Raw genomic sequence first — 456103 nt, forward strand, 5'->3', positions numbered from 1 at the left:
TCAGAAATACGCCGATCTCCGCCTGCAGGTCGCCATTGTCGTAACGGGTGCCAAGTTCCCAGGTACGTGCTTTCTCCGGTTTTACCTCGCCACTGCTGACCCGGTTGGGCATCTGGCTGTACTGCACGCTGCCGAACGAACCTTCGGTGTTGGCGTACAGGTTCCAGGTGTCGGTGAGGTGGTACATCACGTTGAGTGCCGGCAGGGCGGTGTTATAGCTGCCCTGGTAGCGCTGGCCGCTGAGTTTGTTGCTCTGCTCGGAGTCGATCATCTCGTAGCGCACGCCTGGGGTGATGGTCCAGCGGCCGATGTCGATGCGGTCGTCCAGGTAGATCGCATGGGCCTCGGTGCTGCCACGGGTGTCGCGGTCGTTGCGGCTGTCGGTGGTGGGCAGCAGGTTGCTGCGGGTCGGCTCGCGGTAGCGCAGTTCGTGGCCGGCTTCGTTGATGTAGCGGTAGCCGATGCCCAGTTCGTGCCAGCTGTCACCCAGCGCCACGCCCTGGGAGAAGCGCGTCTCGATGCCGCGCACCCAGTATTCGCGTGGCGACAGCGAAACGAAGTTGCCCTGGTCCAGGTAGCCGCTGCGCAGGGTCTTGGTGAAGAAGCCGTTGACGCTGAACTGGCGGTCGTCCTGCTTGTAGTCGTAGCCGAAGTTGAACAGCGTGCGGCGGCCCCAGAACTTGTCCTTCAGGCGGGTCGACTGGTAGGGATCATCGTCGAACGCCGCGGCACTCAGCCCGCCCGGCATCTCGGCCTCGCCCTCGTAGTACTGGGCCATGGCATGCAGGCTGTTGGCTTCGTCGAGCTGCAGCTTGCCCTTGAGCATCAGGTCGTCGATCTGCGTGTCGCTGTGTTCGCGCCAGTCGCTGCCCCGGGTACCGGAGTACAGCAGGGCACCCCCCAGGCCGTTGGCGTTGGTGCCGCCGATCAGCAGGTTGGCGTTGTTCTTCAAGCCATCCTGGCTGGACGACGGGCTGATCTGGTTCTGCATCGCCGCCTTGAACGTCGCCTCTTCGGGGATGGCACGGGTGACGAAGTTGACGATGCCACCGACGTTCTGCGGCCCGTAGCGCACCGCGCCGCCGCCGCGCACCACGTCCACCGCGTCCATGTTGCCCAGGCTGATCGGCGCCAGCGACAGCTGTGGCTGGCCGTAAGGGGCGAACGGCACCGGGATGCCGTCCATCAGCACGGTGGAGCGCGACGCCAGGCGTGGATTGAGGCCACGGATGCCGAAGTTCAGCGCCAGGTCGTGGCTGCCGGTGCCGTTGTTCTCCGGCGCGTTCACCCCGGGGATGCGGTTGAGCACTTCGCGGGCGCTGCTGGCGCCGCTGCGCTCGAACTCCTCGCGGCGTACCACGTCACGGGCGCCGGGGTGTTCGAAAACGTTGTCCTGGCGCGCGTCGGCCAGCCAGTCGCCGACCACGGTCGAGGCCCCCAGCTCCACGGCCGCGCCGCTGTTGCCCGCCTGTAGCGGTTGCAGGCTGTAGGCGTTGTCGGCTTCCTGACGGGCCTGCAGGCCGCTGCCGCGCAGCAAGGCATCCAGGCCCTGGCCGACCTCGTACTGGCCGTCCAGGCCGGGGCTGCTCAAGCCTTGGGTCAGCGCCGAGCCGAACGAAATCAACGCGCCGCTTTCGCGACCGAACTGGTTGAGCGCGTCTTCCAGGCTGCCGGAGGCGATGTGGTAGCTGCGGGTTTCGGCGGCCAGGGTGGCGGGCACGGCGCCGCCCAGGCTGATGGCGAGCAGCAGGGCGTGGGCGAGGGGGCTGGGGCGCAGAAGCATGGGGCGGTGGTCCTGTGAGAAGGGGGTTCTGCCTTCTCTGTCACGCGAGGTCGGGGAAATGGCTCAGGTTGATTCAAATTTTTTTGAGGCTTCACCGGCGTCATCGCTGGCAAGCCAGCTCCCACCTGCCCCTGTGGGAGCCGGCTTGCCGGCGATAGGGCCGCCACAGGCTCAACCCGTAGCCGCCTCTACCGACACCCAGTACCGGGTAAACCGTCGCACCTTCACCGGCAACGCCACCTCCAGCATGGCCAGGATCCGCTCGCTGTCGTCCAGCGGATACGACCCGGAAATCCGCAAGTCGGCCACCCGCTCGCTGCAACCCAATTGCCCAAGCCGGTAGCGCGAAAGCTCGGCAACAAAGTCGCCGAGACGCATCTGCGACACCACCAGCATGCCGTCCACCCAGGCTGCGCGGTTCGGGTCCAGAGGCGCGATCGCCTGCCACCCATCCCGGGCGAAACGCGCCTGGTGCCCGGCCAGCAGGCTTTGCCCGGCCACGCTGGCGCTGCCGCTGAACACCGTGACCAGGCTGAACCCCTCGAACTGGCGCACATTGAAACGCCCGCGGTCCAGCAGCAGCTCGCCTTCGCCGGTGCGTAGCCGCATTGGCCGCGCATCGTTGGCCGTCTCCAGCAACAGTTCACCCTCCTGCAGGCGCACCAGCCGCTGCTGGCCATCGAAGCGCACATCGGCGGCGCTGCGGGTGTTCAGGTGCAACTGGCTGCCATCGTCGAGGGTCAGCCGCCGGCGCTGGCCCACCGGGCTGCGATAGTCGGCCATCAGCCCCGGCAACGGGTTGTGCTGCTGCAGACCAAGCCCGGTGGCACTGGCCACACCCACCAGCAACAGTGCCTTGAGCGCCCGGCGCCGGGCCGGGGAGGGCGGCGCCTGCAGGGTCGCGTGCACCACCGGCGAGGCCACGCCGCGCAGGCGCTGGTTGACCTGCTGGATGTGCGCCCAGGCGCGCTGGTGCTCATGGTCGGCTGCCAGCCAGCGCTCCAGCGCCAGGTGCTGGTCGAAGCCCTCTGCCTGGGATTCGATCAGCCAATGCACGGCCTGCTCGGCGACGCGGGGGGCGAACGTGGTGTTCATTGGGCGAAGTAGCAGCGCAGGGCTGCCTTGTGCAGGTAGCGCTTGACCGTCGCCAGCGAGATGCCCAGCTCCCGGGCGATCTCGCCCTGGCCCAGGCCGTCGACCTGGGCCAGCAGGAACGCGCGCTTGACCAGCGGCGGCAGGCCATCGAGCAGGCGGTCGAGCTCCAGCAGGGTGTCGAAGATGATCGCCTTTTCTTCTTCGCTCGGCGCCACCTGCTCGGGCACCAGGGCCAGCGCCTCGAGGTAGGCGCGCTCCAGTTCCTGGCGGCGGAAGTGGTTGCACAGCACGCGCTTGGCCACGGTGGCGAGGAAGGCGCGGGGCTCTACCAGTTGCGGCGTTTCACGGGCCTGCAGCAGGCGCACGTAGGTGTCCTGGGCCAGGTCCGCGGCGCTTTGCGGGCAACCCAGGCGTCGCCGCAACCAGCCGGTAAGCCAGCTGTGGTGGTTGAGGTACAGACCTTCGACGGTGGAGGAGAGGGCGCTGGGCACCGATGCGACTCCGGCGCTCTGTGGCGCAACTGGAAGTAAGAATTGTTCGCATTGTATTCAGGCCTCGATCTTTCGGCAATCGGTGACTGGAGCCGCAGTTCATCCCCGACTCTTTGCTTATGAGAATTGAAATCATTACTATTGCACCCCCATATCCCCGGACCACCGCGATGAAGAGCAAAGCCGCCGGCCTCCCCTTGAGCTATCGCCTGGCCGTGGCCTCACGCAGCCTGGCGGCACTGCTGGGCGGCTACCTGCTGGCGTCGCTGGCCAGCGTGTGCATCACCCTGCTCACGCCCATGGCCCAAGTCGATGCCGCGCTCACCGGCATGATGCTGTCGTTCGTGGTCTACCTGCTGGCCTTCATCTGGTGCTTCGCCTGCCGCAGCGCCTGGCGCGCCTGGTTGGGCGTGCTGCTGCCCAGCCTAGTGCTGGGGCTGATCGCCGGGCTTGCCTACTGGATGAAAAACGGATGAAAGAGGGCTTTCGCCAGGCCATGGCCTGGTTGCACACCTGGACCGGGCTGATCTTCGGCTGGCTGCTGTTCGCCATTTTCCTCACCGGGACGCTGTCGTACTTCAAGGACGAGATCAACCACTGGAGCACCCCCGAAGTCCAGAGCCACCCGCTGGATCCTGTGGCTAGCCTGGCACTGGCGCAGCGCTATCTGCAAAGCAACGCCAGCCACGCCAACAGCTGGTTCATCCGCCTGCCCAGCGAGCGCGAGTCGGCGCTCAGCGTCAGTTGGCGCGACCCGGATGCAGGTGGGCGACGCGGCATGGTCAGGAAGGACCTGGACGCCGTCAGCGGCCAGGAAGTGGTGGGCCGCGACAGCCGTGGCGGCGAGTTTTTCTACCGTTTCCACTTCGAGCTGCAGATGCCCTATCCGTGGGGGCGCTGGTTGGCGACCTTCTGCGCCTTCATCATGCTGCTGGGCCTGGTGACCGGGATCATCACCCACAAGAAGATCTTCAAGGAGTTCTTCACCTTCCGCCCCGGCAAGGGCCAGCGCTCCTGGCTCGACGGCCATAACGCCATCGGCGTGCTGGTGCTGCCGTTCCACCTGATGATCAGCTACAGCAGCCTGGTGATCTTCATGTACATGGTGATGCCGGCCAGCATCTTGGCCAGCTATGGCGACAGCGGCGACTATTTCAACGATCTGTTCGGCCGTGACCAAACCCCGGCGCTGGCAGGCGTGGCGGCACCCTTGGCGCCATTGCCGGAGTTGTACGCCAAGGTGCAGGAGCTGGCGCCGGGCGCGCGCATGGGCTTCATCCAGGTGCAGAACCCTGGCGACGCCAATGCCCGGGTCACCTTCAGCCGCGCCTCGGCCGACAGCGTGGCCTACAAGCGCAGCGCCAACTGGACCTTCGATGGTGTCAGCGGCGCCCTGCTTACCCACGGCGCGCCGGAGAGCGCGGCGATGATGACCTCGTTTACCTTCGTCGGCCTGCACATGGGCAATTTCGCCGGGCCGTGGCTGCGCTGGCTGTATTTCGCCTTCGGCGTGGCCGGCACGGCGGTGATCGGCACGGGCCTGGTGATGTGGCTGGGCAAACGCCAGCTCAAGCATGCCAAGAGCGGGCATATGCCGGTCGAGCTGCGCCTGGTCGAGGTGCTCAACATCGCCAGCATGAGCGGCCTGCTGCTCGGCGTGGCGGCGTTCTTCTGGGCCAACCGCCTGTTGCCGGTGGCGTTGCAGGGGCGTGCCGACTGGGAGATCAATGCCTTCTTCCTGGCCTGGGCCCTGGCGCTGGCCCATGCCGTGCTGCGCCCCGGGCGTCGGGCCTGGGGCGAGCAACTGGCGCTGGGCGCGCTGGCCTTCGCCCTGTTGCCGCTGCTCAACGCCCTGACCACCGGCCAGGGGTTGAACCACTCCATTGCCGTCGGTGACTGGGCCATGGCCGGGTTCGACCTGACTGCACTGGGCACCGGGCTGTTCCTCGCCTGGGCTGCCGGCAAGATGCTGCGCGCGCCCAAGGTTGTGGCCAAGCGCGCGCCCAAGGTCGCCAAAGCCGTGGAGGTGAGCTGATGCTGAGCGTCGCGCTACTCGGTTTCGCCGGTTTCGCCGGCCTGTGCCTGGCCATGGAAAAACACTTCAACGACCTGCTCGGGCGCAAGCCCACGGCCAGTCAGCTCAAGGCCCTGCGCATCGGTGGCTGGTCGCTGTTGCTGCTGTCGCTGGTGCTGGCCGTGCACGTGCAGGGCTTGGCCTTCGGCCTGGTGGAGTGGATCGCCGTGCTCATGGCCGGGGTGACGCTGTGGGTGTTCGGTCTGCCGTACCAGCCTCGCTTGCTGCTGGGCCTGGCAGCGGCCAGCCTGGTGCTTGGGCCGTTGCTGGCCGTGCTGGCGGTGTAAGGCGTTGCGCGAGCCGGGGGAGGTGATCGACGCCGACGCCGAGACCAGCCGTGGCCGGGCGCGCTTCGTCCAGGTGTTCCTCGCCCAGCGTGCGCGCATGGAGGCGCTGGTCAACCGGCGCATCGGCTGCCGCGCCACCGCCGCCGACCTGGTGCAGGAACTGTTCCTGCGCTTCTGGCGCCGCCCCGAGGTCAAGGTCGAGGCCCTCGATACTTACCTGCTGCGCAGCGCCAGCAACCTGGCCATCGACTACCTGCGCAGCGAAGGCAGCCGCGACCGCGTGGCCGAAGGCTTGCAGCACACCGACGACGAAGCCTTCGCCCAGGCGCCCGAACAGGCCCTGGAGGTCGACCATGACCTGCAGCGCATCGAGGCGGCGCTGCGCGCCTTGCCCGAGCGCACCCGGCAGATCTTCCTGCTCAATCGCATCCACGGCTGCACCTATGGCGAGATCGCCAAAGCCATGCAGCTGTCCCAGAGCGCCGTGGAAAAGCATATGATGCGCGCCCTCGAAGCGTGCAAGGCGAGTGTCGCCGAAGCCGCCCCCCCACCGCGCCGGCCAGGGAGCGCCCGTCGATGAGCCTCGAACCGCCGATTACTGCCGAACAGTCCCAGGCCGCCCTGGGCTGGCTGATGCGCATCCAGCAGCAGCCGGAGCAGGCCGAAAGCGCCGCATTCAAGCGCTGGTTGCTGCAGGCCCCGGCCCATCGCCAAGCCTACGCCCAGGCCCAGGCATTGTGGCGCCAGACCGAGGCCCCGGCCGCGCGTCTGGCCGCTGAAGACCAGGCAGGCCTGCAGCAGTACCTCGAAGCCATGCGCCGGCCTGCCCGCAAACCCCATTGGCAGCGCTTCGCCGTGGCCGCTTGCCTGGTGCTGGTGCTGGGTGGCGTGGCCGGCTGGCAGCCGCAGCATTGGTTGCAGGACCTGCGCGCTGACTACACCAGCGCCGAGCAGGTGCGCCAGGTGACCTTGGCCGATGGTTCGCAACTGACACTGGACGCCGGCACCGCAATCGGCGTGGACTTCGACCAGGGTGAGCGCCGTGTGCGCCTGCTGCGCGGTGCCGCATTCTTCCAAGTGACCCACACCGGCGCGCCGTTCCTGGTCGACGCCAACGGCGGGCAGGTGCGCGTGCTCGGCACCCAGTTCGAAGTGCGCGAGCAGGCCGAGGGTGCCCAGGTCACGGTGCGCAGCGGCCGGGTGGCGGTGACGCCTGCCCAGGGCCAGCCGGCGCGCGAGCTGACCGCCAATCAACAGCTGGCCTATGCCACCGGCAGCGCGGGCGCGGTCGAGGCGGTGGACAGCGACAGCCGCCTGGCCTGGCGCCAGGGCTGGCTGAATTATTACCAGGTGCCGCTGGGGCAGGTGGTCGAGGACCTGGGGCGTTACTACCCTGGGCGGATCGTGCTGCTCGACGGCGAGCTGGCGCAGCGCAAGGTCAGCGGCAGCTTCCCGGTGGCCGAGCCGCTGCTGGCGCTGGACTCGCTGGGCAAGGTGCTGGGGTTCTCGCGGCAGACGCTGTTGGGGCGGATCACTGTCCTGCGCTAGGTGTTAGTTACAACTGGCCCAATTGCCGGCAAGCCGGCTCCCACAGAGGACCGCGCCGCCCCTGTGGGAGCCGGCTTGCCGGCGATTGGGCCGGTGCAGGCGAGCTCAACTTTTTTCACCAGGACGGTGAGGTATCCGTTCACGGCATCCGTGTAGTGAGTGGAAGTGCGATTCATTCGCAAAAGATCATCCCTCTCACAGGTCAGCGTCCATGAAGTTCACCCCGCGTTGCGTCCCGCTCTGGTTCGGCCTCAGCACCTTGTCGGTGCTGGCCATGGTCCCTCAGGCGATGGCCGAGCAGCAGAGCCAGGCCTATGCCTTCGCCCAGCCGAGCCAGCCGCTGGCCCAGGCGCTCAACGCCTTCAGCCGCACCACCGGGCAGAGCGTGGTCTACACCCTGGCGCTGCCCGAGCTGCAGGCGCCGGCCTTGCACGGCACGTTCAGCGCCGAGCAGGCCCTGCAGCAGCTGCTGGGCAGCTCCGGCCTGGCCTGGCGCCGCGTCGATGGCCGCACCCTGACCCTCGATCCGGCCGACACCACAGGGGCCGTGAACCTGCAAGCCACCACCGTCACATCCCAGGCCGACGACTACAGCTACCAGCCCCCGGCCAGCGCCTCGATCATGCGCGGCCAGGGCCCGACCCAGGACATCCCCCAGGCGATCAACGTGGTGCCCGCGCAGGTGATCCGCGACCAGGCGCCGCGCAACCTCGACGATGCGTTGTACAACGTCAGCGGCATCACCCAGGGCAACAACTTCGGCGGCACCGCCGACACCGTGATGAAGCGCGGCTTCGGCGACAACCGCGACGGCTCGATCATGCGCGACGGCATGCCCATCGTGCAGGGCCGCGCCCTCAACGCCAGCACCGAGCGGGTCGAGGTGCTCAAAGGCCCCGCCTCGCTGCTGTACGGCATCCAGGACCCGGGCGGGGTGATCAACGTGGTCAGCAAGCGCCCGCAGCTTGAGCAGTACAACGCCGTCACCCTGCGCGGCTCCAGCTACGGCAGTGGCAAGAACGGCAGCGGCGGCGGCCTGGACAGCACCGGCGCGCTGGGCGACAGCAACTTCGCCTATCGGCTGATCGTCGACCATGAAGACGAAGACTACTGGCGCAATTTCGGCGTGCACCGCGAGTCGCTGGTGGCGCCGTCGTTCGCCTGGCTGGGCGAAGCCACCCAGGTGGTGCTGGCCTACGAGCACCGTGAGTTCAGCTACCCGTTCGACCGCGGCACCGCCTTCGGCAGTGACGGGCACCCGCTGAACATTCCCGCCAGCCGCCGTCTCGACGAGCCGTTCAACGACATGGAAGGCCGCTCCGACCTGTACCGCCTGGAGGTCGATCACCAGCTGAGCGACGACTGGAAAGCCCACTTCGGCTACAGCTTCAACCGCGAAACCTACGATGCCAGCCAGGTCCGGGTGACCGGCGTCAACGAGCAGAAAGGCACCCTGACACGCAGCATCGACGGCACCCAGGGCGCCATGAGCCGCGACCAGTTCGCCACCTTCAGCCTCAACGGCAACGTCGAGCTGGCCGGCCAGCGCCACGACCTGCTGGTCGGTGTCGATCACGAAGACCGCAAGATCTACCGCGCCGACCTGATCCGCCAGAACAGCCGTTCGACCTTCAGCTACCTCAACCCGGTCTATGGCCGCGAAGTGGAAGGCACCAGCGTGCGCGCCAGCGACAGCGACCAGACCGACGAACTGCGCAGCGATTCGCTGTTCCTGCAGGATGCCTGGCACCTGGACGATCACTGGATCCTGGTGGCCGGCGGGCGCTTCCAGCAGTTCGACCAGTACGCCGGCCGTGGCCGCCCGTTCAAGGTCAACACCGACAACAGCGGCCAGACCTGGGTGCCCCATGCGGGCCTGGTGTACAAGCTCGACGAACAACTGTCGTTCTATGGCAGCTACAGCGAGTCGTTCAAACCCAACTCGACCATCGCGCCGCTGAGCATCGGCGGTGGCCAGACCCTCACCCTCGACTCCGGCATCGAGCCGGAGCAAGGCAAGTCGTGGGAACTGGGCGCCAAGCTGGATATCCCCGGCCGGTTGACCGGCACCCTGGCGCTGTTCGATATCAACAAGCGCAATGTGCTGGTGGCCGACGGCGACACTCAGCCCGGTACGATCATCTACAGCAATGCCGGTGAAGTGCGTTCCCGCGGCGTCGAACTCGACCTGACCGGCCAGCTCAGCGAGCGCTGGAGCCTGATCGGCGCCTACGCCTTCACCGATGCCGAAGTGACCAAGGACCCGGACCTCAAGGGCAATCGCCTGCAGAACGTCGCGCGCCACAGTGGTTCGCTGTCGGCGGTGTATGACTACGGCAGCCTGTTCGGCGGCGACCGCCTGCGTGTAGGGGCGGGCGCCCGCTATGTGGGGGAGCGCGCCGGCAATGCGACCAATGACTTCGACCTGCCGGCGTATACCGTGGCCGATGCCTTTGCCAGCTACGAGACCAAGCTCGACGAGCACAAGGTTCTACTGCAACTGAACGTGAAGAACCTGTTCGACAAGGTGTATTACACCTCGGCGGTGAACCGTTACTTCGTCGCGGTGGGGGATGCGCGGCAGGTGAGCCTGTCGAGTACGTTCGAGTTCTAGGTTGGTAGTACGGGCCTCATCGCGGGGCAAGCCCGCTCCCACACGCGGGACTCGTGGGAGCGGGCTTGCCCCGCGATGAGGCCTGCTCAGGCAACCACGAAGGCCGCCCGATACTCCCCCGGCGTCGCCCCCAACGCCTGCCTGAACCGGTTGCTGAAATGGCTGGCACTGGCAAACCCGCACAGCAACGCCACCTGCCCCAGCGGTAGTTGCCCCAGGCGCAACAGCTCGCACGCCCGGTGCAGGCGCCGGGCCAGCAGGTACTGATGCGGCGGCAAACCGAAGCTCGCCCGGAACATCCTCGCAAAGTGGTATTCGGACAGGTTGCAGCGCAGCGCCAGCTCACCCAGCGTCAGCGGCTGGTCGAGGTTGGCCTCGATGTACTCGACCAACTGCCGGCGTTGGTGCGGCGCCAGCCCGCCCTTGAGTTTCAGCCCCTGGCGCAGCCCCGCCTGATGCAGCACGGCATGCTCGATGATGGCGTGCCCCAGGCTGCTGGCCAGCAGCCGTTCGCCGGGCTCGGCCCAGTCCAGCTGGATCAGCTGGCGAAAGCGCGCGGCCTGCACAGGGTCTTCAAGGAAGGTCGCCTCGCGCAGTTGCATCTCCCGTGGCTCACGGTCGAGCAGGCGGGTGCAGCCCAGGGCGAATTGCGCCTCGCTGATGTACAGGTGGGCCAGGCGGATCGAGCCGTTGACCACCCAGTTCGACTCGTGGCCGGCGGGCATGATGCACAGCTTGCCAGGCGACCCCTTGTCCGACGGGCGCTGGCGGCGGAAGGTGCCGGTACCGTCGGCGATGTAGCAGGACAGGGTGTGGTGGCTGGGGGCCTGATAGTCGCGGGCATCGTCACGGTTGCTCCACAACGCCGCCGCCAGCCCGTCGCCCAGGTGCGCGCTCAGCTCCAGGCGGGCGTGGGGGGAGGCGTGCATGGCGTTGAAGACTTGCAGGTGATCGAGTGCGGGCATGGGCGGGTCCTCTGGTGGCCATCGTACTGCGATGGCGAGGGGCTGGCAGCTACCTGGCGAGGAAAAGCGCAAGTTTGTGCAAGCGCGGGAGCGACAGGCATTGAAGACTGTGAGGCCTGGCGAGGGCTGCGCCCTCGATTCGCGGGTAAACCCGCTCCCACAGGATCAGCGCCAGCCTTGCCAGCGACGCCATTCCTGTGGGAGCGGGTTCACCCGCGAAGAGCCAGGCACCGATTCTGAGAGGCCCGAGGAACCGTCGCCATGAACCTGTCGCTCTACCTGCTCACCGTCCTGATCTGGGGCACCACCTGGATCGCCCTGAAACTGCAACTGGGCGTAGTCGCCATCCCGGTGTCGATCGTCTACCGCTTCGCCCTGGCCGGGTTGATCCTGTTCGCCATCCTGCTACTTACCCGGCGCCTGCAACCGATGGACAGGCGCGGCCATCTGGTGTGCCTGGCCCAGGGTTTCTGCCTGTTCTGCGTCAACTTCATGTGCTTCCTCACCGCCAGCCAGTGGATCGCCAGTGGCCTGATCGCCGTGGTGTTTTCCACCGCCACCCTGTGGAATGCCCTCAATGCGCGGATCTTCTTCGGCCAGAAGGTTGCCGCCAACGTGCTCGGCGGCGGGGCCATGGGCCTGCTCGGTCTGGGGCTGCTGTTCTGGCCGGAGCTTTCGCACCACGCCGCCAGCCGCGAAACCCTCTACGGCCTGGGCCTGGCGCTGCTCGGCACCTTGTGTTTCTCGGCCGGCAACATGCTCTCCAGCGTGCAGCAGCGGGCCGGGCTCAAGCCCATGACCACCAATGCCTGGGGCATGCTCTATGGCGCGTCGATGCTGGCGGTGTATTGCCTGGTCAGCGGCATCCCGTTCGAGATGGAGTGGAACACGCGCTATATCGGTTCGCTGCTGTACCTGGTGATCCCGGGCTCGGTGATCGGTTTCACCGCCTACCTCACCCTGGTCGGGCGCATGGGGCCGGAGCGCGCGGCCTACTGCACGGTACTGTTCCCGCTGGTGGCGCTGAATGTGTCGGCGTTCGCCGAAGGCTACCAGTGGACGCCGCCGGCGCTGCTGGGGCTGGTGGTGGTGATGGCGGGGAATGTGCTGGTGTTTCGCAAGCCGAAAGTGAAGCCGGTCGAAGGCGTACTGGCAGTGAAATGAGGGTTGGCCCTATCGCTGGCAAGCCAGCTCCCACAGCGATCACTGAGACCTTGTGGGAGCCGGCTTGCCGGCGATAGCGCCAGCCCAGTCAGTAAGCGGCTATCAGCCTTTCCACACCTGCGGATTCACCAGATCCCGTGGCCGCTCACCCAGCAGCGCCGCGCGCAGGTTGTCGATCGCCCGGTTGGCCATGGCCTCGCGGGTTTCGGCGGTGGCCGAGCCGACGTGGGGCAGGGTCAGGGCGTTGGGCAGTTTGAACAGCGGCGAGTCGGCCAGTGGCTCTTTCTCGTACACATCCAGTCCGGCGCCACGGATGGTGCCGTTTTGCAGCGCCTCGATCAGCGCCGCCTCATCCACTACCGGCCCGCGCGCGATGTTGATCAGGAACGCGCTGGGCTTCATCAGCTTCAATTCCCGTGCGCCGATCAACTTGCGGGTGGCCTCGGACAGCGGCACCACGATACAGACGAAGTCGGCCTCGGCCAGCAGTTCATCCAGGCTCCGGAATTGTGCGCCGAGCTCCTGCTCCAGCGCCGCCTTGCGGCTGTTGCCGGCGTACAGCACCTGCATGTTGAAGCCGAAGCGGCCACGGCGGGCGATGGCCGCGCCGATGTTGCCCATGCCGACGATCCCCAGGGTCTTGCCATGCACGTCGCTGCCGAAGTGCGCCGGGCCCACGGTGGCCTGCCACTGGCCGGCCTTGGTCCAGGCATCGAGCTCGGCGGTACGGCGGGCGCAGCCCATGACCAGAGCGAAGCCCAGGTCGGCAGTGCTTTCGGTGAGCACATCGGGGGTATTGGTCAGGCTGATGCCGCGCTCGTTGAGGTAGGCCAGGTCGTAGTTGTCGTAGCCGACCGAGACGCTCGATACCACCTCAAGCTTGCCCGCGCCTTCGAGCTGCGCGCGGCCGAGCTTGCGGCCCACGCCGATCAGGCCATGGGCCTCGGGCAGGGCTTCGTTGAACTGCGCGGCGATGTCGCCCAGTTTCGGGTTGGGCAGGATCACGTTGAAGTCTTGCTGCAGGCGTTCGGCCATGGCTGGGGTAATGCGGCTGAAGGCCAGGACGGTCTTTTTCATCGGGCTTCTCCTGGGAAAAGCTACAAGCTACAAGCTGCAAGTCATAAGCAAAAGCGGGATATGTGTAGTTACGCTTCTTCTTGCAGCTTGCAGCTTGCAGCTTGCAGCTTGCAGCTGCCCATTCAGTTGGCGATCAGCACCTGGTGGGTCTTCAGGTCCGCCTCATGGGCCGCCAGGATCTCCGGCAATGAGTTGCGCAGGTACTCGACCCAGGTCTTGATCTTGGCATCCAGGTACTGGCGCGACGGGTAGATCGCGTACAGGTTGAGCTCCTGCAGGCGGTAGTCGGGCATGATCCGCACGATGCTGCCGTCACGCAGGGCATCGATGGCCGAATAGATCGGCAGCACGCCAACCCCCATGCTGCTGCGGATCGCGGTCTTCATCGCATCGGCCGAGTTCACCTGGAACGGCGAGGTGGTGATGTTGACCAGCTCCTGGCCTTCGGGGCCGTCGAACAGCCACTTCTCCAGCGGGATCACCGGGCTGACCATGCGCAGGCACGAATGCTTGAGCAGGTCGGCCGGCTTGTGCGCGGTGCCGTGGCGTGCCACGTATTCGGGCGAGGCGCAGACGATGCTGTAGGTAATGCCCAGGCGTTGCGAGACGAAGCCCGAGTCCGGCAGCTCGGTGGCGAGCACGATGGACACGTCGTAGCCCTCGTCGAGCAAGTCGGGCACACGGTTGGCCATGGTCAGGTCGAAGGTCACGTCCGGGTGCGACTCGCGGTAACGGGCGATGGCATCGACCACGAAATGCTGGCCCACGCCGGTCATCGAATGCACCTTCAGCTGCCCGGCAGGGCGGGCGTGGGCATCGCTGGCTTCGGCTTCGGCCTCCTCGACGTAACTGAGGATCTGTTCGCAGCGCATCAGGTAGCGCTTGCCTGCTTCGGTCAGCGCGATGCGCCGGGTGGTGCGGTTGAGCAGGCGGGTTTGCAGATGGGCTTCCAGGTTGGAGACCGCGCGCGAGACGTTCGCGGTGGTCGTATCAAGCTGCACGGCGGCGGCAGTGAAACTGCCGAGCTGGGCCACACAACTGAAAGCACGCATGTTTTGCAGGGTGTCCATGGGTCACTCTCGGGTTAGAGGACAAAATTGTGACATGAAGTAACGTGAATGCACGTTCGACCAAAGCCGGATTATCGCTGTTTTGGTAACAAAGATTCGCAGGAATATGCGCTTATCGCCAATGAAAGCCACCCCTAGAATGGCCCAGCCCCTCCACCTCTTCCTCGGGAAATCGCAGCTGTGCCGCGTCGCCACATCGGAGCGCTCCGAGCGCTCAGTGCCTGTGCCCTTAGCTTGTCCTTGAGCGGCTGTATCGGAACCTGGGGCATTGCCCCGCAAAGCAAGACAATCCAAGCCAACCAACTGACCACCGACGCCGCCATTGGCGAGGCGGCGCGTGATGCCCATTGGCCGGCCCAGCAGTGGTGGCGCGCCTATGGCGACCCCCAATTGAACGCCTGGGTAGCGCTGGCCCTGCAGGGCAGCCCGAGCATGGCCATGGCCGCCGCACGGGTGCGTGAAGCCAAGGCCATGGCCGGTGTGGTCGAGTCGGCCGAGCAGTTCCAGGCCAACGGCCAGGCCTCGCTCAAGCGCCACAATTGGCCCGAGGATCAGTTCTACGGCCCCGGCGCGTTGTCCGGCGCCAACACCTGGGACAACAACGCCGCCATCGGTTTCAGCTACGCGCTGGACCTGTGGGGCCGTGAACGCAATGCCAGCGAGCAGGCCGTGGACCAGGCCCACATGAGCGTCGCCGAGGCGCGCCAGGCCCAGCTGGAGCTGGAAAACAACGTGGTGCGCAGCTACATCCAGCTCAGCCTGCAGTTTGCCCGGCGCGATATCGTCCAGGCCGAGCTGGCCCAGCAGGAGCAGATCGTCGCCCTGGCCAAGCGTCGCCTCGACGGTGGCATCGGCACCCATTTCGAGGTCAGCCAGGCCGAAGCGCCGCTGCCCGAGACCCACCGCCAGATCGACAGCCTCAACGAAGCAATCGCCCTGACCCGCAATCAGCTGGCGGCCCTGGCCGGCAAGGGCCCGGGGGAGGGCGGCAAACTGCAGCGGCCAAGCCTGGCCCTCGGCGCGCCGCTCAAGCTGCCGTCGAACCTGCCCGCCGAACTGGTCGGCCAGCGCCCCGACGTGGTCGCCAGCCGCTGGCAGGTCGCCGCCCAGGCGCGCGGCATCGATGTGGCTCATGCCGGCTTCTTCCCCAATGTCGACCTGGTGGGCAGCCTCGGCTTCATGGCCACCGGCGGCGGCCCGCTGGAATTCCTCACCGGGCGCAAGTTCAACTACAACGTCGGGCCGGCGATTACCTTGCCGATCTTCGACGGTGGCCGCTTGCGTTCGCAACTGGGCGTGGCCTCGGCCGGCTACGACGTAGCCGTGGCGCGTTACAACCAGACGGTGATCGGCGCGCTGAAGAATATCTCCGACCAGCTGATCCGCCGCGAATCGATGCAGGAGCAGGCGCACTTCGCCGCCGAATCCGTGGCCGCCGCGCAGAAGACCTACGACATCGCCACCGTGGCCTTCCAGCGCGGCCTCACCGACTACCTCAACGTGCTCAACGCCCAGACCCTGCTGTTCCGCCAGCAACAGGTGCAACAGCAAGTGCAGGCCGCGCGCCTGATCGCCCATGCCGAACTGGTCACCGCCCTGGGTGGTGGCCTGGAAGCCGGCAAGGACGTGCCGGATGAACAGCGCCAGGCCGCACCGAAGACCCCCGCCGCCTTGACGCTGGTCGACAAACTCCTCGACCACGCGGACCACGCCCAATGAGCGCACTGAGCTTGCCCCTGCGCTGGCTGCAGAGCCTGGAATGGCGCCGGGGCTTCTTCGCCTGGGCGCGCACCGACGGCGTTACCTGGGTGTACATCTTCAAGGTCCTGGCCGCTGCCTTCATCACCCTGTGGCTGGCCATGCGCCTGGAGCTGCCGCAGCCGCGCACGGCGATGATCACCGTGTTCATCGTCATGCAGCCGCAAAGCGGCCATGTGTTCGCCAAGAGCTTCTACCGGGTGCTCGGCACCCTGGCCGGCTCGGCGATGATGGTTGCGCTGATCGCGATCTTCCCGCAGAACACCGAGTTGTTCCTGCCCAGCCTGGCCCTGTGGGTGGGCCTGTGCTCGGCCGGTGCCATGCGCTACCGCACCTTCCGCGCCTACGGTTTCGTGCTGGCCGGCTACACCGCGGCGATGATCGGCCTGCCGGTACTGGAACACCCCGACCAGGCGTTCATGGCCGCGGTGTGGCGGGTGCTGGAAATCGCCTTGGGCATCCTGGTGTCGACCTTCGTCAGCGCCGCGATCCTGCCGCAGTCGGCCAGCGCCGCCATGCGTAACGCCCTGTACCAGCGCTTCGGCACCTTCGCCGGGGTGGTGGTCGAAGCGCTGCGCGGCGACAGCCAGCGCGACCGCTACGAGACCAGCAACGTGCGCTTCGTCGCCGAAGCGGTGGGGCTTGAGAGCCTGCGCAACGTCACCGCCTTCGAAGACCCGCACATGCGCCGCCGCTCTGGCCGGCTGGTCCGCATGAACAGTGAGTTCATGGCCATCACCACCCGCTTCAACGCCCTGCACCGGCTGCTGGAGCGCCTGCGTGCCCGTGGCCCGCTGCAGATCGTCGGCGCCATCGAGCCGGGCCTTGAGACACTGGCCGAGCTGTTGCAGCCCTATGTGGGGCGTGCGCTGACCGACGCCGATGCGCTGCGCTTGGCGCTCGAGCTTGGTACCTATAAAGAAGGCCTGCAAGCCCAAGTCCGCGGGCTGCGGGCGGACTACCTGGAGACCGACCCCAGCGAGTCCGACCTGCTCGATTTCCACACGGCCTTCGAGCTGCTCTACCGCTTCGTCGACGAGATGTACAGCTACGCCGAGACCCACGCCTCGCTGGCCGTCCATACCCACGAGCGCGAGCAATGGGACGAGCCCTACGTGGCCCAGACCAGCTGGCTGGTGTCGGCGGCCGCTGGCGTGCGCGCCTCGGCGGTGCTGTTGCTGCTGGGCAGCTACTGGCTGCTCAGCGACTGGCCCAGCGGCGCCATGATGACCCTGATCGCCACCGTCACCGTGGGCCTGTCGGCGGCTTCGCCGAACCCCAAGCGCATGTCGTTCCAGATGGCCTGCGGCACGGCGATCGGCGCCTTCATCGGCTTCTTCGAAACCTTCTTCGTGTTCCCCTGGATCGACGGCTTCCCCTTGCTGTGCATGGTGCTGGCGCCGGTCTTCGTGCTCGGTGCGTTCCTCGCCTCACGCCCGGCCTACGCCGGCTATGGCCTGGGCTTGCTGGTGTTCTTCGCCATCGGCTCGGTGCCCAACAACCTCACCGTCTACAACCCCTACACCTTCATCAACGACTACATCGGCATGGTCATCGGCATGTTCGTCTGCGCCGCGGCCGGGGCGATCATCCTGCCGCCCAACAGCCGCTGGCTGTGGAGCCGCCTGGAGCAGGAGCTGCGCGAGCAGGTGCTGTTCGCCATCAGCGGGCGCCTGCGCGGCCTGGGCTCGGCCTTCGAAAGCCGCACCCGCGACCTGCTGCACCAGGCCTATGGCCTGGCCGCCGGCAAGCCGCAGGTGCAAAGCCAACTGATGGGCTGGATGTTCACGGTGCTGGAGATCGGCCACGCCGTCATCGAACTGCGCAAGGAGCAGGCCCGCGCGCCGGTGCACCCGGCCTATGCCGAGTCGCAGCCCTGGCGCCAGGCCATCCGCGTCATGGGCCGGGCGTTGGCGCGGCTGTTCCTGCAACCCAGCGCCAGCAACCACGAACGCGCCCTGGTGGCAGTGGACCATGCCATCAGCCGGGTGCAGGCCACCGACGAGCCCTTCGCCCGGCACTTCGACACCTCGGTGCTGCGCCGGGCGCAGAGCTACCTGCACTTCATCCGAACCTCCCTGCTCGACCCACAGTCGCCGTTGGCTCCGGCGAAAGGATTGCACGATGCCCCGTGAGATCGCCTTCCATGGCGTGTACATGCCCACCATGACCTTGATGTTCCTGTTCGCCCTGGGCCTGGCCTGGGGGCTCGACCGGTTCATTGCAAGCGTTGATGGCTACCGCTTCTTCTGGCACCCGGCGCTGCTGCGCCTTTCCCTGTTCGTCTGCCTGTTCGGCGCCCTGGCGCTGTCGCTCTACTGGTGAGAAACCTTCGATGAAAAAGTTCTTCAGCCTGATCGCCACCCTGCTGGTGCTGACTGCTGCCGTGGTGATCGGCCGCCAGTTGTGGCTGCACTACATGACCACGCCCTGGACCCGCGACGGCCGGGTGCGCGCCGACATCATCAATGTCGCCGCCGACGCGCCGGGCTATGTGGTGGATGTACCGGTCAAGGACAACCAGCGGGTGAAGAAGGGCGATGTGCTGATCCGCATCGACCCTGAGCACTACCAGCTGGCGGTGGACCAGGCCAAGGCGCTGGTCGCTTCGCGCAAGGCCACCTGGGAAATGCGCAAGGTCAACGCCAAGCGCCGTGCCGACATGGACAACCTGGTGATCTCCAAGGAGAACCGCGACGACGCCAGCAACATCGCCAACTCGGCGCTGGCCGACTACCAGCAGGCCCAGGCCCAGCTGGCGGCGGCCGAGTTGAACCTCAAGCGTACGCAGATCGTCGCCACCGTCGACGGCTACGTGACCAACCTGAACATCCACAAGGGCGACTACGCCCGCACCGGCGAGGCGGTGATGGCGGTGGTGGATGAAAACTCGTTCTGGGTGTACGGCTTCTTCGAAGAGACCAAGTTGCCCCATGTGAAGGTGGGCGACGTGGCCGAGTTGCAGATGATGAGCGGCGAGCGCCTGCGCGGGCATGTGGAGAGCATCGCCCGGGGTATCTACGACCGCGACAACCCGCAGAGCCGCGAGTTGATCGCCGATGTGAACCCCACGTTCAACTGGGTAAGGCTGGCGCAGCGGGTGCCGGTGCGGATTCATATCGATGAGGTGCCGGACGGCTACCTGCTGGCGGCGGGGACGACCTGTACGGTGGTGGTGAAGCCGAGCGAGGATTGACCCAGTTCTTGCGCTGACGCCATCGATGCATTGGCAGGCAGGTGTCAGCGCTTGAGGGTGGCGTTGAATCGAGTTGTTGCTGCGGTAGCTTCCTGCAACAACTGGTCCCAGTCATCAGGAGGGTGTCCGCTACCCAGCATGCGGCGAAACACTCTGTAGGCATCGTCACTGCTTTCGTAAGCGCGTTTGCTGTCGTCATCGTTTACCCAAACCAGCACGATGATCCGGCTCGATGCGTGATAACGGAAAAACAGTCGATATTGCTGGAAGAACTTTGCGCGAAACCAGTGCCTGTGAGCCTCTCCCAGCGAATTGCCCTGGCGGTACTCGGATTTGGTTGGATCGATTGCAATACCATCGAAAGCCAGGCGAATGATTGCAGTCAGTCGTTTCCAGGCATTTTTCTTGGTGTAGCTATCGGGGGCTTTGCGCTTGATGACCTCCAGTTCGTTCTTCAGCTGGTCCAGCTTGTCGAGGAACATGGGGTGCGCGAACACCGTCCAGCCAGTTGAAGAAACGGGGGGGAGGTCAGCATCGGTCATTCATCATCCGCCGAAAGAGGTTGATCCAGATCGAGTTCTTCATCGCCAACCAGTGCTTTCAGGCGAGCGACAAACTCTGCATCGACAACCTTCAAACGTTGCGGATTCGTGGCGATATCCCGGGCCAGGAAATCCAGGAACTGCCCCACGGCGGGGTCTTCCTCGGCGGTCTCTGCGCGGGTGAGTATCACCGCTCCGTCGGGGCGGATCGAGTAGTGAATCTTGTCTCGCTTTTTCAGGCCCAAGGCGCGGCGAACGGTTTCGGGGACAGTGGTCTGGTAGCGCTCGGTCAGGGTCGACTCGGCTTCGAAGGTAGTGGCCATGATCATAGGTCCGCGAGGGGGAATATCGAGCAAGGTAATGCGAGTGCATTACCTGGTCAATGCAATGGCATTACCTCGTGTGTACTGCCTGATCAACGGTTTTCGGGATCAGGCAGCCCCGACCAGCACGGGCACCTGCACCCGGTCGATGACTTTGGCACTGATTGACGGATCCAGCAGCCTTCCGAGCCGCGACAGGTGGCGGTGGCCGATGATGATCAGCTCGCATTCCAGCTCGCTGGCCTTGGCGACAATCGCCTCCACCGGCGGCGCGGCGACCATGCAGCCCTGGCTGTCGAACCCGGCTTCGCGCAGGGTCTTCACGGCGTTGCTCACGGCATGTTCAGCCAACTGCTGCTCATCGCAGGCGGCGGGGTATTCCTCCAGCTCTTGCTCGGTGTAGGCCGTGCGCTGCTCGTGCACGGCGAAGGTCGCGTCGATGGCCAGCAGCACGTGCAAGGTGTGTTCGCCCGGGCGGCAGTAGCGGTGGGCGAGGTCGAGCAGGGCATGGCTGGCGGGGGACGCGTCGATGGCGATCAGGACCGGGGAGGGCATGCGCAATCCTTTGGAAGATGGGTGGCAGTGCTGGCCTCTTCGCGGGCAAGCCCGCTCCCACAGGGATGCGCGTCAACCTGTGGGAGCGGGCTTGCCCGCGAAGAACCAGAAGGCATTCTCGAGGTTTTCACCCCACCGAATAAATGGCCCACCACGCACGACGTCGTTGCGCCAGACGCAATCCACCAACCTGATACCATCGCGTTTCCCACAGCTGTCACGGAAAACGGCCATGCAACTCCCGGACATGAACCTGCTCGTCGCCCTCGACGCCCTGCTCGACGAAGGCAGTGTGGTCGGTGCCGCCCAGCGCATGAACCTGAGCCCGGCGGCCATGAGCCGCACCCTGGGGCGTATCCGCGAGGCCATGGGCGATCCGATCCTGGTGCGCGCCGGCCGTGGCCTGGTGCCGACGCCCCGGGCGCTGGCCCTGCGCGACCAGGTTCGGGCGCTGGTGGAGCAGGCCGGGTTGGTGTTTCGCAGTGGCGACGAGGTCGACCTGGCGAACCTCGACCGGGCCTTCAACATCCGCACCAACGACCTGTTCATTGCCCTGTACGGCGCGCGCCTGCTGCACATGATGCTCGAACAGGCACCCAACACCGTGCTGCGCTTCGTCCCTGAGCACCAGGGCGACGACGACCTGGTGCTGCGCCACGGGCAGATCGACCTGGTGGTCAGTTCGAGCATCGACATGGGGCCGGAGATCAAGGTGCAGAGCCTGTTCGACACCTGGTTCGTCGGGCTGGCGCGGGGTGACCACCCGATCTTCGACGCCGAGATCACCCCGGAGCGCTTTGCCCGCTACCCGCAGATCAGCGTATCGCGACGCGGGCGGGCCAACGGCCCGATCGATGTGGAGCTGGGCGCCCATGGCGTGCAGCGCAGGGTAGCGCTGATCACGCCGAGCTTTCATTCGGCGATGTTCTCGTTGCCGGAGTCGGACCTGATCCTGCCGATGCCGGCGAACATCCTCGGCAGCGTGGCCAAGTTCGGCCTGCCGTTGCGTTCGTTCGATATCCCGGTGCCGCTGGAGAAGGTGCGGGTGATGCAGGCCTGGCATCCACGATTCGACAACGACCCGGCGCATCGCTGGTTGCGCCGGACCATGCGGGCCTGCTGCGCGGGCGAGCCCATGCCAGCCTCAAGCCTTGCGCATCCCCTGTAGGAGCGGCCTTTTGTCGCGAAAGGGGCGCGCAGCGGCCCCCGGATTTCGGCGATCACGCTAAGATCGCCGGGCTGCTTTGCAGCCCATCGCGACACAAGGCCGCTCCTACAGGGGATGCGCGATTTCCATGGATTGCGTCTGACGCAACATAAACCTGCCAACAAGTCAGTTTTCGTCAGCATTCGACCTTCTTAGACTTCCCCCAGCCCTGAATTTGTTGCTGGAGATGTCATTCCATGAGTTCCCTGACCGCGCCCTCTGCCGCGCTGGCCGCCGCCCCCGCGCCGGCCGCCCCTGTGCAGGCGGCGTTCGGCCTGCGGGTGGTGGTGGGGCTGTTCGGCGTGTTGTTGGCGGTGCTGTGCGCCGGGCTCAACGAGTCGGTGACCAAGATTTCCCTGAGCGACATCCGTGGCGCCATGGGCATCGGTGCCGACGAAGGTGCCTGGCTGCTGGCGGTGTACAGCGCCGCCTCGGTGTCGGCCATGGCCTTCGCCCCGTGGCTGGCCACCACCTTCTCGCTGCGCCGCTTCACCATGTCCGCCGTCGGCCTGTTCGCCGTGCTTGGCCTGATCCAACCCTTCGCGCCCAACCTGCACAGCCTGATGCTGCTACGCGTGCTGCAGGGCTTCGCCTCCGGTGCCCTGCCACCGATGCTGATGAGCGTGGCGCTGCGCTTCCTGCCACCGGGCATCAAGGTCTACGGCCTGGCCTGCTACGCCCTGACCGCCACCTTCGGGCCCAACCTGGGCACACCCCTGGCGGGCCTGTGGACCGAATACGTCGGCTGGCAGTGGGCGTTCTGGCAGATCATCCTGCCCTCCTTGCTGGCCATCGCCTGCGTGGGCTGGGGCCTGCCCCAGGACCCGCTGCGCCTGGAGCGCTTCAAGCAGTTCGACTGGCGCGGCGTGCTGCTCGGCCTGCCGGCGATCAGCAGCATCGTCCTTGGCCTGTCGCTGGGCGATCGCTGGGGCTGGTTCGATTCGCCGCTGATCTGCTGGCTGCTCGGCGGCGGCCTGCTGTTGCTGGTGCTGTTCATGTACAACGAATGGTCCGAGCCGCTGCCGTTCTTCCAGCTGCGCATGCTGTCGCGGCGCAACCTGAGCTTTGCTCTGGTGACACTGGCCGGGGTGCTGATCGTGCTCTCTGGCGTGGGCAGCATTCCGTCTGCGTACCTGGCGCAAATCCAGGGCTATCGCCCGGCGCAGACCAGCCCGCTGATGATGCTGGTGGCCATGCCGCAACTCATTGCCCTGCCGTTGACGGCGGCGCTGTGCAACATCCGCGCGGTGGACTGCCGCTGGGTGCTGGCGCTCGGGCTGGCCATGCTGGCGGCGTCGTGCGTGGGCAGCAGCCTGCTGACCTCGCAGTGGATCCGCGGCGACTTCTACCCCTTCTACCTGCTGCAGGTGTTCGGCCAGCCGATGGCGGTGCTGCCGTTGCTGATGCTTTCGACCAACGGCATGACCCCGCAGGAAGGCCCGTTCGCCTCCAGCTGGTTCAACACGGTCAAGGGCCTGTCGGCGGTGATCGCCGGTGGCCTGCTCGATGCCCTGGGCACCGTGCGCCGGCATTTCCATTCCAACCACCTGGTCGACCGCCTGGGCAATGCGCCACTGATCGACGACAACACCGCCGGCCTGGCCAAGCGCATTCATGACCAGGCTCTGGTGCTGACCTCGGCCGACCTTTACCTGGTGATGGCGGGCTTCGCCGTCGCCCTGATCTGCCTGATCCCCTTCGTGCCTACCCGCATCTATCCACCGCGTGCGGTGGCCTGAGCCTGTGGATGAATTCGAGACATTGAAATGACCAACAACCGCAAAACCCTGTTCATTGGCTCGGTGCTGGCCGTGGCCGTGCTGGCTGGCATCGTCGGCCCCTGGATGTTTGGCAGCGACCACCGCCAGAGCACCAACGATGCCTACATCACCGCCGACTACACCGTGGTCGCGCCCAAGGTGGCGGGCTTCATCAAGGAGGTGCTGGTAGAGGACAACCAGCAAGTCACCGCCGGCCAGTTATTGGCGACCATCGACCCGCGTGACTACCAGGCCGCCCTCGATGCTGCCCAGGCCCAATTGCTGGTGGCCAAGGCCCAGAGCCTGGATGCCCGCGCCACCCTGGAACGTCAGGCTGCCGTGATTGCCCAGGCCGAGGCGGCGGTGAAAGCGGCCCAGGCCGAAGCCGCCTTCGCCGACCACGAAGTCACCCGCTACGGCCGCCTGGCCGAGCAGGGCGCTGGCACCGTGCAGAATGCTCAGCAGGCGCGCAGCCGGGTCGACCAGGCCCGGGCACGGCTGGCCAACGTACAAGCGGCGCTGGTGGCCACGCGCAAGCAGGTGGACATCCTCAGCGCCCAGGTGGCCAGCGCCGATGGCCAGCTTAAACGTGCCGAAGCGGGGCTGGAGAAAGCCCAGCTGGACCTGTCCTACACCCGCATTACCGCGCCGGTGGACGGCATGGTCGGCGAGCGCGCCCTGCGCGTGGGTGCCTACGTGAATCCGGGGGCGCGGTTGCTCTCGGTGGTGCCGCTGGAGCGCGCCTATATCGTCGGCAATTTCCAGGAAACCCAGCTGACCCACGTGCAGCCGGGCCAGCCGGTGAGCATCAGCGTCGATACCTTCTCCGGTGAAAAGCTGCACGGTCATGTCGAAAGCATCGCCCCGGCCACTGGGGTGACCTTCGCGGCGGTCAAGCCGGACAACGCCACCGGCAACTTCACCAAGGTGGTGCAGCGCATCCCGGTGAAGATCGTCTTCGATGACGGCCAGCCGCTGCTTGCACGCCTGCGGGTGGGCATGTCGGTGGAGGCGACCATCGATACCCAGGGGGACCGGCTCGACGGCAAAGAGGTGACTGCGCGATGAGTGGGCAGGTTGAATTTTTCGCGGCCGATGGGGCTGCTGCGCAGCCCTTTCGCGGCGCAAGGCCGCTCCTACAAGGGATCGCGGTCGCCTGTAGGAGCGGCCTTGTGCCGCGAAAGGGGCGCGCAGCGGCCCCCGTGCTGCTAGCCATGCTGCTGGCCGGCTGCACCCTGGGCCCGGATTTCCAGCGCCCGAGCAGCGAAGCGCCAAAGGAGTGGGCCGCCCTGCAAGGCGAGGCTGCGGCCAGCCAACCAGTGGCTGAGCCGTTGGAGCTGCGTTGGTGGGACAGTTTCCATGATGCGCAGTTGAGTGCGCTGATCCAGAAGGTCGCCGAGCGCAACCTCGACCTGCAGATGGCCAGCGCGCGCCTGCTGCAAAGCCGCGCCCTGCGCAGCACCGTGGCCGCCGACGAAATGCCTTCGGTGGACGTGAATGCCGGCTACAGCCGTGCGCGCAACAGCGCCGAAGGTTTGAGCGATCCGTCGGGCAAGGCGGGCAAATCGGCCTTCAACCTCTGGCAGGGCGACCTGGTCGCCGGCTGGGAGCTGGACCTGTGGGGCCGTGTGCGGCGCCAGGTCGAGGCGGCCGATGCCAGTGTCGAAGTGGCTGAGAACGACCGCCGTGGGGTGCTGCTGGCCTTGCTGTCGGAAACCGCCGGCAACTACATCCAACTGCGCGCCGTGCAGCACACCCTTGAGGTGACCCAGGACAACCTCAAGGTTGCCCGTCACAGCCTGAAACTGTCCGAAGACCGCCAGGCCGAGGGTGTTGCCACGCGCCTTGATGTGGCCCAGGCCAGCGCTCAGGTGGCGTCGATCGAGTCGCGCCTGCCCAGCCTGGAAGCCCGCCGCGACGACCTGATCAACGCCCTCAGCCTGCTCGCCGCCGAACCGCCGCGCAGCTTGCAGGCCGAGTTGCTGCAGGGCGGCGAACTGCCCACGCCGCAGCAGAAGTTTGCCATCGGCTTGCCGTCCGAACTGGCCGAGCGCCGCCCGGACATCCGCCAGGCCGAAGCTCGCCTGCATGCGGCCACCGCCAGCATCGGCGTGGCCAAGGCCGACTTCTACCCGAGCATTCGCCTGTCGGGCAGTGTCGGTTTCCAGGCCATGCAGTTGTCCGATTTCGGCGCCTGGGATTCACGCCGTTTTGCCTTTGGGCCGCAGCTGTCGCTGCCGATTTTCGAGGGTGGGCGGCTCAAGGGCACGCTGGAGCTGCGCGAAGCCCAGCAACAGGAAGCGGCGCTGAACTACCGCAAGGTGGTGCTGGGCGCCTGGCATGAGATCGACGACGTGCTGCGCCTGTACAACGCCAGCCAACTGCGCCGCGACCACTTGGCCGAGGCGGTGCGGCAGAACCGCATCGCTTTGGAGACTGCGCAGCGCCAGTACGTGGAAGGGGCGGTGGACTTTCTCAATGTGCTGACCGTGCAGGGTGCGCTGCTGGCCAGCGAAGAGCAGTGGATCGACAGCTCGGCGGCGGTGTCGCAGGCGCTGGTGGGGTTGTACAAGGCCCTGGGTGGCGGCTGGCAGGCGTTCGACCAGGAACTGTGTTCGCCAGCGCGCCACATACCCTGTGGGAGCGGCTTTAGCCGCGAAGCAGGCAACGCGGTGGATGGCACCGGCTCTGCCGGTGTTCGCGGCTAAAGCCGCTCCCACAGTTCGATGAGGGGCGACTTGTCCCGCGATGGCTTCAGAGCGGTCGCAACAATCCGAACCGCTTGCGCAGCACCCAATCCAGCAGCCTCTGCGGCAGCACCCGCGCCATCAACGGCAACGCCGTGCTGCCATTGCCGATACGCACCAGCGCCGGCACTGGCGACTTGCGCGTAGCGGCCAGCAAGCGCTGGGCAAACACCGCCGCCGAAGTCGGTCGATCCTGCGAAGCCCGCGCCCGGGCCTGCACCTGCTCACGCAACGGCCACCACGGTGAATCGCTCGCCAGCACCTGTTCTGCCTGTTGCTGGGCATTGCTGGCGAACTGCGAGGCAATCGCCCCCGGCTGCACTTCCATCACCCGGATACCGAACGGCGCCAGCTCCAGGCGCAGCGCGTCGGTCAGCCCATGCACCGCCGCCTTCGAGGCGCAGTAGGCACCGGCGAATGGCGTGACCAGCACGCCCGAGACACTGCCGATGTTCACCACCAGCCCACGCGAACGGCGCAGCAGCGGGAACAGCGCACGGGTCACGCCCACCAGGGCGAAGACGTTGGTTTCGAACTGTTGGCGCATGGCCTCGACACCGCCGTCGAGCAGTGGGCCCATGGCGCCGTAGCCGGCGTTGTTGATGAGGATGTCGAGGCCGCCGTGGCGGTCTTCCAGCTCGTCGGCCAGGCGGGTCAGTGCCTCGCTGTCATTCACATCCAGTTGCCGTGCGGCGAAGCCGGCGGCGAGCAGGGTGTCGACATCGTCGAGCTTGCGGGCGGTGGCCCAGACTTCGTGGCCGGCATCGCGGAAGGCGTCGGCCAGGGCGCGGCCGATGCCGCTGGAACAGCCGGTGATGAGGACGGTGGTCATCTTTGAGGCCTTTCATGAAGGGAGGTTTGTGTTGGCTGTTCTGGCCTCTTCGCGGGTAAACCCGCTCCCACAGGTATCGCACAGGCCTTGAATACTGTGGGGTACCTGTGGGAGCGGGTTCATCGAAGCGTCGAACCGCCGCGAAGAGGCCGGTACAGGCAAAGCATCAATTGGCGAATGTACCCTGCAGATGCTCGGCACGAAACTCCAGGGTCTGCGGCCGATACCCCGAACGCAGCGGCGGCAACGGCAGACAGTCGCTCCACTCGCTGCCCGGCTGCAATTCGCCCGGGCCGCGATAGCGCGGTGCTGCATAGGTGTTCTCGGCAAGGTTCACGGTATCGCCCGGGGCATAGGCGCCCACGCGCCAGCGCAGCTCTGACAGGGGGACGTTGTTGCCGTTCTTCATGCGCACCTGCAGGGCGCGGTCGGCGGGGCATTGATCGGGGGCGTAACTCAGACGCAGATCGAGGCGCGCCAGTTGCGACGCTTCGCGGTTGTCTTGCCAGGCGACGCCCAGTGCCACCAGCCCCAGGCCGCACACGGCCGCCAGGGAAATCGGCAGGGCCTTGGCCGGGTAGCGCAGCAGCAGGACCAGCCAGGTGAGGACGAGCAGGGCGCCGATGATCATGGTGGAGCAGGCCTTGGTGGCGGGGGTTTGACCATCTTGAAGCGGCAAGCTGCAAGCTACAAGCGGCAAGAAAGAGCGGAGCGGCGGTGAATCGGAAATCGTCGACTCAACGCAGCCCTGCTTTTTCTTGCCGCTTGCCGCTTGCCGCTCTTACTGCGCGATGGTCTTCACCGATACCCCACGCTCCACCGGCGTGGAAGTACGCCCATACACATCCTCGAAGCGCTCGATATCATCCTCGCCCAGGTAGCTCCCGGACTGCACTTCGATGATCTCCAGCGGGATCTTGCCTGGGTTGCGCAGGCGGTGCACCGAGGCGATCGGAATGTACGTGGACTGGTTCTCGGTCAGCAGGAACACGTTCTCGTCACAGGTCACCTCGGCGGTGCCGGACACCACGATCCAGTGCTCGGCGCGGTGGTGGTGCATCTGCAGCGACAGCGCGGCGCCCGGCTTGACGGTGATGTGCTTGACCTGGAAGCGCCCGCCCATGTCCACCGAGTCGTACGAGCCCCACGGGCGGTACACCTCAAGGTGGTTCTGGGTCTCGCTGCGGCCCTGGGCATCGAGGGTGTTGACCAGTTGCTTGACCCCCTGAACCTTGTCCTTGTGGGCGATCATCATGGCGTCCTTGGTCTCAACCACCACGATGTTCTCAAGGCCGATCACCGACACCAGCTTGCCGTTGCCGTGGATCATGCAGTTGTGGCTGTCCTGCACCACCACGTCGCCCTTCGTGACGTTGCCGTTGTCGTCTTTTTCGTGCACGTCCCACAGCGACGACCAGCAGCCCACGTCGCTCCAGCCGGCCGACAGCGGCACCACGCAGGCGCGCTGGGTCTTTTCCATCACGGCGTAGTCGATGGAGTTGTCCGGGCAGCAGGCAAAGGTGGCTTCGTCGATGCTCAGCACATCGTCCGCTTCGTCACTGCGTTCCAGGGCCAGCAGGCAGGTGTCGTAGATGTCCGGGTCGTGTTTCTTCAGCTCTTCGAGGAAACGGCTGGCGCGGAACAGGAACATGCCGCTGTTCCAGAAGTAGCCGCCGGCACGGACGAACTCGGCGGCGCGCTTTTCGTCGGGCTTTTCGACGAACTGCGCCACCCGGGCCACGCCTTCGGGCAGCAACGCATCCTGGCTTGAGCGGATGTAGCCGTAGCCGGTCTCGGGCTTGGTCGCCGGCACGCCGAACAGCACCATCTCGCCGCGCTCGGCGGCCACGGTGGCCAGGGCCAGGGCGCGTTGCAGGGCCTTCTGGTCCTCGATCACGTGGTCGGCCGGGAGCACCAGCATCAGTTCGTCACGGCCTTCGTTGACCAGCTTCATGGCGGTCATCGCCACCGCCGGTGCGGTGTTGCGGCCGAAGGGCTCCATGAGGATGGCCTGGGTTTGCAGCTTCAGCGCGCCCAACTGCTCCTGGACGATGAACTTATGGTCCTTGTTGCAGACCACGATGGGCGTGTCCATGCCGTCGAACACCAGGCGCTGGATGGTCTGCTGGAACAGCGTGTGCTCGCCGGTCAGGGCCAGGAACTGCTTGGGGAACTGCTTGCGCGACAAAGGCCACAGACGCGAACCGCTACCACCAGAAAGAATTACCGGGATCATGTTGTTTCTCCAATAAGGTCGTTAAGAGGCAGGGATCAGTTAGTGGACACTGGGCGGGTGACCCAGACCGGCGACAGGCTGCTGCCGGAGCCGGTGACATACAGCACGGCCGCTTCGCCGCGCTCCAGGGCGACGGGTTTGACGTCGCCGACTTTCTTGTCGCCTGCATACAGCGCGAGGTTGACCTTCACCGGGTTGATCTCGCGCTCGCCACGGCCCTTGGCCGCCACCGGCTTGACCACTTCGGTCTTGCCGTCGGCGGTTTTCAGGGTCAGTTGCTGGTCGCTGAGGTTCTGCACGCGGACCAGGGCTTTCTGCTTGTTCTTGAACGGCGGCTCTTCGATCAGCTGCGGGTTGCCGCTGGCGTTGTTGACCAGGGTGTAGTACTTGTCGGCGGCCAGCTTGACCGGGACGTTCTTGCCGCCGACCTGGGCGGTGTAGTCACCGCCGGGCAGGAAGCTGAAGTCGCTGCTGGCCTGGGCGCCGACATGCTTGATCTGGGTATTGCCCACGCTTGCCGCAGTAGGGCTGCTTGCGGCGTTGTACAGGCGCACGAAGGTCGAGCCTTTCGGCGCACTCGGGCCGTACAGGGCGGCGTCGGCACCGGCGAAGGCCTGCATCGAGGCCAGGGTCAGGCCGGCAGCGAGGGTGAGGGCTTTGGCAATGGAAGTCTTGGTGGTCATGTGCGTGTTCCTCTCTATCTTCAGTGGTCCGTCCGGTTGGACGACAGGGCCAGGTTTTCTTCGGATTTGCGGGAGTTCTTCAGCTGCGCGATCCACTGCGGATCGAAGGCGCTGAGGTCGTTCTTCATTGGCAGATATCGTTCGGGGAATTCCCACACCACAACCTGTGGCGGGGCGTTCTTGAAGGCGTCGCTTTGCAGGTACTTGAGCATCGGCAGCAGCGGGCCGTGGCCGTCTTCGGCGTAGTTGGCGACGTCGCTGCGCAGGGCCTGCTGCAGGGCGCCGAGGAAGTTCCAGTGCGGGTTGGCGCTGTAGCTGGTGCCCACCAACGCCACCGGGATCTGGCTGTCGTCGAACAGCGCGTCGTCGCCGCTTTCGCCTTCGGCCTGCACCGGTTGGGTCTTGCGCTGCTGCAGGGTGTCCGGGGTGGGCAGCAGGTTGCTGAACAGCGGGTCCAGCGGCAGGAAATTGGTCAAATCACCTTTGTACGGCGCGCTGGCGCCGGCCTCGGTGATGTACGCCTGGGGTTCGCCGCTGAGCAGGCCCTGGCGGTTGACGGCTTCGGCCAGGGATTGCGCGACCACCTCGGCGCCCAGCGGCGTCCAGTGGGTGTCGGTGCGCAGGAACACCTGGCCACGGGCCTTGGCTTGCTCCAGCGGGGCCAGCAGGTCGGGGGCGAACACATTGGCCTGGCGCACCTGGGCGTGGAACTGGTTGAACAGGTCATCGTGCAGGCTGGCCGGGGTCTCCTTGCCGAGGTACTCGGCATACAGGCGGGCCTTGGCCGGGACGATCGCCAGCACCAGTTGCACACCCTGGCGCTGCAAGGTGTCGCGGATGCCGCGCACCAGCGCCAGGTTGTCCTGCATCTGCTGTTGCGCGTCGACGGCGGGCTTGAACTCTTCGTCGCTGAACAGCCATTGGTCGCGGCCCAGCACCACGCCGGGGCGGCCTTCATTGAACAGCTTGAAGTCCAGCGCGGCCCACAGGTTGGTGCCGATGCGCTTGATCGGGAATTGCTCGTCGTAGTGGGTTTCGGCAGCTTTGGCCAGCTTGCCGTCGAGCAGGGTCATCTGCCCGGTGCGGGTGAAGCTGTCCAGGCCACCGACCGACCAGGCGCCCAGCCCGACCAACAGGCCCATGAACGACAGCGAGTAGGTGATGCGAAGTGTCCGGTTCATGTGTCGGGCCTCAGAACTGGAAGTACAGGAAGGGTGAGTAGCTCTGCGCCGAGAGCTTGAGCACCGAGGCGATGAACAGCAGCAGCACCAGGGCGCGGGTCATGATCCGCGTCCAGTCCAGGCCGACCGAGCCATCGGCGTTGATCTGCACCGGGGTGGCCCTGGGGGCAGGCGCGGCATTGCGGTAGAAGTCGCGCAGGCCGAAGAACGCCAGGCTCAGGTAGGCCACGACCAGGGTCGCGACTTGCAGGCCAGTGAGGTTGGCGCGGTTGAGTTCCGACAACTGCCAGTCGCCGAAGCTGAACATGGCGCCGTACATGCGGCCGGCCACGTGCAGGTTCTCGGCGCGGAAGATCACCCAGCCGACCACCACCAGCAGGAAGGTGAAGGCCCATTTCACCGGGTTGAAGCGCTGCGGGTTGGTGTCCAGGCCCAGTGCGCGTTCGATGGCCAGCCACAGGCCGTGCCAGGCGCCCCAGATGATGTAGGTGAAGTTGGCGCCGTGCCACAGCCCGCCCAGCAGCATGGTCAGGAACAGGTTGCGGTAGGTGTTGAAGGTGCCTTTGCGGTTGCCGCCCAGGGTGATGTACAGGTAGTCGCGCAGCCAGGTGGACAGGCTGATGTGCCAGCGCCGCCAGAACTCGGTGATCGACTGGCTGATGTATGGCTGCTTGAAGTTCTCCATGAAGCGGAAGCCCATCATCAGGCCCAGGCCGATGGCCATGTCGCTGTAGCCACTGAAGTCGAAGTACAGCTGCGCGGTGTAGGCCAGCGCACCGAGCCAGGCATCGCCGGTGGTGGGGTTCTGCAGGGCGAAGCAGTGGTCGGCGACCACCGCCAGGGTGTCGGCGATGAACACTTTCTTGATGAAGCCCTGCATGAAGCGGGTGCAGCCTTCGGAGAACTTGTCCAGGGTGTGGGTGCGGTTGTTGAACTGGTCGACCAGGTCCTTGAAGCGCAGCACGGGGCCGGCGATCAGGTGCGGGAAGATCGCCACGAACGCCGCGAAGTCGATCAGGTTGCGGGTGGCCGGGGTGTCGCCGCGGTACACGTCGATGATGTAGCTGATCGACTCGAAGATGTAGAACGAGATGCCGATCGGCAGCAGCACATGGGTGAGGATGAACGGCTCCAGGCCCATCGAGGTCATGATCGCGTTGAGGCTGTCGACCCCGAAGTTGGCGTACTTGAAGTAGCCGAGGATGCACAGGTCGACGCCCACGCCCAGCAGCAGCCAGCGCTGGGCGGGCTTGGTGCGTACGCCAGCGGCGCCCACCTTGAGGCCGATCCAGTAGTTCCACAGGGTCACGCCGGCGAACAGGGCGAGGAAGTCCACCCGCCACCAGGCATAGAAGATGTAGCTGGCAACCAGCAGCAGCAGGTTGCGATAGCGGTTCCCGCTCACGTAGTACAAGCCGAGGAAGACCGGCAGGAACAGGAACAGGAACACGTTGGACGAGAAGACCATCCCGGTTCTCCTAGTTATGCACAGCACCTGGGGCACAGCGCCCCCCAAACCCCCCAGCCGTGGACCGGGGAGCAACTTATTACTCTGTGGGAGCGGGTTTACCCGCGAAGCAGCCACCGAGGTGCCTGGCAAGGGCTTCGCCCTTGTTCGCGGGTAAACCCGCTCCCACAGGGATCTCCTATTTCTTTTGCTCTGCGCTCGGGTCGTAGACCCGGGTCAAATCACCGCCCAGCCTGAAGCTGTTGAACGGCTGCATGCCGTGCTTGCGCTTGAGGGTCTGGGCGTCGCAGCGGTACAGCTGGCACCAGGGTTCGAGCCAGGCGTACTTGCTGTCGATCTTCAGGTCGCCCATGTCCTGCTTCTCGCCGTTGCGGGTCTTGAACGCGCTGGGGTCTTTCGAGCCGTTCAGCACCTTCTCGCCCAGGCGGCGCAGGGCGTTGTTGTTCTCGCCGCGCACATCCACGCCATTGGCCTGGGCGAAGCTGGCGATCATCGCCAGCGGCGGCAGGGCGTAGTTGTGGTAGGCCAGGGCGCGCTGCTTGCGCTTGAGCTCGTTGGGCAGGAAGCCCTGGGCATCGACCTGGTTGGCGCCGACCCGGTATTCCTTCACGGCCCAGTCGAACAGGTCGCGCCGGTCGGTGGCCACGGCGGTGGCCATCACCGACCAGGCCGCCCAGTAGCTGTGGTTGTTGATCTTCTCCAGCGGCAGGTCGCTCCAGTCGCGCACGGTTTGCGAGGCCAGGCGGCCCAGCCATTTTTCGATGGCTTCGGCTTCGGCCTGGTGCGCGGCCAGCGGCTGCGAGTTGGAGAATTTCAGGCGCAACCACGAACCGCTCATGCTGCCCAGCGCCCATTTGCGCATGGACTTGCCGGTGTGGTTGTAGTCGGTGGACATCAGCGCGTCGGCGCGGGCCCAGCTGCCGAGCCAGTCCAGGGCGCAGTCGAGCTGGGCCGGGCGGCCGTCGCGCATGTACTGGCCGATCATCTTGCTCACGCCCTTCTCAAGGGTGGTGATGTCCTTGGTCGAGTCACGGAAGGCTTTTTCCGAGACGACATTGAGTGTCGCCCGGGCCTTGTCGGAACCCTCGTACTTGCTGCGAAACTGCAGCGAGCCGGTGTAGGGCCTGGGCGCCGCTTCGCAGCGGAAGTTGCCGTCGCCGGTCTTGAGCTTTTCGATGCCCTCGTAGTACCCCTGGGGCGGTACCAGCGCGGCCTGCGCCGCACCGCCGAACAGGGCGAGAGCGAGCAGGGCGGGAGCGGTCTTGTGGCTGATGGATGTCATGGTCGCCTCACTGGCCAGCTTGCGCGGTGTGTTGCGCGTTGCTTTCGAAGTTGTTGCGTTTGCACAGTTTCGCTTCGACTTTCTGGGTGCCGCTTTCCGGCCCCTGGACTTCCAGGGCCAGCAGGTTCTGGCCGGCCCAGTCTTCGTCCTCGCGCATCTGGAAGACGAAGCGGCCGTCGGTGTCGGAGGTCGAGGGCTTCTCGATCTTGATGTCCTCGTGGCGGCCATTGAGGTACCACAGGGTGGCCTGCAGCACTTTCACCGAGCTGTCCTCGAACTTGATGTCGAGCTGGTGGTTGCGGTTGACCAGGTCCTTGATCACGCCATTCCTGCCGTTGACCATCAGCTCGTTCTTGCCGGGCTTGAGGGTGGCGTTGGCGCTCATCTGCGCAGGGCGGCCGTCGCAGCCGTCGTCGAGCAGGCCGAGGATCTGCCGCCAGATGGTTTCCTGGTCCAGGCGGTACAGCGGGGAGAACTCCCAGATCAGGATCTTCGGTGGGTGGTTCTGGAACTCTTCGCTGCCCAGGTACTGGATCATCGAGCCCTCCAGGCCACCGCCGGGGAAGGCGACGTTGAGCACGTCGGCACCGATGTACTGCTCCAGAAAGCCCGAGAAGTTGTAGTTCTTGCCGCTGTGGCTGGTGCCCACCAGGGTGATCTGCGCGTTGCCCGAGTCGCCGAACAGGTCGTCGCCGCCGCTGGCGCCCTTGGGCTCGGTGGCGAACTGGTCCATGTACTGCACCGCGTAGCTGGTGCCGCAGAGCTGGCCGGCGACGTTGTGCAGGGTGCCGGTCTTGCCCATGCGCCCGGATTTTTTGGTCTCGAACTCCTTGCGCGGGATGCCTTCGAAGGCCGGCATGTGGTGCACGGTATCGGCCACGATCTTTGCCGCGCGCTCGGCACCGTAGGGCGTCCAGTGCTGGTCGCCACGGAAGTAGAAGTCCTTGCCCTGGTCGGCGGCGGCCAGTTGTTCGTTGGTCAGCGGCGACAGGTCGGGCACGTTGTAGCCCATCTTGGCGAAGCGGGCGAGCATGGCCTGGTAGTTGTGCAGGGCCTTCTGATAATTGAACGCGGCCTTCTCTTCGGGCTTGAGCATGTTGCGGTTCACCAGGCCACGGGTGGGCTGGTACACCACCACCAGCTCGACGCCGCGCTTCTTGAACGCGTCGTGCACCTGCTGCAGGCGTTTGTAGCCGCCGGGGGTGGTGTCGAACTCGGTGCGCAGGTCTTCACGGGTGCGGAACAGCCAGTCGCCCTGGGCTTGCACCAGGGTGGTGAAGTTCTGTTGGTAGCGCGTGGTATAGCGGCTGGCGTCATGGGCCTCGGGGCACAGTTGGCAGCAGGGCTCGGCGCTGAAGGTCGGCGCCTTGACGTCCTCGGCGCGCACGCCCTGGCTGATGGCCAGGAGGGCGGCGGACAGGCCGAGCAGTTTGATCAGGTGTGGGGTCATGGTCTGGGCTTCCTTAATCGATCATTTCGGTCTGGCGTTCGACCGGGTCGATCAGCACGGCCTTCTGCTGGCGCACCAGCAGGTCGAGGATTTCGTCCTGGCGCTCGCCCAGCACACCGTTGAAGCTGATGCCGTTGGCCTTGCGCGGCATCAGCATCGACACCTTGTACAGCTCCACCGACAGCGGCGAGTCGATCGACAAGGGGCCGGAGCCGTTGGCCGCCAGTTCACCGCCGACCACGATCAGCGACACCTTGGTGTCGAAGGGGTCGAGGGCGATGTCGCGGTCGGTGTCGGAGAGGTCCTTGATGTGCCCGTACACGCCCACCAGGCCATTGGCCATGGCGACGTTCTCGTACAGGCGGATGTTCACGCTGTTGCGCACGCGGATGCCGTGGCGGCGGTTGTTGATCAGCTTGTTGCCCCAGATCAGGTTGTCGCCGCTTTCGTACAAGGTGATGCCGTCGGTGTGGTTGCGGTAGATCTCGTTGTAGGCGATCAGGTTGTTGACGCTGTTACGGTCGATCACCACGCCCGAGAGCTTGTTGTCATAACTCTTGTTGTTGATGATCCAGCTGTCGTTGACCTCGCGGGAGACGATGATCCCGTGTTTCTTCTTGGTGCCGTACACGGTGTTGCCGGCGATGATCAGGCGGTGCGAGCGGTCGTGGGGGTCGATGCCGTAGACGATGTTGTCGCGGTAGGTGCTGTCCTTGACCACGAAGTCGCTGGTCTCGTAGCAGTAGAAGCCGTACCACATGTCGCTGAACTCGGAGCCTAAGATCCAGCCGGTGGGTTCCGGGCGGCCCATCTGCTTGGCCATGTTCGGCGTGTACTGCGAGATGCTCACACCGTAGGACTTGGACTTGGCGTAGCCGAAGCTGGCCATCTTGCTGTTGACGATGTAGGTCTCGGTGCCGCCCCAGCTGAGCAGGAACGGGCGGAACTCATCGGGCTTGCGGAAGGTTGCCGGGCCATTGGCCTGTTCACGCCAGCCGGTCACCTGGGTGTCGCTGACGAACAGCTTGCCGTCGTTGACGATGAACGCGCCGCCCTCTTCGGACAGGCGCAGCTCCTTGACCTTGCCGTCGATCTCCAGCACGCCCTTGCGCCCGACCACGATCGGCAGGCGCGCCAGGTATACACCCGGCGCGGTTTCGCGCAGGTACTGGTTGGGGACCTTCTTGCTCAGTTCCACAAGGTCGACATGCCCGTCGTCGATGAAGATCGCCTGGGGGATGCCGTGCTGGCGGCGCACCCATTCGGCGCCCTTGTTATCGCCGCCGATGAACTCCTTGAGGGTGTCCTCCTGGAGCATGCGGCGCACGCTGACCTTGCCCTTGTGCGCGCGGTCGATCTTCTGCTGCACGGCGGCGGCGGTGTAGCCGGACAGGTCGGGCAGCTTGGGCGGGTCCATCAGCAGCGGCTCGATCGGCGCGCTGGCAACGGTGTAGGTCTTGGCTTGTTGCAGCCCCTTGGCCATTTCCGGCTCGGCGGCCTGGGCCAGGCCTGCGGCCAGCAGCAGGGCGCTGGCCAGCAGGCTATGGCGAAGGTTCGGGTGCAGGTTCATGTCAAATCCTCTCCCGGCCTCAGAAGCGCCAGATCACGTCGACGAAGGCGCGGTGCATGTACGAGTCGGCTTCCTTGCCATAGGCGTCGCCTGGCTTGAACACACCGGCGCGCAGGCGCACCAGCGCCGAAGGCTCGTCGATCGACTGGCTGAGCGAGGCCGGCAGCAGGCCTTGCTTGAAGTACTTGGTCACGACCACGTCCATTTCCTGGCCGAGGTCTTTCTCGCCGTTGACCAGCGGGCGGTTCACGCCGCCGTCGTCGACCACCGCGTTGATGCCGCTGGAGCCGATGTTCTGCTTGCCGTCGACGCGCCAGAACTTGTGGTAGATGAGGCTGGCGTCGTAGTCGTCGCGCAGCTGCCAGGAGGTGAACAGGGTGGCTGCCTGCAGGTTGCCCAGCTCGCCGCGGAAGGCCTCGCCGAAGCGGTGCACGCGCGAGCGGGTGCCGGTGAAGTTGGAGCGGTTGCTCTCAAGGCCGGTCTGCTCGAAGTTGTTCGAGCCGTCGCTGCCCCCGCCGCCGCTGCCTCGGGCGTAGGCCGCGCCGACCTGCCAGTTGGGGTCCAGGCGCAGGCGGATGCCAAGGTCGGTGGCCCAGGCATTGACGTCGCCGCTCTGCTTGCCGGTGGCGACCTGGTCGTTGCCCACTGCCTGGCTGCTGAGGGTGTCGCGGTCGCCGGTCAGCCAGGTGAGGCTGCCCCAGTAGTTGACGGTGTGGTCGTTGCGCCAGTTGTAGGCGTCGCTGTTGGCTTCCAGGCCCAGCCAGGTGAGATCGCCCGTGCGGGTCTTGTCGAGGGCGTCGACGGTTTCGCCGGGGCTCTTCAGGCTGCCGCTGTCGTGGGTGTGGTGGGCGCGCACGCCGACCCAATGGCCGGGCGTCCACTGGGTGGCGACGTTGCCGAAAATGTGCGTGCGGTCCTTGTCTTCCGGGGCCAGCTCGGTGAGGTCGGTGCGGTATTCGCTGAAGCGCTGGGCCACGCCCAGGTCGGCCTTGAGCAGGGTGGTGTCGAAGGTCCAGTTCAGTGCTTCGATGTTGGTGTCGCGCCACATGCCATCGTCGCTGCGCAGGCGCTGGCGGCCCAGGCGCAGTTGCTCGCCGGGGTAGGCGGTGAGGCCGCTGTAGCCGACCCAGAACTCGCGCATGGCCAGGTAGCTTTTGTCCGGCTTGCGGCTGTCGTCGCCATTGTCGGTGGTGCTGCCGTCGTCGTTCTGGCGCAGGGTGTCGGTTTCGATGATGTCGGTGGCGGTGACCGCCTGGCCCATGGCGAAGGCGCTCCAGTTGCCACGCTCGCCGTACACCCAGGGGCGCAGGTCGAGGCCAAGGCCGTTGACGTCGCCGCCTGCGCGGGTGCCCAGGTCGCGGTCGTCCTCGGACTGGCCGGTGATCTTCACATCCAGGCCGAAGTTCTTCTGTGCGGTTTCGGCTGCCAGGGTCGGCATCGACCACAAGAGGGCGAAACTCAGGCCGATGCCGGCTTTCACGAAGGGGTTGAGCGTCATAGCGAATCCTCGGCGTCTACGGCTGTTTCGTCGTCTTGCAGGGCCTCGATGGCCAGGGTGCTGTTGGCGCCCTGGAACAGGCTGCTGCGCGCCTGTTTCTCCTGTGCCAGCAGTTGCTGGGCCTGGCTGCGCTGCTCGGGCGTGAGTTGCTGGTCGAGCTGCTGCAACAGCTCGCTCGACTGCGGTGTGGGGTTGGCCTGCGACAGCTGGGCGAACACCCAGGCATTGGTGGGCGCGGGGCGGATGCCATGGCCTTCGCTGAACAGCTGGGCGAGGGCGTAGTCGGCGCTGTTCTGCCCGCCACGGGCGGCGCTGAGCAGGTGGTCGACGGCTTTCTGCGGCTCTACGCTGCCCAGGTAGCCACGGCGGTAGAGCTGGCCGAGGTAGTAGTCGGCGCTGACTTCACCGGCGTCGGCGGCGGCTTGCAGGTGCTGTTCGGCCTTGGCGGCATCGGCCGGCACGGTCTTGCCTTCGTAGTAGAGGCGGCCCAGCAGCAGCTCGGCGCGCGGCTGTTCGGCTTCGCGGCCCTTGTCGATGTAGGCCAGCAACTGGTCGGTGTCGCCCAGTTCGGGGAAGTCGTAGAGCAGCTGCGCCAGGCTCACCCAGGACGCCGGGTTGGCCGGGGCGACTTGCTCCAGCAGGGCCTTGGCGGTCTTCTCGTCGGTCTGGCCGAGGCTGCGGTCGGCCAGCACGCGGGCGACGCTGTCGACCCGGGTGGCCGGCACCGTGCCACGGGCGTAGGCGGCCTTGAGCTGGTCGAGCAGGGCGGCCTGTTGCTCGGGCTGGGCGCGTTTCTGGTAGACGGTGGCCAGTTCGACGTAGCAGATGTCGGTGGTGGCCAGTGCGGCCTTGCAGATTTTTTCCACCTCGCCCAGGTGCTGGTCGTAGCTGCCCTGGGTGCGGTACAGCAGTACCTGGGCCAGGCCCGCCTCGGGGTTGCCGGCGGCGCGCCACTGGTCGATCTGCTGTTGGGCGTTGACCTTGGGGAAGCTCTGCGGGTACTGCAGGTAGAGCATCGCCAGCGGGATCAGGGTGTTGCCTTCGCCTTGCAGCGCGGCCTGTTTGAGCAGGCGCTCGGCCTCCTCGCGCTCGGCCTGGGTGCTGTCGGGCTTGGCCACCAGCAGGCGGCCAAGGCGGGCCTGGGCGCGGGGCGAGGTGGCGGCTGCCGCGCGGTAAGTGGCCTCGGCCTGCTTGAGCTTGGCCGGTTCGCGGGTGGCCACCTGGATATCGGCCAGGCCCACTTGCGCGTCGCTGTAGCCCAGGTCGGCCAGGGCCTTGTAGTTGCGCTCGGCGGTGGCGGTGTCGCCGCGTTTGAGCGCTTCGTTGGCCAGGCGCTGGTCAGGCAGGCCGGCGCAGCCGGCCAGGGTGATGGCCAGGGCCAGGGTGCATAGCCCGAGGCTGATGCAATCACTGTGGGAGCCGGCTTGCCGGCGATTGGCCAGTGCAGGCGCTACATCCGTTGGGCGAGTGCTGCGCACTCGATCGCCGGCAAGCCGGCTCCCACAGGTATCGGGGTGTCTGCTGGTCATCGGCATGATCCTCTTACAGCCCGCGGGCCACGGCCTTGTCGATCAGCCAGTTCAGCGACGGGCCACGGTCGCTGTTGACTGCGGCCGGGCGGCCGGCAAGTTCGGCCGGTAGGCCGTCGTCGGGCTTGATCTGCACGCGGATATCCGAGGCCAGGTTGTCGGTGTCCAGGCTGGTGCTGCCGACGATGCGGCCGCTACGCACCTCGTCTTCGCCGGCGATCTGGAAGTTGACTCGGGTGCCCGGCTTCACTTCGTCGAACTGGCGGTAGCTGAAGCGCGCTTCGACCATCGGGTTGCTGGTCCGCGGGATCAGCGCGAACACCGGCTGGCCTTTGCTGGCGTACTGGCCGTCATCCACCAGCTGGCGCGACACCACGCAGTCGCACGGGCTGGTGAGGGTGCCGGAAAGCTGCTTGCCGAACAGTTCCTCGACCTTGGCCGGCTCCAGCTGCGCGTCGTCCAGGTGGCCCTTGAGCAGGTCGAGCATGCTGGTGTTGAAGGTCGCCAGCGGTGCGCCCTTGGCCACCGGGGTGCCGTTCTCGACCAGGCTCTGCACGCTGCCGTCACGGGGCATGGTGACGGTGGTGGTGGGGACCGCGACCACGCCGGCTTCGGCATGGCTGACGAAGTACAGGCCGTACAGCGACTTGGCGACGAAACCAAAGGCCACCAGGCCGACCACGAATACGCCGGCGGTGACGGTGACCGCCCGCAGGCGGCCGAAGGCCGAGAGGCCGGAGCCTGTGTTGTTCTGCTTGCGCGCCTTGGTGAAGTTGTCGCGTTGCAGGGTGCTGAGCACGTCGCCGACGCTGATCAGTTCACCGGACAGGTGGCTGGTGATGATGTGGCGCAGGGTGGCGATGTCGCGCGGCTCCAGGTTCTGGAACTCGGTGCCGGTGCGGCCGCTGTCGCGGCTGCTGGTGCGCACCAGCAGCTCGACGTCCATCGACAGCCCCAGGTTGTCGACCACGAACTGCAGGCGCCCGCGCAGCACTTCGCCTTCGGCGAGGGGTTTCTTGGCGTGGAAGGACAGGCCCCCGGCGGAAAGATCGTCCACCTTCACATCGTGCGGCTCGCGGTTGCCGTCCAGGTAGCGCAGCTTGGCGGGGATGCGGACCCGGGCGTGCTGGCGCTGCGCTTCGGACTCATGCACGACATTGACGTTCACGGCGGTATTCATGGCGATTTCGTTCCTGTTATCCGATCCGGGTTGGGCTCACACGACCATGAACAGCACGGCGACGAAGATGCTCGCGGCCGAGAAGGTCATGGTCCGCGAGGACCAGGTGTTGAACCATTGTTGAAAGCTGGCGAGGTCGCGCTTGAGGGCAGTGGGCTGGCGGGTCCAGGACTGCCTGTCGAGGCGGAAGAACACGTAGATCTTCATCAGCGCGCCGACGATCTGGTTGTAATAGAGAATCAGCGGGTAGGCGGGGCCGACGCTGTGGCCCGAGCACAGCAGCATGATCGTCAGGATCAGGCGGGTGATGCCGATCCACAGCAGGTACACCAGCAGGAACTGCAGGCCGAACTTGAAGCTGGCGATCACTGCCACGGTCAGGCCCAGCAGGCTGGTCCACATCGACACGCGCTGGTCGAACAGCACGATGCTGGTGAACAGCCCCAGGCGCTTGAGGCCGAGGCCGAGGGCGCGGGAGTTCTGCCGCAGGTTGTTGCCGTACCAGCGGTACATCAGCTTGCGGCTGGCCTTGACGAAGCTCTTCTCCGGCGGGTGCTCGACCGTGTTGATCGCCGCGTCCGGCACGTAGAAGGTGTCGTAGCCCAGGCGCATCAGGCTGAACCAGCTCGACTTGTCGTCGCCGGTGAGGAACTTGAAGCGGCCCAGGCGCCAGTGCATCAGCGAGTCGCTTTCCACATCGGCGATGAACTCGGGGTCGGTCACTACGCTTGCGCGGAACATCGACATGCGCCCGGTCATGGTCAGCACGCGCTTGGAGAGGGCCATCGAGCACATGTTGATGTGGCGCTGGGCGAAGCGCAGCTTGTGCCACTCGCTCATGATGTAGCCGCCGCGCACTTCGCAGAATTCGTTGGTGGTCAGGCCGCCGACGTTGGGGTAGAGCTTGAACCAGGGCACGGTCTTGCGGACCACGCCCTCGCCGAGCACGGTGTCACCGTCGATCACCGCCACCACGGCGTGGTCGTCGGGCAGCATCCGCGAGATGGCGCGAAAACCGTAGGCCAGGCCGTCGCGCTTGCCGGTGCCGGCGATGCGCACGATGTCCAGGGCGACGTGGGCGGGCGGGTTGTACTTGGCCCACAGGCTCTTCACCAGCAGTTCGTCGGACTTTTCCACCAGCGAGCAGACCACGGTGGTGGGGAAGCCGCAGTCGATCGCCTCGCGGATCACCGAGCTGTACACCTGGGCGGTGGTCAGGGCGTCGATGCGAAAGCTGGTGACCATCAGGTACACGTGCGACGGGTCGGCCGCGGAGCCCAGCTTCTGCACCTTGCGGCGCAGGTAGGGGTAGACGATGTACAGGAAGATCATGCCGCGGATGAAATGGGTGGCGCCCATGGAGTAGCGCCAGATGCCGACAGCACCGACCAGGAAGATGAAGTGCTTCGACTGCGAATCGAAGATATCGCTGGGCAGGGCCAGGGCGATCAGCATGAGCAGGCTCATGTAGAGCAGCCAGCCGGCGCACTGCAACAGCACTGTCTGGAACCTTTGCATGTTCGGCATCCGTCGAGAATTCGGGGGTGGACGGGCGGCGCGCTGGGGAGGGATGCGCCGCCCGGCCGGGGTTACCAGCAGATACCTTCGGTACGGCTGGTGGTGCAGGTTGGCTTGCTCATGAACCCGACCAGGTCGATCACTTGCTTGCCTTCCGGCGCTTGCTGGGCGAGGGCGCGGAACTGCTCGTCACGGTTGCCCAGGACGATGATCTCGGCGTCGTTGACCACCTGCTCGAAGTTGGCGTTGAGCAGCGAGGAAACGTGGGGGATCTTCGACTCGATGTAGTCCTTGTTGGCGCCGTGCACTCGGGCGTACTCGACGTTCTGGTCGTAGATGTCGAGCTGGTAGCCCTTGCCGATCAGGCGCTCGGCCAGTTCGACCAGCGGGCTTTCGCGCAGGTCGTCGGTACCGGCCTTGAAGCTCAGGCCGAGCAGGGCGACCTTGCGCTTGTCGTGGCTTTCGATGATGTCGAAGGCGTTCTGTACCTGGGATTCGTTGCTGCGCATCAGCGAGTCGAGCAGCGGTGCCTTCACATCCAGGCTTGCGGCGCGGTAGGTGAGGGCGCGCACGTCCTTGGGCAGGCACGAGCCGCCGAAGGCGAAGCCCGGGCGCATGTAGTACTGGGACAGGTTGAGCACCTTGTCCTGGCAGACCACGTCCATCACGTCGCGGCCGTCGACGCCCACGGCCTTGGCGATGTTGCCGATCTCGTTGGCGAAGGTGACCTTGGTGGCGTGCCACACGTTGCAGGTGTACTTGATCATCTCGGCCACTTCGATCGGCTTGCGGATCACCGGGGCGTCGAGCTCTTCGTACAGTGCTTGCAGCACGTCGCCGCTGGCGCTGTCCAGTTCGCCGATGACGGTCATCGGTGGCTGGTCGTAGTCCTTGATCGCGGTACTTTCACGCAGGAACTCGGGGTTGACCGCGACGCCGAAGTCGACGCCGGCCTTCTTGCCCGAGCAGTCTTCGAGGATCGGGATCACCACGTTCTTGACGGTGCCCGGCAGCACGGTGCTGCGCACCACGATGGTGTGGCGGCGGCTGGTGTCGCGCAGTACGTAGCCGATTTCGCGGCACACCGACTCGATGTACTCCAGGCCCAGGTCGCCGTTTTTCTTGCTCGGGGTACCGACGCAGATCATCGACACGTCGCTGGCACGGATGGCTTCGGCGAAATCGGTGGTGCCACGCAGGCGGCCATTGGCCACGCCCTGTTGCAGCAGTGCTTCCAGGCCCGGCTCGACGATGGGCGACTTGCCCCGGTTGATCAGGTCGATCTTGGTGCTGGACACGTCCACACCAATTACTTCATGGCCGCGTGCCGACAGGCAACCGGCACAGACTGCACCCACATAACCCAAACCAAAGATGCTGATACGCATCGTATTCACCTCGTGTGTTTATCACGCCAGCCCTTCTTCGAAAGAGCCAGCCGGGTTGATTGACCAGCAGTTTTCGGGCGCACGGCTCCCTGGCGAATTGACACTTCACCGTGCGCAGGCATGAATAAATCCGGAGCGCAGAAAGTTATGCACTCAACGTTGGCAAGCTAAGGCCAGTATTAAAATGGCGTGCCCTGAAATGCAGCCGTCTTTATTGCAGTTCGCCGTATGCGTACTGCTGTGCTTGTTCTTTCAAGTGGATAAATCCTTTGAAATCAACCACTAGGACGTATGTTATGGGCGCTTCTCTCCTGCATGGATAATGGCTTTTGGCACTTCCTGTACCGCCTTTGAAGTTTGTTGGTTGTGCGCGATAGCGGCACTTTGTCATCTGTAAGTCATCTCTCACGCTGCGGCGCTTGAAACTTGTTACGGGTGCTATGAGCCATGCGGCGCGGTAGAAGTTCCTGGCCGGGTTCGGCGCGGATGAAAGATTTCTAAATATTTTTTCAGTGGCAAATACTTTCACTTTGATGGCACGCGCTAGTTTCACCCCCGTCTATAAAGGGCGAAAACCAAGCGGGATGGTTATATGCCAGCATTCGAAAATATTTTTCAAAATTCGTCAAAAAAGTACGAACGGTCTTATGGCGTTTTGCGATAAAGGTATTGGTGGTGGTTTTTTGGCGTCTGTTGTTTGGCGTTTCAGATGGGGAATGTGCCCCGTTGCAGGGCAGCACAGGGGCTGCTTTGCAGCCCTTTCGCGGCACAAGGCCGCTCCTACAGAAACGGCGCGGTCCCTGTAGGAGCGGCCTTGTGCCGCGAAAGGGCCGCGAAGCGGCCCCAAGGCCATCAGCCTTCGGCGTGATCGCGCAGGAACACCAGGTGATCGGGCTTGGACTGCTCGGTGCTGTAGTAGTAGCCCTGCACATCGAAGCGCTTGAGCTGCTCGGGATCGTTGATGCGCTGCTCGATCACGAAGCGGCTCATCATCCCGCGGGCCTTCTTGGCGTAGAAGCTGATGATCTTGTACTGGCCGTTCTTCAGGTCCTTGAAGTCGACATTGATCACCCGCGCCTTCAAGGCGCTCTTCTTCACCGCGCTGAAGTATTCGTTGCTGGCCAGGTTGAGCAACACGTCGTCACCCTGTTCGGCCAGGGCCTGGTTCAGCCACTCGCTGATGCGCGTGCCCCAGAAGGCATACAGGTCCTTGCCGCGGGCATTGGCCAGCTTGGTGCCCATTTCCAGGCGGTAGGGTTGCATCAGGTCCAGCGGGCGCAGCAGGCCGTAGAGGCCGGAGAGCATACGCAGGTGGTCCTGGGCATAGCTGAAGTCGTCTTCGCCGAGGCTTTCGGCGTCCAGGCCGGTGTACACGTCACCCTTGAACGCCAGCAGCGCCTGCTTGGCGTTGGCCGGGGTGAAATCCGGAGTCCAACTGCCGAAGCGCGCGGCATTGAGGCCGGCGAGCTTGTCGGAGAGGTGCATCAGTTCGCTGATCTGGGCCGGCGACAGCTCGCGCAACTGCAGGATCAACGCCTGGGAGTCGTCCAGGTACTGGGGCAGGGTGTAGCGCTGGGTTACCGGCGGGGTGTCGTAGTCGAGGGTCTTGGCGGGGGAAATCACCGTCAGCATCGGGTCGGCTCCTGGAATCAATCGGCGGATTCTACGGGGCTGGCGGGGCAACGCCAAACTATGGCGACGATAGCCTGGGCACATGGCCACGGAGTTTCGCCGGGTGTCGCGCTATAGTGCGCGGCATGCCTTCATGGAGACCGTTCATCGTGCGTATCGCTATTGCCCTGCTGGCCGGGCTGCTGAGCCTGGGCGCGCAGGCCGCCCCTGCAGATTTCGTCAGCTTCGAGCGCAGCCTGTGGCCCGAGAAACTCGACAGCCCGGCGTTGTTCGACGTGGCGTCGCGCGCCGAGATCCTTTCGTTTGCCCGGGTGCTGCATGAAAGCGAGATGCTCGATGAACAGGCATTGGCGGAGCGCCTGGGCTTGCGCCAGGTCAACCTGCCGGTGATCCGTGCGCTGCGGGCGCGCATGTGGCAGCGGCTGTGGACCAATTATCAGCAGGCGCAGCAGAGTTGCGAGCAGGATGCGTCGTTTTGCTATCCGCTGGAGTCAATGGCTGATTTACGCACTAAGTCGGCTACATTCGCCACAGAAGTCGGCAAGTTCTACGCAACTTGGATCGAGCCCAGTCACCAGTTCCACACCCGCTACCTGGACGAGCTGCTGCGCAAGGCGGCGGTGTTCCCGCAGACTTCCAGCGAGGTGGAAAAGCTGTCCGCGCGCGAGCGAAACGGCGATGAGCTCAACGACCGCATGTTCCTCCTCAGCTTCGTCGGCGGCCCCGGCCCAGTGGGCGGCAACACCGATGGCCTGGCCGACTATCTGCGCCGGCAGAAGCTCGACGGCATCTTCTTCGTGCTGGGCAATCGGCTGCAGCAGCGTCGTGACAGTGGGGCGCTGGCCGGGCTGTATGCAGGGCAGTGCGTGGGCATCCAGGGCTGGGAGTACCGCTCCCATGCCCAGTGGCAGGGCTGGCAGGACTCGCTGCGGCGCAGTCAGGCGCGGGTTCAGGCGGACCTGCCAGCGCAATATGTGCCGTTGTTCCGCCCGCCCTATGGGCAGCGGCGTGGGGATGGCGAAGCGTTCATGGCCAGCCAGCGGTTGCGGGTGTCGTTGTGGGATATCGATGCCCAGGATGACGGGCCGTTGACCGCCGAGGCTTCGGCGCAGCGGGTGATGACCTTGATGCTGCTGTGGCGCAAGGGGGTGATCCAGTTCCGTGACCACCTGCCCAAGGCGCAGCCGGCGCTGGAGTGGCTGTTGCAGCATACGGCGCAGAGTGGGATTGGTTGGGAGGGGTGTCGGGAGTATGGGGTGGGGGAGTAGGTTTGGCTGTTGATGGCGTGATGGCGTGATGGCGGCTAGGTGTAGGGCGATGGATTTGCAGCGCCTATGAGATCGAGCGCCGCCCGCGCGGCGCTTCGCGGGTAAACCCGCTCCCACAGTTTGTTTCGGGCCAATTATGCCTGTGAGGGTACCGCTGCCCGCCTTGGCGCATGCCTTGAGTCATGTGGGGCGGCAACAACGCCCACGCTGAAATTGTGTCGAGCCAACAAGGCGGACAAGGTAATGGCACAGAAGAGACTGGCCCAAAACAGACTGTGGGAGCGGGTTTACCCGCGAAGCGCCGCGCGGGCGGCGCTCGATCTCATAGGCGCTGCAATGTCCGAACGGATCACCAAAAAATCCAGCCCAAACACCGCATTTGATCTCTGAGCGTAGTCCTACCCAACCCTCACGCCAAGCCCTGTTCGTCAATCGGAAAAATAAACTTCATCTGTGCGTAAAAAGACTTTTTACCGTCATGGTTTTTGCGGTATCAAGGAACCAGACAGCCGAAACCTGCAGCACAGGTGGCGTCATCCACGCCAGCCTTGCCAGGTGAAATCCCCGCCCGTAACAACGCGGATACGGGGGAAACGGCAGTCACTTTGCGGCGCAGCCGTATGCGCCGTGTGGCTTTCACATAAGGTGACCGAGTATGGATGACCAAGGACGCAACCCTTCCTCCAACCAGCCAATCCTGTATGTGCTCGATACCAACGTCCTGATTCACGACCCTAACGCCCTGCTCAACTTCGAGGAGCACCACGTCGCCTTGCCGATGACGGTGCTGGAGGAACTCGACAAGCTCAAGACCGGTAAACACACCATCGCCGCCGAATGTCGCCAGGCCATCCGCCTGATCGACCAGACCCTGGGCGACGCCTCGCCCAGCGATGTCGAGAAGGGTGTCCCGATCCAGCGCGGCAAGAGCGGGCCCAAGGGCTTCCTGTCCATCCTCATGAGCACGCGCAACGAGCCGAACCGCCTGCTCCCCGAAAACCTTGCCGACAACATCATCATCAACCAGTTGCTGGACCTGCGCGCCAAGCGCCCGGACCTGGACGTGGTGCTGGTCACCAAAGACATCAACATGCGCCTGAAGGCGCGCGCCTGCGGGATTGCCGCCGAGGACTACAGCACCGACCAGCTGGTCGACGACGTGTCCTTGCTGTCCAAGGGCTACCACTCGGTCACCGGCTCCTTCTGGGACCGGGTCAGCAAGGTCGACACCCGTCAGGAGCGGGGCCGCACCTGGCACCGGGTACAGATGATCGACAACCTGCCGGCTGTGCACATCAACGAGTTCATCATCGATGAGCAGGGCTTCGTCGGTTGGGTCAAGGGCATCCGCGACAGCGAACTGCTGCTGCTCGACCTGCACCAGGAGCCGCTGCTGCACCAGGAGGCCTGGGGCCTGAAACCGCGCGACATCCATCAGAGCCTGGCACTGTTCGCCTTGCTCGACCCGGATATCCACCTGGTCAACCTGACCGGCGCCGCCGGTTCCGGCAAGACCATCCTGGCACTGGCCGCGGCCATCGAGCAGACCATGGTCAGCAAGCGCTACCGGCGCATCATCGCCACCCGCAGCGTGCAGGGGCTGGACCAGGAGATCGGCTTCCTGCCGGGCACCGAGGCGGAGAAGATGGAACCTTGGCTGGGCGCCATCACCGACAACCTCGAAGCCTTGCACATGGATGACGAGAGTACCCACGGCAGCGTCGAGTACATCCTCGAAAGGGTCCCGCTGCAGTTCAAGTCGATGAACTACATCCGCGGGCGCAGCTTCCAGCAGAGCCTGATCCTGATCGACGAGTGCCAGAACCTCACCCCGCACCAGATGAAAACCATCATCACCCGTGCCGGTGCAGGTTCCAAGGTGGTCTGCCTGGGCAACCTGGCGCAGATCGACACCCCCTACCTGTCGGCCACCAGTTCCGGGCTGACCTACCTGACCGAACGCTTCAAGGACTTCCCCCACGGCGTGCACATCACCCTGCAGGGGGTGCCGCGCTCGGTACTGGCCGAGTACGCCGAGTCGCATCTGTAACACTTCGCGGGGCAAGTCGCATCGGCATACCGTCGATGCGACTTGCCCCGCGATGCCCTCTGCTCAAACCTGACCCACGGGTTTACACTCTGCTTTCCCTTCACAGGAGCAGAGCTGTGCTGACTCATCTTGATTCCCAGGGGCGCGCCAACATGGTCGACGTCACTGAAAAAGCCGTGACCGCACGCGAGGCGTTGGCCGAGGCGCGGGTGCGCATGTTGCCGGCCACCTTGCGCATGATCGTCGATGGCGAACACCCCAAGGGCGACGTGTTCGCCGTGGCGCGTATCGCTGGCATCCAGGCGGCGAAGAAGACCAGTGACCTGATCCCGCTGTGCCACCCGTTGATGCTCACCAGCGTCAAGGTCGAGCTGGCGGCCGAGGGCGAGGACGTGGTGCATATCGTCGCGCGCTGCAAGCTGGCCGGGCAGACCGGGGTCGAGATGGAAGCGCTGACTGCGGCCAGTGTCGCCGCGTTGACCATTTACGACATGTGCAAGGCGGTGGACAAAGGCATGGTCATCGAGCAGGTGCGCCTGCTGGAGAAGGTCGGCGGCAAGAGCGGCCACTACAAGGTGGAGGGGTGATGAAGGTCAAGGTCATGTATTTCGCCCGCTATCGCGAATTGCTGGGCGTCGATGTCGAGCGGGTGGAGGGCACCTTCAAGGTGCTGGACGATGTGCGCCAGGCCCTGGTGGCCAAGGGCGGGCAGTACGCCGTGCTGGCCGAGCAGAACCTGATGTGCGCGCGCAACGAAGAGCTGTGCAGGCTCGATGAGCCGCTGGAGGAGGGCGACGAAGTCGCGTTCTTCCCGCCGGTGACCGGAGGCTGAGCATGGCCGTACGTGTGCAGGAGACGGCGTTCGACCCGGGGCTTGAGGTCAACGCCATGCACGCCGCCAACGTCGGCGTGGGTGCGGTGGTCGGCTTTGTCGGCTATGTGCGCGATTTCAACGATGGCCAGGACGTGGCGGGGATGTTCCTCGAACACTACCCGGGCATGACCGAGAAGGCCCTGGCCAAGATAGTGGTCGAGGCCGAGCAGCGCTGGCCGCTGCTCAAGGTCGAGGTGTTGCACCGCATCGGTGCGCTGGAGCCGGGCGAGCCGATCGTGTTCGTCGGGGTGGCCAGCGCACACCGCCAGGCGGCATTCGACGCCTGCAATTTCATCATGGATTACCTCAAGACCCGGGCGCCGTTCTGGAAGAAAGAACAGACCGGCGACGGCCCGCGCTGGGTCGAGGGCAAGCAGAGCGATGAGGACGCTGCCCGGCGCTGGTGAGTCAGCTTTTTCGGGGCGTGCATTTCGTCTCGGAGGTGGTTGAGTTTCAAGACACAAAAGTCCAGTATGGAATCATAAGTACAAAATGATTCCATACGGCCTTGCGGCCTTTGTCTTTACCTCTGTCTTGCACCACAACCTCCAATAATGAGCGAGCGAGATTCCGATGAAGAAAATCACCCTGATCAGTGGTCTGGCCTTGGGCCTGTTGGCCGGCAGCAATCTGTTCGCCGCCGAGCCGGTGCTGCGTATTGGCATCGAGGCTGCCTACCCGCCGTTTGCCTCGAAGAACGACAAGGGCGAAATCGTCGGTTTCGACTATGACATCGGCAACGCCCTGTGCGCGCAGCTGAAGGTCAAGTGCGTGTGGAACGAGGTCGAGTTCGACGGGCTGATCCCGTCGCTGAAGGTGAAGAAGATCGACGCCGCCCTGTCGTCGATGACCATCACCGACGAGCGCAAGAAGTCCGTGGATTTCACCCACAAGTACTACTTCACCTCGTCACGGCTGGTGATGAAGAAGGGCGCGGCGGTCGATGACCAGTACCAGAGCCTGGTCGGCAAGACCATCGGTGTGCAGCGCGCTACCACCACCGACCGCTACGCCACCGAGGTGCTCGAGCCCAAGGGCGTCAAGGTCAAGCGCTATAGCAACAACGAAGAGATCTACATGGACCTGGCATCGGGGCGGGTGGATGCGATCTTCGCCGACACCATCCCGCTGGATGACTTCCTGTCGATGCCCCGCGGCGCCGACTACGCCTTCGTCGGCCCGGAGCTGAAGGACCCGAAATACGTTGGCGAAGGTGCCGGCATTGCCGTGCGCAAGGGCAACGGCGAGTTGGTCAGCCAGCTCAACGGCGCCATCGACGCACTACGGGCCAGTGGCGAGTACCAGAAGATCCAGGGCAAGTACTTCAAGTCGGACATCTACGGCGACTGAGCCGCTCTGGGTTCAAGGCCTGAGCCGTTTCAGGCCTTGAGCTCCTTCAGGTGCTTGTACACCGTCGCCCGCCCCATCCCCAGCACATTGGCCACGTAGTTGGCCGCACTCTTGCCTTTGAACGCGCCCTCGGCATGCAGGGCCAGCACCAGCTCGCGCTTGTGGTCGCGGTTGAGCACGCTCAGGCTCAGCTGGTGCTCGCGCAGCCAGCCATTGAGGAAGGTGTTGATGCGCTCCTGCCAGTCGTCGCGGAACAGCGCATCGGGCTGAGGAATCAGCCGGCTCGGCGAGAGGAACAGGTCCAGCGCCGCCCGGGCGTTTTCGAACAGCGAGATATTCAGGTTGATGCACAGCACCGCCAGCGGCTTGCCTGCACTGTCGCGCAGCACGGTGCTCAGCGAACGGATCTTCTGCCCGTCCCAGTTGAGCTTCTCGTAGGGGCCGATGTTGGTTTCGTCGGTGCCGGGCTCAAGCAGGTCTTCCAGGGCGGCATCGTCGCCGATCTCGCGTTTGGACAGGTTGTTGGCGATGTAGTCGATTTTCTGGCTGCGCAGGTCGTGCAGCACCACCTCGGCATGGGGGAAGAACAGGGTGGCGATCGCGTCGGCGATGGCCCGGTAGTTGTCCAGGGCCGGGTCGGGGCTAGGTGAAGGCATCGGGGCAGGCTCCATGGGGTATCAGCGCCCTTGTGCCAAGGGCGCTGGGAGTGTGCCGCAATCACGGCGGCGCGTCATCCGTGCGGGCCTCAGCTGGCCTGTTGCAGGCGATACAGGGCATTGGCCAGGGCGATGTCCTCCAGGCCAAGGCCAATGGAGCGGAAGAAGGCGTGGCGCTGGTAGCTCGGCACGGGCGCCTGGCCGCTGAGCAGTTGCGCAAGGTCGCCGATGATCGCCTCGGGCCGCCAGCCGGTCTGCTCGGCGGCGATTAGCATTTCGCCGGCGCTGCCTGGGGTGGTTACCCGGTAATCGCAGTACACATCCATATGCTGCAGGCTGGCCGGGGGCACCTCATGGGCACGCACGGCATTGGTGCTGATCGAGGTGATCAGTGCCGGCTTGCTCAACTGGCCGGGGTCGATCACCGGGCCGGCCGAGGAGGTGCACAGCATGATCACGTCGGCATCGACCAGCGCCTGCTCCAGGCTGTCGGCCAGTTGCAGGCGATCGTCCAGGTCAGTCAGTTGCTGGCGTTGCGCGGCGCTTTGCTTGGCGAGGCTTGGCGAGAACAGGCGGATGTCCTGCCATTGGCGAAGGCCGCGCACGTAGTGCAGGTGGGCGCGGGCAATGGCGCCGCTGCCGATCACGGTCAGGCGCCGGGCCAGGGGGGGGGCCAGGGCGTCGACGGCCACGGCGGTGGTGGCGGCGGTGCGCGCGGTGGTCAGCTCGCCGGCATCGCACAGCAGCAGCGGCTGGCCGCTGTCCATCGACATCAGCAGGGTCCAGGCCGTTACCAGTGGGCCCTGCTCGCGGACGATGTAGGGTGAAGTCTTGATCCCGTAGACGCGTTCCTCGGTCAGCACCCCGCCATAGTTGATGAAGTCGCCGCGCCCGGCGGGGAACTCCACCAGTTGCTGAGGGGGCTGTACCGCTTCGCCTGCGGCCAGGTCGCGGAACAGCTTGCGCAGGATCTGCGGCACGTCCAACTGGCCGAGCAGGTGGTGGGCGTGTTGTTGATCGATGACGAGGGGCGTGGGCATGGACGGCTCCTGATAAACAATTTCGTCCATTATGGACTTTTTGTTCTATGGAGCAATATCGCGGGTACGGACAGCGCGGTCAAGCAAAGCAATTGGGGCCGCCCTGCGGCCCTTCGCGGGGCAAGCCCGCTCCCACAGGTACTGCGCATCTCTCAAGAATTGCGCGATTCCTGTAGGAGCGGGCTTGACCCGCGAAGGGCTGCAGAGCAGCCCCAACAAATGTGACAGTGCAGCGAGTTGCGCTCTGCCTCAGTGCCCTTTGCGCGGCACCGGCTTGAGCAGCTCGTCCGGGGGCATTTCGCACTTGATCTTGCGCCCCAGCAGTTCCTCGATCGCCGGCAACTGGTAGGAGTCGTCCTCACCGGCGAAGCTGATCGACACACCCTCGGCACCCGCGCGGCCAGTCCGGCCAATGCGGTGCACGTAGTCGTCCGGGTCTTCCGGCAGGGTGAAGTTGATCACATGGCTGATGCCGTCGATGTGGATGCCACGGCCGGCCACATCGGTGGCCACCAGCACGGTGATGCGCCCTTCGCGGAAGTTTTCCAGGGTACGTATGCGCTTGTGCTGCGGGACGTCGCCGGAAAGCTGGGCGGCGTTGATGCCGTCGCGCACCAGTTTTTCCTCGATGCGCCGCACTTCATCCTTGCGGTTGGCGAACACCATCACCCGTTCCCATTTGTGCTGGGTGACCAGGTTGTACAACAGCTTGTACTTGTCGCTGCCGGCTACCGCGTAGACGTGCTGCTCGACGGTTTCGCTGGCGACGTTCTCCGGCTCGATCTCGACGATGGCCGGGTTGGTGGTCCACTGCTTGGCCAGGTTCATCACGTCGTCGGTGAAGGTGGCGGAGAACAGCAGGGTCTGGCGCTCGCTCTTCGGCGGGGTCTGGCGGATGATCTGCCGTACCTGGGGGATGAAGCCCATGTCGAGCATGCGGTCGGCTTCGTCCAGCACCATCACCTCGACCATGTCCAGGTGCACTTCGCCACGCTGCTGGAAGTCCAGCAGGCGGCCCGGAGTGGCCACCAGGATGTCGCAGTGGCGGGCCTCGAGGGCCTTGAGCTGCTTGTCGAAGTCCATGCCGCCGACGAAGCTCATCACGTTCAGGCCGCTGTACTTGGTCAGGGCCACGGCGTCCTTGGCGATCTGCACCACCAGCTCGCGGGTCGGGGCGATGATCAGCGCGCGCGGTTCGCCCATGTAGCGCTCTTTGGGCGGCGGGGTCTGCTGAAGCTGCGAGATGATCGAGATCAGGAACGCGGCGGTCTTGCCGGTGCCGGTCTGGGCCCGACCAATGGCGTCCTGGCCACGCAGGGTGTAGCCCAGTACGCCGGCCTGGATCGGCGTGCAATACGGGAAACCGAGGTCGTGGATGGCGTGCATCAGCTCGTTGGAGAGCTTGAAATCGTGGAAGCGGGTCTTGCCTTCCTGCGGCTCGACTACGAAGTCTTCGGGCTTCCACAGGCTGGCCTGGGGTTTGGGCTTGCGCTCGCGCCGCGGCTTTGGCGTGGCGGGCTGCTGCGTGGGGGCGGGCTCGGTGGCTGGCTTGTCGGCGGCGGCCGGCGCGGCTTTGGGCTTGGCGCTGGCGCGCGGCGCTGTATTTTCTGCGGCCGGTTGCGGTGCCGGCGCTGGCGGGGTCACGGCGACGGGCTCGGCGGCTGGCGGCGCGGCGTCTCCCTTGGCGAATATTTTCTTGAGTGCCTTGAGCACGATCGTCTCGTCAATTGATTAAGGAATGTACGCCGGGCAGTGTAATGCAAGAATCGGGCGCGGCGTAGTGCAATGCTCGGGCGGCTACAGGCTCACTGCAACTGGCGGCTCAGCCAGTCGTGGATATCGTTCAGCTCGGCAACCGCCACCTCGTGTTCCATCGGGTATTCGTGCCATTGCGCGGCCACACCCCAGGTATTGAGGTACTCGAACGCCGTGCGGCCCATCGATGGGATCACTACCGGGTCATGCACGCCGTGCAGGCACAGCGCGGGGCGTGCGCTGCTGGCAGGCGCTCAGTTGCTGGCTGTCGGTGAAGGTCGGGGCGTAGGTGGACAGGGCGATCACCCCGCCCAGGGCTTCCTGCCACTTTATATAGGCGGTGTGCAGCACCACGGCGCCACCCTGGGAAAAAGCCCGCCAGGATGATCCGCGACAGGTTGATGCCCTTGGCCTGTTCGGCCTTGATCAGCGCGATGATCTGCCCGGCCGACTCCTCAAGCTGCGCTTCGTCGATGGCCCGTGCCGGGGTCATGGCCTTGATGTCGTACCAGCTGGGCATTTCATAGCCGCCGTTGATGGTCACCGGGCGGGTAGGGGCCTGGGGCATGACGAAGCGGGTGCTGAGCAGTCGCTCCTGGAGAAACTCGGCCACCGGTAGGAAGTCGTAACGGTCGGCCCCCAGGCCGTGCAACCAGATCACACAGGCGTCGGCGGTGTTCTGGGGTTCGAGAATCAGCGGGTTGGTCATGACTGCTCCGAAAAAGTGCGTGCGTACGTAATGAGTGCGTAAAAAGAAGGCGATGGAGGTTAATGCCAGAAAAAGATGTCGCAACTCTACAACTTTTCCTACTTGACGCCCGCTTAATCGCTTAAGCCAGCAACTGTGGTACGCCCTTTGCTATGACCTTGTCATGCGAAGGAGTGGGCCAGTCACGGTAACACCCCTCGTGTGGATATAAAGGCTGTCATAGAACAGCTCATTGCGCCAATTGACCCAAAAAACAAGCCAACACGGGGTCGGATGCGCCTCATAAGGGTGCGGTGCAATTCCGGCTCGTACAACAAGAGCGATTTGGAGGTTGTTGATGAAGATGTTGAAAACCACCCTGGCAGTCCTGACCGCCGCCGCTGCGCTGGGCGCCACCAGCTTCGCCCAGGCCGGCGCTACCCTCGATGCGGTGAATAAGAAGGGCTTCGTCCAGTGTGGCGTGAGCGATGGTCTCCCAGGTTTCTCGGTCCCTGACGCCAAAGGCAAACATCGTCGGTATCGATGCCGATGTCTGCCGCGCCGTGGCCGCCGCCGTGTTCGGCGACGCCAAGAAGGTCAAGTTCAGCCAGCTCAACGCCAAGGAACGCTTCACTGCGCTGCAGTCCGGCGAAGTCGACGTGCTGTCGCGCAACACCACCTGGACCAGCTCGCGCGATGCCGGCATGGGCCTGGTGTTCGCCGGCGTCACCTACTACGACGGCATCGGCTTCCTGGTGAACAAGAAGCTCGGCGTTTCCAGCGCCAAGGAGCTCGACGGCGCCACCATCTGCATCCAGGCCGGTACCACCACCGAGCTGAACGTCTCCGACTACTTCCGCGCCAATGGCCTGAAGTACACCCCGATCACCTTCGACACCTCCGACGAGAGCGCCAAGTCGCTGGAGTCGGGCCGTTGCGACGTGCTGACCTCCGACAAGTCGCAGCTCTACGCACAGCGCTCCAAGCTGGCCGCGCCGACCGACTACGTGGTACTGCCGGAAAACCATCTCCAAGGAGCCGCTGGGCCCGGTGGTGCGCAAAGGCGACGAAGAGTGGTTCAGCATCGTCAAGTGGACCCTGTTCGCCATGCTCAATGCCGAAGAGATGGGCATCACCTCGAAGAACGTCGAGGCCGAAGCCAAGGCCACCAAGAACCCTGACGTCGCCCGTATGCTCGGCGCCGACGGTGAGTACGGCAAGGACCTGAAGCTGCCGAAGGACTGGGTGGTACAGATCGTCAAGCAGGTCGGCAACTACGGTGAAGTGTTCGAGAAGAACCTGGGCAAGGAAACCCCGCTGCAGATCGACCGCGGCCTGAACGCCCTGTGGAACAACGGCGGCATCCAGTACGCACCGCCAGTGCGCTGATGCCTGCACCCTGCGGCGGCATCCAGCCGCCGCAGGTCGTTCGACTCCCTTCTTTTCGGGGCACTTCATGCAAAATCAAATCGGCGCACGGAAAGGGATTTCCCTTAGTGATCCACGTGTGCGCGCGTGGCTGTTCCAGATCGTCACGGTGGTCTTCGTGGCCGGCCTGGGCTGGTACCTGTTCCACAACACCCAGACCAACCTGCAGCACCGGGGCATCACCTCAGGCTTCGACTTCCTCGAGCGCAGTGCCGGCTTCGGCATTGCCCAGCACCTGATCCCCTATGTGGAATCGGACAGCTATGCCCGGGTGTTCGTCATCGGCCTGCTCAATACCCTGCTGGTGACCTTCATCGGCATCATCCTGGCGACGCTGCTGGGCTTCATCATCGGCGTGGCACGGCTATCGCAGAACTGGATGATCAACAAGCTGGCGACGGTGTACGTGGAGACCTTCCGCAACATCCCGCCGCTGCTGCAGATCCTGTTCTGGTACTTCGCGGTGTTCCTCACCCTTCCGGGGCCGCGGGGCAGCATCAATATCGACGACACCTTCTTCATCAGCAACCGTGGCCTGAACATGCCCGGTGCCTCGATGGCCGAGGGCTTCTGGCCGTTCGCGGCGGCGCTGGTGCTGGCAATCGTCGCCATCGTGCTGATGGTGCGCCATGCCAACAAGCGCTTCGACGAGACCGGCCAGCCGTTCCACAAGTTCTGGGTCGGCCTGCTGCTGCTGGTCGGCATCCCTGGTGTTTGCGCGCTGCTGTTCGGCAGCCCGGTGCACTGGGAAGTGCCGCAGCTCAAGGGCTTCAACTTCGTCGGTGGCTGGGTGCTGATCCCCGAGCTGCTGGCGTTGACCCTGGCGCTGACGATCTATACCGCAGCGTTCATCGCTGAAATCGTGCGCTCCGGCATTCGCTCGGTCAGCCATGGCCAGACCGAAGCGGCCCGCTCGCTCGGCCTGCGCGAAGGCCCGACGCTGCGCAAGGTGATCATCCCCCAGGCGCTGCGGGTGATCATTCCGCCGCTGACCAGCCAGTACCTGAACCTGGCGAAGAACTCGTCGCTGGCTGCCGGCATCGGCTACCCGGAGATGGTCTCGCTGTTCGCCGGTACCGTGCTCAACCAGACCGGCCAGGCCATCGAGGTGATCGCCATCACCATGAGCGTCTATCTCGCCATCAGCATCAGCATTTCGCTGTTGATGAACTGGTACAACAAGCGCATTGCGCTGATCGAACGGTGAGGGTACTTCCGTGACAGCTCATGTTTTCAAACCTGACATGCCGCCACCGGTGAAGACCATCGGCGTGCTCGCCTGGATGCGGGCCAACCTGTTCTCCAGCTGGCTGAACACCTTGCTGACGCTGTTCGCCCTGTACCTGGTGTGGCTGATCGTGCCGCCCTTGCTGCAATGGGCGTTCATCGATGCCAACTGGGTCGGCACCACCCGTGCCGACTGCACCAAGGACGGCGCCTGCTGGGTGTTCATCCAGCAGCGTTTCGGCCAGTTCATGTATGGCTACTACCCCAGCGAGCTGCGCTGGCGCGTCGACTTGACCGTCTGGCTCGCGGTGCTCGGCGCCGCACCGTTGTTCATCAAGCGCTTCCCACGCAAGGCCGTGTACGGGCTGGGCTTCCTGATGCTGTACCCGGTGCTGGCCTACACCCTGCTGCATGGCGGCTACCTGGGCCTGGCCAACGTACCCACCAACCAGTGGGGCGGCCTGATGCTCACCCTGGTGATCGCCACGGTCGGCATCGTCGGTGCGCTGCCGCTGGGTATCCTGCTGGCCCTGGGGCGCCGTTCGAACATGCCGGCGGTCAAGGTGGTCTGTGTCACCTTCATCGAGTTCTGGCGCGGCGTGCCGCTGATCACCGTGTTGTTCATGTCCTCGGTGATGCTGCCGCTGTTCTTGCCCGAGGGCATGAGCTTCGACAAGCTGCTGCGGGCGATGATCGGCGTGATCCTGTTCCAGTCGGCGTACATCGCCGAGGTGGTGCGCGGTGGTCTGCAGGCCATCCCCAAGGGCCAGTACGAAGCTGCCGCGGCCATGGGCCTGGGTTACTGGCGGGCGATGGGTCTGGTGATCCTGCCCCAGGCGCTCAAGCTGGTGATCCCCGGCATCGTCAACACCTTCATTGCCCTGTTCAAGGACACCAGCCTGGTGATCATCATCGGCCTGTTCGACTTGCTCAACAGCGTCAAGCAGGCGGCTGCCGACCCTGCCTGGCTGGGCATGGCGACCGAGGGCTACGTGTTCGCCGCCCTGGTGTTCTGGATTTTCTGTTTCGGTATGTCCCGCTACTCCATGCACCTGGAGCGCAAGCTGGACACTGGCCACAAGCGTTAGGAGTTTCAAAATGAGTGAAGCGATCAAGCAGCCTGCCGGCCCCGAAGGCATCATCCAGATGCAGGGCGTGAACAAGTGGTACGGCCAGTTCCATGTGCTCAAGGACATCAACCTGAACGTGCGCCAGGGTGAGCGCATCGTGTTGTGCGGGCCGTCCGGCTCGGGCAAGTCGACCACCATCCGCTGCCTCAACCGCCTGGAAGAGCACCAGCAGGGGCGCATTGTCGTCGACGGTGTGGAGCTGACCAACGACCTCAAGCAGATCGAGGCGATCCGCCGCGAGGTGGGCATGGTGTTCCAGCACTTCAACCTGTTCCCGCACCTGAGCATCCTCGAGAACTGCACCCTGGCGCCCATGTGGGTACGCAAGATGCCGCGGCGCAAGGCCGAGGAAATCGCCATGCACTACCTGGAGCGCGTGCGTATTCCAGAGCAGGCGCACAAGTATCCGGGGCAGTTGTCCGGTGGTCAGCAGCAGCGCGTGGCGATTGCCCGGGCGCTGTGCATGAAGCCGAAGATCATGCTGTTCGACGAACCGACATCGGCGCTGGACCCGGAGATGGTGAAAGAAGTGCTCGACACCATGGTCAGCCTGGCCGAGGACGGCATGACCATGCTCTGCGTGACCCACGAGATGGGCTTTGCCCGCACCGTGGCGAACCGGGTGATCTTCATGGACAAGGGCGAGATCGTCGAGCAGGCGGCGCCGGACGAGTTCTTCGACCGGCCGCGCAGTGACCGGACCAAGTTGTTCTTGAGCCAGATCCTGCATTGATGCAGTTGGGGCCGCTTCGCGGCCCTTTCGCCGGCAAGCCGGCTCCCACAGGGAACCAACCTCAACGCTGTGGGAGCCGGCTTGCCGGCGAAAGGGCTGCGCAGCAGCCCCCGTCGAGCGAACTCAGTTCTCTTCTTTTGCGGCCACCGGCGCCGGTGGTGGCCGCAGCCCCACCTCGGCGATCAGCTTCAGTTGCTGACCATTGCGCACCACTTCGATGGTGATCTTCTCGGTAGGCTTGATTCGCGCCACCTGGTTCATCGACTTGCGGCCATCGCCGGCCGGCTCGCCGTTGATGCTGAGGATCACATCCCCCAACTGCAGCCCCGCACGTGCCGCCGGGCCATCGCGGAAAATCCCCGCCACGACAATGCCCGGGCGCCCCTGCATGCCGAACGACTCGGCCAGCTCCTGGCTCAGCGGCTGCACTTCGATGCCCAGCCAGCCACGGATCACCTGGCCGTGCTCGACGATCGATTTCATCACCTCCAGCGCCAGCTTGACCGGAATGGCGAAGCCGATGCCTTGCGAGCCGCCGGACTTGGAGAAAATTGCCGTGTTGATGCCCACCAGGTTGCCGTTGGCATCGACCAGCGCGCCGCCAGAGTTGCCCGGGTTGATCGCCGCGTCGGTCTGGATGAAGTCTTCGTAGTTGTTCAGGCCCAGCTGGTTGCGGCCGGTGGCGCTGATGATGCCCATGGTCACGGTCTGACCGACGCCGAAGGGGTTGCCGATGGCCAGGGTGACGTCGCCGATGTGGATGTTGTCCGAACGGCCGATGGTGATCGCCGGCAGGTTCTTGAGGTCGATCTTCAGTACCGCGAGGTCGGTTTCCGGGTCACTGCCGATGACCCGGGCCAGGGTTTCGCGGCCATCCTTGAGCGCCACGACGATCTGGTCGGCACCACTGGTGACGTGGTTGTTGGTCAGCAGGTAGCCCTCGGGGCTCATGATCACCGCCGAACCCAGGCTCGACTCCCAGCGCCGCTGCTTGGGCAGGTTGTCGCCGAAGAAGCGCCGGAACTGCGGGTCTTCGAACAGCGGGTGGGCGCTCTTGTTGACCACCTTGGTGGTGTACAGGTTGACCACCGCCGGGGCGGCCAGGGTCACGGCATCGGCATAGGAGACCGGGCCCTGCATGATCCGGGTAGTCTGCGGGGCCTGCTGCAGGTTGACGTCCTGGCTGGGCAGGCCGACCCATTGCGGGAAACGCTGGATAACCAGCAAGGCGATCAATACGCCGGTGAGCAGGGGCCAGCCGAAATAACGCAGAGCCTTGAGCATGAATCAATCCTGGGAGTAGGGCGGGGGCCACATCGGTGCGGCCCAGGGTGCGAGCGCGCGCGATCATACACGTGAACAAGTCGATCGGCACGGTTGAAACCGCAGTGACTGCTTCGCGGGTAAACCCGCTTCCACAGAGATCACACCAACCCTGTGGGAGCGGGTTTACCCGCGAAGGGCAGCACCGCAGGCTTGCCCCCAAGCACTTGTCGCCGGTTTCCCCTGCGCCGGCAACGGCCCATAATGGCGGCCATTATAGGGCTTCGTACCCTGGTGCAATGTCGATTTCGAGGAGATTTTTCATGGCCGTCGCCCTCAATACCCTGGTCGAGGAAGCCGAGCGCTACCTGGCCAGTGCAAAAATTCAGGATTACTGCCCCAACGGCCTGCAGGTCGAGGGCCGTCCGCAGGTCAGCCGCATCGTTACGGGGGTCACCGCCAGCCAGGCACTGCTCGATGCCGCCGTCGAGGCCGAGGCCGACCTGGTGCTGGTCCACCACGGTTACTTCTGGAAAGGTGAAAACCCTTGCATCACCGGCATGAAGCAGCGCCGCCTGAAGACCTTGCTCAAGCACGACATCAGCCTGCTGGCCTACCACCTGCCGCTGGACCTGCACCCCGAAGTAGGCAACAACGTGCAGTTGGCGCGCCAGCTGGACATCACCGTCGAAGGCCCGCTGGACCCGAACAACCCCAAGGTGGTGGGCCTGGTCGGCTCGTTGGCCGAGCCTGTGTCGGCGCGTGATTTCGCCCGTCGGGTGCAGGAGGTCATGGGCCGTGAGCCGCTGGTGATCGAGGGTGAGCAGATGATCCGCCGGGTCGGCTGGTGCACCGGCGGCGGTCAGGGCTACATCGATACCGCCATCGCGGCGGGGGTGGACCTGTTCCTCAGCGGCGAGGCGTCCGAGCAGACCTTCCACAGTGCACGGGAGAACGGCATCAGTTTCATCGCCGCCGGGCACCATGCCACCGAGCGCTATGGCGTGCAGGCATTGGGTGATTACCTGGCCCGGCGGTTTGCGGTCGAGCACCTGTTCATCGATTGCCCGAATCCGATCTGATGGTCCTTTCGCGGGGCAAGCCCGCTCCCACGCCAGCAAAAGACGGCGTGGGAGCGGGCTTGCCCCGCGATGCTTTTTGGCCCAAACCCCCAGTCATATCGTTAGATTGTTTCGATCTAGGCGGCCTCCTAAATAGAATCAGGTGCTGTGATAAAGTGGCTCGCTCGAACACGGCCCGCAGGCCGTCCATAAGATCGTTTTTCGTGAGTAGCCATGGTCGACAATCTGACGCACTTGAAACAGCTGGAGGCGGAGAGCATCCATATCATCCGCGAGGTGGCCGCCGAGTTCGACAACCCGGTGATGCTGTACTCGATCGGCAAGGATTCCGCGGTCATGCTGCACCTGGCGCGCAAGGCCTTCTTCCCGGGCAAGCTGCCGTTCCCGGTGATGCACGTCGACACCCAGTGGAAGTTCCAGGAGATGTACAGCTTCCGCGACAAGATGGTCGAGGAGATGGGCCTGGAGCTGATCACCCACGTCAACCCTGAGGGTGTGGCGCAGGGCATCAACCCGTTCACCCATGGCAGCTCCAAGCACACCGACATCATGAAGACCCAGGGCCTGAAACAGGCGCTGGACAAGCATGGTTTCGACGCCGCCTTCGGTGGCGCGCGCCGCGACGAAGAGAAGTCTCGCGCGAAAGAGCGCGTGTATTCGTTCCGCGACAGCAAGCACCGCTGGGACCCGAAGAACCAGCGCCCGGAGCTGTGGAACATCTACAACGGCAAGGTCAACAAGGGCGAGTCGATCCGTGTGTTCCCGCTGTCCAACTGGACCGAGTTGGACATCTGGCAGTACATCTACCTCGAAGGCATCCCGATCGTGCCGCTGTACTTCGCCGCCGAGCGTGAAGTGATCGAGAAGAACGGCACCCTGATCATGATCGACGACGAACGCATCCTCGAGCACCTCTCCGAGGAAGAGAAGGCGCGCATCGTCAAGAAGAAAGTGCGTTTCCGTACCCTGGGCTGCTACCCGTTGACGGGTGCGGTCGAGTCCGAAGCCGAGACCCTGACGGACATCATTCAGGAGATGCTCCTGACCCGCACGTCCGAGCGCCAGGGCCGCGTCATCGACCACGATGGTGCAGGCTCGATGGAAGACAAAAAACGCCAAGGCTATTTCTAAGCTTCAAGTTACAAGCGGCAAGCTGCAAGACAGAAGCAGAACGCGTAGCTTCTGAAATTTGTGGTTTGTCGCCTGCTCTGCGGGCCGGGAGCGCTCGCAGTGGATTTTGAGAAGTTGATGGTTTGGCAGAGAAGCAAGGATCTTGCGGTTGGGATGTATCAGGCTTTTGCCGATTGCCGAGACTTTGCGTTCAAGTCTCAAATCACGCGTTCTGCAGTCTCGGTACCTTCCAACATTGCGGAGGGCATGGAGCGGCAGTCATGTCGAGAAAAGGTCTGGTTCCTAAACGTAGCAAAAGCATCCTGTGCGGAATTGCGTACGCAATTGATCATCGCTGGTGAAATTGGATACGTGCCTGCTGAATCGGCTAACGACTGGATTAATGAAACCCGTGAGCTCTCCAGGATGCTTGCAGGGTTGATCAACAAAATTTCTAACTAGCTGTACGCCGACAAGCTTGCTGCTTGAAGCTTACAGCTTGGAGCTTGAATGCAATGAGTCACCAATCTGATCTGATCAGCGAGGACATCCTCGCCTACCTGGCCCAGCATGAGCGTAAAGAGCTGCTGCGCTTCCTCACCTGCGGCAACGTGGACGACGGCAAGAGCACCCTGATCGGGCGCCTGCTGCACGACTCCAAGATGATCTACGAGGACCACCTCGAGGCCATCACCCGCGACTCGAAGAAATCCGGCACCACCGGCGAGGAAGTCGACCTGGCGCTGCTGGTGGATGGCCTGCAGGCCGAGCGCGAGCAGGGCATCACCATCGATGTCGCCTACCGCTACTTCTCCACCGCCAAGCGCAAGTTCATCATCGCCGACACCCCGGGCCACGAGCAGTACACCCGCAACATGGCCACCGGCGCCTCGACCTGCGACCTGGCGATCATCCTGGTCGATGCCCGCTACGGCGTGCAGACCCAGACCCGCCGGCACAGCTACATCGCCTCGTTGCTGGGCATCAAGCACATCGTCGTCGCGGTCAACAAGATGGACCTCAAGGGCTTCGACGAGCAGGTCTTCGAGTCGATCAAGGCCGACTACCTGAAGTTCGCCGAGAGCATCAACCTCAAGCCATCGAGCCTGCACTTCGTGCCGATGTCGGCGCTCAAGGGCGACAACGTGGTCAACCGCAGCGAGCAATCGCCGTGGTACACCGGCCCGGTGCTGATGGAAATCCTCGAGTCCGTCGAGATCGCCGCCGACCGCAATGTCACCGACCTGCGCTTCCCGGTGCAGTACGTCAACCGCCCGAACCTGAACTTCCGCGGCTTTGCCGGCACCATCGCCGGTGGCGTGGTGCACAAGGGCGACGAGATCGTCGTGCTGCCGTCGGGCAAGAGCAGCCGGGTCAAGTCCATCGTCACCTTCGAAGGTGAGCTGGAGAACGCCGGCCCTGGCCAGGCAGTGACCTTGACCATGGAAGACGAGATCGACATCTCCCGTGGCGACCTGCTGGTGCATGCCGACAACGTGCCGCAGGTGACCGACCAGTTCGACGCCATGCTGGTGTGGATGGCCGAGGAGCCGATGCTCCCGGGCAAGAAATACGACATCAAGCGCGCCACCAGCTACGTGCCGGGCTCGATTGCCAGCATCACCCACAAGGTCGATGTGAACACCCTCGAGCAGGGCGCCGCCAGCGCGCTGCAGCTGAACGAGATCGGTCGCGTCAAGGTCGCCCTGGACAGCGCCATCGCCCTGGATGGTTATGACAGCAACCGCACCACTGGTGCGTTCATCGTCATCGACCGCCTGACCAACGGCACCGTCGGCGCCGGCATGATCATCGCGCCGCCGGTACTGCCCCACGGCAGCGCCGGCCAGCATGGCAAGCTGGCCCACGTGGCCACCGAAGAGCGCGCCCTACGCTTTGGCCAGCAGCCGGCCACCGTGCTGTTCAGCGGCCTCTCCGGCGCCGGCAAGAGCACCCTGGCCTATGCGGTGGAGCGCAAGCTGTTCGACATGGGTCGTGCTGTCTACGTGCTCGATGGCCAGAACCTGCGTCACGACCTGAACAAGGGCCTGCCGCAAGACCGCGCCGGCCGCACCGAGAACTGGCGCCGCGCCGCCCATGTGGCGCGCCAGTTCAACGAAGCCGGCCTGCTGACCCTGGCCGCCTTCGTTGCCCCGGACGCCGAAGGCCGCGAGCAGGCCAAGGCGCTGATCGGCAAGGAGCGCCTGGTGACCGTCTACGTCCAGGCCTCGCCGCTGGCCTGCCGCGAGCGTGACCCGCAGGGCCTGTATGCCGCCGGTGGCGACAACATCCCGGGCGAGAGCTTCCCGTACGACGTGCCGCTGGATGCGGACCTGGTGATCGACACCCAGTCGGTCAGTGTCGATGAAGGCGTGAAGCTGGTGCTGGATGTGCTGCGTCAGCGTGGGGCGATCTGATCCGTCGTCGTGCATGAAAAACCCGCTTCGGCGGGTTTTTTCTTTTGTGGACGGTGTGCCTGTGGGAGCGGGTTTTGAGTTCGGCGCGGTCCTGTGGGAGCGGGCTTGCCCCGCGATCATGGACGAAGTCCATGCCATGCGAAGCGGTTGCCTGGGCTGGCTTTATCGCGGGGCAAGCCCGCTCCCACGCTCTAGATATGCTTTTCCGTAACGGGGATGACTCTGCGCTCCTTCACCGCCTTGTACGAAAAACTCGAATAGATCTCTTTCACCCCTGGCAACCGCTGCAGCACCTCCCGGGTGAATTCGCCGAACGACTCCAGATCGCGCGCCAGGATCTCCAGCAAGAAGTCATAGCGCCCGGAAATGTTGTGGCAGGCGACGATCTCGGGGATTTCCATCAGCCGCCTCTCGAACGCCAGGGCGATCTCCTTGGTGTGCGAGTCCATCATGATGCTGACGAAGGCGGTGACCCCAAAACCCAGCGATTTGGGCGACAGAATAGCCTGGTAGCCGGTGATGTAGCCGTTGTCCTCCAGCAACTTGACCCGCCGCCAGCACGGCGAAGTGGTCAGGGCGACCTGGTCGGCAAGTTCGGAGACGGTCAGGCGCGCGTTATCCTGCAGGGCGGAGAGCAGGGCGCGGTCGGTGCGGTCGAGGGTCGAAGGCATGATTTGCCCTCCTGGTTAACCATTTATTGTTTTTATTCCAATACTGGCCCGATTGCGTGGGCAACTTTGGAAAAATTGCAGCAGCTCGGTGGCATAAGCTTATAACAAACCACACGAGGCTGTTGCCATGCGCGACTCCAATAACAACACCGGTTTTTCCACGCGAGCGATCCACTACGGCTACGATCCGCTGTCCCATGGCGGCGCCCTGGTGCCGCCGGTCTACCAGACCGCCACCTTCGCTTTTCCGACCGTCGAATACGGTGCTGCCTGCTTTGCCGGCGAAGAGGGTGGGCACTTCTACAGCCGAATCTCCAACCCGACACTGGCCTTGCTGGAGCAGCGCATGGCGTCGCTCGAAGGCGGCGAGGCCGGGCTGGCGCTGGCTTCGGGCATGGGCGCCATCACCTCCACCTTGTGGACCTTGCTACGCCCGGGGGATGAACTGATCGTCGGCCGCACCCTGTATGGCTGCACCTTTGCCTACTTGCACCACGGCATCGGTGAGTTCGGTGTGAAGATCCAGCATGTCGACCTCAACGACCCGCAGGCGCTAAAAGCCGCGATCACCGCGAAAACCCGGATGATCTACTTCGAGACCCCGGCCAACCCCAACATGCAGTTGGTGGATATCGCCGCCGTGGCCGAGGCCGTGCGTGGCCACGACATCAGCATCGTGGTCGACAATACTTACTGCACCCCTTATCTGCAGCGCCCTCTGGAACTGGGCGCTGACCTAGTGGTGCACTCGGCGACCAAATACCTGTCCGGCCACGGCGACATCACCGCCGGCCTGGTGGTCGGGCGCAAGGCCTTGGTCGACCGCATTCGCCTGCAAGGGCTCAAGGACATGACCGGCGCGGTGCTGTCGCCCCATGACGCTTCGCTGCTGATGCGTGGCATGAAGACCCTGGCCCTGCGCCTGGACCGCCATTGCGCCAATGCGCAGCGGTTGGCCGAGCACCTTGCCCGCCAGCCACAGGTCGAGCTGATTCATTACCCAGGCCTGCCGTCGTTCCCTCAGTACGCATTGGCGCAACGGCAGATGCGCCTGCCGGGTGGGATGATCGCCTTCGAGCTCAAGGGTGGCATCGAGGCCGGGCGCCGATTCATGAATGCATTGCAGCTGTTCAGCCGGGCGGTGAGCCTGGGTGACGCCGAGTCGCTGGCCCAGCACCCGGCGAGCATGACCCACTCCAGCTACACCCCCGAGGAGCGGGCGCACCATGGTATTTCCGAGGGGCTGGTGCGGTTGTCGGTGGGGCTCGAAGACATCGACGACTTGCTGGCCGATATCGACCAGGCCCTGAAGGCCTGTGCCTGAACTGCCACGGAAGAGGCTTGCGCGATGGTAGCGATGATGAACCCGAACGCGCCGTTTACGGCCCACGATGCTGCGTTGGACAGCGACCCGGCGGAAACCGCCGAATGGTGCCAGGCCCTGGAATCCAGCCTGGCCCATTGCGGCCCGGCGCGGGCGCGCTACCTGCTGCAGCGCCTGCAGGCCCATGCCCTGGAGCTGGGCCTTGAGCGCGAGGCCCAGGCGTTTTCCGCCTACCGCAATACCTTGCCGGTGGAGCAGCAGGGGGCCTACCCCGGCGACCTGGAGCTGGACGAGCGGATCACCGCTATCCTGCGCTGGAACGCCCTGGCCATGGTGGTGCGGGCCAACCATGCCTATGGCGAACTGGGCGGGCATATCGCCAGCTACGCCTCGGCGGCGGAGATCTTCGAGGTCGGTTTCCAGCACTTCTTCCGCGGCGAAAGCGGCGGCGAGGGGCGCACGGGCGACCTGGTGTTCTTCCAGCCGCACTCGGCGCCGGGCATTTATGCCCGGGCGTTTCTCGAGGGGCGTTTGAGCGAACAGCAACTGGCCAACTACCGCCAGGAGGTCGCGGGCAATGGCCTGTGCTCTTATCCACACCCCTGGCTGATGCCCGACTTCTGGCAATTCCCCACCGGCTCCATGGGCATCGGCCCGCTCAGTGCGATCTACCAGGCGCGCTTCATGCGCTACCTGCAGCATCGTGGCCTGCTGGACACCTCGGCGCGGCATGTGTGGGGCGTGTTCGGTGACGGCGAGATGGACGAGCCGGAGTCCATCGCCGGCCTGACCTTGGCTGCCCGTGAAGAGCTGGACAACCTGACCTTCATCGTCAACTGCAACCTGCAGCGCCTGGATGGCCCGGTGCGTGGCAACGGCCAGATCGTCCAGGAGCTGGAAGCGCTGTTCAGCGGTGCCGGCTGGAATGTGATCAAGGTGCTGTGGGGCTCGGAGTGGGACGCGCTGTTCGCCCGCGACCACGAGCACGCGTTGCTGCGCCAGCTGGCGGCAACACCCGATGGCCAGTTCCAGAACCTGGGCGCCAAGGATGGCAGCTACAACCTCGAGCATTTCTTCAACCAGGACCCGGCCTTGCAGCGCCTGGTGGCGCATATGAGCAGCGAGCAGATCAACGCCCTCAAGCGCGGCGGCCATGACTTTCGCAAGCTGCACGCGGCCTATGCCGCCGCCAAGGCGTGCAAGGGCCGGCCGACGGTGATCCTGGCCAAGACCAAGAAGGGCTACGGCATGAGCAGCGCCGGTGAGTCACGGATGACTGCGCACCAGGCCAAGAAGCTGGATGTGCAGGCGCTGTTGGCATTCCGCGATCGTTTCCACCTGCCACTGTCGGACGATGCGGTGGAGCAACTGCGCTTCTATCGCCCCGCCGAGGACAGCCCGGAGATGGTCTACCTGCGCCAGCGCCGGGCAGCTCTTGGCGGCCCTCTGCCGATGCGCCGCAGCGACTGTGCCACGCTGCCACTGCCGGCGCTCGATGCCTTCGCAGGTTTCGCCCTGCAGGCCGACGGCAAGGAAATGTCCACCACCATGGCCGCCGTGCGCCTGCTCGGCCACTGGCTCAAGGCGCCGGGGCTGGGGCCGCGTGTGGTGCCGATCGTCGCCGATGAGGCGCGAACCTTCGGCATGGCCAGCCTGTTCCGCCAGATTGGTATCTACTCACCGGCGGGGCAGTGCTACGAGCCTGAGGATGCCGGTTCGCTGCTGACGTACAAGGAGGCGCGCGACGGGCAGTTGCTGGAGGAGGGCATTACCGAAGCCGGGGCGATTTCGTCCTGGGTCGCGGCCGCCACTTCGTATGCGGTGCACGGCGAGCCGATGTTGCCGGTGTACATCTATTACTCGATGTTCGGTTTCCAGCGTGTCGGCGACCTGATCTGGGCCGCCGCCGACCAGCGCGCCCGTGGCCTGTTGCTGGGCGCCACTGCCGGGCGCACCACGCTCGGCGGCGAGGGGTTGCAACACCAGGATGGCTCGAGCCTGGTCATGGCTTCGATGGTGCCCAACTGCCGGGCCTGGGATCCGTGCTTCGCCGGGGAGCTGGCGGTGATCCTCGACCATGCCGCACGGCGCATGCTGGTGGAACAATGCGATGAGTTCCATTACGTGGCGGTCATGAACGAAAACTATCCACAGCCATCGCTACCGCCTGGCGTGCACGGCGATGTGTTGCGCGGCATGTACCTGCACGCACGGCAGCAATCAGTGAAGCCGCGAGCCCAGGTGCGGCTGCTGGGTTCGGGGGCGATCCTGCGTGAGGTGATCAAAGCCAGTGAACTGCTGGCGACCGAATGGCAGGTCGACAGCGAGGTGTTCAGTGTCACCAGCTTCAGTGAGCTGGCCCGGGAGGCCAGGGATCAGCGTCGGGCGGCGATAGCTGGAGATGAGGAGGGCAGCCATGTGCGGCGCTGCCTCGAAGGCGATGCGCCGGTGATTGCCGCCAGTGACTATGTGCGCGCCTGGCCGCAGTTGATCGCCGAGTATGTCGATGCGCCTTACATCACCCTGGGCACCGATGGCTTCGGCCGCAGCGATAACCGTCAGCACCTGCGGCGGTTCTTCGAGGTGGATCGGTTTGCGGTGGTGATGGCGGCGTTGTATGGGCTGGTGCGGCAGGGGCGGTTGCCAAGAGAAGTGTTGGGGCAGGCCAGGGCGCGGTACGCGATCGTGGATGATGAGGCAGCCTGGTACCGCTGATGTATTGCCGGTGCTGGCCAGATCGCGGGGCAAGCCCGCTCTCACGCCATGCCCTGTCGGCGTGGGAGCGGGCTTGCCCCGCGATGGTGAGCGCGACTCCCACAAAAAAGGCCTCTTTCGAGGCCTTCTTCATGTCATCCGATCAACGCTTGAGGCCGTAGCTCTCATCCAGCATGCCCGGCGAGTTAGGTGCCTTGGGCGCATAGTCACGCGGCACTTCGGCGGTGTCTTTCGGTGGCGTGAGGCGGTCACGTGGTGCTTGCGCCGCTTCCGAATGCAGGGCGGCCAGCAGGCGCTGGCGGGTCAGCTCGTCGAGTGCCAGGCGATTGGCGCCGTCGGCCAGGTGGTCCTGCACGTCCTGGTAGCTTTGCGTGAGCTTCTGCACCAGCGAGGCGGTGCTGTTGAAGTGGGTGACCACTTCGTTCTGATAGGTGTCGAAACGCTGCTGGATGTCATCCAGTTGGCGTTGAGTATTGCTGGGCGCCGCATTGGGCAGCAGGCGGGCCAGCGCGAAACCTGCAACGACACCGATGACCAGGGCCAGGGTCGGCAGCAACCAAACAAGGAGCGAGTGTTCCACGAGTCCTTCCTCTATAAACGGCTTTGCTTTACGTTAACGGCTCAGACCTGCGCTGTATACCGCGAGCAATCGCAAATCAGAACAGAATTCCTTTGCTAGACGAGTCGACCCTCCCCGAGGTCACGGAGTAGTGCCTTGCTTATCCGCGAAACACCCTTGTTCATCGATGGCCCGTGCGGCCAGTTGGAAGCCTTGTACCTGGACGTGGCCGAGGCCCGTGGCGCGGTGCTGATCTGCCACCCCAACCCGGTCCAGGGCGGCACCATGCTCAACAAGGTGGTCTCGACTCTGCAACGTACTGCCCGGGACGCCGGCTACGTCACCCTGCGCTTCAACTACCGCGGTGTCGGCCAGAGCGCCGGCAGCCATGACATGGGGGCCGGTGAAGTGGCCGACGCCCAGGCTGCCGCGGCCTGGCTGCGCGAGCAGCACCCGCAACTGCCGTTGGTGCTGATGGGCTTCTCCTTCGGTGGCTTCGTCGCCGCCAGTCTGGCCGGGCGCCTGGAAGCCGACGGCATCGCGTTGCAGCAGCTGTTCATGATCGCCCCGGCGGTGATGCGCCTGAGCGAGCAGTTCCCGATGCCTGAGCGGGTCACACTGACGGTCGTGCAGCCGGACACCGACGAAGTGGTCGAGCCGCAGCTGGTCTACGATTGGTCCGCCGCCCTGTCGCGCCCCCATGAGCTCCTGAAAGTGGCAGAATGCGGACACTTCTTCCATGGCAAGCTGACCGATCTGAAGGATCTGCTGCTGCCGCGCCTTTCGAACTGAGCAAGCCTGAACAAGCGAACACCCATGACTACGCGCATCCTCACCGGTATCACCACCACCGGCACCCCGCACCTGGGCAACTACGCCGGCGCCATCCGCCCGGCTATCCTCGCCAGCCAGCAGCCCGGTGCCGACTCGTTCTATTTCCTGGCCGACTACCACGCCCTGATCAAGTGCGACGACCCGCTGCGCATCCAGCGTTCGCGCCTGGAGATCGCCGCCACCTGGCTGGCCGGCGGCCTGGACCCGGACAAGGTGACTTTCTACCGTCAGTCCGACATCCCCGAGATCCCCGAACTGACCTGGCTGCTGACCTGCGTTGCCGCCAAGGGCCTGCTCAACCGCGCCCACGCCTACAAGGCGTCGGTGGACAAGAACGTCGAAAACGGTGAAGACCCGGACGCCGGCGTGACCATGGGGCTGTTCAGCTACCCGGTGCTGATGGCTGCCGACATCCTGATGTTCAACGCGCACAAGGTGCCGGTCGGCCGCGACCAGATCCAGCACGTGGAGATGGCCCGCGACATCGGCCAGCGCTTCAACCACCTGTTCGGCCAGGGCAAGGACTTCTTCGCCTTGCCGGAGGCGGTGATCGAGGAAAGCGTGGCCACCTTGCCGGGCCTGGACGGGCGCAAGATGTCCAAGAGCTACGACAACACCATCCCGCTGTTCACCAGCGCCAAGGACATGAAGGACGCGATCTCGCGCATCGTCACCGACTCGCGCGCCCCGGGCGAAGCCAAAGACCCGGACAATTCGCACCTGTTCACCCTGTTCCAGGCCTTCTCGACGCCGGCGCAATGCGCCGAGTTCCGCGAAGAGCTGCTCCAGGGCCTGGGCTGGGGCGAGGCCAAGCAGCGCCTGTTCCAGCTGCTTGACGGCCAGCTGGCCGAGAAGCGTGATCACTATCATCAGTTGATCTCGCGCCCGTCGGACCTGGAAGACATCCTGCTGGCCGGTGCCGCCAAGGCGCGCAAGAGCGCCACGCCGTTCCTCGAGCAGCTGCGCGAGGCGGTGGGCTTGCGTTCGTTCCGTACCAGCGTGCAGACCAACACCGAAGTGAAGAAAAAGGCCGCCAAGAGCGCGCGTTTCGTCAGCTTCCGTGACGAAGACGGCAGCTTCCGCTTCCGCTTGCTGGCCGCCGATGGCGAGCAACTGCTGCTGTCGCGTCGCTTTGCCGATGGCAAGAGCGCAGGTGCGGTAAGCAAGCAGCTGCAGCAAGGTGGCGAGGCCGATGTGCGGGTCGAGGGCTTGAGCTTCAGCCTGTGGCTGGAAGGCGAGCAGGTGGCCGAGGGGCCGCAGTTCGACAGCGCCGAGGCCCGTGACGCGGCGGTCCAGAGCCTGCGCGAAGCGCTGCAACCCGCCCAGGAGTAAGGGCTTTCGTGGGAGCGGGCTTGCCCCGCGATCTGCGTTGGAGCATGCAACGATGCTTAGTTTTCCGACGCTATCGCGGGGCAAGCCCGCTCCCACGAGGTTGATTCCTGCGCGCATTGGTCGCATGTATCATTGCCATTAAGCGGGCCGGTCGCTACAGTGACGGCCCGTTTTTTGTTGCCTCGCTAACGAATTATGACTCCCTTAGAACGCTATCAAGCCGATCTGAAACGCCCCGACTTCTTCCATGACGCGGCGCAGGAAACTGCGGTGCGTCACCTGCAGCGTCTGTACGACGATCTGGTACACGCGCAGAACAACAAGCCGGGCGTGTTCGGCAAGCTGTTCGGCAAGAAGGAGCAGACCCCGGTCAAGGGCCTGTACTTCTGGGGTGGGGTAGGGCGAGGCAAGACTTACCTGGTCGACACCTTCTACGAGGCGCTGCCGTTCAAGCAGAAGATGCGCACGCACTTCCACCGCTTCATGAAGCGTGTGCACGAGGAGATGAAAACCCTCAAGGGCGAGAAGAACCCGCTGACCATCATCGCCAAGCGTTTCAGCGATGAAGCCCGGGTAATCTGCTTCGACGAATTCTTCGTCTCGGACATCACCGATGCGATGATCCTCGGCACCCTGATGGAAGAGCTGTTCAAGAACGGCGTGTCGCTGGTGGCCACCTCCAACATCGTCCCGGACGGCCTGTACAAGGACGGCTTGCAGCGTGCGCGCTTCCTGCCGGCCATCGCCATGATCAAGCAGTACACCGATGTGGTGAACGTCGACAGTGGTGTGGACTATCGTCTGCGCCACCTTGAGCAGGCCGAACTGTTCCACTACCCGCTCAACGATGCCGCCCACCAGAGCCTGCGTGCGAGCTTCAAGGCGTTGACGCCGGAGTGCACCCAGGCGGTCGAGAACGACGTGCTGATGATCGAGAACCGCCCGATCACCGCCCTGCGTACCTGCGACGACGTAGCCTGGTTCGACTTCCGTGCCCTGTGCGACGGCCCGCGTAGCCAGAACGACTACATCGAGCTGGGCAAGATCTTCCATGCCGTGCTGCTGAGCAACGTCGAGCAGATGGGGGTGGCTACCGATGACATCGCCCGGCGCTTCATCAACATGGTCGACGAATTCTACGACCGTAACGTGAAGCTGATCATCTCGGCTGAGGTGGAGCTCAAGGACCTGTATACCGGCGGTCGCCTGAGCTTCGAGTTCCAGCGCACCCTGAGCCGCCTGCTGGAGATGCAGTCCCACGAGTTCCTGGCGCGGGCGCACAAGCCCTGAAGGCAGCGGCAAGCTTCAAGCTGCAAGCCACAAGAAAAAGCCAGAGCAGATCGCGTACTGCTCTGGCTTTTTTGCTTTTTCTTGCAGCTTGAAACTTGCCGCTGCAGGAGGCCTTCAGGCCTCCTGCATGAACTGCTGGCGATACTGGTTCGGCGACAGTTCGGTGTGCTGGCGGAACAGCCGCGCGAAGAAGCTCGCGTCGTCGTACCCCACCTCATAGCTGATGGTCTTGATGCTCTTGCGCGAGCTCGACAGCAAGCCCTTGGCCGTCTCGATGCGCAGGCGCTGCAGGTAGTGCAGCGGCTTGTCACCGGTGGCGCTCTGGAAGCGGCGCATGAAGTTGCGGATGCTCATGCCGTGGTTGCGGGCCACGTCCTCGAAGCGGAACTTGTCGGCGAAGTGCTCTTCGAGCCAGTGCTGGATCTGCAGGATGATCAGGTCCTGGTGCAGTTTCTGCCCACCGAAGCCCATGCGCCCGGGCGTGTAGCTGCGCTGCACTTCGTAGAGGATGTCGCGGGCCACTGCACGGGCCACGTTGGCGCCGCAGAAACGCTCGATCAGGTAGATATACAGGTCGCAGGCCGAGGTGGTGCCACCGGCGCAGTAGAGGTTGTCGGCGTCGGTCAGGTGCTTGTCCTGATTCAGCCGCACCTTGGGGAAGCGCTCCTCGAAGCTGCCGAAGAACCGCCAGTAGGTGGTCGCCTCCTTGCCGTCCAGCAGCCCGGATTCGGCCAGCCAGAACACGCCGCTGGCCTCGGCACACAGCACTGCGCCGCGGGCGTGCTGCGCGCGCAGCCAGGGCAAGACCTGAGGGTAGCGTTGCAGCAGGTTGTCGAAATCGTCCCAGAAGGCCGGGAGGATGATCACATCGGCATCGTTCAGGCCGCTGTCGACCGGCAGCTGCACATTGCTGAAACTGTCCACGGGCAGGCCGTCCGGGCTCACCAGGGCGATCTCGAACATCGGCTGCAGGCCGAGGCCCAGTTGCTTGCTGTAGCGCAGGCTGGCCAGGTGGAAGAAGTCCTTGGCCTGCATCAGTGTCGAAGCGAACACTTTATCAATGGCCAGGATGCTGACGCGCCGCAGCGACGCGGGGGGTTGGGTAAACATCATTGTCATTGTTCTTATAGGGTAGAGTGGTCAATCACCGGCTGGATCGTCTTATGTTTTGGGGCGAGCTGCAAGCTTCAAGCTGCAAGCCACAAGAAAAAGCCAATCAATACGCGATCTGCGCTTTTTCTTGTGGCTTGCAGCTTGAAGCTTGCAGCTGCTTTCACGGCGCTGGATTCGGCTGCTCCTGATGGATTGCCTCGATTGCCGCCAGCAGTTCATCGCTCAGATTCAGGCCCTGGCTATCAATGTTGCTCTGCAACTGCTCGAGGTTGGTCGCACCGATGATATTGCTGGTCACGAAGGGTTGCCGGGTGACGAACGCCAGGGCCATCTGCGCCGGGTCCAGGCCGTGGTCGCGGGCCAGCTGCACATAGCGGCTGCAGGCCGCCACGGTCTGCGGATTGGAGTAACGGGCGAAGCGGCTGAACAGGGTCAGGCGGGCGTTTTCCGGGCGGGTGCCGTTTTCGTACTTGCCCGAGAGCATGCCGAAGGCCAGCGGTGAGTAGGCCAGCAGGCCGCACTGCTCGCGGATCGCCACTTCCGCCAGGCCCACTTCGAAGCTGCGGTTGAGCAGGTTGTAGGGGTTCTGGATCGACACCGCCCGCGGCCAGCCACGGGCCTCGGCCAGTTGCAGGAACTTCATGGTGCCCCACGGGGTTTCATTGGACAGGCCGATATGGCGGATCTTGCCGGCGCTCACCTGCTCGTCGAGCACTTCGAGGGTTTCTTCGAGCGGCGTGAACATGTCGTTGGGCAGGTGCTGGTAGCCCAGCTTGCCAAAGAAATTGGTGCTGCGTTCGGGCCAGTGCAGTTGGTACAGGTCGATATGGTCGGTTTGCAGGCGCGCAAGGCTTGCATCGAGTGCGGCAACGATGTGCTGGCGGTTGTGCTTGAGCTGGCCATCGCGGATGTGGCTGATGCCGTTGCCGGGGCCGGCCACCTTGCTGGCCAGCAACCAGTCGTCGCGATCGCCGTTGGCCCGGAACCAGTTACCGATGATGCGTTCGGTGGCGGCATAGGTTTCCGGGCGCGGCGGCACCGGGTACATCTCGGCGGTGTCGATGAAGTTGATGCCGGCGGCCTTGGCCAGCTTGATCTGGGCGAAGGCGTCATCCTGGGTGTTCTGCTCGCCCCAGGTCATGGTGCCCAGGCAAAGGGCGCTGACGTTGAGGTCGGTACGACCGAGCTTGCGGTATTCCATCGAAAGGACGCTCCAGGCAAAGAAGCCCATAAAAGCAGGTTGAAATTTTTCGCGCAATCTGGATAATTCTGCAGCTCTTCGCGTGGCGGAAGTGATGCACCACCACGAATGAAGAACCTTTGTCGAACATTGGCGTGCCCGACCCGAGCCCCCAAAAGCGTCAGCGTTCGGCTGCGCGTTTGCCCTTGGCAAGCCGTGCACTATCCAGTAAGATTCGCCGTCTATTTTTCGCTGGGCGGCCTCTGAGGCTTTAGAGAATGAAAACTTTTACTGCTAAACCGGAAACAGTAAAGCGCGAGTGGTTCGTAGTCGACGCCGCTGGTCAGACCCTGGGTCGTCTGGCTACCGAAATCGCTAGCCGCCTGCGTGGCAAGCACAAGCCAGAATACACCCCTCACGTTGATACCGGCGACTACATCGTCGTCATCAACGCCGAGCAGATTCGTGTGACTGGTGCCAAGTCTTCCGACAAGATGTACTACTCCCACTCCGGCTTCCCGGGCGGTATCAAGGAAATCAACTTCGAGAAGTTGATCGCCAAGGCCCCTGAGCGTGTTATCGAAACCGCGGTCAAAGGCATGCTGCCGAAGAACCCGCTGGGTCGCGACATGTACCGCAAGCTGAAAGTGTACGCGGGTGCTGCTCACCCTCACACTGCTCAGCAGCCTCAAGAACTGAAGATCTAACGGGATAGTTCATTATGTCGGCGACTCAAAACTACGGCACTGGCCGTCGCAAGACCGCAACCGCTCGCGTTTTCCTGCGTCCTGGTACCGGTAACATCTCCATCAACAACCGTTCTCTGGACGTGTTCTTCGGCCGCGAAACCGCTCGCATGGTTGTTCGCCAGCCGCTGGAACTGACCGAGACCGTTGAGAAGTTCGACATCTACGTCACCGTTTCCGGTGGTGGTGTCAGCGGTCAGGCCGGTGCGATCCGCCACGGTATCACCCGCGCCCTGATGGAATACGACGAAACCCTGCGTGGCGCTCTGCGTCGTGCTGGCTACGTCACCCGCGACGCTCGTGAAGTCGAGCGTAAGAAAGTGGGTCTGCGTAAAGCGCGTAAGCGTCCTCAGTACTCCAAGCGTTAATTTCGCTTCGGCAGTCGAAGAAGCCCGGTTCCTTTGGAACCGGGCTTTTTTTATGGCTTGAACTAACCTGTCAGCAGTCGGTGGGCACTTGTCGTATAGACGCAGATCAAGCAAAGCGAGGGTTGTAGCCCGACGAGCGGGTAATCACCTTGTCAGTGTGTGGATTTGTTTCTTACCATGACGGCCAATTTTTAGTGCCACAGACGTACCTAAGTAGATGCCTGTTCAAACAGGCCAAGCAAGCTGATGGGAGAGGACTGAATGAGCAATGACGGCGTCAACGCAGGCCGGCGCCGCTTCCTCGTAGCCGCGACATCCGTGGTCGGGGCAGCGGGGGCAGTGGGGGCTGCGGTACCGTTCGTGGGGTCATGGTTTCCCAGTGCCAAGGCGAAAGCCGCAGGGGCACCGGTGAAGGTCAATATCGCCAAGGTCGAGCCAGGCCAGCAAATGGTGGCTGAATGGCGTGGTCAGCCGGTCTTCATCGTGCGCCGAACGGATGAAATCCTCGGCAACCTGAAAAAGCTCACCGCCGAGCTCTCCGATCCTGAATCCAAGGCGTCGGTGCAGCCCACCTACGTTGATCCGCAGAATCGCTCGATCAAGCCCGAAATCCTCATTCTGGTTGGCTTGTGCACCCATCTGGGGTGCTCGCCGACGTTCCGTCCCGAAGTCGCTCCGGCCGACCTTGGGCCGAAGTGGGTCGGTGGCTATTTCTGCCCTTGTCACGGTTCGCACTACGACCTGGCCGGTCGTGTCTACAAAGCCCAGCCGGCGCCTCTGAACCTGCCAGTGCCACCGCACTCGTACGAGTCTGACGACCTTGTCGTCATCGGCATCGATCAGGAGAAAGCATGATGAGCAAGTTCATGGAGTGGATCGATGCGCGCTTCCCCGCCACGAAGATGTGGGAAGACCATCTGAGCAAGTATTACGCGCCCAAGAACTTCAACTTCCTGTACTTCTTCGGCTCGCTGGCGCTGCTGGTGCTGGTCAACCAGATCGTAACCGGCGTGTGGCTGACCATGAGTTTCACCCCCTCGGCGGAAGAGGCCTTCGCCTCGGTCGAGTACATCATGCGTGACGTCGAGTACGGCTGGATCCTGCGCTACCTGCACTCCACCGGCGCCTCGGCGTTCTTCATCGTGGTCTACCTGCACATGTTCCGCGGCCTGCTCTACGGCTCCTACCAGAAGCCGCGCGAGCTGGTCTGGCTGTTCGGCATGCTGATCTACCTGGCGCTGATGGCCGAGGCCTTCATGGGCTACCTGCTGCCATGGGGGCAGATGTCGTACTGGGGCGCCCAGGTGATCATTTCGCTGTTCGGCGCGATTCCGGTGATCGGTGGTGACCTCACCCAGTGGATCCGCGGCGACTACCTGATCTCGGGTATCACCCTGAACCGCTTCTTCGCCCTGCACGTTGTGGCCTTGCCGATCGTGATTCTCGGCCTGGTCGTGCTGCACATTCTGGCGCTGCACGAAGTGGGTTCGAACAACCCCGATGGTGTGGACATCAAGAAGAAAAAGGACGAGAACGGTATCCCGCTGGACGGCATTCCATTCCACCCGTACTACACCGTCAAGGATATCGTCGGCGTGGTGGTGTTCCTCTTCGTGTTCTGCGCTGTGGTGTTCTTCTTCCCGGAAATGGGCGGATACTTCCTGGAAAAACCGAACTTCGAGCAGGCAAACGCGTTCAAGACCCCTGAGCATATCGCCCCGGTGTGGTACTTCACGCCGTTCTACGCGATCTTGCGTGCGGTGCCCGACAAGCTGTTCGGGGTGATCGCCATGGGCGCCGCGATCGCTGTGCTGTTCGTGTTGCCCTGGCTTGACCGCAGCCCGGTGCGCTCCATGCGCTACAAGGGTTGGCTGAGCAAGGTCTGGCTGCTGGTGTTCTGCGTGGCCTTCGTCATCCTCGGTGTGCTGGGCGTGCTGGCACCGACCCCGGGGCGTACCTTGCTGTCGCAGGTGTGTACGGTGCTGTACTTCGCCTACTTCCTGCTGATGCCGTTCTACACAAGGCTCGAGAAGACCAAACCGGTTCCGGAAAGGGTGACTGGCTGATGAAAAAGTTGATTGCAGTATGTTTGCTGGCACTGATGCCTGGCCTTTCGTTTGCCGCCGAGCACAGCCTGGAACTGGACAAGGTCGATGTCGACCTCACTGACAAAGCCGCACTGCAGGACGGTGCGCGGACCTTCGCCAACTATTGCATGGGCTGCCACAGCGCCAAGTTCCAGCGTTATGAGCGGGTGGCCGACGACCTGGGGATTCCGCACGAGCTGATGCTCGAGAACCTGGTGTTCACCGGTGCCAAGATCGGTGACCACATGAAGATCGGCATGCAGCCAAACGATGCCAAGACCTGGTTCGGCGCGGCGCCTCCCGACCTCACCCTGGTTGCCCGGGTACGTGGCAATGACTGGCTGTACACCTACCTGCGCAGCTTCTACGAGGACCCTGCGCGGCCTTATCGGGTGAACAACAAGGTCTTCCCCAATGTGGGGATGCCCAACGTGCTGGTCGGCTTGCAGGGTAATCAGGTGATCGGTTGCAAGCAGGTGCAGACCGTGGTCGACGGCAAGAAGCAGTTCGACCCGCTGACCGGCAGCCCGCTGACCCATGAAGCGTGCGACCAGCTGACCGTCGAGGAGAAATCCGGTACCCTGACGCCCGAGCAGTTCGACGAGAAGGTCAAGAACCTGGTGACCTTCCTGGCCTATTCGGCCAACCCGGTCAAACTGGAAAGCCAGCGCATCGGTACCTACGTGTTGCTGTACCTGGCTTTCTTCTTCGTGTTCGCCTACTTGCTCAAGCGCGAATACTGGAAGGACGTGCACTGATCACGCAGTAGTTTCTGGTTGTTGAACGCGCCCGGGGCGCCCTGGCAGAAATGCCAGGGCGCCCCGGGCGCGTTTTCATTTACAGTTTTACAAGCATCCCGTGCGAGGAGGCGCTACATGGGCGCAACCAACAGGTTAGCCTGCTATTCCGACCCCGCTGATCATTACTCTCATCGGGTACGCCTGGTGCTCGCCGAGAAAGGCATCGCCGTGCAGATCATCGACGTCGACGCCAAACGCCTGCCGCCCAAGCTGGTCGAAGTGAATCCTTATGGCAGCCTGCCGACACTGGTCGATCGTGACCTGGCGCTGTATGAGTCGACCGTGGTGATGGAGTATCTCGACGAGCGTTATCCTCATCCGCCACTGATGCCGGTTTACCCGGTGGCGCGTGGCAACAGTCGATTGCTGATGCACCGTATCCAGCGCGACTGGTGCGCCCTGGCCGATACCGTGCTCGACCCGCGCAGCAGCGAGGCGGCACGCACCCAGGCGCGCAAGGAGCTGCGTGAGAGCCTGACCGGCGTAGCGCCGCTGTTTGGCGAGATGCCCTGTTTCATGAGCGAGGAGCAAAGCCTCGTCGACTGTTGTCTATTGCCCATGCTCTGGCGCTTGCCGGTGATGGGTATTGAATTGCCACGGCAGGCCAAGCCGCTGCTGGATTACATGGAGCGACAGTTCGCCCGCGAGCCTTTCCAGGCGAGCCTGTCTGCTGCCGAACGTGAAATGCGCAAGGTTTAAGAGGAACCGTTGATGAACTCCAGTCGCCCCTATCTGGTTCGTGCGCTGTACGAGTGGATCGTCGACAACGATTGCACGCCCCATATGCTGGTCAATGCCGAGTATCCGGCGGTCCAGGTGCCTCAGGGTTTTGCCAGCGATGGCCAGATCGTCCTGAATATCTCGCCCAGCGCCGTGCGTAACCTGCACATGGACAACGACGCGGTGAGCTTCGAGGGGCGCTTCGGTGGTGTGTCCCACTCGCTCTTTGTGCCGGCCGGCGCGATCCTGGGTATTTATGCCCGTGAGAACGGCCAGGGCATGGTCTTTGAGCTGGATCCGCCGCTCGATGATGAAGACGACCTGCACGATGAGGGTGTCGAGCCGGATGACGATGGCCCGCCGGAAGGGGGGAGCCAGCCTCCACGCCCCAGCGGTCGACCCAGCCTCAAGGTGGTCAAGTAACAAAAAAGGCGATCCTTTGTGGATCGCCTTTTTTGTGCCTGGAACTCGCGCTTACAGGTCCTTGATGCTCTGCACCTGGTCCTTGTTGACGCGGTTCTGCTTGCCGTCGAGTTGTTTGAACTCGTAGAAGCCGGAATCGCGATCGAAGTGCGGGGTGTCAAGGGTCTGCAGTTCGCGGCCGTCGTTGAGGGTGATCACGCTCGGCGAAGAGCAGCCGGCCAGGGTGGCGAAGGTGCCAATCAGCAGGGCGGGCAGCAGGTACTTCTTCATGGGGTACTTCCTGGATCTGGGTTGAAAGGCGAGGGGCGGGTTTCGCCCTCGCGGGGGATCAGTCGATGTATTCGAACAGTTTGACGATCTTCTGCACGCCCGAGACGCCCTGTACCACGTTGGTGGCAGCGTTGGCCTCTTGCTGGGTGACCAGGCCGAGCAGGTAAACGATACCGTTCTCGGTGATTACCTTGATGCGCGAGCCGGGGACGCTGGCGTCCGTCAGCATCTGGGTCTTGATCTTGGTGGTGAGCCAGGCGTCGTTATTGCGCGCCAGGATCGAGGACGGCTGGATAACCTGCAGCTCGTTGTGGACCTTCTTGACCCGCTGGACCTGGCTGGCGGTCTGCTCGGCCAGCGACTTGAGGTCTGCGCGCGGCGTCTGGCCGGCCAACAGGACAACGCCGTTGTAGCTGCTGACGACGATGTGCGAGCCCTGGTCCAGGTCTGGGTTGGCCTTGGCGATATTGACCGCAACCTTGGTCTCGATCAGTGAGTCGTCGATCTTGCTGCCGATGGTGCGAGTGCCGCGGTCATCCTCGATGGGCGAGTTGCGCGCCGAGGTCAGTACCGAGCTGCAGCCTGTGACGCTCAGGCACAGGGTGAGGGCCATCAGGCCGAGGTGCTTGGGGATCATTCTTCACTCCCGAACAGTTGGCTGTCGATCAGGTCGCACAGACAGTGGATCGCCAGCAGGTGGACTTCCTGGATGCGTGCGGTGACGGTCGAAGGTACGCGGATCTCCACGTCCTCGGGCAGCAGCAGCGAGGCCATGCCGCCGCCGTCGCGACCGGTCAAGGCTACGACAATCATTTCGCGGTCATGTGCGGCCTGGATCGCCTGGATCACGTTGGCCGAGTTGCCGCTGGTGGAGATCGCCAGCAAAACGTCGCCGGGCTGGCCCAGGGCGCGAATCTGCTTGGAGAAGATCTCGTTGTAGCTGTAGTCGTTGGCAATCGAGGTGAGTGTCGAGCTGTCGGTGGTCAGGGCAATGGCCGGCAGGCTCGGGCGCTCGCGTTCGAAGCGGTTGAGCAATTCGGACGAGAAATGCTGGGCGTCGCCGGCCGAACCGCCGTTGCCGCAGGCGAGCATCTTGCCGTCGCTGAGCAGGGCGTTGACCATGACCAGGCTGGCCTGCTCGATGTGAGGTGCCAGGATGTCCATTGCCTGTTGCTTGGTGTCGATGCTGGCCTGGAACAGCCGGCGAATTCGGGATTGCATGTCCATCTGGTGACCTTAAATGGGGCGGTGGCCGGCGCGGCGCGCGCCAGGGATCCGCCCGCGAAACATAGAGCGAAAAATTCGGTACAGGTTCAGCACTCGAAGGCGTTTTTCAGCCAAAGAAGCGGTTGCCCGGCATGGCCTTGGCCCTGCAGGGCGACAACGTCGAAGCGGCAGGGTTGAGCGGCCCAGCGGGTTTCATCGTGCAGGAATAAGTTGGCGGCCAGCGCCAGTCGCTTCTGCTTGCGCCCGTCGATACTGCCGAGCGCGCCGCCGAAGTCCGCGTGTAGCCGGTAGCGGACTTCGACGAATACTACTGTATCGGCATCGAGCATGACCAGATCGAGCTCGCCGCCCTTGCATCGCCAGTTGCGCGTCAGCAGCTGCAGACCTTGCCCTCGGAGGTAGTCGAGGGCCTGGTCTTCGGCAGCCTGGCCTGCGTGGCTGGGCGATGCGCCGGGCATCAGCGCGGCGTGTCCGGCAGGCGTTTGACCTGGCCGCCGGAGAACTCGGCCCATGGCAGCTGACGTTCGATACGCTGAGCCGGGTTCATGCTCAGGCTGCCAGACAGACCTTCGACGCGGTTGTCCGGCAGTGCCTTGAGCTGGCTCAGGCGTGGCGCCAGGCTGTAGGCGTCGACGCCCATGGCGTAGAGGCGGCCGAGGCTGCCAGCCGCTTGCGGCCACTGCTGCACCACCTGCTGGCGCAGGCTATTGGTGGTGTCGAGCAGCCACGGCGTTTCGCAGAAGCGGATGCCGTTCATGTCGTTGTACTGGTTGATGTCGCCGCTGGCGCTGTACAGGTTGGACGTGGCGTACACCGGCACGTCACCGGCGTACTGGAAGTTCAGCGTCGGCTTGATCTGCTGGGCCTGTTGCGGGGTGGCGGCCAGGAAGATGAAATCGATGTCCTGGCGGCGCGACGGCTGGGCGGCGATGTCGCTGCCGACCGTGCTTTGCAGGCTCTTGGCGCGGCCTTCGCTCTGGCGCAGCTGGAACAGGTCGGCGATCTGTTGAGCGAGGGCGACTGGCTGGGCGATGCGCTCGGCGGCCAGCAGGGTACCGCCATTGCTTTCCCAGTCCTTGCGGAAGGCTGCGAGCACGCGGTCGCCCCATTCGCCGCGCGGTACCAGCGCGACCGCACGAACCTTGCCGTCGGCACGGGCGCGGCGAGCGACTTCGCGGGCTTCGTCCTCGGCCGCAAGGCCGAACTGGAACAGTTGAGGCGGGGCTGATTGGCCGGCGTCGGCGTAGTTCAGGGCCAGGGTGGTGATGGGCAGCTGCGGGTAGGCCGCGAGTTTTTTCACCAGCGGTTTTTCCAGCGGGCCGACCACCAGTTGCACGCCGGCGGCCTGGGCCTGGCGGTAGAAGTCATCGAGCGAGGTGATGCGCGAGCTGTCGAACACCTGCACGGCAGGGGCCGGCTGGCCGCCTTGCTGGGCCTGGAAGTGTGCGGCCATGAAGCCGTCGCGCAGGGCACGGGCGACACCTGCCAGTGGCCCTTCCTGGGGCAGCAGCAGGGCGATCTTGGTCAGTGGCTGGCTAGCCAGTTCCTTGAGCTTGACCAGGGCGACCGGCAGTTGCTTGGCGGCCGGGTGGTCAGGGTGTTGGCCTTTCCAGGTGTCGATCGCGGCCTGTTGTTGCTCCAGGGTGCCTGCGCGCTTCACGGCGAGGGCCAGGCTGGTCCAGCCGGCCAGTGTTTCGTTGTTGGCCGGTTGTTGCAGTTGTTCGGCTGGCAGCGAGGCGACCAGGGCCCAGATGGCGTCGTTGTTGGCGCTTGCCGCCTGGCCGCTGAGCAGTGGCGTCAGCAGCACCCGCTGTTGGGCGGCGGCCAGGGCCTGGCCGTCGGCCTCGAGGGCGGCGGCGTGAACGCTGTAGGTGCGCGCTTGCTGTTGTTCCGGTAGTTCGCCGACGCGCTGCAGGCTTGGGTGGGCAAGTGCTGCCAGGGCTGCCTTGGGCTGGTTGCGGGTCATGGCCAGCTCCGCCGTCAGCGTGCTGGCGAAGACCTGCTGGGCCGGCTTGAGCGAGTCCAGCGGGACCTGCTCGAGGATGCGCGCCGAGCGTGGGTAGTCTTTCTGCTTGTAGGCCAGGTCGGCGGCGCTCAGTCGCAGCAGGGCTGCATCCTCGGCGGACTTGCTGGTGGCTGCCTTCTCGAGCAGCTGTTCGATGCTGGCATCCGGGGTGCGTGGCAGTTCGCCCAGGCTGGATGAGGGCGAGCTGGCGCAGGCTGCCAGCAGGGCAGCGAGGCAGAGGGCTGTGAACAGCCGCAGACAAGCGATCATGTAAAGGTCCTGTTACTCGATCAAGTTGGCCGGCGATTGTACCCAAGCAATGGGCGTGGCGCGATCATCGCCGATGATGATCCTTCACTATAGGTGGCTGCGAGCGTGAGGGAGGCGAAGTTCTTTGCGCTCTGTTGCCGGTGCTCGGGCTACAATGGCGGCTTTGATCCGGTATGCAGGTGTGCGCAGTGACTGATGTTGCAGGGGCTTCGAAATCCACGATGGGAACGCTGTATGTGGTTGCCACGCCCATCGGCAACCTTGACGACATGAGTGCGCGGGCACTGAAGGTGCTCGCGAACGTGAGCCTCATCGCTGCGGAAGACACTCGCCATTCGGTGCGTCTGCTCCAGCATTTCGGCATTGATACGCCGCTGGCGGCCTGTCATGAGCACAACGAGCGTGATGAGGGTGGGCGCTTCATCACTCGGCTGCTGGCGGGTGACGACGTGGCGCTGGTGTCCGATGCCGGTACGCCGCTGATCTCCGATCCGGGCTATCACCTGGTGCGCCAGGCCCGTGCTGCGGGTGTGCAGGTGGTGCCGGTGCCGGGAGCCTGCGCCTTGATCGCTGCATTGTCCGCTGCAGGTCTGCCGTCCGATCGCTTCATTTTCGAAGGCTTCCTGCCGGCCAAGACGGCAGGGCGGCGCGCGCGACTGGAACAGGTCAGGGAAGAGCCGCGCACCCTGATCTTCTATGAGGCGCCCCATCGCATCCTGGAATGCCTGCAAGACATGGAGGCGGTGTTCGGTGGTGAGCGCCCGGCATTGCTCGCGCGCGAGATCACCAAGACGTTCGAAACGCTCAAGGGCCTGCCGCTGGCCGAGCTGCGTGCATTCGTACAGGGCGACAGCAATCAGCAGCGCGGCGAGTGTGTAGTGCTGGTGGCCGGTTGGGTCGCGCCCGAAGATGAGCAGGCGATCAGTGTCGAAGCGCAGCGGGTGCTCGATCTGCTGCTGGCGGAATTGCCGCTCAAACGTGCGGCGGCGTTGGCGGCGGAAATTACCGGGGTGCGCAAGAATCTGCTCTATCAACTGGCGCTGGAAAAACAGCAACGCGACTGATATCAAACTGATATTATTTGTCGTCTCGCTTGTTCTTGAGCGCCGCTGCCGGTAACCTTGTCTGCGGAGAGTCGATCGGACAGTCGCTGCCGTCTTTTGTTCCGCAAAAGGCGGGGGAGGAAAGTCCGGGCTCCGCAGGGCAGAGTGCCAGGTAACGCCTGGGAGGCGCGAGCCTACGGAAAGTGCCACAGAAAATAACCGCCTAAGTACTTCGGTGCCGGTAAGGGTGAAAAGGTGCGGTAAGAGCGCACCGCACGGCTGGCAACAGTTCGTGGCTAGGTAAACCCCACTCGGAGCAAGACCAAATAGGGTTCCATACGGCGTGGCCCGCGTCGGAACCGGGTAGGTTGCTAGAGGCGTCCAGTGATGGCCGTCGTAGAGGAATGACTGTCCTCGACAAAACCCGGCTTACAGATCGACTCTCCACCCCTCCTTCCTCTGCTTGTTTCGATAGCAGATGCCTCTGGTAATACCAAAAAGATCTTACTCTTAATAAATCACTTTAACTCCGAGCTCTATCCGTCTGAGTTCGCTTGATTTTTCCCGTCATTTTTCTTCGTGAGTAATCCTTTCCCTTCCCTTTGTTGCGCTAAATCCACGTCCTATAAGGGTTTTCCTTATGAACGCGCCTTGACGGTGTGGCGGGCGGATTCCTATAGTGTGCGCAAGTGGCAGAAAGTGGGATGAAGTGGGTTTTCTGGCACAAAAAAGCTAACATTGTGGGGAATCGCAGCCGTGTTCCGCGGAGCCAACGCCGTCAGCCTCGATGCCAAGGGCCGTCTCGCCATGCCGAGCCGGTACCGTGACGAGCTCGATTCGCGTTGCAATGGTCAATTGATCGTGACCATCGACGCGGTGGATCCCTGCCTGTGTGTTTACCCCCTCGATGAGTGGGAACAGATTGAAGCCAAGTTGCGCGCCTTGCCGTCGTTGCGTGAGGAAAACCGCCGCCTGCAGCGTTTGCTGATCGGTAACGCGGTTGACCTGGAGCTCGATGGCAGTGGGCGTTTCCTGGTACCGCCCCGTTTACGTGAATACGCCAAGCTCGACAAGAAGGCGATGCTGGTGGGGCAACTGAACAAATTCCAGTTGTGGGATGAGGATGCCTGGAACGTGGTTTCGGCAGCCGACCTTGCAGCTATTCAACAACCGGGCGCCATGCCCGATGAACTGCGTGACCTGATCCTGTGACCATAGATAGCGGCTTCAACCACATCACCGTCCTGCTCGACGAAGCTGTCGAGGCATTGGCCCTGCGCGCCGACGGTCGCTATCTGGACGGCACCTTCGGGCGTGGCGGGCACAGCCGCCTGATCCTCAGCAAGCTTGGGCCGCAGGGCCAGTTGCTGGGGTTCGACAAGGATCCTCAAGCGATTGCCACCGGGCAAGCGCTGGCGGCCGAAGACGGCCGCTTTGTCATTGTGCAGCGCAGCTTTGCCGAGCTGGGCGACGAGGTGCGCGCGCGTGCCCTGGACGGCAAGGTCAGTGGCGTATTGCTCGACCTGGGCGTGTCCTCGCCGCAGCTGGACGATCCCGAGCGTGGCTTCAGTTTCCTCAACGACGGCCCGCTGGACATGCGCATGAACCCTGACAAGGGTGTGAGCGCCGCCGAATTCATCGCCACCGCTCCAGTGGAAGAGATCGCCCGGGTATTCAAGGAATACGGTGAGGAGCGTTTCGCCGGCCGCATGGCCCGTGCGGTGGTCGAGCGTCGCGAAAAGCAGCCTTTCACCCGAACCGGTGATCTGGCCGAGGTGCTCAAGGTCGCCAACCCTGCCTGGGAAAAGGGCAAGAACCCGGCCACCCGTGCGTTTCAGGGTTTGCGTATCCACGTCAACAATGAGCTGGGCGACCTGGAGGCTGGCCTTGAGGCCGCCCTGGAGTCCCTGGAGATCGGTGGTCGCCTGGTGGTGATCAGCTTCCATTCGCTGGAAGACCGCATCGTCAAACTGTTCATGCGCAAGCTGGTCAAGGGCGAGGCCGACAATCTGCCGCGTAACCTGCCGGTACAGCACAAGGTCTTTGAACCGAAGATCAAGCTCATCGGCAAGGCGCAGTTCGCCTCTGCCGAAGAGCTCAAGGCCAACCCGCGGTCGCGCAGCGCCGTGATGCGGGTGGCGGAGAAGCTTCGGTGAGCCGGCTATTTGCCAAACCTTTGCCAGGCGGAAGCTTCCTGATGCTTCTGCTGTTCGTGGGCGTGCTCGTTTCGGCCATTGCCGTGTCTTACAGCGCCCACTGGAACCGCCAACTGCTCAACACCCTGTACGGCGAGTTGAACGAGCGGGACAAGGCTCAGGCCGAGTGGGGGCGTCTGATTCTGGAGCAGAGCACCTGGACCGCCCACAGCCGTATCGAGAACCTCGCCAGCGAGCAGCTGAAGATGCGTGTGCCGGCCGCTGACGAAGTGCGGATGGTGGCGCCATGATGAAGCTCGAAGGTGCACTCTACCCCTGGCGCTTCCGTGTGGTCATCGGCCTGTTGGCGTTGATGGCCGGTGCCATCTGCTGGCGCATCATCGACCTGCAGGTGGTCGACCGCGACTTCCTCAAAGGCCAGGGCGATGCCCGCAGCCTGCGCCATATTCCTATCCCGGCGCACCGTGGCCTGATCACCGACCGTAACGGCGAACCCCTGGCGGTCAGTACGCCGGTCACCACCTTGTGGGCCAACCCCAAGGAAATGCAGGTTGCCAAGGACCGTTGGCCGCAACTGGCCGCAGCCCTTGGGCAGAACCCCCAGCAATTGACCGAGCGCCTCACCCAGCAGGCCAGCAAGGAATTCATCTACCTGGTCCGTGGCCTGACCCCGGAGCAGGGGCAGCATGTGCTCGACCTGAAAGTACCCGGCGTCTACGGGCTCGAAGAGTTCCGCCGCTTCTACCCGGCAGGCGACGTCACCGCCCATATGGTCGGCTTCACCGACCTTGACGACCACGGTCGTGAAGGGGTGGAGCTGGCTTACGACGAATGGCTCGCCGGGGTGCCTGGCAAACGGCAGGTGATCAAGGATCGGCGCGGCCGGCTGATCAAGGACATCCAGGTAACCAAGAACGCCAAGGCCGGGAAGACCTTGGCGTTGTCGATTGACCTGCGCCTGCAATACCTGGCCACCCGTGAATTGCGTAATGCCATCGCCGAGCAGGAAGCCAAGGCTGGCAGTCTGGTGATCATGGACGTCAAGACCGGTGAAGTACTGGCCATGGTCAACCAGCCCACCTACAACCCGAACAACCGCCGCAGCATGTTCCCTGCTGCCATGCGCAACCGGGCGATCATCGACGTGTTCGAGCCGGGCTCGACGGTCAAGCCGATCTCGATGAGCGCTGCGCTGCAGAGCGGCCGCTGGAAACCCACCGACAAGGTCGAGGTGTATCCGGGCAGCCTGCAGATCGGCCGCTACACCATCAAGGACGTGTCCAAGAGCGAAGGCCCGATCCTCGACCTCACCGGCATCCTGATCAACTCCAGTAACGTGGGCATGAGCAAGATCGCCTTCGATATCGGCGGCGAGGCCATCTACCGGGTGATGTCCCAGGTAGGTCTTGGTCAGTACACCGGCCTGGGCTTCCCGGGTGAGCGCGTCGGCAACCTGCCTAACCACCGCGAGTGGCGCAAGGCCGAGACCGCGACCCTGTCGTATGGCTACGGTGTGTCGGTGACCGCGCTGCAACTGGTGCATGCCTACGCGGCCTTGGCCAACGACGGCAAGATGGTGCCGCTGTCGATCCTCAAGGTCGACAAGGCGCCGGAAGCCGTGCAGGCGATCCCCAAGGAAACCGCCGAAACCGTGCAGGCCATGCTGCAGCAGGTGATCGAGGCGCCGCGCGGGGTGTTCCGTGCGCAGGTGCCGTTCTATCACGTGGGCGGCAAGTCGGGTACCGCCCGTAAAGCCACGGTCGGTTCCAAGGGCTACACCGAAAACGCCTACCGTTCGCTGTTCGCCGGCTTCGGCCCGATGAGCGACCCGCGCTACGCCATCGTCGTGGTCATCGACGAGCCGAGCAAAGGCGGCTACTTCGGTGGCCTGGTATCGGCGCCGGTATTCAGCAAGGTCATGTCCGGCACCCTGCGCCTGATGAACGTGCCGCCAGACAACCTGCCGCCGCCCACCGAACAACAGCAAGTCAGTGCAGTACCCGCCAAGGGAGGGCGTGGATGATGACGATGCCATTGAGCAAGCTATTCGCCAACGCCAGCCGCGACCCGTTGATTCGGGAACTGACCCTGGACAGCCGCGCCGTACGCCCGGGCGACCTGTTCCTCGCCGTGCCCGGCGCCAAGGTCGATGGCCGTGACCATATCGCCGATGCCCTGGCCCGTGGCGCCGCCGCGGTGGCCTACGAAGAGCAAGGTGCCAGCGTACTGCCGATCACCGACGCGCCGCTGATCCCGGTCAAGGGTTTGATCGGCCAGCTGTCGCAGATTGCCGGGCGCTTCTATGGCGAGCCGAGCCGCCAGCTGAACCTGGTGGGCGTCACTGGTACCAATGGCAAGACCAGTGTCACCCAGCTGCTGGCCCAGGCCCTCGATGCCCTCGGTCAGCGTTGTGGCCTGATCGGCACCCTGGGCACCGGCTTCTATGGCGAGCTGCAGAGTGGCCGCTTGACCACTCCGGATCCGATTGCCGTGCAGGCGACGCTCAACGACCTGAAGAAGGGCGGCGCCAAGGCCGTGGCCATGGAAGTCTCCTCCCATGCCCTGGAGCAGGGGCGCGTCGCTGCGCTCGAGTTCGACATCGCGGTGATGACCAACCTGTCTCGCGACCACCTCGACTACCACGGCAGCATGGAGGCCTACGAGGCCGCCAAGGCCAAGCTGTTCGCCTGGCCGAGCCTGCGTTGCCAGGTGGTCAACCTGGACGATGCGTTTGGCCGCCGCCTGGCCGATGATTTTGCCCGTCGCCCCAGCAGCGATCACAGCGAGACCCGGCTGCTCAGCTATAGCCTGGAAAACCCGGACGCCTCGCTGTTCTGTCGCGAAGCCAGCTTCAATGACGATGGCGTGCGCGCCACTCTGGTCACCGCCCAGGGCGAGCGCACCCTGCGCAGTCAGCTGCTGGGTCGCTTCAACCTGAGCAACATGCTCGCCGCCGTGGCAGCGCTGCTGGCGCTGGATTATTCGCTGGACGAGATCCTCAAGGTCACCCCGCAACTGCAGGGCCCGGTGGGCCGCATGCAGCGCCTGGGTGGCGGCGACAAACCATTGGTGGTGGTCGATTACGCGCACACGCCAGATGCGCTGGATAAAGTTCTCGAAGCCTTGCGCCCGCATGCCCACGGCCAGTTGCTGTGCCTGTTCGGCTGTGGCGGCGACCGCGATCGCGGCAAGCGCCCGCTGATGGCCGAAGTGGCCGAGCGCCTGGCCGACCGCGTGCTGGTTACCGACGACAACCCGCGCACTGAAGATCCGCAGCGGATCTTCGACGATATTCGCCCCGGTTTCGCCAAGCCCGCCAGCGTCGAGTTCGTCGCCGGCCGTGGCAAGGCCATCGCCCACCTGATCGCCAGCGCCAGCGCCAACGACGTGATCGTCCTGGCCGGCAAGGGGCACGAGGATTACCAGGAGATCAATGGCGAACGCCATGACTTCTCCGACCTGGTCGAGGCCGAGAAGGCCCTGGCCGCCTGGGAGGCTCCGCATGCTTAAGCCCATGACCCTCAGCCAGCTGACCACAGCACTGAGTGCGCGCCTGGTCGGTACCGACGCCAGCTTCACCGGCGTCAGCATCGACAGTCGCAGCGTGGGTGCCGGTCAACTGTTCGTCGCCCTCACCGGGCCGCGTTTCGATGGTCACGACTACCTGGCTGACGTGAAGGCCAAAGGTGCGGTCGCGGCCCTGGTCGAGCGGGAAATCGCCGACGTCGACCTGCCGCAGTTGCTGGTCGCCGACTGCCGTGTGGCCCTCGGCCAGCTCGGTGCACTGAACCGTGCCGGCTACGACAAGCCCGTGGTCGCCATTACCGGCTCCAGTGGCAAGACCACCGTCAAGGAAATGCTGGCCGCGATCCTGCGTACCCAGGGCCTGGTCCATGCCACCCGCGGCAACCTGAACAACGACCTCGGCGCGCCGCTGACGCTGCTGGAGATCGCCCCCGAGCACAGCGCCGCGGTGATCGAACTGGGCGCTTCGCGCATCGGCGAGATCCGCTACACCGTTGGCCTCACCCAGCCGCAGGTGGTGATCATCAACAACGCCGGCACTGCCCATGTGGGCGAGTTCGGCGGCCCGGAGAAAATCGTCGAGGCCAAGGGCGAGATCCTCGAAGGCCTGGGCGAGGGCGGTACCGCCATTCTCAACCTGGCCGACAAAGCCTTCGAAATCTGGCGCAAGCGTGCCGGTGCTCATCGCATCCTGAGCTTCGCCCTGGACAACCCGCAGGCCGACTTCTATGCCAGCGGCATCGGTCGCGATGCCCGTGGCTGCCCGTCGTTCACCCTGCATGGGCCTGATGGCAACGTGCCGGTGCAATTGAACCTGCTCGGCACTCATAACGTCAGCAATGCCCTGGCCGCCGCCGCCGCCGCCCATGCCGTTGGTCTGAGCCTGAGCGGTATCAAAGCTGGCCTCGAGGCCGTGCAACCGGTCAAGGGCCGCACCGTGGCGCAGATCGCGCCGAACGGTGTGCGGGTGATCGATGACAGCTACAACGCAAATCCCACCTCGATGTGTGCGGCCATTGATATACTCGCCGGCTTTTCCGGGCGCACCGTTCTGGTGCTCGGGGATATCGGCGAACTGGGGCAATGGGCCGAGGAAGGCCATCGCCAGGTAGGTGACTACGCCCGCGGCAAGGTCGATGCGCTCTACGCGGTGGGTGCCAACATGGCCCATGCGGTACAGGCTTTCGGCGCCAATGGCCGCCATTTCGCTACACAAGCTGAGCTGATCGATGCCGTCCGCGTCGAGACCGCCAGCGACACCACTATCTTGATCAAGGGCTCGCGCAGCGCTGCGATGGAAAACGTCGTGGCTGCACTGTGCGAAACCGGCGGGGAGAAACATTAATGCTGCTGCTGTTGGCTGAGTATCTGCAACAGTTCTACAAGGGCTTCGCGGTCTTCCAGTACCTCTCGCTGCGCGGGATCCTGGGTGTACTGACCGCGCTGACCCTGGCCCTGTGCCTGGGCCCGTGGATGATCCGTACCCTGCAGATCCGCCAGATCGGTCAGGCCGTGCGTAACGACGGCCCGCAATCGCACCTGTCCAAGTCCGGCACCCCGACCATGGGCGGCGCGCTGATTCTTTCCGCCATCGCCATCAGCACCCTGCTGTGGGCCGACCTGACCAACCGCTACGTCTGGGTGGTACTGATCGTCACCCTGGCGTTCGGCGCCATTGGTTGGGTCGACGACTACCGCAAGGTGATCGAGAAGAATTCGCGCGGCCTGCCTAGCCGCTGGAAGTATTTCTGGCAGTCGGTGTTCGGCCTGGCTGCGGCGATCTTCCTCTACAAGACCGCGCCGACCAGCGTCGAGACCACGCTGATCATCCCGATGCTCAAGGACCTCACCATTCCGCTGGGTGCCGGCTTCATCGTGCTCACCTACTTCGTCATCGTCGGTTCGAGCAACGCGGTCAACCTGACCGACGGCCTCGATGGCCTGGCGATCATGCCGACGGTGATGGTCGGCGGCGCCCTGGGCATCTTCTGCTACCTGTCGGGCAACGTGAAGTTCGCCGAATACCTGTTGATCCCTTACGTACCGGGTTCCGGCGAGCTGATCGTGTTCTGCGGCGCGCTGATCGGTGCCGGCCTGGGCTTCCTGTGGTTCAACACTTACCCGGCCCAGGTGTTCATGGGCGACGTCGGTGCACTGGCGCTGGGCGCCGCATTGGGCACCATCGCCGTGATCGTCCGCCAGGAAATCGTGCTGTTCATCATGGGCGGTGTGTTCGTGATGGAAACCCTGTCGGTGGTGATCCAGGTCGCTTCCTTCAAGTTGACCGGCAAGCGCGTATTCCGCATGGCGCCGATCCATCACCACTTTGAACTCAAGGGCTGGCCCGAGCCACGGGTGATCGTCCGCTTCTGGATCATCACCGTGATTCTGGTGCTGATCGGCCTTGCCACCCTGAAACTGAGGTAAACGAGCGTGTCACTGATCGCTTCCGACCAATTCCGCATCGTTGTCGGCCTCGGCAAGAGCGGCATGTCCCTGGTTCGCTTCCTGGCGAGCCGGGGCATTGCCTTTGCGGTCGCCGACACCCGCGAGCAACCGCCGGAACTGGACACCCTGCGCCGTGATTACCCGCAGGTGGAAGTGCGCTGTGGCGAGCTGGATGTGGACTTCCTGTGCCGCGCCAGCACGCTGTACGTGAGCCCCGGCCTGGCCCTGGCGACCCCGGCGCTGCAGCAGGCAGCGGCACGTGGCGTGACGCTGTCCGGTGACATCGAGCTGTTCGCCCGTTACGCCAAGGCGCCGATCGTGGCCATCAGTGGTTCCAACGCCAAGAGCACGGTCACCACCCTGGTCGGTGAAATGGCCGCCAAGGCGGGCAAACGTGTGGCGGTCGGCGGCAACCTCGGCACGCCGGCGCTGGATTTGCTCGATGACAGCGTGGAGCTCTACGTGATGGAGCTGTCGAGCTTCCAGCTGGAAACCACCGACCAGCTCAATGCCGAAGTGGCCACGGTGCTGAACATCAGCGAAGACCACATGGACCGCTACAGCGGCCTGCCGGCCTATCACCTGGCCAAGCACCGCATCTTCCGCGGCGCCCGGCAGGTGGTGGTGAACCGCCAGGACGCGCTGAGCCGCCCATTGCCGGTGGAAGGCCTGCCGTGCTGGACCTTCGGCCTCAATACGCCGGACTTCAAGGCCTTTGGCCTGCGCGAAGTCGACGGCGAAAAATACCTGGCCTTCGAATTCCAGACGCTCATGCCGGTGCGCGAGCTGAAGATTCGCGGTGCCCACAACCAGAGCAACGCCCTGGCGGCCCTGGCCCTCGGCCATGCCGCCGGGCTGCCGTTCGCGCCCATGCTCGAAGCCCTGCGCGAGTTCAAGGGCCTGGCCCATCGCTGCCAGTGGATCCGCGAGCGCAACGGCGTGAACTGGTACGACGATTCCAAGGCCACCAACGTCGGTGCCGCACTGGCTGCTATCGAAGGCCTGGGGGCCGATATCGAAGGCAAGCTGGTACTGATTGCCGGCGGTGACGGCAAGGGTGCTGACTTCGCCGCCCTGCGCGCGCCGGTGGTGCAGCATTGCCGCGCGGTGGTGCTGCTGGGCCGCGATGCCGAGCGCTTGGCGCAAACCCTTGGCGATGACGTGCTGCAGGTGCGAGTGAAAACCCTCGATGAAGCGGTGCAGCGCTGCGCCGAGCTGGCCCAGCCCGGCGATGCCGTGCTGCTGTCGCCGGCCTGCGCCAGCCTCGACATGTTCAAGAACTTCGAAGAACGCGGGCGCCTGTTCGCCCAGGCGGCGGAGGGGCTGGCATGATCTTCGGCATCCTCAAGCCGTACCCGTCGCCGCTGATCAGCGGCCGTGGCATCGACCTCGACTTCCCGCTGCTGGCCGGCTGCCTGGCGCTGCTCGGCCTGGGCCTGGTGATGATCACCTCGGCGTCCTCGGAAGTGGCCGCGGTGCAGTCGGGCAACCCGCTCTATCACATGTTCCGCCACCTGGTGTACGTCGTCCTCGGCCTGGGCGCCGGGGTGATGACCATGATGGTGCCGATCGCCACCTGGCAGCGCATGGGCTTCATGATGCTGATCGGCGCCTTCGGCCTGCTGGTGATGGTGCTGGTGCCCGGTATCGGCCGCGAAGTGAACGGTTCGATGCGCTGGATCGGCTTCAGCTTCTTCAACGTCCAGCCTTCCGAGATCGCCAAGGTCTTCGTGGTCATCTACCTGGCCGGCTACCTGGTGCGCCGACAGACCGAAGTTCGCGAAACCTGGATGGGCTTCTTCAAGCCGTTCATCGTGCTGCTGCCGATGGCCGTCCTGCTGCTGATGGAGCCGGACTTCGGCGCCACCGTGGTGATGATGGGCGCCGCTGCGGCCATGTTGTTCCTGGGCGGGGTGGGGTTGTTCCGCTTCTCGCTGATGGTGGTGCTGGCGGTGGTGTCGGTGGTGGTGCTGGTCCAGGCCCAGCCGTATCGGATGGCGCGCCTGATCACCTTTACCGACCCGTGGTCCGACCAGTTCGGCTCCGGCTACCAGCTGACCCAGGCGTTGATCGCCTTTGGCCGCGGCGAGTGGCTGGGCGTGGGCCTGGGCAACAGCGTGCAGAAGCAGTTCTACCTGCCCGAAGCGCACACCGACTTCGTGTTCTCGGTGCTGGCTGAAGAGCTGGGCGTGGTCGGCTCGCTGCTGACCGTCGCGCTGTTCGTCTTCGTCACGGTGCGCGCCCTGTACATCGGCCTGTGGGCCGAGAAGGCCAAGCAGTTCTTCGCCGCCTACATGGCGTTCGGCCTGGCCTTCCTGTGGATCGGCCAGTTCCTGATCAACATCGGCGTGAACGTCGGCCTGCTGCCGACCAAGGGCCTGACGCTGCCGTTCCTCAGTTACGGGGGCAGTTCGCTGGTGATCTGCTGCGCCTGCGTAGGGTTGTTATTACGCATCGAGTGGGAGAGCCGCACGCACCTGGGCAGCGAGGAACACGAGTTCAACGAACACGATTTTGCCGAGGAGACCAATCATGGCCGCTGACGGCAAGAACGTATTGATCATGGCCGGCGGTACCGGCGGCCATGTGTTCCCGGCATTGGCCTGTGCCCGCGAGTTCCAGGCCCGTGGCTACAGCGTGCACTGGCTGGGCACCCCGCGCGGCATCGAGAACGAGCTGGTGCCCCAGGCCGGCTTGCCCCTGCACCTGATCCAGGTCAGCGGCCTGCGCGGCAAAGGCAAGCTGTCGCTGCTCAAGGCGCCGTTCACCCTGGTCAAGGCCGTGCTGCAGGCACGGCGTATCGTCCGTGAGCTCAAACCGGTCTGCGTGATCGGCTTCGGCGGCTACGTGACCGGCCCTGGCGGTGTGGCCGCGCGACTGTGCGGCGTGCCCCTGGTGATCCACGAACAGAACGCCCGCGCCGGTACCGCCAATCGTCTGCTCGTGCCGCTGTCGGCGCGGGTGTGCGAGGCGTTCCCGGGCACCTTCGCCGCCAGCGACAAGCTGCGTACCACCGGCAACCCGGTGCGTGCCGAGCTGTTCATGGATGCGCAGCGCGCACCCCTGGCCGATCGCCGCGCGCGCCTGTTGGTCATGGGCGGCAGCCTGGGTGCGGAACCATTGAACAAATTGTTGCCTAAGGCCCTGTCCGAGGTGCCCGCGAACCTGCGGCCCGAGGTGTTCCACCAGGCCGGCAAGCACCATGCGCCGATCACCGCCGAGCGTTATCAGGAGGCGGGGGTCGAGGCGCAGGTAGAACCGTTCATCAAGGACATGGCCCACGCCTATGGCTGGGCCGACATGGTGGTCTGCCGGGCCGGTGCCCTGACCGTCAGCGAACTCGCGGCGGCAGGCCTGCCTTCGATGCTGGTGCCCTTGCCCCACGCCATCGACGACCACCAGACCCACAACGCCAACTATCTGGCTCGTGAAGGCGCTGCCTTCCTGATGCCGCAAGCGACAACTGGCGCAGCGCAGCTCGCTGAACGCCTGAACGAGGTGCTGATGCAACCCGAGAAACTCAACACCATGGCCGGCACCGCGCGTCGCCTGGCCAAACCTGCCGCAACCAGCACCGTGGTCGATATCTGCCTGGAGGTGGCCCATGGTTGAAAGCCAGAAAGCCATGCCGCAGCCCAAGATGGGCCGTATCCGCCGTATCCACTTCGTCGGTATCGGCGGCGTGGGCATGTGCGGTATCGCCGAAGTGCTGCTGAACCTGGGCTATGAAGTGTCCGGTTCCGACCTCAAGACCTCGCCGGTCACCGAACGCCTGGAATCGTTCGGCGCCGAGATCTTCGTCGGCCACCGCGCCGAGAACGCCGCCAGCGCCGATGTGCTGGTGGTGTCCAGCGCGATCAACCCGGCCAACCCGGAAGTCGCCACTGCGCTCGAACGCCGCATCCCGGTGGTGCCGCGTGCCGAGATGCTCGCCGAGCTGATGCGCTATCGCCACGGTATCGCCGTGGCCGGCACCCACGGCAAGACCACCACCACCAGCCTGCTGGCCTCGGTGTTCGCCGCCGGTGGCCTGGACCCGACCTTCGTCATCGGTGGCCGATTGACCGCCGCCGGCACCAATGCGCAGCTGGGCACCAGCCGCTACCTGATCGCCGAAGCCGACGAAAGCGATGCCAGCTTCCTGCACCTGCAGCCGATGGTTGCCGTGGTCACCAACATCGACGCCGACCACATGGCGACCTACGAAGGTGACTTCAACAAGCTGAAGAAGACCTTCGTCGAGTTCCTGCACAACCTGCCGTTCTACGGCCTGGCCGTGATGTGCCTGGACGACCCGGTGGTGCGCGAGATCCTGCCGCAGGTCAAGCGCCCGACGGTCACCTACGGCTTCAGCGAAGAGGCCGACATCCGCGCCATCAACGTGCGCCAGCAGGGCATGCAGACCCACTTCACCGTGCTGCGCCGCGACTGCGAGCCGCTCGAGGTGTCGGTGAACATGCCGGGCAACCACAACGTGCTCAATGCCCTGGCCACCATCGCCATCGCCACTGACGAAGGCATCAGCGACGAGGCCATCGTCCAGGGCCTGTCCGGCTTCCAGGGCGTCGGTCGACGCTTCCAGGTGTACGGCGAGCTGCCGGTCGAAGGCGGCAGCGTGATGCTGGTCGACGACTACGGCCACCACCCGACCGAAGTTGCCGCGGTGATCAAGGCCGTGCGCGGCGGCTGGCCAAGCCGCCGCCTGGTGATTGTCTACCAGCCGCACCGCTACAGCCGTACCCGCGACCTGTACGACGACTTCGTGCAGGTGCTGGGCGACGCCAACGTGCTGCTGCTGATGGAGGTCTACCCGGCCGGCGAAGAGCCGATCCCGGGCGCGGACAGCCGTCAGCTGTGCCACAGCATCCGCCAGCGCGGCAAGCTGGACCCGATCTACATCGAACGTGGCGCCGAGCTGGCGCCGCTGGTGCAGCCGCTGCTGCGCGCCGGCGACATCCTGCTGTGCCAGGGTGCCGGTGATGTCGGCGGCCTGGCCCCGCAACTGATGAAAAGCCCGCTGTTCGCTGGCGCCAAGCAGGAGAAGTCGAAATGACCAGCGCCTACGACACGCTGCATTCCACCCTCGACGTCACAGCCTTCGGCCGCGTCGCCGTGCTGTACGGCGGCAAGAGCGCCGAGCGCGAGGTGTCGCTCAAGTCCGGCGCCGCGGTGATCGAGGCGCTGACCAGCGCCGGTGTCGACGTGGTCGGCATCGACGTGGGCGATGACCTGCTGACGCGGCTGCAGAACGAGAAGATCGACCGCGCCTTCATCATCCTCCACGGCCGTGGTGGTGAAGACGGCAGCATGCAAGGCCTGCTCGAGTGCCTGGGCATCCCCTACACCGGCAGCGGCATCCTCGCTTCGGCCCTGGCCATGGACAAGCTGCGCACCAAGCAGGTGTGGCAGAGCCTGGGGATTCCAACCCCGCGCCACGCCGTGCTGGCCAGTGAGCAGGATTGTGTTGCCGCCAGTGCGGAACTGGGCTTCCCGCTGATCGTCAAACCTGCCCATGAAGGTTCGAGCATCGGCATGGCCAAGGTGAACAGCGAGCAGGAACTGATCGCCGCCTGGCAAGACGCCGCCAAATACGATTCGCAAGTACTGGTCGAGCAATGGATTCACGGCCCGGAGTTCACCATCGCCGTGCTGCGTGGCCAGGTGCTGCCGCCGATCGCGCTGGGCACCCCCCACGTGTTCTACGACTACGACGCCAAGTACATCGCCAATGACACCCAGTACCGCATCCCGTGCGGCCTGGACAGCGTCAAGGAACAAGAGCTGATCGACCTGACCGCGCGTGCCTGCGATGCCATCGGCATCGAAGGCTGGGGCCGGCTGGACGTGATGCAGGACGAGCAGGGCCGGTTCTGGCTGCTCGAAGTCAACACCGCACCTGGCATGACCGATCATAGCCTGGTGCCCATGGCGGCCCGCGCGGCCGGCCTGGACTTCCAGCAACTGGTGCTGGCGATCCTGGCCGACAGCGTAGCGACGCGAGGTTAACAGCCATGCAAGGCGCGATGATACGTCAGCAGCAACCCGTCCCCGGCCGCAGCAAGCCGGTGCCGCGTGGTGCCAGCCGACTGGTGGCTGACGAGCCCGTATCGGCGCGCCTGCCCCGTCCCAACTTCGGCGGCCTCAAGCGCCTGTTGTGGCCGGTGCTGCTGGTGGCTGCAGGCTTTGGCGCCTATGAAGGCGCCATCCGCCTGATGCCGTACGCCGATCGGCCGATCACCAAGATCGCCGTGCAGGGCGACCTCAGCTACATCAGCCAGCAGGCGGTGCAGCAGCGTATCGCGCCCTACGTGGCGGCGAGCTTCTTCACCGTAGACCTGACGGCCATGCGCGTCGAGCTGGAACAGATGCCGTGGATCGCCCACGCCGAAGTGCGCAGGGTCTGGCCGGATGAAGTGGTGATCCGCCTGGAAGAACAGTTGCCGGTGGCGCGTTGGGGTGACGAGGCCCTGCTCAACAACCAGGGCCAGGCCTTCACCCCGCGCGAGCTGGCCAACTACGAGCACCTGCCGCAGCTGTTCGGGCCGCAGCGGGCTCAGCAACAAGTCATGCAGCAGTATCAGGTATTGAGCCAGATGCTGCGCCCCATGGGCTTTTCCATCGCTCGCCTGGAGCTGCGCGAGCGAGGCAGCTGGTTCCTGACCACTGGCGCGGGCAGCGCCGGGCCAGGCATCGAACTGCTGTTGGGGCGCGACCATCTGGTGGAGAAAATGCGCCGTTTCATTGCCATTTACGACAAAACGCTTAAAGACCAGATCACCACTATCGCCCGCATCGATCTGCGTTACGCCAACGGTCTGGCCGTTGGTTGGCGGGAACCGATTGCACCGACGACGGCCCAACCCGCCGTTGCGAAGAATTAGAGAGAGGCAGGACCATGGCAAACGCGCATAGCGGCAAAATGATCGTCGGGCTGGACATTGGCACCTCCAAGGTGGTGGCGCTGGTGGGTGAAGTCGGCGAAGACGGTACCCTGGAAATCGTCGGTATCGGTACTCACCCGTCCCGCGGCCTGAAGAAGGGCGTGGTGGTGAACATCGAGTCCACCGTGCAGTCGATCCAGCGCGCCGTGGAAGAGGCCCAACTGATGGCCGGTTGCCGTATCCACTCGGCATTCGTCGGCGTGGCCGGCAACCACATCCGCAGCCTGAACTCCCACGGCATCGTCGCCATCCGCGATCGCGAAGTCAGCACCGCCGACCTTGAGCGCGTACTCGACGCGGCCCAGGCCGTGGCGATTCCGGCCGACCAGCGCGTGTTGCACACCCTGCCGCAGGACTACGTGATCGACAACCAGGAAGGCGTGCGCGAGCCACTGGGCATGTCCGGCGTACGTCTGGAGGCCAAGGTCCACGTGGTCACCTGCGCGGTCAACGCCGCGCAGAACATCGAGAAGTGCGTGCGCCGCTGTGGCCTTGAGATCGACGACATCATCCTCGAGCAGCTGGCCTCGGCGTACTCGGTGCTGACCGACGACGAGAAAGAGCTGGGCGTGTGCCTGGTGGACATCGGTGGTGGCACCACCGACATCGCCATCTTCACCGAAGGCGCGATCCGCCACACCGCGGTGATCCCGATCGCCGGCGACCAGGTCACCAACGACATTGCCATGGCCCTGCGCACACCTACGCAGTACGCCGAGGAAATCAAGATCCGCTACGCCTGCGCCCTGGCCAAACTGGCTGGCGCCGGCGAGACCATCAAGGTACCGAGCGTGGGCGACCGCCCACCGCGCGAGCTGTCGCGCCAGGCCCTGGCCGAGGTCGTCGAGCCCCGTTACGACGAGCTCTTCACCCTGATCCAGGCCGAGCTGCGCCGCAGCGGCTACGAGGATCTGGTGCCGGCTGGCATCGTCCTCACCGGCGGTACCGCGAAAATGGAAGGCGCCGTGGAACTGGCCGAGGAAATCTTCCACATGCCGGTACGCCTGGGCGTACCGCACAGCGTTCGGGGGCTGAGCGACGTGGTGCGCAACCCGATCTATTCCACCGGCGTGGGCCTGCTCACCTACGGGCTGCAAAAGCAGTCCGAGGACCTGTCCCTGACCGGCATCAGCAACAGCAGCAACAACAGCTATGGCGATGAACCGAAGGCCCCGGTGCTTGAACGACTCAAGCGTTGGGTCCAGGGCAACTTCTAAGTTTCAAAGCAGTAGTGGTAGGCGCAATAACTAGAGAACTGTAAGGAGAGGGAAAATGTTCGAGCTCGTAGACAACGTCCCGCAAAGCCCGGTCATCAAGGTGATCGGTGTGGGCGGTGGCGGCGGCAACGCCGTTAACCACATGGTCAAAAGCAACATTGAAGGCGTCGAGTTCATCTGCGCCAACACCGATGCCCAGGCGCTGAAAAACATCGGCGCGCGCACCATTCTGCAACTGGGTACCGGCGTGACCAAGGGCCTGGGCGCAGGTGCCAATCCGGAAGTCGGCCGTCAGGCCGCGCTGGAAGACCGTGAGCGCATCGCCGAAGTGCTGCAGGGCACCAACATGGTGTTCATTACCACCGGCATGGGTGGTGGTACCGGTACCGGTGCTGCGCCGATCATCGCCGAAGTGGCCAAGGAAATGGGCATCCTCACCGTTGCGGTGGTGACCCGTCCGTTCCCGTTCGAAGGCCGCAAGCGCATGCAGATCGCCGACGAAGGCATCCGCATGTTGGCTGACAGCGTCGACTCGCTGATCACCATCCCCAACGAAAAGCTGCTGACCATCCTGGGCAAGGATGCAAGCCTGCTGTCCGCCTTCGCCAAGGCCGACGACGTGCTGGCCGGCGCCGTGCGCGGCATCTCCGACATCATCAAGCGCCCTGGCATGATCAACGTCGACTTTGCCGACGTGCGCACCGTGATGAGCGAAATGGGCATGGCCATGATGGGTACCGGTTGCGCCAGCGGCCCGAACCGCGCCCGCGAAGCCACCGAGGCGGCGATCCGCAACCCGTTGCTCGAAGACGTCAACCTGCAGGGCGCCCGCGGCATCCTGGTGAACATCACCGCAGGCCCGGACCTGTCGCTGGGTGAGTACTCCGACGTGGGTAGCATCATCGAAGCCTTCGCCTCCGACCACGCCATGGTCAAGGTGGGTACCGTGATCGATCCGGACATGCGCGACGAACTGCACGTGACCGTGGTCGCTACTGGCCTGGGTGCGCGCATCGAGAAGCCGGTCAAGGTGGTCGACAACACCCTGCAGACCGCTCAGCAGGTTTACGAGTCCTCCAACCCGGCCCCGGTTCGCCAGGAGCAGCCAGCCGTCAACTATCGTGACCTGGAGCGCCCGACTGTCATGCGCAACCAGGCCCATGCAGGTGCCGCGGCGGCCGCTAAACTCAACCCTCAGGACGATCTGGACTACCTGGATATCCCTGCGTTCCTGCGTCGTCAGGCCGATTGATGGAATTTATCAGGGGTATAAGGGTGATTGGTGTTCAGCAAAGGCCGGGTCTGTTATCATCCCCAGCCTTTGTTGATACCTGTTCGCATTATTTGCGCTGAAGCGGCCAATGCCATGATTAGACAACGCACCCTGAAGAATACCATCCGTGCCACGGGCGTCGGCCTGCACTCCGGGGAGAAGGTCTACCTGACCCTCAAGCCTGCGCCTGTCGACACCGGCATCGTCTTCCGCCGCGCCGACCTCGACCCTGTGGTCGAAATCCCGGCGCGCGCGGCCAACGTCGGCGAGACCACCATGTCTACGACGCTGGTCAACGGTGACGTCAAAGTCGATACGGTCGAGCACCTGCTCTCCGCCATGGCGGGCCTGGGCATCGATAACGCCTACGTCGAGCTCTCCGCCTCGGAAGTGCCGATCATGGATGGCAGCGCCGGACCTTTCGTATTCCTGATCCAATCGGCCGGCCTGGAAGAACAGGACGCACCGAAGAAGTTCATTCGCATCCTGCGCGAAGTGACAGTGGAAGAGGGCGACAAGCGCGCCACTTTCCTGCCGTTCGACGGGTTCAAGGTGAGCTTCGAGATCGACTTCGATCACCCGGTCCTCAAGGGCCAGACCCAAAGCGCGTCTGTAGATTTCTCCAGCACTTCGTTCGTGAAGGAAGTCAGCCGCGCACGGACCTTCGGGTTCATGCGTGACATCGAGTACCTGCGCAAGCACAACCTTGCGCTGGGTGGCAGTGTCGAGAACGCCATCGTGGTCGATGAGACCGGCGTACTCAACGAAGACGGCCTTCGCTCCGAAGACGAATTCGTCAAGCACAAGATCCTCGATGCCATCGGCGACCTTTACCTGCTGGGCAACAGCCTGATCGGCGAGTTCAAGGGCTACAAGTCCGGCCACTCGTTGAACAACCAGCTGCTGCGCAAGCTGATTGCTGAAACTGACGCCTGGGAAGTGGTGTTCTTCGAAGATGCCAGCACGGCACCGATCTCGTACATGCGCCCTGTTGCGGCTGTGTAAGTTCGAACACTCTCTAGTTGTTGATCAAGGCCACCTTCGGGTGGCCTTTTTTATTTTCGCATTCAGTCGCTGCACGGCTTCTGTAGTAAGAGCAACTGTCTTACTCAACTGCTAAAGCTAGCGCGATCCCTGTGGGAGCGGGCTTGCCCCGCGAACACGGGCGAAGCCCGTGCCATCCACCGCAGCGCATGCTTCCCGGGTAAACCCGCTCCCACAGGCCGCAGTCAGTTCGGACGTGTTCAGTCTTTGTGCTGGGCGTGCGCGGCCAGCCGTTCCAGCGCGGCCTTGAGCTTCGGATCGCTGATGCCTTCGGCTGAGCCGCGGATACTTTCGGCGGCAGTTTCCGAAAGTTCCGGCCCCTGACCCTCGCGCTTGGCCGACACCAGCGGCGGCTGCACCTTGAACAGGATCCGCGTCAGGTTGGCAAAGGCTTCCAGCGCCAGCAACTGACGCTGCAGGCGCTTCTGCTGGTAGCGCAGGCGGGTGGCCCAGTGGCCGTCGGTGACCACCAGCAACAAGGTGCCCTCTTTCCACGACGCCACATGGCAATGCTCGCGGGCGGCCGGTTGCAGCTGGCTTTCCAGCAGGCGCTGCAGATGCTCCAGGCGCTCGGCCTGGTTGAGCAACAGGCGCAGCGGCCGGGCCTTGCGCAGCAGGTCGGCGGGGGGGCGGGCGGGGGAGGGTTTGTAGGCCATGAGTACGCAGGGGGTTACAAAACCGGCAGTCTAACAGTTGCGACCTCATCGCGGGGCAAGCCCGCTCCCACGCGTCACCGTGGGAGCGGGCTTGCCCCGCGATAGCGTTCGATCAGGCAGTGACAGTCACTTATTGATGCAAGTCATTCTCGATACGTTTCATCTTCCGCCACCTTGAACTTGGCGAAAAAGCCCTTATGTTAGGCAGGCCCCATACATACGCTGTGCCAGTATCGTGGAAATCCACCACTTTCCTCACAATCGTTTCCGGGTAGAATGCTCGTTCGCATGCGGCCTCTGGGCTGCACGGGCGACTCATGGGGCCGCCCTCCATCCCTACGTGTGGAAGATCCTGCCGATATGTTTGCGCCTTTGTTAAAGAAACTTTTTGGAAGCAAGAACGAGCGCGAGATCAAACGCCTGCTCAAGACGGTGAGCACCGTCAATGCCTTCGAAGAGAAGATGGTGGCCCTCTCCGACGAACAGCTGCGGGGCAAGACCGCAGAGTTCAAAGAGCGCCTGGCCAAAGGCGAAACCCTCGACCAGTTGTTGCCTGAAGCCTTCGCCGTGGCCCGTGAGGCCGGCAAGCGCGTGATGGGCATGCGTCACTTCGACGTTCAGCTGATCGGCGGTATGACCCTGCACGAAGGCATGATCGCAGAAATGCGTACCGGTGAAGGCAAGACCTTGGTCGGTACCCTGGCCGTTTACCTCAACGCGCTGTCCGGCAAGGGCGTGCACGTGGTCACGGTCAACGACTACCTGGCCCGCCGCGACGCCAACTGGATGCGCCCGCTCTACGAATTCCTCGGCCTGACCGTGGGTATCGTTTCGGCATTCCAGCCGCCGGAAGAAAAACGCGCCGCCTACGCCGCCGACATCACCTACGGCACCAACAACGAATTCGGCTTCGACTACCTGCGCGACAACATGGCGTTCAGCGTCGACGAGAAGTTCCAGCGTGAGCTGAACTTCGCCGTGATCGACGAAGTCGACTCCATCCTCATCGACGAAGCGCGTACCCCGCTGATCATCTCCGGTCAGGCCGAAGACAGCTCCAAGCTGTACATCGAGATCAACCGCCTGATCCCGCGCCTCACCCAGCACATCGAGGAAGTCGAAGGCCAGGTGACCCAAGAGGGCCACTACAGCATCGACGAGAAGAGCCGCCAGGTCGAACTCAACGAGGCCGGCCACCAGTTCATCGAGGACATGCTCACCCAGTCCGGCCTGCTGGCCGAGGGCGAGAGCCTGTACTCCGCGCATAACCTGGGCCTGCTGACCCACGTCTACGCCGGCCTGCGCGCGCACAAGCTGTTCCACCGCAACGTCGAGTACATCGTCCAGGAAGGCCAGATCCTCCTGATCGACGAGCACACCGGCCGTACCATGCCGGGCCGTCGCCTGTCCGAAGGCCTGCACCAGGCCATCGAAGCGAAGGAAAACCTGAACATTCAGGCCGAAAGCCAGACCCTGGCTTCCACCACCTTCCAGAACTACTTCCGCCTCTACACCAAGCTGTCCGGCATGACCGGTACCGCCGACACCGAAGCGTTCGAGTTCGCCCAGATCTACAACCTCAACGTGATGGTCATCCCACCGAACAAGCCGTTGGCCCGTAAGGACTTCAACGACCTGGTGTACCTGACCGCCGATGAGAAGTACGCCGCGATCATCGCCGACATCAAGGAAAGCATGGCCCAGGGCCGCCCTGTGCTGGTCGGTACCGCGACCATCGAAACCTCCGAGCACATGTCCAACCTGCTCAAGAAGGAAGGCATCGATCACAAGGTCCTGAACGCCAAGTACCACGAAAAAGAGGCCGAGATCATCGCCCAGGCCGGTGCTCCGGGCGCGCTGACCATCGCCACCAACATGGCCGGCCGTGGTACCGACATCCTGCTCGGCGGTAACTGGGAGGCCGAAGTCGCCGCCCTGGACAACCCGAGCGCCGAGCAGATCGCCAAGATCAAGGCCGACTGGCAGAAGCGTCACCAGCAGGTCCTGGAAGCCGGTGGCCTGCACGTGATCGCCTCCGAACGCCACGAATCGCGCCGTATCGACAACCAGCTGCGGGGCCGTGCCGGCCGCCAGGGTGACGCCGGCTCCAGCCGCTTCTACCTGTCGCTGGAAGACAGCCTGATGCGCATCTTCGCCTCCGACCGGGTGAAGAACTTCATGAAGGCCCTGGGCATGCAGTCCGGTGAAGCCATCGAGCACCGAATGGTCACCAACGCCATTGAAAAAGCCCAGCGCAAGGTCGAAGGCCGCAACTTCGATATTCGTAAGCAACTGCTTGAATACGATGACGTGGCCAACGAACAGCGCAAGGTGATCTACCACATGCGCAACAGCCTGCTGGCCGCCGAAAACATCGGCGACACCATCGCCGAGTTCCGCCAGGAAGTGCTCGATGCCACCATCAGCCAGCACATTCCGCCGCAGTCGCTGCCTGAGCAGTGGGACGTTGCCGGCCTCGAGGCTTCGCTGGCCAGCGATTTCGCCATCAAGCTGCCGATCCAGCAGTGGCTCGACGAGGACGATCACCTCTACGAAGAAACGCTGCGCGAGAAGCTGATCACCGAGATCACCAGCGCCTACAACGAGAAAGAGGACCAGGCTGGCGAAGACGCGCTGCGTACCTTCGAGAAGCAGATCCTGCTGCGTGTACTGGACGACCTTTGGAAAGACCACCTGTCGACCATGGACCACCTGCGTCATGGCATTCACCTGCGTGGTTACGCGCAGAAGAACCCGAAGCAGGAGTACAAGCGCGAGTCGTTCACCTTGTTCCAGGAACTGCTGGACTCGATCAAGCGCGACACCATCCGCGTGCTTTCGCATGTTCAGGTACGCCGCGAAGACCCGGTCGAAGAAGAAGCCCGCCTGCGCCGCGAAGCAGAGGAACTGGCCAGCCGCATGCAGTTCCAGCACGCTGCCGCCCCTGGCCTGGAAAGCGAGCAACTGGCTGAAGAAGGCGCCGAAGTGGCCGTGGCCGCCGCGCCTGTGCGTAACGACCTCAAGCTGGGCCGCAACGAGCCGTGCTGGTGTGGTTCGGGCAAGAAATTCAAGCACTGCCATGGTCAGATCGAGTGATCTGATCTCACCATTGGCTTGAGATCCCGGGGCTGCGTCGCAGCCCATCGCGACACAAGGCCGCTCCTACAGGAATCGCAACAACCCTGTAGGAGCGGCCTTGTGTCGCGAAAGGGGCGCAAAGCGCCCCCCAATTCCCCAAAATTTCTAGGAGCGCTCTAATGGCTGTTGGTCTTGGTCCTTTGCCCACCCTGCACCCGGTTCCCGGTTTCGAACTCGGCATCGCCTCGGCGGGCATCAAGCGCCCCGGGCGCAAGGATGTGGTGGTGATGCGCTGTGCCGAAGGCTCCAGCGTTGCCGGCGTGTTCACCCTCAACGCGTTCTGCGCCGCACCGGTGATCCTCTCCAAGCAGCGCGTGCAGGGCACCGTGCGCTACCTGCTGACCAACACCGGCAATGCCAACGCCGGCACCGGCGCCCCAGGCCTCGCCGCCGCTGAGCGCACCTGCGCCAAACTGGCCGAACTGACCGGCGTGCCTGCCGAGTCGGTACTGCCTTTCTCCACCGGCGTGATCGGTGAGCCGCTGCCAGTCGAGAAGATCGAAGGCGCGTTGCAGGCAGCCCTCGACAACCTGTCCGAGAACCACTGGGCCGAAGCCGCCACCGGCATCATGACCACCGACACCCTGCCCAAGGGTGCCAGCCGCCAGTTCCAGTTCGACGGCAAGACCATCACCGTCACCGGTATCAGCAAAGGCGCCGGCATGATCCGCCCGAACATGGCCACCATGCTCGGCTACATCGCCACCGACGCCAAGGTCGCGCCGCAGGTGCTCAAAGACCTGATGCTCGACGGCGCCAACAAGTCGTTCAACCGCATCACCATCGACGGCGACACTTCGACCAACGACTGCTGCATGCTGATCGCCACCGGCAAGGCCGACGTGCCGGAAGTGACCGAAGCCCGCGGCGAGCTGTTCGAGGCGCTGAAAAAGGCCGTGTTCGAAGTGTGCATGGACGTGGCCCAGGCCATCGTGCGTGACGGCGAAGGCGCCACCAAGTTCGTCACCGTGCAAGTCAACGGCGGCGGCAACCACCAGGAATGCCTGGACGTCGGCTACGCCGTGGCCCACTCGCCGCTGATCAAGACTGCGCTGTTCGCCTCCGACCCGAACTGGGGCCGCATCCTCGCCGCGGTAGGCCGTGCCGGCGTGCCAGAGCTGGATGTCAGCCTGATCGACGTCTACCTCGACAACGTCTGCATCGCCAGCCAGGGCGGCCGCAGCCCGAGCTACACCGAGGCGCAGGGTTCTGCCGTGATGGCCCAGGAAGAGATCACCATCCGCATCGAACTGGGCCGTGGCCAGTGCAGCGAAACCATCTGGACCACCGACCTGTCCCACGAGTACGTGAAGATCAACGCCGAATACCGCACCTGATCCAACCCATCGCGGGGCAAGCCCGCTCCCACGATTTTCGGCGTGGGAGCGGGCTTGCCCCGCGATGCTCCCTCTGCCATGAAACATGGAGCCGCCCCATGAGCTATCACCTGATCATCGGCGACAAGCTGTATTCCTCCTGGTCGCTGCGCGGCGCCCTGGCCCTCGAACTGGCCGGCGCGCCCTACCAAGAAACCCTGGTCAAACTCAACCAGCCCGACACCCGCCAACGCCTGCTGGCGTTCTCGGCCACCGGCAAGGTACCGCTGCTCAAGACCGAGCACGGCGTGATCGCCGACTCCCTGGCCATCGCCGAGTACCTCAACGAACAGCATCCTGACGCCAGGCTCTGGCCTGAAGACGTCGCCAGCCGCGCCCAGGCGCGCTCGGCCTGCGCGCAGATGCACAGCGGCTTCTTCGCCCTGCGCGGTGCCATGCCGTTCGACCTGTCCCGCGACCAGGCGCTGGAGAACATGCCGCTGGACGTGCAAGTCGATATCGACCGCATCGTCGCCCTGTGGTCCGAGTGCCGCCTGCTGGCCAAGGACCAAGGCCCATTCCTGTTCGGCCGGCCGACCCTGGCCGATGCCTTCTTCGCCCCGGTGGCCGTGCGCCTGCGCACCTACCGCGTTGCAGTGCCCGCCGAAGCGGCGGCCTACATCGAAACCATTTACCAGTGGCCGGCCTTCCAGGCCTGGCAGCAGGCTGGCCTGGCGGAGCGTGCAGGGTGAAGCGGATTCATGTAGTTGCCGCCGTCATCCGAGGCGCCGACGGGCGCATCCTGATCGCCCGCCGTGCCGACACCCAGCACCAGGGCGGCCTGTGGGAGTTCCCCGGCGGCAAGCTGGAGGAGGGCGAGGGCGTCGAGGCGGCACTGGCCCGTGAGCTGCGCGAAGAGCTGGGTATCGAGGTCAGCCGTTCGCGGCCGCTGATCAAGGTCAGCCACGACTACCCGGACAAGCAGGTGCTGCTGGATGTGCGCGAGGTGGATGCCTTCACCGGCGAGCCCCATGGCGCGGAAGGCCAGCCGTTGGCCTGGGTGGCGCCCCGCGACCTGGGCCAGTACGACTTCCCTGAAGCCAACAAGCCGATCGTCGCCGCCGCGCGCTTGCCGGATCAATACCTGATCACGCCGGACGGGCTTGAGGTGCCGGAGCTGCTCAAGGGCATCCAGAAGGCGGTGGCCAATGGGATCAAGCTGATCCAGCTGCGCGCCCCGGACATGTACGACCCCAAGTACCGCGACGTTGCCGTGGATGCGGTCGGGCTGTGCGCCGGCAAGGCACAACTGATGCTCAAGGGGCCGTTGGAGTGGCTGGGCGACTTTCCGGCGGCCGGTTGGCACCTCACGGCGGCGCAGCTGCGCAAGTACGCCGCCAAAGGCCGCCCGTTCCCCGAGAACCGCTGGCTGGCGGCGTCCTGCCACAGCGCCGAAGAGTTGGCGCTGGCCGAGCAGATGGGCGTGGATTTCGTCACCCTGTCGCCGGTACAGGCGACCCAGACGCATCCGGATGCCACACCGCTCGGTTGGGATGAGGCGCAGCGCTTGATCGGCACGATCAGCCGCCCGGTGTTCCTGTTGGGTGGGGTCGGGCCGGGTGAGCGGGAGCAGGCCTGGGATGCCGGGGCACAAGGTGTTGCCGGGATTCGGGCGTTCTGGCCTGAGATCTGAGTGCGCTGGCAATCGCGGGGCAAGCCCGCTCCCACGCTAGAGTGTGTAACTGGCGTGGGAGCGGGCTTGCCCCGCGATGCTTTTCAGGCCGGCTTTGTGGCTGCCTGCCACAGCACTTCGGCTACGCCCTGCCGCCGCCCGATAATCCGCGCGGCCACGAACAACAGATCCGACAACCGGTTGATATACGCCAACCCCACCCCCTCCAGTGGCTCAACGGCATTCAGCTGCTGACACCGCCGCTCCGCCGCCCGTGCCTGGCTGCGGCACACATGGGCCTGTGCCACCAGCGCCGAACCACCCGGCAGGATGAAGTTCTTCAACGGCCCCAGCTCATCGTTCCAACGATCGATGGCCGCTTCGAGGCGCTCGACCTCGGCAGCGGTCAATGCTTGATAGCTGGGCATGGCCAGCTCGCCACCCAAGTCGAACAAGCGGTGCTGACACGGCGCCAGTACCTCGACCAGCTCTTGCAGGCCGGCCTCGGCCAATCCGGCAAGCAATACTCCAAGCTGGCTGTTGAGGCTGTCCATCTCGCCGATCGCCTCGATTCGCGGATGGTCCTTGGGCACCCGGCGGCCATCGCCCAGGCCGGTTTCACCCTTGTCGCCGGTGCGGGTGTAGATCTTCGACAGGCGATAGCCCATGTCACGTCTCCGTTTTGGTGGTGGCCGGCAGGCCGAGGGGCAGGCGCAGGGTGAAGCAGGTGCCCTGGCCGGGCGTGGAGTGCACTTCCATCTGCCCTTTGTGGTTGTTGGTAATGATGAAGTACGAGACCGACAGCCCAAGGCCGGTGCCCTGGCCGATCTCCTTGGTGGTGAAGAATGGCTCGAAGGTGCGCTTGCGCACGGTCTCGGGCATGCCCACGCCATTGTCCTCCACCTGGATTTCCGCCCAGGGCGGGTTGAGCCGGGTGCGCAGGGTGATTCGCCCCGGCTCGCTGGGCTGCGGGCGCTGGTGGATGGCCTGGGCGGCGTTCTTCAGCAGGTTGAGCAGCACCTGCTCCAGCTCGTTGGCGGTGCCGGGCACCGCCCCGAGTTGCGGGTCGAACTGGCGGACGATGGCCTGGCCCTTGAAGTCGAAGCCGATGGCCAGGTCGAAGTCGTTGCCGGCGATTTCCACCGCCTGGTCGATCAGCGCCGGCAGGTCGCAGGGCGCCAGCTGACGGTTGCTGAGGCGGCTGAAACTGAGCATGTGGGTGACGATCTTCGCCGCCCGGGCGCCGGCCTGCTGAATGCCGTCGAGCAGTTGCGGCACTTCGCGGCTGTCCAGGTAGCGGTTGACGGCCGGCAGGTCCAGACCCAGCTCGGTGGCCTGTTCCTGGTTGCGTGGCAGCTCCGGCGACAGGCGCCGGCGGATGTTCTGCACGTTGTGCAGGATCGCTCCCAGCGGGTTGTTGATCTCATGGGCCATGCCTGCAGCCAGGCCACCGACCGAGAGCATCTTTTCCGACTGCACCATCATTTCTTCCAGCGACAGGCGCTGGGTGATGTCGTCGATACGGATCACCACGCCACGGCCGCCGCCGCCGGTCAGCGGGTAGAAGGTCAGGGCGTAGTGGCGCAGGTCGTCGCCCTTGGGCCAGGTGACCCGCTCGATTTTTGCCACCCGGTGCTTCTCGACGCTTTCCTTGAGCTGCGGCAAAAACGGCTTGAGCGGCGCGAAGGCCAGGAAGATCGGCTGGTTCAGCGCCTCGTCCAGCGGTGTGCCGGAAAGCACCGTGGCTTCGTGGTTCCACTGGGTGACGTAAAGCTGCTCGTCGAGGGCGATCAGCGCCGAAGGCATGGAGTCGATGATGCTGTTCAGGTAGTTCTGGAAACCCGTGAGTTTCTTTTCGATCTTGCTGCGCACCTGGACTTCCAGCTCCAGCTTGCGGTTGGTGTGGCGGGTTTCTTCCGCCAGGCCCTGGGCCTGGTCGTAGGCCTGCTGGAACTCGTCGCGGGCGCCCTTGAGCTGCTGCTCGCGGGCTTCGATGCGCGACAGCATGGTGTTGAACGCATCGGCCAGGCTGCCGATCTCGTCATCGTTGCCGCGCTGGGCCCGCAGGGCGTAGCTCTCTTCCCGGGTGACCTGGCGCGACAGTTCTTCGAGGTTGTTGATCGGCAGGGTGATCAAGCGCTTGATCTGCCGGGCGATGACCAGCCACAGCAGGATGCTGAATATCAGGATCGCCAGGCTGGCGGAGAGGGTGCCGGTGTAGAACGCCATCGGCAGCTCGCTGCTGGCCACCAGCAGCAGGTGCGCGGGCGGGTTGGCGTTGCGCGGCAGGCGGATCAGCTGGGTGCTGCGAAACTCCATCAGGCGCCAGCCGTCGATGTTGCGATAACGCTTGGGCAGGGTGAGGGCGTCGCCGTGCTGGAGCTGGGCGAGCATCTGCCCATCGCCACCGTAGATGGCCGCCGCGCGCAACGGGGAGTAGCTGTCGAGCTCCTTGAGCAGGGCGCTGGCGGTCTCCGGTGAGTCGCCGGCCCGGGAGGACAGCTGCGGGTTGGACACCAGCTTGCCGATGGTCTGCAGCGCCTGGGGCGCCATGCTTTCCTGGGTGATCCAGTAGGCGGCGCTGATGAACGCCAGGTTGGCGACCAGCAGTATGGTAACCAGCAGCACCAGCAGGGCTGCCAGCAGTTTCTGCCCGACCGGGAGGTTTTCCAGGCGTTGGCGCAGGCTCATGAGTCAGGGGGTGTCCATGTCCGGTGGATGGGCCAGTCAGTCGCTGGGCAGGCCGCGGGCCTTCAGGCTATCGACCAGGCGCCGTTGCAGGTGTTCCAGCCGTGGCGCGCTTGCCCCGTGCCGGGCGGCGGCGCGGCAGGCGTGACCGAGCAGGTAATGGACCTCGGTGCGCCGGCCATGACGGACATCCTGGTACATGGAAGAGTAGTTGGCGGCGGTGGCGAGGATCACCCGTTGCACTTCTTCCTTCAGGTCGTTGGCGGCCTCGGGCTGGCCGCAGCGCAGCAGCAGGTTGGCCAACTCGTCGCACAGCTGGTCGACTTCGGTCAGGTGCCCGAGCAGCCCGCCGTTGTGGCAGTCGTGCAGCACGGTCAACGGGTTGATGGCGCAGTTGAGCGCCAGTTTGCGCCACAACCGCGAAAGGATGTCGACGCTCCACTGGGCGGGAATACCGGCGTCGTGGAGGTCGTCGAACCACGCTGGCACGGCGGGGTTGAGCGGGTTGCCCAGCCAGTTGAAGCCATGGCCGGCGAAGCGCACCTGCCAGTCCGCCTCGCGGAACGCGCCCTCGGTGCTGGAGGCGAAGATGCAATGGGCATGGGGCACCTGGTCGGCCACCTCATCCTGGCTGCCCAGGCCGTTCTGCAGCAGTACCAGTTCGGCACCCTCGGCCAGCCGTGGGGCCAGGCGCGCCACGGCGGGGGCCGCGTCATAGGCCTTGCAGGCCACCAGTAAACGGTGGATCGGGCCGGTGGCATCGTGGGTTTCGCCGGGGATCGCGTAGAGGCTGCGCTGGTCCTGTTCGACCAGGGTCAGCCCGCCGACGGCCTGATAGGCCGCCAGGCGCTGCTCGTCTCGCAGGATCAGGCGGACCGCCTTGCCGGCGCGGGCCAGGCGGCAGGCCCAGAGGCTGCCGAGGCTACCGGCGCCGAGAATATGCCAGGTGCTGCTCATCTGCGTTTCGCAACCCGTTATAATGAGCCCGCATTTTAACCCCCTAACCCTGACGCGCTCCATCTTCAAGCTGAGCGCGCTGTTTTTTTATGGAGAACCGCCATGCCTTCGTTCGACGTGGTATCGGAACTGGACAAGCACGAAGTCACCAACGCCGTGGACAACGCGGTGAAGGAACTGGACCGCCGCTATGACCTCAAGGGCAAGGGCAGCATCGAGTTCAAGGACAAGGAGCAGACCGTGCTGCTGACCGCCGAGGCCGAGTTCCAGCTCGAGGCGATGGTCGAAATCCTGCGTCTGGCCCTGGTCAAGCGCAAGATCGACGTCAAGTGCCTGGAAGTGAAGGACGCCTACCCATCCGGCAAGGAGATGAAGCAGGAAGCCAAGTTCCGCGAAGGCATCGACAAAGACCTGGCGAAAAAGATCGTTGCCCACATCAAGGACGCCAAGCTCAAGGTCCAGGCTTCGATCCAGGGTGAGCAGGTACGCGTCACCGGCAAGAAGCGTGACGACCTTCAGGAGGCGATTGCTGCGTTGCGCGCCAAGGAATTCGACATGCCGCTGCAGTTCAACAACTTCCGCGACTGATCGAGGCAGGGCAGGAACCTTGATGGCTCAATGATGTCCATCGGTTCCTGCGGTCGCTGCATGCTGTGCGGCCCGTTTCAATGTGTTTTTTGCCGCTTGGCATCAGGAGAGCAAGACGATGGATTTGAATGCAGAGGTCGACCAGCTGGTTCGCCAGTCGCAGACTTGGGTACCGCTGATCATGGAATACGGCAGCCGCCTGCTGCTGGCCTTGCTGACGCTGGCGATCGGCTGGTGGATCATCAGCAGGGTCAGTGCTCGGCTGGGCAAACTGGTTGGCCTGAAGGCCGACGCGGCGTTGCAGGGCTTCATCAGCACCCTGGCCAACATCGTGCTGAAAGTACTGTTGATGGTCAGCGTGGCGTCGATGATCGGCATCGAGACCACCTCGTTCGTCGCCGCCATAGGTGCCGCCGGCCTGGCCATCGGCCTGGCCTTGCAGGGCAGCCTGGCGAACTTCGCCGGGGGCGTGCTGATCCTGATGTTCCGCCCGTTCCGCATCGGCGACTGGATCGAAGCCCAGGGCGTGGCAGGCACCGTGGACAGTATCCAGATCTTCCACACCGTGCTGCGTACCGGTGATAACAAGACGGTCATCATGCCCAACGGCAGCCTGTCCAACGGCATCATCACCAACACCAACCGTCAGCCGACCCGCAAGGTGGTGTTCGACGTGGGTGTCGACTATGACGCCGATCTGCAGAAGGCCCGCAATGTGCTGCTGGAGCTGGCCCAGGACCCGCGTGTGCTGCAGGACCCGGCGCCGCAGGCGGTGGTGTCGACCCTGGGTGACAGTTCGATCACCGTGTCGCTGCGCATCTGGACCAAGACGGCCGACTACTGGGACGTGATGTTCATGCTCAACGAGCATGCCCGTGACCGGCTCAAGGCCGAAGGGATCGACATTCCCTTTCCGCAGCGGGTGATCCGTGTGGTGCAGGAGACTGCCCTGCAATAAACCTGCTTCGACAGTCGGGGCCGCTGCGCGCCCCTTCGCGGGTAAACCCGCTCCCACAGGGTTCACGCTTAACCTGTGGGAGCGGGTTTACCCGCGAAGGGGCGCGCAGCGGCCCCGGCTTTTTCTGCCCCTTACACTTGCTCACAGCAATCTGCCGTCATTTCTGGCATATAGCCTGACCCCACCCGTCCCCACCTGATATTGATCATGAAACCACTGCTGTACATCACCCCCCTGCGAGCCTTGCTGTTCGGCCTGACCCTGGCGCTGTTCGAGCTGCTGACCTACCTGGCCAGCGATGCCGTGATGCCCGCCATGCCGGTCGTAGTCGGCGACCTGGACGCCAGCCCGGAATTCATCCCCCACGCCCTCAACCTGTACCTGCTGGGCGGGGTGGTGCTGCAATGGCTGATCGGCCCGCTCGCCGACCGTTACGGCCGGCGCCCGCTGCTGCTGACGGGCTGCCTGTTCTTCGGCGTGGCTTGCCTGGCGACGTTCTGGGTACATGACATCGGCCTGTTCAACCTGCTGCGCCTGCTGCAGGGCATCGGCCTGGGCTTCGTGGTCACGGTCAGCTACCCGGCCCTCAACGAGGCGTACAGCGAGGCCGACGCGGTGCGCATGATGGCGTTGCTGGCCAACATCGCCCTGCTGTCGCCGTTGCTCGGGCCGCTGGTGGGCACCTTGATGCTGCAGTGGCTGGACTGGCGCTGGCTGTTCGTGGCGTTCGCGGTCGGTGCGGTGCTGTGCTGGCTGCTGCTGTACCGCTTGATGCCGGAAACTCTGGGGGTGGAACGCCGCGACGGCTCACGCCTGCCGTTCACGCCGATCCACCTGCTGCCGCTGTTGGCCGGCTATGGTCAGTTGCTGGCCAACCGCCGGTTTGTCGCGGGCAGCGCGGCGCTGGGCCTGGTCGGGTTGCCGCTGATCGGCTGGATCGGCCTGTCGCCGGTGCTGCTGATCCACGACGAAGGCCTGAGCACGATGGACTACGCACTGTGGCAGTTGCCGGTGTTCGCCGGGCTGATCCTCGGCAATCTGATCATCAACCGCATCGCCGATCGCTATCCGCTGCCGGCACTGGTGCGCGGGGCCCTTTGGCCTTACCTGGCGGGCCTGTCGTTGATGGTCGCGGCGACCTGGTACTGGCCGACAGTTACCAGCGTGGTGGCCGGCATGTCGCTGTACGCGCTGGGGTTGGGTGTGGCCAACGCGGTGCTGTACCGCATGACGCTGTTCGCCAGCGAACAGAGCAAGGGGCTGGTGTCGGCGATGCTGGGGATGATCACCATTGCCTTGCTGGGGCTGGGGGGCGCTGTGCTGGCGATGCTCGGAGCGGGTGCCAGCCTGATGCACTTCGCCGTGGCGGCAGGCATTGCCGGGGCGCTGGCGCTGTGGCCGTTGTGGTTCGTGGTGGGCAGGCGCTCCGGGGAAGGGGCCGTGGCACAGTAGAAGCATCGCGGGGCAAGTCGCAGCGGCGGTGCGCCGCTGCGACTTGCCCCGCGATGAGGCCCTTGAAGGCCTAATTCTGTTCAGCTGCCGGACTCTCCACCGGCACCGGCTTTCCCCGACCGGCTTCCTGTCGCCACTGCAGGGCGATCAGGATCAAGGTCGGCACGCCCAGCAGGGCGGTGATCAGGAAGAAGTCGTGGTAGCCGAACTTCTCCACCATCACCCCTGAATAGCCGCCGATCAGGCGCGGCAGCAGCAGCATGATCGAGCTGAGCAGGGCATATTGCGTGGCCGAGAACTTCAGGTTGGTCAGGCTCGACAGGTAGGCGACGAACGCCGAGGTGGCCAGGCCCGAGCTGAAGTTGTCCAGCGAGATGGTCACCACCAGCATTTCCAAGTTCGGCCCCATGTCGGCCAGCATCAGGAACAGGATGTTGGTTGCCGCCGACGCCGCGCCGCCGATGAACAGGATCGGCAGGATGCCGAAGCGCACGATCAGCAGGCCGCCGGCACCGGCACCGACCAGGGTCATGATCAGGCCGAAGATCTTGCTGACGCTGGCGATCTGGTCCTTGGTAAAGCCCATGTCGATGTAGAACACGTTGGCCATCACGCCCATCACCGTGTCGGACATGCGGTAGGTGGCGATCAACCCGAGCAGCAGCAGGGCCTGCCAGCGGTAGCGGCTGATGAAGTCGTTGACCGGGGTGAGCACCGGGGCCAGGCCGCGACGGCCGAGGGACGACAGGCATGCCCAGCTCAGCAGTGCATAGAGCAGCAGGCGCAGGAAGGCGCGGTCTTCGAGCAGCAGGTCGAGCGGGGTGGCGTCGCCGAACAGCACGCTGGCCCAGTCGGTGTTGAACATCTGGGTGAAACTGGCAGGTACCGAAACCAGCAGGATGATCAGGACGAACACCGACGCCAGTTGGTGCATCAGCCCGTAGCGCGCCGCCGACAGTTGGGTACGCAGCGGTACCGGGGGTTCACGCATGATCAGCGTGGTGAACACCGCCGGCAGCATCAGCACGCCGAACAGCACGTAAGTGCCGGTCCAGGCCTGATGCAGGTAGCTGAAACCGGTGGAACCGAACCACTCGGCGAAGAACAGTGCGCCGGCCGTGGCCAGCAGCGCGGCGACCCGGTAGCCGGCCATGTAGCTGGCGGCCAACGCAGCCTGGCGCTGGTCGTCGGCGATTTCCAGGCGATAGGCATCGACGGCGATGTCCTGGGTAGCCGAGGCAAAGGCTACCAGCACTGCTAGCGCGACCAGCCATGACAGGTGTTTCTGCGGGTCGCAGAAGCCCATGCCGACCAGGCCCAGCACCACCAGCACCTGCGACAGCAGCAACCAGGAGCGGCGGCGGCCCATGCCGCCGAGCAGCGGCAGGCGCCATTGGTCGAGCAGGGGTGACCACACCCACTTGAAGGCATACGCCAGGCCGATCAGGCTGGCGTAACCGATGGTTTCGCGCGCCACACCCGCTTCGCGCAACCAGACCGACAGGGTCGAGAACACCAGCATGTACGGCAGGCCGGCGGCGAATCCGAGCAGCAGAAGTACCAAGGTTGACGGGCTGGCATAGGCAGCGAGCGCAGCGCGCCAGGTTTTACGGGGCATGGGCCAACATCTGCCTCAAGTTTGCGAAAACAAAGCGCGCACTCTAACCGCTGTGCTCCATCGGGCGCCAGCCATGGCGCGCCATATCCACACGATTATTGGCTACATTCACGCCTTCTGCGCGCAGACGGGCGCGCTGTTCGTCGCCGGATGGGGTGCCCAGGGCAAGGCTCAGGCGCCCCCCTGCGCCGAGCACTCGGTGCCACGGCAGGCGGGTGTCCGCGGGCAGTTGCCCGAGGGTACGGCCAACCCAGCGGGCCGCGCGGCCAAGGCCCGCCAGCTCGGCGAGCTGGCCGTAGCTGACCACCTTGCCCGGCGGGACTTGGCCGAGCACCGAATACAACGCCATTCGTCGGGCTTCGGCATCTTCCGGTGGTGGAGCAGAGATGGCAGACATCAGAGCCCCCTTGGCCTGTAGATGAAACCGGACGGATGGCAACGGCAAATAAGAGTGGAACTCATCGGCATGGTCTGGGTCTGTCCTTGCTCATGGCGTGGGCATCCGGATAATGCCCGGCTTTTTTCGGCAAATCGAATCCGTAGTCCACTTATGTACTCAAGAATCCTGCTCTGCTTCTTCGCTGTATCGCTTTGCACCTCGGCGCTGGCCGATACCGTGTGGATGAAGAACGGCGATCGAATCACTGGCAAGATCACCGTCTTCGATGGCGGCAAGTTGCTGCTGGAGACCTCGTACGGTGGTTCAATCGCCCTGGACTGGAAACAGGTCAAGACCCTTGAGAGCGACCAGGAACTGCTGGTCAAGCAGGACGCCTACAGCGGCGAGAAGGCCAAGTCACTCAAGGCTGCCGAACCGGGCAAGGTGACCTTGGCCAACGGTGATGCGCCCAAGACCGTGGAACTGGCCAGCATCGAGCAGATCATGAAGCCTCGGCCGCTGGTCGAGGACTTTCTGTGGAAGGGCAATGTCGACGTGGCGCTGGACTACAAGCGCGCCGAGAACGACACCGACGACTACGACGTCAGCTTCAAGACCTCCGCGCGCCACGGTCGCTGGCGGCACAACGCCGAAGGCGAATACAACCGCGAGAGCAAGGACGATGTCACCACCGCCAACAACTGGAGCGCGGAATATGCGCTCGACCGTTTCATCACCGAGAAATGGTTCTGGCAGGGGCGCCTGGAGTACAAGCGCGACCAGATCGAAGAGCTGGCGCGCCAGCGCACTATCGGTACCGGCCCGGGCTACCAGTTCTGGGATGACGAGCTGGGGGCGTTCTCGTTGGGCTCGCTGATCAACCGCACCGATTACCAGTACCGTGACGGCGGCAAGGACAACTTCTACGCCGCGGCCGTGAAGTGGGACTACACCCGTTACCTGATCGGCAAGAAAGTGCAGTTCTTCACCAATGGCGAGGTGGGCAAGCCGTTTGGCGGCGTCGCCGACTACGCCCTGGATGCGGAAATGGGGCTGCGCTACAAGGTCACCGACTGGGCTTCGCTCAACCTCAAGGCGGAAAAGGACCTGATCAAGGGCACCGATGATCGCGATCTCGACAAGACTCGCTACACCGCTGGTTTCGGCGTGACCTGGTGAGGGCAGTTGCAAGTATCAAGCAAGCTTCAAGAAGAACTGCGTCATCGAAATTGATTCGGACCTTGCTTTTTCTTGTTGCTTGTAGCTTATGACTTGCAACTGATCATCATTTGCCGAGGACCTCGCTGTGAGTTCTAATGCCCTTCGCCCAGCCCGGGAACTGCTGCTCAAGGAGTACCGTGGCGTTCTCTCCACCCATTCCAAGTCGATGCCGGGCTTCCCGTTCGGCTCGGTGGTCCCCTACTGCCTGGACGCCGATGGGCACCCGGTCATTCTTATCAGCCGTATCGCCCAGCACACCCACAACTTGCAGAAGGACCCCAAGTGTTCACTGCTGGTGGGCGAACGTGAGGCTGAGGACGTGCAGGCAGTAGGGCGCCTGACGGTGATGGCCGAGGCGCACAAGCTCAGCGACGAGGCGGCCATCGAAGCTGCCGCCGCGCGCTACTACCGCTACTTCCCTGAGTCGGCGAACTACCACAAGGCCCACGATTTCGACTTCTGGGTACTGCTGCCGGTGCGCCACCGCTACATCGGTGGTTTCGGCGCGATCCACTGGCTCGACCAGGTCACCCTGGCCAACCCCTTTGCCGGCGCTGGCGAAGCGAGCATGATCGAACACATGAACAGCGACCATGCCAATGCGATCGCCCACTATGTCGCGCTGAGCGGCCTGCCGAGCACGACAGCGGCTGAAATGGTCGGCATCGACAGCGAAGGCATGCACCTGCGCATCGGCCAGGCGGTGTACTGGCTGGCCTTCCCAACAACTTGTAATACCCCGACACAAGTCCGTGAAGCCCTGGTGCTGCTGGCCCGTGCCGAACAGTGGCCGACGGTGGCGCGTGCAGAGGGTTGAAAAAACGCCTGCACGCATCCATCTGATGCTCCTACAGGAAGATGTTCTTCCGTCGAGGAATGAGTGATGCGTGCCTTTTTACTGCTGTTTCTCCTTTTCCCTGTGCTGGAGCTGTTCGTCTTCGTCAAGGTCAGCGCGGCCATCGGTTTCTTCCCGGCGCTGCTGTTGATCATTGCCGGCTCCGCACTGGGGATATTGGTGATGCGCGTAGCTGGCCTCGCGACCGCCCTGCGTGCCCGTGAGAGCCTGCAGCGTGGCGAGTTGCCCGCCGAAGAAATGTTCCAGGGGCTGATGATGGCGGTGGGTGGTGGCCTGCTGCTGCTGCCGGGCTTCATCAGTGACGTGCTGGGCCTGCTGTGCCTGCTGCCGTTCACCCGCCGCCTGGTGGCTGGCAAGCTGCGCCGCCGTGCCGAAGAGCAGGCCCTGCGCCAGCGGGCGTTCCAGGACGACCCGTTCCAGGGCCAGCCCCGTGATCCCGGCCATCGCCCCAATGTGATCGAAGGCGAGTACGAGCGCCGCGACAAGTAATTGCAATACCTCTGTATGAGCGGCCTTGTGTCGCGAAAGGGCTGCGCAGCGGCCCCAGGATTTCGGCGTTGACGCAAAGATTGCTGGGGCCGCTACGCGGCCCTTTCGCGACACAAGGCCGCTCCTACAGGAACCTGCCGATTCAGGGGGCAGGGAGAGGCAGGTCCAATGAATCCCCTGATGAAAAAATTTCCGTATCAAGCCTTGTAATCGAATAAGGCGGCCTCATGTATGTGGTCACCGCAAGGTTTCTGGTGGTGACACCAGACATGACACAGGTGGTTCGCCCTTCGCGGGCCACCCCCGGCAACGCCGGACCGCATCAACCCGCCGGTGCTGACACCGGCCGATGAAAACCACTATTTGGGAGAGATCGACAATGAAGCTTCGTCCTCTGCATGACCGCGTCGTCATCCGTCGCAGCGAAGAAGAATCGAAAACCGCTGGCGGTATCGTCCTGCCGGGTTCGGCCGCTGAAAAACCGAACCGCGGCGAAGTCGTCGCCGTCGGCACCGGTCGCATCCTGGACAACGGCGAAGTTCGCGCGCTGGCCGTGAAAGTGGGTGACAAAGTGGTTTTCGGCCCTTACTCGGGCAGCAACACCGTGAAAGTCGATGGCGAAGACCTGCTGGTCATGGCCGAGAACGAAATCCTGGCCGTTGTCGAAGGCTGATTTCCCCGACTTCCCGTTACTCCAAAGAATTCCAAGGATTAAACGATCATGGCTGCTAAAGACGTAAAATTCGGCGATTCCGCCCGTAAGAAAATGCTGGTTGGTGTCAACGTTCTGGCTGACGCGGTAAAAGCGACCCTGGGCCCGAAAGGCCGTAACGTGGTCCTGGCCAAGAGCTTCGGCGCGCCGACCATCACCAAGGACGGCGTTTCCGTCGCCAAAGAAATCGAGCTGAAAGACGCCTTCGAAAACATGGGCGCCCAGCTGGTCAAGGAAGTTGCTTCCAAGGCCAACGACGCTGCCGGTGACGGCACCACCACCGCTACCGTCCTGGCTCAGGCCATCGTCAACGAAGGCCTGAAAGCCGTCGCTGCCGGCATGAACCCGATGGACCTCAAGCGCGGCATCGACAAGGCAACCGCCGCCGTTGTCGCCGAGCTGAAGAACCTGTCCAAGCCATGCGCTGATTCCAAGGCCATCGCCCAGGTCGGTACCATCTCCGCCAACTCCGACAACTCCATCGGTGAAATCATCGCCGAAGCCATGGAAAAAGTCGGCAAAGAAGGCGTGATCACCGTTGAAGAAGGCTCGGGCCTGGAAAACGAACTGTCCGTCGTAGAAGGCATGCAGTTCGACCGCGGCTACCTGTCGCCGTACTTCATCAACAAGCCGGACACCATGGTTGCCGAGCTGGAAGGCCCGCTGCTGCTGCTGGTCGACAAGAAGATCTCCAACATCCGCGAACTGCTGCCAGTACTGGAAGCCGTTGCCAAGTCCGGCCGTCCGCTGCTGATCGTTGCCGAAGACGTTGAAGGCGAAGCCCTGGCTACCCTGGTCGTCAACAACATGCGCGGCATCGTCAAGGTTGCTGCGGTCAAGGCACCAGGCTTCGGCGACCGCCGCAAGGCCATGCTGCAGGACATCGCCGTCCTGACCGGCGGCCAGGTCATCTCCGAAGAAATCGGCCTGTCCCTGGAAACCGCCACCCTGGAGCACCTGGGTAACGCCAAGCGCGTCATCCTGTCCAAGGAAAACACCACCATCATCGATGGTGCTGGCGCTGACACCGAGATCGAAGCCCGCGTCAAACAGATCCGTGCCCAGATCGAAGAAACCTCTTCGGACTACGACCGTGAGAAGCTGCAAGAGCGTCTGGCCAAACTGGCTGGCGGTGTTGCCGTGATCAAGGTCGGTGCAGGCACCGAAGTTGAAATGAAAGAGAAGAAAGCCCGCGTTGAAGACGCCCTGCACGCAACCCGCGCAGCCGTCGAAGAAGGCGTGGTGCCTGGCGGTGGTGTTGCCCTGGTGCGTGCCCTGTCGGCCATTGCTGACCTCAAAGGCGACAACGAAGACCAGAACGTCGGTATCGCCCTGCTGCGTCGCGCTGTCGAAGCCCCGCTGCGTCAGATCACTGCCAACGCCGGCGACGAGCCAAGCGTTGTCGCTGACAAGGTCAAGCAAGGTTCGGGCAACTACGGCTACAACGCCGCTACCGGCGAATACGGCGACATGATCGAGATGGGCATCCTGGACCCAGCCAAGGTTACCCGTTCGGCCCTGCAAGCTGCTGCTTCGATCGGCGGTCTGATGATCACCACCGAAGCCATGGTTGCCGACCTGCCGGAAGACAAGCCAGCTGCTGGCATGCCTGACATGGGCGGCATGGGTGGCATGGGCGGCATGATGTAAGCCAGCCTTACCCCCAGCTGTAATGAAAAGCCCCGCCTAGTGCGGGGCTTTTTGTTTGTCGCTGCCTTTAGGGCTGCTGTGCAGCCCATCGCCGGCAAGCCGGCTCCCACGCGGGCCGCGCAGACCTCGACCCTGTGGGAGCCGGCTTGCCGGCGATGGGGCGCGCAGCGGCCCCACCATCAGGCAACGCTGCGCTCGGCCACCGGTGCCGTCGCCATCCCCCGGCGATACAGCACCAGGTAGTAACAGCCCAACCCGATCAGCCAGCAGAACACCGCTGTCCAGATGTTGTGCGAGAGAAAGTGCGCACCCTGCATCATCCTGCCCACCGACAGCACCGACCCGGCCACGAACGCCAGCCCCAGCGCCGCCTTGGCCAGGCGCGGCCGGCGATCGCGCAGCACGAAGAACAGCGCAAACAGGCAGAACCCGGTCGCCGCATGGCCGCCCGGCCAGCACAGGCCAGCCTTGTCGGTAGCCGGGCGTGGCTCGAGCAGCTTGCTGTAGGTTTCGCTGCCGCCGAACTGGCTCAGGCTCCACGGGCACTGTACCTGGGTCAGTTGCTTGAGCGGGGTGACAAAGGCCGTGGACAGGCCCAGTGCCAGCACCAGGCAGCCCAGTTCACGACGCCAGCCGAACAGGCGTTGCCAGAAGAAGCTGGCGATGAACGCTGCGACCGCCACCAGGCTCAAGGCGATCACCACCTGCTTGACCCGGTCGTGCAGGATGGTCTCCAGCACATAGCTGTGGCGCCCGATGAACTCCCCGGCAGCCCGGTCGAAGAACAGGTTGGCCAGGTCCATGTCTACCGATGTCCATTCCAGCAGGATCAACGCAACGATGGTAACGAAAGGGATGCCCAGGTAGAGCCACGGATTGATCGGGCGTGGGCGAATGGTTTCCTGCATGACAGCTCCAGGGGTGGAAAAAGACCGGGCATTGTCGGGTGCCCGCTATCCTGTGTCCGTGAAGGTTCGGTGAAAAAACTGTAAAGCTTGGTGAATTTTCCCGAGGGCTGGCACAGCGCGGGCGATGGCCTTAAGCTGCCGCCGAGCGAAGCGCGGTACAGGAGACCCCGATGCGTATTCTTTTGGTTGAAGACAACCGCGACATTCTTGCCAACCTGGCCGACTACCTGGGCATGAAAGGCTACACGGTGGACTGCGCCCAGGATGGCCTGTCGGGCCTGCACCTGGCCGCTACCGAGCATTACGACCTGATCGTGCTCGACATCATGCTCCCCGGCATCGACGGCTACACGCTGTGCAAGCGCCTGCGCGAGGATGCCCGCCGCGATACCCCGGTGATCATGCTGACCGCCCGCGACCAGCTGGATGATCGTCTGCAAGGCTTCCGCTCCGGTGCCGATGATTACCTGCTCAAGCCATTCGCCTTGTCCGAACTGGCCGCGCGCATCGAAGCGGTACTGCGCCGGGCCCAGGGCGGAGGTCGCCGTACCTTGCAGGTGGCCGACCTGAGCTATGACCTCGACACGCTCGAAGTGACCCGCCAGGGCCGCCTGCTCAAGCTCAACCCGGTGGGCCTCAAGCTACTCGCCGTGCTGATGCAGAAGAGCCCCCACGTGCTGCGCCGCGAAGTGCTGGAGGAGGCCCTGTGGGGCGATGATTGCCCCGACAGCGACAGCCTGCGCAGCCACGTCCATCAACTGCGCCAGGTGATCGACAAACCGTTCGACAAACCCCTGCTGCATACCGTCCATGGCGTCGGCTATCGCCTCGCCGAGGGCCGCGATGGAGTTTAAGCAGAGCCTTGCCCAGCGCATCATCATCGCCTTTGCGTTGATGAGCGCGTTGGTGGCCGGGGCCTTTGCCTTCGGCATTGTCGCCACCGTGCATCTGGTCGAGGAGCGCTTGATTTCCTCGGTGCTCGGCGGCGACCTGCAGCGTCTGTTGCGCATGGACAGCGTCAGCGACTGGAGCCACCGGCCGCGCCCGGACCAACTGTTCTACTTCAGCGGCGGGCGTGATGATTTCGAGCTGCCCAAGGACTTGCGGCATCTGGAACCAGGCTTCCATGAGGTGTTCCGCGACCAGTTGTCGTATCACGCGATGGTCGAGATCGTCGATGGCCGGCGCTATGTGCTGCTGCAGGACCAGAGCGATTTCGAGGAGCGTGAGAGGGTGCTGTTCGCCGTGGTGGTGGTGGGCTTCGTGCTCAGCCTGGCACTGGCGGTGATCCTCGGTTGGGTGTTGGCGCGACGAGTGATGGCGCCGGTGATCCGCCTGGCTCGCCAGGTGCGTCATCGCGACCAGTTGCTCGGCCTGGCGCCACCGCTGGCGCCGGATTACGCGGCGGACGAGGTAGGGCAGCTGGCGGTGGCCTTCGACGATACCCTGGGCCGGTTGCGTGATGCGCTGACCCGTGAACGGCTGTTTACCAGCGACGTCAGCCATGAGCTACGTACACCGTTGATGGTGCTGGCCACTTCGTGCGAGCTGCTGATTGAAAACCCTAACCTGGACAGCCGTGCGCGCAGCCAGGTCGAGCGCATCGCACGGGCCACCGAGGAGATGCGTGAGCTGGTCAAGACGTTCCTCATGCTGGCTCGCGCGCAACGTGATGAAGGCGCAATCGCCGCCCAGGCGACCTTGCGTGAAGTGGGTGATGATCTGACCGCCGTATGGCGTGACACCATCGAACAGAAGGGCCTGGCGCTTTACTACGATGGCCGGGTGAGCGCCGGCCCTACGCTGTACAACGCCACCTTCCTGCAATCGGTGATGGGCAACCTGTTGCGCAACGCCGCCCACTACACCGATGGCGGCTATATCCGCCTGAGCCTGGAGCCCAACGGGTTCAGTGTCGAGGATAGCGGGGTGGGTATCCCGGAGGAGCAGCGCGAAGCGATGTTCCGCCCGTTCGTGCGCGGTGACGAGCGCCGTGGCGAGGGGCTGGGCCTGGGGCTGTCGTTGGTGCAGCGGATCTGCGATGACCAGGGCTGGCGCGTCACCCTGAGCACCACGCAGCCCCACGGATGCCGTTTCCAGGTAGACCTGAGCCAGGGTAACAAGATGGTCGGTGAGGATCAGGACGGGCAGTAAGGTTCTGGATCCAAGTTAACGTCTTGTAACACCTGTTCTGTTTGATCACGGTTTTTTCACATCTGCATAACCTGATTCCTACGCGCACTTACCTAACGTGAGCGCATTGGAGTCAGGAGATGCTCGATGCGTAGCCCCATCAAACTCGAATTTTCCGAAAAGTACGATCGGGATCATGCCCGCGACTACTTCCTCAAACACCAGGATGGCTTGGCCAGGCGGCTGTCGCACAAGCGTGACGAGCAGATGGCCCGGCATGCCCTGGCCTTGGCCGGCGAGCCGGGCCTGGTCCTTGACCTGCCCTGCGGTGCCGGGCGCTTCTGGCCGCTGCTGGCGGAAAAGCCCAACCGTGTGATCATCGGCGCCGACAATTCCGCAGCGATGATAGAGACAGCCTGTGCCGCACAACCGCCAGAGGTGGTGGCACGGGTACGCCCTTTGCAAACTTCGGCCTTTGCCATTGACCTACCTGACAACGCGGTGGATAGCATCTTTTGCATGCGCCTGTTCCACCACATCGGTGACCCGGCCCACCGCAAGACGATTCTTTCAGAATTTCAAAGGGTTAGCCGCGACAGTGTGATTCTGTCACTGTGGGTGGATGGCAACTTCAAGGCATGGCGGCGCAAGAAACTTGAAGCACGGCGCAGTGTCAGAGCCCAGCAGGACAGCTACCAGAACCGCTTTGTGTTACCGGCGGCTACAGTTGAAGAAGAATTTACGGCTGCAGGTTTCAGAATTCAGGAACGGCTCGACTTCTTGCCGTTCTACGCGATGTGGCGCGTATACGTTTTACGTAAGGGGTAGTGATTGATGGCGGCAGTGCAGAAAGCGTCAGGGCAGTTCGACTTCTACTGGCAGCAGCAGGGTGAATGGGTCGAGGAACCCAATCAGCGGCGTGGCGGCGAAAGCGGCGTGCAACGCCTGTGCGATGCCAGCGGCCAACTGCTGTATGCCAAACGCCAGGTTGGCCACATCTACCGCAGCCTGCTGCATCCGTTCGGTCGGCCCACGGTCTTGCGCGAACTCGATGCCTTGAACAGTTTCGAGCAGTTGGGTGTGCGTGTACCGCGTATCGTGTTTGCCGGTGCTGAGCGCGATGCCGATCACCAGTGGCGTGCGCTGTTGGTAAGCGAAGCGTTGGACGGTTTTGTCGACCTGGATACCTGGTACAGCGAAGGCGCTCGTGAACGTTATCCCCAGGCAGTCCATGAGCGGATGTTCAAGGACCTTGCCGACAACCTGGCGCGGATGCATCTGGGGCACTGGCAGCATGGCTGTCTCTACGGCAAGCATGTGTTCGTCAAGGTGATCGGGACCGGTGAGCAGGCCCGGGCTGAAGTGGCTTTGCTCGATCTGGAGAAGTGCCGGCGGCGAATCAGCTGCCAACGTGCGGCGTACAACGATTTGCGTCAGCTGCGGCGCCATTCGTCGATCACTGACGCGGAATGGCAGACCTTGCTCTATTTTTACCAGATGGCGTTTGGCAGCGCGGTCAAAGGGTTAGAGCAATGAAACTAGAAATCGCTCGAGCTTTGTTTCTTGTTGGGGCATTGGCGGTGACCACGGTGGCTGCGGCGGCCTGGGAGCAGCCGGGGCTGACGGTGTTCAGCAAGGCCGAGGTGGGTGGTTTCTGCCCGCTGCCGCGGGAGGCGAAGGTCGAGCAGGTGTCCGTTAAGCCGGATCATGATTTTCTGCTGTTTCTGTTTGGGATGAGGCAGGGGCTGCGGCCGTTTGGTTGATAGGTTGTTTGGTTGTTTGATTTAGGCGCCAGAAGTTTATGTGGACTTCTGGCGTTTTGGTGTTTGGTGTTTGGTGTTTGTGTTGGAAGTTGTATGCGCATTCATTTGTGATGTCGACGCGTAGTCACCTTTCCGCCCTTACGGCGGGTTACTTTGGTCTTGGTGTATGGACCGGACACATGGTGGACACGTGTGCGGAGACATGGTGGACACTTTTCGGCAAGCAATCTGCCGGGAATACGACCATGCCTTGGAACGCGAGAGATGCCATGAGCTTGAGAGAAGAGTTCGTTAACCTGGCCAATCACCCGGACGCCAACATGAGGGAGCTGTGCCGCCGGTTCGGCATTAGCCCTCAGACGGGTTACAAATGGCTCAACCGATTTCGACAGGACGGCCTGCCTGGCTTGCAGGAGCGCTCTCGAAAGCCGGCCGTCAGCCCTCGCAAGACTCAGCCTGGGCTAGAAGAGGAAGTGATTGCCATCCGTAAGGAGCACTCCACGTGGGGTGGCCGAAAGATCAGTCATCTGCTTGATCAGCGAATCTGTGCCAGCACCGTAACCAATGTCCTGCATCGGCATGGATTGATCACCGCAGAGGCCTCTGAGGCTGCTAAACCATGGACACGCTTTGAGCGCGAAGCCCCAAATGATCTGTGGCAGATCGATTTTAAAGGCTTCTTCCAAACGGCCCAGGGACCTTGTTATCCGCTGACGCTGATTGATGACCACTCTCGCTTCAACCTTGTGATACAGGCCTGCGCACATCAGCGCACAGGGTTGGTCATGGAGCACCTGACCGATCTATTCAGCCGGTATGGACTGCCTGCGCAGATCAACGCGGATAATGGCTCGCCCTGGGGAGCACCAAGAAATCCTGGAGAACTCACACCGCTAGGTATCTGGCTGGTTCGCCTGGGAATTCGACTGACTTTCAGCAGGCCAGGCCACCCACAAACCAATGGCAAGGATGAGCGATTCCATCGGACGCTCAAGGCCGAGGTACTGACAGGGCGCAGCTTTCGGGATCTGCGAGAAGCGCAGGAAGCTTTCGACCTCTGGCGGGGCATCTACAACTACAAGCGTCCTCATCAGCAACTGGACTACAAAGTGCCGGCAGATCGCTACCAGATGAGCAGGCGGGCTTTCCCAAGCCGTCTACCGACCATTGAATACGGTCCCGACGATATTCTGGTGAAGCCCTACAGCAGTCAGTTCCGCTTCAAGAAGCGCTCATTTCGGATAGCGAAGGCGCTAGCGGGCTATGTGTTAGCGCTCCGCCGTAGCGATCAAGGAGCTGACCATTTTGATGTTTACTTCTGCCAACACAAGCTGCGAACCATCGACTTCAACAACCCCGACGGTAAGCGATAATGTGTCCACCATGTCCCCGCACAGGTGTCAACGATGTCTCAAGTCCATACACCAAGACCAAAGTAACCCGCCGTAAGGGCGGAAAGATGATTAAAAGTCGCCATCGCCGCCGAATGCGCATACATCTATCAAAACAAACACTCTGAAACTCGGGCCCGAACCCGAACCCAAAATCAAAAACTCACCCAGCCAACCCCCGCCCCTTATGCGCCAACACCGTATAAATGCAAGGCAACACAAACAACGTAAACAACGTCCCAATCGACATCCCCGTAGCAATCACCAGCCCGATATCAAACCGGCTGACCGCCCCAGCCCCGGTCGCCAGAATCAACGGCACCATGCCAAACACCATGGCCGCCGTGGTCATCAGCACCGGCCGCAGGCGAATCGCCGCCGCCTCCTCGATCGCCTCACGCACCCCCAGGCCCTTTTCCTCCCGCAACTGATTGGCAAACTCGACGATCAGGATGCCGTGCTTGGTAATCAGCCCGATCAAGGTCACCAGTCCCACCTGGGTGTAGATGTTCATGCTCGACACCCCAAGGAACAGCGGCAACAACGCCCCACAGATCGACAACGGCACCGTCACCAAAATCACCAACGGATCACGGAAACTCTCGAACTGCGCCGCCAGCACCAGGAAGATGATCGCCAGGGCCAGGCCAAAGGTCATCCACAGCGCGCTGCCTTCCTGCACGAACTGCCGCGCCGTACCGGCATAGTCGACCGAGAAGCCTTCAGGCGCTTCCTCGCGGGCGATGGCCCGCACGGTGTCCAGCGCCTCGCCCATGCTCACCATAGGCACCCCCTGGATGATCGCCGAATTGAGCTGCTGGAACTGGTTGAGCTGGCGCGGCCGGGCGCGGTCGCTGAGGGTGATCAGGGTCGACAGCGGCAACAATTGGCCATGGTCGTTCTTCACGTAGTAATTGTTCAGCCAGCCCGGGTTGGCGCGGTAGGGCCGTTCTACCTGCGCGATCACCTTGTAGCTGCGGCCTTCGAGGGTGAAGCGATTGATCTCTGCTTCGCCGAGCAAGGTGGCAAGCGTGCCGCCCAGGGCGTCCATCGACACGCCCATCTGTGCTGCCTTGGCGCGGTCGATGTCGATCAGCACTTCAGGCTTGTCGAAGGCCAGGTCGATATCGAGGAACGCGAACTTGCCCGAGGCCTCGGCGCGGGCCTTGATGCGCTGCGCCACATCGAGCAGGGCAGGGTAGTCACCGGCGGTGTTGATCACGAACTGGAACGGCAACCCTTCACCGGTGCCGGGCAGCGAGGGCAGGTTGAAGCCGAAGATCTGCAGGCCGCCGATCTGTGAAAGCTCGGCCTGCACCAGCGGCAGCAACGCCATCTGCGTGCGTTCGCGTTCGCTCCACGGCTTGAGCAAAAAGCCGCCAATACCGGTTTGCACGCCATTGAAGCCGTTGATCTGGAACGACGAGTAATACTCGGGGAAGGTCCTGAACAACGGCGTGAACTTGTCGGTGTAGGCATTGAGGTAGTCGAGGTTGGCGGTCTGCGGCGAGCTGCTCATCATGAAGATCACCCCCTGGTCCTCGTCCGGCGCCAGTTCGTTGCGGGTGAACATCAGCAGCACCGGGATCAGGCACAGGATCAGCACGGCGAACACCAGCACCACCGGGCGGCTGTCGAGGGTGCCATGCAGCAGGTGCTGGTAACGCAGCTTGAGGCTCTCGAAGATCAGGTCCAGGCGATGGGCCAGGCCAGTGGGATTCTGCTCGTGGCGCAACAGCAGGGCGCACATCATCGGCGACAGGGTCAGGGCGACGATCCCGGAAATGATCACCGCACCCGCCAGCGTAAGGGCGAACTCCTTGAACAAGGCACCGGTCAAGCCAGTGAGAAACCCGATCGGTGCGTACACGGCCGCCAGGGTGATGGTCATCGACACCACCGGCAAGGCGATCTCCCGCGCGCCTTCCAGTGCCGCCTCGAACGGGGTCTTGCCTTCTTCGATATGGCGGTGGATGTTCTCCACCACCACGATGGCGTCGTCCACCACCAGGCCGATGGCCAGGACCATGGCCAGCAGTGTCAGCAGGTTCAGCGAGTAGCCCATCATCTGCATGAAGAACAGCACGCCGATCATCGACAGCGGGATGGTCACCACCGGAATCACCACCGAGCGCAGGGCGCCGAGGAACAAGAACACCACGACAATGACGATCAGCACCGCCTCGCCCAGGGTCTTGATCACTTCATTGATCGAGGCCTGGATGAACAGCGTGGCGTCGTAGGCGATCGACACCTTGAGGCTCGACGGCAGTTCTTCCTCCAGCTGCGGCATCAGCTTGCGCACTTCCTTGATCACGTCCAGCGGGTTGGCCGCCGGGGTGGCCTTGATGCCGATGTACACCGACGGCGTGCCGTCGAACGAACTGACCGTGTCGTAGTTCTCGGCGCCCATCTCGATGCGCGCTACATCGCCCAGCAGTACCCGGCTGTCGCCGGCGGTCTTGACCGGCAGGGCGGCGAAGGCCTCGGCAGTCTTGAGTTCGGTGCTGGCGTTGATGCTGGTCACCACGTACTCGCCCTTCACCTCACCGGCGGCGGCGAGGAAGTTGTAACGGCGCACCGCACTGGTCACGTCCACCGCCGACAGGCCGAAGCCGGCCAGCTTCACCGGGTCGATCCAGATGCGCATGGCGAACACCTGGTTGCCGAGGATCTGCGCTTCGGCCATGCCAGGCAGGGTGGCCAGCTTGGGCTGGATCACCCGCGACAGGTAGTCGGTGATCTGCGGGTTGCTCATCTGGGTGCTGTAGAAGCTGATGTACATCAGCGCCGAGGCGTCGGCGGCTTCCTTGCTCAGCACCGGGTCTTCCGAGTCCTGCGGCAGCTTGTTGCGCACCTCGTTGGCCTTGGCCAGCAGCTGGGTGAACAGGCGGTCGGTGTCGGCACCGATGCGTGCGTAGACCGAGATCACCGAGAAGTTCTGCCGGCTCACCGAGGTCATGTAGTCGATGCCGTCGGCGCTGGCCAGGCTCTGTTGCAGCGGTTGGGTGATGTAGCCCTGGATGGTCTCGGCGTTGGCCCCGGGGTAGGCGGTGGTCACCGTGATCAGGGCGTTTTCCATGGCTGGGTACTGGCGGATCTGCAGCTTGTTCCAGGCTTGCAGGCCCAGCAGCAGGATCAGCAGGCTGACCACGCTGGCCAATACCGGGCGACGGATGAACGGGTCGGTGAATGCCATGGCCGCCTCCCGTTCAGTTCGCGCCGGGCGCGGCAGGTTTCAGGGCCTGGTCGTCGCTGATACGGATGGCTGCGCCGGGGCTCAGCTTGAGCTGGCCGGCGGTCACCACCTGGTCGCCGGCCTGCAGGCCCTTGCTCACCACCACCCAGCCATCGCGCCGTTCGCCGGTCTGCACGGTGCGCTGTTCGGCAATCAACTGCGGTTGGCCGTCGGCACCGGGCACTGGCTGGCCCTCTTCGGTCTTCTTCGGGCTGATTACATAGACCGAGTTGCCATACAGCGTGAAGGTGATGGCGTTTTCCGGCACCACCACTTGCGGCTGCGGGTTGGGCAGCAGCAGTTGCAGGCTGGCGAACATACCCGGCAGCAGCTTGCCGTCCGGGTTGGCCAGCGTGGCGCGGGCCAGCAGGTTGCGTGTGCTTTCCTCGACCTTTGGGTTGATCGCACTGAGGCTGGCGGGGAAGGTCTGGCCCGGGTAGGCCGCCACCTGCACCAGCACCTGTTGGCCCAGGCTCAGGTGCGGCAGCGCCTGCTCGGGCACGTTGAAGTCGACGTAGAGGCTGGACAGGTCCTGCAGGGTGGCGATCACCGTGCCACTGGCGAGGTAGGCGCCGACATCCACCTGGCGAATGCCGATGGTGCCGCTGAACGGCGCGCTGATGCTTTTTTTCGCCAGCGACGCCTTGAGTTGATCGACCACCGCCTGGTTGCGTCGGTACTGGGTGGTCAGGCGGTCGTATTCACCGCGGGAAATGGCCGAGTCGCCGACCAGCTGGCTGCCGCGGCCGAAGTCGACCTTGGCCAGGTTGAGGTCGGCCTGGGCGGTGCCGAGCAGCGCGGTTTCCTGGTCGTGGTCCAGTTGCAGCAGCAGTTGCCCGGCCTTGACCTGCTGGCCCGACTCGAAGTGCAGCGACTTGACCGTGCCGGCCACCTCCAGGCTCAGCTCCACGCCCTGGTAGGCCTTGAGGCTGCCGACCGCCGGCAGGCGCTGCTGCCACTGGCGCAGTTCGGCCTGGGCCGCGGCAACGCTGACCGGCGGTTTGGGCTGGCTGAACATCTGCACCTGTTTATAGATCGAGAAGGCCTTGATGCCCCCCAGGATCAGCACGATCAGCAAGACAACGGCCAACATGATCAGCATGCGGCGGCGCAACATGGTCCGGTTCCCTGGATGCGAGGTTGTTATGGATTACGCGCGACCACGGGCGATCCTGCCCACGTGCGATGGGGCAAGTATTGTCGAGAATTGAGAAAAGAGGAGGTTGTCGCGCTGCCTGGCAGTGCCTCATCGCCGGCAAGCCGGCTCCCACAGGGACAGCGCATGGCTTCTTGTGGGAGCCGGCTTTTGTCGAGAATTGGGAAAAGGGGAGGTTGCCGTGTTGCCTGGCAGTGCCTCATCGCCGGCAAGCCGGCTCCCACAGGAGCAGCGCATGGCTTTTTGTGGGAGCCGGCTTGCCGGCGATAGGGCCGAACAATCAGGCCAGGTGCAGGTGATTGTCCCAGAACCCGGACGGCAGGTTCATCGGTTGCCCGATCAGCTCTGCCTTGCGGCAGTCGTAGAAGCGGCAACGCCCCTGCCCGGAGGTCACGACGAAACCATCCTGCACCGCACCCACCCCGGCGCAATCGGGCATCGGCGCATCGAGCTTCACCGCGCCGCTGTCCAGGTCCCAGATGAACAAGCGGTTTGCCCGTGGCGCGGTCAGCGCCACCAGGCGCAGGTCGCTGTGGATGGCGACACTGGCGGTGTACTGGGCCATCGACTGCAGCTGCCGCTCGGGCACCGGGAAGGCCTTGAACGGCTCGCCGGGGCGTTTGATCGCCAGCAGCTCGGCAGTCTCCTCCGAGCTGCCCATGAACTGCTGGCAGGCGGCGATGGTGCCGTCGTCGCCCACCGCCAGGTGGCGCACGCTGTTCATCTGCTGGGCCAGGGTTTCCTTGCTCAGCAGAGTGCCGTCGCGCTGCATCAGCACCAGGCTCGGCTGCATGGCGTCGAGGTTCATCTCTACTCGGCTTTCGGCCTCGGTGCGGATGCCGCCGTTGGCCACCACCAGCGTCTCGCCGTCGGGCAGCCAGGCCACTTCGTGGGGGCCGATGCCGTGGGTCGAGAGCTCGCCGGTGTGCACCAGGCGCTCACCTTCGAAGCGGTACACACCCAGCACGCCACGGCCAGGGTCGGTGGTGTCGTTCTCGGTGGTGTACAGCCATTCGCCGCCCTTGTGAATCACCGCATGGCCGTAGAAGTGGCGGTGCGGCTGCGAGGTGACGGTTTGCAGCAGGCGCCCGTCGCGCAGGTCGATCAGGTAGCTTTCGGTGCCGGGCCGGCGGGCAACGAACAGGGCGATGGGCAGTTCGGGGTGGTTGATGATCGCGTGGCAACGCTGGGCCACCTGGGTGCTGAACACCTGGGTGCCGTCCAGGCGGAAGCCGACGGCGTAGTGCTTGCCGTCGCCATCGTCGCGCGCCGAGAGCAGCAAGGGCTCGCTGCCTTTGTTGCGCAGCAGGCTCCAGCCGCCCAGGGTCAGGGCGCTGAGCAGTACGCTACCGAGTTTGATCGCCTGGCGTCGCAGCATGATCAGTCACCGTCGTTGGCGTTGAAGCCCAGCTGAATGTTGAGCGCCTTGGCCAGGTCGCCTTCATGCAAGCGATGGAGGACGTTCAGGCTGTCGTAGATCTGGTTCAGCGCCTGCTGCCCGGCTTCGTCGGCCAGCAGCTCGCCGAGGGTCTTCTGGTTGTCGGCCAGCAGCTTGAGGGTGGCTGCGTAGGCGTCGTCGATCTTCTGTGCCAGCGCCGCCTGGTCTTTGCCCAGCAGGCCGCGCAGGCCTTGGTTATCGACCCCGGACCAGACGGTCTGGGCGGCCTTGAGCGAAGCTTCCAGGCTCTTGAGCGAAGAATGGCTGCGCCAGGCTTCGGCCTGCAGCGGTTGTGGGATGCCCTTGCTCTGGCGACCCATTGGCGCACCGAGTTTCTTCTTCAGGGTGTCCAGGCCGGTGACCTGGGCGCGCAGCAGGTCGGCGATCGCTTCGTGGGAGTCAGCGTAGCGCTGGTTGGGGAACTTGGTCATCTGCGACAGCATGCCGTCGGTGCTGTTCCAGGTCTTGAGGATGTCCTCGGCCAGCACCTTCTGGTGCTCGCCGATTGCCACCAGCAGTGGGCAGTAACGCGCCTTCTGTTCGGCCGTGGCCATGTCCGGCTTGCTGTCGAACAGGATGTACTCGTAGGCGGACAGGCCGCGCACCACGACGCTGGCCTTGCTCAGTGCCTCGGCATCGACTGGCTTGTCGCCATTGACCAATTGCTCGACCTGGCGGCCCACCAGGTTCTTCTTGTCTGGCCAGAACTGCACCTGCCAGGCGCGGTTGCCTTCGGCCAGCGGGCCGACCAGCAGCGGTTGCAGTTCGGCCCAGGCTTTCTGCGCGTTGAGGAAGTCGGCGCGGGCGCTGTCCAGCGAGGTCTTGCCTTCGCAGTAGGCCAGGGCGCTGGCGGCCAGCACGCGGTCGGCCTCGACCCAGCGGCTGTAGGTCGGCAGGATCACTTGCTTGGCGATGGCGGCGGAGGTCACGGCTTGCGGGTCCTGCGGCGAGCAGGCGCCGAGGGCGAGTGCGGCGAGGCTGGTGAACAACAGTTTGGGTCGGAACATGCCCGGCTCCTTAGCGCGTTTAAAGTGAATTCAGGAAGGCCAGCAGCGCGGCGCGCTGCTCGGCATTGAACGTCAGTACCTGGTCGCGCGCCGCCTGGGCCTCGCCGCCGTGCCAGAGCACGGCTTCGAGCAGGTCGCGGGCACGGCCATCGTGGAGGAAGCGGGCGTCGCTGCTGACGGTCTGGCTCAGGCCGATGCCCCACAGTGGCGGGGTGCGCCAATCCTGGCCGTTGGCGGCGAACTCGGTGCGCTCGTCGCTCAGGCCCGGGCCCATGTCGTGCAGCAGCAGGTCGCTGTAAGGGCGTATCACCTGGTTGGCCAACTCGGGCTCGGCGGCATCGGCGGCGGTGGTGAACTGCGGGGTGTGGCAGCTTTGGCAACCGGCCTGGTAGAACAGGTTCTTGCCGGCCATTACCTGCGGGGCCGCGACGTCGCGGCGGGCCGGTACGCCCAGGTTGCGGGTGTAGAAGGTGACCAGGCGCAGGAGGTTGTCGCTGACCTCTTTTTCGCCATCGGCACCATCGCCATTGGGCGCGGCCAGGCAGTCGACCTGGGTCGGGGTGCAGTCGTCCTTGGGCAGCAGCGTGCTGGTCAGGCCCATGTCACCGGCGAAGGCATGCACATTCTGCTGGTTGACGTTGGGTTGCCCGGCCTTCCAGCCGAAGCGGCCGACCACCGTCTTGCCCTGGGCGTCGTCCCAGACCCGGTTGGCACGGCCGCGGATGCCGTCGTGGTTGCGGTCATCCGGGTCTTCGTTGGCCAGGATATCGGCTTCGGCGATGGCTTCGAGCAGGCCGAGGCCGATCATCGGTGGGGCGATGCGGGCCGAGAAGCGGGTATCGGGATGCATCGGGCCGTAGCCGAGCTGGGTGATCTGCAGGGTGGGGCGGCGCAACTCGACCTGGTGGCCGTCCTTGAAGGTGACGGTCTGGCTGTCGTAGCTCACCCGTACCTTGCCCTCCGGCGCCACGCCGGGCACGGCCATGTCCTGCAGCTGGGTGCCATACACCGGCTCAGGCACCACGCCCAGGCGTTCGATAACCTGGGCGTAGTAGGGCTGATCGGGGATCGACAGGCGTACCAGCATCGACACCGCGTTGCTGTCGCCGGGTTCCGGCGGGTGGCCGCGGCCGTCACGCACGTGGCAGTTCTGGCAGGCGTTGGTGTTGAACAATGGGCCCAGGCCATCACGGGCGGTGGTGGTGGACGGGGCGATCACCCAGGGGCTGCGAAAGAAGCTGTTGCCCACGGCGAAGTCCAGGCGCCGCTCGGGGCTGAGGTTGGCCGAGGGCAGGGAGAAGGCGTTGCGGTCACTGCGCTGCACCGTTGCCTGGCCGCCGGAGAGGGCTTCACCGGGCTCGGCCTGGGTGAAACGCGGGGCGTCGTCACAGGCGGCAAGGGTGAAGGCCAGCAGCAGGGGGCTTAGGCGGAGCAAGGACATCGACAATCCTGGGCGTGGGCGAAAAACCGGCGTGCAAGCTTATCAGGCCGGCTGTTTTTGAATAAGAGCAATTTGCAATTGCTGGATGAAATCGCGGACATGTCGTGCACCCTGTGGGAGCGGGTTTACCCGCGAACACCGGCGTAGCCGGTGCCAGGTACCGAGTCGCCTGATTCGCGGGTAAACCCGCTCCCACAGGGATTTGTGTGGGTGAAACATGTAAAAAAGGCGGCCCAAAGGCCGCCTCTTGTGAGCCGCTGTCGCAGATCAGAACTCGTGATCAGCGGTGTCCGGGTTCAGGTTGTCGATGCCCAGCTTGCCTGCGGCCTGCTCGATCGCGCCGGTCTGCTTGACCAGCGACGCGATGGCGTCACGCACGATCTGGTTGCCGGCAGCGTTGTCGGCGGCGATCAACTGGTCGTAGTGCTCGCCTTTGAGCGCGTGGTCGACGATCACCTGCAGCTTGGCTTCGGTGGCTTCCAGGTCGGCCTTGAGGGTGGCGTCGGCGGCCGGGTCGGCCTTGGCCACCAGCGACGACAGGCTCGGGCCGCTCAGCTTGGTGCCGTCGGTGCGGGTGTACTCGCCCAGGTAGACGTTGCGGATGCCCTTGGCGTCATAGAAGTGCGAGTAGTGGGTGTTGTCGCTGAAGCAGTCCTGCTCGTCTTCCGGCGAGTTGGCTTCCAGCGAGACCTTCATGCGCTCGCCGGCCAGTTCGCCCAGCGACAGGCTGCCCATGCCGAACAGCATCTTGCGCAGGCCGTCGTTGACCGGCTCTGCTTCCAGGGTGGCGCGGTAGTTGTCGGCAACGTTCGGTGCCCAGTTGCCGACCATCTCTTCGAGGTCTTTGACCAGCAGTTGGGTGACCGATTTCAGGTAGGCACGGCGGCGGTCGTTGTGGCCGCCGGTGGCGCCTTTGCCTTCCAGGTAGTCCGACGCTGGGCGGTTGCCGGCGCCAGGGCCGGTACCGTTGAGGTCCTGGCCCCAGAGCAGGAATTCGATGGCGTGGTAGCCAGTGGCGACGTTGGCTTCGGAACCGCCCAGCTCGTTCAGGCTGGCCAGCTTCTCGGGGGTGATGTCCTTGACGTCGACCTTGTCTTCGCCAACCTGGATTTCGGTGTTGGCGATGATGTTGGCGCCGGCAGCCGGGTTGCCCAGGGCGTGCTCGTAGCTCTTGTCGACGTAGTCGATCAGGCCTTCGTCCAGGGGCCAGGCGTTCACCTGGCCTTCCCAGTCGTCGATGATGGTGTTGCCGAAGCGGAACGCCTCGCTCTGCAGGTAGGGTACGCGGGCGGCGGCCCAGGCTTCTTTCGCGGCCTTCAGGGTCTGGTCGTTGGGGCTGGCGAGGAACGCGTCCACAGCGGTTTGCAGCTGCTTGGCGGTGCTCAGCGAGTCGCTGTACACGGCGTAGACCATCTCGGTGTAATGCTTGACCACGGCCTTGCCGGCAGCTTCGTCGACAGCGCCCGGTGCGGCGGCGGTGGTGCTGGCGGCGGCAGGTGCCTGGGCTTGCGGCGCGGCGGCCTTGTCGTTCTTGCCTTCGCCGCAACCGGCGAGGGCGATGGCGATGGCCAGCAGACTGGCGGAGGCCAGAGGCATACGAATCATTATTGGTTTCCTGCGTCGTGTGGTTGGACCGTGCGGCGTGGCACGCGAAACCGCAACATCATGCGAAAGATTTGCATTTGCTGTAAAGGGGCGGGCGCGCATTTCATGCAAACGCCCGTTTGCGGTGCATCGGTATGTGTGGCGGGGGTTACAGCACCGATACCTGGTTGCGCTGAGCCTGCTTGAGGAACGCGGTGAGCTCGCGCGACGACAGCGGCTTGCTGTAGTGGTAGCCCTGACCTTCGTGGCAGCCCTGGGCGATGATGTAGCTCTCCTGCTCGGCGGTTTCCACGCCTTCGGCGATGACCTGCATCCCCAGGCTTTTGCCCAGTTGGATGATGGCCCGGACGATGGTGGCGTCGTCGTCGTCGTCGAGCAGGTCCTGGACGAAGCTCTTGTCGATCTTGATCTTGTCCAGCGGCAGCGACTTCAGGTAGCTGAGCGAGGAATAGCCGGTGCCGAAGTCGTCGATGGCGATCAGCGCGCCGGAGCGGCGCAGGCTGAGCAGGTGCTGGGCGGCGGTGCTGATGTCTTCCATCAGGCCGGTCTCGGTGACCTCCAGCTCCAGGCTGCGCGGTGGTAGGCGGTAGGCCTGCAGCAGGTTGTTGACCACCCGCGGCAGCTCGTTATGGTGCAACTGCACGGTGGACAGGTTGACCGCCATGCGCAGTTCGCTGAAGCCCAGGTCGTGCCACTCGCGCAGCTGGCGGCAGGCTTGGTCGAGTACCCATTCGCCAATGGTGATGATGTTGCCGTTCTGTTCGGCCAGCGGGATGAACTGGTCCGGCGGTACCATGCCCAGCTCCGGGTGCTGCCAGCGCAGCAGTGCTTCGACGCCGACCACACGGTGGTCGCGGTAGCTGATCTGCGGTTGGTAGACCAGGTACAACTGGTTGCGCGGCAGGGCTTCGCGCAGGTCCTTTTCCAGTTCGCGGCGCCGGCGCATCTCGCTGTCGACGCTGGCGATGTAGAACTGGTAGCGGTTGCGCGAGCGGGCCTTGGCCAGGGTCATGGTCTGTTCGGCTTTTTGCAGCAGCTTCTCGGTACTGTCACCGTCCTCGGGGAACAGGGTGATGCCGATGGTGGCGCGCAGGCGGATCTGCTGGTGATCGAGGTCGAACGGCGCCTCGAGGTCGTCGAGGATACTCTGGGCCAGCTCGGCGGCTTCGTAGGGTTGTTCGATATTGGCCTGGACCAGGGCGAACTGGTCGCCCCCCAGGCGGGCCAGGGCGCCCAGGCGGCCGCTGTGGGCGCGCAGGCGGTCGGCCAGGGCCAATAGCAACTGGTCGCCGACCTGGTAGCTGAACTGCTCGTTGATGCCCTTGAAGTCGTCCAGGCCCACGCACAGCACGGCCACGCGCCGTTGCAGGCGGCCGCCGTCGTCGAGAATCTTGTCCAGCTGCTGCTGCAACTGCTGGCGGTTGGGCAGGCCGGTGAGGAAGTCGTACTGGGCCATGCGTTGCAGGCTGTTCTCGGCTTCGTGGCGCAGGTGGGTGTTGCGCTCGATGGACGCCAGCAACTGGTTGGCGGTGTTGACCCAGATGCCCAGTTCGTTCTTCTCGTGGCCCTTGAGCAGCGGAATCTGGTGCTGGCTGGGGCGGTCGGGGTTGATCTGGGTAAGGTGCTCGATGATCTTCGACAGCGGCTTGGTCAGCAGCCAGTGATACACCAGGTACAGCACCAGGCCCATGGCCAGGGCGCGCAATACCCCGGAAATGAAGATGATCACGGCGTTGATCAGGAAGCCTTCGCCGTAGCTGGAGGTGTCGAGGGTGATGCTCAGGTCGCCGTAGTATTCGCTGTACGGGCCGCGGCCGACCAGTTGCGTGGTGTAGGTGCGTTCCTGGCCAAGGATCGGGTCGGTCAGCCAGCGCATGGACATGTCCTGCAGCGGCCTGGATTTTTCCGCGAGCATGGTTTCGTTGGGGTGGCCGATGGAGGCCATGCGCACCGATTCGTCCTGGAACAGGCCTTCCATCACCTGCATGCCCATTTCCCGGTCGAGGCTGTACACCGCCTGGGTGGAAGGGTCGCGGAACATGTCGAGAATGCGCTGGGCGTCACTGTTCACGGCCTGGCGGGTCTTGTAGACGTCATAGACGATCTGCGCGCAGCTGAGCACGACACCGACCGCCAACGCCGAGAGCAGCACAACCCTGAGCAACTTCACCGACAAGCTGTTGCGAAATTCCAGCTTCAAAGGGTTTCCTTAATCCATGCGCATGCCATTATTTTGCCATCAATCCTGGCAATAAGACTATCGACCGATTGCCCGCCCATCGACGGAATTGCCCTTGGCTCTATATCGGTTGAACGGCCATGCGACTTGAGTGCGCTGCATCAACTTTCCAGAAAATTGATGTTAGCGCGCTCTGCGTGCTGAGCAAGAGCACAAAGGCAGACAACGCGCGAAAAAAGGCGAAAAAAAACCCGGCGGCTGCCGGGTTTTTTCAATGCCTGGCTGATCAGGCGGTGAAGACCTTGCCTTCGAACTGCTCGGCAACGAACTTCCAGTTGACCAGGTTCCAGAACGCCTCGACGTACTTCGGACGCAGGTTGCGGTAGTCGATGTAGTAGGCGTGTTCCCAGACGTCGCAGGTCAGCAGCGGGGTGTCGCCGCTGGTCAGCGGGCAGCCGGCGCCGATGGTGCTGGCCAGGGCCAGGGAGCCGTCAGCTTTCTTCACCAGCCAGCCCCAGCCGGAACCGAAGGTGCCGACCGAAGTCTTGGTGAACTCTTCCTTGAACTTGTCGAAGGAGCCGAAAGCGGCATTGATGGCATCAGCCAGGGCGCCGGTCGGCTGGCCGCCGCCGTTTGGCGACAGGCATTCCCAGTAGAAGGAGTGGTTCCAGATCTGAGCGGCGTTGTTGAAGATGCCGCCCGAAGAGGTCTTGACGATCTCTTCCAGGGTCTTGCCTTCGAATTCGGTGCCTGGGACCAGGTTGTTCAGGTTCACGACATAGGTGTTGTGGTGCTTGTCGTGGTGAAACTCCAGGGTTTCCTTGGAGATGTGCGGCTGCAGGGCATCGTGGGCGTACGGCAGCGGCGGCAATTCAAAAGCCATGGTGGATCTCCTGATTCAGGTCTGTTCGCGGTTTGCGCAAGGCCGATCACGGGCGGCCCGGTGAGCGTCGGCGAGTTTGTACTCTTTGCGACGCAAGGGCTGGATCATAGCACCCGGTCTTGCGCATAACCACGCAACAACTATAGGGAATAGAGGTTCCAGAGCGGTTGGCGCGGCTGACCGGCGGGCTGTGGGGCCATTGTCGATGTGTACACGTGGGAGCGGGTTTACCCGCGAATGCAATGTTGCAGCAACCGCCGCATTCGCGGGTAAACCCGCTCCCACACTGTGTATCGTCAGTTGAAAATCAGTTGAGCCGCCACCGCGAACATCATCACCGCCACCATCAGGTCCAGCATCCGCCAGGTCGCCGGCCGTGCCAGCCATGGCGCCAGCCACGCAGCGCCCACCGCCAGGGTGGTGAACCACAGCAGCGAAGCGCTGGCGGCACCGGCCACGTAGGCGCCGGGCACGGTCTGCTGGGCGCCGAGCGAGCCGATCAACAGCACCGTATCCAGGTAAACGTGCGGGTTGAGCAAGGTCACCGCCAGCGCGCTGAGCAGCACTGCGCGGCGCGAGCGCACGCCCTGGCCCTGCTGATGCTGCAGGCTCTGCTTGGAGCAGGCGCTGCGCAAGGCCTTGGCGCCGTACCAGATCAAGAACACCGCGCCGCCCCAGCGGGCCACTGCCAGCAGCGTTGGGTTATGCGCCAGCACCGTGGCCAGGCCGAACACCCCGGCGGCCACCAGCAGCGCATCGCAGACGATGCACAACGCCGCCACCGGCAGGTGATGTTCGCGACGCAGGCTCTGGGCCAGGACAAAGGCGTTCTGCGCCCCGATGGCCATGATCAGGCCGAAGGCCACCAGCATGCCGTTCAGATAGCTTTGCCACATAGCGCCAACACTCCACTGACACCGGCGCAAGGGCCGGTGTTGATTGCCAAGAAAGATGTGGCCATTGTGGCGCCCTCGGCGGTATAAGAAAAACAAATAGAGCTGATCACTCATTAGAGAAATCGATGTTCGACTATAAACTGCTCGCCGCCCTCGCCGCGGTGATCGAACAAGCGGGCTTCGAGCGCGCCGCCCAAGTGTTGGGGCTGTCGCAATCGGCCATCTCCCAGCGCATCAAGCTGCTCGAGGCCAGGGTCGGGCAACCGGTGCTGGTGCGGGCCACGCCGCCCAGCCCCACCGAGGTCGGCCGCCAGTTGCTCAACCATGTGCAGCAGGTGCGCCTGCTGGAGCGCGACTTGCAACGCCAGGTGCCGGCGCTGGACGAGGAGGGCATGCCTGAGCGCCTGCGCATCGCGCTCAATGCCGACAGCCTGGCGACCTGGTGGGCGGGGGCCGTGGGGGCGTTCTGTGCCGAGCAGCAGGTGCTGCTGGACCTGGTGGTGGAAGACCAGGATGTCGGCCTCAAGCGCATGCGCGCCGGTGAAGTGGCGGCCTGCCTGTGCGGCAGCGAGCGGCCGGTGGCCGGGGCGCGGAGCATGCCGCTGGGGGCGATGCGCTACCGGGCGCTGGCCAGCCCCGCGTTCATGGCGCGTTACTTCCCCAGCGGCTTCGAGGTGGCACGGCTGGCGCGCACGCCGGCGGTGGTGTTCGGCCCGGACGATTTCCTGCAGCATCGCTACCTGGCATCGCTGGGGATCCAGGACGGTTTCCTCCACCACCTGTGCCCCTCGTCTGAAGGTTTCCTGCGCATGACCGAGGCGGGCCTGGGCTGGGGGCTGGTGCCGGAGCGCCAGGTGGCCGAGCAGTTGGGCCGTGGCGAACTGGTGGAAATCTGCAGCGATACCCCCATCGACGTGCCGCTGTACTGGCATCATTGGCGCAACGGCGGGCAACTGCTCGCCCAGCTGACCGAGCACCTGCGTCATTCGGCGCGGGACTGGCTGGTGCCCTTGTAGGCCTGGCCGGCGTCTGCTGCATCTGAAATCTGGCAAGGCGGAGTGTTACATGCGAATTCTGGTCACCGGCGCGAGCGGCTTCATCGGCGGGCGCTTTGCGCGCTTTGCCCTGGAGCAGGGCCTGGAGGTACGGGTCAATGGCCGGCGGGCGGAGGGTGTGGAACACCTGGTCAAGCGCGGCGCGCAGTTCATCCCCGGCGACCTGGGTGATGCCGAATTGGCCCGGCGGCTGTGCCAGGGCGTCGATGCGGTGGTGCACTGCGCCGGCGCGGTGGGCAACTGGGGGCGTTACCAGGACTTCTACCAGGGCAACGTGGTGCTCACCGAGAACGTGGTCGAAGGTTGCATCAAGGAGCATGTGCGGCGCCTGGTGCACCTGTCGTCGCCGTCGATCTACTTCAATGGCCGTTCCCAGCGTGATATCCGCGAGGAGCAGGTGCCACGGCGCTTTCACGATCACTACGGACTGACCAAGCACCTGGCCGAGCAGAAGGTATTCGGTGCCCAGGAATTCGGCCTGGAGGTACTGGCCCTGCGGCCTCGCTTCGTCACCGGGGCTGGCGATGCCAGCATTTTCCCGCGGCTGATGCGCATGCAGCGCAAGGGGCGTGTGGCGATCATCGGCAATGGCCTGAACAAGGTCGATTTCACCAGCGTGCACAACCTCAACGAAGCGTTGCTCAGTGCGCTGTTTGCCGAGGCGCCGGCGCTGGGGCAGGCCTATAACATCAGCAACGGCCACCCATTACCGTTGTGGGATGTGGTGAACTACGTCATGCGCCAGATGCAGCTGCCGCAGGTCACCCGCTATCGCAGTTTCGGCCTGGCCTACAGCCTGGCGGCGGTCAACGAGGCCGCCTGCCTGCTTTGGCCAGGGCGCCCGCAGCCGACCCTGACGCGTTCCGCGATGCAGGTGATGAGCAAGGACTTCACCCTCGACATCAGCCGCGCCCGCCAGTACCTGGACTACCGCCCGAAGACCGACACCTGGGCCGCGCTGGATGAATTCTGTCATTGGTGGAAAGCACAACCGGGCAACCAGTGAACCTGCTGCCGGGATGATGGTCTGCAGTGCGCCGCCTTGGCGGTTTATACTCATGCCTCTTTGCTACCACAGTGGTTGAATGCACCCATGCGTAACGACGCCCACGACGATTTCGACGACGTGCCCGCCCTGCGCGCCGGCACCCAGGATGACGATGAGCTGTTGCCCGCCCATGTCGCGCGCAGCCGCCGGAAGGCCGCGCAGCCGCGCAGCAATGGCCCGCTATGGGCGTTGCTGGGCGCCTCGTTCATTGGCCTGGCCGGGCTGGGCTGGTGGAGTTTTCAGCAGATCTCGCTGTTGGAGCAGCAACTGGTGGCCACCCAGGAAAGCTTTGCCCGTATCAGTGAAGAAGCGGCCGGGCGCCTGCAGGCGATCAGCGGCAAGGTCGACGCCAGCGAGTCGACCAGCACGACCGGCAGCGAAGCGTTGAAACTGCAGATCCGCCAGTTGCAGGCCAACCTGGCCGAGCAGGGCAAGCAGCAGCAGGGCGTTGCCGGCCAGGCAGGCGACCTGGGCAAGCGCCTGGAGCAGGTACTGGCGGATACCCGTGAGCAGCAGAAAGCCGTGACCGAGCTGCAGGGGCAACTGCAAGCGCAATTGAAGGCGGTGAATACGGAACTGGCGGCATTGAAGTCGGGCCAGCTCGACGGTGGCAAGCTCGATGGTCAGCTGAAGAGCCTGAGCAGCGAGGTGGAGGCCCTGAAGAAGCGCAACCCGAGCGCGGCGATCGAGAGCCTGGAACAGGATGTGCTGGTGCTCAAGAGCCAGGCAGATAACCGCTCGGCGCAATCGGCCGGGGGCGCCTCGGTGCAGGAGTTCGATGCGTTCCGCGGGCAGACCACCCGCAACTTCAATACCCTGCAGAGCCAGATCCAGAACCTGCAGCAGCAGATCAACGCTCGCCCCTGATACTTGTGCTGCCGGGCGCTTGCCCCGCGATTGGACCATAAAAAAAGGCGCCCGAAGGCGCCTTTTTTCATGACCACGGTTTTCAGCTCATGGCTTTGATAGCAAGCCAGAACAGGCCGGCGGACAGGCCCACCGTCGCCGGCAGGGTCAGTACCCAGGCCAGCAGGATGGTCTTCACGGTACCGCCTTGCAGGCCGCTCTTGTTGGCGACCATGGTACCGGCCACGCCTGACGACAGTACGTGGGTCGTCGATACCGGCAGGCTGAAGATGTTGGCCATGCCGATGGCGCAGGCGGCGGTGATCTGTGCCGACATGCCCTGGGCATAGGTCATGCCCTGCTTGCCGATCTTCTCGCCGACGGTCAGTACCACGCGCTTCCAGCCGACCATGGTACCCAGGCCCAGGGCCAGGGCGACGGCGACGATCACCCAGAACGGCGCGTACTCGGTGGTGGCGGTGAGGTCTTTGCGCAGCTTCTCGAGGTCGGCCTTTTCGCGCGGCTCGAGGCCTGGCAGTTTGCCGACCTTCTTCGCCGTGTCGTCCAGGCACAGCAGGTAGCGGCGTACTTCAACGCGCTTTTCGGCGCTCAGTGCGCGGTAGTCGGTCACACCTTGCAACGACGATTGCAGCGCGGCGATGGTCGGTTCGGTCTGCTGCGGGTTGCAGCTGAACTGCTCCGGCAGGTCGGCCGACTTGGCCTTGCCCAAGGCCAGGTACTCGCCCAGCGTCGCTGCATTGCGCTCGTAGAACTGGCTCAAGTGCATGGTGGCGTCGCGGGTGCGTTCGATCTGGTAGGTGGTGCTGTTCAGGTCGAGCACGAACTTGGCCGGAACGATACCGATCAGTACCAGCATGATCAGGCCGATGCCTTTCTGGCCGTCGTTGGAGCCGTGCACGAAGCTCACGCCCATGGCCGAGATCACCAGCACCAGGCGGTTCCAGAACGGCGGGTGCTTCTTGTCGTCGAGCTTGCGGCGCTGATCCGGGGTCTTGTGCATCTTCGACAGCGGGCGCCACCATTTCAGGCCCAGCAGCACCAGTGCGGCAACGGCGAAGCCGGCCATGGGCGAAAGCACCAGCGACATGCCGATATCGATCGCTTTCTGCCAGTTGACGCCATCGCCCAGCGGGATATCGCTGATCAGCGCATTGGCCAGGCCCACGCCGAGGATCGAACCGATCAGGGTGTGCGAGCTGGACGCGGGGATGCCGAAGTACCAAGTGCCCAGGTTCCAGGTGATGGCCGCGGCCAGCAACGAGAAGACCATGGCCAGGCCGTGGCCGGTGTTCACGTTGATCAGCAGCTCCACCGGCAACAGGTGGACGATGGCATAGGCCACGCCGACGCCGCCGAGCAGCACCCCGAGGAAGTTGAACACCCCGGAGAAGAATACGGCCAGGTGCGGTGGCATGGCTTTGGTATAGATGACAGTGGCTACCGCGTTGGCGGTGTCATGAAAGCCATTGATGAACTCGAAGGCGAGAACGAAGGTCAGAGCGAGCATCAGGCTCACGACGACCCAGGCATCCAGTCCGCTGAATAAATCGATCATGAAGGTTGTCTGGCGGTCTTTAGGGGGGCGGGATTATGCCAGAAAACCCTGCAAATCGATGCACCTGCCACAGATCGATGACGGATGACCGCAGGTTCAGGGCCGTGTTCGTTTGCTGGTTGCTAGCCGCGAACAGGCAGGAAAAAATCGCCAAATTCCCTAAAAATCAACGATTTGAGTGGAAATCGTTGTGTAAGATTTCGCTCAAACGGCCGTATGAAATTTGTGAAAATCCATTTCACCCACGGTGTTTCGGTAAAGATGCTGCCGCGCCGACGGTCGCTGACTGATGGCGCGGTGATGTCGCTCAGCTGCGTTCGCCGTCGCTGTGCAGATCCTTTTCCATCTTTTCCAGCTCTTGGGCGAACGCCTGGTCGCGAATGCTTGCGCGCTTGCGCCAGGGTTTACGTTCCGGGTCGGGTTGTGCGGCATAGGTGGTGACTTCGCCACCGTATACATCCTTGTAACGTTCAGCCTGTCGCTCGAGTTCCGCGCGCAGTTCTTCTTTCGTCACAGTCATACCTGAAGAGTTTGAAGTTTGGCATTGGCAGAGAGCTGCACATTGGATGTGCCGGCGTAGGCGGCCAACGCGAAATATCCGTCGCAGCGATGCCGGGGGTGGCAAGTTCAAGGCACGCTGAAAGTGCCGTTGTTCAACACCGGGCAAGCCAGACCAGGGCGGTGGCTTGAAGGTCATCAAGCGACGAAAGTTAGCTGATGGATCCACTTAACTGGCGGACAATCAACAGTAGCGATTATAGCAACAGCCCGAACGAAGACCATCGTTCTTTTCCGCCCGCCGACAATGGCCTGCAAGTTGTTATCGTCAGCGCCATATGAGTCTGTGGGCAGGGACTATAAGTTCAACCCGCCGGGTTGGAAGTTCAGCTCAGGACGGTTGAAATAAAAACGGCCTCGCGGGTGGGCGAGGCCGTTGCCTGAGACTTCTACGGTGGGTACCTGACCAGTCTCTCCAAAGAAGCCACATGTGGCAGGGGAAAGGTATAAGCAAAAGTGTCAGCGGTCAATTGCGATTATCGGCCGTTCGTTCGATAATCGCACGAACCAGCGTTTTTATGAGGTAGCTCCATGAGCGATGAAACCAGCGGCCCGGTGGCCAACGACCCCGCGCGCAGCACCACGCCGGCCATGGCCCCGCCAATCGTGGCGTCGGCGGCCAAGCGCATCCAGGCTTTCACCGGTGACCCGGACTTCATGACCTCTCTGGCCCGTGGCCTGGCGGTGATCCAGGCGTTCCAGGAACGCAAGCGCCACCTCACCATCGCCCAGATCAGCCACCGTACGGAAATCCCCCGCGCTGCCGTGCGCCGTTGCCTGCATACCCTGATGAAGCTCGGCTATGCGACGACCGACGGTCGTACCTATTCACTGCTGCCCAAGGTGCTCACCCTCGGCCACGCCTATTTATCCTCGACGCCGCTGGCGGTTTCGGCGCAGCCCTACCTGGACCGCATCAGCGACCAACTGCACGAAGCGGCGAACATGGCCACCCTCGAAGGCGACGACATTCTTTACATCGCACGCTCGGCCACCGTCGAGCGGCTGATTTCGGTCGACCTATCGGTTGGCGGGCGCCTGCCGGCCTACTGCACCTCGATGGGGCGCATTCTCCTGGCCGCGCTGGACGATGCCAGCCTGCACGAGTATCTGGACCGCGCCGACCTCAAGGCCCGCACCAGCCGTACCCTGCACGATGCGCAGTCGCTGTTCGCCTGTATCCAGCAGGTGCGCGAACAGGGCTGGTGCGTGGTCGACCAGGAGCTGGAGCAAGGCCTGCGTTCGATTGCCGTGCCTATCTATGACGCCTCCGGCCAGGTCCTGGCGGCGCTGAACGTCAGTACCCATGTCGGGCGGGTCAGCCGCAGTGAACTGGAACAGCGCTTCCTGCCGATCTTGCTGGCGGCCAGCCGGGATCTTTGCCATCAGCTGTTTGGCTGAGTGCGCAGTCATCCGTGGGAGTGGCGCAACGCCGCTCCCACAGCAAGCCTTGCGAATGCACCAGAATCGAACAGTACGAAAGTTTCCTGTGCGATAAACGCACAATGTCGTCTTCGACGAATTGCGCAGGCCCGGCCCGCTGATTAATGTCTGTCGCACAAGTCGGCTGTGCCGACCTGACAATAACAACAGGCCAAAAGGGCTCCTTCGATGAATACGCATCTTTTGCTGTCGCGGCCGCACCCGCGCACGCTACCGCTCAACTCCGGCTGAACCCAGTCCGCTGTTTCCCTGCGAAACTTATCGTTCCTGCGCTTTGCTGTACGCAGTAGCCTGCCTGCGCCTATCTTCCGGATAACAACAATGAACAAACCGCAATCAACCGTCGGCAACTGCCTCGACGTTCAGTCGTTCATCAACGACCAGCCACTGTCCCGGTATCAATGGCGCGTGGTGATTCTGTGCTTCTTGATTGTCTTCCTCGACGGCCTGGACACTGCCGCGATGGGCTTCATTGCCCCGGCACTGTCCCAGGAGTGGGGGATCGACCGCGCCAGCCTCGGCCCGGTCATGAGTGCCGCGCTGATCGGCATGGTGTTCGGTGCACTGGGCTCCGGGCCGCTGGCTGACCGTTTCGGGCGCAAGGGCGTGCTGGTAGGCGCGGTGCTGGTATTCGGTGGCTTCAGCCTGGCCTCGGCCTACGCAACCAATGTTGATCAGTTGCTGGTGCTGCGTTTCCTCACCGGCCTGGGCCTGGGTGCGGGCATGCCCAACGCCACTACACTGCTCTCCGAGTACACCCCCGAGCGCCTCAAGTCGTTGTTGGTGACCAGCATGTTCTGCGGCTTCAACCTGGGCATGGCCGGCGGTGGCTTCATCTCCGCCAAGCTGATCCCGGCCTACGGCTGGCACAGCCTGCTGGTGATCGGTGGCGTGCTGCCGCTGTTGTTGGCCGTGGTGCTGTTGGTCTGGCTGCCGGAGTCGGCGCGGTTCCTGGTCGTGCGCAACCGTGGTACCGACAAAGTGCGCAAGACCCTGGCGCCGATCGCCCCCCAGGTGGTTGCCCAGGCGGCGAGCTTCAGTGTGCCGGAGCAAAAGGCGGTGGCAGCACGTAACGTGTTCGCGGTGATCTTCTCCGGCACTTACGGCCTGGGCACCGTGCTGCTGTGGCTGACCTATTTCATGGGCCTGGTGATCGTCTACCTGCTGACCAGCTGGCTGCCGACGCTGATGCGCGACAGCGGCGCGAGCATGGAGCAGGCCGCGTTCATCGGCGCGCTGTTCCAGTTCGGTGGCGTGCTCAGCGCGGTGGGCGTAGGTTGGGCCATGGACCGTTTCAACCCGCACAAGGTGATCGGCATCTTCTACCTGCTGGCCGGCGTGTTCGCCTACGCGGTGGGGCAGAGCCTGGGCAACATCACCCTGTTGGCGACCCTGGTGCTGGTGGCGGGCATGTGCGTCAACGGTGCGCAGTCGGCCATGCCATCGCTGGCGGCGCGTTTCTACCCCACCCAAGGGCGTGCCACCGGCGTGTCGTGGATGCTCGGCATCGGCCGTTTCGGCGCAATCCTCGGCGCCTGGAGCGGGGCGACCTTGCTGGGGCTGGGCTGGAACTTCGAGCAGGTGCTCACTGCACTGCTGGTGCCGGCGGCGTTGGCGACTGTGGGGGTTGTGGTCAAGGGGCTGGTGAGCCACGCCGACGCCACCTGAATACCCCTGTGGGAGCCGGCTTGCCGGCGATGGCGTCAGGCCTGCAATCGGTATTCCCCTGTCAGGCCCAATCGCCGGCAAGCCGGCTCCCACAGGGGAGGGGCAGGCCTGGCATAGATGAGTAGCTGGACAACAAATGGTTCGATAATCGCACAAAAGTGCGATTATCGGATTGTAACCGCCCCGCCAGTCTCCTTAATCTGGGCCCATCGCAGCGACGCATGGGCCCGCTGCTCACCGACCCGGCTCGTCCTGACCAGGAGTCTCCAATGGCAGCAATCCTCTCGCTTCACGATGCCGTGAAGCAGTTCATCCAGGATGGCGACAGCGTCGCCCTCGAAGGCTTCACCCACCTGATCCCGACCGCCGCCGGTCACGAGATCATCCGCCAGGGCAAGCGCGACCTGACTCTGGTGCGCATGACCCCGGACCTGATCTACGACCAGCTGATCGGTGCCGGCTGCGCGCGCAAGTTGATCTTCTCCTGGGGCGGCAACCCGGGGGTGGGTTCGCTGCACCGCCTGCGCGATGCGGTGGAAAAGCAGTGGCCGCATGCCATCGAGATCGAAGAGCACAGCCACGCTGACCTGGCCAACGCCTATGTCGCCGGCGCTTCCGGCCTGCCGTTCGCAGTGCTGCGCGCCTACGCCGGCTCCGACCTGCCCAAGGTCAACCCGTTGATCAAGAGTGTCACTTGCCCGTTCACCGGCGAAGTGCTCGCCGCCGTGCCGTCGGTACGCCCGGACGTCACCGTGATCCACGCGCAAAAGGCCGACCGCAAGGGCAACGTGCTGCTGTGGGGCATCCTGGGCGTGCAGAAGGAAGCGGCCCTGGCGGCCAAGCGCTGCATCGTCACCGTCGAAGAGATCGTCGATGACCTCAACGCACCGATGAACGCCTGCGTGTTGCCGACCTGGGCCTTGAGCGCGGTGTGCCTGGTACCGGGCGGCGCCCACCCGTCCTATGCCCACGGTTACTACGAACGCGACAACCGCTTCTACCAGGCCTGGGACCCGATTGCCCGCAACCGCGAAACCTTCAGCGCCTGGATCGACACTTACATCCGTGGCACCACCGACTTCACCGAATTCAAGGCCAAGCTGGCCAGCACCGCGGAGGCCGCGCAATGAGCTACTCCACTTCCGAAATGATGACCGTCGCCGCCGCCCGGCGCCTGCGCAACGGTGCTGTCTGCTTCGTCGGCATCGGCCTGCCGTCCAAGGCCGCCAACCTGGCGCGCCTGACCTCGTCGCCCGACGTGGTGCTGATCTACGAGTCTGGCCCGATCGGAGCCAAGCCCAGCGTGCTGCCACTGTCGATCGGTGACGGTGAGCTGGCGGAAACCGCCGATACCGTGGTGCCGACCGGCGAAATCTTCCGCTACTGGCTGCAGGGCGGGCGCATCGACGTGGGCTTCCTCGGCGCCGCCCAGGTCGACCGCTTCGGCAACATCAACACCACAGTGGTGGGTGACTACCACGCGCCGAAAACCCGCCTGCCGGGTGCCGGCGGTGCGCCGGAGATCGCCGGTTCCGCCAAGCAGGTGCTGATCATCCTCAAACAGTCGCCACGGGCGTTCGTCGACAAGCTCGACTTCATCACCTCGGTCGGCCACGGCGAAGGCGGCGACTCGCGCAAGCGCCTGGGCCTGCCGGGCGAAGGGCCGGTCGGCATCATCACCGACCTGTGCATCATGGAGCCGGAAGCCGGTACTCATGAGTTTGTCGTGACCTCGATTCACCCGGGCGTGACCCGCGAGCAGATCATCAACGCCACCGGCTGGGCGATCCGCTTCGCCGACAATGCCCAGGAAACGGCGGCGCCGAGCGAGCTCGAGCTGACCGCGCTGCGCGACCTCGAAGCCCGCACCGCCGCCGCCCATGGGCAAGTGGCAGGAGAAGCCTGATGCGTGAGGTATTCATCTGTGACGCCATCCGCACCCCCATCGGCCGTTTTGGCGGTGCCCTGGCCGGCGTGCGCGCCGATGACCTGGCGGCGGTGCCGCTCAAGGCGCTGATCGAGCGTAACCCGAGCGTGCAGTGGGACCAGCTCGACGAAGTGTTCTTCGGTTGTGCCAACCAGGCCGGTGAAGACAACCGCAACGTCGCACGCATGGCCCTGTTGCTGGCCGGCTTGCCGCAGAGCGTGCCGGGCGTGACCCTCAACCGCCTGTGCGCTTCTGGCATGGATGCCATCGGCACCGCCTTCCGCGCCATCGCCAGCGGCGAGATGGAGCTGGCCATCGCCGGCGGCGTCGAGTCGATGTCGCGTGCGCCGTTCGTCATGGGCAAGGCCGAGAGCGGTTACTCGCGCAACATGAAACTGGAAGACACCACCATCGGCTGGCGCTTCATCAACCCGCTGATGAAAGCCCAGTACGGCGTCGACGCCATGCCCGAGACGGCCGACAACGTCGCCGACGATTATCAGGTTTCACGCGCCGACCAGGACGCCTTCGCCCTGCGCAGCCAGCAGAAGGCGTGTGCTGCACAAGCCGCCGGCTTCTTCGCCGAAGAGATCGTGCCGGTGCGCATTGCCCATAAAAAGGGCGAGACCGTGGTCGAGCATGACGAGCACCTGCGCCCGGACACCACGCTTGAAGCGCTGACCCGGCTCAAGCCGGTCAATGGCCCGGACAAGACCGTCACCGCTGGTAATGCCTCGGGCGTCAACGACGGTGCCGCCGCGCTGATCCTCGCCTCGGCCGAAGCCGTGAAGAAGCACGGCCTGACCCCACGTGCCCGGGTGCTGGGCATGGCCAGCGCCGGTGTGGCGCCACGGGTGATGGGCATCGGCCCGGTGCCGGCGGTGCGCAAGCTGACCGAGCGCCTGGGCGTGGCCGTGGCCGACTTCGACGTCATCGAGCTCAACGAAGCCTTCGCCAGCCAGGGCCTGGCGGTGCTGCGCGAACTGGGTGTGGCGGATGATGCGCCGCAGGTGAACCCCAATGGCGGCGCCATCGCCCTCGGCCACCCGCTGGGCATGAGTGGCGCGCGGCTGGTGCTGACGGCGTTGCATCAGTTGGAGAAGACTGGCGGGCGTAAAGGCCTGGCGACCATGTGTGTGGGGGTTGGGCAGGGGTTGGCGCTGGCCATCGAGCGGGTTTGACCTGTACCGGCCCTATCGCCGGCAAGCCGGCTCCCACAGGGACCACGCCATCCTGTGGGAGCCGGCTTGCCGGCGATAGGGCCGGTAGCCATGACCCACGGCCAAAGGCGGAACGAGTGTGTAACCAGGTATGTCTAGAATTACCTGTGACCCTCCAGGAGTAAACGCACCATGACCTCAACCTATTACACCGGCGAAGAACGCAGCAAACGCATCTTCGCCATCGTCGGTGCCTCGTCGGGCAACCTGGTGGAATGGTTCGACTTCTATGTCTACGCCTTTTGCGCCATCTATTTTGCCCCGGCCTTCTTCCCCTCCGACGACCCCACGGTGCAGTTGCTCAACACCGCCGGGGTGTTCGCCGCAGGCTTCCTGATGCGGCCCATCGGCGGCTGGATCTTCGGCCGCCTGGCCGACCGTCACGGGCGCAAGAATTCGTTGATGACCTCGGTGCTGATGATGTGTTTCGGCTCCTTGATCATTGCCTGCCTGCCGACCTATGCCAGCATCGGTGCCTGGGCGCCGGCGCTGCTGCTGTTGGCGCGGCTGATCCAGGGCTTGTCGGTGGGCGGCGAGTACGGCACCACCGCCACCTATATGAGCGAAGTGGCCCTGCGCGGCCAACGCGGCTTCTTTGCCTCGTTCCAGTACGTCACCCTGATCGGCGGCCAGTTGCTGGCGGTGCTGGTGGTGGTGATCCTGCAGCAGTTGCTGAGCGAAGAAGAACTGCGCGCCTACGGCTGGCGCATCCCGTTCGTGGTCGGTGCGGTTGCCGCGCTGATCTCGCTGGTGCTGCGCCGCTCCCTGGAAGAAACCAGCAGCGCCGAGACCCGCCAGGACAAGGACGCCGGCTCGGTCAGTGGCCTGTTCCGCAATCACGCCGCCGCCTTCATCACCGTGCTGGGGTACACCGCCGGCGGCTCGCTGATCTTCTACACCTTCACCACCTATATGCAGAAGTACCTGGTCAACACCGCTGGCATGAACGCCAAGAGCGCCAGTTTCGTGATGACCGGCGCGCTGTTCCTGTTCATGATCCTGCAGCCGGTGTTCGGCATGCTCTCCGACCGCATCGGCCGGCGTAACTCGATGCTGCTGTTCGGCGCCCTGGGCACGCTGTTCACCGTACCGCTGCTGATGGCGTTGAAGACCGTGAGCAGCCCGTTCATGGCCTTCGTGCTGGTGACCCTGGCACTGTGCATCGTCAGTTTCTACACCTCGATCAGCGGCCTGGTGAAGGCCGAGATGTTCCCGCCGCAGGTGCGGGCGCTGGGGGTGGGGCTGGCCTATGCGATCGCCAACGCGGTGTTCGGCGGTTCGGCCGAGTACGTGGCCCTGGGCTTGAAGACCCTGGGCATGGAGAACACCTTCTACTGGTACGTGACCGCCATGATGGCGGTGGCCTTCCTGTTCAGCCTGCGCCTGCCCAAGCAGGCGCAGTACCTGCACGATGATCACTAAGGACGTTGCATGAGCAACCAACTGTTCGACGCCTACTTCACCGCCCCGGCGATGCGCGAGGTTTTTTCCGACCGGGGCCGGCTGCAGGGCATGCTCGATTTCGAGGCGGCCCTGGCCCGTGCCGAAGCCGCCGCCGGGCTGGTGCCACATGCCGTGGTGCCGGCGATCGAGGCCGCCTGCAAGGCCGAGCGCTACGACGTGCGGGCATTGGCCGATGCCATCGCCACTGCCGGTAACTCGGCGATCCCGCTGGTCAAGGCATTGGGCAAGGTCATCGCCAGTGGCGTGGCCGAGGCCGAGCGCTATGTGCACCTGGGCGCCACCAGCCAGGACGCGATGGACACTGGCCTGGTGCTGCAACTGCGTGCGGCGCTGGCGCTGATCGAAAGCGACCTCGACAGCTTGGCCGACACCTTGGCCCGCCAGGCCCTGCAGCATGCCGACACGCCACTGGTGGGCCGTACCTGGCTGCAGCACGCCACGCCGGTGACCCTGGGGATGAAGCTGGCAGGTGTGCTCGGCGCCCTGACCCGTCATCGCCAGCGCTTGAAGGAGCTGCGCCCGCGCTTGCTGGTGCTGCAGTTCGGCGGTGCCTCCGGCAGCCTCGCGGCGCTGGGCAGCAAGGCGTTGCCGGTGGCCGAAGCCTTGGCCGAACAGTTGCAACTGACATTGCCCGAGCAGCCCTGGCACACCCAGCGCGATCGCCTGGTGGAGTTTGCCTCGGTGCTGGGCCTGATCGCCGGCAGCCTGGGCAAGTTCGGCCGTGATGTCAGCCTGTTGATGCAGACCGAGGCGGGCGAGCTGTTCGAACCCGCAGCGCCAGGCAAGGGCGGCTCCTCGACCATGCCGCACAAGCGCAACCCGGTGGGGGCGGCGGTGCTGATCGGCGCCGCCACCCGTGTGCCGGGGCTGGTTTCGACGCTGTTCAGCGCCATGCCCCAGGAGCACGAACGCAGCCTGGGCCTGTGGCACGCCGAATGGGAAACCCTGCCGGAAATCTGCTGCCTGGTGTCCGGCGCCCTGCGCCAGGCCCAGGTGATCGCCGAGGGCATGGAAGTGGACGCCCCACGCATGCGCCGCAACCTCGACCTGACCCAGGGGCTGGTGCTGGCCGAAGCCGTCAGCATCGTCCTGGCCCAGCGCCTGGGCCGCGATCACGCCCATCATCTGCTGGAGCACTGCTGCCAGCGCGCGGTGGCCGAGCAACGCCACCTGCGCGCCGTGCTCGGTGACGAGCCCCAGGTCAGCGCCGAGTTGTCCGCCGACGAACTCGACCGCCTGCTCGACCCTGCCCATTACCTCGGCCAGGCCCGTGTCTGGGTGGCGCGTGCCGTGGCCGAACATCAACGTTTCATTGCCTGAAGGAGACCGCTGTGGCGCACGTGCAACTGGCCGATGGCGTACTGCATTACCAACTCGACGGCCCGGCGCATGCCCCGGTGCTGGTGTTGTCCAACTCGCTGGGTACTGACCTTGGCATGTGGGACACGCAGATCCCGGCATGGAGCGAACACTTTCGCGTGCTGCGTTACGACACCCGTGGTCACGGTGCCTCGGTGGTCAGCGAAGGCCCCTACAGCATCGAACAGCTGGGTAACGATGTGCTGGCGCTGCTCGACGCGCTGGATATCCCCAAGGCCCACTTCGTCGGCTTGTCCATGGGCGGCCTGATCGGCCAGTGGCTGGGTATCAACGCAGGTGCCCGCCTGCTCAGCCTGACCCTGTGCAACACGGCGGCGAAAATCGCCAATGACGAGGTGTGGAACACCCGCATCGACACCGTGCTCAAGGGCGGTCAGCAGGCCATGCGTGACCTGCGTGATGCCTCCATTGCGCGCTGGTTCACCCCGGCGTTCGCCGCGGCCGAGCCGGCGATTGCCCAACGCATAACCGAGATGCTGGCGCACACCTCGCCTGCCGGTTACGCCGGCAACTGCGCCGCTGTGCGGGATGCCGATTTCCGTGACCAGCTCGAGCACATCCAGGTGCCGACCCTGGTCGTCGCCGGTAGCGCCGATGTGGTCACCACGCCGGAGCATGGCCGGTTCATGCAGGCTGGCATCCCGGGTGCCGATTACGCCGAGTTCCCGGCGGCGCACCTGTCCAACGTCGAGGTCGGTGCGCCGTTCAGTGACCGCGTGCTCGATTTTTTGCTGGCTCGCTGAGGACATACGCCATGGATGAGAAACAACGCTACGACGCCGGCATGCAGGTGCGCCGCGCGGTGCTGGGCGATGCCCATGTCGACCGCAGCCTGGAGAAGCTCAACGACTTCAACGGCGAGTTCCAGGAAATGATCACCCGCCATGCCTGGGGCGATATCTGGACCCGCCCGGGGCTGCCACGGCATACCCGCAGCCTGATCACCATCGCCATGCTGATCGGCATGAACCGCAACGACGAGCTCAAGCTGCACCTGCGCGCGGCGGCCAACAACGGCGTGACGCGCGAAGAGATCAAGGAAGTGATCATGCAGAGTGCGATCTACTGCGGCATCCCGGCGGCCAATGCCACCTTCCACCTGGCGGAGTCGGTGTGGGATGAGTTGGGGGTTGAGTCGCGGCAGTGAGGTGAATCGGTGTCGCCGTCATCGCCGGCAAGCCGGCTCCCACAGGGGCCGGCATCTGCTGCACCTGTGGGAGCTGGCTTGCCAGCGATGAAGCCCACGTAATGCCATCGTCAGACTGCGGCTTTCTTCTGGCGGATGGCCACCGGCCCGGCATTGGCCTCCACGGCTTTCTTCAGATCGCCACACAATCCGGCCATGAACGCCAGCTCCGCCACCACGAACAACGGCCCGATGATCAGCCCGCTGACATCATCGACAAACGCCGGCTTGCGCCCTTCGTAAGCATGCCCGACAAACTGGATGATCCAGCCCACCACAAACGCCCCCAGCCCGGCGCTCAGCCACAGCCCGGTGGCCTGTACGGCCAGTGCTTGGCCGGCCCACAGGCACAGCCCCAGCAACAGCCCCATCACCAGGCCGAAACGCAGGTCCAGGCGCAGGTAGAACCACACCGACCAGGTGGCCAGCAGCAACGCCGGTGACAGCCACAGACCTGCCACGTCCCAGCCGGGCCGCGACAGCAGGATGCTCACCGCCAGCACGATCAACGGAATACCGACGAAGTGGGTGGTGATATTGCGCGGGTCGCGATGATAGGCGGCGTATTGACTCAGGTGTTCGACGAGGTTTTTCATTGTTGTTCCTCCATCAGGGGTAGGCGCAGCTTGCCCCGTCCATTCGTTGTCGTCTGTCGCCTGGCCGACAGAGTCCGCTTTGCGAGGTGCCATGCACGATCTGCGTCCCCAGTTGCTGCACGGGCAATGGTTCCGGCAGTTGCCCACCAAGGTTCAGGATAGCCTGCTGGCCCTGGCGCGAACCCGCGAGCTGGCGCCAGGGCAATGCCTGTTCCAGCGTGGCGATGCGCCGTGCGGGCTGTATGCGGTGCTCGACGGGGCGATGCGGGTGGGGGCGGTGAGCAGCGAGGGCAAGGAGGCGCTGTTGACCTTGGTCGAAGCGCCGTACTGGTTCGGCGAGATCAGCCTGTTCGATGGCCAGCCACGCACCCATGACGCCTTCGCGGAAGGGGCTACACGATTACTGTGGCTGCCCCAGGCGCCTTTGCTCGAGTGGTTGGCCCGTGAACCGCAGCACTGGCGCGAGTTGGCGTTGCTGATGAGCCACAAGTTGCGCTGGGTATTCGTCGCCCTGGAGCAGCAGAGCCTGCTGGCCGCAGCGCCCCGGGTCGCCCACCGCCTGCTGCAGATCGCCGAGGGCTATGGCGAGCGCGATATCGCCCAGTGGCGCCTGCAACTGTCCCAGGAGCAGCTGGCGCTGATGCTGTCGCTGTCGCGCCAGACCATCAACCAGATCCTCAGGAACCTCGAACAGTCCGGCGTGCTACGCCTGGGCTATGGCGAGGTGGAGATTGTCGATGCGCCGCGGCTGCGGGCAATGGCTCAGCATCCAGGCTGACCAGGGTCTCGATCATCGCCCGCGCCGCCGGCGACAGGCGATAGCCGCTGCGGCTGACCACCCCGCAACGCACGCTCAGCACCTCCAGCCCCGGCGGCAGGTTGCGCCAGTGCAGGCGCACCAGGGTGCCGGCGGCCAGGTCCTCGGCCACCGCTTCTTCGCTGGCGCTGCCGACCGCGTCGCTGGCCAGCACCACGCTGCGCAGCACCGCCAGGTGCTCGGTTTGCAGGTGCGGGGTGAAGTCGTTGCGCCCGCTGAGGTTGGCCAGGCGCTTGCGTACCCCGGGGGCGAGCAGGGCGCAGGCCAAGGGGTAGGCGAACAGGTCGTTGGTCGACAGGCTGTCCTTGGCCAGCAGCGGGTGCCCGGGGCGGCAGAAGAACAGGCCGGGGCGTGGGTTGAGCGGTTCGGTGTGAAAGTTCGGGTCGGCCTCGAACGGGCGGATGTCATCGACGAAGAACTCGATCTGCTCGCGGCGCAGGGCCTGGCCCAGGCGCTCGGCGTTGTCCACCAGCAGTTGCGTGCGGATGCCGGGGTGGCGTTCGATGAACTGCTGCAAGGCCGCGGGCACCAGGCGCACCGCCAGGGCCGGGCCACTGCCGAAGTGCAGTTCGCCGGCGTCGAGCTTGGTCATCTGCGACACCTCGTTGTTCAACTGGGCGGCGCCTTGCACCAGGCGGCGGGCGTGTTGCAGCACCACCTGGCCTTCGGGGGTGGGGGGCAGGGCTTTGTTGCCACGGTCGACCAGGGTGCAGCCGAGGGTCTGCTCGAGGTTCTGGATGGCCCGGCTGAATGCCGGTTGGGTGATGCCCATGGCTTCGGCGGCGCGGACGAAACTGCGGTACTCGGTGAGGGCGATGAAATAGCGCAGTTGGCGGAGGTCCATGCTCGGGCTCTGGTGCGGGGATCAGGGCTCGGTTTTAGCTTTTGTTACATATAACGTCAAAGAATGTTATTTGATTTACTTATTCTTTTTTGTTGTTTGTTGCGGCGACTGACGCTATCGCGGGGCAAGCCCGCTCCCACGACCTGCAAAATCTTGCGTGGGAGCGGGCTTGCCCCGCGATGGGTTTCACAGCAGATTCAGCGGATAGCTCACGATCAACCGGTTCTCATCGAATGCATTGGTGCTGTAGTCCCTGCGCATGGTGGAGTTGCGCCATTTCACCGACAGATCCTTGAGCGCACCGGACTGCACCACATAAGCCAGCTCGGTCTCCCGCGCCCATTCCTTGCCGTCGTTCACCGCGCTGGTGTGCACGTTGTCACCCTTGATATAGCGGTTCATCAAGGTCAGCCCAGGGACACCGACGCTGACGAAATTGAAGTCGTGACGCACCTGCCAGGAGCGTTCCTTGGCGTTGTCGAAGCTTGAGTTGTAGCTGTCGTTGGCCAGGGTGCCGCCGCTGGTGCCGTTGACCCGCATCCAGGCGTCGTCGCCGCTGACCTTTTGCAGGCCGACGTAGAAGGTATGCCCCTTGTAGCGTGCCGAGAGCAGGGCCGAAGCGGTGCGGTTGTCCAGTTCGCCGGCGCGTTCGCTGCCATCTTCCTTGCCGATGAAGTAACCGAGGTTGGCGCCCAGGGTCCAGTCACCCAATGGCTGGCTGTGCACCAGGTTGAGGTACTGCTGGCGGTAGATGTCTTTGAGTTGCGCATCCCACAGCCCGATCATCGTGCGCTTGTCGTTGAAGGTGTATTCACCGCCAGCGAAGTTGAAGCGATCGGAGGTTGCGGCGGCGCGGCCCTGCATGAACATGTCTTCCATGCTCGCGTCATTGCGCGGGCTGTTGCCACGGAACTGGCCGCCATACAAGGTGAGGCCATCGATTTCCTTGGAGGTGAGCTGGCCGCCACGGAAGGTCTGCGGCAGCGAGCGGCCGTCGTCGGAACGCAGGATCGGCAGCACTGGCATCCATTCGCCGACCTTCAGTTCGGTCTGCGACAGGCGCGCCTTGAACGCCACGCCCAGGCGGCCGAAGTCATCGGCCGGGCGGCCATCGTCGTGCACCGGCAGCAGTTGGGTGCCGGCGGTGCCTTTGCCGCCGTCGAGCTTCTGCGAATACAGGCCCAGCACATCCAGGCCGAAACCGACGGTGCCCTGGGTAAAGCCGGAGCGGGCGTCGAGGATGAAGCTCTGGGTCCATTCCTCGGCCTTGCCCTGTGGGTTGGCCGGGTCGACGAAGTTGCGGTTGATGTAGAAGTTGCGCAGGTTGAGGCTGGCCTTGGCGTCCTCGAAAAAGCCGCTTTCGGCGGCCAGGGCGGGCAGGGCGCAGGACATGGCCAACAGGCCGGGCAGCAGCTGGCGTGCGGGGTGCAAAGTGCTCATCTGTCGTGGATCTCTTGTTTTTATTGGGCGAGCCGGGGCGCTGCGGGTGCGGGCCGCAGGGGACGGGCGTCTTTGTGAGAACTTGTGCAACGTTGCGTGGGCGATGGTGCGGGGGAGGGTGGGGGCGAGGCAATTCGCCGCAAGCGGAATGGGGCGATTATCGAACGTAATGTTGGTTGCCCCGCGATTGGCCGGTTCAGGCAACAAAAAGCCCACCGCGAGGGTGGGCTTGATGCTGTTGCCGGCGTGATCAGCCTTTTGGCGACTGTACCGACGCTTGCTGGTTGGTCTGCTCGTACCAGCCGCCACCGAGGGCCTTGTACAGGTTGACCTCGCTGACCAGCTGCGACAGGCGATCGCCGATCAGCGACTGCTGGGCGCTGAACAGGTTGCGCTGGGCATCGAGGAAGGTCAGGTTGCTGTCGATGCCGATGCGGTAACGGCGCTCGGCCAGGCGGTAGTAATCCTGGTTGGCGGCCACCAGGTCACGTTGCGCCTGCAACTGCTCTTCGAACGTCTTGCGTGCGGCCAGGCCATCGGCGACTTCCTGGAAGGCGGTCTGGATGGTCTTTTCGTACTTGGCGACGTTGATGTCCTTCTGGATCTTCGAGTAGTCCAGGCTCGCCTTCAGGCTGCCGGCGTTGAAGATCGGCAGGTTGATCTGCGGCTGGAACAGCCAGGTGCCAGAGCCACCCTTGAACAGGCCGCCCATGTCCGGGCTCAGGGTCCCGGCGTTGGCGGTCAGGCTGATGCTCGGGAAGAACGCAGCGCGGGCGGCGCCGATGTTGGCGTTGGCGGCCTTGAGCAGGTGCTCGGCTTCCTGGATGTCCGGGCGGCGCTGAAGAATGTCGGACGGCAGGCCGGCCGGCACTTCGGCCAGCTGGTCGGCGTTGAGCTCCAGCGGCTGGGGCAGGTTGGCCGGCACGCCGGTACCCACCAGCACGGTCAGGCTGTTGAGGTCCTGGGCGACCAGGCGCTGGTACTGCGCGTACTTGACCCGGGCGCCTTCCACGGCGGTGCGTGCCTGGCTGACGTCGAGCGCCGACGCCACACCCACCTCGTTGCTGCGGCGGGTGAGGTTGTAGCTCTCTTCGTAGGTTTTCAGGGTTTCCTGGGTCAGCTTGAGCAGCGCCTGGTCGGCCTGCCAGGTGTAATAGGCGTTGGCCACGCTGGCCACCAGGCTGATCTGTGTGGAGCGGCGCGCCTGTTCGCTGGACAGGTAGGTTTCCAGGGCCTGCTGGCTCAGGCTGCGCACGCGGCCGAACAGGTCCAGCTCGTAGGCACTGACGCCGATCGTTGCCGAGTACTGGCTGGTGATGTCTGCCTCACCGGTTTGCGACACGTTCCCCGGTACCCGCTGACGGCTGCCGCTGCCATTGGCAGAAACAGCCGGGTACAGGTCGGCACGGGCGATGCGGTACTGGGCGCGGTAGGCATCGATGTTCAACGCCGCCACGCGCAGGTCGCGGTTGTTTTCCAGCGAGCTCTGGATCAGCTGCTGCAGCGCCGGGTCGTGGAAGAACTGGCGCCAGCCCTGTTCGGCAGCGGCGACGTTGGCGGTTTCGGTCGGCGAGTACGCAGGGCCTTGCGGCCACTGCGCGGCGACCGGCGCTTCCGGCGTCTGGTAGTCAGGGATCAGCGAGCAGCCGCCGAGAATGAAGGCGGTTACCGCCAGGGACAGAAAAGACTTGGTCATTGCCCAGCCTCATAACGTGGAGTTTCAGGGGTGGCATCGGCTTTCGGCTCTTTACTGCCGAACAGCGACGACACTGCTACGAAGAACAGCGGTACCCAGAAGATGGCCAGCACGGTCGCACTGATCATGCCGCCGATCACCCCGGTGCCGATGGCATGCTGGCTGCCGGCGCCCGCGCCACTGGCGATGGTCAACGGTACCACGCCGAGGATGAACGCCAGGGAGGTCATGATGATAGGGCGCAGACGCATGCGGCACGCCTCGATGGCGGCGTCGTACAGGCTGCGGCCCTGCTCGTGCAGTTCCTTGGCGAATTCGACGATCAGGATCGCGTTCTTGGCCGCCAGGCCGATGGTCGTCAACAGGCCGACCAGGAAGTACACGTCGTTGGACAGCCCGCGCATGCTGGTGGCGATCAGCGCACCGATGATGCCCAGGGGAACCACCAGGACCACGGCGATCGGGATCGACCAGCTTTCGTACAGCGCTGCCAGGCAGAGGAACACGAACAGGACCGAGAGGGCGAACAGCGCCGGCATTTGCGAGCCGGAGAGTTTTTCCTCGTAGGACATGCCGGTCCAGGAGTAGCCGATACCGGCTGGCAGTTCGCCGGCGATGCGCTCGACTTCGGCCATGGCTTCACCGGTGGAGTAGCCCGGGGCCGGGGCACCGAGGATCTCGACCGCTTCAACGCCGTTGTAGCGCGACAGTTTCGGCGAGCCGTAGGCCCATTCGCCCTTGGCGAACGAGGAGAACGGCACCATCTCGCCGGCGCCATTGCGCACGTACCATTTCTGCAGGTCTTCCGGGCTCATCCGCGCGTTGGGCGCGCCCTGGATGTAGACCTTCTTGACCCGGCCACGGTCGATGAAGTCGTTGACGTAGTTGCCGCCGAGGGCGATCGACAGGGTGCTGTTGATGTCGGCGATGGTCACGCCCAGGGCGCTGGCACGTTCGTCATCAATGGTCAGCTGGTACTGCGGTTCGTCGTTCAGGCCGTTCGGGCGCACAGCGCTGAGGATCTTGCTCTGCGCGGCCTTGGCCAGGAACTGGTTGCGCGCTTCCATCAGCTTGGCGTGGCCGACACCGGCGCGGTCCTGCAGGAACACGTCGAAGCCGGTGGCGTTACCCAGCTCCAGCACCGCAGGCGGGGCGAAGGCGAACACCATCGCGTCACGGAAGCTGAAGAAGTGCTGCTGGGCGCGTTGCGACAGCTTGAACACACTGTTCTCGGCCGAACGTTCGCCCCACGGCTTGAGCATGATGAAGGCCATGCCCGAGCTCTGGCCGCGGCCGGCGAAGTTGAAGCCGTTCACGGTGAACACCGAGGCCACGGTGTCGGCTTCTTCCTTGAGCAGGTATTCGCGCATCTGGTCGACCACCACCTGGGTGCGCTCGGCACTGGAGCCGGCCGGGGTCTGCACCTGGGCGAACAGCACGCCCTGGTCTTCCTCGGGCAGGAACGCGGTGGGGATACGGGCGAACAGCCAGATCATGCCGACCACGATCAGCGCGTAGGCCAGCAGGAACGGCACCTTGTTGCGCAGGATGGCACCGACGCTGCGCTCGTAGCCGACCACGCTGCGGTCGAAGTTGCGGTTGAACCAGCCGAAGAAACCGCGCTTGGCCACATGGTGCTCGCCCTTCTTCAGCGGCTTGAGCATGGTGGCGCACAGGGCCGGGGTGAAGATCAGCGCGACCAGTACCGACAGGCCCATGGCCGAGACGATGGTGATCGAGAACTGACGGTAGATCACACCGGTGGAGCCGCCGAAGAAGGCCATGGGCAGCAGTACCGCCGACAGCACCAGGGCAATACCCACCAGCGCGCCCTGGATCTGCTCCATCGAGCGCTTGGTCGCCTCCTTGGGCGGCAAGCCCTCCTCGGACATGACTCGCTCGACGTTCTCCACCACGACGATGGCATCGTCCACCAGCAAGCCGATGGCCAAGACCATGGCGAACATGGTCAGGGTGTTGATGCTGAAGCCGGCCGCCGCCAGGATGCCGAAGGTACCCAGCAACACCACGGGTACGGTCATGGTGGTGATGATGGTGGCGCGGAAGTTCTGCAGGAACAGGTACATCACCAGGAACACCAGGACCACGGCCTCGATCAGGGTGTGGATAACCCCGCTGATCGATTCGGTGACCACCGGGGTGGTGTCATACGGGAACACCGCCTTCACGCCAGGCGGGAAGAAGGGTTCCAGGTCGCTGATGGTCTTGCGCAGTGCCTTGGCGGTATCCAGGGCGTTGGCGCCGGTGGCCAGCTTCACGGCAAGGCCCGAGGCGGGCTTGCCGTTGAACTGGGCGCTGACGGCGTAGTTCTCGCCGCCCAGCCCGACTTGTGCGACGTCTCTCAGGCGTACCTGGGAGCCGTCGCTGTTGACCTTGAGCAGGATCTTTTCGAACTGCTCGGCGGTCTGCAGGCGGGTCTTGCCGATGATGGTGGCGTTGAGCTGGGTACCCGGCAGGGCCGGCAGGCCGCCGAGCTGGCCGGACGACACCTGCACGTTCTGCGCGGCAACCGCGGTGCGCACGTCGACCGGGGTCAGCTGGAACTTGTTGAGCTTGGCCGGATCGAGCCAGATACGCATGGCGTACTGTGCACCGAACACCTGGAAGTCACCCACGCCAGCGGTCCGCGAGATCGGGTCCTGCATGTTGGAGACAATGTAGTTGGCCAGGTCGTCCTTGGTCATGCCGCCGTCTTCGGACACCAGGCCGATCACCAGCAGGAAGTTCTTCACAGCCTTGGTGACGCGGATACCTTGCTGCTGCACTTCCTGCGGCAGCAGCGGGGTGGCCAGGTTGAGCTTGTTCTGCACCTGCACCTGCGCGGTGTCGGCGTTGGTGCCCTGCTCGAAGGTGGCAGTAATGGTCATGCTGCCGTCGGAGTTACTTTCCGACGACACATAACGCAGGTTGTCGATACCGTTGAGCTGCTGCTCGATCACCTGCACCACGGTGTCCTGCACCGTCTGCGCCGAGGCGCCCGGGTAGGTCACGGCGATGGCGATGGCCGGCGGCGCGATGCTCGGGTACTGGTTGATCGGCAGCTTCAGGATCGACAAGGCGCCGACCAGCATGATCACCAGGGCGATCACCCAGGCGAAGATCGGGCGATCGATAAAGAACTTCGACATGGTTTACTCCGCTTTGGCGTCTGCTTTCGCCGCGTTGGCCTGATCGGGGCCGGCCGGCTTCTTGACGTTGGTGGCTTCGCTGACCTTGACCTCGACGCCTGGGCGTACGTATTGCAGGCCTTCGGTAATCAGGCGGTCACCCGGGTTCAGGCCTTCCTCGATCAGCCAGTCGCTGCCCAGGGTACGGCTGGCCTTGAGCTGGCGCAGTTCGACCTTGTTTTCCTGGTTGACCACCAGTGCGGTCGGCGCGCCCTTGAGGTCGCGGGTCACGCCCTGTTGCGGGACCAGGATGGCGTTGGCATTGACCCCGGCCTTGAGGCGGGCGTGCACGAACATGCCCGGCAGCAGGGTGTGGTCGGGGTTGGGGAAGATCGCGCGCAGGGTCACGGAACCGGTGGTTTCGTCGACCGCGACCTCCGAGAACTCCAGGCGGCCTTGCTGTTTGAACAGGCTGCCGTCTTCGAGCACCAGCTGCACTTGCGCGGCGTTGTCACCGGCCTTCTGCAACTGGCCGCTTTCCAGGTCACGGCGCAGCTTGAGCAGCTCGGCGGTGGACTGGGTGACGTCGACGTAGACCGGGTCGAGTTGCTGGATGGTGGCCATGGCGTTGGTCTGGCCATTGCTCACCAGCGCGCCTTCGGTGACCGAGGAACGGCCGACGCGACCGCTGATCGGTGCCAGTACCTTGGTGTAGCGCAGGTCGATCTGGGCGCTCTTGAGCGCTGCCTCGGCCTGCAATCGTTTGGCATTGGCGTCGTCGTATTCCTGCTTGGAGACGGCCTGCTCGTCGATCAGCTGCTTGTAGCGTTCGGCCAGCGAGCGGGTAGCCTGCAGGTTGGCCTGGGCGTTGGCCAGGTTGGCCTCGTAGACGGCGGGGTCGATCTGGTAGAGCTGCTGCCCTTCCTTGACGTCGCTGCCTTCCTTGAACAGGCGCTTGAGGATGATGCCATTGACCTGCGGGCGGACTTCGGCGATGCGGTAGGCCGTGGTGCGCCCCGGCAGTTCCGAGGTCAGGGTGAAGGACTGGGGTTGAACGGTGACGACGCCGACCAGAGGAGCCTGCGGCGCAGGCGCGGCTTCTTCTTTCTTACAGCCACTGAGCAGGGTTGCCAGGGCCACGGCGGAAACCAGGGCGGTTACGGCTGGCTTGAATTGCATGAGGATCCTCGGGTCGCTGGAGCAAGGGAGCTCAAGAATAGTGGAAGTGTCTTGTCAGAAAAACGCTATCCGGTGGATTAATAGCTTGCTACCGAATATACTTACATTCATGCTTGTTTGTAAACACCGCCGGTGGATTGCATCCCCCCACCGCGAACCGCTCAATTACCCCGGGAACGGCCCCTGAAGAGGCGACCCCGGCCTGATTCCCGCCCGCCAGAAGTGCGTGCGGGGCCTGAAGAGGTTGTGTTGCCATGGTCCGTCGAACCAAAGAAGAAGCCCAGGAAACCCGCGCCCAGATCATCGAGGCGGCGGAAAAGGCCTTCTACAAGCGCGGGGTTGCGCGAACCACACTGGCCGATATCGCTGAGCTCGCGGGGGTGACCCGTGGCGCGATCTACTGGCATTTCAGCAACAAGGCCGATTTGGTCCAGGCGCTGCTCGACTGCCTGCACGAAACCCACGACCACCTGGCCCGGGCCAGTGAGAGCGAGGATGAACTCGACCCGCTGGGTTGCATGCGCAAATTGTTACTGCAAGTGTTCAACCAACTGGTGCTGGATGCCCGAACCCGGCGTATCAATGAAATCCTGCACCACAAGTGCGAATTCACCGACGACATGTGTGAGATTCGCCAGCAACGCCAAAGCGCGGTACTCGACTGCCATGTAGGCATCGCCCTGACCCTGACCAATGCCGTGAGACGCGGGCAATTGCCTGCCGACCTCGATTGCGATCGTGCTGCCGTGGCGATGTTTGCCTACGTCGATGGCCTGATCGGGCGCTGGTTGCTGCTGCCGGACAGTTTCGACCTGCTGCGCGATGCCGAAAAGTGGGTGGACACCGGGCTGGATATGCTGCGCTTGAGCCCAAGCCTGCGCAAATGACACTTTGTGAAGGATTGTGAGGAAGTTTGGGTTGCTCGGCATTAAATAGGGATTAACAACCGGGGCTGCCGCGCAGCCCATTCGCGGCACAAGGCCGCTCCTACAAGGGATCGCGTACCTCTGTAGGAGCGGCCTTGTGCCGCGAAAGGGGGGCGAAGCGCCCCCGGCGATCTCACCGCCCGCGCAACTGCCGATCCGGCAACGCCAGCGCCGCCAGCAACCCAAGCAGCGAAACCCCTGCACTGGCCAGCAACAGATTCCTGAACGTTTCCAGCAACCGCGCCTGGGTCTCAGGATCCGCCTCGCCTGCCTTGAGGCTACCCAGCAGGGGATTGCCCAGCAGCTCGAAACCACCCTGTTGCAACAACGCCAGCAGCAGGCTGGACATGCACGCCACCCCCATGGCCCCACCCAGCGAACGGAACAGGTTGGTGGTGCTGGTGGCCACGCCGATGTCCTTCGCCTCCACTGCACTCTGGGTACCCACCAGCGAGGTGGGGAACTGCAACCCGCAGGCGATCCCGGTCAGCAGCATGAACAGCGCGCTGAGCCAACCCGATTGCGGTGGTGTCAGGGCCATGGCGGCGATGGCAACCGGCATCAGCAGCGCGCCGGTCAGGATCTGCGGCTTGAAGCGCCCGGTGCGGCTGGTCATGCGCCCACCGGTGAACGCGCCGATAGGCAGCCCCATGGCCAGTGGCAGCAGGTGCAGTGCGGCGCTGTCGGCGCCGGCCCCGGTGATGCCCTGGTAACGCAGGGGCATGAGCATGGTCAGCGATATCGACTGGAAGCTGGCGAAGAAGATCACGCACCAGCACAGCACCGCGACCCGGTTGCCGAACAGGCTCATCGGCAGCAGTGGCTCACGGCAACGCCGCTCGTGGGTGACGAACACCAGCAGCCCGAGCAGCGCGCAGCCCAGCAGTAACAGTACCGGTGTCGACTGCCAGGCATGCCCCTGGCCGACCAGGGTGATGCCCAGCAGCAGGCAGCCCAGGCCAATGATCATCAATACCGCGCCCAGGTAGTCCACCTGTACCTCGCGGCGCTTCACCGACAACCCGTCGAGGGCACGGTGGATCGCCCACAGCGCTACCAGCCCCAGCGGCAGGTTGATCCAGAACACCCAGCGCCACGACAGGTACTCGGTCAGCCACCCGCCCAGCACCGGCCCGGCGACACTGGCCAGGGCGTACATGCTGCTGAAATAGCCTTGGTAGCGGCCGCGTTCGCGCGGCGGCACGAAGTCGCCGATGATCGCCTGGCTCACCGACACCATGCCGCCTGCGCCGATGCCCTGCAGCACCCGCGCCAGCACCAGCTGCGGCATGTCCTGGGCCAGGCCGCAGGCGATCGAGGCGAGGGTGAACAGCGCGGTGCCGGTGAGGATCATGCGCCGCCGGCCATACAGGTCGCCGAGCTTGCCGTAGATCGGCACGGCGATGGTCATGGCCACCATGTAGCCGGAGATGACCCAGGCCAGCAGGCCGACATCGTTGAACTGGGCGGAAATCGCCGGCAGCGACACGGCGACGATGGTCTGGTCGAGGGCGCCGAGGAAGATCGCCAGCATCAGGGCGGTCAGTACGCTGCGCAGAACGGTAGGGGGCAGGGCGGCGGTCACGGTGGCTACCTGGTGGTGATCAGCTCATTCGGAGTGGCCAGATTGTAACCTGAGTTGAGTAGCTTCCTATGTACTCTGTGCATCCCCTATGCAAGATCGGCATTGGCGCATTCATCCAGTGCTGCATGGCTGCGTGATATCGTGCAAAGGCCGCAGAGGCTGAAATCCGGGGCCTGCACCAGCATGGTGCAGCGTTTTGCCGCAGGGTTTCGCGTTGCTGTATTTCCACACCTTTTATTCCTCTGCCTGCATGACGAGCATGACCGCACCGATGGCGACGGTTGGATCAGTCAGGTAGACCCGATACAGGGGTCGGTTGTCAGCCGTTCAACATTTCTTATTACAAGCGGAGTGATCATGCCCAAGGCTTCCCACCACGATCTGCGTTTTGCCTTCCGCGAACTGCTCGCTTCAGGTTCGTGCTATCACACCGCTTCGGTCTTCGACCCCATGTCTGCGCGCATCGCCGCCGACCTTGGCTTTGAAGTCGGCATTCTCGGCGGTTCGGTTGCCTCGTTGCAGGTACTGGCTGCGCCGGACTTTGCCCTGATCACCCTCAGCGAGTTCGTCGAGCAAGCCACCCGTATCGGCCGCGTTGCCCAACTGCCGGTACTCGCCGATGCCGACCATGGCTACGGCAATGCCCTCAACGTCATGCGCACGGTGATCGAACTGGAGCGTGCCGGGGTTGCCGCCCTGACCATCGAGGATACCTTGCTGCCGGCTCAGTTCGGCCGCAAGTCCACTGACCTGATCCCGGTGGAAGAGGGCGTCGGCAAGATCCGCGCTGCCCTGGAGGCCCGCGTCGACTCGGCCATGGCGATCATCGCCCGGACCAACGCCGGGGTGCTGAGCACCGAAGAAATCATCGTGCGCACCCAGAGCTACCAGAAGGCCGGCGCCGATGGCATCTGCATGGTGGGGGTCAAGGACTTCGAGCAATTGGAGCAGATCGCCGAGCACCTGAACGTGCCGTTGATGTTGGTCACCTACGGCAACCCGAACCTGCGTGACGACGAGCGCCTGGCGCGCCTGGGCGTGCGTATCGTGGTCGACGGCCACGCCGCCTACTTCGCCGCGATCAAGGCCACCTACGACTGCCTGCGCCTGCAGCGTGGCCAGCAGCACAAGTCGGACAGCCTCACCGCCACCGAGCTCTCGCACACCTACACCCAGCCGGAGGACTACATCCGTTGGGCCAAGGAATACATGAGCGTCGAGGAGTGACCGGCGCGCGGCGCCGTCGCTTTATCTGACGGCACTCAAGGTTGCGGTGTGGGGCACGCAGTGTTCCTGCGCGCAACTGGCTGCGGTGTTGGGTTGGCTGCGCAGCAGCTCCACCCGCCAACAGGCCGAACCGTAGAGCCCTACGACGGCGGCCAAGGCGAAGACCAGCGCGCAACGCCTGGACTTGATACTCATGGTGCTTACCTCCTGTTGTTGTAACAGGTGATAACGGTAAGCATAGGCCCGGCTTGGATATCTGCACTGGCATCATTGCCGGTGGGACCGCGTGCTGGCGGGGTGAACCGTTCACGATTTGCAGCGCCTATGAGATCGAGCGCCGCCCGCGCGGCGCTTCGCGGGTAAACCCGCTCCCACAGTTTGTTTCGGGCCAGTCTCTCCTGTGCCATTGCCTGGTCCGCCTTGTTTGCTCGGCACAATTTCAGCGTGGGCGCCTAGGCTGCCTCACAGGGCTCAAGACATACACCAAAGCGGGCAGCGGTACTTTCACAGGACTCATTGGCCCAAAACAAACTGTGGGAGCGGGTTTACCCGCGAAGCGCCGCGCGGGCGGCGCTCGATCTGATAGACGCTGCAAGGCTATCGCCCCACACCTGGCACCCACCCACCCCTAAAGCCCCAACCCCCGATCCCACTCCGGCTCATCCCCAAACCGCTCCACCAAAAAATCCAGCATGCTGCGCAAGGTCGCCGGCATGTGCTTGCGCGACGTGTACACCGCGTTCAGGTTCAGCTCCCGTGGCCGTGCCTCGGGCAACAGGCGCACCAGTTCGCCGCTGCGCAGCGCACTGGCCGCCTGGTAGGTGGGCAGCATGGCGATACCGGCGCTGGCCAGCGCAGCCTTCTGCAGGGTCATGGCCTCGTTGGCGCTGATATTGCCCTGTACCGGCACGGCGACACTCTGCCCGCCCACCTCGAAATGCCACAGGCTATGGCCGAAATAGGCATGGGTCAGACAGTTGTGCCCGCTCAGATCCTCCACCCGCGCAGGTGTTCCGTGTTCGCGCAGGTACGCGGGGCTGGCGCAGACCACCGAGCGACACACGCTCAGGCGCCGGGCGATCAGGTTGGGGTCGACGTCGTTGCTGGTGCGGATCGCCAGGTCGATGCGTTCGTCCACCAGGTTGACGGTGCGATCGAGCATCTGCAGCTCCACCTTCACCCCGGGGTAGCGCTTGACGTAGGCCGCCAGCGCATCCACCAGCTGAGCCTGGCCGAACGAGGTGCTGACGCTGATGCGCAGCTCGCCGCGGGGGGCATCATCGGGCTGGCGCACGGCGTGTTGCAGGTCGCCGGCCAGTTCCAGCAATTGCCGGCAGCGCGGCAATGTCTCCTGCCCGGCGGCGGTCAGGCTGAGCTTGCGCGTGGTGCGCTGCATCAGCCGGGCGCCGACCCAGTCCTCCAGCTCCGCCAGGTAGCGCGACACCACTGGCCGGGAAAGCTCCAGGTGATCCGCCGCCGCAGACTGGCTGCCCAGGTCGACGACGGTGACGAATACGCGCATGGCGTTCAGACGGTCCATGATTTGCCCGATTTCAGAAATGAACTATGTCGCAGCATCGCATTTTTTGTATTGAATCGGGCAACTAAGCTGTGCTCCATCGACTCACTCATCAGGAAGCAACGATGTCACTGTTCACGCCCCTGCGCGGCCTGCTGCTGGCCTGCGTCACCCTCGCTGGCCAGGCCATGGCTGGCGAACCGCTCAAGCTCGATGTCTACAACCCTGGCCACGACGCCATCTTCCCAGTCAGTTCGGTGATCGTCAGTGGCGAACACGACGCGATCCTGGTCGATGCGCAATTCGGCAAGGGCCAGGCCGAGCAGGTGGTCGAGCGCCTGCGCAAGAGCGGCAAGCAGCTGACCACCATCTATATCAGCCACGGCGACCCGGACTACTACTTCGGCCTGGACACGCTCACCCAGGCGTTCCCCAAGGCCCGAGTGGTCGCGTCGGCCGCCACGGTTGCCCATATCCGCAAAACCATGGATGCCAAGCTCGCCTACTGGGGCCCGCAAATGGGCGCCGACAAACCGGCCAAGCTGGTCGTGCCACAAGTGCTCGACGGCAATCAGCTGAAGCTTGAAGGCCAGGCGCTGGAAGTCGTCGGCCTGGACGGCCCGCAGCCGGACCGCAGCTTCGTCTGGATCCCGTCGATCAAGGCCGTGGTGGGGGGTGTGGTGGTGTCCGAGCACATCCATGTGTGGATGGCCGACACCCAGACCGCGCAATCCCACGCCGACTGGCTGGGGACCCTGGCCAGGATCGAGCAACTGGCGCCGCGTACCGTGGTCCCCGGGCACTACCTGGGCGACAGCAGCCGTTCGCTGGAGGCCGTGCGCTTCACCGCCAACTACATTCGTGACTTCGATACCGAAACCGCCAAGGCCGGCAACGCCGACGCACTGATCGCGGCGATGAAAAAGCGCTACCCGAACCTGGCCGACGAAAGCTCCCTGGAACTAGGGGCCAAGGTCGCCAAGGGCGAGATGAAGTGGTAATCCCATTCAACCTGTTGGAGTGTTTCCCATGAGCAAGATCGCAATCATCGGCGCCACCGGGCGTGCCGGCAGCCAACTGCTAGAAGAAGCCCTGCGCCGTGGCCACAGCGTGGTCGCCATCGCCCGTGATCCATCGAAGCTGCAAGGCCGGGAAGGCGTCACCGTCAAGGCGTTGGACGCCAAGGACAGCGCTGCCCTGCAGGCGGCGATCAGCGGCTGCGACGCGGTGCTGAGCGCCGCGCATTTCTCCACCCTTGAACCCCAGGCCGTCATCGAGCCGGTCAAGCGCGCCGGCGTGAAGCGCTTGCTGGTGGTGGGCGGTGCCGGTAGCCTGCTGCTGCCGTCCGGGCAGCGGGTGATCGACAGCCCGGATTTCCCCGAGGCCTACAAGGCTGAGGCCAATGGCGGCGTGCGCTTCCTCGATGCCTTGCGTCAGGAATCGGCACTGGACTGGACCTTCCTGTCGCCGTCGGCGGAGTTCGTCGAGGGGGAGCGCAGCGGGCACTACAAACTGGGCAAGGATCACCTGTTGATCGGTGCCGAGGGCAAGAGCTGGATCACCTTTGCCGACTATGCGATCGCGATGATCGATGAGCTGGAGAAGCCGGCGCACTCGAAGACGCGGTTCACCGTCGGTTACTGAGTCGCCTGTATTGGCCCTATCGCCGGCAAGCCGGCTCCCACAGGTACAGTGCCGGCCTTGAGAGGCACACGATCCATGTGAGAGCCGGCTTGCCGGCGATGAGGTCAGAGCAAGCAGCACAAGGCTCATGTTCCTACTCGTGGCAGCGGGGGCGCAACGCGCCCCTGGTGTTCTAGTGCCTGGCACGCTCCTGCAGCCACTCCATCAATTCGACCAACCCCGCCGCCATGGTCTTCGACGGGCTCACCAGGTAATACCCTTTCCCGGTCGTCACCTTCAGCCCGAACGGCATGCACAGCCGCCCGCTGCGTAGGTCATCGCCGATCAGCGCCCAATCGCCGATGGCGATCCCCGTGCCCTGCGAAGCCATGGCCATCGCCATGTCCAGGGTCTCGAAGTGCTGCTTCGGCCCTTGCGGCTCGAACCCGGCTCCCGCCGCCTGCAACCACAACCGCCAGTCATGTTCGTCCCGCGAGGGGTGCAGCAGCATGTGCCGCGACAGGTCCTGCAACTGCTGCAACGGCAATGGCCCGTTCAGCAGCGAGGGCGCGCAGACCGGCGTGAGTTGTTCATCGAACAGTTTGCGCACCTGCAGCCCATGGTTCGGCACGGCGCCATACACCACGGCGGCATCGAAACCTTCATGGCGGAAGTCCACCCCGTGCTGCACCGTGGTGGTCAGCTCCACCGGCACGTCCGGGCGCAAGGCCTGCCACTCCATCAGGCGTGGCAACAGCCAGCGCATCACGCAGGTTGGCGCCTTGAGCTGCAACGTGCTGCTGCGCCCGCCCACCTCGCGCACGCCTTGCTCGACCAGGGCGAAGATCTGTTGCACCCGCGGCAGCCAGTCCTGCCCTTCGCGGGTCAGTGCCAGGCCACGCGCCTGGCGCTGGAACAACGGGTAGCCCAGGTGCTCCTCGAGCCCGGCGACCTGCCTGCTGACCGCACCCTGGGTGAGATGCAGCTGCTGCGCGGCGCGGGTGAAATTGCAGTGCTGGGCGGTAACCAGGAAAGTATGCAGGGCGGGCAGGGGGGGTAGCCGTTTCATCGTGGTAAGCCATGATGTGAAGTCATGGCTAGTATGTGTTTTTTTGCATTGTGGCGGTAGCCGCGGATTGGTTCCATGAACACCGATTTCAACAAGATTCGGGTATTCGATCATGGCAACCTGCGGCGAAGTGTTGGTCAAACTCCTCGAAGACTATGGCGTTGACCATGTCTTTGGTATTCCCGGTGTGCATACCGTTGAGCTGTACCGTGGCCTGGCGGCGTCGTCCATCCGCCACATCACCCCGCGCCACGAGCAAGGCGCCGGGTTCATGGCCGACGGCTACTCGCGCACACGCGGCAAACCGGGGGTGTGCTTCATCATCACCGGCCCAGGCATGACCAATATCACCACCGCCATGGGCCAGGCCTATGCCGACTCGATCCCGATGCTGGTGATCTCCAGCGTGCAGTCGCGCAGCCAGCTCGGCGGCGGGCGCGGCAAGTTGCATGAGCTGCCCAACCAGTCCGCCCTGGTCGCGGGCGTGGCAGCCTTCTCGCAAACGCTGATGAGCGCCGATGACCTGCCCCAGGTGTTGGCCCGGGCCTTTGCCGTGTTCGATGGCGCGCGGCCACGCCCGGTGCATATCGAGATTCCGCTGGACGTGCTGGTCGAGCCTGCCGATCACCTGCTGGCGGCACGCCCAGTGCGCACCAGCCGCGCGGGCGCTGCGCCGCAGGCGGTGCGGCAGATGGCCGAGCGCCTGGCCAAGGCGCGTCGGCCACTGATTCTCGCCGGCGGTGGTGCGTTGGCCGCCGGCGCAGCGCTGGCCCGTCTGGCCGAGCACTTGCAGGCGCCAGTGGCGCTGACCATCAATGCCAAGGGGCTGCTGCCGGCGAACCACCCATTGCAGATCGGTTCGACCCAGACGCTGCCGGCTACCCGCGCGCTGGTCGCCGAGGCCGATGTGGTGCTGGCCATCGGCACCGAGCTGGCTGAGACCGATTACGACGTGACCTTCAAGGGCGGCTTTGAGATCCCCGGCAGCCTGCTGCGCATCGATATCGACCCGGACCAGACCGTGCGTAACTACCTGCCCGAGCTGGCGCTGGTGGCCGATGCCGAGCAGGCCGCCGAGGCGCTGCTCGCTGCCCTGCAAGCGCAACCGCAGCCACCCCGCGACAGCGAGTGGGGCGCCGCGCGTGCCGCGCGTCTGCGCCAGGACAATGCGGCGACCTGGGACCCAGTGACACTGAGCCAGACGCGCCTGCTGACCGGCATCCTGGAAACCTTGCCCAATGCCATCCTGGTCGGTGATTCGACCCAGCCGGTGTACACCGGCAACCTGACCCTGGACATGGCTCAGCCACGCCGCTGGTTCAATGCGTCGACCGGCTACGGCACCCTCGGCTATGCCTTGCCTGCCGCCATGGGCGCCTGGCTGGGCAGCGCCGAAGTGCCCGCCCGGCGAGCGCCGGCGGTGTGCCTGATCGGTGACGGCGGCCTGCAGTTCACCCTGCCGGAACTGGCCAGCGCGGTGGAAGCGCAGGTGCCGCTGATCGTGCTGCTGTGGAACAACCAGGGGTATGAGGAAATCAAGAAGTACATGGTCAACCGGGATATCGAGCCCGTGGGCGTGGATATCCACACCCCTGACTTCGTCGGTGTGGCGCGGGCGTTGGGGGCCGAGGCCGAGAACGTGGGTGATGTCGCGCAGCTGCAGGCGGCGCTGGGTCGGGCGGTGGAGCGCCGGGGGCCGACGCTGATCCAGGTGGATCAGGGGCAGTGGCAGGCTGCAGTGGTGGGATAAGCCGTTGAGAGCCATCGCGGGGCAAGCCCGCTCCCACGATTCGGAAAGCACCAGATCGTGGGAGCGGGCTTGCCCCGCGATGGATTCACTCAGCCAGCGCTGGCACGCAACCGCGCCACATCTCTGATCGGCGGCGCGCCATACAGCCGGCTGTATTCACGGCTGAACTGCGACGGGCTCTCATACCCCACCCGATACCCCGCCACCGCCGCTTCCAGCCCGTCATTGAGCATCAGCCGCCGCGCCTCTTGCAGGCGCAACTGCTTCTGGTACTGCAACGGGCTCATCGAAGTCACCGCCTTGAAGCGGTGGTGCAGGGTCGAGGTGCTGAGGTTCACTTCGCGCGCCAGGTCTTCGATGCGCAGCGGTTGCTGGTAATGCTGGTTGAGCCAGCTGATTGCCTGGCACACCCGGTGGGTCTGGCTGTTGGACAGGGCGATCTCGTACAGGCGGTGGCCCTGCGGCCCGCGCAGCAGGCGGTAGAGAATCTCGCGGCGGATCAGCGGCGCGAGGATCGGGATATCGCGCGGCGTATCCAGCAGGCGGATCAGGCGCAGCAGGGCATCCAGCAGCTGCGGGTCGCTTTTTTCGACGAACAGGCCGCGGCCGGAAGGCAGGTTGGGCACCACCATCGGGCTGCTTTCGGCGATCAGCTGGCTGATCTGCGCCGGGTCGATGTCCAGCCGCAGGCCCAGGGCCGGGTGTTCCGGGCTGGCTTTGAGCAGCGCGCCGCTGATCGGCAGGGTCACCGACACCACCATGTAGTTCAGTGGGTCGTAGGCATAGTGCTCATCGCCCAGGATCAGGGTCTTGCTGCCCTGGGCCAACACGCACAAGGCCGGCTGGGCCAGGGCGGGCATGCCGCGAATATCCTCGCGGTAGCAGGTGAGGTAGAGGTCTTCGATGGGCGAGGCCGGGCCATAGGGTTCACCGGCATGGCGCAGGATCAGCCCGGCCAGCTCCTGGCGCTGCTGTTCCAGGGAGGGTTCGAGGGGCGGGGGAGTGGTCATGGCGGGTTTCCTCTGCTGACCGACGCAGCATAGGTTTGGGCAATGCCGGGCGCTAGTCGGATGCTGCAGATCGATTGCCTGATCCTGCAGCGCTGCAGGATCAGGCAATCGGCCGGCAGTAATGGCCTAACGTCGCGCGAGGGGTGGCCCCTAACCTTGGCAGCCTGTTTCTCGCCCCTGGCTTCAAGGAGATCGTTCATGACCCTTCAGCAACCGGTCACTCATTTGGCGTTCATCCGCGCCAGCAACGGTCGTTCCGCGGAACTCGGCGTACGCCTGCGCGACTTGCTCGAGCCTACGCGGCGCGCGCCGGGTTGCCTGGCGTTCAGTGTGCAGCGCTCGCAAGTCGATGCCGACCTGTGGCTGCTCAGCGGCAGCTGGTGCGACCAGCAGGCGATGAGTGGCTATTTCGCTTCGCCGACGCTGAACGTGTTCGGTGAGCTGGTGCAGGCGCAAGTGGTCAGCAGCCTGGACCTGCATACCTTTGCCTGATCTTGCGGCCCTGTCGCCGGCAAGGCCGCATGTGGGAGCCGGCTTGCCGGCGATGGGGCCGGAACAGGCAACCCTGTCAGGTGTACAATGCCGCCCCTCGATCACACAGGCGCAGAGCAGCATGGCACGTAAAGAATTCCCTCACTTCGAAGCGGTTTCGGCGATGGTCCCGGTGGAAGGCGGCGGCTACAACGCGGCGATTGCCGTGAAGGCCCTGAACATGGGCGGTGCGCCGCGCTTCCACAAGGTCCTCGAGGGCCAGGTGTTCACCTCCGCCATCGCCGCCGACGCGGCGGCCTGCGCCGAACTCGAACGCCTGCAGGGCGTGGGTGAGGAAGGCGAACTGATCTTCTGATCAGACCTGCGGGCGGCTCATCTTGAACAGCTCGCCCAATGCGAAGTAATCCGCCGGGCCGCCGCCACGCAGGATCGGTTCGGCGGCAGCGGTGTCGTAGATGCCATCCTTGAGCAGGTGTTCGGCAATGTGCACGGCCACCACTTCGCCAAGAATCAGCCAACTGGGCACCATTTCCTGGTCGGCCCGCTTGAGCTGGACGATCTGGCTCACCTTGCATTCGAAACTCACCGGGCTCTCGCCCACCCGTGGCACCTTGACCACCTTCGAGGCAGCTGGCGTAAGGCCGCTGAGGACGAACTCGTCGACTTCCGCCGCCACAGCTGCACAGCTCTGGTTCATTTGTTCGGCCAATGGCCGGGTGGCCAGGTTCCAGACGAATTCGCCGGTCTGCTCGATGTTGTTCAGGCTGTCTTTGCGCCCGACGCTGCAGAAACCGATGATCGGCGGGATGTAGTTGAAGGCGTTGAAGAAGCTGTAGGGCGCCAGGTTCAGGCGGCCTTCGCGGTCGTGGCTGGAGATCCAGCCGATGGGCCGGGGGCCGACGATGGCGTTGAACGGGTCGTGGGGCAGGCCGTGGCCTTTGGCGGGTTCGTAGTAGTACATCTGCGCTAGGCCGCGAGGCCCTTCCTGGTTGGGAACGAGGCGCCTAGTGTGCCAAGGCTTTGCCTGGCTGGAAATGATCAAGCCCGGCCGAAGCCGGGCTGGTTGCACGCTGTCAGTGATCAGCTGAAGCGGTGAGCGTTGGTGCGGTCGAAGCCGTTTTCGGCGAAGCGTTGGCCGTTGGTGCGGTCGAAGCCGTCTTCGGCGAAGCGTTGGCCATTGGTGCGGTCGAAGCCGTCTTCAGCGAAGCGTTGGCCATTGGTGCGGTCGAAGCCGTCTTCGGCGAAGCGTTGGCCGTTGGTGCGGTCGAAGCCGTCTTCGGCGAAGCGTTGGCCGTTGGTGCGGTCGAAGCCGTCTTCGGCGAAGCGTTGGCCATTGGTGCGGTCAAAGCCGTCTTCAGCGAAGCGTTGGCCACCGGTGCGATCAGAACCATCTTCTGCGTAGCTGTTCGACTGGCTCTGGACGGCGGCGAAGATGTGGGCACTGGTACGGTCGAAACCGTCTTCGGCGAAAGCGCCAGTGGTCAGAACCGAGAGGGTCAGGGCGAGGATCAGTTTGTTTTTCATGGTCGTTGCTCCGGTGGATCAGTGGGTTGTTTGTTTCTATGGGTTCAATGCTACGCCGATTAAATTGATTAAAAAGCGCAAAAAATAACGCTAAATAATCGATTAAATCGATTGTTATGGGCGTGGCTGCCCCTCGCCGAAAGCAGTACCTGGCCTTGTCAGGCCATGGGAGCGATGCGGCTTTTTCAGTTGGCCAAGCATGGCGGGTGGGAATTAATGCCGAATTAACAGCTCACGAGCGTTCGTCGTACGCGACCAACGCTTTTTTCATACAACTCCAACCGTTTTTTCAGACAGCGCTCTTCACCATCGCCGCACTTAAAAACTGGAGCGGCACAACGATGAACAAACTCCCGCAAATCACCCTGGCCTTCTGGGTCATGAAGATCTGCGCTACCACACTCGGCGAGACGGCGGGCGACCTGCTGTCCATGACCCTGAACATTGGTTATGCGATGAGCTCGCTGTTGCTGATCAGCGTGTTTCTGCTGACCCTGGTTACCCAGCTCTACTCGCGCCGCTACAACCCGATGCTCTATTGGCTGGTGATCCTCTCCACCAGCACTGCCGGCACCACCATGTCCGACTTCATGGACCGCACCCTGGGGCTGGGTTACGCAACAGGCTCGGCGCTGCTGATCGGCATCCTGCTGCTGACCTTTGCGGTGTGGCGCCTGAGCGGCAACCCGCTGGATGTCACCCGTATCAAGAGCCGTAGCGGCGAGCTGTTCTACTGGGTGGCGATCCTGTTCTCCAACACCCTCGGCACCGCGCTGGGCGACTACCTGGCCGACGATTCGGGGCTGGGCTTCGCCGGCGGTGCGCTGCTGATCGGTTCGGCAATCGCCGTGGTGGCGGCTGCCCGCTACTGGACGAAAATCTCCGGCGTGGTGCTGTTCTGGATCGCCTTCGTGCTCACTCGCCCATTCGGTGCGACCCTGGGCGACGTGCTGACCAAGACCCACGAGAAGGGCGGGCTGGACTTCGGTACCGTGGGTTCGTCGATGGTGCTGGGCGGGGTGCTGCTGGTGCTGGTGCTGGCGGCCACCTACTACCAGCGTCGTGAGCCGCAGCGGGCGATGGAGATGTCCTGAGTGACAGATATTCGGCTCATTGTGTGAGCCGAATAAGCCCGCTATTCGGCTCAGGCTCAAATCACAGCCAATAAAAAGGGGCGCCCCGTCAGCCGGAGCGCCCCTTGTTCATTGCGGTGCAGCCAATCAGTCAGTGGTGATCCGCGAGTGCTGCTTGGTGTCTTTCATGGTTGCGTATACCAGCAGCGAGCAGGCGATGCAGCCGGTGACGTACCAGTAGAAGCCGGTTTCCATGCCGTTGCTCTTGAACCACAGGGCCACGTACTCGGCAGTACCGCCGAAGATCGATACGGTCAGCGCGTACGGCAGGCCGACGCCCAGGGCGCGGATTTCGGTGGGGAACAGCTCGGCTTTGACCACGGCGTTGATCGAGGTATAGCCGCTGACGATGATCAGCGCGGCCATGATCAGGAAGAACGCGCCCCACCAGGTCTGCACGGTGTGCAGGGTGCTGAGGATCGGCACGGTGAACAGGGTGCCGAGCACACCGAAGGCGATCAGGATCGGGCGACGGCCGATCTTGTCGGAAAGCCCGCCGATGATCGGCTGCAGGCACATGAACAGGAACAGCGTGGCCGCCGAGATGGTGGTCGAGTCGCTGATGCTCATGCCCACGGTGTTGACCAGGTACTTCTGCATGTAGGTGGTGTAGGTGTAGAAGGCCAGGGTGCCGCCCATGGTCAGGCCGACCACGGTCATCAGCTCTTTGGGGTGGCGCATCAGGGTGCGCATCAGGCTCTCTTTGGACTTCTCTTTCTTGGTGAAGGAGGCGGTTTCTTCCATGCCACGGCGCAGGTACAGGGCAACCACCGCGCACAGCGCGCCGATCACGAAGGGTACACGCCAGCCCCAGGCATACAGCTGCTCGGTGGTGAGGGTCTGCTGCAGGATGATCAGCACCGCCAGGGCGATGAGCTGGCCGGAAATCAGGGTCACGTATTGGAAGCTGGAGAAGAAGCCACGGCGTTCCTTGCTGGCCATCTCGCTCAGGTAGGTGGCCGAGGTGCCGTACTCACCGCCCACCGAGAGGCCTTGCATCAGGCGCGCGACCACCAGCAGAACCGGTGCGGCAACGCCGATGGTCTCGTAGCCAGGGGTGAGGGCAATGACCAGGGAGCCGGCGCACATCAGCAGCACCGAGGCCATCAGCGCGGCCTTGCGGCCTTTGCGGTCGGCGTAGAGGCCCATAAGCCAGCCACCGATCGGGCGCATCAGGAAGCCCACGGCGAAGATCGCAGCGGTATTGAGCAGTTGTGCGGTGGTGTCGCCGGCGGGGAAGAACGCTTTGGCGAAGTACAGCGAGAACGCGGCGTAGACGTACCAGTCGTACCATTCGACCATGTTGCCGATGGAACCACTGAAGATCGATTTGAGGCGGCTGGCGGTGGTTTTTTCCGCGGCGTGCGCGGCGGCGGCCCCGCTGGGCAGGGTGCTGGCGTTATCCATCAGGGATACCTTCTCGTTGTTTTTGTGGAGCGCGCTCGGGGCGCAGCTTGAGAAGGGTTTTGCAGGAGCTGTGCCAAATGGGTGCGGGGTGATCCATTCGGGGGCGCGTTACGCCCCGTCGCGACACAAGGCCGCTCCTACAGGCCTTGCAGTGCTTGGGTTCCCGCGATCCCTGTAGGAGCGGCCTGGTGTCGCGATGGGCTGCGAAGCAGCCCCGGCAATTCGACAGGTGATAAGCGAACTTCCGCTCATCCGCCTGATTCGATAAGCGGAAATCCGCTCATTCGCTGCCGAGAAAGTCCTCACGCACCAGCCCATGCCGCTGCATCTTCTCGTTCAGCGTACGCCGTGGCAGCTGCAACGCCTCCATCACCCCTTTGATCTCGCCCTTGTGCTGGCGCAGCGCAGCGCGCAGGCATTGGGCTTCGAAGGCCTCCATCTGTTCGCCCAGCGACTGCCCGCCTGGCAGGCTCTCAAGGTTCGGCGAATCCAGCCCCAGGGCATGACGCTCGGCAGCATTGGCCAGCTCACGCACATTGCCCGGCCAGTCGTGGGCCAGCAGTTGCGCCAATCGCCCGCCACTGACCGGTGGGGCATGGCGGCCCAGGCGTTCGGCGGCCGTGCGGGCGAAGTGTTCGAATAGCAGCGGGATGTCTTCACGCCGCTCGCGCAGCGGTGCCAGGCGCAGCTCGGCAACGTTGAGGCGGTACGCCAGGTCTTCGCGAAAGCGCCCGGCACGGGCCTCTTCCAGCAGGTCCGGCTTGGTCGCGGCAATGATGCGCAGATCGACGGCGATGCTCTGGTTGGCCCCCAGGCGCTCGAGCTTCTGTTCCTGGATCACCCGCAGCAGCTTGGCTTGCTGGGCCAACGGCATGCTTTCGATTTCGTCGAGGAACACGGTGCCGCCGTTGGCGTACTCCAGCTTGCCGATGCGTTTGCCCTGGGCGCCGGTGAACGCGCCGCTCTCATGGCCGAACAGCTCGGCCTCGAACAGGGTTTCGGGGATCGCCGCGCAATTGAGCGCGACAAAGGGTTTGTCTGCGCGCGGGCCAAAATCGTGCAGGCAGCGCGCCACCCGCTCCTTGCCGCTGCCGGTCTCGCCACGGATCAGCACGTTCACCGGCAGGCTGGCCAGGTCCAGCACCTGCCGGCGCAACTGTTGCAGCCCCTGGGACATGCCGAGCAGGCTGGTTTCGAGCTGCGCCTTGAGGTCGGCCTGCTCATGCAGGCGACGGTTCTCCAGTACCAACCGGCGCTTTTCCAGGGCGCGGCCGAGGCTGCCCAGCAGGTGCTGCGGGGTGAAGGGTTTTTCCAGGAAGTCGTAGGCGCCGTTGCGCATCGCCTCCACCGCCATCGGCACATCACCGTGGCCAGTGAGCAGGATCACCGGCAGGTCGGGGTCATCCTGTTGCAGCCGTTCGAGCAGTTGCATGCCGGAAAGCCCGGGCATGCGCACGTCGCTGAGGATCACCCCGGGGAAGTTGCGCGGCAGCTGCGCCAGGCAGTCTTCGCCACGGGCGAACAGTTGCACGCTGAAGCCCGACAGGCTCAACCACTGTTCCACGGCGGTGCGGATACTGGCTTCGTCATCGACGACGATCACTGAATTCAACATACCGGCTCCAGGTCACGGGGTAGCGTCAGGCTGAAACGCGCGCCGCCTGGCAGGTTCTCGACCTGCAGGCAGCCGCCGGCATCGACCACGATGCCGTAGGAAATCGCTAGGCCCAGGCCCAGCCCTTCACCCACCGGCTTGGTGGTGAAGAATGGGTCGAACACTTTGGCCAGGTCGGCCGGCTCGATGCCGCCACCTGAGTCGAGCACGCTCAGGCGCCACTGGCCATCGTCGAGTTCGATGCGGATCTCCAGGCGTTTGTAGCGCTTGTCGGCCATGGCGTCGAGGGCATTGCGCAGCAGGTTGATCAGCACCTGCTCGAGGCGGATCGCATCGCCGCGGACCCAGGCCGGACGGGCCAGGTACAGCGCCACGTCCACCGCTTCGGCGTGGATGCGCGCATCGAGCAGGTGCAGCGCCTGGTCGACCACCGTGGCCAGGTCCAGGCGCTCGCGCAGCCCGCCGGGGCTATTGCGGGCGAAGGTCTTCAGGTGGCCGGTGAGCGCGGCCATGCGCGTGAGCATCTGCTCCAGCGGCTCCAGGGCCTGGCGCGCCTGGTCGTAACGGCCATGGTCAAGCAGCAGCCGCAGGGTTTCCAGCTGCATGCGCTGGGTGGTCAGCGGCTGGTTGATTTCGTGGGCCAGGGCGGCGGACATCTGCCCCAGCGCCGCCAGCTTGGCCGATTGCACCAGGCCTTCCTGGGCGGTGCGCAGTTCGCGGGTGCGCTCCTCGACCTGGCGCTTGAGCTCTTCGCGGCTGCGCTGGCGCAGGCGGGCCAGGCGCAGGCGCTGGCTGACGAACAGCGCGGCGAACACCAGGGTCAGCCAGATCGCGGCGGCGGCTAGGGCGGCGTTGCGGCCATCCTCGGCGACCTGTGGCTTGCGCAGCAGGTGCAGGGTCCAGCCTTCGGCTTCCAGCGGCAGGCTTTCCCAGAGGTATTCGGCGGCGCCGTCGGGGCCCTGCACGCGGGTCAGGTGGCTGTTGTCGGCGAAGCGGGTCAAGGCCTGGTGTTGCAAAGGCACCAGCGGCTGCTTGTCGTACTGGCGGGTTTCAGCCAGTTCGGCGCGGTCGGCGCCGCTCAGCGGTTGCAGCTCGCGGTAGCGCCAGCCGTCCTGGTTGGCGATGAAGGTGATGCCACGGGCGTCGCTGACCAGCAGGATATCGCTGCCCTGGCGCCACTCGCGTTCAAGCTCGGGGAACTCCAGCTTGACCACCATGGCGCCGAGGAAGCGGCCATGTTCGTCGTTGACCGCGCTGGCCAGGAAGTAGCCCGGCACGCCGCTGGTCACGCCGACCGCGTAGAAGCGGCCGCTGCCCTGGCTGCGGGTCTGTTTGAAATAGGGGCGAAAGCCGTAGTTGGAGCCGACATAGGTGGTCGGCAGGCGCCAGTTGCTGGCCGCGATGGCCAGGCCAGTGCGGTCGAGCAGCTCCAGGGTGGAGGAATTGGCCGCGCCGTTGATGCGCTCGAGCTTGTGATTCAGGGCACTTTGCACCGGGTCGGTGACCGGGCCGCGCAGGGCGTCGATCAGTTCCGGGTCCAGCGCCAGTACCGCAGGCAGGGCGCGGTAACGTTCGATCAGGGTGTGCAGGTTGTTGGCGTACAGGCCCAGCTGTTGGCTGGCCCGCTGCGCGTCGGCCCGCATGGCCTCGCGCTTGGCCTGGTGCATGGCCCAGCCGGCGCTGAGGCCGGTGCCGACCAGGATCAGCAGGATGATCAGCCCCAGACGCAGGGCGCGGAAGGAAGAGGGCATGGGGCGGATCCGGGGTGTAGGTTTTCAGGTCCGGCCTCTTCGCGGGTAAACCCGCTCCCACAGGTATCGAGTAGCCTGTGGGAGCGGGTTTACCCGCGAAGAAGCCAAAGCAGGTGTCAGAGCAGTTCGAAGCTCTGCTGCTGCACCGCCTGCGAGTCCAGGCCGATCTGCACATTGAACTGACCCGGCTCGGCCACGCGTTGCAGCTGGCCATTGTAGAACTTCAGGTCTTCTTCACTGATGTCGAAGGTCACGGTACGTGCTTCGCCGGCCTTGAGCATCAGCTTCTGGAAGTTCTTCAGTTCTTTCACCGGGCGGCTCATCGACGCGCTCTGGTCCTGCAGGTACAGCTGCACCACGGTCTCGCCGTCACGTTTGCCGGTGTTCTTCACCGTGATCTTGGCCTTGAGGGTTTCGCCGCGCTTGAGTTCGGTGCGCGACAAGGTCAGGTCGGTCAGGTCGAAGCTGGTGTAGCTCAGGCCGTAGCCGAACGGGTACAGCGGGCCGTTGGGCTCCTCGAAGTACTGCGAGGTGTAGTTGCCCGGCTTGCCGGGGGTGAACGGGCGGCCGATGCGCAGGTGGTTGTAGTACATCGGGATCTGCCCGACCGAGCGCGGGAAGGTGATGGCCAGGCGGCCCGACGGGTTGTAGTCGCCGAACAGCACGTCGGCGATGGCGTTGCCGCCTTCGGTGCCGCTGAACCAGGTTTCGAGCAGCGCATCGGCCTGTTCGCGTTCCCAGGCGATCGACAGTGGGCGGCCGTTCATCAGCACCAGCACCAGCGGTTTGCCGGTGGCCTTGAGCGCCTTGATCAGGTCGCGCTGCACCGCCGGGATTTCCAGGGTGGTGCGGCTCGACGATTCGTGGGACATGCCACGGGACTCACCGACCACGGCCACCACCACGTCGGCCTGCTGGGCGGCCTTGACCGCTTCGTCGATCAGCACGGCGGCCGGGCGCAGGTCGTTGACGATTTCCGGGGCATCGAAGTTGAGGAAGTTGAGGTAGTCGAACATGGCCTTGTCGCCGGTCACGTTCGAGCCTTTGGCGTAGACCAGCTTGGCCTTGCCCTCGACGGCGCGGCGCAGGCCTTCGCGTACGGTGACCGAGTGCTGTGGCTTACCGTCGGCGGCCCAGCTGCCCATCATGTCGATGGGGGCGTCGGCCAGCGGGCCGACCAGGGCGATGGTGCCGGCCTTCTTCAGCGGCAGGGTCTGCTCGCGGTTCTCCAGCAGCACCAGGCTGCGGCGTGCCACGTCGCGGGCGGCGTCGCGGTGCAGGCGGCTGTCGGCGTAGTAATCCTGAAGGTCAGTCTCAGGCTTGCCGATGCGCACGTACGGGTCCTTGAACAGGCCCATGTCGTACTTGGCGCCGAGCACTTCGCGCACCGCCTGGTTCAGCTCGCCCTGGGTCACTTCGCCGGACTTGAGCAGGCCTGGCAGCTCTTCGCCGTACAGGGTGTCGTTCATGCTCATGTCGATGCCGGCCTTGATTGCCAGCTTGGCCGCTTCGCGACCGTCGCGGGCCACGCCATGGCGGATCAGTTCCTGGATGGCGCCGTGGTCGCTGATGGTCACGCCCTTGAAGCCCCACTCCTTGCGCAGCAGGTCGTTCATCAGCCAGGTGTTGGAGGTGGCCGGCACGCCGTTGATCGAGTTCAGCGCCACCATCACACCCCCCGCACCGGCGTCCAGCGCGGCGCGGTAGGGCGGCAGGTATTCGTTGTACATCTTCGGCAGGCTCATATCGACCGTGTTGTAGTCGCGCCCGCCTTCCACCGCGCCATACAGGGCGAAGTGCTTGACGATGGCCATGATGCTGTCGGGCTCGGCCGGGCTCTTGCCCTGGAACGACTTGACCATCACCTGGCCGATCCGCGAGGTGAGGTAGGTGTCTTCGCCGAAGCCTTCACTGGTGCGGCCCCAGCGCGGGTCGCGGGCGATGTCGACCATCGGTGCGAAGGTCATGTCCAGCGAGTCGGCGGCGGCCTCGATGGCCGAGGTGCGGCCGACCTTGGCGATGGCGTCCATGTCCCAGGTCGCGGCCAGGCCCAGGCCGATCGGGAAGATGGTGCGCTCGCCATGGATGGTGTCGTAGGCGAAGAACATCGGGATCTTCAGGCGGCTGCGCATGGCGGCGTCCTGCATCGGCCGGTTCTCGGGGGCGGTGCGCGAGTTGAAGGTGCCGCCGATGCGCCCGGCGGCAATCTCTTCGCGGATCTTCTCGTGGGGCATTTCGGGGCCGATGCTGATCAGGCGCAGTTGGCCGATCTTTTCGGCCTCGGTCATCTGGCTCACCAGATGGTCGATGAATGCCTGCTTGTCTTGCAGGGGCGGGGCGGAGGGGGCGGCAAGGGCCGCCTGACTGGCAAGGCCCATGGCCAGGCCCAGCAAAGACAGTTTCATCATCAATTCCGTTGTTGAGTAGGGCGGTTGGCCGAGAACTTTCGTACGCCTGTTGTTATGAGGTCCGCTGGCGATTTTTTGGATCATTCGTCCATGATCCGACGCAGCCGCGGATTATGCCTTATATGAGGCGCTTGTTGAGATACACTCTCGCCACCCCGATGCCGGGATAACAACGATAAGAACGCTCAAGAGACGATGGCATGACCGAATACGAACAGCGCCAGATCGCCGAGGCGATCGCACGCGTCGAGCGGCGCACCGACGCGGAACTGGTGACCGTGCTGGCGCGCCGCGCCGACGACTACCCCTATCTGCCCCTGCTCTGGGCGGCGCTGCTGGCGCTGGTTATCCCGCTGCTGTTGCACCGCTGGCAGGGCGGGATCGGCCTCAACGGCCTGCTACTGGCGCAGATGCTTACCTTTATCGCCCTGTGCCTGTTGCTGCGCCATCCACGCCTGGCTGCCTGGCTGGTGCCGGCGATCCTGCGCCGGCGACGTGCTTCCGGGCTTGCCCGGCAGCAGTTTCTCGAACTCAACCTGCAGCGCACCGCTGGGGCTACCGGGGTGCTGATCTTTGTCAGCGAGGCCGAGCGGCATGTCGAGATCCTGGTCGATGAAGGGATCGCCCGGCACCTGCCGGCCCAGGCCCGCGAAGCGATCGTTGCGCGGTTCACCGAGCAGGTCTGCCAGGGCCATACCCTGCAGGGCTTCGTCGACTGCATCGAGGCGTGCGGCGAACTGCTCAGCGAGCATGTACCGCCCACCCATGCGCGCAACGAGCTGCCCAACCGCCTGGTGATCCTCGATTGAGCCGCGCCCATCGCGAAAACCTTCGCGATGGGCGGCCAGCGACGTAGAATGCGCGGCATTGCGCAACGCGCTCCCCGCATTCCGAGGCACCCGCTCCCCATGTCGTCCACTACTTCCGCCCCCACCGCGCCGGATGCGCGCGCCCAGTTCCTGAGCCTGCTGGGCGACGCCCTGGCCGATGGCAGCCTGGTCAAACTGGTGCTAGCCCGCCACGTGGGGGCCGACCAGACCCTGCAGCGGATCATCGCCAAGCCGGTGCAGCTCAAGGGCGAGGCCTGCCTGCAACTGGTCTACCGCCACCAGACCCGCGACATCACCCGCAACCTGCCATTGGGCCAGGCGCAGGCACTGGTAGTCGAGCTGCTGCCGGAGAGCTTTCGCAACGCTCACCTGTTCACCGGTGCGGGTGAAGTGCAACTGGAGTTCAGCAAGAAGGGCAAGCCGATGCTGCGCCGCCACTTGGCCCAGCAGGCGCCCCGGGAAGCGGCGGCAGCTGGGCATGACCGCGAGAAGAAGCGTTACCTGGAACTGTCGCGGCCCTTCCTGCGCGACCTTGGGGTGACCGACGCGCAAGGCGCGTTGATCCCGTCGATGTCGCGCAAGTGGAAGCAGATCAACAAGTTCATCGAGGTCTTCGACCACGCCCTGGCCGGCGCGCCGGTGGCGGCTGATCAGGCCTTGCGGGTGGCCGACTTTGGCTCGGGCAAGGGCTACCTGACGTTCGCCATGCACGACTACCTGCGCAACACCCTCGGGCGCGAGGCACAGGTCACCGGCGTCGAGCTGCGCCCGGACATGGTCGAGCTGTGCAACGCCGCTGCTGCGCGCCTGGAGCACCCGGGGCTGGTGTTCGAGTGCGGTGACGTGCGCAGCGTGGTGCCGGAGGCCATCGAAGTGATGATCGCCCTGCATGCCTGCGACATCGCCACCGACTACGCCATCCACACGGGCATTCGCTGCAATGCGGCGATCATCATGTGCTCGCCGTGCTGCCACAAGCAGATCCGCCCGCAACTGCAGAGCCCAGGGCTGCTGCAGCCGATGCTGCAGTACGGCCTGCACCTCGGGCAGCAGGCCGAGATGCTCACCGATAGCCTGCGCGCGCTGTACCTCGAGGCTTGCGGCTACGAGACCAAGGTCTTCGAGTTCATCTCGCTGGAGCACACCAACAAGAACAAGATGATTCTTGCGGTGAAGCGCAAACAGCCAGTGCCGGCGGGGGCGCTGTTGGAGAAGATTGCGCAGCTCAAGGCGTTTTACGGGGTGCAGGAGCATTGCCTGGAGACGTTGTTGCAGGCGGATGGATTGATCGCCGGGTAAGCACAACGTGTTGGGTGCCATTCCCGAAAGTGTGTAAGACGCCTCCCGAGCGCGTCTGGCGGCCGATATTGGTGTCGAGAGATCTGTAGTGTGGTAGCCATTCATGATCAATGGTTGTCATTTGACAACCATTGATTTAATGACCACACTGGAGAACATTTGATGCCGCGCCCCAGTCACGCCAAAAAAGAGGTCGAGCAGGCCTTGAGGCATGCTGAGTTCCATGGATGGAGAATCGTTGCGGGTGGAGGGCACTGCTGGGGAAAGATGTATTGCCCCTTAAACGATGCTGACTGCCGATGCGGGGAGCTTTGCGTCACCAGCATCTGGAGCACCCCGAAGAACCCAGGCAATTTCGCGCGTCAGCTAAGGCGTGTGGTGGACAATTGCACTGGAACCCGCAATACGGATACCGCAGTGAAGGCGGGTAAGGAGCAGTGACGATGGAATACGAGTTCACCCTCAAGTACCAACTGGTCGATGACGAAGAAATGGATGCACTCCTCGAGCGCCTGGCCGAAGCGGGTTGTGACGATGCCCTGGTCGGGATTGGTCAGCCCGGTCGCCTGTCGCTGGAATTTGTACGGGAGTCCTCCAGTGCCGAGGAGGCGATCGAGACCGCGCTCAGGGATGTTCGCAGCGCAGTGCCTGGCGCACGACTGATAGAGGCGACGCCCGACCTCGTCGGGCTGACCGATGTGGCCCAGATCGTGGGTGTGTCGCGCCAGAACATGCGCAAGTTGATGCTGGCGCACATGCACAGCTTCCCGGCCCCCATGCATGAAGGCAGTACCTCGCTCTGGCATCTCGCCGATGTATTGGCCTGGCTGCAGGCGAGGGGGAGTTATGACATCGGCCAGCAGATGCTGGATCTGGCTCGGGTCGCGATGACCGTCAATGTATCAAGCGCCCATGCACGGGTTTTCAAAGGGACGATGGCTTTGGCCGATTGAAGCTGTGCCGCTGGGGGCCGCTTCAACGGCGCCCTGTCGGTACTTCGATCGCCAACTCCGCTAGCCCCAGGGGATGGGTACTGGCATCGAAGAAATGCAGCGCTGTCCCCGGCAGATCACCGAACCGCTCGACGAAATGCTGCTTCTGATTCAGCACCGACGCCTCGCTCAATGGCCGGATGGCAATCAGAAGATGCGCCGGCCGCGCCTGGCGAATGGCGTCGAGCAGGTGCTGATCGCTGCTGTCCAGATGCTGGCCGAACAGGCAAATCCCCTCGTCCTCGTTGGCCAGTTGCCCCAGGCACCATGACAGGTAATCCGAGTTGCGGATCGCGCGCAGTTTCTCCTCGCTACGGAACTCGTTGACGAACAAGGGCACCTCGCCGGGGATGTTCACGGCAAAACCGTCCAGCAATTCGGCGCACTCGGCGCTGCGCTGGCGGCTGGAGCCGTCAGGCAGTTTGAGCAGGTGCAGGCCGCCATGCAGGTGCATCACCCGGGTGCCTTCGCTGCGGGTGCGGCGCACGTCGAAGAAGCCCTGCTCGTCGAACAGCGTGGCAAAGCCCAGTGGAGCATGCTGCACGGCCCACGGCAGGATCAGGTCGTAGTTGCTGGTGTAGACGCTGCGAAAACCACGCAAGGCCTGGTTGATCGAGGCCAGGGTAGCCGCCGGCATCAATGGCCATGGCAGGTGCACGGTGCGCACGGCGTGAATCAGCGCTTCCTTGATCGAGTAGTAGCGGTTCAGCGGCGCGGTGGAGTTGATGGCCAGCGCGGCATTGGCGCGGACGGTGTGGTTGAGGGTGCTCAGCAGCGGTTCGAACAGCTCTGTGCCGAGCGACTTGAACAGCGCCTGGTCACTGACCGCCAGGCCTTTCTTGCGGCCGGCACGCTGGGCTTCTTCGTACAGCGAGAAATAGCCGAACGGTTTCCACAACGCCCGGCTGGCACCGTTGCCCAGCAACAGGGCGGTGCAAGGGTGGCGCTGGTTGAGGTCGGCCCAGGCGGGCAAGTGGGCGTCGAGTGCGGGCATGGGCGGTCCGTTGGGCGTGGCTCAAAACGCGGCGACTTTAGCATGTCATGCAATGTATGCGAGGCATGTCGCGCGCAGAGACCGGCGCAGCAGCTCTGCAGCAATTTTCAATGCGACAAGGCCTTGAGCACGTGATCAGGGTCGTTGTGGATGGCCCGCAGCAGCGCCTTGGCAGGCCCCGTGGGCTCCCGGCGCCCCTGTTCCCAGTTACGCAGCGTAGCGACTTGCACATCGATCATCTCGGCGAAACGTACCTGTGACAAACCGGTGGCCTTACGGATTTCCCGGACTTGAAGGGCGTCGATTTCGAACTGGCGCGAGGGTTGGCGTTTGCCCTGGATGATTTCATCCATTTCTACAACGCTTTCCATCAGTTCGTCGAAGAGGCGGCTCATGGGTATCTCCAGTTTTCGATGACGGACTTCAAAGCCTTGCGCTGTTCGGCGGATAGCTCCGATTGTTCGTTCTTCGCAAAGATGTAGAGCAAGGTGATATGTGACCTTGCCGTGAAGTGGTAGTAGATGACTCTGGCGCCGCCTCGCTTGCCGTGGCCGTTCGCTGGGGCGCGGATTTTGCGCAGGCCGCCGGTCCCTTCGATGACATCCCCTGCATCGGGGGATATCAAAAGACGAACCTGCAACAACCTGTAGGTTTCGTCGTCGAGCAGCTCTTTTGCGCGCTTGGTAAAGACAGCGGTTTCGGTAAAAAGCATAGCAGGGTATACGCCATTGGCGCAGTCACTTTTCACCAACGATGCGCGGAGAGTGGAATGCCCGAAAGGCTACCTTCTCGCCGACACGGTACTGCATCGCTCCCCTCTGACAACGATGTAGGCGCCTTCCTCTACTTGTCGGAGGACTCCCTGCTCGTCCTGTTGCGCCATACCCGATACGCCCTGATCCCTGCTCGCACCGAACCAAACAGCAATTTGTCCTCCATTTCCCGCGCCATCCCCGAGCGCACCAGCATGCGCAGGAAAGTGCCGCGGGCGCGGGCGATGGCGAAGTGGATGTCCTGGGCGGTGAGCGTGTCGCGCACCTCGCGCAGGGCGGCGATGCCGCTGACGTCGATACTGGTCACGGCTTCGGCGTCGAACAGCACCGCCTGGGGCTTGTCCACTCCCTGCACGGCGTCGAGCAGGCGCATTTTGAAGTAGTCGGCGTTGAAGAACAGGATCGCGTCGTCGAAGCGATACACCACCAGGCCTGGCACGGTGCGGGCGTCCTTGTGCTGGCGCACGTCCACCTGTCCCTCGACACCCGGCAGCCAGCCGAGTACCGCGTCGGTAGGTTGGTAGATGCTGTAGAGCAGGCGCAGGATGGCCAGGGTCACGGCAAACACGATACCCGGCAGCACGCCCAGCCCCAGCACGCCGACCGTGGTCAGCAGGCACAACCAGAATTCGAAGCGGCTGAGCTTGCGGATGGTCTTCAGCGACTTGATGTCGATCAGCCCCCAGCCGGCCATCAGCAGTACCGCGCCCAGCGCCGCTTGCGGGATCCAGGCCATGGGGGCGGTGAAGAACAGCAGGATCAGGGCAATCACCAGCGCGGCGATGATGCCCACCAGCTGGCTCTTGCCGCCGACCATGTCGTTGACCGCGGTGCGTGAGTCGGCGCCGCTGATGGCGAAGCCCTGGGAAATACCGGCGGCCAGGTTGCTCACCCCGAGGGCGACGAATTCATGGTTGGCGTTGATCGCGTAGCCATGCCGGGCGGCAAAGCTGCGGGCGGTGAGCATGGCGCTGCAGAAGCTGATGGTGGCGATACCCAGGGCGTCACGCAGGAGGCTCTTGGTTTCCGCCAGGTTGCTTTGTGGCCAGGCCAGCTCCGGGATGCCCGCCGGTACCGGGCCAAGGATCGCCACGCCATAACGGTCCAGGCCGAGCAGCCCGGCCAGGGCGGTGAACACCACCACCGTCACCAGCGCTGCCGGCAGGCGCGGGTAGCGCCGCGGCAACCAGATCAGCAATGCCAGCCCGGCCAGGCCGATCGACAGCGTCAGCCAATGGATCTCGCCCAGCCGCTGCAGGAAGTTGATCAAGCTGAGGATGAAACCGTCGCCCTCGATCTTGAAACCCACGACTTTGGAGAGTTGCCCGGCGAGCAGGCTGAGGCCGATGCCGTTGAGGTAGCCGATCAGGATCGGCCGCGAGAAAAAGCTGGCGATGAAGCCGGCGCGCGCCACCCCGGCACCGATCAGCATCACGCCCACCAGCACGGTGACGATCACCGACAGCTCGGCAATGCGCTGCGGGTCGCCCATGGCCAACGGGGCCACAGCGCCGCCGATCATCGCGCAAGTGGCGGCATCGGGCCCGACCATCAGTTGCCGCGAACTGCCGATCAAGGCGTAGACCATCATCGGCAACACGCAGGCGTACAAGCCGTACTGCGGCGGCAAGCCGACGATCTGGGCATAGGCGATGGCGATGGGGATCTGGATCGCGGCCACCGACAGGCCCGCCTGCAGGTCGGCGTGGAACCACTCGCGACGGTAGTGCAGCAGGTTGGCCAGGCCCGGTAGCCAGCGGGAGAGAAACATGCGCAGTCCTTTGGAAATGTTTCAGAAAGCTTAGGTGCTTTTGCGTGCTGGGCAGCACCGGGCATTTAAGCCAATCGGGCGCGGGATGGCCATGGGCCAGATCAATGAAGGGTGCGCAAATGCAGGCGGCAGAAACGAAAAAAGGAGCCAAGGCTCCTTTTTACAGCGATGACGTCACTGGAACGCCATGCGGGGAATGCGATTTGGAGCGGGTAGAGGGAATCGAACCCTCAACTAAAGCTTGGGAAGCTTTCGTTTTGCCACTAAACTATACCCGCGTCTGCGCCCGACTTTTTACCATAACCCCCTGCCAATTAATAGCCCAATGTCATAAAAGGCTGTCGGCAGCCTGCTGCCTGCAGGTAAGCCAGGCATGCAGGCGCCGTTGCGCTCAGATGGCCAGTGCATGCTGCCCCTGCGTGTGGGTGTAGCGTTGACGGGACTCGCGCACGGTCGGCTTGAGGAAACCGAGCATGACCGAGCGGGTATCCTCGCAGGCGCTCTTGTGCTCCATGTCGAGGAAATGGCCGGCGCCATGGATCACGCTGAAGTGGCTTTGCCCCACATGTCTGCTGAACTGCCGCGCATCTTCGACGGTGGTGTATTCGTCACGGTCGCCGTTGATGAACAGCACCGGGATATCGATGTTGCGCGCGGCCTTCAGCGCTCGCTCCAGGTCATGGTCGAGCACCTGGTTGATGTGGAAATGCATCTGCGCGTACTCGTGGCTGTCCAGGCTGCTGACATGCCGGTAGTTGAAGCGCTTGAACAACGACGGCAGGTATTTGCCGATGGTGTCGTTGACCAGGTTGCCCACCTGATAGCGATCGCAGGCGGCCAGGAACTGGCAGCCACGCTCCAGGTAGTCGCGCATCGGTTCGTTGATCACCGGCGAGAACGAACTGACGATGGCCTTCTTCACCAACCGTGGCTGGTGCGCCAGCGCCAGCAGGGCGCAGGCACCGCCCCAGGAGAACGACATCACGTGGTCGGCCTGGAAGTGCTCGATCAGCTCAAGGAGGATATGCGACTCGGTCTCCTTGGTGATCAGCCGTTCCTGGCGGTTGTGGGGCTTGGACTTGCCGGCATAGGGCTGGTCGTACAGCACCACGTTGAATTGCGGGTGCAGGCTGCGCACTGTCTGTGCAAAGGACGCCGTGGTGGCCAATGATCCATTGATCAGGATGATGGTCTTTTCGGCGCCTTCCGCGCGATGGAACTCCGTGTAAACCCGGTACTGACCTTGGATATCAAGTACAGCAATTTCTGGCCTCATGTCATCGACTCCTGGCGCAAAAAAGGGTATTCGCGTCACCTGTTGGTCTGTGTGGCTGGTTCGTGAACTCGCGTTCGAATCAACCGCGCAGGCCGTTAGGGTGCACGTGCTTTATGACAGGTAGGCATTTGCCTGGAAGAAAACCGGTGGGCCCTTGTGTCGATCCCTGACGCGCGTGTCGACGGTATTGTTGTAGCGGGCGATTTGCCGTGCCCCAAGGTGTCGAGACCCTGGGTGGCCGGCAAAAAGGTGTCTTGGACTGCATCCGTGACTGGTAAGTCACAGGCAGACCGACAAGTTGGCAGTCAAGCAGCGCAGGGCCGATCGCGCAAGTGAGTTTCTGGGGATATTTTGCAGCGAACCGCTGGGCGGTCGGTGTAGTGGAAAACTGCCAGGGCTACCCAATCGTTTGCGCGAAAAACGCCCGCGCAGGGCCTTCGCAGCCGCTCAGAAACAGGCGATTTCTGCGGCCGAAAGGTCCCTGTACTGGCCCGGCAACAAGGCCGGATCCAGCTCGATCATCCCCATGCTTTCGCGGTGCAGTTGCAGCACCTTGTTCTGAAAGTGGCCGAACATGCGCTTGACCTGGTGATAGCGGCCTTCGACGATCGCCAGCCGCGCTTCGCGGGGGCCGAGAATATCCAGCTGCGCAGGCTGGGTGGTCAGGTCTTCGAAGGCGAAATAGAAGCCTTGGCGAAACTTTTCGACGTAGTGGGCGCCGATCTCGTCCTCGGTCTGTACGTGGTAAACCTTGGCCAGCTTGGTCTGTGGCTGGGTCAGGCGGCGCGACCACTGGCCGTCGTTGGTCAGGATCAGCAGCCCGGTGGTGTTGTAGTCCAGGCGCCCGGCAATATGCAGGTCGTCGCGCCATGCAGGCGGCAGCAGGTCGAGCACGGTGCGGTGCTGCGGGTCGCTGGTGGCGCTGACGCAGCCCATGGGCTTGTGCAGCATCAGGTAGCGCGCCGGGCGGCCGGCCTGCAGCAGCTGTTCGTCCACCTCGACACGGCTGAACTCGCGTACCTCGTGCAGCGGGTCGGCGGTGATCACGCCATCCACGCGCACACGCCGCTGCACCAGCAGCAGACGCACTTGCTGGCGGTTGAAACAGGGCAGGTTGGCGAGGAAACGGTCGAGGCGCATGGCGGCAGGTGGCGACAGATCGGCGCGCAGTCTAGCGGATCGCGGGGGACTGCGCTGCCTTGAGTTGCTCGTCCACTTTCGCGCACTGCGGGCACAGGCAGGCCTGGTTGCGCAGTTCGGCAGGCAGGGCTTCGATGATGGCCGGGTCGATGCTCACCGCGAAGCACCAGCACCCTTGGGTGGCGCTGGCCGGGTTGGCCAGGCCGCACTGGTTGGCGGCGCCGCAGGCAGGGCAGTGCTGGTTACTGGTCATGGTCGGGTCCGGGCATCTGGCTGCAGACGCGGTTGCGTCCGCCTTGTTTGGCACGATAAAGCGCGTGGTCGGCGCGGCTCAGCAGGCTGTGCAGGGTGTCGTCACGCTGCAGGCCGGCGAGGCCGATGCTGACGGTCAGGCGCAGCGGTTGGTCGGCGTAACTGAAGATCAGTTGCTCGGTGCGCCGGCGGATCTTTTCGGCCACTTCGACGGCCTGGCGCCCTTCGGTTTCGCGCAGCAGCACGATGAACTCCTCGCCGCCCCAGCGGCAGAGTATATCGGACTGTCGCAGGCTGCCCTGCAGCACGTTGGCGAACTGGCGCAGTACTTCGTCGCCGGCCAGGTGGCCGTGGGTGTCGTTGAGTGCCTTGAAGTGGTCGAGGTCGATCAACAGGGCGACCAGCGGTGCGCTGATGCGCTGCGCCTCGACCAGCGCCTGGCCGGCCAGCAGGTCGAAGCTGCGCCGGTTGGGCAGGCCGGTGAGGCTGTCGAGGGTGGCCAGGGCCTCGGCGTTGTCCTGATGGCGCTTGATCATGGCGTTGAGCAGTGACAGCACCACCAGGGTGATCATGGCGCAGATCGCCAGGTTCAGGTACAGCGACTGGCGGATGCGGTCCAGGGCACTGGTCTCGCGCTTGTCCACCAGCAGGTACCAGTCCAGCTCGGGCAGCGGGCGCAGGTTGAGGAAGTGGCTGTGGCCGTCGTTATCGTAATACTCGTGGCTGCCGGCGGCAGGGGTCGGCATGCGCGCCAGCAGGTCTTTCCACTGGCTGCTGTCACTCAACTGCTGGCCTGCGCGAAGGCCGTGGGGGCCACCGTCGGAGCCGGTCAGCAGCACCTTGCCCTGGGCATCGGTGAACAGCACCGAGCGATGGTAGCGGCGCTGGTAGTCATCGATCAGGCGTACCACCGACTCGACGCTCAACCCCACCCCCACGGCACCGATGAAGCGCTGCTGGTAGTCGAGCACGCGGTAGTTGATGAATACCGTGAGCTTGTCCTGGTTGGCCATGTCCACGTCGACATTGATCTCGTAGGGCACGCTGGCCTCGCGCAGGCGGAAGTACCAGGCATCGCGCCAGGCATCGGCCTTGACCTGCTTGAGTACACCTTTGGCCTGGTAATAGGTGCGGCTACGTTCGGAGACCAGGAAACTGGTGAAGGTGCCCTGGCCGCCCATCACTTCGCCCAGGTAGCGGGTAATGCGCGTGGGGTCCTGTTCGCCGCCCAGCAGCCAGTCCCGCAGGAAGGTGTCCTGAGCCATCATCGACGAGATCAGCACCGGGCGGATCAGGTCTTTCTGGATTTCCGAATAGACGGTGTCGGAGGTCAGTGGCAGCTCGGTGTTGACGATGCCGTCGCGGATTGCCCCGCGCGAGGCGTAGTAGCTCAGCAGCGAGGTGGCGAGGAAACCGCAGCCCAGCAACAGCAGCAGGGTGAAGATCAGCGAGCGTTGCGAGAACAGGGCGGAAGGCGAGGGCATGATCGTCCCATGATGTGTGCCGGTGGCGACATTCTAGTGAGATGACCGAAAAATGACTGCATGTTTTTCAGGGTTATAGGGGATGTTTCAATTTGTTGCAGAAATGGCACTGAACCCTGGCCGGACTGTCTTATGCAGTGTCGATCAACGCATCGTCGTCGACGCTCGCCAGCGCCGCTGTGTCGGGCACCCCTGCGGTCCAGGAGGCCGCCATGTACCCACGAATCCTGATCATTGTCCTGCTCGGACTGCTGACTTCTGCCTGCGCCCCCTACTACGAGAGCGACGGCTATTACCGCAGTGATTACTACACCAGCGACCGCTACGTGTACCCCGGCTATTACCGCCAGGACCGCTACTATGTAGCCCCGCAACCGCGCTACTACTACCAGAGCGCGCCGCGTTACTACCAGCCTGCACCGCGCTATTACCGGCCGGCACCGGTACCGCATTATCGGCCCTATCCGGCACCCGGCATGCAGCCCAGCTGGCACGGCAACCCGCGTAACGACTATGGCAACCGGCAGCGTTATGACTATGGGCGGGACCGCGATCGGCAGGACTACCGCAACGACAATCGTGGCGGGCGCGGGGATCGCTGGCATTCCAATGGGCAGGGCCATGGTGACCGCGGCCAGGACGGCGGGCGGGGAGGGGATCGCAACTGGCAGCGTTGAGGGCAAATGAGCCATCACAGGGCAAGTCGGCGTGCCGTACCGACTTGCCCTGTACTGTTTCTACGCCAGATCAGCCAGCGGGTGCCGACCTTCCCAGGCCTTGCTGAAATGCGCCGCCACCACTGCTGCGGGCACCTGCGCCACGTCCGGCCAGTGCCAGTGCGGCGTGTTGTCCTTGTCCAGCAATCTGGCCCGCACCCCTTCGCTGAACTCGGGGTGACGGCAACAGTTGAGGCTCAGGGTGTATTCCATCTGGAATACCTGCGCCAGCGACAGGTGGCGGGCCCGGCGGATCTGCTCCCACACCAGGTGCGCGGTCAGCGGGCAGCCCTCGTGCAGGCGCTGACCTGCCGCGGCCAGTAAAGGGTCGGCATGCCGAGCCAGGCCGGCCAGCGCACGCCAGGCCGCTACCGGGTCGGCCACATCGAGTACTTCGTCGATCACTGCCCGGCGCGCCAGCCATTGGCCCTCGGGCAGTTCGGCGCACGCTCGGTGCTGTTCGGCCTTGAGCAGGCTGTTGAGCTGCAGGGCGGTCTGTTCCTGCCAGTTCAGTTGCAGCAGCTCCTCCACCAGCGCTTCTTGTTGATGCTCGCCAAAGAAACGGTCGGCCAGGCCCAGGTCCAGGGCGTCACGGGCATTGATCGGCGCGCCGGTGAGGCCGAGGAACAGGCCGAGCTTGCCGGGCAGGCGGGACAGGAACCAGCTGGCGCCCACGTCCGGATACAGGCCGATGCTGATCTCGGGCATGGCCAGGCGGCTGCTGGGGGTGACGATACGCACCGCCGCGCCCTGCAACAGCCCCATGCCACCACCGAGCACATGGCCATGGCCCCAGCACAGCAGGGGCTTGGGGTAGGTGTGCAGGCGGTGGTCGAGGCGGTATTCGCTGGCGAAGAAGGTGGCGGCCAGCGGCGGTATGCTGCCGGGATGCTCGCGGCAGGCTTGTACCAGTGCACGCACGTCGCCCCCGGCACAGAAGGCTTTAGGCCCGTTGCCGCGCAGCAGTACGCAGACGATGCCGGGGTCGTGAGCCCAGGCGTGCAGGCGCTCGTCGAGCACCTCGATCATCGGCAGGGTCAGCGCATTGAGCGCCTTGGGTGCATCCAGGCTGGCGATGCCGATGCGGGCGCCATCGGCGCCGGTGAGTACCTCGCATTGAATGGACATGGACTACCTCGCGCAAGTCATCCCACCAGTATGGCCCGCGCTGCTGAAGCTGCCGGTCGTCGGTCGGATCGATTGACAAGCCGGCGCGGCTTTCCTAGTGTCGCGCCACTTTGCTTCTGGATGGCCCCATGACCGACGACGACCGCATCAAACTCGAACCCAGCTGGAAGGCCGCGTTGCGCGCCGAGTTCGACCAGCCCTACATGCATCAGCTGCGTGAGTTCCTGCAGGGTGAATACGCCGCCGGCAAGGAGATCTACCCGCCGGGGCCGCTGATCTTCAATGCGTTGAACTCAACGCCGCTGGAGCAGGTGAAAGTGGTGATCCTCGGCCAGGACCCGTACCACGGCCCCGGCCAGGCCCATGGCCTGTGCTTCTCGGTGCAGCCGGGCGTGCCTACGCCGCCGTCGCTGGTCAACATCTACAAAGAACTGCAACGCGACCTCAACCTGCCGATCCCCAACCACGGCTACTTGCAGAGCTGGGCCGAGCAGGGGGTGCTGCTGCTCAACACCACCATGACCGTGGAGCGGGCCAATGCCGCCTCGCATGCCAAGAAGGGCTGGGAGTTCTTTACCGACCGGGTCATCCAGGTGGTCAGCGAGCAGTGTCCGAACGTGGTGTTCCTGCTGTGGGGGGCGCATGCCCAGAGCAAGCAGAAGCTGATCGACGCCAGCAAGCACCTGGTGCTCAAGTCGGTGCACCCGTCGCCGTTGTCGGCCTATCGCGGGTTCTTCGGCTGCGGGCATTTCAGCCGGGCCAACGGCTTCCTCGAGCAGCGCGGGATGGCGCCGATCAACTGGGCGTTGCCGCCGCTCTGATAGATCGCGTCGCCTGCTTCGCGGGTAAACCCGCTCCCACAGGTACTGCGCATTCCCTGTGGGAGCGGCGGTGCGCCGATGCGATTTACCCGCGAAGAAGCCAGCACATCATTCCTGGCTGGCGTTCCAGCGCCTGAACAGCGGCTCGGCCAGAAACAACACGAACAACAACCGCATCACCTGCAACGCCGTCACCAGCGGCACCGACAGTTGCAGGGTCTCGGCCGTCAGGCTCATCTCGGCAATCCCCCCCGGCATCATCCCCAGGGTCAGCGAACGCAGGTCCAGGTGGGTGAGCAGGCTCAAACCCCAGGCCGCGCCTGCGGCAACCAGCATGCACAGTGCCGTGGCCAGCAAGGTCCGGCCGAGGAACGACGGCGCCCGGCGGAAAAACGCGCGATTGAAGTGACAGGCCAGGCCGCTGCCGATCAGCCACTGGCCGATCTGGCTGGCGCCATTGGGCAAACCGATCTGCAGGTTGCCGGCCAGGCTCACGCTCGCCGCCACCAGCAACGGCCCGAACAACCACGGATTGGGCTGGCGCAACCGTTGCCAGATCAGTGCGACCACCACGGCCAGCGGGGCGATCAGGGCCAGCCAGCCCCAACTGACGCTACCGGCATGGTTCAGCGGCACCCCATCACCGAGCAACAGCTTGAACAGCGCCGGCACGCACAGCACCACCGCCAGCACTCGCAAGCTCTGAGCGGCTGCCACCTGGCTGAGCACCGCGCCATTGCGCGCGCCGAGGTTGACCATTTCTCCAGAGCCGCCCGGCATGCTGGCAAAAAACGCCGTGGCTCGGTCTTCGCCGGTACGCCGCAGCAGCCACACGCTGATCACGCTGGACAGCGTGGTGAACAAGGCGCCGAAGAAGATCAGCGCGAAGTGCTCGGCAACCTGCTCGATGACCGCCGGGGTGAAGTGCAGGCCGATACCGATACCGATGATCCACTGCCCGCACTTGCGACCATTGGGTATTTCGCTCAGTTGCCAGGGGGTCAGGCAGCGCACCAGGATGATCGCCAGCAACGCGCCGACCATCCACGGCAAAGGCCAGCCGACCTTGCTGGCGGCAAAACCGCCAGCAAGACCGACCAGCCCGGTGGCCCAGAACAGGGGGAGACCGCGGTCAGGCATCCGCCATCGCCCGGCGTTGTTGCGCGCGTTTGCGCCAGATGCGCAGCAACGGCAGGGTCAGCATCAACACCGTCAGCACCCAGACCGACATGCTGATCGGGCTCGACCAGAGGATGCCCAGCTCGCCGTTGGAGATCGACAGCGCGCGGCGCAGGTTCTGCTCCATCAGCCCACCGAGGATGAAGCCCAGCAGGATCGGCGACAGCGGGAAGTCCAGCTTGCGCAGGATGTAGCCCATGATGCCGATGCCGACCATCAGGAACAGGTCGAAGGTGGTGGCATGCACGGCGTACACGCCGATCGCGGTGATGATCGCGATCACCGGTACCAGCGCCCAGTTCGGTACGGCGAGGATGCGGGTGAAGATGCGGATCATCGGGATGTTCAGGATCACCAGCATGATGTTGGCGATGAACAGCGAGGCGATCAGGCCCCAGACGATGTCCGGCTGCTGTTCGAACAGCAGCGGGCCCGGGGTGATGTTGTACAGGGTCAGCGCGCCGATCATCACGGCAGTAGTGCCCGAACCCGGTACACCCAGGGTCAGCATCGGCACCAGGGCGCCACAGCAGGAGGCGCCGATGGCGGTTTCCGGGGCGGCCAGGCCACGGGCGTCACCCTTGCCGAACTTGCCTTTTTCACCCGCCATGCGTTTTTCGGTCATGTACGCCACGGCACTGGCCAGGGTCGCGCCGGCACCCGGCAGTACGCCCATGAAGAAGCCCAGCAGGCCGCAGCGGATGTTCACGGCGAACACCGACGCCGCTTCCTTGAGGTTGAACAGCATGCGCCCGGTGGCCTTGACCGCCACGTGGCCATGGTGGGTCTTCTCCAGCAGCAGGAGGATCTCGCTGATCGAGAACAGCCCCAGCACCAGCACCACGAACTGGATACCGTCGGCCAGGTGCACACTGTCGCCGGTGAAGCGGTACACGCCGCTGTTGGCGTCGATACCCACCGCCGACAGGAACAGGCCGATCAACGCGGCAATGAAGGTCTTCAACGGCTTGTCGCCGGCCATGCCGCCGAGGGCGACGATGGCGAACACCATCAGCACGAAGTACTCCGCCGGGCCGAAGGCGATCGCCCATTTCGCCAGCAGCGGGGCGAACAGCACCATGCCGCAGGTGGCGATGAAGGCGCCGATGAACGAACTCCAGGCCGACAGCGACAGTGCCACACCGGCCAGGCCCTGGCGGGCCATGGGGTAGCCGTCGAGGGTGGTCATCACGGTGGAGGCTTCGCCGGGGATGTTCAGCAGGATCGAACTGATGCGCCCGCCGTATTCGCAGCCCAGATAAACGGCGGCCAGCAGGATCAAGGCCGACTCCGGCGGCAGGCCGAGGGCGAAGGCGATAGGGATCAGCAGGGCCACGCCGTTGATCGGGCCCAGGCCCGGCAGCAGGCCGACCACGGTGCCGATCAGGGTGCCGGTGAGGGCGGTGACCAGGTTGTACGGGCTCAGCGCGACGCCGAAGCCCTGGCCGAGATAGCTCAAGGTATCCATGTGTCAGTTCTCCAGTACGCTCAGCAGGCCAAGGGGCAGGGGCACGTCCATCACGCGGTCGAACAGCCAGTACAGCAGCAGGCTCATGCCCACCACCACGAGGGCGCTGTGCAGCCAGCGGCCGCCGTACAGGCGGGCCATGGGGATGCCCACCAGCACGGCGCTGAGGATGAAGCCCAGGGCCTCGAAGGTGCTGGCGAAGACGATCAAGAGGCCGACGCAGGTGGCGATCTTGATCAGGGTTTCGCGGTCCAGTTCGGGCTCGTCGTCCTTGCGTACGATGGGCGTGGGGCGGATGGCCAGGTACAGCAGGCCCAGGCCCATCAGGCCGAGCATCAGCAGCGGGTAGGCGCGCGGGCCCACCGGTTCATAGGAAAACGCGGCCTGGTAGGGCCAGGCCATCACGGCCAGGGCGGCGCACACTGCCAGCAAAAGCAGGGCGAAGAGGCGTTGCAGGATCATGGGAGAAATCCTCTAAAAGGATTGCCGAAGCACAACTCGGGATCTGTGCTGGCCGCATCGCTGGCAAGCCCGCTCCCACAAGACATCCGCCGCTTCGGGATTTGGCGCAGACCATGTGGGAGCCGGCTTGCCGGCGATGAGGCCAGTACAGGCTGCGTGGCTTACTGGATCAGCCCGAACTCACGGGCCAGTGCCTTGTAATCGGCCACCTGCTTCTTCACATAGCCGTCCAGCTCTTCGCCGGTCATGGCGAAGGGGAACAGCTCGCGCTGGTCGCGCAGCTTGGCGAAGTCTTCCGAGGCGAGCATCTTGTCGAACGAGGCTTTCCACCAGGCGTAGTCTTCGTCGCTGACCTTCGGCCCCAGGTAGAAACCGCGCACCACCGGCCAGACGATGTCGTAGCCCTGCTCCTTGGCGGTGGGGATGTCTTTCATTTCCGGCTCGTCCAGGCGCTTCTCGGAGAACACCGCGAGGATGCGCATGTTGCCGCTCTGGATGTGCGGCATGGAGTCGGAGATATCGGTGGAGCCGACCTGGATATGGCCGCCGAGCAGCGCGGTGGCGATTTCGCCGCCGCCTTCCAGGGCCACGTAGCGCAGGTCGCGCGGGTTGATGCCAGCGGCCTTGGCGATCAAGGCGGTCTGCATCCAGTCCTGGCTGCCGACGGTGCCGCCGGAGCCGATCACCACTTTGCTCGGGTCTTTCTTCAGGGCCGCGACCAGGTCGTCGAGGGTCTTGTAGGGCGAGTCGCTCTTCACCGCGATGGCGCCATAGCTGGTGCCCACGGCTGCCAGCCATTTCACCGCGTTCTCGTCAAAGCGGCCGAATTTGCCTTGGGCCAGGTTCAGCAGCGAGCCGCTGGACCAGGCCACCAGGGTGCCGGCGTCGCCTGGCCGCTGGGCAACCACGGCGTTGTAGGCCACCGCGCCGACACCGCCGGGCATGTAGGTCACGCGCATCGGTTTGCTGAGGATCTTTTCCTCCACCAGGGCGCTCTGTACCAGCTTGCAGGTCAGGTCGAAACCGCCGCCGGGCGAAGCCGGGGCGATGCATTCGGGGCGTTTCGGTTCGGCGGCCAGGGCATTGCCTGCCAGCAGCAGGCAGCCGGTTGCGAGGGCGAGGCGGCGCAGTGAAAAGGTCATCGTCTATCTCCGTGAGCGTTGTTGTTATGAGTTACCACAGAGCTACGCTGTAGCTCACCAGCAGCCGTACCTCGTCCGCGTCGCGGGCGATGTTGGAGCGGAAGGTGGCGTTGCGCAGGCGCACGGCGACGTTTTTCAACGGGCCGCTTTGTACCACGTACTTGAGTTCGGTGTTGCGTTCCCACTCCTTGCCCTCGCCACCGGCGGCGCGGCTGACGTTGTCGCCATTGATGTAGCGGGTCATGAAGGTCAACCCGGGCACGCCCAGGGCTGCGAAGTTGTAGTCGTAGCGCGCCTGCCAGGAGCGCTCGTCGGCACCTGCGAAGTCGTTGATCTGCACGAAGTTGACGAGGTAGGGGTCGGCGCCGTCGACATAGGGGAAGGCGCTGTCGCCGCTCAGTTGCTGCCAGCCGGCGCTGAGCTTGTGCCCGCCCAGGCCATAGCTGAGGATGCCGCTGAAGGTGGTGTTGTCGATGCGCCCGGCCTTGGCCTGGCCGGCTTCGTCGCTCACCGCCAGGCGCAGGTCGGCGCCGAAGGTGCCCGGGCCCCAGGGCTGGGTGGCGAGCATGCCGATGAAGTGCTGGCGGTAGATATCGTCGAGCTGGGCGAAGTGGTAGCTGCCGGTGATGCGGTCGGTGAACTTGTAGTCCAGGCCTGCCAGGTCGAGGTTGTCGGCGCTGAAGCTGCCACCGAAGCGGCCGTTCTTGTTGTTCAGCGCCAGGTCTTCCCAGTTGGTGTCGTTGCGGTCCTTGGCCTTGTCCAGGCGCCCGCCGGTGAAGGTCAGGCCCTTGATCTCGTTGGAGGTGACCAGGCCACCTTCGAAGGTTTGCGGCAGGATGCGCCCGTCGTTGGGCTGCAAGGTGGGCAGTTCGGGGATCAGGGTACCGACTTTCAGTTCGGTCTGGGACACCTTCACCTTGCCGGTCAGGCCGAGCTTGGAGTACTCGTCGGCCGCCTTGCCGTCGTCATGGGTGGGCAGCAGGCCGGTGTCGGTGCGGTCGGGGCTGGAGTCGAGCTTCACACCGAGCATGCCCAGGGCATCCAGGCCAAAGCCCACGGTGCCCTCGGTGTAACCGGACTCGAAGTTGAGCATGAAGCCCTGGGCCCATTCATCGCGCTTGGATTGCTGCGCGCTGGTGCCGTCGCGGAAGTCGCGGTTGAAGTACATGTTGCGGGTTTCGAAGGTGGCGGTGCTGTCTTCGAAGAAGGCGGCCTGGCTCAGGGGGGCGACACCGGCAAGGGCGACGGCGCTGGCGAGGGCGCATGGGCGGGCGGCGAACGAACGGGAAGGCGCGAACGCCTGCGGCTGCATGGACAGCATCGTCGGTGACTCCAATTATTGTTCTTATAAATTGCACCTTGCTGGTGCTTTTGGCGGCGCGTGGGGCGACCGTGGTGCGATGCTAGGCAATCAACCTTTCGCTAACCTTTCAGCGTGAAAGGTTTGCTCTCGGGGCTTCACAGGCCCGGTGACGGCGGTACACTCCGCGCAAAAATCCGCGCAAAAAGCCCTACCCGGGCTGGGAGAATCCGATGCGTGTGCTGCTGGTCGAAGACCACCTGCAACTGGCCGAAAGCGTGGCCCAGGCCCTCAAGAGCCAGGGGCTGACCGTGGATGTGCTGCACGACGGCGTGGCCGCCGACCTGGCGTTGGCCAGCGAGGACTACGCCGTGGCGGTGCTCGATGTCGGCCTGCCGCGCATGGACGGCTTCGAAGTGCTGGCGCGTCTGCGCGGGCGCGGCAAGACCGTGCCGGTGCTGATGCTCACCGCGCGCAGCGATGTGAAGGACCGGGTGCATGGCCTGAACCTGGGCGCCGACGATTACCTGGCCAAGCCTTTCGAATTGACCGAACTCGAGGCGCGGGTCAAGGCGTTGCTGCGCCGCAGCGTGCTTGGCGGTGAGCGCCAGCAGCGTTGCGGGCCGCTGGTCTATGACCTCGATACCCGGCGATTTTCCCTCGACAACGAACCACTGACGCTCACCCAGCGCGAGCAGAGCGTGCTCGAAGCCTTGATCGCCCGACCGGGCCGGGTAATGAGCAAGGAGCAGCTGGCGGCCCAGGTCTTTGGCCTGGACGAAGAGGCCAGCCCCGACGCCATCGAGATTTATATCCACCGGCTGCGCAAGAAGCTCGATGGTCACCCGGTGGCCATCGTCACCTTCCGTGGCCTGGGTTATCTGCTCGAGCACCGCGATGCGTGACAACGGCAGCCTGCGCGGGCGCCTGCTGGGCAACCTGGCACTGTTGCTGGTGGTGCTGATGCTGGCCAGCGGCCTGAGCGCCTACTGGAATGGCCGTGAAGCCGCCGACACCGCCTATGACCGCACCTTGCTGGCTTCGGCGCGAACCATTGCCGCCGGGCTTTCGCAACGCGACGGCACGCTCAGTGCCGATGTGCCCTATGTGGCCCTTGATACCTTCGCCTACGACAGCGCCGGGCGCATCTACTACCAGGTGCTGGACATCCACCAGAAGCTGATCTCGGGTTATGAAAACCTGCCGCCGCCCCCACCGGGTACGCCGCGCACAGACGATTACCCGGCCCTCGCCCGTTTCTACGACGCCACTTACCAGGGCCAGGATGTACGGGTGGTCAGCCTGCTCAAGGCGGTCAGCGAACCGAACATGAACGGCATGGCCGAGATCCGCGTGGCCGAAACCGAAGAGGCGCGGGTACGCATGGCCCGTGGCCTGATGGCCGACACCCTGCTGCGCCTGGGCATGCTGGCGCTGGGCGCGCTGGTGCTGGTGTGGTTCGCGGTCAGCGCCGCGCTGCGCCCGCTGGAACGCCTGCGTGGCGCGGTGGAAGAGCGCCAGCCGGACGACCTGCGGGCCTTGCCGGTGGTGCAGGTGCAGCGCGAACTCGGGCCGCTGGTGCGTGCGCTCAACCACTTCACCGAGCGCTTGCGTGGGCAGTTCGAGCGCCAGGCGCAGTTCATCGCCGATGCCGCCCATGAGCTGCGCACCCCGCTGGCGGCGCTCAAGGCGCGGATCGAGCTGGGCCTGCGCTCGAAGAACCCCGAGGAGTGGCGCCAGACCCTGGACGCCGCCGCCCAAGGCACCGACCGCCTGACCCATCTGGCCAACCAGTTGCTGTCGCTGGCACGGGTGGAAAACGGCGCACGGGCCATTGCCGAAGGCGGCGCCCAGCGCCTGGATCTGAGCCAGTTGGCCCGTGATCTGGGCATGGCCATGGCCCCTCTGGCCCATGCCCGCGGCGTGTCGCTGGCGCTGGAAGCCGAGGCGCCGGTATGGCTCAAGGGCGAGCCGACCTTGCTCAACGAGTTGCTCAGCAACCTGGTGGATAACGCCTTGGCCCATACACCGGTGGGTGGCGATGTGATCCTGCGGGTGCTGGCACCGGCGGTGCTGGAGGTCGAGGACGATGGGCCGGGGATTCCCGAGGAGGAGCGCGAGCGAGTGTTCGAGCGCTTCTACCGGCGCAGCGCGCAGGGCAGCGGGCTGGGGTTGGCCATCGTCGGCGAAATCTGCAGGGCGCACCTGGCGCAGATCAGCCTGCATGATGGCGAGCGGGGCGGGTTGAAGGTGCGGGTGAGTTTTATCGCGGACTAGTGCCTGGCATTTGTGTTGCGTTCACTGGCCAATCGCTGGCAAGCCAGCTCCCACAGGGTTCGAGTAAACATGTGGGAGCTGGCTTGCCAGCGATTGGCCGGGTCAGGCAATTGAAGGTTTGTGCTTCAGCGCAACATGTTCCGCGCTTCCAGCAGCTCATCGACATTCAGCTCGGTCCCGTAGGGCAGCCCCAGGTGCCGGTAGGCGGGCAGCGCCGCCAGCGGCCGGCTGCGCCCGCGCTGGCTGATGCAGCGGGCGACCTGCACCACGTCGATGTAGTCGACCTGGTCGGTGCGCCGGTCCAGGTCCTGGACCTGGCCTGGCAGCTTGACCAGCTGCTCAGGGAATTCCCAGGCACTGAGGATTTTGTCACCCAAGGCTGGCTGGATCTGTTCGATCACGTAATGCAGGCACACCGGGTCCGAGAGCAGTTCGTTGTGCTCCTGGGCATAGATCAGCACCGGCAGTGCGCCGATCTGATGAACCAGGCCGCCAAGCGCGGCCTGATCGGGTTTGAGCTGGGTGTAGCGGCGGCACAGTTCATAACTGATGCCTGCAACTTCAAGGCTGTTGGCCCAGATATCGCGGAGTTTTTGTTCGACCGCCGGGGCGCGGGCGTGGAAGATCTGCTCGATCACCAGGCCAATGGCCAGGTTGCAGCTGTAGTTGATGCCCAGGCGAGTGATGGCGGTGTGCAGGTCGGTGACTTCAACCGCGGCGCGCAGCAGTGGGCTGTTGACCACCTTGATCAGGCGCGCCGACAGGGCGGCGTCGCGGCCGATCACCTTGCTCAGGGCCGAGACGCTGATTTCGCTGTCCTCGGCGGCTTCGCGGATGCTCAGGGCAACCTCCGGAAGCGTCGGCAGGACCAGGTCGTCGTTGTCGATGGCTGTGAGCAATTGCGCTTGGACCATCTCGGCCAGCTTGTTCATGGACTTCTCTACGGCAAAGGTGGTGCGGCCCCGCCCCGTGGGCGGGGCGGGCTGGTCAGCGTTGGATTTCCCGGTCGCGGTCCAGTTCGTAAGGCAGGTCGAGCAGCGCCAGGCGTGGGCCTTCGAGGCTGCCCAGGTGCAGGTTGTCGTCGGCCACTGCGTCGGCGCTGAGCACGGCCAGCAGCTCGACGCCGTTGCCCGCGCTGGCGGCGATCACCACTTCACCGACCGACGAGCCGTGGGTGGGCGAGAAGATCTCGGCGCCTGGCGCCGGCACGTCGGCCTGGGCGAGCGCGAGGCGGTACTGGCGGCGCTTGAGCTTGCCCAGGTACTGCATGCGCGCGACGATTTCCTGGCCGGTGTAGCAGCCTTTCTTGAAGCTCACGCCATCGACTGCCTGCAGGTTGATCATCTGTGGGATGAACAGTTCGCGGGTAGGGCCCATGACCTGGCCGATGCCGGCGCGGATCTGGCCCAGCAGCCAGTCGTTCAGCCTGCCCTCGGGCAGGCTGGCGGCGAGTGTTTCGCGCACTGCCGTGGCCTGTTCGGCGGGCGCCCACAACTCCACCCGGCCAGGCGAGACACGCAGGGCGATCAGGTTGTCATGACGCACGGTCGCACCAGCGGCTTCCGGCACGTTCAGGCCCAGGGCCTGCAGGGCAGCGTCGCCGTGCTGCAGGCCAAAGCGTACCCAGGCAGCGCTTTCGTCGCTCAGGGTGGCCTTGGAGAACACGGCGTACTTTTTCAGGTCGGCCAATTGCGCGTCGAGCAGTTCGCTGGCCATCGCCAGCAGGTAGCCATTACCTTGCGGGAGGATGCGGAAGCTCGACTGCATCCGGCCCTTGACCATGCAGCGAGCGCCGAGGCCGGCGTGTTCATCGCTGAGGTAGTTGAGGTTGCAGGTCAGTTGGCCTTGCAGGAACTTGCCGGCGTCGGACCCGCGCACGGCGAGGATGCCCTCGTGGGCGAGCGTACAGAAAAAAGCGGAATCGGCCATGGGTCATCGCGGTAGCTAGAGACTGGCGGCCATCATAGAACGCCAGTAACAAAATAGGTAGGTGACTAGACCAACGCCCGGTGTCGCTTCGTGCGCCGCACGGTATACTGCCCGACCATTCGAGGAGGGCCCCATGGTCGAACAAACTGAACTCAATCGGCTTTTCTGGCACAGCCGCCGTGGCATGCTGGAACTGGACGTGCTGCTGGTACCTTTCACCCAGGAGGTCTACCCCAGCCTGAGCGAAGCCGACCGTGAACTCTACGTGCGCCTGCTGAGCTGCGAAGACCAGGACATGTTCGGCTGGTTCATGGAGCGCAACGAGTCGGAAGACCCGGAGCTGCAGCGCATGGTCCGCATCATCCTGGACCGTGTCCAGCCCAAGTGACCGTTTCGAGTGCCGTTGGCAGGGCTCACGCCTGCTGCTGACGGCCTACCTCGCCAGCCAGGCGCTGGCGATCATCACCCTGGCCGTCATTGCACTGCCGTTCTGGCTGCGCGGCCTGGCGTTTCTCGTCTGCCTGGCGCATGTCTGCTGGGCCATTCCCCGCCGTATCCTGCTCACGCACCCCCATGCGATCACCGGCTTGCGCCGCGACCCGCGTGGCTGGCATTTATACAGCCGTGCCCGTGGCTGGCAGGCGGTGCGATTGTGCCGCGACAGTATTGCCCAGCCAGGTTTGGTGGTGTTGCGCTTCGTGCGCAAGGGCCGCTGGCTCAGTGAGAGCCAGTGCGTCGTGAGCGATGCACTGACCCCTGAGGCGCATCGGCGCTTGCGCGTGCGGCTGAAGTTCAGCCGGCGAAGGTGGGCGGCTGCAGGATAGTGTCGTGGGCCTCGGGCAACATGCCCGGGTAGTCGAGGGTGTAGTGCAGGCCACGGCTCTCTTTGCGCTGCATCGCCGAATGGATCATCAGCTCGGCGACCTGGGCCAGGTTGCGCAGCTCGATCAGGTCGCGGCTGACCTTGTAGTTGCTGTAGAACTCGTCGATTTCGTCCAGCAGCATGCGCACGCGGTGCTCGGCGCGCTGCAGGCGTTTGCTGGTGCGCACGATGCCGACATAGTCCCACATGAAGCGCCGCAGTTCGTCCCAGTTGTGCGCGATGATCACGTCCTCGTCAGAGTCGGTGACCTGGCTTGCGTCCCAGCAGGGCAGGGCGCGGGGCATGCTCACCTGGTCGAGGTGCGCCTCGATGTCGGCGGCGGCGGCGCGGCCGTAGACGAAACATTCGAGCAGCGAGTTGCTGGCCATGCGGTTGGCGCCGTGCAGGCCGGTGAAGCTGGTTTCGCCGATGGCGTAAAGGCCGGGTACGTCGGTGTGGCCGCGATCATCGACCACGACCCCGCCGCAGGTGTAGTGGGCCGCTGGCACCACCGGGATCGGCTGGCGGGTGATGTCGATGCCGAAGGTGAGGCAGCGCTCGTAGACGGTGGGGAAGTGGCTCTTGATGAACTCGGCCGGCTTGTGGCTGATGTCCAGGTACACGCAATCCACGCCCAGGCGCTTCATCTCGTGGTCGATGGCGCGGGCGACGATGTCCCGTGGTGCCAGCTCTTCGCGTGGGTCGAAGCGGGGCATGAAGCGCTCGCCATTGGGCAGGCGCAGCAGGGCGCCCTCGCCGCGCAGGGCTTCGGTCACCAGGAAGCTCTTGGCTTGCGGGTGATACAGGCAAGTGGGGTGGAACTGGTTGAACTCCAAGTTCGCCACCCGGCAACCAGCCCGCCAGGCCATGGCGATACCGTCGCCACAGGCGCCGTCGGGGTTGCTGGTGTACAGGTACACCTTGGCCGCGCCACCCGTGGCCAGCACGGTGAAGCGGGCGCCGAAGGTGTCGACCTCGCCGGTGTTGCGGTCCAGTACATAGGCGCCCAGGCAACGGTCGCCGGCGAGGCCCAGGCGGCGCTCGGTAATCAGGTCGACCGCGACGCGCTGCTCCAGAAGCTCGATGTTCGGCCGCTGGCGCGCCTGGTCGAGCAAGGTTTTGAAGATCGCCGCACCGGTGGCGTCGGCGGCATGGATGATGCGCCGGTGGCTGTGGCCGCCCTCGCGGGTGAGGTGGAACTCGAAACCACCGTCGTCGACGCTGTAGTGCTCGTCACGGGTGAACGGCACGCCTTGCTCGATCAGCCATTCGATTGCTTCGCGGCTGTGTTCGACGGTGAACCGCACCGCGTCTTCGTGGCACAGGCCGCCGCCGGCATTGAGGGTGTCCTCGACGTGCGACTGCACGGTATCGGTGTTGTCGAGCACTGCGGCCACGCCGCCCTGGGCCCAGAAGGTAGAGCCGTTGGCCAGGTCGCCTTTGCTGAGTACGGCGATGCGCAGGTGGCCGGGGAGGTTCAGTGCCAGGCTCAGACCAGCCGCACCACTGCCGATCACCAGGACATCATGTTGGAATTGTTGGCTCATGTCGGGACACTAGTAATCTTCGAAGGGGGCACGGCACAATAGTCAAGCGCAGATGGCATTGTGAAACTATCGTGAAACCGGGCCGGGATGCCTTTATAGCAGCCCCGGGGGCCTGATTTCCAATGGCGCTTGCGGGGCAAAGACGATCTTTTCGGGAACTTTCCTCTACCCCAGGAAATCCTAAGAAGGCTGTACGCACGCCACATTTTGCCGCGGCGACGCAGGGCGGCGGCCCTTTGCTTGGGCTCAGACCTGCGTACTGAAACCTGATTATCGACGCAGCCGGCCGTGACCGCGCTGCGCCTTTCGTGCGAGCCGACCAAGGGCCGCAGGAAACTTGCTTGGAGGGGAGAACTTTTGCGTAAAGCCCGAGTCTATGGTTGCAAGCCTGAACGATGCTTGTCGCAACGCTCCTTCGAGTTCACTGAGGAGTGTTCATGCTAACCCAGGAAGAGGATCAGCAGCTTGTCGAGCGCGTGCAGCGCGGCGACAGGCGAGCGTTCGATCTGTTGGTGCTGAAGTATCAGCACAAGATTCTCGGGTTGATCGTGCGTTTCGTACACGACACCCATGAAGCGCAGGACGTGGCGCAGGAAGCCTTCATCAAGGCATACCGGGCGCTGGGGAATTTCCGCGGTGACAGCGCGTTCTACACGTGGCTTTACCGCATCGCCATCAACACGGCGAAAAACTATCTGGTGTCCCGTGGAAGACGGCCGCCAGACAGTGATGTGAGCTCCGAGGATGCGGAGTTTTACGACGGCGATCATGGTCTCAAGGATCTCGAGTCCCCAGAACGCGCTTTGTTGCGGGATGAAATCGAAGGCACAGTCCATCGCACCATCCAGCAACTGCCGGAAGACCTGCGCACGGCGTTGACGCTGCGCGAGTTCGATGGTCTGAGTTACGAGGACATTGCCAGTGTCATGCAATGTCCGGTGGGTACCGTGCGCTCCCGGATTTTCCGCGCTCGGGAGGCCATAGACAAAGCCCTGCAACCGCTGTTGCAGGAAACCTGAGACAGCGGCGACAGCCAAGAGAGGAACCGCCATGAGTCGTGAAGCTTTGCAGGAATCGCTGTCCGCGGTAATGGATAACGAAGCGGACGAACTGGAACTGCGTCGAGTGCTCAATGCCGTCGACGATTCCGAAACCCGTGCCACCTGGTCGCGCTACCAGGTCGCTCGCGCAGCGATGCACAAGGAACTGCTGTTGCCCAAGCTGGATATCGCCTCGGCGGTTTCCGCAGCATTGGCCGACGAGGCGGTGCCTGCCAAGGTCAAGCAAGGCCCGTGGCGCAGCATTGGCCGCCTGGCCGTGGCTGCCTCGGTGACTGTTGCCGTGCTGGCTGGCGTGCGTTTCTACAACCAGGACGAGATTACTGGTGCCGAATTGGCGTCCCAGCAGCCTGCCCAGCAGGGGCTGAGCATGCCACAGGCACAAGGCCCCGCCGTTTTGGCAGGCTATAGTGAAAGCAGCGAACAACCGACCGGGCCGATGGCCAACGGTGTGCTGCAGAACCAGGCTGGCTGGGATCAGCGTCTGCCAGGTTACCTGCGCCAGCATGCTCAGGAGTCCGCGCTCAAAGGCACCGAGACCGCTCTGCCTTACGCACGCGCTGCCAGCCTGGAAAACCGCTAGTAAGGAGGATCATGCGCGCGCTACCTCTCCTGTCGCTGCTGCTTGGCAGCAGCCTGACGGTGCAGGCCTACGCGGCCAACTCCACGCCCGAGGCGAGCGAGTGGCTGAACAAGCTGGCACAGGCTGAACAAAGGCAGAGTTACCAGGGGTCGTTCGTCTACGAGCGCAATGGCAGCTTCTCCACACACGATATCTGGCATCGCGTCCAGGACGGCAAGGTCAGCGAGCGGTTACTCCAGCTCGATGGCGCTGCCCAGGAAATCGTGCGTGTCGATGGCAAGGTGCAATGCGTCAGTGGCGCCTTGGTCAGCGGTGTGACCGCACCGCCCGACGCCGCCCCGCGCATGCTCGACCCTTTGAAGCTGATGAGCTGGTACGACCTGAGCGTGGCAGGCAAGTCACGCGTCGCCGGGCGCGACGCGGTGATTGTGACCCTCACCCCGCGTGATCAGCATCGCTACGCCTTCGAGCTTCACCTGGACCGCCAAACCGGCTTGCCGCTGCGCTCGTTGATGCTCAACGAAAAGGGGCAGCTGCTCGAGCGCTTCCAGATGACCCGCCTCGACACCGATGACCTGCCGAGTGACGCCGACCTCAGTGCCAGTGCCGCCTGCAAGCCGATCGAGCGGGTGGTCGCCAGTACTCCGCAGGCCGTTGCCGGTTGGCGCTCGGACTGGCTGCCGCCAGGCTTCGAGCTGATCAACAGCAGTGTGCGCCGTGATCCGGACCGCAAAAGTACCATCAGCAGCCTGATGTATGACGATGGCCTGACGCGCTTCTCGGTGTTCCTCGAGCCGATCAGCGACAATTCAGGCACCGATACCCGCACTCAGCTCGGCCCGACCGTAGCGGTCTCGCGCCATCTCAACACGCCCAAGGGCAAAGTGATGGTCACCGTGGTCGGCGAGATTCCACTGGGTACCGCCGAGCGTGTGGCGTTGTCGATGCGGGCCCAGGATGCTCAGGCGCGTCAGTAACGGCGCTTCATGAAAGCTTCTGTTACACAGTGCTGACAGGAAATTAACCCATTGTCATTTGCAATCCAGCCATAAATTTTCTATAGGTCAGGCTCTTCTGGGAGTCTGGCCTTTTCTGCGTCTGCTGGGCCTAACTGCTAACTACGCTCGTTGTAACGGGAGCCGTATGTCAATACCACGCTTGAAACCCTACCTATCGATGTTCGCCGCTGTGCTGATGCTCGGCCAGGTGCTCACCGCCCAAGCCCAGGAAGCCCTGCCCGACTTCACGACCCTGGTCGAGCAGGCCTCGCCGGCGGTGGTCAACATCAGTACCAAGCAGAAACTGCCGGACCGCCGTATCGCCGCCGGGCAGATGCCCGACCTCGAAGGCCTGCCGCCGATGTTCCGCGAGTTCTTCGAGCGCAACATGCCACAGCAGCCGCGCTCGCCTCGGGGGGATCGCCAGCGCGAAGCGCAGTCGCTGGGCTCGGGCTTCATCATTTCCAGCGATGGCTATGTGCTGACCAACAACCATGTGGTCGCCGACGCCGACGAAATCATCGTTCGCCTCTCCGACCGCAGCGAGCTGCAGGCCAAGCTGGTCGGCACCGATCCGCGTACCGACGTGGCCCTGCTCAAGGTCGAAGGCAAGAACCTGCCGACCGTCAAACTGGGCGATTCGGAAAAGCTCAAGGTGGGTGAGTGGGTGCTGGCCATCGGTTCGCCGTTCGGCTTCGACCATTCGGTAACCAAGGGCATCGTCAGTGCCAAGGGCCGTACCCTGCCCAACGACACCTATGTGCCGTTCATCCAGACCGACGTGGCGATCAACCCGGGCAACTCCGGCGGCCCGCTGTTCAACATGAATGGCGAGGTGGTCGGTATCAACTCGCAGATCTTCACCCGTTCCGGCGGGTTCATGGGCCTGTCCTTCGCCATCCCGATCGACGTGGCGATCGACGTTTCCAACCAGCTGAAGAAAGACGGCAAAGTCAGCCGCGGCTGGCTGGGCGTGGTGATCCAGGAGGTCAACAAGGACCTGGCTGAATCCTTCGGCCTCGACAAGCCGGCTGGCGCCCTGGTAGCCCAGGTGCTGGAAGACGGCCCGGCGGCCAAGGGTGGCCTGCAGGTGGGCGACGTGATCCTGAGCATGAATGGCCAGCCGATCGTCATGTCGGCCGACCTGCCGCACCTGGTTGGCAGCCTCAAGGATGGCGCCAAGGCCAAGCTTGAGATCATCCGCAATGGCAAGCGCCAGAACCTCGATGTCACCGTCGGCGCCCTGCCGGATGAAGAGGCTGACATCGGCACCGGTGCCCAGGGCAGCGTCGAACGCAGCAGCAACCGTCTGGGTGTGTCCGTGACCGACCTGACCGCTGAGCAGAAAAAATCCCTGGAGCTCAAGGGCGGCGTGGTGATCAAGGAGGTCCAGGACGGCCCGGCAGCATTGATCGGCCTGCGTCCGGGCGATGTCATCAGCCACCTGAACAACCAGGCCATCGGTTCGGCCAAGGAATTCACCGAAATTGCCAAGGACCTGCCGAAGAACCGTTCGGTGTCGATGCGCGTGCTGCGTCAGGGGCGCGCAAGCTTCATCACCTTCAAGCTGGCTGAATAAGCGGATTGTGGGGTAGGAAAAGGGCAGCTTCGGCTGCCCTTTTTACGTAGCAGTCAGTATCACAAAGCTCTAGGTGGGAGCGGGCTTGCCCCGCGATGAGGCCCGATCAGGCAGTGCGAGTGCCTGATCGGGCCTCATCGCGGGGCAAGCCCACTCCCACAAGGGATGCAGGCAGGCCGATAGAGGAATCTCCCATATCCCTGCGGCTTGAGGTACAATTCCCGGCTATTTTTCGGCGGGCGTCCGGCTCGCAGCCTTTTCGAGTGTTGACCCGTGAGTGATTTGAGTCATATCCGCAATTTCTCCATCATCGCCCACATCGACCATGGCAAGTCGACGCTGGCCGACCGTTTCATCCAGATGTGCGGTGGCCTGACGGCGCGCGAAATGGAGGCCCAGGTCCTCGATTCCATGGACCTGGAGCGCGAGCGCGGGATCACCATCAAGGCCCACAGCGTCACCCTGCACTACAAGGCGCAGGACGGTAAAACCTACCAGCTGAACTTCATCGACACCCCCGGCCACGTTGACTTCACCTATGAAGTTTCGCGTTCGCTGGCAGCGTGCGAGGGTGCACTGCTGGTGGTGGATGCTGGCCAGGGCGTAGAAGCCCAGTCCGTCGCCAACTGCTACACCGCCATCGAGCAAGGCCTCGAGGTAATGCCGGTCCTGAACAAGATGGACCTGCCCCAGGCCGACCCGGACCGTGTCAAGGACGAGATCGAGAAGATCATCGGCATCGACGCCACCGACGCCGTGGCGTGCAGCGCCAAGAGCGGCATGGGCGTGGACGAGGTGCTCGAGCGCCTGGTGCAGACCATCCCCGCGCCGCAAGGCGAGATCGACGCGCCGCTGCAGGCGCTGATCATCGACTCCTGGTTCGACAACTACCTGGGCGTGGTCTCGCTGGTGCGCGTGCGCCAGGGCCGCGTCAAGAAAGGCGACAAGATCCTGGTCAAGTCCACCGGCAAGGTGCACCTGGTCGACAGCGTCGGCGTGTTCACGCCCAAGCACACCCAGACCGCCGACCTCAAAGCCGGTGAAGTGGGCTTCATCATCGCCAGCATCAAGGACATCCATGGTGCGCCGGTCGGTGACACCCTGACCCTGTCCTCGACCCCAGAGGTCGAAGTGCTCGCAGGCTTCAAGAAAATCCAGCCACAGGTCTACGCCGGCCTGTTCCCGGTAAGCTCCGACGATTTCGAAGACTTCCGTGACGCGCTGCAGAAGCTCACCCTGAACGATTCGTCGCTGCAATACATGCCGGAAAGCTCCGACGCCCTGGGCTTCGGCTTCCGTTGCGGCTTCCTCGGCATGCTGCACATGGAGATCATCCAGGAGCGCCTGGAGCGCGAATACGACCTGGACCTGATCACCACCGCGCCAAGCGTGATCTACGAGCTGGAGCTCAAGACCGGCGAAACCATCGTTGTCGACAACCCGTCGAAGTTGCCGGACGTGTCGTCGGTCGCCGATTTCCGCGAACCGATCGTCACCGCCACCATCCTGGTACCCCAGGAACACCTGGGCAACGTCATCACCCTGTGCATCGAGAAGCGTGGCGTGCAGCGCGACATGCAGTTCCTCGGCAGCCAGGTGCAGGTGCGCTACGACCTGCCGATGAACGAAGTGGTGCTGGACTTCTTCGACCGCCTCAAGTCCACCAGCCGCGGCTACGCCTCGCTGGACTATCATTTCGACCGCTACCAGTCGGCCAACCTGGTCAAGCTGGACGTGCTGATCAACGGTGACAAGGTCGATGCCCTGGCACTGATCGTGCACCGCGACAACGCCGCCTACAAAGGCCGTGCGTTGACCGAGAAGATGAAGGAGCTGATCCCTCGGCAGATGTTCGACGTGGCGATCCAGGCAGCCATTGGCGGCCAGATCATTGCGCGGACAACCGTCAAGGCGCTCAGAAAGAACGTACTGGCCAAGTGCTACGGTGGCGACGTGAGCCGTAAGAAGAAGCTGCTGGAGAAGCAGAAGGCCGGTAAGAAACGCATGAAACAGGTCGGTAACGTGGAAATTCCACAGGAAGCCTTCCTCGCCGTGCTCAGGTTGGATAGCTAGGTCCTATGTCGCTAAATTTCCCGCTGTTGCTCGTCATCGCCGTTGCCGTCTGCGGCCTGTTGGGTCTGATCGACCTGCTGTTCCTGGCCCCGCGCCGGCGTGCGGCGATCGCCAACTACCAGGGCAGCGTCAGCCAGCCAGAAATGGCCGTGGTCGAACGCCTGAACAAGGAGCCGTTGCTGGTCGAGTACGGCAAGTCGTTCTTCCCGGTGCTGTTCATCGTGCTGGTGCTGCGCTCGTTCCTGGTTGAGCCGTTCCAGATCCCGTCGGGTTCGATGAAACCGACCCTGGAAGTGGGCGACTTCATCCTGGTGAACAAGTTCTCCTACGGCATCCGCCTGCCGGTGATCGACAAGAAAGTCATCGAAGTCGGTGACCCGCAGCGCGGCGATGTCATGGTGTTCCGCTACCCCAGCGACCCGAACGTCAACTACATCAAGCGGGTGATCGGCCTGCCGGGCGACCAGATCCGCTACACCAACGACAAGCGCCTGTTCGTCAATGGCCAGGCGGTTGCCGAGCAACTGGTCGGCAGCGAGCCGGGGACCTTGGGCAGCGCCGAGCTGTACAAGGAAAAACTCGGTGAAGTCGAGCACCTGATCCGCAAGGAAATGACCCGCTACCGCATGCCGCCGGACCAGCAATGGACCGTGCCGGCCGGGCATTACTTCATGATGGGTGACAACCGCGACAACTCCAACGACAGCCGCTACTGGGATGATCCGAACATCCCCAAAGAGCTGCACGGCATGGTCCCTGACCGGAACATCGTCGGCAAGGCATTCGCCGTTTGGATGAGCTGGCCTGAGCCGAAACTCAGCCACCTGCCCAACCTGTCGCGGGTCGGCCTGATCCACTAAGTATCGACGGCGCTGTCTGCGGACAGCGCCGATTGCTTTTCTGACATAGGCTGTGTTCTCAGGGAATGAGAGGTTTCGCCATTTTGATGCCGGACCACAGCCAAACCGTCTTTCAGGATGTTGATTTGAACAACGCGTTGAACATTGTACGGGTGGCCCCATGAGTGCTTCCCTTGCCCGCCTGGAGCGCAAGCTCGGCTACACCTTCAAGGATCAGGACCAGATGCTGCTGGCCCTGACCCATCGCAGTTATGCCGGGCGCAACAACGAGCGCCTGGAATTCCTTGGCGATGCCATTCTCAACTTCGTGGTCGGCGAAGCGCTGTTCGAGCGCTTCCCGCAGGCCCGGGAAGGCCAGCTGTCGCGCCTGCGAGCGCGCCTGGTCAAGGGTGAAACCCTGGCCCGCCTGGCCCGTGGCTTCGACCTTGGCGAGTACCTGCGCCTGGGCTCTGGCGAGCTCAAGAGCGGCGGTTTCCGCCGCGAGTCGATCCTCGCCGACGCCCTCGAAGCGCTCATCGGCGCCATCTACCAGGACGCCGACATGCAGACTGCGCGCGAGCGCATCCTGGCCTGGCTGACCGACGAGTTCGAAGGCCTGACCCTGGTCGACACCAACAAAGACCCCAAGACCCGCCTGCAGGAGTTTCTGCAGTCGCGAGCCTGCGAGCTGCCACGTTACGAAGTGGTGGACATCCAGGGCGAACCGCACTGCCGGACCTTCCTCGTCGAATGCGAAGTGGTCCTGCTGAACAAGAAAAGCCGTGGCCAGGGCGTAAGCCGGCGTATTGCCGAACAGGTCGCCGCCGCCGCCGCATTGATCGCCCTGGGCGTGGAGAATGGCAATGACTGAGAACACTTCGACCCGCTGCGGCTATGTCGCCATCGTCGGCCGCCCCAACGTCGGCAAGTCGACGCTGCTCAACCACATCCTCGGCCAGAAGCTGGCGATCACCTCGCGCAAGCCGCAGACCACCCGCCACAACATGCTCGGCATCAAGACCGAAGGTGATGTGCAGGCGATCTACGTCGACACCCCCGGCATGCACAAGGCGAACGACAAGGCGCTCAACCGCTACATGAACCGCAACGCCTCGGCGGCCTTGAAAGATGTCGACGTGGTGATCTTCGTGGTTGACCGCACCCGCTGGACCGATGAGGACCAGCTGGTGCTCGAGCGCGTTCAGTACGTGACCGGCCCGGTGATCCTGGCGGTCAACAAGACCGACCGCATGGACGAGAAGGGCGACCTGATCCCGCACCTGCAGTGGCTGCAAGAGCAACTGCCGAACGCCGAGATCGTGCCGATCTCGGCCCAGCAGGGGCACAACCTCGAGTCGCTGGAAGCGCTGATCGCCAAGCACCTGCCGGAGAACGACCACTTCTTCCCGGAAGACCAGATCACCGACCGCAGCAGCCGCTTCCTCGCCGCTGAGCTGGTACGCGAAAAGATCATGCGCCAGCTGGGTGCGGAGCTGCCGTACCAGATCACCGTGGAAATCGAGGAATTCAAGCAGCAGGGCCATGTGTTGCACATCCATGCGCTGATCCTGGTCGAGCGTGACGGCCAGAAGAAGATCATCATCGGCGACAAGGGCGAGCGCATCAAACGCATCGGCTCCGACGCGCGCAAGGACATGGAAACGCTGTTCGACGCCAAGGTGATGCTCAACCTCTGGGTCAAGGTCAAAGGCGGCTGGTCCGACGACGAGCGTGCCCTGCGTTCGCTGGGCTACGGCGACCTGTAAGCCTCCCAGGCACACCTGCTTTCCCTGTGGGAGCGGGTTTACCCGCGAATGCGATAGTGGATTCACTGACGCTTTCGCGGGTAAACCCGCTCCCACAGGTGCATATGGCCCTCAGAGATAGCGTATGGACCAACCCACCCCCCAGCCGGCGTACGTGCTGCACAGCCGCCCCTACAAGGAAACCAGCGCCCTGGTGGATTTCCTCACGCCCCAGGGGCGGGTGCGTGCGGTACTGCGCCGTGCGCGGGGCAAGGGCGGCAGCCAGGTGCGGCCGTTCGTGCCACTGGAAGTGGAACTGCGCGGACGTGGTGAGCTGAAGACCGTATGGCGCCTGGACAGCAACGGCATCGCGGCCTGGCTGCATGGCGATGCGCTGTTCAGCGGCCTCTACCTCAACGAACTGTTGATGCGCCTGTTGCCCGCCGAGGCACCGCAGCCAGCGCTGTTCGAGCATTACACCCTGACCCTGCAAGCCCTGGCCGCCGGCCGACCGCTGGAGCCGCTGCTGCGCTCGTTCGAATGGCGGTTGCTGGACGAGCTGGGTTACGCCTTCTCGCTGGAGCACGACGTGAATGACGACCCGGTCGTCGCCGAGGGCCTGTATCGCCTGCAGGTGGATGCCGGCCTGCAACGGGTCGAGCTGTTCCAGCCCGGGTTGTTCAACGGGACCGAGTTGCAGGCCCTGGCCCAGGCCGACTGGGACGCCCCCGGCGCCTTGCTCGCCGCCAAGCGCCTGATGCGCCAGGCCCTGGCGGTGCACCTGGGGCCCAAGCCACTGGTCAGCCGGGAACTGTTTCGCAAGCGCTGATCAGCACGTATGCTGTGGCCCTCAACTTTCAGGAGTGCCCCTTCGTGACTCACAGCAACCGCATGCTTCTCGGCGTCAACATCGACCACGTGGCGACCTTGCGCCAGGCCCGGGGCACCCGCTATCCAGACCCGGTCAAGGCCGCGCTGGACGCCGAGGAAGCGGGCGCCGACGGCATCACCGTGCACCTGCGTGAAGACCGCCGGCACATCCAGGAGCGCGATGTGCTGGTGCTCAAGGATGTGCTGCAGACCCGCATGAACTTCGAGATGGGCGTCACCGAAGAGATGATGCTGTTCGCCGAGAAGATCCGCCCGGCGCATATCTGCCTGGTCCCGGAAACCCGTCAGGAGCTGACCACCGAAGGTGGCCTGGACGTGGCCGGCCAGGAGGCGCGGATCAAGGCCGCGGTCGAGCGCCTGTCGCGCACCGGCGCCGAAGTGTCGCTGTTCATCGATGCCGACGAGCGCCAGATCGAGGCCTCGCGTCGGGTGGGTGCACCGGCCATCGAACTGCACACTGGCCGTTACGCGGATGCCGAGACGCCGACCGAGGTGGCCGAAGAGCTCAAGCGCATCGTCGATGGCGTGGCGTTCGGTATTGGCCAGGGGCTGATCGTCAACGCAGGCCACGGGCTGCATTACCACAACGTCGAAGCCGTTGCCGCGATCAAGGGCATCAACGAGCTGAACATCGGCCATGCGCTGGTGGCCCATGCGCTGTTCGTCGGCTTCAAGGCCGCCGTGGCCGAGATGAAAGCGCTGATCGTCGCCGCTTCGCGCTGAGCCATCGCGGGGCAAGCCGGTGCGCCGAACCGCCGCTCCCACGCTTGCACAACTGTGGGAGCGGCTTCACCCGCGAACACGGGCATAGCCCGTGCCAGGCACCGAGGTGTCATCTTCGCGGGTAAACCCGCTCCCACAGACCGAGTGCAGATCTTGAGTTCGGCGCGCTCAGGTGGGGCTTGTCCCGCGAATGTTTACTCTGCCTTGAATACGAGGGTAAAGCGGGTCGGCCCTTCGGCCTGGCTCAGCACCTCAACCCGCCCCCCATGCAACTGCATGATCGACTTCACGATCGCCAACCCCAGCCCGGTCCCGCCCTCAAGACGTGACCGCCCGCTGCCAGCCCGGTAGAAACGCTCGAACAGGTGCGGCAGATGCGCCTCGCCAATGCCAGCCCCCTGATTTTCCACCCAGACCCCGACTTCATCGCCCAGCCGCTCGATCCCCACGGTCACCTTTTGCGCTTGCGGGCTATGCCGGATCGCATTGCTCAGCAAGTTCGACAGCGCCCGCTGGAACATCAGCCTATCCGCCCGAGCCGTGCCCCAGCCTTGCAGTTCCAGGGTGATGCCCTTGAGCTCGGCGCTGAAGGCAAACAGCTCACTCACCCGGGCCACCTCGTCGGCCAGTGCCACCGGCTGCAGCGCAACCTGGCTCTGCGGCTGGCTGACCTGGGCGAGGAACAGCATGTCGTTGATGATGCGGTTGAGCCGGGTCAGCTCCTCGACACTGTCCTCCAGCGCTTCACGGTACTTGTCGCCATCGCGCTCGCGGGCCAGGGTCACCTGGGCCTTGCCCATCAGGTTGCCGATCGGTGTGCGCAATTCGTGGGCCAGGTCGTCGGAGAACTGCGACAACTGGCGCACGCCCTGATCGAGGCGGTCGAGCATGACGTTTATCGCCCGGGCCAGGTCGGCCAGCTCGGTCGGCAGGCCCTCCACCGGCAAGCGGTGGTCGAGGTCCTGGGCCGACACTTGCCCGGCGATGCGGCGAAAGTGACGCAGCGGGCGCAGGTCGCGCTGCACCAGCTTCCAGGCAGCGATGCCGATCAGCAGCAGCAACAGCGGCAAGGCGAGCAGGGTCGAATGCAGGTAGGCCTGCAGCAGGGCGTTGTCGTCGCCGCGGTTGAGCGACATCAGCACATTCACCGGGGTGTCGTCGCGCAGCAGCATCAGGCGGCTGGCGGTGAGCACCTCGTTGCCTTGATCGTCGCGCCATTCGTGGAACACCAGCCGGGGGCTCGCGGCCATTTCCAGCAGGTGCCGGGATTGCAGGGCCGGGCCAAGGCTGAGCAGGGCCGGGTGACGGCCGCTGGTGGCCATGACGCTGAGGCTCAGGTTGTCATGGCCCATTACCAGGTCGAGCAACGGGTGAGCGCGGGTGCCGAGGTCGTCGCTGCGCAGGTCCACCCGCAGGTTGTGCTCGACCTGCAGCATCTTGCGCGCCAGGTCCTTGCGCGCACGGCTGTCCAGCTCGTGGTCGAGGGCGAACACCGCCAGGGTGGCCAGCAGCAGCACCAAGGCTGCGCCCATCAGGGTGACGGTCAGGCCGAGGCGCAGCGACAGGGTGGCGCGCTTCACGCCCGCGCCTCGAGCACATAGCCGACGCCACGCAGGGTGTGGATCAGCTTGTCCTCGAAGGGGTCGTCGATCTTCGCCCGCAGGCGGCGGATCGACACCTCGACCACGTTGGTGTCGCAATCGAAGTTCATGTCCCACACCAGCGAAATGATCTGCGTGCGCGACAGCACTTCGCCGCTCTGGCGCATCAGCAGGTGCAGCAGGGCGAACTCCTTGGCGGTCAGGTCGATGCGCTGGCCGCCGCGGAAGGCGCGGTGGCGGCCGGGGTCGAGCTCAAGGTCGGCGACCTTCAGGGTGCTTGGTTGCAGGCGCTGGTCGTTGCGCCGCAGCAGGCTGCGGATGCGTGCCAGCAGCTCGGGGAATTCGAAGGGTTTGAGCAGGTAGTCGTCGGCGCCCAGGTCCAGGCCCTTGACCCGATCGGCAAGGCGGCCGTGGGCGGTGAGCATCATGATCCGGGTGGACGACTCGGCGCGCAGGCGCTGCAGCACGCTCCAGCCATCGAGCTCGGGCAGGTTGACGTCGAGGATCACCAGGTCGTAGGGCTGCTGGCGGGCCAGGTGCAAGCCGTCGGTGCCGGTATGGGCGCAGTCGACCACGTAGCCGTTCTCGCGCAGGCCTTGCTGCAGGTAGTCGGCGGTACGGGGTTCGTCCTCGATGATCAGTAGGCGCATGGTGGGCTCGGGTTACGGAAAGGGGGCGATTCTCGACCCTGTAGTGACATCAGGGTCAAGCGGTGAGGATGTTACTGGATGCGAATGGGTAAACGGCGGGGATAACGGATTTGTAATACGCGGGTCATGTGCGTGACAGGCCTGGTCCATTGATTTCGTGGGAGCGGGCTTGCCCCGCGAAGGGGCCGCCTTGCAAGACTGTAATGTCCTGCTCACCTTGGCGTTAGCTGCCCCTTGCGATGATGGCCCTGTCGATACGGTTATCACGAGGCAAGCACGATGAACCTGAGCAAATACCTGCTGCTGGCGATCCTCGCCCTGGGCAGCACCAGCGTTTTCGCCGAGGGTGGCGCGGAGCGTTCGAAGCAGTTCTGGCAGGCGTTCCGCGAGGACCAGGCACGCCTGTACGGCGACAAGCAAGAGGCCATGGCCGAGCGTGAGCGCAAAGCCGAAGAGAAGGCCCGCGAGTTGGCCAAGGATTGAGTGACCGCCACCTGCGCCGCGACAGCTCCTCGCCGCGGGTGTATTCAGGCGCCCCTTCAGGGTAATGCCAGTCAGTCAAGCCAATTGGGGTCGCTGCGCGACCCTTCGCGAGTAAACTCGCTCCCACAGGGCATCGAGATCCTGTGGGAGCGGGTTTACCCGCGAAGGGCTGCAAAGCAGCCCCAACAAGTGCGATGAAGCGCTAACTGTCTGGCATTACCCTTTCAGGGCGCCTTTTTTATTTGCGCGCCAGCAGCGTGGCGCGGCGCGGGGCCGGCAGGCCTTCGACGGTCTTGCCGTGGTCGTTCGGGTCGAGGAAGTCGCCCAGCGACTGGTAGCGCATCCACTCGGTGCTGCGCTGCTCCTCGACGCTGGTAACGCTGACATCGACGCAGCGCACATCGCTGAACCCCGCGCGGCGCAGCCAGCGCTCCAGCGCCGGCACCGACGGCAGGAACCACACGTTGCGCATCTGCGCATAACGGTCCTCGGGCACCAGCACCTGGTTTTCATCGCCCTCGATCACCAGGGTTTCCAGCACCAACTCGCCACCTTTCACCAGGCAGTCCTTGAGCGCCAGCAGGTGCTCGATGGGCGAACGGCGGTGGTAGAACACGCCCATGGAGAACACCGTGTCGAAACCTTCCAGGTTGGCCGGCAGCTCCTCCAGGGCAAACGGCAGGTGCCAGGCCGGCAAGTCCGGCAGGTACTGCTGCACCGCCTGGAACTGGCAGAAGAACAGCCAGTTGGGGTCGACCCCGATGACCATGTCGGCACCGGCGCCGAGCATGCGCCACTGGTAGTAGCCGTTGCCGCAACCCACATCGAGTACGCGCTTGCCCTTAAGGTCCAGGTGCGGGCCGACCCGCGACCATTTCCAGTCCGAGCGCCATTCGGTGTCGACGTGCACGCCGAACAGGTCGAACGGCCCCTTGCGCCAAGGCGACAACCCCATCAAGGCCTGGCGCATCTGCTCCCGGGTGGCGTCGTCGCAGTCGCAGTCCAGGCGCAGGCCGTCGACCAGGTCGATCTCGCTTGGCGTCAGTCGTGGCAGCGCTTCGAGCGCGCCGCGCCAGCGGTCGAGGTCGCCGTGGCCCTTTTCCAGCTTGGTTTGCAGTTGTGCCTGCAGGCCTTGGGACCAGGTGGCGAGAGGCGTGCCCGCCAGGCGGCGGACGAGGGGGGACAGATCGATCATGGCAGGGCTATCAGCGAGGCGAAGTTAAGGCATTGGAACCAGGGCACGACCTTGGAGAAGCCGGCGGCGCGCAGGCGCTCGGCATGGGTTTCCAACGTATCGGGCTTCATCACGTTTTCGATGGCGCTGCGCTTCTGGGCGATTTCCAGTTCGCTGTAGCCATTGGCCCGCTTGAAGTCCAGGTGCAGGTCGTTGAGCAGTTGCTGTTGCTGGTCGTCGGCGAAGCGCAGCTTTTCCGAGAGGATCAGCGCACCGCCCGGCAGCAGCGCCTGGCGAATACGGCCGAGCAACTCCAGGCGCTGTTCGGGGGCGATGAACTGCAGGGTGAAGTTCATCGCCACCACCGAGGCGGGCTCGAACGGCAACGACAGGATGTCGGCCTCCAGCACCTGTACCGGCAACAGCTCCTGGAACATCGAATCCTGGGCCGTGAGGTACTGGCGGCAGCGCTCGACCATGGCCGCGGAGTTGTCCACGGCAATCACCCGGCAACCCTCGGTGCGCACATGCCGGCGCAGGGCCTGGGTCACCGCGCCCAGCGAGGCGCCGAGGTCGTACAGCGCTGTATTCGGCTGGGCGAAGCGCGCGGCCAGCACGCCGAGGTTCTCGACGATGGTCGGGTAACCGGGCACCGAGCGCTTGATCATGTCCGGGAACACTTGCACCACGTCCTCGTTGAAAACGAAGTCGGGTACCTGCTCCAGGGGCTGGGCGAAAAGGCGGTCGGGTTGTTTGCTCACGAAGGGTCCGGGCGGCTGGCAATCTACAGGGGCGGCATTCTAGCCAAACCACGGCAAGCTTGCATGACTGGCTGACCGGCGCTGCTGGCTCACTTGACCCGAATGGCGCAATCGAAGGTCTGCACCGGGCGCACTTCCGGGGCCCAGGGCTGCTGGTAGACCAGGATCAGGTGGCCCTCGCCGGCGGCCTTGGCCTGGAAGCGCCAGGTGGAGGTCCCGCCGCTGCCGACGATACCGGCTTCCTCGGGGGTGCTGTAGACCTCGGGGCCGAGGGCCCGGAGGATTTCCGGGGCCGGGTTCTGCAACAGCCAGCGGTAACCGGTGCTGGGGTTGCTGGGCAGGGTGAGGGTCATGGTCTGGCCAACCTGCAGGCGCGTCGGGCATTCGCTTTCGGCGTCCAGTTCGACGTTGCGTTGCGGCTGTTGCGCACAGGCGGTGAGCAGGGCGAGGCCCAAGGGAACGAGCAGACGAGGGAGGGTCATGTTGGCTCCGGAGGCTGAATTTGCCAGAGGATAACCGAAGTTGTGCTGCCTGTGCCGGCCTCATCGCGGGGCAAGCCCGCTCCCACAGATCATGGCACCTGTGGGAGCGGGCTTGCCCCGCGATCGGGATCGGTCAGAACAACACTTTCGCCACGTCGGCAAAGCGCTTGGCGAAGTGCACGGTCAGCCCTTCCTTCAGATACTCCGGCAACTCGGCGAAATCGCCACGGTTGGCCTCGGGCAGGATCAGCTCGAAGATTTTCTGCCGCCGCGCGGCAATCACCTTCTCGCGCACGCCGCCAATCGGCAGCACCTGCCCGGTCAGGGTCAACTCGCCGGTCATGGCCACGCCTTTCTTCGGCACCTGGTCACGGGCCAGCGACAACAGCGCGCTGGCCATGGTCACACCAGCGCTGGGGCCATCCTTGGGGGTGGCGCCTTCGGGCACGTGCAGGTGAATGAAGGCCTCGTTGAAGAAGCCTGGCGTGCCACCGTACTGCTTCAGGTTGGAGCTGACATAGCTGTAGGCGATTTCTGCCGACTCCTTCATCACATCCCCCAACTGGCCGGTAAGCTTGAGGCCGCGGTTGAGGGTGTGGATGCACGTGGCCTCGATCGGCAGGGTGGCGCCGCCCATGCTGGTCCAGGCCAGGCCGGTGATCACGCCCTTGCCGGCCAGCACCTGTTCGCTGCGGAACACCGGCATGCCGAGGGCTGGCTCGAGCTCCTTGTTGCCGATCTTCAGTTTGGCGCCCGGGTCTTCCAACAGCTTGACCACCGCCTTGCGCACCAGCTTGCCCAGTTGTTTCTCCAGCTGGCGCACGCCAGCCTCGCGGGCATAGCCCTCGATCACCGTTCGCAGGGCGCTGTCGCTGATGCTCAGGCTGCTCTTCGAGACACCGGCCTTTTCCAGCTGCTTGGGCCACAGGTGGCGCTTGGCGATGGCCAGTTTTTCTTCGGTGATGTAGCCGGACAGGCGGATCACTTCCATACGGTCGAGCAACGGCCCGGGGATCGAGTCCAGGGTGTTGGCGGTGCAGACGAACAACACTTTGGACAGGTCCAGGCGCAGGTCCAGGTAGTGGTCGAGGAAATCGACGTTCTGCTCGGGGTCGAGGGTTTCCAGCAGCGCCGAGGCGGGGTCGCCCTGGTAGCTCTGGCCCATCTTGTCGATCTCATCGAGCATGATCACCGGGTTCATCACCTCGACCTCCTTCAGCGCCTGCACCAGCTTGCCCGGCTGGGCGCCGATGTAGGTGCGGCGGTGGCCCTTGATCTCGGCCTCGTCGCGCATGCCGCCGACGCTGAAGCGGTAGAACGGCCGGCCGAGGGATTCGGCGATGGACTTGCCGATGCTGGTCTTGCCCACCCCGGGCGGGCCCACCAGCAACACGATCGAGCCGCTGATCTCGCCTTTCCAGGCGCCCACGGCGAGAAATTCGAGGATGCGTTCCTTGATGTCATCGAGCCCGGCGTGATGGCGGTCCAGCACCTTGCGGGCGTGGGCAAGGTCGAGCTTGTCGTCGCCGTACACGCCCCAGGGCAGGGCGGTGGCCCAGTCCAGGTAGTTGCGGGTGACGGCGTATTCCGGCGAGCCGGTTTCGAGGATGGCCAGCTTGCCCATCTCTTCGTCGATGCGTTTTTTCGCCTGCTCGGGCAGGGTCTTGTCTTGCAGGCGTTGCTGGAACTGCTCGACATCGGCGCTGCGGTCGTCCTTGGTCAGGCCCAGCTCCTGCTGGATGACCTTGAGCTGTTCCTTGAGGAAGAATTCGCGCTGGTGCTCACCGATCTGTCGGTTCACCTCGGCGGAAATCTCGTTCTGCAGGTGCGCGACTTCGACTTCCTTGCGCAGCATTGGCAGCACCTTCTCCATGCGTTTGAGCATGGGTACGCAGTCCAGCACTTCCTGCAGCTGGCTGCCGGTGGCGGAGGTGAGCGCGGCGGCGAAATCGGTGAGCGGCGACGGGTCGTTGGGGCTGAAGCGGTTGAGGTAGTTCTTCAGCTCTTCGCTGTACAGCGGGTTGAGCGGCAGCAGCTCCTTGATCGCGTTGATCAGCGCCATGCCGTAGGCCTTCACCTCATCGGTGGGCTGCGCCGGCTGGTGCGGGTATTCGACTTCGACCAGGTAGGGCGGGCGGTGATGCTTGAGCCAGGTGCGGATGCGCACCCGGGTCAGGCCCTGGGCGACGAACTGCAGCTTGCCGCCTTCGCGGCTGGCGTGATGCACCTTCACCAGGGTGCCGTACTGGGGCAGGGCCTTGGTGTCGAAGTGGCGGTGGTCTTCGGCCGGGGTGTCCATGAAGAACAGCGCCAGCGAGTGGTGCGGGGTCTTGGCCACCAGGTCGAGGGTTTCGGCCCAGGGCTCTTCATTGACGATCACCGGCAGCACTTGCGCGGGGAAGAACGGGCGATTGTGGATCGGGATCACGTAGACCTTGTCCGGCAGTTGCTGGCCGGGCAGGGCGAGATGGTGGCCGGCGCCGGTGGCGTGGTCGGGGTGTTCGACTTCGCTGTGTTCGTCGGGGCGGTCCGGGAAATCCTGCTGGTCGCTCATGGGGCACCTGCGTGAATGGCTATGGTGCTTAGATGGGGCGGGGAGGGATGGGTTTCAAGCATTGAGCTTCTAGCCACAAGCTTCAAGCTGCAAGAGAAAAGCGCGACCGGGCTGGTTCGACGTTCTCTTGCAGCTTGCAACTTGAGGCTTGCAGCTTACTCCGCGAGTTTGTAAGCGATGATGTAATCGCCCATGCGGGTGCCCAGCGAGCCATGGCCGCCGGCGGTCACCAGCACGTACTGCTTGCCGTCCTTGCCGGTGTAGGTCATCGGCGTGGCCTGGCCGCCTGCCGGCAGGCGGGCTTTCCACAGCTCTTCACCGTTCTTCACGTCATAGGCGCGCAGGTACTGGTCCAGGGTGCCGCTGAGGAAGCCCACGCCACCGGCGGTGACGATCGAGCCGCCCATGCTCGGTACGCCCACCGGCATGCCGATCGGTACCGGGGTGCTGTCACGGGTGGTGCCGTTCTTGTGCTTCCACACCACTTTGTTGGTGAACAGGTCGATGGCGGCCACATAGCCCCAGGCCGGGGCCTGGCACGGCACGCCCAGCGGCGACATGAACGGGTGCATGGTCACGGCATACGGCGCGCCGGTGTTCGGCTGCACGCCGCTGGTCTCACTTTCGCGCTTGCTGCCTTCGGCAACCTGCTCACGCGGCACCATCTTCGACACGAAGGCCATGTAGTTGGGCGAGGTGAACAGCAGCTGGCGCACCGGGTCGACCGACACGCTGCCCCAGTTGAACACGCCGACGTTGCCCGGGTAGACCAGGCTGCCCTGCTCGGACGGCGGGGTGTACTGGCCTTCGTAGCGCAGGCTGCGGAACTGGATGCGGCAGAGCATCTGGTCGAACGGCGTGGCGCCCCACATGGCCTGTTCGGTCAGGTCGGGGCCGAGCAGGTTGAGGTCGGAGCGGGCCTGGGTCGGTGCGGTGTGGTCGCCCTTGACCGCGCCTTGCGGGACCGGGATCTCGCGGATCGGCACGATCGGCGTGCCGTCGCGGCGGTCGAGCACATACAGGCTGCCTTGCTTGGTCGGCACGATGACCGCGGGCTTGACGCCGTCGTCGGTCTTCAGGTGGACCAGGGTCGGCTGGCTGCCGACGTCCATGTCCCACAGGTCATGGTGGGTGAACTGGTAGTTCCAGCGCGCCTTGCCGGTGGCCAGGTCCAGGGCGACGATGCCGGCGCTGTACTTCTCGGCGCCCGGGGTGCGGTCGGCGCCCCACTGGTCGGGGGTCTGGTTGCCCAGCGGCAGGTAGATCATGCCGAGGTCTTCATCGACGCTGGCGATCGACCACATGTTGGCCGAATTGCGGCTGTAGAACTTGCCGTCGGCCAGGGGCTTGGTGTCGTCCGGGTTGTTGCTGTCCCAGTTCCATACCAGGTGCCCGTCGTGCACGTCATAGGCGCGGATCACCCCGGACGGCTCGTTGGTCGACTCGTTGTCGGTCACGTGGCCGCCGATGATCACCAGGCTGCGGGTGATCGCCGCCGGCGAGGTGGAGTAGTAGCCACCGGCGGTGAACGGGCCGATGCCGCGGGTCAGGTCGATCACGCCCTGGTTGGCGAAGCCTTCGCAGACCTTGCCGTTATCGGCGTTGATGGCGATCAGGCGGGCGTCGGCGGTCGGCAGGTAGAGGCGGCGCGGGCAGGCCTGGGCCACGGCTTGGCCGGCGTCGGTGATTTTCGGCGCGGGGCTGCCGTCACGGCTGACGTAGCTGTTCTCGTCGTAGTAGGAGACGCCACGGCAGGTCATGTGGGCGAAGCCCTTGAAGGTGCCGGTAGGGCTCTTGACCTGCGGGTCGAAGCGCCAGATTTCGGCGCCGGTGTCCGGGTCCAGGGCCAGCAGCCTGCTGTGGGCGGTGCAGGCATAGAGCATGCCGTTCACTTTCAGCGGGGTGTTCTGGTTGGTCAGCTCGACCGGGTCGTTCTCGGTCGGCAGGTCACCGGTGCGGATGCGCCAGGCTTCTTCCAGGCGGTAGGCGTTCTGCGGGGTGATCTGGCGCAGCGGCGAATAGCGGTCGCCGTGCTCGGTACGGCCGTAGGCCTGCCATTCACCGTCCGGCATGGCCGGTGCGGCGCTGCCCATTTCGCTGTCGTCGCGGGTGAACGCGCCACGGATTTCGCCCGGGTGGGTGAACTGGCTGGCCACGGCGGTGGCACCGGAAGCTACCACGGCCAGGCTGAGCAGGGCGGTGTTGATCCTGGAAGCCGGGCCGATCAGCGGGCGACGCGCCCACGGCAGCAGCAGCACTACGCCGATGGCGAACCAGATGGCCAGGCGTGGCACCAGCTGCCACCAATCCAGGCCGACTTCCAGCAGGGCCCAGACCGTGCTGCCCAGCAGCACCAGGCCGTACAGGCCCAGGGCGATGCGGCGCTTGGCCAGCAGCAGGATGCCGGACAGGGCAAAGCCGATCCCGGCGATCAGGTAGTAAAGCGAGCCACCCAGCTGGCTCAGCTTGATGCCGCCGGCCAGCAGGGCCAGGCCCATCAGCAACAGCAGCACGCCCATCAGGCGCGGTAGCCAGCGGGTTCCATTGTTGGCACCGTCAGTGCTCATCGTCTGTTCTCCGTAGAGTGGAAGGGGGGGTTAGAAAGTGCTCTGGATCTTCAGGCCACCGATCAGCGCGTCATCGACGTGCGACACGCCGCCCGGGTGGCGGATGTACTGCAGGTTCGGGCGCACGGTGAGCCAGTTGGCCAGGTGGATGCCGTAATAGAGTTCGGCGCTGTATTCGGTGTCCTGCACGGGCAGGTAGCCAGGGTTGTCGTAGTCGTAGAGACCGGCGGCCTGGTTGATGAGGCGGGCGTTCTTGCGATAGCCGGGGTTGACGTGCACACGGGCCAGGGCGAAACCGATGTCGTCCTTGGCGCGGGCGTCGAACGGCCCTTTGTAAACCACACCTGCCTGTACATAGTTGTCGATGGCATTGGTCTTCTTGTCGTGCACCGTGGCATTGGCGAACAGGCTCAGGCCACGCGACTGGTCGGACGCCTGCGCGGTCACCTGCTGCTGCACGCCGAGCCACAGGCCGTGCTTGCTCGAACTGCTGCGGTAGGCGGCGCCGCTGATGGCGGCCGGGGCGCCGTTGCTGTCCTTCAGAACATCCTGTGCCTTGGCATTACTGTAGTAGTAGCCGGCGCGATATTCCCCTTTCAGGCCATTGAGCCGCGGGCTCCACACCAGTTCGACCGGCATCACCGCACCTTGCGTGCCGCTGCCGCTGAGCTTGAAGCCGTTCCCCGATTCGAGGTTGGACGGGTTCTGCTCGAATACGCCGACCTGGGCATAGAGTTCGTCGTTGAGGTTGTAGCGCACGCGCAGCGCCCACTGGCTGACCGGCCAGTTGTACCAGATGCCGCCCACCCAGTTGCCGACCTGCGAGCCGCAGAACGCCAGGTTCTGGAAGTCGCAGGGGAAGCTGTTGAAGTCTTCGCCTTCGCCGAAGCGGCCGAATTTCACATCAAGCGCGCCGTCGAAGTACTTCTGCTTGATCCACATCTGCGTCAGCCGCCAGGTTTCGCCGCGGCCCCAGACTTCCTGGGCCGAGGTGAAGCCGCCGACGCGTGGGTCGTTGATGCGGTCGTTGCTGATGTTGTCGCCGTGGCGTTCGGTGACGGTCAGCTGGACCTCGGTGTCATGCCAGCCGAGGATCTTCTGCAGGTCCATGTTCACGCCGAAGGTGAACTGGTCGCTGTAGCGTGCGGCGCGGTCGTGGCTGTAGCCACCGTGCAGGTTGCTGCCCATCTCGCCGGTGTAGCCGAGGGTGAAGTCGTAGCCCTTTTCCAGCAGATCGGTGCGGGTGCCGCCCCAGTCGCCGAGCATCCAGGGGGAGTCCTTGGCGAACAGTTCGCTGGCGCTGGTGGTGGGGGACAGGCTGCCGAGCAGGGTGGCAAAGGCGAGTCCGGCGTAGCGGGTAGTGGGCAACTGGAGCATGAGATAGCGCTATCTTTTGATTGTTGAAGAAACGGCAAGCGCAACGAGGCGTGGGAGCATCGAAGGGAAAAGGCTGCGAAAGGTATTCGATGAAGCGATTCAGCTTGCGGCGGGGAGGATATAGGGGAAGTTGTAAGAAAAAAAGACAAAATGTCGCAGGGGATTGTTGCTCACCGGGTAACAGTTCGAGGCACAGGGGCCACTGTGGGAGCGGGTTTACCCGCGAATGCAATGTTGAATCCACTGCGCATTCGCGGGTAAACCCGCTCCCACAGAGGAACCTCAGAAGGAAGTGCGCAAACCAACCTCCACACTACGCCCCGGCGCCGGCGCGATATCCCGCAGGATCGAACTGGCATAACGCACCGTCTGGTCCGTCAGGTTCTCCCCCCGCACAAAGGCCAGCCACTGGCTCTGGCCGATATCGAAGCGATAACCCAGGCTGGCACCCAGGGTGGTGTAACCCTCGGTGCTGGTCTCATTGGCCGGTTTGCGGTGCTGCGAAGCGGCATGCTGCACGTCGACCCGCGCCTGCCAGCGATCCAGTTCCCACACCAGCCCGCTGTTCAGGCGCAAAGGCGCGATGCGCGGCAGTGGCTCGCCGCTGTCGAGGTTCTTCGCCCGGGTGTAATCGCCCGAAAGCTCCAGGGCGAAACTGCCGTAGCGGTTCTCCAGCAACTGCCAACGGTCCTGGGCCTCGATGCCATAGAAGCGCGCACGCACGCCCTGGTACTGGTACTCGGGGAAGCCTTCGTGCTCATGGTCATGATCATGGTCTTCGTCATGGTCATGATCGTGCCCCTCGCGCAGGTTGCCGGTACCGATCAGGCCGATGTAGTTGCGAAAGTGGCTGTAGAACACGCCGACACTGCCCTTGTGGGTGCCATTGTCGAAGCGCAGGGCCAGGTCGCCGGAGATGGCCTTCTCTTTGTTCAGGCTGGCGTCACCCACTTCATAGGCGCCGGTGGCGACGTGGGCGCCGTTGGCGTACAGCTCGTAGAAGGTCGGGGCGCGCTCGGTGTAGCCCAGGTTGGCGGCCAGCGCCCACACCGGGTCAAGCTGGTACACGGCGCCGGACGAGAGGCTGAAGGCGTTGAAGCTGCTGGCGCTGTCGGCAGCGGCGAAGGTTTCGTTGCCCTTGGCATCGGGGTCGACGCGGGTGTGCTCCAGGCGGGCGCCCAGGCTCAGGTTCAGGCGCTGCGTGGCCTGCCATTGTTCGAGCATGAACAGCGCCAGGCTGTCGGTGTCGGTGTGCGGGACGAATGCCTCTTCACCCAGGGCGGAGAATTCGTTGCGGCTGACCTGTGCGCCGATCACCCCCTCGACCGGGCCGAGCGGCTGGTGCCGCGCCTCGATGCGCGCCTCGTAGCCTTTGTTCTTGAAGGTGGTATGCACTTCGCCGCTTTCGATCTCGCGGTGCTGGTAGTCGGTGTAACCGGCATCGACCTTGACCGAGCTGAACGGGCCGTCGAGGTCGCGCAGCTCCGAGGCGAAGCCGTAGTGGTCCTGTTGCATGTCCAGGCGCACACCGGGCTCGGCCACCGAGCCGTAGTTGCTGTCGTAGCGGCTGTAGGACAGGCCGGTGTAGCCGTGATCCCAGTGGTAGCTGCCGCCGATTGCGCCACCGTCCTGGCGACCGTCGCTGTTTTCCAGGCGGTGCTTGCTGCCGGGCTCGTCGGCGTCGCGCACCTTCGAGCTGCGCGCATAACCGGGGATACGCAGGTCGTTGAACTGGCGGCTGTTGGCATCCAGGTGCAGGGCGAAGGCGCCGTTGCCGGCTTCCAGCTTGCCGGCGCTGCTGCGGGTGGTGTCGGCGCCGCCGTAGCGCAGCTCACCGGCGCCGTGGATGCCGTCGATGGGCGCGTCGGGGATGCGGTTGTCGAAGGTGTTGACCACACCGCCGATGGCGTTGCCGCCGTACAGCAAGGCGGCCGGGCCACGCACGATCTCGACCCGTTCTACGGTGACCGGGTCCAGCGGCACGGCGTGGTCATAGGACAGCGACGAGGCGTCCAGGGCACCGACGCCGTTACGCAGGATGCGGATACGGTCGCCGTCCAGGCCACGGATCACCGGGCGGCTGGCGCCGGGGCCGAACCAGGTGGAAGCCACGCCGGGCTGTTTGTTCAGGGTCTCGCCCAGGCTGCCGTGCTGCTGTTGCAGCAGCGCGTCGCCTTCGAGCACGGTACTGGGGGCGGCCAGTTGCGCGTTGCCCAGCGGGTTGGCGGTGATCACCTGGGGTTGCAGCTCGACGGCGTGGCTTGCGGGCGAGGCCAGCCACAGCGCTACGGCGAGGGGGGAGAGGTGCAGGGGGATGTGACGCATGGGGTGGGGCGTTCCTTGGCAGAAATGCTAGTAGTTACTTTATAACATTTCATCACAAGCTGTTCGGTACTGGCCAGCACTTTGTGGACTGGCGTGGTTGTCTGTAGGAGCGGCCTTGTGTCGCGAAGGGGCGCGTGGCGGCCCCAGGATCGTGGCCATGGCATAGATCGCCGGGGCTGCTTTGCAGCCCTTTCGCGACACAAGGCCGCTCCTACAGGGCACAGCTGCGCAGGCCGTAGATGCCACTACCCCACTACACTCGTGTAAGGTGCGCACCTTCCCGAACCTGGAGCACTGGCATGAGCACGGCCCAACACAATGCGCTGCACGGCAAGACCCTCGAGCAGATCCTCACCGAACTGGTGGCGCACTACCAATGGCAGGGCCTGGCCGAGCGCGTCGATATCCGCTGCTTCAAGAGCAACCCGACCATCAAGTCGAGCCTGACCTTCCTGCGCAAGACGCCCTGGGCGCGGGAGAAGGTCGAGCTGCTGTATGTGAAGCTGCAGCGCAAAGGCTGATGCCGCGCCGCCCCTGGCTGACGCTCGCTGCCGTGCTCGGCTGGGCGGGCCTGGCGATCCAGCTGTACCTGGTGCTGCTGGCGCGCTGGCAGGCGCAGGCCAGCCTGATTGGCGGGCTGGTCAACCTGTTCTGCTTTTTCACCGTGCTGAGCAACACCCTGGCGGCCACGGTATTGAGCCATGCCGCGTTCGGTCGCGAGTCGGCGGCCAGGCGCTGGTTCCTCTCACCCGCGGTCAGTTCGTGCATCGCCGCCAGCATCGTGCTGGTAGGCCTGGCCTACAGCCTGCTGTTGCGCCACCTGTGGCAACCCCAGGGCTGGCAATGGTTGGCCGACGAGCTGCTGCACGATGTGATGCCGGTGCTGTTCTTTCTGTATTGGTGGTTCGAGGTGCCGAAGGGGCAACTGCAGCTGCGGCACCTTGCGATGTGGGCGCTGTATCCGGGGCTGTATTTTGCCTTTGTGCTGTTGCGCGGGCATGAGATCGGGGTCTATCCGTATCCCTTCGTCGATGTGGCGCGGTTGGGGTATGGGCAGGTGATGGTCAATGCCCTGGGGGTGCTGGCGGGGTTCTGGGGGATCGGGCTGGTATTGCTGGGGCTGGACCGGTGGCGCAGGCCTTCATGACGTTGTTGGTGTTATCGCGGGGCAAGCCCGCTCCCACGCTGATCCACCCTTGGACTGCCCCCAAGAAGTTGAACACCAATCCAATCCTTAGGAGTAGTCCACAGCGTGGGAGCGGGCTTGCCCCGCGATAATGCAGTACTGGCAACCTTATTCGTCGTCGGCGGTGCCGTCAGCTCGCCAGTAAGCAGCGGCCTTGAGGGAATCCTCGGGCACGCCTTTCTCCAGCAGCAATGCCTTGGCCTGGCGGGTCAGAGATTTCTCCAGCGCCACCCAGCCGTACAACCGGCCATCTGGCAACGCCAGGTGCTTCACCCGCTCCAGCACGTCTTCGGCATGCCGGCGCACCCAGATCACCTCGACCTGCGCCTTGCTCGGCAGTGGCTGGCGCTCCTGTTCATCCTCGATCTGGATCACCGCCAGCACCTGGCGCCCCGCCGGCAGCTCTTCCAGGCGCCGCGCAATGGCCGGGATCGCCGTTTCATCGCCAATCAGCAGGTAGCTGTCGAAAATATCCGGCACCACCATCGAGGCCCGTGGCCCGGCGATATCCAGCGTTTGCCCCGGTGCGGCCTGGGCGGCCCAGGTCGACGCCGGGCCGTCGCCGTGCAGGACGAAATCGATGTCCAGCTCCAGGTTCTGCAGGTCGATGCGCCGTGGCGTGTATTCGCGCATGGTCGGCCGGGCGCCACCGTCGCGGCCCAGGTTGCGTGCATCGATGGCCACCTGCTCCTCGGGCGTGCAGGCAAACAGCAGCTTGATGTGATCGTCCGTGCCGACGCTGGTGAAACCGGCCAGCTCGGCGCCGCCGAGGGTGACGCGGCGCATGCGCGGGGTCAGCTCGGTGACCCGCAGCACGACGAGGCGGCGCTGGCGGATCTCGTGGTTGACGCGATGGATGGTGTCGCTCATGGGGTGTTCTCCGTAACGGCCGGCCCGGAGGCGATGGCCTTGGCGGTGTCGTTGAGCAGGGTGCGTACCCGCTCGATCTCGTCGGGCGTCCAGCGGCCGCTGTGCATGTGCAGGGCGTGGCGCAGGTTGCCGACGGCTTCATGGATTTCAGCGGGGCGGTCATGGCCGCGCAGGGCACGCTTGCTCACTTCGATGCGCATGCGCACGCCGTCGAGGGCGACTGCTTGCTCGGCCAGGGCATTGCGACCGGCATCGGTGATGGCGTAAAGGCGCTTGCTGCCCTGGACCTGGCCGCCGATCAGCTCGGCTTCTTCGAGGTAGCTGAGGGTTGGGTAGATCACGCCGGGGCTTGGGCTGTAACTGCCGTCGAACAGGTTCTCGATCTGGCGAATCAGGTCGTAGCCATGGCCAGGCTGCTCGGCCAGCATCGACAGCATCAGCAGTTTCAGGTCGCCCGGGGCGAATACCCGCGGGCCGCGCTCGCCGCGGCCAGGGCGGCGTTCGAAGGGGTCATGGGAGGAATGGTCGCGCATGGCGCAAGGGCTCCGTCTGTTTCGATATATCGCAAGATATTACTCAAGATATATCTAAAGACAAGCCCTCAAATGCAGATGATTATCATCTAGTTGCTCGATAGGTCGTTGCGCCGTACGGGTTGCAATGCCACCTGCGGTGCCTTGCAGGCGTTGGGATTGTTCGGTTCCAGGTATGGCATGAGGATCGGCGCCATGCCCTTGAGCACCTGCACCGGCAGGGCCGAGGTGAAAGTGAAGGCTTCGGCCGTGCGCCCCGGGACGAAGGCGGTGAGGGTGCCGAAATGGTTGTCGCCGAGGAAGAACACGAAGGTGGCGGTGCGGTTCAGCGAGCGCGAGCCGATCAACCGGCCACCGGCGCCGAAGCTTTCGATGCGGTTGTCACCGGTGCCGGTCTTGCCACCCATCACCAGCGGCGTGCCGTCGTGCAGTTTGAAGCTGCCCGAGATGCGCCGTGCAGTACCGGCGTCCACCACCTGCGACATCGCGCCCTTGAGCGCCCGGGCCACCTCGACCGGGAGGATCCGCTGGCCACGGTCGGGGTCGCTGAGCAGCTGGGTTTCGTAAGGCGTGCCCTGGGCGAAGTGCAGGGTGTCGATGCGCAGGGTCGGCAGGCGCACGCCGTCGTTCTGGATGATGCCGACCAGCTCGGAGAGCGCGGCCGGGCGGTCGCCGGAGCTGCCGATGGCGGTGGCCAATGACGGCACCAGGTGGTCGAACGGGTAACCCACGCGCTTCCAGCGCTGGTGGATGTCGAGGAACGCCTCGATCTCGACCATGGTGCGGATGCGGCTGTCGCGAGCGCCCTGGTGGCGGCTCTTGAACAGCCAGCTGTACACCTCCTGGCGCTCGAAACGGCTGGCGTTGAGGGTGTCCTTGAGCGAAGCGCCGGGGTTCTTCAGCAGGTAGCCGAGCATCCACAGGTCCAGCGGGTGGACCTTGGCGATATAGCCCTGGTCGGGCAGGTCGTACTTGCCCGGCCCGTAGGCTTCGTACATTTCCACCAGGCGGCTGTCGGTGAGCTTGGCCATGGCGATCTTGTCGTCCTTGCTGTGGGCCCTGACAAACGCGTTGAAGGTTTCCTGGCCCGATTCGGGGAACAGGTAGCGGTGCACCGCCGCCAGGCGTTGCGGGGTGACGCGCATGCTGTCGAGGAAGGTATCCAGGCGCTGTTGCGAGGTCTTGCGCTGGTACTTCTTCCAGAACCGCATCATGTAGTTGCTGCCTTCGCGGTCGGCGAAGCGCGCCAGGTATTCCTGGCGCCGTGGGTCGCTGTCGTCCCTGAGCAGCGGTTCGCGGTTGAACGGCTGCTGGTAGGTGACGTAGCGCACCAGATCGCGCATCAGGCGGATGAACGGCAGGTTGATTGATTCGCGCAGGGCATCCTTGAGCGTCGGGTTGCGGTTGTTGTCTTCCTTGCGGAAGTTGTTGAACACGTGCATGCCGCCGCCGGTGAAGAAGGCCTCGCCGGTATTGGCCGAGTACTTGCGCTCCAGGGCCGCGTCGAGCATGGCATCGAGGCTCTGGTTCTTCTGGTTCAGCATCAGCCATTCCAGCGACCACTGGCTGATGCGGTCGAGTTCGGCCACCGGCACCTTCTTCAGCTCGGCGGGCGGCTTGCCGGCGTACTTGTCGTGCAGCTCGGCGATGATTTCCAGGTAGGTGGTCAGCACGCGCAGCTTGGCGGTGGAGCCCAGTTCCAGCTTGCTGCCCTCGTTGATGTCGAAGGGCTGGTTGGTGCTGTCGGTTTGCACCCGCACCCGCGAGCCGTCGTCGGTACGCTCGAACAGGGTGAAGCTGTAGCTGACCTGGTCGGTGGTCTTGCTGGTGAGCAGGCGTTCGCCGATCAGGCCCATCTGCGCGGCGAACGCCGGGTCGGCGAGGTTCTTCAGGTACTGGCTGACCTGCACGTTGAGGTCGGCCTGCAGGGTGCTGGTGGCCGACAGGTCGAGGCGGTCGAGGTCGTACAGCGGGCGGTTGAGCATGGCTGCCAGGCGGTTGCGGGCCAGGCTGATGCCCTTGTTGGTGATGATCGGCACGATGGTCGGCTGGGCTACCCAGTCGCGGTACACCGCCTTGCTGGCCAGGGCCGCGTCGGCCAGCGGGCGCTCGACGATGCCGTTGGCGGCGAGCACGCGGATGTGCGCGTCGGTGAGATCGGCAAGCTCCAGGCGGCCCTTGGACAGGTAATGCGAGGGCCGGCGCTGGGCAATCATCAGCGACAGCACCTGGCGCAGGGCCAGGCCGCGCTCGGCCAGGCTTTTCTCGTCGCTGGCGGTGGACGTGAGGGCCTGGTTGACCTGGTCGAAATCGGCGCCGTACCAGACGCGCAGGCCCTCGGCCATGCCATGCACCTCACCGTGCCCGGGCACTGCCGACAACGGCACGCTGTTGAGGTAGTCACGCACGATGCGCTCGCGCGCCTCGGTGGTGTCCGGCCCGCCCTGGTAGGCGCGCACGCTGGCCGAAATCATCTGGCGGATCTTCTCGGCGCCGGACACGGTCAGGCCGTCCGGCGAATGCCGGTACTTTTCCAGCTGAGTGGCCAGGGTGCTGCCGCCGGCCGATTGGCCGGGCAGCGCCAGGTACTTGGCCACCTGGCTGTAGGCGGCCTTGGCGAAGCGCGGCCAGTCCACCGCCGGGTTGCTCTTCGGGTCCGCAGGGTCCAGCAGTTCGCGGTTTTCGATGAACAGCAGGCTGTTGACCATCACTGGCGGGATCGCCGCGAAGTTCGGGTACAGGTGCTGCGGGTAGTTGTACTGGTAGAGGGTGTCGCCACGGCAGTCGGTGATCGACAGGCCGGCCTGGATCTTCTCGACGTAGGGCACGAACAGACCATGCTCGGCATAGCTCATCAGCGCCGGGGAGAAGCGCACCTGCTGGTTGATCAGGTAGTCGCGCTTGAGCAGGCGCGGCAGGAATTCGCCCAGGGCGCTGTAGCCCAGGCGCTTGTCGAAGGGGCCGTCACCGGGGTAGACGATGGCGTCGCTGGGGCCGGGGTCGAGCTGGTAGGTGAGGGTACTGGCCAGTTTGCTGAATTCGCGCGATTGCAGGCGCGACGTCTGGATCTCCTGCCAGGCGGCGTAGCCCACGGCTGCCACGGCGACGATCAGGATGAGCAGGATCAACCGCCACCACAGATGGCGCTGGCGCGCAGGTTTTGGCGGTGGGGTTTCAGCCTGGGGTGCTTTGGGTGCTTCCGTACTGCTTGGTTCCGATTGCCACAGTGCGCCCATAGTCTTGAGTCCGGCCAGGTATTTTCGCGTTGCTTGTCTGAAGCTTAGACGTTGGTCGGCTTTGGTGAAAAATTTGTAGGAGGCTTCGAAGGTGCCTGTACGAACATGCGCCTTTGGTGCGACTTCCATTCTTCGGCAATGTTGCTAAGGTAGCTGCCCCATTCCTGTGCATGGGCACTGAAGGGCGGTGATGCCCCTCCGTGAAAGGCGTTTTGGCCGAGGAATCTCGCCAAATTTCCTGCTTTATATAGTGAAAAGCCCTGCATGTGGCTTCCTATACTGCTCGGCCCCTTCGCCCTGCCCGCAACCCGCGCGGCAGACAGGCCGGCCCACAAGGCCGCCTGGCAAGACGACGTTGCGCCTATCGGCGCGGCCGGTGCTGCACGAAGGTCAAATCCAATAACAAAATGAGGTTGTATTGCTATGCCAGTCGGCAACCATCCTGCCCACGGCGAGTCCGCCCAGGGCGGCCCGCTCAAGCGCGAACTGGGCGAACGGCACATCCGCCTGATGGCCCTCGGCGCCTGTATCGGCGTCGGCCTGTTCCTCGGTTCGGCCAAGGCCATCGAAATGGCCGGCCCCGCCATCATGCTGTCCTACATCATCGGTGGCCTGGCCATCCTGGTGATCATGCGCGCCCTCGGCGAAATGGCCGTGCACAACCCGGTCGCAGGTTCCTTCAGCCGCTACGCCCAAGACTACCTCGGCCCGCTGGCGGGCTTCTTGACCGGCTGGAACTACTGGTTCCTGTGGCTGGTGACCTGCGTTGCCGAAATCACCGCGGTGGCCATCTACATGGGCATCTGGTTCCCCGATGTGCCGCGCTGGATCTGGGCGCTGATGGCCCTGGGCAGCATGGGCGCGATCAACCTGATCGCGGTCAAGGCGTTCGGCGAGTTCGAGTTCTGGTTCGCTCTGATCAAGATCGTCACCATCATTGCCATGGTGCTCGGCGGCATCGGCGTGATCGCGTTCGGCTTCGGCAATGACGGCGTGGCCATGGGCATCTCCAACCTGTGGAGCAACGGCGGCTTCATGCCCAACGGCGTGACCGGCGTGCTGATGTCGCTGCAGATGGTGATGTTCGCCTACCTGGGCGTGGAAATGATCGGCCTGACCGCCGGCGAAGCGCGCAACCCGCAGAAGACCATCCCCCAGGCCATCGGCTCGGTGTTCTGGCGCATCCTGCTGTTCTACGTGGGCGCGTTGTTCGTGATCCTGTCGATCTACCCGTGGAACGAAATCGGCAGCCAGGGCAGCCCGTTCGTGATGACCTTCGAGCGCCTGGGCATCAAGACCGCCGCCGGCATCATCAACTTCGTGGTGATCACCGCCGCGCTATCGTCGTGCAACGGCGGCATTTTCAGCACCGGGCGCATGCTCTACAGCCTGGCGCAGAACGGCCAGGCCCCGGCCACCTTCGCCCGCACCTCGAAGAGCGGCGTGCCGCGCAATGCGCTGCTGCTGTCGATCGGCGCGCTGCTGCTGGGCGTGCTGGCCAACTACCTGGTGCCGGAGAAGGTGTTCGTCTGGGTGACCTCGATCGCCACCTTCGGCGCGATCTGGACCTGGGTCATGATCCTGCTGGCGCAGCTCAAGTTCCGTGCCGGGCTGTCTACTGCCGAGCGCAACGCGCTCAAGTACCGCATGTGGCTGTGGCCGCTGAGCTCGTACCTGGCGCTGGCGTTCCTGGTGCTGGTGGTGGGGCTGATGGCGTACTTCGAGGAGACCCGCGTGGCGCTGTACATTGGCCCGGCGTTCCTGGTGCTGCTGACGGCGCTGTACTACAGCTTCCGCCTGGCGCCGAAAGAGGCGCAAGGCGTGGCGAGTAACGCCGCCTGATCAACGAAGCCCCGGCCAGTGCCGGGGCTTTGTTTTTGTGTCTGTTGCGAGGGCCTCATCGCGGGGCAAGCCCGCTCCCACGCATTTGAACGTGGGAGCGGGCTTGCCCCGCGATGAGGCCATTGGATCAACCGGAGCGATTCATTCCCAGCTCCATGTCATCGATCAACGCCTTGGCCATGGCGCTGAGGATGCGCGCTGAACTGCCGGCGAGCATGTCGCCTTCCATTTCAGCTTCGCAGGTGAGGTGGCGGATGCAGCCGAGCAGTACCGACAGCTCGTCGAAAGCGTGCTGGAAGGGGATGCCGGGCTGGATGCGGAACAGCTCCAGGCAGGTGGTGGTGCCTGAGGTGTTGCCATGGTTGGTCGGGGTGGTCATGGCTGCGCTCCCGTTTCGTGGCGGATCAGGGGGTAGAGCAGCTGGTTCAGGTAGACGCAGGTATTGAGCAGGGTCTGGCGCTGCTCTTCGCTTTCGGTGTCGAAGTACATGTCGAGGACTTCGCGCAGGCATTCCATCAGCGAGGTGGCTTCGGTACGGGCGGCTTCGGGGGTGAGGTCGGCGGAGATGGTCAGGTAAGGGAAGAAACGCGGTGGATCGGGGACGATTTTTTTCATAGGTGTATCTCTTGTGCTGGCTCAGGGAGGCACCACCCCAGGCAATTCTCACAAGACAAAGGGTGGCAGCCGTGAACGGGGTGAGAATCCGGGGCACAAGAAACCCGGTCAGACCGAAGTCTGCCCGTACACGGCTGCCATGAAAGAGAAGCCGGAATTTCTTGAGGCTTCGGGATTCTCACACCCCGGTCACCAAATATGGCGACCGGGTGAAGTTAGCCCTGAGGGATTTCTCCGACAACGCAGCAACTTCCGGCAGGTGCGTAGGATAGTTCCCAAGCGCTGCTGGCTGAAGCATTTGGTTTCAGGTTCGGAAATGTCTTACGGGGTGGGAGGTCCTGGCCGACCACCGCTTCAGGGCGGCCAGGTGCCAGGCGAAGGTTTTGCAGCGCCCTTGAGATCGAGCGCCGCCCGCGCGGCGCATCGCTGGCAAGCCAGCTCCCACATTTGTTTCGGGCCAGTTATGTCTGTGGAAGTACCGCTGCCCGCCTTGGTGCATGCCTCAAGTCAGGTGAGGCGCCAGTGGTGCCCACCTCAATATCGAGTCGAACCAACAAGGCGGACAGTGATGAACTTTCAGGAGTGACTGGCCCGAAACAGATGTGGGAGCTGGCTTGCCAGCGATGCGCCGCGCGGGCGGCGCTCGATCTCATAGGCGCTGAAAAAGCATCGGCGAACACCTAGTGGCCCTCACCCAATCCCCGGGCAAGCACCTGGTGGCCTTCGCGCAACCCCCTTGAAAGGCAAGCCCGCACCCCTCAAGCCGCCACCTCACTCTGCGGCTCAAAACTATCCGCCCGCGCCAACTGCCACATCCGCGAATAAAACTGCCCATTCACCTCACCGGTCAGCAACTCCCCCGGCTTGAGGAACACATGCATCTGCGAGAACAGCTTGATCTCGGTCGCCGAAATGCGCCGCACCAGGTGCTTGGCCTCCAGCTGCGCCGGGTGTTCCAACCCCGCCGCCGCCAACATCTCGGCCAGCGCGCGCAGGGTGTTGTGGTGGAAGTTGAGCACCCGCTGGGCCTTGTCCGGCACTACCAGCGCGCGCTGGCGCAGGGCGTCCTGAGTGGCGACCCCGGTCGGGCACTTGTTGGTGTGGCAGCTCTGCGACTGGATGCAGCCGATGGCGAACATGAAGCCGCGCGCCGAGTTGGCCCAGTCGGCGCCAATCGCCAGCACGCTGGCGATGTCGAAGGCGCTGACGATCTTGCCGCTGGCACCGAGCTTGATCTTGTCGCGCAGGTTCAAGCCCACCAGGGTGTTGTGCACGAACAGCAGGCCCTCGCGCAGCGGCACGCCGATATGGTCGGTGAACTCCACCGGCGCTGCGCCGGTACCGCCTTCCTTGCCATCGACCACGATGAAGTCGGGGAGGATGCCGGTTTCCAGCATGGCCTTGGCGATGCCCATGAACTCCCACGGGTGGCCCAGGCAGAACTTGAAGCCCACCGGCTTGCCGCCGGACAGCTCACGCAGCTGGGCGATGAACTGCATCATCTCGATAGGGGTGGAAAACGCGCTGTGGCGCGACGGTGAGATGCAGTCCTCGCCCATCAGGATGCCGCGGGTCTCGGCGATTTCCTGGGTGACCTTGTGCTTGGGCAGGATGCCGCCGTGGCCGGGTTTGGCACCTTGGCTCATCTTGATCTCGATCATCCGCACCTGCGGGTTCCGCGCCTGGGCGGCGAAGCGCTCGGGGTCGAAGCGCCCGTCGGGGGTGCGGCAGCCGAAATAACCGCTGCCCAGTTCCCAGGTCAGGTCGCCGCCGTGCTCCCGGTGGTAGGGGCTGATGCTGCCTTCGCCGGTGTCGTGGGCGAAGTTGCCGAGCTTGGCGCCTTTGTTCAGGGCGCGGATGGCGTTGGCGCTGAGCGAACCGAAGCTCATGGCTGAAATGTTGAAGATCGACGCCGAGTACGGCTGGGTGCACTGCGGGCCGCCCACGGTGACGCGGAAACTGGCCGGGTCGGCCAATGGCGCCGGGCGCATCGAGTGACCGATGAATTCGAAACCGGATTCGTACACATCAATCAGTGTGCCGAAGGGTTTGTCCGACGCTTCGTTCTTCGCCCGGGCATAGACCAGCGAGCGCTGGGCACGGGAGAACGGCAGGGCATCGCTGTCGGACTCCAGCAGGTATTGGCGGATTTCCGGGCGGATGGCTTCGACCAGGTAGCGGATGTTGCCGAGGATCGGGTAGTTGCGGCGTACCGCGTGGCGCTGTTGCAGCAGGTCGAACACACCGATCAGGCTGAGCACCCCGGTGGCCAGGGTGAACGGCCACAACCACTCATGGTGGAGCAACGGCAGGCTGGCGAGGGTAAACAGCACGCAGGCGGCGAAAAAGGCGTAGCGACTGAGAAGTGACAGGCTCATACGGGGTCCTTGCGAATGGCTCGGTCAGGCTCAGGGCCTGGGGCGAACCCCGACCATAGCCCGCTGGCCGGCCCATGGCCAGCCTGGGGCGGCGCAGGAAAAATGAAAATACGGGTATCGAAAATCATTCGCGATAGTATATGTTATAAAGTATCACTTTGAGATCGAGGAGTACCCACCATGAAAGCAGGCATCCACCCCGCGTACCGCACTGTGCTGTTCCATGACACCGCTGCCGATGCGTACTTTTTGATTGGCTCGACCGTCGATACCGATCGCACCCAGCAGCACAGCGATGGCCAGACCTACCCCTACGTGGCGCTGGATGTGTCCAGCGCTTCGCACCCGGTGTACACCGGGCAGCAGCGCAAGACCACGGTGGAAGGGCGGGTGGCCGGGTTCAACAAGCGCTTTGCCGGGTTTTCCGGGAAGACCGGGCAGTAGTCGAATGCTATCGCGGGGCAAGCCCGCTCCCACGAGTTCCAGCGTGGGAGCGGGCTTGCCCCGCGATAGCGTCAGTTGCCAGAGCGCAACAAGCGCTGGTGCCACAGCGTTTGCTCAGCCAACGGCACATCAACCAGATACTGATACTTCCCCGCCACCCGGCACGCCACCGCCACCCCATCGCGGTACAGCAGCCGATTGCCGTTCACCGCCGGCACCTTGGCCCCCGGCAGCAAGGTGCCCGCCAGGTTCAACGGATCGCAACCACTCACCACCACCAGCGCCCCGTCCGCTTCGCGCCTGCGCACCTGGCGCAATACCCCGATGGCTTCGGGCAAGGCGAACTGCTCGCCGGCCAGCCCTGCGATAAAGCGCCCGCCACGGATCTCACCGCGGGCTTCGAGGCGGTGATAGCAATGCAGCAACTCACGCCACGACGGCAGCACATCGCTTTCACGCTCCAGCAGGCGCCAGCACACCACGCCGTAGCGACGCAGCAGGCTGCGGGCGATATGTTCCAGGCGCGGGTCTTTGTCCACTGCGCTGCCCGCGCGGCGCAGCAGCGCCCAGCGCCCGGCATGGGCCATGGCGCTCGACAGCGGCGGATGCCCGCGCCGGCTGCTGCGCGAAGCGCGTTTGGCCGCCGGGGTGATCAGGCTGCGCAGGCCACTGAAACTGTCGGCGCTGGCCAGGCCAAAGCCGACCAGTTCCTGCAGCGCGGTTTCCAGCTCGCTGGGCAGCAGGTGCGCCTCGTGGGCAAGTTCGTCGAAGAACAGGGCGCCGTGGGCCTGCAAGCTTTGCAGCACGCGCTGGCCGCGCGGCGATAGCTGCTGCGGATCGGGCGTTGGCGCAAGGCTGCGCCACAGGCCAAGTTGCTCGCGTGGCAGCAGCACCAAGGGTGCGCTGGTCAAGGTGCTGGCCGAGGCCGTGGCCGCCAGCCGGCTCCAGGCCCAATGGCCGCTGCGGCAGGCATCGTCCAGCCAGTGCGGGCTGTAGTCCTTGATCCGTGCCGGCAGCAGTTCCGCCTCCCAGGCGCCGGCGGCAGCCGGGAAGCCTTGCAGCTGGCCGAGCACTTCGCCCACGGCCTGCGGGCCACGCAGGCGCTCTTCGCCGGCCAGGTGCTGCCAGTCGAACAGAAAACGCATGAAGTCCTGCAGGCTGACCGGTTCGATCTCGCGGCGCAGGCGCTTGACCGTATAGCGGTGGATGCGCGCCAGCAGGTGGCGTTCGCACCACTGCACTGCGCGCTCACCCGGGCTGAACTGGCCGCGCAGCACGTAACCTTCGCCTTCCAGCCGGGCGAGGGCCTGTTCGCAGTCGCCCAGGGCGCAACCCAGCGGCGTTCCGATCTGGGCGAGGGTCAATGGGCCGAAGCCGCTCAGCCGGGCTCGCAGCAGTTCGCTCAGCGCGGTGTCCTGCGCATAAGGCTGGTCGAAGCCCGGGAGCACTGGCAGCGCTGGTTCCAGGTGGGCGCCGGGGAACACTGCGCTGATCAAGTCAAGACGCTCACGGGCCAGCCACATAGGCGGCCCGCCCGCCTGCAGGCGGCAGGCTCTGCCGGACTGCGCGAGTTGCCCAAGCAGGGCGATCCACCCTGGGTTGGCCTCGGCTTCGGCCTGGGTGATCACCCCCAGGCTCATCAAGGCTTCGTGCAGTTCATCGGCGTTGGCCGCGTGCGGCCAGGCCTCGGCCTGCACGGCGCGGATGGCGTCGATGTCCAGCGCACCGAGGTCGTCGCTGCTGTGCACTTCGTTCCAGCGGCGGTTGAGCACGGCCTGGGTGCGCCGCTCTTCCAGCGGGGCATCGTCGAGGAAGGTGTAGGGGCGGGCGTTGAGGATCGCCGAGGCCAGCGGTGAAGGCGCCGGCAGGTCGCGGCTGAGCAGGCGGATGTCACCGGCCTCCATGCGCCGCAGCAGCGCCAGCCAGCCTTCGCTGTCCATGGCCTCGTGCAGGCAGTCGTCGAGGGTCTGTTCGACCAGTGGGTGATCGGGAATCTGCCGCTCGCCGACCAGGTTCTCCAGGCAGGCGATCTGGTCGGGGAATACCGCGGCTATCAGGTCTTCGCTCTTCATCCGCTGGATCTGCGGCGGCACCTTGCGCCCGCCCACATAGCGCGGCAAGGCCATGGCCACCGCCGCGCACCAGCGCCAGCGCACGCCGAACAGCGGCGCGTCGAGCAGGGCCTGGACAAGGATCGGCTCGGCCGTGCGGCTGTTCAGGTAACGCCAGACCTCGTCCAGTTCGAAACTGTGGCTGCTCGACAGCGACAGCACGATGGCATCCTCGCTGGCCGCCGCCTGCAGCTCGAAGTTGAACGTGCGGCAGAAGCGCTTGCGCAGGGCCAGGCCCCAGGCGCGGTTGATGCGGCTGCCGTAGGGCGAATGAATGATCAACTGGGTGCCGCCGGACTCGTCGAAGAAGCGCTCCATCACCAGGGTCTGCTGCGAGGGCAGGGCACCAAGCACCTGCCAGGTGCGGCCGAGGTAGTCGAGCAATTGCTGGGCGCAGCCTTCATCCAGTTGGTAGGTGGTGCGCAGCCAGCCCAGCGCCTGGTCGAAATCGCCGGCCTGCAATTGTTGATCAAGGCGCGCCTGCAGCCGCGCCACTGCGCCGGACAGCTCATTGCTGCGCCCGGGCGCCTCGCCGATCCAGAACGGAATGGTCGGTGGCTGGCCTCGGGCATCCTCGACCCGTACCCGCCCAGGCTCTACCCGCAGGATGCGGTAGGAGGCGTTGCCCAGCTGGAAGATATCGCCAGCGATGCTTTCTATCGCGAAGTCTTCGTTGACGCTGCCGATGTTCAGCGCCTGGGGTTCGAGCAGCACGGCGTAATCGGCGGTTTCGGGGATGGTGCCGCCGCTGGTCAACGCGGTCAGCTGGCTGCCGCGTCGCCCGCGCAGGCTGGCGCTGACCGCATCACGGTGCAGATAGGCGCTGCGCACGCCCTGGCGGCCGTTGAAACCCTCGGCGAGCATGCGCAGCAGGGCCTGGTAGTGGCCTTGGTCGAGGGCGGCGTAGGGGGTGGCCTGGCGCAGCAGGTTGAACAGTGCGCGCTCGTCCCAGGGCTGGTTGCTCACTTCGGCGACGATCTGCTGGGCGAGCACGTCCAGCGGTGCCGCCGGGATATGCAATTCGTCGAGTTCGCCCTGGCGTACACAGTCGAGCAAGGCGACGCACTCGATCAGCTCGTCCCGCGAGGTGGGGAACAGCCGGCCCTTGGGCATGCCATCGACCTGATGCCCGGAGCGCCCGACCCGCTGCAAGAAGGCGGCGATCGAGCCGGGCGAGGCGATCTGGCAGACCAGATCGACATCGCCGATATCGATACCCAGCTCCAGCGAGGCGGTGCTGACCAGCACCTGCAACTCGCCAGCCTTGAGTTGCTGCTCGGCCTTCAGGCGATGCTCCTTGGCCAGGCTGCCGTGGTGCGCGGCCACGGCGTCGTTGCCCAGGCGCTCGCCCAGGTGGCGGGTGAGCCGTTCGGCCAGGCGCCGGGTGTTGACGAAGATCAGCGTGGTGCGGTGCTGGCGGGCCAGCGCGGCCAGGCGCTCGTAGACCAGCGCCCAGACATCGCTGGCCATGACCGCGCCCAGCGGCACCGGCGGCACTTCGAGGGCCAGGTCGCGCTGGCGCACATGGCCGATGTCGACGATGGCGCAGGGGCGCTGGTGGCCAACCAGGAACTGCGCTACCCGCTCCACCGGGCGCTGGGTCGCCGACAGGCCGATGCGCCGCAAGGGGCGGCCGGCCAGGGCTTCCAGGCGTTCCAGGGTCAAGGCCAGGTGGCTGCCGCGCTTGTTGCCGGCCAGGGCGTGGATCTCGTCGACGATCACCGTGTGTACGCCGGCCAGGCCTTCGCGGCCCGACGCCGAACCCATCAGCACGTACAGCGATTCCGGCGTGGTCACCAGGATATGCGGGGCCAGCTTGCGCATGGCCGCGCGCTCCTTCTGCGGGGTGTCGCCGGTGCGAACGGCCGTGGTGATGCGTGGCGCCTTCAGGCCGAGCTGCTCGATCTGCGCGCTGATGCCTGCGAGCGGGGCCTCGAGGTTCAGGCGAATATCGTTGGACAGTGCCTTGAGCGGCGAGACGTAGACAACCTGGGTTTGCGCCGGCAGTTCGCCGTCGCGGTCGAGCCCTTGGCAGAACAGCTCGTCGAGCACGGCGAGGAAGGCGCTCAGGGTCTTGCCCGAGCCGGTCGGCGCGGCCAGCAGCATCGACTGGCCTGCATGGATCAGCGGCCAGGCACCGGCCTGGGCCTCGGTGACCGTGGCGAAGCGCTGGCGGAACCAGGTGGCCACGGCAGGGTGGAACAGGCCGAGCACCGGGTGCTGATGGGCGGGGAGGTTCATGGATTGGTTATGGAGCGTTGCAGGCGGATAGGCAAGGGGCCGTTCGTCTGCCTGTTCCGGCTTCATCGCGGGGCAGGTATCCTGCGTCTCCCGACCCTCCGCGAGCCGCCCCATGCCCAACACCATCCACATCGCCGCCGCCCTGTTGCTCGACCCGCAAGGCCGTACCCTGCTGGTGCGCAAGCGCGGCACCCTGGCCTTCATGCAGCCGGGCGGCAAGATCGATGCGGGGGAGTCAGCGGCCCAGGCGCTGGCGCGTGAGCTTCACGAAGAGCTGGGGCTGCGCATCGACCCGGCACAGGCCACGCACCTGGGCAGTTTCAGCGCCCCGGCCGCCAATGAGCCAGGCTTTGTGGTCAAGGCCGAGCTGTTCCGTGTCGACAGCGCCGAGGCCGTGACCCCGGCGGCGGAAATCGAAGAAGTGCTGTGGCTGGCTGCCGGCGACACGCCAGGCCTGAGCCTGGCGCCGCTGACCCGCGACCTGATCCTGCCGCTGTGGCGCCAAGGCCTCAACGCACCGCGCTGACCCCGTCGAGGGTGGCGAACGAAGTGTCCTTGGCGGTCAGCAGGAAGTCGCGCATGTACGGCGCATCGAGCATGTCGGTGCGCACCGCCGCGTACAGCGTGGCGAACAGGCCTTTTTCACCCAGGCGCTTGCCCTTCACGTAACCGCGCGAGCTGTATTCGTGCAGCGCCCAGTGCGGCATGCCGCATACACCACGGCCGCTGGCCACCAGCTGCATCATCATTACCGTCAGCTCCGAGGTGCGCACCGCGGCCGGTTCCATGTCGGCCGGCTCGAGGAAGCGGGTGAAGATGTCCAGGCGGTCGCGCTCCACCGGGTAGGTGATCAGGGTCTGGTCGAGCAGGTCCTGGGGCACGATGTAGGGCTTGCTGGCCAGCGGGTGCTGGTTGGCCACCGCGAGCATGGCTTCGTAGGTGAACAGCGGTACGTAGGTGATGCCGGCCAGGTCCAGCGGGTCGGAGGTCACCACCAGGTCGAGGTCGCCGCGGGCCAGGGCCGGCAAGGGGGCGAAGGCGAAGCCTGAGGCCAGGTCCAGCTCCACTTCCGGCCAGGCGTCGCGGAACTGGTCGATGGTCGGCATCAGCCACTGGAAGCAGCTGTGGCACTCGATGGCCATGTGCAGGCGCCCGGCGGTGCCGCCGGCCAGCCGGGCGATATCGCGCTCGGCGCCGCGCAGCAGCGGCAGGGTGGCGTCGGCCAGTTGCAGCAAACGCAGGCCGGCGCTGGTGAAGCGGATCGGCTTGGTCTTGCGCACGAACAGCGGCAGGCCCAGGCGTTCCTCCAGCTCCTTGAACTGGTGCGACAGCGCCGATTGCGTCAGGTGCAGGCGCTCGGCGGCCTCCACCAGGCTGTCGGCCTCGCGCAGGGCATGAAGGGTTTTCAGGTGACGGATTTCCAGCACAAGGGCTCCGTGAACAATCTTTGAGGAAAACGGGATGGCGTTGAGTTTCCCTCATGTTGCCCTGGCCTGTCGACCGCCGCTTGGCAATGACCGCTGGGCAAGGTTCATGAAACTGTCACGGTTTTGTGGCAGCGCGAGCGAATGGATTTCATCAGACTCGCGCTCTACTGGGGATCTGCATTCTGGTGTTTTTTTCATGCGGGCTTTTTTACTTTTCTTCCTTCTGCTGATTAGCGCTTCGGCGAGCTTCGCCGACGACCGCTGCAACCCACAGGTGCCGGTGCAACGTGCCGAGCTGGGCGAGCTGAGCCTGGTCTACCAGAGCGTCGGCGCACCGCGGGATCCGGCGTTATTGCTGGTCATGGGCCTGGGCGGGCAGTTGATCCACTGGCCGGACGACGTGGTCGAGGCGCTGTGCCGCCAGGGCTTTCGGGTGATCCGCTACGACAACCGCGATGTCGGCCTGTCGCGCTGGAACCAGCTGCCGGGCTCGGCCAACCTCACCCTCGAAGTGCTGCGCTACAAACTGGGCCTGCCGGTATCGGCGCCCTACAGCCTGACCGACATGGCCGGTGACGGCCTGCACCTGATGGACGCGCTGCAGATCCGCCAGTTCCATGTGCTGGGGGTGAGCATGGGCGGGATGATCGCCCAGCACCTCGCGGCCATGGCGCCGGAGCGGGTACGCAGCCTGACGCTGGTGATGTCCAGCTCGGGCGCGGCCGGCTTGCCGGCACCAAATCCGGCGCTGGTGCAGCTGCTGGCGCGGCGCAATGCACCGAACCGTGCGGTGGCGATCGAGCAGCAGGCTGACCTGCTGGCGGCCCTGGGCAGCCCGCAGGTGAAGGATGATCGCGCGGTGTTGCTCCAGCAGGCGGCGCAGGCCTATGACCGGGCGTTCAACCCCGAGGGCGTGAAGCGCCAGATCATGGCGATTCTCGCCGAGCCGAGCCGGGTCGAGCTATTGAATCAACTGCGGGTGCCGACGCTGGTGGTGCATGGCACCGCCGACCCGCTGCTGCCGGTGATGCATGGGGTGCACCTGGCGGCGCATATCCAGGGCAGTGAGTTGCGCTTGATACCGGGGCTGGCGCATCGCTTCCAGGAGCCGTTCAAGCAGCCGCTGCTGGGGGCGGTGCTGCCTTACCTGCAGTCGCATCGGCAGGATGTGACGCATATCGCCGGGCTCTAGAACCTATCGCGGGGCAAGCCCGCTCCCACGCAATAGGCCTGTGGGCAATGCACTGCGTGGGAGCGGGCTTGCCCCGCGATGCCAGTTCGAGCCTTCAGTGCATTCGCACCCACACGCTCACCAGCACCGTCGCCGCCATCAGCCAGGCCACCGTGGCCAGCGCCAGTGACGCCTCCAGGCGCATGCGGTCAACCAGCACATACAAGGTCGCCAGGTAAACGAAGTACGGAATGATCGACCACATCCCGAACAGGATGGTGGTCTTCAGATCGTCCACCGAGCGCCCCTTGCCAACGATGTAATGGGCGATCAGGGCGAAGGTGGGGAACAGCGGCACCAGCCCTGCGATGTAGTAGTTGCGGGTCTTCGACAGGATGGCCAGCAGCACCACCACGCCGGCGCCCAGGGCCGCTTTGAATACCAGGTCCACGTTGTCTTCCAGGTTGAGGTTGCCGATCAGCCGAGGCCGTATTTCTTCACTTTGTCGAACAGTGTGGTCTTGGCCATGCCCAGCTCCTGGCTGGCCTGGCTGAGGTTGCCGCCGGTGCGCTGCAGGGCGTCGCTGAGCAGGTTGCGCTCGAACGCCTCGACCGCCTCGGAAAAGCCCAGGCCCTGGCTGGCGCCGCCGCTGGGGCCCTTCTTGAACGCCGGCAGGCCCAGGGCATGGCGTTCGGCGACGTTGCGTAGTTCGCGCACGTTGCCTGGCCAGTCGTGGGCCATCAGTTGCGACAGGGTCTGGCTGTCGAGCTGTGGCGCCTCACGGTCGAAGCGCAGCGCCGACTGCTGCAGGAAGTGCTCGAACAGCTGCAGGATGTCTTCGCGGCGCTCGCGCAGGGGCGGCAGCTCCAGGGTCACCACGTTGAGGCGGTAATACAGGTCGCTGCGGAACTGGCCGCTCTGGCCGAGGGCGTCGAGGTCGGACTTGGTGGCGGCGATCACCCGGCAGTCCACCGGGATGCTCTGGTTCGAGCCCAGGCGCTCCAGAGTGCGCTCCTGCAGCACGCGCAGCAGCTTGATCTGCAGGTTGATCGGCATGCTCTCCACTTCATCGAGGAACAGCGTGCCGCCATTGGCGTGCTCGATCTTGCCGATGCGCCGTTTGCCGGCGCCGGTGAAGGCGTTGGCCTCATGGCCGAAAATCTCGCTTTCGAATAGGTTCTCCGGCAGGCCGCCGCAGTTCAGCGCCACGAACGGCTGGCCCTGGCGCCGGCTGAAGTCGTGCAGGCAGCGGGCGACCAGCTCTTTGCCGGTGCCGGTCTCGCCTTCGATCAGCACGTTGGCCGAGGTGTCGGCAACGTTGGCGATCAGTTCGCGCAGGTGCTCCATGGCCGGCGAGCGGCCAATGATCCGGCCTTCCAGGCTGCTCTGTTCGACCAGTTGGCGGCGCAGGGCGACCACCTCCCGGGACAGGCCGCGCTGCTCCAGCGCGCGGCGGACCACGTCGACCAGGCGCTCGGGCGAGAAGGGTTTTTCCATGAAATCGTAGGCGCCGTTGCGCATGGCGCCGACCGCCATGTCGATATCACCGTGGCCGGTGATCAGCACCACTGGCAGGCTGCGGTCGCGGGCCTTGAGGCGGTTGAGCAGCTCCAGGCCATCGATGCCCGGCAGGCGGATATCGCTGACGACGATGCCGGCGAAATCGTCGCCGATGCGTTCCAGTGCCTGCTCGGCGCTGCCGACGCCTTCGCAGGCGATGTCCTCGAGGGCCAGCGCCTGCTGGCAGCCGAGCAGCACATGGGGATCGTCTTCGACGATCAAGACCGTCAAGGGTGCTTGGTTCATAGGGACCCTTCGTTCATGGGAGCTCTGCGGATTCGGTGGGGGGCGTGGCCAGGGGCAAGGCGAGGACGAACGCAGTGCCGCCACCGGCGGGGTGTTCGACGCTCAGGGTGCCCTTGGCGGCGGTGGCCAGGCTGGCCGACAGGGTAAGGCCAAGGCCCAGGCCATGCTCGCCCGGTTTGGTGGTGAAGAACGGTTCGAACAGGTGCTTGCGCGCTTCCGGGTCGATGCCGTGGCCGTTGTCGCGTACCCACAGGCGGTACTTGTCGCCCTGGGCTTCGCCTTCCAGCCACAGCTGCGGCAGCGGTTGGGTGGCCATGGCGTCCAGGGCGTTGCCGATCAGGTTGACCAGGATCTGTTCCAGGCGGGTCTGGTCGATGGCCAGCTGCTGGTCGTCGAACTGGCGGTGCAACTGCAGATGGCAGGCACTGATGCGGTTGCCCAGCACCTGCAGGGTGGCCTCGACGGCCTTTTCCAGCGAGGCCTGACCGCGGTCGTCGCCGCGCCGGGCGAACGAGCGCAGGCTGGCGGTGATGCGGCCCATGCGGTCGATCAGGTCGTTCATGGTGCGCAGGTTGGCGCTGGCGGTTTCCAGTGCGCCGCGTTCAAGGAAGCGCACGGTGTTGCCCGACAGCGTGCGCAGGGCCGCCAGGGGCTGGTTGAGCTCATGGGCGATGCTGGTGGACATCTGGCCGATGGCCGCCAGCTTGCCGGCCTGTACCAGCTCGTCCTGGGCCTGGCGCAGGGTCTGTTCGGCGTGGCGGCGTTCGCGGATCTGGCCTTTGAGGCGTTCGTTGCTGGCACGCAGGTCGGCGGTGCGCTCGGTGATCTTGCGCTCCAGGTGGCTGTTGGCTTCTTCCAGCGCCTCGCGAGCAGCCAGGCGGGTGGCGATCACCTTGCGTCGTTCGTTCCAGGCTATGGCCAGGATCGCCAGCAGGGCGAATGCCACGCCGACCAGGATGCCCTGCACCATGGATTCGCGGCGCAGGTCCTGCAGCGGGGTGAGCAGGGTGAAGTGCCAGGGGGTGTCGACCAGGCGTCGGGTCTGGGCCAGGTAGGTCACCTCGTGGGGCTTGCCGTGGGCGGTTTCGCTGTTGGCCGGGAAGGTCAGTTTCTCCACGCCATCGGCCAGGGTTTCGCGGGCCAGCGGTTGCAGCTCGTTGAGCGGCCACCAGTAGTACTGCAGGCTGCGCGCCAGGCGTTCCTTGATCTGCGGGTTCAGCGGGCGGACCGACTTGAGGCGCCGGGCCGGGTCGCTGGAGAGGATGATGATGCCGTTCTCGTCGCTGACGAAGGCTTCCAGGCGGGCGCGTTGCCAGCGCTCTTCGAGGGTGTCCAGGCGGACCTTGATCACTGCCACGCCGATGATCTTGCCGTGTTCTTCCAGGCCATGGGCCAGGTAATAGCCGGCCTCGCCGGTGGTGCTGCCGATGCCGTAGAAACGCCCGGGCTCGCCGCGCACGGCGGTCTGGAAGTAGGCACGGAACGCCAGGTCTTCGCCGAGGAAGGAATCGGCGTCGCGCCAGTTGCTGGTGGCCTGCACCCGGCCGTTGGTGTCGAGGACGAAGATCGCCCGGCTGCGGCTGCGCCGGTTCAGGCCTTCGAGGTATTCGTTGACGGCCTGGCGATCACCGGCTTCGGGGTCGGTGAGCAGGCGCGAGACGCTGTCTTCAAGCTCCAGCAGGCTGGGCAGGTAGGTGTACTTGCTGATTTCGCTTTCGACCGTGCGCGCATGCAGTTCCAGCGCGCGCTCGCCGCTTTCGCTGAGGGTGCGGATGCCGTTGCTCTCGCTGATCAGATAGCCAGCCATGCCCAGACCGACCATCAGCAGGATGACCAGGGGCGGTAGCAGCAATTGACGGATCAGGCGGGATTTCACGGCAGGCTGGGCAGGGCGAAGGAGCGAAGGGTCGCATTTCATCACAGTGGCCTTGTCACGACCAGCGTCCGCTGCCGGGCAGGCAGCGGACGTGGCTCACTCAGTGTTGCAGGATCTTGCTGAGGAAGTGCTGGGTGCGCTCGTGGCGGCCTTGCGGGTTGCCGAAGAAGTCTTCCTTCTGGCAGTCCTCGATGATGTTGCCTTTGTCCATGAAGATCACCCGGTTGGCGACCTTGCGGGCGAAGCCCATCTCGTGGGTGACGCACATCATGGTCATGCCTTCGTGGGCCAGCTCGACCATGACGTCGAGCACTTCGTTGACCATTTCCGGGTCCAGCGCCGAGGTCGGTTCGTCGAACAGCATGACGATCGGGTCCATCGACAGGGCGCGGGCGATCGCCACGCGCTGCTGCTGGCCGCCGGACAGCTGGCCGGGGTGCTTCTTGGCGTGGGCCCCCAGGCCGACGCGGTCAAGCAGGGCCAGGCCCTTCTTGGTGGCTTCCGCCTCGCTGCGGCCGAGTACCTTGCGCTGGGCGATGGTCAGGTTCTCGGTGATCGACAGGTGCGGGAACAGCTCGAAGTGCTGGAACACCATGCCGACCCGCGAACGCAGTTTGGGCAGGTTGGTCTTGGGGTCGGCGATGGAGGTGCCGTCGACCACGATGTCGCCTTTCTGGAACGGCTCCAGCGCGTTGACGCACTTGATCAGCGTGGACTTGCCCGAGCCCGACGGGCCGCAGACCACCACCACTTCACCTTTCTTGACCTCGGTGCTGCAGTCGGTCAGCACCTGGAAGTCGCCGTACCACTTGTTGACGTTCTTGATGGAAATCATACGGTGATCCTTTTTTGCAGGCGCTTGACCAGCCAGGAAGCGGAGAAGCTGATGAGGAAATAGACGACACCGGCGAAGATCAGGAACTCATGGGAGCGCCCGATGATGTCGCCGTTGGAGCGCGCCGAGTTGAGGAAGTCGATCAGGCCCACGGTGTACACCAGCGAGGTGTCCTGGAACAGGATGATGCTCTGCTGCAGCAGCAGCGGGGTCATCTTGCGGAACGCCTGGGGCAGGATGATCAGGCGCATGCATTGGCCATAGCTCATGCCCAGTGCCTGCGCGGCGCCCATCTGGCCCTTGGAGATCGACTGCACGCCGGCCCGCACGATTTCGCAGAAGTAGGCCGCCTCGAACATCATGAAGGCCACGACGCAGGAGGTGAACGCGCCCACCGGGGTGTCTTCGCCGGTGATCCAGCGCAGCACGAAAGGCACCGCCAGGTAGAACCAGGTGATGACCAGCAGCAGCGGGATGGAGCGGAAGTAGTTGACGTAGGCGCCGGCGAAGTTCGACAGCAGCTTGCTCGACGACAGACGCATCAGGGCGAGGATCGTGCCCAGCGCGATACCGCCGACCACACCCATCACCATCAGTTGCAGGGTCAGGACCATGCCATCCCACAGGGCGGGCAGGGCCGGGATGATTTCGCTGAAATCCATGTCCATTTACTTGCCCCCCACGGAGATCAGGCCAGGTACCGAGACTTTCTTCTCGACCATGCGCATGAGCAGCATCAGGCCCATGTTCAGGGTGAAGTAGATCAATGTGGCGAGGGTGAACGCTTCGAACAGGTTGGCGGAGAATTCGGCGGTCTGCTTGGTCTGTGCCAGCAGCTCCATCAGGCCGATCAGCGACGCTACCGAAGAGTTCTTGAACACGTTCAGGAATTCCGAGGTGAGCGGCGGAATGATGATCCGGTAGGCCTGGGGCAGCAGCACGTTCATGTAGATCTGCGACAGGCTGAAGCCCATTGCGCGCCCGGCCGATTCCTGGCCACGCGGCAGCGCCTGGATACCGGTGCGCACCTGTTCGCAGACACGGGCGGCGGTGAACAGGCCGAGGCAGATGACCACGCTGATCAGTGCCGAGGTGGTCGGGTTGAGGTCCTGCTTGAACCACTCCTGCAGGCCTTCGGGCAGCAGGTCGGGCACCAGGAAGTACCAGATGAACAGTTGCACCAGCAGCGGTACGTTACGGAACAGCTCGACGTAGGCGGTGGCAATCCCTGACACCAGGCGGTTAGGCACAGTGCGCATGACGCCGAGCAGCGAGCCCAGCAGCAGCGCGATGATCCAGGCGGAGACAGCGATGGCGATGGTCCAGCCCAGGCCGGTGATGTACCAGTCCAGATAGGTTTCGCTGCCCACGCCGGTGGACTTGAAGAACACGCCCCAGTCCCAGTTGTAATTCATCGGGATTTCCCCTCAGACGGTTGTTTCACGGGCACCTTGATACATCCGGGGGCGTTCGACGCCCTCGGATGTAAAGGTTAGACACTAAAAAGTGGCCTGTCGGATCGAAACGTGCGCGTTGCGCACCAGGCCACTAGTTGCCTGGGATCAGGACTTCTTCTCGTCCGCGGCCTTGTCGGTCGGCTCGGCGATCAGCTTCTTCAACTCGTCGCTCATCGGGAAGTTCAGGTTCAGGCCTTTCGGTGGGATCGGCTGCTGGAACCACTTGTCGTAGCTCTTGTTGACCTCACCCGACTTGAAGTAGGCGACGATGGCTTCGTCGACCGCTTTCTTGAAGGCCGGGTCGTCCTTGCGCACCATGCAGCCGTAGATCTCGTACGACTGTGGGGTGCCGGTGATGACCCAGTCGGACGGCTTCTTGGCCTTGGCCATTTCACCGGCGAGCAGGGCGTCGTCCATCATGAAGGCCACGGCGCGGCCGCTTTCGAGCATGTTGAAGGCTTCGCCGTGGTCCTTGGCCGAGATCACGTTCATCTTCATCTGCTTGTCGGCGTTCATCGCCTTGAGGATGCGCTCGGAAGTGGTACCGGCGGTGGTCACCACGTTCTTGCCGGCCAGGTCGGCGAAGTCTTTATAGGAAGGCTGACCGTCTTTGACCTTGGTCAGCAGGCGGGTGCCGACTTCGAAGATGCCCACCGAGAAACCAACCTGTTGCTGGCGCTCGACGTTGTTGGTGGTGGAGCCGCACTCAAGGTCCACGGTGCCGTTCTGCACCAGTGGGATGCGGGTTTGCGAGGTGACGAGGTTGTACTTGACCTTGATGTCGGTGCCCAGTTGCTTCTTCAGGGCGTCGACCACAGCGATCTGGATGTCGTGGGAGAAGCCCACGGGCTCCGGCTTGCCGGCGAGGTAGGAGAACGGGATGGAGGAGTCGCGGTGGCCCAGGGTGATGGTGCCCGAGTCCTTGATCTTCTTCAGGGTGCCGGTCAGCTCTTCGGCCATGACTGGCGATGCGATGACTGCAGCCGCGATAGCGGCGCCCAGCAATTGACGAACGATGCGCATCAAATTTTCCTCGACGTGTTTGTTTTTTTTATGGAGCCGTTGGCGGACTCTTTCGTTCAACGAATACCGCAATGAAGCGGGTGCATTCGGCTACCAAGTGTAGAGCATGAGTCGTGCCAAGCTCTGGCAATGATCATAACGGCGCGAAAACACTGGGGATTAATCTTTTTTGACGGTAATGGATGCTGATGTTTCGTGCGGATTCCCGAATGGATGGTCGGCGACCGTTCGGAAAACCGAATGAATGGCTGGCAAGATCTATTTAACGCCGGCCGGGCGCTGGCTGGTGCTCTGCTGGGGCTTTTGCGCCAGGAGCCCCAGGCATGACCGAAGTTGCCATTACGCCCGATTCAATCGATGCATTCATTGCCAACCGCTTGCCTGCGTGGTTGACCCAGGCAGACGAGTCACGCCTGGTCGCGCTCAACCAGGCCCTGCGCGGGCAACAGGAAAGCGCACATCGGCTTGCGCCCTTGTTCGATGCCATCCCCTCTATGGAGGTTTATGCCGCACCGCTGCTCGAGAAGGCGCTGGAGCAGGCCGGAGCTGGCAAGCTGGATGTTCGCCGCTGCCAGGTGGGTATCAGTCGGGATGTCGAACTACCCACTGCCTCGCCCCATCTGAAGGCGCCGTCTTACATCCATCATTCGACCCAGAGCCTGCTGGCCGCCGCGCTGCACAATTTCCACGAAAGCGAGACACGACCTTCGATCTTTCGTCGTGCCGAACTGACCGATGAGACCGGCAGGCCGCTGGCGTTCGGTTTTGAAGCCTTCGCAATGCTTTGCCGCAAGCTCGACCTGGGGGGCAGCTACCAGGCCCTGCTCAAGTTGACGTTCCAGCCTTCGGGGGAGGGCGGGTCGACTCGTCGTGAAATCGAGCGGCAGATGGAGGAGAACCATCGGGCGCAGTTGGAAGTGGCAGTACGCATGGCCAGGCTCAGGGAGCAGGTCGATGAACAGAGCTATTTCGAATTGCTGGCGGTTTTTGCCGCGAAGCCGGCAGTGCCATCGGCCCCCGGGCAGATCACGGTCCGCCAGCTCTACCTGTTGGGCAAGAAGGTGCGCGGCGTGGTCACTCTTGAGGTCCGCGATGCGCCAGGCGAGCCGCTCAAGGCCGTGATCGCCTGGATTCCGGGAGACCCCCGGCAACCTCTGAGCCGATATGCATCCTGGGAGGCACTTTACCTGGCACTGGGCAAGCGCCTGCGCGACAGCACTGCCAGGATGTTCTTCGGGCGTTTCATCAGCGAACGGGATCGCCCGCTATTCTTCGGGGCGCTCAAGGCGTTGGGCAGGGCTACTGCGGCGGGGGCGGCGCTCGAACTGGACGGGCGCAACCTGGCCATCGATGATTCGCTATTCGTGCATTTGCGCAAACTGCAACTGGAGAAGTTGCTGGACGATGCCCGCGTGCTGGCGGTGCCGACCGGCGATGAAGACGACGTCGACCGACATGCACGCCTGGATGGGATGATTGCAGCTGGTTTCGACTTGCTGGCCTTGGCCGGGCTGTTCATCCCAGTGTTGGGGGAGGTGATGCTGACTGTGACGGCGGTACAGATCGCCGAACAGGTCTACGAGGGTTATCAGGATTGGCAGATCGGTGATCGCCAGGGCGCGTTGGACCATCTGTTCACCGTGGCGCAGAACCTGGCGGTCGGGGTCGTGGTGGGCAAGGCAGGGTCCGCCGCCGTGGGGCTCACACGGCGCCTGCCGTTCGTGGATGGGCTGATGCCGGTGCGTACCGGCACGGGGGCGACCCGGCTCGCCAGCGAGCGACTCGAGGCCTATCAGCTGGAAGACCAGGACACGGCAGTTGGGCATCAGGTACGCGTGGCGGATGGCTGGCGCCTGCGCTTGCCCGATGGGGCCTACCAGGTGAGCCGATCGGCAGAGGGCGGCCAATGGCGCATCCAGCATCCCCGGCGCAGCACAGCCCATGCGCCCAGGCTTGAGCACAACGGCAGCGGGAGCTGGCGCCATGAGCTGGAGCAGCCACAACGCTGGCAAGGTGTTGGCCTGTTGTTGCGTCGCCTGGATCGCCGATTGGCGAGCGTGCCGAACGCTACCGCTCAGATGCTGGCCGAGGTGACAGGCCTGGACGAGGGGCGTCTTCGCCAATTGCACCTGGAAAACGCCCCGCCCCCCGCACGGCTGCTCGACGCTTTCGAGCGCCATGAGTTGCACCGACAGTACCCGGCCCTGCGCGGTGAGGCTTTCGATGGTTACCTGGCCGACCGTGAGCGAGTGCCGAGCCGTTCGGCCAGCCTTTTGCGTCGGGATTTCCCAGGGCTGAGCGTTTCCGTGGCCGAGGAAATCGTCGCGCAGGCCAGCAGCGGGCAGGTCGCCGCAATGCTGGAGCGTGGACGGGTGCCGCTGGCGTTGGCCGAGCGGGCACGCTGGCAGCTGCGGAACAGCCGCCTGGATCGTGCTTGTGCCGGCCTGCGCGGAGCCGAAGCGGTCAACCCTGACTGCGAACGTCTGGCGTTGGGGCTGGTCGAGCGCTTGCTGCCTTGGCCGGCAAGCGTGCGTATCGAGTTGCGCGAAGCCAAGGTCGATGGTGCGTTGCTGGCCTCTCAGGGTAGCGCGCAGGCCAGCACTGTGTTGCGTGTGGTCAAGGCCAAAGGTGGATACACACTGCAGGATGGCCCGGGCGCCGAGCATGCTTCTGACCGTGACAGCCTGTTGCGCGCATTGTGGCTGAGCCTGGATCAAGCGCAGAAAGCGCAGTTGGGGGAGGGCGCCAGCGATGAGCAGATGTTCGTCGATCGCCTGGCCGCCAGCGCCAGTGCCGATCGCGAGCAAGTGGCCAGGGTGATCGGCATGGCGCCTGTCGGGCGCGGCCTGCAACCGCCTCGGCGGTTGGCTGACGGGCGCGTGGGTTACCCGCTCAGTGGTCGGGGTGTGGGCAGCCGGCAGGCGATCCGACGCGGTATTCACCAGATCTTCCCCACGCTCACCGAACTTGAGATGGAAGCCTATGTGCTGGATCTGCTTAGCAGGCGGGTCGACCTGTGGGAGCATTACAGTCTGTTGCAGCGCCAGTTGGGTGAATTGCGCCAGCAGTTGCGCAGGTGGCGTGATGAGGCGGCCAACCCGTTGCAACTGCTTCACCGGCAGCGTGTGGCGGATGTGATTCGACGCAGTTGGCGGCGCAAGCTGGTTGATCTGGCCGGTGACCCGGTGCTGACTGTCGAGGGGGAGCGGGTGGGCAGCCTGCCGATGTTGCCGGCAGGGGTCGATTTTTCTCACGTTCGGCGCCTGGTACTCAGGGATATGGGCCTGGGTGAGGTCGACGCTGATTTTCTGGCACGTTTTCCCAACTTGCTTGAGCTGGACCTGCGAGAGAACGCACTGACTGCGATCCCTGCGGGGATAGAACGCATGACGCGCCTGCGGCAACTGCACCTGGCACGCAATCAGATCAGCCTGGACATGGCAGGCAACGCCCGGCTGATGCCGCTATCGAGCCTGCATACCCTGGACATGAGCCACAATCCTCTGGGGCGCGCCCCTGACCTGGCAGGCCTGCGTCACCTGCGGCGGGTACTGCTGCGTTCGACAGGGCTGGACACCATGCCGGAGCCAGCGCGTCGTCTGTCCTGGCGCGGTTTGGCGGACTTGCGCGACAACAGCATCCGCCAGTTGCGCCTGGAGCTGAACACGCTGCGCCTGCGTCTGGGCCGCCTGAGCCTGCATGACAACCCGCTGAGCGAAGCTGATGAGGTGCTGTTGGAGCAGGCCGCTGGTTCACGTGAGCTGCAGGCGGCACATGCCCCTGTCGATTTCGCCCTGCGCGATTTGTGGTTGGGGCACGAGTACGGTGAGGCCCGCACTCAGCGCCAGGCAATATGGGATGCATTGCAAGCCGAGTCTGATTCGGCCGATCTGTTCCGGTTTCTCGCCGATTTTGCCCAGATCGATGATTTTGACCAATATCCTGAGTACTACCGAAGCCGGGTCTGGCACATTCTTGAGGCATGCCACGCCCATGAATCGTTGCGCATGCGCCTGTTCAGCGAGGCCAGTGGGCCGCGCACCTGTGAAGATCGCCTGTTGCTGACGCTGAGCCAGTTCGAGCTTGCGGTGTTGGCCGAGCAGGCCGTGTTCGAAGGGCCACAGGCTCAGGTGGAAAGGCGGCTTGTGCAGCTAGGGCGCGGCCTGCTTAGGCTCGACGAACTGGATCGTATTGCCGCACGGCATGTGCAGAGCCTGCTGCAGCGCGGTGTCGCCATGGTCGACGAGATAGAAGTACGGCTGTGCTTGCGGGTCAGGCTGGCGCAGGCATTGGGATTACCCGCGCAGCCACCGGCCATGCACTACGAAAGTTTCGCCAATGTCAGCACCAGTGACCTGAGGCGGGCGCAGGCGCAAGTACTTGCTTCGGAGACCCGTGAGCGGGTGGTCGAGTCGTTGGCGCAACGGCCATTCTGGGAACGCTACGTGCGTGAACGCGATCACGAACGCTTCGAAGTGCTGGCCGAGCCTTTTCATCAGCGCCTGGAAGTCATCGAGCAGGGGGTGGAGCAGACCGGTGAGCAGTACTATCTCGAGCAAAGCACGGCGTTGATGGTTGAACTCGAGGGGGTTGAGCGTGAGCTTGTTCGCACCCTGGCCCGCGAAGCCTACGAGCGTTCACATCCGTGAACGCCCCTGGGGACTCACTAGCACTCGCCGAGGTGCCGGGTATCTGCCGTGCGCTGGTTTGCCGCCGTTCAGGCGGCTTGAACCGGCGCACGATCTTGTCGGGTGTGTGCCAGGTAGTCGACCAGCGCCTGTTGCTCGACGGCGCTGGTGAACAGGCCGAGCTTGGTGCGGCGCCAGAGAATGTCATCGGCGTCGACCGCCCACTCCTGGCTGCACAGGTAGTCCACTTCGCGGGTGAACAGGCCACCACCGATGGCCTGGCCCAGGTCCTCGGGGCCATTCACGCCCTCGAGCAGGCGCCAGACGCGACTGCCGTAAGTCACAGCCCAACGCTTGGTGATATCCAGCGGCAGCCAGGCATGGCTGGCCAGCACGGCGTCCACCAGTGCCTGCACGCTGGTCATGCTTTCGCCGCCGGGTAGCGGCGCATCGGCGGTCCAGCTGCCGCGCATCTGGGTGAAGAACGGCTTGAGCTCCGCCATCGCCGACTCGGCCAGCTTGCGGTAGGTGGTGAGCTTGCCGCCGAATACCGACAGCAGTGGCGCTTCACCTGCTGCGGCGGACAGCGCCAGGGTGTAGTCGCGGGTCACTGCCGATGGGTTGTCCGACTCGTCGTTGCACAGCGGGCGCACGCCGGAGTAGGTGTGCAGGATGTCGGCGCGGCTCAGCTGGTGGTTGAAGTGTTCGTTGACCACTTTGAGCAGGTAGTCGGTCTCCTGCTCGGTGATCGCCACCTTGGCCGGGTCGCCGCTGTATTCGCGGTCGGTGGTGCCGATCAGGGTGAAACGCTCCAGATAGGGGATGCAGAAGACGATGCGCTGGTCTTCGTTCTGCAGGATATAGGCGTGCTCGCCTTCGTACAGGCGCGGCACGATCAGGTGGCTGCCCTGGATCAGGCGGATGCCGTAAGGCGCATCGAGCTTGAGATCGTCCTTGATGAAGCTGGCCACCCAGGGGCCGGCGGCGTTGACCAGGGCGCGGGCGCGGATGGTCCGCAGGCTGCCGTCGGCGTGTTGCAGCTCCACTTCCCAGATGCCCTCGACCCGCTCGGCACGCAGGCAACGGGTGCGGGTGTGGATGTGTGCACCTTTTTCGCGGGCGGCCATGGCGTTGACGACCACCAGGCGGGCGTCGTCGACAGCGCAGTCGGCGTATTCGAAACCGCGGGTGATGGCTGGCTTGAGCGGGTAGCCCGGGCCGAAGCGCAGGCTGCGCGAGGCGCCCAGGCGCTTGCGCTTGCCCAGGTGGTCATAGAGGAACAGGCCGGCGCGGATCATCCAGGCCGGGCGCAGGTGTGGCTGGTGCGGCAGGACGAAGCGCATTGGCTTGACGATGTGCGGGGCTTTGGCCAGCAGCACTTCGCGTTCGGCGAGGGCTTCGCGCACCAGGCGGAATTCGTAATGTTCGAGGTAGCGCAGGCCGCCGTGGATCAGCTTGCTGCTGGCCGAGGAGGTGTGCCGGGCCAGGTCGTCCTTTTCACAAAGGAATACCTTCAGGCCGCGCCCGGCGGCGTCTGCCGCGATGCCTACGCCATTGATGCCGCCACCGATCACGGCGAGGTCGTAGCAGTCGAGGGGTTGGGGCGAAACGGGCTGGGACACAGCAAGGCCTCCTGGGCTGTCCATATCGAATATGAACATTGATGTTCGTTTGCGAAAATACTAGCGCAATGAACAGGCGGCCGCCAGTGAGTCTTTATAGAAAAACCTGATCGGATGACAATTAAATGAACATTTACGAACATCGTGCAGGGCCGGCAAGCCGGCGCCTGCAGAAAGGAGGCGTCAGACCACGTCCAGGCGGATCTTGTACTGATTGAGCAGTTGGGTCAGGGCGGGGGTAGGGGCCTGATCGGTCACCAGGCAGTCCACCAGGCTGATCGAGCCAAGGCGGACCATGGCGTTGCGCCCGAACTTGCTGGAGTCTGCTGCGAGGATCACCTGGCGGGCATTGGCGATGATCGCCTGGGACACGCGCACCTCCTGGTAATCGAAGTCCAGCAGGCTGCCGTCCTCGTCGATGCCGCTGATGCCGACCACGGCGAAGTCGACCTTGAACTGGCTGATGAAGTCGACGCTGGCCTGGCCTACCACGCCGCCGTCTCGGCGTACCGTGCCGCCAGCGATCAGCACTTCGAAATCGTCCTTGGCGCCAAGGATCGCCGCCACATGCAGGTTGTTGGTGATGATCTTCAGGTGGTTGTGGTTGAGCAGCGCCCGGGCGATGGATTCGGTGGTGGTGCCGATGTTGATGAACAGCGAGGCATGGTCGGGGATCTGCCGGGCCACGGCTTCGGCAATGCGCTGCTTCTCGTCGCGCATCTGGTCGGCGCGCATGGCGTAGGCGGTGTTCTCGATGCTCGAGTCGTAGGCAGCGCCCCCGTGGTAGCGGCGCAGCAGGTTGGCCTCGGCGAGCTGGTTGATATCGCGGCGGATGGTCTGCGGAGTGACGACGAACAGCTGCGCCATTTCCTCGATGCTGACGTAGCCGCGTTCGCGGACCAGCTCGAGGATTTGTTGTTGGCGTGGAGGCAGATTCATGGGCGGTCCTTGGGGGCAGCCGGAAAAATTCTGCAATGATGCCGGAGGAAGGGGAGTAGGACCAGCTTGGGTTGCTGCGCAAGCAGCCATCGAGGGGCAAGTCGCCGCTGCGACTTGCCCCTCGATGGTTCGATGATCAGGCGTCGTGGTCTTCCCAGTCGCGGGTGCGGTCCACGGCCTTGCGCCAGCCTTTGTACAGCTTCTCTTTCGCCGCTTCATCCAGTTGCGGGCTGAACTCGCGTTCGATGATCGCCTTGTCGCGCAGCTCGTCCAGGCCGCTCCAGAAACCGCAGGCCAGGCCGGCCAGGTAGGCGGCGCCGAGGGCGGTGGTCTCGCGCATTTTCGGGCGTTCTACGCAGGTGCCGAGAATGTCGGCCTGGAACTGCATGAGGAAGTTGTTGGCCACCGCACCGCCATCCACGCGCAGTTCGCTCAGGCGCTGGCCGCAGTCCTGCTGCATGGCATCGAGCACGTCGCGGGTCTGGTAGGCGATCGATTCCAGCGCGGCACGGATGATGTGGTCGACTTTCACGCCGCGGGTCAGGCCGAACAGCGCACCACGGGCATAGGGGTCCCAGTACGGCGCGCCGAGGCCGGTGAAGGCGGGCACCAGGTACACGCCATTGCTGTCCTTGACCTTGCTGGCGAAGTACTCGGTGTCATAGGCGTCGTTGATGATCTTCAGCTCGTCGCGCAGCCACTGCACGGTGGAGCCACCGTTGAACACGGCGCCTTCCAGGGCATAGGCCACTTCGCCGCGCGGGCCGCAGGCGATGGTGGTGAGCAGGCCGTGGGACGAAGCGACCGCCTTGTCGCCGGTGTTCATCAGCAGGAAGCAGCCGGTGCCGTAGGTGTTCTTGGCCTGCCCGGGCTCCACGCACATCTGGCCGAACAGCGCCGATTGCTGGTCGCCAGCGATGCCGGCGATTTTGATGCCGCTCTTGGTCTGGCCATAGACTTCCGACGAAGGGCGCACTTCGGGCAGCATCTGCCGTGGGATGCCGAGGATATCCAGGAGCTTCTCGTCCCACGCCAGGGTATGGATGTTGAACATCAAGGTGCGCGAGGCGTTGGTGTAGTCGGTGACATGCACCTTGCCGCCGGAGAACTTCCAGATCAGCCAGGTATCGATGGTGCCGAACAGCAGCTCGCCGCGCTCGGCGCGCTCGCGAACACCTTCGACGTTGTCGAGGATCCACTTGAGCTTGGTGCCGGAGAAGTAAGGGTCGGTGACCAGGCCGGTGGTTTCGCGGATGTACTGTTCGTGGCCGTCACGTTTGAGCTGGGCGCAGATCTCGGTGCTGCGGCGGCACTGCCAGACAATGGCGTTGTACACCGGACGGCCGGTTTCCTTGTCCCACACCACGGTGGTTTCACGCTGGTTGGTGATGCCGATGGCGGCTACCTGGGCGTGGCTGATACCGGCCTGGGCCAGGGCTTCGACCATGGTCGCGCTTTGGGTGGCGAAGATTTCCATCGGGTCGTGCTCGACCCAGCCGGCCTGCGGGTAGTGCTGGGCGAACTCGCGCTGCGACGTGCCGACCACGTTGGCGTCGCGGTCGAAGATGATGGCCCGAGAACTGGTGGTGCCCTGGTCGAGGGCAATGATGTAGTTCTTGTCCTGGGTGTCTGTCATGTCGATGGCCTTGCAGGAATTAGGAGTGGTTCAGGGCGTGGCGAGCATTGGAGCCCGGCGCTGGCATCAGGAAACCTGGGCATCACCCTGAGGATTATCGTCTGTCTGTGGCTTCTCGGCTTCTGCTGTCGGCAGGTTGCGGGCAATCAGGCCGCGGTACAACGCCGCACCAAGGCTGGCGCCGAGAATCGGTGCGAACACCGGTACCAGGAAATAGGGAATGTCACGCCCGCCGGTAAAGGCGATGTCGCCCCAGCCAGCGAGGAAGGTCATCAGCTTGGGCCCGAAATCGCGCGCCGGGTTCATCGCAAAGCCGGTCAGCGGGCCCATGGCGCTGCCGATCACGGCGATCAGCAGGCCGATCAGCAGCGGCGCGGTGGCGCCACGGGGCAGGCCGTTGTTGTCGTCGGTCAGGGCCATGATCACGGCCATCAGGATGGCGGTGATGATCACTTCGACCAGGAACGCCTGGCCGGTGGACAGCGCCGGGTGCGGGTAGGTGGAGAATACCGAGGCCAGTTCCAGGCTGGCCTGGCTGCCGCGCAACATGGCGTGGGCCTGTTCGAAATCGAAGAACAGGTTGCTGTACAGCGTGTAAACGAGCGCGGCGCCACAGAACGCGCCACACACCTGGGCGAGGATGTAGAACGGCAGTTTGCGTTTGTCGAAGCCGGCGAACAGGGTGAGGGCGATGCTCACGGCCGGGTTCAGGTGCGCGCCGGAAACGCCGGCGGTGAGGTAGATCGCCATGCTCACGCCGACCCCCCAGATGATGCTGATTTCCCACAGGCCGAAGCTGGCGCCGGCAACCTTGAGGGCGGCGACACAGCCTGTGCCGAAGAAGATGAGTAGCGCGGTGCCGAGGAATTCGGCCATGCATTGGGCGGAAAGCGTCGGTTGGCGTAGAGCAGTCGTCATGTATGACCTCGGTTCTTGTTGTTGTGAGGCGTAGTGCGCTCGACAGCAAAAAAGCCCGGAGTCGATCCCCATTGACGCCGGGCGGGTGCAGGGAGTGCACCTTATAGGTGCACCATGTATTCAGAAACGAAAAAATATAGACAAGAAACGCTGATGTCAAAGGTCGAAAGTGAACGGTTGGCCACAAACTGACCGAGAGGCCTGCCTGCGAACCGTTGGCCGCCGCTCTGGCCCGCGGGTGTGCTGGCTGGTCTGGGGGATTTGCCCTACAGTAGCCGGCGACCTGCGATCGACTGGAGCCTTCGATGACCCCCGCCCTGGACCTGCTGAAAAAGGCGCGCGCCGAGTACCGCGTGCACAGTTACGAACATGACCCGAAGACTGCCTCCTATGGCCTGGAAGCGGCCGAGAAGCTTGGCCTTGACCCGCTGCGGGTGTTCAAGACGCTGCTGGCCAGCAGCGAGAAGGGCGAATTGCTGGTGGCGGTGGTGCCGGTGGTCGGTACCCTCGATCTCAAGGCGCTGGCCCATGCGGCGGGGGTGAAGAAGTGCGAAATGGCCGACCCGCAGGCTGCCCAGCGTGCCACGGGCTACCTGGTGGGGGGGATCAGCCCGTTGGGGCAGAAGAAGCGTCTGCGCACCTTCATCGACGAGTCCGCGCAACAACATGAAACCATTCACGTCAGCGCGGGCCGTCGTGGCCTGGAGGTGGAGCTGGCGGCGGCGGTGCTGGCAACCCATACCCAGGGGCAATTCGCCGGGATTGGTCGCGGCTGATCATCTGTATGGTGGTAATTTCCTCGACTCTGTCACTGTTCGGTCCGGGCCCCGTGCGCCATGCTCGGGCCCTTTCCAAAAAGACAGAGGGAGCGTGTCATGCAGTTGCACTTCCATCAGGTCGACGCGTTCAGCGATCGTCCCTTCGCCGGCAACCCCGCCATGGTTTATCACCTGGAGCAGTGGCTCGACGAGGCGCTGATGCAGCAGATCGCCGCCGAGCACAACCTTGCCGAGACCGCGTTCGTGGTGGCCGAGGGTGACGGATATCGCATCCGCTGGTTTACCCCGAGTACCGAAGTACCGCTGTGCGGCCATGCCACCCTGGCCAGCGCTTATGTGCTGTTCGAGGTCTATGGCGAGCAGAAGGCGCGGCTGGACTTCCAGAGCCAGTCAGGGCCACTGAGCGTCAGCCGTGAAGGGGATCGCTTGTGGCTGGACTTCCCGCGCATTGATTCGCAGCCGGTGGCCAAGCCTTTGCCGGTTGCCGAGGCGTTGGGCTGCGAGGTGCTGGAAGTGCGCCAGAGCAAGGAGCTGTTCGTGGTGTTGCCGTCGGAGCAGGCGGTGCGTGATTGCACGCCGGACATGGCTGCGGTGGCGCGTCTGCCCGGGCTTGGCGTGATTGTGACGGCGCCCGGCGCCAGGCATGACTTCGTATCGCGCTATTTCGCCCCGGCTATCGGCATCCCCGAAGACCCGGTCACCGGTTCCACCCATTGCCTGCTCATCCCGTACTGGGCCGAACGCCTTGGTAAAACCGAGTTGAGTGCGTTCCAGTGCTCGGCCAGGGGCGGTGAGCTGTCATGCAGGCTGGAAGGTGAGCGGGTGAAGATCGGTGGGCAGGCTCGGCGGGTGGCCAGTGGCACGTTGATGCTGTGATTGTCGCGGGGCAAGCCAGGGCACCGAACCGCAGCTCCCACGTTGGTCGTGGGAGCAACTGCCTGGCTGCGCGATCCACATGACTTATTGATCGAGCCGGGACCTGTGGGAGCGGCTTTAGCCGCGAACACCGGCAAAGCCGGTGCCATCCACCGCGTCGCCTGTTTCGCGGGTAAACCCGCTCCCACAGGCAGAGTACAGGTCTTGAGTTCGGCTCGGTCGGGTGCGCGCTGACTTGTCCTGCGATGTTCTGGGTGCCTCAGAGCGCCGAGCTGACGCGGCGCACGCCGTTCTCCTGGCGTGGCAGCTGCGCGGCTACGCTGCCGGGTACCGGGAACAGCACCAGGTGGTCGGCCGCCACGGCGATGCCGATTTCCTGGCCTACCTGATGGTCGATGTGGCTGGGGAAGATCGCTTCGAGCTGGCTGCCGGTGGGCAACTGCAGGCGATACAGGGTGGAAGCGCCGAGGAAGCTCTTGCCGACAATTTGCGCCCGCAATTTGCCGTCGGGCGCATGGATGATGTCATCCGGGCGCAGCAACACGTCCACCGAGCTGCCCGTGGCCATGGTGTAGGCGCGATTGCCCCGCAGTTCGCCGAGTTCGGTGGTCACCGCTTCATGGCTGCTCATCTGGCCGCGAATGAAGTAACCCTGGCCAATGAAGCTGGCAACGAAGGGGGTTTGTGGCTCGTGGTAGAGGTTGTAGGGGGTATCCCACTGCTCCAGGCGGCCTTCCTTGAACACGCCAACGTGATCACTGACGGCGAAGGCTTCTTCCTGGTCGTGGGTGACCAGGATGGCGCTGGTGCCACGGCTCTTGAGGATGTCGCGCACCTCGTGGCTGAGGCGCCTGCGCAACTCGACGTCGAGGTTGGAGAACGGCTCGTCGAGCAGCAGCAGTTGTGGCTCCGGCGCCAGTGCGCGGGCCAGTGCGACCCGCTGTTGCTGGCCGCCGGACAACTCGTGCGGGTAGCGCCCGCCGAGGCCGCCCAGCTTGACCAGTTCGAGCATCTCCTCGACCACAGCCGCCTGTTGCGGGTGCTTGCCAATGCCGAAGGCGATGTTCTGCGCCACGGTCAGGTGGGGGAACAGCGCGTAGTCCTGGAACACCATGCCGATCCGGCGTTTCTCCGGAGCCAGGGTGAAGCCTGCACGGGAGATGACCTCGCCGGCCAGCTGGATCTCGCCTTCATGCACCGGCTCGAAACCGGCGATGGCGCGCAGCGTGGTGGTCTTGCCGCACCCGGAGGAGCCCAGCAGGCAACCGATGTCGCCTGCGTTCAGGTGCAGATTGAGGTTCTGGACGATGCGCTGCTCGCCGTAGCCGCAGGCGAGGTCGCGCAGGTTGAGCAGTAGGGGTTGACTCATGCGTGGTGGTAAGCCGGTTCTACAAGGAATTCGAGAAGGGCCTTCTGCGCATGCAGGCGGTTCTCAGCCTGGTCCCAGGCGACCGAACGGGGGTCGTCGAGCAGGTCCTGGCTGATTTCCTCGCCACGGTGGGCGGGCAGGCAGTGCATGAACAGGGCATCGGGTGCCGCCAGGTCGAGCAGTGCGCGGTTGACCTGGTAAGGCGCGAAGTGCGCCAGGCGCCGTGCAGTTTCCTCTTCCTGGCCCATGGAAGTCCAGACGTCCGTGGTCACCAGGTGGGCGCCGCGTACGGCTTCCTTGGGGTCACGGATGATCTGCACGCGGTCACCGCCCAATTGCAGGAAGCGTGGATCGGGGTCATAACCCTCGGGGCAGGCGATGCGCAGCTGGAAGTCGAACTGGCGAGCGGCTTCGATGTACGAGTTGCACATGTTGAAGCCATCGCCGATCCAGGCCACGGTCTTGCCCTGGATCGAGCCACGGTGTTCAAGGAAGGTCTGCATGTCGGCCAGCAACTGGCAGGGGTGCGACTCGTCGGACAGGCCGTTGATCAGCGGCACCCGCGAATGGGCGGCGAATTCGGTGAGGGTGCTGTGGGCGTGGGTGCGGATCATCACCGCATCGACCATGCTCGACAACACGATGGCGCTGTCGGCAATCGGCTCGCCGCGGCCCAGCTGGGTGTCACGCGGCGACAGGAAGATGGCCTGGCCGCCGAGCTGGATCATGCCCGCCTCGAACGACACCCGGGTACGGGTCGAGGATTTTTCGAAGATCATCCCCAGCACGCGGTTCTTCAGGGGCTCGAACAGCACGCCACGCTTGCGCAGGTCCTTCAGCTCGATGCCTCGGCGGATCACACCGAGCAATTCGTCGGTGGTGAAATCCAGCAGGGAGAGAAAGTGCCTAGCGCTCATGATTGACTACCTTATCTGCAACGGTGTGCAGGTCGACCGTATGGGTTTTGTTGACAACGGGAGTGACCTGCGGCGTAAGCCGCACGGGGCGGACGGAATAGGGAAAGGCGCAATACTATAATTAAATGTCGCCTCAAACCAAGAGGGGAAACAGTGTCTCTGTATCAGCGGGTGTCGTAACCCACTGCAGGTGCGCTGTTTTTTATTTGCTACAGGGTTTGTACACGGCCAGGCGCGCGTTTGGCAAACCTGCTGTCGCGAATCGTGGGCCTGATGTCGGCCAATTCACGCCGCGAAGCGCGCTGGTGAGCCTTGCTGGGGCGGCGCATAGTCGAACGTCCATAACAACACGGCAGAGGCGGCCATGACCAAGACCCTGCATCACCGAGCCTGTCACCTGTGCGAGGCCATCTGCGGCCTGAACATCGAAGTGACCCACGAAGCCGACGGCCGGGCGCGTATCAGCTCGATCAAGGGCGACCCGCAGGACCCGTTCAGCCGTGGGCATATCTGCCCCAAGGCAGTCGCCCTGCAGGATATCCAGGAAGACCCCGACCGCCTGCGCCAGCCCCACAGGCGTATCGGCGACCAGTGGCAGCCGATTGGCTGGGACGAGGCGTTCACCCTGGCCGCCGAGCGCCTCTGGGCGGTGCAGCAGGCCCACGGGCGCAACGCCGTCGCGGTGTATCAGGGTAACCCCAGCGTGCACAACTATGGGCTGATGACCCACAGCAACTATTTCCTTGGCCTGCTCAAGACTCGCAATCGCTTCTCTGCCACCTCGGTCGACCAGTTGCCCCAGCACCTGACCAGCTACCTGATGTACGGCCATGGCTTGCTGCTGCCGATCCCGGACATCGATCACACCCACTTCATGTTGATACTCGGTGGCAACCCGCTGGCTTCGAACGGCAGCATCATGACGGTGCCGGATGTGGAGAAGCGGCTGAAGGCGCTGAAGGCCAGGGGCGGGCGCCTGGTGGTGGTCGACCCGCGGCGCAGCGAGACGGCGGCGATGGCAGATCAGCACCTGTTCATCCGCCCCGGTGGCGATGCGGCGCTGCTGTCTGCGCTGCTGCATACCCTTTTCGCAGAGGACCTGGCCCGCGGATCGCACTTGCCTGTCAACGGGCTGGATCAGGTACGCCAGGCCATTGCGCCGTTCGATGCCGAGGCGATGAGCGGGCTCTGCGGTATCCCGGCGCAGGACATCCGCCAGCTGGCCCGGGATTTCGCGGCCGCAGGCAAAGCCGTTTGCTATGGCCGGATGGGGGTTTCCACCCAGGCCTTCGGTTCGCTGTGCCACTGGCTGGTGCAACTGATCAACCTGGTCACCGGCAACCTCGATCGCAAAGGCGGTGCCCTCTGTACCGAACCTGCGGTGGACCTGGTGGCCAGCACCTCGGGCGGGCATTTCAACCAATGGCAGAGCAGGGTCTCGGGCCTGCCGGAATATGGCGGCGAACTGCCGGTGTCTGCCCTGGCCGAAGAGATCCTCGAGCCGGGTGAAGGGCAGATACGGGCGCTGGTGACCGTCGCTGGCAACCCGGTGTTGTCCACGCCCAACGGGCGGCGTCTGGATGAGGCCCTGGCTGGGCTCGAGTTCATGCTCAGCATCGACCTGTACATCAACGAGACCACCCGCCATGCCGACCTGATCCTGCCCTCGACTTCGGCGCTGGAGAATGATCATTACGATTCCACCTTCAATTTGCTGGCGGTACGCAACGTCAGCCGTTTCAACCGGGCGATCCTGGCCAAGCCCGAGGGAGCATTGCACGACTGGGAGATTTTCGTCGGCCTGGCCAAGGCTTTTGCGGCGCGCGCCCAGGCCGAGCTGAAGGTGACGCTGCCGCCAGCGCAGATGATCGATTACGCGCTGCGCAAGGGGCCTTATGGTGATGCGTCAACCTGGAAGCTGTCGCTGCAAACCCTCGACCAGCATCCCCATGGCCTCGACCTCGGGCCGCTGACGCCGAACCTCGCTGATCGCTTGGGTACCGCCAGCCAGGCGGTCGAAGCAGCCCCGGCTGCCCTGCTCGAAGACCTGCAACGGCTTGCCCGGCAATTGCCGCCGGAACCAGGCCAGCTGTTGCTGATCGGCCGCCGTCATGTGCGCAGCAACAACTCGTGGATGCACAACTTCCATCGACTGGTAAAAGGCAAGCCGCGCCATCAGTTGCTGATGCACCCGCTCGACTTGCACCAGCGCCAACTGCAGGACGGCCAGACGGTACGTGTTCGTTCACGCACCGGTGTGCTCGAAGTGCAGGTCCAGGCCAGCGAGGAGATGATGCCGGGGGTGGTCAGCCTGCCCCATGGCTACGGGCATGGGCGCCAGGGCGCCCAGTTGCAGGTGGCCAGCGCGCAACCTGGGGTGAGTGCCAATGACCTGACTGACGAGCGCCTGCGTGATGGCGTTTCCGGCAATGCGGCACTCAATGGCGTGCCGGTGCAGGTGGAGGCCGCCTAGGCTTTGTACGAAAAGTGCCTGATCGCCGCTCGACGACTTTCGTACAAACCCTAAACACCGGTAAGGCCGAGCATGCCGCTCGGGTTTCCGATACAATGCGTCACCGTGCCGACGACCATGTCGGAAAGTTCAGCCGAGGTGCTTCATGGATATCATCGAAACAATCAAAGAGCAGATCGCCAACAACACCATTCTGCTTTACATGAAAGGCTCGCCGAATGCCCCGCAGTGCGGCTTTTCGGCCAAGGCATCGCAAGCGGTGATGGGTTGCGGCGAGAAGTTCGCTTACGTCGACATCCTGCAGAACCCGGAAATCCGCGCCAACCTGCCCAAGTACGCCAACTGGCCGACTTTCCCGCAACTGTGGGTGGCCGGTGAGCTGGTCGGCGGTAGCGACATCATGCTGGAAATGTTCGAAAAGGGTGAGCTGCAGGCCCTGATCAAGGACGCTGCTGCCAAAGCCAAGGCTTCCGAGGCCTGATTCCAGCTTTGGCTCGCCGGAATGCAAAAGCCCCGTATATGCGGGGCTTTTTGTTGTCTGGTGATTTTTCGCGTGCCTCTGTAGGAGCGGCCTTGCCGGGGCGCTCCTACACCCCAATAAAAAGCCCCGCACTTGGCGGGGCTTTGGTGTATCTGGCGATCGTTACTCTTCGCCCATCTGCGACTGCAGGTAGTTCTCGATGGTGATCTTGTCGATCAGGCCCAGCTGGGTTTCCAGCCAGTCGATGTGTTCTTCCTGGTCTTCGAGGATGTCTTCGAGCACATCGCGCGAGCCGAAGTCGCCTGCAGTTTCACAGTGGGCGATGGCGGCTTTCAGGTCGGCGTGGGCCTTTTTCTCAAGCTTCAGATCGCACTCGAGCATCTCTTTGGTGTGCTCGCCGATCATCAGCTTGCCCAAGTCCTGGACATTGGGGATGCCTTCGAGGAAGAGGATGCGCTTGATCAGCTTGTCCGCGTCCTTCATCGCCTGGATGGATTCTTTGTACTCGAATTTGCCGATCTTGTTCAGGCCCCAATCTTCATACATGCGTGCGTGCAGGAAGTACTGGTTGATTGCGACCAGCTCGTTTCCGAGGATCTTGTTGAGATGCTGGATGACGCTTACGTCGCCTTTCATGATGGGGTCCTGCCCTGTAGAAGTTGAGCCAATGAAATCAAGTCTGAGCCCGACAACTACCTATGTCAAACCTAAGTTATTGAATAATAAGTGAAAATTAATCGGAATAAGAATGTTTGTGAACCGCGTTCGAGCGCTAACTTATTGAATTTCTGGCATAAAAAAACCGGGCACTGGGCCCGGTTCTTCGAAATTCATTTTTTACGCCGCGTTAAATTCAACGGGGTAGGGCAGCGCAGCCTGTTGGCTGAGCTGCAGCTCGGTCAGCGTCTCACGCACCACCTGCTTGGCGAGGCAGGCGCATTTACCGCATTGGCTGGCGACGTTGGTGGCGGCTCGAACATCCTTGTAGCTGCAGCATCCTTCGTAGATCGCATCGCGGATCTGTCCATCGGTGACACCGACACAAAGACACACATACATAAAGGCTGACCATTACGGTTGGATTCGATGGGTTGGAGAGTAATGGTAATGAGAATGCTTGTCAAAGCACTTTCTGAAAGGGCCGTCCTTGAGCGACCGATGGTAGAGATTCGGCCTGTCACCATAAGCCGTGTATGATGGTCGGCCTTTGCCAGATCCGGGGGAACTCATTCCGCCCGGGCAAGGTTCTTCACCCCTCATCAGGAGAAATCGAATGAGCGTACTCGTTGGTAAACAAGCCCCTGACTTCACCGTCCCTGCCGTGCTGGGCAACGGCGAAATCGTCGACAGCTTCAACCTGGCCTCGGCCATCAAAGGCAAGTACGGCCTGGTGTTCTTCTACCCGCTGGACTTCACCTTCGTCTGCCCGTCCGAGCTGATCGCCCTGGACAATCGCATCCCTGACTTCCAGGCTCGCAACGTGGAAGTGATCGGCGTTTCGATCGACTCGCACTTCACCCACAACGCCTGGCGTAACACCCCGGTCAACAACGGCGGCATCGGCCAGGTCAAATACACCCTGGCAGCCGACATGACCCACGAAATCTGCAAGGCCTACGACGTCGAGTCCGAAGGCGGCGTGGCCTTCCGTGGCGCCTTCCTGATCGACACCAACGGTGTTGTCCGTTCGCAGATCGTCAACGACCTGCCACTGGGCCGCAACATGGACGAGCTGCTGCGCCTGGTTGACGCCCTGCAATTCCACGAAGAGCACGGCGAAGTCTGCCCGGCCAACTGGAAAAAAGGCGACAAGGGCATGAACGCTTCGCCGGAAGGCGTTGCCGCTTACCTGAGCGAGAACGCTGGCAAGCTGTAATTTGCCAAGCGCATAAAAAAACCGGCCCTGGTGGCCGGTTTTTTTTGTCTCAAGTTTCAAGCTGCAAGCCACAAGTGAAAAGCCTGGCGCATATAGGCTGCTCTTTCTTGTCGCTTGAAGCTTGAGGCTTGCAGCTTAGTCGTTGAAATCGCGCCAGCCGCCCATTTCTTTCCAGCGGTTGACGATGCCGCAGAACAGCTCGGCAGTTTTCTCGGTGTCGTAGCGTGCCGAGTGCGCCTCGCGGCCATCGAAGTCGATGTCGGCGCTCTGGCAGGCCCGTGCCAGCACGGTCTGGCCGTATGCCAGGCCGGCCAGTGTTGCGGTGTCGAAGCTGGAGAACGGGTGGAAGGGGTTGCGCTTGAGGTCGTTGCGCGCCACTGCGGCATTGAGGAAGCCCAGGTCGAAGCTGCTGTTGTGCCCGACCAGGATTGCCCGCTTGCAGCCGTTGGCCTTGAGAGCCTTGCGCACGCCACGGAAGATGTCGGTGAGCGCACTTTCCTCGCTCACCGCCATGCGCAGTGGGTGGTCCAGCTTGATCCCGGTGAACTCCAGCGCGGCCTGTTCGATGTTGGCACCTTCGAAGGGTTCGACCCGGAAGAAGTAGGTGTGCTCGGGGAACAGGAAGCCCTTCTCGTCCATGCCGATGGTCACTGCGGCGATTTCCAGCAGGGCGTCGGTGGCGCTGTTGAAGCCACCTGTCTCGACATCCACCACCACCGGCAGATAACCACGGAAACGTTCGGCCATCGGATGGCGCGAACCGCTGCTGACCTGATTGTCCTGATCGTCGTCGTAGAGGTCTTCGCTCACGCGTTGTCCTCCAGCAGGCGCCAGCGCAGTTTCTCACCGGCACGCAGCGGGATCACGGTGGTGTCGCCGAACGGCAGACTGGCGGGTGCCGTCCACTCTTCGCGCACCAGGGTGATGGTGTCGGTGTTGCGCGCCAGGCCGTAGAAGTCCGGGCCATGCTTGCTGGCAAAGCCTTCGAGCTTGTCCAGCGCGTTACGCTGCTCGAATGCCTCGGCATACATCTCGATGGCGGCGTAGGCGGTGTAGCAGCCAGCGCAGCCGCAGGCGGCTTCCTTGGCGTGCTGGGCATGGGGGGCGGAGTCGGTACCGAGGAAGAACTTCGGGTTGCCGCTGGTGGCCGCGTCCAGCAGCGCCACCTGGTGGGTGTTGCGCTTGAGGATCGGCAGGCAATAGAAGTGCGGGCGGATACCGCCGACCAGCATGTGGTTGCGGTTGTACAGCAGGTGCTGGGCGGTAATGGTCGCGCCGACGTTGGCCGCAGCCTCGGTGACGAACTGCGCGGCGTCGCTGGTGGTGATGTGTTCGAAGACCACTTTCAGCGTGGGGAAACGCTCGACCAGGCGGCGCATGTGCTCGTCGATGAAGCGCTTCTCACGATCGAACACGTCGATCTCGCTACGCGTCACTTCGCCATGCACCAGCAGTGGCAGGCCGGTCTCGGCCAGGGCCTCGATCGCCGGGAAGATGTTGTCGATGCTGGTCACGCCGGAATCGGAGTTGGTGGTAGCGCCGGCCGGGTACAGTTTGGCGGCGTACACGATACCGCTGGCCTTGGCCGCGCGGACATCTTCGGCGCTGGTGCGGTCTGTGAGGTAGAGCACCATCAGCGGCTCGAAGCGGCTGCCGGCCGGACGCGCGGCGAGGATGCGCTCACGGTAGGCGCCAGCTTCGGCGGCGTTGCGCACCGGGGGCACGAGGTTGGGCATGATGATGGCACGGGCGAAGGTGCGCGCCACGTCGCCAACGGTATGTGGCAAGACGGCACCATCGCGCAGATGGATGTGCCAGTCGTCGGGGCGCAGGAGGGTCAGGCGATCGGACATTGGGGATTCCAGGCGGGTCGAACTCAGAAGCCAATGCTACCGGAAAACCCTTGGGCGAGCACGGCTATCAAGTTTTCCAACCAGCGTCCGATAGCGTTGAGGTAAGCCGTCAGAATTTGTGGAGCCGCCCGTGCGCCAGCGTTACCTAGCCCTGTTCACCCTTGTCGCCAGCCTGCCGGCGGGGGCACTCACCTTCCAGACCCGCGTGGAGCATGTCGCCTGGAAAGTCGAGGGTGACCAGTTCGAATGCCGTCTGGTGCAACCGATAGATGGTTTCGGTAGTGGTGAGTTCGTGCGCCGTGCCGGCGAGCTGCCGACGTTCCAGCTGCGCTCCGCAAGCAATGTGCTCGGTGCCGGATCCGCCACACTGTTGGCGGCAGCTGCACCCTGGCAGCCAGGCCGTGGCGACATCAATCTGGGGGCTGTGCGCATGGGCCGCACGGGTGTGCTGTTCACGTCCTCGCAAGGCCAGGCCAGCCGCTTGATCAATGGCTTGCTCGATGGGCGCAGCACGGTGGTGCGCAATTATGCAGGTGAAGGCGGGCGAGCCATGGAAGTGCGGGTGCTGCCGGTCAGTTTCGCCAAGGCCTACAGTGACTATCAGCGCTGCGCGAGCACGCTGCTGCCGATGAATTACGATCAGATTCGCCAGACCCAGGTCGGCTTCCCCGGCACTGGCTTTGAGCTGGACAGCTCGGCGCGTGCACGCCTGGACCTGATTCTGGACTACATGAAGGCCGACCCGACGGTCAATCACATCGAACTCGACGGTCATTCCGACAACAGCGGCAACCGCCTGACTAACCGTGACGCATCGCGCCGTCGTGCCCTGGCAGTGGCCGAGTACTTCAAGGCCCATGGCATTGCCGAAGAACAGATTACCGTGCGCTTCCACGGCGAGCGCTACCCCCTGGCCAAGAACAACAGCGCCGCCAACCGTGCGCGCAACCGTCGTGTCAACATCCAGCTCGATCGGGTGACCCCGGTCGAGAAGCCGGTTCCGGCTGCGGCGCCGGCCGTCCCCGCTGCAGCCCCGGCGCCGGCTGCCACCACCGCGCCGGCAGTCGTACCGGCCCAGCAGGCACCCGCGAAGCAGGGCTGAGTGCGACCACTGGTCGCGCTGTCGACAGTTCCTGTCGCTTTGTCGTCACAAGCTGTCGCCCCACTGTAATTTTTGCGGCAAGGCCGTTAGAATCGAAGGCTTTCCGTACAACCCCGTGGAGTGATGGCATGGCGGACGTAAAAAAGGTCGTACTGGCGTATTCCGGCGGCCTTGATACTTCGGTGATTCTCAAGTGGCTGCAGGACACTTACAACTGCGAAGTGGTGACCTTCACCGCTGACCTGGGTCAGGGCGAAGAGGTCGAGCCGGCCCGCGCCAAAGCCCAGGCAATGGGCGTTAAAGAAATCTACATCGATGACCTGCGCGAAGAATTCGTGCGTGACTTCGTGTTCCCGATGTTCCGCGCCAACACCGTCTACGAAGGCGAGTACCTGCTGGGTACGTCCATCGCTCGTCCGCTGATCGCCAAGCGCCTGATCGAAATCGCCAACGAAACCGGCGCCGACGCCATTTCCCACGGTGCTACCGGCAAGGGTAACGACCAGGTGCGTTTCGAGCTGGGTGCCTACGCGCTCAAGCCAGGCGTCAAGGTCATCGCCCCATGGCGCGAGTGGGACCTGCTGTCCCGCGAGAAGCTGATGGACTATGCCGAGAAGCACGGCATCCCGATCGAGCGCCACGGCAAGAAGAAGTCGCCGTACTCGATGGACGCCAACCTGCTGCACATCTCGTACGAAGGCGGTGTCCTGGAAGATACCTGGACCGAGCACGAAGAAGACATGTGGAAATGGAGCGTCTCCCCTGAGAACGCCCCGGACCAGGCTACCTACATCGAGCTGACCTACCGCAACGGTGACATCGTTGCCATCGACGGCGTCGAGAAGACCCCGGCCACCGTGCTGGCCGACCTCAACCGCATTGGCGGTGCCAACGGCATCGGCCGCCTCGACATCGTCGAGAACCGCTACGTCGGCATGAAGTCCCGCGGCTGCTACGAGACCCCTGGTGGCACCATCATGCTCAAGGCCCACCGCGCCATCGAGTCGATCACCCTGGACCGCGAAGTCGCTCACCTGAAAGATGAGCTGATGCCGAAGTATGCCAGCCTGATCTACACCGGCTACTGGTGGAGCCCAGAGCGTCTGATGCTGCAGAAGATGATCGACGCCTCGCAGGTGAACGTGAATGGTGTGGTTCGTCTGAAGCTGTACAAGGGCAATGTCGTGGTTGTCGGTCGCAAGTCGGATGACTCGCTGTTCGACGCCAACATCGCCACCTTCGAAGAAGATGGCGGCGCCTACAACCAGGCCGACGCTGCCGGCTTCATCAAGCTCAATGCACTGCGCATGCGCATTGCGGCCAACAAAGGCCGTTCGATGCTCTGAGCATCCAGCTGAAAAGAACCCGGCCCAGGCCGGGTTTTTTTTGGGCCGTCATTCAGGGGCTTCGGCTTGTTCGAACGGCAGTTCGGTGTCCTCGTGCATGGGGCCGGCTGATAGATGAAAACGGGCTCGGGTGTCGAGGTTATAAAGGGTCCAGCGGCGAGTGGTGGTTTGTGGGCGATCGATCATGCGCAACACATGGCGCTCGAGCATCTTGCGGCTCTCTGGGCCGGAGATGGCGATGACCATGGCAGCTTCGCTTTCGCAGAAAGGTGCCGAGGGCGGGGTGGGTGGTGCCTGGGTCTCTGTGGTTGCCGACGTAACCGCTTGGTTTGGCGCTGTTGGTGGTTGAGCGGGGTTTGGGCTGTTGGGCGTTGGGTCATGGTACTCGGGCACGAATAGCGACCCGGTATTGAAGTTGAGAGTGAGGAAGAACAACACCGTCAAGAAGAAGGGGAAGCCTACGAGGAACCAGGTGTAGATGGTCTGGCTTTCCTCGCTCAGGAATGGCAGCGAAGCCAGGGCAGAGGCTTCGATGACACCGGCGAAGACGGCGATAAGCGTCAATGGGCTGAATGATGGATTGTTCATGATGGGCGCCTGGGCATGCTTTGCTCATCAGTAGCCTGATTTTGATCACAGAGTAAGTGTGAGTATTTCCTCTATGGAGCGCTCTGGCCATTTATTTGTCGGCGTTCCGATGTCTTGTCCGAATAGTAGAAATTTCCTGCGTTAAGTGTAATGCCTCTACGCTTGGAGCTCGATTTGCAGAGTGTTAACTTGCACGCGGCTACATTTATTCAGGAGCGCATAAAGTTCTGCAAAATAACTGCGCGTAGGAATATTCCTTAAAAAGAGTAGGCACCTTCCTTCGATGCATCTGCCAAGGAAACCATCGCACGAATAATCGTTATGCTCGGTTGTGCTGGGGCATAAAACTAAAATAACGCAATAATGGATATCGCATGAACAAAGTGCTGATCGTGGATGATCACCCGGTCATTCGCCTGGCGGTACGCATGCTGATGGAACGGCATGGATACGAGGTGATGGCGGAAACCGACAACGGGGTGGATGCCTTGCAGCTAACGCGGGAGCATCTGCCAGACATTGTCATTCTGGATATTGGAATTCCCAAACTGGACGGGCTCGAGGTCATTGCCCGAATGACCTTGGCAAGCCCCGCAAGCAAGGTGCTGGTATTGACCTCGCAGGCGCCGGGCCACTTTTCGATGCGTTGCATGCAGGCGGGGGCTGCCGGGTACGTTTGCAAGCAACAGGAGCTGACCGAGTTGCTAAGTGCAATCAAGGCCGTGCTGTCAGGGTACAGTTACTTCCCCAATCAGGCACTGCACAAGGGGCGCACAGGCGTTGGTGGCGGAAGCGAAGTTGAAATGGTCGAGCGTCTTTCCGGCAGGGAGATGATGGTGCTGCAGCAACTTGCACGAGGAAAGACCAATAAGGAAATTGCCGATAGCATGTTTCTCAGCAACAAGACCGTGAGTACTTACAAAACCCGGCTGCTGCTCAAACTCAATGCGCGTTCACTGGTTGATCTCATCGAACTGGCCCAGCGGCACGGCCTGGCCTGAACCATCAAAAGCCTCCATCAGGAGGCTTTTCATGCCTGGGTTACAGGTCGTAATCGAAATCGGCCAGCTGCTTCTGCAGGCGCCGCTCTTCCAGCATATTGTCGATGGTCCGGCGCTTGCTGAGGTTGGTCTTGGCCACTTCGGGCTGCGGCTCAGCGTCTTCTTCTGTGATTTGAAACTCGTCGTCGATAGCCAGGTCTTCTTTATCGGTGCTCATGCGTCACTCCAAGCCAAAGGGCCATTGGCCGTCCTTATAGCGGGATTCACCGAGCGGGTAAAAAAGATTTTTTCAATCGTATTGCCAGTATTTTTGCTATTGCCTCAATCGTCCGATGTCTTGTGCCTGTATTCACACAGGTCCTCGATACGGCAGCTACCGCAGCGAGGCTTGCGCGCTTGGCAAACGTAACGACCGTGCAGGATCAGCCAGTGATGGGCGTCGAGCAGGTAATCCTTGGGCACGAACTTGAGCAGCTTCTTCTCCACCTCCAGCACGGTCTTGCCTGGTGCGATGCCGGTGCGGTTGCTCACCCGGAAGATATGGGTGTCAACGGCCATCGCCAGTTGCCCGAAGGCCGTGTTGAGCACGACGTTGGCGGTTTTGCGGCCAACCCCGGGCAATGCTTCAAGCGCCTCACGGGTTTCTGGCACTTCGCCGCCATGCTGTTCGACCAGCAGCCGGCAGGTCTCGATGACGTTCTTGGCCTTGCTGTTGTACAGCCCGATGGTCTTGATGTATTCGCTCAGCCCATCCACCCCCAGCGCATGAATGGCTTCTGGCGTGTTGGCGATGGGGAACAGGCGTGCAGTTGCCTTGTTGACGCCGACATCGGTTGCTTGCGCCGAGAGAATCACGGCAATCAGCAGTTCGAAGGGGGTGGTATAGGCCAGCTCGGTCTTGGGCTCGGGATTGTCTTCATGCAGCCTGCGAAAAATCTCCAGGCGTTTAGCGGCATTCATGGGGTCAACGTGTTCCTTGACGATGTGCAGTGGTGGGCTCGGGGCGTAGCTGATTGTACAAGCCCAGCAGTAGGCCGAGCAGTACCAGTGCGCCGGGCGCCAGATGAGTGATGTGTAGCCCTGTGATATCGGTCAGGGCCTGACGGCTGATGGCCAGAGCCAGGCCAGCCACTGCCATGCCCGCAAGGCCAATGAGCAGTGAACGCCAGCGGCCGGTTTGCGGTAACAGGCGTTCGACGGCCAGGCATTGCAGGGCCAGTAGCGCGGGAAAGTGGCCAAGCACAAGGGCCATCGGCAACGCCCAGGCCTGCAGCCCCAACTGCAGGCAACTGGCGAGCGCTGCGGCCAGCACCATGGACATCCACAGGTGCATGGCAGGTAGCAGATGGTTGCGTAACCCCGCCATGAGCAGTTGGTGCAGCAGTATCAATACGGCCATGTAGACCAGCATCGTCGAGGCCTGTATGACTGACCCGGTCGTGCCGATCAAGGGTGCCAGGCAAACGCTTAGCAACCAGTACCTATTCATGTTGGTCCTCCCCGAGCAACGCGGTGCGGTGTTGATCGAAGTAGCGCAGCGCATCCTGCACCGCGTCGATCACTGCGCGCGAGGTGACTGTCGCGCCAGCCAGTTGGTCGAACACGCCGCGATCCCGCTTGAGCGCCCAGGCCGGCTCGGGCGGGTCGTCATGGGCCTTGCCGATAAACTGGTCCAGCCAACGCCGTGCGGGATCGACCAGTTGGTCGCCCAGCCCTGGGCTCTCCTGCTGGCGAAGTACGCGTAGCCCGGTCAGGCGACCATGATTGTCGATCGCGATGGCCAGCTCGATTGGTCCGGCGTACCCCGGCACCTCGCTGCGCAGCATGATGGCCACGGGGGTGTTGGCCAGGCTGGCGCGATAGCCCGCCAGCAATCGACTGTGTTGCAACTGCTTGTCGGCCAGTGCCAAGGGGGTCTGCAGTGGCTGGTTGTCGTAGCTGTCTGTTGGCAGCACAGCCAGCCACTCACGCTCTTGCATCCGCTGTTGGGCTTCCTGGATGGGGCCGGCGGTCCAGTGTTGCCAGGCAAGGCTGCCGGCCAGCGCCAGGGCAGTTACCGATGACAGCAGCAGTAGGCTGCGCGCGCGCCTGCTCATGTGGACACCGGTTGGCGTCGCTGGGCCCAGCGGTCCAGCGCCGGAGCGCAGAGGTTCATCAGCAGGATCGCAAAGGCTGTCCCGTCCGGCACGCTGCCCCAGGTACGCAGCAGGTAGATCAGCCAACCTGCTCCGATACCGAACAATAGGCGGGCCAGCGGACGTTTACAGCCGGAGATGGGCTCGGTGCAGATGAAGAACGCTGCCAGCATGGTTGAGCCAGAGAACAGGTGCAGCAAAGGTGAACCATTGGAGTCGGAGCCCGACCCGTTCCACGCCAGCAGGCTGAACAGCAGGAGCCCGCCGAGCAAGCCCGCCGGGGCATGCCAGCTGAACACCTTGCGCTGTAACAGGAACAGCCCGCCCAGCAGGAATGCCAGGTTCACCCATTCGCTGCCTCGCCCGCCCAGCGTGCCGAAGGCCGAATGCGTTGCAATCAGCTCATCGATGGTCAGGCTGCGATTGTGCCGCAGGGCATCCAGTACCGTTGGGCTGGCCCAGGCGTCGATCTGCTCGCTGGCAATAAAGCTCAGGTGCAGGCTGTCGAGCAGGCCAGGCGCTTGGCCGGGCCAGTGATTCATCTGCAGTGGGAAACTCAACAGGGCGAAGGCATAGCCAACCATCGCCGGGTTGAACAGGTTGCGTCCGACGCCGCCGAAGGCCTGTTTGCCCAAGCCTATGGCAACGCTGACCGCAGCCACCGGTAGCCACCAGGGGGCCTGGCTGGGCAATGCCACCGCCAGCAGCACCGCGCTGACCAATGCGCTGCCATCCTCCAGCGCCGGCCGTATCGCTTGCCCGCGCCATGTCAGCAGCAGTGCCTCTGTGGCCAGGGCGGCGCTGGCGCACAGCAGCAGGTTGATCAACACCCCCCAGCCATGCAGCCAGAACAGCGCCAGCAACCCCGGCACGCAGGCCAGAAGGACCAGGCCCATGGCGTTGCGCAGGCGCGGGTCAGGCAGTGGCATGGGTTTGCAGGCTCATTGTGTGAATAGTCCGCTAAGGCCGGAGAGCGCCATGGTCATCACGCCAGCGCCGATCAGCTCGATGGGCAAGCCACGCAGCGCCGCCGGAACATCCGCATGGCGGCTGCGTTCGCGCAGGTCGGCGAACAGTAGCAGGGCTAGCCAGAACCCCAACCCGCCTGCCACGCCCCAGGCCAGCGCTTGCCAAACGCTGCTGCCATCGCTGCCGAGCTGCAACAGCAAGCCTAGCACCGCGACATTGCCCAGCAGCAGCTCTTGCAGGCCCTCCGCAGGCCAGCCAGGTCGCATGCGGCGCAGCAGTTGCGGTAGGCCCCAGGCGATCATCGCCAACAGCGGCAACAGGAGGAACAGGCTTAAGGCCTGCAATTGCAGCGGGGCAAGCAGGTACTGCTGGAGCAGCAGCCCGGCGGGCAGGCCGATCAGGATCAACAGCGCGCTGCACAGGCCAAGCGCTTGCAAGCGCTCGCGCTCGATCGGGTCGGGTTGCAACATCAGGTTGTTGACCAGCGCAGCGCTGACCAGGACCAGGATGTAGTCGCTCATGAAATGCCTGCCGCCTGAGGATGCCGTGATTATCCGGCAGCGGCCGCTGGATGGAAATGCCCCGGCCAGTTGGCCGGGGCAGGGGCGTTACTTGATGCGCTGGCCGGGCTTGGCGCCGCTGTCCGGGCTCAGCAGGTAGATCTCTTCGCCACCAGGGCCGGCCGCCATGACCATGCCCTCGGAGATGCCAAAACGCATCTTACGTGGTTTGAGGTTGGCCACCATCATGGTCAGGCGACCTTCCAGCTTGCTTGGGTCGGGGTAGGCCGACTTGATGCCGGAGAACACGTTGCGCTGCTCGTCACCGATGTCCAGGGTCAGGCGCAGCAGCTTGTCGGCACCCTCGACGGACTCGGCCTTGACGATCAGTGCCACGCGCAGATCGACGGCGGCGAAGGTGTCGAACTCGATTTCGGCCGACAGCGGGTCCTTGGTCAGTTCGCCGTTGCCGGCTGGGGCCTGGGCTTGCGAGGCCAACAGGTCTTCCTTGCTGGCCGCGACCATGGCCTCGACCTTGGCCGGCTCGATGCGGCTCATCAACGCCTTGAACGGGTTGAGCTTGTGGTTTTCCAGGCGCGACAGGTGGTCGTTCCAGGCCAGCGGGGCGACGTTGAGGAACGCCTCGGCATCGGCGGCCAGCAGCGGCAGAACCGGCTTGAGGAAGATCACCAGCTGACGGAACAGGTTGATGCCCTGGGCGCAGATGGCCTGGACTTCATCCTGCTTGCCTTCCTGCTTGGCCAGCGACCACGGCGCCTTGTCGGCAATCCAGGCGTTGGCGCGGTCGGCCAGGGCCATGATTTCGCGCATGGCACGGGCGAAGTCGCGGCCTTCGTAGGCTTCGGCGATCGATGGGGCGGCGGCGAGGAAGGCCTCGGTCAGCTCGGGGGCGGCATCGCCGGCAACCATCACGCCGTCATTGCCTTTGTGGATGAAGCCGGCGCAACGGCTGGCGATGTTGACCACCTTGCCGACCAGGTCAGAGTTGACCTTCTGCACGAAGTCCTCGAGGTTCAGGTCGAGGTCGTCGACGCCGCGGCCCAGCTTGGCGGCATAGTAGTAGCGCAGGTATTCCGGCTGCAGGTGGTCGAGGTAGGTGCGCGCCTTGATGAAGGTGCCGCGCGACTTGGACATCTTGGCGCCGTTGACGGTCAGGTAGCCGTGCACGTTGACCGCGGTCGGCTTGCGGAAGCCCGAACCTTCAAGCATGGCTGGCCAGAACAGGGCGTGGAAGTTGACGATGTCCTTGCCGATGAAGTGGTACAGCTCGGCCTTGGAGCCTTCGCTCCAGAACGCGTCGAAGTCCAGCTCCGGGCGGCGTGCGCACAGGTTCTTGAAGCTGGCCATGTAGCCGATCGGCGCATCCAGCCAGACGTAGAAGTACTTGCCAGGCTCGCCCGGGATTTCGAAGCCGAAGTACGGTGCATCGCGGGAGATGTCCCATTCCTGCAGGCCGGAGTCCAGCCATTCGGCCAACTTGTTGGCCACGGCGTCCTGCAACGTGCCGCTGCGGGTCCACTGCTGCAGCATGGCCTGGAAGTCGGGCAGCTTGAAGAAGAAGTGCTGCGAGTCGCGCAGCACCGGGGTGGCGCCGGAAATCGCCGACTTGGGGTTCTTCAGTTCGGTCGGGGCATAGGTGGCACCGCACTTTTCACAGTTGTCGCCGTACTGGTCCTCGGCCGCGCACTTGGGGCAGGTGCCCTTGATGAAACGGTCGGCGAGGAACATGCCCTTTTCCGGGTCGAAATACTGGGTGACCGAACGGGTGGCGATGTGGCCGGCGTCACGCAGGCGGCTGTAGATCATGCCCGACAGCTCGCGGTTCTCTTCGCTGTGGGTGGAGTGGAAGTTGTCGAAATCGACCAGGAAGTCGGCGAAGTCGCCGCTGTGCTCGGCCTGGACGTTGGCGATCAGTTGCTCCGGGGTGATGCCTTCCTTCTCCGCGCGCAGCATGATCGCCGAGCCGTGGGCATCGTCGGCGCAGACATAGATGCACTGGTTGCCGCGCAGCTTCTGGAAGCGAACCCACATGTCTGTCTGGATGTACTCGAGCATATGGCCAAGGTGAATGGAACCATTGGCATAGGGCAGGGCGCTGGTGACGAGAATCTGACGTGGCTCGGACATGGTGGCTCGGCTACTTATCTGGCTACGGGGTAAAAATGAGGGTGATCGGCCACTATAAAGGGCTGGCGAAGATATTTCACCTTGCGAACGCATCTGCTGACGATTGACGGGTTAGCATAGGCGCCTGTTTCGTATTCAGTTTGCCAATGGGAGCCTCCATGAGTGCCGTTACCCGTGCCGCCGTCGAAGGCGTGCTTCGCCAGTACACCGACCCCTACCTGAACCAGGATCCGGTCAGCGCCGGCTGCGTGCGCGCCATCGACATCCAGGGCGCGCAGGTCAGCGTGCAGTTGCAGCTGGGTTATGCCGCCGGCCTGTTCAAGGGTGGTTGGGCCCAGGTGCTGCAGACCGCGATCGAGAACCTCGATGGCGTTTCTTCGGCGCATGTGACCATCGATTGCGTGATCGCCACCCACAAGGCTCAGGCCCAGGTGCCGGCCATGGCCAATGTGAAGAACATCGTGGCCGTTGCCTCGGGCAAGGGCGGGGTCGGCAAGTCGACCACCGCGGCCAACCTGGCCCTGGCACTGGCGCGGGAGGGCGCGCGAGTCGGCATTCTCGACGCAGACATCTACGGCCCTAGCCAGGGCGTGATGTTCGGTATCGCCGAAGGCACTCGCCCGCAGGTGCGCGAACAGAAATGGTTCGTGCCGATCAAGGCGCATGGTGTTGAAGTGATGTCCATGGCTTTCCTCACCGATGACAACACACCCATGGTGTGGCGCGGGCCAATGGTTTCCGGTGCGTTATTGCAACTGGTGACCCAGACCGCCTGGGATGACCTCGACTACCTGGTGATCGACATGCCGCCGGGCACTGGCGACATCCAGTTGACCCTGGCGCAGAAAGTGCCGGTGGCCGGCTCGGTGATCGTCACCACGCCACAGGACCTGGCGCTGCTGGATGCGAAAAAGGGCGTGGAGATGTTCCGCAAGGTCAACATCCCGGTGCTGGGCGTGGTGGAGAACATGGCCGTGCACATCTGCTCCAACTGCGGCCATGCCGAGCACCTGTTCGGTGAGGGCGGTGGTGAGAAGCTGGCGGCCCAATATGGTGTCGAACTGCTGGCTTCGCTGCCGCTGTCGATGCTGATTCGCGAGCAGGCCGACAGCGGCAAGCCAACCGCCATTGCCGAGCCGGAAAGCCAGATCGCCATGGTCTATCAGGAACTGGCGCGTCAGGTGGGGGCACGGATCGTATTGCAGGAAGCCGCCGCACCGGCAATGCCGAGCATCACCATCAGCGAAGACTGACGCAGGCTGCTTCGAATGGAAAAACGCTGACCAGGCGATTTACAGCGACTTCGTGGGAGCGGGCTTGCCCCGCGATACCGGCGCAGCCGGTGCCCCCCATCGCGGGTCAAGCCCGCTCCCACGGAGTGCTCTGAGCGACAGGGCAGTCTGTTCCGCGAGATTTTCGAGCAGGCACAAAAAAACCCGCCAATGGCGGGTTTTTTCTGAAAGCTAGGAAGCGAGATCGACTTAGGCGATCTGAACTTCTTCAGCCTGCATGCCTTTCTGGCCGCGGGTAGCGACGAAAGTAACAGCCTGGCCTTCTTTCAGGGTTTTGAAGCCGTCAGCTTGGATGGCTTTGAAGTGCACGAACAGGTCGTCGCCCGACTGAGGGGTGATGAAGCCGTAGCCCTTCTCATCGTTGAACCACTTGACGGTACCGGATTGGCGATTGGACATTTTTCTGTCTCCTTGGACAAAGTTGATGGCGGCCAGGAAAGCCCCGACCGAGACTGAGTGCAAAGGAGCAGAAGGTGTCATGGAGATGGGCCGATCGTAAATCGTGCATCAAACAGATCTTCGGTGTCGCGTGCAGCACAGTGGCGACACCATAACCCACTTTCCCTGACCTGCCAATAACTGGTGAGAGGTTTGTCGTAATTCAGATCGGCGGCGGCTGCAGGCCCCGTCCGGCGGGCATTGCAGTGAGACTGTGGGATGCGACTTTGCCGCGGGCGCCGGGACCGGTAAGATGCGCATCACGATTTTTTTCACCTTGCACTCTCAGGACACACCCGCCATGAGCATCAAATCGGACAAGTGGATTCGCCGCATGGCGCAGGAACACGGCATGATCGAACCGTTCGTCGAGCGCCAGGTGCGCGGCGAGCAGGACAGCCGGGTCATTTCCTTCGGTGTTTCGAGCTACGGCTACGACGTGCGCTGCGCCGACGAATTCAAGGTGTTCACCAACATCAACTCGGCTACTGTCGACCCGAAGAACTTCGACGCCGGCAGCTTCGTCGACATCAAGAGCGACGTCTGCATCATCCCGCCGAACTCCTTCGCCCTGGCCCGCACCGTCGAGTACTTCCGCATCCCGCGCGACGTGCTGACCATCTGCCTGGGCAAGAGCACCTATGCCCGTTGCGGCATCATCGTCAACGTCACCCCGCTCGAGCCTGAGTGGGAAGGCCATGTCACCCTGGAGTTCTCCAACACCACCACGCTGCCGGCGAAGATCTACGCCAACGAAGGCGTGGCGCAGATGCTGTTCCTGCAGTCCGACGAAGAATGCGAAGTCTCGTACAAGGACCGTGGCGGCAAGTACCAGGGCCAGCGCGGCGTCACCCTGCCGCGCACCTGAGCCGACCAACCGCGGGAATTGTTTGCCCGTCCGGCACTCCAACGAGATAGCAGTCCCGGCGCGCACGACGCGTGCCGGCTCTCGTCAGGAGCCGCTCCATGAAACTCGACCCCGCAATCAGCGCCAAGCTGGCGGTCCTGCAGCCGAATCAGGTCGGATTGCTGGCCTGGACGCTGCTGGCGCATCCGCCAATGCACCTGCAGGCCGGTGGCGTACCGCATCAGCCTGACCCTGATACCCCGCAACCGCCAGAGCCCGGCGAGCATCCGCCGATGGAGCCGGGCGAGCCGACCCTGCCCGACGAACCACCGCCAGCCCCCGTGGCCTGACCCGTCCGCAGCGCCGCCTGGTTTTAGCGGCTCAGTTACCCAGCAGGTAGCCGCTGCGGCATACCTGCTCGCCAGCGACATGGGCGATGACCATGCCGGCCGTGGCCATGCGCCGCACGCTACGCGCATACAGCAGCCCTGCCTGGGTGTTGCGCAGCGGGGTGACGCGGTCACTGAGCGGGTCGATGACCTCGGCTATCAGTTGCCCCGCTTCCAGGTACTGCCCGGGTTTGGCATGGAACACCAGCAGGCCGCCCAGCGGCGCAGTGACGGGCTCCACCGCTGCCAGCGGCGTCGCTGGCTGGCGCAGGGCTGGCAGCGGTGCGGGCTGGCCGTCGATCACGCCGCTGTGGGTGAGGAAATCCACAATCGCCTGGCAGTCCTGGGTCGCCAGGGCATGGCTGACATCCGCCTGGCCGCGCAGCTCGATGGTCACCGAGAAGCTGCCCATGGGGATCGGGAAGCGCTTGCCGAAGCGCTGTTGCAATTGCCACCACACCAGGCTGAAGCACTCGTCGAACGACTGCCCGCCCGAGTCGGTGGCCAGCAAACTGGCCTGCACGCCCAGGTAGCGCGCCAGCGGTTCGACCTGAGGCCAGGCCTCCGGGGTGGTGTACAGATGCTCGACGGCTTCGAAGTCGCAGTGCAGGTCGAGCACCATGTCGGCATCGCAGGCCAGGCGCTGAAGGGTCAGGCGCTGGGATTGCAACGGGGTGTGCGCCGGGTGCGCGTCCAGGCCGCGACGCAGGTACTCGCGGATCAGCGCCAGATTGTGCGCAGGGTCGTCATTCAGATGGCCTTCGATCTGGTCGCCGATGCTGTCCGACAAGTCGACGAAGTTGCGGTTGAAGTTCTCGCCGCTCTGCAGCTCGAAGCGCCCCAGCGGGGCGTCCAGCAGCACCTGCTCCAGGCCCACCGGGTTGGCCACCGGTACCAGGATGATCTCGCGCCGTAGCCGGCCGTGCTGTTCCAGCTCCAACAGGCGTTGCTTGAGGTGCCAGGCCACCAGCATGCCCGGCAGTTCGTCGGCATGCAGCGAGGCCTGGATGTACACCTTGCCGCCGCCGCGCGGGCCGAAGTGGAAACTGTGCAGTTGGCGGGCGATGCCGGGCGCGGGGGACAGCAGGTCGTGGGTCGAATGGTGCATGGGGGTCCTGAAGAGGGCGGGCTGCGACCAGGGGCCGGGATGATGGATAGAAGCACAACTTAGCGTGCGGTGCATCATTGCCCGGTTTCGCACAACGATTGCTGGTGCAGCCGGCCCATGGCTCGGAAATGGTGAAGGTGCATTGCCTGTTTACTGGAGGCTCATCTTGGCTGCGCATCAAAAATGTTGCGCAACTGACCATTCTGTAGCACCTTGCTCTTGCGGGACTTGCATGAAATACAGCGAATTCCGTCGGTGGCTGCGTGCTCAAGGCGCCACGTTCGTTCCTGCCAAAGGCAGCCATTTCAAGGTTTACCTCGGCAAACGACAGACGATCTTCCCCGACCATGGCGCCAAGGAAATTGGCGAAGGGCTCAGGAAAAAGATCCTCAAAGACCTTGGGCTAGGCGATTGACCCTGAAACGAGGCAACGACATGAATTTTGATTATCCGGTGATCGTGCATTGTGAAGCAGGCAGCTTCTGGATCAGCTGTCCGGATATTCCAGAAATGGCCAGTGCGGGCGGCACGATGGATGAGGCGTTGTTCGATGCTGTCGATGCCTTGGAGTCGGCGCTTTCGTTATACGTGGATCGGCGTGACGCGATTCCACTGCCTTCGCCACACGGATGCGATCAGGCGGTGGTCAGGTTGCCTGCGTTGACCGCCGCCAAGGCCGCGCTGTGGAACACCATGATTGCGCAGAAAGTGACCAAGACCGAACTGGCTCGGCGACTTGGCGTCAATCGGCCACAAGTGGATCGTCTGGTCAACCTGTTGCATCGCTCGAAGATCGAGCAGGTAGAGCACGCCTTGCATGTGTTGGGCCAGCGTATCGAATTGGCAGTGGTCGCTGCTTGACCGCGCACCAATGAAAAAGCCGCCTGTCCAGGCGGCTTTTTCATGTCTGTCGGCTTACTTCCCCGGCACCAGTGTCAGTCGCTGGCTGCCATAAGCCCGTCCGAAGTTCTGCGGTTGCAGCGGCAAGCTCATGAAGCGCCCCTTGAACCAGGCATCCAGCCCGTCGCTGTAATGGCGGCTCGCCGGGTTGCCGGACTGGCCGCTGCTGGTCAGCAGTTGCAAAGGTTCGGCCTGGCCGAAGTCGACGATCATCCGCGCCGAGGCCGGCAGGCGGGTGTCGAAGTTGCTGCCCCAGGCATAGGGCGTGAGTGCCAGGGTGCTGAAGTCACCGCCGGCAGCCATTGGCGAGTGGCTGAGGCTGTCGCCCAGGCCACGGTAGTTCGGTGCTGGCCAGCGATACTGGTGCAGCTTGCCCCACTGCCAGGCACGGCGGTCGGCGCCGAGCTGGGCGTTGCCGGTATCGATCGCCGCCGCCAGGCTGCGTGCGAGGATGGCCGGTTTGTCTTCCTTCTGTGGCGTGCCACGGTCATCCCAGAACGGGCTGTCCTCGCGGCCCAACAGATGGTCGGCCTGGGCCGAATAGGAGAGCTGGGCATTGCCGACGAACGCTTGCCAGGCCGGGCTCGACTCGGGGCCGAGGTCGTCAAGGAAGGTCTGCCGGGTGACTTCCTGGAGGAACAGCTCATACAGCGCGGCATCGGCCGACACCGGGCTCAGCCGGCCATCGAAGGCCTTGAGCCGGGCCAGGGCGTCGCGGGCCTTGTCGCGCTGGGCGGCGGGCAAGGCGTCGATGGCCTGCTTGAGTGGCAGGGCCATGCCCGGAGCATCGAACATCTGCTTGAGCTTGTCGGCCAGCAGCGTCACCTGGTCGTTCTGCAGGGCCATCAGGCTACGGCTGTCATGGCGGCCGTTGCCCGCCAGCTGAGCCAGGCGCTCGGCGCGTTCAGGGTAGTACCAGCTGCTCGACAGCTGCATGCCGTAGCCCTTGGGCTGGCTGCGCTGGTTGGCATGGCCGATGAAGCCGGCGGCCGGGTCCTGATCGTAAGGGTGGAGCATGGCGTCGGCGTAGCCATCCCAGTCATAGCGCCCGTCCCAGCCCGGCGAGGGCAGCAGCCCCTGGCCGTCGCGGCGGTTGGGGTAGCGGCCACTGACTTGCCAGCCGATGTGCTCGGGTTCGGCGAACACGAAGTTAAGGGCTGCAGCGCCGATTTCACGGGTGCTGTCGAAGGCCCGCTCGATGTTGCTGGCGCGGGTCAGGTCGAACAACGCGTCGAGGCTGCGATCGTCCTTGAGCTGCGGCAGGTGCAAGGCCAAGGCCAGGCTGCCGTGGCCCGGCAGCAGGGTGCCATGGCGGGTGTCATACAGCACTTCGCGTTGCGGGCGCTGGCCACGGACGAAGAAGGTCTCGCTGCGTGCGCGGGCTTGCTGCCATTTGCCGTCGGCCAGGTACGTCAGCTGGCTGCCCTGGCGGCGTACCTGTTCGAGGAACAGGTCCTGGTTGTCGGCCATCACCGCGCTGGCGCTCCACGCTACTTTACCGTTGTAGCCGGCCAGCACGATCGGCAGGCCCGGCAGCGAAAGGCCGGCGACCTGGTATTTACCGGTATGGATCTGCACCGGGCTCAGCGCCCAGGGCGCCCGGCTGTCGCTGGCCAGCAGGCTCTTGCCGCTGCGACTGCGCTGTGGCCCGAGGGCGAGGTTGGACGAGCCGGGGTTGCCGAGCAAACCGAGATCGGCCAGTTGCTGGCCGGCGGCGGCGAGCGAGGCAAGGCCCGGCAGCTGGCTGGCCAGGTTCAGGCCCTTGAGCTTGTCGACTTCGCTTTCGGCCAGGGCTTCGTCGGGCGCGCCGGGTAGCAGCCAGGCCAGTTTATCTGCGCCGACCTTTTGCGCCAGGGTCAGGGCCGAGAGCTCTTCCTGCAGGTTCACCGACTGGCTGAAGGCGTACAGGCTGAAGATCAGCGCCGAGTCCTCCGGCTTCCAGTACTCGGGGCGATAGCCGCTACGGGCCAGTTCGGCCGGCAGCTTGTCGCGGTAGCGGAACAGGTAGGCGTTGACCCCTCGGGCATACACTTCGAAGAAGCGCTTGAGCCGCGGCGAGGCGTCGGCATAGAGCTGGCCGGCGCCCTGCTTGAGGTTGGCGGCGCGCATCAGGCGGTCGATTTCCAGCGCCTCGGGGCCGGCCAGCTCGGCCAGGCGGCCTTGGGCCAGCAGGCGCAGGTTGACCATTTGCTCAATGCGGTCACCGGCATGGATATAGCCCAGGCTGAACAGCGCATCGTGGAAGTTGCTGCTTTCGATCAGCGGCGCACCCATGGCGTTGCGCCGCACCGAAACATTCTGCGCCAGGCCCTTGAGCGGCTGGACGCCGGTGGTCGGCGGTACGCTGTCCTGCATGCCGCCCATCTGGCAGCCAGTCAGCGCAAGCATGCCGAGCATCGCGGCGGCACTGCCGAAGCGGGGGCGGAAGGGAGGAAGGACGGGCGCGGCCATGACTAGGCTCCTGCAGGGCGTGGCGGGGTTTGGAAAGGCGCTAAGGTAGTGAGCGCGCAGTCGCCGTGCAAGGTGCGGGGGCGCTTTATTTACGAACGGCTTGCCGCCAGCTGCAAGCCTCAAGAAAAAGCCGGCATTGCACCGGCCCGTTTTATCTTGCGGCTTGCAGCTTGGCGCTCAGGGCTGCTTCAAGCGCCGTGGCACTTCTTGAATTTCTTCTCGCTGCCGCATGGGCACGGGTCGTTGCGACCGACGTCCTTCAGGGCATTGCGCACCGGCTCCTGGTGGCCGTGGTTGCAGTGCGGGCCATGCACATGGCCGTGGTCGTGATCGTGGTGATGGTCGTGACCGTGGTTGCAGTCGGGGCCATGAACATGGGGTTGCTGAGTCATTGCGGGATTACTCCGGTAGAAAATCGCCGGGCATTATCTCACCACTGCGCGACAAGTGCAGGTCCCGGGGGATGATCAGCCCGGTGGCCAGGTCGCCTTGCAGCCGGTAGTGCAATGGTTGTTGGCTCCTGAGCAGTTTCGCCAGGGGCTTGAGGTGCTGCCAGAGGTTGGTCCGCGCGGTGATCTTGAAAGTGCGCCGGGCATGAGCGCCAACGCTGCGCCAGAGGCTGACATCCTCTTCGGCCAGCAGGATGTCACCCAGGTATACCGCGTAGTGCAGGTTGCGAATGAACAGCCGGCTGTCGTTGGGGTTGATGACCTGCAGGTGCAGCACGAATTCTTGCTGGTGCAGACGCATCTTGACCTTTTCCACCTTCACCAGGTGCACCTCTGGCTGGCGCCAGCTGTCGTCGCCCCAGCTGGCGCAGCCCGCCAACCCGCTCAGCAGTAAAGCCAGCAGCATCAGGCGGGCGAGGGCGCGCATGTTCAGTTACCGAAATAGCTGGCGCAGCATTTCTTGAATTTCTGCCCGCTGGCGCAGGGGCAGGGATCATTGCGCCCGACTTTCAGTTCCACGGTCGGGTCGATGAAGTACCAGCGCCCGGCCTGCTGGACGAAGGCCGAGCGTTCGCGGTGCTGGTGATCGCCTTGGCCGTCGTGCCAGCGTGCGGTGAAGGTAACGAAGGCATGCTCGGGCTGCCCGCCGAGCACCTCGGCGTTTTCCACCTCGAGCCCCAGCCAGGTGCTTTGCGCGCTCCAGGCCGCCATGCCGGCGCGGTCCAGGCCGGCCTGTTGGGCCGGCAGCGTGGTGCCGACCAGGTAATCCATCAGCCCCAGCACGTAGGCGCTGTAGCGCGAGCGCATCAGCGTCTGCGCATCCGGTGCCGGGGTGCCGGCGTGATAATGCCCACAGCAGGCGTCGAGCAGGTTGCCGCTGCCGCAAGGGCAGACCGAGACACTCATCGAGTCACCACCAGTACTTGCCGAAATTTTGTGGGTTGGCCCAGAACTTCGCATTAAGCCAGTCCGGTACCTGTTTGTAGTCATGCAGATCATAGGTGAACAGGCTGAGCACCTGTTCGTCGCGTTGGAATTTCTCGCTGGCCGACAGCGCCAGCGAGAAAAAATCGGTGTCGTGCCAGCCGCAGGCGCCCAGGTCTGCGAGTACCGCGACCTTGCTGGCATTGAGGTTGCGAATGCCGCCAAGCAGCTCCAGGCCACTGCGTTTGGGCAGGTGTTCAAGGCAGTCCACCAGCAACGCCAGGTCGAAGCGCTGGGCGGCCAGGCCGGCCGGCAATGGGCCGGGTGAGGCGACTTCTATGAGGGTATCCGGGTGCTCCGCGGCGAAGGCGTCCAGGGCTGGGAAGCGCGTGCCCACCAGCAGCAGCTTGTGTGGCGTGAAGCGCTCGAGCAGGGCGGCCAGGGCCTGCTGTGGCGTGCGTTGTGAGAAAGCGTCGGTCATTGCCATTCCTCGTTCAGGTCGCTCAAGACTAACGGCCCCGGCACGCCTGGCATAGAGGCACGGCGCCACGTCGTGGCTTATTGCTGGCAGAGCGAGAAACAGCAGTCTTTACTTCCAGAGCATCGGTTTTGCACCGATTCCCCTAGGAGAAGCAACAAGATGAGCATAGTACGCACAGCGATACCCCTGGTCCTGCTCACCAGTGTGTTGACTGGTTGTGCAGGTTTGCAAAAAACCGACTGGCCGAAGTGTGCTGCCGTCGGGGGTGTAGGCGGCGCGGCCTTGGGCGCCATCGAGAGCTCCAGCTGGGCTGGCTGGGGTGCATTGCTCGGTGGCGGCCTGGCGGCCGGTTATTGCTGGGCCCACGGCGATGGCGACGAGGACGGCGACGGTGTGCCGGACAGCCGCGACAAGTGCCCAGGCACGCCGCGCGGGGTCCAGGTCGATGCCAACGGCTGCCCGCCACCACCACCGGTGGTCGAGGAGGTCGTGGTACAGAAGGAAGAAGTCATCGTCATCCGCGATGTGCGCTTCGAGTTCGACTCGGCACGCCTCACCGCCACCGACAAGGAGCGCCTCAATACCATTGCCACGCGCCTCAAGCAGGAGGCCCCGAGCGCCCGCCTGAGCGTTACCGGCCATACCGACAGCGTCGGTTCCGACCGCTACAACCAGAAGCTTTCCGAGCGCCGCGCCCATTCGGTGACCGATTATCTGGTCGAACAAGGCGTACCGCGCAGCAGCTTTGTTTCGGTTGTGGGTGCCGGCGAGACCCAACCTGTGGCTGATAACGCCACGGCTGACGGGCGCGCCATGAACCGCCGTACCGAGATCAAGATCCAGCGTTGACGGCCCTGCGCCCGCGCCTTGAGAAGTGGCGCGGGCGCGTCTTTACTCCTGGGGGACCGGTAGCGATCGGTGACACAGGAGCATTCACCATGCGTGTTTTGTCCAAGGCGGCGCTGCCGCTGTTGCTGGCCACCAGCCTGCTGGCCGGCTGCGCCACCCACAGCGATGGCAGCGCGCCCCTCAATCAAAGGACCTGGCCCCTCTGCAGCCTGCTCGGTGGGCTGGTAGGCGGTGGCCTGGGGGCTATCGAGAGTTCCAGTTGGGCGGCCGGTGGCGGTGCCCTGGGAGCCATCGCCGGTGGCCTGATCTGCTACGCCCAGGATGGCGATGAGGATGGCGATGGTGTCTTCGACCGCCGTGACCGTTGCCCGGACACCCCCGCCGGCACCCAGGTCAACCACATGGGCTGCCCGCTGCCCCAATACCCTCCCGCGCAGGCGCAAGCCGAGCCCGCCGCGCCCCCTGAGGTGATTACCCTCGACGATCAGGGCCAGGTGCTGTTCGCCTTCGACTCCGCCGAGCTCACGGCAGCCGCCCGGCAGCGCCTGCAAAGCCTGCTGCCCAGGCTGAACGCGCCGGGCGTGACCAGGGTCAAGGTCATTGGCTTCACCGACAGCGTCGGTTCCGACAGCTACAACCAGCGCCTGTCCGAGCGCCGTGCCAGCAGCGTCGCCGAGTTCCTGATCAGCCAGGGGCTGGCACCGGACAAGGTGACCAGCCAGGGCCGTGGCGAGGCTGATCCGATTGCCGACAACGAGAGCGATGAAGGCCGGGCGCGCAACCGACGGGTGGAACTGCACCTGAACTGACCCCTCTGGCGCGCCTGCCGCAGTAAGGTTACTGTTGCCAGCGCGGTCCGCTCGAACGGGCCGCGCTGGCATAACAATAAACAGTGGGGGCGGGGTATGAAGTTCATCCTGGGCCTGGGCAAGGTCCTGACGGTGCTGTTCTGGTGGGTGGTGCTGTTCAACCTGTTCATGCCGCAGCCATTGCCGCTCAATTTGCTGATCAATGCCGCCGGCATCTTCCTGCTGTCATTGCATGTGCTCGAGATGCTGTTTTTCAACGCCAGCCTGCGCGGGCGCAGCCACCGCTGGTTCGATCGGTTGCAGATCCTGCTGACCGGCATCTTCCACGTCATGTCCATCCCCAAACCTGGTAAGGCCTAGAGCCATGCATAAATTGATGTTGCTGGCCGCTTTGGCCGCGCCCCTGGCTCAGGCAGAAAGCCTTGAAGTCGCCGCTCACTCCATGCTGCGCCTGCCGAACAAGTCGGCCAGGGTGCACCTTGAACAGCTGCGTGTGGCCGACTCGGCGACCCTGTTGCTGCCAGCCACCCTCACTGAGCTGAAGATCGACCGCCTGGAGCTGGGGCGCGATGCGCGTATCGCCATCGCCCCCGCCGAACGTGACCTGAGTATCAGCGCCGCCAGCGCCCACCTGGGCGAAGGCAGTGAAATCAGTGCGCCTGGTGCACCGGGCACTTATGAGCGGGCAGCCCGCCCGGGGCGCAACCTCGACTTGCGCCTGCAGGCGCTTGAGGCCGAGCAGCTCGTCATCGATGCCCGTGGCGGCGCTGGCGCGCCAGGCTATGTCGGCCTCGACGGTGGTAATGGCAAGCCGGGTGGCTGCACCTGGGGGCAGGCCAGCCGAGGGGCCAATGGTGACAACGGTGGCAATGGGCACGATGGTGCCCCTGGCGGGCGGATCCGCCTGGCGCTGCCGGACGGCTTCGCCCAGGAACGGATCATGGTGCGGCTGGAGGGCGGCGCGCCGGGCAAGCCGGGCGCAGCCGGCAAGGCTGGCAAGGGCGGCGCGAGCAAGGGCTGCCTGGTGTACAGCACGGCGGCCGGCGCCAATGGCTTACCAGGGCAAGCCGGGGAGCCAGGTGCCGCCGGCGCTGCCGGGGAGTTGATCCTTCAGCGTTTGTAAGCGCCGGGGCTGAGCCTGCTTGAGGCGTTATCAGGCAGGCTTGTCAGCGACTCCCCACCTAACGGTCAGACACCTCCGACACCCATGGTCTAGTCTGAAAAGGACCGGTACCGGCCAAGTTCCCACTACAAGTGCCCGGACCGGACAACCATTGGAGTCCCCCGGGAGGTGCTCTCATGAGCCTGCTGCTTGAGCCGTATACCCTGCGTCAGCTGACCCTGCCCAACCGTATTGCCGTTTCCCCCATGTGCCAGTACTCCGCCGTCGACGGCCTGGCCAACGACTGGCACCTGGTGCACTTGGGCAGCCGTGCTGTCGGTGGCGCGGGCCTGGTGATCAGCGAGGCCGTTGCGGTCACCGCCGATGGCCGCATCACTGCCGAAGACCTTGGCCTGTGGAACGACGAACAGATCGCCCCGCTGCAGCGCATCACCCGCTTCATCACCGCTCAGGGCGCCGTGCCCGGCATCCAGCTGGCCCACGCCGGACGCAAGGCCAGCACTTATCGCCCCTGGTTGGGCAAGCAGGGCAGCGTCAAGCTCGAAGAGGGTGGGTGGCAGCCGGTCGGCCCATCGAAAATCGCCTTCGACCCGCAGCACACCGCGCCGCGCGAGTTGAGCAAGGACGAGATCCAGGGCGTGGTGGCCGCGTTTGTGGCCGCGACCGAGCGCGCATTGAAGGCGGGTTTCAAGGTCGTGGAAATCCACGCTGCCCATGGCTACCTGCTGCACCAGTTCCTGTCGCCGTTGAGCAACCAGCGTCGCGACGACTATGGCAGTTGCTTCGAAAACCGCATTCGCCTCACCCTGCAGGTCACCGAAGCAGTGCGCAAGGCGTGGCCGAAGGAGCTGCCACTGTTCGTTCGCGTATCGGCCACCGACTGGGTGGAGGATGGCTGGAACCCGGATGAAACCGTCGAACTGGCGCGCCGCCTGCGCGTGCAGGGTGTCGATCTGATCGACGTTTCATCTGGCGGCACCTCGGTCAACGCCGAGATCCCCACCGGCCCGGGCTACCAGACCCGCTTCGCCGAGCGGGTGCGCAAAGAGTCGGAAATCGCCACCGGCACCGTTGGCATGATCACCGAACCCGCCCAGGCCGAGCACATCCTGCGCACTGGCCAGGCCGATGTGATTTTCCTGGCCCGTGAACTGCTGCGCGACCCGTACTGGCCACTGCACGCCGACGATGACCTGGGCGGCAACAAGGCCACGTGGCCGGCGCAGTACCAGCGGGCGACCAGCCGGGCCAACCCGATCCACGAGTCGGACCTGCGCGATTGACTCAGCGGTAGGCGGCCTTGCTGAGGATGTCGCTCACCCATTGGTTGATGCTTTTCTGCGCAAGCTCCGCCTGGGCCGCCACGCTGGCGTGAAGCGTGGGCTCCAGGCGCAGGCTGAGCTTGCCGGAGTAGGTCTTTTGCGGTTCGCGCCCCAGGCGCTGACAGGTTTCGAGGTAGTCGTCGACGGCCTCCTCGAAGGCCTGACGCAGTTCGCTGATCGATTCGCCATGGAAGCCGATCACGTCGTGGATACCGGCGACATGGCCAACCAGCAGTTGGTCTTCGTCGCTGTATTCGATGCGGGCGGCATAGCCGCGGTAATTCATCACATTCATGGTGTCACTCCTGCCTGCTCCAGGAACTGGCGGGCATCCTTCACTTGATAGGCTTTGGCGTGGCGTTCCGGGTGAGGGCGGTGGAAGGTTGCGACCGCCCCGTGGAGTTCGAACCGTACGCGTGACCCCCTACCTTCGACCGTTCTGGCGCCAAGCGATACCAGCAGCGATTCCAGGCGTATCCAGTCCAGGGTTTTGGGCACAGGTTTCTTGAAGACAAGTTCGAGTAAAGCACGTTGGTGATTATTCATGGTATCAGTCTGTGATACCAGTTTAATTTGCTCAACGGCTTGGCGGTAGGGAGTGGCAGCGGCAGATTGCGGGAAATGTCGGTATGGCAGGCAGCAAAAAGCCGACTGGCGTTCACTGCCAGTCGACTTCTGTCATCCGTGCATCAATGCTTGAACATCACATGCCGCACACAGGTGTAGTCCTCCAGCCCGTACATCGACATATCCTTCCCGTACCCCGAATGCTTCTGCCCGCCATGGGGCATCTCGCTGACCAGCATGAAGTGGGTATTCACCCAGGTGCAGCCGTAATGCAGCCGTGCCGCCAGGCGGTGGGCGCGGCCGCTGTCGCGGGTCCATACCGATGAAGCCAGGCCGTACTCGGAGTCGTTGGCCCATTCCAGCGCCTGGGCCTCGTCGCTGAAGCGGGTCACCGACACCACCGGCCCGAACACTTCGTGGCGGACGATCTCGTCATCCTGCAGGGTGTCGGCCAGCACGGTGGGTTCGAAGAAGAACCCGTCTCCCGGCACGGCCTTGCCGCCGGTGACCAGGCGGATATGCGGCTGGGCAATCGCACGCTGTACCAGCCCGGCGACCTTGTCGCGGTGCTGGGCGCTGATCAGCGGGCCAAGCTCGGTGGCCGGATCGCTCTGCAGGCCGTGCTTGAGGCTGGCCACCGCCTCGCCCAGGCGTTCGACGAAGCGCTCGTAGATGCCGTCCTGCACGTACAGGCGGCAGGCCGCGGTGCAGTCCTGCCCGGCGTTGTAGAAGCCGAAGGCGCGGATGCCTTCGATGGCTGCATCGATGTCGGCATCGTCGAACACGATCACCGGGGCCTTGCCGCCCAGCTCCATGTGCATGCGCTTCACGCTGTCGGCGGTGGCGCCGATGATGTGCGCGCCGGTGGGGATGGAGCCGGTCAGCGACACCATGCGCACCTTGGGGTGGGTAACCAGCGGGTTGCCGACGGTCTGGCCGCGGCCGAACAGGATGTTGAGTACGCCGGCCGGCAGCAGGCCCTGAATCAGCTCACCCAGGTGAAGTGCGGTCAGCGGGGTCAGCTCCGAAGGTTTGATCACCACGGTGTTGCCGGCGGCCAACGCTGGGGCGATTTTCCACGCCAGCATCATCAGCGGGTAGTTCCACGGCGCGATGGACGCCACCACCCCCAGCGGGTCACGGCGGATCATCGAGGTGTGCCCAGGCAGGTACTCACCCGCCGCAGAGCCGCCCAGGCAGCGCGCCGCGCCGGCGAAGTAGCGGAACACGTCGGCGATGGCCGGGATCTCATCGTTGAGTGCGGCGGCGTAAGGTTTGCCGCAGTTGTCCGATTCCAGCCTGGCCAGCGCCGCGCCGTGCTGTTCGATGACGTCGGCGATGGCCAGCAGCGCGGTCGAGCGCTCTTTCGGCGTGGTCTGCGACCAGCCGTCGAACGCCTTGTCGGCCGCGCGCACAGCACTGTCGACCTGGGCCTCGGTGGCTTCGTTGATCTGTGCCAGGGCAGAACCCTTGGCCGGGTCGAGCACGGTCCAGGCCGGGCCTTCGCCAGCGACAAGCTTGCCGTTGATCAGCATGTTGGTTTGCATCAGGGACTCCTCCAGGGTCATTTGCCGCTGCCCGCGACGCTTTCACCGCCACGGGTCAGGTAATAGGCGCCGAGGATCGGCAGCATGGTCACCAGCATCACCAGCATGGCGACCACGTTGGTCACCGGCACATCGCGCGGGCGGCTGAGCTGGTTGAGCAGCCAGATCGGCAAGGTGCGCTCGTTGCCGGCGGTGAAGGTGGTGACGATGATTTCGTCGAACGACAGGGCGAAGGCCAGCATGCCGCCGGCCAGCAACGCCGAGCCCAGATTGGGCAGGATGATGTAGCGGAAGGTCTGCCAGCCGTCGGCGCCCAGGTCCATCGACGCTTCGATCAGGCTCTGCGAGGTACGGCGCAGGCGGGCGATGACGTTGTTGTAGACGATCACCACGCAGAACGTGGCATGGCCGACGACGATGGTGAACAGCCCAGGTTCTATGCCTAAGCGCTTGAACGCCGAGAGCAGGGCGATACCGGTGATGATGCCGGGCAGGGCGATCGGCAGGATCAGCATCAGCGAGATGCTTTCCTTGCCGAAAAAGCTGCGTCGGTACAGCGCCGCCGAAGCCAGGGTGCCAAGCACCAGGGCGATCAGCGTGGCCAGGCAGGCCACCTGCAATGACAGCTTGATCGCTTCGAGCACGTCGGGGCGGGCGAGGGCCACGGCGAACCACTTCAGCGTGAAGCCCTTGGGCGGGAAACTGAACGCCGCGTCTTCGGTATTGAAGGCATAGAGCAGGATGATCAGGATCGGGAAGTGCAGGAACACCAGCCCGCCCCAGGCCGCCAGGCGCAGGCCCGTCGAGGCTTTTTCAGAGTGCATCGAAGGCCCCCAGGCGTTTGACGATGGACAGATACACCGCGATCAGCACGATCGGCACCAGGGTAAAGGCCGCCGCCATGGGCATGTTGCCGATCGCCCCTTGCTGGGCATACACCATGCTGCCGATGAAATAGCCGGGCGGGCCGACCAGTTGCGGCACGATGAAGTCGCCCAGGGTCAGCGAGAACGTGAAGATCGAGCCGGCGGCGATGCCCGGCACCGACAGCGGCAGGATCACCTGCATGAACGTTTGCCGGGGTTTGGCGCCGAGGTCGGCCGAGGCTTGCAGCAGGGAAGGCGGCAAGCGCTCCAGTGCCGCCTGGATCGGCAGGATCATGAACGGCAGCCAGATATAGACGAACACCAGAAAGCGCCCCAGGTGCGAGGTCGACAGGGTGCTGCCGCCCACGCCGGGGATGTCCAGCACCAGCTGCAACAGCGGCTGCAGGTGCAGTTGCTGGATGAACCACTGAGCCACGCCGCCCTTGGCCAGCAGCAGGGTCCAGGCGTAGGTCTTGACGATGTAGCTGGCCCACATCGGCATCATCACCGCGATGTAGAAGAACGCCTTGGTGCGGCCGGTGGTGTAGCGCGCCATGTAGTAGGCGATGGGGAAGGCCAGCACGGCGCTGGCCAGCGACACCGCCACGGCCATGCTCAGGGTGCGCAGGATGATGTCGAAGTTGGCCGGGTTGAACAGCGCGGCGAAGTTGGCCAGGGTCAGGTCCGGCGTCACCGCCATGGTGAAGTCGTCGAAGGTGTAGAAACCTTGCCACAACAGGTTCAGCAGCGAGCCCAGGTAGATCGCGCCGAACCACAGCAACGGCGGGATCAGCAGCATCAACAGGTACAGGTTGGGGCGCCGGTACAGCAGGTCGCTCAGGCGCCGCAGCGGCGTGATGCCCGTTGCTTTTTCAGCGGCCAGGCTCATGGCTGGGTTTCCCGCAGCGCCGTCATCGCCTCGCGCGGCCAGCTGGCCTGCACGCGCTGGCCGGCCTGCCACTGGTGCGCCTGTGCCTGCCAGCGGTCGTTGGCCTGGCTTACGGCGAGCAACTGGCCGCAGTCCAGCTTCACCTCGAAACGGGTGGCGCTGCCCTGGTACTGGATGTCGTGCAGCACCCCACCGACCTGTACATCGCCGCTGGCGGGCTGGCCGTCGAGGCGGATGTGCTCGGGGCGGATGGAGAAGGGCGATGCGCTGCCATTGAGCTGTTGCGCCAGTTCCCCGCGCAGCACGTTGGAGGTGCCGACGAACTCGGCAACGAAGGTGGTCGCCGGCTGCATGTACAGGTTGCGGGGCGTGTCGACCTGTTCGATGCGCCCGCGGTTGAACACGGCCACTCGGTCGGACATCGACAATGCCTCGGTCTGGTCGTGGGTGACGAAGATGAAGGTGATGCCCAGTTGGCGCTGCAGCTTTTTCAGCTCGCCCTGCATTTGCTCGCGCAGTTTGAGGTCGAGGGCGCCGAGTGGTTCATCGAGCAGCAGCACCCGTGGCCGGTTGACCAGGGCGCGGGCCAGGGCGACGCGCTGGCGCTGGCCGCCGGACAGCTGCGCCGGCTTGCGTGCGCCGTAGCCGTCCAGGGCGACCATGGCCAGCGCCTCGTCGGCACGAGCATGGCGTTCGGCCTTGGCCACGCCTTTGACTTTCAGGCCATAGGCGACGTTGTCGCGCACGTTCATGTGGGGGAACAGGGCGTAGTCCTGGAACACGGTGTTGACGTCACGCTGGTACGGCGGCAGCCCGGCGGCTTCGCTGCCATGGATGCGGATCGAGCCGCTGCTGGGTTGCTCGAAGCCGGCGATCAGGCGCAGGCAGGTGGTCTTGCCCGAGCCCGAGGGGCCGAGCATGGAGAAGAACTCGCCGTCCTCGATGTCGATGCTGACCTGGTCGACGGCCTTGACCTCGCCGAAGGTGCGGGAAACCTGGGTGAACTGTACGGCTAGGGGCATAAGCGGTACTCAGCTGGCTTTGTATTGCCTGTGCCGGCCTCATCGCTGGCAAGCCAGCTCCCACAGGTCATTCACAAGGCCGGGGCCAGTGAGATCCTTGTGGGAGCCGGCTTGCCGGCGATGAGGCCAGTGCAGGTGAAAACTCCTTTGCTAACGGTTTCAGCGCCCGCCCATGATCGCGATGTAGTCCTGGGTCCAGCGGCTATAGGGCACGAACTTGCCGCCCTCGGCCTGCGGGGTTTTCCAGAAGGCGATCTTGTCGAAGTTGTCGAAGCCATTGGTCTTGCAGCCCTCGGCCCCCAGCAATTCGCTGCCGGTACAGGCCGCCGGTACCGCCGGCAACGAGCCGAACCAGGCCGCCACGTCGCCCTGCACCTTGGGCTGCAGCGACCAGTCCATCCATTTGTAGGCGCAATTGGGGTGCTTGGCCTCGCTGTGCAGCATGGTGGTGTCGGCCCAGCCGGTGGCGCCTTCCTTCGGCACCACCGAGGCCACCGGCTGCTTGTCGGCCTGCAGCCCGTTGACCATGTAGCCCCACGAACTGGTGGCGGCCACGCCCTCGTTCTTCACGTCGCTCATCTGCACGGTCGCGTCGTGCCAGTAGCGATGGATCAGCGGCTGCTGCTGGCGCAGCAGGTCGAGTACCGCCTTGTACTGCGCCTCGGTGAGTTCGTAGGGGTTCTGGATACCCAGTTCAGGCTTGGCGGACTTGAGATAGAGCGCCGCGTCGGCGATGTAGATCGGCCCGTCGTAAGCCTGCACGCGTCCCTTGTTGGGTTTGCCGTCGGGCAGGTTCTGCGGTTCGAACACCACGCTCCAGCTGGTGGGTGGCTGCTTGAACACGTTGGTGTTGTACAGCAGCACGTTCGGGCCCCACTGGTAGGGCGTGCCATACACCTGGTCCTTGACCACGTACCAGGCGCCGTTGTGCAGGCGCGGGTCGAGGTTCTTCCAGTTGGGGATCAGCGCGGTGTTGATCGGCTGCACCCGCTTGCCGGCGATCAGCCGCAGCGAGGCATCGCCCGAGGCGGTCACCAGGTCATAGCCGCCCTTGGTCATCAGGCTGACCATCTCATCGGAGGTGGCGGCGGTCTTCACGCTGACCTTGCAGCCGGTTTCCTTCTCGAAGCCGGTGACCCAGTCGTAGGCCTTGTCGCTTTCACCGCGCTCGATGTAGCCGGGCCAGGCGATGATGTCCAGCTGCCCCTCGCCGGCACCGAGCTTCTGGGGCAGCCCGGCGGCCTGGGCGCCAGCACTGGCGAGCAGGGCGCCGAGCAAAACGGTCTTGTGCACTGACATGATGTTCCCTCTTGTTGGCAATTGTGGTCGGGGCAGACGTCAAGCAAAGCGGCGGTCAGGTGGCTGACTGCTTATGATTTTTAGCGACTGAGTCGAGTCTAGATCGCTTTTATCAATCGCTGATGCAACATCCGGAAGCATTTGCACAGGTGGAGAAACCCCTGCGCCGTCCTACTCTGGTGGCCACTTTTTCGTACACGTGGAGGCACGCCAGATGAATACCCGAGGTCTGCTCGACCAACTGCTCAAGTCCGGCCAGGATCTGCTCAACAGCCAGGCCAGCAAAGGCTCGGGGCAAAAACCAGCAGGCAGCGGCGGGCTGGGCAGCCTGCTTTCCGGTGCCGGCGGCGGTGCCCTGGCGGCCGGCGCCATGGGTTTGCTGCTGGGTAACAAGAAGGCCCGCAAATATGGCGGCAAGGCGCTCACCTACGGTGGCCTGGCCGCGCTCGGGGTGCTGGCCTACAAGGCCTATGGCAACTGGCAGGCGCGCCAGGGTGCAGGCGACCAGCCGCCACAGACGCTGGACCGCCTGCCCCCGGCCCAGGCCGAGCAGCACAGCCAGGCGGTGTTGCGGGCACTGGTGGCGGCGGCCAAGTCCGACGGCCATATCGATGAGCGCGAGCGGGCATTGATCGAAGGCGAGTTCACCCGCCTGGACAGCGACCGCGAGCTGCAACACTGGCTGCACGCCGAGCTGAACAAGCCGCTGGATCCTGCCGAGGTGGCCCGCGCCGCGCAAACCCCGGAAATGGCCGCCGAGATGTACCTGGCCAGCGTGATGATGGTCGACCAGGAGAACTTCATGGAGCGCGCCTACCTCGACGAACTGGCACGCCAGCTGCGCCTGGACCCGGCCTTGCGCCAGGAGTTGGAGAGCCAGGTCAGGCTTGCCGCAGGCCAGTGAACAGGCAAATGGCCACATCAATAGGCAAGGAGGCCTGAATACAGCAGCATTCAGCCGCAAATGCGTAAGACGCCTGGGCTATACTTCGGCGATTTTTCCCGCTCGTATCGAATTCCTGAGGGCTGAATGTTGAAGAACTGGACCTTGCGCCAACGGATCCTGGCAAGTTTCGCCGTGATCATCGCCATCATGCTGCTGATGATCGTGGCCGCCTACTCGCGGCTGGTGGCGATCGAATCCAGTGAGGAAGCGGTGGGGTCCGACAGCATTCCCGGCGTCTACTACAGCTCGATGATTCGCAGTGCCTGGGTCGACAGCTACGTCACCAGCCAGCAGTTGGTGGGGTTGTCGAACCACCGCGAAATCACCTCGGCCGACATGGAGCTGTTCAAGAGCTTCGATGACCGCCTCAAGCAGCACATGGCCAGCTACCAGGCCACTATTCGCGACCCCGCCGACCAGGCCGCCTTCGACGACTTCACCCGCCTCGAGGAGGGCTACGTGAAGCTCGTCGACCAGGTGCTGGAGACCTACCGGCAAAAGAACTACGTCGAAGCCCAGCGCCTGATCGCCGAAGTACTCACCCCGGCCTGGGTGGATGGGCGCAAGCACCTGAACGGGGTGATCGAGCGCAATCGCGAGTCGGCCGATGCCGCCACCAACGACATTGTCAGCGCCGTCAACACCGCCAAGGGCAGCATGATCGTCTCGCTGCTGCTGGCGATCGTCGCCGCCGGTATCTGCGGCCTGCTGCTGATGCGCGCGATCAGCGCGCCCATGCAACGCATCGTGCATGCCCTCGACCGCCTGCGTTCGGGCGACCTGAGCATGCGCCTGAGCCTGGACCGCAAGGACGAATTCGGCGCCATCGAAGGCGGCTTCAACGAGATGGCCGAGTCGCTGGCCGGCCTGGTGTCGCAGGCCCAGCGCTCGTCGGTGCAGGTGACCACCTCGGTCACCGAAATTGCCGCGACCTCCAAGCAGCAGCAGGCGACCGCCACCGAAACCGCCGCCACCACCACCGAGATCGGCGCCACTTCGCGCGAGATCGCCGCCACTTCCCGTGACCTGGTGCGCACCATGACCGAAGTCACCTCGTCGGCCGACCAGGCCTCGAGCCTGGCCGGTGCCGGCCAGCAGGGCCTGGCGCGCATGGAGGAGACCATGCACCAGGTGATGGGCGCCGCCGACCTGGTCAACGCCAAGCTGGCGATCCTCAACGAGAAGGCCAGCAACATCACCCAGATGGTGGTGACCATCGTCAAGGTCGCCGACCAGACCAACCTGCTGTCGCTCAATGCCGCCATCGAAGCGGAAAAGGCCGGCGAGTACGGCCGTGGCTTCGCCGTGGTGGCCACCGAAGTGCGCCGCCTGGCCGACCAGACCGCCGTGGCCACCTACGACATCGAACAGATGGTGCGCGAGATCCAGTCGGCGGTGTCGGCCGGGGTGATGGGCATGGACAAGTTCTCCGAAGAGGTGCGCCGCGGCATGTTCGAGGTGCAGCAGGTGGGCGAACAGCTCAGCCAGATCATCAACCAGGTGCAGGCCCTGGCGCCGCGTGTGCTGATGGTCAACGAAGGCATGCAGGCCCAGGCCACCGGCGCCGAACAGATCAACCAGGCCCTGGCCCAGCTCAGCGATGCCAGCACCCAGACCGTGGAATCGCTGCGCCAGGCCAGCTTCGCTATCGACGAGCTGAGCCAGGTGGCCGCCGGGCTGCGTGGCGGTGTATCGCGTTTCAAAGTCTGACGCCGATGACCGACCTGTCCCCCCGTGAGGACCGCGCGACCACTGCCAAGGGCGCGCTGTACCTGCAGTTCCGGATCGCCGCGCAGCGCTTCGCCCTGGACGTGCGCGAAGTGATCGAAGTACTGCCGCGTCGCCCGCTCAAGCCCATCGCCCAGGCACCGGCCTGGGTGGTCGGCGTGCTGGCCCACCGTGGCGCGCTGGTGCCGGTGATCGATGTGTCGGCACTGAGCTTCGGCGCTCCGGCGGTTTCGCGCGGCAGCACCCGCCTGGTGCTGGTGCACTACCGTGGCGACCCGCAGCGCCCCGAGCTGCAACTGGGGCTGATCCTGGAACAGGCCACCGAGACCCTGCGTTGCCGGCCCGACGAGTTCCAGCCCTATGGCCTGGACAACGCCGAGGCCCCTTACCTGGGGCCGGTACGTCAGGACGCGCAAGGCCTGGTGCAGCGTATCCGCGTCGACGATCTGCTGCCGGCTGCGGTCCGCCAACTGTTGTACCCCAGCGAAGTCGGGCAGGTGCCGACATGACCGGGCAACGGTTCTTCCGCTTCCTGCAGGAGCGTATCGGCCTGGACGTGGAGTCGGTCGGGGCGCCGATGATCGAGCGGGCCTTGCGCCAGCGCTGCGTTGCCCTGCAGGCCACTGACCTGGACGATTACTGGCTGCGCCTGCAACAGTCCACGGCCGAGCAGCAGGCCCTGATCGAGGCGGTCATCGTCCCCGAAACCTGGTTCTTCCGTTACCCCGAATCCTTTACCGCGCTGGTGGACCTGGCCCACAAGCGCGTGGCCGAACTGGCCGGTGCCCGGCCGCTGCGCATCCTCAGCCTGCCGTGCTCGACCGGTGAAGAGCCCTATTCCATCGCCATGGCACTGCTCGATGGCGGGGTCGCGGCGCAAGCCTTCAGTGTCGATGGTATCGACATCAGCCCCAATTCGGTGGCCAAGGCCGAGCAGGCGTTGTATGGGCGCAACTCGTTCCGCGGCAGCGAACTGGCCTTCCGCGAACGGCACTTCAGCGAAGCCGCCGAGGCCCACCAACTCGACGAGCGGGTGCGCCGGCAGGTCAGCCTGAAAGTCGGCAACGTGCTGGACCCGGCGCTCAAGGCCCGTGACGGCCAGTACGACTTTGTGTTCTGCCGCAACCTGTTGATCTATTTCGATGTGCCTACCCAGCAACGGGTATTCGAGGTGCTCAAGCAGCTTACCCACGCCCAGGGCGTGCTGTTCATCGGTCCGGCCGAGGGCAGCCTGTTGGCGCGCCTGGGCATGCGGCCTCTGGGGATCGCCCAGTCGTTCGCCTATGTGCGCCAGGCTGACCCTGTGCCGGCCCCGCCGAACAAACCCTTGCCGGCCATGCGCCCGTTGGCGCCGCCATTGCCCAAGGTGGTCACGCTGCCCCAGCGCCCGGCAAGGCCGTTGATGGCCCCCCCAGTGGCTGCCGAACCTCGGGAAAACGAAGCGCAACTGCTGGCGGCCATCGCCCGGCACGCCAACGCCGGCGACAGCCAGCAGGCCCGAACTGACTGCGAGCGTTACCTGCGCCTGTTCGAACCCAAGGCGCAGGTCTACTACTGGCTGGGGCTGCTCAGCGATACCGAGGGCGATGCCACGCAGGCCATCACCCATTACCGCAAGGCGTTGTACCTGCAGCCTCAGCACCCGGAGGCGCTGATGCACCTGGCTGCCCTGCTGGCCTCGCAAGGCGACGAGGCGGGCGCCCGACGCCTGCAGGAGCGCGCGGCCCGTGCCGGCCGGGAGGCTGAACGATGAGCGCTGGATACGACATGCAACTGATCGCCCATGACGATGGCCAGGCCATCGACGATTGCTGGAACCGCATCGGCGTGCACGGCGACAAGCAGTGCCCTCTGCTGGAACGGCATATCCACTGCCGCAATTGCGAGGTGCATGCGGCGGCGGCAACGCGCTTGCTGGATCGCTACGCGCAGGTGCTCGAAGAACAGGACGAAACACTGCCGCAGGCCGAGTGCGCAGTCGGTCGCTCCATGCTGCTGTTCCGGCTGGGTGAGGAATGGCTGGCACTGGCCACGGCCTGCCTCGCCGAAATCGCCCCGCTGCAGCCGGTGCATTCGTTGCCGCATCAGCGCTCGCGGGTACTGCAAGGGGTGGCCAATGTGCGCGGTGCGCTGGTGCCGTGCCTGTCGCTGGCGGACCTGCTGAACGTGCCGGCCGAGGCCAGCGTCGAGCGCAGTGGGCGGGTCATGCCGCGCATGCTGATCCTGGCTGCCGAAGGGGGCCCGGTGGTGGTGCCGGTGGCGGAGATCGATGGCATCCACCGGCTGGACCCTGAGCACCTGCAGGAGGGCCGCGATACCGCCCACTTCACCGCTGCGGTGCTGCAGTGGCGGGGCCGCAGCGTGCGGGTCCTGGATGAACAACACCTTCTGCAAGCCGTGAAGCGGAGCCTGTCATGACCCCGGAGCAAATGCGCGACGCGTCCTTGCTGGAGCTGTTCAGCCTGGAGGCCGAAGCCCAGACCCAGGTGCTCAGTGCCGGCCTGCTGGCACTGGAGCGCAACCCCGCCCAACCTGACCAGCTCGAGGCCTGCATGCGTGCGGCCCATTCGCTCAAGGGTGCGGCGCGGATCGTCGGCATCGACGCCGGCGTCAGCGTCGCCCATGTGATGGAAGACTGCCTGGTGGCCGCGCAGGAGGGCCGCCTGCTGCTGCGCCCGGAGCATATCGATGCGCTGCTGCAAGGTACCGACCTGCTGATGCGCATCGCCACGCCAGGCGACCCGGCAGGCGAAGGCCTGGTGCCGGTGTTCCTCACCCAGATGGCCGGGCTGCTGGATTCGCCGCCGTCGACCATGCAGGTGGCGCCGCCGTTGCCGGCTGCAACGCCGCCAGCCATGGTCGCGCCGCCGCCGGCCATGGAGCCTGAGCCGGAGCCTGCCGCTGAACCCGAAGCCGAGCCGGTCGTCCGGCCGAGGGCCGGCAAGCGCGCTGGCGAGGGTAGCGAGCGCGTGCTGCGGGTCACTGCCGACCGGCTTAACAGCCTGCTCGACCTGTCGAGCAAGTCTTTGGTCGAAACCCAGCGCCTGAAGCCTTATCTGGCGACCTTGCAGCGCCTCAAGCGCATGCACGGCCAGGGCATGCGCGCCCTGGACGGGCTGAAAGCGCAGCTCGAAGACAGCGGCCAGGGCCCGGAAGTACTCGATGCCCTGGCCCAGACCCAGCAACTGCTGGCCGAAACCCAGCAGATCCTGCTGCAGCAGGCTGCCGACCTCGACGAATTCGGCTGGCAGGCCAGCCAGCGCGCTCAGTTGCTGTACGACACCGCGCTGGCCTGCCGCATGCGCCCGTTTGCCGATGTGCTGACCGGTCAGAGCCGCATGGTGCGCGACCTGGGGCGCTCCTTGGGGAAACCGGTGCGGCTGCTGGTCGAAGGCGAGAAGACCCAGGTCGATCGCGACGTGCTGGAAAAGCTCGAGGCGCCGCTGACCCACCTGCTGCGCAACGCCGTCGACCATGGCATCGAGCTGCCCGAAAGGCGCCTGCTGGCCGGCAAGCCCAGCGAAGGCACGGTGCGCCTGCGCGCCTCGCATCAGGCTGGGCTGCTGATTCTGGAACTGGCCGATGATGGCGCCGGCATCGACCTCGAGCGTTTGCGCCGCAGCATTGTCGAACGCGCGCTGTCGCCGGCCGAAACCGTGGCGCAGATGAGCGAGGCCGAGCTGCTCACCTTCCTCTTCCTGCCCGGCTTCAGCCTGCGCGATACGGTCACCGAAGTGTCCGGGCGCGGGGTTGGCCTGGATGCGGTGCAGCACATGGTCCGCGAGCTGCGCGGCTCGATCGAGCTGACCCAGGTGGCCGGGCAGGGTTGCTGCTTCCACCTGGAGGTGCCGCTGACCCTGTCGGTGGTGCGCAGCCTGGTGGTGGAGGTGGGCGGCGAGGCCTATGCCTTCCCGCTGGCGCATATCGAGCGCACCCTCGATGTGCCGGCAGAAAGCATCGTGCAGATCGAAGGGCGCCAGCATTTCTGGCACGAGGACCGGCATATCGGCCTGGTCGCCGCCAGCCAGCTGCTCAACCGGCCGGCGACACAGGACGCGGGCCAGAGCCTGCGGGTGGTGGTGATTCGCGAGCGCGACCAGCTTTACGGCGTGGCCGTCGAGCGCCTGATCGGCGAGCGGGTGCTGGTGGTGATGCCGCTCGACCCGCGACTGGGCAAGGTCCAGGACATTTCCGCCGGCGCCTTGCTCGACGATGGCTCGGTGGTGCTGATCATCGATGTCGAGGACCTGCTGCGCTCGGTGGACAAGCTGCTCAGCACCGGCCGCCTGGAGCGCATCGAACGTGGCGGCCAGCACGGCCGTGGCGTTGCGCGCCGGCGTGTGCTGGTGGTCGATGACTCGCTCACCGTGCGCGAACTGCAACGCAAGCTGCTGGGCAACCGTGGCTACGAAGTGGCCGTGGCGGTGGATGGCATGGATGGCTGGAACGCCCTGCGCAGCGATGACTTCGACCTGCTGATCACCGACATCGACATGCCGCGCATGGACGGTATCGAACTGGTCACCCTAGTGCGTCGCGATCAGCGCCTGCAATCGCTGCCGGTCATGGTGGTGTCGTACAAGGACCGAGAAGAAGACCGTCGTCGTGGACTTGATGCCGGCGCCGACTATTATCTGGCCAAGGCCAGCTTCCATGACGATGCGTTGCTGGACGCCGTGGAGGAGCTGATCGGAGGTGCCCAGGGATGAAGATCGCCATCGTCAATGACATGCCCATGGCTGTGGAGGCCCTGCGCCGAGCGCTGGCCTTCGAGCCGGCGCATGAGGTGGTGTGGGTCGCCGGTAACGGCGCCGAGGCGGTGCAGCGCTGTAGCGAACAGCTCCCGGACCTGATCCTGATGGACCTGATCATGCCGGTGATGGACGGCGTCGAGGCGACCCGGCGGATCATGGCCGAGACCCCCTGCGCCATCGTCATCGTCACGGTCGACCGCAAGCAGAACGTGCACCGGGTATTCGAGGCCATGGGCCACGGGGCCCTGGACGTGGTCGACACGCCGGCACTGGGCGCGGGCGATGCCCGTGAGGCGGCGGCGCCGCTGTTGCGCAAGATCCTCAATATCGGCTGGCTGATCGGCCAGCAGCGGCCCAGCGCCCCGCAGCCGGTGCGCACACCCTTGCGTGAGGCGTCCCAGCGCCGCGGCCTGGTGGCCATCGGCTCGTCGGCTGGCGGGCCGGCGGCACTGGAGGTGTTGCTCAAGGGGCTGCCGAAGGCCTTCCCGGCCGCCATCGTGCTGGTCCAGCACGTCGACCAGGTATTCGCCGGCGGCATGGCCGAATGGCTCAGCACGGCGAGCGGCCAGTCGGTGCGCCTGGCCCGCGAAGGCGAGCCACCGCAGCCGGGGCAGGTCCTGCTGGCCGGTACCAACCACCATATCCGCCTGCTGCACAACGGTCAGTTGGCCTACACTGCCGAGCCGGTCAATGAAATCTACCGGCCTTCGATCGACGTGTTCTTCGAAAGCGTGGCGCGCTACTGGTCGGGCGACGCGGTGGGCGTACTGCTCACCGGCATGGGCCGTGATGGCGCCCAGGGCCTGAAGTTGATGCGTCAGCAGGGTTTTCTGACCATTGCCCAGGACCAGCAGAGCAGTGCGGTTTACGGCATGCCCAAGGCTGCTGCGGCCATCGACGCCGCAGTGGAAATCCGCCCGCTGGAACGCATCGCCGGGCGACTGACGGAACTCTTTTCGAAATGACGACAAGTATTGAGGCACGCCGCCTGGCCGGCCGTGACCGGGTGACCCGCAATGACTGATCTACCGATCGAAGGTTTCACGACCATCAACGAAGGCGCGGCGATGGTCCTGCTGGTGGACGATCAGGCAATGATCGGCGAAGCGGTGCGCCGTGGCCTGGCCTATGAAGAGAACATCGACTTCCATTTCTGCGCCGACCCGCATCAGGCGGTGGCCCAGGCCATGCGGATCAAGCCCACGGTGATCCTCCAGGACCTGATCATGCCGGGCCTCGATGGCCTGACCCTGGTGCGCGAGTACCGCAACAACCCGGCCACCCAGGACATCCCGATCATCGTCCTGTCGACCAAGGAAGACCCGTTGGTCAAGAGCGCGGCCTTTGCTGCCGGGGCCAACGACTACCTGGTGAAACTGCCCGATACCATCGAGCTGGTGGCACGCATCCGCTACCACTCGCGCTCGTACCTGACCTTGCTGCAGCGCGACGAGGCCTACCGCGCCTTGCGGGTGAGCCAGCAGCAGTTGCTGGACACCAACCTGATGCTGCAGCGGCTGATGAACTCCGACGGCCTGACCGGGCTGTCCAACCGCCGTCACTTCGATGAGTACCTGGAGCTGGAGTGGCGCCGAGCCATTCGTGAGCAGCAGCAACTGTCGCTTTTGATGATCGATGTCGACTACTTCAAGGCGTTCAACGACAGTTTCGGCCACCTGGCCGGTGACGAGGCCTTGCGTCAGGTGGCCGAGGCCATCCGCGGCAGCTGCTCACGGCCCAGCGACCTGCCGGCGCGCTACGGTGGCGAGGAGTTTGCCCTGGTGCTGCCCAATACTTCGCCGGGCGGCGCGCGGCTGATTGCCGAGAAGTTGCGTCAGACCATCATGGGTTTGAACATTGCCCACACCGTGCCCGAGCACGGCTCGTACTTGACCGTAAGCATCGGCCTGGCCACCCAGACGCCGGCGGTTGGCAGCCATTGCCGGCAGTTGATCTCGGCGGCGGACAAGGGGCTGTATCAGGCCAAGAACAACGGCCGTAACCAGGTGGGCATTGCCTGAGCGCGGCATCCTAACGCTGACGCCATTCCTTGTAGGAGCGGCCTTGTGTCGCGAAAGGGGCGCGCAGCGCTCCCGGCGGTAGCGGCTTTGACACTGATAGCCCGGGGCCGGTTTGCGGCCCATCGCGGCACAAGGCCGCTCCTACAAGGGGCGTGCATGGCTGATTGCGACGCCTGCCCGGCGGGTCTGCCGTCACGGCGCGGACTCGGTTATACTCGCGGGCTTTTCACCGAATTCGCACGAGAGCTGCCCGCCCATGGAAATCCAACCGATCCTGAACACCATCAAGGACCTCACCGAGCGTTCCCAGTCCATTCGGGGGTATCTTTGACTACGATCACAAGCATGATCGTCTGGTCGAAGTAAACCGCGAGCTGGAAGACGCCTCCGTCTGGAACAAGCCCGAGTATGCCCAGGCCTTGGGCCGCGAGCGCGCCATGCTGGCGCAGGTCGTCGAAACGCTCGATAAACTGGCCAACGGCCTGGGCGACTGCAAGGACCTGCTCGACATGGCCGTCGAGGAAGGTGACGAAGGCGCCGTCAGCGATGTCGTGACCGAGCTGCAAGGGCTGGAGGAATCCCTCGCCCTGCTCGAGTTCCGTCGCATGTTCAGCGGTGAGATGGACCCGAACAACGCCTACCTGGACATCCAGGCCGGCTCCGGCGGTACCGAGGCCCAGGACTGGGCCAACATCCTGCTGCGCATGTATCTGCGCTGGGCCGACAAGCGCGGTTTCGACGCCACCATCATCGAGCTGTCCGAAGGTGAAGTCGCCGGCATCAAGGGCGCCACCGTGCACATCAAGGGCGAGTACGCCTTCGGCTGGCTGCGCACCGAGATCGGCGTGCACCGCCTGGTGCGCAAGAGCCCGTTCGACTCCGGCGCCCGCCGTCACACTTCGTTCTCGGCGGTATTCGTTTCGCCCGAGATCGACGACAAGGTCGAGATCGAGATCAACCCATCCGACCTGCGCATCGACACCTACCGCTCTTCGGGCGCCGGTGGCCAGCACGTCAACACCACCGACTCGGCCGTGCGTATCACCCACGTGCCGACCAACACCGTGGTGGCCTGCCAGAACGAACGTTCCCAGCACGCCAACAAGGACACCGCCATGAAAATGCTGCGGGCCAAGTTGTACGAGCTGGAAATGCAGAAGCGCAACGCCGCCTCGCAGGCCCTGGAAGACAGCAAGTCGGACATCGGCTGGGGTCACCAGATCCGCTCCTATGTACTCGATGACTCGCGTATCAAGGACCTGCGTACCGGCGTAGAGCGCAGCGACTGCCAGAAGGTGCTCGACGGCGACCTCGACGAGTACCTGGAAGCAAGCCTCAAGCAGGGGCTGTAAGCATCCAAGCGGCGGCAAACCCGTGGGAGCGGGCTTGCCCCGCGATCCCTCACCCGCGTGAGGCAACGAACACCTGATGGAAAGAATGACGACATGAGCGACCTCAAGACCGAATCGCAAGACCTGCAACAGGAAGAAAACGCCCTGATCGCGCTGCGCAAGGAAAAGCTTGCCGCCGAGCGCGCCAAGGGCAACGCCTTCCCCAACGACTTCCGTCGCGACAGCTACTGCAACGACCTGCAGAAACAGTACGCGGACAAGACCAAGGAAGAGCTGGAAGCAGCCGCGATCCCGGTCAAGGTGGCTGGCCGCATCATGCTCAACCGTGGCTCGTTCATGGTGATCCAGGACATGACCGGTCGCATCCAGGTCTACGTCAACCGCAAGACCCTGTCCGAAGACACTCTGGCCGCGGTCAAGACCTGGGACCTGGGCGACATCATCAGCGCCGAAGGCACCCTGGCCCGTTCCGGCAAGGGCGACCTGTACGTCGAAATGACCAACGTGCGCCTGCTGACCAAGTCGCTGCGCCCGCTGCCGGACAAGCACCACGGCCTGACCGACACCGAGCAGCGCTATCGCCAGCGCTACGTCGACCTGATGGTCAATGAAGAAACCCGCCACACCTTCCGTGTGCGTTCGCAGGTGATCTCGCACATCCGCAAGTTCCTCATCGAGCGCGACTTCCTCGAAGTCGAAACGCCGATGCTGCAGACCATTCCCGGCGGCGCCGCGGCCAAGCCGTTCGAAACCCACCACAATGCGTTGGACATGGCCATGTTCCTGCGTATCGCCCCGGAGCTGTACCTCAAGCGCCTGGTGGTCGGTGGCTTCGAGAAAGTCTTCGAGATCAACCGCAACTTCCGTAACGAAGGCGTCTCGACCCGGCACAACCCCGAGTTCACCATGCTCGAGTTCTACCAGGCCTACGCCGACTACAACGACAACATGGACCTCACCGAAGAGCTGTTCCGCGAACTGGCGCAGCTGGTACTGGGCAGCACCGACGTGCCGTACGGCGACAAGGTGTTCCACTTCGGCGAGCCGTTCGTGCGCCTGTCGGTGTTCGACTCGATCCTCAAGTACAACCCTGAGCTGACCGCTGCCGACCTGCAGGACGTCGACCGTGCCCGCGAGATCGCCAAGAAGGCCGGCGCCAAGGTGCTGGGCCACGAAGGCCTGGGCAAGCTGCAGGTGATGATTTTCGAAGAGCTGGTGGAGCACAAGCTGGAGCAGCCGCACTTCATCACCGAGTACCCGTTCGAAGTGTCGCCACTGGCCCGTCGCAACGACGACAACCCATCCGTGACCGACCGCTTCGAGCTGTTTATCGGTGGCCGCGAGATCGCCAACGCCTACTCCGAGCTCAACGACGCCGAAGACCAGGCCGAGCGATTCCTGGCCCAGGTTGCCGAGAAAGACGCCGGTGACGACGAAGCCATGCACTACGATGCCGACTTCGTTCGTGCCCTGGAATACGGCATGCCGCCGACCGCTGGTGAAGGCATCGGTATTGACCGCCTGGTCATGCTGCTGACCAACTCGCCATCGATCCGCGACGTGATCCTGTTCCCGCACATGCGTCCGCAGGCCTGAGTGTCCTGAACAAGCCGCCTTTCGAGGCGGCTTTTTCATGCCTGTACACTTGTACTGGCTGTACCGGCGTCTTCGCGGCTAAAGCCGCTCCTACAGGGACCGTGCAGTACTTGTGGGAGCGGCTTTAGCCGCGAAGACGCCGGCACTGAACAAACATTTTCATGAGGTATCACCGTGACACCTGCCATGCCTCACCAGGGCGCCGCCGGCATCGCCACCGCCGTCGCCGAAAGCGTGCAATACCAGGGCCGCAAGACCGCCCGCCAGGGCAGCGAGCAGCGCCGCCAGCAGATCCTCGACGCCGCCATGCGCATCGTCGTGCGTGACGGTGTGCGCGGTGTACGTCACCGTGCCGTGGCCGCCGAGGCCGGCGTACCGCTGTCGGCCACCACTTACTACTTCAAGGACATCCAGGACCTGCTGGCCGATACCTTCGCCCAGTACGTCGAGCGCAGCGCCGCCTATATGGCCAAGCTCTGGGCCAACAGCGAAGGCGTGCTGCGCCAGTTGCTCGCCCAGGGTGACGGCAGCCCTCAGGCGCGGGCGCGCCTGGCCGACGAGGTGGCGCGCATGACCGCCGACTACGTGATCCGCCAGTTGCACAATCGTCGCGACTTTCTTATGGCCGAGCAGGCCTTCCGCCAGGAAGCGCTGCTGTGCCCACGCCTGGCCGAACTGGTGTGCGCCCATGAGCAGATCCTGCTGCACGGCGCGCGGCAGATGCTCCAGGTGGTCGGCTCGCGCCAGCCCGAGCAGGATGCGCAGATGTTGACGGCGATAATCGAGCAGATGGAATATCAGGGCCTGCTCAAGGACGCGAATGCGCAGGCCGATGAGCAGATGCTCGCTATCCTTGTCCGATACCTGCAGATGGTGCTGGCCTCGGCTTGAGCTGCGAACGAATTCTCAAGGAGAACCCGATGAAAGCCTGGCGTGTGGTGTTGTTGACGTTGTCATTCCTCTTGCTGGGCGGTTGTCTGGTGGCCTTCCATGAACCGCTGCCGAGCAATCAGGCAGCGCCCAAGGCCCTGCTCGGCAAGTGGAGCAGCAAGGACGCCTGGGGCGAGCCACTGAAACTTACCATCAGCCGCAGTGGCGGCGATGCCTACAAGGCGGTGGCGACCGCCAAGGGCAAGGCCCCTGAAGAGTACGTGTTCACGGTGTCGCGCCATGGCAACCGCTGGTACATGTCGGCCGGTGTGCCCAAGCGGCTGGGGGGCAACTTCCTGATTGGCGGTTTCGATATCGTCGAGGGCAAGGAACTGGTGGTTTACAACCTCGATGTCGAGCAGGTGCGGCAGGCCGTCGACAAGAAGGAACTGAGTGGGCGAAGCATCGAAGTCCCCGAAGAGAATGGCGAAGGTGTGTTGATCGACAGCCCGTCGGCGCGTGTGCTGGCGTACCTGGACGATCCGGCCAACTCCGACCTGTTTGTCGAGGTGGCGCGCTTCCAGCGCTCCGGCAAATGACCGTGTCGGCCTCTTCGCGGCTAAAGCCGCTCCCACAGGTGCATTGCCCGGCCTGAGGGCTGCGATATCCCTGTAGGGGTGGCTAAACCCCACAGGTGCATTGCCCGGCCTGAGGGCTGCGATATCCCTGTGGGAGCGGCTTCAGCCGCGAAGAGGCCGGTTCAGGTGTCTTGTTCTTGAAAGGAGTCCCCGGTGGACGAGTACCAGCAGACCATACGTACGTTGTCCGACCGCATCGTGGCCGCGCAAACCCCCATTCGCGTGCTCGATGCGGTGAAATGGGACGACGGCATCCGCCAGGGCTTCCTCAAGGCCAAAGGCAAGGAACCACCCGCGGTGGACCGTGCCTACTACCAGAACCGGCCCTTGTCGTTCGACTCCAGCGCGGTGAAGGCCGAGTTCCAGAACATCGAGCGTGACATCACCCGCCAGCTTGGCCAGTTCAACCCGGTCGGGCAGATCATGCGACGCATGTGCAAGGAATACCGCATGGTGGTGCGCATGCTAGAAGCGCGCGGCACCGAGGACTTCGGGCTGATTTCCCAGGAACTGTACGGCGCGGCCTCCGACGCTTTCCATGCCGGCGACCCGACCCTCGCCGACCTGGGGCTGATGCTCTCGGATTACCTGAACAACATCGACGGCCGTGGCGACCTCAAGGACGAGCCGAAGAACCTCACGGCGAAGGAGGCGGTGGAGATCCTCCAGCGCCGCCTGAACAAGGTGTTCGGCGAGGCCGAGGAAACCATTCGCGTATTCGAGTCGGACGGCATCGTCGCCGACGCGGCGGCCGGCGCCGACTACATCAAGGTGCGCGCCGACGCAATGTTCAACAACCGCGACGTGCGCGCCCTGGAGGTACATGAAGGCCTGGTGCATGTCGGCACCACCCTCAATGGCCTGAACCAGCCGATCTGTACCTTCCTGGCCAAGGGCCCGCCCTCGTCCACGGTGACCCAGGAGGGGCTGGCCATCCTGATGGAAGTGATCGCCTTCGCCTCCTACCCCAGCCGCCTGCGCAAGCTCACCAACCGCACCCGGGCCATCCACATGGTCGAGGAGGGCGCGGACTTCATGCAGGTCTACGAGTTCTTCCGTGGCCAGGGCTTCGAGATGGGGCAGAGCTACAGCAACGCCAGCCGGGTGTTCCGCGGCTCGGTACCCAATGGCCTGCCATTCACCAAGGACTTGTCCTACCTCAAGGGCTTCATCATGGTTTACAACTACATTCAGTTGGCCGTGAAGAAGGGCAAGCTGGAGCAGATCCCGTTGCTGTTCTGCGGCAAGACCACCCTGGAAGACATGCGCACCTTGCGCCAGCTGGTCGAAGAAGGGTTGGTGGAGCCACCCAAGTACCTCCCGGAGCAGTTCCGCGACCTAAACGCCCTGTCGGCCTGGATGTGCTTCTCCAACTTCCTCAACCACCTGAGCCTGGACCGCATTGAAGCCGACTACGCGAACATTCTCTGACGCCTGCCGTCACCTCGCCATCGGCCTTGGGCTGCTGCTGTTGAGTGGCTGCAGCAGCCTGCTGTTCTACCCTGAGCGCGGTCAGCCGTTTACTCCTGAGCGGGCCAAACTCGACTACCGCGATGTCACCCTGACCGCCGCTGACGGCGTTCGCCTGCACGGCTGGTGGTTGCCGGCCAAGGCCGGTGTCGAGGTCAAGGGCACGGTGCTGCACCTGCATGGCAACGGCGGCAACCTCGCGGGCCACCTGGGTGGCAGCTACTGGCTGCCGGAGCAGGGGTACCAGGTGCTGATGATCGACTACCGGGGCTATGGCCTGTCCCAGGGCAAGGCCACCTTGCCTGAGGTCTATGAAGACCTCGCGGCGGCCATGGCCTGGCTGGACCGCGCCCCCGAGGTGCAGGGCAAGCCACTGGTGCTGCTGGGCCAGAGCCTCGGCGGTGCCATGGCCATCCATTACCTGGCGGCGCACCCGCAGCAGCGCGAGCGCTTCAGCGCACTGGTGTTCGACGGTGTGCCGGCCAGTTACCGGGCGGTGGGCCGCTATGCCCTCAGTACCTCGTGGATGACCTGGCCGCTGCAGGTGCCGCTGTCGTGGCTGGTGCCCGACGGCGACAGCGCGATCCGCTCCATCGAACAGCTGGCCAGCCCGCCGAAGCTGTTCTTCCACAGCATCGATGACCGACTGGTGCCCCTGGACAATGGCATTCGCCTGTACCAGCACGCTCCGCCCCCGCGGGTGCTGCAATTGACCCGCGGCGGCCATGTACAGACCTTCGCCGACCCGACCTGGCGCCAGGTGATGCTGCGCTTTCTGGACGACCCCGCGCATTTCAACGGCCTGCGCCGCCTGGCCGAAGTACCCAACTACCCTGACGAGAAGAGCAAGCAATGAGTGAAGAACGCAACGCCATCCCGCTGATCCTGACCGGCGTCGGCAGCATCATCGTGACGGTGGGGGCCCTCTGGTATTACGGCTACCTGCATTTCGCCAAGCCTGAAGATGCCCTGTTGCTGCAGGACTTCACCATGCTCAAGACCATCCCGGGCGAGGACTACAAAGTCTCGTTGGACCCGGCACCGCAGGTGGCGCAATGCCTGGATGGCGTGCTGGTGCTGTTCGATACCCAGCAGAAGGGGCTGACCGGTGTGCTGGTGGACAACCGCAAGCGCGCGGTGCGCTGCATGGGCGAGGAGACGCCGCAGCAGGTGCAGTGAACGATGGGGCCGCCGCAATACGGCCCGATTAGTTCAATCGTGCGCTGGCGACTGAATAGACATCGCATCTTTCGCGTTTGCCGATCGCGATGACAAGCACCACCACGCGCTGATCAATCACCTTGTAGACCAAGCGGTAGCCAGCTGATCTCAATTTGATCTTGTAGCAATCAGCCATGTTATTGAGCCGGTCTTTTTCGACTCGGGGCTGAGCCAGTCGAGCCTTGAGTTTCTTGGCAAGCTGCAGGCGCAGTTTGGGTTCGAGCTTGCGGTATCCCTTCTGCGCCCGTGAATCAAACTCAAGGTTGTAGCTTGCTGTCGCGCTCTGCGTCGGCGATGAGCTCATCGATATCCACCCTCACGGTAGGCCCGCCAAGTCGCTGGCGTACCAGTTCGGCCAGTTGGATATCGTCAATCAGATCCATCATCGCCTCGTAGCGCGCTGGTGGTACTGCGTAGAAGGCAGGCTCGTTCCGATTGAGGATCACCACGGTTTCACCGTGCGCTTCGCGAATGGTGCCCATTGGGTCTTTCTTGAGGTCGGTGATGGATGCTGCCAGATCGGCGAGGACGTGGAAGGTCATAGTTGTTTCAACCCATTTATCGACAAGGATGGTTGCGTGAGTCTAGTGCTTTGTAAGGTGTCTTTAAAGGTGCTTTTGACCAAAGGCCAAGCATGAAAAAACCCGCCATCAGGCGGGTTTTTTTCATTCAGTCAGCAGTCCTCACTGGACCTGGCTCACCGCCCGCGGCATCACCGGCTGGTTATCGTTGGAGATGGTCACCTCCACTCGACGGTTCTGCGCACGGCCGGAGTTGCTGCCGTTATCGGCCACCGGATACTCCTTGCCGTAGCCCTGGGCGACGATGCGCGCAGGGTCCACCCCGGCACGTACCAGCGCCATGCGCACGGCAGCGGCGCGGCGCTCGGACAGGCTCTGGTTGTAGTTGGCCGAGCCAACGCTGTCGGTGTAGCCCTCGACGATCACCTTGCGCTCCGGGTTCTCCTGGAGGAACTGCGCCAGTTTGGTGACGTTGGGGTAGGCACTGCTCTTGAGTTCGGCCTTGTTGAAGTCGAACAGCACGTCGCCGAAGGTCACCAGCGTGCCGCGCTCGGTCTGCTTGGCATTGAGGCTGTCCTGCAGCTTCTTGATCTGCGCGTCACGGGCATCGAGCTTGGCCTGGGCGCGTTGCGCGGCAGAGTTCTTCAGCTCGGCCTCGGCCGTGCGCAGGGTGATGGTCTGCTTGGCCACTTCGACGCGCTGGTTGGTGAGGTAGGCGAGCTGGTCGACCTTCTTGCTGTCCTCACGCTCCATATAGGCCTTGTCGGCTTTGTTCAGCCAGTCCTGGGCGTCCTTGGTTTCGAGGGCGGCTACCTTGCTCGACTGTGGATCGCTCTGTAGCGCCGAGAAATTGCTGCGGGCCGATTCGAGGTTGGCGTTCGGGTCGTGGGAGCAGGCGGCAAGGCCGACACTCAGGGCCAGCAGGGCGGGAATCATGACGTAATTGCGCATAGTGTTCATCCTTTGATCGTTAGCGAAGGCTTGGGGGCGCGGCAGGCCTATTCGGCGCTGCGCAGGCCTTCTTCACGTACGTCCTGGACACCCTGGCGGGCATCCTGCACAGCCTTCTGGGCCTTGGCGGCCTGGGCCTTGCGTTCAGCGACACGGGCATCCCATTCAGCCTGTTCGGCGAGCATGCGGGCCTGGTCGTATTGCTTGTCGTGCATGGCAATCTCGGCCTGCTTGAACTTGTCCTGGGCCGCTTTCATTTCCACTGCGGCGAACTCGGTACCGCCGGCACTGACCGCAGCGTTCACTGCCGACTGGCTGACGGCATACTGCTCGGTGGGCGGCTTGCCGGCGCAACCGGCCAGTACCAGGCTGCTGCCCAGGGCCAGTGCGGCCAGCTTCAGCCCGCGCAGGTGAGTGGTGGAGGGTTTTGCAATGCGGGTCTTCATGGTGGTCAACTCCATTGGGTCACTCCTGTTAACGACGATGTCCGCGACCGGTCCATCGTTGTTCCCTAGCCAAGGCGTGCGCTGCAACGCCCGTGTTTGCAGGGTTTTGCCGTGATGGCTACTGGCTGTGACCGAGGCGTTTTTTGGATAGTTCAGAAAAATTGCTGTGCTAACGAAGTTTTTTTCTGACTGATTGGTCAGCGCGAAAAGGCCGGAACTTTGCGCTGCGCGCAAGGTATCTGCGGGCCCTTGAGCAAGGCCCGCAGAGGGTGAGGGCTTAGTGGCGTTCGTTTTTGCCTGGGCTGCCGAGCGCTGCCAGGTGACGGCGGGAGAGGGCGAGGAAGCGAGGGGTAGGGCCGATGTCCTCGTACAGCGGATCACCCTCTTCATCGGTGGCGATCACTTGCCGGCCCTTGATGTAGGGGAAGCTGGCTTCCAGCTCTTCGAGCGCAGCGGCGACCAGTTCGCCAAGCAGCTCTTCAGGGCTGCGCTTGGGGTACATCTCGGTCAGCGCGGCCAGGCGCGCTTGGGCTTCCATGTCCAGGTGCAGGACATGCCCGGTGGGGCTCAAGCGTCCGGCGGCATTCTGTTCCCAGTGCTGGGCGAGTTCGCGGATTTTCATGATGACCTCTGTCAAAGCCTCGAAAGTGGCATTGCTTCGGATGACCACTCTTCACTTTAGTTGCTTTGCCCGCGCCCGGCTTGCCAGGCGCGGCCTGGAGTCGGCACTCTTGGGGCTTGCTGTTTCCTGGAGTGGAGAGGCCCGATGAGCGATATCGATCTGCGTTTGCGCGAGGATGTGCATCTTTTGGGGGAGCTGCTTGGCGAGACCATCCGCCAGCAGCATGGCGAGGCGTTCCTGCAGAAAATCGAGGACATCCGCCACAGCGCCAAGGCCGACCGGCTGGTGGAGGGTGAAAAACTCAGCTCTACCCTGGGCGACCTGGCCGAGGAGGACCTGCTACCCGTGGCGCGGGCCTTCAACCAGTTCCTCAACCTGGCCAACATCGCCGAGCAATACCAGTTGATTCGCCGCCGCGATGCCGACCAGCCGCAGCCTTTCGAAGCGCAGGTACTGCCCGAACTGCTGGCCCGGCTCAAGTCGGCCGGGCACAGCGACGATGCCCTGGCCCGGCAGTTGGCCAAGCTCGACATCCAGCTGGTGCTCACCGCCCACCCCACCGAGGTGGCCCGCCGTACCCTCATTCAGAAATACGACGCCATCGCCGCGCAACTGGCGGCCCAGGACCATCGCGACCTGAGCCCCGCCGAGCGCGGGCAGGTGCGCGAGCGCCTGCGCCGGCTGATCGCCGAGGCCTGGCACACCGAGGAGATCCGCCGCACCCGGCCTACGCCGGTGGACGAAGCCAAATGGGGCTTCGCGGTGATCGAGCATTCGCTGTGGCAGGCCATCCCCAGCCATCTGCGCAAGGTCGATGCGGCGCTGTTCCAGGCTACCGGCCTGCGCCTGCCGCTGGAGAGCGCACCGATCCGCTTCGCCTCGTGGATGGGCGGCGACCGTGACGGCAACCCCAATGTCACCGCCAGCGTGACCCGTGAGGTGCTGCTGCTGGCACGCTGGATGGCCGCCGACCTGTTCCTGCGCGATATCGAGAACCTGGCCGCCGAGCTGTCGATGCAGCAGGCCAGCGCAGCCTTGCGCGAACAGGTCGGCGACAGCGCCGAGCCTTACCGCGCGCTGCTCAAGCAACTGCGCGACCGCCTGCGCGCCACCCGTACCTGGGCCCAGGCGTCGTTGGCTGCTGCGCAACCGGCCAGCGCTGCCGTGCTGGTCGACAACCGCGACCTGATCGCGCCACTGGAGCTGTGCTTCCAGTCGCTGCATGAATGCGGCATGGGGGTGATCGCCGACGGGCCGTTGCTCGACTGCCTGCGCCGGGCAGTGACTTTCGGCCTGTTCCTGGTGCGCCTGGACGTGCGCCAGGATGCCGCCCGCCATCGCGATGCGCTGAGCGAGATCACCGATTACCTGGGGCTCGGGCGCTACGCCGAATGGGACGAAGCGCGGCGCATCGAGTTCCTCCAGGCGGAGCTGAAGAACCGCCGCCCGTTGCTGCCCGGGCACTTCAAGCCCCAGGCCGATACCGCCGAAGTGCTTGCCACCTGCCGCGAGATCGCCGCGGCGCCTGCTGCCTCGCTGGGTTCCTATTTGATCTCCATGGCTGGCGCGGCCTCCGATGTGCTGGCGGTGCAGCTGCTGCTCAAGGAAGCAGGGCTGACCCGGCCGATGCGTGTGGTGCCATTGTTCGAGACACTCGCCGACCTGGACAACGCCGGGCCGGTGATGGAGCGCCTGCTCGGGCTGCCGGGCTACCGGGCCGGCTTGCATGGGCCGCAGGAAGTGATGATCGGCTATTCCGACTCGGCCAAGGACGCCGGCACCACGGCGGCGGCCTGGGCGCAGTACCGCGCCCAGGAGCAGTTGGTGCGCATCTGCCGCGAACACCAGGTCGAACTGCTGCTGTTCCATGGCCGTGGCGGTACGGTCGGACGCGGCGGCGGCCCGGCCCATGCGGCCATCTTGTCGCAGCCGCCGGGGTCGGTGGGCGGGCGCTTCCGTACCACCGAGCAGGGCGAGATGATCCGCTTCAAGTTCGGCCTGCCGGGGATTGCCGAGCAGAACCTCAACCTCTACCTGGCCGCGGTGCTGGAGGCGACCCTGCTGCCGCCGCCGCCGCCGCAACCGGCCTGGCGCGCACTGATGGACCAGTTGGCCGCCGACGGGGTCAAGGCTTATCGCGGCGTGGTGCGGGAGAACCCCGACTTTGTCGAGTACTTCCGCCAGTCCACCCCGGAACAGGAGCTTGGCCGACTGCCGCTGGGCAGCCGCCCGGCCAAGCGGCGTGCCGGGGGGATCGAGAGCTTGCGGGCGATCCCATGGATTTTCGGCTGGACCCAGACCCGCCTCATGCTGCCGGCCTGGCTTGGCTGGGAAACAGCGCTGAACAATGCCCTGGCCCGTGGCCAGGGCGAGCTGCTGGCGCAGATGCGCGAGCAGTGGCCGTTCTTCCGCACCCGCATCGACATGCTCGAAATGGTGCTGGCCAAGGCCGATGCGCAGATTGCCGAGGCCTACGACCAACGTCTAGTGCAACCGCAACTGCTGCCATTGGGTGCGCACCTGCGCGACCTATTGTCGCAGTCATGCCAGGTGGTGCTGGGCCTGACCGGGCAGTCGGTGCTACTGGCGCACAGCCCCGAAACCCTGGAATTCATCCGCCTGCGCAACACCTACCTCGACCCCTTGCATCGCCTTCAGGCCGAGCTGCTGGCCCGCTCGCGCAACCGCGAAGCCGCTCTGGACAGCCCGTTGGAGCAAGCCCTGCTGGTCACCGTGGCGGGCATCGCGGCGGGGTTGCGCAATACCGGTTGAGGCGCTCAAGCGGCGCTTGCGGTCGGCAAGCCATCAGTTGCCGACCCTGAACCCGAGGGCTGGTTGCGCCGGGCGCAACCGGGGCCTCGCGGGGCTGCGCCGGACGCTTTGCTGCCCCGTTGGGACGCTTGTCGGGGGGGCGGGGGCTGTGTATCTTGAGCAGCCTTTGGACCGATTTTGCGGTCTCGACCGATTTTCCGGAGTTGGCCTTGTGCGCCGAATCCGTTGATTTGCATAGAAAAATATGAGGAGCACAAGATGCGTGTAATTCTGCTGGGAGCTCCCGGGGCCGGTAAAGGTACTCAGGCAAAGTTCATCACCGAGAAGTTCGGCATTCCCCAGATCTCCACCGGCGACATGCTGCGTGCTGCCGTCAAGGCCGGCACCCCGCTGGGCCTGGAACTGAAGAAAGTCATGGATGCCGGCCAACTGGTCTCCGACGAGCTGATCATCAGCCTGGTCAAGGAGCGCATCGCCCAGCCGGACTGCGCCAACGGCTGCCTGTTCGACGGTTTCCCGCGCACCATCCCGCAAGCTGAAGCCATGGTCGCCGCCGGTGTCGACATCGACGCCGTGGTCGAAATCGCCGTGGACGACGAAGAGATCGTTGGCCGCATGGCGGGCCGCCGCGTACACCTGGCCTCGGGCCGCACCTACCACATTCAGTACAACCCGCCGAAAGTGGAAGGCAAGGACGACGTCACCGGCGAAGACCTGATCCAGCGCGACGACGACAAGGAAGAAACCGTGCGTCATCGTCTGTCGGTCTACCACAGCCAGACCAAGCCGCTGGTGGACTTCTACCAGAAGCTGTCGACCGCCAACGCCGGCAAGCCGAAGTACAGCCACATCGAAGGCGTCGGCTCGGTCGAGTCGATCACCGCCAAGGTGCTGGCAGCCCTGAGCTGATCCATCACCCTGCGTCACGACGGCACGCTTGCGGGCCGTTGTCGTTTATACTGCCGCTCTTTTTCCCCTGTCCCTTGGAAACCGCGTTCGATGACCACCTTGCTGGCCCTGGATACCGCCACCGAAGCCTGTTCCGTTGCCCTGCTGCATGACGGCAAGGTGACCAGCCATTACGAGGTGATCCCACGCCTGCACGCGCAGAAGCTGCTGCCGATGATCAAGCAGTTGCTGGCCGATGCCGGCGTGGCGCTGAGCGCCGTGGATGCCATCGCCTTTGGTCGCGGCCCGGGCGCCTTTACCGGCGTGCGGATCGCCATCGGTGTGGTCCAGGGCCTGGCCTTCGCCCTGCAGCGCCCGGTGCTGCCGATCTCCAACCTGGCGGCGCTGGCCCAGGGCGCGTTGCGCGAGCACGGCGTGCAGCAGGTCGCTGCCTCCATCGATGCGCGCATGGACGAAGTGTACTGGGGCTGTTACCGGGCGGAGCAGGGTGAAATGCGCCTGGTCGGCCAGGAGGTGGTGGTGGCACCAGAGCGCGTCAGCTTGCCTGAAGGCCTGGCCGGCGAGTGGTTTGGCGCCGGTACTGGCTGGAGCCTGGCCGAGCGCCTGGCGGTGCACGCCAGCGCCAGCGATGCCGCCGCACTGCCCAATGCCCTGGATATCCTCACCCTGGCCAGCCATGCCTGGGCCCGCGGTGAAGCGGTCGCCGCCGAGCAGGCGCAACCGGTGTATCTGCGCGATAATGTCGCTACGCCCAAGGCACGCTGAGGTCGTTCGTCGGCTATCGCCGTTCACGATAAAACCTTTTGCGCGAACTGTGGTCCAGTTATCGTTCGGGCATTAGCGATGGATCTCTGATGCTGCTAAATTGCCATCATTGATCCTGAGTGCCCACGCCATGCGTATCGACGGCTTCTCCTCGCAGAGTTACCCCATCAAGCGCCCGCCGCGCAAAGCGCCGGTGCGTGACGAAGCGATCGATGACGCCGAGATCATCGAAGAGCCCGAACAGCAGGCCAGCCGTGCCAACCGCCGCAGCGCCAACCTGCCGGCCCGCCAGCAGGACCTGATCTTCCCCCGCGCCCGTGACCGGCGTACCTCCACGGCACTGGCCAGCTACCTGACCACCGCGGGCTTCACCGACTGGGATATGGAAGTGCTGGGGCTGGACCTGTACATTTGACGGATGATTCCGTCCCCCCAGCCCTACTTTCTCGGTTGCCCCTCCTGGAGCGAAAACGCCTGGCGTGAGTATCTCTATCCCGCCGATGCACGCACGGCTGAGTTCCTCGGCTTGTACAGCCAGGTCTTCAATGCCGTGGAAGGCAACACCACTTTCTATGCCCGGCCAGCGCCTGCGACGGTAGAGCGCTGGGCGCAGATCATGCCGGCGGGCTTTCGCTTCACGGCCAAGTTTCCGGGCGATGTCAGCCATGCCGGGGACCTGCGCGCGCAACTTGATTCGGCGATCGACTTCACCCGATTGATGGCGCCGTTGGGGCAGCGCGTGTCCCCCTACTGGCTGCAGTTGCCGGCGCAGTTCGGGCCCTCGCGCATGGGTGAGCTGGCGTATTTTCTGGATGAGGTTGGCGTGCCGGTTGCCGTTGAGGTGCGCAACGATGCGTTCTTCGCCCGTGGAGACGAAGAGCGCCTGCTCAATCGGCTGTTGCATGAGCGGGGTGTCGAGCGCATCTGCCTGGACCCGAGAGCGCTGTTCAGCTGCACATCTCGTGAGCCCGGTGTGCTGCATGCGCAGTCCAAGAAGCCCAAGGTGCCGCCCCGCCCGTGTTCGTTCAGCCAGCATCCGCAGGTGCGCTTTATCGGTCACCCTGAGCTTGCGGCCAACGAAACCTTCCTTACCCCCTGGGTCGACAAGGTGGCGGTGTGGATCGAGGAGGGCCGTAGCCCCTATGTATTTCTGCACACCGCCGACAACCGGATGGCTGCAGCGCTTGCCCAGCATTTCCACCAGCGGCTGATGGCCCGCCTGCCCGGGCTGGCCGCGTTACCGGAATTGCCGCGCGCGCCCGAGGTCGAACAGCTAGGGCTACTCTGACGACACTTTCTTCATCTGCCGGAGGTTGAACCATGGATGTGCAAACCCTGCGAGCCGAAGCCTTCAAGGCGCTGCATGAACGCGATGGCACATTCGTCATCCCCAACCCCTGGGATGCGGGTTCGGCCAGGATGTTGGCGGCCCTTGGCTTCGAAGCACTGGCCACTACCAGTGCGGGGCTGGCGTTCAGCCTGGGGCGCCCGGATGCCGAAGGCGCCCTGAGCCTTGAGGAAACCCTAGGCAATGCCCAGGCCATCGTGGATGCCACGCCGCTACCGGTGGCGGCAGACCTGGAAAACGGCTTTGGCGATTTGCCCGAGGACTGTGCGCAGACGATCCTGCGCGCCGCCGCAACCGGCCTGGTTGGCGGTTCGATCGAAGATGCCAGTGGCCGCAGCGAGGCGCCGATCTACGACTTCGACCTGTCCGTGGCGCGAGTGCGCGCTGCCGTGGAAGCTGCTCGCCAACTGCCATTTCCGTTCACGCTCTGCGCCCGCGCCGAGAACCTGCTGCACGGCAAACTGGACCTGGACGACACCATCCGGCGCCTGCAGGCCTATGCCGACGCTGGTGCCGATGTGTTGTATGCGCCTGGGCTGCGCAGCGTCGATGAGATTCGCGCGGTGGTGCAGGCCGTGGCGCCCAAACCGGTAAACGTGCTGATGGGCATGCCGGGGGTGCCGCTTGGCGTCAATCAGTTGCAGGATCTGGGCGTGAAGCGCATCAGTGTTGGTTCGTCGCTGGCCCGCGTCGCACTGGGCGCCTTCCAGCGCGCGGCGTTGGAAATCCGCGAGCAGGGCACGTTCGGCTATGGCGAGCAGGCGCTGCCATTTGCTCTGCTCAATGATCTGTTTCGCCGCTGAAAGCCTGCGTTCTCAGGCGTATGCGCGAACGTTGTTCAACACCACTGGGCGGGCCCAATGGGTATCGAACTCCAGGTCGTTCTGTTGCTTGGCCAGGGTGGGCTCGTCGAACGGCTCTGGCGCCGGGTCGAGCAGGTTCATCTCGAATTCGGCGATCGGCAGGAACAATGGGCGAGGCGATGGCGCGGGGCCGGGCTCGGCAATCGGATGGCCCTGGCTCATGACCACCGGGCGCAGCCAGCTGTTGCTGATGTCGAGGTCGCGCTGCTGGGTAATCAGCTCGGCGGTGCTGAAGGGTTCGGGCGCCGGTTCCAGCAGGTTGGCCTCGAGTTCCGCCTTGGGCAGGAACAGCGGCTCGGGAGGGGTGATTTCGGTGTCATGCACCGGCAGAGCGCGCTGGGCGTCGATCAGGGCCAAGGCCCTGGCGCCGCCGATAGGTTCGCCACTCTCTTTGTCGTACTGCACCAGCGCCTGGCTGACGCTGTCGATTTCCCCTTGCGGCTGCTCGGCCATGGCCCGGGCGAAGAAGTCCTGCCACAGGTGGCTGACGCCGCCCAGTGCCTGGGAGTTCTGTCGACCGTAGTTGCCGACAGGCGACAGGTAGGTCAAGCCGATGGGGAGAGTGTCTGACATGGCAGTCGCGCGCGTTGTGCTCTGGCAGAATAGCGGATACTGCGTGTATCGGCTGAGGCCGGGGTTTCATTAATTAATTTCGAGTGCGGGATCCGATGGTAGAGCAAGAGCTGGGCACAGGTATCAGGATCGAGGCACTGACCCCCGAATTCCAGGCGCAGGCGTTGGCATGGGCCGAACGCCTGGGCTTGCCGCTGGCCGACGAGGCGGCCGGGTTTGCCGTGCAGGTCGGTGCCGATGGCCTGCAGATCCAGCAACTGGGCCCGCAGGCGCCTGGGCCTGTGCGGGTGGATTTCGTCGAGGGACAGGCGGCGCATCGGCGGCTGTTCGGTGGTGGCAGCGGGCAGATGATCGCCAAGGCGGTGGGTATCGCCCAGGGCGTGCGGCCGCAGGTGCTCGATGCCACTGCGGGGTTGGGCAAGGATGCGTTCGTGCTGGCCAGCCTGGGCTGCCAGATGACCTTGATCGAGCGTCAGCCGTTGATCGCGGCGTTGCTGGAAGATGGCCTGGCGCGGGCGCGGGGGGACCTTGAGGTGGGGGCGATCGTCGAGCGCATGCGGCTGCTGACCGGCAATGCCATCGAGCGCATGCGTGGGTGGGAAGGGGAGGCGCCCCAAGTGATCTACCTTGATCCGATGTTCCCGCATCGGGACAAGAGCGCGCTGGTGAAGAAGGAGATGCGGGTGTTCCGGCCGTTGGTCGGTGATGACCTGGATGCGCCGGCGTTGCTCGAAGCGGCGTTGGCGTTGGCTTCGCACCGGGTGGTGGTCAAGCGGCCGCGCAAGGCGCCGATTATCGATGGGCCGAAGCCGAGCCATAGCCTTGAGGGGAAGTCGAGTCGGTACGATATTTACCCGAAGAAGGCATTGAAAGCTTGAATTGAGTGTTCGCCGATAGATCTTCTGCGCCTATGAGATCGAGCGCCGCGCGGGCGGCGCTCGATCTCATAGGCGCTGCAAGGCTTTTGGCGAACACCTGGCGGCCTTCACGCAAAACCCAAAGCTCGAAGGCCCAGCCACTATCAAACCAATACCCGCGAACTCGCCACCGCAACCACCGCCAACCCGATCGCCAGATTGACCCCCACCATCCGCCGAATCCGCCCCAGAACCCCAGCCCCCGCCGCCCAATCCTCAGCCTGCACCGCCGTGCGCAATTCAGGCAGCAGCAACGACTGGATCCGCATGAACAACGCAAACATCACGATCCCGCCGCCGATCATCACCTGAACGTACCGCGGCGCGGTCTCGAACCCGGCAAAGCGCAGGTGAATCATGCCCACCCCGCTGATCGCCAGAATCGCCACCGCCAGCCAGACCCATCTGAAGAACCGCTGGAAAACTTCCACCCACAAACGCAGCCGCGCCGGCCCCTCCAGGGCTGCAACCGTGGCCGGGCGCAGGATCAGCCAGGCGAAGAACATGCCGCCGACCCAGACCAGGGCGGCAAGGACATGCAGGGTGTAGGGCAGGGCAAAGGCGAGCATCCGGATCTCCATGCGGCACAAAGGGCAATAGCGGGGTATGATAGCCGGCCCATGCGAAACACTGAAAATATATCCAGCCCTCCGGGCGCCTGCAGACCATGATCAGCAACGAACTCAAAGCCACCATCCAGGGCGCCTACTCGCGTTTCCTCGAAGCCAAAAGCCTCAAGCCACGCTATGGCCAGCGCCTGATGATCGCCGAAGTGGCCAAGGTGCTCGGCGACATCGCCTGTGACGACGAAGGGCGCCGTGCCGGCGAGCCCGCCGTGGTGGCAGTCGAGGCGGGTACCGGTACCGGCAAGACCGTCGCTTACGCCCTTGCCGCGATCCCGGCCGCCAAGGCCGCCGGCAAGCGCCTGGTGATCGCTACCGCGACCGTGGCGCTGCAGGAACAGATCGTGCTCAAGGACCTGCCCGACCTGATGCGCAACAGCGGGCTGAACTTCAGCTTCGCCCTGGCCAAAGGCCGTGGCCGCTACCTGTGCCTGTCCAAACTCGACATCCTGCTGCAGGAAGGCCACGCCCAGTCGGCCACCGCCCAGCTGTTCGAAGAGGAAGGCTTCCACATCGAAGTCGACGAGCGCAGCCAGAAGCTGTTCAACAGCATGATCGAGAAGCTCGCCGGCAACCGTTGGGACGGTGATCGCGACAGCTGGTCGGAAGCCGTCGAGGACCAGGACTGGGCGCGCCTGACCACCGACCACAGCCAGTGCACCGGCCGCCATTGCCCGAACTTCCAGCAGTGCGTGTTCTACAAGGCGCGCGAAGGCATGGGCAAGGTCGATGTGATCGTCACCAACCATGACATGGTCCTCGCCGACCTCGCGCTGGGCGGCGGCGCCGTACTGCCCGACCCGCGCGACACCATGTACGTGTTCGACGAAGGCCATCACCTGCCGGACAAGGCTATCGGTCACTTCGCCCACTATTCGCGCCTGCGCTCCACCGCCGACTGGCTGGAGCAGACGGCCAAGAACCTCACCAAGCTGTTGGCCCAGCACCCGCTACCGGGCGACCTGGGGCGCTACATCGAGCAGGTGCCGGAGCTGGCCCGTGAGGTGCGTACCCAGCAGCAGTTCATGTTCACCCTGTGCGAGCAGGTTGCCGATTTCCGCACCGGTGAAGACATGGAAGGCCGCGACCGCCCGCGCTACCGCTTCGAAGGCGGCGTGGTGCCCGAGCAGATCCGCGAAGTCGGCATCGAGCTGAAAAAAGGCTTCGCCCGCCTCACCGACCTGTTCACCCGCCTGGCCGACCTGCTCAAGGAAGGCATGGACGGCGAGAACAACATCGGCATTGCCAGCCACCAGGCCGAGGAGTGGTACCCGCTGTTCGGCAGCCTGGTGACCCGTGCCCAGGGCAACTGGGAGTTGTGGACCGCGTTCACCGCCGAAGACCCGGAAGACAACCCGCCCATGGCGCGTTGGTTGACCCTGGCCGAAACTGGCGCGCTGTTCGATATCGAGGTCAATGCCAGCCCGATTTTGGCCGCCGAGATGCTGCGTAAAAGCCTGTGGAACGTCGCCCATGGCGCCCTGGTGACTTCGGCGACCTTGACCGCGCTGGGCAAGTTCGACCGCTTCCGCATGCGCTCGGGGCTGCCGCGCGACGCGGTGCAGTGCGTGGTGCCCAGCCCGTTCGTGCATGGCGATGCCGGCCTGTTGCGGGTGCCCGACCTGGGCGCCGACCCACGCGATGCCACGGCGCACACTGCATCGATCATCCGTGAACTGCCGAACATCGTCGAAGGTGCGCGGGGCGCGCTGGTGCTGTTCTCGTCGCGTAAACAGATGCAGGACGTATTCGATGGCCTGGACCGCGACTGGCGCAAGCTGGTGCTGATCCAGGGCAACCTGTCCAAGCAGGAAACCCTCAACAAGCACAAGGCGCGGGTCGACGATGGCCAGCACAGTGTGTTGTTCGGCCTGGCCAGTTTCGCCGAAGGTGTCGACCTGCCGGGCGCTTACTGCGAGCACGTGGTCATCGCCAAGATCCCGTTCTCGGTGCCGGATGACCCGGTCGAGGCCGCGTTGTCCGAATGGATCGAGGCCCGCGGCGGCAACCCGTTCATGGAAATCGCCGTGCCTGACGCTTCGCTGAAGCTGATCCAGGCCTGCGGCCGGCTGCTGCGTACTGAACAGGACCGCGGCGTCATCACCTTGCTCGACCGGCGCCTGGTCACCCAGCGCTACGGCAAGGCTATTCTCAATGCGCTGCCACCATTCCGACGGGAAATCGGCTGACTGCCGGAGCAAGACGCTTGCTTTGTTGTCCATACTCGATCGTGAGCCCATGACGGGCTCAGAAGGAGAGCCACCGCCCTATGATCCGCCGTACCCTGCCTGTGATGTTCTCCCTGTTGTTCAGTGCGCCGCTGCTGGCCGGGCAACAGACACTGTTCAGCTTCGTGCGCCCCGCCGCGGTGGTCAACGTCACCACCCAGGACGCTGCGATGCCGCAGTACAACGCGGAGCAGACCGCCGAAGGCGAGGTGTTGCGGCGGGTGGTGTTCAATCCGGTGGCGCAACCGACCTTGCGCCTGGCACCGCCCAGTGGCGCCTGGGACTGGTCGGCCGGGCAGGCCCTGACCCTGCGCCTGCAAAGCGGCATGGACTGGGCGCTGACCGTCGACGTGGCGGTGCAGAGCAGCGATGGGCGCACCCTCACCAGCCGTATCGACTTGCCGGCAGGGCCGGCGCAGACGGTGATGATTCCCCTCAAGGCCAGCTCGCCGCTCAGCCAGGGCATGCGTGCCGGCCCGCCGATGCCATGGGCCCATGAAGGCCAGCGCCTGCTGCTGACCAGCAGTGCAGGGGAGGTGGACCTCAAGCAAGTCACCTCGGTCAGCCTGAGCATTCCCAACCCCAAAGTGGCGCAGAGCCTGCTGATCGAGAAGGTCGGCCTGCAGGACGACGACCAGGCGTTCAAAGCTGCTTACAGCGAGCTGATCGACGGCTATGGCCAGTCCACCCGTGGGCGCTGGCCAGAAAAAATCGTCGGCGACGACCAGCTCAAGGCTGCCGACAGCCGCGAGCAGGCGCAGCTGAAAAGCTGGCTGGGCGAGCGCGACAAGCTCGGCCTGGACGCCTATGGCGGCCTGCTGGCGGGGCCAGCCTTCGAGGCCAAGGGCTTCTTCCGTACCGAAAAGCGCGACGGGCGCTGGTATTTGGTGACGCCCGACGGGCACCCGTTCTATTCCCTGGGCGTCAATGCCGTCGCCGCCGATGGCGGGCGCACTTACGTCGCCGGCCGCGAAAGCATGTTCAAGGCACTGCCGGCTGATGGCGAGGCACTGGCGGCGTTCTATGGCGAAGGCAACAACGATGATGGCAACACCTCGTCCCAGGGGCGCCAGTTCAAGCAGGGGCGCTGGTTCGATTTCTATGCGGCCAACCTGCAGCGCACCTACGGCAAACCCTGCTCGGCATCGACCGAACCGGCCTGCCCGCCACTGGCCCTGGACCTGCCGCGTTGGCAGGCGCACAGCCTCGACCGCCTGCAAGCCTGGGGCTTCAATACCCTGGGCAACTGGAGCGACCCAGGCTTTGCCCAGGCCAAGCGCATGCCGTACACGCTGCCACTGTCGATCGTCGGCGACTACGCCAGCATCAGCACCGGCATGGACTGGTGGGGGCGCATGCCTGACCCGTTCGACCCGCGTTTCGCCATGGCCACCGAGCGCGCCGTGGCCATCGCCGCCCGTGACCACCGCGACGACCCATGGCTGATCGGCTACTTCGCCGACAACGAACTGGCCTGGGCCGCACCCGGTGACGACCCGAGGGCCCGCTATGGGTTGGCCTACGGCACCCTGCGCCTGACCACTGATGTACCGGCCAAGCGCGCGTTCCTCAAGCAGCTGCGCGACAAGTACCGCAACCAGGAAGGGCTGTCGAAAGCCTGGGGCATCGAGCTGAGCGCCTGGGAGCTGATGGAAGACCCCGGCTTCGAGGCACCGCTGCCCGACCCTGCGCACCCGGAAATCGAGCGCGACTACCAGTACTTCCAGCAGGTGTTCGCCCAGACCTACTTCAAGACCATTGCCGATTCACTAAAGTGGCATGCCCCCAATCACCTGCTGCTGGGCGGTCGCTTCGCCGTGAGCACGCCGGAAGCGGTCAAGGCCTGCGCCGAGTTCTGCGACGTGCTCAGCTTCAACTTCTATACCCTCAAGCCCGAAGACGGTTATGACTTCGCCAGGCTGGCCGAGCTGGACAAGCCGGTGCTGGTTTCGGAATTCCAGTTCGGCTCCCGTGACCGTGGCCCGTTCTGGCCCGGCCCGCTGGAAGTGGCCCGCGAGGAAGACCGTGGCCCGGCCTACGGTAATTTCCTCAAGGCGGCACTGGCCCAGCCGATGATCGTCGGCGCCCATTGGTTCCAGTACCTCGACCAACCGGCCAGCGGGCGACTGCTGGATGGCGAAAACGGCCATCTGGGGCTGGTGGCCATCACCGATGTGGCCTACCCGGGCTTTGTCGAGGCGGTGCGCCGCAGCAACCTGCAAGCCGTTGGTCAGTTGCGCAAGGCCCTCGACAAACCCGCGCAGTGACCGCCCTGCGCGCCTCGAAAATCAGTTTTTCCTTGCGACCACCCGGCCACATTCAGTAGGCAAAACGGCCAACTACTGAAACAATGCACGCCTTTTTCAGCAAGGTCGTACGGAGAACAGGCGGGTGCAGATTCAGGGCCACTATGAGCTGAAGTTCGAGGCGGTGCGTGAAGCCTTCGCCGCGTTGTTCGAGGATCCCCAGGAGCGTGGTGCGGCGCTGTGCATCCAGGTCGGCGGCGAGACCGTGGTCGACCTGTGGGCCGGCAGTGCCGACAAGGACGGTCGCGAGGCCTGGCACAGCGACACCATCGCCAACCTGTTTTCCTGCACCAAGACCTTCACCGCCGTCACCGCCCTGCAACTGGTGGGCGAGGGCAAGCTGGCACTGGATGCGCCGGTTGCGCGCTACTGGCCGGAATTCGCCCAGGCCGGCAAGGAGCAGGTCACCCTGCGCCAGCTGCTCAGCCACCGCGCCGGCCTGCCGGCCATTCGTGAACTGTTGCCGGCCGAGGCCCTGTACGACTGGCAGGCGATGGTCGACGCGCTGGCCGCCGAGGCCCCCTGGTGGGCCCCAGGCACCGAGCATGGTTATGCCGCGATCACCTATGGCTGGCTGATCGGTGAGCTGATCCGCCGCGCCGATGGCCGTGGGCCGGGCGAGTCGATTGTCGCGCGCACCGCCAGGCCGCTGGGCCTGGATTTCCATGTGGGCCTGGCGGACGAAGAATTCCACCGTGTGGCGCACATCGCCCGCGGCAAGGGTAACCCGGGCGATGCTGCGGCCCAGCGCCTGTTGCAGGTGACCATGCGCGAGCCCGAAGCTCTGTCGACCCGCGCTTTCACCAACCCGCCGGCGATCCTCACCAGCACCAACAAGCCGGAATGGCGGCGCATGCAGCAACCGGCGGCCAATGGCCATGGTAACGCACGCAGCCTGGCGGGGTTCTACGCCGGCCTGCTTGATGGCAGCCTGCTGGAATCCGAACTGCTCGACGAGCTGACCCGCGAACACAGCCTCGGCCAGGATCGCACCCTGCTGACCCAGACCCGCTTTGGCCTGGGCTGCATGCTTGACCAGCCCCAGGTGGCCAACGCCACCTTCGGCCTCGGCGCCCGGGCTTTCGGGCATCCGGGCGCAGGTGGCTCGGTCGGCTTTGCCGACCCCGAACACGACGTGGCCTTCGGCTTCGTCACCAATACCCTGGGCCCGTACGTGCTGATGGACCCGCGCGCGCAAAAATTGGTACGTGTGCTTGCCGGCTGCCTTTGATCGGGTGGCGCGGGTATTGCCCCGGCCCTTTGACTATCCTCAGTGCCAACGCCTGAAAGGTGTGGGTAGAATTTCTTTCAATTTCATGGTGTATCGCTGATGTCTTCACATAAAACCTTAGCACTCGCCCTGTGCCTGACCATGACTGGCTGCGCCAGCCATTCGCAGGACAGTTCGAAAGACGGCGGCTTGAGCTGGTGGCCCTTCGGTTCGGATAAAGTCGCCGACAAGGAAGTGAAAGCGGCCGTGACCGAAAACGTCGCCAAGGCCGACGCCAAGTCCGAGAGCGGCAGCCGCTGGTGGTGGCCATTCGGTGGCGACGAGAAAACCACGCAAGCTGCGGCCGTGCCAAAGATCGACCAGAAAGCCACCCAGGCCTGGCTCGACCAGTACGAACCCAAGGTGCGCGAAGCCATCAAGGGCAGCAAGTTCGAGCTGGAGCGCCGTGAAGACCTGCTGGCGGTGACCATCCCGGTCGACGGCTCCTATAACCCGGATCGCCCGAACATGCTGCTGCCGGTGACCCTGAGCCCGATCACCCAGGTGGCCAAGGCCATCGAGGCCGACAGCAAGACCGCCATCCTTATCCTCGGCCATGGCGACAGCAGTGGCGCCACCGCCGCCACCCAGAAGCTGAGCCTCGAGCGTGCCGCTTCGGTGTCGGCGATTTTCCGTCTCAGCGGCCTGCAACGTGATCGCCTGATGCTCAAAGGCATGGGTTCGGTCATGCCGCGTGCCGCCAACGACAGCGCCCCGGGCCGTGCCCTGAACCGCCGTGTCGAACTGCTGCTGACCCCTAAGGACACCATGGTCGCTCTGTTGGCCAAGTACCAGCAGGCAGCGCCTGCGCCAGCCGCGGCGCCGATGGTTGCGGTGCAGGACACCAAGGCACCGGCAGCCAAGGCCGCAGCCGCCAAACCGGCCGCCAAGCCTGCGGCGAAAAAACCAGCCGCCAAAGCCAAGGCTCCGGCCAAGGCCACTGCGGCTGCGAAAAAGAAAGCCGCTCCGGCCAAACCTGCCGCGAAGAAGGCCAGCACCGACAAGAAAGTCGCCGCCAACAGCCCTGCGAAGACCAACTGATCGTCAAGGAAACGCAGCCATGACCCAATCCCTGGCCGATATGCGCCGCGACTACACCCGTGATGGCCTGGCCGAAGCCCAGGCGCCGGGTGAGCCGTTCGCGCTGTTCCACCAATGGTTCGCCGATGCGGTGAAAACCGAGCAGCTGCCGGTGGAAGCCAACGCCATGACCCTGGCCACTGTCGATGCCGACGGCCGCCCGCATTGCCGGGTGCTGTTGCTCAAGGCCCTCGATGCACAGGGTTTCACCTTCTTCACCAACTACGAAAGCGCCAAGGGCCAGCACATCGCGGCCAGGCCGTTTGCGGCCATGACCTTCTTCTGGCCGGCGCTGGAGCGTCAGGTGCGGATCGAGGGGCGGGTGGAAAAGGTCACGGCCAAGGAGTCGGACGATTACTACCAGGTGCGCCCGCTGGGCAGCCGCCTGGGGGCCTGGGCGTCGCCGCAGAGCCGAGTGATCGCTGATCGCGAGGAACTGGAGGGGCTGGTCAAGGCCACCGAGGCGCGTTTCTCCGATACGCAACCCCATTGCCCCGAGCACTGGGGTGGCTATCGCTTGCTGCCGGAGCGCATCGAGTTCTGGCAGGGCCGCGCCAGCCGGTTGCATGATCGCCTGAACTATCGGCTGGTGGATGGCCAGTGGCAGCGTGAGCGCCTGGCACCTTAACTCTTGAACGCGGCGGCCTCGCGTTCCAGCCAGGCCGCCAGCGCTTTGCGTTTGATCTTTTCTGCCCGCGCCCGCTCCAGCAACTGGAGCATGAATGCCTGCTTCGCCGGATCCGGCCCGGCCAGCGAAAGCGCCAGGTCACGGTCCATCCAACGCCTCATGCGCAGATACAGCCAGCCGTGGAAGTACAGGCCGGCGACAGTCGTCACCACGACGATGAAGTAATCCATGGCTATCCTTGGTCCAACCCGAGTGCCCCTTGCACAGCCGATGGTGGCTGTACCTGAGCTGAATGGGAACAAATTTATAACGTTTGCGCCGTGACACCTGTCAAGGCGAGGCGTCTAATGAGCACCTGAAACTTTTGGAGATTGTCCTCATGCGTAAATCCGTTTTGCTGGTGGCGAGCTTCACCACCATGGCGTTGTTGCTGGGCGGCTGCCAGTCGTCGCTGACCGGTGACAGCTACTCCCGTGATGAGGCCCGCCGCGTGCAGACCGTGCGCATGGGCACCATCGAATCGCTGCGTCCCGTGAAGATCGAAGGCACCAAGACGCCAATCGGTGGTGGTGCCGGCGCCATTGTCGGTGGTGTTGCCGGCAGCGCGGTTGGCGGTGGCCGTGGCAGCATCGTTGCCGCTGTGATCGGTGCCGTGGCCGGTGGCCTGGCCGGTTCCGCCGCCGAAGAAGGCCTGACCCGCACCCAGGGCGTCGAGATCACCGTGCGTGAAGACGACGGCAGCATGCGCGCCTATGTGCAGCAGGTGCAGCAGAACGAAATCTTCCGCGTCGGCGAGCGTGTGCGCATCATGACTGTCGATGGCACCAGCCGCGTCACGCACTGATCGCAAGACAAAACAAACCCCGACACGGCTTTGCCGGGTCGGGGTTTCTTTTTGCCTGATGGATTCAGCGGGCGGCGGCTTTGCGACTTGCCATGGCCGTGATCAGGTAACCGACCACGGCGGCGAAGAACGAGCCGGTGAGGATGCCCATGCGGTCCATGCCCGCATAGTCGCTGCTACCCGGTACGAAGGCCAGGGAGCCGACGAACAGGCTCATGGTGAAGCCGATGCCGCAGAGGACCGCCACCCCGAGCACCTGCCCCCAGTTGGCCTCGGCCGGCAGTGCGGCCAGGCGCAGCTTGACGGCAATCCAGGTCAGGCCGAACACCCCGACCGTCTTGCCAGCGAGCAGGCCGAGCGCGATGCCCATGGGGACTGGGTGGATAAAGCTTTCCAGGGTGACACCGGCCAGCGAAACGCCGGCGTTGGCAAAGGCGAACAGCGGCAGGATGGCGTAGGCGACCCAGGGCTGCAACGCGTGTTCCAGGCTCAGCAACGGCGAGGTTTCGGCGTGCTTGGTACGCAGCGGGATGCACAGTGCCAGGGCCACACCGGCAAGCGTGGCATGCACACCGCTCTTGAGCACGCAGACCCAGAGAATCAGGCCGATCACCAGGTAAGGGCCAAGCTTGATCACCCCCAGGCGATTCATGGCGAGCAATGCGATCAGGCAGGCGCCGGCCAGCATCAGCGACAGGCTGGACAGCGTGCCGGAATAGAACAGGGCGATGATGATGATCGCGCCCAGGTCGTCGATGATCGCCAGGGTCATCAGGAACAGCTTCAGCGACACCGGCACACGCTTGCCCAGCAACGCGAGCACGCCAAGCGCGAAGGCAATGTCGGTGGCGGTAGGGATTGCCCAACCGGCCACGGCAGCCGGGTTGTCGCGGTTGATGAACCAATAGATCAGCGCTGGCACCAGCATGCCGCCGATGGCGGCAGTGGCGGGCAGGATCACCTGCGAAGGCTTGGACAGGTGGCCGTCGACCACCTCGCGCTTGACCTCAAGGCCAATGAGCAGGAAGAACAGCGCCATCAGGCCATCGTTGATCCACAGTAGCAGTGGCTTGGCGATCTCGAGGGCGCCGACCTGGACGGCGACCGGTACTTCGAGCAGGCCGTTGTACAGATAGGAAAGCGGCGAATTGTTGATGATCAGGGCCAGCACGGCGGCGGCGATCAGCAGCAGGCCGCTGGCGGCTTCCAATTGGAAGAAACGAGCGAAGAGGCTACGCACGGGTGAGGGCTCTCCAAATAGCTGGATTGAAACGGGCGTACACCCTAGCGTGTGGGGATATGCTTTAAAACAAAAATTATATTCTTTTTAGTTATAAGGTGTTGCGGGTACGACCGGGCAAGCCTAGACGGCAATGCGGAGCAGGGCAGGAAGGTAATTCTCAGGGAAGAGCCGGAAAAATCCGAGAGTGACCGCAGGCCTGTGCCGTCACCGCGACACAGGCCTGTCGAACGGTCAGTCTTTCAGGCCTAGCATGTCCCTTGCCACGGCTTCGGCGATGCGGATGCCATCGACACCGGCGGACAGGATGCCGCCGGCGTAGCCCGCGCCTTCACCTGCCGGGAACAGGCCCTTGAGGTTCAGGCTCTGGAAGCTGTCGTCACGGGTGATGCGCAACGGCGAGGAGGTGCGTGTTTCGATCCCGGTCAGCACTGCGTCATGCAGGCTGTAGCCCTTGATCTGGCGCTCGAAGGCCGGCAGTGCCTCGCGGATGGCTTCGATGGCGAAGGCCGGCAGGCTTGCCGCCAGGTCACAGAGGGTGACGCCCGGCTTGTACGAAGGCTCGACGCTACCCAGCGCCGTGGACGCACGGCCGGCCACGAAGTCACCTACCAACTGTGCCGGTGCCTGGTAGTTGCTGCCGCCCATCACGTAGGCGTGGGATTCCAGGCGCTCCTGGAGTTCGATGCCGGCCAGCGGGCTGCCCGGATAATCGCGCTCCGGGTCGATGCCGACCACCAGGCCCGAGTTGGCATTGCGCTCGTTGCGCGAGTACTGGCTCATGCCGTTGGTGACCACGCGGCCCGGCTCGCTGGTGGCGGCGACCACGGTGCCGCCCGGGCACATGCAGAAGCTGTAGACCGAGCGACCGTTCTTGGCGTGGTACACCAGCTTGTAGTCGGCAGCACCCAGCTTCGGATGGCCGGCATATTTGCCCAGGCGCGCCTTGTCGATCAGCGACTGTGGGTGCTCGATGCGGAAACCGACCGAGAACGGCTTGGCCTCCATGAACACGCCCTTGGCGTGGAGCATGCGGAAAGTGTCGCGAGCGCTGTGGCCCAAGGCCAGGACCACATGGCGCGACAGCAACTGTTCGCCGTTTTGCAGGACCACGCCGGTCAGTTGCTCGCCATCGACCAGCAGGTCGGTGACTTTTTGCTCGAAGCGTACTTCGCCGCCCAGGCTGATGATCTCTTCGCGCATCTTCTCGACCATGCTGGTCAGGCGGAAGGTACCGATGTGCGGCTTGTTGATGTAGAGGATCTCTTCCGGCGCGCCGGCCTTGACGAACTCTTCCAGCACCTTGCGGCCATGGTGTTGCGGGTCCTTGATCTGGCTGTACAGCTTGCCGTCGGAGAAGGTCCCGGCGCCGCCTTCGCCGAACTGCACGTTGGACTCGGGGTTGAGCACGCTCTTGCGCCACAGGCCCCAGGTGTCCTTGGTGCGCTGGCGTACTTCCTTGCCGCGCTCGAGGACGATCGGCTTGAAGCCCATCTGTGCCAGCAAGAGGCCGGCGAAGATGCCGCACGGGCCGAAGCCGACCACCACCGGGCGTTCCTGCACTGCCGGTGTCGCGTGGCCGACGAACTTGTAGCTGACGTCCGGGGCGACGCTGATTTTCGGATCGTCGGCGAACACCCGCAGCAGCTCGTCTTCGTTGCTGGCTTCGAGGTCGATGGTGTAGATGAACAGCAGCTCGCTGTTCTTCTTGCGCGCATCGTAGCTGCGCTTGAACAGGGTGAAACCGAGCAGTTGCTCATCCGTGATGCCCAGGCGCTGGACGATGGCTGCGCGCAGCTCGTCATCGGAGTGGTCCAGGGGCAGCTTGAGTTCGGTGATTCGTAGCATGGCAGGGTCCAGTATCCCGGCCATGGGCGGCCGGCGGCTTTACACAAACCGCCAAGTATAAGCTGTTCGCCGCCCCGACTGGCAGGATAAAAGCGCCCGGCGATCAGAGGTCGCGGGCACCGCCGTAGTAAGCGCAGCCCTTCAGGGTCTTGCCGTCGATGCGCAGTTCGGCCTTGAGGTGGCGGATCGCACCGGTGGCAACGTCGACGCAGCGTTGCGGCGCGACCCACAGCTCGACACGCTGGCCGTTGGCTTCACTGGACAGGCTCAGGCCGCCGCCGGGCAGCTCTTCTTCGAGGAACGGTAGCGGCAGCGGTTCCTGGCCGACGCGGTTGAGCACCATGCCTTTGCCGCTGGCCTTGATGTCCCAGTCCGGCTCGTGGCCGCCGGCGCGCAGGGTCAATTGCTTGAAGTTGGGGTCTTCGCAACCGCGGGCGGTGGGTTCCAGGCGGTACAGGCGGGTGACGTCGATCTGGCCGTCGCTACCGGCCTGCTTGCTGCCGGTCAGGCGGCCGCGCAGGTCGCTGAACAGTTTGTCCTTGGAGTCTTTGGCCAGGTTGGCGGCTTCCTGCAGGATCGCGGTGCTGCCAGCGTCATTGATGACGAACTGACGGGCTTCGTTGCAGGGTTTGAACAGCAGGTGGCCGCCGCCGGCGCTGAGTTCGCCCTGCATGCGCGTGGTGCCGAGGTTCGGGTCGACCGGTTTTTCGGCCAGCACCTGGCAACCGGCGAACAGCGGCAGCATCGAAGCGAGCAGCAGGGAGGGGGTGAGGCGCATGGGGCGGGCTCCGGGAATCTTGGCGAAAGAGCTGGCCACGTTACTCAGGGTGCGTCGGGATCTCAAGCGCCGGGTCATTCGCGTGTGCTTCTTCGCGGGTAAATCGCGACGGCGAACCGCCGCTCCCACAGGGGCCGTGCACTCCTCAGGGTTGCACAGTACCTGTGGGAGCGGGTTTACCCGCGAAGAAGCGCACGCATTACTTGCAGGCAGAAAAAAGGGCCCGAAGGCCCTTTGATCATTCAACCCCCGAGGTACGCGTCACGCACCTTCGGATCGGTCAGCAGCGCTTCACCGGTACCCTGCATCACCACCTTGCCGTTCTCCAGCACATACGCGCGGTCGGCGATCTTCAGCGCCTGGTTGGCGTTCTGCTCCACCAGGAACACCGTCACGCCATCGCGGCGCAACTGTTCGATGATGTCGAAGATCTGCTGGATGATGATCGGCGCCAGGCCCAGCGAAGGCTCGTCGAGCAGCAGCAGCTTAGGCTTGCTCATCAGCGCACGGCCGATGGCCAGCATCTGCTGTTCGCCACCGGACATGGTGCCGCCGCGCTGGATATAGCGCTCCTTCAGGCGCGGGAACAGCTGCAGGACTTTGTCCAGCTGCTCCTGGTAGTCGCCCTTGTCGGTGAAGAAACCGCCCATGGCCAGGTTTTCCTCGACGGTCAGGCGCGAGAACACGCGGCGGCCTTCCGGCACCACCGCGATGCTCTTGCGCATGATGTGCGAGGAGGGCTGGCCGACCAGCTCTTCACCCAGGTACTTGATGCTGCCGCTATGGGCCTGGGGCGAACCGCAGAGGGTCATCAGCAGCGTCGACTTGCCGGCGCCGTTGGCGCCGATCAGGGTGACGATTTCGCCCTGGTTGATCTCTACGTTGACGCTGTGCAGCGCCTGGATCTTGCCGTAGAAGGTGGAAACGTTCTCGAACTTCAGCATTTACGCCTCCCCCAGGTAGGCCTTGATCACATCAGGGTTGCCGCGAATCTCTTCCGGCGTGCCATCGGCCAGGGGCGTGCCCTGGTTGATGACCACGATGTGGTCGGAGATGCTCATCACCAGTTTCATGTCGTGCTCGATCAGCAGCACGGTCACGTTGTGGGATTCACGCAGGTAGCTGATGAGCGCCTTGAGGTCTTCGGTTTCCTTGGGGTTCAGGCCGGCGGCCGGTTCGTCGAGCATGATGATCCGTGGCTGGGTCATCATGCAGCGGGCGATTTCCAGGCGCCGTTGCTGGCCATAGGCGAGGGTGCCGGCGGTACGGTTGGCGAACTCGGTCAGGTTGACCTTCTCCAGCCAGTACTGCGCGCGCTCCATGGCTTCCTTTTCGCTGCGGCGGAAGCTCGGGGTCTTGAACAGGCCGGCGAAGAAGTTGGTGTTGAGGTGGCGGTGCTGGGCAATCAGCAGGTTCTCCAGCGCGGTCATTTCCTTGAACAGGCGCACGTTCTGGAAGGTCCGCACCACGCCCTTGCGGGCGATCTGATGGCCGGCCAGACCCTGGATAGGCTGGCCGTCGAGCAGGATGGTGCCGCCGCTGGGTTTGTAGAAACCGGTCAGGCAGTTGAACACGGTGGTTTTGCCGGCGCCGTTCGGGCCGATCAATGCCACCACCTGTTTCTCCTTGACGGTCAGGCCTACGCCGTTGACCGCCAACAAGCCGCCGAAGCGCATGCTCAGGCCGCTGACTTGCAGAATTTCGCGGCTCATCGAGGCAGCTCCAGGTGAGGACGTTGCATGGGCAGCAGGCCCTGCGGACGCCAGATCATCATCAACACCATCAGCGCACCGAACATCAGCATCCGGTATTCGCTGAACTCACGCATCATCTCCGGCAGCAGGATCATCACGATGGCCGCGAGAATCACGCCCAACTGCGAACCCATGCCACCCAGCACGACGATGGCGAGGATGATCGCCGACTCGATGAAGGTGAACGACTCCGGTGTCACCAGCCCTTGGCGGGCGGCGAAGAAGCTGCCGGCGAAACCGGCGAAGCAGGCACCCAGGGTGAATGCCGAGAGCTTGATCACGGTGGGGTTCAGGCCCAGCGCACGGCAGGCGATCTCGTCTTCACGCAGCGCTTCCCAGGCACGGCCGATCGGCATGCGCAGCAGGCGGTTGATGACGAACAGCGCCAGCAGGGCCAGCAGCAGGGCGACCAGGTAGAGGAAGATGACCTTGTTGATCGAGTTGTATTCCAGCCCGAAGAATTCGTGGAAGGTCTGCATCCCTTCGGCAGCCTTGCGTTCGAAGGTCAGGCCGAAGAACTCGGGCTTGGGGATGTTGCTGATGCCGTTGGGGCCGCCGGTCCAGTCGGTGAGGTTACGCAGGAACAGGCGAATGATCTCGCCGAAGCCCAGCGTGACGATCGCCAGGTAGTCGCCGCGCAGGCGCAGCACCGGGAAACCGAGCAGGAAGCCGAAGGTGGCAGCCATCAGGCCGGCGATCGGCAGGCACACCCAGAAGCTCCAGCCCAGGTAGTGCGAGAGCATCGCGTAGCTGTAGGCGCCGACGGCGTAGAAGCCGACATAACCCAGGTCGAGCAGGCCTGCCAGGCCGACCACGATGTTCAGGCCCAGGCCCAGCAACACGTAGATCAGGATCAGGGTGGCGATGTCGACCGCGCCGCGCGAGCCGAAGAACGGCCAGATCAGCGCCGCCACGATCAGCCCCATGATGATCCAGCGCTGGGTTTTCGGCAGGGTGAGGAAGTTGCTCACCGACGGTGGCACCAGCTTGCGGTCCGAGCGGCGACCCATCACCGCACTCCACTGCTTGTCGAACAGCACGCGCAGGAACATCAGCACCGAGCACGCGGCAATGATGCTGATGGTGAACGAGCCCTGGCTGTGAACGATCAGGCTGATGCCATCGATGCTCAGTTTCAGGCCCAGTACCGGGAAGGCCACGGCCCAGACCAGCAAGGCGCTGAAGAACGCCTGTTTGAGATTTCTGTTCATACTTTTTCAACCTCCGGGCGGCCCAGGATGCCGGTCGGCCGGAACAGCAGGACAAGAACCAAAAGACCGAATGCCACCACGTCCTTGTACTGGTCGCCGAAGATGTCGGCGCCGAACGCTTCGGCCACGCCCAGCACCAGCCCGCCGAGCATGGCGCCCGGAATGCTGCCGATGCCGCCCAGTACCGCCGCGGTGAAGGCCTTCAGGCCCACCAGGAAACCGGCGTTGGGGTTGATTACCCCGTACTGCATGCTCAGCAGCACGGCCGCCACCGCCGCGAGCGCGGCACCGATGACGAAGGTCAGGGCGATGATGTTGTTGGTGTTGATACCCAGCAGGTTGGCCATCTTGATGTCCTCGGCGCAGGCGCGGCAGGCGCGCCCCAGGCGGGAACGGGAGATGAACAGGGTCAGGCAGGTCATGGCCACCAGGGTGACCACGAACACCAGGATCTGCATGTAGCTGATCAGGACTTCTTCCGCGCCGCCCGGCCCGAAGGAGAGGCTCCCGGGGATCAGGTTGGGGATGGATTTGTCCTTGGAGTCCTGGGACAGCAACACGGTGTTCTGCAGGAAGATCGACATGCCGATGGCGGAGATCAGCGGGATCAGCCGGTTGCTGTTGCGCAGCGGCCGGTAGGCGACCCGTTCGATGCTGTAGCCGTAGGCACTGGTGACGCAGATGGTGGCGACGAAGGCCACGGTCATCAGGATCGGCAGCGAATGGATACCCATCATGGCCAGCCCGGCAAGGGCGATGAAGGCCACGTAGGAACCGATCATGTACACCTCGCCGTGGGCGAAGTTGATCATGCCGATGATGCCGTACACCATCGTGTAACCGATGGCGATCAGGGCATAGGTACTGCCGATGGTCAGTCCGTTAACCAGTTGTTGTAGGAAATGGTAGATCTCAGGCATTACAGCGCTCCTAAAAACCTGATTTGCATTTCACTGGTGGGGGATGACCCCGGCCCATGTTCTCGTGGTCTTCGCCACGTGATCTTTTGCGGGCACTGCCAGGAAACCGCGGGTGACGGTTTTAAGATTTTCAGGTGGACCGGCCCCCGGATCGCGGGAATCAGGCCCATAGAACCTCGTAAAACAAAGCCCACTGCTCGCACAGTGGGCTTCTCGGTCAGCTATTAGTCACGCAGTTACTGAGGAGAGACTTCGGTCTTCGGCTTGCCGAAGTGCCATTCGTACACCACGAACTTGAAGTCTTTCAGGTCGCCTTTCTCGTCGTAGGACAGCTCGCCGGTCGGGGTCTTGAACTTGCCGGCGTGGATGGCGGCAGCCACCTTGTCGGTGTCTTCGGACTTGGCGGCCTTGATGCCTTCGGCAATCAGCTCGACGGCCGAGTAGGCCGGGAATACGAACGGGCCGCTCGGGTCCTTGCCGTCAGCCTTGATGGCGTCGACGATGGCCTTGTTAGCCGGGTCCTGGTCGAAGGACTTCGGCAGGGTCACCAGCAGGCCTTCGGAGGCGTTCTGGGCGATCTGCGAGATGGAGTCGTTACCCACGCCTTCCGGGCCCATGAACTTGGCTTTCAGGCCCTTTTCCTGTGCCTGGCGCAGGATCAGGCCCAGCTCTGGGTGGTAGCCGCCGTAGTAGACGAAGTCGACGTTGTTCTGCTTGAGCTTCTGGATGATCGAGGAGAAGTCCTTGTCACCGGCGTTCAGGCCTTCGAAGACGGCAACCTTGGTGCCTTTCTTCTCGAGGGTCTGCTTGACCGCGGTGGCGATGCCTTCACCGTACTGCTGCTTGTCGTGCAGTACCGCGACCACTTTCGGTTTGACGTGGTCGGCGATGTAGTTGCCGGCGGCCGGGCCCTGGGCGCTGTCCAGGCCGATGGTGCGGAAGATCAGCTTGTAGCCACGGGCGGTGATTTCCGGGGAGGTGGCGGCCGGGGTGATCATGATCACGCCTTCGTCTTCGTAGATGTCGGACGCAGGCTGGGTGGAGCTGGAGCACAGGTGGCCGATCACGAACTTGACGCCGTCGTTGACCACTTTGTTGGCGACTGCAACGGCCTGTTTAGGGTCGCACGCGTCGTCGTATTCCTTGGCTTCGAGCATCTTGCCATCGACGCCGCCCTTGGCGTTGATGTCCTTGATGGCCTGTTTGGCGCCGATGAACTGCATGTCGCCGTATTGGGTGACCGGACCGGTCTTGGGGCCGGCGATACCGATCTTGATGGTATCGGCGGCAAACGAATGGCTGGCAACCCCGGCCAGAACCATTGCGGCGAACAGCTTGGAAATCTTGATCATAGTGCTCCACTCATTCTGTTGTAATTCTTATAGTCCTGGAGGCCAGGCCTACAGACCGGACGGGATTTGCGGCTGGCTACGCCTAACCGCAACCCCACCTTCCCCCGGAACATGTCCCGGAACTGTACCGGTACAGTGTAGAGCGCTGCCCGAGCGCTTGAAAAGCGGGCGAAAAGCGTCTGTTTCCGGGGGTGTCGCCTGATCGACATAAAGATACAGAAAAGCGCCATCACTTTGCCTGCACTCTCGGCCCGCCCCACAAGTTCGCGCCGAATCGACCAAATTACGTATTTGAAACCGGGTTTTTCTGCAAAAATGCCGGCCTTTTTTCTTGGCCGATTTATGCGCAGGTAAACCCATGACTGATCAAGTAAGCACCCTCTATGCCAAATTGCTCGGCGAGACCGCTGCCATCGAGTGGAAAGCCCTGGAACGTTTCTGGGCCAAGGGTGACCTGATTTGGGTCGACCCCAGCCTCGACCTGATCGTCGTTGCCGAGGCAATGGCCGAGAATCGCAGCGAGATCTTCGCCAAGTGGCGCAGTGATGGCACTGTGGCGGCGCTGTCCGCGGAGCAGGCGCTCGACCTGCAAACCCGCGATCCAGAGATCTGGGCGGTGGTCGTTTCGCCGTTCATCGTGATTCAGGAAAAGAAAGCGGAATAAGCACGCGCTTTTTTAGTGCGCAAAATCGCACAGACGCCTCGCGATGGTGCGCGTTGACGCTCACGTAAGGTGGAAGTAAGTAACAGTGGCGGGATGATTCGGCGGGGCGGTAACAGTTTACGGCATGCGTAAATGGGGCTGCTTCGCAGGCTTTGCCAGCTCGTACAGTAACAGTGCTCTATTCAAGGCATGTGCGGTCGCTGTGGGAGCGGGTTTACCCGCGAAGCACGCAACGCGGTGTCTGGCACCAGCTTCGCTGGTGTTCGCGGGTAAACCCGCTCCCACATGTACTGCACGACAGCTGTATGAGCGCCCCGGCAAGGCCGCTCACACAGTTGGACAGTTGCTCCCACAGAGGCCTGCAAAAATACTCTGCAGGCCCATGGAAAGTGGGCGCCCCGCGTGTAATCAGTAATCCACGCGCCCGGTATGGGTGTTCAACGAGATCACGCGGGTCTTGCCGATGCGGTGACGGTAGATCTCGCGCAGGTACTTCACCGCCTTCTTCACGCATTCGCGCGACAGGCGGATATCGTTGATCGAAACGAAGCGGCTCTTGTCGTTGATCAGCTCGCGGTACTTCTTCTCGTACATCGGCTTGATCGCATACCAGTTGGTGTCGAGGATCTTCGCCGGGTTCTCGAACTCGTTGAGCAGGTCGTCGATACGGTCCTCGTCGAAGTGCTCGCTGGTGATGAATTCGAGGATGGCGTTGTCCATGGTGTCGTCGAAACGGTACGGATTGCGCGCGAAGCAACGCTTGATGAACGCCACGATCAGGGTCAGGAAGTCGTCCGACAGGCACGGGCTCTTGGCGATCAGCGTGGTCAGCGACAGGTTGGCCGAAGCACCGATCACCAGCGCATAGCGCTTGAGCGTGGTGTTGGGGAACAGGCTGTTGAGGTGGGTCTTGAGCCGGTTCAGGTCCATGTACGACAGCTTGTAGTCCTTGGGCAGGGAGACGATCGACACCACCGACGAGCAGTTCTTGAAGAAGTGCAGGTCGTGCAGCGCCGCGGCGTCATAGCCCGAGGCCTGGTATTGCTCCAGTGCCGCGCGATAACGGCTCGACTCGATCGGCAGCAGGCTGATGCCTTCGATGGCCTGGGTCTGCTTGTTGAAGTGCGGCAGGTCGATGGAGCGGAAGAACAGGTCGTCGATATCCAGCCGCGGCTGCTCGCGCTCGAATACCTTGAACTTTTCCGACCCGGCCGGGGGATTTCCGGCACCACCGATTCGGCGTAGGCGATGGCCACGGGGCCGGCCAGGCTCATGAACAGGTCGTTGGCATCCAGGCGGATGGTTTCGCCGATGTCGATGCCGGCGCGGCGGAAGTAGTTCTGGTCGTAGTCGGTGGTCACCGCCTGCGCCGTGAGGATGTTGAAGATCTGCTGGGAGATGTACTGGTTGGCGTGTTTCTCCATGGCGTTGACGTCGATGTTCTGGATCGTGCCGTCATCGCTTTCTTCGGCGTAGCGCATGATGTCGTTGGAGATCAGCATCATCGCGTTCCACGGGCGGATGCGGCCCATGACGCTGGCTTCGCTGCTGTCTTCGTTATCGAAGTTGTACGAGAAGTCCCATTCTTCCGAAAGATATTTGCACAGCAGGCGCCCGGCGTTGATGTGCAGGGCCTCGGACATCTCGCTGCGGTGGTCGGAGGCGTTGGGCAGCACGCAGATGCCACTGGTGAAGATCGGTTCGAAGACGAACGAATGCCCGCTCTTGCCGTCGTTCTCGTCGGCCGGCTTGGTGTCGAAGGTCTTGTTCATGTACGAGTACTGCTGGGCCAGGCCGAATTCCGAGGCCATGCCCGAGCCGGTGCCGCCGCCAGCGCTGAAGATGTAGAAATACAGGCGCGACTGGTTTGCCTTGATGCCACAGGAGTCGATCAGGTACGAGTGGATCAGCTTCCAGTCGGCGCTGGAGAAGCGCTGGGTATCCTTGTTGAGGATGATCTTGGCCAGGTACTGGCCGAGGATCGGCGCGTTACCGGCGCCACCGGCATGCACCTCGGACAGGTCCATGATCTTCATCTTGCTATAGTCGCGCAGGAAACCGCCGCGCTCGCCCTTGCGCGAGAAGCGGATGCGCCCGGCGATGTCCTTGTCCAGGTCGCCCAGCATCACCAGCGGCTCGACTAGGAATACCGGCTTCACGCCCTTGTTCTGTACCAGGCGCAGGTTCTGGCGGATCCAGCGCGCGGGGCTGTAACCGCCTTCGCCCTTGTGGCGATCCTCGTTGTTGAATTCATTGAGGAAGAAGGTGCGGGCGTTGTACACAAGCTCCGCCACGTCCAACGCAATGTTCGAGCCGCAACGGCCCAGGCCGATCAGGCACACCGACGGGAACTGCTGTTCGAGGCGCAGTTGGTCTTCGTCTTCCACGTGCAGGTTGCGCGGGAATACCAGGTCGCGCAGGCCGTCGAGGTTGTCGAGGATGCGCTGGATGTCCTGTTCGGTGAAGTAGAGGTACTGCTGCGCCGGGGTGCTGCGCGCCGCCGGCAGGTCTCGAGCACCGCTTGCGGTCAGCGAAGCGGGAAGGAGCGTCGACTCGGGGACCGCATTGGCAGAAGTGTTCGTAGAGGTCATAGTGCGCCGTTTGCCTGGGAGTGTGGGCTTCCCGGTGAAGCATGTCATAACGCTATCACGGAGAAATATCGCGACTTTATCAGTGCGTCTTTTTCTTGTGCGATCGGGGATTTCCCTAGCCCCTACATGGTTTTTTGCGAATCGCACCTGCACTGCATCGTCCGTTCGTCACGCTTCTTTAATCTTCTGTCTGGAGTTGCTCATGAGTAGTGCGTTGCCTTCGCTGGGTTTTGCCGGGATCGGCCTGATGGGTCTGCCGATGTGTCGTCGCCTGTTGGCGGCCGGCTATCCGCTGACAGTGTGGAACCGTAGCCCGGACAAATGCGCCGAGCTGGTGGCCGCGGGTGCCCGCCTGGCCGCCAGCCCTGCCGAGCTGTGCCAGGACACCGATGTGGTGCTGTTGTGCCTGGCCGACACTGCGGTGGTGCGCGAAGTGGTGTTCGGTGAGCAGGGCGTCGCCAAGGGGGGGCGCAGCGGCCAGTTGCTGGTGGACTTCTCCAGCCTTGAGCCCACCGCCACGCGGGAGATGGCCGCGGAGCTGGCGGCCCTGTGCGGCATGGCCTGGCTGGATGCACCGGTGTCCGGCGGCACTCCAGGCGCCGAGGCCGGCACCCTGGCGATCATGGTCGGTGGCGAGGCGGATGACCTGGAGCGCGTTCGCCCGGTGTTGCTGACCCTCGGTCAGCGGGTGACGCACATGGGTGGGGTAGGGGCAGGGCAGGTGACCAAGGCGTGCAACCAGATGATCGTCGCCTGCAATGCGCTGGTGATCGCCGAGGTCGTGGCGCTGGCCGAACAGTCAGGGGTGGATGCGCGGCTGATCGCCGAAGCCCTGGCCGGTGGTTTCGCCGACTCGAAACCCTTGCAGATCCTTGCACCGCAAATGGCCGAGAGCCGTTTCGAACCGATCAAGTGGCATGTGCGCACCCTGCTCAAGGACCTGGATACCGCCGTTGGATTCTCCCGCGAGCAGGGCTCGGCGACGCCGCTCAGTGGCCTCGCCGCGCAATTGATGCGTTTGCATGGAAGCCAGGGTTATCTGCAAAAAGATCCGGCGACCCTGGTAGAGCTGTATCGCAGCAAGGGCTGAGTACGCGGGCCTGGCGATCGAGCCGTTCGAGCACCGGGCGCAGCTCGGTCAGGGGGATCGGGCGGCTGAGCAGGTAGCCCTGCAGGTAGTCGCAGCCATGGGCGGCGAGGAACGCGCGCTGCTCTGGCGTCTCGACGCCCTCGGTCACCACCTCCAGGTGCAGGGTATGCGCCATCATGATGATCGCCTGGACGATTTCGCGGTCTTTCTGGTTGCCCGGCACGTCCTGAACGAACGAGCGATCGATCTTCAGCACGTCCAGCGGCAGGCGCTTGAGGTAGGCCAGCGATGAATAACCCGTGCCGAAATCGTCGATCGACAGGGCCACGCCCTGGGCGCGGATGCGCTTGAGCAGGTTGACGGTGTGCTGGATGTCGCCCATCAGGGCGTTTTCGGTGACCTCCAGCTCCAGTTGACGGGCGGCCAGGCCGGCCTGGAACAACGCCAGTTCGACTTCGGTGGCGAGCTCTTCGCGGCCGAGGGTGAGGGCCGAGCAGTTCACCGTAACCTTGAGCTCGTCATGGCCCTGGCGACCGAGCTGGGCCAGGTCTGCGCAGGCCCGGCGCAGCACCCACAGGTCCAGCTCGGCGATCAGCCCGTTGGCCTCGGCAATACCGATGAAACGGTCGGGGCCGAGCAGGCCATGTTGCGGGTGCTGCCAGCGCACCAGGGCTTCGAGCTTGGCCACCCGGCCGCTGCGCAGGTCGAAGATCGGCTGGTAGTGCACGCACAACCCGCGTTCTTCGAACAGTGCCACGCGCAGTTCCTCTTCCAGTTGCAGCTCCAGGGTGGCGCGGGTCTTCAGGCCATTGCTGAAGAAGTTCAGGCTGTTGCGCCCGCAGCCTTTGGACTGGTAAAGCGCAAGGTCGGCGTTCTTCAGCAACTCCTCGGTGCTCAGGCCATCGTCGGGGAAGATGCTGATGCCGATACTGGTGGTCATGACCATGCGCCGGCCCGCCAGGTCGATCGGCTCCTTCATGCGCAACATGATGCGCTGCGCCAGGTGACGGGCTTCGTCGCGGTTGTTGAGTGCGGTGACGATGCAGAATTCGTCGCCGCCGAAGCGCGCCACCAGGTCGTGACCACGGGTCGCGGCCTTGATGTGCCCGGCTATCACCTTGAGCAGTTCGTCGCCGGCGGCATGGCCGAGGCTGTCGTTGATGCGCTTGAAGTGGTCGATGTCGAGGAACATCACCGCGAGCATGCTTTCACTGGCGGCATGCTCGGCCAGGCGTTCGGCAAATACCTGGTTGAAACCACGGCGGTTGACCAAGTTGGTCAACGCGTCATAGTGCGCGGCCTGCTGCAGTGATGCGCGGGCTTGGTCGAGCTGGCTGAGCAGCAGGTTCACCCGGCGCAGGTCGTGCTCCTTGCTTTGCAGCTTCTTGTCGGACAGTGCTGCGCTGATGCTGCTGCCGCTGATCAGCAGGGTTATGAAGGCGATGGTCAGTGCCAGTTGCAGGCTGTTGTCGCTGGTGGGCAGGCGCAGGGCGGTCTCGCTGGGGATCACCAGGGTCATGGCGGCCATGCCGGTGAAGTGGGTCACGACAATGCCGCCGGCCATCAGTAGGCTGGCGCCATATTTCATCAGCAGGTGCAAGGTGCCACTGCCGTGGCGGAAGTGCCGGGCCATCAGCAGGGCGACCAGGCTGGTGGCCACGGCGATGGCGATCGATGCCAGCAGCAGGGCCGTCTGGTAGTGCTGCTGGGCACTGGTCTGCAGGGCGGCCATGCCGACGTAGTGCATGGTGCTGATGCCGATGCCGATGAACAGCGCGGTCTGCAGGTAGTGGTGCGGGCGCATTTGCGCACGCTCGAGGCCGTTCATCGCCAGCCAGGCGGCGAGCAGCGCGATCAGCAGGGACAGGCCGGTCAGGGCCGCGTCGTAGTGAATGTCCAGTGGTGCCTGGAAGGCCAGCATGCTGATGAAGTGCATCGCCCAGATACCACCTGCCAGGCAGCAGGCGCCCAGTATTCGCCATTGCCTGCGGGCCAGCCGGTCCTCGCAATGGCTTTGCCGCTCGGCCATGTCGAGGGTGGCGAAACAGGCGGTACTGGCCACGGCAAAGGCTAACAGCACCAGGTAGGGGTTGTGTCGGCAGTCGAGGATGATCTGCCCGGTCGTCGGTAATCCCGAGAACAATTGCAGTCCCAGCCACTCCATTGCAGGCCTCTTCGTCGAGTGCTCTCCGGTCCCCACGACGCGCGGCTGGAGACTGTTCCTGCTGGAGTATAGGAAGCTGTATTTAAGCCTTCCTGATTAATGGCACTTTGATCTCTACCATTTGGATATGAAGGTGATAGCTGGAAGATCTAAATAGATAACGAAGGCTGAAACGATCGCGGGGCAAGTCGCATCGGCGCACCGCCGCTCCCACGTGGGAGCGGCGGTGCGCCGATGCGACTTGCCCCGCGATGACCTCTATGGAGTTCAGCCGGCGACCAGTACCCGGATGGCCTCCAGGCGCAAGGCAGCCTTGTTCAGCGCGGTCATGCCGTCTTCGCGCTGCTGGCGCAGGGCGTCGATTTCGCTGTCGCGCACGCTCGGGTTGACGGCCTTGAGCGCTGTCAGGCGCGCCAGCTCTTCGTCAGCCTCGGCGGCCAGGCGTTGCTGTGCCTGGGCAACCCGCTCCTCATGGACCGGAATGACCTTGGCTTCACCCGCGCTGATGCGCTTGGCCAGGACATCGCGCTGGGCCTGGACGAACTTGTTGGCGCTGGCCTTGGGCACGCTTTCAAGCTGGTCGTTGAGGGTCTCGAAGGCCACGCGCGGGGCCAGGTCGTTGCCATTGGCGTCGAGCAGGCAGCGCAGCGCCGCCGGTGGCAGGTAGCGGCCCATCTGCAGGCTGCGCGGGGCGACCACTTCGCTGACGTAGAGCAGCTCGAGCAGCACGGTGCCGGGCTTGAGCGCCTTGTTCTTGATCAGCGCCACGGCGGTGTTGCCCATCGAGCCGGACAGCACCAGGTCCATGCCGCCCTGCACCATCGGGTGCTCCCAGGTGAGGAACTGCATGTCCTCGCGCGACAGCGCCTGGGCGCGGTCGTAGGTGATGGTCACGCCCTCGTCGTCGCCCAGTGGGAAGCTGGCGTCGAGCATTTTCTCGCTCGGCTTGAGCACCAGGGCGTTCTCGGAATGGTCTTCGCTGTCGATGCCGAAGGCGTCGAACAGGGTTTCCATGTAGATCGGCAGGGCGAACTGGTCGTCCTGCTCGAGGATCGCCTCGACCAGCGCCTGGCCTTCGCCGGCACCGCCGGAGTTGAGCTCCAGCAGACGGTCGCGGCCGGTGTGCAGCTCGGCTTCCAGGCGCTCGCGCTCGGCGCGGGCTTCGCCGACCAGCTTGGTCCAGCCCTTGTCGTCGCCACCGGCCAGTTGCGCCAGCAGGCGCGGGCCGAACTGGTGCTGCAGGGCGTTGCCGGTCGGGCAAGTGTTGAGGAAGGCGTTGAGGCCTTCGTGGTACCACTGGAACAGGCGCTCTTGGGGGCTGTCCTGCAGGTATGGGATGTGCAGTTCGATGGTGTGCTTCTGGCCGATCCGGTCGAGGCGGCCGATGCGTTGCTCGAGCAGGTCCGGGTGCGCCGGCAGGTCGAACATCACCAGGTGGTGGGCGAACTGGAAGTTGCGGCCTTCACTGCCGATCTCGGAGCAGATCAGCACCTGGGCGCCGAACTCTTCGTCGGCGAAGTAGGCGGCGGCGCGGTCGCGCTCGAGGATGCTCATGCCTTCGTGGAAAACCGTGGCCGGGATGCCGGAGCGCACGCGCAGGGCGTCTTCCAGGTCCATGGCGGTTTCGGCGTGGGCGCAGATCACCAGGACCTTGGTGCGCTTGAGCATCTTCAGGGTGTCGATCAGCCAGTCGACGCGCGGGTCGAAGCGCCACCAGCGCTCGTCGTCGCCGGCCTCGCCCTGGGCCTGGAAGGCCACTTCCGGGTACAGCTCGGCACGCTCGCCGGATGGCAGCGCGGCATACGGCTCGGGGTTGGCCAGCGGGTAGGGGTGCAACTGGCGCTCGGGGAAACCCTGGATCGCCGCGCGGGTGTTGCGGAACAGTACGCGGCCAGTGCCGTGACGGTCGAGCAGCTCGCGGATCAGGCGCGCGCTGGCCTGGCTGTCGCCATCGGTAACGGCGGCCAGCAGGGCTTCACCCTCGGCGCCCAGGAAGCCCTGGATAGTGGCGTGGGCTTTCGGCGACAGGCGGCCTTCGTCAAGCAGCTCCTGCACCGCCTCGGCCACCGGGCGATAGTTTTCGCTCTCGGCGCGGAACGCGGCCAGGTCGTGGAAACGGTTGGGGTCGAGCAGGCGCAGGCGGGCGAAGTGGCTGTCCTGGCCGAGTTGTTCAGGGGTGGCGGTAAGCAGCAGCACGGCCGGGACGACCTCGGCCAGTTGCTCGACCAGGGCATATTCGGCGCTGGCCTGTTCTTCGTGCCAGACCAGGTGGTGAGCCTCGTCGACCACCATCAGGTCCCAACCGGCGGCGAACAGCGCGTCCTGGGCCTTTTCATCGTCGACCAGCCATTCCAGGGCGACCAGCGCCAGTTGGGCGTCTTCGAACGGGTTGGTGGCATCGCTTTCGATGAAGCGCTCGGCGTCGAACAGGGCGACCTGCAGGTTGAAGCGGCGGCGCATTTCCACCAGCCACTGGTGCTGGAGGTTCTCCGGTACCAGGATCAGCACCCGGTTGGCGCGGCCGGACAACAGCTGGCGGTGGATCACCAGGCCCGCTTCGATGGTCTTGCCCAGGCCTACTTCGTCGGCCAGCAGCACGCGCGGGGCGATACGGTCGGCCACTTCGCGGGCGATGTGCAACTGGTGGGCGATGGGTTGGGCGCGCACGCCGCCCAGGCCCCACAGCGACGACAGCATCTGTTTGCTGGTGTGCTGCAGGGTGTTGTAGCGCAGGGAGAACCACGACAGCGGGTCGATCTGGCCGGCGAACAGGCGGTCACTGGCCAGGCGGAACTGGATGAAGTTCGACAGCTGGGTCTCGGGCAGCACATGCGCCTGGTTCTGGGCGTCGATGCCGTGATAGATCAGCAGGCCGTCGATGACCTCGACTTCGCGCACGGTCAGCTTCCAGCCTTCGAAGTGGATGATCTGGTCGCCTGGCGAGAAGCGCACGCGGGTCAGCGGCGCGTTGCGTAGCGAGTACTGGCGGGTTTCCCCCGTCGCCGGGTAGAGCACGGTCAACAAGCGACCATCCTCGGCCAGGATGGTCCCAAGTCCGAGCTCTGCTTCGCTGTCGCTGATCCAGCGTTGCCCCGGTTGATACTGCTGCGCCATACTGCCTGAACTCCCGCGATGAAAAAGCCGAGTATGTTAACGGATCGGCTGCGCCAGACCAATGAATGTGAAGAGTCTAGCGCTTTCATCGACGAACACCGTCCCGTCACGAGGGCCAAGCGCCAACATGGCTGCCAAGCACCGCTGGTTGAACCTCTCCCTGGCCATTGGCAGCTTCACGCTGCTGGCCGCCTGTGAACAGAAAACCTTCGAAGTATTGCCGCCGATACCAGTCGAGCAGTTGGAAGTGCTGGGCGTGCAGACCCCGATCAAGAGCGTGCATTTCCATGACCGCGAGGGCGAAGGCCTGCTGGTGCTGAGCCGGGTCGACGGCCAGGCCAGCGACCCGGATACCGAGGAGGAGGTCGATAAGGTGGTGCTCAAGGCCACGCTGTATGGCCGTGCCGCCAGCGCCGAGGTGTTCAAGCCACGCTGGCAGATCGAGCAGGAAACCACCTGCGCCGGTCTGGACCTGGATGTCGACTTCTATACCGATGTCAGTGACGTCAGCGACCTGAACAAGGACGGCGTCGCCGAAGTGACCGTGGCCAGCCACGCGTTCTGCGGTGGTGGCATCGACCCGCACGATATCGCCATCGAGATGCGCGAAGGCCAGGCGGTGTACAGCATTACCGGCCAGTCGCTGATTACCCCGGCCGGAGAAGAACCCTTCGGCGGCGAGCGTGAAGACAGTGCCTCGCTGAAAAACGCCCCGCAGGTGCTGCGCGAGCATATGGACGCGGTCTGGCAGCAGGTCTACAAGCGGCCATGGAGCGAAACCAGCGCGCCACCGGACGACGACCCCGACGGCGACGATCAATAACAGCAGCCCCCAGGCCCATGCGGCGTTGTGATGCGCCGCTCACCTTTGCCCACAGGCGTTCAAGGCGGCGTAGCGCCGGCCGACACAGTGGCTACAGGAGAACATTCCATGCTGCCGCCCATCATTCCGCTCAGCGCCGCCCCGGTGACCTCGCAACAGGACCCGGTCAAGCCGCCGCCGGCCATCCCGCCGGTGGTGCCGACACAACCGGCCGCCGGCGAAGGGGCCATCGACCTCAAGCATCATCGCGACCCGGCCGAACGCGCCCTGCTGATGCGCGAAGAACAACGGCGCCAGCAGCAACAGCGCAACCAGGGGGACGCAGAGCAGCTTGTGGTCGTGCCCGGCGAGGAACTCAACGCCGACAACACCGTGCCCGTGGCGCCGCTGGGCGAACGTACACGCCAGGGGCTGCTGGTGGACATCGAGGTCTGAAGCACACCCAGGTCTTTTGCTGCAAAACCTAGTCAGCGCTCATGCTTGCCTTCATCATGAGTGCCTCTGCTGCCCGTCGAGCCCGCCATGAGCCAAGACAACCTGATCGACTTCGGCGCTGAACGCGCCAAACGAATCCATGACCTCAAAGACAAGCGCCTGAACGACATGCGCCAGGCCTTCGAGCAGGCCATGCCGCTGGCCTCTGGGAAAAAGAAGAAGCCCAAGGGCAAACCCAAGAAGCGCTGAAACTTGATGCAGGTCAACCCTGCACCCGCCTCGCGTGCCCGGCCCCGGGCACCATTGACTCTGGTCAATTTCCCCTCGCCTGCCTTTGGTTACTGTGCACTCATCGGATGACGGCACACCAAGGGAGGGGCCGACATGTTCTTCGACAACGTGGTTATCGCCGGTGTGGTGACGGTCGGGCTGATGTTGGCCTTCTTTGCCGGTCTGGGCATTTTCATCTGGAAGGATGCGAACAAGCGCAAGCAGCGCTGATCCTTCCCGATTCACGAGCACGCAAGGCATTTAGGGCGACTTCGGTCGCCCATTTTTTTTGCCTCGAATTTTCCCGGCTGACCGGTTCGTTCCCCTGTAGGAGCGGGCAAACCATCTAGATGATTAGCTAGCTAATTAATCGTCTGCGCTTTATCCTTCCCCCAGTTGTCTATCGTTCTTCTCATACTGTCTGCTCCCGCAAGGTCCGATTCGTGCCCATCACCTTCCAGGCCCTGTTCGCCCCCAGCAGCCTCGCGCTCAAGTTCGCCATCAAGACCCTGCTTGGCGGTGGCCTGGCGTTGTGGCTGGCGATGCGCTGGGGCCTGGAGCAGCCGGCCTGGGCGTTGATGACTGCGTTCATCGTCGCCCAGCCGCTGTCGGGGATGGTGATCCAGAAGGGCCTGGCACGGTTGGCCGGCACGCTGGTCGGTACCTTCATGTCGGTGGTGTTCATCGGTGTGTTCGCCCAGACGCCCTGGCTGTTCCTGCTGACGCTGGCGCTGTGGCTGGCCCTGTGTACCGCCGCTTCGACCCAGTTGCGCAGCGCCTGGGCCTATGCCTTCGTGCTGGCCGGCTACACCGTGGCGATCATTGCGCTGCCGGCGATCGACCACCCGTTGCAGGTGTTCGACCAGGCGGTGGCGCGTTGTACCGAGATCTGCCTGGGCATCTGTTGCGCCACCGCCAGCAGTGCGCTGATCTGGCCCATGCGGGTCGAGCAGCAACTGGCAGGCCAGGCGCGGCAGGCCTGGCAAAACGGCCTGCAGGCGGCCAGCGCGATGCTGGGCGGCGAGGATGAAGCGCGCAAAGGGTTGCTGGAAAGCCTCGGGCGCATCGTCGCGATCGACGCCCAGCGCGAGCATGCCTGGTTCGAAGGCAGACTCGGTCGCCAGCGGGCCAAGGCGATCCAGGGGCTGAGCCAGAAGCTGATGGTGTTGCTGCGCATCTCGCGCTCGGTGCGCCGGCAGTGGCGCCAGCTCGATGAACTTGAGGCCGGACACCTGGCGCCATGGCTGGATGAGGTGCGCACGCTGCTGGCCAGCCCCGAACAGGCCAGCCTGCTGGTGTTGCGCCAACGGGTGTGGGATGCCGCCCAGGACACGCGGATCAGCTCCGCCGAGCATTACTGCCTGGCACGCCTGGCGTTGCTGCTGGACTACGCCATGGCTGCCACCCAGGCGCTCGCCGATGTGGAGCAGGGCCGGGCACCGAAAGAGCAGGTGCAAAGCCTGGCGGCGCACCGCGACCTGTCCCTGGCCCTGCTGTTCGGCTCGCGCAGTGCCCTGGCGTTCCTGGTGATGAGCAGTTTCTGGCTGGCCACCGCCTGGCCCTCGGCGCCGGGCGGGCTGGTGTTGACTTGTGTGGTCTGCAGCCTGTTCGCCAGCCGCGAGAACGGCGCGCAGATCGGCCTGAGCTTCTTGCGTGGGATCTTGCTGGCGGTGCCGGCGGCGTTCCTGGTCGGGCAGATCCTGCTGCCGCAGTGGAGCAGCTTCGCCATGCTCTGCCTGGGCATGGGCGTACCGCTGTTCCTTGGTGCATTGGGTATGGCCCATCCGCGCACCGGCGCTACCGCCACGTCCTATTGCCTGCACTTCATCGTGCTGGTGGCACCGCTCAATGCCATGCATTTCGATGTGGCGAGCATGCTCAACAGTGCGCTGGCCATGCTGATTGGCGTGAGCGCCGCGGTACTGGCATTCCGCCTGCTGGTGCTGCGTCACCCGGCCTGGCTGGGCCGGCGCTTGCGTGCGGCCACCCAGGGCGACCTGGTGCGCCTGACCCGGCGCGACCTGCGCGGTGCCGACAGTTGGTTTGGCGGGCGCATGGCCGACCGCCTGATGCAGTTGGCGCGGCATGCCAGTGAGTTGCCCCAGACCGAGCGCCAGCGTTGGGACGAGGGCCTGCACAGCCTGGATATCGGCGACGAACTGGTGCACCTGCGTATGTGCCTGGCCGTGGCCCAGGCGCCCTTGGCCAACGCCGAGCGCCAGTACCTGCAGCAACTTGAGGCGGTCCTGGCGAGCGGACCGGCGCCGGGCCGAGGCGCGCGCCTGGATGCCGCCAGCGCAGAATTCATCGAGGCCCTGCAGGGTCAACCGCCCAGCGATGCGCTACGCCTGGCCGAGGGCGCTGTACTGCAGTTGCGCAAGAGCTGGGGCAAATGGTGCCGTTGGCAGGAGGACGCCCATGGGGCTGCGTGAATGGGCGCTGGGTGGCGTGCTGCTCAGCCCGTTTCTGATTTATGTAGTGCTGGCGCTGCTGCTGACCGGGCTGCTGCGCTTTGTTGTGCGGGCCACGCCGCTGGGGCGCTGGATCTGGCACGAGGCGCTGTTCGATACGGCATTGTTCGTTTGTGTCCTGTACCTGGTGGTGCGTTCGCTAGGTCCACTTTAAGGAGTAAGTTCATGCGTACAGCCGTACGTGCTCTGGTCACTTTGTGTGTGGTAATCCTCGCCGTCTTCGCAGGCTTCAAGCTCTGGCAGTACTACATGCTCACCCCCTGGACCCGGGATGCCCGGGTGCGCGCCGATGTGGTGGTGATTGCCCCTGATGTGTCCGGTTGGGTGAGTGCGCTGAAGGTGCAGGATAACCAGCAGGTCAAGGCCGGTGACCTGCTGATGACCATCGACCGCGAGCGCTTCCAGGCTGCCTTCGACCAGGCCTCTGCGGTGGTCGAGACCCGTACCCAGCAAGTGCGCCTGCGTGAGCGCGAAGCCGCGCGCCGCACGGCCCTGGGGCCGGAAGCGATCAGCGCCGAGCTGCGCGAGAACGCCCAGATCAATGCGGCCGTTGCCCGGGGCGAGCTGCACGAGGCCGAGGCCCAGCTGAAGGTGGCGAAGATCAACCTGGCCCGCAGCGAAGTGCGCGCGCCGCGCAGCGGGCACATCACCAACCTGCGCCTGGCCCAGGGTAACTTCGTCACTACCGGGCAATCGGTGATGGCGCTGGTGGACGATGCCACTTTCTATATCCAGGCGTACTTCGAAGAGACCAAGCTGCCGCGCATTCGCGTCGGCGACCCGGTCAAGGTGTGGCTGATGGGGGCGGGTGAGGCGATGAACGGGCATGTGCAGAGCATCAGCCGCGGCATCACCGACCGCAACTCGACGCCTGACGGGCAATTGCTGCCGGAGGTGGAGCCGACCTTCAACTGGGTGAGGTTGGCGCAGCGTATCCCGGTGCGGATACAGCTGGACCAGATCCCCGAGGGGGTGAACCTGAGTGCAGGGATGACCGCAAGCGTGCAGGTGCGTGAGGATCAGGTCGAGCGGTAAACGCATCGGCAGCCATCGCGGGGCAAGCCCGCTCCCACGTGTTCGGTTAAGCCAACACGTGGGAGCGGGCTTGCCCCGCGATGGGCTGCTTGCATCAAGGCTGCTGCGCGGTCGCCGCCAGCACGATCTCGCGAATGCACACCTGCTGCGGCTGTTGGTACGCCCAGAGGATCGCCCCCGCCACATCCTCCGCTGCCAGCACCACGCCGCCCATGTCGTTGGCTTTCCATGCCTGATAATCGCGCTTGATGCCCTCATCGGTGGTATGCCCGAGCAGCTCGGTTTCCACCGCGCCCGGGGCGATGGTCACCACCCGCACGTTGTGCGGCGCCAGTTCTTCGCGCAGGTTCTCCGACAGGCCGTGCACGGCAAACTTGCTGCCGACATAGGCCACATGGTTGGGGAAGGTCTTGCGTCCGGCCACGGAGCTGACGTTGATCAAGGTGCCGTGCCGACGCTCACGCATGCCGCCGACCAGCGCGTGCACGCCGTTGAGCAGGCCTTTGACGTTGATGTCGAACATGCGCTCCCACTGCTCCGGGTCCTGCTCGTGCATTTGCCCCAGCAGCATCACCCCGGCATTGTTCACCAGCGCATCGGCCGGGCCATGCAAGGCTTCGGCCTCGTGTACGGCGGCCACCAGCGCCGCGCGGTCGCGGATATCCACGGCGCGGCACAGGCAGTTGGGCAGGGCCAGCGCCTGCAAGCGCTCCAGGCGCCGGGCGATCAGCAGCAGCGGGTGGCCGGCGGCGGCGAACAGGCGGGCAGTGGCGGCGCCGATGCCGGAACTGGCGCCGGTGATGATGATGAGGGGCTTGTGCATGATGGCCTCCGAGGCATAATCGTTTTCGATGGTCGAAATTCTAGGTAGTGCTGCAAACCTTGAAAAACGGCTTTTTTCTTTGGCTGGCATCGGTTTCAACTATGGATATTCGTCATCTCAAAGCGTTCATCGCGGTGTTCGAGGAGCGCAACATCACTATGGCCGCCCAGCGGCTGTGTGTGGCCCAGCCCACGCTGTCGGTGACCATTCGCCAACTGGAGGATGACCTGGGGGCCGAGCTGTTCGTACGCCAGGCCCGTGGTGTCGAGGTCACCGAGCAGGCCCGTGCACTGTATGCCCAGGCCTGTCGCATGGTGGCCGAGGCCGATGCCCTGCGCCTGCGTTTTCGCCAGGGGCGCGAACAGGTGCCGCTGACGCTGGGGATCGAGGCGGATATCGCGCCGGCCCAGGTCGAGGCTTGCGTGCGCCTGGCCAACCAGGCGGTGGAGCGGCTGCAACTGACCTTGCTCGAAGGTTGCGCCGGCGATGCGCGGCTGGCCGACGAGGAGCAGCGCTGCGAGGACGAGTTGTTCCTGCCGCTGTGGGAGGAGGCTTTCGTGCTGGTGTCGGCCACCGGTAGCCAACCGGATGGGCGCTGGATCAGTTGCCCGCAGCACCCCTCTCACCAACGCCTGATGGCCGCTTATGGCGAAGGCGAGCAGGTGGGGCAGGCCGCTTCGCTGCAACAGGCACTGGCCATGGTGGCTGCAGGCCTGGGCACGGCGTGGCTGCCGCAGTCGTTGGCCGAGCGCCACCCTGGGGTGTATTGGCAGCCTGGCCCCGGGCTGGCGTTGCGCCGCCGGATCGGCCTGTGCCTGACCCGCGAGGCCCTGCGGCTGCCGGCACTGGCCAGCCTGCACCAGGCACTGGGTGGCGGTTAAAGGAACATACCGCCGGAGACTTCCAGGCGTTGCCCGGTGATCCAGCCGTTACCGTCTTCGAGTAGCAACGCGACGGCCGCGCCGATGTCGTCGGGCACTCCGACCCGCCCCAGGGCGGTATTGCCGGCGATGAAGTCGTTGACCTGCGGGTTGTCACGCACCACGCCACCGCCGAAATCGGTCTCGATGGCGCCCGGGGCAAGAATGTTGACGCGAATGCCACGGGCACCCAGTTCCTTGGCCTGGTAGCGGGTCAGCACTTCCATCGCGCCTTTCATCGCCGCATAGGCGGCATAGCCGGGGAGGGCGAAGCGAGTCAGGCCGGTGGAAATGTTGACGATGCGCCCACCATCGGCGAGCAACGGCAGCAAGCGCTGGGTCAGGAAGAACGGGCCCTTGAGCTGGATATTCAGCAGCTGGTCGAACTGTGCTTCGCTGGTGTCGCTGAAGGGGACGTTCAAGCCGATCCCGGCGTTGTTCACCAGGAAGTCCAGCTGCCTGCTGCCGAACTGCTGCTGCAGGGTGTCGCCCAGGCGCTCGACGAAGGCGGCGAAGCTCGAACTGTCACTGACATCCAGTTGCAGCATGGCGGCGCGTACACCGGCTGCTTGCAGGGTGGCAGCCACGGCCTGGGCCTCGTCGGCCTTGCTGTGGTAAGTGCCGATGATGTCGATGCCGCGGGCGGCCAGGTGTTGGGCAGTGTTGCGGCCCAGGCCGCGGCTGGCGCCAGTGATCAGGGCAATCTTGCGAGTCATGTCGGTTACCTCATGGGCGATGGCTGTTACGGACAGGTTATTGATCGGTCGATGGCTGTTAAATCCAGCGAAACCGGAAATACTGTTCGTCTTTTCAGGACAAATGAGGTGGCGGATGAACAAGCTGGAGCTCTTGCGCACATTCGTCCGGGTCAGCGAGCTGAGCAGCTTCACCCTGGCCGGCGACAGCCTGGGGCTGCCGCGTTCGACCGTCTCCGAGCAGGTGCGGGTGTTGGAGCAACTGCTCGGCACGCGCTTGTTCAACCGCACCACGCGCCGGGTGCAGGCCACCCAGGATGGGGTGCTGCTGTACGAGCGCAGCAAGGACCTGCTGTCGGGGATGGACGAGATCGAGAGCCTGTTCCGCGCCGACGATGCCGAGCTTGCCGGCTGCCTGCGCATCGACTTGCCGACCATGATGGCGCGGCGGGTCATCGTGCCGGCCTTGCCACAGTTCCTCGAGCGCTTTCCACGGCTTGAAGTGGAGATCAGTTGTACCGACCGCCAGGTGGATCTGCTGCGCGAGGGCTTTGATTGCGTGATGCGCATCGGTGCCTTGAGCGACCTGGACGTGGTCGCCCGGCCGGTGGGGCAGTTGAGCATGCGCAACTGCGCCAGCCCCGCCTATCTCGAACGCTACGGCGTGCCGCGCAGGCTCGAAGACCTGGCGGGGCACCGGCTGGTCCACTACGTGCGCAGCCTTGGGGCGCGCAGCCAGGGCTTCGAGTACCTGCACGGCGGCGAACTGCGCTTCCAGGCCATGGCCGGGGTGGTGACGGTCAACAACGCCGAGGCCTATTCCGCCGCCTGCCTGGCGGGCCTCGGGCTGATCCAGGTACCGGCGGTGGGCGTTGCCGAGCACCTGCAGCGTGGCGAACTGGTCGCGCTGCTCGAGCAGTGGCAGGCACCGGCCATGCCGGTGTCGCTGCTGTATGCGCGGCAGCGCCATGTGCCGCGGCGGGTCCAGGCGTTCATGAATTGGCTGGCGGCGTTGCTGGCGTCGCAGGTCGATCCGCCGCCGGGCTGAAAATCCCTGGCAATTGCGGTAGGCTGGCCTCCGCGCGTTGCCCGCCAGAGGCAACCGTTCCCGCCCGGCGTGCGTCACTTCCGAATTTTTTGCGAGGTTACGTCATGGCCATCAGTTCCCAGGACATCTGCAACGCCGCCGATCAGCTCAAGGGCTTCGTCGGTTTCCACGGTAAGCGCGGCACCCATATCGTGCGTTTCTCTGAAGACGCCTTCGGCATGGACGTGGCCGACGCCAGCATCACCCCTTGCAGCGAATTCGTCTGGCGGCCCGAAGCCGAACAGCGCATGGCCTTGTGCCGCGAGCGCCTGGCGTTGCTGCTCGACCAGCATGTGGATGACCGGCTGAATATCGGCGAGCCGCTGCGCTTGTACCTGCGGCGCACCGACCTGCCGGAAATCGTTGCCGATCGGCGCCTGCGCTGAGCCCGCCTCAGCCGGCATCGTGGCGCTGCTCATGCCCTGCCAGCAGCGCCTCGAAGCCTTCACGGTCCACCGGGCGGCTCAGGTAGTAGCCCTGCACCTCATGGCAGCGGTCCTTGCCCAGCGCCTTGAGCTGCTGCTCGGTTTCCACGCCTTCGGCGGTGACGGTCAGGCCCATGGCCTTGCCCAGGTTGATGATCGCCTGGACCACGGCGCGGTCATTGCCGCTCTGGTTGTTCAGGCCGGCGATGAAGCGTTTGTCGATCTTGATGCTGTCGAAGGGGTAGGTGCGCAGGTAGCCCAGCGATGAGTAGCCGGTGCCGAAGTCGTCCATGTTCAGGCGCACGCCCAGCTCCTTGAGCGCGAGCATGGTGCCCAGGGCGCCTTCGATGTCGTTGAGCATGACGTTCTCGGTGATCTCCAGCTCCAGGCGCTGGGCCGGGAAACCGGTTTGCAGCAAGGCTTCGCGCACGTCGGCCACCACGTCACTGCGGGAGAACTGTGCCGGGGACAGGTTGACCGATACCAGCAGTTCGTCGGGCCAGTCGCGGGCGGCCCGGCAGGCTTCGCCAAGCACCCAGCGGCCAAGCGGGACGATCAGGTCGCTCTGTTCGGCCAAGGGGATGAAGGTGTCGGGGCCGAGCAGGCCTTCCTGGGGATGCTGCCAGCGCAGCAGCGCCTCGACCGAGACGATGCGCAGGTCGTCCAGGCGATAGCGCGGTTGGTAGTGCAGCACGAATTCGTGCTGTTTGATGGCGCGTCGCAGGTCGTTCTCCAGTTGGCGACGGTACTGGATCTGCTGGTTCATTTCTGGCGAGAAGTAGCGCCAGGTGTTCTTGCCGTCGGCCTTGGCCTGGTACAGGGCGATGTCGGCGCAACGGATCAGCTCGCCGGCATCGAAGCCCTGGGCGCGCGTCTGGGCGATGCCCAGGCTGGCGCCGATGTGCAAGGGCTGTTCGTCGAACAGGATCGGTTGTTGCAGGCGCTCGATCAGGCGGGCGCAGAAGCGGTCGATTTCGTTGCGGTTGTCCAGGCCATGCAGCACCAGGACGAACTCGTCACCGCCCAGGCGGGCCACCAGGTCGTCGTCGCGAGTGGCATCGCGCAAGCGCGCGGCGACTTCCTGCAGTACCGCATCACCAGCGGCATGGCCCAGGGAGTCGTTGATCAGCTTGAAACTGTCCAGGTCGAGCAGCAGCAGGGTCAGGGGAGGGCTGTCATTGCCACGCAGCAGGGCCTGCTCCAGGTGGCGTGAGAGCTTGTTGCGGTTGGCCAGGCCGGTGAGAGCGTCATGCATCGACAGGTGCTGGATGCGTGCATGGGCGGCGACTTCGTCGGTGATGTCGCTGGCGGTGCCGCGAAAGCCGGCGAGGCGGCCGTCGAACAGGATCGAGCGCGCCGAGATCCGGCAATAGCGGCTTTGCCCGTTGGGGTCGTAGTAGGTGCAGCGCAGGTTGGCCATTTGCTGCGGGTCGCTGTCGGTCTGGGTGTCGAGCCAGGGCAGCAGGGGTGTGGTGTCGCAGGACAGCAGTTGGTTGAGGGGCTGGCCGAGCCAGTCTTCGATGCGGTAGCCGGTGACATTGACGAAGCGTTGTGACAGATAAGTCAGGCGGTGATGTCGGTCGGTTTCCCAGATCCAGTCGGATGCGGCTTCGGCGACGGCGCGAAAACGCTGTTCGCTGGCTTCCAGTGCCTGGTTGCTCTGTTGCAGGCGCAACAGGCTCTGGTCGATGGCTCGGGAGCTGCGCAAGGCATGGCGGAACAGGTACAGCAACACCAGGCCCATCACCAGCAGCACGCCAAGCAGCGGTGGCAGGAAGGCCCAGAGCAACTGGCGACCGGGTTGTGGGCTGTTCCAGGCCAGGTGATAGCCGGTGTCGGCAAGGTCGATGTGCGGCTTTTGACGGGCGCCTGCGATATTTTTCTCCAGGCGCATGCCGGCCAGGCCGGCGCCCTCGCCAAGCTGGGTGAGCTTGGCCTCGGTCAACTGGTCGATGAACAGCATCACCGGTGCCTGGCGGACCTCGCCTTCGAGCACGTCCTTGTCTGGGCGTACTGCGGCGGCGCTGAGCACCGCCGGCCAGCCGTTGAAGCGCACGAACTGGGTGATCTGTTCACGGGCCGGCGCTGCGTGGCGCGCTTGTGCGAGGATCGGCGCGAGCGGCGCGTCCAGGTAGGCGGTGGCGGGTGAGTCGGTGGGTTTGCCCTTGAACAGGGCGTAGGTGGTGCCGCCATCCTCGACCACGAACACTCCTTCGTAACCGCTGGCGCTGTATAGCGATTCGCCGACGTTCTTCTCTTCATAGGCCCATTGCCAGTCGACTTTGCCGGCCAGGTGCTCGTAGGCGGCATCCCATACCGCGTAACTGGAGAGGAACTGGCGTGAGGCCAGCAGCCTTTGCTCCAGTGCCTGGGTGGCGTGGAAGCTGCTGCGCTCCTGCTCCTGGCGGTCCAGGGTGGCGGCAATGTTGAACAGGGCGCCAAGGGCTATCAGGCAGGCGAGGCCGAACAGGGCGCAGAAACCGCCGACCAGGCGGCGTACCTGCAGATGAGAGGTGAGGCGGGTGGCAGAGCGGTCGACATTCCTGTCCATGCGCGTTCGGCTCCTTGAACTGCAGCCTTCGCCCAGGGGCTGGAGGAAGGTTCAGTCAGGATAGGCCAGCCTGAGCGGCGTGACTTCGCCGCGGGCGAAATTGACCTGGTCGCGGCCCTGATGCTTGGCGGCGTAAAGCGCCTGGTCGGCTTCCTGCAGCCAGTGCTCGGGTGTGTGCAGGCCAGGGTGGAAGGCCGACAGGCCGATGCTCAGGCTGATGCGCAGGTCCGGAAGCTGTGGGTTGCGATAGGCCGCGACCTGTTCGCGCAGGCGCTCCATGGCCTGGCAGGCCTGGGCCTGTTCAGCGCCGGGGAGGATCACGCAGAACTCGTCGCCACCATAGCGCCCGGCCTGGTCGTCGTCGCGCAGGTTGCGCGTGAGTGCCTCGCTGAGCTGGCGCAGCACGCAGTCGCCGACCACGTGGCCGTAGGTGTCGTTGATGGCCTTGAAGTGGTCGATGTCGATCAGGGCAATCACGGCAGGCAACTGTTGCTGCTGGCAGGCCTGGAACCTGAGCAGCAGCAGGTCCTTCCATGAGCCGTGGTTGAGCAGGCCGGTGAGGCTGTCGGTGCGGCTCAGGGCGCTGAGCCGGCGCTTGTGCTCGGCCAGCTTGATCGCCAGCTGGTAGCAGACCCAGCCTAATGCCAACGGATAGAGGGTGAGCATCGGCAGGCAGGCCAGGACCTGCAAGGGTGTGGCCTGCGTCTGCAGGCCGGTGCCGAGCAGGGCGCTGGCCAGCACCATGCCGCCGGCCTGGGCCAGCAGACCGCGCAGCAGCATGCGCTTGCCCCCGGCGGCGACGTTGTTCATGGTCATCATCGACAGGATGGTGACGCTGGGCAGTGGGTTGAACTGCATGGCTGCGGTCCAGAAGCCACCCATCATCGAGTCGAGCACAAGGTTGCGCTGTTCGGCCTGGTAAGGGGTGGCTGAGCGACGTGCCCACTGGTACGCCAGGTGCGGCCAGGCGATGCCGTTGAACAGCAGCAAAGCCCAGGCCCAATGCGGTAACTGCAACGGCGCGACGGCGGCCATGACACTGAACAGGCCGATACCCAGACCGATGATGCGCGGCAGGTAGATACGCCTGACGAAAGAAAGTCCCTTACCGCTGCGGTTGTCGATCATGGTTGTGGTTCTTCTGATGAGCGCCGTTTATCGCATAAGTTGTATGAATATTGTTGAACAATCATTCATGGGCTAAGAATGGCCTTGCAAGCCAATTCACGGTTGATGCGACCCCCGTGGAGTAACATGAAGGCTTTCTTGTTGCTTGGAGTGTTCCTGCTCATGGCACCCATGGCTTCATCGGCTGGCGAGCCAGCACCGCACCTGGGCGGGCGCTTTCATAACCAGGCCGAACTGCCCCGGGACGGTGTGTGGAAGAAGCTGCATATCGGCTTCAAGTACCTGTTGCTGCGCAAACCGCCCGAGACTCGCCCGGCCACTGCACCAGGCCTGCAGCCCATGACCCGTCAGCAGGTGCTCGATGCACCAGACCACAGCTTGTGGCGGCTGGGCCACTCCACGGTGTTGCTCAAGCTGCGCGGGCGCTTCTTCATTACCGACCCGGTGTTTGCCGAACGCGCCTCGCCTGTGCAGTGGGCCGGCCCCTTGCGCTTCCACGCGCCACCGCTGGCGCTTGATGACTTGCCAGCGCTGACGGCGGTGATCCTTTCCCACGATCATTTCGATCATCTTGATGAGGACGCGATTCGCCGCCTGGCGCCACGCACCGAGCACTTCCTCGCACCGCTGGGCGTTGGCGACCTGCTGATCGAATGGGGAGTGCCGGCGGCCAAGGTGCGGCAGCTGGACTGGTGGCAGCAGGTCGAAATCGAAGGGATACGTTTTGTCGCTACGCCTGCGCAGCACTTTTCCGGGCGCGGTCTGTTCGACAGCAACCGTCGGTTGTGGGCGTCCTGGGTGATGATCGATGAGGGGCTGCGATTGTTCTTCAGCGGTGACACCGGGTATTTCGACGGTTTTCGTGAAATCGGTGAACGCTATGGGCCGTTCGATCTGACGTTGATGGAAACGGGTGCCTACAACCTGGCCTGGCCCAATGTACACATGCAGCCCGAGCAGAGCCTGCAGGCGCACCTGGACCTACGAGGACGCTGGTTGCTGCCGATTCACAATGGCACTTTCGACCTTTCCATCCATGCCTGGGAAGAGCCCTTCGAGCGCATCCTGGCGTTGGCCAATGCCGCGCAGGTGCAACTGAGTACCCCGCAGATGGGCGAGCGGGTCAGCCTCGACTCGCCCCACGCCGGGCAGAACTGGTGGCGACCGCAGCCGTTGCGGCGGCAGGGCAAGTCTGCCCAGCGGGCGGTAGCTGCGCGCTAGCTAGTTTTGGTTTGCCGGCGGTTTCTCTTTCTTTAATAGCTGCGAGGGTGGCTTGCCGCTGTCGCTGCGCACCTGGGCATGGCTGATCAAGGCGAAGATGAAGCTGCCGCCGATGATGTTGCCGGCCAAGGTGGGCAGGGCGAAGTCGAGCAAGAAGGTGCGCCAGGTTTCTTCGCCGGCCCAGACCAAGTAGGACACCTCGACCGAGCCCACGACTATATGGGTGAAGTCGCCCAGCGCCATCAGGTAGGTGATCATCAGGATGATCCAGATCTTGGCGTGCTCCATGGACGGGATCATCCATACCATGGTGGCGATCATCCAGCCCGAGACGATGCCCTTGGCGAACATCTGACTGAGGTCGTTTTCCATGACCTTGCGGCCAACGTCGAGGAAGGCGATATCGGTCTTGCTGTCGAAGATCGGCAGTTCGAGCATCACCCAGGCTACCAGCAGGGTGCCGGCCAGGTTGCCGAGCAGGACGATGGTCCATAGCCGCAACAGGCGGCCGAGGTTGGCCAGGGTAGGGGTGGTCATCACCGGTAGCACGGCAGTCAGGGTGTTTTCGGTAAACAGCTGCTGGCGGGCGAGGATTACTGCCAGGAAGCCTGCGCTGTAACCGAGGCTGGCGATCACTTGGGCGCTGTCGCCCTCGGGCAGTCGGGCGTAGAACAAGCCCATCGCCATCAATGACAGGCCCATGGTCAAGCCGGCTGCCAATGCTGACCACCACAGTGCGGCGAGTGTGCGCTCGAGCTCCTGATCACCCTGCGAGCGGATGATCTCGTGCAGCACTGCCGCGCGGGGTGGCTGGTTGTGGCTTGCTTCCTGCTCTTCGTCCGCCGACAGGCCAGGGGTCTTGTCGCTTTGTGCATCGCTCATGATTGCCAGGCTCCGCAGGGGGTTTATCTACAGAGCGGAAGGGGCGGGCAATAGTTGCCAGGCGCGGTCAGAAAGTTTTTCAAGATCAAGGTGTTGACTCTGAGTTCAAAGCGCGTATTATTCGCCTCCTCGCAGCGTTGAACGCAGCGAAGGAAGCAGTAAGTTGTTGAAGTTGAAGGTGTTTTGAAAGAAGCAGCTTCGAAAAACAACTTCAACAAGGCGGTTGACAGCAGGTTGTAACGCTGTATGATTCGCCTCCCGCTACGAGAGATCGCGGCGAGTTAAGCGGTTGAAGCTAAACGAGTTTCTCGGAAAGAACTTCAAAATAAACGCTTGACAGCCAATGAGGAAAGCGTAGAATGCGCGCCTCGGTTGAGACGAAAAGCTCTTAGCCAAACGCTCTTTAACAAATTGAATCAAGCAATTCGTGTGGGTGCTTGTGAGTACGGACTGATAGTCAAAAAGATTATCAGCATCACAAGTGGCCATGCGAGAAATCACATAGTCATTTGAGATTGCTGAGCCAAGTTTAGGGTTTCTTAAAAACCCAAGCAGTATTGAACTGAAGAGTTTGATCATGGCTCAGATTGAACGCTGGCGGCAGGCCTAACACATGCAAGTCGAGCGGATGAGAAGAGCTTGCTCTTCGATTCAGCGGCGGACGGGTGAGTAATGCCTAGGAATCTGCCTGGTAGTGGGGGACAACGTTTCGAAAGGAACGCTAATACCGCATACGTCCTACGGGAGAAAGCAGGGGACCTTCGGGCCTTGCGCTATCAGATGAGCCTAGGTCGGATTAGCTAGTTGGTGAGGTAATGGCTCACCAAGGCGACGATCCGTAACTGGTCTGAGAGGATGATCAGTCACACTGGAACTGAGACACGGTCCAGACTCCTACGGGAGGCAGCAGTGGGGAATATTGGACAATGGGCGAAAGCCTGATCCAGCCATGCCGCGTGTGTGAAGAAGGTCTTCGGATTGTAAAGCACTTTAAGTTGGGAGGAAGGGCAGTAAGTTAATACCTTGCTGTTTTGACGTTACCGACAGAATAAGCACCGGCTAACTCTGTGCCAGCAGCCGCGGTAATACAGAGGGTGCAAGCGTTAATCGGAATTACTGGGCGTAAAGCGCGCGTAGGTGGTTCGTTAAGTTGGATGTGAAAGCCCCGGGCTCAACCTGGGAACTGCATCCAAAACTGGCGAGCTAGAGTATGGTAGAGGGTGGTGGAATTTCCTGTGTAGCGGTGAAATGCGTAGATATAGGAAGGAACACCAGTGGCGAAGGCGACCACCTGGACTGATACTGACACTGAGGTGCGAAAGCGTGGGGAGCAAACAGGATTAGATACCCTGGTAGTCCACGCCGTAAACGATGTCAACTAGCCGTTGGAATCCTTGAGATTTTAGTGGCGCAGCTAACGCATTAAGTTGACCGCCTGGGGAGTACGGCCGCAAGGTTAAAACTCAAATGAATTGACGGGGGCCCGCACAAGCGGTGGAGCATGTGGTTTAATTCGAAGCAACGCGAAGAACCTTACCAGGCCTTGACATGCAGAGAACTTTCCAGAGATGGATTGGTGCCTTCGGGAACTCTGACACAGGTGCTGCATGGCTGTCGTCAGCTCGTGTCGTGAGATGTTGGGTTAAGTCCCGTAACGAGCGCAACCCTTGTCCTTAGTTACCAGCACGTTATGGTGGGCACTCTAAGGAGACTGCCGGTGACAAACCGGAGGAAGGTGGGGATGACGTCAAGTCATCATGGCCCTTACGGCCTGGGCTACACACGTGCTACAATGGTCGGTACAGAGGGTTGCCAAGCCGCGAGGTGGAGCTAATCTCACAAAACCGATCGTAGTCCGGATCGCAGTCTGCAACTCGACTGCGTGAAGTCGGAATCGCTAGTAATCGCAAATCAGAATGTTGCGGTGAATACGTTCCCGGGCCTTGTACACACCGCCCGTCACACCATGGGAGTGGGTTGCACCAGAAGTAGCTAGTCTAACCTTCGGGAGGACGGTTACCACGGTGTGATTCATGACTGGGGTGAAGTCGTAACAAGGTAGCCGTAGGGGAACCTGCGGCTGGATCACCTCCTTAATCGACGACATCAGCCTGCTGATGAGCTCCCACACGAATTGCTTGATTCATTGTGTAAAGACGATGCTGTAACGCAACCCTGTTATAGGTCTGTAGCTCAGTTGGTTAGAGCGCACCCCTGATAAGGGTGAGGTCGGCAGTTCAAATCTGCCCAGACCTACCAATTACTTGGTGCGGCTGGTCAAATGGGGCCATAGCTCAGCTGGGAGAGCGCCTGCCTTGCACGCAGGAGGTCAGCGGTTCGATCCCGCTTGGCTCCACCACTCTTTCAGGTTTCGCAGCACTGCTCAGAACTTAGAAATGAACATTCGGCAATGAATGTTGATTTCTGACTTTTGTCAGATCGTTCTTTAAAAATTCGGATATGTGATAGATAGACTGACATGCACTTTCACTGGTGTGTGATCAGGCTAAGGTAAAATTTGTGAGTTCTGCTCTTAATTGAGCGAAATGCGAATTTTCGGCGAATGTCGTCTTCACAGTATAACCAGATTGCTTGGGGTTATATGGTCAAGTGAAGAAGCGCATACGGTGGATGCCTTGGCAGTCAGAGGCGATGAAAGACGTGGTAGCCTGCGATAAGCTTTGGGGAGTCGGCAAACAGACTGTGATCCAGAGATCTCTGAATGGGGGAACCCAGCCAGCATAAGCTGGTTATCTTGTACTGAATACATAGGTGCAAGAGGCGAACCAGGGGAACTGAAACATCTAAGTACCCTGAGGAAAAGAAATCAACCGAGATTCCCTTAGTAGTGGCGAGCGAACGGGGACCAGCCCTTAAGTTGGTTTGAGATTAGTGGAACGCTCTGGAAAGTGCGGCCATAGTGGGTGATAGCCCCGTACACGAAAATCTCTTATCAATGAAATCGAGTAGGACGGAGCACGAGAAACTTTGTCTGAATATGGGGGGACCATCCTCCAAGGCTAAATACTACTGACTGACCGATAGTGAACCAGTACCGTGAGGGAAAGGCGAAAAGAACCCCGGAGAGGGGAGTGAAATAGAACCTGAAACCGTATGCGTACAAGCAGTGGGAGCCTACTTTGTTAGGTGACTGCGTACCTTTTGTATAATGGGTCAGCGACTTATATTCAGTGGCGAGCTTAACCGAATAGGGGAGGCGTAGCGAAAGCGAGTCTTAATAGGGCGCTTTAGTCGCTGGGTATAGACCCGAAACCGGGCGATCTATCCATGGGCAGGTTGAAGGTTAGGTAACACTGACTGGAGGACCGAACCGACTACCGTTGAAAAGTTAGCGGATGACCTGTGGATCGGAGTGAAAGGCTAATCAAGCTCGGAGATAGCTGGTTCTCCTCGAAAGCTATTTAGGTAGCGCCTCATGTATCACTGTAGGGGGTAGAGCACTGTTTCGGCTAGGGGGTCATCCCGACTTACCAAACCGATGCAAACTCCGAATACCTACAAGTGCCGAGCATGGGAGACACACGGCGGGTGCTAACGTCCGTCGTGAAAAGGGAAACAACCCAGACCGTCAGCTAAGGTCCCAAAGTCATGGTTAAGTGGGAAACGATGTGGGAAGGCTTAGACAGCTAGGAGGTTGGCTTAGAAGCAGCCACCCTTTAAAGAAAGCGTAATAGCTCACTAGTCGAGTCGGCCTGCGCGGAAGATGTAACGGGGCTCAAACCATGCACCGAAGCTACGGGTATCACCTTTTGGTGATGCGGTAGAGGAGCGTTCTGTAAGCCTGTGAAGGTGAGTTGAGAAGCTTGCTGGAGGTATCAGAAGTGCGAATGCTGACATGAGTAACGACAATGGGAGTGAAAAACTCCCACGCCGAAAGACCAAGGTTTCCTGCGCAACGTTAATCGACGCAGGGTTAGTCGGTCCCTAAGGCGAGGCTGAAAAGCGTAGTCGATGGAAAACAGGTTAATATTCCTGTACTTCCAGTTATTGCGATGGAGGGACGGAGAAGGCTAGGCCAGCTTGGCGTTGGTTGTCCAAGTTTAAGGTGGTAGGCTGAGATCTTAGGCAAATCCGGGATCTCAAGGCCGAGAGCTGATGACGAGTGCTCTTTAGAGCGCGAAGTGGTTGATGCCATGCTTCCAAGAAAAGCTCCTAAGCTTCAGATAACTGGGAACCGTACCCCAAACCGACACAGGTGGTTAGGTAGAGAATACCAAGGCGCTTGAGAGAACTCGGGTGAAGGAACTAGGCAAAATGGCACCGTAACTTCGGGAGAAGGTGCGCCGGCGAGGGTGAAGGACTTGCTCCGTAAGCCCATGCCGGTCGAAGATACCAGGCCGCTGCGACTGTTTATTAAAAACACAGCACTCTGCAAACACGAAAGTGGACGTATAGGGTGTGACGCCTGCCCGGTGCCGGAAGGTTAATTGATGGGGTTAGCGCAAGCGAAGCTCTTGATCGAAGCCCCGGTAAACGGCGGCCGTAACTATAACGGTCCTAAGGTAGCGAAATTCCTTGTCGGGTAAGTTCCGACCTGCACGAATGGCGTAACGATGGCGGCGCTGTCTCCACCCGAGACTCAGTGAAATTGAAATCGCTGTGAAGATGCAGTGTATCCGCGGCTAGACGGAAAGACCCCGTGAACCTTTACTATAGCTTTGCACTGGACTTTGAGCTTGCTTGTGTAGGATAGGTGGGAGGCTTTGAAGTGGGGACGCCAGTTCTCATGGAGCCATCCTTGAAATACCACCCTGGCAACCTTGAGGTTCTAACTCAGGTCCGTTATCCGGATCGAGGACAGTGTATGGTGGGTAGTTTGACTGGGGCGGTCTCCTCCCAAAGAGTAACGGAGGAGTACGAAGGTGCGCTCAGACCGGTCGGAAATCGGTCGTAGAGTATAAAGGCAAAAGCGCGCTTGACTGCGAGACAAACACGTCGAGCAGGTACGAAAGTAGGTCTTAGTGATCCGGTGGTTCTGTATGGAAGGGCCATCGCTCAACGGATAAAAGGTACTCCGGGGATAACAGGCTGATACCGCCCAAGAGTTCATATCGACGGCGGTGTTTGGCACCTCGATGTCGGCTCATCACATCCTGGGGCTGAAGCCGGTCCCAAGGGTATGGCTGTTCGCCATTTAAAGTGGTACGCGAGCTGGGTTTAGAACGTCGTGAGACAGTTCGGTCCCTATCTGCCGTGGACGTTTGAGATTTGAGAGGGGCTGCTCCTAGTACGAGAGGACCGGAGTGGACGAACCTCTGGTGTTCCGGTTGTCACGCCAGTGGCATTGCCGGGTAGCTATGTTCGGAAGAGATAACCGCTGAAAGCATCTAAGCGGGAAACTTGCCTCAAGATGAGATCTCACTGGGATCTTGAATCCCCTAAAGGGCCGTCGAAGACTACGACGTTGATAGGTTGGGTGTGTAAGCGCTGTGAGGCGTTGAGCTAACCAATACTAATTGCCCGTGAGGCTTGACCATATAACACCCAAGCAATTTGCGCGTAAGCCGAATTGTGGTGGTGAAGACGAAAGACCCGAAAGTTCGCAACATCACAAATCACATATCTGAATTAGCCAAGAGTGTTCACAAGACATTCTAGGCAACCGAATTTCTTGACGACCATAGAGCATTGGAACCACCTGATCCCATCCCGAACTCAGTAGTGAAACGATGCATCGCCGATGGTAGTGTGGGGTTTCCCCATGTGAGAGTAGGTCATCGTCAAGATTCATTTCGCAAAACCCCTATCTGCGCATGCAGGTAGGGGTTTTGTCTTTTCCGGCTTTTAATCCTTCCAACCTCGGGTCAAGGCAAAGGTCTTTTGCGCCTCCGATAGCTCTGCAGGCGGCGCCAGGGGTGCGACAATTATTACCGTCCGATGACGTGACTTTCCCGCACCGACCCTGCGTCAAGACTTAGGTTCGGGGCAATCCTCGCACCCGGACAGAGCGATGCCAGCGTACCGTGCTGCGCATTTCTGGACCTCCACCGCCCTATACACTGAGGTAAGAAGCAAAATGGCCAAGGCCGCCGATGTCGTTGTGCAATGCCTGGAAAACGAAGGTGTCGAGTATGTGTTCGGCATCCCCGGCGAGGAGAACCTCGACCTGCTCGAGTCCCTGCGCAAATCGAAGATCAAGCTGGTACTGACCCGCCATGAGCAGTCCGCAGGCTTCATGGCTGCCACTTATGGCCGCCTGACCGGCAAGACCGGCGTCAGCCTGTCGACCCTCGGCCCCGGCGCCACCAACCTGGTGACCGCCAGCGCCTATGCCTACCTCGGCGGTATGCCGATGATGATGATCACCGGCCAGAAGCCGATCAAGAAGTCCAAGCAGGGCCGTTTCCAGATCATCGACGTGTGCGGCATGATGGACCCCATCACCAAGTACACTCACCAGTTCGCCTCGGCCGACAACATCCCGGCCCGCATGCGTGAAGCCTTCCGCCTGGCCGAAGAAGAGAAGCCGGGTGCCGTGCACCTGGAACTGCCGGAAGACATCGCCGCCGAGCAGACCGACGCCCTGCCGATCCCGCGCAGCCTGCACCGCCGCCCGCTGGCCGAGCACGTGGCCATCGAAGCCGCCGTCGAGAAACTGAAGAACGCCCGTAACCCGATCCTGGTGATCGGCGCCGGCGCCAACCGCAAGATGACCGCCAAGGTCCTCAAGCAACTGATCGACAAGACCGGCATCCCGTTCATCACCACCCAGATGGGTAAAGGCGTGGTCGACGAGCGTCACCCACGCTTCCTGGGCAACGCCGCGCTGTCCTCCGGCGATTTCGTGCACCGCGCCGTCGAAGCCGCCGACCTGATCGTCAACATCGGCCACGACGTGATCGAGAAACCACCGTTCTTCATGGTTCGTGGCGGCACCGAAGTGATCCACGTGAGCTTCCGCTCCGCCGAAGTGGACGCCGTGTACTTCCCACAGGTGGAAGTGATCGGCGACATCGCCAACGCCGTGTGGCAGATCAGCGAAGCCCTGACCGACACCAGCCACTGGGACTTCACCCGCCTGCTGGCCATCCGCGAAGCCAACGAAGCGCAGATCGCCGAAGGCGCCGACGACAACCGCTTCCCGGTCTACCCGCAGCGCATGGTCGCCGACATCCGTCGCGTGCTGCCGTCCGAAGGCATCGTTGCCCTGGACAACGGCATCTACAAGATCTGGTTCGCCCGTAACTACAAGGCGCACAAGCCCAACACCGTGCTGCTCGACAACGCCCTGGCGACCATGGGCGCCGGCCTGCCGTCGGCCATGGCGGCGCACCTGGTGTACCCGGACCGCCCGGTGATCTCGGTGTGCGGCGATGGCGGCTTCATGATGAACAGCCAGGAGCTGGAAACCGCAGTCCGTCTGGGCATGCACCTGACCGTGGTGATCCTGCGCGACGACGGCTACGGCATGATCCGCTGGAAGCAGGCCAACATGGGCTTCACCGATTTCGGCCTGGACTACGGCAACCCGGACTTCGTCAAATACGCCGAAGCCTACGGTGCCAACGGCCACCGTGTGGAAAGCGCCGAAGGCTTCCTGCCACTGCTGGAGCACTGCATCAAGACCCCGGGCGTGCACGTGATCGACTGCCCGGTCGACTACAGCGAGAATGACCGCATCCTCAACAGCGAGCTGCGTGAGCGCGCGCTGGCGGTCTAAACCGTAGCACCCTCATCGCGGGGCAAGCCCGCTCCCACGTTGTCACACACGTGGGAGCGGGCTTGCCCCGCGATCGTTTATAAGCCGCTACTTCCATGTGTTAGGGTTCACCCAAATTTCCTTTCCCAGGACACCCCACCCATGCTCCCCCCGCTCAGCGAAAAAGAACTCGACCGCCTCGAAGACCTGCTGATCACCTACGGCAACGACTATTCGGTCATCAACCTGGCCGAGCTCAATGGCTTGTTCACCGCCCTGGCCAGCTCGCCGATTCAGGTCAATCCGGAAACGTGGCTGCCTGCAGTTTCAGGCGGCAAGGTCCCGAAATTCAAGAAGCCCGCCCATGAAGAGGCCTACACCGCGCTGATGCTGCGCTACGCCAGCCAGATCGCGGAAGAACTGGCCGACAACCTTGCCGACTTCGAGCCATTGTTCGAAGAGAGCGAAGATGAAGGAGGGCCGGCGATCATTCTCGAAGAGTGGTGCTTCGGCTACATGCGCGGCACGCAAGTCGCCGAATGGAGCGCGCTGCCGCCGGAGCAGGACCGTCTGCTCAAGGCCATCTCGCTGCATGGCCTGGAAGACAACTTCGAGTTGCTCGACTCGATGAGTTTCGATGAACTCCAGGCCTGTGTGCCGCAGGTAGTGGAGGCGGCGCGAGGGTTGTACCAGTATCAGAAACAGCAGCGTCATTAAGGCCTTCGCGGGGCTGATTATTCCACCTGCCGAAATACTGGATTGCTTGCGGCACTCATTCTGCTGCCAACCGATCCAGTGCAGCATGTTCTCCAGCAGCGCCACTCCCGGCGCTGATCCGGAGCCAAGCACATGCCAACCCCGATCAAACTCTACAACTTCCCCAAGTCCGGCCATGCCCACCGCATCGAGCTGATGTTGTCGCTGCTGAACCTGCCCACCGAACTGGTGTTCGTCGACCTCGCCAAAGGCGCGCACAAGCAACCCGATTTCCTCGCCCTCAACCCGTTCGGCCAAGTGCCGGTAATCGACGACAACGGCACCGTGATCGCCGACTCCAACGCGATTCTGGTGTACCTGGCCAAGGCCTACGGCGGTGAACGCTGGCTGCCCCAGGACCCGATCGATGCAGCCCGCGTGCAGCGCTGGCTGTCGGTGGCCGCCGGTCCCCTGGCCTTCGGCCCTGCCGCCGCACGGCTGGTCACGGTATTCGGCGCCTCGTTCAACACCGACGAAGTCATCGGCCGCGCCCACACCCTGCTCAAGGTCATCGATGCCGAATTGGCCCAGCGCCCGTTCCTGGTGGGCAGCGAGGCGACCATCGCCGATATCGCCAACTACTCCTACATCGCCCACGCGCCAGAGGGCAATGTGTCGCTGGAACCCTACCCGAATGTGCGCGCCTGGCTTGCCCGCATCGAAGCGCTGCCAGGGTTCGTGCCGATGCCGCGCACGGTCATCGGCCTGCAGACCACGCTGTAACCCCTGAGGAATGCCGCCATGCGCTCTCCCTGGCACGAAGGTGAAAAACGACTGCAGGAGCAGGTCGGCGTTGCCGAGCGCATGGAGGCGTTCGGGCAGAAAGTCATTCGCGACCATATGCCTGACCAGCATCGGGTGTTCTACCACCAGTTGCCGTTCATCGTGGCCGGTGCCGTGGATGCGCAGGGTAAACCCTGGGCAACCCTGCTTGAAGGCCCGGAAGGCTTCGTCAGTTCGCCCGATCCGAAGCAACTGCTGATCGACACTGAGCTGGCCAGCGACGATCCCGCCACGCCTGGCCTGGCCCAGGGTGGCGCCATCGGCCTGCTGGGGATCGAACTGCACACCCGCCGGCGCAATCGCCTCAACGGCCAGGCCCGCCGCGTCGCAGGGGGGCTGCTGGAGGTGGCGGTCGAACAATCGTTCGGCAACTGCCCGCAGTACATTCAGTTGCGCGAATACACCCGTGTCGATGCGCCCTCACAGGGGCGCCAGGATGCATCGGCACTCGATGCTCGAACCCGGGCGATGATTGAAGGCGCCGACACTTTCTTCGTTGCCAGTTACGTCGAACATGACGATGGCCGGCGCTCGGTGGACGTGTCCCATCGCGGCGGCCGCCCAGGTTTCGTCAAGGTCGAAGGCAACCGGCTGACCATCCCCGACTACGCCGGCAACCTGCATTTCAATACCCTCGGCAACCTGCTGGTGAACCCGGTTGCCGGCCTGCTGTTCGTCGATTTCGTTACCGGCAATGTATTGCAGCTGTCCGGCCGCACCGAGGTTATGCTCGACAGCCCGCTGATCAGTGCATTCGAAGGCGCCGAACGGCTCTGGGCGCTGGACGTCGAGCAGGTGGTGCTGCGCCCGGCAGCGCTGTCGCTGCGCTGGGCCTTCCAGGAATATGCCCCGACCAGCCTGGCGACTGGCACCTGGGCCGAGGCCGAGCAGCGCCTGCAACAGCGTGAACGGCAGCGCCAGTGGCTGGCCTGGCGGGTGGGGCGAATAGAACAGGAGAGCCGCGACATCCGCTCGTACTATCTGCAGCCCGATGATGGCAAGCCCGTGCCCTTTGCCCCAGGGCAGCACATCCCCATGCGCCTGCAACTCGACGGCGAGGCTCCGCTGGTGCGCACCTACAGCCTTTCCAGCGCGCCCTCCGACGGTTACCTGCGCATCAGCGTCAAGGCCCAAGGCCCGGCTTCGCGACACCTGCATGAGCGCTTGAAGGTCGGTGACGTGCTGCAGGTGCGCCTGCCCATGGGCAATTTCACCCTCGACCAACAGAGCCAGCGGCCCCTGGTGCTGATCGGCGCCGGGGTCGGCATCACACCGCTGATGGCCATGCTTCGCGAGCAACTAAGCAGCGGGCAGGGCAGGCGTATCCACCTGTTCCACGGCGGGCGCAGCCTGGCCGAATTGCCGTTCCGGCAGGAACTCGCCGCACTCAAGCAGCAGGCCGGTGACCTGCTGGCTATCCACCGCGCCCTGAGCCAGCCCGAAGCCGATGCCGTGCCTGGCCGCGATTTCGAGTTCGCTGGCCGTCTGGGCATCACCCAGATCAAGGCCGTACTGGCGCTGGACGACTACGACTTCTACCTGTGCGGCCCGGCCAGTTTCACCCAGGACCTGTACGAAGGCCTGCGTGCGCTGCATGTGCCCGACGTACGCATCCACGCCGAGGCGTTCGGCCCCTCGACCTTGCGCCGCCACACTGACGACCGGCAACCCGTGCTGCAACAGCCCCCGGCCGCCACTCAGCCGGTGCCGGTGTACTTCGCCAGCTCCGCCAAGGAAGCCCGCTGGGCACCCGACAGCGGCACGCTGCTGGAGCTGGCAGAACGCCGAGGCCTGTCACCGGATTTCAGTTGCCGGGGCGGCTCCTGTGGAACCTGCAAAACCCGCGTGGTCAGTGGCCAGGTGCATTACCCCAACCCGCCTGCCGAGCTGCCCGACAGCGGCAGTGTGCTGATCTGTTGCGCGGTGCCGGCCCAGCCGGAGGACGGTGCGCAGCCGTTGGTACTGGAGCTGTGAGGTTGGCCGCACCGGCCCCATCGCCGGCAAGCCGGCTCCCACACCAGACCGAATGAACCCAAGCCATGCGCCATCCATGTGGGAGCCGGCTTGCCGGCGATAGGGTCGGTGAAGCCAGCACAAAACCCCGCTATAACAGATAATCCCCCGCACCCCCGAGGCCCAGGAGCCCGCATGGACCAGATCCACCTGATGAAGGTGTTCGTCGCCGTCGGCGAACTGGAAAGCTTCGCCGCCGCTGCCCGTCGCCTGGCGATATCGCCTGCAGCAGTGACCCGAGCCGTCACGGCCCTGGAAGAGCAACTCGGGGTCAAGCTGCTGCTGCGCACCACCCGCAGCGTGCGCCTGACCGAAGCCGGCGGGCGCTACCTGGAAGACACCCGGCATATCCTCGCCAGTATCATCGAAGCCAACGAAGCGGCCGCCGGCATCAATGCCGCGCCCAAGGGCGACCTGGCCGTGACCGCGCCGATCCTGTTCGGCAAGAAGTTCGTCATGCCCTGCATCGTCCGCTACCTGCAGCAGTACCCCGAGGTGGACGTATCGGCCTATTTCCTCGACCGGGTGGTGAACCTGGTGGAGGAGGGCATGGATGTGGCGGTACGCATCGGCCAGCTACCCGACTCCGGCCTCAAGGCCCTGCGCGTGGGCAGCATGCGCAGGCTGCTGTGCGCCTCGCCGGCGTATCTCGAACAACACGGCACCCCACGCCACCCGAGCGAGCTGCAAGGCCACGCGATCATCGCTGCCGGCGTTCTCTCGCCACGCACCGACTGGCGCTTCGGCGCCATCGACGACCCGACCCTGATCCGCATGAAGCCACGCCTGACCGTGACCAGCAACGACGCGGCCATCGCCGCCGCCAGTGCCGGGCTGGGTATCGCCCGGCTGCTGTCCTACCAGGTGGCCGACGAGCTGGCGGCCGGGCGGCTGCAGGTGATCCTTGCCGAGTACGAAGAAGCGCCCTGGCCGATCCATGTGCTGCACCGCGAGAGCAAGTACGGCTCGACCAAGGTACGCACCTTCATCGACATGCTGGCCGAACACCTGCGTGCTCAGCAGCACCTGAGTTGAACCCATGATGTCGTACAACCATGGTGCTAGGCCACCCAAATTTTCCCCGCTAAGCATAGGTAAGTCCTGATATAGCTCGATCACAGGCAAATACGCGCACATGATAACTTAAAATTGTTGTACGACGACCTATGACATGGCAATCTTGCACCTGAAACAATTTGTCTCAAGTCGCCCGGGCGACCACAGGCAATCACCAGCAACTCTAAAAATAATTCAGGTGATCCATGAGCATAAAAGGCATCCGTTGGTGGATGGTCAGCCTTGTTACAGCTGGACTGGTCGTCAACTACCTCGCCCGCAACACCCTCTCGGTGGCTGCCCCCACCTTGATGTCCGACCTCTCCATCAGCACCGAGCAATACGCCAAGATCGTCGCCACCTGGCAGATCTGCTACGCCCTGATGCAACCCATCGCCGGCTGGGTCATCGACTTCATTGGTACCAAGCTGGGCTTTGCGGTGTTCGCCCTGGCCTGGTCGCTGGCCTGTGCCGGGGCGGCGCTGGCCAGCGGCTGGCAAAGTCTGGCGTTTATGCGCGGGCTGTTGGGCATGACCGAAGCGGCCGGTCTGCCTGCCGGCGTCAAGGCCACCACCGAATGGTTCCCGGCCAAGGAGCGTTCGGTCGCCATCGGCTGGTTCAACATCGGTTCTTCGCTCGGCGCCTTGCTGGCACCGCCGCTGGTGGTCTGGGCCATCCTGCACAGCGGCTGGCAACTGGCGTTCGTCATCGTCGGCGTCTCGGGGATCGTCTGGACCCTGCTGTGGATGCTGCTGTACAAGCACCCCAAGGACCAGAAGCGCCTGAGTGCCGCGGAGCGCGACTACATCCTGTCCGGCCAGGAAGCCCACTTCAAACAGCAAGCGCGGGTCAAGGGCGCCTGGAAGCGCATCTTCAAGGAGCGCAACTTCTACGCCATCGCCTCGGCGCGGATTCTCTCCGAGCCGGCCTGGCAGACCTTCAACGCCTGGATCCCGCTGTACCTGATGACCGAGCGGCACATGAACATCAAGGAAGTGGCGATGTTCGCCTGGCTGCCGTTCCTGGCCGCGGATATCGGCTGCGTGCTGGGCGGTTACCTGAGCCCGCTGTTCCACCGTTACTGCAAGGTGTCGCTTTTCACTTCGCGCAAGATGGTCCTGGTGTTCGGCGCCAGCTGCATGATCGGCCCGGCCTGCATCGGCCTGGTGGAAAGCCCGTACACGGCAATTCTGCTGCTGTGCATCGGCGGCTTTGCGCACCAGACATTGTCCGGCGCGCTGTACTCGATCACCTCCGACTCGTTCAGCAAAGACCAGGTGGCGACCGCCACCGGCATGGGCGGCATGTTCGGCTACCTGGGGGCTGCGGTGTTCACCCTGGTGTTCGGCATCCTGGTCACGCAGATCGGCTACAGCCCGCTGTTCGTGGTGCTGGCGGCGTTCGACATCATTGCTGCGGTGGTGGTGTGGAACCTGGCGCGCGAACTGCGCAGCGAACACCGTGAGGCGGCACCGACAGCGGCGCAGGTGGTGCTCGGCACGGGCCGTTAACCCCGTTGCGATGTATCGAAGGGGCTGCTTGCAGCCCCTTTGGCGTTTTCAGTCGGTACCAAGTGCCCGGTACTGCAAGCTGAAACCCAGGTGCAGTTGTTCATGTTGGCGCAGCAGCCGCAAGCCGGGCCGATCGGGCAGGTGATGGGCGTTGATCGGGTGGCTGACCGGCTCGATGCAGAAGAACCCCTGGTCCTTGGGGCAGTACAGCAGGTAGTGATCGGCACCCCTGGCATGGCAATCGAGGCGATAACCCGCGGTCGGCTGGACAATGCAGCAGGTGCCTTGCCAACCGCTGAAGGCATGATCGACCCCATCGCTGGGCAATACCTGCGGCGTGTCGAAACACCACTGCGGCGGGATCGTGGCCTGGCGCGAGGGCAACTGCCCCTCATCTCCCACCCACACCTGCTGTGCGGGCGCCAGCAAGCGGGTGTCGGCAAAGCGCGGAAAGTACGGGTGAAACCCCAGCCCATGCCAGGTCGGCCGTGGGTCGAGGTGGGTCACTTCCAGCTCAAGGCTCAGGCAACCTTCATCCAGGCGTACGTCCAGGGTCGCGCGGTAAGCAAAGGGCACCTGGCTGTCCAGGCTCAGGCGGGCATGGCCGTCATCCACGCTGTCGACTTGCCAGGGCTGCTGCCAGGCACTGCCATGGATAGGGTAGGGGTCATGGTCGGTATTGGGCGCCAATGCCAGCCAGCCATCAGGGCACTGAAAGCCGCCCTCAGCGATGCGGTTCGACCAGGGCGCCAGCAGGTAGCAGCCCAGGCGTCGTGGTGAGCCGCTGGCCAGCGCGGCGCTGTCGCTGTGGCGCAGCAGCGCCTGGCCGCTGGCCTTGGCCTGCCAGTTGATCAGGCTGGCGCCCAGGGTGGGCGCCAGGCTCAGGCGGGTCAGACGGTCTTGCAGGTGCAGTTCAGGCACAGGCATTGCGGCGCTCCGAAGGTGCAGGCGGTTTCAACCCGCCTTGCGGTAGGTCAACAGGACGATCCCGCATACCACCACGGCGGCGCCGAGCAGCTGCAGGGTATTGAGTTGCTGGCCGAGCAGGGCCCAGCCCAGCAGCAGGGTGGCGATCGGCTCGATGTTCATCACCGGGGCGTTCTGCGCCATGTTCAGCCGAGGCATGCACACGAACAGCAGGGTGAAGGCCGTGCCGTACAGCACCACCAGGCTCGCCAGGGCCAGCCAGCCGCCGCTGCTGCCCGGCAGCGCCAGCCCGGCCGGTACCAGGCCGCCGGAGCCTGCCAGCAGCATGCTGGCGAACACGATCAGCAGGGTCAGCATGCTGCGCACCGGGCCGCGAACGCCGGCCAGCTTGTGGTCGGTGATCCACAGGGCGCAGGCGAATACACAGGCCGCGCAGAACGCCAGGCTTACCCCCAGGGCCCAGTCCGGGTTGGTTTCGGCGCTGCCATTCAAGCGAGAGGGCACATCCAGCGCCAGCACCAGGCCGAACAGGATCAAACCCATCAAGGCCGCGGTGCGTCGGGTCGGCCGCGCCCCGCCGAGGGCCCAGCTCAGCAGCGCCAGCAGGATCGGGAAGGTGTTGCCCACCAGCAGTGCCAGGGCCACCGGAATACGCGCCACGGCCGAGTACAGGCACAGGCTCTGGGTGGCGATCAGCAGGCCCAGCAGCAGTTGCCAGCGCCAGGAGCCTGCAGGTAGCCCCAACGGCTGGCGCTGCCACAGCACCAGGCCACCCAGGGCCAGCAGGGTCAGGCCCGAGCGGCAGAGGATGGCCAGTAGTACGCCAGTGTCGTCGTCGAAGGCGATGCGCGCGGCAATGTGGTTGCCGGCGAAACAACAGGCCAGCAGCGCCAGCAGCGCTACCGCCAGTTTGCGCGGGAAGAGGTGAGGCGAAGCGAGGGCGACAGCCATGATGCAGGGTCCGTTTGCAGGGAAGGGCGGGCCATCGAGGCCCGCCTTGTGGCATTACAGCACCACGCTTGGCAGCCACAGCGAGATGGCCGGAATGTAGGTCACCGCCATCAGTACCAGGAACAGTGCCAGGTAGAACGGCAGCAGCGCCTTGACCGTGGATTCGATACTGACCTTGCCGATCGCCGAACCGACGAACAGCACCGCACCCACCGGTGGGGTGATCAGGCCGATCCCCAGGTTGACCAGCATGATCATGCCGAAGTGCACCGGGTCCACACCGATGCCGGCGATCACCGGCAGCAGGATCGGCGTAAGGATCAGGATCAGCGGCGCCATGTCCATCACCGCGCCCAGCAGCAGCAACATGAAGTTGATGCACATCAGGATCACGTAGCGGTTGTCCGACAGGGTCAGGAACAGCGTGGTGATCTTCGACGGGATCTGCATCAGCGTCATGACGTAGCCGAAGCTTGCCGCAAAGCCGATCAGGATCATCACGATGGAGATGGTCCGCACCGTGCGGTGCATCAGCTTGGGCAGGTCGCGCCACTTGTAGTCGCGGTAGATGAACATGGTCACGAAGAACGACCAGACCACGGCGATCGCCGCCGATTCGGTGGCGGTAAATACCCCGGACAGAATGCCGCCGAGGATGATCACCATCGCCATCAGGCCCCACAGCGCTTCACCGGCGATCTTCATGGCCTGGCGCAGCGGGATCACTTCGCCCTTGGGGTAGTTGCGCTTTTTCGCGAAGATCAGGCACAGGCCCATCAGCACGGCGCTCATCAGCAGCCCGGGCATCACACCGGCCATGAACAGCGAGGCGATCGACACCGTGCCCCCGGCCGCCAGCGAGTACAGCACCGAGTTGTGGCTGGGCGGGGTGAGCAGTGCCTGCACCGAACCGCTGACGGTGACGGCGGTGGAGAACTCGCGCGGGTAGCCCTTGCGTTCCATCTCCGGGATCAGCACCGAGCCGACCGAGGCGGTGTCGGCCACCGACGAACCGGAGATCGCGCCAAAGAAGGTCGAGGCGGTGATATTGACCAGCGACAGGCCGCCGCGCACGAAGCCCACCAGCACCCCGGCGAACGCCACCAGCCGCCGCGACATGCCGCCTTCGGCCATGATCGCGCCGGCCAGCACGAAGAACGGAATGGCCAGCAGCGAGAACTTGTTAACCCCACTGGCCACCTGGATCATCATGGCCTGCAGCGGGATGTCGATCCACCACGCGCCGATCAGCGCCGACAGGCCCAGGGCATAGGCCACCGGCATGCCCAGCAGGATCAACGCGAGGAAGCTGCCTATCAGAATCAACGCATCCATCATGCCGCTCCTTCGTGTTCTTCGACGACGTCAAAGCGCATCACCTGGCGATGGCTCTGGTCGCCCAGGATGAGTTTTTCCAGCACGAACATCAGGGTGACAGCACCGCCGATCGGGATCGGCGCATAGGTCAGCCCCACCCGCACCGATGGCAGGGTGGCAAGGAACTGCTTCCAGGTGGTCACACACAGCTTGTAGCCGTACCAGGTCATGAATACGCACACCAGCAGCATCAGCAGCTGCACCAGCAGCGCCGCGGCCTTGCGCTGGGCCGGCGGCAGGCGGTCGGTGACCATCGCCACCGCCATGTGCGCACCAGCGCGGTAGCTGGCGGCGGCGCCGATGAAGGCGAACACCACCATCAGCAGGATTGCCACCGGCTCCGGCCAGCTGGAGCCGGTGCCCAGCACGTAACGGGCGAAGATGCCCCAGGGAATGATCAGCGTCATGGTCAGGATCGACAGGCCGGCAATCCAGATACAGCTGCGGTACAGGGCGTCGTTCAGACGCAGGAATGAATTTTTCATAAGGCATCACCGAAGCTGCAGGACGGCGCGTGCCGCCCTGCAGAAGTCATCTGGGAACGGAACCGGGGTTACTGGACCTCGGCGATGCGCTTCATCAGGTCGGCGTACTGCGCACCGTACTTTTCCCGCACCGGGGCGGTGGCGTCGAAGAACGGCTTCTTGTCGACGCTGATGAACTCCACGCCCGCTGCCTTGAGCTTGGCTTCACTGGCCGCCGACTTGGCGTCCCACAGCGCCCGCTCTTCCATTTGCGCCTCGCGGGCGACGGTCTTGACCAGGGTCTGCTGCTCGGGGGTGAGTTTTTCCCAGGTGGTCTTGGACATCACCACCGGCTCCGGCAGGATCAGGTGGCCGGTCAGGGTGAAGTACTTGGCGCTCTGGTAGTGGTTGTGCTCCAGCAAGGTCGGCGGGTTGTTCTCGGCGCCGTCGATCACTCCGGTCTGCAGGGCGCTGAAGATTTCCCCGGTGTCCATGGCGATGCCGTTGCCGCCCATGGCGTTCATCATGTCGAGGAACAGCGGGTTGCCCTGTACGCGGATCTTCATGCCCTTGAGGTCTTCGATGCTGCGCACCGGTTTTTTCGTGTAGAGGCTGCGGGTGCCGCCGTCCATCCAGGCCAGGGCCACCAGGTTGAAGTCGGAGTTGGTGATCTTGTCGAGGATTTCCTGGCCGATCTCACCATCGATGACCTTGCGCATGTGCTCGTGGTCGCGGAACACGAACGGCATGTTGAACACGTTCACATCCGGCACCACCGGGCCGACGATGCCCAGGCTCACGCGGGTCATCTGCACGGCGCCGATCTGCGCCTGCTCGATCACTTCCTTTTCCGAACCCAGCACACCGCCGGCGAACATCTTGAAGGTGATCGCGCCGTTGCTGGCCGCTTCGAGTTTCTTGCCCATGTGTTCCTCGGCGACCACGGTCGGGTAGCCGCTGGGGTGGATCTCGGCGAACTTGATGTTCAGGGTGGCGGCCGAGACCGACATGGACAGGGCAAAGGGGAGGGCGGCCAGTAGCCACTTGTGCTTCAAGGTCATGAGGAAACTCCGGTGTTGTTATTGTCTGGTTTCGTTCGTGTGGGCAGTGCGGTAGAGCAGGCTCAGTTGCCCCAGGCAGGCTCCTCCAGGCCTTTGGCGCCCGGGTTCAGGGCGAACACGCCACCGGCCAGCGGCTGGTCGGCAAGGTCCACGCCTGCGGGGCGAATCGAGGTGACGAACAGCGTGTCCAGGCCAGGGCCGCCGAAGGCGCACATGGCCGGCTTCTTCACCGGTACCGGCAGCGAGCGGTCGAGCTTGCCGTCGGGGGTGAAGCGGTGCACCAGGCCTGCGTCGTTGCCGCAGATCCAGTAGCAGCCGTCCTGGTCGATGGCGGCGCCGTCGGGGCGGCCGGGGTAGTCGCGCATGTCGACGAACAGCCGGCGGTTGCTGGGGGTGCCGCTGTCGGTGTCGTAGTCGAAGGCCCAGATGGCCTGCACCTGGGGGTGCGAGTCGGACAGGTACATGCGCTTGCCATCGGGGCTGAAGGCCAGGCCGTTGGGCACGATCATGCCGTCTTGCTGCAGGTGCAGCGGCTGGCCGTCACCGTCGTGGCGGTACAGCGCGCCGACCGTGGCGCCTTGCTGCATGTCCATCAGCATGGTGCCGGCCCAGAAACGGCCCTGGCGGTCGCAGCGCCCGTCGTTGAAACGCATGCCTTCACGGGCATGGGCCACGCTGGCCAGGGGGCGGCTGACCAGGGTGCCCTGGGCGGTGGGTTGCAGATGGAACAGGCCACTCTGCATGCCGGCGATCCAGCCGCCCTCGGGGCTGGCGCCGGGGGCGATACAGGCGAGCATTTGATCGGCCTGCCAGCGCTGGTGCGCGCCATCCGCCAGCCGCCAGCGGTGCAGCTGACCGGCGGGAATATCGACCCAGTACAAGGCCTGTTCGCCGGGGTGCCATACCGGGCTTTCACCGGTGCCGTTGCGGGCGTCGAGAATCAGTTCTGCGTGCATGGACGGCCTCCTGGCCCTGGGTGGCTCAATCGAAGGGCCCGGCAGCGACGAAGGCGCCACCCTGGTAGACCATCGCCGGGTCATCGGCGGCCGGCATCGGCTGCGCCTGCACCTTGGCCTGGTACACCTCGGAGGAGTCCTTCGGCGCGTAGCCCAGGTGCGCGGCGTAGCGGTTGTCCCACCACTGCGTCGGGTTGGCCGAGGCACCGTAGACCACGGTGTGGCCAACGTTCGGGGTGAACAGGCCGCGCTCGATCAGTTGGGTGAGGTCGTCATAGCTCAGCCACGAGCTGAGCATCCGCCGGTTCTGCGGCTCGGGGAACGACGAGCCGATGCGGATGCTGACGGTCTCGATGCCATAGCGATCGAAGTAGAAACTCGCGACGTCCTCGCCGTAGCACTTGGACAGCCCGTAGTAGCTGTCGGGCCGGCGCAGGGCATGGGCGTCGATGCGCTCGTCCTGTTTGTAGAAGCCGATGGTGTGGTTGGAGCTGGCGAAGATGATGCGCTTGACCCCGTGCTTGCGCGCCGCCTCGTAGATATGGAACACGCCGCAAATGTTGGGGCCGAGGATCTCTTCGAACGAGCGCTCCACCGACACGCCGCCGAAGTGGACGATGGCGTCCACCCCTTCGACCAGTGCCTGCACTGAAGCCTTGTCGGCCAGGTCGCAGTTCACCACCTCTTCGTGGGGGCCGCTGGCGGGCGCCATCGGGCTGATATCGGACAGGCGCAGCACCTCGGCACAGCCCTGGAGGCGCTCGCGGAGCACCTGGCCCAGGCCTCCTGCGGCGCCGGTGAGGAGCAGGCGGTTGAAGCGGGTAGTGGTCATGGCAGGCTCGCAGTCGTCAATTGTTGTATGTTGTCGTATGACTTTTGGCGATTATCGGCAGCGTTTCCGCTGCTTGTCAATCACTCACAGCAGCGACAGCGGATAGTTGAAGATCAGGCGGTTCTCGTCGAATTCATTGTTGCTGAAGCTGCGGCGAATGTTCGAGTTGCGCCACTTGATGCTCAGGTCCTTGAACGCCCCGCTCTGGATTACGTAGGCCAGCTCCGACTCACGCACCCATTCCTTGCCGTCGCGGATGGCGCCGCTGTGCACGTCGTCGCCGCTGATGTAGCGGTTCATCAGGGTCAGCCCGGGCACACCGACGGTGACGAAGTTGAAGTCATGGCGCACCTGCCAGGAGCGCTCGTTGGCGTTGTCGAAACTGGCGTTGTAGCTGTCGTTGGCCAGGGTGCCGCCACTGGTGCCGTTGACCCGCATCCAGGTGTCGCCGCTGACCTTCTGCAGGCCGACGTAGAAGGTGTTGCCACCCACCCGTGCCGAGAACATCCCCGAGTAGGTCTTGTTGTCCAGTTTGCCGGCGCGCTCGGCACCGTCTTCGCCGCCCTGGAAGTAACCGAGGTTGGCGCCCAGGGTCCAGTTGCCCAGTGGCTGGCTGTGGCTCAGCTGCAGATACTGCTGTTCGTAGACGTCCTTGAGTTGCGCGTTCCACAGGCCGATCAGGGTGCGGTCCTGGTTGAACTTGTACTCGCCGCCGGCGAAGTTGAAGCGGTCCGAGACGCCACGGCCGTAGCTCATGTCTTCCATGCTCGCATCGTTGCGCGGGCTGTTGCCGCGGAACTGGCCGCCGTAAAGGGTCAGGCCGGCGATTTCGCTGGAGGTGAGCTGGCCGCCGCGAAAGGTCTGCGGCAGCGAGCGACCATCGTCCGCCCGCAGGATCGGCAGCACCGGCATCCACTCACCGATCTTCAGTTCGGTCTTGGAGATGCGCGCCTTGCCCGCCACCGCCAGGCGGCCGAAGTCATCGGCCGGGCGCCCGTCGTCGTGGCGTGGCAGCAGGCCGGTGCCATAGGTGCCGCCACCGCCGTCGAGCTTCACCGACCACAGTCCCAGCACATCGGCGCCGAAGCCGACCGGGCCCTCGGTGAAGCCGGAGCGGGCATCGAGGATGAAACTCTGGGTCCACTCTTCGGCCTTGCTCTGCGGGTTGCGCGGGTCGACGAAGTTGCGGTTGATGTAGAAGTTGCGCAGGCCCAGGGTGGCCTTGGCATCCTCGACGAAGCCGGCGGCCAGGCTGGCGCCAGGCAGGTTGCCGAGCAGGGCGGCGCCGAGCAGGGCGAAAGGCAGGGGTTGGCGGATGTTCATGGTTGTTGTGCTCCCGAATGTGAGGCAGCCGATTGCCGGGCACGCGCAAGCGGCCAACGGCAGGGGCGGGTCAGTTCAGCCCGTCAGGGCGTGAGGGGTCGAGCCAGAAGGCGCTAGGTAGTCAGGGCCTGCGGCAAGGGTTCGCCGGGGAGCGTTATCGGGAGACGGGTGTGCAGCAACGGGCGCGGGGGGCGCGAACGGAATGTTGGCATGGGACTCTTCACTGATTGTTGTTTTTGTTGTGTGTTGTCGTACAACTGTGACGATTATTATCAAGTGAGAATCGGCTTGTCAACGTTCCATGGGATTCAAGTGTGCTGGGTTGTACGATCCCTGTGAAGGAGCGACACAAGGCCGCTCCTACACAGAGCGTCTAAGGCATTTCCAGGGTTGGCAGCTCAATGGCAAGCGGTTCCAGCGCCTGCCGGGCACACTCGCCCAGCACCTTGAGCCCCTGGGCCAGCTCTGGCGACAGCGGCCTGCCCAGGCACAAGCGCAGCCCCGTGGTGGGCTGACCATCGGCGAAGAAAATCCCGCTGCCGGCGATGTGGTAGCCCCGCTCATGGGCCAATTGCTGAAGCAGGGCCATGTCGCTACCCGCCGGCAATTCAAGCCAGTGAATGAACCCGCCGCGCGGCGGCACGTAGACCGTGCCCGCCGGGAAGGCCGAACGCACCAGCCCGTGCATCGCCTCGTTCACCGTGGCCAGCTGCCCCCGCAGCCGGGCGCAGTGCTCGTCCATGTAGCCGCGCCCGATGAACTCGTTCAGCGCGCTTTGCGCCAGGCTCGACACCGCCAGGTTGCGCGAGAACATCTGCGCGAGGATGGCATCGCGGTACTTGCCGGCCACGCACCAGCCCACCCGGAAGCCCGGGGCGACGGTCTTGGAGAACGACGAGCAGTAGATGGTCTGCCCGGTGCTGTCATAGCTCTTGAGCGCGCGTGGCCGCTCGGTTTCCGGCACCAGGTCGAAGAAGATGTCGTCCTCGATGATCGGTACATCGGCCTCGCGGGCCAGTTGCGACAGCCTGGCGCGGGCCGCCTCGGGCATGATGAAGCCGCGCGGGTTCTGCAGGGTCGGGTTGAGGAAGATCACATCGACTTTTTCAAGCTTCAGCGCCTCTTCGAGGTGCTCCATGTCGATCCCGGTTTCCCCGTGGGTGCGCATGGGCAGCGCACGCATCCCCAGGCGCTCGATGGTCTGCAGGATGCCGTAGTAGGTGGGGGTTTCGATGGCCACCGTGGCGCCGCGCTGGGCCACGGCCTCCAGGGCCAGTTCCAGGGCGACGGTATCGCCGGAGGTCACCAGCACTTCGTCCGGGCCGCAGACCACGCCCCGGGTCAGCATCAGCCCGGCAATGCGCCGGCGCAGCGCCGCATGCCCAGGTGGCGTCACCAGCCCGGCGATTGCCAGGTCGGCCTTGCTGGCCAGTGTGGTCATGCACTTGTTGAGCAGCACGTGGGGGGTGAGGTCGCCGTGCAGCACGGCCGAACTCAGCGACAGGGTGGTGCGGCTGGCGGCCTGGGAGAGCATGGCGACCACCGCGTGGTTGACGTTGACCGTGACGCTGGAGAAGTCGAAACGGCTGGCCGGGTTGGCGCGCCCCGCCGCCGACACGAAGTAGCCGACCCGCGGCTCGGTCAGCACATAGGCGTTGGCTTCGAGGTCGGCCAGGGCCCGCTGCACGGTGGTGATGCTGGTGTCGAACAGGCGGGCCAGGGTGCGGATCGACGGCAGCTTGGTTCGCGCCGGCCATTCACCGCTGTCGATCTGGCGGATGATCCAGTCCTTGACTCTCCGCCAGCGTTTATCAGGTGTTTCGAACCGATCCATGGGGTCTCTTGTCAGCTCAGGAATGACCTCCCAGAACATAAAGTAAAACCACCCCGGTTGCAGCAACGATGGCGATGTTCAGCGCCACCAGGCCGAAGGCGAAGCGGATCAGCCCATGCTCTTCATCGCGGTTGGCGGCAGCCAGCCCGGTGATCAGCGACAGGATCGACAGCGAGCCCAGCGCACCATGCCCGGCGGCGCTGTTGACCATCGCCGCCAGCCACGGCCCGTAGTCGCTGCCCAGGGCGGCGATCGACGGCATCACCAGAGTGTTGCCGCCCACGTTGGAGCCGGTGACGTAGCCCGCGATACCCGCCAGCAGCGCCACGGTCGGCGCCAGGGAAATCCCCGACAGCGATTGCAGGGCGCGCTGCGCCTCGACCAGAAAGCCCGCGTTGACCATCACCTGCGACAGCAGCAGGAACAGGAAGATGGTCGCCACCGGGAACTTGGCGCGCTTGAGCAGCGAAGCCCACGGGAAGCTGCCGTCGGCGCGCTGGCGCAGGGTCATCAGCACGGTGACGATCAGCAGCGCCAGCCCCGGCGAAGCCAGCGGCTTCCACGAAACATGCTCGCCCTTGATCACCCACAGGCCATCCCAGCCCGACAGTACGAACAGCGCGCGCGAGGCGACGATCACCCCCAGCAGCGCCAGGTACGGCCAGGCTGCCGCCGGCCAGCGCACCAGGCGCTTGCGCTGCAGGTACGAAATCACCAGGCCCACGGCGGCCACGGTCAGCCCCGCCAGCACGCCCGATACCTCAGGCCCGACGAAGCGGTTGATGCCGTACAGCACCGCGCTGAACAGCACCGATACCGCACACAAGCCCAGCCACGGCAGGGCGCTGCGAATGCCGGCCTGCCACAGGGCGATGCCTGCCAGCACCAGGAACACCGGCGCGCTGATCAACGCCGAATGGCTGCCCAGCTCGTTGGCCGGCAGATGGGTGAGCAAGCCGCCGATCACCGTGGCCAGGCCCAGGGTGCCCCACGGCATGATGACCATGCCGGCCAGGGCGATCTTCATCCCGGCCTGGCGCGAAAACAGCCCCATCAGCAGCGGCACGGTGGCGATCAGCGAGACGCCGAAGCCGGTCATCGCTTCCAGCAGCGGCGCCAACCCCAGCACGATGAAGATCACCTGCGCCGGTGGCTTCCAGCCCAGCTCGCGCACCCAGGCACCGATGGCCTGCGGCGCGCCGCCGCGCTCCACCAGAATGACGAAGGCCAGCCCCGGCACGATCACGCAGGCGGTGCTGAGGAACAGGATCATCGTGTCCTTGATGATCGCCGAGCTGGCGGCGGCCGACAGTGGCGCCGCGGCGCCCATGCCCCACAGCAGGAAGACAACCGCGACGCCGGCCAGCGCTGCCTGCACCGGCGGGCGACGCACCAGCAGGATCAGGGCGATCACCAGGCCGATGGGCGACATTTGCAACAAGAGAGCAGCCATGTGCTGTGTTCCTTAATCGTGGGTCTGACCGCTGTACTCGGTGGCGCGCATCGAGGGACGGTCGCAGAAACGCTGGTACCAGGCGTTCAGGCGCGGGTGCTGGGCGAAGTCGCCAAGCTCGCGGAACACGATCCAGTCCAGGGCGGTGCCCAGGGCCACGTGGCCAACGTTCAGCGGGCCGTCGAGTTCGACTTGTTGTTCGAGGTAGCGGTACGACTCTTCGAGCTTGTGCTTCTGGCCCTCGCCATAGGCCGGGTAGCGCAGGTGCGCCGGGCGGCGCTCGACTTCCCAGCGCAGCTTGATGCCGACATCGCACAGGCCCTGGGCCAGCGCCTGCAGGCGCAGGGCCTGGTAGCGCTCGGGGCCTTGCAGCGGGATCAGCTTCGGCCCCTGGTGCAAGGTGTCGAGGTAGTCGCAGATCACGATCGAGTCGAACAGCGCCTCGCCCTCGGGCAGCATCAGCACCGGCACCTTGCCCAGCGGGTTGGCCTGGTAGATGGTCTCGTTGCGGGTAGTCGGGCTGGTCTCGTGGTGGATCACCTCCAGGCGTTCGGCGAGCCCGAGCTCATGGGCCATCACCAGCACCTTGCGGGCGTAGGGCGAGTGGGTCTGGTAGTAGAGCTTCATGGGGCGGTCCTTGTGTCGAGGATGGCCGAGGCGGCCTTGTGGGCGTCGATGAACAGCCGCGACGGCGCGCCGGCCGAGGTGACGTAGTGGTTGTAGTAGCACGAGCCCTCGGCCAGCGGCCCGAGCACCCAGAGGTTGCGCACCGGTTCGCCGCTGCTGGCGTGAGGGTGGCAGGCCGCGTCGACATCGATGCCATCCAGGCCCGGCACATCGGTGCGCGGGCGGATCAGGCCAAGCCGCGCCAGGTCGCGCACCGGGGCGCAGTCGCTGTCGTGCACGCCGCTGCCCTGCACGTAACCGGCCACGCGCCGGTAAGGCTTGGCGGCTGGCACGGCGCCCGGCGGCAGGAAGGTCAGCAGCCCGGCGTCGCTGAGGGCCAGCAGGTCGGCGTGGCGTTCCTTCTGCGGCCCGGCCACCAGGCGGTTGATCGCCTTGTGCCAGCGGCCGTAGAACTGCCGGTGCGAAGCCTCGGTGAGGCCGTCGAAGTCGACTGCCTCGCGCAGCCGGTCACGCAGGTCGCGCCACACCTCGATGGCTGCCTTGGCCGGCGATTCGGCGCGGCCGATGCGGGCCTCGTGCAGGTCGGCCTCGATGGCGTCGTAGATCCACGCATGGTAGTTGTGCGCGTTCACCTGCGCCGGCAGGCTGTGCAGGATCAGCGCCTGCGGGTCGATGGCGCCGGACAGCGCCTCGTAGTGACGCAGCAGGCTTTCGCTCTCGCGGGTATCGGTGGGCGTTTGCAGGCTGACGGTGCGCAGTTGCTCCAGCACTTCACGGTGGCGCGCCGGGTCGGTCTTGGCGTGCAGCACCGCCATGCCGGCCGCGCGCATTTCCAGGAGCATGCGCGGCAGCACGTCACGCTCGAAGTCCAGCTGGCCGTTCGGCGCCTGCTGGCGCAGCGCATCGATATGGGTGCTGGTGAGGAAGATCGGCTTGTGTCGTGGCGCCCGGGTCAGGCCATTGGGGCGCGCGCGGAACGGCAGGCCGTCACGCGACTGGATATAGATCACCGGCTCCTTGCCGGATGGGAAGTACACATGGCTGGCGTCGGCCATGCGGTGGTAGGCGCCACCTCGGCCAGCGGTCAGCGCCGCCAGGGTATCCATCGCCCCCAGGCCCAGCCCTTCGAGCAGCACGGCTTCGCCGGCGGCGATGCTGTCGAGGCTGCCCGGCAGCGGGTAGATATCACCCACCCGGCCTTCCTCGTCTGTCCGCACCCGCCCGGTATGGCCGACGGTCAGGATCAAGCGGTCCACGGTCACAAAGTCGCCCGACGGCAGCTTGAGCTGGTAGGCCTGTTGCGCATCGGTGCGCAGGCCTACCACCGGGTGCGGGTGCAGGCGTACCGCCACCCAGGCTGGCGCGCTTCTCAGGATGCGCGAGAAGGCGTCGGCCAGGTAGGCGCCGAGCAGCCGGCGCGGGAGGAAGTCCTCCGGCTCCACCGCGCGCCCGTCGTCGGCCACCAGGCCGGTCTTCGGGTCGACCTTGACCCCCTCGGCCCGGCACCACTCCAGAAAATCCGGGCCCGAGCGTTCGCGGGCATCGTGCAGGGTGCCGAAGGCCGCCGCGTCGGGGTACACCCCGAGTTGCCCGGCCACGGTGTTGAGCAGCAGGTAGTCCGGTTGGTTGGGCCAGTGGGCACCTGTGCCGAACACGTTGGGGTCGAAGATGTCGATCAGCAGCGGCTGTTGCGGGCGGGTTTCGGCGATGCTCAGCAGGCGCTCGAAGATCGACAGCCCGCGCGAGCCGCAGCCCACCAGGCCGATGTGCAGGGGCTTGCTCACCATCTGCGCTCCTCCCCGAAGAACGACGGCACGGCGACAGCCGAGCCTTGCTCGAGGGCCACGTCATGGATACGCCGGCCCAGGGCCAGGTCGAGGATGCCCATGCCGAACGGCGAATAGATCAGGGGTTTGTCACGGTTAACCTGCAGTTCGCCGCGCAGGATCTGCGCCACGGTGCCGGTGACGAAATCACGGTGGCCGAAGCGCTGCTCGGCCAGGTGCGGCGAGGTGTTGGCCTTGAGGCAGTGGCTGACGTCGTCGAAGTAGTTGTAGCTGGCGGCGACGATGCCGGCATCGATGTCGCGCAGCGAGATGTTCAGCACGATCTGACCTGGGCGGAAGGTGTCGTCGCCGCTGACGTAGGGGGTGCCGGCGCTGGTGGCGAACACCACGATATCGGCCTTGAGCGCTTCTTCCAGCGACCACAGTTGCACCTGCGGCAGGCCCAGTTGCTCACCGAAACCGGCCAGTGCCTCGGCCGACTCGCGGTTGAGGTCATGCACGCCGACCTGGCCGAACGACCAGTCGTCGCCGATGAAGGTGTCGAGGATGTTGCGGGCGATCACGCCGCCGCCAATGATCGACAGGCTACCGGCACGCTTTTGTTTGTCATTGAGCAGCCAGGCGCCCAGCACGGCCGAGGCGGCGGTGCGCACGGCGCTGATCAGCGCGCCTTCGAGCAGCGCGTAGGGGTAGCCGGTTTGTGGGTCGTTGAGGATCAGTACCGCCGAGGCCCGTGGGATGCCGGCGTGGATGTTGTCCGGGTAGCTGGCGATCCACTTGATGCCCGATACCGACTGTTCGCCCTGTTTGTCGACGATCGCCGCCGGCAGGGCAATGATGCGGTTGGCCGGCTCTTCGGGGAAACGCAGGAAGTAGCTGTCCGGGTTGACGGTTTCGCCGCGCTCATGGGTGAGGTAGGTCTGCGCGACCACCTCGATGGCCTCCTGGCGCATGCCGGCAAGGATGTCCTTGACGGTTGCGCCGGGGATCACGTGGAACGGGGGAATCGAAGCTTGTGCGGTCATGACTGGTTACGCCGTAAGGGAGAGAGGGAATTCGGGGAACAAGGGTTGCAGCGCGTCCGGGCCCAAGCGTTGGCTGACCCAGTCGTCTGAATAGAGGGTTTCCAGGTAGCGCTCGCCCATGTCCGGGGAGATCGCCACCACCACATCGTCCGGGCGGATCTGCGCTGCCCACTGCTGCACGCCGGCCAGCACCGTGCCGGTGGAACCACCGAACAGCAGGCCGTAGCGCTGCGCCAGCCAGCGGCATACCTGGACCGTGCGCACCTCGGGCACGGTGAGGAAGGCGTGGATATCGCTGGGCTCGTAGATCTCGGGGCGGCGGCTGGTGCCGAGCCCCGGGATATGGCGGGTGCCGCCGGGCAGGCCGAAGGTCACCGAACCGACCGAGTCCACCGCGATCACCTTGGTGCGCGGGTGGTGGTCGGCGAAGTAGCGCTTGCAGCCCATCAGCGTGCCGGTGGTGCCAGCGCCGACGAACAGGTAGTCGACATGCCCGAACTTCTCGGCGATGGCCCGCGCGGTGGCGTTGTAGTGGGCCAGCGGGTTGTTCGGGTTCTGGTACTGGTTGAGCCAGATGTAGTCGGGGTTCTGCGCGACCATCTGTTCGATCAGGCGGATGCGCGAGTAGAGGAAACCACCGTTCTCGTCGCGCTGGTCGACCACGATCACCTGCGCACCCAGGGCCTGGATCAGTTTGCGGTTGGGCGCCGAAGTGTTCGGGTCGATGACGCAGACGAACTGGTAGCCCTTGGCCGCGCAGACCATCGCCAGGGCCACGCCGAGGTTGCCCGACGAGGATTCGATCAGCCGCGTTCTGGGGGTGATCAGCCCACGGCTTTCCAGGTCGGCGACGATTGCGTGGGCGGTCTTGAGCTTGATGGAGCCGGCCGGGTTCAGGCCCTCGATCTTCAAGTGCACCTTGGCACTGCACAGCTGATCGACCTGGATGTAGTTATTTTCGTTTATCAGTTGCTTGATCATTAGGGCATCCCTGTCAGATTTCCTGAATGAAGCGGGCCGTCCGCCGTTGGGGCGGCAGGCTTTGAAGTAACGGGGCAGCAGGGAAGTGAGGTACCGGGTGGTAGCGCTTGCCTGTTCTACGGTTATCTACAAACGCGCTTTCCATCCGTGGAAACGATGTTGCTCATGATGTTGGGGTTGGTATGCAACTGCGCGCCGGCTGGGTGTGCCTGGCGCTGCGGGAGTGATGGTGCGGGGCTGGGAGGGGAGGGCGACAGATACAGAAAATCGGGATTTTTCAATACAGGGGAAGGCGGCTAGCGGGAGCCTGGCTTGCTCAAAATCAGAATGCCTTGCGCGATCCCTGTGGGAGCTGGTTTACCCGCAAATCAGGCGACGCGGTGCATGGCACCGGCTACGCCGGTGATCGCCGGCAAGCCGGCTCCCACCTCGACCGGGCGAACCCAAGCTGTGGGAGCTGGCTTGCCAGCGATGCGGCCAGTACAGGCACTTTAGGACAGGACAGTTGTTCCCACAGTGCAGGGCAGTGTTCGAGTGAAAGTTATCGCGGTGGAAGCAGCCGGGCCCGGCAAGCCTCGAGAATTTCATCCGCCAACGGCGAATCATCCGGGCAGGCGCGGGACAGCGCGATGGCCCCCACCAAGGTGGCAATCACGCTCAAGCGCCGGGCACGCTGGGCCTTTTCATCGGCAGCATCGATTGGCCCGCCGGCCGCCTGCAGCGTCTGCAGCAACTGCTCCAGCCCTTGGGCAAACACCGCCTTGACGGCCTCGGGCTGGCGCGCCGCATCGTTGCTCAGCGCCGCCAGGGTGCAGCCTTGCGCCGGATTGTCGCGGTGCTCCCTGGACAGGTACTGGCCCAGGTAGTCCGCCAGATCGACCCCTTCGCTGCGCGCCGCGCTGCTGGCCAGGCCACAAGCTGCTGCCTCGGCCATGAGGTCGGCCTTGGAGCCGAAGTGCTTGTAGAACCCACCATGGGTGAAACCGGCAGCGGCCATCAGGTCGGCCACACCGACCCCGTCATACCCCCGCTCGCGAAACAGCGAGGAAGCCGTTTCGACAATGTGCGCGCGGTTGGCTTGGGCTTGTGCCTTGGTGACTTTCATGGCGGGCGACTCCTGCACCGGGATGGTGGGGCTCATCATACATTGATGTTGTTCATCATCAAAACGTTGACACGGTTAGATTATGACCGTAATCATAATGGCAGGCCCACCCAACCTTGAGGATCTACCCATGAGTGCCTTGCCTACCGTTCTTGTCACCGGCGCTTCCAGCGGCATCGGTGCCACCTATGCCGAACGCTTCGCCCAGCGCGGCCACGACCTGGTACTGGTCGCCCGCGATCAGGCCCGGCTGGAAGCCCTGGCCGATCGTCTGCATGAGCAATTTGCCGTCGCGGTCGAGGTGCTGGTCGCCGACCTGACGCAGGAAGATGCCCTGGCCAAGGTCGAAGCCCGTTTGCGTGAAGATGGCCGCATCGGTGTACTGATCAACAACGCAGGCCAAGGCCAGTCGGGCGGTTTCCTCGGGCAGAACGGCGAAAGCCTCGAACGCCTGATCGGCCTCAACGTCACCGCCGTCACCCGCCTGGCGGCCGCCATCGCCCCGCGTCTGGCCGAGCAGGGCAGTGGTGCGATCGTCAACATCGGTTCGGTGGTGGGGCTGGCACCGGAGCTGGGCATGACGGTGTATGGCGCTACCAAGGCCTTCGTGCAGTTCCTGTCCCAGGGGCTGGCGCTGGAACTGGGGCCAAAGGGTGTTTATGTGCAGGCCGTGCTGCCGGCAGCGACCCGTACCGAAATCTGGTCACGCTCCGGGCTGGACATCGATTCTCTGCCTGAAGTGATGGAGGTACAGGATCTGGTCGATGCCGCCCTGGTGGGCTATGACCGGCGCGAGGCGATCACTATCCCGCCGTTGCAGCACGCCGAGCGCTGGGCGGCGCTGGACGGTGCGCGGCAGATGTTGATGGGGGATTTGCGCCAGTCCCAGGTGGCTGAGCGTTATCGCGCCGTGTAGCGGGCCAGGTTCATAGCCCCTCGCCAAGATACAGCCGGTGTGCCTCGCCAATCCGCGCACTGGCTGTGGCAGGCACACCCGCTTCCCTGGCAAAGCGTGGCCACTGTGCGATCACTAGCTTTCATCCTTGTGGGGGTTCTGGCCACCAATGAGCGAGGGCTTTCCAATCGGGGTTTTGCCGGTGTGTTCAGGCGCCGGCTGGGTTGCCCGTGTAACTGTCGCTCGCTGCCTTTGCTTGCCCTGCATTTTCGCCAGCTGCAAGGGGCTGCTTCTGACTTCCTCGATCAGGCTGGCGAGGCGCTCCAACTCCCCAAGCACCCGCAGCACGGCGATTACATTGACCAAGGTGCCTTTGCCGGCCGTGAGCTTGCGGTAGGTCTCCCGAGAGATCCCGGCTTCATGGGCAACGATGTCCTGGCCGATATTACGCTTCAAGCGGATCGCTTCAATGCGCTGGCCGATCTCACGGGCGATGGCGTCGTCGGTCATTGATGTGGCTTTCATAACGCCTGGAATCCTATGTTTAAAAGGCCGTTATCGATCTCTTTGCCCAGAATCTCAGGCGTTGAAAAGCGATTTTTGAAGGTGGCTCTGATGTTTTATAAAGCCTGCATAAGTAGGCGTTATGCGGTTTTTACCGCTTTTGAGCCAAGTATTCTAGGCGTTAGTGTTAGAGGGTTGGCGGGGCGGTTTCGCTGCCTTCCTCTACGGCAATTGGTTTCGTGGAGTACGGTTTATCGACGCGGGCGTCCCGCAGTGGCCAAGCCTGCCAACACCTTTTCCAGTTTCACCACCGCGGCCTTCATCTCGGCGGTCGTTTGAGCGGCAAACCCCATCAGCAAGCCCACATCGTTCCTCGGCACCGCATACAGGCCGCCCAGCCCGAGCAGGTCGATCCCCACCCCGCGCGCAGCCCTGACCACGGCGTCTTCAGGCAAGGCCTGGACGAAGTGGCAGGGCATCTGCAGCCCCCCGGCCGGGATCTGCGGCACGAGAAATGCCGCCAGGTGCCGCTGAATGAGATCCGCCAGCACATCGCGCCGCTCGGCGTAGAGCCCGGGCATGGCCCGCACATGGGCGTTGAAGTGGCCGCCCTCCATGAACCTGGCCAGGGTCAGCTGGGCGATGGAGGCGTTATGCCCGTCCTGCAGGGTTCGGGCGGCGGTCATCGGCGCGACGAGTTGCGGCGGCAGCAGCAGGTAGCCGATGCGCAGCCCGGCGAACAGCGATTTGGTGAAGGTGCCGATGTACAACGTGCGGTCATGCGGGTCCAGGCCCTGCACGCAGGCGGTGGGGCGGCCGGCGTAGTGGAACTCGCTGTCGTAGTCGTCCTCGATGATCCAGGCCTGTTGCTGGCGCGCCCACTCGATCGCCAGCAGGCGCCGGTCCAGCGACAGGGTCGCGCCGGTCGGGTATTGGTGGGAGGGGGTGAGGAACAGCGCCCGGGCGTCCGGCGCGAGCCGGGCCATGGCGTCCACCTGCAGGCCGTGCTCATCCACGGGTACTGGTACGCCTGCCAGGCCCGCCGCAGTGATGGCCTTGCGGGTGCCCTGGTACAGCGGGTCCTCGACCAGCACTTTGTCGTCGGCGTCCATCAGCACCTGGGCGCACAACCCCAGTGCCTGCTGCGAACTGGTGAGGATCAGGATGCGCTCGGCGGATGCCTGGGCGCCGCGCTCTAGGTTGAGGTAATCGGCGATTGCCTTGCGCAGCGGGGCCATGCCCTGTGGCTCGCTGTGCTCCAGCGCCCGTGTGCCGTATTCCTTGTACACCTGCCGCTCCAGCTTCTCCCAGATGGCCAGGGGGAAGTGCCGGGTTTCGGCCACGCCGGGGGCGAAGGGGCGGGGCGACTGGAAGTTATGGACGCCGCCGCTGTGCAGAATCGCCGTGCCTCGGCGGCTCAACTGCACAGGGGCTTCGCTGTGTGCCGGGCGCTGGCGCTTGCGCAGCGGCAGGCACCGGGCCCGTTGCGACACGAAGCTGCCGCTGCCTACGCGCCGCTCGATGAAGCCTTCGGCGTGTAACTGGCTGTAGGCCGACTCCACGGTATCCCGCGACACACCCAGGGACTGGGCCAGCGGGCGCGAGGCGGGCAGCGCCTTGCCCACTGGCAGTGCGCCGTCGAGGATCAACTGGCGGATCGCCCGCTGGATGCGCACATGCAAGGCCAGCGCGTTGTGGGCGGGGTCGTTGATCCAGGCTTTTACCGATTCCAGTTGTGCGTGTTTGAACATTGGCCTGATTCCCTGGCTGATGGTTCTGATTTAGGGCTGCTAATGCTGGGGCCGCTTCGCAGCCCTTTCGCGACACAAGGCCGCTCCTACAGGCGACCGCGAACCCCTGTAGGAGCGGCCTTGTGCCGCGAAAGGGGCGCAAAGCGCCCCCGGCAATCTCAAGCCTTACCCCTACCCGGAACCTCAAAGTGGTCTGGCTTTTACCAAGTAATTGGCAGGTAAAAACCAACCATTTATCCGCTATAAAACCCAGGCCCGCAAGCAGCCGCCAAGGAAGGCATGCGCTACGGGCAGGCCGGCCCCTCACTCATTCACGCTGTCGTGTCCAAAAGGGTTCCAACAATGACCACCACCCAACTTCCCGTTTTCGTTCGCCGAGTGAAGCAAGCCGATCTGCAGCCCTGGTGCGATTACTGGGCGCAATACCAGGCCTTCTACCAAGTGGACCTGGGCCCAGCCATCACCGAGCGCACCTGGGCCCGCTTCTTCGACCCGGCCGAGCCCATGCACTGCGCCGTGGCCACCGACGGGGAGCAGATCTTCGGCTTCGTCCACTACGTGTTCCACCGTTCGACCTGGGGGCGCAACGACTTCTGCTACCTGGAAGACCTGTTCGTGTGCCCGAGCGCACGGGGCCGGACGGTCGGCAAACGGCTGATCGAGTTCGTCCAGGACCAGGCCCGGCAGCAGCAGTGCGACCGGTTGTACTGGCATACCCAGGAGACCAACCGGACTGCGCAGCGGTTGTATGACTGGATTGCCGAGAAGCCGGGGGTGATCGAGTATCGGATGCCGTTGGATGTCGCCCATTAAGTCCATTGTGAGCAGATAAGGGCGTGGGAGCGGGCTTGCCCCGCGAAGGATGGCACTGGCTTCGCGGTGTAAGCCCCAGCGGCGAATCTGCTCCTACGCTTTGCTGCAGCTTTGCCTTGATCAGCAAGGGGGATTAGCCGGGAAGGTAGTCAGCCTCTGGAGGGGCGGGCTGATATCGAATTCGGCCAGATTGATGAAGCCGGTTGCACGCGCAGCTTGTTCCAAGTCATCTGCATTGATGTAGATCTTTATCAGGCCTGCCGGGATCTGATCCTTGATGGTGCTTTTGCCGGAGCCGTTGGGTCCGGCAAAAAAACGCAGTTTAGGTGCCCCCATCGATCTTGCGAACGGTAAGGACCTGGCCTTTCTGGACCCTGCGGCGCGGCCTGGATTCGACCAACACCTCAACCTGCCCGTCAGCATGGGTTGCTACGATTCGATCCTGCTCGACGGTAACCACGGTGTGCCCTGCTGCGACGGCGCGGTAGTAGGCAAGGCGCGTAGCAGCCGCTGCCATTTTTGGAATCTGGCATTCCAAATGTTCGAGTGCTGCGTCGCTGAGCTGTTTTTTCTGAACGGTTGCCATGGGTTCTCCTGGCCAGTGCAAGCTATGAGCGCATCGCTCTGCATCGGGTCATGTCAGTTGCGCATGCCTTCGAAGTCGCAACACTCATGATCCGCTCTAAACTCACTAACGGTCTTGCCCTCGACCACGTGACTGGCATGTTCTAGTCCGGCACATCGATGCCCTTTGTGGCGAGGGCAAGCCCTTCTTCTGCCATTCCCGCTTAGTGTGGGAGCGGGTTTACCCGCGAAGGGCCGCAGCGCGGCCCCAGGGATCTTCAATCCCCAACCCCATGCAACCGCAACGCCCGCTGCGCACATTCCTTCCAGCTCAGCTTGCGCTTTGCACTCACGGCCAAAGGCACTTCCGCCGCCATCACCACCGGCATATCCCGCATCCGTACCCAAGGCTCGCTCTGCCAATACAAAAGGCTCGCCGTATGCCCACCCGGCCAGCACATCCTGCCCAGGCGCGGCAGGTCGTCCAGCGCCGAGTCCTGCCCATCGCGCAGCACCGCCACTACCTCATGGGTCAGCCAGTGCCGCAGGTGGCGGTTCTCTGGAATGTGATGATGGGCCAGCAGGGTATAGGCCCCGGACTCGCTGACCATGGTGGTCTCGCTGTACTGGCCGTAGCGCAGCAGCTGCACGGTGCGATGCTGGTCCGGGTCGAGCTTGCGGATGCAGTGTTCGTCGAAGAAGCGACCGGTCATTCGGCCGAGTTCGTGGGCGCAGAACCAGGCTTGGGATTCGAGCCAGAGGGTATGGAGGGGGCGGTTGTGGCGGGTGAAGAGGGTGGAGGAGTAGTGGTTGTCCATCATTGGCCTTCCAGAATCAGGAGAGCCGTTGCTAACGGGAACGGGATTCCGCTGCGTGAGCGTTCTTAGCGCTTGGAGAAATTAGCGTGATTTGCTGGTGGTGTATGGACCGGACACATGGTGGACACGTGTGCGGAGACATGGTGGACACTTTTCGGCAAGCAATCTGCCGGGAATACGACCATGCCTTGGAACGCGAGAGATGCCATGAGCTTGAGAGAAGAGTTCGTTAACCTGGCCAATCACCCGGACGCCAACATGAGGGAGCTGTGCCGCCGGTTCGGCATTAGCCCTCAGACGGGTTACAAATGGCTCAACCGATTTCGACAGGACGGCCTGCCTGGCTTGCAGGAGCGCTCTCGAAAGCCGGCCGTCAGCCCTCGCAAGACTCAGCCTGGGCTAGAAGAGGAAGTGATTGCCATCCGTAAGGAGCACTCCACGTGGGGTGGCCGAAAGATCAGTCATCTGCTTGATCAGCGAATCTGTGCCAGCACCGTAACCAATGTCCTGCATCGGCATGGATTGATCACCGCAGAGGCCTCTGAGGCTGCTAAACCATGGACACGCTTTGAGCGCGAAGCCCCAAATGATCTGTGGCAGATCGATTTTAAAGGCTTCTTGGGACTGTCAGATTTTTTGTGTGCGGGCCGGTAATGGCCTGCCGCTAGGCAGGCCCTGATTCTCACCAGGTTGGCCTGATGAACCGATCTCCATACAGAATCGCAAATTGATTCATCGCGCTTTTCCAGTCATGGGCCGGTTTTCCCCAATTGGCTGTGATGTTGCGCAATCCCAGCCAAATCAGTTTGGTCGCTGCATCATCATTCGGGAAATGTCCGCGAGTCTTGATGACCTTGCGTAGCTGGGCATTGATGCTCTCGATGGCGTTGGTGGTATAGATCACCTTTCGGATGGCGGGCGGGAAAACAAAGAATGGAATCACGCGATCCCAAGCCCGTCGCCAAGCAGCCACCACCGTCGGATATTTCTCGCCCCACGGCCCGTTCTCAAACTCATCGAGTGCTTGCTCAGCCGCTTCGGCATTGATGGCTTGGTAAATCGGCTTCAGCTCCTTGGCCAGAGCCCGCCGCTTGTCCCAGGCCGCGTAGTCGAGGCTGTTGCGGATCAGGTGCACGATGCACGTCTGCAGCGTCGTTTCTGGAAACACTGCGCTGAGGGCCTCTGGCATGCCTTTGAGGCCATCGGTCACGGCAATCAGCACATCTTCGACGCCACGCTTCTTGAGGTCGTTAAAGACCTTCATCCAGAACTTCGCACCCTCGGTGTTCTCGATCCAGATGCCCAGGATATCGCGCGTCCCGTCGGGGAGAACGCCCAGGGCCAAGTAAATGGCCTTGTTGCGAACCAGACCTTCTTCGCGGATCTTCACCCGCAGCGCATCGAAGAAAATGACCGGGTACATCGGCTCCAGTGGCCGCTGTTGCCACGCGCCAATCTCTTCCATGACCTCGTCTGTCACAGAGCTGATGAAATCGGGTGAAACGTCGGTTCCATACTGCTCGGACAGGAAGGCCCGGATCTCTCTGACCGTCATTCCACGGGCGTACATGGCGATGATTTTGTCATCGAATCCGGTGTAACGGCGCTCATGCTTGGGGATCAGAATGGGCGAGAAGCTGCCGTCACGGTCCCGAGGGATATCCAGCCGTAGCGGGCCATCGCCTGTCAGCACTGTCTTGCCACTCGTGCCATTGCGCTGGTTGGTCTCATCCTCTGGGCGCTGCGCGCCCGGAGGATAGCCCAGGTGATGGCCAAGTTCGGCGTTCAGGGCCCGCTCGATCAACGCTTTCTTGAAGGCGGCAGAAGCCTCTTCGATAGCCTCTGCGGTCATCAGTGGGGTTGCGGAAAACTGTTCAAGCAGCTCTTTCGGGACCTTCGGTAACTCTCGAAGCGGTTTCTTTTTGGTTGGCATGCATGCACCTCTTACTCATGGTATGCCCGAACACAAAATTTCTGACACCCTCGGCTTCTTCCAAACGGCCCAGGGACCTTGTTATCCGCTGACGCTGATTGATGACCACTCTCGCTTCAACCTTGTGATACAGGCCTGCGCACATCAGCGCACAGGGTTGGTCATGGAGCACCTGACCGATCTATTCAGCCGGTATGGACTGCCTGCGCAGATCAACGCGGATAATGGCTCGCCCTGGGGAGCACCAAGAAATCCTGGAGAACTCACACCGCTAGGTATCTGGCTGGTTCGCCTGGGAATTCGACTGACTTTCAGCAGGCCAGGCCACCCACAAACCAATGGCAAGGATGAGCGATTCCATCGGACGCTCAAGGCCGAGGTACTGACAGGGCGCAGCTTTCGGGATCTGCGAGAAGCGCAGGAAGCTTTCGACCTCTGGCGGGGCATCTACAACTACAAGCGTCCTCATCAGCAACTGGACTACAAAGTGCCGGCAGATCGCTACCAGATGAGCAGGCGGGCTTTCCCAAGCCGTCTACCGACCATTGAATACGGTCCCGACGATATTCTGGTGAAGCCCTACAGCAGTCAGTTCCGCTTCAAGAAGCGCTCATTTCGGATAGCGAAGGCGCTAGCGGGCTATGTGTTAGCGCTCCGCCGTAGCGATCAAGGAGCTGACCATTTTGATGTTTACTTCTGCCAACACAAGCTGCGAACCATCGACTTCAACAACCCCGACGGTAAGCGATAATGTGTCCACCATGTCCCCGCACAGGTGTCAACGATGTCTCAAGTCCATACATGGTGGTAAAAAGTGGCAAATCTGTAGGGCGCTTCTTGATTTGATATCAGATGTTTGAGGGCATTTGAGTGAGGGTGTCAGAAATTTTGTGTTCGGGCATACCATGAGTAAGAGGTGCATGCATGCCAACCAAAAAGAAACCGCTTCGAGAGTTACCGAAGGTCCCGAAAGAGCTGCTTGAACAGTTTTCCGCAACCCCACTGATGACCGCAGAGGCTATCGAAGAGGCCTCTGCCGCCTTCAAGAAAGCACTGATCGAGCGAGCCCTGAACGCCGAACTGGGTCATCACCTGGGCTATCCACCGGGCGCGCAGCGCCCAGAGGATGAGACCAACCAGCGCAATGGCACGAGTGGCAAGACTGTACTGACAGGCGATGGCCCGCTACGGCTGGATATCCCTCGGGACCGTGACGGCAGTTTTTCGCCCATCCTGATCCCCAAGCATGAGCGCCGTTACACCGGATTCGATGACAAAATCATCGCCATGTACGCCCGTGGAATGACGGTCAGAGAGATCCGGGCCTTCCTGTCCGAGCAGTATGGAACCGACGTTTCACCCGATTTCATCAGCTCGGTGACAGACGAGGTCATGGAAGAGATTGGCGCGTGGCAACAGCGGCCACTGGAGCCGATGTACCCGGTCATTTTCTTTGATGCACTGCGAGTGAAGATTCGCGAAGAAGGCTTGGTGCGCAACAAGGCCATTTACTTGGCATTGGGCGTTCTCCCCGATGGGACGCGCGATATCTTGGGCATCTGGATCGAGAACACTGAGGGTGCAAAGTTCTGGATGAAGGTGTTTAACGATCTCAAGACACGTGGCGTCGAGGATGTGCTGATTGCCGTGACCGATGGCCTCAAAGGCATGCCGGAGGCCCTCAGTGCCGTGTTTCCAGAAACGACGTTGCAGACGTGCATTGTGCACCTGATCCGCAACAGCCTGGACTTCGCAGCCTGGGACAAGCGGCGAGCTCTGGCAAAGGAGCTGAAACCGATTTACCAAGCCATCAATGCCGAAGCGGCTGAGCAAGCACTCGATGAGTTTGAGAACGGGCCATGGGGCGAGAAATATCCGACGGTGGTGGCTGCTTGGAGGCGCGCCTGGGATCGAGTGATTCCATTTTTCGTCTTCCCTCCGGCCATTAGGAAGGTGATTTACACCACCAACGCCATTGAGAGCATCAACGCCCAGCTACGTAAGGTGATCAAGACTCGCGGGCATTTCCCGAATGATGATGCAGCGACCAAACTGATTTGGCTGGGATTGCGCAACATAACAGCCAATTGGGGAAAACCAGCCCATGACTGGAAAAGCGCGATGAATCAATTTGCGATTCTGTACGGAGATCGGTTCATCAGGCCAGCCTGGTGAAAATCAGGGCCTGCCTAACGGCAGGCCGTTACCGGCCCGAACACAAAAAAACTGACAGTCCCATTTGAGTGCTATTGCATGAGGGGCACCAAGTGTTCGCCACAGGATCCCCGACGAACACCTTTCGTTCCTCACGCAAATACTTTGAAAGCGAACGCAATAAAAAAGGCTGCCCGAGGGCAGCCTTCTGGAGTGGTCGGACAAACTAGTCCCAGCTCAGCGCACCACCAGTCTGATACTCAATAACCCGAGTCTCAAAGAAGTTCTTCTCCTTCTTCAAGTCCATGATCTCGCTCATCCAAGGGAACGGGTTGGTAGTCCCCGGATACTCTTCCTTCAACCCAATCTGGGTCAAACGACGGTTAGCGATGAACTTGAGGTAATCCTCCATCATCGCCGCGTTCATCCCCAGTACGCCGCGTGGCATGGTGTCGCGCGCATATTCGATCTCCAGCTGAGTCCCCTGCAGGATCATCTGGGTAGCCTCTTCCTTCATCGCGGCATCCCACAGGTGCGGGTTCTCGATCTTGATCTGGTTGATCACGTCGATGCCGAAGTTCAGGTGCATGGACTCGTCACGCAGGATGTACTGGAACTGCTCGGCAACGCCGGTCATCTTGTTGCGGCGGCCCATGGACAGGATCTGGGTGAAGCCGCAGTAGAAGAAGATGCCTTCCAGTACGCAGTAGTAGGCGATCAGGTTGCGCAGCAGCTCTTTGTCGGTCTCGACGGTGCCGGTGTTGAACTCCGGGTCCGAGATGGCGCGGGTGTACTTCAGGCCCCAGGCCGCCTTCTTAGCGACCGACGGGATCTCGTGGTACATGTTGAAGATCTCGCCTTCATCCATGCCCAGCGACTCGATGCAGTACTGGTAGGCGTGGGTGTGGATCGCCTCTTCGAAGGCCTGGCGCAGGATGTACTGGCGGCACTCGGGGTTGGTGATCAGGCGGTACACGGCCAGGGCCAGGTTGTTGGCAACCAGCGAGTCGGCGGTGGAGAAGAAGCCGAGGTTGCGCATCACGATGCGGCGCTCGTCTTCGGTCAGGCCGTCCATGCTCTTCCACAGGGCGATGTCGGCGGTCATGTTGACCTCTTGCGGCATCCAGTGGTTGGCGCAGCCGTCGAGGTACTTCTGCCAGGCCCAGTCGTACTTGAACGGGACCAGTTGGTTGAGGTCGGCGCGGCAGTTGATCATGCGCTTTTCGTCAACGGCGACGCGGGCCGAGGAGCCTTCCAGCTCGGCCAGGCCTTCGGCGATGTCCAGGGCGTCCAGGGCAGCCTTGGCGCGCTTGACGGCGTCGGAGTCCGAGGCGGTGGCGGCGCGGGCTTCCAGGGCGGCGGCACCGCCGGCGCTGTCGAGCTTGTCCAGGGTGGCGGCTGCGGCGGCTTGTGCGCCGGTGTTGCCCTTGGCGGCTACTTCGCCGTCTTCTTTATCGAATTCGTCCCAGCTCAGCATGGTGAGTTCTCCTGCTTGAGGGCCATCTTGAGTATGGCCGGTGGATCTTGGTTGCGGTGCTTTGGCCCCGGATGGGGTACTGCAGTGCACGCAAATCTGAATGCCCTTTGAGGGGCTGGCCCGGGTATTGGCGCCCGGGCCTATTGTGTTTGGCTGTGGGGCAGGGGGCGGCAGCGCCGGCCTCTTCGCGGGTAAACCCGCTCCCACAGGGTTCCGTGTGGCTACACGAAAAAAGAGGCTTCCCGGGGGAAGCCTCAGCCAAGCCTTACTGGCAGGCTTCGCAATCCGGCTCGTCGATGGCGCAAGCCTTCGGTACCGGGGCTGGGCCCGCGGCCTGGACCGGGGCGCTGTCGCCACCGCTCGACACGGCGTTGAGCTTGCCGGTGTTGATGGTCGACTTCTCGGTGCTGGTCGCGGCCAGGGCACGGAGGTAGTAGGTGGTCTTCAGACCACGGTACCAGGCCATGCGGTAGGTTACGTCCAGCTTCTTGCCCGAGGCGCCGGCGATGTACAGGTTCAGCGACTGGGCCTGGTCGATCCACTTCTGGCGACGGGAGGCGGCATCGACGATCCACTTGGTCTCGACTTCGAACGCGGTGGCGTACAGGTCTTTGAGCTCTTGCGGGATACGCTCGATCTGCTGCACCGAACCGTCGTAGTACTTCAGGTCGTTGATCATCACCGAGTCCCACAGGTCGCGAGCTTTCAGGTCGCGCACCAGGTACGGGTTGATCACGGTGAACTCGCCCGACAGGTTCGATTTCACGTACAGGTTCTGGTAGGTCGGCTCGATGGACTGCGACACGCCGGTGATGTTGGCGATGGTCGCGGTCGGCGCGATGGCCATGATGTTCGAGTTACGAATACCTTTTTGCACGCGGGCACGGACCGGTGCCCAGTCCAGGCTTTCGGTCAGGTCGACGTCGATGTACTTCTGGCCACGGGCTTCGATCAGGATCTGTTGCGAATCCAGCGGCAGGATGCCTTTGGACCACAGCGAACCCTGGAAGGTCTCGTAGGCGCCGCGCTCGTCGGCCAGGTCGCAGGAGGCCTGGATCGCGTAGTAGCTGACCGCTTCCATCGACTTGTCGGCGAACTCGACGGCAGCGTCGGAGCCGTAGGCGATGTGCTGCAGGTACAGGGCGTCCTGGAAGCCCATGATGCCCAGGCCGACCGGGCGGTGCTTGAGGTTCGAGTTACGCGCCTGCGGCACCGAGTAGTAGTTGATGTCGATCACGTTGTCGAGCATGCGCACGGCGGTGTTCACGGTGCGTTGCAGCTTGGCGGTGTCCAGCTTGCCGTCGACGATGTGGTTCGGCAGGTTGATCGAGCCCAGGTTGCAGACCGCGATCTCGTCCTTGTTGGTGTTCAGGGTGATCTCGGTGCACAGGTTCGAGCTGTGGACCACGCCCACGTGCTGCTGCGGGCTGCGCAGGTTGCACGGGTCCTTGAAGGTCAGCCACGGGTGGCCGGTCTCGAACAGCATCGACAGCATCTTGCGCCACAGGTCTTTGGCCTGGATGGTCTTGAACACCTTGATCTTGTTGTACTCGGTCAGGGCTTCGTAGTACTCGTAGCGCTCTTCGAAGGCCTTGCCGGTCAGGTCGTGCAGATCAGGTACTTCGCTTGGCGAGAACAGGGTCCACTTGCCGTCATCGAAGACGCGCTTCATGAACAGGTCAGGGATCCAGTTGGCGGTGTTCATGTCGTGGGTACGACGACGGTCATCACCGGTGTTCTTGCGCAGCTCGATGAATTCTTCGATGTCCAGGTGCCAGGTTTCCAGGTAGGCACACACGGCGCCTTTGCGCTTGCCACCCTGGTTCACGGCAACGGCGGTGTCGTTGACGACTTTGAGGAACGGCACGACGCCTTGCGACTTGCCGTTGGTGCCCTTGATGTACGAGCCCAGGGCGCGCACCGGGGTCCAGTCGTTGCCCAGGCCACCGGCGAATTTCGACAGCATGGCGTTGTCGTGGATCGCGTGGTAGATGCCCGACAGGTCGTCCGGCACGGTGGTCAGGTAGCAGCTGGACAGTTGCGGGCGCAGGGTGCCGGCGTTGAACAGGGTTGGCGTGGACGCCATGTAGTCGAACGACGACAGCAGGTTGTAGAACTCGATCGCGCGGGCTTCTTTGTCTTTCTCTTCCAGCGCCAGGCCCATGGCCACACGCATGAAGAACACCTGCGGCAGCTCGAAGCGCACGCCATCCTTGTGGATGAAGTAGCGGTCGTACAGGGTCTGCAGGCCCAGGTAGGTGAACTGCTGGTCGCGCTCGTGGTTGATCGCCTTGCCCAGTTTTTCCAGGTCGAAGTCGGCCAGGGCCGGGTTGAGCAGTTCGAACTCGATACCTTTGGCCACGTAGGCCGGCAGGGCCTTGGCGTACAGGTCGGCCATCTCGTGGTGGGTGGCGCTGTCGGCCACGCCCAGGAAGCCCAGGCCTTCGGCGCGCAGGGTGTCCATCAGCAGGCGGGCGGTGACGAACGAGTAGTTCGGCTCACGCTCGACCAGGGTGCGGGAGGTCATCACCAGGGCGGTGTTGACGTCCTTGATGGCCACGCCGTCGTAGAGGTTCTTCAGGGTTTCGCGCTGGATCAGCTCGCCATCGACTTCGGCCAGGCCTTCGCAGGCTTCGCTGATGATGGTGTTCAGGCGCGCCATGTCCAGCGGCGCCAGGCTGCCGTCGGCCAGGGTGATGCGGATGCTTGGGTGCGGCTCGACCACGGCGCCGGTGTTGGCGCGGGTGGCGCGCTCTTTGGCGCGCTGGTCGCGGTAGATCACGTAGTCGCGGGCGACTTTCTGCTCGCCGGCGCGCATCAGGGCCAGTTCGACCTGGTCCTGGATTTCTTCGATGTGGATGGTGCCACCCGATGGCATGCGACGCTTGAACGTGGCGGTGACCTGCTCGGTCAGGCGCGCGACGGTGTCGTGGATGCGCGACGAAGCGGCAGCGGTGCCGCCTTCAACTGCGAGGAACGCCTTGGTGATGGCCACGGTGATCTTGTCGTCGGTGTAGGGGACGACAGTACCGTTACGCTTGATCACGCGCAGTTGGCCTGGGGCGGTGGCAGCCAGGTCCTGGTTGGACTCGGCCTGCGGCGCCAGAGCCTGCGGGTTCTCGCGAGTTGTGTCGGTTTGCATGGGTGGGTGTCTCCACAGTTTCTATAGTGTTCAGGCGCCTTTTGGGCGCCCACCGTTCCGTCCACTTGCCTGGTGGCCCAGGCGGGGATGCGCGTGAAGCACACGCATCCGTCCGCTCGGGCGTACCGACTTCGGGACAGACTCAGGAATAAAGGGCAATAACCTGCCGCTCCCTGGCCGAAGTCAAAGTTTTTGGGCGAACCCAAAATCTGTTGCTGATGGGGGCAGGCCTGGCCTGCAACACCCATGCCCGAACAAGGCCCTGAAAGGGCTTGCCTCGGTCGCCTCCGCAGGAGCGGTTTGGCTGCTGGAATCACGTTAAGTTCAGTAGGTGAAATTCGCTTGAATTTGCCTGTTGACTTGTGTGTGTGATTTTGCTCGAACCCCAACATCTAGTGGTTCGCTGCGATCGGGATACAAGATAATGCGGTCTGGGGGGCTTTGCAAGGCGAGCGCCTGTGGATAAGTTGTGAGTACTTTGTGTGTGATTCCTGGGTAGTCGCTGTAGGCCTTGTCCCAAGAGGTTTTCACGATTTTTCTGCGTCTCGCCGCCCCAGGGCAGTTTTTTGCGGGCGCGAACCCTATCACAAAAAATGCTTCAGCCAAGGGGTGTTTGAGGTGATTGGCAGGCGTGAGCCCGGAACGTAGTATCCGGGGGCGATGTTGCTCTTTGGTGAAAGGGAATCATCAGCACAATCAAGTTGTTGTGGTGCCTGTGCGGGCCCATCGCGGGGCAAGCCCGCTCCCACATCATGGCGTGAGCATCGTGGGAGCGGGCTTGCCCCGCGATGGGCCCGCACAAGCCTGCAGTGCCCCCGAACAAGACCAACAAAGGGTAAAGGGCCATGGATCAGCCGAACAACCGCATCCTGATCGTCGAGGACGACCAGCGCCTCGCCGAGCTCACCGCCGAGTACCTCCAGGCCAACGGCTTCGAGGTGGCGGTAGAGGGCGATGGCGGCCGCGCGGCGCGGCGAATCATCGACAGCCAGCCCGACCTGGTCATCCTCGACCTGATGCTCCCCGGCGAAGACGGCCTGAGCATCTGCCGCCGGGTGCGCGGCCAGTACGCCGGCCCCATCCTCATGCTCACCGCCCGCAGTGACGAACTCGACCAGGTCCAGGGCCTGGACCAGGGCGCCGACGACTATGTATGCAAACCGGTGCGCCCACGCCTGTTGCTGGCGCGCATCCATGCCCTGCTGCGCCGCAGCGAAGCGCCGGAGCGCCAGCAAGCACTGGCTTTCGGCCCGCTGCACATCGACCAGCGCCTGCGCGAGGCGCGCCTGGGCGGCCAGCTGGTCGAGCTGACCGGCGCCGAATTCGACCTGCTGTGGCTGCTGGCCAGCAACGCCGGGCGGGTGCTGTCACGCGAAGAAATCTTCACCTCATTGCGCGGCGTCGGTTACGACGGCCAGGACCGCTCCATCGACGTGCGCATCTCCAAGATCCGCCCCAAGATCGGCGACGACCCGATCAACCCGCGGCTGATCAAGACCCTGCGCAGCAAGGGCTACCTGTTCGTCGGCGAGGCCGCCCAGGCACCGGCCCCATGAATTCCATTTTCCTGCGCATCTATGGCGGCATGCTCGCCGTGCTGGTACTGGTGGCCGTGCTCGGCGTGCTCAGCCTGCACCTGGCCAACGAGGTACGTGCCGGCCAGCACCGTGAAGGCCTGGCCCAAGGCACCTTCAGCCTGATGGCCGACAACCTGGCGCAGCAGAACGAGGTGGAGCGCAAGCGTTCGCTGGTGATCTGGGAGCGCTTGCTGGGGGTACCGCTCGACCTGCAACCCCTGTCGGCTTTCACCCTCGATGGCGGCCAGCGTGCGCGGCTGTACCGTGACCTGGTGGTGGTGGAAAAGACCGGCCCGCATGCCGCCCGGGTGCTGCGCCGGGTCGGGCGCGAAGACCAGTTGCTGGTGGCCGAGGTCAAGCAGGTCAGCGAGCAGTTGGCGCGTGCCACCCTTTATCTGCTGGCCGACGAGCTGGTGCGTTACCCGGTCAGCGAACAGCAGAGCCGCCTGGCGCAGATCCGCCAGAGCAAGGGCTTCGGCTTCGACATCGCCCTGCAGCGCATCGAGCGCGCGGCGCTGGATGACGACCAGCGGCGCCGGGTGGAGGAGGGCGACACGGTGATGGCGCTGGGCAAGGACGGTGACTCGATCCGCGTGTTTTCGGGCTTGCCTGGCTCGCCCTGGGTGCTGGAGATCGGCCCGCTGCACCAGCTCAATCCATACCCGCCGCAGTTGCTGATCCTGATCGCCTTTCTTGGCCTGTGCCTGATCGGCCTGATGGTTTACCTGCTGGTGCGCCAGTTGGAGCGGCGCGTCTCGGGCCTGGAAGTGGCTGCCACGCGCATCGCCCAGGGCAGCCTCGATACCCGCGTGCCGGCCGGTGACGCCGACTCGGTCGGGCGCCTGGCCGAAGCCTTCAATGGCATGGCCGAGCACCTGCAGCGTTCGCTGACCATGCAGCGCGAGCTGGTGCGGGCGGTGTCCCACGAATTGCGCACGCCAGTGGCGCGCCTGCGCTTCGGTCTGGAGATGATCGAGAGCGCCAGCACCGAGCAGGCCCGGGCCAAGCACCTGGCCGGCATGGACGGCGATATCCAGGACCTGGACAAGTTGGTCGACGAGATGCTGACTTACGCCCGCCTGGAGCAGGGCGCCCCGGCCTTGCTGTTCCAGGCGGTGGACCTGGATGACCTGCTGGCCCGGGTGATCGACGAGCTGGCCCCGCTGCGCGCCGATGTGCGCGTGTTGCGCGGTGAATGCCATGGGCTGGACGGTGGCGCTGCCTGGGTCGAGGCCGAGCCGCGCTACCTGCACCGCGCCCTGCAGAACCTGGTGCGCAATGCCATGCGCCACGCCGAGTCCGAGGTGCGCCTGAGCTATCAACTCGGCCAGCAGCGCTGCCGTATCGATGTGGAGGATGACGGGCCGGGCATTCCAGAGGGGGTATGGGACCGCATCTTCACCCCGTTCACCCGCCTGGACGACAGCCGCACCCGCGCCTCAGGCGGGCATGGCCTGGGCTTGTCGATCGTGCGGCGGATCATCTACTGGCACGGCGGCCGCGCCCTGGTGGGGCGTAGCGAGCAGTTGGGCGGGGCCTGTTTCAGCCTGAGCTGGCCACGCGAGCAGCCACGGGATTAAACGCTGATCAGGCTGAGCAGGTGGCCGTCCTGCACGCAGAACTGGCCATCGAGCTCGACGCCGTGGTGCCACTGCGCCGACAGGTCGGTCAGCAGGCGCAGGCGGGCGTGGCCATCGGTGGACCATGCCAGCAGCTCGGCGTGTTCGAAGTAGAAGCGTTGTCGGGTCAGCGGGTAGAGCGTCTTGAACAGGCTTTCCTTGAGCGAGAAGGTCAGGGTCACGGCCAGGGCCTGCTGGCTGCGGTCCAGGCGTTCCAGTTCGGCGGGGGTGAGGATCTCGCCGGCCAGGCGTTCGGCACGCTCCTCGCTCAGCAGGCTTTCCTGGTCCAGCCCCAGGCCGCGGCAGGCGCCGTCGGCTGCCACCACGGCGGCGGCCCAGCCCTTGCCGTGGGTGATCGACCCGTGGATGCCGGCGGGCCAGATCGGCGAGCGGTCCTCGTGAGTGGCGGGCACATAGTCGCGGCCATCCAGGCGCTGCAGGGCCTCGCGGGCGCATACGCGGCCGGCCAGGTACTCGGCCTGGCGCTTGGCCACCGAGCGTTGCAGGCTGGCGCTTTGCGTGATGCCGGCGCGCTGGAAGTCATCGGCGGCGAGCTGGGCCGGGTCGAAGGCGCAGCTGACCAGCACCGCGCCGGGGACCGGGCGGGGCAAGGGCCAGTGGTGCTGGAGGGGGGCGCAGCAGGCGGGGAGTCTGTTCATGGAGGGTATTGTGCCAGCCGTTGGGCGGGCGGTGGAGCTGAAATTACTGGGGCTGCTTCGCAGCCCTTTCGCTGGCAAGCCAGTTCCCACAGGTATCGGTGTAGCAGTGTGGGAGCTGGCTTGCCAGCGAAAGGGCCGCAAAGCGGCCCCAGCGATTCTCAATCAAACGCCGACTTGAGGAACGCCTGCATATCCTTCCATGAGCTCTCATCCGCCGCTTTGTCATAACCAATGTCCGGCCCGCCATGCTCGCCATGGCTCAACCGATCGGCATCCGGGTTGGTAAACCCATGCTTGGCCCCCGGAATCCCGACGAACTTGTAGTCGGCCTTGGCCGCATCCATCTCTGCCTTGAATGCCGCCACCTGCTCCGGCGTGACCATGCTGTCGGCCTCGCCATGCTCCACCAGGATCTTGGCCCGGATCACGCCGGGCTTGGCCGGCGTCTGGGTGACCAGTGCGCCATGGAAACTCACCACGGCATCGAGCTTCTCGCCGCGGCGCGCGGCATCGAGCACCACCTTGCCACCGAAGCAGTAGCCCACGGCGGCCAGCTGGTGCTGCCGGGTGTTGGGCTGCAGCTTCAATAACTCCAGCCCCGCGTCGAAGCGTTTGGCGGCCGCCTGCGGGTCCTTCATCGCCGCCTTCATGAACGCCTGGGCATCCTGCGGGTGCTCGGTGTGCTTGCCGTCGCCGTACATGTCGATGGCCAGGGCGTTGTAGCCCAGCGCCGCGAAATCCCGGGCGCGGCGCTTGGCGTAATCGTTCAGGCCCCACCATTCATGCACCACGACGATACCGGGGCGTTTGCCTTCGACCGCGTCGTCATAGGCGTAGTAGCCGATCAAGGGGGTGCCGTCGGCATCCTGGTAGCGGATCTCGCGGGTCTGCACCGCTGCCTGGGCAAGGGCGGTACTGCACAACAGGGCCAGGGCAAGCAGGGAACGCATGGGCAAAGCTCCTTCTTTTGCGGTGGGTATTTCGTTCAGCCGGGGTTCAGGCCGGGTTCAGCGGTGGTTCAGGGCGTCCTCCCTACTCTAGTCCCCAGACCGAAACAGCGCATCCAACTGGAGTACGAACCTATGAAAACCTTCAACACCCTGCTTGCCGCCATGGCCGTTTGCGCCGCTGGCATCGCCACCACTGCCCAGGCCGACGACACCTTCGCCAGCCTCACCTATGGCCAGACCAGCGACAAGGTTCGCAAGTCCGGCCTGCTGCAGAGCAACACCGACCACCTGAACACCGATGGCATCATCGCCAAGGACGGTACCTGGGGCGTGCGCCTGGGCCAGATGAACAACCAGGGCCGCTACTACCTGACCTATGACAACGTCTCGGGCGAGCACAGCGGCCTCAAGCTGCGCCAGGAAAACCTGCTCGGCAGCTACGACCTGTTCCTGCCGGTGGGCGATACCACCAAGCTGTTCGGCGGTGCTTCGCTTGGCGTGACCAAACTGTCCCAGGAGTCCTCCGGCTACAGCCGCGATACCGATACCGGCTACGCCGTCGGCCTGCAGGGCGGGGTGCTGCAGCAGGTCACCGACAATGCTTCGGTGGAGCTGGGCTACCGCTACCTGCGCAGCAACGCCAGCACCGAGCTGTCGCCCCATGACGGCGCGAAGATCGGCACTCTGCGCCTGAACAGCAGTGCGCAGACCTATCTGGCGGCCAACTACAAGTTCTGAGGTCGCTGTTATCCTGTACCGGCCCTTTCGCGGGTAAACCCGCTCCCACAGGTCAAGCGCAAGCCTATAGTGCGATGCAGTACCTGTGGGAGCGGGTTTACCCGTGAATGGGATCGCACAGGCAACCCAAGAAGGAGAGTTGCATGAAATTGCTGGTGGTCGAGGACGAGGCGCTGCTACGTCATCATCTGTTCACTCGCCTGGGCGAGGGCGGCCATGTGGTGCAGGCGGTGGCCAATGCCGAGGAGGCCCTGTACCAGGCCGAGCAGTACAACCACGACCTGGCGATCATCGACCTGGGCCTGCCGGGCATGAGCGGGCTGGACCTGATTCGCCAGTTGCGCAGCCAGGGCCAGAGTTTCCCGATCCTCATCCTCACCGCCCGCGGCAACTGGCAGGACAAGGTCGAAGGCCTGGCCGCCGGTGCCGACGATTACGTGGTCAAGCCGTTCCAGTTCGAAGAGCTGGAAGCGCGCCTGAATGCACTGCTGCGCCGCTCCAGCGGTTTCACCCAGTCGACCATCGCCGCCGGCCCCCTGGTGCTGGACCTCAACCGCAAGCAGGCAACACTGGACGACGCGCCGCTGGCGCTGACCGCCTACGAATACCGCATCCTCGAATACCTCATGCGCCATCACCAGCAGGTGGTGGCCAAGGACCGGCTGATGGAGCAGCTCTACCCAGGGGACGAAGAGCGCGACCCTAACGTCATCGAGGTGCTGGTCGGCCGCTTGCGGCGCAAGCTCGAGGGCGAGCAGGGCTTCAAGCCGATCGACACGGTGCGCGGCCTGGGCTACCTGTTCACCGAGCGCTGCCGATGATCCGTTCGCTGCGCGTGCGCTTGATGTTGGCGGCGGCGTTGTTGGCGTTGCTGTTCATGCTGGCGCTGCTGCCGGCGTTGCAGAAGGCTTTCAGCCTGGCGTTGCAGGAGTCGATCGAGCAGCGCCTGGCTTCGGATGTAACCACCCTGATCTCCGCCGCGCGCATCGAGCGCGGCCAGTTGCAGATGCCGGCGCTGCTGCCGGACGAACGTTTCAACCTGCCCTACACCGGCCTGCTCGGCTATATCTTCGACCGCCAGGGCAAGCTGGTCTGGCAGTCACGGGCCACCCGCAACCAGAACATCAATTACCAGCCGCGTTACGACGGGCGGGGCAACGAATTCGCGCGCATCCAGCAAAGCGATGGCGACGAGTTCTTCGTCTATGACGTGGAGGTCAAGTTGCTGGGCGGCAAGAGCGCTGCGTTCAGCATCGTGGCGCTGCAACCGGTGCGCGAGTACCAGGACACCCTCGATGGCTTGCGCGAAAAGCTCTACCTGGGCTTTGGCGCCGCCTTGCTGGCGTTGATGCTGCTGCTTTGGGCCGGCCTGACCTGGGGCCTGCGTTCGTTGCGCCGGCTCAGCGTCGAACTCGACGAGGTTGAAGCTGGCGCGCGGGAGGGGCTCAGCCGTGAGCATCCCCGTGAACTGCTGCGCCTGACGGGCTCGCTCAACCGCCTGCTGCGCAGCGAGCGTGAGCAGCGCCAGCGCTACAAGGACTCGCTCGATGACTTGGCGCATAGCCTCAAGACCCCACTGGCGGTGCTGCAGGGCGTGGGCGAAAGCATGGCCCAGGGCAAGCAGGAGCCGGAACAGGGGCGGGTGCTGCAGGGCCAGATCGAGCGCATGAGCCAGCAGATCGACTACCAGTTGCAGCGCGCCAGCCTGCGCAAGAGCGGGCTGGTGCGCCACCAGGTGCAGCTCGGCCCGTTGCTCGACAGCCTGTGCAGCACCTTGGCCAAGGTCTACCGTGACAAACGCGTGGAGGTCAGCCTCGACATCCCGGCTCAGGCGCGGGTGCCGATGGAGCAGGGGGCATTGCTCGAACTGCTCGGCAACCTGCTGGAAAACGCCTACCGACTGTGCCTGGGGCAGGTGCGGGTCAGCCTGCATGAAGCGCCGGGGCTACTGGAACTGTGCGTCGAAGACGACGGCCCCGGCGTGCCCCCCGACCAACGCGAGCGCATCCTCGAGCGCGGCGAGCGGCTGGACAGTCAGCACCCGGGGCAGGGGATCGGCCTGGCGGTGGTCAAGGACATCATCGACAGCTACGACGCCGAGCTGAGCCTGGGTGATTCGCCGTTGGGCGGGGCTGCGTTCCGTATTGCCTTCCGCCTCGATTGACGGTGCGGGGGAGAACTCTGCCTTCCTAGTCCAGGGGGGCGTGGGAGCGGGCTTGCCCCGCGATACCGGCGAAGCCGGTGCCATCCGGTGCGGGCCTCATCGCGGGGCAAGTCGCAGCGGCGCACCGCCGCTCCCACGGAACATCTTTACCGAACACATCCAAGGCGGATTCCCGCCAACCTACCTTGTACGATTTCCGCCATCGGGCGGGAATCCGCCATTTCCCACCTGCATTTACGCCCCGTCCGAGGGCATTCCCACCCCGTAAATACGGGTCGTGCACCTCAAGCGGGCACCTTGGCATCACCCTTGCTATTCATCTGGCAGAGGCCTGCCCAGGCGCTCGAACACAACGACAAATCCCTCCGGGTGCAGGAGGGTTCGCGATTCAGGTGCCCCACATCCTGGGAAGGATGCGCCGGCACACTTGAGGAAAAATGAGCCATGACGACACGTCAGCCGCTGTACAAATCGCTGTATATCCAGGTGTTGGTCGCCATCACCATCGGTATCCTGCTCGGCCACTTCTATCCGGAAACCGGCGTTGCCCTCAAACCGCTGGGTGACGGGTTCGTCAAACTGATCAAGATGGTCATTGCCCCGATCATCTTCTGCACCGTGGTCAGCGGCATCGCTGGCATGCAAAGCATGAAGTCGGTGGGCAAGACCGGCGGCTACGCGCTGCTGTACTTCGAGATCGTCTCCACCATCGCCCTGATCATCGGCCTGGTCGTCGTCAACGTGGTCAAGCCAGGCGCTGGCATGCACATCGACGTCAGCACCCTGAACGCCAGCAGCGTGGCCGCCTACGCCGCCGCCGGCGCACAGCAGACCACCGTTGGCTTCCTGCTCAACATCATCCCCAACACCGTGGTCGGCGCCTTCGCCAACGGCGACATCCTGCAAGTGCTGATGTTCTCGGTGATCTTCGGCTTCGCCCTGCACCGCCTGGGCAGCTACGGCAAGCCGCTGCTGGACCTGATCGACCGCTTCGCCCATGTCATGTTCAACATCATCAACATGATCATGAAGCTGGCCCCGATCGGCGCCTTCGGTGCCATGGCCTTCACCATCGGCCAGTACGGCGTGGGTTCGCTGGTGCAGCTGGGCTACCTGATGGCCTGCTTCTACATCACCTGCGTGCTGTTCGTGCTGGTGGTGCTGGGTGGCATCTGCCGCGCCCACGGCTTCAGCGTGCTCAAGCTGATCCGCTACATCCGTGAAGAGCTGATGATCGTGCTGGGCACCTCGTCCTCCGAGTCGGCCCTGCCACGCATGCTGGCCAAGATGGAGCGCCTGGGTGCGAAGAAATCCGTGGTTGGCCTGGTGATCCCGACCGGCTACTCATTCAACCTCGACGGCACCTCGATCTACCTGACCATGGCCGCGGTGTTCATCGCCCAGGCCACCGACACCACCATGGACATCACCCACCAGATCACCCTGCTGCTGGTGCTGCTGGTCGCGTCCAAAGGTGCTGCTGGCGTTACCGGTTCGGGCTTCATCGTCCTGGCAGCGACCCTGTCGGCCGTCGGCCATCTGCCGGTTGCCGGCCTGGCGCTGATCCTCGGCATCGACCGCTTCATGTCCGAAGCCCGCGCCCTGACCAACCTGATCGGCAACGCCGTGGCCACCGTAGTTGTGGCTAAGTGGGTCAAGGAGCTGGATACCGACAAGCTGGACTCGGAGCTGGCCTCCGGTGGTTCGCCGCTGGTCGAGACACGTCCGACCGACGACCTGGGCGTAGCTGAAGGCCCGGCGCGTTGATCGCGATGTGAAAAGCAAAAAGGCGACCTTCGGGTCGCCTTTTTTGTGCCTGAGATAATGGTGGCGTCTGTACCGGTCCTTTCGCGGGTAAACCCGCTCCCACAAGGTCGACGAAATACCTGTGGGAGCGGGTTTACCCGCGAAGAGGCCCGGTCATTCGACCCGGGTCTCGCCGCTGTACACCAGAATCTCCCGGCACCGCCGGCACAAATAGCGCCGCCCCTGACGCACCAGCTTGTGCCGCTGCGCGGTAAACGGAAATTCACCCTCAGGGCACGGGCAGCGGTAGATGTAGCGCATCGCCACCCGCCGTTGCACCTCATAGTTGTGGCAACGATTGGGCGGCAGCTCGTACACCCCGCGCATGATCAGCTGCCACTCTTCGCCATGGGCCTGGATACGGTCGCCGAACAGTTGATGGGCGACCAGGTGCGCCACTTCATGGGCCACGGTCTGGCGCAGGAAGTCTTCCTGGTTCTCGCGGTACAGCTGCAGGTTGAAGCGCAGCAGGTTCTCGTGCAGATGTGCGACACCCGCCTTTTGCCCGCGCAGCTTGAAGCTCACTTCCGGGCGCGGGAAGGGACGTTTGAAGAAGGTTTCGGCTTGCTGGTAACAGGTTTCGACGCGTTGCTTGAGCTGCTCGGGCATGGCGGGGTGGTTCTCCTGACCGGGCATTATGCCGCAAGCGCTTCGGGCCTGCCGAGCCACCGGTCAGCAGATGGAACGAGGCCGCCTTGCGGCGGCCTCAGGTGATGCTCCCGTGTCGGGTCGATCTAATAGGTGTGTGCTAGTTGGTGTAGACGGGCCCCACGCCCAGTCCCCAGATGATCACCGTGGCGGCCATGATCGCCACCAGGACCACCAGGCCCACCGCCAGCACCGAACTGGAGAACAGAAAACCTTCATCGGACGGAATGTTCATGAATGTCGGTAGCCCCACATACAGCAAGTAGACCGTGTAGCAGATCGCCGCCGTACCGATCAGCATGCCCAGCCACAAGTGCGGGTAAAGCGCCGCCAGGCCACCAATAAACAGCGGGGTCGCAGTGTAGGTGGCAAAGGCGATGCATTGCGCCATGCTCGGGTTGGCGTCGTAGGTGCGCGCCATCCAGTGGATGAAGGCACCCATCACGGCCACCCCGGCAAGCATCGCCAGGTATGACATGATGCTCATCCAGATCGCGCTTTCCATGGTCAGCATCACTGCCGGGCGCTCGCCGATCACCCAGCCCACCTGGGTGGTGCCGATGAACGCCGAGACGGCGGGGATCGCCGCCAGGATCAGTGTGTGCGTCAGGTACATGTGGCTGATGCTTTCGTCCTCGCCACGGATCTCCCGCCACTCCTGGTCAGGGTGGGTGAACAGCCCTACAACGTGATGAATCATACTGGTCACTCCTATCGTCGTTGCCAAACGCCCCCCAGATGGAGCGCCTGTGGCCCGAGGCCAGGAACATCGATTACTGCGGTCATGTGGCCTTATGTCGCAGTATAGGAAGCCGTTCCCCACACAAAACCGGCTTTTTAGAGCAAATTGCGCTGTCAGGCCCGGTGTTGATTCCCTTGAAGTCTTTATCGGAATGGCCTACAGCGGTGCGCCATTTGTGCGTAAAATATGCGCCTTTTGTCACACCTCGCGGATCCAAGCGCTATGGGCACCCTCTCGGTCAACCAGAACAAACTGCAAAAACGCCTGCGTCGTCTCGCTGGCGAAGCCATCACCGACTACAACATGATCGAGGATGGCGACAAGGTCATGGTCTGCCTGTCCGGCGGCAAGGACAGCTACACCATGCTCGACGTTCTGTTGCACCTGCAGAAGGTGGCGCCGATCAAGTTCGAGATCGTCGCGGTGAACATGGACCAGAAGCAGCCTGGCTTCCCCGAGCACGTGCTGCCGGCCTACCTCAAGGAACTGGGGGTCGAGTACCACATCGTCGAGAAGGACACCTACTCGGTGGTCAAAGAGCTGGTGCCCGAGGGCAAGACCACCTGCTCGCTGTGTTCGCGCCTGCGCCGTGGCACGCTGTACACCTTCGCCGACGAGATCGGCGCGACCAAGATGGCCCTGGGGCACCACCGCGACGACATCGTCGAGACCTTCTTCCTCAACATGTTCTTCAACGGCGCGCTCAAGGGCATGCCGCCGAAGCTGCGCGCCGATGACGGGCGCAACGTGGTGATCCGCCCGCTGGCCTACTGCAGCGAGAAGGACATCCAGGCCTATTCGGACATGAAGGAATTCCCGATCATCCCGTGCAACCTGTGCGGCTCGCAGGAAAACCTGCAGCGCCAGGTGGTCAAGGACATGCTGGTGGAGTGGGAGCGCAAGCACCCGGGCCGTACCGAGAGCATCTTCCGCGCCATGCAGAACGTGGCACCGTCGCAGTTGGCCGACCGCAACCTGTTCGACTTCACCAGCCTTACGATCGACGAAAACGCCACCCCGCGCTTTCTCGACGTGGTGAATCTCTGAGCCCATGCGCGACTACCAGTGGCTGCATGAGTACTGCCTGAATCGCTTCGGCTCGGCCCAGGCCCTGGAGGCCTTCCTGCCGCAGCCGCGCACGCCGGCGCAGTTGCGCGACGTCAGCGATGACCGCTACCTGTCGACCCTGGCCCTGCGCGTGTTCCGCGCCGGGCTCAAGCACAGCCTGGTGGACGCCAAGTGGCCGGCGTTCGAGCAGGTGTTCTTTGGCTTCGACCCGGAGAAAGTCGTGCTCATGGGCGCCGAGCACCTGGAGCGGCTGATGCAGGACGAGCGCATCATCCGCCACCTGGGCAAGCTCAAGAGCGTGCCGCGCAATGCGCAGATGGTGCTGGATGTGGCCAGGGAGAACGGCAGTTTCGGCGCGTTCATCGCCGATTGGCCAGAGACCGACATCGTCGGGCTGTGGAAGTACCTAGCCAAGCACGGTAACCAATTGGGCGGGCTGTCGGCGCCGCGCTTTTTGCGCATGGTCGGCAAGGATACCTTCATCCCCACCGACGACATGGCAGCCGCGCTGATTGCGCAGAAGATCATCGACAAGCCGCCGACCAGCCAGCGCGACCTGGCGTTGGTGCAGCAGGCGTTCAACCAGTGGCACGCCGAGAGCGGGCGGCCGCTGTGCCAGTTGTCGGTGATGCTGGCGCATACCGTCAACCATTGAGATCAGTGGTACTGCCATCGCGGGGCAAGCCCGCTCCCACGCATACCACGTGGGAGCGGGCTTGCCCCGCGATGGTGTTTAGCTCCCTTCGCCGGCCATGCGCCGCTCGATCTGAAACTTCCAGCGCACATACAGCAGCCCGGCTACGAACAACCCCAGGCTCACCAGCACCTCGACCCAGCCAAACACCGCTCGCGCCGGATCGAATGCCGCCAGCACGCCCTTGATGAAGTAGATGTTCACCACGAAGCAGGTCCAGGCATGCGCCCGGGCGCTGCCTTTGAGCATGCCGGGCAACAGCAGCAGCAGGGGGATCAGCTCGACGGCCAGGATCACCCCGACCCGCGCCCCGTGCAGGTCGGCGAACCACAGGTTGTTCACCACCAGCAAGGCGATCAGGCCGAAGAAACAGGCCAGGCTCAAGGCGCGGGTCAGGCGTACCCGTGGCGCCAGCCAGTCCAGTGGCGGCAGTACCTTGGGTTTTTTAGCCACGTTCGCCACCCAGGGCCTTGGCGGTGTTCGCCAGGCGTTGGCCGAGTGCGCGGCACAGGGTGATTTCGTGTTGATCGAGTTCGCGCTTGCCGTCGGCACCGGCATGGTGGCTGGCGCCATACGGGGTGCCGCCGCCGCGGGTTTCCAGCAACGCCGACTCGCTGTAGGGCAAGCCCAGCACCAGCATGCCGTGGTGCATCAGCGGCAGCAGCATCGACAGCAGGGTGGTTTCCTGGCCGCCGTGCAGGCTGGCGGTGGAGGTGAACACCGCCGCCGGCTTGCCCACCAGCTCGCCACCGAGCCACAGGCTGCTGGTGCCGTCGAGGAAGTACTTGAGCGGGGCGGCCATATTGCCGAAGCGGGTCGGGCTGCCCATGGCCAGGCCGGCGCAATGGCGCAGGTCGTCGAGGGTGGCGTACAGCGCGCCGCTGGCGGGGATGTCCGGAGCCACCGCTTCGCACTCGGTGGAAATCGCCGGCACGGTGCGCAGGCGGGCTTCCACGCCGGCCATCTCGACGCCGCGGGCGATGTGCCGGGCCATCTCACTGGTCGAGCCGTGGCGGCTGTAATACAGCACCAGGATGTACGGGGCGCTCACGGCAAGATCTCCAGCACTTTCTCCGGCGGGCGGCCAATCACGGCCTTGCTGCCGGCCACCAGAATGGGCCGTTCGATCAGTTTGGGGTGCTGGACCATGGCCTCGATCAGTTGGGCATCGGTCAAGGCCGGGTTAGCCAGGTCGAGGGCCTTGTATTCGTCTTCACCGCTGCGCAGCAGCTGGCGGGCGCCGATGCCCAGTTGGCCAAGCAGTTGCTTGAGGGTGGCCGCGTCTGGCGGGGTTTCCAGATAGCGCACGATGGTGGGCGACAAGCCGCGTGCCTCGAGCAGCTCCAGGGCGCCGCGGGATTTCGAGCAGCGCGGGTTATGATACAGGGTCAGATCGGTCATGACGGGTCGCATCCAGCAGGGTGTGGCGGCTATTCTAACCGACTTCAATGCTTGAAAACTTCGAGAAGGATTGACCCATGGCAAGGCGTTTGGCAGCTGCACTGGCCATCACCGCGAGCCTGTTGCTCGGCGGCTGCGGTGCAGACTACGGTGTGGACCAGCACGGCAATACGGTGAAGAGCGAACAGGTTGACGGGCACTGGCTGGTGCTCAACTACTGGGCCGAATGGTGCGGCCCGTGCCGTACGGAAATTCCCGAACTCAATGCCGCGGCCAAGCAATGGGAGGCCCAGGGCATCAAGGTGCTCGGGGTGAATTTCGACGGCTTGCAGGGCGCCGACCTCAAGGCTGCCGCCGACACCCTGGGCATCGCCTTCACCGTACTCGCCCAGGACCCGGCCGAGCGCTACGAGTTGCCGCGCAGTGAAGCGCTGCCGGTGACTTACATCATCGACGACAAGGGCAAGGTACGTGAGCAGTTGATGGGCGAGCAGACCCTTGAAGGGCTGCAGGCGAAGATCAAGGCGCTCAAGGGCGCTTGACAGCAGTTGCAAGTTTCGAGCTGCAAGCTGCAAGAAAAAGCGCAGGCATCGCGATTTGCTCTTTCTTGCAGCTTGCAGCTTCTCTCAGCCTTCCTCAGGCCAGAAGCGCAACGGCTTGCCTTCAGCCGGCCAGAAGCGGATCTGCTCGATCGGCGACACATCCCAGCGCTGTACCGTTTCCAGCGCCTGCAGGAAGCGTTTTTCCTGGTCCATCAAGGCGGGCGCACACAGCTTGCGGGTCTTGCCGACCTTACCGAAGCTCAGTTGCTCGCCGTTCAGCGTGTACGGTGCGAACCAGTGGTTGCAGCCGGCATTGCCGTAGGCGCGGCCATCGTTGGCCAGGGTCAGCGTAAGGTGGCTGTAGTCGATCAGCGGCCGCTCACCGATCCACTCCAGCACATAGCTCTGCTCCTGCTGCAGGGGCGAAGGCTGCGCTGCACAACCCATCAGGCCGCCGGCGATCAGCGCGGCGCTCAACAGCTGTTTCACTCAGCGCGCTCCTGACACTGTGGGCACAGGTGCTTGTCGCCCTGGCTGGCCCAGCCCAGCTCTGCCACGCGGGCGCTGGCGGCCGGTGCGTGGCCTTTTTTGCCTAGCTTGGCTTCAGCGGCGAACTCGAAATCCAGCACGGCGTCGCAGCTGTCGCACTTGACCTGCCATTCGTGGATTTCCAGCTCGTTGAACACCGGGCCCCTGGCCACGGCGACCCACTGGCCGCTCGGGTTGATCAGGTGGCGGACGGTGTCCACGGTCAGGCGCATGGACAGGGTCTTGCTGCCCTTGAGGCTGACCAGCAGCACGTCGTTTTTCTGGATCGAGCCGCCGTTGCCGGTGACCTGGTAACGGCCCGGCACCAGTGCGCGGCATTCGATCAGGGTGTGTTGCGGGTTGAAAAGGGTGTAGCGGAAATCGTGTTCGACCATGGGTCCTCCAGAATTGCCGCGTATCCTAGCATCAACCTTCGACGATGTTCTGCGGATTGCCTGCCGCCCAGCGGGTGATGTTGTCCAGGGTGGTCGCGGCGATGGCATCCAGCGCCTCGCGGGTCAGGAACGCCTGGTGCGCGGTGACGATCACGTTGGGGAAGGTCAGCAGCCGCGCCAGCACATCGTCCTGCAGCGGCTGGTCGGAGCGGTCCTCGAAGAACAGTTGCGCCTCTTCTTCATACACATCCAGCCCCAGGTAGCCGAGCTGGCCGCTTTTGAGCGCATCGATCAGCGCCGGGGTGTCGACCAAGGCGCCGCGGCCGGTGTTGATCAGCATGGCGCCGGGTTGCAGCTGGGCCAGGCTGTGGGCGTTGATCAGGTGCCGGGTGTGTTCGGTCAGTGGGCAGTGCAGGCTGATGATGCGGGCTTCGCGCAGCAGCTCGGGCAGCGTCAGGTAGCGTGCCCCCAGGGCCAGCAGTTCGGGGTTGGGGTAGGGGTCGTAGGCCAGCAGCTGGCAGCCGAAACCGGCCATGATGCGGGCGAACGCCACGCCGATCTGCCCGGTGCCGACCACGCCGACGGTCTTGCCGTGCAGGTCGAAGCCGGTCAGGCCATGCAGGGTGAAGTCACCTTCGCGGGTGCGGTTGTAGGCACGGTGCAGGCGCCGGTTGAGGGCCAGGATCAGGGCCACGGCATGCTCGGCGACGGCGTGCGGCGAGTAGGCGGGCACCCGCACCACCGCCAGCCCCAGGCGCTGCGCCGCGGCCAGGTCGACGTGGTTGTAGCCGGCCGAGCGCAGGGCGATCAGGCGCGTGCCGCCAGCCGCCAGGCGCTCCAGCACCGGGGCGTCGAGTTCGTCGTTGATGAACGCGCAGATCACCTCGTAACCGCAGGCCAGGGCCGCGGTGTCGAGGGTCAGGCGCGCCGGCTGGTAGTGCAGCTCCAGGGCCGTGTCTGCGACGGCACGCTCGAAACTTTCCTGATCGTAGTGCTGGCTGCTGAACAAGATGGCGCGCATGGCGGTATTCCTTTTATGGCTATGCCGCCAGTCTAGCCAGACGGGCAGGGCGTCTATTGATCTGTATGGGCTGTGGCGGCCTCATCGCGGGATACTCGATCACACGCTGCATTGTGCCTGTTCCGCGAGGCGCACAATTGCCCGGTCCAGCTCATCCAGCGCCTGCTGGGCCTGTGGGTTGTCCTGCTTGAGCAAGGTTTCGCTGCGCTGGCAGGCCGCACGCAACTGTGGCACGCCGCAATAGCGCGAGGCGCCGTTGAGCCGATGCACGCGCTCGATCAGGGCGGCGTGGTCTTCTGTTTCACGGGCTGCAAGGATGGCCTCCCGTTCAGACGCCAGCGAGGCCAGCAGCATGGCCAGCATGTCCGCCGCCAGGTCCGGTTTGCCGGCGGCCAGGCGCAGCCCTTCCTCCGGGTCGAGCACCTTCAGTTCGCTGCTGTCGGGCATGCGTTCAGGGCTGCGCTCGGGCTGTGGCGCACCCAGGCTCAGGCCGGTCCATTTCATCACCACCTGGGCCAGCTGGCGCTCACTGATCGGCTTGGTCAGGTAATCGTCCATGCCGCTGTGCAGCAAGGCGCGCTTTTCATTGGCCATGGCGTGCGCGGTCAGGGCGACGATCGGCAGCGCCGGGCCGCTGTGGCTGCTTTCCCAGCGGCGGATCTGTTCGGTGCAGGCTCGCCCGTCCATGCCCGGCATCTGGACATCCATCAGGACCAGATCGAAGGGCTCATCCTGCACGGCCTGGGCCGCCGCGAAGCCGTTGTCCACCGCCAGTACTTCGGCGCCCATGCCTTCAAGCAGGGTCTGTACCAGCAGCAGGTTGGCCGGGTTGTCGTCGACGCACAGCACCTTGGGCATGCGCTCGCCTGTGACATGGCGCTGTTCGCCGAGTGGGCGGCGCGGTTGCACCAGTTCCAGCAGCAGGCGGCGCAGCTTGCGTGTGCAGGTCGGTTTGGCCAGCAACTGGCCATGGGCGTTGGGCAGGTAGGGTTGGTAGAGCGGCTGCTCGGTGGTCGGGCAGAGCACCACGCACTGGCAGCCCTGGCGTTCGAGTTGCTGGTGATAGTGGCCGAGCTGTTCGGGCGAGAGGCTGCCCAGGTTGGTGCCGAGCACGGCGAAATCGAATGGCTGCCCGGCTTGCGCGGCCGCGTGCACGGCCTGCAACAGTTGGTCGTAGGAGGTGAACAGGCAGACCGACAGCCCGCAGTCCTCCAACTGATGCTCCAGGGCCTGGCGCGCCAGGTCATGGCCGTCGACGATGGCCACCCGGCGGCCCAGCAGCGCCTGCAGCGGTTGCTCCTCGATATCGTCGTGGGCCCTGGGCAGGTTGAGGCTGATCCAGAACTGCGAGCCTTCGCCCGGGGTGCTGTCGACGCCGATCTCACCGCCCATCTGCTCGATCAGGCGCTTGGAAATCACCAACCCCAGGCCGGTGCCGCCGGGCTGGCGCGACAGCGAGTTGTCGGCCTGGCTGAAGGCCTGGAACAAGGTGCGTACGTCCTGCGGCGAAAGGCCGATGCCGGTGTCCTGCACGCTGATGCGCAGTTGCACGCTGTCTTCCTGCTCGTCTTCGAGCATGGCGCGTACCACGATCGTACCTTCGCGGGTGAACTTGATCGCGTTGCTCACCAGGTTGGTAAGGATCTGCTTGAGCCGCAGCGGGTCGCCCACCAGCGACAAGGGCGTGTCGCGGTACACCAGGCTGAGCAGCTCCAGCTGCTTGGCGTGGGCCGCCGGGGCGAGGATGGTCAGGGTGTCCTGGATCAGGTCGCGCAGGTTGAACGGGATGCTGTCGAGCACCAGCTTGCCGGCCTCGATCTTGGAGAAGTCGAGGATCTCGTTGATGATCCCCAGCAGGTTGTCGGCGGACTTTTCGATGGTGCCCAGGTAATCGAGCTGGCGTGGGGTCAGCTCGCTTTTCTGCAACAGATGAGTGAAACCCAGGATGCCATTGAGCGGGGTGCGGATCTCATGGCTCATGTTGGCGAGGAACTCGGACTTGATCCGGCTGGCTTCCAGTGCTTCCTTGCGCGCCATGTCCAGCTCGATGTTCTGGATCTCGATGGTTTCCAGGTTCTGGCGCACGTCCTCGGTGGCCTGGTCGATGCTGTGCTGCAGCTCTTCATGAGCGCTGTGCAGGGTTTCGGCCATGCGGTTGATACCCGCGGCCAACTCGTCCAGTTCATGGCTGCCCATGGCCGGCAGGCGTGCGTCGAGGTGGCCGTCCTTGAGCTGGTTGACCGCATGCTTGATGCGGTTGATCGGGCCGTTGATGGTGCGGCCCATGCGCACGGCGAGCAGAGCGGTCAGGCTCAGGCAGGCGAAGATCAGCAGCAGGCTGGTGAACAGGTTGCGGTAGCCGCGCAGCAGGGTGCCGTCATGGGACAGCTCGATCTCCACCCAGCCGAGCAGCCGCTCGGCCTCGTTGGGCACGGCATCGGTGGCCAGGTCGCGGTGATGGCCGAACACCGGCATCAGGTAGCGGGTGGCGTCATTGCCGGTGCGCTGCAACAGTTGTGTGCCGGTGCCGCCGCTGGGGGGCTGGTTGAGCATGCTCGGGCCGGCGTGTGCCAGGCGCGTGCGGTCGGCGGCAAGAAACGCCACGGCGCGCACGTCGGACTGCTCCAGCGCCTGGGCGGCGATGCGCTCCAACTGCTCCGGGGCCGGGCGGGCCATGGCCGGGGCGGCCAGCGGGGCCAGTTGCTCGGCGATCATCTTGCCGCGTTGCAACAGTTGCGTGCGCAGTTCGTTCTGCTGCAGCCAGGTGAAGTAGCTGCCCAGCACCAGGGCCATCAGGCTGGCTGGCAGCAACGCCAGCAGCAGCACGCGGCTGCGGATTCCCAAACGATCGAGCACACCTGTCTCCTGTCATGTGCCAACGCGCAAGCGCGCTCCAGCGGGAACGTTACTCCGGGCTTGGTGGCAATGCACTCATTTGTATTGGTTTTTGTCTGCCGGGGCATGCCGCTCTGCGCTTCGCGAGCGCCTGTACGCTCCGCATCGAGGTTCGCGCCGGTCGAGCAGCGGTTGCCTTGGCAAGACGGTATAGCCAATAATCGCGCAACTGAGAATTGATGGCAGTTGCCAATGAATCCCGTAGCTATTCACGAGTCCAGTATCCTGGCCATCGAGGACGACCCTGTCCTGGGTGCCTACTTGCATGAAGAGTTGCAGCGCGGCGGCTTCCAGGTGACCTGGTGCCGCAACGGCCTGGAAGGGCTGGAGGCCGCCGGGCGCCAGGTGTTCGACCTGGTGTTGATGGATATCCTGCTGCCGGGCCTCAACGGCCTGGACGCCCTGGCACGCCTGCGTCGGCACAGTGCCACGCCGGTCATCCTGATGTCGGCGCTGGGGGCCGAGGCGGACCGGATCACTGGCTTTGAGCGCGGCGCCGACGACTACCTGCCCAAACCCTTCAGCTTTGCTGAACTGCGCGTGCGGATCGAGGCGATCCTGCGCCGGGTGGCTTTCGAGCGTCGCGCCAAGGTGCCGCACGAGGCTGGCGTCGGCCAGCTGCACTTCGACGAGCCACTGTGTGATGTCAGCCTTGAGGGTGCCTGGGCGGGCCTGACCCCCAGCGAATTCCGCCTGCTCGACATCCTCCACCGCAGCCAGGACGAAGTGCTGAGCAAGCCCTTCCTTTATCAGCAAGTGCTGCAACGCGGCTACGCCCGCCATGACCGCAGCCTGGACATGCACGTCAGCCAGATCCGCCGCAAACTCAAGGCCATCGGCTACCACGAGCGGCAGGTCCGCACGGTGTGGGGCAAGGGCTACCTGTTTGGCGCGGGCGAGGCGGACTGAGCGTGCTCGATCGTCATTCGCTGTTCTGGAAGCTGGCCATCCTGCTGGTGGGGTTCTGCCTGTTGATGATCGGCCTGAGTTACACCTGGGGCCGGCACATGGAAACCCAGAACGCTTTCCTCTCCGAGCCGGCCCGCCAGGTATTGCGCGGCTATGCCGCTGAAGCCGAACAAGCCTGGGAAGAAGGTGGGCGGGAGGGGGTGGATCGTTGGCTGGAGGCTATGCACTCGCGCGAAAAGGGTTGGGTGGGCGTACTCGACGGAGACCTCCGGCCGCTGGGTAGCTTCAGCCTGGGCAGCGCCGAAGTTCAGCGCTTGACCCGTTTGCGCGGGGTCGACTGGCCCATGAGCCGACGAAGCATCGGCCAGCCCTGGCTGCGTATACCGTTTCTTGAAGACCCGGACCAGGGCTCGCTGGTGATCGAGTTGCCCGAGCGCTTCAACCCGGGCCAGTACCGCCTTTTCTGGCGGGTGATCACCAACGGAATCATTCCTGGGTTATTCACCCTGCTGTTGTGCGTTGGCCTGTACCGCATGCTGATCGTGCCGCTCAATCAATTGCGCGAGCAGGCCCGCGCCTGGCGTGCCGACCAGCTCACCACGCGGCTCGACTCGCGCACCATCCAGCGCCGTGACGAACTGGGCGAACTGGCCCGGGCCTTCGACCAGATGGCCGAGCGCCTGCAGGGTACCGTGGTGTTGCAGCAGCAGCTGTTGCGCGACCTCTCCCATGAGATGCGCACCCCGTTGAGCCGTTTGCGCGTGGCCTGTGATGGCGAAACCGACCTGCAGCGCCTGCGCGAGCGCGTGCACCGCGAGGTGGACGGCATGCAGCAACTGGTCGAGGACACCCTGCAACTGGCCTGGCAGGATGCCGAGCGTGCTCCGATGAACCTGGAGCCGATCCAGTTGCCGGTGTTGTGGGACATGCTCAGCGAAAATGCCTGCTACGAAAGTGGCTGGGCGCCGCAGCGCCTGGTCTGTGCCGTGCCGCTCGACTGCTGGGTGCAGGGCAATCTCAACCACCTGGCCCAGGCGCTGGAGAACATCCTGCGCAATGCCATTCGTCATTCACCGATCGACGGCCAGGTGCGCCTGAGTGGAAAACGCGAAGGCGGCTACTGGCGCATAGACCTCGAAGACGAGGGCGGGGGCGTGGCCGAGGAGGACCTGGAGCGGATCTTCGCGCCGTTCTCGCGGCTCGACGGTTCGCGGCCGGGGGATGGTGGTTTCGGCTTGGGGCTGAGCATTGCCCGCAGTGCCATTCGGCGTCAGGGCGGCAGGGTGTGGGCGGAGAACGGCGAGCGTGGGCTGAGGGTTTGCATGCGCCTGGCGGCGGGTGATTGCGATTCATCGCGGGGTAAGCCTGCTGCCACGAAGTGCGATGCCTCGGGCTCGCTACCAGGCTTATAGCTGACAGCTATAGCGTCCGACAATTGCGTGATATGGCCGCGCGGGGTTTGCCGGTATGATAGGCGCCCCTGCCGTCCGGATTGCGATAACGCCCATGACCCTGCAGTACCCAACCATCGCCGATTGCGTCGGCAACACGCCTCTGGTTCGCCTGCAGCGCATCGCCGGGGCTACCAGCAACACGCTTTTGCTCAAGCTCGAAGGCAACAACCCGGCAGGTTCGGTCAAGGACCGCCCGGCGTTGTCGATGATCACCCGCGCCGAGCTGCGCAATCAGATCAAGCCCGGCGACACCCTTATCGAAGCGACCTCCGGCAACACCGGGATCGCCCTGGCCATGGCCGCGGCGATCAAGGGTTACAAGATGATCCTGATCATGCCGGACAACTCCACCGCCGAACGCAAGGCGGCCATGACCGCCTATGGCGCCGAGTTGATCCTGGTGACCAAGGAAGAGGGCATGGAAGGCGCGCGCGACCTGGCTGAAAAGCTGCAGGCAGAAGGCCGTGGCCTGGTGCTCGACCAGTTCGCCAACGGCGACAACCCGATTGCCCACTACAACAGCACCGGGCCGGAGATCTGGCAACAGACCCAGGGCACCATCACCCATTTCGTCAGTTCCATGGGCACCACCGGTACCATCATGGGCTGCTCGCAGTACCTGAAGGAACAGAACCCGGCGGTGCAGATCATCGGCCTGCAACCGATGGAAGGTTCGGCCATCCCCGGCATCCGCCGCTGGCCCCAGGAATACCTGCCGAAGATCTTCGACGCCACCCGGGTCGACCGCGTGGTCGACATGTCGCAGCAGGAGGCCGAAGAGACCACCCGCCGCCTTGCCCGCGAAGAGGGCATCTTCTGTGGCGTGTCTTCCGGCGGTGCGGTTGCGGCCATGCTGCGCCTGTCCCGTGAAGTCGAGAACGCGGTGATGGTTGCCATCATCTGCGACCGCGGCGACCGTTACCTTTCCACCGGCCTGTTCGATACCAACTGATGTCCAGAAAGAAAAGCAACAGCGGCCTGCGCTTCCAGCCGGCCGGCGGTGACCGTAGCACCCAGGTGCCCGTGGGCAAGAAGCAGCGCCTGCAGATCGAGCGCCTGGCCGGTGATGGTCGCGGCATCGCCTTCGTCGAGGGGCGCACCTGGTTCGTCAGCGGTGCGCTGGGCGGCGAAGAGGTTGAAGCGCGGGTGCTCGCGGCCCGCGGCAAGGTAGTCGAGGCGCGCCTTGAGCGTGTGTTCCAGGCCAGCCCCGAGCGTCGCCAGGCGCCGTGCAAACATTACCAGCGCTGCGGTGGCTGCAGCCTGCAGCACCTGCCCCATGACGGCCAGCTGGCGCTCAAGCAGCGTACCCTCGCCGAGCAGTTGCAGCGTGTCGCCGGCATCCAGCCGGAGGAGTGGGCCGCGCCCCTGAGCGGGCCTGAGTTCGGCTATCGACGCCGGGCGCGGGTGGCCGTACGCTGGGACGCCAAGGCCCGTCAACTGGACGTGGGCTTTCGTGCCGAGGCCAGCCAGGACATCGTCGCCATCGACGAGTGCCCGGTACTGGTACAACCCTTGCAATCGATTTTCCGCCACTTGCCGACCGTACTGCGCAGCTTGAGCAAGCCGCAGGCACTGGGGCATGTGGAGCTGTTCAGCGGCAGTGCCGAAGCGGTACTGGTGCGCCATGTGGCGGCCCTTCCTGCTGAAGACCTGGCGCGCCTCGAGGCATTCTGCCGCGAGGCCGGCGCCCAGTTGTGGCTGCAGGGCGAAGGCGACCCGGCACCGGTGGATGACGCAAATGAGCTGGGTTTTGCCCTGGATCCTTGGGCGTTGCAACTGGCCTGGCGGCCAGGCGACTTCGTGCAGGTCAATGCCCAGGTCAACACCCTGATGATCCAGCAGGCCCTGGCCTGGCTGGCGCCGCAGGCGGATGAGCGGGTGCTGGACCTGTTCTGTGGCCTGGGCAACTTCGCCTTGCCGTTGGCCCGGCAGGCGCGGGAAGTGGTGGCAGTCGAAGGTGTGCAGGCCATGGTCGAGCGCGCCGAGGCCAATGCCCGCAGCAACAATGTGCATAACGCACGATTTTTTCAGGCCGATTTATCGCAGCCTTTGGCGGGCGCCGGATGGGTCGCCGAGGGCTTTTCTGCGGTACTCTTGGATCCACCGCGCGACGGGGCTTACGAGGTGGTGCAAGGCATCGCTCGGCTCGGCGCGAAACGGCTGGTCTACGTATCGTGCAACCCGGCCACGCTGGCGCGAGACGCGCAGGTGCTGGTCGGGCAGGGGTACCGGTTAAAAAGGGCCGGGATTCTCGACATGTTTCCTCAGACGGCGCATGTCGAGGCCATGGCGTTATTCGAAGTGGGCTAGCGAGCCTGGTCTTCTGGTGCGGCCCTCAAGGAACGAGGGCGGCACAGGTGATAACCAGCGCACCCGCGTGGTGCGCTGTATGGAAAGGTAAAGCAAAGATGGTACAGGTGAGAGTGCACCAGCCGGTCAACAACGACGGCAGTATCAATCTCGAAGCATGGCTCGATCATGTGGTGAGCGTCGATTCGCAGCTCGATCGCGCGGCGCTCAAAGAGGCCTGTGAGTTCGCCCAGGAAATCGAGAAAAAGGGCAACCCGGCCAAGCATTCCTGGGCCGATGGCACCTCCAGTTTCCAGGCGGGCCTGGAGATCGCCGAAATCCTCGCCGACCTCAAGCTCGACCAGGATTCGCTGATGGCTGCGGTCATCTATCGCTCGGTGCGCGAAGGCAAGGTGACGGTGGCCGAAGTTGGCCAGCGTTTCGGCCCGGTGGTGTCCAAGCTGATCGACGGCGTGCTGCGCATGGCGGCCATCAGTGCCAGCCTCAGCCCGCGCCAGTCGCTGGTGCTGGGCTCGCAGGCGCAGGTCGAGAACCTGCGCAAGATGCTGGTGGCCATGGTCGACGATGTGCGGGTGGCGCTGATCAAGCTCGCCGAACGCACCTGCGCCATTCGTGCGGTGAAGTCCGCCGACGATGAAAAGCGCCTGCGGGTGGCCCGCGAGGTGTTCGATATCTATGCACCGCTGGCCCACCGCCTGGGCATCGGCCATATCAAGTGGGAACTGGAAGACCTTTCGTTCCGCTACCTCGAGCCTGACCAGTACAAGCAGATCGCCAAGCTCCTGCACGAGCGCCGGCTGGACCGCGAGCGCTTCATCAGCGACGTGATGAACCAACTGCAGAACGAGCTGCTGGCCACCGGCGTCAACGCCGACATCAGTGGCCGGGCGAAACACATCTATTCGATCTGGCGCAAGATGCAGCGCAAGGGCCTGGAGTTCAGCCAGATCTACGACGTG

406 protein-coding genes, 3 tRNA genes, 3 rRNA genes, 1 other RNA gene and 6 pseudogenes (2 of these 419 only partly in view) are annotated in these 456103 nt (G+C 64.1%); 215 read left to right on the forward strand and 204 right to left on the reverse strand.

Annotated features, from left to right (window positions below):
* The 3 genes from fecA to LOY51_RS04530 all read right to left on the reverse strand — a co-directional run.
* Positions 1 to 1783 carry the 5' portion of a TonB-dependent Fe(3+) dicitrate receptor FecA gene (gene fecA, locus LOY51_RS04520; RefSeq protein WP_125857489.1) on the reverse strand. It extends 548 nt beyond the left edge of the window, so 1783 of the gene's 2331 nt are visible here — the first part of the coding sequence; its start codon is at positions 1781 to 1783; its stop codon lies off the left edge, out of view.
* Positions 1784 to 1954: 171 nt separating this feature from the next.
* Positions 1955 to 2878 carry a FecR domain-containing protein gene (locus LOY51_RS04525; RefSeq protein ID WP_125857490.1) on the reverse strand — a complete coding sequence of 308 codons (924 nt, stop codon included), beginning with the start codon at positions 2876 to 2878 and terminating at the stop codon, positions 1955 to 1957.
* Complete coding sequence (locus tag LOY51_RS04530; RefSeq protein WP_258644877.1) at positions 2875 to 3369, reverse strand: sigma-70 family RNA polymerase sigma factor; 495 nt, start codon at positions 3367 to 3369, stop codon at positions 2875 to 2877. Before LOY51_RS04530 ends, LOY51_RS04525 begins: the two co-directional genes overlap by 4 nt.
* Before the next feature lie 170 nt (positions 3370 to 3539).
* Between LOY51_RS04530 and LOY51_RS04535 the strand changes: the two genes are divergently transcribed.
* The 6 genes from LOY51_RS04535 (at position 3540) to LOY51_RS04560 (ending at position 9892) form a co-directional block, all read left to right on the forward strand.
* Positions 3540 to 3845 (forward strand): DUF3649 domain-containing protein, encoded by a 306-nt coding sequence (locus LOY51_RS04535; RefSeq protein WP_125462643.1) that lies wholly within the window; start codon positions 3540 to 3542, stop codon positions 3843 to 3845.
* Positions 3842 to 5404, forward strand: coding sequence for a PepSY-associated TM helix domain-containing protein (locus LOY51_RS04540; RefSeq protein WP_258644880.1), 1563 nt, complete (start codon positions 3842 to 3844; stop codon positions 5402 to 5404). The genes LOY51_RS04535 and LOY51_RS04540 overlap by 4 nt, the downstream gene beginning before the upstream one ends.
* A complete protein-coding gene (locus tag LOY51_RS04545; protein WP_258644883.1) occupies positions 5404 to 5730 on the forward strand; it encodes a DUF3325 domain-containing protein in 327 nt (108 codons plus the stop codon). Before LOY51_RS04540 ends, LOY51_RS04545 begins: the two co-directional genes overlap by 1 nt.
* A 22-nt stretch (positions 5731 to 5752) precedes the next feature.
* On the forward strand, positions 5753 to 6310 hold the full coding sequence (locus tag LOY51_RS04550; RefSeq protein WP_374046901.1) for an RNA polymerase sigma factor: 558 nt from the start codon (positions 5753 to 5755) through the stop codon (positions 6308 to 6310).
* The gene (locus tag LOY51_RS04555) at positions 6307 to 7278 is read left to right on the forward strand and encodes a FecR family protein (RefSeq protein ID WP_125857494.1); all 972 of its coding nucleotides are present in this window, start codon (positions 6307 to 6309) and stop codon (positions 7276 to 7278) included. Before LOY51_RS04550 ends, LOY51_RS04555 begins: the two co-directional genes overlap by 4 nt.
* Positions 7279 to 7489: 211 nt before the next feature.
* Positions 7490 to 9892 carry a TonB-dependent siderophore receptor gene (locus tag LOY51_RS04560; protein WP_258644887.1) on the forward strand — a complete coding sequence of 801 codons (2403 nt, stop codon included), beginning with the start codon at positions 7490 to 7492 and terminating at the stop codon, positions 9890 to 9892.
* Positions 9893 to 9978: 86 nt separating this feature from the next.
* On the opposite strand, the gene LOY51_RS04565 is transcribed toward LOY51_RS04560, so the two are convergent.
* Positions 9979 to 10857: a helix-turn-helix domain-containing protein gene (locus LOY51_RS04565; RefSeq protein WP_258644890.1), complete on the reverse strand. Its 879-nt coding sequence runs from the start codon at positions 10855 to 10857 to the stop codon at positions 9979 to 9981.
* A gap of 261 nt (positions 10858 to 11118) precedes the next feature.
* Between LOY51_RS04565 and LOY51_RS04570 the strand changes: the two genes are divergently transcribed.
* A complete protein-coding gene (locus LOY51_RS04570) occupies positions 11119 to 12021 on the forward strand; it encodes a DMT family transporter (protein ID WP_125857497.1) in 903 nt (300 codons plus the stop codon).
* A gap of 102 nt (positions 12022 to 12123) precedes the next feature.
* Here LOY51_RS04570 and LOY51_RS04575 read toward each other — a convergent pair whose 3' ends face one another.
* Positions 12124 to 13098 carry a 2-hydroxyacid dehydrogenase gene (locus LOY51_RS04575; RefSeq protein WP_258644891.1) on the reverse strand — a complete coding sequence of 325 codons (975 nt, stop codon included), beginning with the start codon at positions 13096 to 13098 and terminating at the stop codon, positions 12124 to 12126.
* Positions 13099 to 13220: 122 nt separating this feature from the next.
* Positions 13221 to 14168 (reverse strand): LysR family transcriptional regulator, encoded by a 948-nt coding sequence (locus tag LOY51_RS04580; protein ID WP_125462652.1) that lies wholly within the window; start codon positions 14166 to 14168, stop codon positions 13221 to 13223.
* 180 nt (positions 14169 to 14348) lie between these two features.
* Between LOY51_RS04580 and LOY51_RS04585 the strand changes: the two genes are divergently transcribed.
* From LOY51_RS04585 to LOY51_RS04600, 4 genes are read left to right on the forward strand one after another with little or no spacing between them, the layout of a single operon-like run.
* A complete protein-coding gene (locus tag LOY51_RS04585; RefSeq protein WP_258644893.1) occupies positions 14349 to 15887 on the forward strand; it encodes an efflux transporter outer membrane subunit in 1539 nt (512 codons plus the stop codon).
* Positions 15884 to 18061 carry an FUSC family protein gene (locus LOY51_RS04590; protein WP_258644895.1) on the forward strand — a complete coding sequence of 726 codons (2178 nt, stop codon included), beginning with the start codon at positions 15884 to 15886 and terminating at the stop codon, positions 18059 to 18061. Before LOY51_RS04585 ends, LOY51_RS04590 begins: the two co-directional genes overlap by 4 nt.
* Positions 18051 to 18251, forward strand: coding sequence for a DUF1656 domain-containing protein (locus LOY51_RS04595; RefSeq protein WP_028689551.1), 201 nt, complete (start codon positions 18051 to 18053; stop codon positions 18249 to 18251). The genes LOY51_RS04590 and LOY51_RS04595 overlap by 11 nt, the downstream gene beginning before the upstream one ends.
* Positions 18252 to 18261: 10 nt before the next feature.
* Positions 18262 to 19122 (forward strand): efflux RND transporter periplasmic adaptor subunit, encoded by an 861-nt coding sequence (locus LOY51_RS04600; protein WP_125462655.1) that lies wholly within the window; start codon positions 18262 to 18264, stop codon positions 19120 to 19122.
* 44 nt (positions 19123 to 19166) lie between these two features.
* Here LOY51_RS04600 and LOY51_RS04605 read toward each other — a convergent pair whose 3' ends face one another.
* The 3 genes from LOY51_RS04605 to LOY51_RS04615 all read right to left on the reverse strand — a co-directional run bounded on the left by LOY51_RS04605 (position 19167) and on the right by LOY51_RS04615 (position 20542).
* A complete protein-coding gene (locus tag LOY51_RS04605) occupies positions 19167 to 19664 on the reverse strand; it encodes a type II toxin-antitoxin system YhaV family toxin (RefSeq protein WP_125462656.1) in 498 nt (165 codons plus the stop codon).
* Positions 19661 to 19987, reverse strand: a complete 327-nt coding sequence (locus LOY51_RS04610; protein ID WP_125462657.1) for a type II toxin-antitoxin system PrlF family antitoxin — start codon at positions 19985 to 19987, stop codon at positions 19661 to 19663. Before LOY51_RS04610 ends, LOY51_RS04605 begins: the two co-directional genes overlap by 4 nt.
* Positions 19988 to 20095: 108 nt before the next feature.
* Positions 20096 to 20542, reverse strand: a complete 447-nt coding sequence (locus tag LOY51_RS04615) for a universal stress protein (RefSeq protein ID WP_125462658.1) — start codon at positions 20540 to 20542, stop codon at positions 20096 to 20098.
* A gap of 232 nt (positions 20543 to 20774) precedes the next feature.
* Here LOY51_RS04615 and LOY51_RS04620 point away from each other — a divergent pair, with 232 nt between their 5' ends.
* The 4 genes and pseudogenes from LOY51_RS04620 to LOY51_RS04635 form a co-directional block, all read left to right on the forward strand.
* Positions 20775 to 21710, forward strand: coding sequence for a LysR family transcriptional regulator (locus LOY51_RS04620; protein ID WP_125462659.1), 936 nt, complete (start codon positions 20775 to 20777; stop codon positions 21708 to 21710).
* Between the two features lie 236 nt (positions 21711 to 21946).
* Positions 21947 to 23488, forward strand: a complete 1542-nt coding sequence (locus tag LOY51_RS04625; RefSeq protein WP_258644900.1) for an MFS transporter — start codon at positions 21947 to 21949, stop codon at positions 23486 to 23488.
* Positions 23489 to 23515: 27 nt separating this feature from the next.
* Positions 23516 to 24577 carry an HlyD family secretion protein gene (locus LOY51_RS04630; RefSeq protein ID WP_258644902.1) on the forward strand — a complete coding sequence of 354 codons (1062 nt, stop codon included), beginning with the start codon at positions 23516 to 23518 and terminating at the stop codon, positions 24575 to 24577.
* 146 nt (positions 24578 to 24723) lie between these two features.
* Positions 24724 to 26118: pseudogene (locus tag LOY51_RS04635) on the forward strand (efflux transporter outer membrane subunit); the annotation flags it as partial.
* A gap of 145 nt (positions 26119 to 26263) precedes the next feature.
* Here LOY51_RS04635 and LOY51_RS04640 read toward each other — a convergent pair.
* The 15 genes from LOY51_RS04640 to yaaA form a co-directional block, all read right to left on the reverse strand.
* A complete protein-coding gene (locus LOY51_RS04640) occupies positions 26264 to 27088 on the reverse strand; it encodes an SDR family oxidoreductase (RefSeq protein ID WP_125857504.1) in 825 nt (274 codons plus the stop codon).
* Between the two features lie 166 nt (positions 27089 to 27254).
* A complete protein-coding gene (locus LOY51_RS04645; protein WP_125857505.1) occupies positions 27255 to 27719 on the reverse strand; it encodes a multidrug transporter in 465 nt (154 codons plus the stop codon).
* Between the two features lie 150 nt (positions 27720 to 27869).
* Positions 27870 to 29324, reverse strand: coding sequence for a mannose-1-phosphate guanylyltransferase/mannose-6-phosphate isomerase (locus LOY51_RS04650; RefSeq protein ID WP_258644906.1), 1455 nt, complete (start codon positions 29322 to 29324; stop codon positions 27870 to 27872).
* 35 nt (positions 29325 to 29359) lie between these two features.
* On the reverse strand, positions 29360 to 30007 hold the full coding sequence (locus LOY51_RS04655; protein ID WP_258644913.1) for an alginate O-acetyltransferase AlgF: 648 nt from the start codon (positions 30005 to 30007) through the stop codon (positions 29360 to 29362).
* 20 nt (positions 30008 to 30027) lie between these two features.
* On the reverse strand, positions 30028 to 31188 hold the full coding sequence (locus LOY51_RS04660; protein ID WP_258644914.1) for an alginate O-acetyltransferase: 1161 nt from the start codon (positions 31186 to 31188) through the stop codon (positions 30028 to 30030).
* 10 nt (positions 31189 to 31198) lie between these two features.
* Positions 31199 to 32656: an MBOAT family O-acyltransferase gene (locus LOY51_RS04665; RefSeq protein ID WP_258644917.1), complete on the reverse strand. Its 1458-nt coding sequence runs from the start codon at positions 32654 to 32656 to the stop codon at positions 31199 to 31201.
* A 178-nt stretch (positions 32657 to 32834) separates the two neighbouring features.
* The gene (locus LOY51_RS04670) at positions 32835 to 33938 is read right to left on the reverse strand and encodes a mannuronate-specific alginate lyase (RefSeq protein ID WP_125857510.1); all 1104 of its coding nucleotides are present in this window, start codon (positions 33936 to 33938) and stop codon (positions 32835 to 32837) included.
* A gap of 7 nt (positions 33939 to 33945) precedes the next feature.
* The gene (locus LOY51_RS04675) at positions 33946 to 35388 is read right to left on the reverse strand and encodes an alginate O-acetyltransferase (RefSeq protein ID WP_258644921.1); all 1443 of its coding nucleotides are present in this window, start codon (positions 35386 to 35388) and stop codon (positions 33946 to 33948) included.
* Positions 35389 to 35401: 13 nt separating this feature from the next.
* The gene (gene algG / locus LOY51_RS04680) at positions 35402 to 36958 is read right to left on the reverse strand and encodes a mannuronan 5-epimerase AlgG (protein ID WP_125857512.1); all 1557 of its coding nucleotides are present in this window, start codon (positions 36956 to 36958) and stop codon (positions 35402 to 35404) included.
* A gap of 19 nt (positions 36959 to 36977) precedes the next feature.
* The gene (locus LOY51_RS04685; protein WP_125857513.1) at positions 36978 to 38456 is read right to left on the reverse strand and encodes an alginate export family protein; all 1479 of its coding nucleotides are present in this window, start codon (positions 38454 to 38456) and stop codon (positions 36978 to 36980) included.
* Positions 38453 to 39991, reverse strand: coding sequence for an alginate biosynthesis TPR repeat lipoprotein AlgK (algK, locus tag LOY51_RS04690; protein ID WP_374046902.1), 1539 nt, complete (start codon positions 39989 to 39991; stop codon positions 38453 to 38455). Before algK ends, LOY51_RS04685 begins: the two co-directional genes overlap by 4 nt.
* A 7-nt stretch (positions 39992 to 39998) precedes the next feature.
* Positions 39999 to 41165 (reverse strand): alginate biosynthesis protein Alg44, encoded by a 1167-nt coding sequence (locus LOY51_RS04695; protein WP_125857514.1) that lies wholly within the window; start codon positions 41163 to 41165, stop codon positions 39999 to 40001.
* A 36-nt stretch (positions 41166 to 41201) separates the two neighbouring features.
* The gene (gene alg8, locus LOY51_RS04700) at positions 41202 to 42683 is read right to left on the reverse strand and encodes a mannuronan synthase (protein ID WP_125462673.1); all 1482 of its coding nucleotides are present in this window, start codon (positions 42681 to 42683) and stop codon (positions 41202 to 41204) included.
* A 71-nt stretch (positions 42684 to 42754) separates the two neighbouring features.
* On the reverse strand, positions 42755 to 44071 hold the full coding sequence (locus LOY51_RS04705; RefSeq protein WP_125462674.1) for a nucleotide sugar dehydrogenase: 1317 nt from the start codon (positions 44069 to 44071) through the stop codon (positions 42755 to 42757).
* 852 nt (positions 44072 to 44923) lie between these two features.
* Positions 44924 to 45703, reverse strand: coding sequence for a peroxide stress protein YaaA (gene yaaA, locus LOY51_RS04710; RefSeq protein ID WP_125857515.1), 780 nt, complete (start codon positions 45701 to 45703; stop codon positions 44924 to 44926).
* A 149-nt stretch (positions 45704 to 45852) separates the two neighbouring features.
* Between yaaA and LOY51_RS04715 the strand changes: the two genes are divergently transcribed.
* From LOY51_RS04715 to aotJ, 6 genes are all read left to right on the forward strand, one after another.
* Positions 45853 to 46971 carry a polysaccharide deacetylase family protein gene (locus LOY51_RS04715; protein ID WP_125861249.1) on the forward strand — a complete coding sequence of 373 codons (1119 nt, stop codon included), beginning with the start codon at positions 45853 to 45855 and terminating at the stop codon, positions 46969 to 46971.
* A gap of 655 nt (positions 46972 to 47626) precedes the next feature.
* Positions 47627 to 49021 carry a PhoH family protein gene (locus LOY51_RS04720; protein ID WP_110991660.1) on the forward strand — a complete coding sequence of 465 codons (1395 nt, stop codon included), beginning with the start codon at positions 47627 to 47629 and terminating at the stop codon, positions 49019 to 49021.
* Between the two features lie 116 nt (positions 49022 to 49137).
* Complete coding sequence (gene moaC, locus LOY51_RS04725; protein ID WP_125462676.1) at positions 49138 to 49608, forward strand: cyclic pyranopterin monophosphate synthase MoaC; 471 nt, start codon at positions 49138 to 49140, stop codon at positions 49606 to 49608.
* Positions 49608 to 49853 carry a MoaD/ThiS family protein gene (locus LOY51_RS04730; RefSeq protein ID WP_125857517.1) on the forward strand — a complete coding sequence of 82 codons (246 nt, stop codon included), beginning with the start codon at positions 49608 to 49610 and terminating at the stop codon, positions 49851 to 49853. The genes moaC and LOY51_RS04730 overlap by 1 nt, the downstream gene beginning before the upstream one ends.
* A 2-nt stretch (positions 49854 to 49855) precedes the next feature.
* Positions 49856 to 50302 (forward strand): molybdopterin synthase catalytic subunit MoaE, encoded by a 447-nt coding sequence (gene moaE / locus LOY51_RS04735; RefSeq protein ID WP_125462678.1) that lies wholly within the window; start codon positions 49856 to 49858, stop codon positions 50300 to 50302.
* Positions 50303 to 50468: 166 nt separating this feature from the next.
* Positions 50469 to 51245, forward strand: a complete 777-nt coding sequence (gene aotJ, locus LOY51_RS04740) for an L-arginine-binding protein AotJ (protein WP_125857518.1) — start codon at positions 50469 to 50471, stop codon at positions 51243 to 51245.
* Between the two features lie 29 nt (positions 51246 to 51274).
* On the opposite strand, the gene LOY51_RS04745 is transcribed toward aotJ, so the two are convergent.
* From LOY51_RS04745 to LOY51_RS04760, 4 genes and pseudogenes are all read right to left on the reverse strand, one after another.
* Complete coding sequence (locus LOY51_RS04745; RefSeq protein WP_125462680.1) at positions 51275 to 51901, reverse strand: helix-turn-helix transcriptional regulator; 627 nt, start codon at positions 51899 to 51901, stop codon at positions 51275 to 51277.
* Between the two features lie 89 nt (positions 51902 to 51990).
* Positions 51991 to 52941 carry an ornithine cyclodeaminase family protein gene (locus tag LOY51_RS04750; protein WP_258644930.1) on the reverse strand — a complete coding sequence of 317 codons (951 nt, stop codon included), beginning with the start codon at positions 52939 to 52941 and terminating at the stop codon, positions 51991 to 51993.
* 249 nt (positions 52942 to 53190) lie between these two features.
* Positions 53191 to 54654, reverse strand: a complete 1464-nt coding sequence (gene rhlB, locus LOY51_RS04755) for an ATP-dependent RNA helicase RhlB (RefSeq protein WP_125857520.1) — start codon at positions 54652 to 54654, stop codon at positions 53191 to 53193.
* A 92-nt stretch (positions 54655 to 54746) separates the two neighbouring features.
* Positions 54747 to 55405, reverse strand: a pseudogene (locus LOY51_RS04760) (alpha/beta hydrolase).
* A 337-nt stretch (positions 55406 to 55742) separates the two neighbouring features.
* On the opposite strand from LOY51_RS04760, the pseudogene LOY51_RS04765 reads away from it, so the two are divergent.
* The 4 genes and pseudogenes from LOY51_RS04765 to LOY51_RS04780 all read left to right on the forward strand — a co-directional run bounded on the left by LOY51_RS04765 (position 55743) and on the right by LOY51_RS04780 (position 59902).
* A pseudogene (locus LOY51_RS04765) lies at positions 55743 to 56773 on the forward strand (amino acid ABC transporter substrate-binding protein).
* Positions 56774 to 56840: 67 nt separating this feature from the next.
* On the forward strand, positions 56841 to 58019 hold the full coding sequence (locus LOY51_RS04770) for an amino acid ABC transporter permease (protein WP_258644932.1): 1179 nt from the start codon (positions 56841 to 56843) through the stop codon (positions 58017 to 58019).
* A gap of 10 nt (positions 58020 to 58029) precedes the next feature.
* Positions 58030 to 59127, forward strand: a complete 1098-nt coding sequence (locus LOY51_RS04775; RefSeq protein WP_125857523.1) for an amino acid ABC transporter permease — start codon at positions 58030 to 58032, stop codon at positions 59125 to 59127.
* A 10-nt stretch (positions 59128 to 59137) separates the two neighbouring features.
* The gene (locus LOY51_RS04780; protein WP_125462688.1) at positions 59138 to 59902 is read left to right on the forward strand and encodes an amino acid ABC transporter ATP-binding protein; all 765 of its coding nucleotides are present in this window, start codon (positions 59138 to 59140) and stop codon (positions 59900 to 59902) included.
* A gap of 123 nt (positions 59903 to 60025) precedes the next feature.
* Here LOY51_RS04780 and algW read toward each other — a convergent pair whose 3' ends face one another.
* A complete protein-coding gene (gene algW / locus LOY51_RS04785; RefSeq protein WP_125462690.1) occupies positions 60026 to 61186 on the reverse strand; it encodes a Do family serine endopeptidase AlgW in 1161 nt (386 codons plus the stop codon).
* A 302-nt stretch (positions 61187 to 61488) separates the two neighbouring features.
* Between algW and LOY51_RS04790 the strand changes: the two genes are divergently transcribed.
* From LOY51_RS04790 to cysN, 4 genes are all read left to right on the forward strand, one after another.
* Positions 61489 to 62247 (forward strand): Nif3-like dinuclear metal center hexameric protein, encoded by a 759-nt coding sequence (locus LOY51_RS04790; protein ID WP_125857524.1) that lies wholly within the window; start codon positions 61489 to 61491, stop codon positions 62245 to 62247.
* A 213-nt stretch (positions 62248 to 62460) separates the two neighbouring features.
* Positions 62461 to 63378 carry a sulfate adenylyltransferase subunit CysD gene (gene cysD, locus LOY51_RS04795; RefSeq protein WP_110991645.1) on the forward strand — a complete coding sequence of 306 codons (918 nt, stop codon included), beginning with the start codon at positions 62461 to 62463 and terminating at the stop codon, positions 63376 to 63378.
* 99 nt (positions 63379 to 63477) lie between these two features.
* Positions 63478 to 63819, forward strand: coding sequence for a four helix bundle protein (locus tag LOY51_RS04800; RefSeq protein ID WP_258644943.1), 342 nt, complete (start codon positions 63478 to 63480; stop codon positions 63817 to 63819).
* Between the two features lie 53 nt (positions 63820 to 63872).
* The gene (cysN, locus tag LOY51_RS04805) at positions 63873 to 65774 is read left to right on the forward strand and encodes a sulfate adenylyltransferase subunit CysN (RefSeq protein ID WP_125462691.1); all 1902 of its coding nucleotides are present in this window, start codon (positions 63873 to 63875) and stop codon (positions 65772 to 65774) included.
* 191 nt (positions 65775 to 65965) lie between these two features.
* Here the strand turns inward: cysN and LOY51_RS04810 are convergent, their stop codons facing one another.
* Positions 65966 to 66445 carry an Lrp/AsnC family transcriptional regulator gene (locus LOY51_RS04810; RefSeq protein ID WP_125857526.1) on the reverse strand — a complete coding sequence of 160 codons (480 nt, stop codon included), beginning with the start codon at positions 66443 to 66445 and terminating at the stop codon, positions 65966 to 65968.
* Between the two features lie 127 nt (positions 66446 to 66572).
* On the opposite strand from LOY51_RS04810, the gene LOY51_RS04815 reads away from it, so the two are divergent.
* A complete protein-coding gene (locus LOY51_RS04815; RefSeq protein ID WP_110991642.1) occupies positions 66573 to 67769 on the forward strand; it encodes a methionine gamma-lyase in 1197 nt (398 codons plus the stop codon).
* 24 nt (positions 67770 to 67793) lie between these two features.
* A complete protein-coding gene (gene mdeB, locus LOY51_RS04820; RefSeq protein ID WP_125857527.1) occupies positions 67794 to 70484 on the forward strand; it encodes an alpha-ketoglutarate dehydrogenase in 2691 nt (896 codons plus the stop codon).
* Between the two features lie 142 nt (positions 70485 to 70626).
* Here the strand turns inward: mdeB and LOY51_RS04825 are convergent, their stop codons facing one another.
* Entirely contained in the window at positions 70627 to 71064 is a 438-nt protein-coding gene (locus LOY51_RS04825) for a Z-ring associated ZapG family protein (RefSeq protein ID WP_110991640.1), read from the reverse strand.
* Between the two features lie 135 nt (positions 71065 to 71199).
* Here LOY51_RS04825 and LOY51_RS04830 point away from each other — a divergent pair, with 135 nt between their 5' ends.
* From LOY51_RS04830 to zapE, 3 genes are all read left to right on the forward strand, one after another.
* Entirely contained in the window at positions 71200 to 71835 is a 636-nt protein-coding gene (locus LOY51_RS04830) for an alpha/beta hydrolase (protein WP_125462708.1), read from the forward strand.
* Between the two features lie 24 nt (positions 71836 to 71859).
* Positions 71860 to 73209 carry a tryptophan--tRNA ligase gene (locus LOY51_RS04835; protein ID WP_125857528.1) on the forward strand — a complete coding sequence of 450 codons (1350 nt, stop codon included), beginning with the start codon at positions 71860 to 71862 and terminating at the stop codon, positions 73207 to 73209.
* Between the two features lie 195 nt (positions 73210 to 73404).
* On the forward strand, positions 73405 to 74499 hold the full coding sequence (gene zapE / locus LOY51_RS04840; RefSeq protein WP_110991637.1) for a cell division protein ZapE: 1095 nt from the start codon (positions 73405 to 73407) through the stop codon (positions 74497 to 74499).
* 114 nt (positions 74500 to 74613) lie between these two features.
* On the opposite strand, the gene LOY51_RS04845 is transcribed toward zapE, so the two are convergent.
* Complete coding sequence (locus LOY51_RS04845; protein WP_178125866.1) at positions 74614 to 75510, reverse strand: GlxA family transcriptional regulator; 897 nt, start codon at positions 75508 to 75510, stop codon at positions 74614 to 74616.
* A 262-nt stretch (positions 75511 to 75772) separates the two neighbouring features.
* On the reverse strand, positions 75773 to 76813 hold the full coding sequence (locus LOY51_RS04850; protein ID WP_258644947.1) for an NADP(H)-dependent aldo-keto reductase: 1041 nt from the start codon (positions 76811 to 76813) through the stop codon (positions 75773 to 75775).
* A gap of 257 nt (positions 76814 to 77070) precedes the next feature.
* Between LOY51_RS04850 and rplM the strand changes: the two genes are divergently transcribed.
* From rplM to LOY51_RS04885, 7 genes are all read left to right on the forward strand, one after another.
* Positions 77071 to 77499 carry a 50S ribosomal protein L13 gene (rplM, locus tag LOY51_RS04855; protein ID WP_008097538.1) on the forward strand — a complete coding sequence of 143 codons (429 nt, stop codon included), beginning with the start codon at positions 77071 to 77073 and terminating at the stop codon, positions 77497 to 77499.
* A 14-nt stretch (positions 77500 to 77513) separates the two neighbouring features.
* Positions 77514 to 77906, forward strand: coding sequence for a 30S ribosomal protein S9 (rpsI, locus tag LOY51_RS04860; RefSeq protein WP_003260797.1), 393 nt, complete (start codon positions 77514 to 77516; stop codon positions 77904 to 77906).
* Positions 77907 to 78167: 261 nt separating this feature from the next.
* The gene (gene petA, locus LOY51_RS04865; protein WP_125462712.1) at positions 78168 to 78761 is read left to right on the forward strand and encodes a ubiquinol-cytochrome c reductase iron-sulfur subunit; all 594 of its coding nucleotides are present in this window, start codon (positions 78168 to 78170) and stop codon (positions 78759 to 78761) included.
* A complete protein-coding gene (locus tag LOY51_RS04870) occupies positions 78761 to 79972 on the forward strand; it encodes a cytochrome b (protein ID WP_110991633.1) in 1212 nt (403 codons plus the stop codon). The genes petA and LOY51_RS04870 overlap by 1 nt, the downstream gene beginning before the upstream one ends.
* Positions 79972 to 80751 carry a cytochrome c1 gene (locus LOY51_RS04875; protein ID WP_125857530.1) on the forward strand — a complete coding sequence of 260 codons (780 nt, stop codon included), beginning with the start codon at positions 79972 to 79974 and terminating at the stop codon, positions 80749 to 80751. The genes LOY51_RS04870 and LOY51_RS04875 overlap by 1 nt, the downstream gene beginning before the upstream one ends.
* Positions 80752 to 80868: 117 nt before the next feature.
* Positions 80869 to 81492, forward strand: coding sequence for a glutathione S-transferase N-terminal domain-containing protein (locus LOY51_RS04880; protein WP_110991631.1), 624 nt, complete (start codon positions 80869 to 80871; stop codon positions 81490 to 81492).
* 12 nt (positions 81493 to 81504) lie between these two features.
* Positions 81505 to 81936 carry a ClpXP protease specificity-enhancing factor gene (locus LOY51_RS04885; protein ID WP_125857531.1) on the forward strand — a complete coding sequence of 144 codons (432 nt, stop codon included), beginning with the start codon at positions 81505 to 81507 and terminating at the stop codon, positions 81934 to 81936.
* A 51-nt stretch (positions 81937 to 81987) separates the two neighbouring features.
* On the opposite strand, the gene LOY51_RS04890 is transcribed toward LOY51_RS04885, so the two are convergent.
* From LOY51_RS04890 to LOY51_RS04910, 5 genes are all read right to left on the reverse strand, one after another.
* Entirely contained in the window at positions 81988 to 82206 is a 219-nt protein-coding gene (locus LOY51_RS04890; RefSeq protein ID WP_110991629.1) for a YgdI/YgdR family lipoprotein, read from the reverse strand.
* A gap of 58 nt (positions 82207 to 82264) precedes the next feature.
* Entirely contained in the window at positions 82265 to 82843 is a 579-nt protein-coding gene (locus tag LOY51_RS04895; RefSeq protein ID WP_125462715.1) for a BON domain-containing protein, read from the reverse strand.
* Positions 82840 to 83433: a phosphoheptose isomerase gene (locus LOY51_RS04900; protein WP_125857532.1), complete on the reverse strand. Its 594-nt coding sequence runs from the start codon at positions 83431 to 83433 to the stop codon at positions 82840 to 82842. The genes LOY51_RS04895 and LOY51_RS04900 overlap by 4 nt, the downstream gene beginning before the upstream one ends.
* A gap of 86 nt (positions 83434 to 83519) precedes the next feature.
* Positions 83520 to 83891, reverse strand: coding sequence for a YraN family protein (locus tag LOY51_RS04905; RefSeq protein ID WP_258644952.1), 372 nt, complete (start codon positions 83889 to 83891; stop codon positions 83520 to 83522).
* Positions 83891 to 85708 carry a penicillin-binding protein activator gene (locus LOY51_RS04910; protein WP_125462716.1) on the reverse strand — a complete coding sequence of 606 codons (1818 nt, stop codon included), beginning with the start codon at positions 85706 to 85708 and terminating at the stop codon, positions 83891 to 83893. Before LOY51_RS04910 ends, LOY51_RS04905 begins: the two co-directional genes overlap by 1 nt.
* Before the next feature lie 221 nt (positions 85709 to 85929).
* Between LOY51_RS04910 and rsmI the strand changes: the two genes are divergently transcribed.
* The 18 genes from rsmI (at position 85930) to lpxC (ending at position 105316) form a co-directional block, all read left to right on the forward strand.
* Complete coding sequence (gene rsmI / locus LOY51_RS04915; protein WP_189654555.1) at positions 85930 to 86772, forward strand: 16S rRNA (cytidine(1402)-2'-O)-methyltransferase; 843 nt, start codon at positions 85930 to 85932, stop codon at positions 86770 to 86772.
* Positions 86773 to 86839: 67 nt separating this feature from the next.
* Positions 86840 to 87199, forward strand: an RNA gene (rnpB, locus tag LOY51_RS04920) — RNase P RNA component class A.
* Between the two features lie 308 nt (positions 87200 to 87507).
* Positions 87508 to 87963 (forward strand): division/cell wall cluster transcriptional repressor MraZ, encoded by a 456-nt coding sequence (gene mraZ / locus LOY51_RS04925; RefSeq protein ID WP_021784148.1) that lies wholly within the window; start codon positions 87508 to 87510, stop codon positions 87961 to 87963.
* Positions 87960 to 88907 carry a 16S rRNA (cytosine(1402)-N(4))-methyltransferase RsmH gene (rsmH, locus tag LOY51_RS04930; RefSeq protein ID WP_374046903.1) on the forward strand — a complete coding sequence of 316 codons (948 nt, stop codon included), beginning with the start codon at positions 87960 to 87962 and terminating at the stop codon, positions 88905 to 88907. The genes mraZ and rsmH overlap by 4 nt, the downstream gene beginning before the upstream one ends.
* Positions 88904 to 89197, forward strand: coding sequence for a cell division protein FtsL (gene ftsL, locus LOY51_RS04935; protein ID WP_070092339.1), 294 nt, complete (start codon positions 88904 to 88906; stop codon positions 89195 to 89197). The genes rsmH and ftsL overlap by 4 nt, the downstream gene beginning before the upstream one ends.
* Positions 89197 to 90930, forward strand: a complete 1734-nt coding sequence (locus LOY51_RS04940; protein ID WP_189654556.1) for a peptidoglycan D,D-transpeptidase FtsI family protein — start codon at positions 89197 to 89199, stop codon at positions 90928 to 90930. The genes ftsL and LOY51_RS04940 overlap by 1 nt, the downstream gene beginning before the upstream one ends.
* A complete protein-coding gene (locus LOY51_RS04945; protein ID WP_374046904.1) occupies positions 90927 to 92417 on the forward strand; it encodes a UDP-N-acetylmuramoyl-L-alanyl-D-glutamate--2,6-diaminopimelate ligase in 1491 nt (496 codons plus the stop codon). Before LOY51_RS04940 ends, LOY51_RS04945 begins: the two co-directional genes overlap by 4 nt.
* Positions 92410 to 93777, forward strand: a complete 1368-nt coding sequence (locus LOY51_RS04950; protein ID WP_258644963.1) for a UDP-N-acetylmuramoyl-tripeptide--D-alanyl-D-alanine ligase — start codon at positions 92410 to 92412, stop codon at positions 93775 to 93777. The genes LOY51_RS04945 and LOY51_RS04950 overlap by 8 nt, the downstream gene beginning before the upstream one ends.
* Positions 93777 to 94859: a phospho-N-acetylmuramoyl-pentapeptide-transferase gene (mraY, locus tag LOY51_RS04955; RefSeq protein ID WP_110991623.1), complete on the forward strand. Its 1083-nt coding sequence runs from the start codon at positions 93777 to 93779 to the stop codon at positions 94857 to 94859. Before LOY51_RS04950 ends, mraY begins: the two co-directional genes overlap by 1 nt.
* 6 nt (positions 94860 to 94865) lie before the next feature.
* The gene (gene murD / locus LOY51_RS04960) at positions 94866 to 96212 is read left to right on the forward strand and encodes a UDP-N-acetylmuramoyl-L-alanine--D-glutamate ligase (RefSeq protein ID WP_258644971.1); all 1347 of its coding nucleotides are present in this window, start codon (positions 94866 to 94868) and stop codon (positions 96210 to 96212) included.
* Complete coding sequence (gene ftsW, locus LOY51_RS04965; RefSeq protein ID WP_125857536.1) at positions 96209 to 97423, forward strand: putative lipid II flippase FtsW; 1215 nt, start codon at positions 96209 to 96211, stop codon at positions 97421 to 97423. Before murD ends, ftsW begins: the two co-directional genes overlap by 4 nt.
* Complete coding sequence (gene murG / locus LOY51_RS04970) at positions 97413 to 98492, forward strand: undecaprenyldiphospho-muramoylpentapeptide beta-N-acetylglucosaminyltransferase (protein WP_125462722.1); 1080 nt, start codon at positions 97413 to 97415, stop codon at positions 98490 to 98492. The genes ftsW and murG overlap by 11 nt, the downstream gene beginning before the upstream one ends.
* A complete protein-coding gene (murC, locus tag LOY51_RS04975) occupies positions 98485 to 99933 on the forward strand; it encodes a UDP-N-acetylmuramate--L-alanine ligase (RefSeq protein ID WP_125462723.1) in 1449 nt (482 codons plus the stop codon). The genes murG and murC overlap by 8 nt, the downstream gene beginning before the upstream one ends.
* The gene (locus LOY51_RS04980) at positions 99930 to 100886 is read left to right on the forward strand and encodes a D-alanine--D-alanine ligase (protein ID WP_125857537.1); all 957 of its coding nucleotides are present in this window, start codon (positions 99930 to 99932) and stop codon (positions 100884 to 100886) included. Before murC ends, LOY51_RS04980 begins: the two co-directional genes overlap by 4 nt.
* A gap of 5 nt (positions 100887 to 100891) precedes the next feature.
* Positions 100892 to 101761, forward strand: a complete 870-nt coding sequence (locus LOY51_RS04985; protein ID WP_153788216.1) for a cell division protein FtsQ/DivIB — start codon at positions 100892 to 100894, stop codon at positions 101759 to 101761.
* 14 nt (positions 101762 to 101775) lie between these two features.
* Positions 101776 to 103038: a cell division protein FtsA gene (gene ftsA / locus LOY51_RS04990; protein WP_110991616.1), complete on the forward strand. Its 1263-nt coding sequence runs from the start codon at positions 101776 to 101778 to the stop codon at positions 103036 to 103038.
* A gap of 55 nt (positions 103039 to 103093) precedes the next feature.
* Positions 103094 to 104290 (forward strand): cell division protein FtsZ, encoded by a 1197-nt coding sequence (gene ftsZ, locus LOY51_RS04995; protein ID WP_110991615.1) that lies wholly within the window; start codon positions 103094 to 103096, stop codon positions 104288 to 104290.
* Positions 104291 to 104404: 114 nt separating this feature from the next.
* Positions 104405 to 105316, forward strand: a complete 912-nt coding sequence (gene lpxC, locus LOY51_RS05000) for a UDP-3-O-acyl-N-acetylglucosamine deacetylase (RefSeq protein WP_110991614.1) — start codon at positions 104405 to 104407, stop codon at positions 105314 to 105316.
* A 239-nt stretch (positions 105317 to 105555) separates the two neighbouring features.
* On the opposite strand, the gene LOY51_RS05005 is transcribed toward lpxC, so the two are convergent.
* Complete coding sequence (locus tag LOY51_RS05005; RefSeq protein WP_258644978.1) at positions 105556 to 106011, reverse strand: DUF721 domain-containing protein; 456 nt, start codon at positions 106009 to 106011, stop codon at positions 105556 to 105558.
* Positions 106012 to 106371: 360 nt separating this feature from the next.
* Between LOY51_RS05005 and secA the strand changes: the two genes are divergently transcribed.
* The 4 genes from secA to LOY51_RS05025 all read left to right on the forward strand — a co-directional run bounded on the left by secA (position 106372) and on the right by LOY51_RS05025 (position 112158).
* A complete protein-coding gene (gene secA, locus LOY51_RS05010; RefSeq protein ID WP_125857539.1) occupies positions 106372 to 109107 on the forward strand; it encodes a preprotein translocase subunit SecA in 2736 nt (911 codons plus the stop codon).
* Between the two features lie 161 nt (positions 109108 to 109268).
* A complete protein-coding gene (gene argJ, locus LOY51_RS05015) occupies positions 109269 to 110486 on the forward strand; it encodes a bifunctional glutamate N-acetyltransferase/amino-acid acetyltransferase ArgJ (protein WP_125462728.1) in 1218 nt (405 codons plus the stop codon).
* A 98-nt stretch (positions 110487 to 110584) separates the two neighbouring features.
* A complete protein-coding gene (locus LOY51_RS05020; protein ID WP_125857540.1) occupies positions 110585 to 111217 on the forward strand; it encodes a glutathione S-transferase family protein in 633 nt (210 codons plus the stop codon).
* Positions 111214 to 112158, forward strand: a complete 945-nt coding sequence (locus LOY51_RS05025) for a Nudix family hydrolase (RefSeq protein ID WP_125857541.1) — start codon at positions 111214 to 111216, stop codon at positions 112156 to 112158. Before LOY51_RS05020 ends, LOY51_RS05025 begins: the two co-directional genes overlap by 4 nt.
* An 83-nt stretch (positions 112159 to 112241) precedes the next feature.
* Here the strand turns inward: LOY51_RS05025 and LOY51_RS05030 are convergent, their stop codons facing one another.
* From LOY51_RS05030 to LOY51_RS05040, 3 genes are read right to left on the reverse strand one after another with little or no spacing between them, the layout of a single operon-like run.
* Positions 112242 to 112805, reverse strand: a complete 564-nt coding sequence (locus tag LOY51_RS05030; protein WP_258644995.1) for a cob(I)yrinic acid a,c-diamide adenosyltransferase — start codon at positions 112803 to 112805, stop codon at positions 112242 to 112244.
* A 1-nt stretch (position 112806) separates the two neighbouring features.
* Positions 112807 to 114828 (reverse strand): sensor histidine kinase, encoded by a 2022-nt coding sequence (locus LOY51_RS05035; RefSeq protein WP_125857543.1) that lies wholly within the window; start codon positions 114826 to 114828, stop codon positions 112807 to 112809.
* A gap of 36 nt (positions 114829 to 114864) precedes the next feature.
* On the reverse strand, positions 114865 to 115782 hold the full coding sequence (locus LOY51_RS05040) for a putative 2-dehydropantoate 2-reductase (protein ID WP_125857544.1): 918 nt from the start codon (positions 115780 to 115782) through the stop codon (positions 114865 to 114867).
* A gap of 102 nt (positions 115783 to 115884) precedes the next feature.
* Here LOY51_RS05040 and LOY51_RS05045 point away from each other — a divergent pair, with 102 nt between their 5' ends.
* The 3 genes from LOY51_RS05045 to LOY51_RS05055 all read left to right on the forward strand — a co-directional run bounded on the left by LOY51_RS05045 (position 115885) and on the right by LOY51_RS05055 (position 118780).
* Positions 115885 to 116370 (forward strand): YajQ family cyclic di-GMP-binding protein, encoded by a 486-nt coding sequence (locus tag LOY51_RS05045; RefSeq protein WP_125857545.1) that lies wholly within the window; start codon positions 115885 to 115887, stop codon positions 116368 to 116370.
* Between the two features lie 118 nt (positions 116371 to 116488).
* Positions 116489 to 117328, forward strand: coding sequence for a mechanosensitive ion channel family protein (locus LOY51_RS05050; RefSeq protein ID WP_125462735.1), 840 nt, complete (start codon positions 116489 to 116491; stop codon positions 117326 to 117328).
* A 207-nt stretch (positions 117329 to 117535) separates the two neighbouring features.
* Complete coding sequence (locus LOY51_RS05055; protein WP_125857546.1) at positions 117536 to 118780, forward strand: MFS transporter; 1245 nt, start codon at positions 117536 to 117538, stop codon at positions 118778 to 118780.
* 70 nt (positions 118781 to 118850) lie between these two features.
* Here the strand turns inward: LOY51_RS05055 and LOY51_RS05060 are convergent, their stop codons facing one another.
* A complete protein-coding gene (locus LOY51_RS05060) occupies positions 118851 to 120398 on the reverse strand; it encodes an AmpG family muropeptide MFS transporter (protein ID WP_110991601.1) in 1548 nt (515 codons plus the stop codon).
* Positions 120399 to 120441: 43 nt separating this feature from the next.
* Entirely contained in the window at positions 120442 to 120795 is a 354-nt protein-coding gene (locus LOY51_RS05065; RefSeq protein ID WP_110991600.1) for an MGMT family protein, read from the reverse strand.
* Between the two features lie 153 nt (positions 120796 to 120948).
* On the opposite strand from LOY51_RS05065, the gene LOY51_RS05070 reads away from it, so the two are divergent.
* From LOY51_RS05070 to groL, 5 genes are all read left to right on the forward strand, one after another.
* A complete protein-coding gene (locus tag LOY51_RS05070) occupies positions 120949 to 121956 on the forward strand; it encodes a DUF481 domain-containing protein (RefSeq protein ID WP_258645009.1) in 1008 nt (335 codons plus the stop codon).
* 127 nt (positions 121957 to 122083) lie between these two features.
* Positions 122084 to 122815, forward strand: coding sequence for a HugZ family pyridoxamine 5'-phosphate oxidase (locus LOY51_RS05075; protein ID WP_125857548.1), 732 nt, complete (start codon positions 122084 to 122086; stop codon positions 122813 to 122815).
* Positions 122816 to 122881: 66 nt separating this feature from the next.
* Positions 122882 to 123343: an FxsA family protein gene (locus LOY51_RS05080; protein ID WP_258645020.1), complete on the forward strand. Its 462-nt coding sequence runs from the start codon at positions 122882 to 122884 to the stop codon at positions 123341 to 123343.
* Positions 123344 to 123722: 379 nt separating this feature from the next.
* Positions 123723 to 124016 carry a co-chaperone GroES gene (locus tag LOY51_RS05085; protein ID WP_016488938.1) on the forward strand — a complete coding sequence of 98 codons (294 nt, stop codon included), beginning with the start codon at positions 123723 to 123725 and terminating at the stop codon, positions 124014 to 124016.
* A gap of 48 nt (positions 124017 to 124064) precedes the next feature.
* Positions 124065 to 125705, forward strand: a complete 1641-nt coding sequence (gene groL / locus LOY51_RS05090) for a chaperonin GroEL (protein ID WP_125462739.1) — start codon at positions 124065 to 124067, stop codon at positions 125703 to 125705.
* Positions 125706 to 125884: 179 nt separating this feature from the next.
* Here groL and LOY51_RS05095 read toward each other — a convergent pair whose 3' ends face one another.
* Positions 125885 to 126613 carry a phosphatase PAP2 family protein gene (locus tag LOY51_RS05095; protein ID WP_125462740.1) on the reverse strand — a complete coding sequence of 243 codons (729 nt, stop codon included), beginning with the start codon at positions 126611 to 126613 and terminating at the stop codon, positions 125885 to 125887.
* Between the two features lie 170 nt (positions 126614 to 126783).
* Between LOY51_RS05095 and colR the strand changes: the two genes are divergently transcribed.
* From colR to LOY51_RS05125, 6 genes are all read left to right on the forward strand, one after another.
* The gene (gene colR, locus LOY51_RS05100) at positions 126784 to 127467 is read left to right on the forward strand and encodes a two-component system response regulator ColR (RefSeq protein WP_028689695.1); all 684 of its coding nucleotides are present in this window, start codon (positions 126784 to 126786) and stop codon (positions 127465 to 127467) included.
* Complete coding sequence (locus LOY51_RS05105; protein WP_125857550.1) at positions 127457 to 128767, forward strand: sensor histidine kinase; 1311 nt, start codon at positions 127457 to 127459, stop codon at positions 128765 to 128767. The genes colR and LOY51_RS05105 overlap by 11 nt, the downstream gene beginning before the upstream one ends.
* A gap of 126 nt (positions 128768 to 128893) precedes the next feature.
* A complete protein-coding gene (locus LOY51_RS05110; RefSeq protein WP_125462742.1) occupies positions 128894 to 129574 on the forward strand; it encodes a class I SAM-dependent methyltransferase in 681 nt (226 codons plus the stop codon).
* Positions 129575 to 129580: 6 nt separating this feature from the next.
* Positions 129581 to 130282, forward strand: coding sequence for a lipopolysaccharide kinase InaA family protein (locus LOY51_RS05115; RefSeq protein ID WP_125462743.1), 702 nt, complete (start codon positions 129581 to 129583; stop codon positions 130280 to 130282).
* A complete protein-coding gene (locus LOY51_RS05120) occupies positions 130279 to 130509 on the forward strand; it encodes a hypothetical protein (protein WP_258645039.1) in 231 nt (76 codons plus the stop codon). The genes LOY51_RS05115 and LOY51_RS05120 overlap by 4 nt, the downstream gene beginning before the upstream one ends.
* 245 nt (positions 130510 to 130754) lie before the next feature.
* On the forward strand, positions 130755 to 131882 hold the full coding sequence (locus LOY51_RS05125) for an IS481 family transposase (protein WP_258641705.1): 1128 nt from the start codon (positions 130755 to 130757) through the stop codon (positions 131880 to 131882).
* Positions 131883 to 132063: 181 nt separating this feature from the next.
* On the opposite strand, the gene LOY51_RS05130 is transcribed toward LOY51_RS05125, so the two are convergent.
* From LOY51_RS05130 to LOY51_RS05170, 9 genes are all read right to left on the reverse strand, one after another.
* Entirely contained in the window at positions 132064 to 135099 is a 3036-nt protein-coding gene (locus LOY51_RS05130) for a multidrug efflux RND transporter permease subunit (protein ID WP_258645045.1), read from the reverse strand.
* 13 nt (positions 135100 to 135112) lie between these two features.
* Positions 135113 to 136255 carry an efflux RND transporter periplasmic adaptor subunit gene (locus LOY51_RS05135; RefSeq protein WP_125857552.1) on the reverse strand — a complete coding sequence of 381 codons (1143 nt, stop codon included), beginning with the start codon at positions 136253 to 136255 and terminating at the stop codon, positions 135113 to 135115.
* A 319-nt stretch (positions 136256 to 136574) separates the two neighbouring features.
* Positions 136575 to 137672 carry a DUF1513 domain-containing protein gene (locus LOY51_RS05140; protein WP_125857553.1) on the reverse strand — a complete coding sequence of 366 codons (1098 nt, stop codon included), beginning with the start codon at positions 137670 to 137672 and terminating at the stop codon, positions 136575 to 136577.
* Between the two features lie 2 nt (positions 137673 to 137674).
* Positions 137675 to 138739 (reverse strand): imelysin family protein, encoded by a 1065-nt coding sequence (locus LOY51_RS05145; protein WP_125462748.1) that lies wholly within the window; start codon positions 138737 to 138739, stop codon positions 137675 to 137677.
* 19 nt (positions 138740 to 138758) lie between these two features.
* Entirely contained in the window at positions 138759 to 140186 is a 1428-nt protein-coding gene (locus tag LOY51_RS05150) for a di-heme oxidoreductase family protein (RefSeq protein ID WP_258645048.1), read from the reverse strand.
* A gap of 261 nt (positions 140187 to 140447) precedes the next feature.
* A complete protein-coding gene (locus LOY51_RS05155; protein ID WP_258645057.1) occupies positions 140448 to 141785 on the reverse strand; it encodes an imelysin family protein in 1338 nt (445 codons plus the stop codon).
* Positions 141786 to 141933: 148 nt separating this feature from the next.
* Entirely contained in the window at positions 141934 to 143985 is a 2052-nt protein-coding gene (locus LOY51_RS05160; RefSeq protein WP_125462751.1) for a putative bifunctional diguanylate cyclase/phosphodiesterase, read from the reverse strand.
* 265 nt (positions 143986 to 144250) lie between these two features.
* On the reverse strand, positions 144251 to 144847 hold the full coding sequence (locus tag LOY51_RS05165; RefSeq protein WP_125462752.1) for a superoxide dismutase: 597 nt from the start codon (positions 144845 to 144847) through the stop codon (positions 144251 to 144253).
* Positions 144848 to 145143: 296 nt separating this feature from the next.
* Positions 145144 to 145743, reverse strand: coding sequence for a LysE/ArgO family amino acid transporter (locus tag LOY51_RS05170; protein WP_125462754.1), 600 nt, complete (start codon positions 145741 to 145743; stop codon positions 145144 to 145146).
* A gap of 125 nt (positions 145744 to 145868) precedes the next feature.
* Here LOY51_RS05170 and LOY51_RS05175 point away from each other — a divergent pair, with 125 nt between their 5' ends.
* From LOY51_RS05175 to LOY51_RS05185, 3 genes are all read left to right on the forward strand, one after another.
* Positions 145869 to 146759, forward strand: a complete 891-nt coding sequence (locus tag LOY51_RS05175; protein WP_258645072.1) for a LysR family transcriptional regulator ArgP — start codon at positions 145869 to 145871, stop codon at positions 146757 to 146759.
* 49 nt (positions 146760 to 146808) lie between these two features.
* A complete protein-coding gene (locus tag LOY51_RS05180) occupies positions 146809 to 147804 on the forward strand; it encodes an NAD-dependent epimerase/dehydratase family protein (protein WP_125857561.1) in 996 nt (331 codons plus the stop codon).
* An 87-nt stretch (positions 147805 to 147891) separates the two neighbouring features.
* Positions 147892 to 148713, forward strand: coding sequence for an ATPase (locus tag LOY51_RS05185; RefSeq protein WP_258645077.1), 822 nt, complete (start codon positions 147892 to 147894; stop codon positions 148711 to 148713).
* Positions 148714 to 148795: 82 nt separating this feature from the next.
* On the opposite strand, the gene LOY51_RS05190 is transcribed toward LOY51_RS05185, so the two are convergent.
* Positions 148796 to 150268, reverse strand: coding sequence for an inorganic phosphate transporter (locus LOY51_RS05190; protein ID WP_110993725.1), 1473 nt, complete (start codon positions 150266 to 150268; stop codon positions 148796 to 148798).
* 307 nt (positions 150269 to 150575) lie between these two features.
* A complete protein-coding gene (locus LOY51_RS05195) occupies positions 150576 to 150782 on the reverse strand; it encodes a hypothetical protein (protein ID WP_110993726.1) in 207 nt (68 codons plus the stop codon).
* Positions 150783 to 151357: 575 nt separating this feature from the next.
* On the opposite strand from LOY51_RS05195, the gene pcaR reads away from it, so the two are divergent.
* The 9 genes from pcaR to pcaC all read left to right on the forward strand — a co-directional run bounded on the left by pcaR (position 151358) and on the right by pcaC (position 161075).
* Positions 151358 to 152227, forward strand: a complete 870-nt coding sequence (gene pcaR / locus LOY51_RS05200) for a pca regulon transcriptional regulator PcaR (protein WP_125857563.1) — start codon at positions 151358 to 151360, stop codon at positions 152225 to 152227.
* A 363-nt stretch (positions 152228 to 152590) separates the two neighbouring features.
* Positions 152591 to 153937, forward strand: a complete 1347-nt coding sequence (gene pcaK / locus LOY51_RS05205) for a 4-hydroxybenzoate transporter PcaK (RefSeq protein ID WP_110993728.1) — start codon at positions 152591 to 152593, stop codon at positions 153935 to 153937.
* A 269-nt stretch (positions 153938 to 154206) separates the two neighbouring features.
* A complete protein-coding gene (locus tag LOY51_RS05210) occupies positions 154207 to 155067 on the forward strand; it encodes a CoA transferase subunit A (protein WP_125462761.1) in 861 nt (286 codons plus the stop codon).
* Positions 155064 to 155843: a CoA-transferase subunit beta gene (locus tag LOY51_RS05215; protein WP_125857564.1), complete on the forward strand. Its 780-nt coding sequence runs from the start codon at positions 155064 to 155066 to the stop codon at positions 155841 to 155843. Before LOY51_RS05210 ends, LOY51_RS05215 begins: the two co-directional genes overlap by 4 nt.
* Positions 155840 to 157045: a 3-oxoadipyl-CoA thiolase gene (pcaF, locus tag LOY51_RS05220; RefSeq protein WP_190306076.1), complete on the forward strand. Its 1206-nt coding sequence runs from the start codon at positions 155840 to 155842 to the stop codon at positions 157043 to 157045. Before LOY51_RS05215 ends, pcaF begins: the two co-directional genes overlap by 4 nt.
* Positions 157046 to 157216: 171 nt before the next feature.
* On the forward strand, positions 157217 to 158506 hold the full coding sequence (locus LOY51_RS05225; RefSeq protein WP_125462764.1) for an MFS family transporter: 1290 nt from the start codon (positions 157217 to 157219) through the stop codon (positions 158504 to 158506).
* A 9-nt stretch (positions 158507 to 158515) separates the two neighbouring features.
* Positions 158516 to 159868: a 3-carboxy-cis,cis-muconate cycloisomerase gene (locus LOY51_RS05230; RefSeq protein WP_258645085.1), complete on the forward strand. Its 1353-nt coding sequence runs from the start codon at positions 158516 to 158518 to the stop codon at positions 159866 to 159868.
* A gap of 11 nt (positions 159869 to 159879) precedes the next feature.
* Positions 159880 to 160671 (forward strand): 3-oxoadipate enol-lactonase, encoded by a 792-nt coding sequence (gene pcaD, locus LOY51_RS05235; protein ID WP_125857568.1) that lies wholly within the window; start codon positions 159880 to 159882, stop codon positions 160669 to 160671.
* Between the two features lie 11 nt (positions 160672 to 160682).
* On the forward strand, positions 160683 to 161075 hold the full coding sequence (gene pcaC / locus LOY51_RS05240; RefSeq protein ID WP_070093782.1) for a 4-carboxymuconolactone decarboxylase: 393 nt from the start codon (positions 160683 to 160685) through the stop codon (positions 161073 to 161075).
* 110 nt (positions 161076 to 161185) lie between these two features.
* On the opposite strand, the gene LOY51_RS05245 is transcribed toward pcaC, so the two are convergent.
* Complete coding sequence (locus LOY51_RS05245; RefSeq protein ID WP_125857569.1) at positions 161186 to 161710, reverse strand: Mpo1 family 2-hydroxy fatty acid dioxygenase; 525 nt, start codon at positions 161708 to 161710, stop codon at positions 161186 to 161188.
* 91 nt (positions 161711 to 161801) lie between these two features.
* Between LOY51_RS05245 and LOY51_RS05250 the strand changes: the two genes are divergently transcribed.
* Complete coding sequence (locus tag LOY51_RS05250; RefSeq protein ID WP_125462769.1) at positions 161802 to 162488, forward strand: Crp/Fnr family transcriptional regulator; 687 nt, start codon at positions 161802 to 161804, stop codon at positions 162486 to 162488.
* On the opposite strand, the gene LOY51_RS05255 is transcribed toward LOY51_RS05250, so the two are convergent.
* The 5 genes from LOY51_RS05255 to ttgA form a co-directional block, all read right to left on the reverse strand.
* Positions 162388 to 163371: a LysR family transcriptional regulator gene (locus tag LOY51_RS05255; RefSeq protein ID WP_125857571.1), complete on the reverse strand. Its 984-nt coding sequence runs from the start codon at positions 163369 to 163371 to the stop codon at positions 162388 to 162390. The two genes, LOY51_RS05250 and LOY51_RS05255, sit on opposite strands and share 101 nt — an antisense overlap.
* A 186-nt stretch (positions 163372 to 163557) precedes the next feature.
* Complete coding sequence (locus tag LOY51_RS05260; RefSeq protein WP_125857572.1) at positions 163558 to 164811, reverse strand: OprD family porin; 1254 nt, start codon at positions 164809 to 164811, stop codon at positions 163558 to 163560.
* Positions 164812 to 165061: 250 nt separating this feature from the next.
* The gene (locus LOY51_RS05265; protein WP_258645089.1) at positions 165062 to 166507 is read right to left on the reverse strand and encodes an AdeC/AdeK/OprM family multidrug efflux complex outer membrane factor; all 1446 of its coding nucleotides are present in this window, start codon (positions 166505 to 166507) and stop codon (positions 165062 to 165064) included.
* Positions 166504 to 169656, reverse strand: a complete 3153-nt coding sequence (gene ttgB, locus LOY51_RS05270) for a multidrug efflux RND transporter permease subunit TtgB (RefSeq protein WP_258645091.1) — start codon at positions 169654 to 169656, stop codon at positions 166504 to 166506. Before ttgB ends, LOY51_RS05265 begins: the two co-directional genes overlap by 4 nt.
* A 3-nt stretch (positions 169657 to 169659) precedes the next feature.
* The gene (gene ttgA / locus LOY51_RS05275) at positions 169660 to 170814 is read right to left on the reverse strand and encodes a toluene efflux RND transporter periplasmic adaptor subunit TtgA (RefSeq protein WP_125857575.1); all 1155 of its coding nucleotides are present in this window, start codon (positions 170812 to 170814) and stop codon (positions 169660 to 169662) included.
* 254 nt (positions 170815 to 171068) lie between these two features.
* Here ttgA and LOY51_RS05280 point away from each other — a divergent pair, with 254 nt between their 5' ends.
* Positions 171069 to 171701: a TetR family transcriptional regulator gene (locus tag LOY51_RS05280; RefSeq protein WP_258645094.1), complete on the forward strand. Its 633-nt coding sequence runs from the start codon at positions 171069 to 171071 to the stop codon at positions 171699 to 171701.
* A 172-nt stretch (positions 171702 to 171873) separates the two neighbouring features.
* Here LOY51_RS05280 and LOY51_RS05285 read toward each other — a convergent pair whose 3' ends face one another.
* A complete protein-coding gene (locus LOY51_RS05285; RefSeq protein ID WP_258645096.1) occupies positions 171874 to 173325 on the reverse strand; it encodes an MDR family MFS transporter in 1452 nt (483 codons plus the stop codon).
* Between the two features lie 357 nt (positions 173326 to 173682).
* Between LOY51_RS05285 and LOY51_RS05290 the strand changes: the two genes are divergently transcribed.
* Positions 173683 to 174552 carry an oxaloacetate decarboxylase gene (locus tag LOY51_RS05290; protein WP_125462776.1) on the forward strand — a complete coding sequence of 290 codons (870 nt, stop codon included), beginning with the start codon at positions 173683 to 173685 and terminating at the stop codon, positions 174550 to 174552.
* A 21-nt stretch (positions 174553 to 174573) separates the two neighbouring features.
* Here LOY51_RS05290 and LOY51_RS05295 read toward each other — a convergent pair whose 3' ends face one another.
* Positions 174574 to 174747 carry a hypothetical protein gene (locus tag LOY51_RS05295; RefSeq protein ID WP_189654521.1) on the reverse strand — a complete coding sequence of 58 codons (174 nt, stop codon included), beginning with the start codon at positions 174745 to 174747 and terminating at the stop codon, positions 174574 to 174576.
* Positions 174748 to 175180: 433 nt separating this feature from the next.
* Entirely contained in the window at positions 175181 to 176092 is a 912-nt protein-coding gene (locus LOY51_RS05300; RefSeq protein WP_125857577.1) for a LysR family transcriptional regulator, read from the reverse strand.
* A 104-nt stretch (positions 176093 to 176196) separates the two neighbouring features.
* Here LOY51_RS05300 and LOY51_RS05305 point away from each other — a divergent pair, with 104 nt between their 5' ends.
* Both LOY51_RS05305 and LOY51_RS05310 read left to right on the forward strand, forming a co-directional pair.
* Entirely contained in the window at positions 176197 to 177072 is an 876-nt protein-coding gene (locus tag LOY51_RS05305; protein WP_258645099.1) for an MBL fold metallo-hydrolase, read from the forward strand.
* 28 nt (positions 177073 to 177100) lie between these two features.
* A complete protein-coding gene (locus LOY51_RS05310; protein ID WP_125857579.1) occupies positions 177101 to 177715 on the forward strand; it encodes an NAD(P)-dependent oxidoreductase in 615 nt (204 codons plus the stop codon).
* Between the two features lie 172 nt (positions 177716 to 177887).
* Here the strand turns inward: LOY51_RS05310 and LOY51_RS05315 are convergent, their stop codons facing one another.
* Positions 177888 to 178763, reverse strand: a complete 876-nt coding sequence (locus LOY51_RS05315) for a LysR substrate-binding domain-containing protein (RefSeq protein ID WP_258645100.1) — start codon at positions 178761 to 178763, stop codon at positions 177888 to 177890.
* A gap of 112 nt (positions 178764 to 178875) precedes the next feature.
* On the opposite strand from LOY51_RS05315, the gene LOY51_RS05320 reads away from it, so the two are divergent.
* Positions 178876 to 180513 (forward strand): 5-guanidino-2-oxopentanoate decarboxylase, encoded by a 1638-nt coding sequence (locus LOY51_RS05320; RefSeq protein ID WP_125462781.1) that lies wholly within the window; start codon positions 178876 to 178878, stop codon positions 180511 to 180513.
* Between the two features lie 89 nt (positions 180514 to 180602).
* Here the strand turns inward: LOY51_RS05320 and LOY51_RS05325 are convergent, their stop codons facing one another.
* The gene (locus LOY51_RS05325; RefSeq protein ID WP_258645101.1) at positions 180603 to 181523 is read right to left on the reverse strand and encodes an AraC family transcriptional regulator; all 921 of its coding nucleotides are present in this window, start codon (positions 181521 to 181523) and stop codon (positions 180603 to 180605) included.
* A 198-nt stretch (positions 181524 to 181721) separates the two neighbouring features.
* Here LOY51_RS05325 and LOY51_RS05330 point away from each other — a divergent pair, with 198 nt between their 5' ends.
* Together LOY51_RS05330 and LOY51_RS05335 are read left to right on the forward strand one after the other, a co-directional pair.
* Positions 181722 to 182015 carry an antibiotic biosynthesis monooxygenase family protein gene (locus LOY51_RS05330; RefSeq protein ID WP_110993751.1) on the forward strand — a complete coding sequence of 98 codons (294 nt, stop codon included), beginning with the start codon at positions 181722 to 181724 and terminating at the stop codon, positions 182013 to 182015.
* Positions 182016 to 182136: 121 nt separating this feature from the next.
* Entirely contained in the window at positions 182137 to 182370 is a 234-nt protein-coding gene (locus LOY51_RS05335) for a hypothetical protein (RefSeq protein ID WP_110993798.1), read from the forward strand.
* Here LOY51_RS05335 and LOY51_RS05340 read toward each other — a convergent pair whose 3' ends face one another.
* Both LOY51_RS05340 and LOY51_RS05345 read right to left on the reverse strand, forming a co-directional pair.
* Complete coding sequence (locus tag LOY51_RS05340; protein ID WP_125462782.1) at positions 182371 to 182976, reverse strand: flavin reductase family protein; 606 nt, start codon at positions 182974 to 182976, stop codon at positions 182371 to 182373.
* 119 nt (positions 182977 to 183095) lie between these two features.
* Positions 183096 to 183539: a heme utilization protein gene (locus tag LOY51_RS05345; protein ID WP_258645107.1), complete on the reverse strand. Its 444-nt coding sequence runs from the start codon at positions 183537 to 183539 to the stop codon at positions 183096 to 183098.
* A gap of 341 nt (positions 183540 to 183880) precedes the next feature.
* On the opposite strand from LOY51_RS05345, the gene LOY51_RS05350 reads away from it, so the two are divergent.
* Positions 183881 to 184633 carry a COG4705 family protein gene (locus tag LOY51_RS05350; protein WP_258645109.1) on the forward strand — a complete coding sequence of 251 codons (753 nt, stop codon included), beginning with the start codon at positions 183881 to 183883 and terminating at the stop codon, positions 184631 to 184633.
* A gap of 126 nt (positions 184634 to 184759) precedes the next feature.
* On the opposite strand, the gene LOY51_RS05355 is transcribed toward LOY51_RS05350, so the two are convergent.
* From LOY51_RS05355 to bglX, 4 genes are all read right to left on the reverse strand, one after another.
* Positions 184760 to 186079 (reverse strand): MFS transporter, encoded by a 1320-nt coding sequence (locus LOY51_RS05355; RefSeq protein ID WP_258645111.1) that lies wholly within the window; start codon positions 186077 to 186079, stop codon positions 184760 to 184762.
* 280 nt (positions 186080 to 186359) lie between these two features.
* A complete protein-coding gene (mifR, locus tag LOY51_RS05360; RefSeq protein WP_125857587.1) occupies positions 186360 to 187694 on the reverse strand; it encodes a two-component system response regulator MifR in 1335 nt (444 codons plus the stop codon).
* The gene (gene mifS / locus LOY51_RS05365; protein ID WP_125857588.1) at positions 187688 to 189445 is read right to left on the reverse strand and encodes a sensor histidine kinase; all 1758 of its coding nucleotides are present in this window, start codon (positions 189443 to 189445) and stop codon (positions 187688 to 187690) included. Before mifS ends, mifR begins: the two co-directional genes overlap by 7 nt.
* 116 nt (positions 189446 to 189561) lie before the next feature.
* Complete coding sequence (gene bglX / locus LOY51_RS05370) at positions 189562 to 191853, reverse strand: beta-glucosidase BglX (protein WP_125857589.1); 2292 nt, start codon at positions 191851 to 191853, stop codon at positions 189562 to 189564.
* Positions 191854 to 192053: 200 nt separating this feature from the next.
* Here bglX and LOY51_RS05375 point away from each other — a divergent pair, with 200 nt between their 5' ends.
* From LOY51_RS05375 to LOY51_RS05390, 4 genes are all read left to right on the forward strand, one after another.
* On the forward strand, positions 192054 to 192662 hold the full coding sequence (locus LOY51_RS05375) for a TPM domain-containing protein (protein WP_258645115.1): 609 nt from the start codon (positions 192054 to 192056) through the stop codon (positions 192660 to 192662).
* 99 nt (positions 192663 to 192761) lie between these two features.
* Positions 192762 to 193982: a class I SAM-dependent methyltransferase gene (locus LOY51_RS05380; RefSeq protein ID WP_125857590.1), complete on the forward strand. Its 1221-nt coding sequence runs from the start codon at positions 192762 to 192764 to the stop codon at positions 193980 to 193982.
* A 204-nt stretch (positions 193983 to 194186) separates the two neighbouring features.
* On the forward strand, positions 194187 to 194423 hold the full coding sequence (locus LOY51_RS05385; RefSeq protein ID WP_223811926.1) for a hypothetical protein: 237 nt from the start codon (positions 194187 to 194189) through the stop codon (positions 194421 to 194423).
* Positions 194424 to 194425: 2 nt separating this feature from the next.
* Positions 194426 to 194935, forward strand: a complete 510-nt coding sequence (locus tag LOY51_RS05390; protein WP_125857591.1) for a helix-turn-helix transcriptional regulator — start codon at positions 194426 to 194428, stop codon at positions 194933 to 194935.
* 22 nt (positions 194936 to 194957) lie between these two features.
* Here LOY51_RS05390 and LOY51_RS05395 read toward each other — a convergent pair whose 3' ends face one another.
* The 9 genes from LOY51_RS05395 to LOY51_RS05435 form a co-directional block, all read right to left on the reverse strand.
* Positions 194958 to 195968 (reverse strand): DUF4917 family protein, encoded by a 1011-nt coding sequence (locus tag LOY51_RS05395; RefSeq protein WP_258645118.1) that lies wholly within the window; start codon positions 195966 to 195968, stop codon positions 194958 to 194960.
* A 107-nt stretch (positions 195969 to 196075) separates the two neighbouring features.
* The gene (gene nadS, locus LOY51_RS05400; RefSeq protein ID WP_125462792.1) at positions 196076 to 196363 is read right to left on the reverse strand and encodes a NadS family protein; all 288 of its coding nucleotides are present in this window, start codon (positions 196361 to 196363) and stop codon (positions 196076 to 196078) included.
* Entirely contained in the window at positions 196360 to 196680 is a 321-nt protein-coding gene (locus tag LOY51_RS05405) for a type II toxin-antitoxin system RelE/ParE family toxin (protein WP_258645120.1), read from the reverse strand. The genes nadS and LOY51_RS05405 overlap by 4 nt, the downstream gene beginning before the upstream one ends.
* A 131-nt stretch (positions 196681 to 196811) precedes the next feature.
* The gene (locus LOY51_RS05410; protein ID WP_258645122.1) at positions 196812 to 198512 is read right to left on the reverse strand and encodes a SulP family inorganic anion transporter; all 1701 of its coding nucleotides are present in this window, start codon (positions 198510 to 198512) and stop codon (positions 196812 to 196814) included.
* Positions 198513 to 198716: 204 nt separating this feature from the next.
* Positions 198717 to 198790: transfer RNA gene (locus LOY51_RS05415), tRNA-Gly, on the reverse strand.
* A 113-nt stretch (positions 198791 to 198903) separates the two neighbouring features.
* Positions 198904 to 199788: an alpha/beta fold hydrolase gene (locus tag LOY51_RS05420; protein ID WP_125462795.1), complete on the reverse strand. Its 885-nt coding sequence runs from the start codon at positions 199786 to 199788 to the stop codon at positions 198904 to 198906.
* Between the two features lie 447 nt (positions 199789 to 200235).
* Entirely contained in the window at positions 200236 to 200928 is a 693-nt protein-coding gene (locus LOY51_RS05425) for a pseudouridine synthase (RefSeq protein ID WP_125857594.1), read from the reverse strand.
* Positions 200929 to 200959: 31 nt separating this feature from the next.
* Positions 200960 to 201181 carry a cysteine-rich CWC family protein gene (locus tag LOY51_RS05430; RefSeq protein ID WP_125462797.1) on the reverse strand — a complete coding sequence of 74 codons (222 nt, stop codon included), beginning with the start codon at positions 201179 to 201181 and terminating at the stop codon, positions 200960 to 200962.
* A complete protein-coding gene (locus tag LOY51_RS05435) occupies positions 201171 to 202664 on the reverse strand; it encodes a sensor domain-containing diguanylate cyclase (protein WP_258645123.1) in 1494 nt (497 codons plus the stop codon). The genes LOY51_RS05430 and LOY51_RS05435 overlap by 11 nt, the downstream gene beginning before the upstream one ends.
* A 212-nt stretch (positions 202665 to 202876) precedes the next feature.
* On the opposite strand from LOY51_RS05435, the gene LOY51_RS05440 reads away from it, so the two are divergent.
* On the forward strand, positions 202877 to 203341 hold the full coding sequence (locus LOY51_RS05440; RefSeq protein ID WP_125857596.1) for a hypothetical protein: 465 nt from the start codon (positions 202877 to 202879) through the stop codon (positions 203339 to 203341).
* Positions 203342 to 203401: 60 nt separating this feature from the next.
* Here the strand turns inward: LOY51_RS05440 and dspII are convergent, their stop codons facing one another.
* A complete protein-coding gene (dspII, locus tag LOY51_RS05445) occupies positions 203402 to 204508 on the reverse strand; it encodes an enoyl-CoA hydratase/isomerase DspII (protein WP_125857597.1) in 1107 nt (368 codons plus the stop codon).
* Between the two features lie 128 nt (positions 204509 to 204636).
* Here dspII and ung point away from each other — a divergent pair, with 128 nt between their 5' ends.
* Positions 204637 to 205329, forward strand: coding sequence for a uracil-DNA glycosylase (gene ung, locus LOY51_RS05450; RefSeq protein ID WP_110993777.1), 693 nt, complete (start codon positions 204637 to 204639; stop codon positions 205327 to 205329).
* Positions 205330 to 205437: 108 nt separating this feature from the next.
* Here ung and LOY51_RS05455 read toward each other — a convergent pair whose 3' ends face one another.
* From LOY51_RS05455 to LOY51_RS05475, 5 genes are all read right to left on the reverse strand, one after another.
* A complete protein-coding gene (locus LOY51_RS05455) occupies positions 205438 to 206469 on the reverse strand; it encodes an AbrB family transcriptional regulator (RefSeq protein WP_125857598.1) in 1032 nt (343 codons plus the stop codon).
* The gene (locus LOY51_RS05460; RefSeq protein ID WP_110993779.1) at positions 206462 to 207976 is read right to left on the reverse strand and encodes a tripartite tricarboxylate transporter permease; all 1515 of its coding nucleotides are present in this window, start codon (positions 207974 to 207976) and stop codon (positions 206462 to 206464) included. Before LOY51_RS05460 ends, LOY51_RS05455 begins: the two co-directional genes overlap by 8 nt.
* Before the next feature lie 3 nt (positions 207977 to 207979).
* Positions 207980 to 208438 carry a tripartite tricarboxylate transporter TctB family protein gene (locus tag LOY51_RS05465; RefSeq protein WP_125462803.1) on the reverse strand — a complete coding sequence of 153 codons (459 nt, stop codon included), beginning with the start codon at positions 208436 to 208438 and terminating at the stop codon, positions 207980 to 207982.
* A 161-nt stretch (positions 208439 to 208599) separates the two neighbouring features.
* Positions 208600 to 209580 carry a Bug family tripartite tricarboxylate transporter substrate binding protein gene (locus LOY51_RS05470; RefSeq protein ID WP_110993782.1) on the reverse strand — a complete coding sequence of 327 codons (981 nt, stop codon included), beginning with the start codon at positions 209578 to 209580 and terminating at the stop codon, positions 208600 to 208602.
* A gap of 31 nt (positions 209581 to 209611) precedes the next feature.
* Positions 209612 to 210901 (reverse strand): OprD family porin, encoded by a 1290-nt coding sequence (locus LOY51_RS05475; RefSeq protein WP_125857599.1) that lies wholly within the window; start codon positions 210899 to 210901, stop codon positions 209612 to 209614.
* A 212-nt stretch (positions 210902 to 211113) separates the two neighbouring features.
* Between LOY51_RS05475 and tctD the strand changes: the two genes are divergently transcribed.
* Together tctD and tctE are read left to right on the forward strand one after the other, a co-directional pair.
* Positions 211114 to 211785 carry a two-component system response regulator TctD gene (gene tctD / locus LOY51_RS05480; protein WP_125462806.1) on the forward strand — a complete coding sequence of 224 codons (672 nt, stop codon included), beginning with the start codon at positions 211114 to 211116 and terminating at the stop codon, positions 211783 to 211785.
* On the forward strand, positions 211778 to 213157 hold the full coding sequence (tctE, locus tag LOY51_RS05485; protein WP_125462807.1) for a two-component system sensor histidine kinase TctE: 1380 nt from the start codon (positions 211778 to 211780) through the stop codon (positions 213155 to 213157). The genes tctD and tctE overlap by 8 nt, the downstream gene beginning before the upstream one ends.
* Positions 213158 to 213282: 125 nt before the next feature.
* Here tctE and LOY51_RS05490 read toward each other — a convergent pair whose 3' ends face one another.
* Positions 213283 to 214089 (reverse strand): HDOD domain-containing protein, encoded by an 807-nt coding sequence (locus LOY51_RS05490; RefSeq protein ID WP_125462808.1) that lies wholly within the window; start codon positions 214087 to 214089, stop codon positions 213283 to 213285.
* Between the two features lie 55 nt (positions 214090 to 214144).
* Positions 214145 to 215086 carry a CAF17-like 4Fe-4S cluster assembly/insertion protein YgfZ gene (gene ygfZ / locus LOY51_RS05495; RefSeq protein WP_125857600.1) on the reverse strand — a complete coding sequence of 314 codons (942 nt, stop codon included), beginning with the start codon at positions 215084 to 215086 and terminating at the stop codon, positions 214145 to 214147.
* Positions 215087 to 215219: 133 nt separating this feature from the next.
* On the opposite strand from ygfZ, the gene LOY51_RS05500 reads away from it, so the two are divergent.
* Together LOY51_RS05500 and LOY51_RS05505 are read left to right on the forward strand one after the other, a co-directional pair.
* Positions 215220 to 215474, forward strand: coding sequence for an FAD assembly factor SdhE (locus LOY51_RS05500; protein ID WP_110993788.1), 255 nt, complete (start codon positions 215220 to 215222; stop codon positions 215472 to 215474).
* Entirely contained in the window at positions 215458 to 215910 is a 453-nt protein-coding gene (locus LOY51_RS05505) for a protein YgfX (RefSeq protein ID WP_258645127.1), read from the forward strand. The genes LOY51_RS05500 and LOY51_RS05505 overlap by 17 nt, the downstream gene beginning before the upstream one ends.
* Here LOY51_RS05505 and nadB read toward each other — a convergent pair.
* Complete coding sequence (gene nadB / locus LOY51_RS05510; RefSeq protein WP_125857602.1) at positions 215879 to 217495, reverse strand: L-aspartate oxidase; 1617 nt, start codon at positions 217493 to 217495, stop codon at positions 215879 to 215881. The genes LOY51_RS05505 and nadB overlap by 32 nt on opposite strands.
* 437 nt (positions 217496 to 217932) lie before the next feature.
* Here nadB and rpoE point away from each other — a divergent pair, with 437 nt between their 5' ends.
* The 10 genes from rpoE (at position 217933) to pdxJ (ending at position 227984) form a co-directional block, all read left to right on the forward strand.
* Positions 217933 to 218514, forward strand: coding sequence for an RNA polymerase sigma factor RpoE/AlgU (gene rpoE, locus LOY51_RS05515; RefSeq protein WP_010220971.1), 582 nt, complete (start codon positions 217933 to 217935; stop codon positions 218512 to 218514).
* A 31-nt stretch (positions 218515 to 218545) separates the two neighbouring features.
* Positions 218546 to 219136 (forward strand): sigma-E factor negative regulatory protein, encoded by a 591-nt coding sequence (locus LOY51_RS05520; RefSeq protein WP_110993791.1) that lies wholly within the window; start codon positions 218546 to 218548, stop codon positions 219134 to 219136.
* An 11-nt stretch (positions 219137 to 219147) separates the two neighbouring features.
* Positions 219148 to 220113: a MucB/RseB C-terminal domain-containing protein gene (locus LOY51_RS05525; protein WP_125462812.1), complete on the forward strand. Its 966-nt coding sequence runs from the start codon at positions 219148 to 219150 to the stop codon at positions 220111 to 220113.
* A gap of 199 nt (positions 220114 to 220312) precedes the next feature.
* A complete protein-coding gene (locus tag LOY51_RS05530; RefSeq protein WP_371923754.1) occupies positions 220313 to 221713 on the forward strand; it encodes a DegQ family serine endoprotease in 1401 nt (466 codons plus the stop codon).
* Between the two features lie 273 nt (positions 221714 to 221986).
* Complete coding sequence (gene lepA, locus LOY51_RS05535) at positions 221987 to 223786, forward strand: translation elongation factor 4 (protein ID WP_125462814.1); 1800 nt, start codon at positions 221987 to 221989, stop codon at positions 223784 to 223786.
* Positions 223787 to 223791: 5 nt separating this feature from the next.
* On the forward strand, positions 223792 to 224646 hold the full coding sequence (gene lepB / locus LOY51_RS05540) for a signal peptidase I (protein ID WP_125462815.1): 855 nt from the start codon (positions 223792 to 223794) through the stop codon (positions 224644 to 224646).
* 160 nt (positions 224647 to 224806) lie between these two features.
* On the forward strand, positions 224807 to 225496 hold the full coding sequence (gene rnc, locus LOY51_RS05545) for a ribonuclease III (RefSeq protein ID WP_110993796.1): 690 nt from the start codon (positions 224807 to 224809) through the stop codon (positions 225494 to 225496).
* Positions 225489 to 226391 (forward strand): GTPase Era, encoded by a 903-nt coding sequence (gene era / locus LOY51_RS05550; protein WP_125462816.1) that lies wholly within the window; start codon positions 225489 to 225491, stop codon positions 226389 to 226391. The genes rnc and era overlap by 8 nt, the downstream gene beginning before the upstream one ends.
* A gap of 124 nt (positions 226392 to 226515) precedes the next feature.
* Positions 226516 to 227199, forward strand: coding sequence for a DNA repair protein RecO (recO, locus tag LOY51_RS05555; RefSeq protein WP_258645131.1), 684 nt, complete (start codon positions 226516 to 226518; stop codon positions 227197 to 227199).
* A gap of 62 nt (positions 227200 to 227261) precedes the next feature.
* The gene (gene pdxJ / locus LOY51_RS05560; protein WP_374045877.1) at positions 227262 to 227984 is read left to right on the forward strand and encodes a pyridoxine 5'-phosphate synthase; all 723 of its coding nucleotides are present in this window, start codon (positions 227262 to 227264) and stop codon (positions 227982 to 227984) included.
* A gap of 194 nt (positions 227985 to 228178) precedes the next feature.
* Here pdxJ and LOY51_RS05565 read toward each other — a convergent pair whose 3' ends face one another.
* Both LOY51_RS05565 and LOY51_RS05570 read right to left on the reverse strand, forming a co-directional pair.
* Positions 228179 to 229564 carry a heavy metal sensor histidine kinase gene (locus LOY51_RS05565; RefSeq protein ID WP_258645133.1) on the reverse strand — a complete coding sequence of 462 codons (1386 nt, stop codon included), beginning with the start codon at positions 229562 to 229564 and terminating at the stop codon, positions 228179 to 228181.
* Positions 229561 to 230235, reverse strand: coding sequence for a heavy metal response regulator transcription factor (locus LOY51_RS05570; protein WP_110995102.1), 675 nt, complete (start codon positions 230233 to 230235; stop codon positions 229561 to 229563). The genes LOY51_RS05565 and LOY51_RS05570 overlap by 4 nt, the downstream gene beginning before the upstream one ends.
* A gap of 279 nt (positions 230236 to 230514) precedes the next feature.
* Here LOY51_RS05570 and LOY51_RS05575 point away from each other — a divergent pair, with 279 nt between their 5' ends.
* A complete protein-coding gene (locus LOY51_RS05575) occupies positions 230515 to 230718 on the forward strand; it encodes a hypothetical protein (protein WP_125857605.1) in 204 nt (67 codons plus the stop codon).
* 238 nt (positions 230719 to 230956) lie between these two features.
* Here the strand turns inward: LOY51_RS05575 and cmoB are convergent, their stop codons facing one another.
* The 7 genes from cmoB to LOY51_RS05610 all read right to left on the reverse strand — a co-directional run bounded on the left by cmoB (position 230957) and on the right by LOY51_RS05610 (position 241958).
* Entirely contained in the window at positions 230957 to 231913 is a 957-nt protein-coding gene (gene cmoB / locus LOY51_RS05580; RefSeq protein ID WP_125857606.1) for a tRNA 5-methoxyuridine(34)/uridine 5-oxyacetic acid(34) synthase CmoB, read from the reverse strand.
* Positions 231910 to 232653, reverse strand: a complete 744-nt coding sequence (gene cmoA, locus LOY51_RS05585; RefSeq protein WP_125462821.1) for a carboxy-S-adenosyl-L-methionine synthase CmoA — start codon at positions 232651 to 232653, stop codon at positions 231910 to 231912. Before cmoA ends, cmoB begins: the two co-directional genes overlap by 4 nt.
* A gap of 89 nt (positions 232654 to 232742) precedes the next feature.
* Positions 232743 to 233135: a protease inhibitor I42 family protein gene (locus LOY51_RS05590; RefSeq protein WP_258645137.1), complete on the reverse strand. Its 393-nt coding sequence runs from the start codon at positions 233133 to 233135 to the stop codon at positions 232743 to 232745.
* Between the two features lie 133 nt (positions 233136 to 233268).
* Positions 233269 to 235689 carry an endopeptidase La gene (gene lon, locus LOY51_RS05595; RefSeq protein WP_125857608.1) on the reverse strand — a complete coding sequence of 807 codons (2421 nt, stop codon included), beginning with the start codon at positions 235687 to 235689 and terminating at the stop codon, positions 233269 to 233271.
* Positions 235690 to 235844: 155 nt separating this feature from the next.
* A complete protein-coding gene (locus LOY51_RS05600; RefSeq protein WP_125857609.1) occupies positions 235845 to 238256 on the reverse strand; it encodes a glucose/quinate/shikimate family membrane-bound PQQ-dependent dehydrogenase in 2412 nt (803 codons plus the stop codon).
* A 30-nt stretch (positions 238257 to 238286) separates the two neighbouring features.
* Complete coding sequence (locus LOY51_RS05605; RefSeq protein WP_125857610.1) at positions 238287 to 239633, reverse strand: carbohydrate porin; 1347 nt, start codon at positions 239631 to 239633, stop codon at positions 238287 to 238289.
* Between the two features lie 282 nt (positions 239634 to 239915).
* Positions 239916 to 241958, reverse strand: coding sequence for a TonB-dependent receptor (locus LOY51_RS05610; protein WP_258645140.1), 2043 nt, complete (start codon positions 241956 to 241958; stop codon positions 239916 to 239918).
* A gap of 299 nt (positions 241959 to 242257) precedes the next feature.
* Here LOY51_RS05610 and LOY51_RS05615 point away from each other — a divergent pair, with 299 nt between their 5' ends.
* Together LOY51_RS05615 and LOY51_RS05620 are read left to right on the forward strand one after the other, a co-directional pair.
* Entirely contained in the window at positions 242258 to 242479 is a 222-nt protein-coding gene (locus LOY51_RS05615; protein WP_110995111.1) for a VF530 family protein, read from the forward strand.
* On the forward strand, positions 242479 to 243105 hold the full coding sequence (locus tag LOY51_RS05620) for a Pr6Pr family membrane protein (RefSeq protein WP_258645144.1): 627 nt from the start codon (positions 242479 to 242481) through the stop codon (positions 243103 to 243105). Before LOY51_RS05615 ends, LOY51_RS05620 begins: the two co-directional genes overlap by 1 nt.
* Positions 243106 to 243252: 147 nt before the next feature.
* On the opposite strand, the gene LOY51_RS05625 is transcribed toward LOY51_RS05620, so the two are convergent.
* From LOY51_RS05625 to LOY51_RS05635, 3 genes are all read right to left on the reverse strand, one after another.
* On the reverse strand, positions 243253 to 244014 hold the full coding sequence (locus LOY51_RS05625) for a siderophore-interacting protein (protein ID WP_258645147.1): 762 nt from the start codon (positions 244012 to 244014) through the stop codon (positions 243253 to 243255).
* Positions 244011 to 244547 carry a PadR family transcriptional regulator gene (locus LOY51_RS05630; RefSeq protein WP_125857614.1) on the reverse strand — a complete coding sequence of 179 codons (537 nt, stop codon included), beginning with the start codon at positions 244545 to 244547 and terminating at the stop codon, positions 244011 to 244013. The genes LOY51_RS05625 and LOY51_RS05630 overlap by 4 nt, the downstream gene beginning before the upstream one ends.
* An 89-nt stretch (positions 244548 to 244636) precedes the next feature.
* Positions 244637 to 247783 carry a transglycosylase domain-containing protein gene (locus LOY51_RS05635; protein ID WP_258645150.1) on the reverse strand — a complete coding sequence of 1049 codons (3147 nt, stop codon included), beginning with the start codon at positions 247781 to 247783 and terminating at the stop codon, positions 244637 to 244639.
* Positions 247784 to 248206: 423 nt separating this feature from the next.
* Between LOY51_RS05635 and LOY51_RS05640 the strand changes: the two genes are divergently transcribed.
* Entirely contained in the window at positions 248207 to 249625 is a 1419-nt protein-coding gene (locus LOY51_RS05640) for an amino acid permease (protein ID WP_125462831.1), read from the forward strand.
* Between the two features lie 127 nt (positions 249626 to 249752).
* On the opposite strand, the gene LOY51_RS05645 is transcribed toward LOY51_RS05640, so the two are convergent.
* The 3 genes from LOY51_RS05645 to LOY51_RS05655 form a co-directional block, all read right to left on the reverse strand.
* Positions 249753 to 250004, reverse strand: coding sequence for a DUF3077 domain-containing protein (locus tag LOY51_RS05645; RefSeq protein WP_125462832.1), 252 nt, complete (start codon positions 250002 to 250004; stop codon positions 249753 to 249755).
* Positions 250001 to 250240 carry a hypothetical protein gene (locus LOY51_RS05650; protein ID WP_258645151.1) on the reverse strand — a complete coding sequence of 80 codons (240 nt, stop codon included), beginning with the start codon at positions 250238 to 250240 and terminating at the stop codon, positions 250001 to 250003. The genes LOY51_RS05645 and LOY51_RS05650 overlap by 4 nt, the downstream gene beginning before the upstream one ends.
* Before the next feature lie 758 nt (positions 250241 to 250998).
* Positions 250999 to 252618, reverse strand: coding sequence for an FMN-binding glutamate synthase family protein (locus LOY51_RS05655; RefSeq protein WP_125462834.1), 1620 nt, complete (start codon positions 252616 to 252618; stop codon positions 250999 to 251001).
* Positions 252619 to 252798: 180 nt separating this feature from the next.
* Between LOY51_RS05655 and LOY51_RS05660 the strand changes: the two genes are divergently transcribed.
* Positions 252799 to 253062, forward strand: a complete 264-nt coding sequence (locus LOY51_RS05660; protein WP_125857617.1) for a type B 50S ribosomal protein L31 — start codon at positions 252799 to 252801, stop codon at positions 253060 to 253062.
* Positions 253063 to 253133: 71 nt separating this feature from the next.
* On the opposite strand, the gene LOY51_RS05665 is transcribed toward LOY51_RS05660, so the two are convergent.
* The gene (locus LOY51_RS05665) at positions 253134 to 257414 is read right to left on the reverse strand and encodes a DEAD/DEAH box helicase (protein WP_258645156.1); all 4281 of its coding nucleotides are present in this window, start codon (positions 257412 to 257414) and stop codon (positions 253134 to 253136) included.
* 112 nt (positions 257415 to 257526) lie between these two features.
* On the opposite strand from LOY51_RS05665, the gene LOY51_RS05670 reads away from it, so the two are divergent.
* Positions 257527 to 257940, forward strand: coding sequence for an NUDIX hydrolase (locus LOY51_RS05670; RefSeq protein ID WP_125462837.1), 414 nt, complete (start codon positions 257527 to 257529; stop codon positions 257938 to 257940).
* Here the strand turns inward: LOY51_RS05670 and metR are convergent.
* Complete coding sequence (gene metR / locus LOY51_RS05675; RefSeq protein ID WP_125462838.1) at positions 257924 to 258841, reverse strand: transcriptional regulator MetR; 918 nt, start codon at positions 258839 to 258841, stop codon at positions 257924 to 257926. The genes LOY51_RS05670 and metR overlap by 17 nt on opposite strands.
* Positions 258842 to 259037: 196 nt before the next feature.
* On the opposite strand from metR, the gene LOY51_RS05680 reads away from it, so the two are divergent.
* Positions 259038 to 260033, forward strand: coding sequence for an alpha/beta fold hydrolase (locus LOY51_RS05680; protein WP_258645163.1), 996 nt, complete (start codon positions 259038 to 259040; stop codon positions 260031 to 260033).
* 94 nt (positions 260034 to 260127) lie between these two features.
* Here LOY51_RS05680 and LOY51_RS05685 read toward each other — a convergent pair whose 3' ends face one another.
* From LOY51_RS05685 to LOY51_RS05715, 7 genes are all read right to left on the reverse strand, one after another.
* Complete coding sequence (locus tag LOY51_RS05685; protein WP_125462840.1) at positions 260128 to 260463, reverse strand: GlpM family protein; 336 nt, start codon at positions 260461 to 260463, stop codon at positions 260128 to 260130.
* A gap of 26 nt (positions 260464 to 260489) precedes the next feature.
* A complete protein-coding gene (gene aauR / locus LOY51_RS05690) occupies positions 260490 to 261818 on the reverse strand; it encodes a two-component response regulator AauR (protein WP_125462841.1) in 1329 nt (442 codons plus the stop codon).
* Positions 261819 to 261831: 13 nt separating this feature from the next.
* A complete protein-coding gene (aauS, locus tag LOY51_RS05695; protein ID WP_125857622.1) occupies positions 261832 to 263736 on the reverse strand; it encodes a two-component sensor histidine kinase AauS in 1905 nt (634 codons plus the stop codon).
* Between the two features lie 58 nt (positions 263737 to 263794).
* A complete protein-coding gene (locus LOY51_RS05700) occupies positions 263795 to 264529 on the reverse strand; it encodes an amino acid ABC transporter ATP-binding protein (protein ID WP_110995129.1) in 735 nt (244 codons plus the stop codon).
* Positions 264526 to 265197, reverse strand: a complete 672-nt coding sequence (locus LOY51_RS05705) for an amino acid ABC transporter permease (protein WP_125462843.1) — start codon at positions 265195 to 265197, stop codon at positions 264526 to 264528. The genes LOY51_RS05700 and LOY51_RS05705 overlap by 4 nt, the downstream gene beginning before the upstream one ends.
* The gene (locus LOY51_RS05710; RefSeq protein ID WP_125462844.1) at positions 265198 to 265944 is read right to left on the reverse strand and encodes an amino acid ABC transporter permease; all 747 of its coding nucleotides are present in this window, start codon (positions 265942 to 265944) and stop codon (positions 265198 to 265200) included. It abuts the gene before it with no gap.
* 147 nt (positions 265945 to 266091) lie between these two features.
* A complete protein-coding gene (locus LOY51_RS05715; protein WP_125462845.1) occupies positions 266092 to 267009 on the reverse strand; it encodes a glutamate/aspartate ABC transporter substrate-binding protein in 918 nt (305 codons plus the stop codon).
* A 323-nt stretch (positions 267010 to 267332) separates the two neighbouring features.
* Here LOY51_RS05715 and LOY51_RS05720 point away from each other — a divergent pair, with 323 nt between their 5' ends.
* The gene (locus LOY51_RS05720; RefSeq protein ID WP_258645167.1) at positions 267333 to 271658 is read left to right on the forward strand and encodes an NEL-type E3 ubiquitin ligase domain-containing protein; all 4326 of its coding nucleotides are present in this window, start codon (positions 267333 to 267335) and stop codon (positions 271656 to 271658) included.
* Between the two features lie 68 nt (positions 271659 to 271726).
* On the opposite strand, the gene glpD is transcribed toward LOY51_RS05720, so the two are convergent.
* The 4 genes from glpD to LOY51_RS05740 all read right to left on the reverse strand — a co-directional run bounded on the left by glpD (position 271727) and on the right by LOY51_RS05740 (position 276752).
* A complete protein-coding gene (glpD, locus tag LOY51_RS05725) occupies positions 271727 to 273259 on the reverse strand; it encodes a glycerol-3-phosphate dehydrogenase (RefSeq protein WP_125857624.1) in 1533 nt (510 codons plus the stop codon).
* A gap of 183 nt (positions 273260 to 273442) precedes the next feature.
* The gene (gene glpR, locus LOY51_RS05730) at positions 273443 to 274198 is read right to left on the reverse strand and encodes a DNA-binding transcriptional repressor GlpR (RefSeq protein WP_110995134.1); all 756 of its coding nucleotides are present in this window, start codon (positions 274196 to 274198) and stop codon (positions 273443 to 273445) included.
* A 136-nt stretch (positions 274199 to 274334) separates the two neighbouring features.
* A complete protein-coding gene (glpK, locus tag LOY51_RS05735) occupies positions 274335 to 275834 on the reverse strand; it encodes a glycerol kinase GlpK (protein WP_110995135.1) in 1500 nt (499 codons plus the stop codon).
* A gap of 66 nt (positions 275835 to 275900) precedes the next feature.
* Entirely contained in the window at positions 275901 to 276752 is an 852-nt protein-coding gene (locus LOY51_RS05740; protein ID WP_125462848.1) for an MIP/aquaporin family protein, read from the reverse strand.
* A gap of 305 nt (positions 276753 to 277057) precedes the next feature.
* Here LOY51_RS05740 and ybaK point away from each other — a divergent pair, with 305 nt between their 5' ends.
* A complete protein-coding gene (ybaK, locus tag LOY51_RS05745; RefSeq protein WP_110995137.1) occupies positions 277058 to 277528 on the forward strand; it encodes a Cys-tRNA(Pro) deacylase in 471 nt (156 codons plus the stop codon).
* A 99-nt stretch (positions 277529 to 277627) separates the two neighbouring features.
* Positions 277628 to 278407, forward strand: coding sequence for a PhzF family phenazine biosynthesis protein (locus LOY51_RS05750; RefSeq protein ID WP_258645171.1), 780 nt, complete (start codon positions 277628 to 277630; stop codon positions 278405 to 278407).
* A 259-nt stretch (positions 278408 to 278666) separates the two neighbouring features.
* Here LOY51_RS05750 and LOY51_RS05755 read toward each other — a convergent pair whose 3' ends face one another.
* Both LOY51_RS05755 and argF read right to left on the reverse strand, forming a co-directional pair.
* Positions 278667 to 279776 (reverse strand): ABC transporter ATP-binding protein, encoded by a 1110-nt coding sequence (locus LOY51_RS05755; protein WP_125857625.1) that lies wholly within the window; start codon positions 279774 to 279776, stop codon positions 278667 to 278669.
* Positions 279773 to 280693: an ornithine carbamoyltransferase gene (gene argF, locus LOY51_RS05760; RefSeq protein ID WP_125462851.1), complete on the reverse strand. Its 921-nt coding sequence runs from the start codon at positions 280691 to 280693 to the stop codon at positions 279773 to 279775. The genes LOY51_RS05755 and argF overlap by 4 nt, the downstream gene beginning before the upstream one ends.
* Before the next feature lie 364 nt (positions 280694 to 281057).
* On the opposite strand from argF, the gene LOY51_RS05765 reads away from it, so the two are divergent.
* Together LOY51_RS05765 and grxD are read left to right on the forward strand one after the other, a co-directional pair.
* Positions 281058 to 283166: a molybdopterin oxidoreductase family protein gene (locus LOY51_RS05765; protein WP_258645173.1), complete on the forward strand. Its 2109-nt coding sequence runs from the start codon at positions 281058 to 281060 to the stop codon at positions 283164 to 283166.
* Positions 283167 to 283311: 145 nt separating this feature from the next.
* On the forward strand, positions 283312 to 283647 hold the full coding sequence (grxD, locus tag LOY51_RS05770; RefSeq protein ID WP_110995142.1) for a Grx4 family monothiol glutaredoxin: 336 nt from the start codon (positions 283312 to 283314) through the stop codon (positions 283645 to 283647).
* 162 nt (positions 283648 to 283809) lie between these two features.
* Here grxD and bfr read toward each other — a convergent pair whose 3' ends face one another.
* Together bfr and LOY51_RS05780 are read right to left on the reverse strand one after the other, a co-directional pair.
* Positions 283810 to 284283 carry a bacterioferritin gene (gene bfr, locus LOY51_RS05775; RefSeq protein ID WP_110995143.1) on the reverse strand — a complete coding sequence of 158 codons (474 nt, stop codon included), beginning with the start codon at positions 284281 to 284283 and terminating at the stop codon, positions 283810 to 283812.
* A gap of 201 nt (positions 284284 to 284484) precedes the next feature.
* The gene (locus LOY51_RS05780; RefSeq protein WP_110995144.1) at positions 284485 to 284706 is read right to left on the reverse strand and encodes a bacterioferritin-associated ferredoxin; all 222 of its coding nucleotides are present in this window, start codon (positions 284704 to 284706) and stop codon (positions 284485 to 284487) included.
* Between the two features lie 214 nt (positions 284707 to 284920).
* Here LOY51_RS05780 and LOY51_RS05785 point away from each other — a divergent pair, with 214 nt between their 5' ends.
* A complete protein-coding gene (locus LOY51_RS05785; RefSeq protein ID WP_023629028.1) occupies positions 284921 to 285523 on the forward strand; it encodes a peroxiredoxin in 603 nt (200 codons plus the stop codon).
* Positions 285524 to 285658: 135 nt separating this feature from the next.
* On the opposite strand, the gene rnt is transcribed toward LOY51_RS05785, so the two are convergent.
* Both rnt and pyrC read right to left on the reverse strand, forming a co-directional pair.
* A complete protein-coding gene (gene rnt / locus LOY51_RS05790; protein WP_125857627.1) occupies positions 285659 to 286333 on the reverse strand; it encodes a ribonuclease T in 675 nt (224 codons plus the stop codon).
* A complete protein-coding gene (gene pyrC, locus LOY51_RS05795; RefSeq protein ID WP_125857628.1) occupies positions 286330 to 287376 on the reverse strand; it encodes a dihydroorotase in 1047 nt (348 codons plus the stop codon). Before pyrC ends, rnt begins: the two co-directional genes overlap by 4 nt.
* Positions 287377 to 287506: 130 nt before the next feature.
* On the opposite strand from pyrC, the gene LOY51_RS05800 reads away from it, so the two are divergent.
* Positions 287507 to 288478, forward strand: coding sequence for a flagellar protein MotY (locus LOY51_RS05800; protein ID WP_258645175.1), 972 nt, complete (start codon positions 287507 to 287509; stop codon positions 288476 to 288478).
* Between the two features lie 128 nt (positions 288479 to 288606).
* Positions 288607 to 289824: an argininosuccinate synthase gene (locus tag LOY51_RS05805; RefSeq protein ID WP_125462856.1), complete on the forward strand. Its 1218-nt coding sequence runs from the start codon at positions 288607 to 288609 to the stop codon at positions 289822 to 289824.
* Positions 289825 to 289872: 48 nt separating this feature from the next.
* On the opposite strand, the gene LOY51_RS05810 is transcribed toward LOY51_RS05805, so the two are convergent.
* On the reverse strand, positions 289873 to 290412 hold the full coding sequence (locus LOY51_RS05810) for a hypothetical protein (RefSeq protein ID WP_223277181.1): 540 nt from the start codon (positions 290410 to 290412) through the stop codon (positions 289873 to 289875).
* A 374-nt stretch (positions 290413 to 290786) separates the two neighbouring features.
* Here LOY51_RS05810 and LOY51_RS05815 point away from each other — a divergent pair, with 374 nt between their 5' ends.
* Positions 290787 to 291413, forward strand: coding sequence for a response regulator transcription factor (locus LOY51_RS05815; protein WP_110995496.1), 627 nt, complete (start codon positions 290787 to 290789; stop codon positions 291411 to 291413).
* A gap of 40 nt (positions 291414 to 291453) precedes the next feature.
* Here LOY51_RS05815 and LOY51_RS05820 read toward each other — a convergent pair whose 3' ends face one another.
* From LOY51_RS05820 to metG, 7 genes are all read right to left on the reverse strand, one after another.
* The gene (locus LOY51_RS05820; protein WP_189654522.1) at positions 291454 to 291630 is read right to left on the reverse strand and encodes a PA3496 family putative envelope integrity protein; all 177 of its coding nucleotides are present in this window, start codon (positions 291628 to 291630) and stop codon (positions 291454 to 291456) included.
* Positions 291631 to 291734: 104 nt separating this feature from the next.
* Positions 291735 to 292373 (reverse strand): endonuclease III, encoded by a 639-nt coding sequence (gene nth / locus LOY51_RS05825; protein ID WP_125857630.1) that lies wholly within the window; start codon positions 292371 to 292373, stop codon positions 291735 to 291737.
* 4 nt (positions 292374 to 292377) lie between these two features.
* Entirely contained in the window at positions 292378 to 292902 is a 525-nt protein-coding gene (locus LOY51_RS05830) for an Rnf-Nqr domain containing protein (protein WP_125857631.1), read from the reverse strand.
* Positions 292895 to 293509: an RnfABCDGE type electron transport complex subunit G gene (locus LOY51_RS05835; RefSeq protein WP_258645178.1), complete on the reverse strand. Its 615-nt coding sequence runs from the start codon at positions 293507 to 293509 to the stop codon at positions 292895 to 292897. The genes LOY51_RS05830 and LOY51_RS05835 overlap by 8 nt, the downstream gene beginning before the upstream one ends.
* Positions 293506 to 294477: an RnfABCDGE type electron transport complex subunit D gene (locus LOY51_RS05840; RefSeq protein WP_258645180.1), complete on the reverse strand. Its 972-nt coding sequence runs from the start codon at positions 294475 to 294477 to the stop codon at positions 293506 to 293508. Before LOY51_RS05840 ends, LOY51_RS05835 begins: the two co-directional genes overlap by 4 nt.
* 12 nt (positions 294478 to 294489) lie before the next feature.
* Positions 294490 to 295038 (reverse strand): Rnf-Nqr domain containing protein, encoded by a 549-nt coding sequence (locus tag LOY51_RS05845; protein ID WP_258645182.1) that lies wholly within the window; start codon positions 295036 to 295038, stop codon positions 294490 to 294492.
* Positions 295039 to 295125: 87 nt separating this feature from the next.
* Positions 295126 to 297165 carry a methionine--tRNA ligase gene (gene metG / locus LOY51_RS05850; protein ID WP_125857635.1) on the reverse strand — a complete coding sequence of 680 codons (2040 nt, stop codon included), beginning with the start codon at positions 297163 to 297165 and terminating at the stop codon, positions 295126 to 295128.
* A 158-nt stretch (positions 297166 to 297323) separates the two neighbouring features.
* On the opposite strand from metG, the gene apbC reads away from it, so the two are divergent.
* Complete coding sequence (gene apbC / locus LOY51_RS05855; protein WP_258645184.1) at positions 297324 to 298418, forward strand: iron-sulfur cluster carrier protein ApbC; 1095 nt, start codon at positions 297324 to 297326, stop codon at positions 298416 to 298418.
* Between the two features lie 228 nt (positions 298419 to 298646).
* Here apbC and LOY51_RS05860 read toward each other — a convergent pair whose 3' ends face one another.
* Positions 298647 to 298856, reverse strand: a complete 210-nt coding sequence (locus tag LOY51_RS05860) for a cold-shock protein (RefSeq protein WP_016488765.1) — start codon at positions 298854 to 298856, stop codon at positions 298647 to 298649.
* A 340-nt stretch (positions 298857 to 299196) separates the two neighbouring features.
* Between LOY51_RS05860 and dcd the strand changes: the two genes are divergently transcribed.
* Both dcd and LOY51_RS05870 read left to right on the forward strand, forming a co-directional pair.
* Positions 299197 to 299763, forward strand: a complete 567-nt coding sequence (gene dcd, locus LOY51_RS05865) for a dCTP deaminase (protein WP_003258001.1) — start codon at positions 299197 to 299199, stop codon at positions 299761 to 299763.
* Between the two features lie 98 nt (positions 299764 to 299861).
* A complete protein-coding gene (locus LOY51_RS05870; protein WP_110995504.1) occupies positions 299862 to 300092 on the forward strand; it encodes a hypothetical protein in 231 nt (76 codons plus the stop codon).
* A 31-nt stretch (positions 300093 to 300123) separates the two neighbouring features.
* On the opposite strand, the gene LOY51_RS05875 is transcribed toward LOY51_RS05870, so the two are convergent.
* Positions 300124 to 301239, reverse strand: coding sequence for a succinylglutamate desuccinylase/aspartoacylase family protein (locus LOY51_RS05875; protein ID WP_125857636.1), 1116 nt, complete (start codon positions 301237 to 301239; stop codon positions 300124 to 300126).
* A gap of 232 nt (positions 301240 to 301471) precedes the next feature.
* Between LOY51_RS05875 and LOY51_RS05880 the strand changes: the two genes are divergently transcribed.
* On the forward strand, positions 301472 to 301654 hold the full coding sequence (locus LOY51_RS05880; protein ID WP_125857637.1) for a type II toxin-antitoxin system HicA family toxin: 183 nt from the start codon (positions 301472 to 301474) through the stop codon (positions 301652 to 301654).
* A 20-nt stretch (positions 301655 to 301674) separates the two neighbouring features.
* The gene (locus LOY51_RS05885) at positions 301675 to 302100 is read left to right on the forward strand and encodes a helix-turn-helix domain-containing protein (protein WP_125857638.1); all 426 of its coding nucleotides are present in this window, start codon (positions 301675 to 301677) and stop codon (positions 302098 to 302100) included.
* 54 nt (positions 302101 to 302154) lie between these two features.
* Here LOY51_RS05885 and LOY51_RS05890 read toward each other — a convergent pair whose 3' ends face one another.
* From LOY51_RS05890 to LOY51_RS05910, 5 genes are all read right to left on the reverse strand, one after another.
* A complete protein-coding gene (locus tag LOY51_RS05890) occupies positions 302155 to 304590 on the reverse strand; it encodes a penicillin acylase family protein (RefSeq protein WP_258645190.1) in 2436 nt (811 codons plus the stop codon).
* A 188-nt stretch (positions 304591 to 304778) separates the two neighbouring features.
* Positions 304779 to 304982, reverse strand: a complete 204-nt coding sequence (locus tag LOY51_RS05895) for an SEC-C metal-binding domain-containing protein (RefSeq protein ID WP_012313055.1) — start codon at positions 304980 to 304982, stop codon at positions 304779 to 304781.
* A gap of 7 nt (positions 304983 to 304989) precedes the next feature.
* Positions 304990 to 305466: an LEA/WHy family protein gene (locus tag LOY51_RS05900; protein ID WP_258645193.1), complete on the reverse strand. Its 477-nt coding sequence runs from the start codon at positions 305464 to 305466 to the stop codon at positions 304990 to 304992.
* A 2-nt stretch (positions 305467 to 305468) separates the two neighbouring features.
* Positions 305469 to 305945, reverse strand: coding sequence for a YchJ family protein (locus tag LOY51_RS05905; RefSeq protein ID WP_125857641.1), 477 nt, complete (start codon positions 305943 to 305945; stop codon positions 305469 to 305471).
* 4 nt (positions 305946 to 305949) lie between these two features.
* On the reverse strand, positions 305950 to 306444 hold the full coding sequence (locus tag LOY51_RS05910; protein WP_125462869.1) for a DUF6231 family protein: 495 nt from the start codon (positions 306442 to 306444) through the stop codon (positions 305950 to 305952).
* A gap of 159 nt (positions 306445 to 306603) precedes the next feature.
* Here LOY51_RS05910 and LOY51_RS05915 point away from each other — a divergent pair, with 159 nt between their 5' ends.
* From LOY51_RS05915 to LOY51_RS05935, 5 genes are all read left to right on the forward strand, one after another.
* Positions 306604 to 307293 carry a PA1041 family peptidoglycan-binding anchor lipoprotein gene (locus LOY51_RS05915; RefSeq protein WP_110995510.1) on the forward strand — a complete coding sequence of 230 codons (690 nt, stop codon included), beginning with the start codon at positions 306604 to 306606 and terminating at the stop codon, positions 307291 to 307293.
* A gap of 89 nt (positions 307294 to 307382) precedes the next feature.
* A complete protein-coding gene (locus tag LOY51_RS05920) occupies positions 307383 to 308102 on the forward strand; it encodes a PA1041 family peptidoglycan-binding anchor lipoprotein (protein ID WP_258645195.1) in 720 nt (239 codons plus the stop codon).
* Positions 308103 to 308198: 96 nt separating this feature from the next.
* The gene (locus tag LOY51_RS05925; protein ID WP_258645197.1) at positions 308199 to 308462 is read left to right on the forward strand and encodes a DUF1145 domain-containing protein; all 264 of its coding nucleotides are present in this window, start codon (positions 308199 to 308201) and stop codon (positions 308460 to 308462) included.
* A gap of 4 nt (positions 308463 to 308466) precedes the next feature.
* A complete protein-coding gene (locus LOY51_RS05930) occupies positions 308467 to 309225 on the forward strand; it encodes a collagen-like protein (RefSeq protein ID WP_258645198.1) in 759 nt (252 codons plus the stop codon).
* 176 nt (positions 309226 to 309401) lie between these two features.
* Positions 309402 to 310508, forward strand: a complete 1107-nt coding sequence (locus LOY51_RS05935) for an NADH:flavin oxidoreductase/NADH oxidase (RefSeq protein WP_125857643.1) — start codon at positions 309402 to 309404, stop codon at positions 310506 to 310508.
* 1 nt (position 310509) lies between these two features.
* Here the strand turns inward: LOY51_RS05935 and LOY51_RS05940 are convergent, their stop codons facing one another.
* The 7 genes from LOY51_RS05940 to ydcS form a co-directional block, all read right to left on the reverse strand.
* The gene (locus tag LOY51_RS05940) at positions 310510 to 310842 is read right to left on the reverse strand and encodes a type II toxin-antitoxin system HicB family antitoxin (RefSeq protein WP_125462875.1); all 333 of its coding nucleotides are present in this window, start codon (positions 310840 to 310842) and stop codon (positions 310510 to 310512) included.
* Positions 310839 to 311093 carry a type II toxin-antitoxin system HicA family toxin gene (locus LOY51_RS05945; protein WP_125857644.1) on the reverse strand — a complete coding sequence of 85 codons (255 nt, stop codon included), beginning with the start codon at positions 311091 to 311093 and terminating at the stop codon, positions 310839 to 310841. Before LOY51_RS05945 ends, LOY51_RS05940 begins: the two co-directional genes overlap by 4 nt.
* 143 nt (positions 311094 to 311236) lie before the next feature.
* Entirely contained in the window at positions 311237 to 312661 is a 1425-nt protein-coding gene (locus LOY51_RS05950) for a gamma-aminobutyraldehyde dehydrogenase (protein ID WP_258645201.1), read from the reverse strand.
* Between the two features lie 17 nt (positions 312662 to 312678).
* Positions 312679 to 313485 (reverse strand): ABC transporter permease, encoded by an 807-nt coding sequence (locus LOY51_RS05955; protein WP_125462878.1) that lies wholly within the window; start codon positions 313483 to 313485, stop codon positions 312679 to 312681.
* A complete protein-coding gene (locus LOY51_RS05960; RefSeq protein WP_125466156.1) occupies positions 313475 to 314386 on the reverse strand; it encodes an ABC transporter permease in 912 nt (303 codons plus the stop codon). The genes LOY51_RS05955 and LOY51_RS05960 overlap by 11 nt, the downstream gene beginning before the upstream one ends.
* Positions 314387 to 314412: 26 nt before the next feature.
* The gene (locus LOY51_RS05965; RefSeq protein ID WP_125462879.1) at positions 314413 to 315438 is read right to left on the reverse strand and encodes an ABC transporter ATP-binding protein; all 1026 of its coding nucleotides are present in this window, start codon (positions 315436 to 315438) and stop codon (positions 314413 to 314415) included.
* Positions 315439 to 315597: 159 nt separating this feature from the next.
* Entirely contained in the window at positions 315598 to 316737 is a 1140-nt protein-coding gene (gene ydcS / locus LOY51_RS05970; protein WP_110995521.1) for a putative ABC transporter substrate-binding protein YdcS, read from the reverse strand.
* 214 nt (positions 316738 to 316951) lie between these two features.
* Between ydcS and LOY51_RS05975 the strand changes: the two genes are divergently transcribed.
* The 15 genes from LOY51_RS05975 (at position 316952) to LOY51_RS06045 (ending at position 333291) form a co-directional block, all read left to right on the forward strand.
* Positions 316952 to 317641 carry a tellurite resistance TerB family protein gene (locus LOY51_RS05975; protein ID WP_258645204.1) on the forward strand — a complete coding sequence of 230 codons (690 nt, stop codon included), beginning with the start codon at positions 316952 to 316954 and terminating at the stop codon, positions 317639 to 317641.
* Positions 317642 to 317770: 129 nt separating this feature from the next.
* Positions 317771 to 319393, forward strand: a complete 1623-nt coding sequence (locus LOY51_RS05980; protein ID WP_258646604.1) for a methyl-accepting chemotaxis protein — start codon at positions 317771 to 317773, stop codon at positions 319391 to 319393.
* Positions 319394 to 319398: 5 nt separating this feature from the next.
* Positions 319399 to 319920: a chemotaxis protein CheW gene (locus LOY51_RS05985; RefSeq protein ID WP_125857647.1), complete on the forward strand. Its 522-nt coding sequence runs from the start codon at positions 319399 to 319401 to the stop codon at positions 319918 to 319920.
* Positions 319917 to 321164 (forward strand): CheR family methyltransferase, encoded by a 1248-nt coding sequence (locus LOY51_RS05990; protein ID WP_258645206.1) that lies wholly within the window; start codon positions 319917 to 319919, stop codon positions 321162 to 321164. The genes LOY51_RS05985 and LOY51_RS05990 overlap by 4 nt, the downstream gene beginning before the upstream one ends.
* The gene (locus LOY51_RS05995; protein ID WP_125857649.1) at positions 321161 to 321829 is read left to right on the forward strand and encodes a chemotaxis protein CheW; all 669 of its coding nucleotides are present in this window, start codon (positions 321161 to 321163) and stop codon (positions 321827 to 321829) included. Before LOY51_RS05990 ends, LOY51_RS05995 begins: the two co-directional genes overlap by 4 nt.
* On the forward strand, positions 321826 to 324120 hold the full coding sequence (locus LOY51_RS06000; RefSeq protein WP_258645208.1) for a hybrid sensor histidine kinase/response regulator: 2295 nt from the start codon (positions 321826 to 321828) through the stop codon (positions 324118 to 324120). Before LOY51_RS05995 ends, LOY51_RS06000 begins: the two co-directional genes overlap by 4 nt.
* On the forward strand, positions 324117 to 325130 hold the full coding sequence (locus LOY51_RS06005; RefSeq protein ID WP_125857651.1) for a chemotaxis response regulator protein-glutamate methylesterase: 1014 nt from the start codon (positions 324117 to 324119) through the stop codon (positions 325128 to 325130). The genes LOY51_RS06000 and LOY51_RS06005 overlap by 4 nt, the downstream gene beginning before the upstream one ends.
* Before the next feature lie 51 nt (positions 325131 to 325181).
* On the forward strand, positions 325182 to 326186 hold the full coding sequence (locus tag LOY51_RS06010; RefSeq protein WP_125462886.1) for a response regulator: 1005 nt from the start codon (positions 325182 to 325184) through the stop codon (positions 326184 to 326186).
* 256 nt (positions 326187 to 326442) lie between these two features.
* Positions 326443 to 327538, forward strand: a protein-coding gene (gene prfB, locus LOY51_RS06015) for a peptide chain release factor 2 (protein WP_125462887.1) whose coding sequence is annotated in 2 segments (ribosomal slippage) — positions 326443 to 326514 and positions 326516 to 327538 — 1095 coding nt in all. Because the reading frame shifts where the segments join, the coding sequence is not laid out codon by codon here.
* A gap of 93 nt (positions 327539 to 327631) precedes the next feature.
* Positions 327632 to 329134 carry a lysine--tRNA ligase gene (gene lysS, locus LOY51_RS06020; RefSeq protein WP_125857652.1) on the forward strand — a complete coding sequence of 501 codons (1503 nt, stop codon included), beginning with the start codon at positions 327632 to 327634 and terminating at the stop codon, positions 329132 to 329134.
* A gap of 186 nt (positions 329135 to 329320) precedes the next feature.
* Entirely contained in the window at positions 329321 to 330025 is a 705-nt protein-coding gene (locus LOY51_RS06025) for a TetR/AcrR family transcriptional regulator (protein WP_125861257.1), read from the forward strand.
* A gap of 29 nt (positions 330026 to 330054) precedes the next feature.
* The gene (locus LOY51_RS06030; protein WP_125462889.1) at positions 330055 to 330603 is read left to right on the forward strand and encodes a hypothetical protein; all 549 of its coding nucleotides are present in this window, start codon (positions 330055 to 330057) and stop codon (positions 330601 to 330603) included.
* 192 nt (positions 330604 to 330795) lie between these two features.
* Positions 330796 to 332073 carry a flavohemoglobin expression-modulating QEGLA motif protein gene (locus LOY51_RS06035; RefSeq protein WP_125462890.1) on the forward strand — a complete coding sequence of 426 codons (1278 nt, stop codon included), beginning with the start codon at positions 330796 to 330798 and terminating at the stop codon, positions 332071 to 332073.
* Positions 332045 to 332968 carry an alpha/beta hydrolase gene (locus LOY51_RS06040; RefSeq protein ID WP_258645210.1) on the forward strand — a complete coding sequence of 308 codons (924 nt, stop codon included), beginning with the start codon at positions 332045 to 332047 and terminating at the stop codon, positions 332966 to 332968. Before LOY51_RS06035 ends, LOY51_RS06040 begins: the two co-directional genes overlap by 29 nt.
* Positions 332965 to 333291 carry a PA3694 family proteiin gene (locus LOY51_RS06045; RefSeq protein ID WP_125857655.1) on the forward strand — a complete coding sequence of 109 codons (327 nt, stop codon included), beginning with the start codon at positions 332965 to 332967 and terminating at the stop codon, positions 333289 to 333291. Before LOY51_RS06040 ends, LOY51_RS06045 begins: the two co-directional genes overlap by 4 nt.
* A 28-nt stretch (positions 333292 to 333319) precedes the next feature.
* Here LOY51_RS06045 and LOY51_RS06050 read toward each other — a convergent pair whose 3' ends face one another.
* The 5 genes from LOY51_RS06050 to LOY51_RS06070 form a co-directional block, all read right to left on the reverse strand.
* Complete coding sequence (locus LOY51_RS06050) at positions 333320 to 333637, reverse strand: type II toxin-antitoxin system RelE family toxin (protein ID WP_258645211.1); 318 nt, start codon at positions 333635 to 333637, stop codon at positions 333320 to 333322.
* Positions 333591 to 333875 (reverse strand): type II toxin-antitoxin system Phd/YefM family antitoxin, encoded by a 285-nt coding sequence (locus tag LOY51_RS06055; protein WP_125857657.1) that lies wholly within the window; start codon positions 333873 to 333875, stop codon positions 333591 to 333593. Before LOY51_RS06055 ends, LOY51_RS06050 begins: the two co-directional genes overlap by 47 nt.
* 141 nt (positions 333876 to 334016) lie before the next feature.
* Positions 334017 to 334805: a lipotoxin F family OmpA-related lipoprotein LptF gene (gene lptF, locus LOY51_RS06060; RefSeq protein WP_125857658.1), complete on the reverse strand. Its 789-nt coding sequence runs from the start codon at positions 334803 to 334805 to the stop codon at positions 334017 to 334019.
* 47 nt (positions 334806 to 334852) lie between these two features.
* The gene (locus LOY51_RS06065; protein WP_125462894.1) at positions 334853 to 335266 is read right to left on the reverse strand and encodes a DUF4398 domain-containing protein; all 414 of its coding nucleotides are present in this window, start codon (positions 335264 to 335266) and stop codon (positions 334853 to 334855) included.
* Between the two features lie 262 nt (positions 335267 to 335528).
* Positions 335529 to 335873: a pilin assembly protein gene (locus tag LOY51_RS06070; protein WP_125462895.1), complete on the reverse strand. Its 345-nt coding sequence runs from the start codon at positions 335871 to 335873 to the stop codon at positions 335529 to 335531.
* A 144-nt stretch (positions 335874 to 336017) separates the two neighbouring features.
* Here LOY51_RS06070 and ppc point away from each other — a divergent pair, with 144 nt between their 5' ends.
* The 6 genes from ppc to LOY51_RS06100 all read left to right on the forward strand — a co-directional run bounded on the left by ppc (position 336018) and on the right by LOY51_RS06100 (position 342470).
* Positions 336018 to 338645: a phosphoenolpyruvate carboxylase gene (gene ppc / locus LOY51_RS06075; RefSeq protein ID WP_258645214.1), complete on the forward strand. Its 2628-nt coding sequence runs from the start codon at positions 336018 to 336020 to the stop codon at positions 338643 to 338645.
* A gap of 258 nt (positions 338646 to 338903) precedes the next feature.
* Complete coding sequence (gene adk, locus LOY51_RS06080; protein ID WP_258645215.1) at positions 338904 to 339554, forward strand: adenylate kinase; 651 nt, start codon at positions 338904 to 338906, stop codon at positions 339552 to 339554.
* A gap of 90 nt (positions 339555 to 339644) precedes the next feature.
* Entirely contained in the window at positions 339645 to 340319 is a 675-nt protein-coding gene (gene tsaB, locus LOY51_RS06085) for a tRNA (adenosine(37)-N6)-threonylcarbamoyltransferase complex dimerization subunit type 1 TsaB (RefSeq protein WP_258645217.1), read from the forward strand.
* 130 nt (positions 340320 to 340449) lie between these two features.
* On the forward strand, positions 340450 to 340734 hold the full coding sequence (locus LOY51_RS06090; RefSeq protein WP_110995541.1) for a hypothetical protein: 285 nt from the start codon (positions 340450 to 340452) through the stop codon (positions 340732 to 340734).
* A 3-nt stretch (positions 340735 to 340737) separates the two neighbouring features.
* Positions 340738 to 341607 carry a DUF72 domain-containing protein gene (locus LOY51_RS06095; RefSeq protein WP_125857660.1) on the forward strand — a complete coding sequence of 290 codons (870 nt, stop codon included), beginning with the start codon at positions 340738 to 340740 and terminating at the stop codon, positions 341605 to 341607.
* 32 nt (positions 341608 to 341639) lie between these two features.
* The gene (locus LOY51_RS06100) at positions 341640 to 342470 is read left to right on the forward strand and encodes an isocitrate lyase/PEP mutase family protein (RefSeq protein ID WP_258645219.1); all 831 of its coding nucleotides are present in this window, start codon (positions 341640 to 341642) and stop codon (positions 342468 to 342470) included.
* A gap of 12 nt (positions 342471 to 342482) precedes the next feature.
* On the opposite strand, the gene LOY51_RS06105 is transcribed toward LOY51_RS06100, so the two are convergent.
* Complete coding sequence (locus LOY51_RS06105; protein ID WP_125857662.1) at positions 342483 to 343103, reverse strand: energy transducer TonB; 621 nt, start codon at positions 343101 to 343103, stop codon at positions 342483 to 342485.
* 95 nt (positions 343104 to 343198) lie between these two features.
* Here LOY51_RS06105 and LOY51_RS06110 point away from each other — a divergent pair, with 95 nt between their 5' ends.
* The gene (locus tag LOY51_RS06110) at positions 343199 to 343981 is read left to right on the forward strand and encodes a class I SAM-dependent methyltransferase (protein ID WP_125857663.1); all 783 of its coding nucleotides are present in this window, start codon (positions 343199 to 343201) and stop codon (positions 343979 to 343981) included.
* A 143-nt stretch (positions 343982 to 344124) separates the two neighbouring features.
* On the opposite strand, the gene LOY51_RS06115 is transcribed toward LOY51_RS06110, so the two are convergent.
* Positions 344125 to 344589: a CopD family protein gene (locus tag LOY51_RS06115; RefSeq protein ID WP_125462902.1), complete on the reverse strand. Its 465-nt coding sequence runs from the start codon at positions 344587 to 344589 to the stop codon at positions 344125 to 344127.
* Between the two features lie 98 nt (positions 344590 to 344687).
* Between LOY51_RS06115 and dinG the strand changes: the two genes are divergently transcribed.
* The 5 genes from dinG to pdxH all read left to right on the forward strand — a co-directional run bounded on the left by dinG (position 344688) and on the right by pdxH (position 352155).
* On the forward strand, positions 344688 to 346832 hold the full coding sequence (gene dinG / locus LOY51_RS06120; protein WP_258645221.1) for an ATP-dependent DNA helicase DinG: 2145 nt from the start codon (positions 344688 to 344690) through the stop codon (positions 346830 to 346832).
* A gap of 80 nt (positions 346833 to 346912) precedes the next feature.
* Positions 346913 to 349138: a beta-galactosidase gene (locus tag LOY51_RS06125; protein ID WP_258645223.1), complete on the forward strand. Its 2226-nt coding sequence runs from the start codon at positions 346913 to 346915 to the stop codon at positions 349136 to 349138.
* A gap of 124 nt (positions 349139 to 349262) precedes the next feature.
* Positions 349263 to 350408 carry a serine hydrolase domain-containing protein gene (locus tag LOY51_RS06130; protein WP_258645225.1) on the forward strand — a complete coding sequence of 382 codons (1146 nt, stop codon included), beginning with the start codon at positions 349263 to 349265 and terminating at the stop codon, positions 350406 to 350408.
* Between the two features lie 99 nt (positions 350409 to 350507).
* Positions 350508 to 351488, forward strand: coding sequence for an OmpA family protein (locus LOY51_RS06135; RefSeq protein ID WP_110996274.1), 981 nt, complete (start codon positions 350508 to 350510; stop codon positions 351486 to 351488).
* 19 nt (positions 351489 to 351507) lie between these two features.
* Complete coding sequence (pdxH, locus tag LOY51_RS06140; RefSeq protein WP_153786231.1) at positions 351508 to 352155, forward strand: pyridoxamine 5'-phosphate oxidase; 648 nt, start codon at positions 351508 to 351510, stop codon at positions 352153 to 352155.
* On the opposite strand, the gene LOY51_RS06145 is transcribed toward pdxH, so the two are convergent.
* The gene (locus LOY51_RS06145; protein ID WP_125857669.1) at positions 352152 to 352385 is read right to left on the reverse strand and encodes a hypothetical protein; all 234 of its coding nucleotides are present in this window, start codon (positions 352383 to 352385) and stop codon (positions 352152 to 352154) included. The two genes, pdxH and LOY51_RS06145, sit on opposite strands and share 4 nt — an antisense overlap.
* Before the next feature lie 149 nt (positions 352386 to 352534).
* Between LOY51_RS06145 and LOY51_RS06150 the strand changes: the two genes are divergently transcribed.
* A complete protein-coding gene (locus tag LOY51_RS06150) occupies positions 352535 to 352999 on the forward strand; it encodes an outer membrane lipoprotein (RefSeq protein WP_110996277.1) in 465 nt (154 codons plus the stop codon).
* A gap of 64 nt (positions 353000 to 353063) precedes the next feature.
* Here the strand turns inward: LOY51_RS06150 and nhaA are convergent, their stop codons facing one another.
* The 8 genes from nhaA to LOY51_RS06190 form a co-directional block, all read right to left on the reverse strand.
* Positions 353064 to 354239 (reverse strand): Na+/H+ antiporter NhaA, encoded by a 1176-nt coding sequence (gene nhaA / locus LOY51_RS06155; RefSeq protein ID WP_125857670.1) that lies wholly within the window; start codon positions 354237 to 354239, stop codon positions 353064 to 353066.
* Between the two features lie 234 nt (positions 354240 to 354473).
* Positions 354474 to 356087 carry an NAD(P)/FAD-dependent oxidoreductase gene (locus LOY51_RS06160; RefSeq protein WP_258645229.1) on the reverse strand — a complete coding sequence of 538 codons (1614 nt, stop codon included), beginning with the start codon at positions 356085 to 356087 and terminating at the stop codon, positions 354474 to 354476.
* Between the two features lie 103 nt (positions 356088 to 356190).
* Positions 356191 to 356865, reverse strand: a complete 675-nt coding sequence (locus tag LOY51_RS06165) for a COG3650 family protein (protein WP_125462910.1) — start codon at positions 356863 to 356865, stop codon at positions 356191 to 356193.
* A 242-nt stretch (positions 356866 to 357107) separates the two neighbouring features.
* Positions 357108 to 357809 carry an ABC transporter ATP-binding protein gene (locus tag LOY51_RS06170; protein ID WP_125462911.1) on the reverse strand — a complete coding sequence of 234 codons (702 nt, stop codon included), beginning with the start codon at positions 357807 to 357809 and terminating at the stop codon, positions 357108 to 357110.
* Entirely contained in the window at positions 357810 to 358577 is a 768-nt protein-coding gene (gene livG, locus LOY51_RS06175; RefSeq protein ID WP_125462912.1) for a high-affinity branched-chain amino acid ABC transporter ATP-binding protein LivG, read from the reverse strand.
* Positions 358574 to 359830 (reverse strand): high-affinity branched-chain amino acid ABC transporter permease LivM, encoded by a 1257-nt coding sequence (locus LOY51_RS06180; RefSeq protein ID WP_110996282.1) that lies wholly within the window; start codon positions 359828 to 359830, stop codon positions 358574 to 358576. The genes livG and LOY51_RS06180 overlap by 4 nt, the downstream gene beginning before the upstream one ends.
* Complete coding sequence (gene livH / locus LOY51_RS06185) at positions 359827 to 360750, reverse strand: high-affinity branched-chain amino acid ABC transporter permease LivH (protein ID WP_110996283.1); 924 nt, start codon at positions 360748 to 360750, stop codon at positions 359827 to 359829. The genes LOY51_RS06180 and livH overlap by 4 nt, the downstream gene beginning before the upstream one ends.
* Before the next feature lie 236 nt (positions 360751 to 360986).
* A complete protein-coding gene (locus LOY51_RS06190; protein WP_125462913.1) occupies positions 360987 to 362102 on the reverse strand; it encodes a branched-chain amino acid ABC transporter substrate-binding protein in 1116 nt (371 codons plus the stop codon).
* A gap of 358 nt (positions 362103 to 362460) precedes the next feature.
* On the opposite strand from LOY51_RS06190, the gene LOY51_RS06195 reads away from it, so the two are divergent.
* On the forward strand, positions 362461 to 362766 hold the full coding sequence (locus LOY51_RS06195; protein WP_125462914.1) for a DUF2288 domain-containing protein: 306 nt from the start codon (positions 362461 to 362463) through the stop codon (positions 362764 to 362766).
* A gap of 408 nt (positions 362767 to 363174) precedes the next feature.
* Here LOY51_RS06195 and LOY51_RS06200 read toward each other — a convergent pair.
* Positions 363175 to 365357: pseudogene (locus tag LOY51_RS06200) on the reverse strand (hypothetical protein).
* Between the two features lie 202 nt (positions 365358 to 365559).
* Here LOY51_RS06200 and LOY51_RS06205 point away from each other — a divergent pair.
* Complete coding sequence (locus LOY51_RS06205; protein ID WP_258645233.1) at positions 365560 to 366447, forward strand: NAD(P)-dependent oxidoreductase; 888 nt, start codon at positions 365560 to 365562, stop codon at positions 366445 to 366447.
* On the opposite strand, the gene LOY51_RS06210 is transcribed toward LOY51_RS06205, so the two are convergent.
* Together LOY51_RS06210 and rapA are read right to left on the reverse strand one after the other, a co-directional pair.
* Positions 366347 to 368611 (reverse strand): putative bifunctional diguanylate cyclase/phosphodiesterase, encoded by a 2265-nt coding sequence (locus LOY51_RS06210; RefSeq protein WP_258645235.1) that lies wholly within the window; start codon positions 368609 to 368611, stop codon positions 366347 to 366349. The two genes, LOY51_RS06205 and LOY51_RS06210, sit on opposite strands and share 101 nt — an antisense overlap.
* Before the next feature lie 267 nt (positions 368612 to 368878).
* Complete coding sequence (gene rapA / locus LOY51_RS06215; RefSeq protein WP_258645237.1) at positions 368879 to 371725, reverse strand: RNA polymerase-associated protein RapA; 2847 nt, start codon at positions 371723 to 371725, stop codon at positions 368879 to 368881.
* 127 nt (positions 371726 to 371852) lie between these two features.
* Here rapA and LOY51_RS06220 point away from each other — a divergent pair, with 127 nt between their 5' ends.
* From LOY51_RS06220 to LOY51_RS06245, 7 genes are all read left to right on the forward strand, one after another.
* On the forward strand, positions 371853 to 372548 hold the full coding sequence (locus LOY51_RS06220; protein WP_125462920.1) for a M949_RS01915 family surface polysaccharide biosynthesis protein: 696 nt from the start codon (positions 371853 to 371855) through the stop codon (positions 372546 to 372548).
* A gap of 108 nt (positions 372549 to 372656) precedes the next feature.
* Positions 372657 to 372983, forward strand: a complete 327-nt coding sequence (locus LOY51_RS06225) for an aspartate-semialdehyde dehydrogenase (RefSeq protein ID WP_125857678.1) — start codon at positions 372657 to 372659, stop codon at positions 372981 to 372983.
* Between the two features lie 87 nt (positions 372984 to 373070).
* Positions 373071 to 373232, forward strand: a complete 162-nt coding sequence (locus LOY51_RS06230) for a hypothetical protein (protein ID WP_167409876.1) — start codon at positions 373071 to 373073, stop codon at positions 373230 to 373232.
* Between the two features lie 135 nt (positions 373233 to 373367).
* Complete coding sequence (ccoM, locus tag LOY51_RS26955; RefSeq protein WP_279630498.1) at positions 373368 to 373484, forward strand: cytochrome c oxidase subunit CcoM; 117 nt, start codon at positions 373368 to 373370, stop codon at positions 373482 to 373484.
* Between the two features lie 212 nt (positions 373485 to 373696).
* Positions 373697 to 375685, forward strand: coding sequence for an FUSC family protein (locus LOY51_RS06235; RefSeq protein WP_258645240.1), 1989 nt, complete (start codon positions 373697 to 373699; stop codon positions 375683 to 375685).
* Entirely contained in the window at positions 375672 to 375878 is a 207-nt protein-coding gene (locus LOY51_RS06240; RefSeq protein WP_125857680.1) for a DUF1656 domain-containing protein, read from the forward strand. Before LOY51_RS06235 ends, LOY51_RS06240 begins: the two co-directional genes overlap by 14 nt.
* 11 nt (positions 375879 to 375889) lie before the next feature.
* Entirely contained in the window at positions 375890 to 376759 is an 870-nt protein-coding gene (locus tag LOY51_RS06245; RefSeq protein WP_125462923.1) for an efflux RND transporter periplasmic adaptor subunit, read from the forward strand.
* A 94-nt stretch (positions 376760 to 376853) separates the two neighbouring features.
* Here the strand turns inward: LOY51_RS06245 and LOY51_RS06250 are convergent, their stop codons facing one another.
* A complete protein-coding gene (locus LOY51_RS06250; RefSeq protein ID WP_125857681.1) occupies positions 376854 to 377582 on the reverse strand; it encodes an SDR family oxidoreductase in 729 nt (242 codons plus the stop codon).
* Between the two features lie 101 nt (positions 377583 to 377683).
* Here LOY51_RS06250 and LOY51_RS06255 point away from each other — a divergent pair, with 101 nt between their 5' ends.
* Complete coding sequence (locus LOY51_RS06255) at positions 377684 to 378463, forward strand: LysR family transcriptional regulator (RefSeq protein WP_258645245.1); 780 nt, start codon at positions 377684 to 377686, stop codon at positions 378461 to 378463.
* Here LOY51_RS06255 and LOY51_RS06260 read toward each other — a convergent pair.
* Positions 378460 to 379218: an SDR family NAD(P)-dependent oxidoreductase gene (locus tag LOY51_RS06260; protein WP_125857683.1), complete on the reverse strand. Its 759-nt coding sequence runs from the start codon at positions 379216 to 379218 to the stop codon at positions 378460 to 378462. The two genes, LOY51_RS06255 and LOY51_RS06260, sit on opposite strands and share 4 nt — an antisense overlap.
* A gap of 115 nt (positions 379219 to 379333) precedes the next feature.
* Between LOY51_RS06260 and LOY51_RS06265 the strand changes: the two genes are divergently transcribed.
* Both LOY51_RS06265 and LOY51_RS06270 read left to right on the forward strand, forming a co-directional pair.
* Positions 379334 to 380245 carry a LysR family transcriptional regulator gene (locus tag LOY51_RS06265; protein WP_125857684.1) on the forward strand — a complete coding sequence of 304 codons (912 nt, stop codon included), beginning with the start codon at positions 379334 to 379336 and terminating at the stop codon, positions 380243 to 380245.
* A 104-nt stretch (positions 380246 to 380349) separates the two neighbouring features.
* Positions 380350 to 380670, forward strand: a complete 321-nt coding sequence (locus LOY51_RS06270; RefSeq protein ID WP_125857685.1) for a DUF2025 family protein — start codon at positions 380350 to 380352, stop codon at positions 380668 to 380670.
* 7 nt (positions 380671 to 380677) lie between these two features.
* Here LOY51_RS06270 and LOY51_RS06275 read toward each other — a convergent pair whose 3' ends face one another.
* A complete protein-coding gene (locus LOY51_RS06275) occupies positions 380678 to 383260 on the reverse strand; it encodes a bifunctional diguanylate cyclase/phosphodiesterase (RefSeq protein WP_125857686.1) in 2583 nt (860 codons plus the stop codon).
* 51 nt (positions 383261 to 383311) lie between these two features.
* Positions 383312 to 384388: a diguanylate cyclase gene (locus LOY51_RS06280; RefSeq protein ID WP_258645248.1), complete on the reverse strand. Its 1077-nt coding sequence runs from the start codon at positions 384386 to 384388 to the stop codon at positions 383312 to 383314.
* Positions 384389 to 384514: 126 nt separating this feature from the next.
* Here LOY51_RS06280 and LOY51_RS06285 point away from each other — a divergent pair, with 126 nt between their 5' ends.
* Positions 384515 to 385609, forward strand: coding sequence for an MBL fold metallo-hydrolase (locus LOY51_RS06285; RefSeq protein WP_258645249.1), 1095 nt, complete (start codon positions 384515 to 384517; stop codon positions 385607 to 385609).
* On the opposite strand, the gene LOY51_RS06290 is transcribed toward LOY51_RS06285, so the two are convergent.
* Complete coding sequence (locus tag LOY51_RS06290; protein ID WP_125462932.1) at positions 385610 to 386491, reverse strand: formate/nitrite transporter family protein; 882 nt, start codon at positions 386489 to 386491, stop codon at positions 385610 to 385612.
* Between the two features lie 559 nt (positions 386492 to 387050).
* Between LOY51_RS06290 and LOY51_RS06295 the strand changes: the two genes are divergently transcribed.
* The 11 genes from LOY51_RS06295 (at position 387051) to LOY51_RS06345 (ending at position 400270) form a co-directional block, all read left to right on the forward strand.
* A 16S ribosomal RNA gene (locus LOY51_RS06295) occupies positions 387051 to 388587 on the forward strand.
* An 86-nt stretch (positions 388588 to 388673) separates the two neighbouring features.
* Positions 388674 to 388750 (forward strand) — tRNA-Ile (locus LOY51_RS06300).
* 24 nt (positions 388751 to 388774) lie between these two features.
* Positions 388775 to 388850 (forward strand) — tRNA-Ala (locus LOY51_RS06305).
* A 245-nt stretch (positions 388851 to 389095) separates the two neighbouring features.
* Positions 389096 to 391989, forward strand: a 23S ribosomal RNA gene (locus LOY51_RS06310).
* A 133-nt stretch (positions 391990 to 392122) separates the two neighbouring features.
* Positions 392123 to 392238: ribosomal RNA gene (gene rrf / locus LOY51_RS06315) — 5S ribosomal RNA — on the forward strand.
* Together the 16S, 23S and 5S rRNA genes with 2 tRNA genes alongside form the textbook arrangement of a ribosomal RNA operon.
* A gap of 290 nt (positions 392239 to 392528) precedes the next feature.
* Complete coding sequence (locus LOY51_RS06320) at positions 392529 to 394172, forward strand: acetolactate synthase large subunit (protein WP_125462933.1); 1644 nt, start codon at positions 392529 to 392531, stop codon at positions 394170 to 394172.
* Between the two features lie 141 nt (positions 394173 to 394313).
* Positions 394314 to 394868: a UPF0149 family protein gene (locus LOY51_RS06325; protein WP_125462934.1), complete on the forward strand. Its 555-nt coding sequence runs from the start codon at positions 394314 to 394316 to the stop codon at positions 394866 to 394868.
* A gap of 132 nt (positions 394869 to 395000) precedes the next feature.
* Positions 395001 to 395630: a glutathione S-transferase family protein gene (locus LOY51_RS06330; RefSeq protein WP_125857689.1), complete on the forward strand. Its 630-nt coding sequence runs from the start codon at positions 395001 to 395003 to the stop codon at positions 395628 to 395630.
* Positions 395631 to 395648: 18 nt separating this feature from the next.
* Positions 395649 to 397664: a pyridoxamine 5'-phosphate oxidase family protein gene (locus tag LOY51_RS06335; protein ID WP_258645251.1), complete on the forward strand. Its 2016-nt coding sequence runs from the start codon at positions 395649 to 395651 to the stop codon at positions 397662 to 397664.
* 174 nt (positions 397665 to 397838) lie between these two features.
* On the forward strand, positions 397839 to 398738 hold the full coding sequence (locus LOY51_RS06340) for a LysR family transcriptional regulator (protein ID WP_125462937.1): 900 nt from the start codon (positions 397839 to 397841) through the stop codon (positions 398736 to 398738).
* Between the two features lie 227 nt (positions 398739 to 398965).
* On the forward strand, positions 398966 to 400270 hold the full coding sequence (locus LOY51_RS06345; protein WP_258645254.1) for an MFS transporter: 1305 nt from the start codon (positions 398966 to 398968) through the stop codon (positions 400268 to 400270).
* A gap of 48 nt (positions 400271 to 400318) precedes the next feature.
* On the opposite strand, the gene LOY51_RS06350 is transcribed toward LOY51_RS06345, so the two are convergent.
* From LOY51_RS06350 to LOY51_RS06415, 15 genes are all read right to left on the reverse strand, one after another.
* Positions 400319 to 401197 (reverse strand): aldose 1-epimerase, encoded by an 879-nt coding sequence (locus tag LOY51_RS06350; RefSeq protein ID WP_258645256.1) that lies wholly within the window; start codon positions 401195 to 401197, stop codon positions 400319 to 400321.
* 27 nt (positions 401198 to 401224) lie between these two features.
* Positions 401225 to 402148: an EamA family transporter gene (locus tag LOY51_RS06355; RefSeq protein WP_258645258.1), complete on the reverse strand. Its 924-nt coding sequence runs from the start codon at positions 402146 to 402148 to the stop codon at positions 401225 to 401227.
* Between the two features lie 54 nt (positions 402149 to 402202).
* Positions 402203 to 403483: a TRAP transporter large permease gene (locus tag LOY51_RS06360; protein WP_125857695.1), complete on the reverse strand. Its 1281-nt coding sequence runs from the start codon at positions 403481 to 403483 to the stop codon at positions 402203 to 402205.
* Complete coding sequence (locus tag LOY51_RS06365; protein ID WP_258645260.1) at positions 403483 to 404010, reverse strand: TRAP transporter small permease; 528 nt, start codon at positions 404008 to 404010, stop codon at positions 403483 to 403485. Before LOY51_RS06365 ends, LOY51_RS06360 begins: the two co-directional genes overlap by 1 nt.
* 68 nt (positions 404011 to 404078) lie before the next feature.
* The gene (locus LOY51_RS06370; RefSeq protein WP_125462943.1) at positions 404079 to 405050 is read right to left on the reverse strand and encodes a TRAP transporter substrate-binding protein; all 972 of its coding nucleotides are present in this window, start codon (positions 405048 to 405050) and stop codon (positions 404079 to 404081) included.
* A 62-nt stretch (positions 405051 to 405112) separates the two neighbouring features.
* The gene (locus LOY51_RS06375) at positions 405113 to 406006 is read right to left on the reverse strand and encodes a glucurono-1,5-lactonase (RefSeq protein ID WP_258645263.1); all 894 of its coding nucleotides are present in this window, start codon (positions 406004 to 406006) and stop codon (positions 405113 to 405115) included.
* 25 nt (positions 406007 to 406031) lie between these two features.
* On the reverse strand, positions 406032 to 406838 hold the full coding sequence (locus LOY51_RS06380) for an NAD-dependent epimerase/dehydratase family protein (protein WP_125462945.1): 807 nt from the start codon (positions 406836 to 406838) through the stop codon (positions 406032 to 406034).
* Between the two features lie 84 nt (positions 406839 to 406922).
* On the reverse strand, positions 406923 to 408161 hold the full coding sequence (locus LOY51_RS06385; RefSeq protein ID WP_258645266.1) for an OprD family porin: 1239 nt from the start codon (positions 408159 to 408161) through the stop codon (positions 406923 to 406925).
* 373 nt (positions 408162 to 408534) lie between these two features.
* Positions 408535 to 409995 carry an aminotransferase-like domain-containing protein gene (locus LOY51_RS06390; protein WP_258645269.1) on the reverse strand — a complete coding sequence of 487 codons (1461 nt, stop codon included), beginning with the start codon at positions 409993 to 409995 and terminating at the stop codon, positions 408535 to 408537.
* A gap of 16 nt (positions 409996 to 410011) precedes the next feature.
* Complete coding sequence (locus LOY51_RS06395) at positions 410012 to 411448, reverse strand: L-lactate permease (RefSeq protein ID WP_258645272.1); 1437 nt, start codon at positions 411446 to 411448, stop codon at positions 410012 to 410014.
* Between the two features lie 12 nt (positions 411449 to 411460).
* Positions 411461 to 412075 carry a glutathione S-transferase family protein gene (locus LOY51_RS06400; protein ID WP_258645274.1) on the reverse strand — a complete coding sequence of 205 codons (615 nt, stop codon included), beginning with the start codon at positions 412073 to 412075 and terminating at the stop codon, positions 411461 to 411463.
* On the reverse strand, positions 412072 to 413862 hold the full coding sequence (locus LOY51_RS06405; protein WP_258645277.1) for an FAD/NAD(P)-binding protein: 1791 nt from the start codon (positions 413860 to 413862) through the stop codon (positions 412072 to 412074). Before LOY51_RS06405 ends, LOY51_RS06400 begins: the two co-directional genes overlap by 4 nt.
* Complete coding sequence (sbnB, locus tag LOY51_RS26960) at positions 413856 to 414887, reverse strand: 2,3-diaminopropionate biosynthesis protein SbnB (RefSeq protein ID WP_309474914.1); 1032 nt, start codon at positions 414885 to 414887, stop codon at positions 413856 to 413858. The genes LOY51_RS06405 and sbnB overlap by 7 nt, the downstream gene beginning before the upstream one ends.
* 6 nt (positions 414888 to 414893) lie before the next feature.
* Positions 414894 to 415868 (reverse strand): 2,3-diaminopropionate biosynthesis protein SbnA, encoded by a 975-nt coding sequence (gene sbnA, locus LOY51_RS26965; protein WP_309475589.1) that lies wholly within the window; start codon positions 415866 to 415868, stop codon positions 414894 to 414896.
* Between the two features lie 541 nt (positions 415869 to 416409).
* Positions 416410 to 416973 carry a TetR/AcrR family transcriptional regulator gene (locus LOY51_RS06415; protein ID WP_258645279.1) on the reverse strand — a complete coding sequence of 188 codons (564 nt, stop codon included), beginning with the start codon at positions 416971 to 416973 and terminating at the stop codon, positions 416410 to 416412.
* A 130-nt stretch (positions 416974 to 417103) separates the two neighbouring features.
* Between LOY51_RS06415 and LOY51_RS06420 the strand changes: the two genes are divergently transcribed.
* The gene (locus tag LOY51_RS06420) at positions 417104 to 417889 is read left to right on the forward strand and encodes an SDR family NAD(P)-dependent oxidoreductase (protein ID WP_258645282.1); all 786 of its coding nucleotides are present in this window, start codon (positions 417104 to 417106) and stop codon (positions 417887 to 417889) included.
* Between the two features lie 114 nt (positions 417890 to 418003).
* Here LOY51_RS06420 and LOY51_RS06425 read toward each other — a convergent pair whose 3' ends face one another.
* Both LOY51_RS06425 and pdxR read right to left on the reverse strand, forming a co-directional pair.
* The gene (locus LOY51_RS06425) at positions 418004 to 418378 is read right to left on the reverse strand and encodes a helix-turn-helix domain-containing protein (RefSeq protein ID WP_258645283.1); all 375 of its coding nucleotides are present in this window, start codon (positions 418376 to 418378) and stop codon (positions 418004 to 418006) included.
* A 245-nt stretch (positions 418379 to 418623) separates the two neighbouring features.
* Entirely contained in the window at positions 418624 to 420123 is a 1500-nt protein-coding gene (pdxR, locus tag LOY51_RS06430; RefSeq protein ID WP_258645285.1) for a MocR-like pyridoxine biosynthesis transcription factor PdxR, read from the reverse strand.
* Positions 420124 to 420465: 342 nt separating this feature from the next.
* On the opposite strand from pdxR, the gene LOY51_RS06435 reads away from it, so the two are divergent.
* The gene (locus tag LOY51_RS06435) at positions 420466 to 420936 is read left to right on the forward strand and encodes a GNAT family N-acetyltransferase (protein ID WP_258645287.1); all 471 of its coding nucleotides are present in this window, start codon (positions 420466 to 420468) and stop codon (positions 420934 to 420936) included.
* A 322-nt stretch (positions 420937 to 421258) separates the two neighbouring features.
* On the opposite strand, the gene LOY51_RS06440 is transcribed toward LOY51_RS06435, so the two are convergent.
* Positions 421259 to 421522, reverse strand: a complete 264-nt coding sequence (locus tag LOY51_RS06440; RefSeq protein ID WP_258645289.1) for a hypothetical protein — start codon at positions 421520 to 421522, stop codon at positions 421259 to 421261.
* Positions 421523 to 421778: 256 nt separating this feature from the next.
* Entirely contained in the window at positions 421779 to 422318 is a 540-nt protein-coding gene (locus tag LOY51_RS06445; protein ID WP_322359392.1) for a BRO-N domain-containing protein, read from the reverse strand.
* A 183-nt stretch (positions 422319 to 422501) separates the two neighbouring features.
* Between LOY51_RS06445 and LOY51_RS06450 the strand changes: the two are divergent.
* Positions 422502 to 422960 (forward strand): annotated as a pseudogene (locus LOY51_RS06450) (helix-turn-helix domain-containing protein); the annotation flags it as partial.
* Positions 422961 to 423000: 40 nt separating this feature from the next.
* On the opposite strand, the gene LOY51_RS06455 reads toward LOY51_RS06450, so the two are convergent.
* A complete protein-coding gene (locus LOY51_RS06455; RefSeq protein WP_125858773.1) occupies positions 423001 to 424251 on the reverse strand; it encodes an IS256 family transposase in 1251 nt (416 codons plus the stop codon).
* A 43-nt stretch (positions 424252 to 424294) separates the two neighbouring features.
* On the opposite strand from LOY51_RS06455, the pseudogene LOY51_RS06460 reads away from it, so the two are divergent.
* Both LOY51_RS06460 and LOY51_RS06465 read left to right on the forward strand, forming a co-directional pair.
* Positions 424295 to 425002 (forward strand): annotated as a pseudogene (locus LOY51_RS06460) (integrase core domain-containing protein); the annotation flags it as partial.
* A gap of 173 nt (positions 425003 to 425175) precedes the next feature.
* The gene (locus tag LOY51_RS06465) at positions 425176 to 426426 is read left to right on the forward strand and encodes an IS256 family transposase (RefSeq protein ID WP_258644796.1); all 1251 of its coding nucleotides are present in this window, start codon (positions 425176 to 425178) and stop codon (positions 426424 to 426426) included.
* A gap of 205 nt (positions 426427 to 426631) precedes the next feature.
* Here LOY51_RS06465 and LOY51_RS06470 read toward each other — a convergent pair whose 3' ends face one another.
* Positions 426632 to 427882: a ribonucleotide-diphosphate reductase subunit beta gene (locus LOY51_RS06470; RefSeq protein ID WP_110993000.1), complete on the reverse strand. Its 1251-nt coding sequence runs from the start codon at positions 427880 to 427882 to the stop codon at positions 426632 to 426634.
* 265 nt (positions 427883 to 428147) lie between these two features.
* Positions 428148 to 431024 carry a ribonucleoside-diphosphate reductase subunit alpha gene (locus LOY51_RS06475; protein WP_125462958.1) on the reverse strand — a complete coding sequence of 959 codons (2877 nt, stop codon included), beginning with the start codon at positions 431022 to 431024 and terminating at the stop codon, positions 428148 to 428150.
* Positions 431025 to 431869: 845 nt separating this feature from the next.
* On the opposite strand from LOY51_RS06475, the gene LOY51_RS06480 reads away from it, so the two are divergent.
* Both LOY51_RS06480 and LOY51_RS06485 read left to right on the forward strand, forming a co-directional pair.
* Positions 431870 to 432580, forward strand: coding sequence for a response regulator (locus LOY51_RS06480; RefSeq protein ID WP_110993002.1), 711 nt, complete (start codon positions 431870 to 431872; stop codon positions 432578 to 432580).
* Entirely contained in the window at positions 432577 to 434181 is a 1605-nt protein-coding gene (locus LOY51_RS06485; protein WP_125857708.1) for an ATP-binding protein, read from the forward strand. The genes LOY51_RS06480 and LOY51_RS06485 overlap by 4 nt, the downstream gene beginning before the upstream one ends.
* On the opposite strand, the gene LOY51_RS06490 is transcribed toward LOY51_RS06485, so the two are convergent.
* Positions 434178 to 434879, reverse strand: coding sequence for a 4'-phosphopantetheinyl transferase family protein (locus LOY51_RS06490; protein ID WP_258645292.1), 702 nt, complete (start codon positions 434877 to 434879; stop codon positions 434178 to 434180). The genes LOY51_RS06485 and LOY51_RS06490 overlap by 4 nt on opposite strands.
* A gap of 158 nt (positions 434880 to 435037) precedes the next feature.
* Positions 435038 to 435829: a dienelactone hydrolase family protein gene (locus LOY51_RS06495; protein ID WP_258645293.1), complete on the reverse strand. Its 792-nt coding sequence runs from the start codon at positions 435827 to 435829 to the stop codon at positions 435038 to 435040.
* 132 nt (positions 435830 to 435961) lie between these two features.
* Here LOY51_RS06495 and LOY51_RS06500 point away from each other — a divergent pair, with 132 nt between their 5' ends.
* The 4 genes from LOY51_RS06500 to LOY51_RS06515 all read left to right on the forward strand — a co-directional run bounded on the left by LOY51_RS06500 (position 435962) and on the right by LOY51_RS06515 (position 440498).
* Entirely contained in the window at positions 435962 to 436567 is a 606-nt protein-coding gene (locus LOY51_RS06500; protein WP_125462962.1) for an outer membrane protein, read from the forward strand.
* 143 nt (positions 436568 to 436710) lie between these two features.
* Positions 436711 to 437388, forward strand: a complete 678-nt coding sequence (locus LOY51_RS06505; RefSeq protein WP_125462963.1) for a response regulator — start codon at positions 436711 to 436713, stop codon at positions 437386 to 437388.
* The gene (locus LOY51_RS06510) at positions 437385 to 438731 is read left to right on the forward strand and encodes an ATP-binding protein (protein WP_125462964.1); all 1347 of its coding nucleotides are present in this window, start codon (positions 437385 to 437387) and stop codon (positions 438729 to 438731) included. Before LOY51_RS06505 ends, LOY51_RS06510 begins: the two co-directional genes overlap by 4 nt.
* 444 nt (positions 438732 to 439175) lie before the next feature.
* Positions 439176 to 440498: a dicarboxylate/amino acid:cation symporter gene (locus LOY51_RS06515; protein ID WP_125857711.1), complete on the forward strand. Its 1323-nt coding sequence runs from the start codon at positions 439176 to 439178 to the stop codon at positions 440496 to 440498.
* 153 nt (positions 440499 to 440651) lie between these two features.
* Here LOY51_RS06515 and LOY51_RS06520 read toward each other — a convergent pair whose 3' ends face one another.
* Positions 440652 to 441146, reverse strand: coding sequence for a SprT family zinc-dependent metalloprotease (locus LOY51_RS06520; protein WP_258645295.1), 495 nt, complete (start codon positions 441144 to 441146; stop codon positions 440652 to 440654).
* A gap of 139 nt (positions 441147 to 441285) precedes the next feature.
* Positions 441286 to 441885 (reverse strand): Yip1 family protein, encoded by a 600-nt coding sequence (locus tag LOY51_RS06525; protein ID WP_110993012.1) that lies wholly within the window; start codon positions 441883 to 441885, stop codon positions 441286 to 441288.
* Between the two features lie 264 nt (positions 441886 to 442149).
* Here LOY51_RS06525 and ttcA point away from each other — a divergent pair, with 264 nt between their 5' ends.
* Complete coding sequence (ttcA, locus tag LOY51_RS06530) at positions 442150 to 442974, forward strand: tRNA 2-thiocytidine(32) synthetase TtcA (protein WP_125462967.1); 825 nt, start codon at positions 442150 to 442152, stop codon at positions 442972 to 442974.
* A gap of 4 nt (positions 442975 to 442978) precedes the next feature.
* Entirely contained in the window at positions 442979 to 443650 is a 672-nt protein-coding gene (locus LOY51_RS06535) for a DNA-3-methyladenine glycosylase I (protein WP_125857712.1), read from the forward strand.
* 78 nt (positions 443651 to 443728) lie between these two features.
* On the opposite strand, the gene LOY51_RS06540 is transcribed toward LOY51_RS06535, so the two are convergent.
* Genes LOY51_RS06540 through arsC form a run of 3 tightly spaced genes read right to left on the reverse strand, consistent with a single transcriptional unit; the run spans position 443729 to position 445090 of the window.
* Positions 443729 to 444142 (reverse strand): DUF2069 domain-containing protein, encoded by a 414-nt coding sequence (locus LOY51_RS06540; protein ID WP_125857713.1) that lies wholly within the window; start codon positions 444140 to 444142, stop codon positions 443729 to 443731.
* Complete coding sequence (gene wrbA, locus LOY51_RS06545) at positions 444135 to 444740, reverse strand: NAD(P)H:quinone oxidoreductase (RefSeq protein ID WP_125462970.1); 606 nt, start codon at positions 444738 to 444740, stop codon at positions 444135 to 444137. Before wrbA ends, LOY51_RS06540 begins: the two co-directional genes overlap by 8 nt.
* The gene (gene arsC, locus LOY51_RS06550) at positions 444737 to 445090 is read right to left on the reverse strand and encodes an arsenate reductase (glutaredoxin) (RefSeq protein WP_125462971.1); all 354 of its coding nucleotides are present in this window, start codon (positions 445088 to 445090) and stop codon (positions 444737 to 444739) included. The genes wrbA and arsC overlap by 4 nt, the downstream gene beginning before the upstream one ends.
* Positions 445091 to 445167: 77 nt before the next feature.
* On the opposite strand from arsC, the gene LOY51_RS06555 reads away from it, so the two are divergent.
* A complete protein-coding gene (locus LOY51_RS06555) occupies positions 445168 to 445632 on the forward strand; it encodes a TlpA disulfide reductase family protein (RefSeq protein ID WP_125462972.1) in 465 nt (154 codons plus the stop codon).
* A gap of 84 nt (positions 445633 to 445716) precedes the next feature.
* Here LOY51_RS06555 and LOY51_RS06560 read toward each other — a convergent pair whose 3' ends face one another.
* The 4 genes from LOY51_RS06560 to LOY51_RS06575 all read right to left on the reverse strand — a co-directional run bounded on the left by LOY51_RS06560 (position 445717) and on the right by LOY51_RS06575 (position 450432).
* On the reverse strand, positions 445717 to 446121 hold the full coding sequence (locus tag LOY51_RS06560) for an META domain-containing protein (protein WP_110993018.1): 405 nt from the start codon (positions 446119 to 446121) through the stop codon (positions 445717 to 445719).
* Positions 446118 to 446555 carry a hypothetical protein gene (locus LOY51_RS06565; RefSeq protein ID WP_125462973.1) on the reverse strand — a complete coding sequence of 146 codons (438 nt, stop codon included), beginning with the start codon at positions 446553 to 446555 and terminating at the stop codon, positions 446118 to 446120. The genes LOY51_RS06560 and LOY51_RS06565 overlap by 4 nt, the downstream gene beginning before the upstream one ends.
* Positions 446556 to 446586: 31 nt before the next feature.
* Positions 446587 to 447576 (reverse strand): 2-hydroxyacid dehydrogenase, encoded by a 990-nt coding sequence (locus LOY51_RS06570; RefSeq protein WP_258645301.1) that lies wholly within the window; start codon positions 447574 to 447576, stop codon positions 446587 to 446589.
* Between the two features lie 99 nt (positions 447577 to 447675).
* A complete protein-coding gene (locus tag LOY51_RS06575) occupies positions 447676 to 450432 on the reverse strand; it encodes a response regulator (RefSeq protein WP_125857716.1) in 2757 nt (918 codons plus the stop codon).
* Positions 450433 to 450663: 231 nt separating this feature from the next.
* Between LOY51_RS06575 and LOY51_RS06580 the strand changes: the two genes are divergently transcribed.
* The 5 genes from LOY51_RS06580 to relA form a co-directional block, all read left to right on the forward strand.
* Positions 450664 to 451380 carry a response regulator transcription factor gene (locus LOY51_RS06580; protein WP_125462976.1) on the forward strand — a complete coding sequence of 239 codons (717 nt, stop codon included), beginning with the start codon at positions 450664 to 450666 and terminating at the stop codon, positions 451378 to 451380.
* A gap of 2 nt (positions 451381 to 451382) precedes the next feature.
* Positions 451383 to 452792, forward strand: coding sequence for a HAMP domain-containing sensor histidine kinase (locus tag LOY51_RS06585; RefSeq protein ID WP_258645304.1), 1410 nt, complete (start codon positions 451383 to 451385; stop codon positions 452790 to 452792).
* 94 nt (positions 452793 to 452886) lie between these two features.
* The gene (gene cysM / locus LOY51_RS06590) at positions 452887 to 453786 is read left to right on the forward strand and encodes a cysteine synthase CysM (protein WP_110993024.1); all 900 of its coding nucleotides are present in this window, start codon (positions 452887 to 452889) and stop codon (positions 453784 to 453786) included.
* Positions 453786 to 455144: a 23S rRNA (uracil(1939)-C(5))-methyltransferase RlmD gene (gene rlmD / locus LOY51_RS06595; protein WP_125857719.1), complete on the forward strand. Its 1359-nt coding sequence runs from the start codon at positions 453786 to 453788 to the stop codon at positions 455142 to 455144. The genes cysM and rlmD overlap by 1 nt, the downstream gene beginning before the upstream one ends.
* Before the next feature lie 98 nt (positions 455145 to 455242).
* Positions 455243 to 456103, forward strand: the beginning of a protein-coding gene (gene relA, locus LOY51_RS06600; RefSeq protein ID WP_110993026.1) for a GTP diphosphokinase. It continues 1380 nt past the right edge of the window; 861 of the gene's 2241 nt are visible here — the first part of the coding sequence; its start codon is at positions 455243 to 455245; the stop codon falls past the right edge of the window.

Origin of the sequence: Pseudomonas sichuanensis (assembly GCF_024749065.1) — a bacterium.
In the GTDB taxonomy this organism is placed as follows: Bacteria; Pseudomonadota; Gammaproteobacteria; order Pseudomonadales; family Pseudomonadaceae; genus Aquipseudomonas; species Aquipseudomonas sichuanensis.

Coding starts and splice junctions, on each gene's coding strand:
- LOY51_RS04525 (WP_125857490.1), bottom strand. CDS start 2,878: ATGAACACCACGTTCGCCCCCCGCGTCGCCGAGCAGGCCGTGCATTGG.
- LOY51_RS04535 (WP_125462643.1), top strand. CDS start 3,540: ATGAAGAGCAAAGCCGCCGGCCTCCCCTTGAGCTATCGCCTGGCCGTG.
- LOY51_RS04540 (WP_258644880.1), top strand. CDS start 3,842: ATGAAAGAGGGCTTTCGCCAGGCCATGGCCTGGTTGCACACCTGGACC.
- LOY51_RS04545 (WP_258644883.1), top strand. CDS start 5,404: ATGCTGAGCGTCGCGCTACTCGGTTTCGCCGGTTTCGCCGGCCTGTGC.
- LOY51_RS04555 (WP_125857494.1), top strand. CDS start 6,307: ATGAGCCTCGAACCGCCGATTACTGCCGAACAGTCCCAGGCCGCCCTG.
- LOY51_RS04560 (WP_258644887.1), top strand. CDS start 7,490: ATGAAGTTCACCCCGCGTTGCGTCCCGCTCTGGTTCGGCCTCAGCACC.
- LOY51_RS04565 (WP_258644890.1), bottom strand. CDS start 10,857: ATGCCCGCACTCGATCACCTGCAAGTCTTCAACGCCATGCACGCCTCC.
- LOY51_RS04570 (WP_125857497.1), top strand. CDS start 11,119: ATGAACCTGTCGCTCTACCTGCTCACCGTCCTGATCTGGGGCACCACC.
- LOY51_RS04575 (WP_258644891.1), bottom strand. CDS start 13,098: ATGAAAAAGACCGTCCTGGCCTTCAGCCGCATTACCCCAGCCATGGCC.
- LOY51_RS04580 (WP_125462652.1), bottom strand. CDS start 14,168: ATGGACACCCTGCAAAACATGCGTGCTTTCAGTTGTGTGGCCCAGCTC.
- LOY51_RS04590 (WP_258644895.1), top strand. CDS start 15,884: ATGAGCGCACTGAGCTTGCCCCTGCGCTGGCTGCAGAGCCTGGAATGG.
- LOY51_RS04595 (WP_028689551.1), top strand. CDS start 18,051: ATGCCCCGTGAGATCGCCTTCCATGGCGTGTACATGCCCACCATGACC.
- LOY51_RS04600 (WP_125462655.1), top strand. CDS start 18,262: ATGAAAAAGTTCTTCAGCCTGATCGCCACCCTGCTGGTGCTGACTGCT.
- LOY51_RS04605 (WP_125462656.1), bottom strand. CDS start 19,664: ATGACCGATGCTGACCTCCCCCCCGTTTCTTCAACTGGCTGGACGGTG.
- LOY51_RS04610 (WP_125462657.1), bottom strand. CDS start 19,987: ATGGCCACTACCTTCGAAGCCGAGTCGACCCTGACCGAGCGCTACCAG.
- LOY51_RS04615 (WP_125462658.1), bottom strand. CDS start 20,542: ATGCCCTCCCCGGTCCTGATCGCCATCGACGCGTCCCCCGCCAGCCAT.
- LOY51_RS04620 (WP_125462659.1), top strand. CDS start 20,775: ATGCAACTCCCGGACATGAACCTGCTCGTCGCCCTCGACGCCCTGCTC.
- LOY51_RS04625 (WP_258644900.1), top strand. CDS start 21,947: ATGAGTTCCCTGACCGCGCCCTCTGCCGCGCTGGCCGCCGCCCCCGCG.
- LOY51_RS04630 (WP_258644902.1), top strand. CDS start 23,516: ATGACCAACAACCGCAAAACCCTGTTCATTGGCTCGGTGCTGGCCGTG.
- LOY51_RS04640 (WP_125857504.1), bottom strand. CDS start 27,088: ATGACCACCGTCCTCATCACCGGCTGTTCCAGCGGCATCGGCCGCGCC.
- LOY51_RS04645 (WP_125857505.1), bottom strand. CDS start 27,719: ATGATCATCGGCGCCCTGCTCGTCCTCACCTGGCTGGTCCTGCTGCTG.
- LOY51_RS04650 (WP_258644906.1), bottom strand. CDS start 29,324: ATGATCCCGGTAATTCTTTCTGGTGGTAGCGGTTCGCGTCTGTGGCCT.
- LOY51_RS04655 (WP_258644913.1), bottom strand. CDS start 30,007: ATGACCACCAAGACTTCCATTGCCAAAGCCCTCACCCTCGCTGCCGGC.
- LOY51_RS04660 (WP_258644914.1), bottom strand. CDS start 31,188: ATGAACCGGACACTTCGCATCACCTACTCGCTGTCGTTCATGGGCCTG.
- LOY51_RS04665 (WP_258644917.1), bottom strand. CDS start 32,656: ATGGTCTTCTCGTCCAACGTGTTCCTGTTCCTGTTCCTGCCGGTCTTC.
- LOY51_RS04670 (WP_125857510.1), bottom strand. CDS start 33,938: ATGACATCCATCAGCCACAAGACCGCTCCCGCCCTGCTCGCTCTCGCC.
- LOY51_RS04675 (WP_258644921.1), bottom strand. CDS start 35,388: ATGACCCCACACCTGATCAAACTGCTCGGCCTGTCCGCCGCCCTCCTG.
- algG (WP_125857512.1), bottom strand. CDS start 36,958: ATGAACCTGCACCCGAACCTTCGCCATAGCCTGCTGGCCAGCGCCCTG.
- LOY51_RS04685 (WP_125857513.1), bottom strand. CDS start 38,456: ATGACGCTCAACCCCTTCGTGAAAGCCGGCATCGGCCTGAGTTTCGCC.
- algK (WP_374046902.1), bottom strand. CDS start 39,991: ATGCCGATGACCAGCAGACACCCCGATACCTGTGGGAGCCGGCTTGCC.
- LOY51_RS04695 (WP_125857514.1), bottom strand. CDS start 41,165: ATGAATACCGCCGTGAACGTCAATGTCGTGCATGAGTCCGAAGCGCAG.
- alg8 (WP_125462673.1), bottom strand. CDS start 42,683: ATGCAAAGGTTCCAGACAGTGCTGTTGCAGTGCGCCGGCTGGCTGCTC.
- LOY51_RS04705 (WP_125462674.1), bottom strand. CDS start 44,071: ATGCGTATCAGCATCTTTGGTTTGGGTTATGTGGGTGCAGTCTGTGCC.
- yaaA (WP_125857515.1), bottom strand. CDS start 45,703: ATGCTGACGGTGATTTCCCCCGCCAAGACCCTCGACTACGACACCCCG.
- LOY51_RS04720 (WP_110991660.1), top strand. CDS start 47,627: ATGGATGACCAAGGACGCAACCCTTCCTCCAACCAGCCAATCCTGTAT.
- LOY51_RS04730 (WP_125857517.1), top strand. CDS start 49,608: ATGAAGGTCAAGGTCATGTATTTCGCCCGCTATCGCGAATTGCTGGGC.
- moaE (WP_125462678.1), top strand. CDS start 49,856: ATGGCCGTACGTGTGCAGGAGACGGCGTTCGACCCGGGGCTTGAGGTC.
- aotJ (WP_125857518.1), top strand. CDS start 50,469: ATGAAGAAAATCACCCTGATCAGTGGTCTGGCCTTGGGCCTGTTGGCC.
- LOY51_RS04745 (WP_125462680.1), bottom strand. CDS start 51,901: ATGCCTTCACCTAGCCCCGACCCGGCCCTGGACAACTACCGGGCCATC.
- LOY51_RS04750 (WP_258644930.1), bottom strand. CDS start 52,941: ATGCCCACGCCCCTCGTCATCGATCAACAACACGCCCACCACCTGCTC.
- LOY51_RS04770 (WP_258644932.1), top strand. CDS start 56,841: ATGCAAAATCAAATCGGCGCACGGAAAGGGATTTCCCTTAGTGATCCA.
- LOY51_RS04780 (WP_125462688.1), top strand. CDS start 59,138: ATGAGTGAAGCGATCAAGCAGCCTGCCGGCCCCGAAGGCATCATCCAG.
- algW (WP_125462690.1), bottom strand. CDS start 61,186: ATGCTCAAGGCTCTGCGTTATTTCGGCTGGCCCCTGCTCACCGGCGTA.
- LOY51_RS04790 (WP_125857524.1), top strand. CDS start 61,489: ATGGCCGTCGCCCTCAATACCCTGGTCGAGGAAGCCGAGCGCTACCTG.
- cysD (WP_110991645.1), top strand. CDS start 62,461: ATGGTCGACAATCTGACGCACTTGAAACAGCTGGAGGCGGAGAGCATC.
- cysN (WP_125462691.1), top strand. CDS start 63,873: ATGAGTCACCAATCTGATCTGATCAGCGAGGACATCCTCGCCTACCTG.
- LOY51_RS04810 (WP_125857526.1), bottom strand. CDS start 66,445: ATGCCTTCGACCCTCGACCGCACCGACCGCGCCCTGCTCTCCGCCCTG.
- LOY51_RS04815 (WP_110991642.1), top strand. CDS start 66,573: ATGCGCGACTCCAATAACAACACCGGTTTTTCCACGCGAGCGATCCAC.
- mdeB (WP_125857527.1), top strand. CDS start 67,794: ATGGTAGCGATGATGAACCCGAACGCGCCGTTTACGGCCCACGATGCT.
- LOY51_RS04835 (WP_125857528.1), top strand. CDS start 71,860: ATGACTACGCGCATCCTCACCGGTATCACCACCACCGGCACCCCGCAC.
- zapE (WP_110991637.1), top strand. CDS start 73,405: ATGACTCCCTTAGAACGCTATCAAGCCGATCTGAAACGCCCCGACTTC.
- LOY51_RS04850 (WP_258644947.1), bottom strand. CDS start 76,813: ATGGAATACCGCAAGCTCGGTCGTACCGACCTCAACGTCAGCGCCCTT.
- rplM (WP_008097538.1), top strand. CDS start 77,071: ATGAAAACTTTTACTGCTAAACCGGAAACAGTAAAGCGCGAGTGGTTC.
- rpsI (WP_003260797.1), top strand. CDS start 77,514: ATGTCGGCGACTCAAAACTACGGCACTGGCCGTCGCAAGACCGCAACC.
- petA (WP_125462712.1), top strand. CDS start 78,168: ATGAGCAATGACGGCGTCAACGCAGGCCGGCGCCGCTTCCTCGTAGCC.
- LOY51_RS04870 (WP_110991633.1), top strand. CDS start 78,761: ATGAGCAAGTTCATGGAGTGGATCGATGCGCGCTTCCCCGCCACGAAG.
- LOY51_RS04875 (WP_125857530.1), top strand. CDS start 79,972: ATGAAAAAGTTGATTGCAGTATGTTTGCTGGCACTGATGCCTGGCCTT.
- LOY51_RS04880 (WP_110991631.1), top strand. CDS start 80,869: ATGGGCGCAACCAACAGGTTAGCCTGCTATTCCGACCCCGCTGATCAT.
- LOY51_RS04885 (WP_125857531.1), top strand. CDS start 81,505: ATGAACTCCAGTCGCCCCTATCTGGTTCGTGCGCTGTACGAGTGGATC.
- LOY51_RS04890 (WP_110991629.1), bottom strand. CDS start 82,206: ATGAAGAAGTACCTGCTGCCCGCCCTGCTGATTGGCACCTTCGCCACC.
- LOY51_RS04895 (WP_125462715.1), bottom strand. CDS start 82,843: ATGATCCCCAAGCACCTCGGCCTGATGGCCCTCACCCTGTGCCTGAGC.
- LOY51_RS04900 (WP_125857532.1), bottom strand. CDS start 83,433: ATGGACATGCAATCCCGAATTCGCCGGCTGTTCCAGGCCAGCATCGAC.
- LOY51_RS04905 (WP_258644952.1), bottom strand. CDS start 83,891: ATGCCCGGCGCATCGCCCAGCCACGCAGGCCAGGCTGCCGAAGACCAG.
- LOY51_RS04910 (WP_125462716.1), bottom strand. CDS start 85,708: ATGATCGCTTGTCTGCGGCTGTTCACAGCCCTCTGCCTCGCTGCCCTG.
- rsmI (WP_189654555.1), top strand. CDS start 85,930: ATGGGAACGCTGTATGTGGTTGCCACGCCCATCGGCAACCTTGACGAC.
- LOY51_RS04940 (WP_189654556.1), top strand. CDS start 89,197: ATGAAGCTCGAAGGTGCACTCTACCCCTGGCGCTTCCGTGTGGTCATC.
- LOY51_RS04945 (WP_374046904.1), top strand. CDS start 90,927: ATGATGACGATGCCATTGAGCAAGCTATTCGCCAACGCCAGCCGCGAC.
- LOY51_RS04950 (WP_258644963.1), top strand. CDS start 92,410: ATGCTTAAGCCCATGACCCTCAGCCAGCTGACCACAGCACTGAGTGCG.
- mraY (WP_110991623.1), top strand. CDS start 93,777: ATGCTGCTGCTGTTGGCTGAGTATCTGCAACAGTTCTACAAGGGCTTC.
- ftsW (WP_125857536.1), top strand. CDS start 96,209: ATGATCTTCGGCATCCTCAAGCCGTACCCGTCGCCGCTGATCAGCGGC.
- murG (WP_125462722.1), top strand. CDS start 97,413: ATGGCCGCTGACGGCAAGAACGTATTGATCATGGCCGGCGGTACCGGC.
- murC (WP_125462723.1), top strand. CDS start 98,485: ATGGTTGAAAGCCAGAAAGCCATGCCGCAGCCCAAGATGGGCCGTATC.
- LOY51_RS04980 (WP_125857537.1), top strand. CDS start 99,930: ATGACCAGCGCCTACGACACGCTGCATTCCACCCTCGACGTCACAGCC.
- LOY51_RS04985 (WP_153788216.1), top strand. CDS start 100,892: ATGCAAGGCGCGATGATACGTCAGCAGCAACCCGTCCCCGGCCGCAGC.
- ftsA (WP_110991616.1), top strand. CDS start 101,776: ATGGCAAACGCGCATAGCGGCAAAATGATCGTCGGGCTGGACATTGGC.
- ftsZ (WP_110991615.1), top strand. CDS start 103,094: ATGTTCGAGCTCGTAGACAACGTCCCGCAAAGCCCGGTCATCAAGGTG.
- lpxC (WP_110991614.1), top strand. CDS start 104,405: ATGATTAGACAACGCACCCTGAAGAATACCATCCGTGCCACGGGCGTC.
- LOY51_RS05005 (WP_258644978.1), bottom strand. CDS start 106,011: ATGGCCTACAAACCCTCCCCCGCCCGCCCCCCCGCCGACCTGCTGCGC.
- secA (WP_125857539.1), top strand. CDS start 106,372: ATGTTTGCGCCTTTGTTAAAGAAACTTTTTGGAAGCAAGAACGAGCGC.
- argJ (WP_125462728.1), top strand. CDS start 109,269: ATGGCTGTTGGTCTTGGTCCTTTGCCCACCCTGCACCCGGTTCCCGGT.
- LOY51_RS05020 (WP_125857540.1), top strand. CDS start 110,585: ATGAGCTATCACCTGATCATCGGCGACAAGCTGTATTCCTCCTGGTCG.
- LOY51_RS05030 (WP_258644995.1), bottom strand. CDS start 112,805: ATGGGCTATCGCCTGTCGAAGATCTACACCCGCACCGGCGACAAGGGT.
- LOY51_RS05035 (WP_125857543.1), bottom strand. CDS start 114,828: ATGAGCCTGCGCCAACGCCTGGAAAACCTCCCGGTCGGGCAGAAACTG.
- LOY51_RS05040 (WP_125857544.1), bottom strand. CDS start 115,782: ATGAGCAGCACCTGGCATATTCTCGGCGCCGGTAGCCTCGGCAGCCTC.
- LOY51_RS05045 (WP_125857545.1), top strand. CDS start 115,885: ATGCCTTCGTTCGACGTGGTATCGGAACTGGACAAGCACGAAGTCACC.
- LOY51_RS05050 (WP_125462735.1), top strand. CDS start 116,489: ATGGATTTGAATGCAGAGGTCGACCAGCTGGTTCGCCAGTCGCAGACT.
- LOY51_RS05055 (WP_125857546.1), top strand. CDS start 117,536: ATGAAACCACTGCTGTACATCACCCCCCTGCGAGCCTTGCTGTTCGGC.
- LOY51_RS05060 (WP_110991601.1), bottom strand. CDS start 120,398: ATGCCCCGTAAAACCTGGCGCGCTGCGCTCGCTGCCTATGCCAGCCCG.
- LOY51_RS05065 (WP_110991600.1), bottom strand. CDS start 120,795: ATGTCTGCCATCTCTGCTCCACCACCGGAAGATGCCGAAGCCCGACGA.
- LOY51_RS05070 (WP_258645009.1), top strand. CDS start 120,949: ATGTACTCAAGAATCCTGCTCTGCTTCTTCGCTGTATCGCTTTGCACC.
- LOY51_RS05080 (WP_258645020.1), top strand. CDS start 122,882: ATGCGTGCCTTTTTACTGCTGTTTCTCCTTTTCCCTGTGCTGGAGCTG.
- LOY51_RS05085 (WP_016488938.1), top strand. CDS start 123,723: ATGAAGCTTCGTCCTCTGCATGACCGCGTCGTCATCCGTCGCAGCGAA.
- groL (WP_125462739.1), top strand. CDS start 124,065: ATGGCTGCTAAAGACGTAAAATTCGGCGATTCCGCCCGTAAGAAAATG.
- LOY51_RS05095 (WP_125462740.1), bottom strand. CDS start 126,613: ATGCAGGAAACCATTCGCCCACGCCCGATCAATCCGTGGCTCTACCTG.
- colR (WP_028689695.1), top strand. CDS start 126,784: ATGCGTATTCTTTTGGTTGAAGACAACCGCGACATTCTTGCCAACCTG.
- LOY51_RS05105 (WP_125857550.1), top strand. CDS start 127,457: ATGGAGTTTAAGCAGAGCCTTGCCCAGCGCATCATCATCGCCTTTGCG.
- LOY51_RS05110 (WP_125462742.1), top strand. CDS start 128,894: ATGCGTAGCCCCATCAAACTCGAATTTTCCGAAAAGTACGATCGGGAT.
- LOY51_RS05115 (WP_125462743.1), top strand. CDS start 129,581: ATGGCGGCAGTGCAGAAAGCGTCAGGGCAGTTCGACTTCTACTGGCAG.
- LOY51_RS05120 (WP_258645039.1), top strand. CDS start 130,279: ATGAAACTAGAAATCGCTCGAGCTTTGTTTCTTGTTGGGGCATTGGCG.
- LOY51_RS05125 (WP_258641705.1), top strand. CDS start 130,755: ATGCCTTGGAACGCGAGAGATGCCATGAGCTTGAGAGAAGAGTTCGTT.
- LOY51_RS05130 (WP_258645045.1), bottom strand. CDS start 135,099: ATGGCATTCACCGACCCGTTCATCCGTCGCCCGGTATTGGCCAGCGTG.
- LOY51_RS05135 (WP_125857552.1), bottom strand. CDS start 136,255: ATGTTGCGCCGCCGCATGCTGATCATGTTGGCCGTTGTCTTGCTGATC.
- LOY51_RS05140 (WP_125857553.1), bottom strand. CDS start 137,672: ATGCTGCGACGCCAGGCGATCAAACTCGGTAGCGTACTGCTCAGCGCC.
- LOY51_RS05145 (WP_125462748.1), bottom strand. CDS start 138,739: ATGTTCCGACCCAAACTGTTGTTCACCAGCCTCGCCGCACTCGCCCTC.
- LOY51_RS05155 (WP_258645057.1), bottom strand. CDS start 141,785: ATGATTCGTATGCCTCTGGCCTCCGCCAGTCTGCTGGCCATCGCCATC.
- LOY51_RS05165 (WP_125462752.1), bottom strand. CDS start 144,847: ATGGCTTTTGAATTGCCGCCGCTGCCGTACGCCCACGATGCCCTGCAG.
- LOY51_RS05170 (WP_125462754.1), bottom strand. CDS start 145,743: ATGTGGCAAAGCTATCTGAACGGCATGCTGGTGGCCTTCGGCCTGATC.
- LOY51_RS05175 (WP_258645072.1), top strand. CDS start 145,869: ATGTTCGACTATAAACTGCTCGCCGCCCTCGCCGCGGTGATCGAACAA.
- LOY51_RS05180 (WP_125857561.1), top strand. CDS start 146,809: ATGCGAATTCTGGTCACCGGCGCGAGCGGCTTCATCGGCGGGCGCTTT.
- LOY51_RS05185 (WP_258645077.1), top strand. CDS start 147,892: ATGCGTAACGACGCCCACGACGATTTCGACGACGTGCCCGCCCTGCGC.
- LOY51_RS05190 (WP_110993725.1), bottom strand. CDS start 150,268: ATGATCGATTTATTCAGCGGACTGGATGCCTGGGTCGTCGTGAGCCTG.
- pcaR (WP_125857563.1), top strand. CDS start 151,358: ATGAGCGATGAAACCAGCGGCCCGGTGGCCAACGACCCCGCGCGCAGC.
- pcaK (WP_110993728.1), top strand. CDS start 152,591: ATGAACAAACCGCAATCAACCGTCGGCAACTGCCTCGACGTTCAGTCG.
- LOY51_RS05210 (WP_125462761.1), top strand. CDS start 154,207: ATGGCAGCAATCCTCTCGCTTCACGATGCCGTGAAGCAGTTCATCCAG.
- LOY51_RS05215 (WP_125857564.1), top strand. CDS start 155,064: ATGAGCTACTCCACTTCCGAAATGATGACCGTCGCCGCCGCCCGGCGC.
- LOY51_RS05225 (WP_125462764.1), top strand. CDS start 157,217: ATGACCTCAACCTATTACACCGGCGAAGAACGCAGCAAACGCATCTTC.
- LOY51_RS05230 (WP_258645085.1), top strand. CDS start 158,516: ATGAGCAACCAACTGTTCGACGCCTACTTCACCGCCCCGGCGATGCGC.
- pcaC (WP_070093782.1), top strand. CDS start 160,683: ATGGATGAGAAACAACGCTACGACGCCGGCATGCAGGTGCGCCGCGCG.
- LOY51_RS05245 (WP_125857569.1), bottom strand. CDS start 161,710: ATGAAAAACCTCGTCGAACACCTGAGTCAATACGCCGCCTATCATCGC.
- LOY51_RS05250 (WP_125462769.1), top strand. CDS start 161,802: ATGCACGATCTGCGTCCCCAGTTGCTGCACGGGCAATGGTTCCGGCAG.
- LOY51_RS05255 (WP_125857571.1), bottom strand. CDS start 163,371: ATGGACCTCCGCCAACTGCGCTATTTCATCGCCCTCACCGAGTACCGC.
- LOY51_RS05260 (WP_125857572.1), bottom strand. CDS start 164,811: ATGAGCACTTTGCACCCCGCACGCCAGCTGCTGCCCGGCCTGTTGGCC.
- LOY51_RS05265 (WP_258645089.1), bottom strand. CDS start 166,507: ATGACCAAGTCTTTTCTGTCCCTGGCGGTAACCGCCTTCATTCTCGGC.
- ttgB (WP_258645091.1), bottom strand. CDS start 169,656: ATGTCGAAGTTCTTTATCGATCGCCCGATCTTCGCCTGGGTGATCGCC.
- ttgA (WP_125857575.1), bottom strand. CDS start 170,814: ATGCAATTCAAGCCAGCCGTAACCGCCCTGGTTTCCGCCGTGGCCCTG.
- LOY51_RS05280 (WP_258645094.1), top strand. CDS start 171,069: ATGGTCCGTCGAACCAAAGAAGAAGCCCAGGAAACCCGCGCCCAGATC.
- LOY51_RS05290 (WP_125462776.1), top strand. CDS start 173,683: ATGCCCAAGGCTTCCCACCACGATCTGCGTTTTGCCTTCCGCGAACTG.
- LOY51_RS05295 (WP_189654521.1), bottom strand. CDS start 174,747: ATGAGTATCAAGTCCAGGCGTTGCGCGCTGGTCTTCGCCTTGGCCGCC.
- LOY51_RS05300 (WP_125857577.1), bottom strand. CDS start 176,092: ATGGACCGTCTGAACGCCATGCGCGTATTCGTCACCGTCGTCGACCTG.
- LOY51_RS05305 (WP_258645099.1), top strand. CDS start 176,197: ATGTCACTGTTCACGCCCCTGCGCGGCCTGCTGCTGGCCTGCGTCACC.
- LOY51_RS05310 (WP_125857579.1), top strand. CDS start 177,101: ATGAGCAAGATCGCAATCATCGGCGCCACCGGGCGTGCCGGCAGCCAA.
- LOY51_RS05315 (WP_258645100.1), bottom strand. CDS start 178,763: ATGAAACGGCTACCCCCCCTGCCCGCCCTGCATACTTTCCTGGTTACC.
- LOY51_RS05320 (WP_125462781.1), top strand. CDS start 178,876: ATGGCAACCTGCGGCGAAGTGTTGGTCAAACTCCTCGAAGACTATGGC.
- LOY51_RS05325 (WP_258645101.1), bottom strand. CDS start 181,523: ATGACCACTCCCCCGCCCCTCGAACCCTCCCTGGAACAGCAGCGCCAG.
- LOY51_RS05330 (WP_110993751.1), top strand. CDS start 181,722: ATGACCCTTCAGCAACCGGTCACTCATTTGGCGTTCATCCGCGCCAGC.
- LOY51_RS05335 (WP_110993798.1), top strand. CDS start 182,137: ATGGCACGTAAAGAATTCCCTCACTTCGAAGCGGTTTCGGCGATGGTC.
- LOY51_RS05340 (WP_125462782.1), bottom strand. CDS start 182,976: ATGTACTACTACGAACCCGCCAAAGGCCACGGCCTGCCCCACGACCCG.
- LOY51_RS05345 (WP_258645107.1), bottom strand. CDS start 183,539: ATGAAAAACAAACTGATCCTCGCCCTGACCCTCTCGGTTCTGACCACT.
- LOY51_RS05350 (WP_258645109.1), top strand. CDS start 183,881: ATGAACAAACTCCCGCAAATCACCCTGGCCTTCTGGGTCATGAAGATC.
- LOY51_RS05355 (WP_258645111.1), bottom strand. CDS start 186,079: ATGGATAACGCCAGCACCCTGCCCAGCGGGGCCGCCGCCGCGCACGCC.
- mifR (WP_125857587.1), bottom strand. CDS start 187,694: ATGTTGAATTCAGTGATCGTCGTCGATGACGAAGCCAGTATCCGCACC.
- mifS (WP_125857588.1), bottom strand. CDS start 189,445: ATGCCCTCTTCCTTCCGCGCCCTGCGTCTGGGGCTGATCATCCTGCTG.
- bglX (WP_125857589.1), bottom strand. CDS start 191,853: ATGATGAAACTGTCTTTGCTGGGCCTGGCCATGGGCCTTGCCAGTCAG.
- LOY51_RS05375 (WP_258645115.1), top strand. CDS start 192,054: ATGACCGAATACGAACAGCGCCAGATCGCCGAGGCGATCGCACGCGTC.
- LOY51_RS05380 (WP_125857590.1), top strand. CDS start 192,762: ATGTCGTCCACTACTTCCGCCCCCACCGCGCCGGATGCGCGCGCCCAG.
- LOY51_RS05390 (WP_125857591.1), top strand. CDS start 194,426: ATGGAATACGAGTTCACCCTCAAGTACCAACTGGTCGATGACGAAGAA.
- LOY51_RS05395 (WP_258645118.1), bottom strand. CDS start 195,968: ATGCCCGCACTCGACGCCCACTTGCCCGCCTGGGCCGACCTCAACCAG.
- nadS (WP_125462792.1), bottom strand. CDS start 196,363: ATGAGCCGCCTCTTCGACGAACTGATGGAAAGCGTTGTAGAAATGGAT.
- LOY51_RS05405 (WP_258645120.1), bottom strand. CDS start 196,680: ATGCTTTTTACCGAAACCGCTGTCTTTACCAAGCGCGCAAAAGAGCTG.
- LOY51_RS05410 (WP_258645122.1), bottom strand. CDS start 198,512: ATGTTTCTCTCCCGCTGGCTACCGGGCCTGGCCAACCTGCTGCACTAC.
- LOY51_RS05420 (WP_125462795.1), bottom strand. CDS start 199,788: ATGAGGCCAGAAATTGCTGTACTTGATATCCAAGGTCAGTACCGGGTT.
- LOY51_RS05425 (WP_125857594.1), bottom strand. CDS start 200,928: ATGCGCCTCGACCGTTTCCTCGCCAACCTGCCCTGTTTCAACCGCCAG.
- LOY51_RS05430 (WP_125462797.1), bottom strand. CDS start 201,181: ATGACCAGTAACCAGCACTGCCCTGCCTGCGGCGCCGCCAACCAGTGC.
- LOY51_RS05435 (WP_258645123.1), bottom strand. CDS start 202,664: ATGCCCTCGCCTTCCGCCCTGTTCTCGCAACGCTCGCTGATCTTCACC.
- LOY51_RS05440 (WP_125857596.1), top strand. CDS start 202,877: ATGTACCCACGAATCCTGATCATTGTCCTGCTCGGACTGCTGACTTCT.
- dspII (WP_125857597.1), bottom strand. CDS start 204,508: ATGTCCATTCAATGCGAGGTACTCACCGGCGCCGATGGCGCCCGCATC.
- ung (WP_110993777.1), top strand. CDS start 204,637: ATGACCGACGACGACCGCATCAAACTCGAACCCAGCTGGAAGGCCGCG.
- LOY51_RS05455 (WP_125857598.1), bottom strand. CDS start 206,469: ATGCCTGACCGCGGTCTCCCCCTGTTCTGGGCCACCGGGCTGGTCGGT.
- LOY51_RS05460 (WP_110993779.1), bottom strand. CDS start 207,976: ATGGATACCTTGAGCTATCTCGGCCAGGGCTTCGGCGTCGCGCTGAGC.
- LOY51_RS05465 (WP_125462803.1), bottom strand. CDS start 208,438: ATGATCCTGCAACGCCTCTTCGCCCTGCTTTTGCTGGCAGTGTGCGCC.
- LOY51_RS05470 (WP_110993782.1), bottom strand. CDS start 209,580: ATGACCTTTTCACTGCGCCGCCTCGCCCTCGCAACCGGCTGCCTGCTG.
- LOY51_RS05475 (WP_125857599.1), bottom strand. CDS start 210,901: ATGCTGTCCATGCAGCCGCAGGCGTTCGCGCCTTCCCGTTCGTTCGCC.
- tctD (WP_125462806.1), top strand. CDS start 211,114: ATGCGTGTGCTGCTGGTCGAAGACCACCTGCAACTGGCCGAAAGCGTG.
- tctE (WP_125462807.1), top strand. CDS start 211,778: ATGCGTGACAACGGCAGCCTGCGCGGGCGCCTGCTGGGCAACCTGGCA.
- LOY51_RS05490 (WP_125462808.1), bottom strand. CDS start 214,089: ATGAACAAGCTGGCCGAGATGGTCCAAGCGCAATTGCTCACAGCCATC.
- ygfZ (WP_125857600.1), bottom strand. CDS start 215,086: ATGGCCGATTCCGCTTTTTTCTGTACGCTCGCCCACGAGGGCATCCTC.
- LOY51_RS05500 (WP_110993788.1), top strand. CDS start 215,220: ATGGTCGAACAAACTGAACTCAATCGGCTTTTCTGGCACAGCCGCCGT.
- nadB (WP_125857602.1), bottom strand. CDS start 217,495: ATGAGCCAACAATTCCAACATGATGTCCTGGTGATCGGCAGTGGTGCG.
- rpoE (WP_010220971.1), top strand. CDS start 217,933: ATGCTAACCCAGGAAGAGGATCAGCAGCTTGTCGAGCGCGTGCAGCGC.
- LOY51_RS05520 (WP_110993791.1), top strand. CDS start 218,546: ATGAGTCGTGAAGCTTTGCAGGAATCGCTGTCCGCGGTAATGGATAAC.
- LOY51_RS05525 (WP_125462812.1), top strand. CDS start 219,148: ATGCGCGCGCTACCTCTCCTGTCGCTGCTGCTTGGCAGCAGCCTGACG.
- LOY51_RS05530 (WP_371923754.1), top strand. CDS start 220,313: ATGTTCGCCGCTGTGCTGATGCTCGGCCAGGTGCTCACCGCCCAAGCC.
- lepB (WP_125462815.1), top strand. CDS start 223,792: ATGTCGCTAAATTTCCCGCTGTTGCTCGTCATCGCCGTTGCCGTCTGC.
- rnc (WP_110993796.1), top strand. CDS start 224,807: ATGAGTGCTTCCCTTGCCCGCCTGGAGCGCAAGCTCGGCTACACCTTC.
- era (WP_125462816.1), top strand. CDS start 225,489: ATGACTGAGAACACTTCGACCCGCTGCGGCTATGTCGCCATCGTCGGC.
- recO (WP_258645131.1), top strand. CDS start 226,516: ATGGACCAACCCACCCCCCAGCCGGCGTACGTGCTGCACAGCCGCCCC.
- pdxJ (WP_374045877.1), top strand. CDS start 227,262: ATGCTTCTCGGCGTCAACATCGACCACGTGGCGACCTTGCGCCAGGCC.
- LOY51_RS05570 (WP_110995102.1), bottom strand. CDS start 230,235: ATGCGCCTACTGATCATCGAGGACGAACCCCGTACCGCCGACTACCTG.
- LOY51_RS05575 (WP_125857605.1), top strand. CDS start 230,515: ATGAACCTGAGCAAATACCTGCTGCTGGCGATCCTCGCCCTGGGCAGC.
- cmoB (WP_125857606.1), bottom strand. CDS start 231,913: ATGATCGATCTGTCCCCCCTCGTCCGCCGCCTGGCGGGCACGCCTCTC.
- LOY51_RS05590 (WP_258645137.1), bottom strand. CDS start 233,135: ATGACCCTCCCTCGTCTGCTCGTTCCCTTGGGCCTCGCCCTGCTCACC.
- lon (WP_125857608.1), bottom strand. CDS start 235,689: ATGAGCGACCAGCAGGATTTCCCGGACCGCCCCGACGAACACAGCGAA.
- LOY51_RS05600 (WP_125857609.1), bottom strand. CDS start 238,256: ATGAGCACTGACGGTGCCAACAATGGAACCCGCTGGCTACCGCGCCTG.
- LOY51_RS05605 (WP_125857610.1), bottom strand. CDS start 239,633: ATGCTCCAGTTGCCCACTACCCGCTACGCCGGACTCGCCTTTGCCACC.
- LOY51_RS05610 (WP_258645140.1), bottom strand. CDS start 241,958: ATGCGTCACATCCCCCTGCACCTCTCCCCCCTCGCCGTAGCGCTGTGG.
- LOY51_RS05615 (WP_110995111.1), top strand. CDS start 242,258: ATGAGCACGGCCCAACACAATGCGCTGCACGGCAAGACCCTCGAGCAG.
- LOY51_RS05620 (WP_258645144.1), top strand. CDS start 242,479: ATGCCGCGCCGCCCCTGGCTGACGCTCGCTGCCGTGCTCGGCTGGGCG.
- LOY51_RS05625 (WP_258645147.1), bottom strand. CDS start 244,014: ATGAGCGACACCATCCATCGCGTCAACCACGAGATCCGCCAGCGCCGC.
- LOY51_RS05630 (WP_125857614.1), bottom strand. CDS start 244,547: ATGCGCGACCATTCCTCCCATGACCCCTTCGAACGCCGCCCTGGCCGC.
- LOY51_RS05635 (WP_258645150.1), bottom strand. CDS start 247,783: ATGGGCGCACTGTGGCAATCGGAACCAAGCAGTACGGAAGCACCCAAA.
- LOY51_RS05640 (WP_125462831.1), top strand. CDS start 248,207: ATGCCAGTCGGCAACCATCCTGCCCACGGCGAGTCCGCCCAGGGCGGC.
- LOY51_RS05645 (WP_125462832.1), bottom strand. CDS start 250,004: ATGACCACCCCGACCAACCATGGCAACACCTCAGGCACCACCACCTGC.
- LOY51_RS05650 (WP_258645151.1), bottom strand. CDS start 250,240: ATGAAAAAAATCGTCCCCGATCCACCGCGTTTCTTCCCTTACCTGACC.
- LOY51_RS05655 (WP_125462834.1), bottom strand. CDS start 252,618: ATGAGCCTGTCACTTCTCAGTCGCTACGCCTTTTTCGCCGCCTGCGTG.
- LOY51_RS05660 (WP_125857617.1), top strand. CDS start 252,799: ATGAAAGCAGGCATCCACCCCGCGTACCGCACTGTGCTGTTCCATGAC.
- LOY51_RS05665 (WP_258645156.1), bottom strand. CDS start 257,414: ATGAACCTCCCCGCCCATCAGCACCCGGTGCTCGGCCTGTTCCACCCT.
- LOY51_RS05670 (WP_125462837.1), top strand. CDS start 257,527: ATGCCCAACACCATCCACATCGCCGCCGCCCTGTTGCTCGACCCGCAA.
- LOY51_RS05680 (WP_258645163.1), top strand. CDS start 259,038: ATGCGGGCTTTTTTACTTTTCTTCCTTCTGCTGATTAGCGCTTCGGCG.
- aauR (WP_125462841.1), bottom strand. CDS start 261,818: ATGAACCAAGCACCCTTGACGGTCTTGATCGTCGAAGACGATCCCCAT.
- aauS (WP_125857622.1), bottom strand. CDS start 263,736: ATGAAATGCGACCCTTCGCTCCTTCGCCCTGCCCAGCCTGCCGTGAAA.
- LOY51_RS05700 (WP_110995129.1), bottom strand. CDS start 264,529: ATGATTTCCATCAAGAACGTCAACAAGTGGTACGGCGACTTCCAGGTG.
- LOY51_RS05705 (WP_125462843.1), bottom strand. CDS start 265,197: ATGGACATGGATTTCAGCGAAATCATCCCGGCCCTGCCCGCCCTGTGG.
- LOY51_RS05710 (WP_125462844.1), bottom strand. CDS start 265,944: ATGAATTACAACTGGGACTGGGGCGTGTTCTTCAAGTCCACCGGCGTG.
- LOY51_RS05715 (WP_125462845.1), bottom strand. CDS start 267,009: ATGCGCATCGTTCGTCAATTGCTGGGCGCCGCTATCGCGGCTGCAGTC.
- LOY51_RS05720 (WP_258645167.1), top strand. CDS start 267,333: ATGACCGAAGTTGCCATTACGCCCGATTCAATCGATGCATTCATTGCC.
- glpR (WP_110995134.1), bottom strand. CDS start 274,198: ATGAATCTGCCTCCACGCCAACAACAAATCCTCGAGCTGGTCCGCGAA.
- glpK (WP_110995135.1), bottom strand. CDS start 275,834: ATGACAGACACCCAGGACAAGAACTACATCATTGCCCTCGACCAGGGC.
- LOY51_RS05740 (WP_125462848.1), bottom strand. CDS start 276,752: ATGACGACTGCTCTACGCCAACCGACGCTTTCCGCCCAATGCATGGCC.
- ybaK (WP_110995137.1), top strand. CDS start 277,058: ATGACCCCCGCCCTGGACCTGCTGAAAAAGGCGCGCGCCGAGTACCGC.
- LOY51_RS05750 (WP_258645171.1), top strand. CDS start 277,628: ATGCAGTTGCACTTCCATCAGGTCGACGCGTTCAGCGATCGTCCCTTC.
- LOY51_RS05755 (WP_125857625.1), bottom strand. CDS start 279,776: ATGAGTCAACCCCTACTGCTCAACCTGCGCGACCTCGCCTGCGGCTAC.
- argF (WP_125462851.1), bottom strand. CDS start 280,693: ATGAGCGCTAGGCACTTTCTCTCCCTGCTGGATTTCACCACCGACGAA.
- LOY51_RS05765 (WP_258645173.1), top strand. CDS start 281,058: ATGACCAAGACCCTGCATCACCGAGCCTGTCACCTGTGCGAGGCCATC.
- grxD (WP_110995142.1), top strand. CDS start 283,312: ATGGATATCATCGAAACAATCAAAGAGCAGATCGCCAACAACACCATT.
- bfr (WP_110995143.1), bottom strand. CDS start 284,283: ATGAAAGGCGACGTAAGCGTCATCCAGCATCTCAACAAGATCCTCGGA.
- LOY51_RS05780 (WP_110995144.1), bottom strand. CDS start 284,706: ATGTATGTGTGTCTTTGTGTCGGTGTCACCGATGGACAGATCCGCGAT.
- LOY51_RS05785 (WP_023629028.1), top strand. CDS start 284,921: ATGAGCGTACTCGTTGGTAAACAAGCCCCTGACTTCACCGTCCCTGCC.
- pyrC (WP_125857628.1), bottom strand. CDS start 287,376: ATGTCCGATCGCCTGACCCTCCTGCGCCCCGACGACTGGCACATCCAT.
- LOY51_RS05805 (WP_125462856.1), top strand. CDS start 288,607: ATGGCGGACGTAAAAAAGGTCGTACTGGCGTATTCCGGCGGCCTTGAT.
- LOY51_RS05810 (WP_223277181.1), bottom strand. CDS start 290,412: ATGAACAATCCATCATTCAGCCCATTGACGCTTATCGCCGTCTTCGCC.
- LOY51_RS05815 (WP_110995496.1), top strand. CDS start 290,787: ATGAACAAAGTGCTGATCGTGGATGATCACCCGGTCATTCGCCTGGCG.
- LOY51_RS05820 (WP_189654522.1), bottom strand. CDS start 291,630: ATGAGCACCGATAAAGAAGACCTGGCTATCGACGACGAGTTTCAAATC.
- nth (WP_125857630.1), bottom strand. CDS start 292,373: ATGAATGCCGCTAAACGCCTGGAGATTTTTCGCAGGCTGCATGAAGAC.
- LOY51_RS05830 (WP_125857631.1), bottom strand. CDS start 292,902: ATGAATAGGTACTGGTTGCTAAGCGTTTGCCTGGCACCCTTGATCGGC.
- LOY51_RS05835 (WP_258645178.1), bottom strand. CDS start 293,509: ATGAGCAGGCGCGCGCGCAGCCTACTGCTGCTGTCATCGGTAACTGCC.
- LOY51_RS05840 (WP_258645180.1), bottom strand. CDS start 294,477: ATGCCACTGCCTGACCCGCGCCTGCGCAACGCCATGGGCCTGGTCCTT.
- LOY51_RS05845 (WP_258645182.1), bottom strand. CDS start 295,038: ATGAGCGACTACATCCTGGTCCTGGTCAGCGCTGCGCTGGTCAACAAC.
- metG (WP_125857635.1), bottom strand. CDS start 297,165: ATGTCCGAGCCACGTCAGATTCTCGTCACCAGCGCCCTGCCCTATGCC.
- apbC (WP_258645184.1), top strand. CDS start 297,324: ATGAGTGCCGTTACCCGTGCCGCCGTCGAAGGCGTGCTTCGCCAGTAC.
- LOY51_RS05860 (WP_016488765.1), bottom strand. CDS start 298,856: ATGTCCAATCGCCAATCCGGTACCGTCAAGTGGTTCAACGATGAGAAG.
- dcd (WP_003258001.1), top strand. CDS start 299,197: ATGAGCATCAAATCGGACAAGTGGATTCGCCGCATGGCGCAGGAACAC.
- LOY51_RS05870 (WP_110995504.1), top strand. CDS start 299,862: ATGAAACTCGACCCCGCAATCAGCGCCAAGCTGGCGGTCCTGCAGCCG.
- LOY51_RS05875 (WP_125857636.1), bottom strand. CDS start 301,239: ATGCACCATTCGACCCACGACCTGCTGTCCCCCGCGCCCGGCATCGCC.
- LOY51_RS05880 (WP_125857637.1), top strand. CDS start 301,472: ATGAAATACAGCGAATTCCGTCGGTGGCTGCGTGCTCAAGGCGCCACG.
- LOY51_RS05885 (WP_125857638.1), top strand. CDS start 301,675: ATGAATTTTGATTATCCGGTGATCGTGCATTGTGAAGCAGGCAGCTTC.
- LOY51_RS05890 (WP_258645190.1), bottom strand. CDS start 304,590: ATGGCCGCGCCCGTCCTTCCTCCCTTCCGCCCCCGCTTCGGCAGTGCC.
- LOY51_RS05895 (WP_012313055.1), bottom strand. CDS start 304,982: ATGACTCAGCAACCCCATGTTCATGGCCCCGACTGCAACCACGGTCAC.
- LOY51_RS05900 (WP_258645193.1), bottom strand. CDS start 305,466: ATGCGCGCCCTCGCCCGCCTGATGCTGCTGGCTTTACTGCTGAGCGGG.
- LOY51_RS05905 (WP_125857641.1), bottom strand. CDS start 305,945: ATGAGTGTCTCGGTCTGCCCTTGCGGCAGCGGCAACCTGCTCGACGCC.
- LOY51_RS05910 (WP_125462869.1), bottom strand. CDS start 306,444: ATGACCGACGCTTTCTCACAACGCACGCCACAGCAGGCCCTGGCCGCC.
- LOY51_RS05915 (WP_110995510.1), top strand. CDS start 306,604: ATGAGCATAGTACGCACAGCGATACCCCTGGTCCTGCTCACCAGTGTG.
- LOY51_RS05920 (WP_258645195.1), top strand. CDS start 307,383: ATGCGTGTTTTGTCCAAGGCGGCGCTGCCGCTGTTGCTGGCCACCAGC.
- LOY51_RS05925 (WP_258645197.1), top strand. CDS start 308,199: ATGAAGTTCATCCTGGGCCTGGGCAAGGTCCTGACGGTGCTGTTCTGG.
- LOY51_RS05930 (WP_258645198.1), top strand. CDS start 308,467: ATGCATAAATTGATGTTGCTGGCCGCTTTGGCCGCGCCCCTGGCTCAG.
- LOY51_RS05935 (WP_125857643.1), top strand. CDS start 309,402: ATGAGCCTGCTGCTTGAGCCGTATACCCTGCGTCAGCTGACCCTGCCC.
- LOY51_RS05940 (WP_125462875.1), bottom strand. CDS start 310,842: ATGAATGTGATGAATTACCGCGGCTATGCCGCCCGCATCGAATACAGC.
- LOY51_RS05945 (WP_125857644.1), bottom strand. CDS start 311,093: ATGAATAATCACCAACGTGCTTTACTCGAACTTGTCTTCAAGAAACCT.
- LOY51_RS05950 (WP_258645201.1), bottom strand. CDS start 312,661: ATGCAAACCAACATGCTGATCAACGGCAAGCTTGTCGCTGGCGAAGGC.
- LOY51_RS05955 (WP_125462878.1), bottom strand. CDS start 313,485: ATGCACTCTGAAAAAGCCTCGACGGGCCTGCGCCTGGCGGCCTGGGGC.
- LOY51_RS05965 (WP_125462879.1), bottom strand. CDS start 315,438: ATGCCCCTAGCCGTACAGTTCACCCAGGTTTCCCGCACCTTCGGCGAG.
- ydcS (WP_110995521.1), bottom strand. CDS start 316,737: ATGTCAGTGCACAAGACCGTTTTGCTCGGCGCCCTGCTCGCCAGTGCT.
- LOY51_RS05975 (WP_258645204.1), top strand. CDS start 316,952: ATGAATACCCGAGGTCTGCTCGACCAACTGCTCAAGTCCGGCCAGGAT.
- LOY51_RS05985 (WP_125857647.1), top strand. CDS start 319,399: ATGACCGACCTGTCCCCCCGTGAGGACCGCGCGACCACTGCCAAGGGC.
- LOY51_RS05990 (WP_258645206.1), top strand. CDS start 319,917: ATGACCGGGCAACGGTTCTTCCGCTTCCTGCAGGAGCGTATCGGCCTG.
- LOY51_RS05995 (WP_125857649.1), top strand. CDS start 321,161: ATGAGCGCTGGATACGACATGCAACTGATCGCCCATGACGATGGCCAG.
- LOY51_RS06000 (WP_258645208.1), top strand. CDS start 321,826: ATGACCCCGGAGCAAATGCGCGACGCGTCCTTGCTGGAGCTGTTCAGC.
- LOY51_RS06005 (WP_125857651.1), top strand. CDS start 324,117: ATGAAGATCGCCATCGTCAATGACATGCCCATGGCTGTGGAGGCCCTG.
- LOY51_RS06010 (WP_125462886.1), top strand. CDS start 325,182: ATGACTGATCTACCGATCGAAGGTTTCACGACCATCAACGAAGGCGCG.
- lysS (WP_125857652.1), top strand. CDS start 327,632: ATGAGCGACCTCAAGACCGAATCGCAAGACCTGCAACAGGAAGAAAAC.
- LOY51_RS06025 (WP_125861257.1), top strand. CDS start 329,321: ATGCCTCACCAGGGCGCCGCCGGCATCGCCACCGCCGTCGCCGAAAGC.
- LOY51_RS06030 (WP_125462889.1), top strand. CDS start 330,055: ATGAAAGCCTGGCGTGTGGTGTTGTTGACGTTGTCATTCCTCTTGCTG.
- LOY51_RS06045 (WP_125857655.1), top strand. CDS start 332,965: ATGAGTGAAGAACGCAACGCCATCCCGCTGATCCTGACCGGCGTCGGC.
- LOY51_RS06050 (WP_258645211.1), bottom strand. CDS start 333,637: ATGAGCTCATCGCCGACGCAGAGCGCGACAGCAAGCTACAACCTTGAG.
- LOY51_RS06055 (WP_125857657.1), bottom strand. CDS start 333,875: ATGACCTTCCACGTCCTCGCCGATCTGGCAGCATCCATCACCGACCTC.
- lptF (WP_125857658.1), bottom strand. CDS start 334,805: ATGCGCAATTACGTCATGATTCCCGCCCTGCTGGCCCTGAGTGTCGGC.
- LOY51_RS06065 (WP_125462894.1), bottom strand. CDS start 335,266: ATGGAGTTGACCACCATGAAGACCCGCATTGCAAAACCCTCCACCACT.
- LOY51_RS06070 (WP_125462895.1), bottom strand. CDS start 335,873: ATGAAAATCCGCGAACTCGCCCAGCACTGGGAACAGAATGCCGCCGGA.
- ppc (WP_258645214.1), top strand. CDS start 336,018: ATGAGCGATATCGATCTGCGTTTGCGCGAGGATGTGCATCTTTTGGGG.
- adk (WP_258645215.1), top strand. CDS start 338,904: ATGCGTGTAATTCTGCTGGGAGCTCCCGGGGCCGGTAAAGGTACTCAG.
- tsaB (WP_258645217.1), top strand. CDS start 339,645: ATGACCACCTTGCTGGCCCTGGATACCGCCACCGAAGCCTGTTCCGTT.
- LOY51_RS06090 (WP_110995541.1), top strand. CDS start 340,450: ATGCGTATCGACGGCTTCTCCTCGCAGAGTTACCCCATCAAGCGCCCG.
- LOY51_RS06095 (WP_125857660.1), top strand. CDS start 340,738: ATGATTCCGTCCCCCCAGCCCTACTTTCTCGGTTGCCCCTCCTGGAGC.
- LOY51_RS06100 (WP_258645219.1), top strand. CDS start 341,640: ATGGATGTGCAAACCCTGCGAGCCGAAGCCTTCAAGGCGCTGCATGAA.
- LOY51_RS06105 (WP_125857662.1), bottom strand. CDS start 343,103: ATGTCAGACACTCTCCCCATCGGCTTGACCTACCTGTCGCCTGTCGGC.
- LOY51_RS06110 (WP_125857663.1), top strand. CDS start 343,199: ATGGTAGAGCAAGAGCTGGGCACAGGTATCAGGATCGAGGCACTGACC.
- LOY51_RS06115 (WP_125462902.1), bottom strand. CDS start 344,589: ATGCTCGCCTTTGCCCTGCCCTACACCCTGCATGTCCTTGCCGCCCTG.
- dinG (WP_258645221.1), top strand. CDS start 344,688: ATGATCAGCAACGAACTCAAAGCCACCATCCAGGGCGCCTACTCGCGT.
- LOY51_RS06125 (WP_258645223.1), top strand. CDS start 346,913: ATGATCCGCCGTACCCTGCCTGTGATGTTCTCCCTGTTGTTCAGTGCG.
- LOY51_RS06135 (WP_110996274.1), top strand. CDS start 350,508: ATGTCTTCACATAAAACCTTAGCACTCGCCCTGTGCCTGACCATGACT.
- pdxH (WP_153786231.1), top strand. CDS start 351,508: ATGACCCAATCCCTGGCCGATATGCGCCGCGACTACACCCGTGATGGC.
- LOY51_RS06145 (WP_125857669.1), bottom strand. CDS start 352,385: ATGGATTACTTCATCGTCGTGGTGACGACTGTCGCCGGCCTGTACTTC.
- LOY51_RS06150 (WP_110996277.1), top strand. CDS start 352,535: ATGCGTAAATCCGTTTTGCTGGTGGCGAGCTTCACCACCATGGCGTTG.
- LOY51_RS06160 (WP_258645229.1), bottom strand. CDS start 356,087: ATGCTACGAATCACCGAACTCAAGCTGCCCCTGGACCACTCCGATGAC.
- LOY51_RS06165 (WP_125462910.1), bottom strand. CDS start 356,865: ATGCGCCTCACCCCCTCCCTGCTGCTCGCTTCGATGCTGCCGCTGTTC.
- LOY51_RS06170 (WP_125462911.1), bottom strand. CDS start 357,809: ATGCTGAAGTTCGAGAACGTTTCCACCTTCTACGGCAAGATCCAGGCG.
- livG (WP_125462912.1), bottom strand. CDS start 358,577: ATGAGCCGCGAAATTCTGCAAGTCAGCGGCCTGAGCATGCGCTTCGGC.
- LOY51_RS06180 (WP_110996282.1), bottom strand. CDS start 359,830: ATGAACAGAAATCTCAAACAGGCGTTCTTCAGCGCCTTGCTGGTCTGG.
- livH (WP_110996283.1), bottom strand. CDS start 360,750: ATGCCTGAGATCTACCATTTCCTACAACAACTGGTTAACGGACTGACC.
- LOY51_RS06190 (WP_125462913.1), bottom strand. CDS start 362,102: ATGATCAAGATTTCCAAGCTGTTCGCCGCAATGGTTCTGGCCGGGGTT.
- LOY51_RS06195 (WP_125462914.1), top strand. CDS start 362,461: ATGACTGATCAAGTAAGCACCCTCTATGCCAAATTGCTCGGCGAGACC.
- LOY51_RS06205 (WP_258645233.1), top strand. CDS start 365,560: ATGAGTAGTGCGTTGCCTTCGCTGGGTTTTGCCGGGATCGGCCTGATG.
- LOY51_RS06210 (WP_258645235.1), bottom strand. CDS start 368,611: ATGGAGTGGCTGGGACTGCAATTGTTCTCGGGATTACCGACGACCGGG.
- rapA (WP_258645237.1), bottom strand. CDS start 371,725: ATGGCGCAGCAGTATCAACCGGGGCAACGCTGGATCAGCGACAGCGAA.
- LOY51_RS06220 (WP_125462920.1), top strand. CDS start 371,853: ATGGCTGCCAAGCACCGCTGGTTGAACCTCTCCCTGGCCATTGGCAGC.
- LOY51_RS06225 (WP_125857678.1), top strand. CDS start 372,657: ATGCTGCCGCCCATCATTCCGCTCAGCGCCGCCCCGGTGACCTCGCAA.
- LOY51_RS06230 (WP_167409876.1), top strand. CDS start 373,071: ATGAGCCAAGACAACCTGATCGACTTCGGCGCTGAACGCGCCAAACGA.
- ccoM (WP_279630498.1), top strand. CDS start 373,368: ATGTTCTTCGACAACGTGGTTATCGCCGGTGTGGTGACGGTCGGGCTG.
- LOY51_RS06240 (WP_125857680.1), top strand. CDS start 375,672: ATGGGGCTGCGTGAATGGGCGCTGGGTGGCGTGCTGCTCAGCCCGTTT.
- LOY51_RS06245 (WP_125462923.1), top strand. CDS start 375,890: ATGCGTACAGCCGTACGTGCTCTGGTCACTTTGTGTGTGGTAATCCTC.
- LOY51_RS06250 (WP_125857681.1), bottom strand. CDS start 377,582: ATGCACAAGCCCCTCATCATCATCACCGGCGCCAGTTCCGGCATCGGC.
- LOY51_RS06255 (WP_258645245.1), top strand. CDS start 377,684: ATGGATATTCGTCATCTCAAAGCGTTCATCGCGGTGTTCGAGGAGCGC.
- LOY51_RS06260 (WP_125857683.1), bottom strand. CDS start 379,218: ATGACTCGCAAGATTGCCCTGATCACTGGCGCCAGCCGCGGCCTGGGC.
- LOY51_RS06265 (WP_125857684.1), top strand. CDS start 379,334: ATGAACAAGCTGGAGCTCTTGCGCACATTCGTCCGGGTCAGCGAGCTG.
- LOY51_RS06270 (WP_125857685.1), top strand. CDS start 380,350: ATGGCCATCAGTTCCCAGGACATCTGCAACGCCGCCGATCAGCTCAAG.
- LOY51_RS06275 (WP_125857686.1), bottom strand. CDS start 383,260: ATGGACAGGAATGTCGACCGCTCTGCCACCCGCCTCACCTCTCATCTG.
- LOY51_RS06280 (WP_258645248.1), bottom strand. CDS start 384,388: ATGATCGACAACCGCAGCGGTAAGGGACTTTCTTTCGTCAGGCGTATC.
- LOY51_RS06285 (WP_258645249.1), top strand. CDS start 384,515: ATGAAGGCTTTCTTGTTGCTTGGAGTGTTCCTGCTCATGGCACCCATG.
- LOY51_RS06290 (WP_125462932.1), bottom strand. CDS start 386,491: ATGAGCGATGCACAAAGCGACAAGACCCCTGGCCTGTCGGCGGACGAA.
- LOY51_RS06320 (WP_125462933.1), top strand. CDS start 392,529: ATGGCCAAGGCCGCCGATGTCGTTGTGCAATGCCTGGAAAACGAAGGT.
- LOY51_RS06325 (WP_125462934.1), top strand. CDS start 394,314: ATGCTCCCCCCGCTCAGCGAAAAAGAACTCGACCGCCTCGAAGACCTG.
- LOY51_RS06330 (WP_125857689.1), top strand. CDS start 395,001: ATGCCAACCCCGATCAAACTCTACAACTTCCCCAAGTCCGGCCATGCC.
- LOY51_RS06335 (WP_258645251.1), top strand. CDS start 395,649: ATGCGCTCTCCCTGGCACGAAGGTGAAAAACGACTGCAGGAGCAGGTC.
- LOY51_RS06340 (WP_125462937.1), top strand. CDS start 397,839: ATGGACCAGATCCACCTGATGAAGGTGTTCGTCGCCGTCGGCGAACTG.
- LOY51_RS06345 (WP_258645254.1), top strand. CDS start 398,966: ATGAGCATAAAAGGCATCCGTTGGTGGATGGTCAGCCTTGTTACAGCT.
- LOY51_RS06350 (WP_258645256.1), bottom strand. CDS start 401,197: ATGCCTGTGCCTGAACTGCACCTGCAAGACCGTCTGACCCGCCTGAGC.
- LOY51_RS06355 (WP_258645258.1), bottom strand. CDS start 402,148: ATGGCTGTCGCCCTCGCTTCGCCTCACCTCTTCCCGCGCAAACTGGCG.
- LOY51_RS06360 (WP_125857695.1), bottom strand. CDS start 403,483: ATGGATGCGTTGATTCTGATAGGCAGCTTCCTCGCGTTGATCCTGCTG.
- LOY51_RS06365 (WP_258645260.1), bottom strand. CDS start 404,010: ATGAAAAATTCATTCCTGCGTCTGAACGACGCCCTGTACCGCAGCTGT.
- LOY51_RS06370 (WP_125462943.1), bottom strand. CDS start 405,050: ATGACCTTGAAGCACAAGTGGCTACTGGCCGCCCTCCCCTTTGCCCTG.
- LOY51_RS06375 (WP_258645263.1), bottom strand. CDS start 406,006: ATGCACGCAGAACTGATTCTCGACGCCCGCAACGGCACCGGTGAAAGC.
- LOY51_RS06380 (WP_125462945.1), bottom strand. CDS start 406,838: ATGACCACTACCCGCTTCAACCGCCTGCTCCTCACCGGCGCCGCAGGA.
- LOY51_RS06385 (WP_258645266.1), bottom strand. CDS start 408,161: ATGAACATCCGCCAACCCCTGCCTTTCGCCCTGCTCGGCGCCGCCCTG.
- LOY51_RS06390 (WP_258645269.1), bottom strand. CDS start 409,995: ATGGATCGGTTCGAAACACCTGATAAACGCTGGCGGAGAGTCAAGGAC.
- LOY51_RS06395 (WP_258645272.1), bottom strand. CDS start 411,448: ATGGCTGCTCTCTTGTTGCAAATGTCGCCCATCGGCCTGGTGATCGCC.
- LOY51_RS06400 (WP_258645274.1), bottom strand. CDS start 412,075: ATGAAGCTCTACTACCAGACCCACTCGCCCTACGCCCGCAAGGTGCTG.
- LOY51_RS06405 (WP_258645277.1), bottom strand. CDS start 413,862: ATGGTGAGCAAGCCCCTGCACATCGGCCTGGTGGGCTGCGGCTCGCGC.
- sbnB (WP_309474914.1), bottom strand. CDS start 414,887: ATGACCGCACAAGCTTCGATTCCCCCGTTCCACGTGATCCCCGGCGCA.
- sbnA (WP_309475589.1), bottom strand. CDS start 415,868: ATGATCAAGCAACTGATAAACGAAAATAACTACATCCAGGTCGATCAG.
- LOY51_RS06415 (WP_258645279.1), bottom strand. CDS start 416,973: ATGAAAGTCACCAAGGCACAAGCCCAAGCCAACCGCGCGCACATTGTC.
- LOY51_RS06420 (WP_258645282.1), top strand. CDS start 417,104: ATGAGTGCCTTGCCTACCGTTCTTGTCACCGGCGCTTCCAGCGGCATC.
- LOY51_RS06425 (WP_258645283.1), bottom strand. CDS start 418,378: ATGACCGACGACGCCATCGCCCGTGAGATCGGCCAGCGCATTGAAGCG.
- pdxR (WP_258645285.1), bottom strand. CDS start 420,123: ATGTTCAAACACGCACAACTGGAATCGGTAAAAGCCTGGATCAACGAC.
- LOY51_RS06435 (WP_258645287.1), top strand. CDS start 420,466: ATGACCACCACCCAACTTCCCGTTTTCGTTCGCCGAGTGAAGCAAGCC.
- LOY51_RS06440 (WP_258645289.1), bottom strand. CDS start 421,522: ATGGCAACCGTTCAGAAAAAACAGCTCAGCGACGCAGCACTCGAACAT.
- LOY51_RS06445 (WP_322359392.1), bottom strand. CDS start 422,318: ATGGACAACCACTACTCCTCCACCCTCTTCACCCGCCACAACCGCCCC.
- LOY51_RS06455 (WP_125858773.1), bottom strand. CDS start 424,251: ATGCCAACCAAAAAGAAACCGCTTCGAGAGTTACCGAAGGTCCCGAAA.
- LOY51_RS06465 (WP_258644796.1), top strand. CDS start 425,176: ATGCCAACCAAAAAGAAACCGCTTCGAGAGTTACCGAAGGTCCCGAAA.
- LOY51_RS06470 (WP_110993000.1), bottom strand. CDS start 427,882: ATGCTGAGCTGGGACGAATTCGATAAAGAAGACGGCGAAGTAGCCGCC.
- LOY51_RS06475 (WP_125462958.1), bottom strand. CDS start 431,024: ATGCAAACCGACACAACTCGCGAGAACCCGCAGGCTCTGGCGCCGCAG.
- LOY51_RS06480 (WP_110993002.1), top strand. CDS start 431,870: ATGGATCAGCCGAACAACCGCATCCTGATCGTCGAGGACGACCAGCGC.
- LOY51_RS06485 (WP_125857708.1), top strand. CDS start 432,577: ATGAATTCCATTTTCCTGCGCATCTATGGCGGCATGCTCGCCGTGCTG.
- LOY51_RS06490 (WP_258645292.1), bottom strand. CDS start 434,879: ATGAACAGACTCCCCGCCTGCTGCGCCCCCCTCCAGCACCACTGGCCC.
- LOY51_RS06495 (WP_258645293.1), bottom strand. CDS start 435,829: ATGCGTTCCCTGCTTGCCCTGGCCCTGTTGTGCAGTACCGCCCTTGCC.
- LOY51_RS06500 (WP_125462962.1), top strand. CDS start 435,962: ATGAAAACCTTCAACACCCTGCTTGCCGCCATGGCCGTTTGCGCCGCT.
- LOY51_RS06505 (WP_125462963.1), top strand. CDS start 436,711: ATGAAATTGCTGGTGGTCGAGGACGAGGCGCTGCTACGTCATCATCTG.
- LOY51_RS06510 (WP_125462964.1), top strand. CDS start 437,385: ATGATCCGTTCGCTGCGCGTGCGCTTGATGTTGGCGGCGGCGTTGTTG.
- LOY51_RS06515 (WP_125857711.1), top strand. CDS start 439,176: ATGACGACACGTCAGCCGCTGTACAAATCGCTGTATATCCAGGTGTTG.
- LOY51_RS06520 (WP_258645295.1), bottom strand. CDS start 441,146: ATGCCCGAGCAGCTCAAGCAACGCGTCGAAACCTGTTACCAGCAAGCC.
- LOY51_RS06525 (WP_110993012.1), bottom strand. CDS start 441,885: ATGATTCATCACGTTGTAGGGCTGTTCACCCACCCTGACCAGGAGTGG.
- ttcA (WP_125462967.1), top strand. CDS start 442,150: ATGGGCACCCTCTCGGTCAACCAGAACAAACTGCAAAAACGCCTGCGT.
- LOY51_RS06535 (WP_125857712.1), top strand. CDS start 442,979: ATGCGCGACTACCAGTGGCTGCATGAGTACTGCCTGAATCGCTTCGGC.
- arsC (WP_125462971.1), bottom strand. CDS start 445,090: ATGACCGATCTGACCCTGTATCATAACCCGCGCTGCTCGAAATCCCGC.
- LOY51_RS06555 (WP_125462972.1), top strand. CDS start 445,168: ATGGCAAGGCGTTTGGCAGCTGCACTGGCCATCACCGCGAGCCTGTTG.
- LOY51_RS06565 (WP_125462973.1), bottom strand. CDS start 446,555: ATGGTCGAACACGATTTCCGCTACACCCTTTTCAACCCGCAACACACC.
- LOY51_RS06570 (WP_258645301.1), bottom strand. CDS start 447,576: ATGCGCGCCATCTTGTTCAGCAGCCAGCACTACGATCAGGAAAGTTTC.
- LOY51_RS06580 (WP_125462976.1), top strand. CDS start 450,664: ATGAATCCCGTAGCTATTCACGAGTCCAGTATCCTGGCCATCGAGGAC.
- cysM (WP_110993024.1), top strand. CDS start 452,887: ATGACCCTGCAGTACCCAACCATCGCCGATTGCGTCGGCAACACGCCT.
- rlmD (WP_125857719.1), top strand. CDS start 453,786: ATGTCCAGAAAGAAAAGCAACAGCGGCCTGCGCTTCCAGCCGGCCGGC.